The organism is Janthinobacterium sp. GW821-FHT03C08 (assembly GCF_059420905.1).
On sequence record NZ_JBWKUP010000005.1, the window covers coordinates 1 to 356,504 of the forward strand.

The window sequence follows — 356,504 nt, forward strand, 5'->3', positions numbered from 1 at the left end:
ACAGGACCGTGAAACAACTTTGCGCCGATGATAGTGCTGCAACCAGTGTGAAAGTAGGTTATCGTCAGGCTTGTTATACGCAGTAAGAGAAAACCCGTCAAGAAATTGACGGGTTTTTTTTCGTCTGCTGGTTTGTCTTTCACTGCAGGCCGGCGTAAAAAAAGGCAGCGCTATGCGCTGCCTTTGTCGATGAACGTCGCTTAACTACCGCGATACGTCGAATACGACCATGGCGACACCACCAGCGGCACGTGATAATTTTCGTCCGTATGGGCGATGCCGAAAGACAGGGTCACCAGGTCGATGAAGCGCGGCGAGGGCAGTTCCACACCCTGGGCGGCAAAATAGTCGCCCGCATTGAAGACCAGCTCATATTGGCCCGCCTTCATGCTGTCGCCTTCCAGCAAGGGCGTGCTGCAGCGGCCATCGCTGTTGGTCATATCCATCTTCAATAATACTTTGCCTTCCGGCGCGACTGAAAACAGGGCGACCTTGACGCCGGCTCCCGGCTTGCCGTGGGCGATATCGAGTACATGCGTGCTGAGTTTTCCCATTTGCTATCCTGTATATAGGGTGAGTGAATGTGCTTATTGTGCAAATCATATACCGGCAGCAGTGCCGGGCTATATGATTGGGCGTATAACCCACATTGTCTCCTATAGGCGAGCCACCGCATGAGCACTTACGAACATTATCCGCGCGACTTGATCGGCTATGGCCGCACGCCACCCCATCCGCAATGGCCGGGCAAGGCGCGGATTGCACTGCAATTCGTCCTCAATTACGAGGAAGGCGCCGAAAACAGCGTGCTGCATGGCGATCCCGCGTCGGAGACGTTTTTATCGGAAATGATCGGCGCTGCCGCTTTTCCTGCGCGCCATCTGAGCATGGAGTCGATCTATGAATACGGCTCGCGCGCCGGGCTGTGGCGCTTGCTGCGCATGTTCGAGGAACGGCGCCTGCCGCTGACGGTCTTTGGCGTCTCGATGGCCCTGAAGCGCAATCCGGAGGCGGTGGCCGCCTTCCAGGAACTGGGCCATGAAATCGCTTGCCACGGCTTGCGCTGGATTTCCTATCAAAACATGGATGAGGCGACGGAGCGCGAACACATGCGCGAGGCCGTGCAGATCATCCGCGAATTGACGGGTGCCGCCCCGCAAGGCTGGTACACGGGGCGCGATTCGCCCAATACGCACAAGCTGGTGGTGGAACATGGGGGCTTCCGCTACGACGCCGATTATTACGGCGACGACCTGCCTTTCTGGCAGAAAGTGGCGTACACGGACGCCGCCGGCATGCCGGCCGTGCAGCCGCAGCTGATCGTGCCCTACACCCTGGACACGAACGATATGCGCTTTGCCGCCATGCAAGGTTTTAATTCGGGCACGCAGTTTTTTGATTACTTGAAGGATGCCTTCGACGTGCTGTACGCTGAAGGCGATCCGGACGGCTTGAACCAGCCGAAGATGCTGTCCGTGGGCCTGCATTGCCGCCTGGTAGGACGCCCGGGCCGCGCAGCCGCTTTGGCGCGCTTTCTTGACTATGTGCAGGGCCACGAGCACGTGTGGATCACGCGCCGCATCGATATCGCCGAGCACTGGCACGCGGCGCATCCATGCCGGGCCTGAGTTTTATTGATGTGGGATGATAAGTAAAATCAGTCTTTGCATATAGTTGTCTCATATGCCGGTGTTAATCTCCTATACTGGGACTATACCGAGGCCAGCATGTCAGAACCGATCCGCTTTTATTACCGTGGTGCCGTACAGGAAGTACGCAACGCCGCCCCTACGCAGACTGTGTTGCAGCACCTGCGCGAGGATTTGCATTGCACGGGCACCAAGGAGGGCTGCGCCGAGGGCGATTGCGGCGCCTGCACGGTCGTCATCGGCAGCCTGGTCGATGGCCAGGTCGAGATGAAGGCCGTCAATGCCTGCATCCAGCTCACGCCCACCCTTGATGGCAAGGCCCTGTTTTCCGTGGAAGACTTGCAGCAGCCTGATGGCGCCCTGCACCCGGTGCAGCAGGCCATGGTCGAGTGCCACGGTTCCCAGTGCGGCTTTTGCACGCCCGGCTTCGTCATGTCCTTGTGGGGCATGTATCTGGAGAAAAACGGCGCCACGCCCACGCGCTGCGAAATCGACGATACGCTGTCGGGCAACCTGTGCCGCTGCACGGGCTACCGGCCCATCATCGACGCGGCCAGGCGCATGGTCGAATTGCCGCCCGTCGCGTTTGACCGCGATGCGCTGGCGCAGCAATTACGGGCGCTGCAGCGCGGCAGCCTGAGCACCTATGAACATGGCGGCCAGCACTTTCATGCGCCGCGCAGCATCGATGAACTGGTGACACTGCGCGCGGAAAAACCGCAAGCCTGCCTGCTGGCCGGTTCCACCGATATCGGCCTGTGGGTCACCAAGCAGCTGCGTGACCTGGGCGATATCATTTACCTCGGCAACGTGGCGGCCCTGAAAAGCATTGCCGTGGACGGGGGCAAGCTGCACATCGGCGCCGGTGCCAGCCTCAACGATGCCTACGCTGCATTGTGCCAGCATTACCCGAAGGAATTGTCGGAACTGTGGCAGCGTTTTGCTTCCTTACCGATCCGTAACGCGGGCACCCTGGGCGGCAATGTGGCCAATGGCTCGCCCATCGGCGACTCGATGCCGTGGCTGATCGCGCTGGGCAGCGAGATCGTGCTGCGCGGTCCTGCCGGCCAGCGGATCATGCCGCTGGAAGACTTTTATCTTGGCTATCAAAAGAAGGATCTGCAGCCCGGTGAATTCGTCGAAGCCGTGCGCGTGCCCTTACCCCGTGCCGATGTGCATTTCCGCACGTATAAACTGGCCAAGCGTTTCGACCAGGATATCTCGGCCGTGTGTGCCGCGTTTGCCTTTGAGCTCGACGGCGAACGCATTCTTGATGCGCGCATCGCCTTTGGCGGCATGGCGGCCACGCCCCAGCGCGCTGCGCAGACGGAAGCGTTTTTGCGCGGACAGGCATGGAGTGAGGAAAATCTGACTATCGCCATGGGCCTGCTGGCCGACGATTACGCGCCCCTGTCGGACATGCGCGCGTCGAACACCTATCGCATGACGACGGCGCAAAACCTGCTGCGCCGCTTCTGGCTGGAAACACGTCCCGCTGCGCCTTTGCTGCGCACCGACGTCAACGCCTACGCTTGCCGCGCCTGAAAGGACCAGCATGAACCATCCTGCCACGCCTGAACTGCAAGCGGCCGCCTGGGCTGCCGTGGGCAAGCCCAGGCCCCACGAATCGGCGCAATTGCATGTGCTGGGGCAAGCCACGTACACGGACGACATTGCGGAACTGCAAGGCACCTTGCACGCGGCGCTGGGCCTGTCGCAAAAGCCCCATGCACGCATCACGGCCATGGATCTATCTGCCGTGCGCGCCGCCACCGGTGTCACCGCCGTCTACACGGCGCAGGACATTCCCGGCACCAACGATTGCGGTCCCATTATCCACGACGATCCCATCTTGGCGCTTGATCTGGTGCAATACGTGGGCCAGCCCATCTTCATCGTGGTAGCCGATACGCACGATCACGCGCGCCGTGCCGCCTGCCTGGCGCAAGTGAGCTATGACGAATTGCCCGCGATCATGACACCGCAGGCGGCCAAGGCGGCACAATCGTATGTGCTGCCGCCTATGCAGCTAACGCGCGGTAATTACCAGGCTGCATTCGAGAAGGCGCCGCACGTGGTCAAGGGCCAGCTGTATGTGGGCGGACAGGAGCAGTTTTATCTGGAAGGACAGATTTCCTACGCCATCCCGAAGGAAGCGCAAGGCATGCTGGTACTGTGTTCGACGCAGCACCCCAGCGAAATGCAGCACGTGGTGGCGCATGCGCTGGGCGTGCATTCGCACAACATCACCGTCGAATGCCGGCGCATGGGCGGCGGTTTCGGCGGCAAGGAGTCGCAGTCGGCCCTGTGGGCGGCAGCCTCGGCCATCGCGGCGGCCAAGCTGAAACGCCCCGTCAAACTGCGCGCCGACCGCGACGACGACATGCTGGTGACGGGCAAGCGCCACTGTTTTTATTACGAATACGAGGTCGGCTATGACGACGAGGGCCGGATACTTGCCGCCAAGGTCGACATGACCACGCGCGCCGGCTATTCGGCCGACTTGTCCGGCCCCGTCGCCACGCGCGCCGTTTGTCACTTCGACAACACTTATTATTTGTCCGACGTGGATATCCGCGCCGCCTGCGGCAAGACGAATACCCAGTCGAACACGGCTTTCCGGGGCTTTGGCGGCCCGCAGGGCGCCATTGCCATCGAGTATGTCATCGATGAAATCGCCCGTCATTTACAACGCGATGCGCTCGATATCCGCCTGCTCAATTTCTATGGCCGCAACGATGGGGAAGGGCGCAACGTCACGCCGTACGGGCAAAAAATCGTCGACAACGTTATCCATGAGCTCGTTGCCGAACTGGAAGCGAGCAGCGATTACCGCGCGCGCCGCCGCGCCATCGATGCCTACAATGAGGCCAGCCCCATCCTGAAGAAGGGACTGGCCTTCACGCCCCTGAAATTCGGCATCGCCTTCAACGTCACGCATCTGAACCAGGCCGGCGCCCTCGTGCACGTATACGTGGATGGCTCCGTGCTGGTTAACCATGGCGGCACGGAAATGGGGCAGGGCATCAATACCAAGGTGATGCAGGTGGTGGCGCACGAGCTGGGCCTGGACCTGGAGCGGGTACGGGCCACGGCCACCGATACCAGCAAGGTGGCGAACACGTCGGCCACGGCAGCGTCCACGGGCGCGGACCTGAACGGCAAGGCGGCGCAGGATGCGGCGCGGCAGATCCGTGAACGTCTGGCCGATTACGCGGTCAAACTGTACGGCGGCGAGGTGGCTTGCGTGCGCTTCTTTGACAATCACATCCATGTGAATGGTCACATCGTCGCGTTTGCCGAACTGGTGCAGAAAGCGTATCTGGCGCGGGTGCAATTGTGGTCGGATGGCTTCTATGCCACGCCGGGGCTGTCGTGGGACGCGAAGACGATGACGGGCCATCCGTTTTCGTATTACGCCTATGGCGCGGCCGTGGCCGAAGTCGTGGTCGATACCTTGACGGGAGAATGGAAGCTGCTGCGCGCGGACGCCTTGTACGATGCAGGGCAATCACTGAATCCTGCCATTGATCTGGGTCAAGTGGAAGGCGCATTTATCCAGGGTATGGGCTGGCTGACGACGGAGCAGCTGTGGTGGAATGCGGCGGGCAAGCTGATGACGCACGCGCCTTCGACGTACAAGATTCCCGGCATTTCCGATTGCCCGGAAGATTTTCGCGTCAAGCTGTTCCAGAACCGCAATGTGGAAGACAGTATCCACCGCTCGAAAGCCGTGGGCGAGCCGCCGCTGCTGCTGCCGTTTTCCGTGTTCTTTGCCATCCGCGACGCCATTTCCAGCGTGGGCCATCACGCCGTCCAGCCACCGCTGAATGCGCCGGCCACCAGCGAGGAAATCCTCAAGGCGGTGATGGCCGTGCAAGCGGCCGGTACCGCCGCCTAGGGGACGATGATGAGCGACTGGCTGACGGCAATCGACAGTGACACGCAGGCCTCCGTGCTGGTGACGGTCGCGCTCGTGGAAGGCTCGGGACCGCGCGAGGCGGGGGCGAAGATGCGCGTCACCCTCGATGGCCAGGCCGACACCATCGGCGGCGGCCACCTGGAGTTGCGCGCCGTGGAAATCGCCAAGACCATGCTGGTCACGGGCGACACGCGCGTGCGGATCGAGCGCTTTGCGCTGGGGCCCAGCCTGGGCCAGTGCTGCGGCGGCGTCGTCTGGCTGGCGTTCGAGCCTGTCGATGCCAGCCTGGCGGCCGTGTTGTCCGCCCTGCGCGAACGGCGCCAGCAAGACAGCTGGAGACTGACGGCGCTCGACGGTGCGGCGGCGACGGTATTGTTCGATGCGTCAGGCAGGCTGGTCGCCGGCACGGGCGAGCCGGCCCCCGATACGTTTTCTCTCGAGCGCGGCACGCATGTGGCGCAGGGCAGGGATGGGCGGCGCTGGCTGATCGACCCTTGCCTGGCGCCGCGCGCCCATTTGACCCTGTTTGGCGCCGGCCACGTGGGCGCCGCCATCGTGCGCGCCCTGGCGCACTTGCCCTGCAACGTGACCTGGGTCGATGAACGGGAAGACATGTTTCCCGCCCACATGCCCGATAATGTGCGCATCGCCGCCACCGACACGCCGGAGGAATTTGTTGCCATGGCGCCGCCGGGCGGCAGCTTCCTCGTCATGACGCATAGCCATGCGCTGGATCAACGCCTGACGGAAGCGATCATGGGGCGCGAGGATGCGGGCTGGTTCGGTCTGATCGGTTCGCAGACGAAACGCAAGCAATTCGAGCACCGCCTGCAGGCGCGCGGCGTGCCGGACGAGCGCATTGCCGCCATGGTGTGTCCGATCGGCATGCCTGGCATCCGCAGCAAGGTGCCGGCCGTGATCGCCGCCTCCGTTGCCTGTCAATTACTCATGGTGTGGGAGGAGGCCGCCAGCGCGGCCCTGGCCGCACCGCTGCGGCTGGTCACTGCCAGCGCGCCGCCGCGACGCAAGCAGCGCGCGGTCATTCATCCTTTATAGAAAGACGTCATGCCGATTGTTCCTGCCACCTTGCAAGCCTACCGTGCCAGCTTGCTGCACTTCCACGCCGATCCCGCCTTCAGCGAGCAAGCCCATGCCTGGCATGCGGATGGTTTGCTGATCGTCGCCGATGGCAAGGTCGTGGCAGCGGGTGGTTACGCGCAGCTGCAACCGACTTTACCGCTTGGCACGCAGATCGTCGATTACCGGGGCAAGCTGATCGTGCCGGGCTTTATCGATACCCACCTGCATTTCCCGCAGACGGAAATGATCGCTTCGCCCGCGCCCGGCTTGCTGCCGTGGCTGGAAACCTATACCTTCCCCACCGAGCGGGCGTTCGAGGATCCGGCGCATGCGCGCAATGTGGCCGAGTTCTTCCTCGATGAATTGCTGCGCTGCGGCACCACGACGGCCATGGTGTATGGCAGCGTGCATCCGCAATCGGTCGATGCCTTCTTTGGCGCCAGCGAGGCGCGCGGCTTGCGCATGGTGGCGGGCAAGGTCATGATGGACCGCAACTGCCCCGAGTTCCTGCGCGACACGGCCGAGTCCGGCGCACGCGAAAGCGAAGAGCTGATCCGGCGCTGGCATAAGCACGGCCGCTCGCTGTATGCGATCACGCCCCGCTTCGTGCCGACGTCGACGAATGAACAGATGCACTTGGCGGGCGAGCTGGCGTGCGCCTATCCGGATACCTATCTGCAGACCCACGTGTCGGAAAACGAGGATGAATGCCGCTGGGTGCGCGAACTGCATCCGCAGGCGCGCAGCTACCTCGATGTGTACGACGGGTACGGCATGCTGCGCCCGCGCGCCATGTTCGGCCACTGCATCTGGCTCGATGAGCGCGACCGCGCGCGCATGGCGGAGACGTCTTCGGCGGCCGCTGTTTGTCCTACGTCAAACCTGTTCCTCGGTAGCGGCCTGTTCGATTTCGAGCGGGCCGATGCGGCGCGCGTGCTGCTGTCGCTGGCGACGGACGTGGGGGGCGGCACCTCGTTCTCGATGTTGCAAACCATGAACGAAGCCTATAAAGTAGCACGCTTGAAAGGCAGCTATCTGCCCGCCTTGCGCATGTTTTACCTGGCGACCCTGGGCGCCGCGCGCGCCATGCAGCTGGAAGGCATTCTGGGCAATTTCACGGCGGGCACGGAAGCCGATTTCATCGTGCTCGACAAGCAATCCACGCCGCTGCTGGAGCGCCGCACGGCCGCTTGCCAGAGCCTGGAGGAATTGCTGTTTGCCTTTGCGCTGCTGGGGGATGATCGCGCCGTGGCCGCCACCTATTCGGGCGGACGATGCGTGCATGTGCGGGGGCAGGGCTGACCTACCCGTTGTTTAACATGAATCACCCTGAGCGAGAACGCGTATGCAAAAGAAACTCACTGGCCTGGCGCTTGCCGCCGCGCTGACACTGGCCACAACGGCGCATGCCGCCAGCCCGTCGTCGAATGAAGCGGCCACCGCGCGCCATTTCGCTGCCTTGGTTGCTGGTAACCAGCCCAGGACTGCCGAGTTGAGCCTGTTCTTTTCCATGATGCCCAAGGGCGGCGACTTGCATCACCATTACTCGGGTGCCATCTACGCCGAGCAATTCCTCGACTGGGTCGACAAGGAAAACTATTGCGTCAACAAGACGACCTACCGCATCGAGAGCAACAAGGATGTCGTCGCGGCCGAGCGCGCCAAGCCGGCCGGCCAGCGCAGCTGCCTGTCGTCCACGGAAGTGTTTGCCGATGCGGGCCTGTATGCAGAGTTGCTGCAGCGCTGGTCGACCAAGGATTTCTACAACCACGGCGCCATCCAGACGCCGCCCGACCGTACCTTCTTCGATACCTTCGGCTACTTCGGCCCCGTCGCCTCGACGAATACGGCCGATGGCCTGAAAACCCTGAAGCAGCGCGCCATCGCGGAAAACCTGAGTTATATCGAAACGATTTTCGAATTGTCGCCGTTCGTGCAGAACGCGCAGTTCGACCAGCAGGTGCTGGCACCGGGCTTGCCGCCGGCCGCCTTGCAAGCCGTGCTGGCCAACTGGACGCAAAGTCTCGAGCAAGATGCCAGCTTCCAGAAAAGCATCACGGCCTATAACGACAACGTCAACAGCAGCAGCGCCGGCATCGACGATGCGAACTTCACCATGCGCTACCAGGCGTACGTGCTGCGTTTTCTGTCGCCATCGCAAGTGTTTTCGTCCATGGTGGCGGCCTTCAAGGCGGCCAGCCTGAATCCGCTGGTAGTGGGCGTCAACATCGTGGGCCAGGAAAGCGTCAACGTCTCCATGCGCGATTACAGCCTGCACATGGAAATGTTCAAGTTCCTCAAGACGAAATATCCGAACGTCAAGATTGCCCTGCACGCGGGCGAGCTGGCGCTGGGCATGGTGCCGCCGGAAGGCATGGCCTTCCATATCGCCGAAGCCGTCGATGTGGCGGGCGCCGACCGTATCGGCCACGGCATGGATATCGCCTACGAACACAATGCCCTGGCGACGATGCAGAAGATGCGCGAGCGGGGCATTCCCGTGGAAGTGAACCTGACCAGCAATGACTATATTCTCGGCGTCAAGGGTCAGGCCCATCCGATCACCCTGTACCGCAAGTATGGCGTGCCGTTCGTGATCTCCACCGATGACGCCGGCGTGTCGCGCAATACACTGTCAAATGAATATGTCCTGTTTGCCAGCCAGTACAAGACCGATTATGCGGAATTGAAAAAACTGTCCTACAACAGCCTGCGCTATTCCTTCCTGGCCGAGGCGGATAAACAACGTTTGCTGAAGGCACTCGATGCCCGTTTCGCCCGCTTCGAAGCGCAAATTGCCGCCGCCGACAAGGCCGGCAAGGGCAATAAACCATAAGTTGCGCGACGTTTGCAACTGATGTTCTCATGACGGCCGGATCTGCCGGCCGCTTTCCATTTTCCCTTCCACTCCCCACGCTGTTTTTTTGTTAATTTTTGTGGCGGCCATGCGACACAATTAACGTCAGATGCACGACTTTATCCAATTTCGTGGATGAATCAATTTCAAGTACATATTGCTCATTTATAATCTCGCGCCATAAGCCCGGACGCTGCCAGCACGATATCAATCCAGCTGCCTACACCATGCTATTTATATTTTAAATGTATAAATATGTAAAAAAAAACGTATTTGTCATCCTTTTTTTGATGATGCATAGTGGGATGAATGTGATAGTAAAAAGTCACAATTCATATGGCTGATATCGTATGAAGATGGGTATTTGCAGTAAATAACGGTGAGATGAAGAGTGAAACGAACAGTCATGCGGCTAAATGACGACATTCCCCGATATCTTGCCGCGGTGTCACAGTCTTGAAATATTTAACAATTACACTCGCGGCTTGCCATGTTGGCCGGCGCGGCATGTCGGGTAAATGACACAGGTGCTAGCGCCCTGGGTCGTGCGGCCAGGAAACTTCGGTTTCCGTCGTTATTGCTTGAATCTTCATTGGCTGTGATGTGTGGAAAGGCGTTTGTGATGGTCTTGTCAGGACCAGTAGCCAGTCCAGCCGGCATAACAGTTGCAGCATCGTAAAGAGGAGATCTTGAGTTTGTGTTGCTGTGCGGCGCAGCCGGACGGTGGGGCAATCCAGGATTTTCAAAAATAATAGTCTTTTCTGGGGTTAAAGATGATCAATCACAAACGACTTCGGCTAACGCAAATCGCGTTCAGCCTGTCTATTGCACTGGCGGCGGTACCATCGTTCGCACAGAACACTACCTCGGCCATTAGCGGACGCATCTCGTCCAATGATGGTCGCCCTGCAGCTGGCGCTCAAGTCAACATCGTTCACGTTGAATCGGGTTCGTCCAGCAATGTGACCACCGATTCAGAAGGCCGTTACGTTGCGCGTGGCTTGCGCGCTGGCGGTCCCTACACCATCACCATCACCAAGAACGGTGAAGTGGAAAAACGTGAAGGCGTCTACATCCAGCTGGCGGAAACGGCCAGCGTCGATGCGACTCTGGGCGCGCCGATGCAAGTGGTGAATGTCAGCACCAATGCCATCCGCAATCAGGTCTTTAACCGCAACAACATGGGTGCTGGTACCAATATCAGCCCGACCGAACTGGCTACCCAGGCTTCGATCTCGCGCAGCCTGCAAGACTACGCCCGCGCCGACCCGCGCCTGTCGCAAACCGACAAGGAACGCGGCGAAATTTCCGTGGCCGGCCAGAACTCGCGCTACAACTCGATGACGATTGACGGCGTGGCCGTGAATGACACCTTCGGTCTGGAAGCGTCCGGTACGGCAACGGGCAAGCAGCCGATCTCGATCGAAGCAATCCAGTCGGTGCAGGTGAACGTCGCTAACTATGACGTAACGCAAAAAGGCTACACCGGCGCCAACATTAACGCCGTGACCAAGTCCGGTACCAACAAGGTCAAGGGCAGCGTTTATTACGTCTTCCGGAATGACACCATGTCCGGCGACCGTTACAACAGCTCCGACGACACCTACAGCGCGCCGCCGAAATCGAAGGACACCACCAAGGGGATCACCCTGGGCGGTCCGCTGATCGAAGACAAGCTGTTTTTGTTTGCTAACTACGAAGAAACCAAGAGCTCGCGCGGCGCTCCGGCCTTCGGTCCGATCGGCAGCGCGCAGACCAACGTTGCTATTACGCAATCGGCTATCGATAGTGCCGTCTCCATCGCCAAGGACAAATATGGTATGGATATCGGCACCTCGGCTGTACCTAGCGGCTCGGCATTCACGGCCAAGGAAAAGCTGCTGAAACTGGACTGGAACTTGACTGATACCCAGCGCATGATGCTGCGTTACGCCAAGACCGAACAGTCCGAGCCGATCTACACGGGTTTCTCCGCGACGGGCCTGTCGCTGAGCTCGTACTGGTACGCCCAAGAGAAAAGCCTGGAGACGCTGGTTGGCCAGTGGACGGCCGAGTGGACGCCAACTTTCTCCACTGAAGTAAAAGTGTCGTCGCGTGAATATGACAGCGTGCCGAAAAACAATGCCTACCTGCCAGCCATGGGCCTGCAATTCACGGGCGCGCTGCCAGCCGGCGCACCGGCTGGCCTCGCCACCGGCAGCCGTTACCTGAATTTTGGTACGGAACAGAGCCGCCAGAAAAACGTACTGGGCACCAAGACCAAAGATTTCTACGCGGCCGGTACCTGGGCGCTGGGCGATCATGAAGTCAAGTTCGGTACCGATTTCAGCAAGAATGACGTCTATAACGCCTTCCTGCAAAACGTCAACGGTAACTATACTTTCGGTTGCATCAACAGCAGCGCAGCCGTGACCTATTCGTTTGGCGCAATCAATTGCGGTACCGCTACGGCGGCGCAACTGCAAGCTGCCGTACTGGAAAACTTCAGCCGCGGCCGTCCTAGCTCGTACTCCTACCAGGTGGCGCAGCCTGGCCGCACGCTGAACGATGCGATCGCGACGTTCTCGCTGAAAAACATCGGCCTGTTCGTGCAAGACAGCTGGGACGTCAGCAAGCAGCTGACGGTCATGGCCGGTTTGCGTATCGATGGCACCCGCATCGGTGAAAAGCCGCTCTACAATGCATTGGCTGCCCAGCCAACGGTAGCACGCACGACGCCAACGGGCCGTCAAACGGGCGGTTTCGGTATCGACAACTCGCACACCATTGATGGCGAGAACCTGTACCAGCCACGCGTTGGCTTCAACTACAAGCTCGATTCGGCACGTCCGACGCAGTTCCGCGGCGGTTTCGGCCTGTTCCAGGGCGCGGCAGCGAGCGTATGGCTGGGTAATCCTTACCAAAATACCGGTCTGGTCACCCAAAACATCACGTGCACCTCCTCGGCTGGCACGTGCCCGACGACCGATGGTTTCTTCAATCCTGATCCAACCAAGCAGCCTAGCAACCTGAGCGCTGTTGTGCCAGCCATGAAGGTCGATGCCCTGAGCACGGACCTGGCGCAGCCATCCGTATGGAAAGCCAACCTGGCGTTCGAACATGAGTTGCCATGGATGGGTCTGATTGTTGGCGCTGAATACCTGCGCTTGCAAACCAAGAACTCGATTTACTATGAAGAGCTGAATCTGGGTGAGCCAACGGCTTTCGGTAGCGATGGCCGTCCAATGTACTACGGCCCGAACGCCTACAAGACCTCGTGCTGGAATGCGACGGGTGGTCTGATCGGTGGTGCGAGTTGCAGCGCGTTGACGAAAGCTGGCAGCAATGCCGCCTTCGGCCAGGTACTGATCGCCAAGAACACCGACAAGGGCGAGTCGAACGTGCTGACCCTGTCGTTGCGCAGCCCGCTGCGCGAAGGCCTGTCGTGGGGTACGTCGTACACGTACAGCGACGCCACGGAAGTGTCGCCATTGACGTCGTCGACCTCGAGCTCGAACTGGGGCGGCCGTGCCGTCTTCAATCCGAACGAGAACGTTGCGTCGAACTCGAACTACATGGTCAAGGACCGCTTCACGGCCAACGTCAACTGGCAAAAACGCTTCTTCGGCGAATACAAGACCACGTTCGGTCTGTTCTATGAAGGTCGCAGCGGCAAGCCATACAGCTGGACCATCAACAATGACTTGAACGGTGACGGTCTGGCCGGCAACGACTTGATGTACATTCCTAAAGCGCCAGGTTCGGGTGAGGTCGTGTTTGCCGGCGCCACGCCAGCGGCACGTGCTGCCAACGAAGCAGCGTTCTGGAGCGTCGTCAATGCGAACGGCGACCTGCGTAAAGCCAAGGGCAGCGTGATTGGCCGTAACGAAAGCTTTGCACCATGGACCAACAGCTTCGACGTGCGTCTGAGCCAGGAAGTCCCAGGCTTCTTCAAGGGTAACAAGGGTATCTTCACCTTCGACATCTTGAACGTTGGCAACATGATTAACCGTAAATGGGGCCGTATCAATGAAGTGGCCTTCCAGTCGGCAGGTGGCCAGGTACGCAGCTTCGTCGATTACGTGGGTATGGAAAACGGCAAGTATGTTTATAACACCCGTCCTGTGGTGGAAAGCCTGGAAACGCGTCAAGCCAAAGGCGAATCGCAATGGGCACTGCAAGCGACGATCAAGTACGAATTCTAATTTCGTAGTTGCCTCGTAGCTTGGCAAGTAAAAAACGGCTGGTGGCAACACCAGCCGTTTTTTTTATACACCAGATGGTTTACTCTTCCTCTTTTTGACAAATATCACTCCATGGCTCACTTTTTACGCACTCCGGTCGCCAGCGCGGCTCTGATCCTGTCCCTGTCCGCCTGCAGCAATTTTGTTCCCGCGCCGCAGCTGGCGCGCAGCGGCCCGATTGAAGTGAACCTGGTTGCCCTGAACGATTTTCACGGCAACCTCGACCGCAGCAAATTTACCTACACGAGCGTTGCCAGCGGCGAGCGCAAGACGGTGCAGGCGGGCGGCATCGATACCCTGTCCGGCGCGCTGACGGCGTGGCGCCGCGAAGATGCGCAGCTGATCTTTGTCGGCAATGGCGACCTGGTCGGCGCCAGTCCCGCCATGTCGGCGTTGTGGGCGGATGAACCGAGCATCGTGGCCATGAACATGCTGGGCATGAAGGCCAGTTCCGTCGGTAACCATGAATTTGACCAGGGCAAGGCGGAATTGCTGCGCCAGCAGCGCGGCGGCTGCGAATCGTCGCGCGCCGACAAGGCGTGCAAGTTCACGCCCGATTTCAAGGGCGCCAGCTACACCTATATGGCCGCCAACGTGATCGACACGCAGACGGGCAAATCCCTGCTGCCGGCCTACCGCATCGAAGAAGCGCATGGCGTCAAGGTGGGCCTGATCGGCGCCGTGCTGAAAGATACACCGTCCGTGGTGACGGCGGCCGGCATTGCCGGCCTGCAGTTTGGCGATGAGGCCGACGCCATCAACGCCACCCTGCCGCAACTGCGCGCGCAGGGCGTGGGCGTGTTCGTCGTGCTGCTGCACCAGGGGGGCGAGACGGTAGAGGCCGTCGACCAGCCCGACTGCAGCCACCTGAAGGGCGAAGTGGTCGACGTGGTCAAGCGCCTCGATCCCGCCATTCAACTGGTCATCAGTGGCCACTCACACCAGGGTTATCTGTGCCGCGTCGACGGCCGCCTGGTGACGCAAGCACAGATGGGTGGACACATGTTGACGCGCATCAAGCTCAAGGTCGATCCTGTGAAGAATGCCGTCATGGACGCCAGCGCGCAAAACGTCGTCATGTTGCCTGGCATGTATGAGCCGGACCCGGCCGTGGCAGCCTACCTGGAATCGGTGAAGCAGCGCAGCGTGGCCGAACTGTCGCGCCCGGTGGCCGCCATCGCTGTGCCGAACGTGGGCCGCAGCACCAAGGGCAGCGGCGCTTCCCCGCTGGGCGACCTGGTGGCCGACAGCACCCTGTTCGGCGCGCGCGCTGCCGGCGCGCAAATCGGCCTGATGAACAATGGCGGCATCCGCAAGGACCTGGAAGCGGGCGCCGACCTGATGACGAACGTGGGGCAGAACCAGGCCGTCGTACCGTTCGGCAATACGCTGATCGTCGTGAGCCTGTCCGGTGCGCAAATTCGTGCCCTGCTGGAGCAGCAATGGCCGGGCGCGGAAGCGGAAGAGGGTAATTTGCTGCAAGTGTCCGAAGGTTTTACGTATCGCTGGGACAGCACCCGCCCGCAAGGTCAGCGCGTGCTGCCGGGCAGCATCATGCTCGATGGCAAGGTCATTGATGATAATCAACAATACCGTGTCGCCGCCAACAGTTTTCTCGCCGGCGGCGGCGACCGCTTTACCGTGCTGGCGGCCGGCACGCGCCGCCTCGACACGGGCGTGCGCGACATCGACGCCTTCAGCAATTACCTGATCGCCCGCGCGCGCGCCGGCAAGCCGGCTGGCAGCGCCACGGCGGCGGGCCGTATCGTGCGCGTCAAGTAACTTTACAAGGAAAAACCATGCGTCGCTTATTTGTTTCCCTTCTTCTGTCCAGCCTGTTCGCGGGCAGCGCCCACGCCGATTTCACGATTCCCGGCTTTGAACTCGTGCACACCTCGCCCGTGGAAACCACCCTGACCAATCCCGACTTGCGCGAGCCTGTTGCCGTGTGGACGGAATTGTTCGATGCGGCCAAGAAAGAGATCGTCATCGCCCAGTTCTACGCCGTCAGTAAGCCGGGCACGGCCTTTGAAAAGGTGCTGGCCAGCCTGACGGCCGCCGGCCAGCGCGGCGTGAAGATCCGCTTCCTGCTGGACCAGAAGGGCGTGGGCCTGTCGGAAGCGGCCACCATCGCGCAGATCAAGGCGATTCCCAACCTGGACTTGCGCCTCATCGATTTCAACAAGATCACGGGCAACGGCATCGTGCATGCGAAATACCTGGCTGTCGATGGCCAGGTGGCGTACATCGGCAGCCAGAATTTCGACTGGCGTTCCTTCGAGCACATCCATGAAACGGGCTTGAAGATCACGGAGGCGGCCATGGTCAGCCAGGTGCAAGCCATCTTCGAGCAGGATTGGCAAGCCCAAGCGTTGACGGCGCAGGGCAGCCGCGCCACGGTGCTCAACAGCAAGGTGGTGCCGGCCAACTATGCGCAAAACGCTTTCCTGCTGGCCAGCCCGAATGCATACAACCCGGCTGGCGTGGGCGACTCGGAAACGGGCTTGCCCGCCTTGCTGGCGGAAGCGAAAAGCGAAGTGCGCATCCAGCTGCTCGATTACGCGCCGTTGTCGTATGGCCCGAACCGCACGCGGCCGTACTACGCCGTGATCGACAACGCCGTGCGCACGGCGGCCCAGCGGGGCGTGAAGATCAAGCTGATGGTGTCCGCCTGGAACACGGAAGCGCCCGCCATTGCCTATCTGAAAAGCCTGGCCCTCGTGCCGAACGTGGAAATCCGCATCGTCACCTTGCCCACGGCATCGACGGGCTTCATTCCCTTCGCGCGCGTGATCCACAGCAAGACCATGAGCATCGATGGCAAGCTGGCCTGGGTCGGCACGAGCAACTGGGCGGGCGGCTATTTTGACCTGTCGCGCAACCTGGAAGTGGTGCTGCGCAACGATGCCATGGCGCAGCGTATTGCCGCGTTGCATGAGCAGACGTGGAGCTCGGCGTATGCCCAGCCCATCGATATCAACAAGCAATATCCCAAACCGGCCAAGGCAGCGCCGCAAGGCAAGGAGTGAATATGAAGAAATTATTGACCGTGCTGGCGCTGGGCGCCGCTTTTGCTTCCGGCAATGTTTTGGCATGGGGCAATGACGGCCATCGGGCCGTGGGCGCCATCGCCGATCAGTTGCTCAAGGGCAGCGCCGCCCAGGCGCAGATTGCGGCCCTGCTGTTGCCGGGCGAAAGCCTGGAAAAGATCGCCAACTGGCCCGATTGCGTGAAAGGCACGTATTGCGGTCCGCAATCGCCGGAAATGCTGGCCTACGTGGCAGCCAATCCCAAGCACAGCGAATATCACTACACGGATATTCCCTTCCAGAATGCGCATTACCATGACCACGACGTGGGCAGCGCGGATGACGATATCGTGCAGACACTGAAGCAGGCGATTCTGGTGCTGCAAGGCAAGGACGACGCGGCCAGCAATCCGCACCAGTTCACCAAGCGCCAGGCCTTGATCCTGATCACTCACCTGGTGGGCGACATCCACCAGCCGCTGCACGTGGGCGCCGCCTACGTGGGCAAGGATGGCAGCTTTGTCGTGCCCGCCACCCAGGCACAGATCGACGGCATGGCCATTTTCGACGCGCGCGGCGGCAACAACCTGCTGCTCGATGATGCCCGGATGACGGCACTGTCGAGCGCCGTGATTCCCGCGCCGCTGCCGGCCGACGAGGGAGAAACGAAAGCGCCCGCCTATCCGAAGTCGCCCACCAAGCCATTGCATTCGTACTGGGACAGCACGGTGGTCGATTACGCCATGCGCCGCCTGAGCACGCGCACGCCGCAGCAGTTCGCCAGGACCGTGATTGCCAGCCAGCCTGCCGTGAGCGGCAATAGCGGCGATCCCGTCACCTGGCCATATCAGTGGGCCGATGCCTCGCTGGCGGCCTCGAAGGTGGCTTACGCGGACGTGGTCGCCGGCCCCGCCACGCAGCAGACCAGCCGCAAGGGCGAGGTCTACAACGTGTGGGCCTTGACGGTGCCGGACAATTATCCCGTGCCCAGCTCGGCGCTGGCGAAGCAGCAGCTGATCGAGGGGGGCTATCACCTGGCGGCCCTGTTGCAGGCCATCTGGCCGCAATAATCAGTGACAGTTGAAAGCGGCCTGCGGGCCGCTTTTTTCATGCCAGGGTCACGCTGATGCCCATGTCGCGATACGGTGCCACGAGCGCGTCCTCCACGTCGCGGTGCACGACGATATCGTTGACCTGGCTCAAGGGCGCGATCTGGAACGGCGATGCCGTATGCAGTTTTTCCGGCGAGGCCAGCACGATGGTGCGGGCGGATGCGTCGCTCAGGGCCCGCTTGACGCACGCTTCCTCGTAGTCGCCCGTGGTGATGCCCGCTTGCGGGTGCAGGCTGGCCACGCCCATGAAATACAGGTCGGCGCGGATGCGGCCGATGGCTTCCACGGTGGCCGCGCCGACGCCCACGATCGAGTGCTTGTACAGGCGCCCGCCCAGCATCAATACCTCGATGCCGGGGTGATTGACCAGCTCGACGGCAATGCTCGGACTGTGCGTGACGACGGTGGCGCGCAATTCCCGCGGCAGCTGGCGCGCCAGCTGCACGGCCGTCGTGCCGCCATCGATGAACACCACTTGCCCCGTTTGGACCATCGCCGCCGCCGCGCGGCCGATGGCGGGCTTGGCTTGCGGTGAAATCTGTTCGCGTCCGGCAAACGGCGCCAGTGCGGGAGAACGGGGCAGCAAGGGCAGGGCGCCGCCGTGCACGCGCTCCAATAACCCCTCTTTCGCCAGTTCGCGCAGGTCGCGGCGTATCGTGTCTTCCGATAAGCCCAGGCTGTCGCTGACGGCCTTGGCGACGAGCTGGCCTTCGCGCTGCAGCAGCTCCAGCAGGTATTGCTTGCGTTGGTGTGTGAGCATGGATTTTCTTGTATTTTCTTGATATTGCATGAGTTTGCATGATAAAGTCGATCCACGCAAGCACAAGGAGACACGATGGGCGAAGACAATAGCCAACAGGAACGGGTGCGTATCCAGGGCGTGCAAACCCTGTCGCACGACTGGTACCTGCTGCAGAAGACGACGTTCGATTATCTGCGCCGTGACGGCCAATGGCAGACACAGACGCGGGAAACCTATGACCGCGGCGATGGCGCCACCATCTTGCTCTACAACAAGGCACGGCGCACGGTGATCCTGATCCGCCAGTTCCGCTTTCCCACGTTTCGCGCAGGCCACGACGGTTTCCTCATCGAGGCGGCTGCCGGCTTGCTGGAACAGGCGAGTGCGGAGCAGCGCATCCGCGCCGAGGTGGAAGAAGAGACGGGTTACGCCGTGGGCCAGGTGCACAAGGTATTCGAAGCCTTCATGAGTCCCGGCTCCGTGACGGAGCGCCTGCACTTCTTTGTCGCCGAATACGATCCCGCCAGCCGCATCGGCGATGGCGGCGGCCTGGCGCACGAGGGCGAGGATATCGAAGTGCTGGAACTGCCGCTGGCGCAGGCGCTGCGGATGGTGGACGACGGGCGCATCTGCGACGGCAAGACCATCATGCTGCTGCAGCATGCGCAGTTGCACTTGATGCCGCGCAAACGGGGGCTGCAGATACTGGTGGCTGGCCCGTATCGTTCCGGCACGGGCGACGATCCGGTCTTGATGGCGCGCAATGTGGCGGCCATGCAAGCCGTCTGCCTGCCCCTGTATGCAGCGGGGCACATGCCCGTGCTGGGGGAATGGCTGGCCTTGCCCATGCTGGCGCTGGCCGGCTCGACCCAGGTGGGCGACAGCGTGTATGACGCCCTGTTCCACGCGCATGCGGAGCGCCTGCTCAGCCATTGCGATGCGGTGCTGCGCATCGGTGGCGCGTCCCAGGGCGCCGACAGGATGGTGGCCGTGGCGCAAGAGCTTGGTTTACCCGTGTATTGCTCGCTGGACGAGATTGCGCAGGCGTAAGAAAAGCGAAGCCCGCGGGCTTCGCTTTTCTGATGCTGTCACAGTCTCTTAACGGGACTTCACAAAGGGGATGCCGATCGCTTTCGGTGCGACCGATTTGGCCATCAAGCCTGCCAGCACGATCACCGTGACGACGTACGGCACCATCTGGATCAGCGAGCCGGGGATGCGGCCGACGACGGGCAAGTCCACGCCTTCGATCTGGATCTGGATGGCGGCAAAGAAGCCGAACATCAAACAGCCCAGGAAGGTGTAGACGGGACGCCAGTTGCCGAAGACCATGGCCGTCAGGGCCAGGTAGCCGGCGCCAGCGGACATGTCGCGCAGGAAGAAGCCGCTTTGCACGATGGCCAGATACGCGCCCGAGAACGAGCACAGGATGCCGGCCACCAGCATGGCCAGGTAGCGCGTCGCTTCCACGCTCACGCCGGCCGAGTCGGCCGCATGGGGGTTTTCGCCGCAGGCGCGCAGGCGCAGGCCGAAGCGCGTGTGGTACAGCAGCCAGTGCACGAGCGGGATCAAGAGGAAGGCCACGTAGACGAGGATGGAATGGCCGCCGATCAGGTGGGCATACACCCAGCCGATGAAGGGGATGTGTTCCACGTATTGCGTGCCGGGCAAGACCACGTCGAACAGCCGCGCCGACCCCAGGTCGGGCGTGCGGCCGCCCTGCTGGAAGAAGAATTGCGCCAGCACAAACGTCAGTCCGCTCATGGCGATGTTGATCGCCATGCCGGCCACCAGCTGGTTGCCCTTTTGCGTGATGCTGACGTAGGCCTGCAGCAGGGCCAGGGCGACGCAGACGAGCATGCCGGCAGCCATGCCGTAGTACGGGTTTTGCGTCGTGTAGGCCACGGCGGCGGAAGCGAAGGCGCTGGCCAGGATCTTGCCTTCCAGGCCGATGTCGATCATGCCGCTGCGTTCGGCAAACAGGCCGGCCATGGCGGCGAAGATCAGGACGGGCGCATTGCGCACGGTCGATACCAGGATGCTGGCGAAATGAAAGTCGTCGAGTGTCATGGTTTAGCCTTTGGTGCGCTTGAGCAGGGCGGAAATGGCCGGCGCATAGAAGTTTTCCATCGCGCCGCAGAACAGGATGATCAAGCCCTGGATGAAGATGAAAGTTTCCGTCGGGATATTTGGTTTTTCCAGCGACAGGTCGAAGCCACCCTGGATCAGCGCGCCGAACAGCACGGCCGACAGGAAGATGCCGACCGGATGCTGGCGGCCCATCAGGGCGATGGCGATACCGATGAAGCCGGCGCCGCCCACAAAATTGAGCGACAGGTAATGCGTCGAGCCCATGATGGAGTTGACGGAACCCAAACCGGCCAGCGCGCCGGAGATCAGCATGACGATGATGATCATCTTGCTGATCGACACGCCCGCGTAGTGGGCCGCATGCTTGTTGAGGCCCGTGGCGCGCAGCTTGAAGCCCCACGACGAGCGCCATACCATCACGCCATAGATGACGAGCGCAGCAATTGCCAGCAGGAAACTGATGTTCAGCGGCGTGTCGCCCAAGGACGGGAACCAGGTGGAGAGGCGCGGCATTTCGCCGCTTTCCGCAAACACGCGGCTGGCCGTATTCTGCTCGCCTGGGGGAATCAGGTACTTCACGATGATGAAGTTCATCAGGCTGGCGGCGATGAAGTTGAACATGATGGTGGTGACGACGATGTGGCTGCCGCGCTTGGCTTGCAGGTAGCCGGGCAAAAAGCCCCACAGCGCGCCGAACAGGGCCGCGCCGATCATGGCCACCGGGATCAGGAGCCAGGCGGGCAGGGTCTGGTCGAAGGCCAGCATGGCCGCCGTCAGGCCCAGTCCGCCGATATACATCTGGCCTTCGGAACCGATATTGAACAGGCCCGCCTGCATGGCCACGGAGACCGACAGGCCCGTGAAAATGAAGGTACTGGCGTAGAACAGGGTGTAGCTCAAGCCTTCCGGATTGAGGATGGCGCTGTTGACGAGGATACCCAGCGATTCGCCCGGATCTTCGCCCAGCATATAAATGACCAGGGCTGCGACCAGCATGGCCGACAGCAGGTTTAACATGGGCATGACAAAGGCTGTCGCCCAGCGTGGCAAGTCGTTATTCATGATTTATGCATTCCCCCCATCAAGAGACCGATGCGGGTGGTATCGAATTCTTCAATTTTCAGTTCGCCGGTGATGCGTCCGCCGCACATGACCAGAATGCGGTCGGCCAGCGCCCGCACTTCTTCCAGTTCGACGGACACCAGCAGGATCGCCACGCCTGCGTCGCGCAGGGCCAGCAATTGCGTATGGATGCTTTCGATGGTGCCGATATCGACGCCGCGCGTGGGCTGGCCCACCAGCATCAGTTTCGGCTGCGCCAGCACTTCGCGCGCGATCACCACCTTTTGCTGGTTACCGCCCGACAATAAGCCGATGCGCAGGTCCGGATTGGCGGGGCGCACGTCGAAGGTTTTCAGCAATTCCGCGCAGCGCGCGCCGATGGCCTTGAAGTTGAACAAGCCCCAGCGGTTTTTCAGGCGGTCCTGGTAGCCGAGGATGGTGTTCTGCATGACGGAGAAATTCTTCACCACGCCATCGCGCAAGCGGTCTTCGGGAATGTGGGCGATGCCCAGTTCGCGGAAGGCCAGCGGCAAGCCGTCGGCATCATGGCGCTTGGCGAATGGCAAGTCTTTGTCCAGGAAGCGCAGCTTGCCCGACGTGGGCAAGCGCATGCCGGACAGGATTTCCAGCAGCTCGCTCTGGCCATTGCCCGAGACGCCCGCGATGGCGACGATCTCGCCGGCGCGCAGGTTGAAACCTATGTCGGCCAGCAATTTCACCTGCTGCTCGTCGGCCAGCTGCAGCCCGTCCACTTCCAGCACCGTGGCGCCGGGATTGTACGGTGCGCGGGGCAGATGGCTCTGGATGGGGCGGCCGACCATCATGTTGGCCAGCTCTTCCTTCGAGGTGCCGGCGGTCGCCACGGCGCCGACCACCGTGCCGCCGCGCATGACGGTGACGTTGTCGGTGATTTCCAGGATCTCCTGCAGCTTGTGCGTGATCAGGATGATGGTCTTGCCCTGTTCCTTGAACAGGCGCAGGATTTCAAACAGCGAGGCCGTTTCCTGGGCCGTCAGCACGGCCGTCGGCTCGTCGAGGATCAGGATGTTGGCGCTGCGGTAAATCTGCTTGAGGATTTCCACGCGCTGCTGGGCGCCCACGGACAGGTCCTCGATCTTCGCCAGCGGGTCGACGTCGAGGCGGTAGCGGGCGCAAATCTCGCGCAGCTGGGCTTCCGCTTCGGCGCGGTGGCTGGCCAAACGAAAACCGCCTTCCGTGCCCAGCATGATATTGTCGAGGACGGTGAAGTTCTCGACCAGCATGAAATGCTGGTGCACCATGCCAATGCCGAGGTTGATCGCTTCCTGGCTGTTGCGGATAGGCTGTACTTTTCCGTCGAGCAAGATTTCTCCGCCGTCGGCACGGTAATATCCGTACAGGATGCTCATCAAGGTCGATTTGCCGGCGCCGTTTTCCCCCACCAGGCCATGGATACTGCCCTTGGCGATGGAGAAGCTGACGTCGGCGTTCGCCTTCACATGCCCAAATTGCTTGGAAATGCTGCGAAATTCTACTGCTGGCTGCATAGGTTCATAACTGGATAGTTTCATGGAAACGCGCCGCGCGGGGACTGGCCCCGGCGGCGCGCTTAGTGATGAAGAGTGAGTTTAGACCGGGCAGCTGCTGCCGACGCGGTAATCGATCACTTTGATCTTGCCATCGATAATGTCTTTACGCGCACCCAACACGCGCTTTTCGATTTCCGGCGTGATCAGCTTGCGGTTGTTCGCGTCGAGCGCCCAGTCCACGCCGCCTTCTTTCAAGCCTTTATAGCTGACGCCGCCCTTCCAGGTGCCGTTCTTGACTTCCATGAAGCTGTCATAGACGGTGTTGTCGACGCGCTTGACCATCGAGGTCAGGATGCTGCCTGGATACAAATGGTTCTGGTTCGAATCGACGCCGATCGCCAGCTTGCCTTTTTCCTTGGCCATCTGCAGGGTGCCCATGCCGCTGCCGCCGGCAACGGCGAAGACGACGTCGACGCCGCGCTCGAATTGCGAGCGGGCCAGTTCGCCCCCCTTGGCCGGGTCATTCCAGGCGCCGGAGGTGGTGCCGACCATGTTTTGCGTGATTTCCGCCTTCGGATTGACGGCCTTGACGCCTTGCGCGTAGCCGCAGGCGAAGTTGCGGATCAGGGGAATATCGATGCCGCCGATGAAGCCGACTTTCTTGCTCTTGCTGGCCATGGCCGCCGCCACGCCCACCAGGTAGGAGCCTTCTTCTTCCTTGAAGACGACGGAATTGACGTTGCTGCCGGCAGCCTGGCCGTCGATCAGCACGAATTTCACGTTCGGGAATTCCTTGGCGACCTTTTGCACGGCTTGCGTTTGCGCAAAGCCGATGGCGGCGATCATGTCGAGTTTCTTGCGGGCCAGGCCGCGCATGACTTGCTCGGCTTGCGTATCGCTCGATGCCTGGACTTCGATGAAGGAAATGCCCGTGTCTTTTTTGAAGCGCGAGGCGCCTTCGAAAGCGGATTGGTTGAACGACTTGTCGAACTTGCCGCCCGCGTCATACACGACACCCAGTTTTGGGGTAGCCGCGGACGCTTGAGCAGTCAGGAATACGGCTGCGATCGTCAAACTAAATTGTGTAAGTTTCATGAATTGGCTCCTGGAAGATCGATATTGTATATTTTTTATAGGTGAAACATATAATTTGGGGCCGATTTAGCCTGTTTTTCATGCACGAGCTGATAGTTCCTTATCAACATTGCACTGTATTGCACAAGATCATGCACAAGATCATTGCTGGCCTTATATGCTTTTGTGTACACAGTGTGATGCTCATGCAACAGTCGCGCCCCGTCTCTTTTATATTTACAACATCGAATGGGGTGCCGGCGTGGGCCAGGATGCGCGTCAACAAGACGGGCAGGGCAGACACAGGACCGGCGCCATGATGGGCGTCCGAATCACTATGCATCATGCCAGATATGTATGACAAATACGTTTTTGTTTAACTATTTATATGAAAGCCATATAAATTAGCTGGATCAAGTCGCGCCACGCCAGGCCGCGCCACGCCAGGCCGGGCCACGCCAGGCCGGGCCGCGTCAGGCCGATGGGGGATTGAGGATATTCAGAAAGGCCCGCACCACGGGCGCGTCGTCGAGCGTGGTGTAGCTGATATACAGGTTGGCCGACGGCGGATTGGTCTTGATCGGCAGAAACACGACGCCGGGCCAGCCGATGCGGCTCGTCGTTTCCGGTACCAGGGTCACGCCCAGGCCGGCGCCCACCATGGCCAGCAGGGTTTGCGGTTCGCTCGCTTCCTGGAAGATCACGGGTTCGAAGCCCGCATTGATGCAACATTGCACGAGGTAGCGGGGAAACGCGGATTTATCGAGGTTCAAGGTGAGCATGGGTTCGTGGGCGATGTCGATCAGCTCGATGGCCGTGTTTTTCGCCAGCGGATGGTGTTCGTTGACGGCCACGCACACGTTTTCGCGGAAGCACAGTTCCTGGCGCAGATTGTCGTGGCGCAAGTCGTCGTCGTTCAGCCTGGGTTCGCGCCAGAAGCCCACATCGATCTGCTTGGCGCGCAAGGCTTCGTATTGCACCGTGGGACCGAGTTCGTGCAGGGTCCAGGTGACGCGCGGAAATTTGGTCTGGAATTCTTCCAGCAGGCTGGGGATGGGACCCCACATGGCCGAGCCCACGATGCCCACGCGCAAACGGCCTACTTCGCCGCGGTCGATCTGGCGGATGGTATCGATGGTCATGCGCATCTTGGCCAGTAGGTCGGCCGCCTCGTTCATCAGCGCCTTGCCCGCCACGGTCAGCTCGAAAGTGCGCGTGGTGCGCGCAAACAGGCGCACGCCCAGTTCGCTTTCCAGTTTCATGATCTGCTGGCTCAACGGCGGCTGCGAGATATGCAGGCGTTCGGCGGCGCGGCTGAAGCTTTTCTCCTCGGCAACGGCAAGAAAATACTTTAACTGTTTCAGATCGATGGACATGCTTTCCTTGGCGTTGCGTGTTGCTAGGCGATGGAACGGCGCGCGCGCAGCAAGGCGCGCGCGCTTTCTTTACAGCAGTCCTATTATCGTGCCACCACTGCCTGCATGGCAATGGCCAGTGCCGTGCCGACTTGCGCATTGTGCTTGACGAGGGCGATGTTCGTTGCCAGGCTGCGGCCATCCGTCAGCTGCTTGATGCGCGACAACAGGAATGGCGTGACCTGCTTGCCCTTCACGCCGCCCGCGTCCGCTTCCTGCAGCGCCTGTGTAGTGATCGCGTCGATCTCTTCCTTGGGCATGGCTTGCGCGGCCGGCACGGGATTGCTGACGACGACGCCGCCTTTCAGGCCCAGCTGCCACTTGGTGCCGATGAAGGCCGCCTGTTCCGCGGGCGTATCGAGGCGGAAATCGGCCTTGAAGCCGCTTTCGCGCGTGAAGAAGGCAGGAAAGCCTTCCTGGCCCACGCTGATGACGGGCACGCCATGGGTTTCCAGGTATTCCAGGGTCAGGCCGATGTCGAGGATGGATTTGACGCCCGCGCAGACGACGGCCACCGAGGTGTGCGCCAGTTCCTGCAGGTCGGCGGAAATGTCGAAACTCGTTTCCGCGCCGCGGTGCACGCCGCCGATGCCACCCGTGACGAACACGGCGATGCCGGCCAGTTCCGCGCAGATCATGGTGGCGGCCACGGTGGTGGCGCCCAGCTTGCGTTGCGACAGGACGAACGGCAGGTCGCGGCGGCTGACCTTCATGGCGTCGGGCGAAGTGCCCAGCAATTCCAGTTGCTCGGGCGACAGGCCCACGCAGATCTTGCCATCGATGATGGCGATGGTGGCCGGCACGGCGCCGCCGTCGCGGATGATCTGTTCCACTTCGCGCGCCATTTCCACGTTTTGCGGATACGGCATGCCGTGGGAAATGATGGTCGATTCCAGCGCCACGATGGCCTTGCCGGCGGCGCGCGCGTCGAGCACTTCTTGCGAGAACGAGAGGAAGTTGCCGAGTTGGGTATTGAGTTGAGTCATGTTTCAGTCCCGTTGAAAGAGGGTAGGTGGGGGCGGCGCCAGGTCGGCGTCGTCGATGTCGTCAAGTGCGCCGGCCGAAATCAGGGGCGACACGGTGGCAGCCGATTCCAGCGTCATGGCGGCCAGTTTCAGGCCGCGCCGGCACGCCAGTTTCAGATTGCCGCTGTCGTGATACAGGGACCAGCAGACGGCGGCGGAAAACGCGTCGCCGGCGCCCGTCACGTCGACGGCGTCCACTTCGCGCGCGGCCAGGTGCTCGACAGGCGCGTCCGGGCTGTCGCCATCCGTGAAATACACGCCTTCGCCGCCGCAGGTGACGATCACCTGGCGCGCGCCCTGGCGCTGCACTTCGCGGCAGGCGGCGCGCACCTCGAACGCCGTCGGCAAGGCCCGCGCCACGCGGGTTTCCAGTTCGCCCCGGTTCAGGATCAGCAGGTGCAAGCCCGTCAGGTCCAGCGGCAGGTGCGCCATCTTCGGCTGCGAGACGGCGACGATGACGAGCGGCGTCGCGTGGGCAGCGTCCTGGCGCGCATCGGCCAGCAGCGCCTGCACGCTGTCGTGGCCCAGGTTCAGGTCGCACACGGTGAGGGCGGCGGCGGCGCGCTGCGGTTGGCGGCTGTGCAGGAAAGCGGGCGTCAGCTGTTCGTACAGTTGCATGTTCGCCATCGCCAGCAGCATTTCGCCATGTTCGTCCAGCACGGCCGTGTACGTGCCGCTGCTGGTATTGCTCAAATGCAAGCTGCCGCGCATGTCGATGCCCGCATCTTCCGCGTGTGTCTGCAGGGCGTGGCCTGCCGCGTCGTCGCCCAGCGCCGTCAGCAAGGCGACGGGTAGCGACAGGCGGGCCAGGTTTTCCGCGATGTTGCGGCCCACGCCGCCAAATACCTCTTCCGAGCGCACGGGATTCGACGTGCCCATCTGCAAGGTGGCCAGGGTGCGCATCTTGCGGTCCAGGTTGGCGGCACCGATGCACAGCACGGGGCGGCTGTCCGGCAGCACGTAGGCGCGCCCCAGCAGGCGGCGTTCGCGGATCAGTCCGGCGATATGGCCGGCGACGGCCGAGCGCGACAAGCCCAGTTCGCTCGCCAGGTCTTGCTGCGAGATGAAGGGGTTGTTGCGGATCAGCGTATATAGCTGGTCTTTTTTATTGGTATCGGTCACAAGGTTTTCGCTCAGTGTTTAAACATTTGTCTGTTACTGTAAACATTTGTCTGTAAAGTGTCAAGCAGGTAGCCTGCGTACGAGCAGGACGGTCGTATGGGGCTTGTATGCATGCAATTTCCGGGGCTGCGCAAGGGCTAGTCCGCCGCTGGCGGGCCAGCCCTTGCCTGGACTATAATGTCGGCCATTTATATTTGAATTGTATAAATGGGTAAGAAAAATGGTATTTGCCATACATATTCCGATTGATGCATAGTGGCGGCTAATAGTTGCAATACGCATTTGGATATACCCATTACACGCACCCATACCCGATAGCTGGGCCGCGGCAACTTGTTTTGCGCCGTCGCGCAGCCAGCATTCATCATTAGTCACTACGAGGATAACCATGTCGAACAACGCCCCTTTCCACGCCGCCGAAATCATCCGTGCCCGCGCCCCTGAGAATTTCAAGCCGCGCGTGGCGATGATCCTCGGTTCCGGCCTGGGCGTATTGGCCGAGCAGATGACGGACGCCGTCAGCATCAGCTTTGACGAATTGCCGGGCTTCCCGATCAGCACCGTGCACGGCCATGCGGGCGAGCTGGTGGTGGGCACCCTGTCGGGCGTTGCCGTCGTCTGCATGAAGGGCCGCGGCCACTTCTATGAAGGCTATGGCATGGGCGTGATGACGAGCGCCATCCGCACCCTGAAACTGCTGGGCTGCGAAATGCTGTTCGTGACGAATGCGGCCGGTTCGCTGCGCCCTGAAGTGGACGCCGGCAGCCTGGTTGCCATCAGCGACCATATCAATCTGCTGCCAGGCACGCCGATGGTCGGCCCGAACGACGACCGCTTCGGCCCGCGCTTTTTCAGCATGGCCAATGCCTACGATGCGGACCTGCGCAAGCTGGTCAAGGACACGGCCGCGTCGAACGGCATCACCCTGCACGAAGGGGTGTTCGTCGCCTACCCGGGTCCGAACTTCGAGACGGCCGCCGAAATCCGCATGATGGCCCGCCTGGGCGCCGACACGGTCGGCATGTCGGTGGTGCCGGAAGTGGTCTCGGCCCGCCATTGCGACCTGAAAGTGGTGGGCGTGTCCGTCATTACCAACCTGGCCGAAGGCATGTCGCCATTCGCCCTGTCGCATGAGCAAACCCTGAAGTACGCGGCCATCGGCGCGAAAGACCTGGTCAAGCTGATCCTGGCTTTCCTGGCCACCGTCTCGGCCACGCCGCAAGCCTAAGCACTCCTCCTTACGCAGCAGCGGCGCGCCAACCACTGGCGCTGCCGCGCGGCAGGCCGGGAAAATCCGGCCTACACTGACCGCATCATCTTTGCATCACTCCATAAAGCGAGCCTTATCATGTCACGCGCATTTATCCTCCTGCTTGATTCCTTCGGCCTTGGCGCGACGCCAGACGCCGCCAAGTATGGCGACGCAGGTGCCAATACCTTTGGCCATATTGCCAGCACTGTCGCCAAAAGCGGCAAGACCTTGAAACTCCCGAACATGGAACGCCTGGGCCTGGGCGCCGCGGCGCACCTGGCCAGCGGCGAATGGGCCACGGGTTTCGACCAGCGCGACGGCTTTACCGGCGCCTACGGCGCGGCGCGCGAGCGCTCCACCGGCAAGGACACGCAGAGCGGCCACTGGGAAATCGCCGGCGTGCCCGTCGAATTCGACTGGGGCTACTTCCCCCGCACGACGCCGTCCTTCCCCGCAGTCCTGACCGACAAGCTCAAAGCCATGTCGGGCGTGCCCGGTTTCCTGGGCGACTGCCATGCCTCGGGCACGGACATCATCAACAAGCATGGCGACGAGCACGTCGCCACGGGCAAGCTGATTATCTACACCTCGGGCGACTCGGTGATGCAGATCGCCGCGCACGAAGAATCGTTCGGCCTCGAGCGCCTGTACGAAGTGTGCGAGATGGCCTTCAAGCTGGTCGAGCCCTACAACATCGGCCGCGTCATCGCCCGCCCGTTCACGGGCAGCAACGGCAACTACACGCGCACCACCAACCGCCACGACTACGCCGTCGCGCCGCCAGCGCCGACCCTGCTCGACCACGTGAAGAACGCGGGCGGCGAAGTCGTCGGCCTGGGCAAGATCAGCGACATTTTCGCTACCCAGGGCATCTCGCGCGTGGTCAAGGGCGTCGACAACATGGCGCTGTTCGAAGCGCTGCTGAAGACGGCCGATGAAGTGCAGGACAAGTCGCTCACTTTTGTCAACTTCGTCGATTTCGACCAGGCCTTCGGCCACCGCCGCAACGTCGAGGGCTATGCCGACGCGCTGCGCGAAATGGATGCGCGCCTGCCGGAATTCATGGCCAAGCTCAAGGAAGGCGACCTGGTCGTGATTACCGCCGACCATGGCTGCGACCCCACCTGGCACGGCTCCGACCACACCCGCGAACACATTCCGATGATCTTCTTCGGCCCCGGCGTCGCCCCGCGCGCACTGGGTATTTCCGAGACCTTCTCCGATATTGGCCAAACCCTCGCCAAGCACCTTGGCGTACCACCACTTGCTAATGGAACCAGCTTGTTATGACACTCATGCACCCCGAATTCAAGCGTAACGAGGCCGTCGGCCTCGACCTGGGCTGGATCAACCAGATCCGCGTCAACCGCGCCGCGACGGACCGCCGCGCGGCCAGCCTGGCGAACCGCCGCACGGTGAAAAAGGAATACCAGGCCGCCTGGCTGGTGAAAGCCATCCAGATGATCGACCTGACCACCCTGGGCGGCGACGATACGCCGGGCCGCGTGGAGCGCCTGTGCATGAAGGCCATGCGCCCGCTGCGCGCCGACTTGATGGCCGCGCTGGGCCTGACGGAACTGAGCACCGGCGCCGTGTGCGTGTACCACGAGATGATCCAGCCGGCCGTGAAAGTCATCCAGGGCCGCCTGCCCATCGCCGCCGTGTCGACGGGTTTCCCGGCCGGCTTGACGAGCATGGAAACGAAGCTGCGCGAGATCGAACTGTCGGTCGCCGCCGGCGCGTCGGAAATCGATATCGTCATCACGCGCCAGCACGTCCTGAACGGCAACTGGCAAGTGCTGTACGACGAAATGCTGGCCTACCGCAAGGCGTGCGGCGAAGCGCACGTGAAGGCGATTCTCGCCACGGGCGACTTGCTGACCCTGGAAAACGTGGCCAAGGCGTCGTGGGTGTGCATGATGGCGGGCGCCGATTTCATCAAGACGTCCACCGGTAAAGAGGGCGTCAACGCCACCATTCCCGTGGCCCTGACGATGGTGCGTACGATCCGCGAATACCACGAGCAGACAGGTTTCCAGGTGGGCTTCAAGCCGGCCGGCGGCGTCAGCTCGGCCAAGAGCGCCCTGCAATACCTGACCCTGATGAAGGAAGAACTGGGCAACGAATGGCTGCAGCCGCACCTGTTCCGCATCGGCGCTTCCAGCCTGCTGACCGACATCGAGCGCCAGCTCGAGCACTACGTCACCGGCAGCTACTCGGCCAATCATCGTCACGCACAACCTTAAAGAACAATCGTCATGCCAACAATTAACGAGATTCTCACTACTATGGACTACGGCCCTGCTCCCGAAAGTCAAAAAGAAGCGCAGGCGTGGCTCAATGGCCGCCAGCGCAAGTTCGGCCTGTTCATCGACAACGCCTGGAGCGAGCCGGCCGAGCTGTTCGCCTCGACCAATCCTGCCGACGGCACGCAGCTGGCCGAACTGACGCAAGCCACTGACGCCGATGTGGAACGCGCCGTGGAAGCGGCGCGCCGCGCACTGCCCGTATGGCAGGGCATGGGCGGCCACGGCCGCGCCAAAGTCATGTATGCGCTGGCCCGTTTGCTGCAAAAGCATTCGCGCCTGTTCGCCGTGCTGGAAACCCTGGACAACGGCAAGACCATCCGCGAAACGCGCGATATCGACCTGCCGCTGGCCGCGCGCCACTTCTACCATCACGCCGGCTGGGCGCAGCTGCAATCGGAAGAATTCGCCGACTACCGCGCCGTGGGCGTGGTGGGCCAGATCGTGCCGTGGAATTTCCCCCTGCTGATGCTGTCGTGGAAAATCGCGCCGGCCCTTGCGGCCGGTAACACGGTCGTCTTCAAACCGGCCGAATTCACGTCGCTGACCGCCATGCTGTTCGCCGAATTGTGCGTGCAGGCGGGCGTGCCGGCCGGCGTGGTCAACATCGTCACCGGCGACGGCCGCGTGGGTTCGGCCATCGTCAACCATCCTGGCGTCGACAAGATCGCCTTTACGGGTTCCACGGAAGTGGGCCGCCTCATTCGTGAAGCGACGGCCGGCAGCGGCAAGAAGCTGTCGCTGGAACTGGGCGGCAAGTCGCCGTTCATCGTCTTCGAAGACGCGGACCTGGATGGCGCCGTGGAAGGCCTGGTCGATTCGATCTGGTTCAACCAGGGTCAAGTGTGCTGCGCCGGTTCGCGCCTGCTGGTGCAGGAATCGATCCAGGAGCGCTTCCTGAACAAGGTGCGCGCGCGCATGGAAAACCTGCGCCTCGGCTCGCCCCTGGACAAATCGATGGACGTGGGCGCGCTGGTCGACCCGGTACAGCGTCAGCGCATCGCCGCGCTCGTCGATTCAGCCCGTGCCGAAGGCTGCGACGTCTGGCAGCCGGCGTGCGAATTGCCGGCCGACGGCTCGTGGTTCCCGCCGACCCTGATCACGGGCGCGTCGACTTCGGCCGCCGTGGCGCAGGCTGAAATCTTCGGCCCTGTGCTGGTGGCCATGAGCTTCCGCACGCCGCCTGAAGCGGTGCAACTGGCGAACAACACGGTGTACGGCCTGGCCGCCAGCGTGTGGACCGAGTCGATCAGCCTGGCGCTGGACATCGCGCCCGCCATCAAGGCTGGCGTCGTGTGGATCAACAGCGCCAACCAGTTCGACGCGGCCTGCGGCTTCGGCGGCTACCGCGAGTCGGGCTTCGGCCGCGAAGGCGGCCGCGAAGGCATGCTGGAATACATGACGGCCCTGGCCGAAGATGCGCGTCCGTCCCTGCCGGTGGTCGAAGCGAAGGCCAAAGGGAATGCGAAACCGGCGTCAGCCGACCCGTTCGCCATCGACCGCACGGCCAAGATGTACATCGGCGGCAAGCAGGCGCGGCCTGACAGCGCCTACAGCGCTCCCGTGTTCGGCGCGAACGGCGCCTTGCTGGCCGAAGTGGGCGTGGGCAGCCGCAAGGACATCCGCAACGCCGTCGAAGCGGCCCACAAGGCGTCCGGCTGGACCGGCGCCACGGCGCACAACCGCGCCCAGGTGCTGTACTACATAGCCGAGAACCTGGCGGCGCGCGCCGACGAATTCGCCGCCCGCATCGCCGCCATGACGGGCAGTAAAAACCCGGAGAAGGAAGTGCAGGCATCGATCGAACGCCTGTTCTACTACGCCGCCTGGGCCGACAAGTACGACGGCCTGGCGCACCAGCCGCCAACCAAGGGCATCACCGTGGCGCTCAATGAAGCGGTCGGCGTGATCGGTATCGTCTGCCCGAACGAAGCGCCTTTGCTGGGCTTCATTTCGCTGGTGGCGCCAGCCATCGCGCTGGGCAACCGCGTGGTGGTGGTGCCGTCGGAGGCGCATCCGCTCTCCGCGCTGGACCTGTACCAGGTGTTCGATACGTCCGACCTGCCGGGCGGCGTCGTCAACATCATCAGCGGCAACGCCGATGAACTGGCGCGCACGCTGGCCACGCACGCCGACATCGACGCCGTGTGGCGTCATGACGGTTCGGCGGAAGGCTGCGCGGAAGTCGAGCGCCTGTCGGCCGGCACCCTGAAGCGCACCTGGGTCGGCGGCGCCAAGGGCCGCGACTGGTACAGCGCGGCGCAAAGCGGCGGCCGCGCCGTGCTGGCGCATGCGTCGCAAGTGAAAAACGTGTGGATTCCTTACGGCGTCTAATGTAAATCGCAGTAATGCCGGGGCCGCAACTCCATCGCAAAGGCGATCGGGGTGCGGCCCCTAAGTCATTCATTTATTGGAGTTATTCCATGTTTTTGACCCAAGAAATCATCCGCAAGAAGCGCGACAAGGGAGTACTGAGCGCCGAGGAAATCCAGTTTTTCGTGCGCGGCATCACTGACGGCAGCGTCAGCGAAGGCCAGATCGCGGCGCTGGGCATGGCCGTCTTTTTCAACGACATGAACATGGACGAGCGCGTGGCGTTCACCCTGGCCATGCGCGATTCCGGCCACGTGCTGGACTGGCGCGCGCTGAACCTGCCGGGTCCTGTCGTCGACAAGCATTCCACGGGCGGCGTGGGCGACGTGGTGTCGCTGCTGCTGGGCCCCATGGTGGCCGCGTGCGGCGGCTACGTGCCGATGATCTCGGGCCGCGGCCTGGGCCACACGGGCGGCACGCTGGACAAGTTCGACGCCATTCCCGGCTACTGCACGGTGCCGGACAATGAACTGTTCCGCAAGGTGGTGCAGGAGATCGGCGTGGCCATCATCGGCCAGACGGCGCAGCTGGCGCCGGCCGACAAGCGTTTCTACAGCATCCGCGACGTCACCGCCACGGTGGAATCGGTGGCCATGATCACTGGCTCCATCCTGTCGAAGAAGCTGTCTGCCGGCCTGGACGCGCTGGTGATGGACGTCAAAGTGGGCACGGGTGCCTTCATGCCCACCTACGATAAATCGGTGGAGCTGGCCGAGAGCATCGTCGCCGTGGGCAATGGCGCGGGCATGCAGACGTCGGCGATCCTGACGGACATGAACGAATCGCTGGCGCCGTACGCCGGCAATGCGCTGGAAGTGCGCGGCGCCATGGATTATCTGACGGGCCGTTCGCGTCCCGCGCGCCTGCACGAAGTCACCCTGGCGCTGTGCGCCGAGATGCTGGTGCTGGGCGGCCTGGCCGCCACCGAAGAGGACGCGCGCGCGAAACTGATGGCGGCCCTCGATTCGGGCGCGGCGGCCGAGCGCTTTGCGCGCATGGTGTCGGCCCTGGGCGGCCCGGCGGATCTGGTCGAGAATCCGGACAAGCACCTGGAGCAGGCGCCTTTCATCGTGCCGGCGCCGGCGCTGTGGGCCGGCTTTGCCAATGTGCGCGATTGCCGCGCCATCGGCCTGGCCGTCGTCGCCTTGGGCGGTGGCCGCCGCCGTCCGAGCGACAGCATCGATTTCGCCGTCGGGCTGACGGACCTGGTGGGGCTGGGCGAGCAGGTGGCCCTTGGCCAGCCGCTGGCCATGGTGCACGCGCGCACGGAAGCGGCGGCGCAGCAAGCCGTCAAGGAAATCCAGGAAGCGTATGCCATCAGCGCCGTGGCGCTGACGGCCAATCCGGTGATTTACCGTACCATTCGACCGTAGTTGAAAACTGGGGTCAGCCCCCCGCTTGCGATGGCGCTGAGCTATGTGTCAGCGGTGTTGAGGGGCTGACCCCGGCCTTAATGATTTCAAAGGTATTGCAGAAAAAATGAACAACCAAGAACTGATCGCCGAAGCCAACGCCGGCCGTGAACTGGCGTACGCGCCATATTCGCGCTTTAAAGTGGGCGCGGCGCTGCTGTGCAAGGATGGCCGCGTCTTCCGTGGCTGTAACGTGGAAAACGCCGCCTATGGCCTGTGCAACTGCGCCGAGCGCACGGCGTTTTTCAGCGCCATTGCGCATGGCTGCAAACCGGGCGACTTCGCCAAGCTGGCCGTCACGGGCGACACGGCCGAGCCGATTTCTCCCTGCGGCGCCTGCCGCCAGGTGATCTTCGAGATGGGCGGCGCCGACCTGCCCGTGATCCTGACGAACCTGAAAAACGATGTCATGGAAGTGACGGCGGGCTGGCTGCTGCCGCACGGTTTCGGCAATTCCGACCTGGACATGAAGTAACTTCAGCACATGGCATCCGCTTGAACAAGACGATCGACATCCAGGCCGCCGTGGCCATCGCCGCGGCCGAGGCCCTGGCGGCCAAGACGCAAGGTACCTTTGGCGTGGGCGGCGTGCTGCTCGATGGAGCCGGCAACGTGCTGCAATCGATGCACAACAACGTCGTGCGCCATGGCCTGGTATTCGATCCCACCGCGCATGGCGAGCGTCAGCTGGTGGACTGGTATTTTGCCGAGCGCGCCAAGGGCACGCCGCTGCCGCCGCCCGGCGAACTGACCATCGTCACCTCGCTCGACCCGTGCTGCATGTGCACGGGCGCCATCCTGGCCGCCGGCTTCAACGTGGTGGTGGCCGCGCCCGACGTCAAGGCGGGCATCAATTACGATGGCAGCGCCACCTTCACGGCCTTGCCGGCGCCGCTGCAGGCGCAGGCGGGGCGCAGCTTCTGCTACCCGGCCGTGCGCGGCGCCACCGAGTATGCGCGCGCGCCGTCCGGCGCCGCGCCCAGGTCTTTTTTCATCGGCAAGAGCATCCATGAGGCCACGCAGGCCCTATGCTCGCTGGTATTCGAGTCGACGTCGGCGCAGGTGATGCAGCTGCTGAACGCCGGGGACGATGCGCAGCGGCGCGATCCTGCCACCTTGCCGTCCGAGCATCCCGTGGTGCGCGCCTTGCGCCGCCGCTATCCCGACGCCCTGACTTACCGCTGCGCGCCGCACGCGCCCGACGCCGGCCTGGCACCCTTCCTGCAGGCGGCCATGGAACAGGACCTGCGCGACGGCGGTCAGGGCGACGCGGCTGCCTTGCTCGACTCCTTCGGCAACCTGCTGCTGTGCATGCCGGGAAAACTGTCGCAATCAGCGATACGCACGCCGTTCATGGAATGCACGCGCCAGTATGCGCAGCTGCGCTACGAATTGATGGCGGGCGCCGCGCATACGGACCCTGCGCTGCAGGAAGAGATCAAAAGCTATCTGGGCCACCCCAAGCACGGTACCTTCGTGCTGGCCATCGGCCCGGACAATAGCGCCGCCAGTTTCATGACCCTGGGCGCCTACGGCTCCACCATGGAGGGGGCGCTGCCGGAAAATAACCCGGCCCAGTTCCAGTACGTGCGCCCGGCCATGGCCGACGACGCGCTGCTGGCGCTGTGCGACGCCATGCCGCCCCTGTACCGCAAGCTGATACGCATCCGCCCGCGCCAGGTGGCGAGCCAGGCATTGATCGACGCACTCGCTTAGGCGTCGTCGTCGGGCAGGTTTTTCAGTAAAAAGTCGCGCACGTTCTCGCCGGCCACGCGGCGGATTTGTGCTTCCGACAAGCCCGCGTCAAGCAGCGCCTGCGTCAGGCGCGGCAGGCCGGCCGCGTCGATGGCCGTGGTGACGGCGCCATCGAAGTCCGAGCCGTAGGCCACGTGCTGCGCGCCGACCAGCCTGACCGTGTAGGCGATGGCGCGCGCGATGGACGCCACGTCCTTGCCGCAAACGGCCGTGTTCCAGAAACCGATGCCCACGAGGCCACCCTGGGCGGCGATGCGTTGCAATTGTGCGTCGCTCAGGTTGCGCCCGTTGGCGCAGGTGCCGCGCACGCCCGTGTGCGACACCATCACGGGGCGTTTCGCCAGGCTCAGGACGTCGTCGATGGTGGCCGGCGAGGCATGCGCCAGGTCGACGATCATCTTGCGCTGCTCCATGGCGCGCAGCCATTGCCTGCCCAGCGGCGTCAGGCCGCCTTTGTTCAGGCCATGCTGGGAGCCGGACAGTTCCGTGTCGAAGAAATGCGTGGGCGCGGCCATGCGAAAGCCGGCCCGGTACAAGGTATCGAGGTTGTCCAACTTGCCTTCGAGCGCATGCGCGCCTTCCAGCGTCAGCCAGCCGGCCACCAGGCGCTGATCCTTGTCGCGCGCGGCGATGAAGCTGCGCAGCTGGGCGCGGCTGCCGATGACGCGCACCTTGCCATCGCTCTTGCCGGCCAGCCGGCGCAGCTCGTCGGCCTGGTAAGTGGCGCGCGCCAGCAGGCTGTTCCAGGTGGCGGGCGGCAAGCCTTGCGCCACGACCAGGGCCGTGATGTTGTCAGTGTCGCTGCCATTGCGCTCGATATTCATCTTGCGCGGCGTCTTGGTGACGACGGAAAAGGCTTGCAGTGCCACATTGCCCCGTTGCAGGCGGGGGAAATCGACGTGGCCGCGCTGGCTGTCGCGGTTCAGGTTGCGCTGCCACAGCAGGCTGTCCGCGTGCAGGTCGGCAATCCACAGGCTCTTGTGCAGGGCCATGGTGGCCGCCGCCGGCGTCGTGCCGAACGGGGGATGGATGCGGTTGAGGTGCTCGTCCACGAGGACGGGAGCGGACAGGAAGCCGCCAAGCAGCGCGAGGCTGGCGACGGCAACGCTACTGATGATCATTGTTCTCCGTTTCACCATGGGTCGTAGGTGCCCAGGCTCCAGATGTGGCCTTCCGGATCGCGGCACGTGAAGCCGCGTCCGCCGTATTCTTCATCCTTGATATCGAGCACGATGTCGGCGCCAGCCTCGCGCGCGCTACGGTAGACAGCATCGGCGTCGTGGACGACCAGGTAGCAGCTTTGCGTGTTGGCATTGCCTATTTCGCCCGGCTGCTTCATCAGGCGGCCATACTCGCTGTCGACCACGGAGCCGAGCATGATCATGCCGTTGCCATAACTGAGCTGGGCGTGGGCGATGCCGCCGTCGCTGTCGGGGACGACCAGCTGTTTTTCGAACCCGAATGCCTTGCATAGCCAGTCGATGGCCGCTGGTGCGTCGTGATAACGCAGGCAGGGAATGGTGGTGGCCCTGGTGTCTTTTGCTGTCGTGGTCATATGGAAACTCCTGTAGGGGGGATGGAGTAGTTTCGATCATGAATGGTGCGCAGCGTTCACGAGGACGGGTATTCAAGGTAGTGGTGTTGATACCTGTCATGGCCGCGCTTCACTATATGCCACTCCCGTCCCCCCTACAAGGGCGTCACGCCTGAGGGGGCTGTTCCGGCTGGGCCGCTTTTTTTTCCCAGCTGAAGCCGCCCGCATTGCCCGCCCACTTCAGCAGCACGAAGATGACGAAGAGGGTGATCGCCAGCGGCAGAATGGTGATGACGAAGGCCAGGCCGATGGCACAGGCCAGCAGCATGGGCCAGGACATGGCCGACAGGGCTTCCAGACCCTGGCGCGCATACGCGCACAGTTCGCTCCAGAAGGCGGTGAAGGATGTGCTGCCCGGGGCCGAATTGATGTCTTTCATGGTGCTCTCCTGTCGTCGTTGAGTGCCGTTGCCGTCGTGATGGCCTGGCGATGACTGCACTATAGCCAGGCGCTTGCAGACGGTCATCCGCTCTGCGACGAACGGCAGGAATGGCAGGCCGAACGGCGACATGCCTGGACAAACGGCTAGTCGAAGACCTTGAGTTTCAACTGGAAGCTGAGGGCGCCATACAGCCGGTCCTTGTAGGATGGCACGATGGCGAGATTCACGCCGACGCGCTGGTATTCATAGCTGATGGTGGGCACGAGGGCGGGGAACCAGCCGCCGTCACGCATCTTTGGATAGCCGCTGAAGCCGCCGACGACGGCACCGATGCGGAACGGCCCCATCTGGATAGGCTGGTAGTACACGCCCAGGTAATTCGAATAGGCGCGGTCGCTATTGTAGAAACGGCCAGCCGTCGCCGAGGCGACGGTGGAAAAGCGGTACTCGGCGCCCAGGCCAGGGTTGCTGTCGTTCAGGCCCTTGTCGCGCTGAAAATGATACGAATAAAAGCCGGCATTGAGCCAGGTTTCGCTGAGCGGCTGGTTCTCGATCTTGTTGAAGACATCGGCTTGCGCGCCGCAGGCATACGCCAGCATCAGTGCGCCTAATGACAATCGTTTCATGCGTGCATCATCCTTTTAACTTGTGAGCTGTTCTTGCCTGGTCTGGCGCAGCCGCGATCGTATCACCAAGTTGGCATGGGCTATAAGCACTATCGACAAGGCGGCGTAGCTGCCGCCCAACCCGGAGGATGAAGACAGGTGGCGGATCGCGCCTGTTGAGTAGTTTCAAATTGGAAACTATGTTTTCATTATTATTACAAAAAGTTGTTGGTTTGCGACATCTCAAGATCAATGAATGTGATAACCTGCCATCAAGTTAATTTTCTTTTTGGAAATAAAATGTCAAGCATACCTAAATTGCCACTCCTCTTCGTTTTGTCAACCGTGTTGACTGCCGGCGCCGCGCAAGCCGGTGTGGTCGATCTGGGGATCGGCGGCGCCAATTTATATTCGCTGAGCAACTTCAGCGCGTCCGGCAGCGATGTCGAAGGCGGCGTGCTGGTTGCAGGCAACCTCAACGCATCGAGCTATTCGATCAATGAGAAGAACAAGGATGCCTACGTTACGCACGGCAATACGGGGTATGCACTGGTCGTCGGCGGCAACCTGAACTACAGCTCCGGCTCGATCAAGAACGGCAATTACTACGTGGGCGGGACGACGACGACGAGCAGCGTGGGCCTGAATACGGCCACCAAGACCACGACGTCGCCCGTATCGTTCGCCGCGACGTCGGCGCAGCTGAAAAATACCTCGACCTCGCTGGCGAAAGTGGCGGCCACCGGCAGCAGCGCGGTAGCCTACGGCGGCATGACGCTCACGGGCGGCACGGGCAATGTGCAAGTGTTCGACCTGACGGCCGCCGCGCTGGGCTCGGTGAACAATTTTAAATTCAGCAACCTGCACACGAACGACACCCTGATCCTCAATATCAGCGGCACGAACGTGAATCTGTCCGGCGGCTATGGCGATTTCAGCAAGTACAACGTGCTGTATAACTTCTATGAGGCGCAGAACGTGACCCTGAACGGCGTAGGCCTGTACGGCAGCGTGCTGGCGCCGCTGGCGACCCTGGCGGGCGGCAATGGCCAGATCAACGGCAACGTGGTGGTGGGCAACTGGGCGTCGAACATCCAGGTCAATGCCAACCATTATTTCAGCGCCACCAACGTGGCCGGTTATGTGTCGGCCGTGCCGGAACCGGCAACCTATGCGATGCTGCTGGCAGGCCTGGGCCTGGTCGGCTTCATGGCGCGCCGCCGCAAGGGCAAGACCGCGGCTTGAGCGCCGTGAGCATGCAAGAAACCGCTTGCACGGCGGTTTTTTTTCGTCCCCTTACACCTTGACGGCGGCCAGCACCATTTGCACGACCAGTGTGTCGGCGTCCTCGTAGTCCTTGCGCGTAAGCTCCTTGCGGTCCAGCACCAGCGCCATCTGCGCTGAAAAATCCGCATACGATTGCGTCATGGCCCAGATGGCGAACATCAGGTGCGTGGCGTTCACGGGAGCGATCCTGCCTGCCGCGATCCACTGCTCAAATACGGCGATATCCTTGCGCAGCAGGGGCACGACCCGGTCGCGTATCTGCGCGCCATACAGGGGCGCACCGTTGATCACTTCCAGCGCATAGACGCGCGACGCCCACGGCTGTTCGCGCGAAAAGCGCAGCTTGGCCCTGATATACGCGCGCAGCACGTCGCGCGGTTCGTCGTGCCCATTGGCCAGCATGTCCATGCGCGCCAGCCAGTCGTCGAGCACGTCGTCAAGCACGCGCTGGTACAGCAGCTGCTTGGACGGAAAGTAGTACATCAGGTTCTGCTTCGACAGGCCCGCCCGCTCGGCGATGGTGGCGATCGATGCGCCCTCGTAGCCGTTTTCCGCAAACACGCGCACGGCCTGCTCGAGAATGTCCGCTTCCAGGCGGTCGCGGTTCTGCAGGCGCCGGCCGCCGGCGTTTTTCACTGGAAGGGCAGGGGATTTGTCGCTGGCCATGGTGGGTTCTTTAGTGTGGACGGATCGATTGCAGGAAGGCTTGCAGCACCGGGGTATCGGTGTAGGCCACGTTGAAGCGGAACCATACCGTCTCGGGTGCGCGCAGCATGAAAAATTCGTTGGGCGACAGCAGGATGCCGGCCTTTAGTGCCATGTCGGCGACGATCTTGCCGCTCCATTCCGGCGTCTGGACATCGGGCCAGCCGGCGCTGACGAACATGCCGCCACGGGGCCGTGCCAAGGGCGCCATGCCCGCCTGCCCCAGGCAGTCGATGCTGCGTTCGCGGGCCGCATCGAGCTGCGCCACCAGCCGCTCGACCATGCGCTTGTAGGGCCGCGCGGAGATGGCGTGATAGACGGCGCGCTCGTTGATTTCCGACGTCGTCAGCCCCGCCAGCATCTTCACGCGCACCAGTTCGGCCACCAGCGAGGGCGAGGCGCAGATCGAGCCCACGCGCAGCACGGGCGACAGGGTCTTGGAAAAGCTGCCCACGCGGATCACGCGGCGCAAGCCATCCATGGCGGCGAGCGACGCTTCGCCGCGCGCCGCCAGTTCGCGGTAGATATCGTCTTCCACCAGCCAGAAATCGAACTGTTCGGCCAGTGCGAGAAGGCGGTGCGTCTGCGCCTGGCTGAGCGAGGTGCCGAGCGGATTTTGCAGCACCGTGTTGACGAACATCAGCTTCGGTTGCGTGCGGGCCGCTTCGAGGGCCAGCGCCTCGAGATCGAGGCCCGCCTCGCCGCGCGCAATGCCTACGGGGATGCAGCCGTGGTGGCGTATCAGCGACTGCAAATTGCTGTAGCCGGGGTCTTCCACCAGCACCGTGTCGCCCGGCTTGGTCAGGCTGCGCAGGATCAAGTCAAATGCGTGCGTGGCGCCGTGCGTCAGCAGGATCTGGTCCGGCTCGACCTGGAACAGGTCTTCCGACAGGCTGGCCGCCAGGTGCTGGCGCAGCGAAGGAAAGCCCAGCGGGTGGCCATAGCCGCGCAGGCGGCTGGCGGGAATGCGCATGGCCTGGCGCACGGCATCGAGCACCGTCGCTTCGCCATACATTTCCGGCGGCAGCCAGCCCGCGCCCACGGGCAGCGCCTCCGAGACGCCCGAATACAGGTCCGGCGTGAGGGCGTCGATGGCTGTGGGACTGGCGTGGATGGCAGCCTGCGGCGAGGCGGCGACATCATGGCGCGCGACGAAATAGCCGGAGCCGCGCCGCGAGGACAGCAGACCGAGATTGACCAGGCGGTCATACGATTCGACGACGGTAAAGGTCGATACGCCATTGCACCTGGCGAACTGGCGCACGGACGGCATCCGCGTGCCGATGCGCAGGGCGCGGCTGCCCACCATGACGCTGATGGCGATGACGATCTGCTCGACCAGGCCGCCCTTTTTCTGGCGGTCGATGTCCAGCACGGGCCAGCCACTGGCTTGTTCGAGGGCATCGTCTGTGCTGTCGCTGTGCTTCACGGTGGCTCCTTATGCTGCCTTGCACAAAAAAACTGTAGTGGTTTTTCGACCTGTACGGTTGGGATACTTTGCCGTTTGTGTATCTGTGCCATTGGAGATGGCCTGTCTATTATTACATCAGCTTTTTGCCAACTGGTAAATTATTTTGCGCTTCGTCAAAAACGATCTTGGCGCAGCGGCAGCCCATTCCAAGGAGAAGGTCATGAACGAAACAAGGCCGGAATCGATGTCGGCATTCTGGATGCCGTTTACGAACAACCGCGATTTCAAGGCCCATCCGCGCCTGCTGGTGTCGGCCGAAGGCATGTACTACAAGGACGTCGATGGCAATGCCATCCTCGATGGCACGGCCGGCCTGTGGTGCGTGCCGTGCGGCCACGCGCAGCCGAAGATCGTCGGTGCCATCCGCGAAATGGTGGGCCAGCTCGACTTTGCGCCCACCTTCCAGATGGGCCATCCGGCCGCCTTCGACCTGGCGGAAAAACTGATGGACTACACGGGCCACAAGTTCGGCCACGTCTTTTACACCAACTCCGGTTCCGAGGCGGTGGACACGGCCCTGAAAATCGCGCTGGCCTATCACCGGGCGCGCGGCGAGGGGGCGCGCACGCGCCTGATCGGCCGCGAACGCGGCTACCACGGCGTGGGCTTCGGCGGTATTTCCGTGGGCGGCATCGGCGGCAACCGCAAGACCTTCGGCCCGCTGCTGCCGGGCGTCGACCACCTGCCGCACACGCATAACCTCGACAAGAATGCCTACACGGTGGGCGAGCCCGAATACGGTACCCACCTGGCCGATGAGCTCGAGCGCATCGTCGCCCTGCATGACGCCTCCACCATTGCCGCCGTCATCGTCGAACCCGTGGCCGGTTCCACGGGCGTGCTGATTCCGCCGAAAGGCTACCTGAAACGCTTGCGCGACCTGTGCACCAAGCACGGTATCCTGCTGATCTTCGATGAAGTCATCACGGGTTTCGGCCGCATGACGACGCCGTTCGCGGCTGACTATTTCGACGTCGAACCGGACCTGATGACGACGGCCAAGGGCCTGACCAACGGCATGGTGCCGATGGGCGCCGTGTTCAGCAAAAAGTATATCCATGACGCCTTCATGGACGCGCCGCCGGGCATCGAACTGTTCCACGGCTACACGTATTCCGGCCACCCGCTCGCTTGCGCCGCCTCGCTGGCCACCTTGCAGGTGTTCGAAGAACAGGACATCCTGGGCCACGCTAAAGCGATGCAGGCATATTGGAGCGACGCCGTGCATTCCTTGAAAGGCTTGCCGCACGTGATAGACCTGCGCAGCATCGGCCTGATCGCCGGCATCGAGCTCGATCCCATCGCGGGCAAGCCGGGGACGCGCGCCTTCAACGCCTTCAAGCAGGCTTTCGCCGACGGCGTGCTGATACGCACGACGGGCGACATCATTGCCCTGTCGCCGCCGCTGGTACTGGAAAAACAGCATGTCGACGAGCTGTTCGGCAAGCTGGCCACGGTACTCAAAAATCTCGACTAAGGAACACCATGAACGATCTCGACACGATTACCCACTTCATCAACGGCGCCAAGATCGACACCCGCAGCGGCCGCTACGGCGACGTCTACAACCCCGCGCTGGGCGTACCCGTGGCCAGGGTGGCGCTGGGCACCAGCGAGGAAGTCGATGCGGCCGTGGAGGCGGCGGCCGCCGCCTTTCCCTCGTGGTCGGCCACGCCGCCGCTGACGCGCGCCAGGGTCCTGTTCCGCTATCTGCAGCTGTGCCAGCAGCACACGGACGATTTTGCCGCCATGCTCACGCGCGAGCATGGCAAGACCTTCGCCGATGCCCAGGGCGAGGTGGCGCGCGGCATCGAGATGGTGGAATTTGCCGTCGGCATACCGCAATTGCTGAAGGGCGAATTCACGGACCAGATTTCGCGCGGCATCGATGCCTGGTCGATGCGCCAGGCGCTGGGCGTGGTGGCCGGCATCACGCCGTTTAATTTTCCCGTGATGGTACCGATGTGGATGTTCCCCGTCGCCATCGCCTGCGGCAATACCTTCGTGCTGAAACCGTCCGAGCGGGATCCATCCGCCTCCCTGCTGCACGCGAAATTGCTGAAGGAGGCGGGCTTGCCCGACGGCGTCTTCAACGTGGTGCAGGGCGATAAAGTGACGGTCGACGCCTTGCTCGACCACCCCGTGGTACAGGCCATCAGCTTCGTCGGTTCCACGCCCATTGCCGAATACATCTATGCGCGCGGGAGCACCAGCGGCAAGCGCGTGCAAGCGCTGGGCGGCGCGAAGAACCACATGGTAGTGATGCCCGACGCGGACATGGACATGACGGTTGACGCGCTGATCGGCGCGGCCTACGGTTCGGCGGGCGAGCGCTGCATGGCCATTTCCGTCGTCGTGGCCGTGGGCGACGCGGGCGACAAATTGATCGATGCACTGGCAACGCGCACGGCCGCACTGAAAGTGCGCGACGGCATGGCCGATGGCGCGGAAATGGGGCCTGTGGTGTCCAGCGCGGCGAAGCAGCGCATTGAAAAGCTAATCGGAGAAGGCGTGGAGCAGGGCGCCACCCTGGTCGTCGATGGCCGCAACCACGTGGTGGCCGGGCGCGAGAACGGCTTCTTCGTCGGCGGCACCCTGTTCGATCACGTGACGCCCGACATGAGCATCTACAAGGAAGAGATTTTCGGTCCCGTACTGTGCGTGATGCGTTCGCCCGACGTCGTGCATGCGGTGAACCTGATCAACGCCAATGAGTATGGCAACGGCGTGGCCATCTACACGCGCGACGGCGGCGTGGCGCGCGAGTTCGTGCGCCAGATCCAGGTCGGCATGGTGGGCGTCAACGTGCCCCTGCCCGTGCCGATGGCCTTCAACAGTTTCGGCGGCTGGAAGCGCAGCCTGTTCGGCGACCACCACGCCTACGGTCCCGAAGGCGTGCGCTTTTACACGCGCCACAAGGCCGTGATGCAGCGCTGGCCCAACACGGCCAGTGCTGGTGTGGAATTTGCTTTTCCCCAGATGAAGTAAGGGCCTCAAGCTTAAACATTCGCAGTTCATAACAAGAGGAAAACGCGATGATCGAGTCTTTGAACTATTTGCCGCATCCCGCCCTGCCCAATGAGGAATTGGAGGGCCATTTCACGGACCTGGCGCCGCCCCTGACGGCACGCCAGGCGGCCATCGAAAGCGCCCGCTGCCTGTACTGCTACGACGCGCCGTGCAGCCGCATCTGCCCGTCGGAAATCGACGTGGCCAGCTTCATCCGCAATATCCACGACAGGAACATCAACGGTGCCGCTGCCGGCATCCTGAAGCAGAATATCCTGGGCGGCAGCTGCGCTCGCGTCTGCCCGACGGAAATCCTCTGCGAGGACGTCTGCGTGCGCAACCACGACGCGGAAGGCCAGCCCGTGAAAATCGGCCTGCTGCAGCGCTACGCCGTCGACCACATGCATTTTGCGCAGCACCCGTTCAGGCGGGCTGCCGCCACAGGCAAGACCATCGCCATCATCGGCGCGGGCCCTAGCGGCCTGTCGTGCGCGCATCGCCTGGCCATGCTGGGCCACGACGTGGTGATCTTTGAAAAGGAAGGCAAGGCGGGCGGCCTGAATGAGTACGGCATCGCCAAGTACAAGCTGACGGACGATTTCGCGCAAAAGGAAATCGACTTCCTGCTCGGCATAGGCGGCATTCAAATTCGATGTCGTCAGGTGCTGGGCGAGAATGTGCACCTGCGCGACCTGCACGCGCAGTACGACGCTGTCTTCCTCGGCCTGGGCCTGGGCGCCAGCCGCAAGCTGGGCCTGACGGGCGAGGATGCACCGGGCTTGCTGGCCGCCGTCGATTACATCGCCGCGCTGCGCCAGGCGGAAGACCTGGCCGCGCTGCCCGTACCGAAACGCGCGCTTGTGATTGGCGCCGGCAATACGGCCATCGACATGGCCGTGCAGATTCAGCGTCTGGGCACCGAGGAAGTCACCCTGGTCTACCGGCGCGGCTTTGACGCCATGACGGCCACCCACCACGAACAGGAGATCGCCAAGGCCAACCAGGTGCGCATGCTGACGTGGGCCCAGCCGCAGCAGGTGCTGCTCGATACTGCCGGCAAGGTGGCCGGCATGCGTTTCGAAAAAACCGCCATGCAGGGCACGCGCCTGGTGGGCACGGGCGAAACCTTCGACGTGGCGGCCGACGCCATCTTCAAGGCCATCGGCCAGAGCCTTGATACGCAGCTGCTGCATGACCCGATGACATCCTTGTTGCAGCGTGAAGGCGACAAGATCGCCGTCGACGCAGGTTTCCGCACGGTGCTGCCGGGGATCTATGCGGGCGGCGACTGCGTGGCGCCGGGACAGGACTTGACGGTGCAAGCCGTCCAGCATGGTAAGCTGGCCGCGCTGGCCATCCATTCCGATTTGTTGAATAAAGTGGAGGCTGCATAATGGCTGATCTCAGCATCGAATTTTGCGGCATCAAGTCGCCGAACCCCTTCTGGCTGGCCTCCGCGCCGCCCACCGACAAGGCCTATAACGTGGTGCGGGCGTTTGAAGCGGGGTGGGGCGGCGTCGTGTGGAAGACGTTGGGTGAAGATCCTGCTGCCGTCAACGTCTCCTCGCGCTATTCCGCCCTGTACGGTAAGAACCGCGAAGTGGTGGGCTTCAATAACATCGAGCTGATTACCGACCGCTCTTTGGCAATCAACCTGCGCGAAATCACGCAGGTAAAAAAGGACTGGCCGGACCGCGCCATCGTTGTTTCGCTGATGCTGCCGTGCGAAGAGCACTACTGGGCCGACATCCTGCCCAAGGTGGAGGCGACGGGCGCCGACGGCATCGAGCTTAACTTCGGCTGCCCGCACGGCATGCCGGAGCGGGGCATGGGTGCCGCCGTGGGCCAGGTGCCCGAATACGTGCAGATGGTCACCGCCTGGTGCAAGAAGCACAGCCGCCTGCCCGTCATCGTCAAGCTGACGCCCAACATCACGGACGTGCGCATGCCGGCGCGGGCGGCCAAGGCGGGCGGCGCCGACGCCGTCTCGCTGATCAACACCATCAATTCCATCACTTCGCTGGACCTGGACCGCATGGTGGCCTTGCCCATCGTGGGCGGCGCCAGCACGCACGGCGGCTATTGCGGCGCGGCCGTGAAACCCATCGCCCTGAACATGGTGGCGGAAATCGCCCGCGATCCGCAGACGCGGGGCTTGCCCATTTCCGGCATCGGCGGCATCGGCAACTGGCGCGACGCGGCCGAATTCATCGCCCTGGGCGCCGGCTGCGTACAGGTGTGCACGGCCGCCATGCTGCATGGCTTCCGCATCGTCGAAGAGATGAAGGATGGGCTGTCGCGCTGGATGGACGAGAAGGGCTATGCACGCATCAGCGACTTTTCCGGCAAGGCCGTGCCCAACACGACGGACTGGAAATACCTGGACATGAATTACCAGGTCATCGCGCAGATCAACCAGGACGACTGCATCAAGTGCGGCAAGTGCTACGTGGCTTGCGAAGACACGTCGCACCAGGCCATTGCGCAGCTGATCGACGCCGCCGGCACGCGCAGCTATGAAGTCATCAAGGACGAATGCGTGGGCTGCAACCTGTGTGAAATCACCTGTCCGGTGCAGGGCTGCATCACGATGGTGCCGCAGGTTACGGGCAAGCCGTACATGAACTGGACGCAGGACCCCAGGAATCCACGGGCGTTGGCGGAGACGGCATAGGGCACGGTTATTGCGTGCGTTTATTTTATAAACACCGGCGCGTCTTTGCAGTAAGCTAGATTACTTAAAAGCCGAGCCGTTTCCACATTGCCGTATCCCTGGTGCCTTCGCGGCGCCAGCGGTCTAACCGATGGAGCAACCCTGTGAACCACGACTACTCAGGTAACACGCAACTCTGGAATGAAGACCTTGCGCCCACTACGGCGGCGCAGCGCACGTGGCGCTGGTATCACTTCGCCGCGCTGTGGGTCGGCATGGTGATGTGCATCCCCGCCTACACCTTGTCGGCCAGTCTGATCGACAGCGGCATGTCTGGCTACCAGGCCGTGCTCACGGTCTTTCTCGCCAACGCCATCGTTCTCCTGCCCATGCTGCTGATCGGCCATGCCGGCACCAAGTACGGCATCCCGTACGCGGTGCTGGCGCGCGCCTCGTTCGGCACCATGGGCGCGCGCCTGCCGGCCCTGATGCGCGCCATCGTCGCCTGCGGCTGGTACGGCATCCAGACCTGGTTCGGCGGGCAGATGATCTACACCCTGATGGGCGTGCTGATGGGCCATGAACTGGGCGGCGAAAAGATCGCGGGCCTGGGCATCAACGGCAGCCAGCTGCTGTGCTTCCTGGCTTTCTGGGCCATCCAGTTCTATTACATCCTGCACGGCATGGAATCGATCCGCAAGCTGGAAACCTACACGGCGCCCCTGAAAATCCTCATCTGCTTCGTGCTGCTGTACTGGGTGCACAGCAAGGCTGGCGGCGTGAGCGCGCTGCTGGACCAGCCGTCGCAATTCATCCCCGGCGGTAAAAAAGCGGGCCAGTTCTGGAGCGTCTTCTGGCCATCGCTGACGGCGATGGTGGGTTTCTGGGCCACCTTGGCGTTGAACATTCCCGATTTCACGCGCTTCGCCAAGACGCAGCGCGACCAGGTGATCGGCCAGTCGATCGGCCTCCCCGTACCCATGGGATTGCTCGCCATGCTGGCCGTCATCGTCACGGCAGGCTCCGTCGTCATGTACGGCAAGGCCATATGGGACCCCGTCGACCTGGCCAGCCGCATGACGGGCGCCGCCGTGCTGATCGCCCTGATCATTCTGCTGATCGACACGGTCAGCGTCAACCTGGCCGCCAACCTGGTGGGGCCGGCCTACGATTTTTCCTCGCTGGCGCCGAAGCAGATTTCGTACAAGATGGGCGGCTACATCACGGCCTTCATCGCTATCGTCATGATGCCGTGGAAGGTGCTCGAATCGACACAGGGCTACATTTTTACCTGGCTGATCGGCTATTCGGCCCTGCTGGGTCCCATCGCCGGCATTCTCATCGTCGACTATTATTTTGTGCGCAAGACGCAGCTGGACGTGAAGCAGCTGTACCGCGATGACGGTGTCTATTCGTATGGCAGCGGCTGGAACATGGCGGCCTTGATCGCCTTTGTCATCGCCGTGCTGCCGAATATCCCCGGCTTCCTGAACGCGGCCTTTCCCGCGTCGTTCCCCGACGTGGCCGAAGGCTTCAAGACCGTCTATACCTACGCCTGGTTCGTGGGCGTGGCTATCGCCGCTGTCGTCTACGGCGTCATGATGAAGGGCAAGGTGGCGGCGCACGTGCAGCAGGCGCCGCAATCCTGATCTTTTCGCATAAAAAGGAGACAAGATGACTACACTGATACGTGGCGGCACCGTCGTCAACGCCGACCGTGCTTTCCGCGCCGATGTGCTGATCGAGGGCGACACGATTGCCGCCGTCGGCGAGAATCTGGCGCTGCCGGCCGGCGCCACCGTGATCGACGCGGGCGGCCTGTACGTGATGCCGGGCGGGATAGACACCCACACGCACATGAATTTGCCCTTCATGGGCACGGTGACGTCGGACGACTTTTTCACGGGCACGGCGGCGGGGCTGGCGGGCGGCACCACCACCATCATGGACTTCGTCATCCCCGCGCCGAAGCAGTCGCTGATCGAGGCCTATCACCAGTGGCGCGAGTGGTCGGCCAAGGCGGCCGGCGACTATACCTTCCACGTGGCGATCACCTGGTGGAGCGAGCAGGTACACGAGGAGATGGGCACCCTCGTGCGCGAGCATGGCGTGAACAGCTTCAAGCACTTCATGGCCTATAAAAACGCCATCATGGCCGACGATGAAACCCTGGTGAAAAGCTTTACCCGCTCCTTGGAACTGGGGGCGCTGCCCACCGTGCATGCGGAAAACGGCGAACTGGTTTTCCAGTTGCAGCAAGCCTTGCTCAAAAAAGGCATCACCGGGCCGCAGGCGCACCCGCTGTCGCGTCCACCGGCCGTGGAAGCGGAGGCGGCCAACCGTGCCATCGCGATTGCCAACGTTTTGAATACCCCCGTGTACATCGTGCACGTCTCGTGCGCGGAGTCGCTCGACGCCATCACGCGCGCGCGCGCCAACGGCCAGCGCGTGTACGGCGAAGCGCTGGCGGGCCATCTGGTGATCGACGACAGCGTCTACCGGAGCGATGATTTCGACTACGTGGCGGGCCACGTCATGAGCCCGCCGTTCCGCGGCAAGCACCATCAATCGGCTTTGTGGCACGGTCTGCAAAGCGGCAACCTGCACACGACGGCCACCGACCACTGCACCTTCTGCGCCGAGCAGAAGGCGGCTGGCAAGAATGATTTTACGCGCATCCCGAACGGCTGCGGCGGCGTCGAGGAACGCATGGCCGTGGTGTGGGATGCGGGCGTCAATTCCGGCATGCTGACGCCGTCCGAATTCGTCAAGGTGTCGTCCACCAATGCGGCGCAGATCTTCAATATGTATCCGCGCAAGGGCGTCATCGCCGCAGGCAGCGATGCCGATATCGTGCTGTGGGACCCGCAAGGCACGCGCACCATTTCCGCCGCCACGCAGTTCGCCAGGGGAGGCTTCAATGTCTTCGAAGGACGCACCGTGCGCGGGATCCCCCGCACCACGATTGCCGCCGGCAAGGTGGTATTCCACCAGGGCGAACTGATGGCGGTGGAAGGCGCCGGTCGCTATGTCGAGCGCCCGGCGTTTTCCGCCACCACCGCATAAGGAGTTGACGATGGATGAATTGCGTATCAATGGCGAGCGCCTGTGGGCGGCCCTGATGGAGCTGGCGCGGGTCGGCGCCACGCCCAAGGGCGGCGTCAAGCGCCTGGCCCTGACGGATCTGGACAAGCAGGGGCGCGACCTGGTGGTGGGCTGGGGCAGGGAGGCGGGCATGAGCATTACCGTCGACCAGATCGGCAATGTCTTCATGCGCCGCGACGGCACGGACAATAGCCTGCCGCCCGTGATGACGGGCAGCCATATCGACACGCAGCCCACGGGCGGCAAGTTCGATGGCAATTACGGCGTGCTGGCCGGCCTGGAAGTGGTGCGCACCCTGAACGATTTGAAAGTCAAGACGCAGGCCCCCATCGAAGTGGCTTTCTGGACCAACGAGGAAGGCTCGCGCTTCGTGCCCGTGATGATGGGTTCCGGCGTATTCTGCGGCGCCTTTTCGCTCGAAACCGCCTACGCGGCGAAAGACACGGAGGGAAAAACGGTGGGCGAAGAGTTGGCGCGCATCGGATACAAAGGCGAACAGGTGCCGGGCGATCACCCCATCGGCGCCTACTTCGAGACGCATATCGAGCAGGGCCCGGTGCTGGAAGACGCGGATAAAATCATCGGCGTGGTGCCGGCGGTGATGGGCCTGTCGTGGTACGACTGCGTGGTGACGGGCATGGAAGCGCATGCGGGCCCCACGCCCATGGGCTTGCGCAAGGATGCGCTGCAGGTGGCCACCACCATCATGCAGGAAGTCGTCGCCATTGCCAACCGCTATCCGCCGTACGGGCGTGGCACGGTCGGCATGGTGCAGGTCTTCCCGAACAGCCGCAACGTGATTCCGGGCGAAGTCAAGTTCAGCATCGACCTGCGCAATGTGAACGACGAACTGCTCAATACCATGCATGGCGAGATCACGGCCTTCATCGATGCCACGCGCGACAAAACCGGGCTGGGCATTTCACTGGAAAGGGTGTCCTACTATCCGCCGTGCCCGTTCCACCCCGACTGCGTGGGTGCTGTGCGCAACGCCACTGCCAAGCTGGGCTACTCCGTGATGGATGTCGTGTCCGGCGCCGGCCACGACGCCATCTATGCGGCCAGGCTGGCGCCGGCCGGCATGATCTTCGTGCCGTGCAAGGACGGCATCAGCCACAATGAAATCGAGGACGCCAAGTCCGAGCACCTGGAAGCGGGCTGCAATGTGCTGCTGCACGCGATGCTGGAGCGGGCAGTGGCCGTGTAATCGTCACATCGCGCGCAGCAGCGCGATCAGCTGCGAGCTGCCAAACAGCAGCAGGCCGATGGCGCCGCCCACGATGGTGCCGTTGATGCGGATGTATTGCAGGTCCTTGCCGATCTGCAGTTCGATCTGGCGCGACATGTCTTGCGGATCCCAGTTCTTCACGGTGTCGCCGATGTGGCGGGTGAGGAACTGGGCAAAGTCGGGGGCCATGCTGCGGGCCGCATCCTGCATGCGTTCGTTGAGCGAGGCGCGCAGCTGCGCGTTATGTGCCAGCTCCTTGCCGATCCATGCGCCCATGCCGGCAACCCGCGCATGCAGCATGGAGTCGCTGGCCTCGAGATCCCGTTTCAGCCAGGAGCGCAATTGTTCCCACAGGCCGTACAGGTATTGCGTCAGCAGCGTGTCGTCCTGCAGCTGCGCGCGGATCGCTTCGCCCCGCGCCAGAAAGGCAGGATCGGTTTTCAGGCGCATGACCAGCCGCTGCATGGCTTCGTCGAGCTTGTGCCGCAGCTGGTGGGCGGGATCCTGGGCGATGCGGCGCAAGGTGGTGTCGAGCGCACTGGCGATGAGCTCCGCGCCATTCTCTCCCAGCCATGATGTGGGCAAGACCTTTTCCTTGCGCGGGTGTTCGGTCTTGAGCCAGTTGACGATGCTGTCGGCGATCAGTTCCCGGCTGCGCGGTTCGCGCATCACGCTCACCAGCTTGTCGATGACGTCGTCGAGCAAGGCCTGGTGGCGTCCATCGGCGGTCAGCGTCTCCAGCAGCGCCGCTGCCGATTGCGACAGGTCCACCTTGTCCAGCGCCGCGTCGAATGCCTTTTTCATGAAGGGGCGTATGCGCTCATCGTCCGTCATGTCCAGGGCGGTGCCCAGCAGTTTTGTCAGGTAGCTGCCCAGCAGGCCGGTATTGGCCGGCGCCGTGAGCCATTCGCCTATCATCCTGGCGGGATCGTGTTTCGCGATCAGGGCCAGCAGCGATGCCGTGTCGAGGAATTTATCCTTGACGAAGGCGGCCAGGTTGATGGCGATTCTGTCCTTTTCCTTGGGGATGATGTTCGTATGGCGCGAGATGAAGGGAATGGGAATCTTGCGGAACAGGGCGGTGACGGCGAACCAGTCGGCCAGCGCCCCGACCATGGCCGCTTCGGATACGGCTTTCAACGCATCGACCCACAGGCTGCGCGGCAGGAAGGCCGTGACGACAAACAGGGCGCTGGCGGCCAGCAGGAAGGCCAGTGCCAGGCGCTTGCTGCGCCGTAGTTCGGTGGCCTTGTCCATGGCTTCAGGCCAGTGCCGGTTTGGGCTGGAAATGCCGCAGGAACGCCAGCAGCGCCTGCGCCGCGATATCGGCGTCGTCGGCCGTCATGGTCTCCAGCGGATTGTGGCTGATGCCTCCGTTGCCGCAGCGGGTAAACAGCATGGCCACGTCGGTGATGGCGGCCATGGCCATGGCGTCGTGGCCGGCACCTGACAGCAGCGCGTACGGTGCAATGCCGACCGATGCCACGGCTTGTGCCAGCTGGGACATCAGCCATGGCGCGCAGGGTGCAGCGGGCGCGGACAGCAGCAGCTCGAGCTGGTAGTCGATCTGGCGCCGCGCGCAAATGGCAGCGATGCCCTCCAGAATATCGTCGACGGCGGCCTGGCGCACGGCATCGACGGCGGCGCGGATATCGAGCGACAGGGTGCAGGCGCCGGCGATGACGTTGACGGAACCGTTGGGCACGTGCAGCTGGCCCACGGTGCCCACCAGCGCCTCGCCCAGGTTGCAGCGCTGCTCCACCAGCAGGATGATTTCCGCGGCCGCGCCGGCCGCATCCTTGCGCATGGTCATGGGCGTGGTGCCCGCATGGCTGGCCACGCCACCCAGGCTGACCAGGTAGCGCGAGCTGCCGGCAATGGCCGTGACAATCCCCAGCGGCAGGTCGCGTTCGAGCAGCACGGGGCCTTGTTCGATATGCACTTCCACGTAGCCCAGCAAGTCGGCCGGATCGCGCGCGATGGCGCCGATGGCGCTCGTTTCGTGGCCGGCGGCGGCCAGCGCCTCGCGCATGCTCACGCCATCGGTATCGACCTTGTCGAGCAGCGAGACGTCGAACTTGCCCGTGACGGCCGTGCTGCCCAGGAAGGTGCTCTTGAAGCGCACGCCTTCTTCCTCGGCGAAGCCGACGATCTCGAAGTGGAAGGGCAGCTTCTCGCCCCGTTCGTGCAGGTGGCGCACGACGGCAATCGGCAGCACGATGCCCAGCCGGCCGTCGTACTTGCCGCCATTGCGCACCGTGTCGTAGTGCGAACCCGTCATCAGGGTCTTTGCGCCGGGAACGTCGGAGAGGTAGCGGCCGACCACATTGCCGACGGCGTCGATGTGCACCTGCATGCCCGCCTCCCGCATCCATTCGGCCAGCTGCGCGGCCGTGTTCCGGTGCGCGGGGGTCAGGTAGGCGCAGGTGAGGTTGTAATCGCTGTCGCTCCAGCCAGCCAGGGTTTCCGCATGCTGCATGATGGCCGGGCCGAAGTCGAGGCGCACGTCGAACAGGTCGTTCAGGCGCAGCTCGGCAATGCGCTTGATCTGCCGCAGCGATTCGGCCAGTTCATCGGCCGGCCGGTTTTTCAGGCGGCGCGCAAAGGTGGCGATGATGTCCTGGCGCGTCAAGCCTTCGCCCGTCGGGCCCTTGACGGCGAGGATGAAGGGGAAGCCGAATTTGGCGTTGTACTCGCTGTTGAGGCGCTGCAGGGTGGCAAATTCCTCTGGACTGCACAGGTTCAGGCCGGACTTGGCCTGCTCGCGCGTCGACTCTGCCGTCAGTTGGCCCGCGATGGCGGCCTTGCCTGCCAGCTCGGGATGGGCACGGATCAGTCCCAGCTGCTCTTCAGGCGAGGCCAGGGCCAGCACGCGCTGCAGCTCCGTCTTGAGGGCCGTCAGGCTGGCAAACGGCATGGCGGCTGCCGCCCGCTGGGGTATCCAGGGCGAGTGTTCATAAATGCCGTGCAGGTGCTTGATGAAGTCTGCCTGGCTGCTGGTGTTCAGGTCTGAAAGGGTGGTCATGGTTATCCGATCATGCAAGCGGTGATGATAGCGCCCTGTCCTGCGCCCATTATATGCGCGCGCTGATAGCGGCTATCGTTGTACCAGCGCCTTGGCCGCCGCGCTGACCTGGTCGCGCAGCCATTTGTGCTCGGGCGCCTGGTGCACGCGCTGGTGCCACAGCTGGTAAAAGCGCATGGGCGGGAATTTCAAGGGCACGGTATATGTTTTCAGCGGCAGGGTCTTTTCATAGAAGCGCATGAACTGGCGGCCCGTGGTGAGGACGAGGTCCGTCTGCGTCAGCATGTAGGGAATCAGGCCGAAATACGCCGATTCCACCACCACGTTGCGCTGCAGGTTTTGCCGCTCCAGGAAGGAATCGATGACGCCATGGTAGCCTGGCATCATCTGCGACGGCGCCACGTGGGGCAGGCTCAGATAGTCGTCCAGGGTCATGGCGTCGCTGGCGGTGCGCCGCGCATAGGCGTTTTCCGCATGCATGGCGCAGATGATGGGGTCTTCGAACAGCTTCGAGATGTGCAGGTGCGCCGGCGGCTCGTCCCAGTTGGCGATCACCAGGTCCAGGCCTCCATCCGAGAGCTGGCGGATATGGTCGATGCCCGGTCCCAGGCTGTGCAGCACCACGCGGCTTTTCGGTGAACCGCGGCGCAGCAGGGCCACCACGTTGGGCAGGAACTGGCTGTCCAGGTAGTCGGGCGCGGCGATGTGGAAGGTGCGCGCCTCTTCCTGCGCCACGAATGGTGTCTTCTTGACGAACAGGCTCTCCGTCTGGTCGAGGATGCGCTTGGCCGGGTTGAGCAGGCTTTCGCCATGCTGCGTGGGCACCATGCCGCGCGCGCCGCGCACCAGCAGCGGATCGCCCGTCAGTTCGCGCAGCTTGCGCAGCGAGGCGGAAATCGAGGGCTGCGGCTGGTTGAGTTTCAGTGCCACGCGCGAGACATTTTTTTCCACCAGCAGCAGGTAGAGGATGCGGATCAGGTGCAAATCGAGGTGTTGCGGCAGGCTGGACATGGGGCGGTGGCCTTGTTGTATATCGAATTGAATATGTCAAATATACGATATTTTTCATGTGACGGGCAGTAAATCCGTTTATCTTGTGTAGATTGGCACGAATATTGGTTCGGTCTGACTAGAGGAAATTTATGGAAGTATTTGCCTACCTGATTCCGTACGGCCTTGAATGGCTGAACCTGATCGTCCGCTGGCTGCACGTCATCACGGGCATCGCCTGGATCGGCGCTTCCTTCTATTTTGTCTGGCTCGATAACTCCATCCGTCCGCCGGCACCCGGTTCCGAGCTGGCGAAGAAGGGCGTGTCGGGCGAACTGTGGGCCGTGCATGGCGGCGGCTTCTACAACCCGCAAAAATACCTGGTGGCGCCCGCCGAACTGCCGAAGGAACTGCACTGGTTCAAGTGGGAAGCGTATTCCACCTGGCTGTCCGGCTTTGTGCTGCTCACCATCGCGTATTACTTCAATGCGCAGGCCATGATGATCGACAAGGCCGTGGCCGATATCTCCAGCGGCCAGGCCGTCGGCATCGGCATCGCCACCCTCGTCATCGGCTGGACCGTGTATGACCTGCTGTGCCGCTCCCCGCTGGCGAAACATGAACTGTGGTTCGGCGTGACGGTGTTTGCGCTGATCGTTGGCGCCGCATACGTGCTCACGCATCTGCTGAGCGGACGGGCCGCCTATATCCACGTGGGCGCCATGATCGGCACCATCATGGTGGCCAATGTGCTGATGCTGATCATTCCCGGCCAGCGCAAGATGGTCGAGGCCATGGCCGCCGGCAAGCTGCCAGACCCCAAATACGGCCTGAAGGCCAAGCAGCGCAGCGTGCATAACAATTATTTTACGTTGCCGGTGCTGTTCATCATGATCAGCAACCATTACGCCATGACCTACCGCAACGACCATGCCTGGCTGGTGCTGGCGCTGATCATGGCGGCCGGCGTCTTCATTCGCCATTTCTTCAACCTGCGTCACAAGGGGCGCGTCGAGTGGCGCTATCCGGCCCTCGGCGTGGCCTTGCTGGTGGCCGTGGCCGTGGCCATCGCGCCGAAAGCCCCCGTGGCCGTGGCGGCCGCGCCGGCCGTGGACCCGATAGCGCAATTTCAGGCCGTGCATGCCATCATCGCCCAGCGCTGCGCCACCTGCCATTCGGCCCAGCCCACGCAGCCGGGCTTCGCCACGGCGCCAGCCGGCATGATGCTGGATAATGAAACGGAAATCCGCCAGCACGTGGCGCAAATTTACAAACAGGCCATCGAGCTGAAAGCCATGCCGATCGGGAACCTGACCAATATGACGGACGCCGAGCGCAGCGAACTGGGCGTCTGGTTACAACAGACCATGCAAGGAAAAAAATGACGACGCACGCGGAACAGATCACGGCCTGGATCGACAGCCATTTCGACGAGGAAGTCGCCTTTTTGCAAAAGGTGGTACAGCAGCCGACGGATACGCCGCCCGGCAACAACGCCCCCCATGCGGACCTGGTGGCGCAGCTGCTGCAGGCGTATGGCTGGAACGCGGAAAAGCACGCCGTACCAAGGGACCAGGTGGAGGCGTACGGCATGCAGAGCATCACCAACCTGATCGTGCGCCGGGCGTATGCGGCAGGCGGGCCGACCGTGGCCCTGAATGCGCACGGCGACGTGGTGCCGCCGGGTGACAACTGGACCTATCCGCCATATGGCGGGCAGATCGACGGCGGTTATATGTATGGTCGCGCGACGGCCGTGTCGAAGGGCGACTTCGCCACCTATGTGTTCGCCGCGCGCGCCCTGGAAGCGCTGGGCATACCGCTCAAGGGCCAGCTGGAACTGCACTTCACGTACGACGAGGAATTCGGCGGCTTGCTGGGGCCGGGCTGGCTGCTGGAGCAAAATCTGACGAAGCCCGATTTCGTCATTGCGGCCGGCTTCAGCTACGGCATCGTCACCGCGCACAACGCCTGCCTGCAGCTGGAAATCACCGTGCACGGCAAGTCGGGCCATGGCTCCATGCCGGAGACGGGCCATGACGCGCTGCAGGCGGCCAACAAGATCCTCAACGCCATCTATGGCCAGCTGTCCGAGCTGAAAAAGATCAAATCGAGAGTAGCCGGCATCGATTCGCCCACCATGCTGGTGGGGCGCATCGATGGCGGCACGAACACGAATGTGGTGCCGGGCAAGGTGGTCATGAAGATGGACCGCCGCATGATCCCGGAAGAAGACCCGGTGGCGGTGGAGGCGCAGGTGCGCGCGCTGATCGAGGACGCCGTGCGCGGCGAGCCGGGCATCCGCATCGAGATCCGCCGCCTGCTCCTGTCGCATGCGCTGCGCCCCTTGCCAGGCTCCGAGCAGCTGGTGGGCAGCCTGCAAAAGAATGCGCAGGCCATCCTCGGCGAAAGCATCCCTGTCGTCGGCACGCCGCTGTATGCGGATGCGCGCCTGTATGGCGAACGTGGCATCCCCGCCGTGCTGTATGGCGCCGGTCCGCGCACGGTGCCCGAATCGAATGCGAAGAAGGCCGATGAACGCCTGGCGCTGGACGACTTGCGCATGGCCAGCAAGATCGTCGCCCTTACCTTGCTCGATTTCCTGGCGCAGAAATAGGGCGGGGAATAAGGCAAGGCAGTTTGGCTTACAATGGGCCGACCACACATTATGTGAAGAAGAGCTCCATTGAATACCCGTTTTCTCGAAGCGTTTGTCTGGGCTGCGCGGCTGGGCAGCTTCCGCACGGCGGCCGACAAGCTGCACATCACGCAGGCGGCCATCTCGAACCGCATCGCCTCGCTGGAGCAGGACTTCGGCACGCGCCTGTTCGACCGCGATGCGCGTGAAATCCGCCTGACATTCGCCGGGCGCAACCTGCTTGGCTATGCGGAACGCATGCTGGAACTGTGCCGCGACATGTATGCGGCCAATTCCTCGCCCGCCCATATCACGGGCGAAGTGCGCATCGGCGTCATCGAAACCATCGTGCATACCTGGCTGATTCCGTTTTTGCAGCGGGTGCAGGAGCGCTATCCGGGCATCGAGATCCAATTGACGTCCGAGTCGACGCGCCGCCTGCATGAGCAGCTGCAGCAGGGGGAGCTCGATATCGCGCTGCAGACGGACATGCTGACGGGCGACCATATCCGCAGCACCGGCAGCGGCGCCATCGCCATGGGCTGGGCCGGCAGGGCCGCCGACTGGCCCGACACGGGTACGCCGTTCACGGTGGCGCAACTGGCGCAGCACCCGATCATCACCATGAACCGCGGCTCGCAGCCCCATTCCGCGTTGAAAGCGCTGTGCCAGGACGAGGGAGTGCAGCTGGGCAGGGTGCATTGCGTCAGCTCGATCTCGGCCATCGTGCGCCTGGTGAAGGCGGGCTTCGGCATCGCCGTGCTGCCGCTGGCACCCCTGCGCGAGGAAATCGAGCAGGGCAACATCGCCCTGATTCCGTGCGCCAGCAGCCTGGCGCCGCAGCGCATCGTCATCAGCTACAGCGAAGACCTCACCACGGAAGCGATTCAATTGGTGGCCATGCTGGCGTGCGAGGAGGCGGCCAGGTTTACCCTGGGCCTGGGCGAGGAATATGGCGCCGGGGCGCGGCCGTGACAATTAAGTTGCCGTTATCGCCGCGGCCCACAAGAAAAACTTATCAGTCGCGTTCAGAATAACCCGTTTGCCAAGTGATGGCGTGCCGCCTATTCTGGCTTGGCACACCACTTACAACGCACAACGGAACCATCATGACGACGTCCACCACCACCTTGCCCGGCATCCTGTTCGTCTGGACCAGCGCCGACCCGGAACACGAACTCGATTTCAACCGCTGGTACGACCGCGAGCACGTGGAAGAGCGCGTGCGCATTCCCGGCTTCGTCAGCGGCACGCGCTACCAGAGCGTGCGCGGACCCCGCAAATACCTGGGCCTGTACCGCACCGTCTCGCTCGACGCCTTCCAGACTCCCGATTATTTCAAGGCCTTCGGCCAGCAGACGCCATGGTCGGTGGCGAATTTGCAGCGCATGGTGGACCCGATGCGCAGAGTCTGCACCATCGAGGCGGAAACGGGCATGGGCACGGGCGCCTGGCTGGCCGTGCTGCGCCTGGGCGCATCAGCCATCGGCCAGGATGCCGAAGCGAAGGCCGGCATGGCGGCGCTGGGAAAAAAACTGCTGCGTATCGATGGCGTGATCGCCACGCGTTTGCTCACGCCCGACGACAATCTGTCCGGTCCCCTGCCCGCGGAGCGGAAGGAAGGTCGCGTGCTCGATCCCATCTTCCTGATTGACGCTTCCTCGGAAAGCGCCGCCGTGGCGGCCGCCAACGAAGCCAGCACCGCGCTGGGCCTCGATGGCGCCGAGGCGGCCATCCTGCAACTGTCCTGGCAATTGCGCGAGACCGATCTGCTGGCAGCCTGACCCCGGCACCCACAACTTGCCGGCATCGATAACACGAGACACGGGCGACGGCGGGGGACAAAGCATCCTGCGCCGCGCCTGCAATAAAACTGACGAGAGAGGTAGGCTATGACCACACACACCACGGCACACACCACCGCGCAGGGCCGCCCGCGTGCCGACGCGCATGCAGCCGCGCCGGGCGGGAAACCCAAGACGGGCCGCCTGGCCACGGCCAGCATGGTCGGCACGACCCTGGAATGGTATGACTTCACCGTCTATAACACCATGGCCGCGCTGATCTTCAATCATCTGTTCTTCCCTTCCTTCGACCCGCTGACGGGCACCATCCTGGCTTTTTCCACCTATGCGGTGGGCTATATCTCGCGTCCGATCGGCGGCGTGATCTTCGGCCACCTGGGCGACAAGCTGGGACGCCGCTGGGTGCTGGTGGTGACCCTGATGCTGATGGGCGTGACGACGGGCCTGATGGGCCTCTTGCCCACGTATGCGACGGCCGGCATCTGGAGCCCCGTCCTGCTGGTGGCGCTGCGCTTCGTGCAGGGCATCGCGCTCGGTGGCGAATGGGCGGGCGCGGTGCTGATCTCCGTCGAACACGGGGCCGCGGACAAACGGGGCCGCAACGCTTCGTGGACGCAGGTGGGGCCGTCCTTCGGTACCTTGCTGGCGACGGGCTGCATCGGCCTGATCACGTATCTGCTGCCGCATGAAGCATTCATGGACTGGGGCTGGCGCATGCCGTTCATCGCCAGCCTGCTGCTGGTGGCGTTTGGCATGTGGATACGCAGCGGCATCGATGAAACCCCGCTGTTCAAGGAACTCGATAAAAAAGACGCGAAGGCGGAAGCGCCGATCGGCGACGTGCTGCGCGTCTACTGGCGCCGTCTGCTGATCGCCGGCGGCGTGCGTATCGGCTCGGACGTGCTGTATGCGCTGGTGGTGGTATTTACGCTGACGTACGTGACGACGGTGCTGCACCTGTCGTCGACCCTGGCGCTCACCGCCATCATGATCGGCACGGCCTGCAATGCGCTGGCGGTACCCATGTTTGGCGCGCTGTCGGACAAGATCGGCCGCCGCCCCGTGTATGCGCTGGGCGCCGTGCTGGGCCTCGTGTGGGCGTTTGCCTTCTTCATCTTGCTCGATACGGCCAGCCCGGCCGCCATCGTCACTGCCGTCGTCGTGGGCCTGGTCATCCACGCCATCATGTACGGCCCGCAGGCGGCCTTCGTCATCGAGCAATTCCCCACCAAGGTGCGCTATGCGGGTTCCTCGCTGGCCTATACCCTGGCCGGCGTCATCGGCGGCGGCTTCGCGCCGCTCGTCATCGCCAGCCTGTACCGCTCGTACAACAGCACCATGGCCGTCTCGCTGTACGTGGCGGCGGCCTTGCTGATCACCGGCGCGGCAGTCTTTGCCGCGCGCGAAACGGGCCGCGGCCCCCTCGAAGAATAAGGAAAACCATGACTGCCCATACCTTCAACCTGGCCGGGCACGGCCCCGTCACTTTCGACATCGACAACCTCATCATCGCGGGCTGGACGGGCCGCGACATGGCGATGGTGGAACATCATATCGCCGAGCTGGAAACCATCGGCGTGGCGCGCCCGAAAAGCGTGCCCACCTTTTATCGCGTGGCGGCGGCACTGCTCTCCAGCGATGCCGCCATCGAAGTGCCTGGCCGCGATTCGTCCGGCGAGGCCGAATTCGTGCTGTTCTCCACCGAATACGGTCTGCTGGTGGGCATCGGTTCCGACCATACGGACCGCAAGGTGGAAAGCTATGGCGTGACAGTATCGAAGCAGATGTGCGGCAAGCCCGTGGGCGATACCCTATGGCGCTATGCGGACGTGGCCGGCCACTGGGACCAGCTGCAGATGCGCTCCTGGCGCGAACGGGCCGGCGTGCCGGCCCTGTACCAGGACGGTCCCGTGACGCGCATGCTGTCGCCGGAAGACCTGATCGCGCGCTACACGGGCCAGGCCGGCCTGCCCGTGGGCAGTGCCATGTTCTGCGGCACCCAGCCGATCATCGGCGAGATGGGCCATGGCGACGCTTTCGAGCTGGAGCTGTATGATCCAGCCTTGCAGCGCCGCCTGCAGCACCGCTATGCCGTGCAAACCCTGCCCGTGGAAGGATAAGGCAATGAACAAGACCATCCGTGAACTGGCCGCCGACCTGGCCGCCGGCCGCATCACCAGCGTGGAACTGACGGAGCAGATGCTGGCGCGCGCCGAGGCACACCGGGCGCAGGGCGGCCACGCCTATGTCAGCCTCGAGGGCGAACAGGCGCTGGCCGAGGCGCGCGCCAGCGACGCGGCGCGCGCCGCCGGCCTCGTGCCGTCGCCCCTGGCGGGCATCCCCCTTTCCATCAAAGACCTGTTCGACGTCAAGGGGCAAGTGAGCAGCGCGGCCTCGCTGGCGCTGGCCGATGCGCCGCCCGCCGTCGCCGATGCGCAAGCCGTGGCGCGCCTGCGCGCGGCCGGTGCCGTCCTGCTGGGACGCACCAATATGAGCGAATTCGCGTTTTCCGGCCTGGGCTTGAATCCCCATTACGGCACGCCGTGCAATCCGCTGGACCGCGACAGAGTGGCGGGCGGTTCCACCTCGGGCGGCGCCGTGACGGTGGCGCTGGACATGGCGGCCGGCGCGCTGGGCACGGACACGGGCGGCTCGATCCGCATCCCGTCCGCCTTTTGCGGCTTGACGGGCTTCAAGCCAACGGCGGCCAGTGTCTCGCTGGACGGTACCGTGCCCCTGTCGCGCTCCCTCGATTCTGCCGGCCCCATCGCGCGCAGCGTCGATTGCTGCGCCATCCTGTACGCCGCGCTGTCCGGCCATGAGATTGCCGACGGCGCGCCTTCGTTGCAGGGACTGCGCTTCGGCTTTACCACCGATTACGTCGGCACCCATGTCGAGGCGCAGGTGCAGCAGGCGTTTGACCGCGCGCTGGACATGCTGCGCGCGGCCGGCGCGCGCATAGAGCAGTTCGACTTCCCCGAATTGCTGGAACTGCCCGTGATCAATGGCGGCGGCGGGCTGGTGGCGGCCGAAGCGTGGCACTGGCACAGGGCGCTGCTGGAAGAGAAGGGCGGGCAGTACGACCAGCGCGTGGCGGCGCGCATCCGCCGCGGCCAGCAGCAGGGCGCGGCCGACTACATCGACCTCCTCGATGCGCGCACGCGCCTGATTAAAGCCGCAGTGCGGCGCCTGGCGCCATTCGATGCGTGGCTGATGCCCAGCGTGGCCATCGTGGCGCCGCAAGTCGGGCCGCTGGAAGCGGATGACGCGACCTTCTTTGCCACGAATGGCCTGGTACTGCGCAATGCCAGCGTGATCAACTTCCTCGACGGCTGTGCGCTGTCCGTGCCTTGCCAGGCGCAAGGGGAACTGCCCGTGGGACTGGGCATTTGCGCGCTGGCAGGCAAGGATGCACGGGTGCTGCAAATTGGCCGGGCGGTGGAGGCCATACTGGGCACGCGTGAATAAATAGTGCTGCAGTGCAGGAAAATGCCAACTCTGTAATATGATGACTGGCATTGACTTGGGATCGGCGCGCTTTCCCGCGCCGGCAAACATCACACTGTGCAACGATACGACCTGATTAGCTGTCATGACTGCGGCGTGCTGTACCGCAAACGTCCGCTGCGTCCACGCGAAAAGGCGCGCTGCATCCGTTGCCGCTCGGTGCTGTATCGCGCCGTGTCAGGCCGCAGCGCGCCCGCTGGCCTGGACAAGGTGGTGGCGCTGACCCTGGGCGCCGCCCTGGTCTTCCTGATCGCCCAGTTTTTCCCCATCGTCGAACTCGACGTCAATGGCCTCACTTCCAGCGCCACCCTGCTGGGCTCCATCCGCGTACTGTGGCTTGAACAGATGCAGGTGGTGGCGACGATGGTGTTCCTGTTTACCATACTGTTTCCCGCCATCGAACTCGGTTCGCTGCTGTACGTGGCGCTGGGCTTGCGCGGCGGCGTCAAGGTGCCCGGCTTTAACCGCGTGCTGCGCGCCGTGCAGACCTCGCGCGAGTGGGGCATGACGGAAGTGCTGATGATCGGCATCCTGATCACCGTCGTCAAGATGACCAGCCTGGCCACCGTGGTGCCGCAACCGGGGCTGTTCGCGTTTGGCGCCCTGACCTTGCTGCTGGCGATCGTTGTTTCCTTCGACCCGAAGGCACTGTGGAACCTGGGCGACGACCTGACCCGTCAGGCGTTGCCCGGCATGCGCTACAAGGCGTTCGCGCCCGGTGAAAAAATCGTGCCCTGCCACGCCTGCGGCCTGGTGGCGCCTCCCTTGGGCAAGGGCAGGCATCTGGCGTGCGTGCGCTGCGGTTCGACCCTGCATGTGCGTAAACCAAACAGCATCAGCCGCACATGGGCCCTGCTGATCGCCGCCATGATTCTCTATATTCCCGCCAACCTGTTGCCCGTGATGGTGACATACACGCTGTTTGGTGCGCAGAACGACACCATCATGAGCGGCGTGGTGCTGTTCTGGACCAGCGGCTCGAAGGGCTTGGCCATCATCATTTTCATCGCCAGCGTGGTCGTGCCCATGCTGAAGCTGGGCGTGCTGGCGCTGCTGGCCTGGACGGCGCAGCGGCGTTCGCGCTGGCGGCCGCGCCAGCGCACCGTCCTGTACCGCATGGTCGAATTCATCGGCCGCTGGTCCATGCTCGATATCTTTGTCGTCACCCTGACGGTGGCACTGGTGCGCTTCAAGTCGCTGGCGGTGATCACGGCAGGTCCCGGCGCGCTGGCCTTCGGCGCCGTGGTGGTGCTGACCATGCTGGCGGCGATGCAGTTCGACCCGCGCCTGATATGGGACCCCGTCGATGAGCAGGCTCCCGGCGAGGAAGAACCCGTGGTAATAGCAAATACCGGAAACAATACTGTGATTGGAGAACAGCATGTCTGACAAAGAAGCGGGCGACCTTGCCGAAACGGGCGGACGGTCATTGCCGGAACCCGAGGTGGAGCAGGGCAGCCGCTGGCTGCCCTCGCTGGTGTGGCTCATTCCGCTGCTGGCCGCGCTGATCGGCGCCGGCCTGGCCGCCAAGTCCATCCTTGACCAGGGGCCCACGGTGACGGTCAGCTTCAAGAGCGCCGAAGGCCTGGAGCCGGGCAAGACCAAGGTCAAATACAAGGATGTCGACATTGGCCAGGTGCGCACCATCACCCTCGATGAGGACCTGACCAGGGTGCTGGTGACAATCGACATGAGCAAGGAAGCGCGCCGCTTTGCCACCAAGGATACGCGCTTCTGGGTGGTGCGTCCGCAGATCGGCGCCAGTGGCGTGACGGGATTGGGCACCTTGCTGTCCGGTGCCTACATCGGCGTCGACACGGGCAAGTCGGAGGAGAAAAAGGAGAGCTTCGTCGGCATGGAAGATCCGCCCGCCGTGGCAGGCGACCAGAAGGGCAAGCTGTACACCCTGCATGCGGACAGCCTCGGCTCCGTCGACGTGGGTTCGCCGCTGTTCTTCCACCGCCTGCGGGTGGGCAAGGTGGTCAGCTTCGCACTGGACAAGGACGGCCATGGCATCACCATGTCGGTCTTCGTGAATGCGCCGTATGACCAGTTCGTCGGCAAGAACGCGCGCTGGTGGCATGCCAGCGGCGTCGACGTGCGTCTCGATTCCAATGGTTTCAAGCTCAATACGCAATCGCTGGCCGCCATGCTGGTGGGCGGCATCGCCTTCGAGGCGGAAAACGGCCGCAAGCCGGAGGAACCGGCACCGGCCGGCACCAGCTACCGCCTGGCGGCCGACGAGGCCAGCGCCATGCGCGAACCCGATGGCGAGGCCATCACCACGGTATTCTATTTCGACCAGTCCCTGCGCGGCCTGCAGCCCGGCGCCACGGTCGATTTCCGCGGCATCGTGCTGGGCGAGGTGCGTTCGGTGGGCATCGAATTCGATCCCGTGAAAAAGAACTTCCGCATGCCCGTCACCGTCAGCCTGTATCCGGCCCGACTGGGAATGCGCTTCAAGACGGCCGTCGACGATGCGGAAGGTTCGGCCGGACACCAGCTGCTCGAACGCATGGTCAGCCGTGGCTTGCGGGCGCAGTTGCGCACGGGCAACCTGCTCACCAGCCAGCTGTACATCGCACTGGACTTCTTCCCGAAAGCGCCGAAGGTGGCGCTGGAGCTGAACAAGTATCCGCTGGAAGTGCCAACCGTGCCCAATACCCTCGATGAATTGCAGACGCAGATCGCCAGCATCGCCAGGAAGCTCGACCAGGTGCCGTATGCGGAGATCGGCAACAATCTGAACGCCACCATCAAGCAGGCCAATACCCTGTTCAAGCAGCTCGATGGCCAGGTGGTGCCGGAGATGCGCGATACCCTGACGGCGGCGAAGCAGACGTTCGGCACGGCCGAGCAGGTGCTGCAAAAGGATTCGCCGCTGCAGTCGGACGTGCGCCAGGCCTTGCAGCAGTTGACGCAAACCCTGCAATCGCTCAATGCCCTGTCGGACTACCTGGAACGCCATCCCGAGTCCCTGATCCGCGGCAAAAAAGGAGATGAACAAAAATGAAGAAGCCCATTTTCGCGCTACTGGCGGCCGCCATCCTGCTGGGCGGATGCTCCACGCCCCAGCCCGAGCATTTTTATACGCTCTCGGGCGGCGCCGACGTGCAGCCGGCCAAACCCGTGAAATACTATGTGGAGCTGCTGGCCGTCAGCGTGCCGCAGCAGGTGAGCCGCAACCAGTTTGTCGTGACGGCGCCATCGGGGCGCATCGAACTGCTGGAGCAGCAGCGCTGGGCGGGACCGCTGGCCGGCGAAATTGGCCAGTCCCTGTCCACGGCCGTGACCAACGACCTGGGCGCCATCGACGTGTTCCGCACGCCACATCCGGACAACCTGCCCGTGTACCGCATCAGCACCAATGTGCAGCGCTTCGAATCGGTCATGGGGCAGTATGCGCTGATCGACGCCGTATGGAGCGTGCGCCAGCTCTCCAGCAACAAGGTGGTCACGTGCCGCACCATCGCCAATGAAAAGGTGGGCGCCGGCTACGATGAACTGGTGCTGGGCCACCGTCGCGCCGTGAATCGCATCGCTGCCGACATGGCCGCTGTCGTGCGTTCCTTTGACAACGGCAGCGCCGCCTGCCCGGCTGCCTGAACGGCCTTGCGCTAGCCACGCCCCGCGGCCGCTGGTAGAATGCGGCCATGGGAATGACCTTGTTCACGCGCCGCTTTGCCGCCTGGATCGCCTGTTTCGCGATCCTGCTGGCGGCGCTCGCGCCATCGATTTCCCAGGCCGTCGCCAACGCCAAGCAGGAGTCTGGCTCCGGCTGGGCGGAAATCTGCTCGGTGGCCGGCATCCGTTTTGTCCAGGTTGCTGCCGACGCGACCGATGACGACAAGTCCGCCGGCAAGGCCATGCAGATGGAGCATTGCGCTTTCTGCTCCACGCATGCGGGTTCCGTGGGCCTGCCACCGAGCCCGATAATGCCGCTGCCCGTGGCCAGCGGCACGGCCATCTTCCCCGCCCTGTACTACCAGTCCCCCGCACCGCTGTTCATCTGGAGCACCGCGCAATCGCGCGCACCGCCCGCCCTCGTCTGAGTTTTGCATTGTCAAGTCCGACCTGTCCGCCCACCGGCGTGACGGGCCGCATCCGCATATTTCAACGAGAATTACATGAACAACAAACTGTTGGTGCTGGCCGTGGCCATCACCCTGGCATACCCTTGCGCGCAGGCGCAGCAAGCGGACCACGCCATCGACACCGTCGTCGTTTCCGGCTCGCGCGCGCAATCGTGGCTGTCCGAGACGCCGCAGGCCATCGGCGTGGTCAATGCCCAGACGCTGGAGCGCGACAAGCCCAAGACCATGGGCGATATCCTCAACCGCATCGCCGGCGTGTACTGGAATGACCTGGGCAACGAGCAGCACAGCATGAGCATCCGCCAGCCCATCGGCACGAATGCCGTGTACCAGTACCTGGAGGATGGTATTCCCATCCGTCCGCTGGGCGTCTTCAACCACAACTCGCTTAACGAGATGAACATGGCTGGGGCCAGCGGCGTGGAAGTGGTGAAGGGCGCCGCGTCCTCGCTGTACGGCAGCAATGCCGTGGGTGGCGCCGTCAATTTCCTCACGGCCAGCGCCAGCGCGACCCCCACGGCAAGCGTTGGGGTTCGGCGCGACAATGTGGCCGGCTACACGCGCTACGACACTTCCGCCAGCGATACCTGGGGCCCGCTGGGCCTGCGCTTCTCCCATTACAGTTCGCGCCGTTCGCGCGACAACTGGCAAGAGTACAGCTATGGCGACAAGGACTCATTCTCGCTGCGCGCCGACTATGCGCTCAGTCCCACGTCGCAGCTGCGCGCCACCATCGTCCACACGGATCTCGACGCGGCCATGACGGGCAGCCTGTTCGAGAACGATTACCGCAATGATCCTGGCAAGAGCCTGAACACGTTTACTTATCGCAAGGACAAGACGACGCGCATGAATGTGGCGTGGGAGGGCGAGACGACGGCCGGTGGCACGAGCACCGTCACCGTGTTTACGCGCAAGAACGACCATGGGCAGATTCCCGCCTATTCCATCGGCAGCTGCGCAGGCATGCTGTGCAAGGGCGTCATCAACAACAACCACGTCGATTCGCTGGGGCTGGACGTGAAACACCAGCAGGAATTCGCCTGGCTGCGTTCGCGCCTGGTCGCCGGGGTGTACGTGGACAAGAGCGACAATCCCTTTGTCAGCGACAACCTGTCCATCGTGCGCGATGCGGCCACGGGCCGGTATTTGCGCTACAGCGTGGCCAATGCGAGCAATCCGCAGGGCGTGCGCGACTACCGGACGGATATCCTCAACACGGCCGTCTTCGCGCAGTGGGAATTTTCTCCGCTGGCCGGCACGCGCGTCGTGCTGGGCGGCCGTTCGGACGCCATCCGCTACGATTACCATAACCATCTGGCGCCGGAGGGCAGCCTTGACTACGGCGCGCCCGATGAGTCGCGCAGTTTTTCCCATGCCAGTCCCAAGCTGGGCGCCACCTATGCCATCGGCCATGCGGGCAGCGCGTATGCAAACGTCAGCCAGGGTTTTACCCCGCCCGAAGTGAGCCAGCTGTATGGCAAGACGGGCATCGCCGACCTGCGGCCGTCCGTGTACAACAACTATGAAATCGGCCTGCGCTGGGCTTTCCTGCAGGGCCGGCTAAAACTCGATACGGCCCTGTACCGGCTTGACGGGCGCGACACCATCGTCAGCTATACCGTCTCGCCGGGGAACAGCGAAAACCGCAATGCGGGCCGCACGCGCAGCGAAGGACTGGAGCTGGGCCTGAACTACGCCAGCGGCCCGTTCGACGCCCGCTTCGCCACGGCCATCGCGCGCCACCGCTACCTGCGCTACCAGGTCTCCGCCAGCCTCGATTACAGCGGCCGCGACATGCCGCAGGCGCCGCGCGACATCACCTCGTTCGAGATCGGCTACAAGCCCGTGGCCGGCGCCAGGGTGGCGCTCGAAGCCGTGCACCAGGGCCGCTACTGGATGAACAATGCCAACACGGTGGAGTACAAGGGCCACGCCTTGCTGAACCTGCGTGCCAGCTATCAGGTCGCGCGGGGCCTGGAAGCGTGGGCGCAGGTGCGCAATGTGGCCGACAAGCGCTATGCCGATTCGGCCAGCAGCAGCTATTCAGGCGTGGGCAGCTACGTGGCCAATACGCAGAACCAGTACACGCCCGGCGCGCCGCGCAGCGTGATGCTGGGCCTGTCCTACACCTACGGCGCACTGTGAGGCACAGCATGGACGATCACACCTTTCTCATCGCGCGCCGCAAGAGCCTGTACTGGCGCATCCACTTCTGGGCCGCGTTGATCGCTTCGCCGTTCGCCTTGCTGGCGACCTTGACGGGCATCCTGTACGTGTTCACGCCGCAGATTGAAACGGCGCTGTACGCCCACCTTGACCATGTGACGCCGCAGCGCGCCATGCTGCCGCTGGATGCCGCCGTGGCAGCGGCGGAACGGGCGGCACCGCGTAGCTGGGAAGTGCAGCACGTGGTGCCGCCGTTTGAAAAGGATGACGCGGTGCAGGTGGCGTTTGCGCCGCCCGGCGGCGCGCAAGGTGAACATGCTGAACATGCGGGCCATGGCGGGCGTGCCGCCGCCGTCAAGCCGAAATTCGGCCTGCCCGCGCAAGCCATCGTCGTGTACGTGAATCCGTATGACGCGCGCGTGCTGGGCAGCCTGGCCAGCAGCGAGCGTTTCGGCAACTGGGCGAAAAGACTGCATTCGCGGCTGCTGCAGAACGATGGCTGGCGCTGGATGATCGAGCTGGCGGCCAACTGGCTGATGGTGATGCTGGTGACGGGCGTGATCCTGTGGTGGCCGCGCGGCGCGCAGGCCGGCGTGCCTAAGCGCGGTGCGCGGGGCCGCAATGCCTGGCGCCAGTGGCATGCCTTCCTCGGCGTGGCGCTGGGGCTGGTGAGTGTCGTGATCCTGACCACGGGGCTGACGTGGAGCCAGCAGGCAGGAGGGCGCATCCGCGCGCTGCGCGACATCAGCGGCCAGGCATCGCCGCCCGCGCCGCGCGGCCTGCATTCGAGCGAGGACGCGGCTGGCGGCCCGCTGGACTGGCAGGGCGCCTGGCAAGTGGCGCGCAGCCATGCGCCGGCCATCGCCGTGCAACTGACGGCGCCGGCCAGCCAGGACGATGTGTGGCGCGCCACCATGGCAGACCGCAGCCGGCCCACCTTGCGCTTCGACCTGCAATTCGACGCCTACAGCGGCAAGCCCCTGTACTACGCGGGGTGGGAGGCGCAAACGGCGTTCGGCAAGGCCACGGCCATCGGCATCCCTTTCCATCGTGGCGAATTCGGCTGGTGGAACCAGGCCTTGCTGCTGCTGTTCGGCGCCAGCGTGCTGTTCTCGCTGGTGTCGGGCTGGCTGATGTACTTCAAGCGGCGCCCGCCAGGCTCGCTGGGCTTGCCCAAGCTGCTGCCAGGCGCCTGGACTTCGCCCTCCGCGCTGGCCTGGCTGGTGGCGGCCATCATGTGCGCGCTGATGCCGCTGCTGCTTATTTCCGGCAGCTTGCTCATGCTGGTGGAGCTGGCCCTGGCGCGGCGACAGCGGCTTAGCCGCCGACGATAGGTTGGGCGATGATCCAGAGGCTGAGCAAGGTGTAGGCGATCATCAGTGCCAGCATCGGATACTGGCTGCGCAGGGCGGCGCGGCGGCTGGCGTACAGGCGCAGCGCGCAGACGTGGGCCAGCCAAACTGCCGCCACGTGACCGGCGATGATGGCAAACAGCGACACGTACCACACCGCCTTGGCGTCGACGATGCCAAGGCGGATGAAGTACAGCTTCGTGCCGAACAGGTCCCAGCCCAGGCCCAGCGGGTCCGACGCCAGCGGAATCAGGTACTGGCCCGCCATCGCCAGGAAAGAGAGGTAATGGGCGAAATGGTAGGCGATGGCAATCGGCACCAGCGTCAGCACGAAGTGCCCGGCCACGCGCCGCAGGGGCAGGGCCGGCTGGCCATCGCTGGCGCCGCAGCGGGCGATCAGCGCGCAAAACAGCAGGAAGATGGTCAGGAACAGGGCCGGCATCAGCAGCAGGGCGGCCGTGGTGATCCAGGCCAGCGCGCCCGGCGCTACGGCCAGGACGGCGTCGACGATGTCGTACCATGCCTGCGTTTCCATCATGCCGTCGAAGCTGACGGAGGCCAGCATCAGAATCACCAGCACCAAACAGGCTGGGCGCACGGGCTCTGTCGCCAGCAAGCCCGCCGCATACGGGCGCACGTACCAGCCGCCATCGCGGCAGGCGAGGGGCGCGAAGCGCGCCAGCAGGCCGAAGATGACGTGGAACACTTCGCCGTGGCGCAGCCAGGTTTCACGGCCGAACAGCGCCATGGCGGTCCACGTGCAGGCGGAATACAGCAGCATGGTCCAGGCCAGACTGGCCGGCTGTTCGCTGCCTTCCCAGTTCAGCTCCATCCAGATAAAGCAGAAAAACAGGACGGTGGCCGGCCAGCTGTCGAGCCAGCGCGGCCACGCCAGCGGTGCGCGCCAGCGGGGCAACAGCTGCGCCGCCGCGCGCGCCACGCTGTCGAGCGGATTGACGAGCGCCCACAGGTCCCCTACCAGTGCCGAGACATACGCCATGCCTACCCACCAGATGGCCCATACCATGGCGGGGGCGATATTTTTCACGGGGTTCTGCACGCCCACCAGTCCCGCCACGATCACGAGGACATACAGCGCCAGCACCAGCAGGCGCAGCGCGAGGTTGATGGCGCGCGCAGCGGGGATATGCCGCACGAGCAGGCGCGCATAGTCGCCCCGATAGGGCGTTGCATCGTCGCGGCGCCACAGGGCCAGGAAGACAAACGACAGCGCCACCGTCAGCCCCGCGCCGGTCAGGTACAGCCAGAGCGGCAGGGGCAGGTCGTAGCGCTGGCCAAAACCGTGAGCGTGCCCAAGACATGGCGCGGCCAGCAGGCCGAGAGCGGCGGCGCGCCGCATCATCGCGGCAGCACTTCCAGGTACATTAGCGGCGCTTCGTGGCGATGCTTGTGCTGCTTGCCCTTGTGCTCCGTCTGCGCGCCGTAGCCGTGCGCGGAAACGGGGAAGCGACCCGGCACGCTGGCGTCGATACGCATGGCTTGCGAGGCGCCCGGCTTGACCGTCAGCAGCTGGTCGTAGCCGTGCAAGTGGATACTGACTTCTTCGTCGGTAGTCCAATCCAGCGTGATGATGTCGTGCTGTTGGACGCGTAGCGTCGGTGGCCTTGGCGCGATTTTACGCTGCGCGATGGCCAGCGCCAGATGCCGTCCCGGTTGCCGCTGACTGGCCGCCGGGCCGCCCGGCGACTGGCTTTGCGCCGATGCGCACAGCAGGAAAATGGCCAGGCCCAGGCCGACAAGGGGAAGGTGAAATGGAGTTTTTTTCATCCTTAAATTTTAGGAAAGATTTCCAGCCTTGGCCATCTGAAAAAAAACACCAGTTTGAAAAAGTGCGGCCGTAGAATGATCGGCGCGCACTGGCGGCAAGCGCCGCCGGTCTGGCCTATCCAATGACACTTGAAAGAGGCAGGGGAGACGATGAAGAATAAAAAAATGCTGTTTGTACTGGCGCTGGCCTGCCTGGCCTCGCCGTCCGGACGGGCCGAAATCCTGGCCATGGTCAATTACGAAAGCAAGTCGCCCGAATCACTGAAGTCGCTGAAAAGCCCCGTCGCGCCGCCCTCGCGCAAGGAGGGCATCGCCATCATCGACGTCGACCCTGAGTCGAGCAACTTCGGCAAGATCGTGCGCGATATTCCTCTGCCGCCGGACCTGGTGGTGCACCATATTTTCTACAACCACGACATGAGCAAGGCCTACATCACGGCGCTGGGCAAGACGCAGCTGCGCGTGATGGACATGCGCCACAAGGACTTGCCCATCAAGGTGATCGAGGTGCCTACCTGCCAAGTGGGCGAGGACATCGTCTTTTCGGGTGACCACAAGCGCTGGTATTTGAGCTGCATGGGCTCGCAGGCCGTGCTGGAAGGCGATGCCGTGCACGACAAGCCGGGGCGCACCGTCAAATTGCCGGCGCCGTATCCGCACGGCCTGGCCGTCCACGATGGCATCGACCGCACCCTGCTGACGAGTACCATCCGCCCCACGGATCTGGGCGATGCGGGTGAAGTGATCAGCGTGCTGGAAACGAGCACGGGCAAGGTGCTGGGCACGCACAAGCTGTCGAAAAAGCCGTCGCCGTCGGGCGAGGCTCCCGTGGAGGTGCTGTTCGTCCCGGGCCGCCATCCGCCCGTGGCGTACATCGCCAATATGTACGGCGGCACCGTCTGGACGGCCACGTGGAACCCGGCAACGAAGGATTTCGACACGGCCCAGGTGCATGATTTTGCCGAACAAAAGGCGGGCGTGCCGCTGGAACTGTACTTTAACAAGGGCGCCACGCGGATGTACCTGACGACGGCCAAGCCGGGCCACCTGCATATCTTCGACCTGACGGGCGGCATCGGCAAGCCAAGGCTGGTGAAATCGATACCCGCCGCCGAAGGCGCGCACCACGTGGCGTTCACGAAGGATGGCCGCTATGCCTTCGTGCAGAATGCGCTGCTCAATCTGCCCGGCATGAGCGATGGCAGCATCACCGTCATCGACCTGAAAAAGGAGGCGGTAGTACGCAGCGTCGATACCTTGAAAGACAGGGGCCTCAATCCGAACAGCATCGTGCTGCTGCCGAAGTGGAACGACTTCAAGGGGCACTGAAAGACGCGTTCCGCTAGAATGCCAAGGCGCGGCCAGGCTCGTTGCCAAGGGCCGCCCCTTTGCACTGGCTGAACATGAAATTCATCGATTTTCCCGCCTTGTCCACCTTGGCCGCCGCGTCGGCCGCGGTTACCCAGAAATGCAGCTGCTGCGCCGTCCCGCTCGATGCCTGGCAGCGCCTTCCCACCTCGCTCGAGCTGGACCGCTTTGCAGAAATCGGCACCCTGCGCGAAGATCCGTACGAGGAACCGACCTTCGCCGAGTATCACCCGCAGGGCACGCGCTATGACAGTGCCGACGCGCCCATCGCGCCGCGCTACTATCCCGCCAACCTGAGCCAGGTGGCCCGCTGCCTGGACTGCGGCCGCCACTACCTGCGCTACAACGAGGCGGGCGGCTATTTCACGGAACTGCGCATCCGCGCGCTACTCCCCGAACTGCTGGCCGACGCGCCGTTGTAGCCTGATTTCCGCTACAGGCTTTCCTTGACGTGCGCGATGCCGTGTTCATCGTAGATCGAGTACACGGCGGCGAGGATGTTTTCCAGCTCGGGCGCGCGGTCCATGTGGCGCACGCTGAAGAAGATGGGGGAAAACGCGTGCTGGTCGTCGAGCTTGCGGTAGATGACGTTACGGTGGTGCATGGCTTGCACGCTTTCGGGCACGATGGAAATCCCCTGGCCGGCCGCCACCAGTCCCATGGAAATCTGCAGCTCGCGCACCTCGGTGACGAGGCCCGGCGTGACATTGCCATCGCTGAACATGGCCAGCACCTGGTCGGCAAAGCTGGGCCGGGGCGCTTTCGGATACACGAGCAGGGTTTCATGCGTGAGGTCCGTCAGGCGCAGGCCGCCCTCGCCATGCGCCAGCCGGTGCCCGGGCGGCAGGGCCACCACCAGGCGCTCTTCGCGCAGCAGGATGCGGCGGATGCTGGGGGCCTCGCTTTTTAGGCGCCCGAAACCCACGTCGATGCGGCCTTCCTTGAGCGCCTTGATCTGCTCCACCGTCGTCATCTCGTGCAAGGTCACGTCGACCTCGGGGTGGCGTTCGCAATAGCGATGCACGACATCGGGCAATTCCCCATACAGGGTCGAGGCGACGAAGCCGATCGACAGGGTGCGATCGAGCTTGCCGATGCGCTGCGTCATCGCCTTCAGGTCGCGCACCTGGTCGAGCAGCGGGCGCGCGTGGGCGAGGAAAAACTCGCCCGCCTCCGTCAGCCGCAAGGGCCGCGAGCCTTTCTCGATCAGCGCGACGCCCAGGGTTTCTTCCAGCTGCTGCATCTGCCGGCTCAGCGGCGGCTGCGCGATATGCAGGCGCTCGGCAGCGCGCGTAAAGTTCCTTTCTTCGGCGACCGCGACGAAGTAGCGCAAGTGGCGTAATTCCATCTTCATACCTTTCAGGTATAGGTTCGATACCAACTCGGTGTTGGACGTGGGGACTTTGGGGGCATATCGTGTCACCACTCCACAGAATTATACGGAATAAATATGATTCAAAATATCGAGACCTTCCTGGTCGATGTGCCAACCATTCGTCCGCACAAGCTGTCCGTCGCCACCATGAACACGCAAACCCTGGTACTGGTGCGCGTGCGCTGCGCCGATGGCTTCACGGGCTGGGGCGAAGCCACGACCATCGGCGGCTTGAGCTACGGCGGCGAAAGCCCGGAAAGCATCAAGACGAATATCGATACCTATATCGCGCCCCTGGTGGTCGGCATGGAAGCGAGCCAGGTGGCGAAGGCCATGGCCAAGGTACGCAAGGTTATCCAGGGTAACCGCTTCGCCAAGTGCGCGATCGAGACGGCGCTGCTGGACGCGCAGGCTCGCCGCCTGGGCGTGCCGCTGTCGGAACTGCTGGGCGGCCGGGTGCGCGATGCGCTGCCCGTGGCCTGGGTGCTGGCCAGCGGCGACACCGTGCGCGATATCGCCGAAGGCGAAAAAATGCTGGAGCTGCGCCGCCACCGCATCTTCAAGCTGAAGATCGGCTTGCGCGACGTGATGGACGACGTGGCCCACGTGCTGGAGATCAAGCGGGCGCTGGGCGACCGGGCCAGCGTGCGCGTCGACGTCAACCAGGCCTGGAGCGAGACGGACGCCGTGCGCGGCATCGCCGCGCTGGAAGCGGGCGGCATCGACCTGATCGAGCAGCCCGTCAAGGCGGGCAACCGCGCCGCGCTGGCGCGCCTGAAGCAGCGCTTCGACGTGGCCATCATGGCCGACGAAGCCTTGCACGGTCCCGCCGATGCGCTGGCGCTGGCGCAGGCCGACGCGGCCGACGTGTACGCAGTGAAGATCACGCAGTCGGGCGGCCTGCTGCCGGCGCTGGAAGTGGCCACCGTGGCGCGCCTGGCCGGCGTCGGCCTGTACGGCGGCACCATGCTCGAAGGCGGCATCGGCACGGCCGCCACGGCCCACGTGTGTTCCACGTTCGCCGAACTGGCCTGGGGCACGGAACTGTTCGGGCCACTGCTGCTGACGCAGGAAGTCCTGCGCGAACCGCTGGTGTACCGCGACTTCATGCTGCAGGTGCCGACGGGCCCGGGCCTGGGCGTGGAGATCGATATGGACAAGCTGCGTTCCCTGCAGCGCCAATAAAGGAGAATGCAATGTTATTTCATGTACGCATGAACGTGAACCTGCCCGTCAGCATGCCGGCGGAACAGGCGGCGCTGCTGAAGCAGACGGAAAAGGCACTGGCGCAGCGCCTGCAGCAGGAAGGCAAGTGGCGCCACCTGTGGCGCATCGCCGGGCAGTACGCCAACATCAGCGTCTTTGACGTGGATAGCGTGGACGAGCTGCATGATTTGCTGATCTCGCTGCCCTTGTTCCCCTACATGCAGATCGACGTGATGCCGCTGTGCCGCCATCCGTCGTCCGTGCGCGACGGCGATGCCTGAGCCGCGATGCGGTACGAGCCAAGGACCCATGCCATGAAACAGACGGATAACGGAATTGCCGTGACCACCTCGAACGGGGACGATACGCTCCTGCATTACCGCACCGACGGCCAGCGCGGCAATCCCTGCCTGGTGCTGTCGAATTCCCTGGGCACGGATTTATCCATGTGGGACGCCCAGGCCGCTGCGCTGGCATCGCGATTTTTTGTCGTGCGCTATGACACGCGGGGCCATGGCCTGTCCGTCGGCGGCGACGTGCCATTCGGCATCGAACGCCTGGGCCTGGACGTGGTGGCGCTGCTCGACCACCTGGAGATCGCCCGCGCCGCGTTCTGCGGCATCTCCATGGGCGGCCTGACGGGGCAGTGGCTGGGCATACACCGGCCGCAGCGCCTGCACAAGCTGGTGTTGGCGAACACGGCGGCGCGCATCGGCGGCGCCGAGGCCTGGCTGGCGCGGGCGGCGCTGGTGCGCCGCGACGGCATGGCCGCGGTGGCCGATGGTGCCGCCGGGCGCTGGTTCACGCCGCAGTTCATCGGGCGGGAGCCGGACACGGTAGCGCGCATGGTGGCCATCCTGCGCGGACAGGATGCGGGCGGCTATGCGGCGTGCTGCGAGGCGCTGGCGCAGGCTGACTTGCGTGCCTGCGTTGGCACGCTGGGCGTACCGACCCTGGTTATTGCTGGTGAGCAAGATCCCGTCACCACGCTGGACGATGCGCGCTGGCTGCAGCAGCAGGTCGGGGGGAGCCGCCTGGCAAGCCTGCCGGCCTCGCACATCTCGAACGTCGAGGCGGCGGACTTGTTCACGGCGCAGCTGCGGGCATTTTTATTGTAAGGGTAAGGCTTGCTGTACCGTATCGGTGCGGCGAGAATTTGCTTTGCCCCTGGACACCGCCGCCGGCAAGGCCGGCATGCGGCAGGGGAAGCTTTCTTAAAAAATAATAATAAGAAAAGCAGACTTGGAGTAGACAGATGGAAAACAGATTGATCATCATCGCTGCGATCACGGTGGGTTATTTCGCCCTCATGTCGTACATTACGTATAGCGTGCGCAAGCATGCCAACAGTGCAGAAGGCATGACGGCGGGCGGGCGCAATTTCCCGGCCTACCTGATCGGCGCCCTGCTGCTGTCGGAATTCATCGGCAGTTCCGTCAGCATCGGCACGGCGCAGAAGGGCTATGAGCTGGGCATTTCCGCCGCCTGGAACCTGGTGGCGCTGTCGCTGGGCTTCCTGCTGCTGGCCCTCGTGCTGGTCAAGAAATACAAGGAGAGCGGGCAGTCGACGATTTCCGGCATCCTGGCGCAGACGTATGGCGAGCCCGTGCGCTATGCGGCGTCCATCCTCACCATCGTCGCTCTGGGCATCGTCGCCGTCGCCCTGTATGCGAGCGGCGGCGCCGTGCTGGCCGCCGTGTTGCACATCAATAAAACCGTGGCTATTTTGCTGGTGGGCGCCATTACTGTGATCTATGTCAGCCTGGGCGGCATGCGCTCGGTCGTGTACACGAATTTCGCCCATTCCATCGTCAAGTACCTGGGCGTGATCCTGGCGCTGGCGTATGCGCTGGAAGCGACGGGCGGCATCGGCGCGCTGCAGGCGCAGCTGCCGGCCAAGATGTTCAACTGGGTGGAAATCGGCTGGGGCCAGATCATCGCCTGGATGATCGGCGGCATCGGTTCCATCTTCGCCACGCAATACGTGATCCAGGCGCTGGTGAGCACGGACAATCCGGCCGTCGCCAAGCGCGCCTGCTACTACGTGTCGTCCTTGATGATCCCGTTCGGCCTGATGGCGGCCCTGATCGGCATGTGCAGTTCCGTGTTGTATCCCGGCATGAAATCCATCGATGCCTTCCCGACACTGATCGCCCACATGCCCGCGTTTTCCGCCAGCATCATGGTGGTCGGCCTGGCTGGCGCGCTGTTCGGCGGCATTTCCGCCACCACCCTGGCATCGGCCACCCTGGCCATGAAGGATTTTTACGATCCCTGGTTCAACAAGGCAAAAAACGACGCGAAATCGATGCTATTCCTGCGCATCGCCATCGTCGTGGCAGGCCTGCTGCCGCTGGTGCTGGCCCTGTATGCGGAAAAACTGCTGATGATCGCCTTTCTCGGCAAGGCCTTGCGCGCCACCCTGGCCGTGCTGGTGCTGATGGCCTTCTATGCGCCGAAGTTCGGCACGCCGCGCGGCGCCTTCATCGGCGTGATCGTGTCCGTGATCGCCACCATCGGCTGGTTCCTGGCAGGCAATCCGTACGGCGTCGACAGTTCCTACCTGGCGCTGGCCGGCCCGCTGCTGACCATGGGCATCAGCCACCTGTTCAAGCCGGCGCAGGCCATGGCGGACCCGGCGCCGTCCTCGCGGCCGTAGACTACACCAGCCCCGTCATGTAATAGATGCCGATCACGAAAAACACGATGACGGTCTTGATGATGGTGATACCGAAGATGTCGCGGTAGGACTGGCGGTGCGTCAGGCCCGTGACGGCCAGCAGGGTGATCACGGCGCCATTGTGCGGCAGGGTATCCATGCCGCCGCTGGCCATGGCCACCACGCGGTGCATCACTTCCAGCGGGATGTGCGCCTGTTGGGCGGCCTGGATAAAACTGTCCGACATGGCGGCCAGCGCGATGCTCATGCCGCCCGAGGCGGAGCCCGTGATGCCGGCCAGCGTCGTCACGGAAACGGCCGCATTGACGAGCGGATCGGGCACGCTGCGCAAGGTGTTGCTGACGGCAAGGAAACCGGGCAGGGCGGCGATGACGCCGCCGAAGCCATATTCGGATGCCGTATTCATGGCCGCCAGCAAGGCGCCGCCCACGGCCGCCTTGGTGCCTTCGGCAAAGGCGGCGCGGATGCGCCCGAACGCCGTCACGCACACGAGCAAGATGCCCAGCAGCAAGGCGCCTTCCACGGCCCAGATGCCGGTCACGGAAGCGATGGCCGTCGACACGGGCGCATGCAGGCCCGGCAGCGCGTCGGCGGAGAGCACATAGCTGTCGCCATACCAGTGGGGGATCAGCTTGGTCAGCGCAAAGTTGGCCACGCCGACCAGCACCAGGGGGGCCACCGACAGCAGCGGATGGGGCAGGTCGCCCGCGTCGGTCGTGGACTTTTCGGCCTCGGCCCCGTAGCCTTCGCCCGTCGCCATGACGGAACGGCGCCGCCATTCGAGGAATGCCAGGCCAGACACCACCGTCAGCACGGCGCCGATGGTGCCCAGCCACGGCGCGGCCCAGCCGGTCGTGTTGAAAAAGGTGGTGGGGATGATGTTCTGGATTTGCGGCGTGCCGGGCAAGGTATCCATGGTGAACGAAAACGCGCCCAGGGCGATGGCGCCCGGCATCAGCCGCTTGGGGATATTACTTTGCCGATACAGTTCGGCCGCAAAGGGATACACGGCAAACACCACCACGAACAGCGATACCCCGCCGTACGTCAGCGCGCCGCACACGGCCACGATGACGGCATTCGCCCGCGCGCTGCCGATATAGCGGATGGCGGCCACGACGATGGACCGGGAAAAACCGGACAGCTCGATGAGTTTGCCGAACACGGCACCGAGCAAAAAGACGGGGAAATACAGCTTGATGAAGCCCACCATCTTTTCCATGAAGATGCCGCTGAACACGGCCGGCACGGCGGACGGATCGGTGAGCAGCACGGCGCCCAGTGCGGCCACGGGTGCAAACAGGATCACGCTGTAGCCGCGGTAGGCCGCCAGCATGAGGAAGGCCAGAGCGGCCAGAACTATCAGGAAAGACATATGACCGGGCCCTCGCGCGAGAAGTGTACGGGATACTAATTTCTCAATTAATATCATACTTCCCAGCAACACACCAACGCACAGGTCAAGGTGTCAGCAGTCGATGTTGGCCGGGCCAGGGGGAAGGGGCTGGTCGGGGTGAGAGGATTCGAACCTCCGGCCTCTGCGTCCCGAACGCAGCGCTCTACCAGGCTGAGCCACACCCCGCTTACTCGTATTACAGCAGATGGCGGGGCGGGTTTCAAGCGGCTGCGTCAAGGCTTATTTCTTTTCTTGCTGCGCTTTCTGGATGTCCGCCTCGCTGACTTTTTTTGCCGGTGCATTCGTCGCCGGCGAAGTGGGCGCCTTGCGCGTGGCGTTCGCTTGCGCCATGACGGCGGCGCAGTCCGTGTCGGGGGCCTTGTCGACGTTGACCAGGGGCAGCAGGGCCGCCAGCGGCGTGACGACGGTGGCCAGCGCCACGGCGGCGCCCGCCTTCAAGGCGAGCGGGCCTTTTTGCGGACCCACGTCCGGGTTCTTGAACGTGCCTTTCGCGTACAGCGGCGTGCGCAGGGTGATGATGCGCGCGCCCTTGGTACGCGGGCGCACGTCGAGGTCCAGGGTTTCATGGGCGAGGTTGACGTTGCCCGTGACGTTGACGACGGCCGTGTCCGTATCGAGCACGAAGCGGCGCACGTCGGCCTGGCCGTTCGTCACGGCGAAGTCGCTGGCCAGGCAGTTCAGGTGCACCTGCTTGTCGCCGAAGATTTTCACGAAGACGGCATTGGCCAGGTTCAGGCCCGCCAGTTCCAGCATGAACTGGCTGACGGAACCTTCGCTGACGGTGGCGGCCAGTTCGCCATTCGCGCTGGCCAGCATGGCGGAGACGGAATTGCCATGGCCCGTCAGTGCCGCGTCGCCATACACTTCGCCGAAACTGGCCTGCATTGATTGCAGCTTGGGAAACAGTTCGCGAATTTTGAGGTGGCGCGCCGCCACCTTGGCTTGCGCGGCGATGGTTTTCTGGCGGCCGTCGAGCGTGATGTTCGACGTGATGTCGCCGCCCGCCATGCCGAAGTTGAGCGGCGTCAAACTGAGCACCTTGTCTTTCATGTGGATGTTGGCAACGATGTCGTTGAAGGGAATGTCGTGCGTGCGCACCAGTTTCTTGCCCGTGAATTTCACGTCGGCGTCAAGCGCATCCCATTTGGCCGTATTGAACTGTTCCACCGGCAAGGCCTTGCCGTCCGGCTGCACGGGCGCCTTGCCGCGTGCCTGTTTCTGTGCATTGCTGTCGGCGCCGATGGTGGGCCCCAGGTCTTCCAGGCGCAGCTGCTGCGACGTCACGTCGCCGCGCAGCAGGGGGCGGGGCTGGCGCGGCAGATATTGCAGGGTGCCGGCCAGGTCGCTCTGGCCCACCGTGCCCTTGAAGTTCTGGTACGTCCAGTTCCAGGCGTCGCCATCCTTCTTGCCCAGCAGGCGGCCCTTGGTGGCGTAGTCCGGCGTTTCCGGCAGCAGCACGCCCGTCAGCGGGTACAGGTCGGCCATGCTGGCGCCTGCCAGGCTCAGCTGCAAATCGATGCCCGACAGCGAGCGCGGGTCCGTCAGGGTGCCATCGATGCTGGCCTTGTTCTTGCCCAGCACGGCGTGTGCCTGCACGGGATACACGGTGTTATTGTCGGTCAATGACAGCACGGCGCCCGCCTTGCCGACGCCCGTCACGGGCGCCTTGCGGTAGCTGCCACCCAGGGTAAATGCAATGCCGTATTTTTGCACGGGGGTATTGTCTTGCCCATCGCCCGGCGTGGCGTCGGGCGCCGTCGAGCTGACCTTGGCGTGCACGTCCAGCGCGATGCCTTCATCGAGGTAGCGGATGGTCCCGTCGGCGAAGGCCATGCGCTGGATGTCCACTTCCCATGGCGACGGGCCATTGTCCTTCAAGGTCCAGCTGTTGCTGCCGTCGGCGCGCCGCTGCAGGGCGATCTGCGGCGCGTCCAGCGCCAGGTCCGTCAGCACCACCTTGTGCTGCAGCAGGGGCAGCGGGTGGAGGGCCACGTCGATGCGCCTGGCGCTGGCCATCTGCGGGCCGGCCGTGGCCCAGTCCGGGTTGCTCATGCGCACATCCTCGGCGCTGATGCGGGGGCGCGGCACGTAGCGGCGCCAGCCCGGTTCCGTCTTCAGTCCCTGCTGCCATTGCACTTTCAGGTCGCCGGCGATGACGAAGCTGCGGCCCGTGCTGTCCGACACCTTCTGGTTGATGTAGGGGCGGGCGCGGTTCCAGTCGAAGGTCAGCACGAGGATGACCAGGATGGCGAGGAGGGCGAGCAGGCCGGCCAGGCCCCAGCCGAGGATTTTCAGGGGTGTCGAGCGTGTCATGGGTAGCCAATCGCAATGATTTTTTTATCAAGGTAGGCCGAATGGCCATGCCGGTCGGTGCGCTGGGTTACGTAGGCGCAGATGAAGGCTGGCATTAATTCCATAATTCGATTATTATTGAAATATGGAAAATGAAAAGACAAGCGCTGTGCCGCCAGCGCCGCTGACCAGTACGGCAGCCATTGCGGCCCTGGCCGCGCTGGCGCAGGAATCGCGGCTGGCCGTGTTCCGCTTGCTGGTGCAGGCGGGGCCGCAAGGCATGGCCGCCACGAAAATCGCCGAGGCGCTGGCCATCGCACCGTCGTCCCTGTCGTTTCACTTGAAAGAGTTGGCGCATGCCAATCTGGTGACGGCGAGCAAGGCGGGGCGTTCCATCATCTACGCGGCCAATTACGCGGGCATGAACGGCTTGCTGGCCTTCCTGACCGAGAACTGCTGCGCGGGCGCGCCGTGCTGCCTGCCGGGCACCACCACTTTACCGAAGGAAACCACGACATGAGCATCACGATTTATCACAACACGGCCTGCGGCACGTCGCGCAACACCCTGGCCCTGATCCGCAACACGGGTGTCGAGCCCGTCATCATCGATTACGTGAAGCACCCGCCTTCGCGCGAGGAACTGGTCGACCTGATCCAGCGTGCGGGCCTGTCCGTGCGCGCCGTCATGCGCGACAAGGGCGCCCTGTACGAGGAGCTGGGCCTGGCCAATCCGGACCTGCCCGACGCGGCCCTGCTCGATGCCATGCAAGCCCATCCGATCCTGATCAACCGCCCCATCGTCCTCACGGAACTGGGCGTGCGCCTGTGCCGGCCGTCGGAAAAGGTGCTGGACATCCTGCCGCTGCCGCAGCAAGGGGCGTTTGCCAAGGAAGATGGCCAGGCCGTGGTGGGCGACGACGGCAAGCCGGTGGCCTGAATGAGTGATTTAACCAATGAGTTGCCCAACATCAGCGCCGCCCACCTGGACGTGCCGGACCTGGACAAGCTTGCGCCGGCGCTGCTGTCCACGCACGCGCCGCGCATCCTGCTGCTGTACGGTTCCTTGCGCGAACGCTCGTACAGCAAGCTGCTGACGCTGGAAGCGGAGCGCATCCTGCGCCATTTCGGCGCCGACACGCGCGTGTTCGATCCGCACGGCTTGCCTATGGTCGACAGCGTGTCGCCCGAGCACCCGAAAGTGCAGGAACTGCGCGCGTTGTCGCTATGGTCGGAAGGGCAGGTGTGGTGCAGTCCCGAGCGCCATGGCGCCGTCACGGGCGTGTTCAAGTCGCAGATCGACTGGCTGCCGCTGGAAACGGGCAGCGTGCGTCCCACGCAGGGGCGAACTCTTGCGGTAATGCAAGTGTCGGGCGGCTCGCAATCGTTCAATGCCGTCAACGGCTTGCGCGTGCTGGGACGCTGGATGCGCATGGTGACGATCCCGAACCAGTCGTCCGTCGCCAAGGCCTACCAGGAATTCGACGACGAGGGCCGCATGAAGCCGTCGCCGTATTACGAGCGCCTGGTCGACGTGATGGAAGAGTTGTACAAATTTACCTTGCTCGTGCGCGATCGGCGCGACTACCTGGGCAGCCGCTACAGCGAACGGCTGGAAGCGGCGCCGGCCAGCGTGCAGGAATTGGCGAATGCGGCCATGGAGCATGAACGGCAGTAATAGAAACGGCGCCATCGGCGCCGTTGTCTTTGCTGTAGCGCAAACCGCGATCAGTGATTGCGGTCCACGGCAAACGAGCACAGTTGCAGCATGGATTGCTTGTAGACGCTGTCCGGCCAGCCGGCGATGGCATCGGCGGCGCGCTGGCCGGCGATTTCCGCCTGCTGGCGCGTGTAGTCGAGGGCGCCGCTGTTGGTGATGGCGGCCAGGATGGCGTCGAAATGCTGTTCGTCGCCCTGCTCGATGCAGCTGCGTACCAGCTCGCGCTGCTCCGCCGTGCCGTTTTCCATCAGCCAGATCAGCGGCATCGTCGGTTTGCCTTCGCGCAAGTCGTCGCCCACGTTCTTGCCGATTTCGGCGGCGTCGCCGGCATAGTCGAGCACGTCGTCGATCAACTGGAAGGCCGTGCCCAGCGAGCGGCCGTATTCGGCAGCCGCTTCGATGTCGGCTTCGCTGGCGCCGGCGATCAGGGCGCCCAGTTGCGCCGACGCTTCGAACAGCTTGGCCGTCTTCGAGCGGATGACGTTCAGGTAGCTTTCCTGCGTCACGTCCGGATCGTGCATGTTCAGCAACTGCAGCACTTCGCCTTCGGCGATCACGTTGGTGGCGTCGGAGAGGATTTGCATGACGCGCATATTGTTCAGCGAGACCATCAGCTGGAACGAGCGCGAGTGCAGGAAGTCGCCCACCAGCACGGAGGCGGCATTGCCGAACAGGGCATTGGCCGTCTGGCGTCCGCGGCGCATCGACGATTCATCGACGACATCGTCATGCAGCAAGGTGGCGGTATGGATGAATTCGACCACTGCAGCCAGTTCATGGTGTGCCGTGCCACGATACGCGTGGGCATTGGCCACCAGCAGGATCAGCACGGGGCGGATGCGTTTGCCGCCAGCGCTGATGATGTATTCGGCGATCTGGTTGATCAGAATCACATCGGAATGCAGTTTTTGGCGGATCACCGTGTTGACTGCGTCCATATCGGCGGCAATCGTTTGCACGATGGTGTTTTGGTTAACGTGTTTGTTAGCGTCAGACAAGGCGAACCTGCAATAGATTGTGGGTGCCGCGATTATACGACATGGCTTGCACGCGCGTGATGTTTGGCTATGGCTGTCGAGCAATTGATTGTTCTTATTGTCATTGGCGCGCGTTTTCCTGTCTGCCCCGCGCAAGCCTGACATCGTGTCCAGGTTGTCGACATACCACGATCGTCCAGCTTTGTGAATAGTTTTTGACGCAATTTCTCAGTCCGTGTATAATCGCTGGTTCCCCCTGTTGTGTACGGCTTGCTTTGCACGGCGTTGGGACAAATTCTTTCAACATTTGATGAGGTTTCAAATCATGTACGCGGTCATAAAAACCGGTGGCAAACAATACAAAGTTGTCGCTGGCGAAAAACTTAAAGTAGAACAGATACCGGCAGACATTGGTTCCGAAATCACCATCGATCAAGTTCTCGCAGTAGGCGCGGGCGACACCATTAAATTTGGTGCGCCATTGGTCGAAGGTGCAACGGTACTGGTTACGGTTGTGGCGCATGGTCGCCATGATAAGGTCAAAATTTTCAAGATGCGTCGTCGTAAGCACTACCAGAAGCATCAAGGCCATCGCCAGAATTTTACCGAAATCCAAATCGTTTCGATCAACGGCTAATCGCCGCTGTTTGAATTAATCAGCTATCAAGGAGTCTTAAATGGCACATAAAAAAGGCGGCGGCACAACGCGAAACGGCCGTGATTCAGAATCAAAACGTCTTGGCGTTAAAGTCTACGGCGGCCAAGCTATCAATGCTGGCGGCATCATCATTCGTCAACGCGGCACCCCAGTGCGCGCCGGCGAAGGCGTAGGCATGGGCAAGGACCACACTCTGTTCGCGTTGATCGCTGGCAAAGTGAAGTTCGTTGTCAAAGGTGCTGGCTCGAAGCAATTCGTGACCGTTGTACCAAACGAAGCAGTACCAGCGTAATTCATCGCGGAGCGCGTGCTCCGCATGATCGCATGATGTAAGGCGCAAGCCTTCAATCGAAAGGCTCTGCCCAAGGTAGAGCCTTTTTAGTTTTATGGCGGCAAAATTATGAAGTTTATCGACGAAGCAAAAATCGAAGTCATCGCGGGCGATGGCGGCAACGGCTGCGCATCTTTCTGCCGTGAAAAATTCCGGCCTTTCGGCGGCCCCGATGGCGGCGATGGCGGTAAGGGCGGGTCCATCTGGGCCGTGGCCGACCGCAATATCAACACGCTCGTCGATTTCCGCTTTTCCAAAATGCACAAGGCTCGCAATGGCGAGCCTGGCCGTGGCGCGGATTGCTATGGCAAGGGCGCGGATGATATCCACCTGCGCATGCCGGTCGGCACCTTGATCATCGACAACGCGAGCGGCGAAATCCTGGCCGACCTGACCGAACACGGCCAGATCGAACTGCTGGCCAAGGGCGGCGAAGGCGGCTGGGGCAATATCCACTTCAAGTCCTCGACCAACCGCGCACCGCGCCAAAAAGGCGAGGGCAAGGAAGGCGAACGCCGCGAACTGCGCCTGGAACTGAAGGTACTGGCTGACGTGGGCCTCTTGGGCATGCCGAACGCCGGCAAGTCGACCTTTATTTCGGCCGTGTCGAACGCGCGCCCGAAAATCGCCGACTACCCGTTCACCACCCTGCACCCGAACCTGGGCGTGGTGCGCGTGTCGCACGAGAAGAGCTTTGTGATCGCCGATATTCCCGGCTTGATCGAAGGCGCTTCCGAAGGCGCGGGCCTGGGCCATCAATTCCTGCGCCACTTGCAGCGCACGGGTCTGCTGTTGCACATCGTCGACCTGGCGCCGTTTGAAACCAACGTCGATCCTGTCAAGGAAGCCAAGGCGCTGGTCAAGGAGCTGAAAAAGTACGACGAGTCGCTGGTCGACAAGCCGCGCTGGCTGGTGTTGAACAAGCTCGACATGGTGCCGGAAGAAGAGCGCAAGAAGCTGGTGAAGGACTTCCTCAAGCGTTTCGCCTGGAAAGGTCCCGTGTTCGAGATGTCCGCGCTGAACCATCAAGGTTGCCCGGAACTGGTGAATGCGATTTACCAGCATCTGGAAGAGAAGAAACACAGCGAAAGCCGTGCCGAAGAAACGCAGATGACCGAAGAAGCACGCGGTATCTCGTCGATCGACCCGGATGATCCACGTTTCAAGATTCTCGACTAAGGCATTATCCTGATGTCGGTACAAGCGGCCGCTGTCGCGCCAGCGCGCAAGCAAGCGTGGCAGCGCCGTGTATTGCATCTGATCGCGTATGCTTACGGGCTGAGCGCGGTCGCCTGTTTGCTGTTCGCCGACGAGATGGCGGCCGGCATGGGCATCTTCCTCAATGGCGTCAACGGCTACAGCCAGTTCTACGCCTCCCATGTCGGCCTCTGGGGCGCCACCGCGCTCCTGGCGCTGTTCGCAGCACGGCAGGGCGAACCGCCCGTCTACCGCGATCTCACTGCAATGTTGGTCCTGGCGCAGCCCGCCGGCCGGTTGTTTTCGGCCATCAGCTTCGGCTTGCCCCAGGGTTTTGTGTTGTTCATGTGCGCAATGGAGTTGCTGGCAGGGCTGGCCTTGCTGCTGCTGCGTCCTGCGCGCTGACGTCTATCAAGTGAAGAGCGCCGCCCCATGGATTCCGTGATTCAAAAAGCAACCCGCATCATCATCAAAGTCGGCTCCTCGCTGGTCACCAACGACGGCCGCGGGCTTGACCATGCCGCCATCGCCCGCTGGGCCGCGCAGATCGCCGGCTTGCGCGCCCTGGGCAAGCAAGTCGTGCTCGTTAGCTCCGGCGCCATCGCCGAAGGCATGCTGCGCCTCGGCTTCGAGCAACGCCCCACCGATATCCACGAATTGCAGGCCTGCGCCGCCGTCGGCCAGATGGGCCTGGCGCAAATCTATGAAAGCAGCTTCCGCGCCCACGGTCTGGGCACGGCGCAGGTGCTGCTGACGCACGCCGACCTGGCCGACCGCGAACGCTACCTGAACGCCCGCTCCACCCTGACGACTTTGCTGCGCCTGGGCGTGGTGCCGATCATCAATGAAAACGACACGGTCGTCACGGATGAAATCAAGTTCGGCGACAACGATACCCTGGGCGCCCTGGTGGCCAACCTGATCGAGGCCGATGCCCTGGTCATCCTGACGGACCAGCACGGCCTGTTCTCGGCCGACCCGCGCAAGGACCCCAGCGCTTACCTGATCACGCAAGGCATCGCCGGCGACCCCGCCCTGGAAGCGATGGCCGGCGGCGCCGGTTCCAGCCTGGGCCGGGGCGGCATGCTGACGAAAATCCTCGCCGCCAGGCGCGCCGCCAAGTCCGGCGCCCATACCATCATCGCTTGGGGCCGCGACAGCGACGTGCTCAGCCGCCTCGCCAAAGGCGAAGCGATCGGCACGGAGTTGCGGGCACAAACGGGGCAGTTGACGGCACGCAAGCAGTGGATGGCCGATCACCTGCACACGGCCGGCGCCGTCGTGCTGGACGCGGGCGCCGTGCAAAAGCTGCGCCAGGAAGGCAAGTCCCTGCTGCCGATCGGCGTGACGGGCGTGAATGGCGAGTTCGGCCGCGGTGCCGTGATCACCTGCGTCGATGCCGACGGCGTGCCCGTGGCGCGCGGCCTGTCCAACTACACGAGCGGCGAAGCGCGCCGCATCATGCGCAAGCCATCCACCGAGATCGAAGCCATCCTCGGCTACATGGAAGGCCATGAGCTGATCCACCGCGACAATATGGTCTTGCTGTAGGCGTCCACTTGCTGCGAATGACAAAAACGGCCCTTGCGGGCCGTTTTTTTTTGCCTTACACCACGGCCGGCATCGGCGACTTGTCCTTGTAATCGCACAGGTCGGCAATCATGCAGTTCCAGCATTGGGGCTTGCGCGCCGTGCACGTGTAGCGGCCGTGCAGGATGAGCCAGTGGTGGGCGTCGTGCAGGAATTCCTTGGGGATGAATTTCAGCAGCTTTTGCTCGACGATATCGACATTCTTGCCCGGCGCAATGCCCGTGCGGTTCGAGACGCGGAAGATGTGCGTATCGACGGCCATAGTCGGTTCGCCAAACGCCGTGTTCATGACCACGTTGGCCGTCTTGCGGCCCACGCCGGGCAAGGCTTCCAGCGAGGCGCGGTCGCGCGGCACTTCGCCGCCGTGCTGCTCGAGCAGGATCTGGCAAGTGGCGATGACGTTCTTGGCCTTGGTGCGGAACAGGCCGATGGTACGGATGTAGCTGGCCAGCTCGTCGACGCCCAGCGCCAGCATGGCGGCCGGTGTATTGGCGACCGGATACAGCAGGCGCGTCGCCTTGTTGACGGATACGTCCGTAGCCTGCGCCGACAGCAGCACGGCGATCAGCAGCTCGAACGGCGTCGTGTATTCGAGCTCGGTTTTCGGGGAAGGGTTGGCGGCGCGGAAGCGCGTAAAGATTTCCAGGCGTTTGGCGGCGTTCATGCGTCTTTTTTCGGCGTGTTGGGGGAGGGGGCGTCGGTCTTGGCTGCGGCGCTGGCGGCGGCCTTGGCGCGCGCGCGCTCCATGGCGGCGGCGATGATGGCGCGCTTGCGCTCTTTCTCCGCCTGTTCGTCGGGCGCGGCGGGCACTTCCTGCGTCACTTCCTGCATCTTGGCAACGGCCTTGGCGGCCAGGCGCGCCTCGTTTTCCTCGCTTTCGCGGCGCAGGCGCTGCGTGCGGAAATCGTGGCGCGCGCGCGCGTCGTCGGCATCCGTCTGGCTCCACGCGTCCCAGCCCGTGGCGTCGCCGCTGACCGGGTACATGACGATGCAGTCGACGGGGCAGGGCGCCACGCACAGATCGCAGCCCGTGCACAGGCTGGTGACTACCGTATGCATCTGCTTGGCGGCGCCGACGATGGCGTCGACGGGACAGGCCTGGATGCACAGGGTACAGCCGATACACAGCGATTCATCGATGTAGGCGACAGATCGCGGACGTTCGAGGCCGTTGACGGGATTGAGCGGAATGACTTTTTTGCCCAGCAAGCTGGCCAGGCGCACGATGCCCTGCGCGCCGCCGGGCGGGCACTGGTTGATGTCGGCGTTGCCGGCGGCGATCGCTTCCGCATACGGGCGGCAGCCGTTGTAGCCGCATTTGGTGCATTGCGTTTGCGGCAGCAGGTCTTCAATCTGGTCGGCAAGTGAGGGAGGGGCAGGGTGCGGCACGGTCATCTTCCACGGTAAAACGCCATTATCGGCCATCCGGGCCGCGCACAAGGAAAAACCTGTTTCCCGGGAGGGGATAGCATGGTGTCGCGGCTGGCTGTTGCGGGTGCGCCGCAATCGTATTTTATTTCCCATAAGAATGTCAAAGTGCAAATAAACAACTTTGAAAATTCTTTTTTTTGTGGGAGCATGATTTTTATCAAGAAAGACTTTCAGAAAGCCGACCGCCAGTCCTGTTGTCGCGCCTGCAGGACAAGGCGCGCCGGGCCATAGGAGCAGAGCATGCGTTTCCTCCGGACAGTTGGTTTGCCCTTCTGTTTATCCCTGCTGTCTGCCGTGGCGCACGGCCAGACCGCATCCGCCATTGCGGCACCGGGCGTGGCAGCGTCGCGCATCGTCCGCTTTGCCGCGGAAGACTGGCCCCCCTTCATTTCCGCCAGCCTGCCTGCCGATGGCATGTCGGGCGCCATGGTCAGCGCCGTCTTCGAGCGCCTCGGCTATGTGGCCCGGTACGAGTACTTTCCCTGGAAGCGGGCCATGCAGTTTGGCCTGTCCAGCCCCCGCTATGCAGGCTTCCTGGCCGTCTGGCGGACGCCCGAGCGGGAACGGCTCTGCCATTTTTCTGTGCCGGTTGGCAATACGCAGGGCGTGCTGGCGTATCTGAAGGAAGACGGCGCGCCGGGTGCGAGCCTGGCCGAGCTGGGCAAGCTGCGCATTGGCACCGTGGCTGGTTATTCAAACGGGGAACAGTTCGATGGCATGGTGGCACGCGGCGAGCTGAAGACGGAAGAGGGCTTGAACGACGCGACGAATCTGAAAAAGCTGTTGATCAAGCGCTACCGCGTGATCGTCATCGAACGCCATGTCCTCCAGCATTTGCTGATGGGACGCAACTTCAGCAAAGCCGAGCGGGAACGCATCGCCATCGTCGATACCGTGTTCAAGGAGCGTACCGTGCATGTCTGCTTCCAGCGCACCGCGGAAGGTGCCGCGCAGCAAAAGCGTTTCAACGAAGCGGCCCGTGAAATCGATACGGCCAGGCTCGAGCGCGATTACTGGAAGCGCCTGGACCAGAGCCTGGCCACGGCGCCGCCCGGTTCCTGAGGCGCTGCGCCACTGTTGTTTGTTGCCAAAACGAAATATCTAAATACGAAACCATTCGTTCTTGTTTGTTTGTCCATCCTTTAGTCTGCAGCCACTGTGTTGACGACTCTTGAAAGGATGTTTTCGTATGCTGCAACTGATTTACAGGCAAGTCCCGGCACCCCGCCTGCGGCCGCTGGCGCAAGCCGTCACCGCTGCCGTGCTGGCGCTCGCGCTGCCCGCCCTGGGTCATGCGCAAGCGGCACCGGCCGAAGAGGGCGCGCTGGCCGCAGGCCCCCTGGAAGCGGTCATCGTCACGGGCGCGCGCGGCACGGGACGCACGGTGGCCAACAGCGCCGCGCCCATCGATGTCATCAGCGCGCAGCAATTGCTGGCGACGGGCAAGCTGAACCTGCTCGAGGCGCTGGACACGGCCTTGCCTTCATTCAACCTGCCGGCGCGGGTGCAGCCCGACCTGGGCAGCATCGTGCGCGCCGGCCAGCTGCGCAACCTGGACCCGTCGCATACCCTGGTGCTGGTCAATGGCAAGCGCCGCCATACGACGGCCATCGTCAATGAAGATGGTTTTCCCGGCTCCGTCGCCACCGACCTGGCCCTGATTCCCACGGGCGCCATCGCCCGCGTGGAAATCCTGCGCGACGGCGCCTCGGCCATCTACGGCTCCGATGCGATTGCCGGCGTCATCAACATCATCCTGAAAGCCGATGACAAGTTCAGCGCCAGCACGCAGCTCGGTTCCACCTACGCCGGCGATGGCACGAACGGCCATGTACGCATCGATGGCGGCACGCGCCTGGGCGAGCACGGCTTTGCCCACTTCGGCGCCGAGTACCAGCGCCAGGGCATTGCCGTGCGCAACTTCGGCTTGAATCCCGGCTACCTGTCCTATCCGGCCGTGCGCAACAGCGATGGCCAGCTGGTCAAGCTGGGGCCGAACAACAGCTTGCCGGCCGGCGCTGCGCCGAACCCGGCGGAAGCGACGCGCAACAGCAATCCATGGCGCAACACGGGCGTGCCGCAAAGCACGACTACGTCGCTCAGCGCCAACCTGGGCTATGACGTCTCGCCCGACGTGCAACTGTACGGCTTCGGCACGTACGCTCACCGCGATGCCCGCTCGGCGCAGAATTTCCGCCTGCCCAATACGATTTTCAATAACAACCGCGGCTTGCTGTCCGTGTATCCGGACGGTTTCACGCCGTATGAAACGACGAGTGAAAACGATTTTTCCCTGACGGGCGGCATCAAGGGCGAGACAGCGGGCTGGGCCTGGGACCTGAGCACGACCTACGGCCGCGACGACATCGACGTGGGGGTGGAGAACTCGGCCAATTATTCGCTGGTCTATCCGGGCGGCAAGACCGATTTTGATATCGGCAATCAGCGCTACAGCCGCTCGACGACGAACGCGGACGCGCGCCGCTCCTTGCCGCTGGGGCTGGCCGAGCCGGCCGACCTCAGCGTCGGTCTCGAGTATTCGCATGAAACCCAGCAGCGCAGCCCGGGCGAGCCCGCGTCCTGGCAGGGCAGCGGCTCGTCGGCGCTGGCGGGCTACCTGCCCGTCGATGCATCCGACACGGCCCGTCACAGCTACGCGGCGTATATCGGCCTGGGTGCCAAACTGACGCCGCAATTGCTGCTCGACACGGCCTTGCGCGCCGAAAAGTACTCCGATTTTGGCAGCAAGACGACGGGACGCCTGTCGGCCCGCTACGACTTCGCGCCGACGGTGGCTGTGCGCGGCACCGTCAGCAACGGTTTTCATGCGCCCAGCCTGGTGACGCAATCGTATGCGAACACGTCCGACCATGCGGGCGTGCCCTACACCCTGGCGCAGCCCAATTCGGCGGCCGCGCGGGCCCTGGGCGCGCAAGCGCTGAAACCGGAAAAATCGACGAATCTGTCTGCCGGCCTGACCTTCAATCCGACGGCCACCCTGCGCCTGGCCGTTGATGCGTATCAAATCAAGGTCAGCGACCGGCTGGGCGTGTCGTCGAACATCGGCATCGACCGCAGCTCGGGCGTGGCGCTCGACGGCAGCGGCCGGACCCTGACGGCGGCGCAAGCGACGGTGATCGAAAACCTGCTGCGCTCGGCCGGATTGACGGTGGGCAATGGCTTGGTGGCGCATTACTTTGCCAACGTGGGCGACACGCGCACGCGCGGCCTCGATTTCACGGCCGAGGACGTGCTGCGCGTGGCGGACGGCAAGCTGCGCTGGACGGCGGCGGCGAACATCAACCACACGAGCCTGGTGGGCAAGGCGGACCTTCCCGCCGTGCTGCAAGGCCTGCCGAACATCGGCACCCTGAGCAAGTCGGCCGAGTACGACTTGCTGTACCGCGCGCCGCGCGACAAGGAAATTGTCACCGTGGCGTATGAAAAGGCAGGCTGGACGCTGAACGTGCGCGAGACGCGCTACGGCAAGCTCAAGCGCCTGAATGCCATCACGGGCGGCGACTACCAGCTGAAGGCCGCCTTCGTGACGGACGTGAGCGTGGGTTACGACATCAGCAAGCGCATCAACGTGACGGTGGGCGCCAACAATGTCTTCGACCAGAAGCCGGGCCAGGTGCCGCGTGAAGCGCGCAGCGCGGCGAATCTGGCGCAGTACACGGGCGCGTACGACAACTCCGGGCCACTAGGCGTCCTCGGCGGCTATTACTACGCCCGTGCCACGATTCAATTTTGATCTGGCGACGCTATCTCCCTACCTATCATCAAGTACAGGAAATTCTATATGTCTGAGCAAAATCAACACGCGGCCATCGACCTGGAATGGGCCAATCTCCTTTCGCCGCAGCGCCGCACGGTCTTGCGCGGCGGCGGCCTCGTGGCCGCGCTGGCCGCTTCCGGCCTGGCCGGGACGGCCCTGGCGCAGGATGGCGCCGTCAAGCGGGTGAAGCCGGCGCCCGGCAAGAGCCCGTGGGGCGAGCACACGGACACGGCGCCCACGCCGCGCCCCGCCAGCGTGCGACCCGGCGAGGAAACCTTGCCGTCGAAGCCGCGCGCCTACACGGATATCGAGAGTTATCACGCGCACATTTATTTCGATGAAGATAATTATCAGAAGGCGGCGCTGATACGCAAGTGGGCGGCCGAGCGTTTCAAGATCGAACTGGGAGACTGGAATCTGGAGCCGCGCGGTCCGCACGTGACGCCGTCATTCTATTTTGGCTTCACCAATGATCTACTACCCGTCATCGTGCCGTGGCTGCAGTTGAACAGCCTGGGCCTGACGATATTGATCCACCCGAATACGGAAGATCCCCGCGCCGATCACCTGTATTACGCACTGTGGGTGAACCGCTCGCAGCCCGTGAATGGCTATGCGATGAAGAAGCCGGGGCCGGGCGAGCCGAGGGTGGAGCAGATCTTTGTCAATACGCGGCCGACGGTGAAAATCGAAACGTCGCGCGCATGAGCCGAGTATAAAAAAACGCCACGCCAGGGTGAGCTGGCGTGGCGTTCTGGCTGAAATACGGCTGATCAGCCGTGTTTCTGGATGAATTCGCCGATTTTCGGGCAAATGATTTCACGCCAGCGGCGGCCGGAAAAGATACCGTAGTGGCCACATTTCGGCGCTACGAAGTCTTGCTGCATGTCGGCGGGAATGCCTGAACACAAGTCATGCGCCGCCTGCGTCTGGCCGGCACCGGAAATGTCGTCCAGTTCGCCTTCCACCGTGAACAGGGCCACGTTCGTGATGTCCTGCGGACGCACCAGCTGGCCGCCGACTTTCCACGTGCCCTTCGGCAGGCTGAATTCCTGAAAGACGGTCTTGATGGTTTCCAGGTAGTACTCGGCCGGCATGTCCAGCACGGCGTTGTACTCGTTGTAGAACTGGCGGTGGCCTTCCGCCGGCTCGTCGTCGCCCGTCACCAGGTGCATGTAGAACTCGCGGTGGCTTTGCGCGTGGCGGCCCGGGTTCATGGCGATGAAGCCGGCGTGCTGCAGGAAGCCCGGATAGACCTTGCGGCCAAAGCCCGGGTAGTTCGGCGGCACGGCGTAGATCACGGTGTTTTCAAACCACGAGAATTTCTTTTCCGTCGCCAGGTTGTTCACTTGCGTGGGTGAGCGGCGCGGGTCGATCGGGCCGCCCATCATGGTCATGGTTTTCGGCATGTGCGGGTCTTTGGCCGTCGCCATCAGCGAAATGGCGGCCAGCACGGGCACGGTGGGTTGACAGACGGAAATGACGTGCAGGTCGGGCGCCAGCAGGCGGATGAATTCCTGCACATAATAAATATAGTCGTCCAGGTGGAACGGGCCTTCCGTCAGCGGTACCATGCGCGCGTCCGTCCAGTCGGTGATGTAGACATCGTGCTCGGCCAGCAAGCCGCGCACGGTATCGCGCAGCAGGGTCGAGTGGTGACCGGACAGGGGGGCAACCAGCAAAACTTTGGGCTGTTGCAAGCCAGTGGCTTCTTTTTTGAAGTGAATCAGGCGGCAAAACGGTTTTGTCACGACAACGTGTTCGAGGATGTCGACGCTCTCGCCTTTGACGAGAACGGATTTGATGTCGAATTGTGGTTTTTCGTAGTCTTTGCCAAGGCGGTACATCAACTCGTAGCCGGCTGCGATGCGTTGTGAAAACGGGGTGTGGGCCAGTGGAGAAACCGGGTTGGTAAATAACTTGGAGGACATGTCTGCCCATTGCATCACTGGAGTGAGGAAGGAGCGTTGCAGTTCGTGCAGTTGGTAAAGCATATAGAGTCCTTGTTTAATTCCAAGCGCCAATATCGGCTCAAATATCATAATCCAATTTTACGATGTTTGTTGAGGACAAAATGTGCTTTACCGCGCATAGATCCACAGTTTGCGCAACAGTGTGGATTCACGCCACAGTGGCGTAGACAGACCTGCAAACATGCTTTAAAAGTAAAAAAGCAGCGTTTCCGCTGCTTTTTTAGTGTTTCATCGACCATAGGGCCGGATCGAAGACCGGGGCGTGCCCCGGGCATGCGGCCTGGCTGGGTCAGCCAGGCGTTTAGCGCACCAGCATGTCGAGCTTGTCCTTGACGTCCTTGTATTGCTCGGCTTCCGGCAAGGCCGCTTTCGTCTTGGTGATCGATGGCCAGTTACGGGCCAGATCGACGTTGATCTTGATGAAGGCTTGCTGGTCGCCCGGCACGTCTTCTTCCGCGAAAATCGCGTTCACCGGGCACTCTGCCACGCAGACTGCGCAGTCAATACATTCGTCCGGGTCGATTGCCAGGAAGTTCGGGCCTTCCCGGAAACAATCTACCGGGCAGACATCGACGCAGTCGGTATAGCGACAGGCGATGCAGGATTCGGTGACAACGTGGGTCATAACAGTCCTATCAATTTGGGGGGAGGTGCTGTAGCGCCTGCAGGAACGGCGGCGGCGCATACTAAAGCAAAGCATTGTATTTTAAGGCAATTCGCTATTTCTCACAAATCCCGCTTATATACAATACATATAAGCAAATTCATTTTTTGGCGGCGCCCTTGCTGCCCGGAGCGGGCCGTTCGGCGACTATCCGGGACGTTGCCATGGAGAACGCGGCAAGAACGCAACACTCGCCTGCCGCGGGCTGGCGCAGCAATGGGGCGGCAGGGTCGTGCCGTGTGGTGTTTTTGCTTTATTCAAATCAAGACCTGCCCTGAAAATCAGGCGCTGGCGCGGATTTGTGCCACCAGTTGTTGCCAACGCGCGTTTTCAGCGCTGCCATCCTCGGCAAAGGTGAGGGTGCGGCGCGTGGTAGGGGCGTCGACCGTGATGCGCCATTGGGGGATGTCGGCACCCACTTGCCCGCCCATGGCATGGTTTTCCGTGAAAAAGCCGCTGCTGGCGAGGGCCGCTTCCAGGCGGGGACCGGCCGGATGGGTTCGCGTATCGATTTCATAATGTTCGCTCAGGCCGGCAAAGCCGCCGCTGCTGTGCGCTGAAATTTTCATGGTGCTCCCTGCTGTGGATGGTGTCGTGGCCGCCGCAGCCGGACCGGCTGCGCCCTAGTGCGGGGCGCGGCCAGTGTTGCGCAGCGGTACTCGCCCTAATGGGGGCCGTAACTGCGGCACCAGGCCGCCAGCGCTGCGCGCTCCGCCTCGAGCAACTGATCCGATTCGCTGTATTCCGCGTGGTTCATGGTACCGCAGCAGGCACGCCTGTCCTGCACGGCGCCTTCTTCGTCGACAACGTCGGCGGCAAATGCCAGCTGGTCCGCCGTCGTCATGGCCGTGGCCTTGAGGACTTCGCGCACGGTAAAGCTGTTGCGGATGAAGTCCAGGTAGGCGGTATTGCCGTCGGCCTGGGCGATCCTCAGCATCTGGCCGGCGACGTCGGCATAGGTGGCTGCCTGGTCGGGGGCGGCCACGAGGGAGCGCAGGACGAGGCTGCGCAGGTAGTCGCCGCAGCGGTGCAGCACGGCCGCGTCATCTTCCAGCTGGGGCCGGCGCTCGTGGGCGAAGATGTCGGCCAGGATGTCGTAGATGGCCCCCGTAAAGACTTGCGAGATGGCATGCACTTCCGTGCCCGCCTCGGACAGCTTGATGTCGTTGTCGGCATTGCGCAAGCCATTGGGGCGGCCCAGGGCCAGGCCGAACTGCTCGGCCAGGTCGGACAGGAAGGTCTTGTCGTGCAGGTCGGACTTCGTTTGGGCGATGACGGCCTCCACCTGGTCCAGCTGCGACAGCGCCAGGAAAATGGCCGTCAGGTCGCCAAACGATTCATGCAAGCCGCCCGTCTGCGGCGGATTGTTGCTGAGCAGCCAACTCGGCTTCAAGCCATCGAGCACGGCATGGCCGGTTTCGTGCGAGACGATGTCGAGCGAGCGGCAGGTGTAGACGCGCTCGCTGGCGCCGTTGGGGATGAAGTCGCCGAACTTGAGGGCCTTGTCGCTGCGGCTGTAATAGGCATTCATGACATTGGGCAAGCCGTGCGGAAAGACGCTCAGGGGCGTCGTGTTGCTGGCGCTATTCCATTGCCAGGGCAGGGGCGGTGCCGTGTCGTTGGTGGCCAGCGCGCGCTGGTACATGGTGAGCGTCATGCGCACGACGGCAAAGCAGTGCACGGCATCGAACTGGTCGGTATTGGGCGAGACGATGAAGTCGCCGAAGGCATTCGGGCTCACCTGGGCGATGCCCGGTTCGCCAAACGTGATGCGCGCGTCGCGCGGGCCTTGCAGGATCAGCCCGGGCAGGAAGGCCTTGCGCGTGCCCAGTTCGGTGACGGACGGGTCCTGCTTCCAGATCAGCACGCGCGAACCGACAGGCACGGCTTCGAGCTTGCGGGTAACGGCGTCGAGCAGGCGGGGTGGCCCCGGCTGCAAGGTCAGCTGCGCATTCTTGCGGTGCTGCCGGTACGGCGCCGAGGGGGTGGGAACATAGCCGACTGGCAAGGATATGCCATTGGTCAGCACGGCTTCGACTGGCACGATGACTTTCTGCTCCATGGTAGCTCTCCAAGAACGCGCAACTGGAACTGAAATAGTCGGCCTGCTTCGCTACCTCCGGTTTGATCTTGCGCAAACGACGCGCGGGAAGATGCGCGGTTTTCTGCCCGTCCCCCGCCGGCAGCCGTCCTGCCTGCCGCGGGGCGGCTGGTATGATGCTGACCGTATTGCCCCCGTTTTTAATAAAAGGATCGTTTGATGGCGGATATAAATATAGTTCAGCAACATAAGCTGACAGCGGTAAAGGCGCGTGAAGCGGCGCAGCAAGTGGCCGACAAGCTGGCCCAGGAATATGACCTGGCCTGCGCCTGGGATGGCGACGTGCTGCGTTTCGAGCGCAGCGGCGTCGATGGTTCGCTGACCCTTGAAAAAGAGCAGGCGCAACTGCAAATCAAGCTGGGATTCCTGCTCAGCGCCTTTGCCCCGACGATCGAAGGCAAGATCGCGGAAAAGATGCGCAAGGTGTTTACCGAGCCGGCGTGAGGTTCCCCCTGCGGCTTGCCTGCCACCCCGTTTTGGTGGTAGGGATGGCGCCGCAGCGGCAGGCGAAAAGACGCTGGAAACAGCAGTCTTTTCGCCGCCATATCCCCTTGTTTGGGCGCCGACTGTACGCCAACGCACATTGCTAGCACATTTCTATTTGGAAAGCCATTGGACTTTTGTGTCTTTTTGCGTTATACTTGAGTCATATTTACAACAGCTACACCGCGTTTCACCTTCTGCTTCGCAGTACTCCCACTCGCTGAGTGGTGAATAATTCTTTGGGTTTTACACCCGCATCCGGTTAAAAAAGTAGGTTGATCGTTTTTTCGGTCAAATACATTTGGTGCCATGTATTTGCATGGCGCTAGCGTCGTTAAAAGTCCTGAACCACAGCCTCTTTTAGCACGCACACGGCACCCCGGCATCGGCTTTGGCCATCCGCTGGTCACACGCGTGTCACCCCCTGTTTCCTGTCGCTCCCGTGCGCTGTTCGCGCCGTGGCGTAGCCGACGCAACAGGGTTTGCTGATTCCCGCCGCAAGCTCGCAGCTTGCTGGGTTTCATTCCATTCGTCCAATCGAGGGAGAACCACATCGTGGCAAAACAAATCATTATCGACCATGTGTTCAAAGTGTTCGGCGACAAGCCAGAAGAAGCACTTGAGCTCGTCCATCAAGGCGCCAGCAAGCAGGATATCCTGGCCCAGACCGACTGCACCATCGGCGTCTTCGACGCCACCTTTACCATTGAAGCGGGCGAAATCTTCGTCATCATGGGCTTGTCCGGTTCCGGCAAGTCGACCCTGGTGCGCATGCTGAACCGCCTGATCGAGCCGACCGCCGGCCGCATCCTGATCGACGGCAACGACATCAATACCTTGCCGGACGCCCAGCTGCGCGCCCTGCGCCGCAAGGACATCAGCATGGTGTTCCAGTCCTTCGCGCTGCTGCCGCAAATTACCGTGCTCGACAACACTGCCTTCGGCATGGAACTGGCCGGCATGCCCAAGGCCGAGCGCCATGCGCTGGCCCAGCAAGCGCTGGAGCAGGTGGGCCTGGACGGCTACGGCGCCAGCTATCCCGACGAATTGTCGGGCGGCATGCAGCAGCGCGTGGGCCTGGCCCGTGCGCTGGCGTGCGATCCATCGATCCTGCTGATGGATGAAGCGTTTTCCGCGCTCGATCCGATTATCCGTACGGAAATGCAATCGGAACTGCTGCGTTTGCAGCAAATCAAGCGCCGCACCATCGTCTTCATTTCGCATGACCTCGACGAAGCCATGCGCATCGGTGACCGCGTCGCCATCATGAAAGACGGCCACGTGGTGCAAGTGGGCACGCCGGAAGAAATCCTGCGTAAACCCGCCAACGATTACGTGCGCAATTTCGTGCGCGGCGTTGATGCGGCGGCCGTCTTCAAGGCCAGCGACATCGCCCGCAAGAGCCAGATCGTCGTGTCGGAGTCGCCCAGCCGCGGCTCGCGCGCCGCGCTGTCGATGCTGGAAGAGCAGGACCGCGCGTATGCCTACGTCGTCAATCCGCAGCGCAAGTTCCTCGGCGTCGTCTCGGCCGATTCGCTGCGCAATGCGCTCGACGGCCATGTCGGACCGCTGGGCCTGGCGCATGCCTACCTGCCCGACGTGCAGACCATTAATGCAGACGAGCCCGTGGCCGGCCTGTTCGGCCAAGTGGCGCAGCTGCCTTACGCCGTCCCGGTGGTGGCAAATGACGGCAGCTTCCGCGGCGCCATCAGCAAGACGACCTTGCTGAAGTTCCTCGACCGCGACACGCCAGCCATTGCCGAACAACAACAGAAAGGACAAGCATGAACCCAAGTACCGTTTCCACAGTAGAACCTGTTGTTGAACAGGCCGCCCAGATCAACCCCTGGGCGCTGACGCCGCCGGGCGACACCTCCTGGCTGGACGCGGCCGGACCGGCCGTGCAGCCGGAACACGCCGCGTCCGGTTTTCATCTGACGCAGATCTTCGACGGTTCGCTGCCGCTGGAAAGCTGGATCAACCAGGGCCTGGGCTGGGTCGTGGCGCATTTCCGCCCCTTCTTCCAGGCCGTGCGCGCGCCCATCGACAGTACCCTGAACGGCGTGGAAGGCGTGCTGCTGGCAGCGCCGTCGCTGACGGTGATCGCCATCATCGGCTTGCTGGCATGGCAATTTACCAGCCGCACGCTGGCCATCGGCACCGTGCTGGCGCTGCTGGTGGTGTCCATGCTGGGCATCTGGCCGGAAGCCATGACGACCCTGTCGCTGGTGCTGACGTCGCTGGCCTTCTGCCTGGCCATCGGCTTGCCGCTGGGAATCTTCCTTGCCAGCAGCGACCGCGCGCAGAATATCCTGCGTCCCTTGCTGGACGCCATGCAGACGACGCCCGCCTTCGTCTACCTGGTGCCGGTGGTGATGCTGTTTGGTATCGGCAATGCGCCGGGCGTGATCGTGACGATCATCTTTGCCCTGCCGCCGCTGGTGCGCCTGACCAACCTGGGCATCCGCCAGGTGCGTCCGGACCTGATCGAAGCGGCCCGCGCCTATGGCGCCTCGCCGTGGCAGTTGCTGACCCGCGTGCAGTTCCCGCTGGCCATGCCGTCCATCATGGCCGGCATCAACCAGTCGCTGATGCTGTCGCTGTCGATGGTCGTGATCGCCTCGATGATCGCCGTGGGCGGCCTCGGCCAGATGGTCTTGCGCGGCATCGGCCGCCTGGACATGGGCCTGGCTACCGTGGGCGGCCTGGGCATCGTGCTGCTGGCCATCACCCTGGACCGTTTGACGCAAGCCATGGGCCAGCCGCGCCGCGGCGTGCGCCACTGGTACCAGACGGGTCCTGCTGGCTGCGTGCTGCGCCTGGTGCGCGGCAATACGGAAAAAAATAATGCGCAACAGCAAGCAACGCTGGCCAGCGCACAATAAGAAAGGATTTACATGCATCAAATTGACAATTTTAAAGTGACGCAAAAATCGCAACGCAAGTTCCAGCTGTTTTCCGCCCTGGCGCTCGCTGCCCTGGCCCTGACCACCAGCCTGGCCATGGCGCAGACGCCGGCCGCCGATGCGCTGCCCGGCAAGGGCATCAAGGTGCAGGCGCTGCAAAGCTCGATCGCGGAAGAAACCTTCCAGACCATGCTGGTCGACAAGGCCCTGGAACAGCTCGGCTACGAAGTGCAGCCGATCAAGGAAGTGGAGTATCCGACGGCGCATATCGCCATCGCCAACGGCGACGCCACCTTCATGGCCGTGCACTGGGACCCCATGCACAAGGATTTCTATAACAATGCGGGCGGCGACGCCAAGCTGCTGCGCACGGGCCAGTATGCGGGGCCTGCCGCACAGGGTTATCTGATCGACAAGGCCACGGCGGAAAAGTACAACATCACGAATATCGACCAGTTGCGCGATCCCACCCTGGCCAAGCTGTTCGACCACGATGGCGATGGCAAGGCCGACCTGACGGGATGCAACCCCGGCTGGGGCTGCGAAGCGTTGATCGAAAACCACATGGATGCGTATAAGCTGCGCGAGACGGTGACGCACGTGCAGGGCAGCTATGCGGCCCTGATCGCCGACACCCTGGGCCGCTACAAGCGTGGCGAACCGATCCTGTACTACACGTGGACGCCGTACTGGGTCAGCGGCGTGTTGGTACCGGGCAAGGATGTGATCTGGCTCAAGGTGCCGTTCTCGGCCAATCCGGACAAGGTCAATACGCGCCTCGACGATGGCAGCGATTACGGCTTTGCCGTCAACACGGCGCGCATCGTTGCCAACAAGACGTGGGCGGAAAACAACCCGGCGGCGGCCAAGCTGTTCGAAGTGATGCAACTGCCCGTGGCCGACATCAATGCGCAGAACGAGCGCATGCGCCGCGGCGAAAATACGCAGGCGGACATCGCCCGCCACACGGCCGGCTGGATCAAGTTCCACCAGCAGACGTTCGACGGCTGGATCGCGCAGGCGCTGGCGGCGGCAAAAAAGTAAGTTTACGGCTGAAGCAGGCGTAAAAAAAGTGGTTACCGTTTTGGTAGCCACTTTTGCGTTAACGGCCTGTTTGCGTGGGTTTTGGTGATTTTTCAGCCGGTTTCGGCCAGTTTCAGGTGCAAAATGGGGAATGGCTGGCCAAACGGATCGCGTTCCGAGCGGGTTTCCATGATAAAGCCCAGGTGGCGGTAAAAGCCGTGCGCTTGCGTGTTGTGCTCGTTGACGTCGACGGCCGTGGCGCCCAGCGTATCGATGGCGTGCCGGAGCAGGGTGCGGCCGGCGCCGCTGCCGCGTTGATCGGGATGCACGAACAGCATCTCGATCTTGGCGTGCTCGACGCACAGGAAGGCGCAGGCGACGCCATCATCGGTACGCAGCACGTGCAGCAAGCCTTCGGCGGCCACTCTGGCCAGCTCGTCGCGCACGAAGGGCATCAGGAAGGCGATATCGCTGTCGGCGAGGAAATCGTGGGTGGCGCGCACGGACAGGTGCCAGACGTCGAACAGACGGGGCAGGTCGGCGGGGATGGCCAGGGAAATCGGTGATGATGTCATGCGGAAATTATACTGCCCCGGCAGGCGCCAGGGCAGGGGAGGGACGGTCAGTCCTTCAAGTCTTCGATCAGGTCGATGTATTGCTGCTGCGCCTCTTCCTTCGAGGTGCCGGCCAGGGCCGCCCACGCGTCGAACTTGGCGCGGTTGACGAAGTCGGTCATGCCGGGACGCTCGCCCGTGGCGTCGCCGCTCGAGGCTTGCTTGAACAAGGCGTAGATTTTCAACAAGGTCATATTGTCCGGACGCTCGGACAGGGTCTTGGAATCGAGCTGCGCTTGTTCGAATTGCTCTTGTAAACTCATGATGGCTCCTGTGTGCTGATGGAATCGCTGGAAAAGTGCGGCAGGCCCGGCGGAGTGGCCACCGTGCGTGCTGCAGTGCCTGACATCATAGTGAAAAAAGGGCGCGCTGCATTAGAGGACATACTCAAAACAAAGGCGCCGCCGCTGCGTGAACAGGGGCGGCGCCTGCTGCGGTCATGCGAACGCAGCCTGTGTCTTACACGCCCAGCAGTTCGACGTCGAAAATCAGCGTGGCGTTCGGTGGAATCACGCCGCCGGCGCCGCGCGTGCCGTAGCCCAGCGCTGCCGGGATGATCAGCTGGCGCTTGCCGCCCACTTTCATGCCTTGCACGCCTTCATCCCAGCCCTGGATGACGCGGCCTGCGCCCAGCGGGAATTCGAATGGATCGTTGCGGTCCTTGCTCGAATCAAATTTCGAACCGGCGCTGCCGTCGTCGTTTTGCAGCCAGCCCGTGTAATGCACGACAACATTGTTGCCAGCTTGCGCTTCAGCGCCTTCGCCAACAACGGTGTCGATGTATTGCAGGCCGGAAGCGGTGGTAGTGGTGGTCATGATTATCCTTGTGTAGGCGATGAAAGCTTCAGATTGTAGAGCAATGGCTTGCAAAGCGCCATTGCATGCCGCGTCCGCCCGAAAACCGGGAATTACCATGGCATGTCGCCATCGGTATCATTCAAGCGGGAATTAATTCAGGAAATACAGTGTTTCCACGTAAAATACATGTTTTGTATTTAACAGTGATTTCCTCCATGTTCCGCAGTCTACGCCGCTTTCTTTTTTCCTCGCTGTGCCTGGTTTCCGCAATGTCTACGGCGCAAGCCGAAGTGGTGGTGGTGCTCAATTCCCGTGATGCTACGGTGCAACTGCTGGACCAGAAAACCTATGCCCCCCTGTCCACCTTTGCCGTCGGCAAGGAGCCGCACCATCTGATGGAGACGCCGGACGGCAAGTCGCTGATCGTCGCCAGTTCCGTCGGCAATGAACTGATCTTCCTCGATCCCGTGTCGGGCCAGATCCAGCGCCGCATCAGCAATATCCTCGACCCCTACCAGATCGGCTTTTCGCCGGACCAGAAGTGGTTCATCTCGAATTCCCTGCGCCTGGACCGCATCGACCTGTACCGCTACGACGGCAAGAACCTGACCCTGGCCAAGCGCATCGCGCTGCCGAAACTGCCCAGCCACATGGCCTTCACGGCCGACAGCAGCATGGCTTTCATTACCCAGCAGGGCAGCAACCAGGTCAGCGCCATCGACCTGGCCACGCAAACGGTGAAGTGGACCATGCCCGTCGGCCCCGCGCCGGCCGGCATCACCATGACGCCCGATGGCAAGCATTTGCTGGTGGGCATCATGGGCAGCGATTACGTGGAAGTGATCGACTGGCGCACGCAAAAGACCGTCAAGCGCATCAAGGCGGGCGCCGGCACGCACAATTTCCGCGCGCTGGGTGACAAGCGCATGACGTTCGTGTCGAACCGCGTCTCGAACACCATCAACATCATCGACCAGCAAACCCTGGAAAACGTGGGCACCATCAATGTGCCCGGCGGCCCGGACTGCATGGAAATCACGCCCGATGGCAAGACCATGTGGGTGACCTTGCGCTGGATCAAGAAAGTGGCCGTGATCGACCTGACCACGCGCAAGGTGATCAAGACGATCCCCGTGGGCCGCTCGCCCCATGGCGTGTACTTCGCCACCCACTCGCCGCGCATGTGATGACGGGTGTGATGATGAAACGCCTCACTTTTGCGGGCCATGTGCCCGCCATGTTGGTGTGCGCCAGCGCCATGCTGCCGCCTGCGCACGCCGCCGCCCCTGTGGCCCCGGCCGCCCCAGTCGCCTCTTCCGCCCCGGCCGCTTGCAAGGGCACGATCTACCTGACCTTCGACACGGGCAGCCAGTCACAGGCGCAACTGATCGCCGACGTGCTCAACAAGCGCCATGTGAAGGCAACGTTCTTCCTGGCCAATGAAAAGACGACGCGCGGCGATTATTCGCTCGATCCGTCCTGGGCGCCGTACTGGAAGGCCCGGGTCGCCGAAGGCCATGCCTTTGGCACGCATACGTTTGACCACGTGTACTGGAAGAAGGATCTGGCCAACGGCTTGATCCAGGTCAAGCCACAGTTCGGCAAGGAGGGCGGCAAGCTGGCGTCGTTCACGGATCAGCAGTTCTGCGAGGAGTTGCGCCGCGTCGATACGCGCTTCGAGGAATTGACGGGCCGCAAGCTCGACCCGTTCTGGCGCGCGCCGGGTGGCTACACGTCGCCGCGCACCCTGGCGGCCGGCAGCGCCTGCGGCTACCAGCATGCGGGCTGGGCACCGGCTGGCTACTCCGGTGACGAGCTGCCCAGCGATAAGTATCCGAACGCCATGCTGCTGAAAAAAGCCCTGGCGAACCTGCGCAGCGGCGACATTTTCATTGCCCACATGGGCATCTGGTCGCGCAAGGATCCGTGGGCACCCGCCAACCTGGATGCCTTAATTTCCGGCTTGCAAGACAAGGGTTTCTGCTTTGCCACCCTGCGTGAGCATCCTGCCTACGCGAAGAAGGGGCAGCCATGATGGCCGCCGATATCAGCGCCATCGTCCAGCCCGCCCTTGACGCCGTCGTCGATGCCTTTGGCGTGGCGCAAGGCTGGTTGTTCCAGACCATCGTCAACCCGCTCGTGTATCACCTGGGCTTTGGCGAATTCACGGAAGAGGCGTTCGAGGGCACGGAATGGCTCTTGATCGGCCTGTGCGAACTGGTGCTGCTGTTTCTCGTGCTGCGCCCGCTCGAAGCCATGATCCCCGCGCAAAAGATCACGGACCCGCGCGCCCGCTGGAACGATTTTCTGTATACCGTGCTGCACCGCATCGGCCTGTTTTCCGTCCTCATCTTCTTCACGCTCGATCCGCTGATGGATGGTCTGGCCGGGGCCTTGCGTTTCGACAATATCCATCCATTGAACCTGGAATCGCTGTTGCCCGGCATCAGTCCCCTGCTCAGTTTTATCATTTATTTTGTGATACTGGACTTTGTCGACTATTGCTACCACCGGGCCTCGCACCATTTCGGCTGGTGGTGGGGCTTGCACAGCCTGCATCACAGCCAGCAGAACCTGAACCTGTGGAGCGACAACCGCAATCACTTGCTCGATGACTTCCTGCGCGACGTGGTGATGGCCCTGGTGGCGCTGGGCATCGGCGTGCCGCCGGGCCAGTACGTGCTGCTGGTGTCGGTGTCGCGCATCCTGCAGAGCCTGCAGCACGCGAATGTGAGGATACACTTCGGCCGCATCGGCGAGCGGCTGCTGATCTCGCCCCGTTTCCACCGCACGCACCATGCCATCGGCGTGGGGCATGAGTCGCAAGGCAAGGGCAGCATGGGCGGTTGCAATTTCGGCGTGGTCCTGCCGATTTGGGATATGCTGCTGGGCACCGCGAATTTCTCCGCGGGCTATGCGCGCACGGGCGTGCGCGACCAGCTGGCGCGCATCGACAGCGCCGGCGTCGGCCGGCCGGGACGCAACTATGGCAGCGGCTTCTGGCAGCAGCAATGGCTGGGCCTGCGCCGCATGGTGGAATTTGCAAGATTGAAACGAAAAGGACGCCGTTGATGCGTAATGTGTTGAATTCGTATGGCCGCGCCTTGCTGTCGCAATTGCACGGCAAGATATTGCTGCTGAGCGCAGTGCCGTTCATCCTGTCGGTGGTGCTGTGGGGCGCCCTGCTGTATGTGGGCCTGCAGCCCCTGATCGACAGCCTGCACGCGCTGTTTACGCAATATGACTTCTTCCGCACCAGCGGCCAGGTGCTGGCCACCTTCGGCCTGGGCGTGCTGAAAGCCGTCATCGTGCCCCTGATCGCCATGTTCATGCTGCTGCCGCTGATGATACTCACGGCCCTGATCTTCATGGGCCTGTTCGCCATGCCGGCCATCGCGCGCCACGTGGGCGGACGGCATTTCCCGTGGCTGGAAAAAAAGCATGGCGGCAGCCTGCTCGGCAGCGTCGGCACCTCGCTGGCCACCTTTTTGCTGTTCATCGTCGCCTGGGTCATCCTGCTGCCCCTGTATGCCTTCCCGCCTGCCGCCCTGGTGGCGCAGGCGATTCTCTGGGGCTGGCTGACGTACCGGGTCATGGCCTACGATGCCATGGCCGACTACGCCAGCGTGGACGAGCGCCACGCCATCATGCGCGAGCAGCGCTGGCCCCTGCTGGCCATCGGCATGGTCTCGGGCGCGGCCGGCGCCGTGCCGGGCCTGCTGTGGATGGGCGGCGTGATGTCCGTCGTCTTCTTCCCCTTCCTGGCCGCGTTCGCCATCTGGCTGTATGTGCTGATCTTTATCTTTACGGGCCTGTGGTTCCAGTATTACTGCCTGGAAGCCCTGGCGCGCCTGCGGGGCCAGCGCGGCATGAAGGACGTGGCGCCGGCGGACGCCTGACCATTTTTATCGAATTCTACGAGGAAGCTTCATGGCTATCGGATTGATCATCATCGGCGACGAAATCCTGTCGGGCAAGCGCACGGACCAGCATTTCCCGAAAGTGGTGCAAATGCTCAAGCAGCGCGGTTTGCAGCTGAGCTGGGCGGAATACGTGGGCGACGAACCGGCCCGCCTGGTGGCCCTGCTCAAGCGCAGCTTTGCCAGCGGCGACATCGTCTTCAGCTTTGGCGGCATCGGCGCCACGCCGGACGACCATACGCGCCAGGCGGCGGCCGATGCGCTGGGCTTGCCGCTGGTGCTGCATCCGCAGGGCAAGGCAAACATCCAGCAGCGCATCACGGAAATGGGCGAAGAAGCGGGCGTGCCGGCCGACTTGAATTCGCCGGAAAACCTGCATCGCCTGAAAATGGCGGAATTCGTCCAGGGCGCGGAGCTGATTCCGAATCCGTACAACAAGATTGCCGGCTTTGCCGTACGCGAACATTATTTCGTGCCGGGCTTTCCCGTCATGTCCTGGCCCATGATCGAATGGGTGCTGGACACGCATTACAGCCATTTGTTCAACCAGGTGCCGCATGCGGAACATGCGCTGCTCGTATATGAAACGGCCGAGTCCCTGCTGACGCCGCTGATGGTGCGCCTGGAAGCGGAGTTTCCGCAAATCAAGGTATTCAGCCTGCCCAGCGTGGGCGATGCGCAGACGCGCCGGCATATCGAACTGGGCGTCAAGGGCGATCCCAAGCAGGCGGCGGCCGCCTTCGCGGACATGTGCGCCACGCTCGATACCCTGCAGGCGGAATACACTCCCATCTGAGCTGTTGCCAGCCCGGCGCCGGCGGCTTTTCCGCCGGCGTCCAGCCCGCCTTGCTCCTATGTTCGCGAGCGTACAGTCCAAGTCGTTGTTTTTTTGCGAAAATCTTCAATGAAGCAAGATTTTTGTGTGCGCTCGTCAGTCGTTTTCATGCCGATGTGGTGGAATGGTGAACAGGGGCCTGGCGTGTCGGACACGGGGCTGCCTGCCTGTGCAGTAGAGCGTTTTTTTGATTCACCGGTCTGGACATCATGTTAAGCAATCTTCGTTGTTACCGGCCTTGCCGCCCCTTGGCCGTGATCTTGCCTGGCGCCGATCGTGCTGTGACGTGGCATGGCCACCGCATTGTTCGCGCCGTCCAAACCCAACCTTACCCCAGCATCCCATGAAAGACACAGGCGTCAATCTGGCCGCGCAAGAGCGGCCCCCAGAAGATCCCGCTCCCGCGGCACCGCCGCCGGCGAGTCCGCCGCGGAAGCGCCGCTCGCGCGTCTGGCCCATCTTTGCCATCATCGTGCTGGCGCTGGTCGCCGGCGTGGCGTGGTTCGTCATGCGCGAAGTGCGCACCTCGGCCCTGCAGGCGGAATTTTTCACGCGCATCGACCGCCAGCTGACGTTCAAGGTCGAGCCCGGTCCTGCGCCAGCCGATGCCATCCGCTACCCGCAGCATGGCCCCTACGACGAGCGCCTGGGCTACGCCAGCCTGCCGGACTTCATCACCAAGCTGAATGCGCGCGACTATGCCGTCACGGCGCAGGCGCGCATGTCGCCGAAGATGGTGCAACTGGTCGACCGGGGCATCTTTGCCACCTATCACGAGAAAAACCGCGCCGGCCTGTCCATCCTCGACTGCCGCGCCGCTCCCCTGTTTGCCGCCAGTTATCCCGAGCGCATGTTCGACGGCTTTGCCGAGGCGCCGCCGGCCCTCGTGCAAAGCCTGCTGTTCATCGAAAACCGCGAATTGCTCGATCCGGGCACGCCCATGCGCAATCCCGCCGTGGAATGGGACCGCCTGAGCAAGGCTATCCTCGACAAGGCCCTGAACCTGTTCGGCGGCCATCGGGGCGGCGGCGGCAGCACCCTGGCCACGCAGATCGAAAAGTACCGCCACTCGGAAGATGGTCGCACCAGCTCCATGAAGGACAAGCTGCTGCAGATGATCTCGGCCAGCCTGCGCTCGTACCAGGATGGCGAAAACACCATGGAAGCGCGGCGCAAGATCGTCGTCAACTATTTGAATACCGTGCCACTGTCGGCAAAGAGCGGTTTTGGCGAGGTCAACGGCATCGGCGACGGCATGTGGGTCTGGTATGGCCGCCCATTTGCCGAAGTGAAAACCTTGCTCAAGGGACATATGGACCAGCCGGGCAGTGCGCTGGCCTACAAGCAGGCGCTGAGCCTGCTGATCGCGCAGCGCCGTCCCTCGCATTACCTGGTGGCGGGCGGTGCCGACCTGGAAGCGTTGACGAACAGCCATCTGCGCCTGCTGGCGCAGGCGGGCGTGATTTCGCCGCAGCTGCGCGATGCCGCCATCGCCGAGAAGCTGCGTCCGTCGACGGCCTCGGGCGTGCAGTCGGAAGCGTCGACGTCGTTTGTCACGCGCAAGGCCTCGAATGCCGTGCGCAACCACCTGGCCAGCATGCTGGGCGACCCGCGCCTGTACAACCTGGACCGCCTGGACCTGAAAGTGGTCAGCACGCTGGACGCGCAGGCGCAAAATGCCGTCACCAAGGTCTTGCGCGAACTGCGCGACCCGGAAGTGGCGAAAGCGGCCGGCCTGACGGGCAAGGGCATGCTAGGCAATGGCGACCCCGCCAACGTCGTCTACAGCTTTACTTTGCTGCAAAAAGGCGAGCAAGCCAATCTGCTGCGCGTGCAGACGGACAATTACGACCAGCCGCTGGACATCAACGAAGGCGCCAAGCTGGACCTCGGTTCCACGGCCAAGCTGCGCACCCTGGTGACTTACCTGGACATCATCGACCAGTTGCACCAGCGCTATGGCGGCATGAGCGCTGCCGAGCTGGGCAAGGTGGCCGTCGATCCCAAGGACATGCTGTCGCAGTGGGCGATTGCTTATTTGAAACCTTTGCCGCTGGGCGAGGCGCGCAACCTGCCCGCCATGCTGGCCGCCGCCATGGAACGCAAGTATTCGGGCAGTCCGGCGGAAGGGTTTTTCACGGGCGGCGGTCTGCATCATTTCGGCAACTTCTCCAAGCTCGACGACAGCCGCATCATGACGGTGCAGCAAGCCTTGCGCCAGTCGACCAACCTGGTGTTCGTGCGCCTGATGCGCGACGTGGCCCGCTATTACATGTTCTCGCGCCCCGATTCGTCAGCCTCGCTGCTGGCCGATGCGGACGATCCGCGCCGCGCCCAGTACCTGAGCCGGTTTGCCGACAAGGAAGGGCGCGAATTCCTGCACCGCTTCTACCAGAAGTACCGCGGCAAGAGTACCGATGAGCAGGAAAAGATCCTGCTGGCCAGCATCCGCCCGACGCCCGTGCGCCTGGCGAACATCTTCCGCACCATCAATCCGAAAGGCACGCTGGAAGAGTTTGGCGATTTCCTCAACGCCAACCTGCCGTCGCAGAACGAAGTGCCGCCCGAGCGCGTCGCCAAGATGTACCAGCAGTATGCGATGGAAAACTGGTCCCTGGCCGACCGCGGATATCTGGCCAATGTGCATCCGCTGGAACTGTGGATGGTGGCGTACCTGCGCCAGCACGAAGGCTCGACCCTGTCGCAGATGGTGGCGGCCAGCGAGAAGGAACGCCAGGAAGTGTACAAATGGCTGTTCAATACGCACCGCAAGCATGCGCAGGACCGCCGCATCGCCAACTTGCTGGAAGTGGAAGGTTTCCTGGAAATCCACCGCCAGTGGAAGAAGATGGGCTACCCGTTCGACTCGCTGGTGCCGTCGTATGCGACGACCCTGGGCGCGTCGGCCGACCGTCCCGCCGCGCTGGCCGAGTTGATGGGCATCATCATCAACGATGGCGTGCGCAAGCCGAGCGTGCGCATCGATTCCATGCATTTCGCCGCCAATACGCCATACGACACCATGGTCAAGCGGGGCACGAAGGTGGAGGCGGAGCAAGTCCTGTCGCCGGACGTGGCGAAAGCCGTGGCCAAGGCCATCCGCGAAGTGGTGTCGGACGGCACGGCGAAGCGGGCGAAGACGGCCTTTATCGGCGCCGACGGCGTGCCCATCCCGATGGGCGGCAAGACGGGGACGGGCGACCAGCGCTTCGACGTGTATGGCGCCGGCGGCCGCCTGATCGAGTCGCGCTACGTGAACCGGTCGGCCACGTTTGTGTTCAATATCGGCGAGCGCTTCTATGGCAGCATGACGGCGTACGTGCGGGGGCCGGAATCGAAGAACTACGATTTCACCAGCGCCTTGCCCGTGCAATTGCTCGTGTCGCTGGCGCCGAGCCTGATGCCGCTGATCGAGCCGCCCGCGCCAGCCGAGGGCGCGGCCAGGCAGTGCACGAATTAGCATGGCGCAGACGCTGAAAGCCGGCCCTCGCGGGCCGGTTTTTTTTGCGCAGGAATAGAAAAATGGAAAAAACGCAGCGGATTTTTGAGCAATATCACCGCTTTGACGATGGGACGCTCGTATCATTCGAGCAGCAGTACCAGCCCGGAGGCGTGCAGGCCGTGCGCATCGTCCTATACGCAAGAAATCATGCACAGGACGGCAATGTCTGGCGCACAGTCGCCATCACGGTGGGCGACGTGCGGGAGGTGCTGCTCAGGACGCCGGGCAACTTCATCAACCGCATCTGCTGCGGCGTGAAGCTGCTGCGCTTTGGCGACGTGTGGTGCGTCGATATCGATGGCACGTATGCGCGCGACACTCCCGCGACCCTGGACGAAGTGCGCCGCGATGGCGATTGCTACGTCATCGGCGGCACGGTCGCGGCCATCGAACTCGATTAGCCGGCAAACACGGCTGTTTTATCTTCCAGGCGCGCGTGATACGCGGCGATGGCGGGGTAGTCGGGGCGCTGCATGGGCACCATCAGCCAGCGCTTGACGGACAGGCCCAGCACGATATCGGCCAAGGTGAACGTTTCGCCGCACACATAAGCGCCCGTGCGCTGCAGCTGCGGCTCCAGCACGCCCATCATCTTGTTCCATCCGGCAATGCCGGCCGCCAGCTGCGCCGCATCCTGGTGGGCGGGGCTGTGGCGCACCAGCGACATGAAGGCGTAGCGCCAGCTGTTGTTGAGCTCGCCCATTTGCCAGTCCATCCATTTTTCCACTGCCGCGCGGCCGCGTGGATTGCTGGGCAGCAAGTCGTCGCGGCCCGCCTGCGCGCACAGGTAGCGGCAGATCGTGTTCGATTCCCACAGCACCAGGTCGCCATCGAGCAGCACGGGTACCATGGCGTTCGGGTTCAGGGCCAGGAAGGCCGGGTCGTCGGTGCTGCGAAAGCCGCTGCCCCAGTCTTCGCGTTCGTAGGGCAGGTCCAGTTCCTCGCACGTCCACAGGACTTTGCGGACATTGATCGAGGCGGCTTTTCCAAGAATTTTCAGCATGCGGGACTCCAGAGGGCAGGTGGTCGATCCAGCACTGTAGCGGAAATGGCCACGTGCTGCGCGTGAAAGTGCCTTGCATAGTTGAGGTTTTCTTGGCATCGTAGCCACCCATGAAACCTATGCGCCACCACATGTCCAAAATCCTCGCGTTCAGCCGCTTTTCCGTGCGCGACTTCCTCGCCACCGCCGGTCCCACCCTGCTGCTGGTGGGCGCGTTCTGCGCGCTCGCTTACTGGCTGGTAGACCCGGCGCCGCCGCGCCAGGTGACCCTGTCGACGGGGCAGGACAACAGCGCCTACGAAGAGTTCGGCAAGAAATACGCGGCCACCCTGGCCAAGCATGGCATCAAGGTGACCCTGCAGCCGTCGCTGGGTTCGCAGGACAACCTGCAGCGCCTGAACGCGGGCAAGACCGATATTGCCTTCGTGCAAAGCGGATCGACGGAACACGCCGATGCCGAGCGCCATGGCTTGATTTCCCTGGGCAGCCTGTTTACGGAACCGGTCTGGCTGTTCCTGCGCGAAGACAAGGCGGTCACTGAACTGACGCAATTGAAGGGCATGAAGATCAACCTGGGACCGGAAGGCACGGGCGTGCCCAGTCTGTTCCGGCAGTTGCTGTCCGTGAATGGCGTGGAAGCCAACGAGCTGACCGTCAGCGCCTTGCAAAACACGCCCGCCACGGTGGAGCTGCTGGAAGGCCGCATCGACGGCCTCGTGTTCAGCTCGGCACCGGAAGCGCCGCTGATCCAGATGCTGCTGCAGACGCCGGGCATCAAGCTGTTTGATTTTTCGCAAGCGGAAGCGTACACGCGGCGATTGCCTTTCCTCACGCATGTGGTCCTGCCGCGCGGTATCGTCGACCTGGGCAAAAATATCCCGGCGCAGGATTATCATCTGATCGCGCCGACGGCCACCCTGGTCGCGCGCGAAGACTTGCATCCGGCCCTCGTCGACCTGTTCGTGCAGGCGGCGGCAGGCATCCATGGCGGCACGGGCTGGTTCCAGCAGCAGGGGCAGTTCCCGTCCGCGCGCTACACGGAAATTCCCGTGGCGCCCGAAGCGCTGAAATTCTACAAGGATGGCGCGCCCGTGCTGCAGCGCTATATGAGTTTCTGGCTGGCTAATTTCTTTGATCGCATGTGGGTGCTGGTGGTGGCGCTCGGCGCCTTGATATTGCCCCTGTCGCGCGTGGTGCCGCCCCTGTACGTATGGCGCATCCGTTCGCGCGTGTACCGCTGGTATGGCCAGCTGCGCACGGTGGAGCAGGCGCTGGAAGACGTGCCGCCAGAGCAGCGCGCGCACGTATATGCGGAACAGTTGAAGCGGCTGGACCAGATCGAGGAGATGGTCAACCAGATCTCGATTCCCCTGTCGTTCGCCGATGGCTTGTATGGCTTGCGCAGCCACATCAATTTCGTGCGCAAGCGCATATTGACCTTGATGGGCGAGCATCCCGAGGCAGGCGAAGCGGCCTGAACGCTTAACTCGCTTAAACGAGGGTGACCGACAGCTTGCGCCCGAGCAGCGCGGCGGCCCGCTCCAGGGTGGACAGCGTCACGTCGCTGCTGGGATCGAGCAGGCGGTCGAGCTGCGAGCGGCTCGTCTGCAGCAAGGCCGCCATGCGGGTCTTCGACAGCGATTGCTCCTGCATCGCCTGCGTCAGTTGCCAGGCGATCACTTCCTTGATGGCGCGGGTTTGCGTTTGCTCAAAGATGCCTTCCTCTTTTAAAAAGTCGTCGAGGCTGCTGCCGAGGTGGGGAGCGGTGGCGTTCATGTCAGTTCCTTGTAGCGTTTGCGGGCCAGCGCCAGGTCGTCGTCCGGCGTCGTCCGGGTTTTCTTGATAAAGCCGTGCAGGGCCACCAGGCAATCGCCGTGATGGCAGATCAGCACGCGCGCAATGCGCTTGCCGGGCAAGCTGCTGCGCACCTCCGACAGGCCGTGCCCGAGATGCCGGCACAGGGGCATGCCCACGGGCCAGCGCCATTGCGCATGCATCAAGTCTTGCCCGATCACATGGCGTTCCTCGATGGGGAGCGACTTGAGCCAGTCGCGCACGGGTTCGCCGCCATTGCCGTTCGCGTAGAACAGCAGGGTAATCTGCCGCAAGCCGGAAGCATCCATGACGCACCTCTATGTTGTACTATATAAGGTACATATTTGCAAGGAGAATTTGCGCCGTAATGGAGGAAAACGGGCGCGCATGGATGGTTGTAGCCGATGGCGGGCCATCGCGTGGCCCGCCAGATCAAACACTGTTCAGATAGTCAGGCAGCCAGCGTCAGGCGCCCAGCCACGGCAGCCCGGCCTTGCACCAGCCGCCGATCTGCTTGCGGTGGCCGTCGGCGTCCTTGTCGCCTTCAAACCCTTCAAGGATATCGAAGCAGTTGCTGTAGCCGTGCTCGGTTGCCAGCTTGGCGGCATGGCGCGAGCGCACGCCGGAGCGGCATAGGAACAGCAGCACCTCGTCCTTGCCGGCCTGGGCCGCCAGTTGCGCGAGGAAATCGGGATTCGGCACGCCGCCAGGGTAGGTTGCCCACTGCACCGCACCATGCTGGGTATCGGCGATGTCGACGCGGCCGACCCAGTCGCGTTCGGCATTGGTGCGCACGTCGATCAGCTTGACGGCGGCATCGCGCTGCAGCAGCTCGTACGCTTCCTGCGGCGTGACGGCGCCCGCATAGGGCGTGCCCTCATTGACGCGGCTGCGGGCAGTATTCAGGATATCGGCGGCGGTGGTCATGGCATCCTCGATGAAAGTGGAAAGGTGTGGACGATTATAGTGCGCCGCCAGCGCCCCGCAAGCGGGAATGCGGCGATCTTGCCGATGCACCATAAATGGGCATTTTTCAACTATCGCCGCGAAATGCACGATAATGGTGCGTTATTCGTTTTTTGCACTTGCATAGTGCATTCTTGATTTGACGCAAACTCAGCAGGAAAATCGCGGGCGGGAAAACTTTCATTGGGATAGCCGGGTTTTGCCTCTGGCGGCCAGGTCTCTTCTGGAGCTGGCATGGAATCTGCTATGATCCTTATGAGTTTTGGTGGCACGCAATGTTTGCTTCGCTTCATCAGCCCAGACGCACTAAGGTCGGCTCACCCCACATTCATTTAGGAGATACGCATGGCAATGACAGCCGCAGAAGTCTTGAAGATGGTAGAAGAAAACGAAGTCAAATTCGTTGATTTCCGCTTTGCCGATACCCGTGGTAAAGAGCAGCACGTGACGGTTCCCGTGTCGCACTTCGATATGGACAAATTCGAGTCGGGCCACGCCTTTGACGGTTCTTCCATCGCTGGCTGGAAAGGTATCGAAGCGTCCGACATGATCCTGCTGCCGGATCCAAACACGGCCAATATCGACCCGTTCATGGAAGAAACGACCCTGTTCATGCAGTGCGACGTGATCGAACCGTCGGACGGCAAGGGCTACGACCGCGACCCGCGCTCGATCGCGAAACGCGCCGAAGCCTACCTGAAATCGTCGGGCATGGGCGACACCGCCTACTTCGGCCCTGAGCCTGAATTCTTCATCTTCGACAGCGTGCGCTGGAAGATCGACATGTCGGGCTGCTTCGTCAAGATCGGTTCGGACGAAGGTTCGTGGTCGACCGGCAAGGACATCGAAGGCGGCAACAGCGGCCACCGTCCGACCGTCAAGGGCGGCTACTTCCCCGTGCCACCAGTGGACAGCTTCCAGGACATGCGTTCGGAAATGTGCCTGATCCTGGAATCGCTGGGCATCCCGGTTGAGGTACATCATCACGAAGTGGCCGGCGCCGGCCAGAATGAAATCGGCACCAAGTTCTCGACCCTGGTCGAGCGCGCCGACTGGACGCAAAACCTGAAATACGTCGTGTGGAACGTGGCGCACAGCTATGGCAAGACCGCCACCTTCATGCCGAAACCTATCGTTGGCGACAACGGTTCGGGCATGCACGTGCATCAATCCGTATGGAAAGATGGCAAGAACCTGTTCGCCGGCGACGGCTATGCCGGCCTGTCCGATTTCGCCCTGTACTACATCGGCGGCATCATCAAGCACGCCAAGGCACTGAACGCGATCACCAACCCGGGCACCAACTCGTACAAGCGCCTGGTACCAGGCTACGAAGCACCGGTGAAACTGGCGTACTCGGCGAAAAACCGTTCCGCCTCGATCCGCATCCCGCATGTGGCCAATCCAAAAGGCCGCCGCGTCGAAGCGCGCTTCCCGGACCCGCTGGCGAACCCGTACCTGTGCTTTGCCGCACTGCTGATGGCTGGCCTGGACGGCGTTGCCAACAAGATCCATCCGGGCGAAGCCGCCTCGAAAGATCTGTACCACCTGCCGCCGGAAGAAGATGCACTGATCCCGACCGTGTGCGCTTCGCTGGAAGAAGCACTGGAAGCGCTGGACAAGGACCGCGAGTTCCTGACCCGCGGCGGCGTGTTCAGCGATTCGATGATCGACGCTTACCTGGAACTGAAAATGCAGGACGTGCAGCGCATGCGCATGACCACGCATCCTGCCGAGTTCGACATGTACTACTCGCTGTAATGGCGCCATGCCGGCAAGTTGCTGGCATTGAATAAAAACGCGGGTGAGGCGATGGTCTTGCCCGCGTTTTTTTATGCGGCGCGCCAAGGCGGCGCCGGTGCAGTGTTGTATAGTCGGCGCAGGAATGATGCGGCACGAGCCGACAGGAGTGAAGATTGACCAAGCATTACAGAATGGCGCTGATGGCAGGCTTGCTGGGCGCGGCGGCGCAGGCGCACGGGCAGCTGTACGTGTGCGCCGATGCGCAGGGACACAAGACATACACGGACAAGAGTGCTGGCAAGCATTGCCAGCTGCTGGACTTGCCCGGCGCCATGACGGAACCGCCGCGCAGGACGGCGCCGCTGGCCGCTGCCCCGGCGCGGCCAGCGCAGCAGGCGGCGGGGACGCCGGCGCCGGCCGCCGGCGCGTTTCCCCGGGTCGATGGCGCCGAGCAGCGCGCGCGCGACCTGGACCGGCGCCAGATCCTGCAGGATGAATTGCGCAGCGAAGAGCAGAAACTGGCGGCGCAGCGCCTGGAATTCAATGCAGGCCAGCCTGAACGCCTGGGCAATGAGCGCAACTATGCCAAGTACCAGGAAAGAGTGGCGCAGTTGAAGGACAACATCAGCCGGACGCAGCAGAACGTCGAGGCCCTGAAACGCGAAATCGCGAATATTCGGTAATCCACATGACCTTAGATAGCCACCCCAGCCGTCCCGCCCACCTGGCCGGCCTTGACTTGCTGGCCTCGGCCGTGATCCTGCTCGACGGCGATGGCCGCATCGGCTATGCCAACGCGGCGGCGGAAAACCTGCTGGAAAGCTCCTTGAAAGCCCTGTCGCGGCAAAAGCTGACGGCCCTGTTCCTCAATCCGGAGGAACTGGCCGGCATCTGCGCGCAGGCGCTCGAGCATAAATTTTCCGACTTGCGCCAGGACCTGAGCCTGGAACGCCTGGGGCGCGAGCCGCTGCGCGTGCACAGCATCATCAGCGCGCTCGACGCGCCGCCCGACAGCGTGCTGATCGAGCTGCGCGAAAACGTGCAGCAGTTAAAGCTGGACCGCGAGGAGCGCATCCTCGACCAGAGCCAGGTCAACAAGGAGCTGATCCGCAACCTGGCGCATGAAATCAAGAACCCGCTGGGCGGCATCCGCGGCGCGGCGCAACTGCTGGAGCTGGAGCTGCCGGCCCTGCACCTGAGCGAACTGCGCGAATACACGCAGGTCATCATCAAGGAAGCGGACCGCCTGCAGACCCTGGTCGACCGCCTGCTGGCGCCGCACCGCCGCCCGCACATCGTGGGCGACGTGAATATCCACGAAGTGTGCGAGCGCGTGCGCAGCCTGATCCTGGCCGAGTTTCCCAGCGGCCTGACCATTTCGCGCGATTACGACGCCTCGATTCCCGAGTTCCGCGGCGACAAGGAGCAATTGATACAGACTGTGCTCAATATCGCGCACAACGCGGCGCAAGCCTTGGCCGAGCGCATCGAAGCGGGCGATGCGGAGCTGATTTTCAAGACGCGCGTGGCGCGCCAGGTGACCCTGGCCAAGGTGCGTTACAACCTGGCATTAGACTTGCATATCATTGACAATGGACCGGGCATCGCACCCCAGATCCGCGACCGGATTTTCTACCCGCTGGTGTCGGGCAGGGAAGGCGGCAGCGGCCTGGGGCTGACCTTGGCGCAAACCTTCGTGCAACAGCACCTGGGCGTGATCGAGTGCGAAAGCCGGCCTGGATACACCGATTTCAGGATCGTTCTGCCCTTGCCATAAGCGGGGGCGTATCCCACCCATGAAATCCATTGCGGGACGCACACACTAATGAAGCCAATCTGGATAGTTGACGACGACGAATCAATCCGCTGGGTGCTGGAAAAAGCCCTGGCACGGGAAAATCTCGCCACCAAGAGTTTTGCCAATGCGCGCGACGCCATCGCCGCGCTGGAATTTGACACGCCGCAAGTGCTCGTGTCGGACATCCGCATGCCGGGCGCGTCCGGGCTGGAGCTGTTGCAGACGGTCAAGTCGCGCTTTCCCGGCCTGCCGGTCATTATTATTACCGCCTTTTCCGACCTCGATTCGGCCGTCGCGGCCTTCCAGGGCGGCGCCTTCGAATACCTGGCCAAGCCTTTTGATATCGACAAGGCCGTCGAGCTGATCCGCCGCGCGCTGGAAGAGAGCCTGCGCGAGACGAGCGTCGAATCGGGCCCGTCGGAAACGCCGGAAATCCTCGGCCAGGCACCGGCCATGCAGGAAGTCTTCCGTGCCATCGGCCGCCTGTCGCAATCGAACGTGACGGTGCTCATCACGGGCGAATCCGGCTCCGGCAAGGAACTCGTGGCGCGCGCGCTGCACAAGCACAGCCCGCGCGCGGCGCAGCCCTTCATCGCCCTGAACACGGCGGCGATCCCGAAGGATTTGCTGGAGTCGGAACTGTTCGGCCACGAACGGGGCGCATTTACGGGCGCGCAGACGACGCGCCGGGGCCGCTTCGAGCAGGCCGAGAATGGCACCCTGTTCCTCGACGAGATCGGCGACATGCCCTTCGACCTGCAGACGCGCCTGCTGCGCGTGCTGTCCGATGGCCATTTTTACCGGGTTGGCGGGCACCAGCCCATGAAGGCTAACGTGCGCGTCATTACGGCCACGCACCAGAACCTCGAGCAGCGCGTGCGCGACGGCCTGTTCCGCGAAGACCTGTATCACCGCCTGAACGTGATCCGTTTGCGCCTGCCCAGTTTGCGGGAGCGGCGCGAGGATATCCCCATTCTGGTGCGCCACTTCCTGGTGCAGAGCGCGCGCCAGCTGGGCGTGGAAGCGAAGCGCATGAGCGACCCGACGATGCAATTCCTCAGCAGCCTGGATTTGCCCGGCAACGTGCGCCAGCTGGAAAACCTGTGCAACTGGATCACGGTGATGGCGCCGGGCCAGACGGTGGAAATCAAGGACCTGCCCCTGGAACTGACGCAGGGGCAGGGCGATGGCGCCGCCCCGGTGGCGTCCGCTGACACGGTGCCGGCGAGTGTTGCCCATGCGCATGGCGGCCAGGTCTTCGAGGCGGCCGCGCCCGCCAATGGCGCGCCGCCGGGCTGGATCGGCTTGCTGGAGCTGCAGGCGGCCGGCATGCTGGGCGCGGGGCAGCAGGAAGTCATGGCCGTGCTGGGGCGCCAATTCGAGTCGGCCCTGATCAAGACGGCGCTCAAGCATACGCACGGGCGCAAGAATGACGCGGCCGTGCGCCTGGGCATCGGCCGCAACACCATCACCCGCAAGATCTCCGAACTGGGCATTGACGGCGCCAAGGAAGACTGACGCCTTGCCGGGCGGGGACCCCACCCCGTCCGCTTTTCTCCCGGCGTCCGTTGCACGCCAGAATGCACAACAAATGCAGGCGATAAGGTAAGCTGGCGCCTGGCGGACTGTTTCGTCCGCTCTTCATTTGACTGTGGAATGTGTATGCTCATAAACTGCGTGGCCTACCAGGATGGCAAAAAACTGGCCGACTTGCCGATCGACGATATCAGCGATTACGTGGAGCGGCCCGACTGCTTCGTCTGGGTCGCCCTGCTCGACGCCACGCCGGACGAGCTGAAACAGATGCAGCACGAATTTTGCCTGCACGAACTGGCTGTCGAGGATGCGCAGCGGGGCCACCAGCGCCCGAAGATCGAGGAATATGGCGATTCCTTGTTTGCCGTCGTGAAGACCGTGGAAATGGTCGAAAACGAACTGGTATTGGGCGAAGTCGACATCTTTGTCGGCGCCAATTACGTGCTCTCGTCGCGCAGTAACAGCTCGCAAGGTTTCCTCGGCGTGCGGGCGCGCGCCGAGCGCGAGCCGCACCTGCTGCGCCAGGGTTCCGCCTTCGTCCTGTACGCGCTGATGGACGCCGTCGTCGACCGGTATTTCCCCGTGCTCGACGCGCTGGAATCGGAGCTGGAACTGATCGAGGACCGCATCTTCGACCGCGGCACCGAGCGCGACAATATCGAGCGGCTGTATCAATTGAAACGCAAGGTCATGGTCTTGCGGCACGTGGTGGCGCCCCTGATGGAAGCGGTGGGCAAGCTGCACGGCGGCCGCGTGCCGCCGCTGTGCCACGATACCCAAGAATACTTCCGCGACGTGCATGACCATTTGTCGCGCATCAATGGCACGCTCGATACCATCCGCGACACGATCAGCACGGCCATCCAGGTGAACCTGTCGATGGTGGCCATCGACGAGAGCGAAGTGAACAAGCAGTTGGCGGCCTGGGCGGCGATCTTCGCCGTCTTCACGGCCTTTGCCGGCGTGTGGGGCATGAACTTCAAGTTCATGCCGGAACTGGACTGGCAATACGGCTATCCCGTGGCCGTGGGACTGATGAGCTGTGTCTGCGGTTATATGTACTACCTGTTCAAGCGTTCCGGCTGGCTATAAAAAATTCCTGCAAATCTGTATTATTAAACAATAGCCGGGGGTACAATCGCGGCAGGTCCGCGCGCGCGGGCCATGGCTGAGGGTTGCCACGCCGGCAGGGTTGCTGGTGCTTCCAGTGCTGCGCAGGAGCATTCATGAGTATTCCGTTGTTTGATGTGAATTCGCAAGAACCCCTGTTCGATCCCGAGCAGCGGCGCACCCTGGCGGAAGCGGCCCTGCGCTCGATTACCGCCTCGACGGCCCGCGCCCGCGGCGACGACTTCCTGCGCATCCTCGTCAAGGACCTGGCCGAAGCGCTCGACGTGCAGTATGTGATCGCCGGGCGCCTGATCCGCATGGATGACGGCAGCGAAGGCATCCGCACGCTGGCCCTGTGGGGCGGCGACAGCTACCAGCCGAACATCGAATACAGCCTGCGGCACACGCCGTGCCAGGACGTGACCTGCCAGAGCATGTGCTTTCATGGCAGCGATATCCAGCGTCGCTTTCCATACGATACCCTCCTCGTCGACATGCGCGCGGAAAGCTATGTCGGCATGCCGCTGATCGATACGGAAGGCCAGACCCTGGGCATCCTGTCGGCCATCGACACGCGTCCCATCGATGAAAACAAGCGTCTGCTGGCCTTGCTGCTGCTGTCGATCTTTTCGGCCCGCAGCGCGGCCGAGCTGCAGCACCAGGAGCGTACCCGGCAGCTGGAGGAAATCGTGCGCGTGCGTACCGAATCGCTGCTGGCGGCCCAGGCCAACCTGATCGAGCAGGAACAGATGGCGGCGCTCGGTTCGCTCGTGGCGGGCGTGTCGCATGAAGTCAATACGCCCATTGGCGTGGCGCTGACGGCGGCCTCGAGCATGGGCAGCTATGCCGACCAGCTGGTGCAGCTGCTGGGCGGCGCCAAGGTCAGCCGCGCCGAACTGGTCGATATTGCCGAGTCGCTCAAGGGCGCAGCCGCCTTGATCGAGCGCAACCTGGCGCGCGCCGCCGACCTCATCGGCAATTTCAAGCAGCTGGCCGTGGACCAGGTCAGCGAATACGTGGCCGACCTGGCGCTGCACGACTACGTGCACGGCCTGGTGTCGGCGCACAGCCCGGAGCTGCGCAAGGCGGCGCTGGGCGTGGAACTCGACATCGCCCCCGATTGCCAGGTGCGCCTGGCGGCCGGCAAGCTGTCGCAGATCCTGTCGAACCTGCTGATGAACAGCGCCCGCCACGGCTATCCGCAGGGCGGCCCGGGGCGCATCACGATACGCGCGCGCATCGAGACGGACGATGCCGATGCTGCCGCGTCCTGGCTGCTGCTGGAGTTTTCCGACGACGGCATCGGCCTGGCGCCCGCCGTGCGCGAACACATGTTCGAACCGTTTTTCACCACCAAGCGGGGCCAGGGCGGCTCCGGCCTGGGCATGCATATCGTCTATACCATCGTGCAGCAGCTGGGCGGCGAGGTCAGCGCCGTCGACAGCAGCCCCGGCTGCCATATCCGTATCCGGCTGCCGCTGGCGGCTTGATGGCAGGAAAGAAAGCGATGGCAGCGTCAGGTGCGGGAACGCTCCCGGGATTGCTTTCGATAAGGTTGCTGTAGCGCGGATGCGCCTGGCGTCGAGTCTCCAGCGCCAGTCCAGGTAAGTCGGCAGGTAGCGTGGCCACGCCGTGGACGATGCGCTGCCAGGCGCGCAGACGGCCGTGACAGGCCTTCACCTTCTGCGCGTAGGCCATGTAGGCCGCGCCCGCACGCGGATGCCGGTGGCTGGCGGCATGGGAGATGCCCGCTTGTCCGAGACGGACGGTCAGACAGCCGGGTCGAATGACAATGGCCGGAAGTCCCCGACTTCCCGCTGCTAGAGCAAAAAAATAGCGCCTGGATTGCTCCAGGCGCTATTACTGGTGGCTTCGATTCTTATTGGAACTTGTAGCCAGCGGTCACGTAGACGAAGCGGCCACGTGGATCGTACTGGTTGATATCGTAGCCGGCCTGGAACTGATTGGTGACGGCCGTGCCTATAGGTTCAGGTTGCTTATTGAACATATTTTTCACGCCCAGTGCCAGGGTGAGGTTCTTGATGCCGCGGTATGCAACGTTGGCATCGTAGATCGATTCGGCGCCGATGAACACTTTGTTGTCGTTCAGGTCATGCCCCACTTGATAGCCGGTGCGGTAGTTTTGCACCAGGGTGGTGGACCATGGGCCGTTGCTCCAGGTGGCAGCCAACTGGTGTTTCCAGCGCAGGACCACGCCGCCGTTTTGCGCGCCGATCACGGGCGTGCCGTCACCGTCCACGATGGTGCCGACCTTGTGCGACACCTGGCCGCCCGGGCTGGTCTGGTCAAAGGTATCCATGTAGGTACCGTTGAGGTTTGCTTCCAGCTTGCCGAAGCTGAAATTATCCTTCCAGTTGGCGAACAGGTCGATACCTTGCACGTTGGCATCACCCGTGTTGGCCAGGGTTTGCTTGATGCTGACGATGTCGTTGCCACGCAGGGTCACCAGGCCAGCATAGGCCGGATCGCCTGCGCGGAAGCGCGAAACCACTTCCTGTGCCGATGGCGTGGCCAGGATGTCGCGGATGTTGATGTTGAAGAAGTCAAGACCGATGCTGGCAGTGTTCGTTGCCTGCCATACGGCACCGAACGAGTACTGTTTCGACTTTTCCGGTTTCAGGTTCGGGTTGCCACCGCTCAAGGAGTTCACCTGCAGGCCCGTTTGCTTGGTGCCAGGATCGGTGAACTGTTCCGAAGTGCCCAGCGTCTGCGGGGTCCACAGATCCACCAGCGATGGTGCGCGGAAGCCGGTGCCGTACGAGCCACGCAGCGCCAGTTGCTGCACCGGACGCCATTTGAAGCTGCCTTTCCAGTTGGCAGTGTTGCCGACGTCGTTGTACTTGTCGTCGCGCCCGGTCAGGTTGACTTCCAGCGTTTTCAGCACTGGGATGTTCAGCTCGCCGTAAACCGAGTTGACTGTGCGGCTGCGGTCGATGGGGACCACCGAGCCGCCGAGACCTGAGATATCGCCCGACTGGTACGCTGCGCTCGGATCGGTCACGTATTTCTCTTTGCGCGACTGCAAGCCCACTGCGTACTGTGGAGTGATGCCGGCGATGGTCCAGAAATCGCCCGTGACCTTGCCGTCGAACGCATCGCTGGTCGATTTAGCGTTCAGGAAATTGCCGGTGAAGGCGGCGCCCTGCAGTTGGGTAGCGAGTGCGCCCGTTTGCACGCCGCCGTCTGCCCATGGATTCCAGTTGCTGCCGTTGATGATCTTGGCGTAGGCCACTTGCGAGAAGTAACCGGTGGTGACGGCGCTTTCCAGTTTCGATTCGTTATGGCTGAGTGCCACTTCGTAGTCGCCGAAGCTCAGCGCACCCTTGGCGCCCACCACCACGCGCGATTGCTTGGCGGTATCAACGTTCTGGCGCGGGCCAAAGTCGAACACGCGCGACGTGATCGCCAGCGGCTTGCCGATCAGCGAGGTGAAGCCCTGGCTGGTCAGGTAGGGGACGGCGATCGACTGGTAAACCGGGTTGGAGGGCATGAGCAGCAGGGCCGGATCGACGCCCTGTTGCTGAAACAGGCCGTCGGTCTGGAAAAAGTCGGCCCGCGCTGGCGATGGCTGATAGGTTTGGGTAATCTTGCTTTCCGAGTACAGCAGGTCGGCGAACAGCTGATGGTTGTCGTTCAGCTGGTAGCTCAGGTTGCCGGTCAGGTTGTACAGTTCACGGTCCGGGGTCAGTCCCACGTCCGGGCCGCTGTCGTAGGCGCAGTACGGGCTGCCTTTGGCGCCGACCGCGATGGTGCTCATTTTGATGGAACTGCACTTGTTGCCGACAGCCAGCGGATTGCCATAGCCGGAGCCGCCGTTGCTGAAACCGTCATCGGGACCCACTCCCGGCGTGAACGATCCCTGAATATTGCCCTGGCCGGTTGCGGTCGAGTTGTAATAAGGCAGGCGCGTAGCGGAAGCGGCATAGGAGCGGTCCCGGCCGAACAGCGCCTTTTCCTTCTCGTAGGAGCCGGACACCACCGCGCTCAATTTGTCGGTATTGTAGCCACCGGTGATCGAGGCCTTTGCGTTCTGTCCGCCGCCGCTGGTGGTCGGCGAGCCATAGCCGCCGGTGACTTCGATGCCATCGACGCGCTTGGAGAGGATGAAGTTGACCACGCCGGCCACGGCATCGCTGCCGTACACGCCTGACGCGCCATCTTTCAATACCTCGACGCGCTCGATGGCTGCCAGCGGAATGGCATTGACGTTGACGGATGCGCCGTCGCTGCCGGCGAATGCTGCCAGGCGGCGGCCGTTCACCAGTACCAGGGTGCGCGTCGAGCCGAGGCCGCGCAGCGAGATCGAAGACAGGCCCCCGGTCGAGGTGCCGGCGCCGGTCGCATTGGTCGTGCCGCCGGCCGAAGAGAAGGCCGAGATCGATTGCATCAGTTCTTCGGTGCTGGTGGCGCCGGTACGGGCGATGTCAGCCTTGGTGACCACTTGCACTGGCAGGGAAGTTTCAGCATCGACGCGCTTCACGGACGAACCGGTGATTTCCACGCGTTGTATGGGAGCATTGTCCTGGGCAAATGCAGGCTGGATCAACAGGCCGGCACTGACCATTAAGGTACTGCTTGAAAACATCAGACGCAGTGAGCGCGATAACGCATTTTCTATCATCATCTCTGTTAACTCCTGAAGGATATAGTTGGTATAAGTACAAATTTCCTCATTAACATACAGCTGAAATTCACTTGTGGTCGACAACGAGAATTCAGACTCTTCATGAGAGCATTGCTCGTGTTTGCTTGTCAAACTTCGCAACTTTTAGTGAATGAAAAAAAATGCTGAAAATCAGCTCATTGAACGAAAAGAAGGTCATTGCGTAACATTTCGCATGGATTTGTAACAAATATTTCAAATTATGAAACTTTATATTTTGATATTTTTGTTAATTCATGGTTACCTTTTTCACTCGAGAAGGGCTGTAAGCAGCCTGCTGGAAAGGTGAAATGGCTGGTGAGAAAGTAGGGGAATTATCAAGATTCGTCCCTTGTTTGTAACAATCTCGACACAACTGGAAAGGTGATGTGAAAATGAAACACCCTGCCGGAAACGTGATGCATATATGGCAATATAAGGGGATGGTAGCGGGGAAGGAGGCGTACTTTTTCCCGGCCACACATACGGCGGGAAGAGCAGGGCGTCTGCCGTGCTGCCGGCCCGTGGTGCCGGAGGCGGCCATGCGCTGCCAGGCAGGCTGAATGGATGCACCGAGGGCGCCATCCAGATGGTTTTCAGGACAGCGCACAGATCCCGGCAGCGCATTGCGCGCTGCCGGGGGGGATCAGGCCGCGCTCATCGACAGCGCCACCGCTTCGGCCACCTTGATGCCATCGACGGCCGCCGACAGGATGCCGCCCGCATAGCCGGCGCCTTCGCCGGCAGGGAACAGGCCCCGCGTGTTCAGGCTTTGCAGGTCATCGTCGCGGCGCTTGATGCGGATCGGCGACGAAGTGCGCGTCTCCACGCCCGTCAGCACGGCGTCGGCCTTGTAATAGCCCTTGATCTGCTTGTTGAATGCCGGAAACGCTTCGCGCAGGGCCGTGATCGCGTACTCGGGCAGCGAAGGGGCCAGGTCCGTCAGGTGCACGGCCGGCTTGTACGAGGGCACCACGCTGCCGAATTCCGTCGAGGCGCGGCCCGCGACGAAGTCGCCAACTAATTGCCCTGGCGCATCGTAATTGCCGCCGCCCAGGGCGAAGGCGCGCTCTTCCAGCTCGCGCTGCAGGGCGATGCCGGCCAGCGGGTCGCCCGGATAGTCGGCCGGCGTGATGCCGACGACGATGGCGCTGTTGGCGTTGCGTTCATTGCGCGAGTACTGGCTCATGCCGTTCGTCACCAGGCGGCCCGGCTCCGAGGCGGCCGCCACCACCGTGCCGCCCGGGCACATGCAGAAGCTGTACACGGAACGGCCATTGCTGGCATGGTGTACCAGCTTGTAGTCGGCCGCGCCCAGAATCGGGTGGCCGGCGCTGGGGCCGAAGCGGCAGCTGTCGATCAGGGATTGCGGGTGTTCCACGCGGAAACCGATCGAGAACGGTTTCGCCTCGATGTACACGCCGCGCTTGTGCAGCATTTCAAAGGTGTCGCGCGCGCTGTGGCCGATGGCCAGCACCACGTGGTTGCTGGCGATGGTTTCGCCATTGGCCAGCACCACGCCGCGCACCTGGCCGCCGTCCGGGCCCGGCACGATGTCGAGATCGACCACCTTGCTCTCGAAGCGGTATTCGCCGCCCAGCTGCTCGATGTTCGCGCGCATCTCTTCCACCATCTTGACGAGACGGAAGGTGCCGATGTGCGGCTTGCTGACATACATGATTTCTTCCGGCGCGCCCGCCTTGACGAATTCCGTCAATACCTTGCGGCCGTAGTGTTTCGGGTCCTTGATCTGGCTGTACAGCTTGCCGTCGGAAAAGGTGCCGGCGCCGCCTTCGCCGAACTGCACGTTCGATTCCGGGTTCAGTTCGCGCTTGCGCCAGAAGCCGAAGGTGTCGACCGTGCGTTCGCGCACCTGCTTGCCCCGCTCCAGGATGAGGGGGCGCAAGCCCATCTGCGCCAGGATCAGCGCCACGAACAGGCCGCAGGGGCCCGTGCCGATGACGATGGGGCGCGGTTCGTTCGTGTGGCCGGCCAACTGTTCGCCGCCGGCGACGAATTTGTAATCGGTATCGGGCGCGGGCATCAGGTGGATATCGTGGCTCAGGCGCGCCAGCACGGCCGCTTCATTCCTGACTTCGACATGCAGCGAGTAAATCAGCACCACGGCGCTGCGCTTGCGCGCGTCATAGCTGCGCTTGAAGACGGTAAAGCCGGTCAGGTCGGCCGCGGTGATGCCCAGGCGCGCCAGGATGGCGGCGGGCAGGGCCGCTTCGTCGTGTTCGAGGGGGAGTTTTACTTCGTTGAGTCGCAACATGATATCTGTCTATATAAATGGCTGGGCTCCGTATCTAGCGGAGAGTCGTTGACGTGCCGCGCGCGGCCATCAAGCCGCCATTTTACCCGGAGCCGGCGTTTTGTTGAGAAGGCCGAGGCGGCAGCGCCTGGCCGGCAGTGGCGGTCCCGGCAGATCGCCCGGCCCGGCAACGCCGCCGCGAGCGGAATGGCCCGGGACAGGCCCCTGGTCGTGCGCAGCGGCTCGCGTCAGGCACAGCGGCAACGGCCAGCTCGGGAATGTATGGGAGCGAATAATGGAAAGCTGTCCAAACTATGGCGCGGGCGAGCAGAAAGTATTCCGCATGTTATTGCAAACGGCAGCGTGGTATTTTCACCGTGGTATTTGATGGGAAATACTCAGGCGTGAAAGATCAACCGGCGTCTTGATACTTCCCCGATTATATTGGGGCAGGGCGCGGTCATTTTATATTCCGGTAAATATTATTTAATTTAGGAATAGAAACGGGGAGATTGTTATTTTAAAAAGTGGCAATTTGCTGAGCTAACGCATATGAATATATGTTTTCATGCTAAATAACGCGTTCAAATGAGCAAGGGCTTTCTTATTGCCTCTGCATCATATAATGAAAAAGTGAGATTGTGATAGATTTAACTGTTGTTGTTGTGTTTTTGCAACTCTCTGCCGCTCCCCGTATCGCCGGCGTCAAAAAAATCTTATTTACGTCAGTCTGTGCGCGAAAAAAACGACGTTTTTTTCTGCATTGCACCATTTGTGTGCGAGGACTTTGCTTGGAATCGCGTGTATTCGCTGATTTTGACAGCAATTGCCATCGGATTGTGGGTTATTGCTGATTTGGGCGGCCACCACGCAGCGACTGCCTGCGCACTGCAATGCAGCACTTGATCTCGTACAACTCTCGCTATTGCCCTCGTCTGGTGCATGCACTATTGCTATCAAGCATGATGTGCTCTTTTTTCTACAGGAAACAGGAAATGCTTAATGGAAAAGTGTTGTTTCTTTGATGAATCGATTTCCAACGATTATTGACAGTGTCGCTTTGGAAATGGTTTGATGATGGCCATGTCATAGCAATCTTGCTGACCCGCTCATAAAGCGTTTAACGGTTGGATACACGGCCGCCAGCACTGGATTAAAAAAGACATAAACATATTCACATATGTTTACAAGAGCCTGACTAGATCAGTAGGTAGTAGTATTTCAAATCGGAGAACTTATGCATCAACGCACCAAGATTGCCGTAGCAGTGGCAATGGCATTGAATTCGCTGACGGCTTTCGCCCAGACGCAAGCAGCCGCAGCCGAAGCCCCGCAACGCGTGGAAATTACCGGTTCGCGTATCCGCCAAGTGGATCTCGAGACTGCCCAGCCTGTCCTGAAAATGACCGCGCAACAGATCCAGGCTAGCGGCCTGGTGACCGTTGGCGACGTGCTTAACCAGCTGACTGCGGCCGGCCCTCCAGCGTTCAGCAAGGGCGCGACCCTGACCTCGAACCGCGAACAAGGCGGCCAGTACATCGACATGCGCGGCCTCGGTTCGCAGCGCCTGCTGGTGCTGGTCAACGGCAAGCGCTGGTCCACCACCGTGGCCGGCTACACCGACATGTCCACCATCCCGACCTCGATGATCGAGCGTATCGAGATCCTGAAAGACGGCGCATCGGCCATCTACGGTTCCGACGCGATCGCCGGCGTGGTCAACATCATCCTGAAGAAGTCGATGCAGGGTGGCACGATCAGCGTGTACAAGGGCATTAACGAAAAAGGCGACGGCAAGAACTCCGACTACGATATTTCGTACGGTGGCGGCGATGAAAAAGCATCGCTGATGTTTGGTCTGTCGCACACGACTTCGGGTGCCGTATGGTCGCGTGACCGTTACATCACTTCCTACCCTTACGCCGATGCGCCAAATAATGGCCTGGGCGCAGGGCAATTCGGCCGTATTCGTCAAGTCAGCTCCGTTCCAGGCAGCGTTGGCAATGCGACCGGTTTCAACTACTACCTGAACCACAGTGGCGATGCGGGCGCGGCTTCGCGCAATCCGGCCAACTATCATACGTATGCAGGTGCGCTGGAAGACCAGTACAACACCACGCAGCAGATGATGTTCCAGGCACCAACGGACCTGACCACCATGTTCACCAAAGGCGAAATCCAGCTGCCTTGGGATATGCGCTTCAAGAGCACCGCGATGTTCTCCGAGCGTAGCTCGACACGCGTGAACGCCGGTTATCCGCTGAGCAGCCAGAACCAGTTGCGCAACCCTGTCTACATCGACAAAAACAGCTACTTCAATCCGTACGGCGCCGCAGCAACGGGCGGCACGGGCCAGGACCTGTATTTCTATCGCCGCATGATTGAAATGCCGCGTACGACGGACAGCCGCAACCAGACCGTGCATATCGATGCAACGCTGGAAGGCGATTTCACCATCGCCGGCAAGGCGTGGGGCTGGTCGGCCGGTTACAACCATAGCGCTGTCACGGGGCAGTCCAACGGTACGGGCAACATCAACCTGGTCAACCTGAAAAAGGCACTGGGTCCATCGTTCCTGAACTCGGCCGGCGTGGTGCAGTGCGGTACCGCTGCCTCCCCGATCGCTCTGGGCGAATGCTTGCCGTTTGATATTCTGGGCGGTCCTTCCGCATCGAATGCTGCAGTGCTGAACTACATCGGCAGCAACAGCCACGCCGTCTACGGCAGTACCGTCAATAGCGCAACGGCCGACATCAACGGCGAGTTGTTTACGCTGCCTGCGGGTGTGGTCGGTGTTGCTGCCGGTATCGAGCATCGCGAAGTGCGCGGCTACGATTTGCCGGACGATATGGTTGCCAACAGCCTGACGACCGATAACTCGTACAATGCCACCCGCGGCCGCTACACTGTCAAGGAAGCATATCTGGAAGCAAACATTCCGTTGCTGAAAGATGCGCCGTTCGCGAAGTTGCTGTCGATCGACTTGGCCACCCGTTATTCGGACTACAGCAATTTCGGCACGACCACGAACAGCAAAGCCAGCTTCATGTGGAAGCCGGTAAACGACCTGCTGACGCGCGGTACCTGGGCGGAAGGCTTCCGCGCACCATCGCTGGGTGATACCTTCGGCGGCGGTTCGCAAACCTACGATACCTACCTCGACGTCTGCGACACGAAACTGGGCTCCATCACGAACGCCACGATTCAGGCAAACTGCCGCGCTGCGGGCGTGCCGGCGAACTACCGTCAGCTGGGCCAGACCGGCCTGCCTGTGACCGGTTCGCAGCAAAGCCCTGTGCCTTTCAGCAGCGGCGCCGGCAACACCTCGCTGACGCCTGAAACGGCAAAAACCAAGACCCTGGGTCTGGTGTATAGCCCATCGTACGTGCCTGGCCTGACCGCCTCGCTGGACTGGTTCAACATCAAGGTCAACAATCGCATTACCGCGGTGTCGGTGGCCTACACGCTGAACCAGTGCTACCTGCAAGGCGTGCAACAGTTCTGCGACAACATCCGTCGTGATGGTACCGGTCAGATCATCGCTCTGACCCGTGGCAACACCAACCTGGGTGCCATGGAAACCGAAGGCGTGGATATCGGTCTGAACTACCGCTTGCCGCGCACCGCCTACGGTCAGTTCAACGTGCGTTCCGAGTCGACCTGGTTGAAATCGTTCCGCACGAAGAGCACGGCAACGTCCGACTGGAACGAATACGCCGGTGAATACGGTTCGAATCGCCTGAAGTCGAACCTGTCGGTGGATTGGAGCCTGGGTAACTGGGCCTCGACCGTGACGATGCGTTACTCGAGCGCCGTGAAGGATGGTTGCTACACCAGCACGATCGCTTGCTCGAATCCTGATGGCGAGTCGGCTGGTTACGGTCCATACAACAAGCTTGGTTCGTTGACCTACACCGACCTGAACGTCAGCTACTCGACGGCATGGAAGGGCAAGGTTTCGGTTGGTTCGAACAATCTGTTCAACAAGAAACCACGTTTGATCCAGAGCGATGCATCGTCGAGCTCGTCAGTTGATCCTAACTTGCCAATCGACCGTTTCGTGTACGTACGCTACAGCCAGTCGTTCTAATATGACTGCTCCGCAAGGAGTGGCCGTTTAGTCCGCATAAAACCCGCCAGGTTCGCCTGGCGGGTTTTTTTTTATGGTTATGGACCTCAGGAGGCGGGGGGAATCTTCGGCTCTGCCGAGTGTGCTGAACGGGATGGTGGCGGGAGCGGAAGCGAACCAGGAGGCCCAGGCGCGGCGTTGCCCGTGTCCGGCCGGCAAGCGTGCTGCAGGCCAGAGGGGAGGGGGGCGCCGCCCAAGGCGGCATGGCGTTTCGTTCGCTTCCTGGGGGACGGCTGGCTTACATGCCGCCCCACAGCGCGGCCAGGGCGGCCAGGGCCGTCAGGCCCGCTGTTTCCGTGCGCAGGATGCGCGGTCCCATGGACAGGCCGATGGCGCCGGCGGCCAGGGCCGCCTTTTCTTCCGCCTCCGAAAACCCCCCTTCCGGCCCCACCATCACGGTGACCGCCTGCGGCGGCTGGTGACGGGCCCATTCGGCCAGCGACTGGTCCGCGCGTGGCGTCAGGATGATGCGTTTATGTAAATCTTGCTGGCTGCTCCAGCTATTGAAGTCTTGCAACGGCGCCAGCTGCGCCAGGCGGTTGCGGCCGCTTTGTTCCGAGGCCGAGACGATGATTCCTTGCCAATGCGTCATTTTTTTCTCGGCCCGCTCGGCGGACAGGCGCACGACGCAGCGCTGCGCCGCCAGCGGCACGATGCCCGCAGCGCCCAGTTCGATGGCCTTTTCGATGATCCAGTCCATCTTCGACGCTTCCGGCAGCGCCTGCGCCAGGGTCACGGCATACGGCAATTCCGCCTCGCGCGCCACGTGCGCCTGGATCTCCGCCGTGACGCTGCGCTTGGCGACCGCCACCAGGCTGGCCTGCACTTCGCCCCCTTCGCCATTGAACAGGGTGATGAGGTCGCCCGGTGCCAGGCGCACGACCTGGATGTGGTGGGCGACGGCCTCCGGCAGGGAGACGGTGGTGCCGGCGACGAGCGGCTGGGGGCAGAAAAAACGCGGCATGCAAATCCTCAACGGGGGGAAAGTAGGGTGGAAAGACGTCAAAGTATAGCCATTTGGCGCACCAGTACGGCGCAATTCTAATTTGCAGCCCCCAGTCTGGTAAAATAGTTGACTACAGAAAGCAGCCGGCTTCCCTGTCCGCGCTGTTGCAAACGAATCCCAAACTCGCGACTGACCCACACCATCATGACAACTACGCTCCCGACTACCAAAATGGCCAATGCGATCCGCGCACTGGCAATGGACGCTGTGCAAAAGGCCAATTCCGGCCATCCAGGCATGCCGATGGGCATGGCCGAGATCGCAGTTGCCCTGTGGAGTGGTCACTATCGCCACAATCCCGCGAACCCGAAATGGCAGAACCGCGACCGTTTCCTGTTGTCCAACGGCCACGGCTCCATGCTGCACTACGCGCTGCTGCACCTGACGGGCTACGACCTGTCGATGGATGACATCAAGGCCTTCCGCCAGATGCATTCGAAAACCCCGGGCCACCCGGAAGTCGATGTCACGCCAGGCGTGGAAACGACCACCGGCCCGCTGGGCCAGGGTATCGCCAACGCCGTCGGCATGGCCCTGTCGGAGCAATTGCTGGCCGCTGAATTCAACAAGCCTGGCCACGACATCGTCAACCACTACACCTACGCCTTCGTCGGCGACGGCTGCCTGATGGAAGGCATTTCGCACGAAGTGTGCTCGCTGGCCGGCACCCTGGGCCTGAATAAACTGATCGCCCTGTACGACGACAACGGCATTTCCATCGACGGTAAAGTGGAAGGCTGGTTCACGGACGACACCCCGGCCCGCTTCGAAGCGTATGGCTGGAACGTCATCCGCGCCGTCGACGGCCACGATGTAGCCGCCGTGGCTGCCGCCATCGCCGCCGCCAAGACGGCCAGCAAGCCAACCTTGATCTGCTGCAAGACCATCATCGGCAAGGGTTCGCCGAACCTGCAAGGCGGCGACAAGGTCCACGGCGCCGCGCTGGGCGACAAGGAAATCGCTGCCGTGCGCGAGTACATCGGCTGGGATGCCGCACCGTTCGAGATGCCGGCCGACGTGTACGCGGCCTGGGATGCCAAGAAACAGGGCGCCCTGCTGGAAGCGGACTGGAACGAGCGCTTCGCCGCCTACACCCGCGAATTCCCGCAGCAAGCCGCTGAACTGACCCGCCGCATGCAAGGCGAGCTGCCACAGGCATTCGAAGCGGCCCTGAGCGCCGCCATCGCTTCCTGCGTGGAAAAGAAAGAAAACATCGCCACCCGCAAGGCCAGCCAGAACGCCATCCAGGCACTGGCGTCGTCCCTGCCGGAGTTCCTCGGCGGCTCGGCCGACCTGACCGGTTCGAACCTGACCAACTGGAAAGAATGCGTGGCCGTGCGTTCCGGCCAGCCTGGCAACCACATCAACTACGGCGTGCGCGAATTCGGCATGAGCGCCATCATGAACGGCATCACCTTGCACGGCGGCTACATTCCGTTCGGCGCCACGTTCCTGACGTTCTCCGACTACAGCCGCAATGCCCTGCGCATGGCCGCCCTGATGAAGCTGCGTTCGATCTTCGTGTTTACCCACGATTCGATCGGCCTGGGCGAAGACGGCCCGACGCACCAATCGGTCGAGCACGTCTCGTCGATGCGCCTGATCCCGAACCTGGACAACTGGCGTCCATGCGACACCGTCGAGTCGGCTGCTGCCTGGGGCGCCGCCGTGCGCCGCAAGGATGGCCCGTCGACCTTGATCTTCTCGCGCCAGAACCTGCCGTACCAGGAGCGTAGCGCCGAACAGATCGACAACATCTTCCGCGGCGGCTATGTGCTCAACGACGTGGTCGATGCCAAGGCGATCCTGATCGCCACCGGTTCCGAAGTGGAACTGGCCGTCGCCGCCGCCAGCGCGCTGGCCTCGGAAGGCATCAATGTGCGCGTCGTGTCGATGCCGTCGACCGACGTGTACGACCGCCAGGACGCCGCCTACAAGGCTAGCGTGCTGACGAAGGGCGTGCCGCGCGTGGCCATCGAGGCGGGCGTGACCAGCTTCTGGTACAAATACGTGGGCCTGGAAGGCGCCGTGGTCGGTATCGACACGTTCGGCGAATCGGCGCCGGCGGGCGTGCTGTTCAAGCACTTCGGCTTCACGGTCGAGAACGTCGTAGCCAAGGTTAAAGCTGTTATCGCTGGCTAATATTGATTTTGAGCAGACCCCGGCAAGGTAATGCCGGGGTGCTGTGCTGATACCTTTTTTTTAATCAGGAGCAGAGTATGACGATCAAAGTTGCAATCAATGGCTACGGCCGCATTGGCCGTAATGTGTTGCGCGCTTTCTACGAAGGCGGCAAGAAACAGGACATCCAGATCGTTGCCATCAATGACCTGGGCGATGCCAAATCGAACGCCCACCTGACCCGCTACGACACCGCGCACGGCAAGTTCCCGGGCACGGTCACCGTCGAAGGCGACAACATGATCGTCAATGGCGATCCGATCCGCGTGTTTGCACAGCGCAATCCGGCTGAAATCCCATGGGGCGAGCTGGGCGTGGACGTCGTGCTGGAATGCACGGGCTTCTTCACCACCAAAGAGAAAGCTTCGGCTCACCTGAAGGGCGGCGCCAAGAAAGTCATCATCTCGGCACCAGGCGGCAAGGACGTTGACGCCACCGTCGTGTTCGGCGTGAACCACTCGGTGCTGAAGTCGACGGACACCGTCATCTCGAACGCGTCGTGCACCACCAACTGCCTGGCACCGCTGGTCAAGCCGCTCAACGACGCCATCGGCATCGAAACGGGCCTGATGACCACCGTGCACGCCTACACCAACGACCAGGTGCTGTCCGACGTGATGCATGAAGACCTGCGCCGCGCCCGTTCGGCCACCATGAGCATGATCCCGACCAAGACGGGCGCTGCCGCCGCCGTGGGCCTGGTGCTGCCTGAGCTGAATGGCAAGCTGGACGGCTTCGCCATCCGCGTGCCGACCATCAACGTGTCGCTGGTCGACCTGTCCTTCATCGCCAAGCGCGACACCACGGTGGAAGAAGTCAACGCCCTGATGAAAGCCGCGTCGGAAGGCGCCCTGGAAGGCATCCTGACGTACCAGACCGAACCGCTGGTCTCGATCGACTTCAACCACAATCCGGCATCGTCGAACTTCGATTCGACCCTGACCAAGGTCTCGGGCCGCCTGGTGAAAGTATCGTCGTGGTACGACAACGAGTGGGGTTTCTCGAACCGCATGCTCGACACCACCGTCGCACTGATGTCGGCCAAGTAATTCTGGCCTGCATATGAAAAACGCCCGCAAGGGCGTTTTTTTTTCGTCTGCTTAGTCGTCGGCGCCAAGGTGCTGGCATTGGTGGAACCAGCGTTCGCAGGATTCCTGATTGCCCTGGTAACAGCTGTTGAGGATGTAATCGCAGCTATCCGAAGGAATCCATGCGCGCACGGCGGCCGTGCTGGAGAAGGACGCGGCGATGCCGACAGCGGCGGCAAAGACAAACAGGGCTTTTTTGATGGAAATCATTTTTCTCGCTTTCAGAATTGGACAACAGTAGGGTGTCGAATCAAAAGGCCGCCACGGCACGCGTGATGCGCTTGCCGGACGCAGAAAAATATTAGCATTAAAACCAATAAATTATTGCTATAAAGAAAAATATTTCTGCTAACGCAAGGTGTGGGCGTGCAGGCGGCGCCGGTAGAAGCGCCACAGCAGGCGCAGGTCGCGCAGCACGGGCACGCCGGACAGCAGGGTCAGCACGCCGGCGAGGATGATGGTGGTGGCAGGAAAGCCGATGTGCTTGAAGGACAGCGCGCCGCTGACGCCACCCATGAAGAAGCAGGCGATCAGCAGGCTGTGCGTTTTCAGCTTGCCGCGGTTGACCTTGACGACGCGGTCCGGTAGCTGGCGCCGGTTGTAATATGCCATCTTGCCCAGTTCGATGCCGATATCGGTGGACAGGCCCGTCACGTGGGTGGTGCGGATGACGGCGCCCGAGATCTTGGTGATGATGGCGTTCTGCAAGCCCATCACAAAGCACAGCAGCAAGATGGTGACGGGACCCAGCACGTCGGGCATGGCGGCCAGGTAGCCACCCGTCAAGCCGAACAGCAGCAGCAGGGCCGCTTCCAGCAGCAGGCTGGCGGCGAACTGGCTGTGCAGGCGCCGGCGCTTGCCCCAGTTCACCATGATGGCCGTCACGGCGGCGCCGCTGACAAAGGCCAGCCAGGCGCCCAGGGCGGCCAGTGCCAGCGTGACATTGCCCAGCGCCAGGTCGTCGGCCATGCCCGAGACGATGCCCGTCATGTGCGAGGTATAGCCGCCGATGGCGAGGAAACCGCCCGCATTCACGGCACCGGCCACCAGCGCCAGCACGCAGCCCAGCTGGAGGTTGGCATGCTGGTCGCGCGTGGCGCCGCTCAGGCGTGACAGGTAATGCAAGGGCATGGAAAAAAGTTTCCTTTGGCAAGACAGCGTTGATCCCTATCATACGCCCCGCGGCCGTCGCGGGCTATCATCAGGGCACGCTGCGTGGCAATGGGCCAGCCTGCTCGATGCTACTGGATGCGCACCACCTTGGGCGAGCGGGAAGCGCCTTCGATATCCAGGAAGATCGCGCCCAGCATGCCGCGCACCAGGGTGACTTTCAAGTCCTTGCCGACCACCACGCCATCGCTGCCGTCGACGACTCTCCAGCGCTGGCCATTGGCCAGGGTGATGGTCTGCCCCGGTTGCCAGCCTTCGAACTTGCCGGGAATATGGCTGTCCAGGCTGGCCAGTTGCTGCGCCGGCATGGCATCGACGGCGCGTTTTTGCTTGCCTTCCATGCCGAAGGCCTGTTTTTGCTGTTCCACCGTCCTGGGCGCCACGGCCACCGCCGTGGCCGGTGCGGCACCGACGGGCATGGCGTCATAGCAGGCCAGGCGTGCCGCGCCATCCTTGAGCGTGCGGCAGTGCAGGGTTGCCGCATCGTCGGCCAGGGCCGGGCCGCACACGGCCAGCAACAGTAATAATTTTTTCATGTCCAGTTCCTGTCGTTTCTTCTGCGGAAAAGAAAACGGCGCACCGTAGCGCGCCGTCGTTGCGGGGATGGAAGGCGGTGGCGCCCTCCATCCGCTGCAGGATTACATCGTCACGCGCAGGCCGGCATAGTAGCGGCGGCCGATGGCATCATACGTACCGGCATCCGTGTTGGTACCGGTGCTGTTGCCTGGCAAACCGCTCAGGATCGGTGGTGCCGACGTGTCGAAGGCATTGTCGATACCCAGGTACAGCTGCACTTGCTTCTTCACGTCGAACGTGAGCTGGAAGTCCTGGTAGGTACGCGAACCAACCTTGAGCGAGTTGGCTGGCAGGTCGAGCTGCGCCAGGAACTGGTCATCCAGCGAGGAGCGGCCGATGTAAGTCGTGGTGCTGCTGATGCCGAAGCTGCCCCATTTGTAGGCCAGGTTCAGGTTAGCCTTGTTCTTGGCTGCGCCGACTTCGCCAGCAAACGGGTCCTTGTCTTCGCCTTTCAGAGGAATGACATAACCCTCTTTGACGTAGGTGTATTGCATCTTCGCGGTCAGGCGGCCTGGTCCGACCATATCCGCCCACGAAGCGGTCAAGTCGATACCTTCGGTGCCCAGGCCGCCGCTGTTCGATACGGCCGAATCGATGTAGCTGAGCGTACCGATGTTGTTGCCGCCGCCGGTAGCGGTGCGACGCGTGATGAACTTGCACAGCTCAGGATTGCCGCCGCCATAGCACTGGCTCAGCGAGTACTGGCGTGGCGTGCTGACGATGGCATCGGAGATCTTGATGTCGAAGTAATCCGCCGTGAAGGTGAACTTGCTCAGCATCGGGATCGAACGCGGGGTCAGCACCACGCCGACGGTCGTCGAACGGCCTTGTTCCGCCTTCAGGTTCGGATTGCCGCGATCGTAGCCGCTGATGCCTTGCAGGTCCGACTGCGTTTGCGTGAAGACGCCATTGGCCTGGATATTGGCCAATACATTCGGATCGGCGCGGCAGCCTGCCGAGAATTCCGTGGTGGACGTCGCGGTGACGCCTTTGCACGGATCAGAGATGCCTGGCGGGAAGGTTTGGCTCGCTGGCGAATACAGTTCGTTGATATTCGGCGCGCGGGTCGAAATCGAGCGCGTGGCACGGAATTTCACATCCGACGTCGGCGCCCATTCCAGGCCCGTGTTCCAGCTGTTGGTGTGGCCGACCGTCGAGTAGTCGCCGACGCGGTAGGCTGCACGGAAGTCCAGCTGCTTGGCAAGGAACTTGTCCTTCAGAATCGGTACCAGGGTTTCCAGGTAGGCTTCCTTGACCTGGAACTTGCCGTAGGTCGGTGGCGCGGCATTGCCGGCGTTCAAGCCTGCCTGGGTCAGCGGATCGGCCACGCTGCTCGATTCTTCCTGACGCCATTCGACGCCGCCCGACAGGCCAACTTTACCTGCTGGCAACTGGAACAACTCGCCGCTCAAGTTACCGCCAGCCACTTTTTGCGTGGTTGACGTGATCAGGGAGCCTGGTGCCGTCACATATTTCAGGGCTTCCGGCGAAATGGAATTGAAGCCGAACAGATTGACGGGCACGCAGCCTTGCAGACGCGCGATCGGATCCGCGCACATTGCACCGCCCTTGCCATCAGGAATCGCCAGCAAGGCATTGCGGAAGCTCATGACATTGACCTGGCCGGTCGAGTTCTGTGCTTCCTTGGTCTTGCCGTACGATACGAAGGCTTCATAGTTCCAGTCCTTGATCATGCCTTTCAGGCCGGTCGCCAGGCGGAAGGTGTCGCGTTCTGCCGTATTGCCACGCGTGCCCACTTCGGACAGGCGGCGCGAGAAGGTGTAGTCCGGAATGCCATCGCCATTGGTGTCGGTGGCGCGGTCATACAGGTACTGCGGCACCAGCGGATTGCGCACGAGGACGCCATTGACCATGCTGCCGACTGGCACTGCGCCAGCGGTCGGGAAGATATCCTTCGATTGCAGGCCGAATGGTTCGATGCGCGAGGTGACCTTGGTCGACGCGTAGGTGCCTTCGAAGAAGGCGCTGTGGTTTTCGTCGAAGGCATGGTTGCCGTTCGTGGCGAACAGGAAACGTTCCGTCGGCACGGCGATCGTGCGCAGCGCATTGCGGTTGTAGCCTGTTGCCGCCTGGGTGGCCGAGCCGTTGGTGGACCAGGGAATGATGTTGCCGGCGCGGTCATAGGTAAAGTCGCCCGCAGTCTTGCCGGAACCGTACAGGAAGCGGCCTTGCGGTGCGATGCCCGAGTAGAACGGTGTTTCTGGCGTAAAGATGTCGGCCGGATCGCCCGTGAGGGTGCCCAGCGACTGGTTGTCGACATCGGTGCCCGGACGGTTGCGCGAGTACACGGCGCCTTGTTTCGAGTAGCCGAAGTGGCCCATGATATTGCTGGCGCCGTCGGCGCTGCTGGTACCGAAGGTTATTGCCAGTTTTTTCTTCGAGTCGTCGTGGTAGTCGCTCTGGCCCAGCGAGGCGTCCACCAGCACGCCGTTGAAGTTACGCTTCAGGATGATGTTGACCACGCCGGCCACGGCATCCGAGCCGTAGGCGGCCGAGGCGCCACCGGTCAGCAGTTCGACGCGCTCGATGAAGTCGGTCGGGATGGTGTTCATGTCGACGGCGGATTCGCCGGGCACGCCCGCGACAAAGCGGCGGCCGTTGACCAGCACCAGGGTACGCGAGGTACCGAGGTTGCGCAGGTCAATCGTAGCGACGCCGACGCTGGCGGTCTGGAAATTGGAGTTGGTGCGGCTGATGCTCGGCGCGCCCAGGGTCGGATTTTTCAGCAGCAATTCTTGCAGGTTGGTGGCGCCGGAAGCGGCGATGTCGGCCGACGTCAGGATTTGCAGCGGCGATGGCGATACGGCATTGGGCGAAGTCAGGCGCGAACCCGTGACTTGTACCTTGGTGACATTGTCATCCTCTGTCTGGGCAAATGCGGAGTGCATGGTGAGCGCGATACTGCCTGCGCACACCAGTCTGATCGAGCGTGAAAGAACTGTTTCCTTGAGCATTGTCGAATCCCTTGTGTTGTAAGTTAATAATTATTTTTTAAAAAACTTTACGACGATCGACTGTACCTAGGCACAAGTTTCAAGTCAATTTAATACTTGCAATCTTTAAAAATAACAACAACTTGCATAATTATTATTTATTTTTTCGGAGCGCTTTTTTTTTCATGACGGGCGACATGAATGTCATCGTGCATGATGCCCGCAGCGGAAAATATTTATCTGGAATTAAAAGCCCCGTGCTTTGCCGTCGCCATGGCGCACGTTTGAATGTATAGACAATATCGGAGGAGGGACACTGCAATTGGAAGATGCCTCGTCATTCAGGATGCCCCGCTTTCATTTGTCATTATGATTTTGCATAATTGACATTATTTCCTCATGCCAAAGCTCAGGAACATATAAAGACGTAAATAAACCCCTCATTTTTTGCGGTTTTTGCGGGGTTTAATTTCCTTTTTGAAACTTAAGATGATATTTTGCAAATGCATGAAGAGGGAAGGCCACGCTTGCCGGTGTTGCATGCGGACACCGGCCCGTGCCAGCATGCAGACGGGCGATGGGCATGGAATAGTTGTTTTGCCGGGAAAACAAGGCACTGGTATTTTCTGGTAAGCGAATATAGTCAGCGACGCTGATTGCCGGATATTTCCAGATAAACAGGAAATGGTGATGGCCTGATTTATTTATTTTTTTTAAGAAAAATAGAATGAGAATGGCCGTGTCTTTTTTATTGCGGAGTGCAGCGGAGAATATAATGGATATTTTATTTTTGAATGGCGAGGCATAAAAAGCCTGCGGCCGCATGGCGCTAACGGGGCGCTGCCAGGATGTGGCGCGAGGGCGACGGCGGCGCCGGCGCGCGGTGCCGGGGGCTTGCACTTCGTTGTGGTAATTACGCGACAACCGGCGCCGTCAACGTCGCCGATGGGCGCGCTGACGGGGGAAAAACGTGGCCGTCCAGGCGTGCCTTGCACGCGCCACGGCGTGCCAGGGAACGGTCGCGGCAGTGGCGGATTGCTGTGCTAGCCGGCGTCCTGGAAGATGGAGCGCCACAGGCGGCGTACATTGTCCGCGTGCAGCTGTACCCGCTCCGGTTCCACGCGGGCCAGGTCCTGCCCCTGCAGGCGCAGCTGGTGCTGCAGCTTGCGCAGCGCCCGGTAGGCGTCGGCCACGGAGGCGGCCAGTTGCGCGTCGATCAGCCCCAGTTCGCCGCACAGGCGCAGCAGGGCGATGTTGCCCGAGTTGGCCGTCAGCTGCGGATATTGCGCCGCATGCTGCAGCACCAGGTACTGCACCATGAACTCGATGTCGATCATGCCGCCCGGGTCCTGTTTCAAATCAAAGTTGCCGGGGCGGGGCGGGTGGGCATCGAGCATTTTCTTGCGCATGGCCACCACTTCGCCCTTGAGCGGGCCGTTTTCCGGGCGTTCCTTGCGCAGGATGGTGTCGCGGATGCGTTCGAAGTGCTTGCCGATGGTGGCGTCGCCGGCGCAGAAGCGCGCGCGCGTCAGGGCCTGGTGCTCCCACACCCAGGCGGCGCTGCCCTGGTAGCGCTCGAAGGCTTGCACGCTGGAGACCAGCATGCCCGAGGCGCCGTCGGGGCGCAGGGCGATGTCGATGTCGAACAGGATGCCGGCCGAGGTGTGCGAGGTCATCCAGGTAATGAAACGCTGCGCCAGCTTGGCGTACAGGCCGGGGGCTTCCTGGTCGTCGTCGTCGAACAGGAAGATGACGTCCAGGTCGGAAACATAGCCCAGTTCCTTGCCGCCCAGCTTGCCATACGCGATGACGGCGAATTTCGGCACCTCGCGGTGGCGGCTGGGGATGGTTTGCCACACGGCTTGCACGGTGGCGGCGACGATGATGTCGGCCAGCTGCGACAGGTAGTCGGCCAGCTTTTCCACGCTCAGGTCGCCCGCCAGGTCTTGCGCCAGGCACTGGAACAGCTGGGCATGGTGCATTTCGCGCAGGATATCCATCTGCCGTTCCGTATCGCCGGGGGCGTCGTCGAGCTGGCGCTGCAAATCCAGGGCCAGGGCGGCCGGGTCCGGCACAGTGTGGCGGATGCGCTCGTCGAGCAGCTCGTCGAGCAGGATGGGGTGTTGCGTGAGGAAGGTGGCGGCCCAGCCGCTGGCGCACACCATGCGCACGACCCGTTCCAGCGTGTGCGGGTATTCCGTCAGCAGCGACAGATAGGCGGAGCGGCGCGCAATGGCTTCCAGGAAATCGAGCAGGCGCCCCAGGGTGGCCAGCTGGCTGGCCTTGCCCGTCGTGATGGAGCAGTCGGCGATCAGGGGCAGGGCGGAATTGACGAGGGCCACCAAACGCGTGCGGCTCGCCTCGGGCAGCGATTGCAGGCGCGGCGCCTGCCACGTGGCCAGCAGGCGCCGCGCGCAGGCGGCCGGCTCGTCGAAACCGAGGGCGGCAAAGCGCGCCTCAATGGCTTCCTGCTGGTCCGAGGCGGCGCAGTCGTTCGACGTCTGCGGGTCGATGCCCGTGTCGGCCGGCGGCGTGCCGCTGCTCTTGTCGCTGAACATCTCGTCGAACTGGCCGGCAACAAACACGCGGTGCGCTTCCAGACTGGCCAGCAGGGTGGGCGTGTCGGGCAAGCCCATCATCTGCGCCACGGTCAGGCGGTCGGCCTCGTTCGCGGGCAGGGTATGGGTTTGCGCATCGTCAAGATACTGCAGCCGGTGTTCCAGGTTGCGCAGGAAGGTGTAGGAACCGAGCAACTGTTCCACGATGGCCGGTTCCAGCAATCCCTTGTCGGCCACCGTGCGCAGGGTGGCGCGCGTGGAACGGTCGCGCAGTTCGGCGTCGCGTCCGCCCCGTATCAATTGAAACACTTGCGCGAGGAATTCGATTTCGCGGATGCCGCCGCGGCCCAGCTTGACGTTGTTGCTGCGGTCCGGGTGCAGCCGCTCCTGGCGGTTGACCTCGGCGCGGATCTGCCCGTGCATGGTGCGGATGGCATCGATGACGCCGAAATCGAGGTAGCGGCGGAAGACGAAGGGACGCACGATGGCGTCGAGCGCGGCGATATCCTCGGCCTTGCCCGTCACGGCGCGCGCCTTGACCCAGGCATAGCGCTCCCATTCGCGCCCCTGCACGATCAGGTATTGCTCCACCATGCCCAGGCTGGCGGCGAGGGGCCCCGAGTTGCCGTTCGGGCGCAGCGCCATGTCGACGCGGAAAGTGAAGCCATCCTGGGTGATCTCGGCCAGGGCGGCGATCAGCTTCTTGCCCATGCGAATGAAAAACTCATGGTTGGACAGGCTGCGCTGGCCCGGCCCTGTCACTTGCGTGTCGCCATCTTCCGGGTAAACAAAGATCAGGTCGATGTCGGACGACACATTCAGCTCGCCGCCGCCCTGCTTGCCCATCGCCAATACCATCAATGCCTGTTCCTCGCCCGATTCCTCGCCCACGGGCATGCCGTGCTGGGCCACCATCTCGGCCATGATGGCGTCCACCTGCGTGCGGATGGCGAAGTCGGCAAAGCCCGTCATGGCCGTGACGACTTCGTTCAGGTCGGCCTGGCCGCCAAGGTCGCGTTCGATCAAACCGCAGACGAGCAGGTTGCGCAGGCGGCGCATGGCCCGCTCGGCCGGCAGGGGCGGCGTGGCCGTGTTTGCCTGGGCGGCCAGCGCGGCGGCGAAGTCGAGCTGGTCCAGCGGTGCGCGCACCAGCTCGGCCACCTGCGCGGCGCGCTCGGGGGCGGCGCCCAGCCAGCGCTGGTAGAAACGGGAGGCGGAAATCAAAGGCGTTTGGCTCATGGTGACGGTGTCGGTAGGTGCTGCGTGGATGCTGCGTGCATGGTTGTCGGTTAAATGGCTGCGAACGGCGGGGGATGCGGTAAAATTGTGCCGCTGGCAGGGTTGCTGCCGGCCGTGCACGGTCTCCCGGACGATGGTAAGGGAGGCTTTGCTCAGACGCAAGCGCAAGGATGCAGGCGCGCACCACGAATTCAGACGATTTTTGCCATTATTTGACGCCGGGCCAGTTTATTAGCTTATTGATGCAAAAACCGCCAGAAGCAAGCGTGACAGAACATGTGCCACTGGCCCTGCGCTGGCAGCGGCTGCGTGCCGCCTATCGCATGGCGAACCTGGCCACCCACCACGTGCTGGGTTTCACCGTGAAACTGGTGCTGCTGGCGTATTTCGCCTTCGCCGTGCTGTTTCTCTTCCTCCGTTACGCCATCCTGCCGAATATCGATTACTACAAGGGCGATATCGAGCGCGCCGCCAGCCGCGCGCTGGGCAATCCCGTCAGTATCGCGCGTATCTATGCTTCCTGGCATGGCGTACGCCCCAACCTGTTCCTGGGCGACGTGACCTTGCGCGACCAGACGGGCCGCCAGGCGCTGAGCCTGCCGAGCGTGTCGGCCACCCTGTCGTGGTGGAGCGTGCTCGGTTCCGTGCGCTTTGATACACTGGAAATCACGCGGCCCGACCTGGACGTGCGGCGCAGCAAGGAAGGCAAGCTGTACGTGGCGGGGGTGCTCGTCGACAGCAAGCAGGGCAGCGATGGCAAGGGCGCCGACTGGCTGCTGTCGCAGCACGACATCATCATCCGCGACGGCAAGGTGCGCTGGACGGACGAGGCGCGCGGCACGCCCGAGCTGGCGTTGACCCAGCTCAATGTCTTGCTGCGCAACCGCTGGCGCAGCCACCGCCTGGGCTTGCAGGCGACGCCGCCCGCCAGCCTGGCCGCGCCCATCGATGTGCGCGCTCACTTCACGCATCCGCCTTTCAGCAAGCGCATCTCGGACGTGTCGATGTGGAAGGGCGAGCTGTATGCGGACCTGAAAAACGCCGACCTGGCCGCCTGGCGCCGCTACCTCGATTACCCGTTCGAGCTGAGCCAGGGCAAGGGCGCCCTGCGCGCCTGGCTGAGCCTGGATCACGCGCGCCTGGCCGGCTTCACGGCCGATGTAGGCTTGACGGATGTGCAGGCGCAGCTGGGCGAGCATATCGCGCCGCTCGACCTGCTGACGGTGAGTGGACGCATTTCGGCAAAGGAAGACCTGTCGGCCCAGGTGCCGGACGGCAAGCCGACTTTCGGCGCAAACGGCCACCAGGTGGAGTTGACGAATTTCGCTTTGGAAACACGCGATGGCCTCAGCCTGCCGCCCACGACCCTGTCCGAGCGCTATGTTGCCGCCACCAGGCGCAAGCCGGCGCAGACGGAAATCGCGGCCCAGTCCCTCGATTTGCAGACCCTGGCCGCGCTGGCCGACAAGCTGCCGCTGGGCCAGCAGCAGCGCCAGCGCCTCGACGCCCTGGCGCCACGGGGCCGCCTGCAGGATTTTTCCGCGCAATGGCAGGGCGATATCGCCACGCCCGCCAGCTACCGCCTGCGCGGCAAGCTGGTCGAACTGGGACTCAATGCGCAGCCCGCCCGCCTGGCCGTGGCGAAGACGGCGACCAGCCCCGCGCAGGCCGCCGCCCCGGCCATTCCCGGTTTCGACCACCTGACGGGCACGATCGACGCCAGCGACAAGGGCGGCAGCATCGCCATCGACGCGCAGGACCTGGTGCTGCAATTGCCTTCCTACCTGAGCGAACCGGCCATGCCGTTCGCGCAATTCGCCATGCAGGCACGCTGGACGTTTGAAGCGGACAACATGCTGCAGGTCGAGTTGGACAAGCTGGACTTCGACCAGCAAGGCTTGCGCGTGGCCCTGCATGGCTCGCACCGCATGCCGCTCGACGGCAAGGACCCGGGCCAGGTAGACCTGACGGGCACGATCGATAATTTCCAGATCAATACCATCGGCCGCTACCTGCCCATGCAGACGCCGGAGCACCTGCGCCACTGGCTGACGGGCGCGCTGGAAGGCGGCGTGGCGCGCGATGTCAGCCTGCGCCTGCGCGGCGAACTCGCGCATTTCCCCTTCAAGGCAGACACGCCCGCGCAGCGCAGCCGCGGCGACTTCCGCATCGCCGGCAAGATCGACAACGGCACCCTGAACTATGCGCCCGGCGAATTTGCCGAAAGCGGCCCGCTGGCCGGCAAGGCGCCGTTGTGGCCGCAGGCGGAGAAAATCAAGGGCAGCTTCGTCTTCGAGCGGGCGCGCATGGAAATCCGCGGCGACACGGCTACCACGGGCGGCGTGGCCTTGACGAACGTCAAGGCCGTGATTCCCGACCTGACCGTGTTCGATACCCTGCTCGACATCGACGGCAACGCGGCCGGCCCCATGCAGGAATTCCTCAAGTACGTGACGGCCAGCCCCGTGCTGGGCTGGATCGAGCATTTTACGGATGAAACCACGGCCACCGGCAACGCCAGGCTGGCACTCAAATTGCACTTGCCCATCGAGCGCCTGCTGGAATCGACCGTGCAGGGCAGCCTGCAGCTGGCCGGCAATGACGTGGTGCTGTTCCATGACATGCCGCCCGTGCTGGGCGCGCAGGGCAAGATCGAATTCAATGAAAAGGGCGTCAACCTGAACGGCCTGAATGGCAGCCTGCTGGGCGGGCCGCTGGCCATCTCGGGCGGCACGCAGCCGGACAATTCCATCCAGGTGAAAATCGCCGGCAACATGACCATCGACGGCTTGCGCAAGACGTATCCGGCGCCCGTGCTGCAGCGCCTGGCCAAGCACTTGAACGGCGGCGCGCGCTACAGCGGCCTGATCACGGCGCGCGACCACCAGGTGGTGGTCAATGTCGAGTCGCCGCTGACGGGCCTGGGCCTGGATTTCCCCGCGCCCCTGAAAAAGCCGGCCGGCGACAGCCTGCCCGTGAAATTCACCCTGACGGGCAATGCGGCCAACGGGGCCGGCCTGCGCACGGACGAGATCCGCATCGCGCTGGGGGCCGGCATCGCGGCCCGCTACCAGCGCCAGAAGCAAGGCAAGGAGCCGTGGCGCCTGGTGCGCGGTGGCATCGGCGTGAACGTTCCGGCGCCGGAACCGGACAGCGGCATGATGCTCAATGTAAATATGAAGGCGCTCGACGTGGACAGCTGGATCGACGCCGGCAGCGAAATTGCCGGCAGCGGCACGGTCCCGGCCGACGGCGCCGCCGCCGATGGCGATGCGCCCGATATCGCGCAATACGTGGTGCCCGACATGATGGCGGCCCGCGCGGGCGAGCTGATGCTGGGCGAGCGCAAGCTGGAAAACGTCGTCGTGGGCGCAACGCACCAGAAAGACGTGTGGCAGGCCAATATTGATGCGAAACAAGTTTCGGGCTACGTGACGTGGCTGGAAACCCCGTCCGGCCTGGGCAAGATGACGGCCCGCCTGTCCTCGCTGATCATCCCGGAATCGGCCGCCAACGACGTGAAGAATTTGTTGGAAGGCAAGAGCGGCGCCCAATCGATTCCCTCGCTCGATATCGTTGCCGAGCAGTTTGAACTGTTCAACAAGAAGATCGGCCGGCTCGAACTGCAGGCGTATAACACCATGGCTGCCGGCGGGCGCGAGTGGCGCGTGGGCAAGCTGCAACTGTCCAATCCCGACGGCGCCCTGAGCGGCAATGGCAAATGGGTCATCAAGGATGGGCAAAGCACGACCAGCCTGCGTTTCGGCCTCGACATCGTCGACGCGGGCAAGCTGCTGGACCGCTTCGGCTTTGCCGACACGGTGCGCCGCGGCAAGGGGCGCCTGAGCGGCGACATCGCCTGGAATGGCTTGCCGTATTCGCTCGACATCCCCACCCTGTCGGGACAGATCGAGATGAACGTGGAGTCGGGCCAGTTCCTCAAGCAGGACCCGGGCGCGGCCAAGCTGTTGGGCGTGCTCAGCCTGCAAGCCTTGCCGCGCCTGCTGAAACTCGATTTCCACGACGTGTTTTCCGAAGGCCTGGCCTTCGACGGCATCACGGCCAATGCCAGCATCAAGCGCGGCGTGGTCAGCACCGACAATCTCAAGATGCACGGCGTGGCCGCCACGGTGCTGATGGATGGCACGGCCGATATCGCCAATGAAACGACGAATTTGCACGTGGTGGTGATCCCGGAATTCAACCTGGGCACGGGCCCGCTCGTCTACGCGCTGGCCGTCAACCCCGTCATCGGCCTGGGCAGCTTCCTGGCGCAGCTGTTCCTGCGCGCTCCCGTGATGAAGGCGCTGACCTATCATATGCAGATCGCCGGCCCGTGGAAGTCGCCCGTGGTGACGAAGCTCGATGGTGGTAAATTGGAGCCTGTCGCCACGCCGGCAGCGGCGGCGAAAGATGCTGTGGCGAAATAAGTGCCACGCAGCAAGCTCGAATGGACAAGAGGTGAAATGATGCACACAGTCGCAGCGATACAAATGATTTCCTCGCCTTCCGTGGACGACAACCTGGCCACGGCGCGGCGCCTGGTGGCGCAGGCGGCCGCCGGCGGGGCCGAGCTGGTGGTGTTGCCCGAATACTGGGCCATCATGGGCCGGCAGGAAACGGACAAGCTGGCCCATGCGGAGCAGCCTGGCAGCGGCCCCATCCAGGATGGCATGGCGCAAATGGCGCGCCAGCACGGCATCTGGCTGATCGGCGGTACCCTGCCGCTGATCTCGGACCAGGAAGGCAAGGTCCTCAATACCACGCTGGTGTATGACCCGCAAGGCGAACCGGCCGGGCGCTACGACAAGATCCACCTGTTCGGCTTTACGCGCGGCACCGAGTCGTACAATGAATCGCGCACCATCGTGGCGGGCGCGCAGGTGCGCGCTATCGACACGCCTTTCGGCCGTGTCGGCCTGTCGGTCTGCTATGACCTGCGCTTTCCCGAGCTGTACCGTGCCATGGGCGACTGCGCCTTGATCGTCGTGCCGGCCGCGTTTACCCACACGACGGGCAGCGCCCACTGGGAAGTGCTGCTGCGCGCGCGCGCCATCGAAAACCAGTGCTATGTGCTGGCCTCGGCGCAGGGCGGCCTGCATCCGAATGGCCGCCGCACCTGGGGCCACAGCATGCTGATCGACCCGTGGGGCGAAGTGAAGGCGGTGCTGCCCGAAGGCGAAGGCGTGGTCAGCGGCGAGATCGATCTTCTGTTCCTGGCCGGCGTGCGCGAATCCTTGCCCGCCCTGGCGCACCGCACCATGTGAGGGATACCTGACATACGCTGCTGCGCGTCGCGCCGGGCGGCCTGCGATGCGCACCGGTTCGGCGCCCCCGGCTCGGCGCCCCCAGCTCGGCGCCCCCATGCGAGAGCGCGGTTGCGCCTCCTGGCCACCAGCCGCTGGCGCTCGCTACGTGACTGCCAGGTACTGCAAGTGAATTGAATTTTGAGAAAAGATAGCCATGAATCCATTTGAACCCAATCTGTCCAGCCTGGCCGTGGCGCGCGATATTCTGCTCACGCCGTTTGGCCTGGACGAAGACAAGCTGCTCAAGGCCCTGGGCACGATGTTTACGCACAAGGTCGATTATGCCGACCTGTACTTCCAGTTCACCAAGAGCGAAGGCTGGAGCCTGGAAGAGGGCATCGTCAAGACGGGCAGTTTTTCCATCGACCAGGGCGTGGGCGTGCGCGCCGTCTCCGGCGACAAGACGGCTTTTTCGTATTCGGACGAGATTTCCGAGCGTGCCCTGCTGGAAGCGTCGGCCGCCACGCGCACCATCGCGCGCGCCGGCGCGGGCAAGGTCAAGATCGCGGGACAGACGATGGTGCAGGGCGGACGCTCGCTGTACCTGCCCCACGATCCGCTCGCCTCGCTGGACGCCACGGCCAAGGTGCAGTTGCTGGAACGCGTGGAAAAGATGGCGCGCGCGAAAGACCCCAGAGTGGTGCAAGTGATGGCGGGCCTGGCCGGCGAATACGACGTGGTGCTGGTGCTGCGCAGCGACGGCGTGCTGGCGGCCGACATCCGTCCCCTGGTGCGCGTGTCGCTGACCGTGATCGCCGAGCAGGATGGCCGCCGCGAGACGGGCTCTGCCGGTGGTGGCGGACGCTACAGCTATGACTATTTCAGCGATGCCGTGCTGGAGCAGTACGCGACGGACGCCGTCAATTCGGCGCTGGTGAACCTGGAAGCGCGGCCCGCGCCGGCCGGCCCCATGACCATCGTGCTGGGACCGGGCTGGCCCGGCATCCTGCTGCACGAAGCCATCGGCCACGGCCTGGAAGGCGATTTCAACCGCAAGGGTTCGTCCGCGTTTTCCGGCTGCATCGGCGAGCGCGTGGCCGCCAGGGGCGTCACCGTCGTCGACGATGGCACCCTGGCGGGTCGCCGCGGCTCCCTGAATATCGACGACGAGGGCAACCCGACGCAGTGCACGACCCTGATCGAGGATGGCATCCTGAAGGGCTACATCCAGGACACCATGAATGCGCGCCTGATGAAGATGCCCGTGACGGGCAATGCACGGCGCGAATCGTTCGCCCACCTGCCCATGCCGCGCATGACGAATACATATATGCTGGGCGGCGACAAGGACCCGGGCGAAATCCTCGCTTCCGTGAAAAACGGCTTGTATGCCGTCAACTTCGGCGGCGGCCAGGTCGACATTACGAACGGCAAGTTCGTCTTTTCGGCCAGCGAAGCGTACATGATCGAAAACGGCAAGCTCAGCTACCCGGTCAAAGGGGCGACCCTGATCGGCAACGGCCCCGACGTGCTCAACCGCGTCTCCATGATCGGCAACGACATGCGCCTCGATTCGGGCGTGGGCGTGTGCGGCAAGGAAGGGCAGAGCGTGCCCGTGGGCGTGGGCCAGCCCACCCTGCGCCTGGACGGCATCACGGTGGGCGGGACTGCCTGACGGTCAAGCCAATGCCGCATGCCGGGACGGTTCCTGCGGCACCGGCATACGGTCCGCCGGGCCGTATGTCCCGGCCGGGGCCAACTCCGGTCCTTGCTGCTGGTGTAAACAAGCTTTGCATCAGAACTTGTATTTCAGCCCGGCACTGAAAAAGCGTCCCGCCGCGCCCGCGTAATCGAGCGGGTTGTAGCCCGTGGCGCCATACGTGAGCGGGTCGAGCGGGGCGATCTTGTCGAACAGGTTCTGCACCGTTGCAAACACTTCCAGCTTGGGCGTGGCCAGCCAGCGGCCCGTCAGGTCCACCGTGGTGAAGGAAGCGATGCGGCAGCCGCGCGGCGCGTCCGTGCCGTCGGCGAAGTGCGTGGCGCAACCGTCGGGATCGTTCTTGAACAGCACGTTGTCGAGGTGGGCGCGGTAATTGACGTTGGCGCTCACGCGCCAGTTCTGGCGCTCCCAGGTGGCGCCCAGGTTGATGCGGTCTGCCGGCGTGCCCATGCAGTTTGATACATCGCAATTGCCATGCGTGCCGGCAAAATCGCGCTGTGTGCCGTCCTGTTCCGTGCGCAGCCATTTGTACAGGTGCGTCCACTTCACGTCGAAGGTCAGGCTGCCGTAGTCGCCGCCCAGGTTGAAGCGCTGGCGCGCATCGACGTCGAGGCCGCGCACCGTCGTCTGCGCCGAATTCACGTAGCTGGCCAGCACGGCCGTGATGGCGCCCGGGTCGCCGGGAATGGTGGTGGCTGTCGACGGGTCGCGCGCCACGTGGCCTTCCGCAATGGCCGTATCCGTCTGTTCCTGGTTGATTTCATTCTTGCGGCGGATTTGCCACAGGTCGATGGAAATGCTGGTGCGCGGCAGCGGGTCCCACACGGCGCCCACGGAATAGCTGCGCGAACGCTCGGGCGATAAATGGGGGTTGGGCGAGGTGATGACGGCGATCGAGGCGGGATCGCAGGCGACCGCCACGCCCAGGGCGCAGCGCAGCGGATCGCTGGCGGTGGAAAACGCGGCCAGGCCGCCGACGCCGTTTTCCGCCGCGCTGGGCGCGCGAAAGCCCTTGGCGAAGGTGCCGCGCAGGGCCAGCTCGCGCACGGGCGTCCATTTCACGCCCACTTTCGGCGTGTAGGAATTGCCCACATCCGTGAAATGGTCGGCGCGCAGCGCGCCCGACAGTTCCACGGTGCTCAGCACGGGCGCCAGCACTTCCGCGTAGATGGCCGAGGCGTTGCGGCTGCCCTTGTAGGCGGAGTAGCCCAGGCCGATGATATTGCCCCGCTCCGTGCCCGTGGTGGGCTTGAGTTCCGTCGCTTCGTGGCGGAATTCGGCGCCCACGGCCACGCCCAGGGGGCCGCCGTCGAGCTTGCCTATTTCGCGGTTGGCCTTGAAGTCGATCTGTGCGATATGCGTCTTGGCATCGTTCGAGATGCGCGGCGACAGCGCCGCGTACAGCGCGGGCGAATTGAGGCCCGCATTTTCCGCGATGCGCCACAGGCTGCCGGCGGGCAAGGCCGCATAGGCGGGGTTCAGGCTGGCGGCCGCCACGTTGGCGGCAGTGGGGTTGAGCAGGGCGAAGGCGACGTCGCGCTGCAGGTAGCCGCCCTGGTCGTTCGACACCTTGTTTTGCGAATACAGCAGCGCGCTGTCGATGTCCCAGCCCGCCACGGCGCCCTTGATGCCGGCGACAAAGCGGGTGAAGGTGGAATCGACTTCCGACGTGCGCGGCCCCACGTCGGCCGCCAGGTAGCGCAGCCGTGCCGCCGTGCCGAAATACGGGTTGTCGGGGTGGTCGGCGCCCAGCGCCACGCCCGCGTTGCTGACGGGACCGCCAGGGAAACCCACCGAACCGCTGACGGTCGACGGCGTGGTGGCCGAGTTCGATTCGCTGTGATACAGGTTCAGTTCCGCATAGGTTTGCAGCGCCGGTGTCAGTTGCCAGGCGGCGCGGCCAAAGAAGTTGATATTCTTTTGCCTGGGCTGGATCTGGCCATATTGCTGCGCGGCATCCGTCAGGCAGCCGCCGCCGGGATCGCCCTGGGGATGGCTGGTGAAGTTGCTGCAGGCGGCGCCGGGGAAGGTGCGCGTAAAGCCTACGCCGGCCAGGTTGCCCCGGTTGTAGTAGTCGAGCGTGTCGGGATTGCGCACGTTGCCGTTGACGGCGCTGCCGGCCGCGTTGTTGGTGGTGATGGCACCCGTGCCGCCCAGCGTTTCCTGCGCGCTGAAGCCCAGGTCGCGCAAGTCGCTGCGGCCGACGGCGCCCCGTCCGGCCCGGTCGCGGTTCCAGATGGCGGCTTTTTCGCTGTATTCGAGATTGAGCAGCACGTTGTAGCGGTCGCTGTCGATGTTGCCGAAGCCGTGCGTGATGGCGGCGCGCGCGTCGCGCCCGTCCCAGTCCTTGGTCTTGCCGTAATTGCCCTTGATGGCCGTGCCCTGGTAGTCGCGCCGCAGGATCACGTTGACCACGCCGGCGATGGCGTCCGAGCCATAGATGGCCGAGGCGCCATCCTTGAGGATTTCCACGCGCTCCACGGCTTCCAGGGGAATGATGTTCAGGTCGGCAAACACTTTCTGGCCATCGTCGGCCAGGCCGTACGGCGCCACGCGGCGGCCGTTCAGCAGCACCAGGGTCGAGGCCGTGCCCAGCCCCCGCAGCGAGATGCCGGAGGCGCCGGCGGCAAAGCCGTTGCCGAAGGTGGTGGGCACGGAACCCTGGTTGTCGACGGCCAGCGTCTGCAGCAGTTCGGCCACGCTGGACTTGCCCGATTTTTCGATATCGGCCGCATTCAGGGTTTGCACGGGCGACGCCGTTTCCGCCTGGGCGCGGCGGATGTTCGAGCCGGTGATTTCCACACGGGCAATCGGGGCGGCCTCCTGTGCCAGCACAGGCAGGCTCAACAGTGCTCCCGCCAGGGCCAGGCCCAGGCGTGGCGACGGGAAGGAAGCGGGGTGGGGCGATGAGGTAGGGGTCATGCTGGTCTCCGTAAAGGTCAGGCAGTCAAAGGTCGTCGATGCGTCCTTGAGTCTTGTCCCTGCGGTCCGCGCCGGATTAGATCTTGATCAGTAGTGCGTCGCTTGCCGCTGCCGCAATGGGTCTTGCGTGGCGCGTGCGCCACGACGGACACAGCGCTAGCAAGGGCCGGCGGCGCATGGCGCGCCGCAGTGGCAAGCTCGTCAGCGGTGCGCAACTTTTCATGCTTTTTTGCGTGCTTTGCAGTGGAAAACGGCGGCGGCATGCGGCTTTGCCGACAAATATGCTTGCCAACCCTTGCAATTTAGGTTTATAGTCGTTCATCACTTATGGATGACTCGCATGTTCGCTCGCCACTTTTTTACCGCTTATTTTTACTTTAGCAATTCCAACCCAAAGGCGGTGGAGTAGCGGTCGGTTCACGTAGCAGCAAAAAACGAGATCCCAGCAAATTCTAAAAAACCGCCACTGATGGCGGTTTTTTTTTACCCAGATGTTTTACCCTTCCTTAAATTTTGGAGAAAATGATGCCCCGCACCGATGATTTGCGTATTCGCGAAATGAAGGAATTGACTCCGCCGTCCCACCTGATCCGCGAATTTGCCTGCTCGGAGCAAGCCGAGCAGACCGCCGCCAGCGCCCGCATCGCCCTGCACCGCATCCTGCACGGCCAGGATGACCGCCTGATGGTGGTGATCGGCCCGTGCTCCATCCACGACACCAAGGCGGCGATGGAATACGCGCGCCTGCTGGTCAAGGAGCGCACGCGTTTCGCCGGCGAACTGGAAATCGTCATGCGCGTGTACTTCGAGAAACCGCGCACCACGGTGGGCTGGAAGGGGCTGATCAACGATCCGTACATGGACAACAGCTTCCGCATCAACGACGGCTTGCGCATGGCGCGTGAACTGTTGCGCGATATCAATGAGCTGGGCTTGCCGGCCGGCACCGAATTCCTCGACGTCATCAGCCCGCAATACATCGCCGACCTGATCAGCTGGGGCGCCATCGGCGCGCGCACGACGGAGTCGCAGGTGCACCGCGAGCTGGCATCGGGACTGTCCTGTCCGGTCGGCTTCAAGAATGGCACGGACGGCAACGTGAAAATCGCCGTGGAAGCCATCAAGGCCGCCTCGCAGCCGCACCATTTCCTTTCCGTGACGAAGGGCGGCCACTCGGCCATCGTCTCGACCAACGGCAACGAGGATTGCCACATCATCTTGCGTGGCGGCAAGACGCCGAACTACGACGCAGCCAGCGTGGACGAGGCGTGCAAGGCCATCGCGGCACAGGGCCTGGCGGCGCGCCTGATGATCGACGCCTCGCATGCGAACAGCTCGAAGAAGCCGGAAAACCAGATTCCCGTGTGCGCCGACATCGCCAGCCAGGTGGCGGGCGGGGACAGCCGCATCGTCGGCGTGATGGTGGAATCGCATCTGGTGGCGGGGCGCCAGGATTTGATCCCGGGCAAGGAGTTGATCTATGGCCAGTCCGTTACGGACGGCTGCATCGACTGGAGCGCCAGCTTGGCCGTGCTGGAAAACCTGGCGCAAGCCGTGAAGCAGCGCCGCCTGCAGGGCGACCAGGAATAAGGTGGCGCGCAGCATGAAAAAAAGCCCGGAAAGCTAAGCTTTCCGGGCTTTTTCAGTTTTCAGCCGATATCGGTTGCGTATCCGCTTAGAACTTGTAGGTGGCGCGCACGTAGAAGGTACGGCCCAGCGGATCGGCGAAACGCGGATCGTAGCCGGACTGGAAGGTACCGATCTGGTTACTGAACGGTGGATCTTCGTTCAGCAGGTTTTTCACGCCGACGGTCAGTTCCGTGTTCTTGAAGCCCGAGTAGGCACCCGACAGCGACCACACCGAGTATGCCTTGACGCTTTGCTCGAATTGCGGATCGACGTAGTTCTGGTCACGGTAGCCGCTCATGTACTTGTTCGACAGGGTGGCATTCCATTTGTCCAGATTCCATTGCAGGGAGGCATTATGTCTCCAGCGGAATACCGGTGCATTGTCGCCATACACGCCGACGTTTTGCACGAATTCGCCGCCGCGTTCGTTCTGGTACTCATACTTCTGCACCCAGGTGCCATCGAAGTTGAACGTGAAGTTGCCGTACTGGCTGCGTGGCAATTTCCAGTTCAGGCCCAGGTCGATGCCGGACGTGTGCATTTCGCCCAGGTTGCCCAGGGTTGCCAGCACGTAGTCGAGCCTGCCGTCAGCCGTGTAGACGAAGTTGTTCTTGTACTTGTCGTAGTTGTCGAACAGGGTTTGTTCGGCCACGGTGCCGATCTTGTCGCGCAGCTTGATCTGGAAGTAGTCGAGCGACATGGTCAGCGATTTCGTCGGTTCGATGACGATACCGGCGCTGAAGGTCTTCGATTTTTCCGGGCCGACGTCCGGATTGCCGCCCGAACGGATGTATTGCTGCGCGCCGCAGGCGACGTTGCTGTTGGCGCCAGGAACTGGTACGCCGCCCGGGCACAGGCGCGGGTCGTCGTACTTGTTGGCGGTGAAGGTCTTGGTTTGCGGGCCATGCAGGTCATACAGCGTTGGCGCGCGGAAACCGGTGTTGTAGGAGCTGCGCAGCAGCACCTGGCTCGTTGGCTGCCAGCGCACGCCGACTTTCGGGTTGAAGCTGCCGCCGACGTCGTTGTAGTGGTCATAACGGGCGGCCAGCGACAGTTCCACGTCTTTCACGACAGGCACGCTCAGCTCGGAGAAGATGGCGGAGATGTTGCGGCTACCCGACTGGTTTTGCGCTTCGGCATAGCCGGAGCTCGATGCCTGGCCAGCCAGGTCGCGGTTCACATTGTATTCCGCCTTGTCGTTGCGGAATTCCGTGCCGACGGCGAAACCGACGGCGCCTGCCGGCAGGTTGAACAGCTCGCGGCTGATCTTCGCGTCGACTGCCGTGCTGGTCATCTTGGCGCTCAGGTACTCGCCTTTCAGGACCGAGTCGTTCAGGTAGGCCTGGCCGGCGGCGCTCTGCTCGCCGAACGGGTTGAGGATGCCGCTGCCGACGCCGTCGATGATGCGCTGGTCATTCAGGTAGCCGCCCGTGAAGGCGCTGGTGGCCTTGCTGACGGAGTAGCTCAGGCCGACGTTATAGTCCCATGCGCCCAGGACGCCTTCGGATGCCAGTACCAGGCGGTCCGAGGTGCTGGTGTCGAAGCCGCTGCGCTGGCCCGACGCCACAGGGCGCCAGCTGATGTCCAGCGCTTCGCCGGACAGGCCGGCCACGGCTGGCACGCCGCCGCTGCCGCCCGGGTAGTAAGGCGAGCTCGACGACATGAGGATGCCGATGTTCGACATCGGCGGCGGCGAGATGCGCGCTTCGTTGGTGCTGCGCGAGTGCAGGTATTCGATGGTGGCCAGGTGATCCTGGTTCAGCTTGAAGCTGGCCTTGCCCAGGAAGGATTCCTGCTGGGTCTTGGGAATGGCCTGGATGAACGGCGTGACATCCATGGCGCAGGTGCTCTTGCCCGAGGTGTTCTTGTACAGGTTGGGACCCACGCAGCCGCTGGCGAAGGCAGGGTTGCCGGTCACGCCATTGCCCGTGTCGTAGAAGTTGGCCGGGAAGGTGGTACCGCTCAGGTTATCCACGCCCTTGCTCGGGATGTAGCCGCTCTTCGAGAAGGAACGGTCGGCCGCGCTCAGCGCCGACTGGCGGTGCACGTCGACGACGCCGAAGACGTTGAAGCCATCTTTGTTCAGGTCGCCGTAGCCGCCCGACAGGTTCAGGCGCGACTCGTCGCCGCCGCCCGATTTCTGTGGCTCGTAGTGTTCCACGGTCACGGAACCGCCCTTGACGGAACGCTTGGTGATGAAGTTGATCACGCCGCCGATGGCGTCCGTGCCGTAGATGGCGGAAGCGCCGTCACGCAGCACTTCGACTCTTTCCAGGGCGGAAATCGGGATGATGTTCAGGTCGACGGACGAGCCGTTGAACGGGTGGCTGGCGATGCGGCGGCCGTTCAGCAGGACCAGGGTCTTGTCGCCGCCGATGCCGCGCAGGTCGGCGACGGACTGGCCGCCCGTGCCGGAGCCGACGGACTGCGAGCTGCTTTGCGAACTTTGATTCATGGAAATGGTGGACAGGACTTCCTGTGCCGTCGTCAAGCCTTGCTTGGCGAAATCGTCAGCCTTGATCGAGGTGATCGGCAACGCGGTTTCCGAGGCCAGGCGCTTGATGCTCGAGCCCGTCACTTCCACGCGCTGCATGGCGCCATCTGTTGTTTCTTGAGCATATGCTGTGTGCATGCCCAGGGCCAGACTACCAGCAAACATGAGGCGCAGCGACCGCGATATTACACTTTCAATCATCATTTGTAATTCCTTGTTTTTGTGATAAAGGTAGCAATTATCTTGATATAAGTTGTTGCTTGGTAACAATTTATTTGCTTCTTTTTAGTTTCGCCAGTGAAAATTTGGTAAATTTTCTGGGCCCCCATCAAAACATTCACCATTCAGATTGTCAATTTCGTGCAGACTTTTTGGATGAAATGCAACATATTGCTAATATTTTTGCATTACTTCAGTAATAAAATATCGTGAACCCTTGTCAGGCGCATTCAGGCGCGTAAAATAAAACGGCGCACATCATCACTGATGGCGCCGTCTCTGGTGCTGCCGGCAAACGCTGGTCGGCGCTGCCCCGTTCATGTCTGTTTCAGCACATCTCCCTTAAAACGTATAGCTGCCGCGCAAGTAGTAGGCGCGCCCGATCGGGTCCGTGTAGCGCGGGTCATAGCCTTTCTGGAACAGCGTGCCCTGGTTCGAGAATGGCGGTTCCTTGTCGAACAGGTTTTTCACGCCGGCCGTCAGCAGCAGGCCTTTCCACGCGTAGCTGCCCGACACGCTCAGCAGGCTGTACGACGGCACGTCGTGCTTGTATTGCGGGTCCACATTGTTCTGGTCCGTGTAGCCGGACTTGAACGATTGCGACACGGTGGCGCCCCAGTTGCCCATGCGCCAGTTCAGCGCCGCCGTATGTTTCCAGCGGAAGACGGGATTGTTGTCCGCATAGCGACCCACGTTGGAAATGAATTCCCCGCCCCGTTCATTCTGGTAGTCGTACTTGTGGGTCCAGGTGCCGTCCACCGATACGCTGAAATCGCCGTAGGCGCTGCGGCCCAGGCGGGCATTCAGGCTGACGTCGATGCCGTCGGTCTTCACTTCGCCGAGGTTGTCGTTCAAGTCCAGGATGGCGTAGGGGGAACCATCGGGATTGCGCAGGAACAAGGCCTTGTATTTTTCGTAGTTGCCGTAGATGGATTGCTCGGGCAGCGACGAAATCTTGTCCTTCAGGTGGATGTTCCAGTAATCGATGGCCACCGTCACTTCCTTGACAGGTTCGAGCACGACGCCGAAGGCGAAGGTGGTGGATTTTTCCGGTTTCAGCTTTTCATTGCCGCCTTGCAGCTTGAATTGCTGCAAGTCGCAATCGCGCAGGGGATTGGCGCCCGGTTGCGGCACGCCGCCCGGGCACAGGATGGGGTCGTCGTAGGAATCGTTGGTATCGTTCTTCGACGGCGGCGCATTCTTTTCAAACAGGGTGGGGGCGCGGAAGCCCGTGCTGGCCGAGCCGCGCAGCACCAGCGCGCTGCTGGCCTGGTAGCGCAGGGCCAGCTTCGGATTGGTGGTGCTGCCGACGTCGCTGTAATGGTCGAAGCGGGCCGCCAGCTGCACTTCCAGGTCCTTGATCAGCGGCAAGTTGACTTCGCCGAAGACGGCTTCGATGTCGCGCGAACCGTTCTTCGACAGCGAGCCGGACAGGCCGGAACTGGTGGCCTGGCTGGCGATGTCGCGGTTGACGTTGAATTCCGCCTTTTCGCGCCGCAGCTCGCCGCCCAGCGCGATGGCCAGCGGGCCGCCGGCCAGCTGCATCAGCTCGCGGCTGCCCTTGATGTCGAAGCCCGTCGTGGTGACCTTGGCGTTCTGCACTTCGCCGCGCAGGGCGGTGCTGTCCAGGTAGGCCTTGCCGGCCGTATCCTGCATGCCGAAGGGGTTCAGGATGCCGTTCAGCACGCCGGCGGCGAACGAGGCATCCTGCACGTAGCCGCCCGTAAATTTCTCGGACGACTTGCTGATGGCGTGGCTCAGGCCCGTCTTGTAGTCCCAGCCGGCCAGTTCGCCCTCCAGCGCCACCACCAGGCGGTCCGCCTTGCCATCCGAATCGATTTGCCGCTGGCCCGCTTCCACGGGGCGCCAGTTGACGCTCAGCGGCTGGCCCGACAGGCCCGGCTGGGCCGGCACGCCGCCCGCGTTGCCCGGATAGTACTTGCTCGTATTGGGCAGGATCAGGCCCGTTTGCGGCGGCGGCGCCGTGCGCGCCTTCACCTTGTTTTCGGAATGCAGGTATTCCACCGTGGCCAGGTGGCCGCCGCCCAGCTTGAAGGCGCCCTTGCCGAAGAAGGCCACCTGCTCCTGCGCCGGCAAGTCGTCGATTTGCCGCGTGTAATCCTGGCGGCAGGTGCCGTTGGCCGCCGCCACGGACAGGGGCGGATTGCAGCCCGTGGCCGCGTAGGGATTGCCGGCCAGGCCCTTGCCGCCATTCGCGGCCGCATCGAAGTAGTTGCCGGGGAAGGTGGTGCCGCTGGTGAGCGACAGGCCGCGGTCGGGAATGATGCCGGTCTTGGAGAAATCGCGGTCCTGCGACGTGAGCACATTCTGCTTGTGGTAGTCGACCACGCCGAAAATATTGTAGCCATCGGTGTCGAGCTTGCCGAAGCCCGTCGACAGGTTGATGCGGTGTTCGCCGCCGCCCTTGTGCTCGGGCGCGACCACTTCGGCGGTGATGTTGGTGACGTTGATCGAGCGCTTGGTGATGAAGTTGATGACGCCGCCGATGGCGTCCGTGCCGTAGATGGCCGAGGCACCGTCGCGCAGCACTTCGACGCGCTCCAGGGCGGCGATGGGGATGATGTTCAGGTCGACGCTGGCGCCGTCATACGGGTGGTTGGCGATGCGCCGGCCATTGAGCAGCACGAGGGTCTTGTCGCCGCCCAGGCCGCGCAGGTCGGCGCTGGCCTGGCCGCCCGTGGGCAGGCCGCTGGTATTGCCGCCGACAGCGTTGCCGCTGCCCATGCTGGAGGAATTCGAGGGGATCTTGCTGAGCACTTCCTGGGCCGTCGTCAGGCCCTGCTTGGCGAAATCTTCGGCCTTGAAGATGGAGAGGGGGGTGGCTGTTTCCGAGACGAGCCGCTTGATGGAAGAACCGGTGACTTCAACGCGCTGCATGCCGGCCGTGTCGCCGGTTTCCTGGGCCAGCGCCGGCTGGCTGAGGATGCCGGCGGCCAGGCCGCCGGCGCAGATCAAACGGATGGAACGGGACAGGCATATTTCTCTAATCATGTTCAAGACTCCTGGAAAAGCGGTTGGCTAAAAGGGCAAGAACGGCCGCGCCGGTTGGCGCACCGAGAACACTGAAAAGTATTTATATCTTTTCAATTGACCAACTGTAATGATCCGCAAAAGTCCTTGTCAACATGGCGAACGGCTTTGTGTGCTTAAACAACGTAGTGCGCCATTGGTGTTGATTTAAAACAAAAAAGACGCTTTTTGTGCCGCATTTTTGAGGAGAGCAGTCGGGTACGGTACTGGCTTCGTGCGCGCAAAATAAAAACGCCCGCTGCGGTGCAACGGGCGTTGGCGTGACTGGCATGGCGATAGTCACTGCCGCCTGCTGGATGATCAGGCCGCTGTGGCGCTTAGAAGAACTTGTAGCTGGCGCCCAGTTTGAAGTAGCGTCCGATGGCGCCGCTGGCATCCATCGGGTTGTAGCTCATGCCGCCGTAGGTCAGCGGGTCGAGCGGCGCGATCTTGTCGGTCACGTTGCTAATCGAGGCAAACAGTTGCAACTGCTTGCTGACGTTCCAGCGGGTCGACAGGTCGAGCGTGGTGAACGAGGCCAGCTTGCAACCGTTGGGGGCCGGCGTGCCGTTGGCCAGCTTGGAAGCGCACGGGTCGCCTTCAAACTTGATGTTTTTCATGTCAGAACGGTAGTTCACGACGCCGCTGACGTTCCAGTTGCCCAGGTCCCACGAGCCGGTGACATTGATCTTGTCCTTCGGCGTGCCGGCGCAGTTGGATGTGTCGCAATTGCCATGCGTGCCGGCAAACTGGTAGCGCACGGTGTTTGACTCGGCGCGTACCCACGACGCGACATGCGTCCAGGTCAGGCCGAACGTGGCACGACCGTAGTCGCCCAGGCGCACCCGCTGCTTGACGTCCAGGTCGATACCCTTGATCTCCGTGTAGCTGGAGTTGCGGTACGGTGCCTTGGTGATCAGCAGGGTGCCCGTATTCGGCACCACCACCCCGTTGATGGTCAGGTTGTTGTCGGAGCGGATGGCCGTCGGCAGGGCGGCCGCTTCGTTGTACGGCAGTGGATTGATCTCGTTTTCACGCTTGATCTTCCAGCCGTCCAGCGACAGGCTGGTATCGTTGAACGGGTCCCATACCAGGCCCAGCGTGTAGCCCTTGGACTTTTCGGGCTTGAGGTTCGGGTCGCCGATCTTCACTGCCGCCACTTGCAGTTCGCAGTCGCTGGCATTGGCGCCTGGCAACTTCGTGCCGCCGGGGCAGCGCACGGGATCGCTGACGGTCGAGGTGCCCGTCGATTGCGAATTGGCATTGCTTTCCGCCGGCCCCGGCGCGCGGAAGCCTTCCGAATAGGTGCCGCGCAAGGCGAAGGTTTTCAGCGGCGTCCACTTGGCGCCCAGTTTTGGCGTCGTCGACGAGAAACGGTCGTATTTGTCGTAGCGCAAGGCGCCCGACAGTTCCACCGTCTTGATCACGGGGGCCAGCACTTCCAGGAATACGGCCGAGACCTTGCTGTCGCCCTTGGCGGCGACATAGCTGGAGTTGATGGAGCCCGTTTCCGTGCCCGACAGCGAAGGATTGTCGAGTTTGTCGCGGCGATGTTCGGCGCCGATGGCCAGGCCCATGGCGCCGCCCGGCAGTTGCATCAGTTCACGCGAGGCCTTGAAGTCGACGATGTCGAGTTTGGTCGTCGAGTCGGAAGTGGCGTTGGTCACCATGGCCGCGTAGAGCGACGCGGGATTCTTGCTCGCCTGCGCGCCGATGTAGTACGGGAAATACTTGCTGTTCGGGTTGCCGAGGGCATCCTTGACGACCGCCATGTTGAGCATGTTGCTGTAGTCGAGGTGGAGCTTCGATTCCGAATGCGTATAGCCGGCATCATAATCCCAGCCCATGGCGCTGCCCTTGACGCCGAGCACGATGCGGTTGAATTCATTGTTAGCCTGGCGCGTGCTGGCGCCCACGTCGAAGGCCTGGTAGCGCACGCGCACGGGCACGCCGTACGGATTTTGCGGATGGTTGGCCGCCAGCATGATGGTGGTGCCAGCGCCGGAACCGTAGTTGATGACGCCGGTCGGGTTGGCGGCATTCGGCGGGAAGGCGATGGTCGGCGTGATCGACGGCGGAATCATGGTGAAAGCCGTATCGCGCTTCGAGTAGCCCGCCTCCGCATACACCTGGGTCTCGGCATTGACTTGCCACGTGCCGCGCGTGTACAGGTTGACCGATTCAATCTTCGGCTGCATGGAACGGAACTGGTCATGGTGCCACAGGCAGCCGCCCTTCGGATCTTGCGGGGAGGAGACGGACAAGGTGGAGCAGCCGGGCAGCGACACGTAATTATTGGTGACCGGGTCGCGGATCAGGCCCGTGGGGGCGGCATTCGCATCGTTGGTGCCATTGATGTAGCCGCCGGCGAACTGGGTGTTGATGGCATAGCCATACGGGCGCAGGTCAGCCTTGCCTATCCATTTACGGCCGGCGCGGTCCTTGTTCATCAGCATGTCCGATTTGGTGTATTCGGCATTGAAGACGACGTTGAATTTATCCGTGTCCAGGTTGCCCTTGCCGAAAGTCAGCGAGGCACGGTGCTGCTGGGCGTCGCTGTCGCCGGAAATGCCCGTGTCGCCCTTCAGGGTCAGGCCTTCGAAGTCCTTGCGCAAGATGATGTTGACCACGCCGGCGATGGCGTCCGCGCCGTAGGTCGACGAGGCGCCGTCCTTGAGGATTTCGATGCGTTCGACGATCTGCATCGGCACGGTCGACAGGTCGGTAAAGCTTTTCTGGCCATCGTCGGCCCGCGCGAACGGCGCCATGCGGCGGCCATTGAGCAGTACCAGCGTGGAGGTGGCCCCCAGGCCCCGCAGCGAGATGGCCGTGGAGCCTGCGGCAAAGCCGTTGCCGAAGCCAGTCGGCAGCGAGCCCGCGCCATCGGCGGTCAGGGTTTGCAGGTATTCGGCGACGGTGGCCTTGCCTGATTTCATCAAGTCATCGCGGGTGATCACTTGCACGGGCGACGCTGTCTCCGCCGTGGCCCGCTTGATGCTTGAACCTGTAATTTCCACCCGTTGCACATTGGCGTCCTGCGCCATTGCCGGCACAGCCATCATGCCAAGGCTGACTGCTGCTACGCTACCTGAAAAGATCAGGCGTACGGAGCGGGATATAACTGTTTCCATCATCATTCTCGAAACTCCGAAATAAGCTAGGCGGGCCGTTCTGCAGCACCACGTCGCTAGTCTGAAAAAGATTGCTGCGTCGGCAATCGCTGTGGATGCTTCGGCACACTGTAGGTGTGCCGCAATCGATAAGACCATTTGCCGTGAAACACTGTCAACGCGGAAATGTGACGTTTCGGTATGGAAACAACAGTGTTTTTTATAAAATTTCGATGTTTCATTCTTTGCAATTATTTCAATGTTGCGCTGCGCTATGCGCTTTCCGCTCATCGATACGAAGTGTGCTCATTCAGGGGTGTAAGGGTTTCTACCAATGCGCTTTTTCGCGGCATCGGCCAGGCTATGTTGCGGTGCGAAAAAATTCATCGGAGGTACGGGACCTTGTTGCTGCGCACGCCAGAAGTGCCACGGCTTTTCGCCCGGCGCGCAAAATATGCGTTATCGTTACGCCTTTTTCCAGCTCGCCAATACATCGGCGCGGCTGGCTGCGAACAAGGCATAGATCTTGCGAGGATGGACTGGTTTTGGTGGTGGAATCCTGTATCCCAGGGGGAAGCCAGTACAAGCGCACCAATACGGTGCGACAGATAATCGAGATGAAGGGTATTACATGAAGTCACCATGGATGCGGCGCGTGGCGCTGCTCGCCTGCCTGGCCACCCTGCCGCTGGCGGCCATCGCCGCGGATGCCGCCCCTGCGGCGGCGCCGGTCAAAACCTTGCGCTATATCCTGCCGGCCGCCGAGACGGGTTTTGATCCGGCCACCGCGCGGGACCTGTATTCGAACCACATCACGCAGGCCATCTTCGACACCCTGTACACGTATGACTACCTGGCGCGCCCCGTCAAGGTGGTGCCCGGCGCGGCCGCCGCCATGCCGGAAGTGTCCGCCGACGGCAAGACCTACATCATCCGCCTAAAGAAAGGCATCCTGTACACGCCGGACGCCGCGTTCGGCGGCAAGCGCCGCGAACTGACGATGGCCGACTATGTGTATTCGTGGAAGCGCCTGTTCGACCCGCGTCTGGCGTCGCCGCACAGCTGGCTGTTCGAAGGCAAGGTGGTGGGCCTGGATGACCTGGCGAAGGAAGCGGCCAAGTCGAACAAGCTCGACTACAACAAGAAGGTGGCCGGCCTGGAAATTCTCGACCCGTACACCCTGCGCATCACGCTGACCAAGACGGATTTCAATTTCCCCATGATCCTGGCCTACGTGCCGACGGCCGCCCTGGCGCGCGAAGTGGTGGAGAAATATGGCGACGTGAAGGGCGAAGTAGGCTCCAACCCTGTCGGCACGGGCTATTACACCCTGGGCGAGTGGACGCGCGGCAACCGCATCGTCCTGAACCGCAACACGCAGCATTTGCCCGAGACGTGGAATTTCATGGCCGGCGACGATCCGGACGACCAGCGCATCGTGCGCCAGATGCAGGGCAAGCGCATTCCCGCCATCGACCGCATTGAAATTTCCGTGATGATCGAAGACCAGTCGCGCTGGCTGTCCTTCCAGAGCGGCGGCACGGACGTGTTCTGGCTCGACGGTCCGCTGGCGCCGAAAGCGCTGCTCAACGGCAAGCTGCGTCCCGAGCTGGCGGAGAAGGGCGTGCAACTGTCGCGCCTGCTGGACCCGGAGATCAGCTATTACTACTGGAACATGGAAGACCCCGTGCTGGGCGGCTTCAGCAAGGAAAAGATCGCCCTGCGCCGCGCCATTGCCATGGCGCACAATATCGATGAAGAAATCCGCATCATCTGGAATGGCCAGGCCAAGCGCCTCGACTATCCGATACCGCCCGGCGTCGTCGGCTACGATCCGCACTACAAATCGCTGCTGCAATACGATCCCGTGCTGGCAAATAAATTGCTCGACAAATTCGGCTACAAGAAGGGCGCCGATGGCTGGCGTACCTTGCCCGATGGCAAGCCGCTGCTGATCCGCTACGCCTCGCGCAATGAAGCCAACGGCGTGCTGCAGGCGGAAATGTGGCGCAAGACGTACAACTCGCTGGGCATCCGCATGGAAAACGACCGCATGATCTTTTCCGATATTCTGAAAACGGAAAAGCAGTGCAAGATGCAGACGCGCACGGCGCCGTGGCTGGCCGATTATCCGGACGGCGACAACTTCATGCAGCTGTTCTACGGCCCGAACACGCACCAGAACAACAATGGCTGCTACCAGGACCCCGAGTACGACAAGTGGTACGCGGCCAGCCAGCACATGCCGGCCAGCCCCGAGCGCGACGAGCTGTACCACAAGATGGCGCGCCGCCTGGAAGTCAATGCGGGCGCCCTGATCGGCTATGCGCGCTACCGCAACATGCTGGCGCAAAAGACGGTGCAAGGCTACAAGAAGCACCCGATCCTGTTCCAGGAATGGGCGTATATGGATATCGACAGCGATGGCACAGCCGTGGCCAAACCAGCCCCGGCTGCTGCCAAATAAGCGCAGCTTATAACAACAAGGAATCATTATGTTTGCTTATATCCTGCGCCGCCTGTGGCAGATGCTGCCCACCATGCTGGGCGTCGTCCTGCTGGTCTTCATCCTGTTCAACTGGGTGGGCGGCGACCCCGCCTACATCCTCGCCGGCAAGATGTCCAGCGCCGAAAGCATCGCCAACATCCGCCGCCAGCTGGGCGTCGACCAGCCGTACTACGTGCAGTTGTGGATCTTCATCAAGCAGATCGTCACTTTTGATTTCGGCCAAAGCTGGGCCACGGGTGAAACCGTGTCGCACATCATCACGTCGCGCCTGGGCCCGTCCATGATGGTGCTCATTCCGCTGACCGTGCTGGAAACGTTCTTTGGCGTGGCGCTGGCGCTGGCCATCGCCTTCGTGCGCGGCTCGCTGACGGACCGCATGGTGATGATCGCCTGCACGGTGGGCATGTCGATTTCCATCCTCGTCTACATCATCGTCTTCCAGTACGGCTTTGCCTACAAGCTGGGCCTGTTCCCCGTGCAGGGCTGGGGCGACAGCTTCTGGGAAAACCTGCTGCGCTATTCCACCCTGCCGATCCTCATCGGCCTGGCCGTGTCGATTGCACCCACCCTGCGCCTGTTCCGCACCTTCGTGCTGGACGAGGCCAACCAGGACTACGTGCGCACGGCGCGCGCCAAGGGCTTGAGGGAAGGGCGCATCATGTGGGTCCACGTGCTGCGCAATGCCGCCATCCCCATCATTACCTATGTGATGTCGAACTTGCCGGCCCTGCTGATCGGCGCCTTCCTGCTGGAACGTTTCTTCGGCATTCCCGGCATCGGGCGCGAAGTGATCCTCGCCGTCGAGCGCAGCGACTTTCCGGTGATCAAGGCGATCACCGTGTATGTGGCCGCCGCCACCATGCTCTTCAACCTGCTCACCGACCTGCTGTACCAGGCGGTCGACCCTCGCGTACAACTGAAGTAGAAAGAGACGATGTCGAATACTCATACTTCGCCCGGCCTGTGGGCCCTGGCGTGGCGCCGTTTGCGCGGCGACAAGATTGCAATGGTATCGCTGGCCGTGGTCGGCGCGTTTTTCCTGCTGGTGCTGGCCTCCGCCAGCGGCCTGGTGGCGGCGAACTGGGAAGATGAAGTGGCCGTCAGCTATGCGCCGCCCACCTTTGTCGGCGCCGACAAGGACACGGCCGCGGCCGGCGACGGCGCCATTCCCCTGGCCGACGAGCGCAGCGCGCCGACGCCCGTCAACGTGCTCGACCCGCTGGCCGACGACATCGCCGAACTGCGCGCGCAGATGGGCAGTAATCCTTCTGCCGGCGTGGAGATGTACGGCGTCACCGACCCGCTGGCCGACGACTTGACGGTCTTGCGCGCCGGCATGGGCAAGGCGAAGAAACTCGTCACCCACAAGGCGGCGACACTGCCGTTCGGCGCCGACAAGTGGGGCCACGACATCCTGCAGAAAACCATCAAGGGCGGCGAGACGTCCATCGTCGTGGGCCTGGTGGCGGCCTTGCTGGCCGTCGTGCTGGGCACGATCTTTGGCGCCGTGTCCGGCTACTTCGGCGGCATGGTCGATGACTTCTTTAACTGGTTCTACAGCATCTTCACGTCGATTCCGTCGATTTTGATGATCTTGACCGTGGCGGCCGTGCTGCAGCAGAAGGGCGTGCTGACCATCGTGCTGATCCTGGGTTTGACGGGCTGGACGGGGCCATACCGCCTGATCCGCGCCGAATACATCAAGCACAAGGCGCGCGAATACGTAATGGCGGCCGACGCCATCGGCGCCTCGCACTGGCGCAAGATGTTTTCCCACATCTTCCCCAACGTGAGTCACGTTGCTCTGGTGCAAATGTCGATTCTCGTGGTGGGCTTCATCAAGGCGGAAGTGATCTTGAGTTTCCTCGGCTTTGGCGTGCCGGTGGGCACGGTGTCGTGGGGAAGCATGCTCAACGAGGCACAAAATGAACTGATCCTGGGCAAATGGTGGCAACTGACGGCCGCCGCCACGGCGATGGCCGTGCTGGTGACGGCGTTCTCGCTGTTTACCGACGCCTTGCGCGATGCGCTCGACCCCAAAGTGAAATAGGAGTTGCTCATGGACCAGAATAACCTGTTGGAAGTGCGCGACCTGCGCGTCACCTTCCGCCTGGACAAGAAGACCACGTTCGAGGCCGTCAAGGGTATCTCGTTCAACGTGCCGCGCAACAGCACCGTCGCCCTGGTGGGCGAATCGGGCAGCGGCAAGTCCGTCAGCTCCCTGGCCGTGATGGGCTTGTTGCCGCCGGACAGCACCATCATCGACAAGCAATCGAGCATCCATTTCGGCGGGCGCGACCTGCTGCAACTGTCGATCGCCGAGCGGCGCACCATGTGCGGCAAGGATATCTCGATGATCTTCCAGGAGCCGATGTCGTCCCTGAACCCCGTGTTTACGGTGGGCTTCCAGATCGCCGAGGTGCTGCGCCAGCACATGGGCATGAACCGCAAGCAGGCAAGGGCCCGTACGCTGGCGCTGCTGGAGGAAGTGGGCATACCCGATCCAAACACCAAGATCGACGCCTATCCGAGCCAGATGTCGGGCGGCCAGCAGCAGCGCGTGATGATCGCCATGGCGATCGCTTGCGAGCCGAAACTGCTGATTGCCGACGAACCGACGACGGCGCTGGACGTGACGATCCAGAAGCAGATCATGGACCTGATCGCGGCGCTGCAAAAGAAGCACCAGATGTCCGTGCTCTTTATTACCCATGACCTGGGCCTGGTGGGAGAGATCGCCGACCAGGTGATCGTCATGCGCCATGGCGAAGTGCGCGAGACGGGGGAAGTGCGGCAAGTATTTGAATCCCCGCAAGACAGTTATACGAAGGCGCTGCTGCATTGCCGGCCGTCCCTGGACGAGCGGCCGTGGCGATTGCCCGTCATCGCCGACTACATGGAGGGCAAGGCCGGACCCGGCGTCGAGGTGAAACAGCGCACGCGCGGCTACACGCCGGGCGACGAGCCGGTGCTGGTGGTGAATAACTTGAGTAAGAGCTTTTATACGCGCGAAGGATTGTTCGGCAAGCGCGAATTCCAGGCCGTCAAGGATGTGTCCTTTACTCTACCGCGCGGCAAGACCCTGGGCGTGGTGGGGGAATCCGGTTCCGGCAAGACGACCGTGGGCCTGACCTTGCTGCGTTTGCACCAGGCGACGGGCGGCACGGCCATGTTCCACGGCAAGGACTTGATTGCCATGCCGAACAAGGAGTATTTGCCCTATAAACGCCGCATCCAGATCATCTTCCAGAATCCGTACGCCTCCCTGAATCCCCGCTTCACGGTGGGGCAGATTCTGCTCGAACCGATGCGCATCCACAACATCGGCGCCAACGACCAGGAACGCATCGCCAAGGCTTACTGGCTGCTGGACAAGGTGGGCTTGCCGGAACAGGCTTTCCACCGCTATCCGCACGAGTTTTCCGGCGGCCAGCGGCAGCGCATCGCCATCGCCCGCTGCCTGACCATGCAGCCGGAAATCCTGGTCTGCGACGAATCCGTGTCGGCGCTGGACGTGTCGGTGCAGGCGCAAGTGCTCAACCTGTTGCAGGATTTGCAGGATGAATTCGGATTGTCCTACATCTTCATCTCGCACGACTTGTCCGTCGTCAAATACATCGCCGACCAGGTGATGGTGATGCACAAGGGGCAGGTGGTGGAGCTGGCCGATTCGGACGAGCTGTACCGCAATCCCGTGCATCCGTACACGCGCACCTTATTGAGCGCCATCCCGAAGGGCGTCCAGGTGTAGGGGCATTTTTACGGTAAGATAGCGCCCATGCCCAACCTCATTTACCTGCTCGAACATTACGGTGTCCTGATTGTCTTTGGCATCGTGCTGGTGGAGCAGCTCGGCCTGCCGATTCCCGCCTTTCCCATCCTCGTGGTGGCGGGGGCGCTGGCCGTCGATGGGGACATGAACGGGGCATTGGTGCTGGCCGCCGCGCTGGGCGCCTGCCTGATCAGCGACTTCACGTGGTTCCGCGCGGGCCGCCATTTCGGCAAGCGCATCTTGCGCCTGCTGTGCCGCATCTCGCTGTCGCCCGATTACTGCGTCAGCCAGACGGAAGACAAGTTCAAGCGCTGGGGCCCGAAAGCCCTGATCGTTTCCAAGTTCGTGCCGGGATTTAACACCGTGGCCGCGCCCATGTCGGGCGCGCTGGGCACGCCGCCGGGCCAGTTCTTCCTGTACGCGGGCCTGGGCGCCTTGCTGTGGAGCGGCACGGGCATCGTCGTCGGCGTGATCTTCCATGCCAGCGTGCAGCAGGTGCTCGACCTGCTCAGCACCATGGGCAGCACGGCCTTGCTGATGCTGGCCACCTTGCTGGGACTGTTCCTGCTGTACAAATTCCTCGAACGCCGGCGTTTCCGCCAGGCCTTGCAGATCGAGCGCATCGGCATCGATGAATTGCTCGAACTCATAGAGCAGGGCGAGGAGCCGCTGATGGTCGATGCGCGCAGCGCCACGGCGCAGGCCCTGGAGCCGGCCGTGCCGGGCGCCCTGTTCTTCAACGGCAAGGAACCCGTGCCCGCCATGATCGCCATGGACAAGGACCGCCACATCATCGTGTATTGCAGCTGCCCCAATGACGTGACGGCCGCGCAAGTGGCCAAGCTGTTGCACCAGCACGGCTTCCACCGCGCCAAGCCCCTGCATGGCGGCCTCGATGCCTGGAATGCCGCCTACCGCTCGGACCAGCCCGCGCCTGCCAGCCTGGTGGGCGAAGGCTTGCCATCCTGAATCGCGCTGTCGCCCGCGCGCCACGCCTGCCGTAAAAACCGGTAGTAATAATACGAAAACAGCCGCGCCGGGCCGCCACCATGCCGGCGCCGCGTGGCCGCCGTCCCGCGCGAAGCGGCTTTGCGCAAACTGCGGCATACTCTCCTTCGGGTCCGATTCCTGCTGCTGTGCAGCATGGTTCTAACGCGCCTGGCGAGGGTGGGCACTTACTATTATTCATTGTTTTCGAGCAACTTCTCACTGCTCTGTTGCATTTGGAGTGGAACTACCAATAAAGGCTTGTTTTGATGTACTTAAACTACAAACTTTGCTTGCCTCCGGGCGCATTCATCCTTTAAGCTTGGCGTCCCATGCGTCCCACTTCATCATCTAAAATCATGAGCGCTTCGTCTTCCCCCGTACTGCCGACTTCCGCCTTCGCCGATGGACCGCGCCTGCTGGCCGACGTGGGCGGCACCAACGCCCGTTTCGCCCTGGAAGTGGCCGCCGGCCACATCGTCCTGGTGGAAGTGCTGCCCTGTGCCGATTACCCGAGCCTGTCCGCCGCGCTGCAAGCCTACCTGGCCCTGCCCCACGTGGCCGCGGCCGGTGGGCAAGCCGTGCGCCATGCCGTGATCGCCATCGCCAATCCCGTCGACGGCGATTTCCTCAGCATGACGAACCACCACTGGTCGTTCTCGATCCGCGCCATGCGCGAAGAGTGCGGCTTCACGACCCTGGACGTGGTCAACGATTTCACGGCCCTGGCGCGCTCGCTGCCGCAGCTGTCTGCGGAGCAAAAGCACCAGGTGGGCGCGGGCACGGCCCGTCCCGGCACGGCCATCGGCCTGATCGGCGCCGGCACGGGCCTGGGCGTATCCGGCCTGATTCCCTCGCACGGCGGATGGATCGCCCTGCAAAGCGAAGGCGGCCACGTCAGCTTCGCGCCGTCGAATGAGGTGGAAGTGGGCATTTTGCAGTTTGCCTGGCGCGAATTTGAACACGTCTCGGCCGAACGCCTGATTTCCGGCGATGGCCTGGAGCTGATCTACCGCGCCCTGGCCGACCGCGCCGGCGTGCCGGCCGAAGACTTGCCGGCGGCGGAGATCACGCGCCGCGCGCTGGCCGGCGAATCGCAGCTGTGCGACGACGTCATCGAAGCCTTCTGCTGCATGCTGGGCACGGTGGCGGGCAACGTCGCCGTCACCCTGGGCGCGCTGGGCGGCATCTATATCGGCGGCGGCATCGTGCCGCGCCTGGGCCAGCGCTTCGACCGTTCCGGTTTCCGCGCCCGCTTCGAGCGCAAGGGCCGCTTCGCCAATTATGTGTCGCAAGTGCCCACCTTCGTCATCACGGCGCAGTATCCGGCTTTCCTCGGCGCATCGGCCATTCTCTCGGAGAAACTCGCCTCCCTCTGATGCGCCAGCCGTTCCAGATGTCGCGCTAGGGCCGGGTAAAACGTGTGTTTTGCCCGGTTTTGCGCTTTTCCGCTTTTTATCAGGTACAATTGGCATCGTTGGATGAAACGACGACTGTCGCTCACTTGCCTGGCTGGTCTGCCGCCACAAGAGAAGCAGCTGCTCCGGATATCGTTTCATTGCTGGTTATTTAAGGCCAGCTCCATGGATCGCAGGACTTTCACTGCATCCGCAAGTCCCGCTTTGCGCGCATCGGCCAAGGCGTCGGAAAAACAGCCTCAACTTGTAACTCCAGCATGGCGTCGTCACCGATGTCTGCCATCCGTTACGTTGAAATGAACGTTTTGATTTCTTTCTCTGCATACGAATTGCAACACACATCCGCACAGAATTGCTATGAATACAATTGAGGCTAAAAAAGTCCTCGAAACCGCGTTGCTGTGCGCTCGTGAGTCGCTGACGATCCACAGCCTGAAAAAGCTGTTCGTCGATGCGGACGAGAGCGGCCGCGTGCGCGGTGTCGGCGTCGGTGCCGACACGATCAAGCAGTTGCTGGAAGAGTTGCGGGACGAATGGGAAGGGCGGGGCATCGAGATCGTCAGCCTGGCCTCGGGCTGGCGCTTTCAAAGCCGCCCGGAAATGAAGATGTATCTCGATCGCCTGACGCCCGAGCGGCCGCCCAAGTATTCGCGGGCGACCCTGGAAACCCTGGCCATCATCGCGTATCGCCAGCCGGTGACGCGCGGCGATATCGAGGAGATTCGCGGCGTTGCCGTCAATTCGCAGACGATCAAGATGCTGGAAGACCGCGGCTGGGTCGATGCCATCGGCTACCGCGACGTGGTGGGACGGCCGGCCTTGCTGGCCACCACCAAGCAGTTTTTGGATGACCTGGGTTTGCATTCGCTGTCCCAGTTGCCGCCTTTGCAGCAAATCAGTGAAATGCAGGGCAATGGGCTCGAAGCCCTGGAAGCGGCCCTGCAGGAAAATTTTGACAAGGCAAGCAATGAGCTTGCCCCCCAGCTTGGTGCAGGTAGCAATACGGCTGTGACAGATGTAGATGTGACAGCAAGCCTTGATGCCGGCCCCGATGCTTCGCCCATGGACGAAGCCTACACTCACGACCCTGCGCCAGAACTAACGGTTGACGCTGCGCCAGGTCAGCACAGCCAAGAAACGAAGAATGAATAATCCGAACACACCCGAGACAGTTACCGCCAGCGACGAAGCCATCGTTGCCAAGCCCAAGCGCCGCACCAAGGCCCAGATCGAGGCCGACGCCGCTGCGGCGACTGCCGCTGCCGGCGACGCCGCCGTTGCCAAGCCGAAGCGCCGCACGAAAGCCGACGTGGCCGCCGAAGCGCCCGTTGTTGCCGCTGCCGCCGTAGAAGCTGCTCCTGCCGTCAAGAAAACCCGCGCCAAGCCGGCCCTGAAGGCCGTGGCGGAAGCGGCGGAAGCCGCCGCCGAGGCGGTCGCCGCCCCGGCGCCGCGTCCGCCGCGCGCCCGCGCCGCCGCCAAGGCCGCTGCCGCCGAAGCGGAAGCCGCGCCGGAAGCCGCTGCCGAGAAACCGGCCGAAGCGCGTCCGACGCGCGGTCCGCGCCAGATGCGCGGCGTGCAGGCCGAGCGCGCGCTGCGCCAGCCGCCACGCGCCGAAGCGCCGCAGGCAGCGGAAGCTGCTGCGCCTGCCGCAGAGCAGGCTGCCGCGCCAGTTGCCGACGTGTTCGATGCCGAAGGCAACCTCGTGTCCGCGCCACGCGCACCGCGCGGTCCGCGCAACGACGTGCCCGGCGCCGGCAAGAATGCGGGCAAGAGCCGTAAAAAAGGCAAGGGCCGCCAGGCGGCGCCCGGCAAGGTCAGCGACGCCGACGCCGTGTTCTCCTTCGTCACTTCCGACGCCTTCGACAGCGAAGACGGCGGCACGGGCCGCGTGCAAAAGGCGGCCGTGCGCCGCGACCTGACGTCCGACGACGATGCGCCGAAGCTGCACAAGGTGCTGGCCGAAGCCGGTCTCGGTTCGCGCCGCGACATGGAAGACCTGATCATTTCGGGCCGCGTGTCCGTCAATGGCGAGCCGGCCCACATCGGCCAGCGCATCCTGCCGACCGACCACGTACGCATCAACGGCAAGCTGATCCAGCGCCGCGTGAGCAAGAAACCGCCACGCGTACTGGTGTATCACAAGCCGGCCGGCGAAATCGTCAGCCATAATGACCCGGACGGCCGTCCATCCGTGTTCGACCGCCTGCCGACCATGAAGGCAGGCAAATGGCTGGCCGTGGGCCGCCTCGACTTCAACACGGAAGGCCTGCTGCTGTTTACCACTTCCGGTGACCTGGCCAACCGCCTGATGCACCCCCGCTACGGCATCGACCGCGAGTACGCCGTGCGTACCCTGGGCGAGCTGGAAGAAGGCATGCGCCAGAAGCTGCTGGCCGGCGTCGAGCTGGAAGACGGCATGGCGCAGTTCTCGAAGATCGCCGATGGCGGCGGCGAAGGCATCAACAAGTGGTACCGCGTGGTGATCGGCGAAGGCCGCAACCGCGAAGTGCGCCGCATGTTCGAAGCCATCGGCCTGACCGTCTCGCGCCTGATCCGCACCCGCTACGGCGCCATGACCCTGCCGAGCGGCCTGAAGCGCGGCCGCTGGGAAGAGATGGATGAAAACACCGTGCGCGACCTGCTGGCCGCCTACGGCATCGAAAAGAAAATGCCGCCTTCGGGCGATCCCCGTGCCGCCGGCGCCGCCAAGGGCCGCGAAGCGCGCAAGGCGGGCCGCGATGACGAGCCGAATGGCAACCGCATCGATGTGAGCAACCGCAATGCCGACCCCTTCCCGGTCGCGCCGCGCCGTGGACAGCTTGCCGGCCAGTTTGCCCGTCCGCAAGGCCAGGGCCGCCCAGGCGGCGCCGGCCGTCCAGGCGAAGCGCGTGGTCCGGGCCGTGGTCAGCCGCAAGGTCCGTTCCAGGGTGGCCAGCCCCGTTCGTCGGCATCGTTCGAAGGCGCGCAAGGTCAAGGGCAGGGCCGTCCGCCGCGTGCGGCAGGCCAGGGCCGTCCCGGTGGCGAAGGCCGCGCACCGCAGCGCGGTCCGCGCCAGCCCGATCCGCTGCAAACGGCATTCGGCTTTGCCAACACGGGTCCGCGCCGCAATGCGGGCGGTGCCGGCGGCCAGGCCCGTTCCGGCGGCCAGCCGCGCGGCGGCATGGATCGTGGCGGCATGGATGGCATGCCGCGCCGCCGCAGCAAAGGTTAATTCAGAGGGATTTCTTCTCGCGTTCCCGCCAAACTGCGGCGGGCGCGCGCTCTTGTAACTGTTGTAAGCCGGGCCGCTCCTTGCGTGCGGCATTGCGGCGAAGTTAATAAGAGGTTATAATCTGCAGCCTAATAAAAGTTCTCCGCAGGGTTGTTTGGTGGGGAGTGCTTTCATCTGGTTGGGGAAATACAAGAAGATGGGCAGATGCCCATTTTTTTTTTGTTGAACCGTTTGTAATGGCGCCGACAAGGGGCCATATATGACTTGCGCGTGTTTTTCGCATGCCGCCGGTGCTGTTGCAGTGCCGCGATGCTGAAAACGGGCCTTATTTCTGGAGAATTTCTTGCAGCAGTTGGGATTAATTGAAAAGACAGTCACTGGTCTGGGCTATGAGCTCGTTGATGTCGAACGTGCCGAGCGCGGGCTGCTGCGCGTCTTTATTGATTTCAGCGCCGCCGATGCCGCTGAAAAAGGTCCGATCACGGTCGAGGACTGTGCCACGGTCAGTCACCAGTTATCGCATGTGTTGACGGTAGAGAACGTTCCTTACGAGCGTCTCGAGATTTCTTCCCCGGGTCTGGATCGTCCGGTGCGCAAGCTGGAAGACTTTGTCCGTTTCGCAGGCCAGGAAATCATCGTCAAGCTGATGGTGGCGATGCCGGGTACGAACAACCGGAAGTCGTTCCAGGGGATTCTGCAAGAACCCGTGGGCGATAAATTGTCGTTGGAATTTGAAGGTAAGGATGGTCCGGCGATGTTGGAGTTTACGCTCGCCGACGTGGATAAGGCACGCTTGGTGCCGCAGGTGGTTTTTAAGGGACGCAAAGCATGAGCCGCGAAGTTTTATTATTGGTTGACGCGCTGGCGCGCGAAAAAAACGTCGATAAAGATGTCGTCTTCGGCGCCCTCGAATTCGCGTTGGCGCAAGCCACGAAGAAACGGTATGAGGGTGAGGTAGACATCCGCGTTTCGATCGACCGCGACACGGGCGAATTCGAATCGTTCCGCCGCTGGCACGTGGTGCCCGATGAAGCGGGCCTGCAATTGCCGGATCAGGAGATCCTGCATTTCGAGGCAAAAGAACAGATTCCCGATATCGAAGTCGATGATCACATCGAAGAACCGATCGAATCCGTCGAATTCGGCCGCCGTTTCGCCCAGGATACCAAACAGGTCGTCCTGCAGCGCGTGCGCGATGCCGAGCGCGAACAGATCCTGGTCGACTTCCTGGAGCGCGGCGACTCGCTCGTCACCGGCACCATCAAGCGCATGGAACGCGGCGACGCCATCGTCGAATCGGGCAAGATCGAAGCGCGCCTGCCACGCGACCAGATGATTCCGAAAGAGAATCTGCGTATCGGCGACCGCGTGCGTGCCTACATCTTGCGCATCGACCGCAATATGCGCGGCCCGCAAGTGATCCTGTCGCGCACAGCTCCAGAATTCATTATGAAGCTGTTCGAGCTGGAAGTGCCGGAAATTGAACAAGGCATGCTGGAAATCAAATCGGCAGCCCGCGATGCCGGCGTGCGCGCCAAGATCGCCGTCTACACGGCCGACAAGCGCATCGATCCGATCGGTACCTGCGTCGGCATGCGCGGTTCGCGCGTGCAGGCCGTGACCGGCGAGCTGGGCGGCGAACGCGTCGACATCGTGCTGTGGTCGGAAGATCCGGCGCAGTTCGTCATCGGCGCCCTGGCACCGGCGAACGTGTCGTCGATCATGGTTGACGAAGAGAAACATGCGATGGATGTCGTCGTCGATGAAGAAAACCTGGCAATCGCGATCGGCCGCTCCGGCCAGAACGTGCGCCTGGCATCGGAACTGACTGGCTGGAAGATCAACATCATGACGGCCGAAGAATCGGCCGACAAAGCTGCCCAGGAAACGGCTGCCGTGCGCATCCTGTTCATGGAAAAGCTCGATGTTGACCAGGAAGTGGCCGATATTCTGGTGGAAGAAGGTTTCGCCAGTCTGGAAGAAATCGCTTACGTGCCAATTTCCGAAATGCTGGAAATCGAATCGTTTGACGAAGATACCGTCAATGAACTCCGTACCCGTGCGCGTGATGCGCTCGTGACCGAAGCGATCGCTTCGGAAGAGGGTCTGGAAGGCATGGACGAGGCGTTGGTGAATCTGGAAGGCATGGATCGCGTCACCGCCGGCAAGCTGGGTCTGGCTGGTATCAAGACCGTTGAAGCATTTGCAGCACTGGCATATGACGAATTTGGCGCAATCCTGGCCTTGTCTGCGGACCGTGCGCGTGAACTGATTACAAGTGAATTTAAAGATGTGACCGACGATGAGATGAAGTTGGTTGACTCGAAGTACGACGATCGTGCCAAGGCGTTGCAAGCCAAGGCATGGAGTCTGGCCGAATCCGCAAAGGCTTAATTTGAGTATCTTTATCATCTCCGCGACACATAGAAAAGAGGACTGAATGGCGAGTAACAACGTAGCCCAATTTGCCACCGAACTGAAGATGCCTGCAGATTTGCTGCTGACGCAGCTGCGTTCTGCCGGCGTCGAGAAAAGTTCGACGTCAGATCCATTGTCGAAAGATGATAAGGACAAGCTTTTGGATCATCTGCGCCGCACACACGGCGCAGCGGCTGACACAGAAAAGAAAAAAATCACCGTGACCCGCAAGGAAACGACGGAAATCAAGCAGGCTGACGCCACCGGCAAGTCGCGCACCATCCAGGTGGAAGTGCGCAAGAAACGCACCTTCGTCCAGCGTGACGAAGCGGCGCCGGTCGCAGCCGAGCCGGTCGCGCCTGCCGCGCCGGTGATCGATCCCGCCGAAGTGGCGCGCCGTGAAGAAGATGCCCGTAAACAGGCTGAACTGATCGCCCGCCAGGAAGCGGACCTGCGCGAAAAGCAGGAACGTCTGGCCAAGCTGGACGCGGAAAAAGAAGCCCAGGCGAAAGCCACGCAACAGGCTGAACTTGCTGCGAAGAAAGAAGCGGAAGCGGAAGCGAAGAAAGCGGCCGCCAAGGCTGCCGCCGCGCCTGCCGCTGCCGCTGCTGCGCCTGTCGTCGACGATGCCGCCGCGGAAGCGAAAAAAGCCGCCGCCGCTGAAGAAGCGAAGAAAAAAGCCGCTGCCGCTGCAGTTGCCGCCAAGGAAGCCGCTGACAAGGCGGAAGCCACCGAGCGCGCACGCAAGGCCGTCGCCGATGAAGTCGCCCAGATCAAGGCCATGATGAACGCGCCACGCCGCGCCATCAAGGCACCGGAACCCGTACCGGTTCCAGTGAAACCGAAGGCGCCGGAAGGCACGCTGCACAAGCCTGCTGACAAGAAACCTGGCGACAAGCCGGGCGACAAGAAGCCTGCTGTTGCAGACAAGAAATCCATCAAGTCGGCCAATGTGTCGTCTACCTGGTCCGATGACGCGAAAAAACGCGGCACCACCGGTGGTCCCAAGCCACGCGGCAACAGCGGCCCAGGCGGCCGTGACAGCTGGCGCGGTGGCGCGAAGGGCCGTCGCCCGACGCACCATGACGACCGTGAATCGAACTTCCAGGCGCCGACGGAAGCCGTCGTCAAGGACGTGCACGTACCGGAAACGATCACCGTGGCCGAACTGGCGCACAAAATGTCCGTCAAGGCATCCGAAGTCATCAAGCATTTGATGAAATTGGGCCAGATGTGCACGATCAACCAGGTGCTGGACCAGGAAACCGCCATGATTCTGGTGGAAGAAATGGGCCACAAGGCGTTCGCCGCCGAACTGGACGATCCGGAAGCGCTGCTGGCCGACGTGGGCGAGCACGCGCACTTCGAAACCAAGCCACGCGCACCGGTGGTCACCGTCATGGGTCACGTCGACCACGGCAAGACCTCGCTGCTGGACTACATCCGTCGCGCCAAGGTGGCATCGGGCGAAGCGGGCGGCATTACGCAGCACATCGGCGCTTACCACGTCGATACGCCACGCGGCATGATCACCTTCCTCGACACCCCGGGCCACGAAGCGTTTACCGCCATGCGTGCCCGTGGCGCCAAGGCAACCGACATCGTCATTCTGGTGGTTGCCGCCGACGATGGCGTGATGCCGCAAACGAAAGAAGCGATTGCCCATGCGAAAGCAGCCGGCGTACCGCTGGTGGTGGCGATCAACAAGGTCGACAAACCGGGCGGCAACGTGGATCGCGTGACGCAGGAACTGGTCGCCGAGCAAGTCGTGCCGGAAGAATACGGTGGCGAATCGCCATTCGTGCCGGTGTCGGCCAAAACGGGCCAGGGTATCGATGACCTGCTGGAACAAGTGCTGCTGCAAGCCGAAGTGCTGGAACTGACGGCACCGGTAGAAGCGCCTGCACGCGGCCTGGTGGTCGAGGCGCGTCTGGACAAGGGCCGTGGTCCTGTCGCGACGATCCTGGTGCAGTCCGGTACCTTGCGCCGCGGCGACGTGATTCTGGCTGGCTCTTCGTATGGCCGCGTGCGCGCCATGCTGGACGAGAACGGCAAGGCCATCGCTGAAGCGGGTCCGTCAATCCCGGTCGAAATCCAGGGTCTGACGGAAGTGCCGGTCGCCGGTGAAGAAGTCGTCGTCATGGCGGACGAGCGCAAGGCGCGTGAAATCGGCCTGTTCCGTCAAGGTAAGTTCCGTGACGTGAAACTGGCGAAACAGCAAGCCGCGAAACTGGAAAACATGTTCGACCAGATGGCCGAAGGCGAAGTGAAAAACTTGCCATTGATCATCAAAACCGACGTGCAGGGTTCGCAGGAAGCGCTGGTTGGCTCGCTGCAGAAACTGTCGACCTCCGAAGTGCGCGTACAAGTGGTTCACGCCGCTGTCGGCGGCATCACGGAATCGGACGTCAACCTGGCAGTCGCCTCGAAAGCGGTCATCATCGGCTTCAACGCCCGTGCCGACGCCCAGGCGCGCAAGCTGGCCGAGTCGAATGGCGTGGACATCCGCTACTACAACATCATTTACGATGCGATCGACGAGATCAAATCGGCGTTGTCGGGCATGTTGGCACCAGAGAAACGCGAAACGGTCATCGGCCAGGTCGAGATCCGCCAGGTCATCCTGGTCTCGAAAGTGGGCGCGGTTGCCGGTTGCCTGGTCACCGATGGCGTGGTCAAGCGTGCTTCTTCCGTCCGCCTGTTGCGCAACAACATCGTGGTGTGGAGCGGCGAGATCGACTCCCTGAAACGCTTCAAGGACGATGCGAAAGAAGTTCGCGCCGGTCTGGAGTGCGGCCTGTCGCTGAAGAACTACAACGACATTCAGGTTGGCGACACGCTGGAAGTGTTCGAAGTCCAGGAAATCGCTCGCACGCTGTAATCACAGCAGTAAAAGAAATGAAATGCCGCGCGGACATATCGTTGTCCGCGCAAACACGTGGGGCGCATGGGGCAACGGGCAACCGTTTGACCCATGCGCCCTGCGGCACTTAGGACAGCACTTACTATCATGGCTAAACATAGCAAAACCATGCCGGCGCGCGGCTTGCGCGTGGCAGACCAGATCCAGCGCGACCTGGCCGAAATCATCGCCTACGAATTGAAAGACCCCCGCGTCGGCACGATGATCACCATTACCGAAGTGCAGATCACGCCCGACTACGCGCACGCCAAGGTGTTTTTCACGATGTTGAAAGACAGCAAGGAAGCCATCAAGAACACGACCGAAGGCCTGATGGCCGCGGCGGGCTTCATCCGTGGCCTGCTGGGCAAGCGCCTGCACATCCACACCCTGCCGATGTTGCATTTCGTGCATGACAGCTCGACCTCGCGCGGCATGGAAATGTCCTTGCTGATCGACAAGGCCAACGCGACGCGCGCGGCCGACGCCGAACCGGACGCGAAACCGGAAGACAAAGCGGACGAGCAATAACAGTGGCCGGTCCGAAGAAACCACCGGGCATCAAGCGGGTGCGCGACCTCGTCGACGGCGTCTTGTTGCTGGACAAGCCTGTCGGCTGGTCCAGCAACGATGCGCTGATCAAGGCCAAGCGCGTGCTGAACGCGAAGAAGGCGGGCCATACGGGCACGCTGGATCCGTTCGCCACGGGCTTGCTGCCGCTGTGCTTTGGCGAGGCGACCAAGTTCTCGCAGGATTTGCTGGAAGCGGACAAGACCTACGAAACCCTGGTGCACCTGGGGCAGACGACGGATACGGGCGACACGGAGGGCGAAGTGCTGGAAACGCGCGACGTCAACGTGACGCAGGAGCAGATCGAGGCCGTGCTGGCGCAGTTCCGCGGGCCGATTTTGCAGACGCCGCCCATGTACTCGGCCTTGAAAAGGGACGGCAAGCCCCTATATGAGTATGCAAGGGCGGGCATCACCCTGGAGCGCGAAGCGCGCCCGGTGACCATCCACAAGCTCGAGTTTCTCGGCTATGAAGCCCCGTTCCTGAAATTGTCCGTGATGTGCAGCAAGGGCACGTATATCCGCGTGCTGGGCGAAGACATCGGCCAGGCCCTCGGCTGCGGCGCGCATCTGAACGCCTTGCGCCGCACGCAGGTGGGCAACCTGACCCTGGATGGCGTCGTCACCTTGGACGAGCTGACGGCGCATGCCGCGCCGCTCGCCCTGCTGGCGCCCGTCGATGCCTTGTTGTCGAGTTTTCCCGCCGTGCAACTGACGGACGAGCTGGCCAAGCGCTTCCTGCATGGCCAGCGCATCGCGCTGGGCAAGGAAGACGTCGCCGTGCCGGCCGAGCCGGGCAGGGTGCGCGTGTATCACGACGCCAAATTGCTGGGCACGGGCCAGTTTCAGGAATACAGCATCCTGGCCCCGGAGCGCCTGATTGCCACGGCACACCAATAAGTCACAGCAACGTCATATTACCCAGCGACACTCTTCAAACAGTGTCGCTTTTTTAAACAATCCGTCCCCGACCGCGGGAGCCGCCAGCATTTTTAGATAGCGTTGCAACGCAACATGCTATACTACGCGGTTCCGGAAATAGATTAGCATTCGGGTATCTCGTACATCTTGTACGCACTCCGCAGTTTTTCAGTAACTACTACGACCATGTCAAATACAAAACGCGCAATTCGTAATATCGCCATTATCGCCCACGTTGACCACGGCAAAACCACGCTGGTGGACCAGCTGCTGCGCCAGTCCGGCACCTTCCGTGAAAACCAAGCGGTCGACACCCGAGTCATGGACTCGAACGACCTGGAAAAGGAGCGCGGCATTACGATTCTGTCGAAGAACTGCGCCGTTGAGTACGAAGGCACCCACATCAACATCGTCGACACCCCAGGCCACGCCGACTTCGGCGGCGAAGTGGAACGTGTTCTGTCGATGGTGGACTCGGTTCTGCTGCTGATCGATGCACAGGAAGGCCCGATGCCGCAAACCCGTTTCGTCACGCGCAAGGCGCTGGCACTGGGTCTGAAGCCTATCGTGATCGTCAACAAGATCGACCGTCCAGGCGCACGTCCTGACTGGGCCATCAACCAGACGTTCGAACTGTTCGACAAGCTGGGCGCTACCGACGAGCAACTGGATTTCCCTATCGTTTACGCCTCGGGCCTGAACGGCTATGCCGGCCTGACCGAAGACGTGCGCGGCGGCGACATGAAGCCGATGTTCGACGCCATCCTGGAACACGTTCCAGTACGTGACGACAATCCGGAAGGCCCGCTGCAAATGCAGATCACCTCGCTGGACTACTCGTCGTACGTCGGCAAGATCGGCATTGGCCGCGTCAACCGCGGTACCGTCAAAGTCGGTCAAGACGTGCTGGTCATCAATGGCCCAGGCGTGACCCCGATCAAGGGCCGCATCAACCAGGTGCTGAACTTCAAGGGCCTGGAGCGCGTGCTGGTGGACGAAGCCGTCGCCGGCGACATCTGCCTGATCAACGGTATCGACGAAATCGGCATCGGTTCGACCCTGTGCGCCGTGGACACCCCGGAAGCGCTGCCGATGCTGACCGTCGACGAGCCGACCCTGACCATGAACTTCATGGTCAACAACTCGCCGCTGGCTGGCCGCGAAGGCAAGTTCGTGACCTCGCGTCAACTGCGTGACCGTCTGGAAAAAGAATTGAAGGCCAACGTTGCCCTGCGCGTGGCACCAACCGACGACGACACGATCTTCGAAGTATCGGGCCGCGGCGAACTGCACCTGACGATTCTGATCGAAAACATGCGTCGCGAAGGCTTCGAGCTGGCCGTATCGCGTCCACGCGTGGTGTTCAAGATGGTCGATGGCGTGCGTCACGAGCCGTTTGAAAACCTGTCGGTTGACGTGGAAGAAGCCAACCAGGGCGGCGTCATGGAAGAACTGGGCCGTCGTCGCGGCGACCTGCAAAACATGGAATCGGATGGCAAGGGCCGCGTGCGTCTCGAGTACCTGATCCCGGCGCGTGGCCTGATCGGCTTCCAGGGCGAATTCATGACCCTGACCCGCGGCACCGGCCTGATGAGCCACGTGTTCCACGAATACGCTCCGGTCGACAACACCCGTGGCGAAATGGCTGGCCGTCGCAACGGCGTGCTGATTTCGCAGGATGACGGCGCTGCTGTTGCCTACGCTATCTGGAAACTGCAAGACCGCGGCCGTATGTTCGTGTCGCACAATGACCCGGTCTACGAAGGCATGGTCATCGGTATCCACTCGCGCGACAACGACCTGGTCGTCAACCCGATCAAGGGCAAGCAGCTGACCAACGTGCGTTCGTCGGGTACCGACGAAGCCGTGCGCCTGGTGCCGCCTATCCAGATGTCGCTGGAATACGCAGTCGAATTCATCGAGGACGACGAACTGGTGGAAATCACGCCAAAATCGATCCGTCTGCGCAAGCGCTTCCTGAAAGAGCACGAGCGTAAAAAAGCGTCGCGTGAATCGTAATTTGTTGTAGAGCATGGCCTGCGGGCCATGCGCTCCCGGCCCGCTGCGCCGCGCCACCGTTACCGGTGGGGCGCGCAGCGGGTTTGTCATTTGCAGCCCCTGTTTTTGTAGACACCATGACTTCTTCCTCTTTGCCTTCCCGCCGCCTGTCCGTCGCCCCCATGATGGACTGGACCGACCGCCATTGCCGCAAGTTCCACCGCGAAATCACGCGCCATACCTGGCTCTATACGGAAATGGTCACCACGGGCGCGCTCGTGTATGGCGACGTGGAGCGCCATCTGCGCTTCAATGAGGAAGAGCATCCGGTGGCCCTGCAGCTGGGCGGCAGCGATCCGGCCGACCTGGCGACCAGCGCGAAGCTGGGCCAGCAGTGGGGCTATGACGAGGTCAACCTGAACTGCGGCTGCCCGTCCGAGCGCGTGCAGAAGGGCGCGTTTGGCGCCTGCCTGATGGCCGAGCCGCAACTGGTGGCCGACTGCGTGAAAGCCATGCGCGACGTGGTCGACATCGACGTCACGGTGAAGCACCGCATCGGCATCGACGACAGCGAGTCGTACGACTTCGTGCGTGATTTCGTCGGCACCGTGGCCGACGCCGGCTGCAAGACGTTTATCGTGCATGCGCGTAACGCCATCCTGAAAGGCTTGAGCCCGAAGGAAAACCGCGAAGTGCCGCCCCTCAAGTATGACTATGCCTACCGCTTGAAGCGTGATTTTCCGCAATTCGAGTTCATTATCAATGGCGGCATCAAGACCCTGGACGAGATCGACCTGCACCTGCAGCACCTCGATGGCGTCATGCTGGGCCGCGAGGCCTATCACAACCCCTACGTGATGGCGCAGTTCGACCAGCGCTATTACGGCGACGAGTCGCCCGTCAAAACGCGCGAGCAGGTGCTCGAGGCGATGATTCCGTATATCAGCGCGCAGCTGGAAAAAGAGGCGGGGCGATTGAAACTGAACAGCGTCACGCGCCACATGCTGGGCCTGATGCAAAACCTGCCCGGCGCGCGCGGCTTCCGCCAGACCCTGTCCGACTCGAAGAAGCTGGCCTCGGGCGACCCGCGCCTGCTGCTGGAAGCGGCGGCGCGATTGTCTTTGCCGGCCTGATGAACGGCGCCTGCCACGCCCATGCGCAGCAGCTGAATGGCTACCTGCAAGCCGTCGGCGCGCTGAAGGATGATGGCAGCCTGTTTCTGTGCGCGTATCTTGGACCCGTTGCGCCGCAGGCGTCGCTCGACGCCGTGTGCCGCGTCCTGAACGTGGCGCCAGAGGGGCTGCGTTTGCAGCCGCTCGAGACGGTCGCGTGCAGCGGCGTCGCCTGCACGCCGCGCCAATGGCTGCTGGAACGGATGCGTCCCATGAGCGAGGCGGACCGCCAGCCGCTCGACGCGCGCCTGTTCGACGGCTTCGAGCGCGAACTGGCCGAACTGCTGGACGGCCAGCCCCGCTGGCACCAACTGGTATCCTCGGGCCAGCGCAGCCTGGCCGGCCAATTGGGCGCCATCTGGAGCGTCTTTGTCTTTGGCTCGGACGACCACGCCTATGTGATGCATTGCAGCTGGGACAGCTGACTCAACTTGTCTATACCTGTGCCTGCCGCACTGGTATTACCCGCCGCACTCCTTCCCCCTGTTGTCTCGCAGAAAACGATGTCATAAGGCTATGCCATGTGTTGTAAATGCGCATTTTCGGCGCACGCCCGCACTGCAATGGGGCGTTTCTGCTTGGCAAGAAACGGCGTTGTTGCCATTTCCCCGAAGAAAGTTAATCTGCAATTTATTCAGGCACTTATTGCTTGCTTTGAGGCAAAATTTACACCTATAATTGATTATAGACAAATATTTCTCATATGAATGTTTGATGTTGATCTCACCATCAACAGTGTAAAAACTGCAGTGTGTGGAACAAATTTGCATTCGCAGTCACTGGTGTTGCCAGGGCTGTTGTAGACCAGGAAGTACCTCAGGCTGCGTGCGGCCGGATACCGCCGGCTGGCCGAGAGGCAGCAGCGGCTACCGGCGTTCCGCAGCCTTCGTCTTGTCGTGCCGGGCAAAATTCTTATCAATAGTTTCATTTACGAAGAGCCGAAATGAATTTAGCAAAAATGAAGGTTGGTACTCGCCTGGGCCTGGGATTCGCCCTGGTACTGGTTCTGCTGGTGGCCGTGACCGTCCTCGGTATCGCGCGCATGGCGCAAATCCAGGAACGTCTCGATCACGTGATCAATGTCAACAACGTCGTCACCCGCCTGGTGATCGACATGCGTGGCAACGTCAGCGACCGCATCACGTCGCTGCGCATCCTCACCCTGATGACCGACGCGAGCGATATGGAGCCGGAAATGGCGCGTATCAAGACGCAAACGGCGACCTATCAGGAAACGCAGAAAAAGCTCGAAGAGAAGTTCGCCGTCGAGTCGACTGCCGAAGAAAAGGCCTTGCTGGCCTCGATCAAGGAATATGAAGCCGCCGCCATGCCGGCCATCGCCAAGGCATCCGCCCTGTGGATGGCCAACGATGCGGAAGGCGCCACGCGCGTGATGATCAAGGAAATCCGTCCGGTACAGAAAAAATGGATGGAAGCGCTGGAGCAGCTGGCCACCCTGGAAGACAAGCTGAACGAGCAGATGCAATCGGATGCCCGCAAGGCCTTCGACAGCGCGCGCCTGTTCATGATCATCCTCGGCGTACTGGCCGTGGCGATGGGCGTGGCGGCGGCACTGGTAATCACGCGTGGCCTGCTGAAGCAGCTGGGCGGCGAACCGGACTACACGGCATCGATCGCCGGCAGCATCGCCAATGGCGACCTGTCGATCGGCATCCACACCCAGCCTTCGGACAATTCCAGCCTGCTGGCGGAAATGAAGGAAATGCGCAACAGCCTGGTGGGCATCGTCGGCCAGGTACGTGTCGGCACGGAAACTATCGGCACGGCCTCGCGTGAAATTGCCGACGGCAATATCGACCTGTCCTCGCGCACGGAAATGCAGGCCAGCGCGCTGGAGAAAACCGCGTCGGCCATGGAAGAGCTGACCTCGACCGTGAAACAGAATGCGGACAATGCGCGGGAGGCCAACAAGCTGGCCGCCACCGCGTCGGACGTGGCCCTGAAAGGCGGTTCCGTCGTGTCGCAAGTGGTCGATACCATGAGCTCGATCAATGAATCGGCGAAGAAAATCGTCGACATCATCGGCGTGATCGATGGCATCGCCTTCCAGACCAACATCCTGGCGTTGAACGCGGCCGTGGAAGCGGCGCGTGCCGGCGAACAGGGCCGCGGCTTTGCCGTGGTGGCGTCGGAAGTGCGCAACCTGGCCCAGCGTTCCGCTGGCGCCGCGAAGGAAATCAAGATCCTCATCGACGATTCGGCCGAGAAGACGGAACGGGGCACGCGCCTCGTCGGCCAGGCCGGCGTGACGATGGGCGAAGTGGTCGACAGCGTGCGCCGCGTTACCGACATCATGAGCGAGATCGCCAGCGCCAGCCAGGAGCAGAGCGCCGGCATCGAACAGGTCAACCTGTCGATCATCGAGATGGATGGCATGACGCAGCAGAATGCGGCCCTGGTGGAACAGGCGGCCGCCGCGGCGCAAAGCCTGCAGGACCAGGCGGCCGAACTGGCCCACGTGGTCAGCATCTTCAAGCTGGTCGAAGGCGAGGAAAAACCGGCGGCCTACGTGCCGGCCCCCGTGGCGGCCGCGCCCGTTGCCGTGCGCAAGCCGGCACCGGCATTGCGCCCGGTCAAGTCGCTGACGCGCAAGACCGAGGCGGCTGCGCCTGCGGCGGCCCCGGCGCCACGCAAGGCGGCTGCGGCCAGCACCAGCAATGACGAATGGGAAGAGTTTTAAGCGCCAGCCGGCGTGAAGAGGGCCGTCTGCCTGTCCAGGAAGGTAATCCCCGCATTACCGCCCCGGCAGCGGCGCCCTGCGTAGCAGGCAGAAATTGTAATGACCGTATCTGATAATCATGGGGAAGCACATGTTTGAGAATAAGCGTTTTATGAGTGTTGCAGCAGCCTTGCTGGTGTCCGTGACTTCCGCCGCGTATGCGGCCGAAGTACCGGCGTCGTTCGATTCGAAGAACTGCAAGGCCGAGTATCCGAAGGCCTCGCTGATGAATGAGGAGCAGGGCACGGTGACGATGTCTTTCCTGGTGAATGCCGACGGCAGCGTTGCCGATTCGAAAGTCGAGAAGAGCAGCGGCTTCAAGAACCTGGACAAGGCCGCCGTAAAAGCCATTTCCGCCTGCAAGTTCAAGCCGGGCACCAAGGACGGTGCCGCGGCGCAGACCTGGACCAAGGTTGATTACGCCTGGAAACTGGACTGATCCGGGTGCCGGCGGGAGGCTGGCTCCCGCCGACGACCTGACCCGCGACGGGCAGCGCTTGCAAGGGCGCTGCCCGTCTTGTTATGTGCGCCAGGCAACGGCGCCACGGTCCCCGATTCTGTTACCCTCGGGGCATCCAACGCGGTTTCCGCCAAGAAGAGGTTGATTATGCAACGCACCCTGATACTGTCCGTCCTCGCCGCCAGCGGCCTGCTGCTGTCCGCCTGTGCCTCCCTCGGGACACCGGCCGGCTTGCAGGAGGGGCAAACCGTGGCTATCGTCAACAGCCTGAGCTGGGACAATCCCCTGAGCGGCAAGCGCGACGGCGTGCGCACGAGCTGGCCTCTCAAGCATGGCACGATTGCCGCCGAATATTTTCCGCTGGCGCAGCTGAAGCAATGCGATGCGGGCGGCAAGGCCTGCGCCTGGGGCGTGATGCGCGCGCAGCGCAGCGTGCCTGCCGTGGCCTACGTGGAGGGCGGCGTCGACCTGACGCTGGGCGTGGCCATCGACGTGGCGCGGCGCCAGGATGCGCGCCAGGGCGAGACGCAGACGGCCATGGCCATCCCGCAGGACGTGGCGGCCCTGGTCGGCAAGAAGCAGGTACAGCCCAGCTGGAAATTGAAGTACGGCAAGGTCGAGCAGATCGACCTCGATTACGGCGTGCGCTACCAGGTGTGCGTGCAGCGCTACGATGCGGCCGGCAAGGCCATCGACAGCTGCGACATTCCCTTTATCTGAGCGTGTATCCGTGGCAGGGCGGGCGCGGCGGACCCGCAGCACAGGCCGCTTGTGGCGGCTTTGCCACATTTTATGTTGCGGCATGCGTAGGGGTGTAACAATCGGTAAAAGCACAGCAAAGGCCGGCGTAATTTCTTATAGTACTTAATTAAGGTAGTACATATCAGGAGAATTGCGATGAAAACCCTGCTGGCAGTAATTTCACTGGCCGCCCTGGGTGGCTGCGCCGTGGCCCCTCCCGGCCCCGCCTACTATGGCACGCGCGCGCCACAGGCAGCCTACAACCCGTACGAGTGGCACACGGTATCGTCCGAGCCGGCCCAGTCGGGCAGCGTCGTCGGCGCCCCGCGTGTCGAATACACGAGTGAACCCGTGTACGTGCAACAGCAGCCCGTGTACGTGCAGCAACCGGTGTATGTGCCGGCCCCCGTGTACGCGCCACAGCCGTACTACTACAATCCGCCCGTGTCGATCGGCCTGGACTTCGTGTTCGGCTTCGGGGGCTACCGCGGATACCGTGGCGGCTGGGGCGGGCATGGCCGCTACTACGGCCGCCGCTAGTCCTTTCTTTTTCTAGCCAGGCCGTGCCTGGCACGGCGCGCGCCCTTGCGCGTCGCGCCGCCGCGCAGCGTGCCGGCGGCGTCTGGCCGCGCGCGCTGATGGCGTGCAGCGGGGAGCCGGCTCAGTGGAAATACACGGCGCTCTGGTGCAGCACGTCCGCCGAGCACAGGATATACATCGCCGCTGCGGCCAGACCTATTTGCAAGGCACCAAAGCTGATCGGGATGAGGCGGGACATGTCGTACTCCTGAGTGGTAGGGGGCGTCTGGACGCGCCGGGCATGTTCTCATCATAGGATGAGTTGATGCATACAGGCATCAGATGACGCTCCGCCACTTTGTAGGACAATGCCTCGTCGCCGGGGCCCAGCCGCGCTCTGCGGCCGGTCAGCGGTTCTTCCAGCGCACGACGGGCGCCTCCGGTGCCGTGTCGAGCACGTTCGAGATCGTCAGCCAGTGCGTCAGGCGTTCCGGATGCTTGAGATTGATGCCCATGCCGTCGATGATGCCCACCTGTTCCAGCATGCGCGCATCGATCTTCGCCTTCGACACCGTGGGCGCGCCCATGACCATGCGGTCATAGGCCTTGCGCGCCTTGTGTTCCCACTTGTGCAGGTTGCTTTCATCGAAGCGGTTCGCCTCGAAGTACACGGTCAGCGTGCCATCGAGGTTGCCGAAGCCGACGATGCCGGCACCCTTGCGGATGGTGGTGGTGTTGTCGATGTCAAATTCCGCGGTGGGCACGAAAATGCCGGCGCGGCCATCGATATCGGGACGCCCCACGGGCGTGTCCTTGCCATAGGAACTGGTTTCGGTAATGGTTTTTTCTTCAGACATGGTGCGTGCTTGGTGGTGGTGTCGGGAGCGGAAGCAAGCTCCGGCACCGCCAGCCATCCTGTTCAAAAAATGCGTGCTGATGATCAGGGCGGGGTAGGGGCCCTGGCGGAGCGATGCCTGGCATTGCTTGATACGATGCTATTGTAGTCCCAATTTAATTCCCAAGGGCAACATTTCATGCCATGCATGGCTGCTGCGCCATGCAAAAAAGCCGCCCGGCCATGCGGCGGGGCGGCTGTATCGCGGCGCTGGCCGGAATCAGGCGGCAGGCTTGCGGCGTGCCATGAAGCCCAGCAAGCCCAGGCCCAGCAGCATCATGGCGTAGGTTTCCGGTTCCGGCACGGCGGCCATCACCGACACATTGTCCAGGTAGGAGCCGAACGTGGGCGAGGACACGGGACCGATCGACTCGAAGCGCAGCACGGTGGACGAACCGAGCGCCGTCAGGTTCTGGCTGTAGGTTTGCCACACGCCGCCCGTGTTGCCGACCAGTGCCGTGGGCGTGAGCAAGGTGGAACCCCAGTAGACATTCATCAGGCTGTTCGCGCCGCCCGGCGTGTCGGGACGGCCCGAGTAGGCAAACGACAGCGCATACGTGCCGCCGGCCGTGGTGGCGATGGCTTGCGAGACGGAGGTCAACTGGTCGGTATTGAGCTCCAGGTATTGCGTGCCGCTGGCGGCGACGGGATTGAAGCCGCTCAAGCCGCCCTGCGTGGCGCCCTTCTGGATTTCAAAGGCCGAGTTGCCGCCGGCCGACGAGGTCCAGCCCGTCACGCTGCTGACGGGGGCCCAGGGCGTGGCGATGGCGTTGTCCTCGAAACTGCCGTTGACCACCAGTTCGGTCGCGGCGTTGGCGGCGCCAGCGGTGGCCAGGGCGGCCAGGGCGGCGATCGTGCAGAGAGTGGCAGGCGTTTTCATGAGTAGTCCGTTTTGCTTGGTTAAAAGTTAATTTGATTTCCTAAATGACATTTAAAGAATATCACCAAAACTCACATCCAGAACAAGTGCTCGCCAAGAATATTTTCAATTGTGAAATGATTCGTGTCTGTATGGCAATTGATTTCCTTGTTGAAATCGTCGCCGCGCCGGCACAGGGCGAACACGGTGGTGATGGCGCTTGCCTCACGGTATTTTTGTGACATCGGGGACGTAAAAAAAACCTGCATCGCCACAACAACGGTGCAGGTTTTCCGTGCTGCCAGGCGCGCGCAGGGCCTATCGATGCGATAGGCGCTACGCGCAGGCATCAGAAAGTCAGGCGGCCCTGCACGTAGACCATGCGCGGCGCGCCCACCATCTTGCCCAGGTTGGCGTCGGACGTGCGCGTGAAGTAGCGCTTGTCGGCCAGGTTGTTGACGCCGGCGACCAGTTCCAGGCCCGCCTGTCCCGGGACTTGCCATTTCGCCTGCGCATTCCATGTGCGGAAGCCGGGAATCACGCCCACGTCGCCCTTGGCGCTTTCCGCCACGGTGTTGGCATCGTCGGCGAACTGGCGGCTCTGGTGGGTGCTCGACAGGTCGAAGCCCCAGGCGCCCAGCTGGTAATGGGCGCCGACGGTATCCGTGGTGCGCGAGTAGAACGGCACGTCGTTGCCGGCGTTCGCGCCGTCCTGCAGGGTGGCCTTGGTGTAGGTGTAGGTGGCGTAGGCGTTCAAGCCGGCCAGCGGGCCGGACTTGTCGAAGCGGTAGTCGAGCGCCGATTCCAGGCCCCGGTGATGCGTGGCGCCCACGTTGTAGAAGGTGACGTTGCTGCCGCTGCCGACGGACTGGATCTGGTTGTCGAACTTGATGTTGAACAAGGTTGCCTCGGCCGCCAGCTGGCCGCTCTTCCAGCGCGCGCCCAGCTCGGCCGTCTTCGCCAGTTCCGGCTGCAGGGGATTCTTGCCGGACTGCGAATTGAGCTGCGTGTTCTGCACGGCGCCGAACGAGCTGTTGTAGTTGCTGAACAGCGTGACATTGTTGTTGAGCAAGTAGGCCACGTTCAGCGACGGCAGGGCCTTGTTGTTGAGCAAGTCGATGGTTTCATCGGCCGGCAGATGGTTGATGCGCTCCGTCTTGATGTGCTCGTAGCGCACGCCCGGCGTGATGCGCCAGGCGCCGGCGGCGATCTTGTCGTCGATGTACACGGCCTGGGCGTCGGTGGAGTTGTCGGCAAAGCGCGTCGGCGCCTGCTGCACGCCCGTGGCGATGACGACGTTATAGACGCTCTCGTCGGCCCGTTCCGCCAGGTAGCGGTAGCCGACGGTGACGTCCTGCGACACCTTGCCCGTGACGAAGCGCTGCGTGTAGCGGGGCTCGACGGCCATGGTTTCATAGTGGCGCGGCTGGTGGCCCATGCCCGTGTTGCTGGCGTTGACGAGCGTGCTCTGGCGCGAACTCTTGTTGTAGTAGGCGCGCACTTCCATTTCCTGCGTGCCGGACAGCGCATTCAGGTAGCCGATGTCGACAGCCTTGCGTTCGCCGCTCCAGAAGTCGCCGCGGCGCGTGTTCTGGAACGGATCGGCATTATATTGCGCCACCGTCAGGCCGCCCGGCGTGCGCGAGTTCACGTCATAGTAGGACAGCTTGCCGTAGATTTCGGCCGTGGGGCTCAGGTCGTAGCGGAACTTCAGGGCGAAGTCGTTGACCTTTTCATCGCTGGCCACGCGCCAGTCGCTGCCGCGGATGCCCGAGTACAGGATGGCCAGGCCCAGGCCATTGTCGAGCTGGGTGCCGGCAAACACGCTGGCCTGCGTGTTCTGGCCCACTTCGCTGTAGGCGTTGTAGCGCACGCTGGCGTCGCCCGTGATGCCCGGCGTGGTGGGCACGCGGCGCGTCTTGAAGTTGATGATGCCGCCCACGTTCTGCGGGCCGAAGCGCACGGCGCCGCCGCCGCGCACCACGTCCACCGTTTCCACGTTGGCCAGGCTGACGGGAGCGAACGACAGCTGCGGCTGGCCATATGGCGCCACCGACATCGGGATGCCATCGAGCAAGACCGTGCTGCGCGGCGAATAGCGTCCGGCCAGGCCCCGCACGCCAATGTTGAGCGATACGGCGCTGCCGGCGCTGCCCGAGTTGTCGCTGATCTGCACGCCGGGAATGCGGCGCATCACGTCGCTGATGCTGGACGCGCCCGAGTTCTCGATCTCCTCCTTCTGCACCACCGTGCGGGCACCGGCGAAATTCTTCGTGCTGGCCGCCATGCTGGTGCCCAGCAGGTTGCTGCTGACCTGGATGGATTCGAGGATGGGGCCGGCGTTGTCTGCCGAATTGGCTTCCTGGGCCTGCGCGGCGCAAGGCGCGCCCAGGCAGGCGAGGGCGATGGCCAGCGCGCACGGGCGCAGGGAAAAGGGCAGGGTGAAAGGTGTGGCGGCCATGCATGGATCTCCGTAATGACAATGCTTGCGCGGGCAATCGGGCGGCGCGACAACAGCGTGGCGTGGATATCCGGCGCAAGGGGATAAGAATGATAATGATTCTCATTTTATCCGTCAATTGCGCATACTGCGTAGGATGGGCTTTGCCTGGAGAAAGGCGGGAAGTGTTGCTGGCGCGGTACAGGAAGGCGTCTGGATTGCCGCTTGGCAGCATTGCTGGGGTGCGGCGGCATTGCGCGCGCTTCTTGTATACTCCCGTCTTTGCAGCCGTCAGACGTGAACGTACAATGAGCCAGACAACTGAAACGACACCGGGCAGTTCCGCCGTGGAACGCCGCCAGGGCGACAAGGCAGCCGCCGCGCGCAAACTCAATCTGCTGGTGGTGGATGACAACCAGGAAGTGGGCGAATCGCTGGCCATGCTGCTCGAAGCGCTGGGCCACCACGCCGTGGTGGTGCGCAACTGGCAGATGGCCGTCGAGCAAGTCAAGCTGTGCGTGCCTGACGCCGTCTACCTGGACATCGAAATGCCCGGCATCAGCGGCATCGAGATCGGCCGCCGCCTGCACCACAATCCGGAAACCGCGCACGCCGTGCTGATCGCCGTCACGGGCCACAGCCTGCCCATGTACATGGACGACGCGCTGGCCGTGGGCTTCCGCCACTTCCTCGTCAAGCCCGTGCGCCTGGAAGACCTGGCGACGACGGTGCAGTCCGTGCTGGCTGGCTGATCAGCCAGCCGCCTGCCCGTGCCGTATTGCCGCTTCGGCCCGCGCCGTCAGGGCATCGAGTTCCTCCTCCGTCGGCTGCAGGCTGCCGTCCACCATCCGGACGAGCAGCGCCGCCAGCTCTGCCTGCGCGGCCCGCACGCCGGCCGGCAGCGCAGCGGGAGCCGTCTCAAGCAGTACCTCAAGCCGCACGCAGGCATGGACGAAGCGTCCCATGGTGGTAAAGTAGGCGGTATCGTGCATAGTGTCTTTCAGTCAATTTCCTCCAGTATGCCTGCGTTTGCCCGCCTCCGCTACGGCCGGCTCAGCGACCACTGCTGGTTGTTCGCATTGGTCAAATTCCACTGGATGATCTGCGCGTTTTCCGCCGTGCTCAGGTTCAGCACGTCCAGGGTCAGGTTGCTGTAGCGGTTGCTGATCGTCTGGTAGCCGGATGCGGGGCTGGCGAAGCGCCATTGCTGGCCCAGTCCGCCCCAGTAGCTCCATTGGGCGATGTTCGTCCCGGCCGTGGTCGAATTGTTGTAATCGTCCAGGCCCAGCAGGCTGTTCGCGTTGATCAGGCTGTAATACCCGTCGCCATGTCCCACCACATACCACTGCTGGTGTCTGGCGCCTGTGTACGTCTGCTGCTGTACCAGCGCGCCATTGACCGTGCTGGCACCAGCCACGGCCAGGGCCTTGCCGCTCAGGCGCGAGCGCAGCACCGTGGGGCCGTCGGAGATGCCGCCGCAGCTGGCCACCGTGAAATTGCGCGTCAGGCTGGGCCAGCCGTCGCCATACGTCATCTTCAATATGTCGAGCTTGGCCGCGCCATTGTCGTTCACGTCGTAATAGTGGATCGAGGTGTAGTTGCAGCCATCCTGCTTGAGCACGCCGATATGGCCCGGCCCCTTGTACTTGCCATCGAGGTTGGGCAGCGCCGTGCGCGTGCCGCTGTACGGTCCCGTCACGCTGCTGGCGCGCTGCACTTCCACGTAATACGTGCTGGCGGTGCCCTGGCAGCATTTGCCGCGGTTGACGAATAGATAGTAATACTCGCCGTCGCGCGTGATGTAAGGCGCCTCGATATCCTTGCCGCCGCCACCGAGGATGGTCGTCACGTTGCCCGTCGTCTTGCCTGTGGCCTGGTTGATCTCCGTCAAGCCGATGCCGCCGAAAAACGAGCCGTATGACATGTAGACCTTGCCGTCATAATCGCGGAACAGGGCCGGGTCGATGGCATTGATTTCTGCGCCGCCGCCATACGATTGCACGACGATGCCCAGGTCCGTCCAGGCGGGGTTCTTCAGCGAGGCCGAGCGGGCCACGCCGATGGCCGACACGGAGGCGCCGAAGGTGGAGACCGAGTAATACAGATAATAGTAGCCATTCATGTGGATCACGTCCGGCGCCCAGTACGAGCCGCCGAAGTTGGGAATCTTGTTGGCGATCCAGGCCGGCGGCGTGCTGAAGACGGGCGCCGGGCCGGCCGACCAGTTCAGCATGTCCGTCGAGGTGGAATACCAGATGCCGTTGCCGGTGGTGAAATTGAAATACGTGTCGCCGTCGCGGGTGAGCGTGCCGGGGTCGTGCGCGTTCGGCACACCCGTCAGGTTGACCGCTTGCGCCGCCTGGGCGCAGAACATCAGGCAGAGCGCTGCCAGGAATTGTTTCATCGTCGTCTCCGTTCTGTTTTTATGATGCGGTCCAGGCCGCATGCCAGAGTAGGGCGATGGTCAAATTTGCACTAATGAATTTTTTGCGGCAAGCGATACCCGGGGCGGTATCGGCGACAGCAGAAAACCGGCGCCGGAATGGAAAAAGCCCGGTTCGAAAACCGGGCTTTTCTTTATTCTGTGGGGTGGCTGATGGGGCTCGAACCCACGACAACAGGAATCACAATCCTGGACTCTACCAACTGAGCTACAGCCACCACTGTTTTACTTGCCTGTTTAGCTGTTTTGCTGAACAGGTGCCGAATTATACAAAGAACTCGGCAAAGTGGCAAATCTAAATGCAGTCTTTTTTAAAGAATCGAAAGATTGCCTGAAAACGGGTGTTTTCGCTCAGACTTCCAGGTGTTCGACGGGCGGCTGCAAGTCCAGCAAGCCGGCGAAGGCTTGCGCCAGGGAGTCGACCTTGGCCGTCGTATAGCCTTGCAGCCGTGGCGCATCGTTGGCGGTGCGGCGCAAGCTTGCCGCGTCGAGCAGGCGGGCCAGCTGGCGCGCCACGGCCTCGCCCGTGTCGACGAGGGTAATCGTTTCCTGCGTATGCGCGCGCACCGTGCGTTCGATGGCGTCCTGCACGAAGAGGTAGTGCGTGCAGCCCAGCACCAGGGTGTCGGCCCCTTGCGCCAGCAGGGGCGCGATGTAGCGTTCCAGCATGGCGCTGGTGGCGTCCTGCGGGTCGGTGCCCAGCTCGCATTGCTCGATGCGGTCGGCCAGGCCGATGCAGGGCTGCAGGAGGAAGGTGGCGCCCGTGGCGGCACTGACCTGTTCGCGCAGGGCCAGCAGCTTGTCGCCGCGCAAGGTGCGTTCCGTCGCCAGCACGCCGATCTTGCCGTTGCGGCTGATGCCTGCCGCCGGTTTCAGGCCCGGCTCGACGCCGACGATGGGCAAGTCCGGGTAGCGTGCGCGCAGCGCCTTGATGGCGGCGATGGTGGCCGTGTTGCAGGCCACCACCAGCGCCTTGGCGCCTTGCTGCAACAGAAAGGCGGTGATCGCCAGCGAGCGGGCGATGACTTGCTCTTCCGTCTTGTCGCCGTAGGGCGCATAGCCGGAATCGGCAAAATAAATCAGATCTTCCTGCGGCAGCTGCGCGCGGATATGGCGCAGCACCGACAGGCCGCCCACGCCGGAGTCGAATACGCCGATGGGCGCGTCCTGGCGGGCAGTGCTTGCAATAGAAGTCATATAAAGCCGAAGAAGATAAAAAAAACGCCGCGCTGGTGTTGCCGCGCGGCGTCTATGGTAGAGCTTGTTTAAGCGACCGTCACGGGAATCTTGCTGACGCTATTGAGCTGCTCGATCTTCGCCTGCCACTCTTTCGGCCCCGTGTTGTGCACCGACGTACCCTTCGCATCCACGGCCACGGTGACCGGCATGTCGACCACGTCGAATTCGTAGATGGCTTCCATGCCCATGTCGGCAAAGCCCAGCACTTTCGCGCCCTTGATGGCTTTCGACACGAGATAGGCGGAGCCGCCCACGGCCATCAGGTAGGCCGACTTGTGCTTCTGGATCGCTTCGATGGCGACCGGACCCCGTTCGGCCTTGCCGATCATGGCGATCAGGCCCGTCTGTTCCAGCATCATGTCGGTGAACTTGTCCATGCGCGTGGCCGTCGTCGGACCGGCCGGGCCCACGACTTCATCGCGTACCGGATCGACGGGGCCGACGTAGTAGATCACGCGGTTCTTGAAGTCGACCGGCAATGGCTCGCCCTTGGCCAGCATGTCCTGGATGCGCTTGTGCGCGGCATCGCGGCCCGTCAGCATCTTGCCGTTCAACAGCAAGGTCTGGCCTGGCGTCCACGAAGCGACTTCTTCCTTCGTCAAGGTGTTCAGGTCGACGCGCTTGGATTTTTCCGTGTCCGGCGCCCAGCTCACGTCAGGCCAGGTCGACAGCGGCGGCGGCGTCATGTAGGCCGGGCCGGAGCCGTCCAGCACGAAGTGGCCGTGGCGCGTGGCGGCGCAGTTCGGGATCATGGCGACGGGCTTCGATGCCGCGTGCGTCGGGTGCATCATGATCTTCACGTCCAGCACGGTCGTCAGGCCGCCCAGGCCTTGCGCGCCGATGCCCAGCGAGTTGATCTTGTCGCACAGCTCGATACGCAATTCTTCCAGCTTGTTCTGCGGGCCGCGTTGTTTCAGCTCATACATGTCGATGTCTTCCATCAACACTTCTTTTGCCATCAGCATGGCTTTTTCGGCCGTGCCGCCGATGCCGATGCCCAGCATGCCGGGCGGGCACCAGCCGGCGCCCATGGTCGGCACCGTCTTCATGACCCAGTCCACCAGCGAGTCGGACGGGTTCATCATGATCATCTTCGATTTGTTTTCAGAGCCGCCGCCCTTGGCCGCCACTTTGACGTCGACGGTGTTGCCTTCGACCAGTTCCATGTGCACGACGGCTGGCGTGTTGTCCTTGGTGTTCTTGCGGTCGAAATGCGGGTCGGCCACGATGGAGGCGCGCAGCTTGTTGTCGTCGAAGTTGTACGCGCGGCGCACGCCTTCGTTGACGGCGTCGGTGACGGTGCCGGAGAAGCCTTCGAAGCGCACGCCCATGCCGATCTTCAGGAAGACGTTGACGATGCCCGTGTCCTGGCAGATCGGACGCTTGCCTTCCGCGCACATGCGCGAGTTGGTCAGGATTTGCGCAATCGCATCCTTTGCCGCCGGGCTTTGCTCGGACTCGTAGGCGCGCGCCAGGTGCTCGATGTAATCCGCAGGGTGGTAGTAGCTAATGTACTGCAACGCTGCGGCGACGGATTCGATCAGGTCTTCTTGCTTTATGACAGTCATGGTGTTCTCGCGGTAGATAAGAAGGGTAAGACTCTTTACTAATACTAGTTACTGCATAGGAATGACAAAAGCCCATGGCCGCCGCTGGCAGCCATGGGCTTCTTGTTAATGGGGTGCTCTTGCCTGGTTCTGCGTCACGGTCATGATGCGGTCCGTGTAGGCGATCGCCATGGCGGAAATGATGAAGACCATGTGGATCACCGTCTGCGCGATAATCACTTCCATCTTGTAGGAATTGGCATTGATGAAAGTCTTCAGCAGGTGGATGGACGAGATGCCGATGATGGCCATCGCCAGTTTCGTCTTCAGTACGGACGCATTGACATGCGACAACCATTCCGGCTGGTCTGGGTGGTCATCAAGGTGCATGCGCGAGACGAAGGTTTCGTAGCCGCCGATAATGACCATGATCAAGAGGTTCGAAATCATGACCACGTCGATCAGGCCTAATACCACCAGCATGATGGTCGCTTCGTTCAACTTGGTCGGCAGGGCGCTGCCGGGCACGGCGACGGCCGTCAGCACGTGCTGCAGGGCGGCATCGTTGCCGAACACGGCGCCGATCAGGTCGGACAATTCCACCCAGAAATGAAATACATACACGCATTGTGCGAGGATCAGGCCCAGGTACAGCGGCAGCTGCAGCCAGCGCGACATGAAGATGAAGGCGGACAGCGGATGCAGCTTGGTATGTTTGGTAGTCGGTGGTAGGTGGTCGATCATGTGGGGTTTCCTGGGGGAGTAAATACCAATTTTTGGCATGCCCGACATTTTACACTTGCTGTTGATCACTGCGCATGGCCCGGTTCTGGAATATCGGCTTTGATGAAAGCCAAAGTGGTATTGAACCTTCGGCGCGGGATCGCTTTTCCCATCGAAAATACTGCACAGGACGCCCTTGACGCCCATCGCCGAAGGCGATTATGGTTAGCATGGATAAGGGTAAAACGCTGCATAAACGCGACATGTAAGGCGTCCGTAAGACACAGGGCCTATCGTGTTAGCAAACAATTACTACACTGGAGACTAGCATGACCGCTACAGACAACCAAGGACAGGGCACGCAGCAGCAGGGACCGGAAGAGTCGCGCGTATTCGAGCCGTCGGCGGCATTTGCCGCGCAGGCCACCATTTCCGGCATGGCGGCGTATCACGCCATGGTGAAAGAGGCGGAAACCGACTACGAAGGTTTCTGGGCCAGGCTGGCGCGCGAGAACCTGAGCTGGAAAAAGCCGTTCACGCGCACCCTGAACGAAGACGACGCGCCGTTCTACAAATGGTTCGAGGACGGCTTGCTGAACGTGTCGTACAACTGCCTCGACCGCAACATCGAAAATGGCCTGGGCGACAAGACGGCCATCATCTTCGAGGCGGACGACGGCACCGTCACCAAGGCAACTTATAAAGAGCTGCACGAAAAAGTGTGCAAGTTTGCCAACGGACTGAAATCCAAGGGGATAGGCAAGGGCGACCGCGTCATCATCTATATGTCGATGTCCGTCGAAGGCGTTGCTGCAATGCAAGCCTGCGCCCGCATCGGCGCCACCCACTCCGTCGTCTTCGGCGGCTTTTCGGCCAAATCCCTGCAGGAGCGCATCATCGACGCGGGCGCCGTGGCCGTCATCACGGGCGACGAACAATTGCGCGGCGGCAAGAAGCTGCCCCTGAAAGCCATCGTCGACGAAGCGCTGGCGCTGGGCGGCTGCGATTCCGTCAAAAACGTCATCGTGTATCAACGCACGGGCAGCGACCTGCCGATGGTGGCCGGCCGCGACACGTGGCTGCACGACCTGGTCGAAGGCCAGAGCGCGCAATGCGAGCCGGAATGGGTCGATGCTGAGCATCCATTGTTCATCCTGTACACCTCGGGTTCCACCGGCACGCCGAAGGGCGTGCAGCACTCGAGCGGCGGCTACCTGCTGTGGGCCGCGCTGACGATGAAGTGGAGCTTCGACATCAAGCCGGACGACGTCTTCTGGTGCACGGCCGACATCGGCTGGGTGACGGGCCACAGCTACATCGCCTACGGCCCGATGGCCGTGGGCGCCACGCAAGTGGTGTTCGAAGGCATCCCGACCTACCCGAACGCGGGCCGTTTCTGGGAAACCATCAAAAAGCACAAGGTCAGCATCTTCTACACGGCGCCGACGGCCATCCGTTCGCTGATCAAGGCGGCCGACGTGGACCCGAAAGTGCATCCAAGCAACTATGACCTGACCAGCCTGCGCCTGCTGGGTTCCGTCGGCGAGCCGATCAATCCGGAAGCGTGGATGTGGTACTACAAGCACATCGGCGGCGAGAAATGCCCGATCGTCGATACCTTCTGGCAGACGGAAACGGGCGGCCACATGATCACGCCGCTGCCTGGCGCGACGCCGATGGTGCCCGGTTCCTGCACCCTGCCATTGCCGGGCATCATGGCTGCCATCGTCGACGAAGCAGGACAGGACGTGCCGAACGGCCAGGGCGGTATCCTGGTAGTAAAACGTCCATGGCCATCGATGATCCGCACGATCTGGAACAACCCGGACCGTTTCAAGTCCAGCTACTTCCCGGAAGAACTGGGCGGCAAGATGTATCTGGCCGGCGACGGCGCCATCCGCAACAAGGACACGGGCTACTTCACCATCACGGGCCGCATCGATGACGTGCTGAACGTGTCGGGCCACCGCATGGGCACGATGGAGATCGAATCGGCCCTGGTGGCCAACCCGCTGGTGGCCGAAGCGGCGGTAGTGGGCCGTCCGGACGACACGACAGGCGAATCGATCTGCGCCTTCGTGGTGCTCAAGCAGGCGCGTCCGACCGGCGAGGAAGCCAAGAAGCTGGCCCTGGAGCTGCGCAACTGGGTCGGCAAGGAAATCGGCCCGATCGCGAAACCGAAGGAAATCCGTTTCGGCGACAACCTGCCGAAAACCCGCTCCGGCAAAATCATGCGCCGCCTGCTGCGCGTGCTGGCCAAGGGCGAGACGATCACGCAAGACGTGTCGACCCTGGAAAACCCGGCCATCCTGGATCAGCTGAAGGAAGCGTCGTAACAAGGCCAGTCCCTGCGGGATCGGCCTGCGCCCCAATGGGACGCAGGCTCCCACCGGGTCTGACCCCAGCAGTTACTGGGCTGGGTGTTTCAAACTTTTACCCCACGGTAAATAACTTTGGCAGTCCGTAGAATCTTTGCTATAATCTGCGGCTTCGCGACAAGCGAGAAATAGTACGCAGTGTGTGCAAGTAAGGCGCATTGCCTGCAGGAGAGGTGGATGAGTGGTTGAAGTCGCACGCCTGGAAAGCGTGTATAGGTTCATAGCCTATCGGGGGTTCGAATCCCCCTCTCTCCGCCAAGGATACAAATTGGCCAGTTCAAGGAAGTCCAAGAACGTCCACAAAAAACCGTTTTAGCCCGTGCTAAAGCGGTTTTTTTGTATTCTGGCGTCCAGTACTGTCCAGCTGCAGCCAGTAAAAATCGGGGCTGGATTACAGATGAGCTTACCCTATGTCTCGAACCAAGCCCTGATTCGCCGGTCTAAAGTGATTTCTGACGCATATGCTGAGGAGACCAGCCATGGCAAAGATTATCCCTCCCCTGACCGAACTCCAGGTCAAGAATGCCAAGCCCAGGCAAAAGTCATACAAGCTGTTCGATGGTGGTGGCCTGTACGTTGAAGTGATGCCCAGCGGCTCGCGGATCTGGCGCATGAAATTCCGCCAGTCGAACGGCAAGGAAAATACGCTCACGTTTGGGCCTTATCCGGTAATTTCGATCATGGTGGCGCGTGAAAAGCGCACGGAAGCGCGCCGCTTGCAGCTGCAGGGGATCGACCCCGGCAAGTATCGCGACGACGCCAGGCGGCTCGCCGCCGAAAAAGCATCCAATACCTTCGAGAAAATCGCCAGAGAGTGGTACGCAAACAAGGTGCCAACATGGAGCGAACGCACAGCCAAGAACATGCTGCAGCGTCTTGAAGCTGATATTTTTCCACGCATTGGCGACAGGCCGATCACGGAAATCAGGCATCGCGAGTTGATTGACACGCTGCGCAAGATCGAAGAGCGCGGCGCGACCGAGATTGCGCATCGCCTGAAAGCCGTCTGCTCGCAGATATTCAGCTACGCCATCCAGTGCGGCTTGGCGGACCGCAACCTGGTGGTGGACATGAAAGACGTCCTGAAGACCAAGCGCGCCTCGCACTATGCCGCCATCGATGCCGATGAATTGCCCGCCTTCCTGGACGCGCTGGCGCGCAACGAGGCGCGCATGTTCGAGCCGACGCGCATCGCGCTGCGCCTGATGCTGCTGGTCTTCGTGCGCACCAGCGAACTGATAGAAACGCCATGGAGCGAAGTCGATCTGGAGAAGGGCGAGTGGATCATCCCCTGGCAGCGCATGAAGCGCGGCAAGCTGACCGTCAATCCGGATACGACCAATCACCACGTCTGCCTGTCGCGCCAGGCGCTGGCTTTGCTGCGCCAGCTGCACACTATCACGGGCCGCGGCACGTACCTGTTTCCAAACCAGCGCGACCACGACAAGCCTCTGAGCAACAACACGCTGCTGGTGGCGCTGGCCCGCATGGGCTACAAGGGCCGCATGACGGGCCACGGCTTCCGGGCGCTGGCCATGAGCACCATCAAGGAGCGCCTGGGCTACCGCCATGAAGTGGTGGACCGCCAGCTGGCGCACGCGCCCAAGGACAAGGTGGCCAGCGCCTACGACCGCGCCCAGTTCCTGTCGGAGCGCCGCAAGATGATGCAGGAGTGGGCCGACTATCTGGAAGCCGTGGAACGCGGCGATACGCCGCCGCCAGGCCATCATGGAGCGCTGGAACTGGTGTGGCCAGTGCCGCGTCGTTAAGGGAGGCTGCCATGGCAAAACTGATTGCTTGTCTTACCGAACAACAAGTGGCCGAAGCGGAGCCTCGAAGCAAGTCTCGCAAATTGTTCGATGGCTCAGGGCTGTATGTTGAAGTCATGCCAACAGGAACAAAGGTATGGCGGATGAAATTTCGTCAGCTAAATAAGAAGGAACAGACGTTGACCTTCGGCCACTACCCGGAAGTTTCGTTGGAACTTGCGCGGAGCCGCCGTGTAGTTGCTCGCAAGATGCTTGATGAGGGAAAGGACCCACGCCCAGAGTTCAAGGCCGCGCATACGCGCCCGCCAAAGCGGCTTCGGCAAAATCGCCCGCTGCCTCCTGCCATGAATGCCAGAAAAGTGGAGCGCTGCGCAACTCATATCGGTACGCAGGCGGTGGAATGGATGTGGGCGCTGGTCTTCCCTGCACTGAGCCGCGTCTCCGCCGACGAAAGAGTGCGAAGCGACATGCTTGCCATGGTGGAGAAAATCCAGAAAGAGCGCGCCAACGAGGTGATTGAATTGTTGTATGGCTACTGCGCCGATATCATCTTCGGCTGCCTTGAATTGGGCATGGATGAAGATGATTTGATTGAAGCGATGCGGGATGCCAGGGTTGTGCAGCGGCGCAGATGAACGTTTCAGTGTCGCAGGTATCCCGGTATAGTCCCGCTTCATTTGGCTCTGGCTCCTTTGTTACCGATTGGCCTGGTGCTTGATGAATTCTCGATTGCCGTGGATGCTGTGGTTTCAGGCCTGCTCGCCTCGATGCACGCTTGCATCCACCGTATCACTTCGCTTTTGAGCCAGGCTGAGGAGCGTCCCTGCAGCTTGACGGGGGCAGGGAAAGTGCCTTCCTTGATGCTTGCATAAACGCTGCTGCGTGACTTGCCGCAGGTTGCCAGCACTTCGCCCAGACGGATGAAGCGCTCTTCGCCCATGCGCGGTTCCACGCGGCGCTCTTTCAGGTGTTCGGCTGTCGCTGCTTTCATGGCGTCCCCCTTCGTGAATCAAAAATGCCAGCGGCAGCACCGGGGCGAATGGCATATGCCGCAGGCCTTGCCCTGCCACCGATTCGTCCTTCGTCGAGATGCGCTCGCAATCATTATTCCGAAAACATGGGTCCAGTATCGAATGCCGTAATCGCTGGTGCAACAAGAATCGGCCTGCCATGCCACTTGGATCAAGCCTGCCGCGCACTTTGTGTGAGATCAAGGCTGGACACAGGAGCGGGTTCGTGGAAGCTTTAGCAGCTAAAAATTGGGCAATCGACAGCGAATTCCTCATGCCATAGATGCATTGGCGCGGCCCCGATTTCATTGGTCCTGTTGCTGTGTCGCCGCCACATGTGCATGCGACTGCTGGCATTTCACGCCATCAATACCTGTCAGCAATCGTTTTGACCGCCTCCAGGGGGAGCACTTTCTGTCCACGCGGAAAGGCGCAGCCATCGGAGAAGAAGCGCGCTATTGCCGTGTAGAACTCGTAAAGCAGACTATGAAAATTTGTTGCTGACATTGATCAAGGTCGGCCCAGATGCATGTCAAATGTTCCCACTTGGACGCTGCCAATTGCCGCTGATCAACCGTGCTACTTTCGGCATACATTCCTGCTAAATCTGCTCTCGTACCAGCAAAAAAATGGTTCGACCGAGGTATTACCCGGTGATTAAAGGGTTTCAGTCGCTGCACAGGGCGGAACTACCGTGCTAGTTTCGGCATACATTCCTGCTAAATTTGCTTTCGTACCTGTAAAAAAATGGTTTGGTCGAAGTTGTGTCCGACGATTTTTGTGGTTTAGTCGCTGCGCGAAGCGGGGCAGGATAGGTGAAGTTAGCTAACCTTCGGTTAGCTAACTTCACACCTGCTTATTCGCACTTCGTGCTCAACGGGGCTACGAAGCCTGAACGGACGTACTCCCGACAGAGGTTGGTTTGAATGCGATACGCCCCAAGTGGCACTCAAAGATGGCGTGATAATGCGCGTATATTCCCGAGCGGAAAGCACTGTAAGATTACGGAGTACCTATCAATATTTCGAATTCTTTCCATGAAGGCACAATGACAAAACTCTCAGAGGTGTTCGGTGTCAGCGCCGATCATGTGTTGTCGTATATCGTTCGCGACAGTATCGATGGGCTATTTACTTCAGTGCTTAAGGAAGATAAGCATGTAGTTGTCTATGGTGCATCTAAGCAGGGGAAGACCGCACTCGTCTCTCGGTATCTTCCATATGACGAAAATATTGTTGTGCGGCTTTCGCCAAATACTAACGTTGAGGATATTTATTCCAGCATCTTGCGCCAGTGTGGTGTAGAGATCGAGACTGGAAAAGTTGACGAGAAGACTTCAGAAACCTCAGCGACTTTGGGTATCAAAGCCAAAGCGACCCTTTGGTTTTTCGGAGAGGGTGAGGCGAGCGCATCAGGTGGGCTTAAGGCTGGTGACAAAAGCCAGAAGACGTCGAAGACAATCCCATTTAATTTGGCGGTAGCCCAGGATATCGCCGAACTCCTAAGGACGGTGAAATTCAAGAAAAAGATCATCCTTGAAAATTTCCACTACTTAGCGGAGGAAAAACAACGTCAACTCTCTTTTGATTTGCGCTCATTTCAGGAGATGGGAATTATCTTCGTGGTGCTGGGCGTATGGCGCCAAAAGGACAAACTGCGTATCTATTGTCCAGACCTCACTGACCGAGTCGTTGATGTTCCGGTTGAGCCATGGACCGAAGACGACTTCCGAAAAGTCGCAGTTGAGGGGGCGAAACAGTTGAATATTGACTTTGCTCATGATGTTATTCAACGGTGTATCGAGAATTCATTTGGAAGCGTCGGAGTCTTTCAGGAATTGGTGAAACAAACCTGTATTGCTGCGGACGTGAATGAGTGGAAAATGATCTCGCGGAAAATTACTGATGTCGCGTTCGCGGACAAAGCGGTCGTGGATAAGGCTGCTCAGTATGGTGCGACCCATCAGCAAGCACTTGAACTCATCTCATCCGGGAACGTCACGCATTCAAAGGAAAAGGAAAAAACTCCTCTTCACCTACCTTACTATTTGGTCTGCTCCATCTTGGAAATGGGATTCACTGGCTTGGAACATGGAGCTAGCCGGACTGATATAACTGATAGAATCAAACAGCATCATCATCGTAAGGATGATGTCCGTGCATCGGACATGAGCAATTTGCTTCACAACCTTTCTACGTTGCAGCATAAGAAAGGTATCAATCCTCCGATGATCGACTATGACATCGGTAAGCGTCAGTTGTATGCGATTGACTCTACTTTCTTCTTCTTTTTGCGGAACTGCGACCTTGCACTAGTGAAGGATGAGTTACCGTCACCAATAGAAGTTGGTGAAGAATAACTAGGTAGTTTGATATCGATATGCAAGGTGACTGGCCGGGTGCCGTAGCAATTGAAAAACCTGAATAAGTCAGGGGTACGTACATCATTTTTTGATTTTGGAGGTCAGGCTTGAAGAACGAAACCGCCGCAATTTCAGCGAACTTGCATGGGGATCGATTGTATCAGCTGAGAGCTCGCGAAGCGTTGCCAATTTTGGTTCGTCAAGCTTTTAGCGGAGCTCCGATATTCTATCAAGAATTGGCCATTGAGATGGGGATGCCGAACCCTCGCAACCTGAACTACGTTTTGGGAAGTGTTGGGCAATCTTTGATAGAGCTGGGGGAGTGCTGGCAAGAAACGATTCCACCAATCCAATGCTTGGTGATTAACCAAACGGACAAGTTACCCGGTGAGGGATTCGGATGGTTTATGTCCGATAGTGCTGATTGGCGTGGTTTGTCAAAACGGCAGCGAGCTACCTTAGTGCAGGCGGTAATGCAACAGATATATGCTTATCCTAAGTGGCAGGCGGTTCTTCGTGCACTTGAGCTTAAGCCCGTGAATCCGAGCTTCGCTGATTTGGTAAGTCGTGCTTCTAGTCGAGGTGGTGGTGGGGAGAGTGACGATCACAGGCAGTTGAAGGAGTTCGTGCGACACAGACCCAGGCTCATTGGTTTGGCGAATCGGTATGGTCCGGGAATCGCTGAAAAAGGGCTGCCCTCTGGTGATCGGATAGATGTTTTTTTTGATGCCGGCGATGAGTGGGTGGGCGTGGAGGTGAAGTCTGCACTATCTGACGAAGTGGATTTGGTTCGTGGACTATTTCAATGCGTGAAATACAAGGCAGTCTTGAATGCCATGCTAGTCGCCGAGCAGCGCGACGCAAGTGCTCGTGCTGTGCTTGTGCTTGAAGGAATGTTGCCAGACCGGCTAGTGCCGATGAAGCATATGTTGGGTGTAGAGGTCATCACCGGAGTAGTGCCGTGTGCGTAAACATTCGCTTATTCGATTGGAGCTAAGGTTGCTGTATCTCGACAGCGGACGATTGGAAGGCTTGGTCGGTAAGATCGGGACTGTTGAGCTAACAGGAAGGACCGAAGATGTACCGGAAGCAAAGAGTGCGAATCCACAAACGAAAACGCCAACCTGCACGAGTTGGCGTTTTGTCTTGCACTGTTTGTAGTGGTCAACCCATCCCGGACACTACGTTAAGTTTTTCTTCGGCGACGGCCGGTGCCAGTCCCTGGTTGAACTGATGTGGCCGTATCCCGTTATACCGGTGCATCAGGTAGTGGCTGATGTCCCGTTGTGCTTCTTGTGCCGTCACGTAACCGGTTGACGGCCGCCATTCCGTTTTGACGCTACGGAATAGCCGTTCCATCGGGGAGTTATCCCAACAATTCCCCCGCCGGCTCATGCCCTGTCTTATCCGATAGCGCCACAAGCGCTGATGGAATTTTCGACTGGCGTACTGGCTACCTTGATCCGAATGAAACAGCAGCCCCTGCGGTCGACCTCGCTGCTGGTAAGCCATTTCCGGCGCTTGCACAACAAGGTCCGCGTCGGGTCGTAGCGAGAATGCCCAGCCCACCGCTCGGCGAGCGAACAAATCCAACACCACTGCCAAGTAATACCATCGGCCTTGCGCCCAGACATAGGTGATGTCCCCGCACCAGACCTGATTTGGCGCCTCCACTGTGAATTTACGATTGAGGTGGTTTGGAATATCGACCCGCTCCACCGTAGCCTGCTTGTAGGCATGGCTGCCAGGCTGCTTGCAGACCAGCCCCAACTCGTCCATCAAACGACTGACTTTGAAGCGGCCAATTGCCGTGCCTTCCTCGCGCATCATGCCCATGATGCTGCGGCTTCCCGCCGAACTACGACTCTCGACGAACAGCTCGTGCACACGGCTACGCAATGCCATGCGCTCAACATCAATGTGGCGGGCGCGCTCCCGATATGCATACAGGCATGACCGCGCTACGTCGAACACCGCGCAGATCAACTCGATTGATTCGTCACCACAAATCTGATCGATTACCTCGTACGTTCTATCCCTTCCGACATCAAGAGCGCGGTAGCCTTTTTTAAAATGGACTTCTCCCGCTCGAGACGCTCAATGCGTGCTTCGAGTTCCTGTATTCGCTGCTGATCAGACGTCATTGCCTTACTCTGTGGCGTGCTTCCCTGCCGCTCCAACTGAAGCTGCTGCACCCAGCGGCGCAGCACTGATTCGCCGATGCCCACCGACCGGCTTGCCTCCGTATGGCTATATCCTTGATCCAGTACCAGGCATGCCGCCTGCTGTTTGAACTCAGGGGAAAACGTACGTCTTTGCTTGCTCATCAAACACCTCTCTATGGCGAGCATTCTCGCCTGAATCAGTGTCCGGGTACATTAAACCACTACACTTTTCATAAGCAGGCCTTTGGTAATCTAAGCCCAGACTATATACTGGTAAGTTAAGTCAAATTTGTGCAATCACACAAATAATTACTTTATTGCAATTTCTGAGGGCATATTGTGTTAAACGAAGGCGATATCAAGGCTGCGGTCATCGACAAGTTGTTTGCGTCGGATGCACTTGCTGATGCAGTTTTGATAAATGAAATGGTAGTTGCGAACTGGAGTCGGCGCGCTGATTTGGTAGTGGCCAATGGAAAGTTGCATGCATTCGAAATCAAAAGCGACCTGGACACTCTTCGTCGCCTTGATGGGCAAGTTGAAACATACTTGCAGCGCTTTGACAAGGTCACGGTAGTGTGTACTGCAAAATTTGCTTATTTGATCAAAGATTGCATAGATTCACGTGTTGAAATTTGGTGCGCAGCACCAACAGACCAAGGTGTCAAATTGACAGTATTTCGACGAGGGCAATCTTCTCTCGTATCGAACAAGCGCATTCTTTGTGGCTTTCTGCACAAAGCCGAGCTGATCACGTTGCTAAAACGTGAGGGTAGAAATGTAAGTGCAGAGACCCCCAGAACACACTTGGAATGTGAGTTAGATGCGCTGTCGGTACGTCAAATCCGAGACTTTGTTTTGCAGTCCCTTAAAGAAAGATACAAAAGTACCTTTGAGCAGTTTTGTGCAAGTAGGCAGAGTCAAACCTGCCCTGAAGACCTCGCAAGACTAAGTAAGTTCAAGAATCAGTTCCGCGAAGGGGATAGAAGCGGTGAAGAAATTTTTACCGCTAATCCTGAAAATGCTGCGCAATTAGACTTGCTGGCGTTGGCAGCAAAGTTCGGTCCGTTACCATCAGATATGCCAACCTACGTTCGCCGTCGGGCCTAACTAGTCATCTTCGCTACTAAACTCTTGGTGTGAAAGTTCAAATTGGCGCGTGAGGTGTAAGTTCACTCGCACGGCAATCCAATGACTGCGAGATTTTATCCCGGTTACATCACCTCCTGCCGCTTTGCGAATCATTTCAGCTCCCCAGGTATCATCTGTTGCACCGTCATCCCAGCGCGTCAAAATCGATCGTGCAGCATCGACATATCCCTCGCCATCAGAATTCGGACGTCTTTCGAAAAGCCAAGCATCATACAAAGAGCAATCAATTTGGGGTGTATACTTTCCACCCGTGGCCGCTTTGGTGCGTGCGTGAATTGAACCATGGTCGCCATAGATCACCACATCAGACCCAATTGCTTCGTATAGCTCCCTCTCAAGAATGCTAACAATTCCTGCTGTCGCTTGGCCTGGCGGTTGAAGGAATGAGGTAACTGAAGCTGGATAGCTTGTAGAAATAACTGCAATCTCAGCGCTAGGTATCTCATCACGAATGTCGTTTACAGACGAAATGCAGGCCGCGATACTTGCTGCCATTGTTTCTCGTATGTAGCCAGCATCAATGACTATTAATGCATTCTTGGGGTCATCCATCGCCGACATGGCGGTAATAACTTTGCTCGTGTCGGCTTGGAAATCAGATATGCGGAAGGCTATCCTGCGCCCCAAAGCTTCCAGGTGACGGGTTTGTCGAATAATTTGTGGAAGCCGAGCTATTTGCGAGAACTGGACAGTTGGAATCGCTTGATCGAAGGATTTCACGAAGTCTCGCCAAGTCTTGAAGTCATCAGTGGGATTGAGCAATCCATGTACAGAGCTGTTCTGATACATGACTTCACGGGTCACATCTAGGATAAAGGGATTGCCTTCTGAGGCCTTCACCAATTCATTCATAGACTCAGACAAATCGTCACACCGTGGCCACGCGCCAGCTCTCATGATGGGGACTAAGGCCTTCTTGACCTGCGGCCGCAAGTTCGCGTATCCGGCTATTTCGGCCGGCCGTGTACGAAGGCTTGGAAAGTAAGGGTAATCGCCAAATTCGATTGTCATGAATTTACTCCTGAGTAGGTTGATCAGTTTGCGCTTGGGTCTGCTTGCGACGGGCGGTTTTAGTAGATTGGGATGCCAAGTATTCCCCGATAACCATGATACGGTCCTTCTCCGCCTTGAGCTCGGCGACCTCCATGGACAAGGCAGCGACACGATCACAAAGAGCTGCAGCCAGGCGCACCAAGCGCTTTCCTACCCAGCCACATACCACCGCAGTCAGCAGGGCTGCGACCCAGCCGGATGCAGTAAGCACTACAGTGTCGGGCTGCGCACGATAAAAGGAATAGAGTGTAAGAGCAATAGCTGCGAAGCCGAGAAAGAAGCTCGCGATACCAACCCACAAACTGACCATCGTTGCAGTGTCTGTGTCCACCCGATTCATACTTCCTCCGCAACGCCGCTGTGTTGTAGTTACAAATTTTTTTCGAAAAGTAGCTTGCCAGTTTAGCATGGGTATCGCAGGTGAATATTCCTCAGGTCAACTATTTTGAGACTGTGGACCACGCTAGGGCGAATAGGTCTAAATTTATTACTTACAACATCCAGATTTCGTCGACTGGAGAAGACAGAGGATTATGTGCGTGGTTGTTCAGTAATCTAGCAATCCCCATTGCAGATATGTCCTGTTATTAATTCAGTTTCCAACGGCCGATATGCTGTGCTATTTAATGGTTGCCTTGAGCTAGTGATTATCGGGGCGGGTACACTTATAGATGAGCTCGTGTCAAGGCGACGTGGCATTCAATCGGTGGCTCTTTTTGATGAAAGCCTCGGATAATTCGGCTTATTGAGGTATCAGCGAAATATTAATTAAGTAATAATTTTTCGGGGTGCTTATGAGGGTAAATTGAAAATTGAATTTGTCCGATAACCAGTGCCAGCACGGCTCAAAGCCGATGATAGGAATCCCCCTCTCGCAATAGTTTTCCCCATGTAGAGTATGCCTCTCCCCCCAAAGCAGGAGAGCCACAAGCGCCCGGGCACGGTGAGTTCGCGTGTCTTGCGTGCCAAAGGCCGGTACAAGAATTGCGTGTTTGTCCTGAAGGAAAATGGCTGCAATGCAGCTACGGCGTGCTTGGCGAGGTGACGCTGTCGCGGAAAATGGATGATGGCATCAGCCTGTGCGAAGTTACGTACAGGAAAGGCAGCAAGGCCGGGCAGAACGCTATCCATATCGATTGCCGATAAGAGGCTTTGTGCAAGGACAACATCGCCTTGCGTGCAGCTTGATGCAGCATAAAAAATGCCGTTCAGCCTGGACTGAACGGCATGGTGCCATCGGCAGAGGTGATGGCGCTGACCGCGCCAGCGACTAGCGCTCCCGACACTCCCAACCCTGGTCCGCCCGCCGTGCAGGCAGGCGAAGCGAGGATTGCAGCATTACCACATGATTACGCGCTGCTCCGGCGCCAGATACATCTTGTCGCCCGGCTTGATGTCAAACGCCTCATAGAATCCCGGCTGGTTCATCACGGTGCCCTTGGCGCGGAATTCGCCTGGCGAATGCGGGTCGCTCTTGATCTGCGCGATGGCCGCTTCAGGGCGCAGCTTGGCGCGCCATTTCTGGGCGAAGCCGATGTACAGGCGCTGTTCGCCCGTCAGGCCGTCGAGCACGGGCGATGGCTTGCCGTGCAGCGAACGCTGGTAGGCCTTGTAGGTGATCGACAGGCCGGAATTGTCGCCGATGTTTTCGCCCAGGGTCAGCTCGCCATTGATGTGGTAGCCGGGCACGGGGCTGTAGGCGCCGTATTGCTTGACCAGGCCGGCGGCCAGGGTCTTGAAGGCGGCGCGGTCTTCGGCCGTCCACCAGTTGCGCAAACGGCCCTTGGCGTCGTACTGGCTGCCCGAGTCGTCGAAGGCGTGGCTGATTTCATGGCCGAAGGTGATGCCCAGCAAGCCGTAGTTGACGGCGTCTTCCGCCTTCACGTTGAAGAACGGCGGCTGCAGGATGGCGGCCGGGATGGTGATGGCATTGAGCGCCGGGCTGTAGCTGGCGTTGACGGTTTGCGGCGTCATCGACCATTCGTCGCGGTCGACCGGCTTGCCCAGCTTGGCCAGGTTTTGCTGGCGGCTCCACTCGCGCGACGCGCGCACGTTGGCGACCAGGTCATGCGGCTGGGTCTTCATGCTGCTGTAATCGCGCCATTTGTCCGGGTAGGCGATCTTCGGCTTCAGGGCGGCCAGCTTGAGCTGGGCTTCCTTCTTGGTTTCCGGGCCCATCCAGTCCAGTTGCTCGATGCCATCCTTGAACGAGGCAACGAAGTTGTCGAACATGGCCATGACGCGCGGCTTGGTTTCAGGCGGCAAGTACATTTCCACGTAGCGCTTGCCGACGGCATCGGCCAGGGCGCTGTCCGTGAAGCGCAGGGCCAGTTGCCACTGCGGCTCGCTTTGCGGCACGCCGCGCAGCACCGTGCCTTCGAAGGCGAAGCGTTCCTTGACGGTGGCGCTGTCGAGGTAGGAGGCATAGCTTTCGATGACTCGCCAGTTCAGGTAGCTCTTCCACGATTCCAGCGGCACGGCGGCTACGGTCTCGGAGAAGCCTGTCATGAAGCTGGGCTGGCGCACGACAGCCGAGCTTTCCTTCTTGGCCATGCCTGCGGCGGCAAAGTAGGCTTTCCAGTCAAATGCAGGCGCCATGGCGGCGAACTGGTCGAAATCGACGCGGTTGTACGATTTGACGGGGTCGCGCATCTGCACGCGCGTCCATTGCACGGCGGCCAGGCGCGTCTCGACGTCGAGGATCTGCGCCGCGTGCTCGGCAGCCTTCTTGTCGCCGCTCATGGCCAGCATGGTCTCGATGTGTTTCAGATACTTGGCACGCACGGCTTGCAGCTTGGCGTCGTCATCCTTCAGGTAGTAGTCACGGTCAGGCAAGCCCAGGCCGGACTGGCTGATGTTGATCGTGTAGCGTTCGGGATCTTGCGCATCGGGTGCGATATAGGCGGAAAATGGCGTGGCGATGCCATTGCCTTGCAGGTAGGCGAACAGGGCCGGCAAGTCCTTCTTGTCCTTGAGCGCGGCGACGCGGGCCAGGTCCGCTTTGACGGGCTTGAAGCCGGCCGCATTGCGCGCCTTCTCATCCATGAAGCTGGTGTACAGGTCGGCGATCTTGTGCGCTTCGCTGCCAGGCTTGCCCGGGTTTTTCAGGGTGGCGTCGATCAGGCCGCGCAGCTGGCCTTGCGCGATTTCGCGCAGTTCGATATAGGTGCCCCAGACGGATTTGTCGGCCGGGATTTCCGTATTGCGGGTCCAGACGCCGTTGACGTAGCCGTAGAAGTCTTCCTTCGGGCTGACTGCCGGGTCCAGGGTTTTCAGGTCGATGCCCGAGACGGGCGCGGCAGGCTGCGCGGCTTGCTGGGCATGCAGCGAGGGGGAAGACAGGGCGAATAGGGCGCAGCAGGCGGCGCTGATCAGTGAACGATGCACGAAGATTCCTTTAATTGTAGTTCGACTTCATGTGAGGGAACATGCTGTGTCCAGGCATGTGGCGGAAGATTATAACCGCAGGAATAGTGCTGCATTGCAACATGGCGCCGGCACTCCCGCCATGCCGCGGCATGGCCGGCCACGCCCGCCGGTGAGCCGCCGCTCGCTGCCCCGGCGGGAGGGAAGCGCTACTTGCGTCCTTCCCAGGCCATCTTCACGGCCAGGCCCGTCAGCACGCCGCCCATCATCCAGCGCTGCAGCAGCACCCAGCGGGGGCGGCCCGCCAGGAAGCCCGCGATCGACCCGGCCAGCATGGCGATTACCGCATTGACGGCCACGCTGACGGCGATCTGCACCGTTCCCAGTGCCACCGATTGCGCCAGCACGCTGCCATGCCCGGGCGTGATGAATTGCGGCAGCAGCGACAAGTACATGACGGCGATCTTCGGATTGGACAGGTTGGTGATCAAACCCATGAGAAACAGCTTGCGCGGCCCGTCGGCGGGCAGGTCGCGCACGGCAAAGGCGGAGCGCCCGCCCGGTTTCAGCGCCTGCCAGGCCAGGTACAGCAGATAGGCGGCGCCGCCAAAGCGCAGCACGTCGTAGGCGTAGGGCACGGCGAAGAGGAAGGCCGTGATGCCGAAGGCGGCGCACAGCATGTAGAAGACGAAGCCCAGGGCCACGCCGCCCAGGGAAATGAAGCCGGCGCGCCGGCCCTGGCTGATGGAACGGGAAATCAGGTAGACCATGTTGGGGCCGGGCGTGAGCGCCATGCCCAGGGCCACGAGTCCGAACATCAGCAAGGCGGTTACATCAGGCACGCTATACCTCCAGAAGAAATGAATGCCATGCGGGGCGCCACGATAGCGTGGATATGGGCCTGCTCGGCAGGCCGTCGCTGCGTGGGGCAGGCTTGGGCGGGAATAGATTATCACACCTGAAAGTTGCCTGTACGACAGAAAGCCGCTGCGATGGCCATGCGGGGAAAGCGCTGCCCCAGGCGCTTCCATCCATTGCACAGACGAAAAAAAACCCGCCGCAGCGGGTTTTTTACTCAACCGTCAAGCCAAAGGCTCAGAACTGGTTCATCGTATTGTCTTTACCAGCTGCTTTGAGCGCCGCTTCGCCGCTGAAGTAATCCTTGTGGTCGTCGCCGATGTCCGAGCCGGACATGTTTTGATGTTTCACGCAGGCGATGCCCTGGCGGATTTCCTTGCGCTGCACGCCGGCCACGTAGCCCAGCATGCCCTGGTCGCCGAAGTATTCCTTGGCCAGGTTGTCCGTCGACAAGGCTGCCGTGTGGTAGGTCGGCAGGGTGATCAGGTGGTGGAAGATGCCCGCTTCACGGGCCGAGTCGGCCTGGAAGGTGCGGATCTTCTCGTCGGCCGTGGCGGCCAGTTCCGTCTGGTCGTATTCCACGCTCATCAGCTGGCTGCGCTCGTAGGCGGACACATCCTTGCCGGCCGCTTTCATCGCATCGTAGACCTGCTGGCGGAAGTTCAGGGTCCAGTTGAACGACGGGCTGTTGTTGTACACCAGCTTGGCGTTCGGGATGACCTTGCGGATTTCGCTGACCATGCCGCCGATTTGCGCGATATGCGGTTTTTCCGTTTCGATCCACAGCAGGTCGGCGCCGTTTTGCAAGGAGGTGATGCAGTCGAGCACGCAACGCTCTTCGCCGGAACCGGCGCGGAACTGGAACAGGTTGCTCGGCAGGCGTTTCGGACGCAGCAGCTTGCCTTCGCGCTTGATGATGACGTCGCCATTGCCCAGGGCGTCGGCCGACACTTCTTCGCAGTCGAGGAAGGAATTGTATTGGTCGCCCAGGTCGCCTGGTTCATTGGTGACGGCGATCTGCTTGGTCAGGCCGGCGCCCAGCGAGTCGGTGCGGGCGACGATGATGCCGTCGTCCACGCCCAGTTCCAGGAAGGCGTAGCGGATGGCGCGGATCTTGGCCAGGAAGTCTTCGTGCGGCACTGTCACTTTACCGTCCTGGTGGCCGCATTGTTTCTCGTCGGATACCTGGTTTTCGATCTGGATGCAGCAGGCGCCCGCTTCGATGAACTGTTTCGCCAGCAGGTAGGTGGCTTCCGCATTGCCGAAACCGGCGTCGATGTCGGCGATGATGGGCACGACGTGGGTGACGTGGCCGTCGATCTTGGCCTGGATCGCTTGCTTCTCAGCACCTTGGGCCGCGTCCAGCTGGCGGAACAGGCCGCCCAGTTCGCGGGCATCGGCCTGGCGCAGGAAGGTATACAGTTCCTTGATCAGTGCCGAGACGGCAGTTTTTTCATGCATCGATTGGTCTGGCAGCGGGCCGAATTCGGAACGCAGGGCAGCAACCATCCAGCCGGACAGGTAGAGGTAGCGGCGGTCGGTGCTGTTGAAGTGCTTCTTGATGGAGATCATCTTCTGCTGGCCGATGAAACCGTGCCAGCAGCCCAGCGACTGGGTGTACTTCGATGGGTCCGCATCGTAGGCGGCCATGTCGTTGCGCATGATCTTCGCCGTGTAGCGGGCGATGTCCAGGCCGGTCTTGAACTTGTTCTGGGCGCGCATGCGGGCGGCGGACTCGGGATTGATGGCGTTCCAGGCGCTGCCTTGTTGCTCTTTCAAACCGGCAACAGCTTTGATGTCGTCTTGGTATTGGGACATGTGAATCTCCTAAAAAGAAAAGCTATGTTTGAGAAAATCGCCGAGTGCGCCACAACGTCTTGTCGAAGCAAACTGCATGACTAAATAGTAGGCCGATTCACGCCGATCTTCAAGTCTTATATAAGACATATAACTTAAATTAATTCCTTGTTTTTCAAGGGCTTAATTATAATTTTTCAGGATGTGGAATGGTTTTTCAAAAAGTGAGAGTGGCGGGGTGAGGCATTGTCCATGCGGATTCCGCGATATGAAACGCCTTTTCAGATTTTGGTGCAGCGCGGCATCCGGGGCGAAAAAAAAGCCGCCCGAAGGCGGCCTGTGCTGCAAGGCGCTGGCTTATCGGCCCACGGTCTGCCGCTGGTCCTTGATGAACAGCGCCGTCAGCATGCCGATCGCGCACACGCCGATCACGTAATAGGCGGGACCCAGCACGTTATTCTTCAGCATCAGGGTCACGACCACGGGCGTCAGGCCGCCGAAAATGGCGTACGACAGGTTGTAGGAAAACGACAGTCCCGAGAAGCGCACCTGCGCCGGAAAGGCCTGTACCAGCACATAGGGCACGGCGCCGACGACGCCGACGAACAGGCCCGTCATGGCGTACAGGGGCAGCAGCAGGTCGGGGCGGCTGCCGATGGTGGTGTAGAAGACATACGTGCTGATGGCCAGCAGCACGGAGCCGACCCCAATTACGCGCTTGCCGCCCAGGCGGTCGGCCAGCATGCCGGCGAGGATGCAGCCGAAGGCCAGGCACAGGGTCGCCACGGTATTGGCCACCAGGGTGGTGCGCGGGGCGATGTGGTGGATCTTTTGCAGCAGGGCAGGCGTCATCAGGATGACGACGACGATGCCGGCCGACAGCATCCAGGTGAGCAGCATGGAGACGACGACGGCGCCGCGGTGGCTGCGCAGCACGGATTTCAATGGCATTTCCGTCGACAGGGCCTTGCGCTGCTGCATTTCCGCGAAGACGGGTGTTTCATGCAGCCAGCGGCGCAGATACATGGCGCCGAAGCCGAAGATACCGCCCAGCAGGAAAGGATAGCGCCAGGCGCCGTCGGTGATTTCTGCCGGCGTGTAGACGGTGTTCAAGCCCGTCGCCACCAGCGAGCCAAGCAAGATGCCCACCGTCAGGCCGGCCGTCAGCACGCCGCAGGCAAAGCCCGTGTACCGGCTCGGCACGTGTTCGGAGACAAACACCCAGGCGCCCGGCACTTCGCCGCCCACGGCCGCGCCCTGGAAGATGCGCATCAACAGCAGCAGCAATGGCGCCGCCAGGCCGATGGTGGCATAGGTCGGCAGCAGGCCGATCAGCAGGGTCGGCACGGCCATCATCAGGATGGAGAGCGTAAACATGCGCTTGCGGCCCAGCAAGTCGCCGAAGTGGGCCATGACGATGCCGCCCAGCGGACGCACGACGTAGCCGGCGGCGAAGATGCCGAAGGTTTGCAGCAAACGCAGCCATTCCGGCATTTCCGGCGGGAAGAACAATTGGCCGATGGCGTTGGCAAAGAAGACGAAGATGATGAAGTCGTAGAATTCCAGCGCGCCGCCGAGGGCGGCCAGCGACAGGGTTTTATAGTCTTGTTGGGTGAGGGGACGGCTTGCGGCCTTGCTTGCGGCGGTGATGGAGGTAGGCATGTGTCTCGTTCTTGTGTGTTATCGGAGATTGCCAGACCTAGCATACGCATTTCCGCCGCGTGAGTAAACGCCGTGGCAGGGCGCCCGCGCGGGGGATCAGCCTCAGCTGTGCTTAATACAACGTCGCTATCATCAGCGTTGACTTCATTGGAAAGGACACAGTATGCACATCATGATCGTGGGCGCCAGCCGGGGCCTGGGACGCGCGCTGGTGGACGGTTTGCTGGCTGACGGGCATGCCGTCATCGGCGTATCGCGCCAGCAACCTGCCGACTTGCCTGCCGGCCCAGGTACACGGCTGCAATGGATCGCGGCGGACCTGGCAGCGCCCGCCGAGGCCGTCGAACGCATCGCGCGTGCAGCGCCCGCCGTGCTGGACGCGGTGATCTACAACCTGGGCGTATGGGAAGAAAAGGCCTTCAGCGACGACTACGCTTTCCTCGGCGATGCGGACGATACTATCGTCGACATGGTCAATACGAATATTACGGCGACGATCTTGCTGCTCAAGCGCCTGGTGCCCCGCTTGCTGGCCAGCAGCAAGCCGCAGCTGATACTCACGGGGTCCACGTCCGGCCTGCGCCAGAGCGGGCGCCCGGAAGTGACGTTCAGCGCGTCGAAATTCGCCCTGAACGGCATCGCCGATGCTTTGCGCGAGGGTTTCCGCGAACAGGGGCTGGCCGTGACGGCGCTGCAGCTCGGTTATCTGAATACCTACGATGGCTTGTCCGTGCCGCTGGCGGATGCCGCGGCGCGGGGCGAGGGCGAGCTGATTCCCGTGCATGACGTCGTCGCCGTCGTGCGCATGCTGCTGAACCTGTCGAATGCCTCGTTCGTGCGCGAACTGGTGCTGCCGGCGCTGCGCGACGAGCGTTTCTAGCTTATTTTCAAGCTTTACGCGGCTTTGCCGTCGACCTCGACAAGCACCCGGCGCACGCAGCGTGCGTAGCCGTCAAGCGCGCGCGTGTTCTGGTAGCTGACGCCCGTGTCGAAATCCTTGCACCAGGCGTCGTCCTCGATGTCGCCCGGCTCGCACGACCAGTGCCAGTTTGGTCGGAATGCGTCTTTCAAGGTCGCATACAGCAAGGTCTGCTCGCGCCGATCCGGCAGGCTGTGGCCCAGGTTGGCAGCCCAGTTTGATGCGGCTTGCCAGGACTGGAATTCCAGCTCCGGCTCGTCCGGCAGCAGCACCAGGTGGTAATCGGGCGCGCCATCCCAGCCGAGGATCAGGCCGGCATAGCGTTCGCCCGGCTGCAGGGCGACGGGCGCGGCGGACGACGGCGCCAATGCGACCCGGCGCACGGCACAGGCGCGGCCTGAGTAGGTCTTGCGAAAGTTGTACTGGGTGCCGTTGTCGAAATCGTGGCTCCAGGCCATGCGGGGCAGGATGGCATCCGCTTCCGACGACCAGTACCAGGCATCGGGGAAGGCATGGTCCAGGTTGGCGTGCAGCAAGGCCAGTTCCCTGCGCATGGGCAGGCAGGCGCCGCGCTCGGCGGCCCAGGCTAGCGCGGCTGGCCAGGGCAGGGCATCGGCCTCGCCAGGCAGCAGGAACAACTGGTAGCCGGCGGCACCGTCCTGGCCAGGCATCACGCCCGCGTAGCGCTCGCCGGCAGCGGTGCCCAGCACGCCCGGGCAATGCTCGAACCAGCCATCGTCTTCTTCCTGTGCAATAAATGCCGCGATCAGCGCTCGCTGCGCGGGCGGCGCGGCGGCCAGCATCGTGTTGAAGCAGGTGATGGCCGAGGCGTGGGGCGTGCCGGCGCCGTTGGCGATACCGACGAGAAAGTCGCCAGCCCAGTCGGGCAAGGTGGAAATCAGGCGCGGCAATTCGTGCATCAGGGCGGCGCAATACGCCGTCTCGCCGAAACGCCAGGCGGCGCGCCTGGCCGTCTGGTAGGCGCCGTAGTCGTGTTCGGCTTGCAAGGATTGCACAATGGCCAGCGCGTAGTGCGCGCCTTCAGTCCCCGTCAGCGCATCGAGCATGGCGCAGTAGCGCTGGAAGCGCCGCTGGGCTGCATCGGGCGGCGCGGCGGCGTCGCCATCCTGGACGATGTTGCCCACAATTAGCAATTCGGCTTTCCAGAGTTCAAAGGCGGTTGGCATGGCTGTGACTGGCGAGAGTGGCGGCGGCCATGATTATGCCCGGACATGGGTGTTTCAGCGTGTTCCTTGAGCATGTTACAGTCCGCCATCGCCGCCAGCCCAGTGCGGTTCTGCCTGGATCAAGATTGATGCCCGCCTGGACTTCCCCGCCCCAACTCGTCGCCCTGGCCGCCTTTTATGCGCAGGCGCAAGAACATCCGGAAACGCTCAGCGATGCTGTCTTCCTGGACAACGTGAAAAACGCCCACTGGCCCACCAATTGCTGGAGTTACGTGGAAGCATCGTTCGCCATCATCGCGCCCGCCTGTCTGCTACGTCCCCATCTGACCGCCGAACTGATCGCCTTGCCCATCGATGCCATGATCGCGGGCGGCCTGGACGATGCGGGGCAGGTCATCGCCATCGGCCTGGCCTGCGCCACGCGCGACGCGCCGTACGTGGCGCCGAGCGAGGACGGCAGGCGCTGGCTGACGCAGGTGTGGCCGGGCCTGGGCGAGCTGGCCGGGTCGGTATTCCGGGCCAGGCTGCAGGCGGCGCTGGCGGAGGATGAGGAGTAACTCAAGCGGCGCTTGACCTCCCGAGCCCGTTTACGTTAGGGTATACGTAACTACCTACATATATCCGATTCCATGTCCTCCAACCTGCAAACCTACGGCTCGCTGATGCTGGCCAGCCGCCTGCGCCGTCTTTCCGATCAACTGTATGCCGGTGTCGATACCAGCTATCTGGCGGCCGGCGTCGAGCTGACGTCGCGCTGTTTTCCCTTGTTATTACTGCTGCGCGACAACGGCCCCACCTCCATCACGGCCCTGGCCGCGCAGATCGGGCAGACGCATCCCGTGGTGGTGCAGCTGGGGCGCAAGCTGCTCGATGCGGGCGTCGTGGCGGAGATGCCGGATGCCAAGGATGAGCGGCGGCGGCTGCTGGCGCTGTCCGACGCCGGGCAGGCGCTGCTGCGCAACATGGCTCCCCTATGGGACGACGTGCGCGCCGCCGTCGATACGGTGTTCGAGCAGGGCACGCCGCAGTTGATGGCCAGCCTGGACCGGGCCGAAGCGCGCTTGCAGTCGCAAGGCTTCGGCGAGACCATCGCCGCTTGCCGGCGCCAGCGCGAGCGGGCGGCCGTGGAGATCATCGACTACGCGCCGCAGTACGCGGCCGACTTCAAGCGCCTGAACATCGCCTGGCTGGAGCGCTACTTTTATGTCGAGGCGCTGGACGACCAGGTGCTGTCCGACCCGCAAGGCTCGATCCTGGACGGCGGCGGGCAGATCTTCCTCGCGCGCCTCGATGGCCGCATCGTCGGCACGTGCGCGCTGATCCGCGCTGGCGAGGCCAGCATCGAATTGTCGAAGATGGCCGTCACGCCGCAATGCCAGGGCCTGGGCATTGCGCGCCGGCTGATCGAGCGGGCCTTCGACGCCTTCGAGGCCAGCGGCGCGCCGCTGCTGTTCCTGGAATCGAACAGCAAGCTGGCGCCTGCCATCCGCCTGTACGAAAGCAGCGGTTTTACCCACGTGGCGCGGCCGGCGGGCGACGCCCATTACCAGCGCGCCGACGTCTACATGGAATGGCAGGGCAGGCCGCGCAGCTGAATGCTCCCCATCGGCCGTCTCTCGCGTTACAATACGGGCACCCATAACGGAACCTTGGTTCCACTATCGAGAGACGCCGACGCCGCATGCCTTCCTTCCCGATGCCCTTCCCGCAGATGATCGTTCCCCCGGAGCCCACCCAGGCGCGCAGCAAGCAGGCCTTCGAGCGCCTGCTGCTGGTGGGTGAACAGTTGCTGGCGGAAAACCGTTTCGATGAAATCGGCGTGGCCGACCTGGCCAAGCTGGCGGAGACATCCGTGGGCACGTTCTACCGCCTGCTGGGCGACAAGGACACCCTGAGCCGCTTGCTGCTGCAGCGCTTTTTTTCCGACATGGTGGACAAGGTCGAAACGCTGACGGAGCTGCGCCAGTGGGAAGGGCGCAGCCTGGAAGAGTTCATCCGCGCCATGGTGGCCATGTTCGTGGCCGTCAACACGGGCCGGCGCGGCGTGCTGCGGGCCCTGATCACGCGCTGCTCGCAGGACGCGCAATTCCGCGACAAGGTGCACCAGATCAATCATCTGATCTCGCAGCGCACGGTGGCCGTACTGGCCAGCAAGTCTGCCAGCATCCGCCACCCGAACCCCACGCAAGCGATGATGGTGGTGCCGCCCGTGCTGCTGGGTATCCTGAACCAGCACGTGTTGTCGGGCTCGCTTTCCTTTTTGTCGGCCGCCGCGCTGGAAGATGAACTGGTGCGTGTTGCTTTAAATTACCTGACTTCAGATATTTAGCGATTTAACTTGAAATCGGAATTCGGATTCCGTATTATGTTTTCCAACAGCAGGAAAGCATATTCCTGCACCTGAACACAAAGCATGTTCAACAGCAAGGAGACAGAATGCGGCGTCACACGACATCCGATGTTCCATTGCATTACCTCGACCTGGGTAGGGAGCAGGGTGATCCCGCGCGGTCAGAGCCCGTTTTCCTGCTGCATGGCCTCGGTTCCTGCGGCGCAGACTGGCGCCCGCAGATCGACGCCCTCGGCAGCCGCTACCGCCTGATCGTGCCCGACCTGCGCGGCCATGGCGCCAGTCCCGCGCCACGCGGCGACTGGCAGATCGGCGACTTCGCCAACGACCTCTTCAACCTGATGGACCAGCTCGACGTGGCGCGCGCGCACGTCGTCGGCTTTTCCCTGGGCGGCATGGTGGGCCTGGAAATGGCCAACCGCGCCCCCGGCAGGGTGGCCAGTTTGTGCCTGATCAACTCGCAACCGTTCCAGGGCAGCAAGCCGGCGTCGCTGCTGTTTGCCTACTGGCTGCGCCGCACGGTGATCGCCACCTTCGGCCTGAAAGCCATGGGCCGTATCATCGGCAGGAAACTGTTCCCCGAGCCGGCCCAGCAGGCGCTCGTCGAACGCTTCGCCGCGCAGATGGCGGGCATGGACAAGCGCGCCTACCTGGCCGCGCTGGACGCCATTTTCCACTGGGATATCGATATTCACTTCCAGGCCCTGGCCATGCCCGTCCTCATCATGGCGGCCGACCAGGATTACACGCCCGTCGCCAGCAAGCGGGCTTTTGCCGCACAGTTTCAGCAGTGTGAATTCGAAGTCATCGCGAATTCGCGCCATGCCACGCCCCTGGACCAGGCGCAGCGTGTGAATACCTTGTTGCAGTCCTTCCTCGCCGTACATTCAAAATAAACAGGCCACTTGCCGCAGGGCAAGGGGCTGGACGCCGGACATCGCAGGGCAGGTGCTCGCCAGACGCGGGCGGGTACCGTGACGCCTCGTGATTCCGACATCCGGCCATCTTTCCCGGCGGCCAGCAAGCCTGACATTGGAGACGCTATGAAACTTGCTTTGAAATTAATGCCCGCCGCCCTCGCCGTTGCCGGCGCCTTCAGCCTTTCCACCCATGCGCTGGCGCAGGAGACGGCCGCCCCCGCCGGCCAGAGCGCCGGCGAGGCCAGCGACGCGAAGGAGCGCATGGAAACCGTCACCGTATCCGCCCGCCGCCGCGAAGAGCGGCTGCAGGACGTGCCGCTGGCCGTCACGGCGTTTTCCGCCAAGGCCCTGGAACGGGCGAATATCCAGAACCTGGCCGACCTGCAGGAGCGCGTGCCGAACCTGACCGTGTATGCCTCGCGCGGCACGAACACCACCCTGACGGCCTTCATCCGCGGCGTGGGCCAGGCCGACCCCGTCTGGGGCGTGGACCCGGGCGTGGGCATTTATTTCGACGACGTCTACATGGCCCGCCCGCAGGGCGCCCTGCTCGATGTGTTCGACGTGCAGCGCATCGAGGTGCTGCGCGGCCCGCAAGGCACTTTGTATGGCAAGAACACCATCGGTGGCGCCATCAAGTACATTTCGCGTCCGCTGGCGAAGGAAAACGGCGCCTCGGCCGAAGTGGGCCTGGGCAACTATAATCAGCGCAATTTCAAGGCCGCCTTCAACGTGGCCAATGAGAACGGCACCTGGCGCGCGCGCCTGGCCGCCGCCAAGCTGGACCGCGACGGTTTCGGCCGCAACACGTTTAACGGCGAACAGGTCAGCGACCAGGACAGCACGGCCGCGCGCCTGTCCGTCGGTTACTTTCCGCAGGATATCCCGCTCACCGTCGTGCTGAGCCTGGACGCCACGGACGATAAATCGGGCGTGCGCGGCTTCCAGCGCATGGGCGTGAGCGCCTTCGACCCGCTCAAGCGGCCACCAAGCACCAGCGCCTACGATATCCAGAGCGGCATGCCGGGCAACAACTTCACGCATAACCGGGGCGGCTCGCTGGTGGCCAACTACACCTTGTCGAACGACTGGTCCGTGAAAGTCATCGGCGCCAAGCGGCGCAGCACGTCCGAGCAGACCATCGACTTCGACGGCTTGCCGCAGCCGATTGCCGACGTCTTCGGCGATTCGCGCGACGAGCAGAAAAGCCTGGAATTGCAAGCCTCGTACAGCGGCGACTATGGCGCTGGCGTGATCGGCCTGTACCGTTTCGAGGGCACGGCCGGCGGCGGCATCTACAACAATTTCCTGGGACGCCAGTTCCAGGCCGCCGTCAGCACGGTGGAGACGGACAGCACGGCGCTGTACACGGACTGGACCTGGCCGGTGGGCAAGGCCTGGAGCATCAATGCGGGCTTGCGCCACACGCGCGAGGAAAAGCGCGCCATCGTGCTCAACCGCGCCTTCGCCGATGCGGGCTTTACGCGGCCCATCCAGACGGCGGCCGATTTCGACAAGTCCTTGTCGGTGAGCAATACCTCGCCGAAGTTGTCCGTGCGCTACGAAGCATCGAAGACGACGAATTTCTACAGCAACCTGTCGCGCGGCTTCAAGTCCGGCGGCTACAACGTGCGCGCCAACAACCTGGTGGTGCCCGATTCCGCGCGGCCCTACAAGGATGAAAAACTCGACGCGCTGGAAGTGGGCATGAAGTACGCGGCGCCGGACGATACCTTCGATGCCAACGTGGCCCTGTTTTACAACCGCTACAAGGATATCCAGTTGTCCGTCTTCACCAGCTACGTGCAGCCGGGCGGCTTGCCCGGTTTCTATGGCGACTTCACGAATGCGGGCAAGGGCACCGTCAAGGGCGCCGAGTTCGAATTCTCGTGGCGGCCGAACCGCCAGTGGGAAGTCAACGGTTTCCTCGCCCTGCTCAACGCCAGCTACGACGAGTTCATGAGCGGCGGCAAGAACATTGCGGATACGCAAAAGTTCAGCAACACGCCGCGGCGCCAGGTGGGCCTGAACCTGACGCGCACGGACCGCGACGTGTTTGGCGGCGCGCTGCGCAGCATGGTCGGCTATGGCTACCGCAGCAAGGTGTATCCGACGACGGACTTGAGCGAGATCCTGGCGCAGGGCGGCTACAGCATGTGGACGGCCGGCGTCGTGTGGGAAGCGCCGAAGAACTGGACCTTCAGCCTGCACGGCAGCAACCTGGGCAACAAGCGCTACCGCACGGATGGCTACAACATCCCGGCGCTGTACATCCTCGACGGCTTCTATGGCCCGCCGCGCCAGATCATCGCCAAGGCCGGCTACAAGTTTTAAGGTTCTCGCCTAGCGGGGCCGGACCCGCCGGGTCCGGCCCCGCCGGCCGGAAGTGCCGGCTTGACATGCGTCAAGCCGGTTCGTTGTCGCTGTTCTCGTTGTTAATAACAATCATGGGAGACTGGCATGGCACATCTGCATCAACAACTGCGTAAATTCTTATCTGCACTGATCGCCGCCTGCGGCCTGCTGGCCGCGCTGCCGGCTTCCGCCGGGCAGTGGGACTTCGGCCTGTACGCGAGCCTGTGGGGCTCGCGCGAATACCAGGTCTGGCTACCGAGCAATTACAATCCGAACACGCCGCTGCCCGTCGTGCTGATGCTGCACGGCTGCGGGTCCGAGCCGAACAGCATGGCCGCCGTCAGCCGCTATAACGAGCTGGCCGACAGTGAAAACTTCATCGTCGTCTACCCGCGCCAGAACGCCACGGCCAACCCCATGCGCTGCTGGAATTTCATGCTGCCCCTGAACCAGGAGCGGGGCACGGGCGAGCCGGCCGTGCTGATGGGCATCCTGAACAAGGTCAAGGGCAAATATGCGGTGCAGGACAGCCGCGTGTACGTCACGGGGATCTCGGCCGGCGGCGCCATGGCGTCCATCATGGCCGCCTGCTATTCGGACGTGTTCGCCGCCGTGATGGTGCATTCGGGCGGTATGTACAAGGGCGCCATCGGCATGGTCACGGCCGCCGACTCGCTGTTCAACGGCAGCGCCTTCGACCCGAAAGTGCGGGGCAAGGATGCCTGGCGCTGTTCCGGCTCGCCACGCCGGCTGATGCCGACGATGGTCTTCCACGGCACGTCCGACATCGTCGTCAACCCCGTCAACGGCGAGCAGACCATCGAGCAGTTCCTGCAGACCAGCGACTACGGCGACGATGGCCTCGACAATGACAGCGTGCGCTACCGCGCCGACAGCATCGTGCGCCAGACGGTGCCGTACGGCCGCAGCTATTCCATCGACACCTACCTGCATAACGGCGCCGTCATCGCGCAAAAGTACACGGTCGAGGGCATGAACCACGCGTGGAGCGGCGGTCCTCCCGGCTGGCCATTCAGCGACGAGCTGGGCCCGGATGCCACCGTGATCAGCTGGAATTTCTTCAAGAATTACCAGCGCTGAAGTTATTTCAGCAGGCGCTGCATGAAGAGCTGGAAAAAGCGCGGCTGGTCCGCTGCCAGGCACACTTGCGCATTGGGCTGGCCCGCCACGTCGCGCGTCAGGCCGTCGTCCGTGACCTGGACGCGCAGCGGCGTCGTGGGGCAGCTGGCCGGGTCGAGCAGCCAGGTGACGGGCACGACGTCGAACAGCGATGGCATGTTGCTGGACCAGGGTTGATACGCATCAATCCACTGGTGGTACAGCAGGGCGACGGCGTCCGTCAGCGGCGAGCCGTGGCCGAAGATGGCGTTGCGCTCCACTTCGTCGAGGCGGATCTGCGTCGAGTCGAGCGGCATCATGACGATGGGCACGCCGGAGCCGAACAGCGACTGCGCGCCCTTGACGTCGGAAGCGATGTTGTACTCCCTGTCGGCCGGGCGTACCGGCACGTACTGCGACTTGCGGTAGCCGGCGCGCACGGAGCCGCCCATCATGACCACCTGCTTCACCTTGCCGAAGGCGGCAGGGTCGCGCGCGATGGCGGCGCCGATGTTCGTCAGCGGGCCCAGGGCCAGGATGGTGATCTGGCCGGGCTGGCGCTTGATTTCGCGCAACATGAAATCGATGGCATCCTGCGGCGGCCGTGACGGCGGCAAGCCCCGTTGCGCATAGCGCGCCTGCGTGAATGGCGTCGGGTTGGGCGTCGTGATGCCTTGCGCGACGGGAATGCCGGCGTGGCCCGTTTCGCGCAGCAGGCGTTCCAGCAGGCGCACGCGCAAGGCCGTGTCGCCCCAGTCGGTGGTGATGCCGACGATCTCGATCTCGGGGCTTTGCAGCAGCAGGGCCAGGGCGAAGGCGTCGTCGATGTCGTCGCCGATATCCATGTCGACGATGACCTTGTGCGCGGGCGCGGCGCTGGCGGCATGGGCGGGCAGGGCGGCGCACAGCAGGAAGGGGAGCAGCGCGGCACGGCGCAGCAGGGAAAGGCAGGAGGACATGGCAGGCCTGGGAGGAGTGGGGGCGCGGCGATTTTAGCAGGCGGGCGCCTGGCATCAGTACAATGCCGCCATCCTTCCCCGATGAAAGCCGCCATGCTGCCTTGCCGTCTCCTGCCCCCCATCCTCGGTGTTTTATTGCTGGCAGGCTGTGCCAGCGTTGGCACGGGCACGCCAGCGGCCGCCGGCACGGAAGCGTTTGAGCGTGCTGCGCAGCAAGACAGCATGCGCAGCGAGTGCGACTGGAACGTGCGCTATGCGCCCGTGGCGCCGCAGGATGCCAGCGTGGCGCAGCTGCGCGCCATTGCCACGGCGCGCCTGGCGGCCCTGCAGCTGGCGCCTGCCTGGACCCTGGCCATGCCCGGCAGCGCGGCGCAGGCGTTTGGCGACTCGGCGCAGGACCGGGCCGGCCTGAACTTGTTGCTCAGCATCGTCTTGCCGGCCATGGAGCGCTACCCGGCCGGCGTCTTCGCGCGCACGGGTTTGCGCCACGTCGTGCTGGTCAAGGACTTGAGCGTGGATGGCCAGCGCCGCCTGGCCATGCCGGCGCCGGAAATCGACAGCGTCGTCTACGCCGACAACCTGCTGGCCGCGATGTGTCCGTCCGGCATGGAGCTGCGCGTGCATCACGAGTACTACCATTTCATCGAATACCGCCTGTTCAATGATTTCTATTACCGCGACCCCGTTTGGCTGGCCCTGAACCCGCCCGGCACGGCCTACGGCCAGGGCGGCGCCACGGCCTATGGCAAGGGCTTCCAGAACCTGGGCCACCCGCATCCCGGCATGGTCAGCCTGTACGCGGCCTACGGCCCCGAGGAAGACAAGGCGGAAGTCTTCGGCTGGATGATGACGCCCGCGTATGCGTTGCGGCTGGAACAGTGGACGGCGTTTGATCCCGCCTTGCTGGCGAAGCGGCAATTGTTGATGGATGTATTGCGCAGCAAGACAGATTCTTACTAAATATCAAGTATTTCCTTGCTATCCCATGGCATTGTCGGTTCTCCAGCTTGACTAGATGCAAGTGCGAATGAGGGGAGCGCCATGGACGGTGATGAGTCGATATTGGGTGGCGAACGTCCCTTGCGCCTGCGCCTGGGCGTATCTCCAAAAGTGTCCGCCGGTGCGCTGATACCGCAGCGCGTCGTCGGAAGCGAGGCCATCTGTGGCGGCATCGAGTACCGCGTGCTGTGCGTCTCGACGCATGTGGACTTGCCGCTCAGTAGTTTGATTGCCTTGCCTGCCGCTATCGACATCGTCACCGACCAGGGCCAGCTGCGCAGCATCTGCGGCATCGTCACGCAAGCCAGTGCGGGGGACTGCGATGGTGCGCTGGCCAGCTACCAGCTGGTGCTGACGGACGCCTTCGCCATCATGGAAAAGCGCTGCAATACGCGCGTCTTCCGGCGCTTGACGGATATCGACATCGTCAAGACCTTGCTCGACGAATGGATAAGCAGCAATACCGTGCTGGCGCATGCCTTCCAGTACGCGTTTGCCGATTTCTTCGAAGCACAGACGTATCCACGGCGCGAATTTGTCATGCAGCACAATGAGTCCGATGCGGCCTTCGTGCGGCGCCTGCTCAAGCGCAGCGGCGTCGCCTGGTTTTTTCGCGCGGAAGGCAAGGCGGATGCGCATGCCGAGCCGGCACATACCCTGGTGCTGTTCAACCATGCCGATGGCTTGCGGAAAAACATGGCCGATACCGTGCGCTATCACGCGGACCGCGCGACGGAACAGCGCGATACCCTGACGTCGTGGAACGAAGTACGCAAGTTGCAAGCGGGAAAAGTAACGCTGCATAGCTGGACCGAGGAACATCCACGCGCGCGGCCGTTCATGACTGCCGACGCCATGGGGCAGTGCCGGCAAGGCATGCATGACAATGCCGTTGCCGCCAGCCTCGATGATTACCGCGTGCTGCCGCCACGTGCGGGGAGCGATCATGATGCCTTGTGCCAGCTGGGCATGCTGGCCATGCAGCAGCATGATTATGAGAGCCATTGTTTTCATGCCGAGGGCAGCGTGCGCGACCTGTGTCCGGGCGAATACTTTAGCCTGGCCGAGCATCCCGACATCGACGCACTGCCAGCGGCCGAGCGCGATTTTGTCGTGACGGCGCTGCAGGTGGCGGCGCAGAATAATTTACCCAGGGAACTGGCCGCCAGGGTCGCGCGTCTGTTTGAGCGCAACCGCTGGCTGGCAGATGGCACGGCGTTGCAACAGCGCGAGCTGGCGACGGCGGCGGACGATGGCCCCTTGCGCATGCATATCGAGCTGAGCGCCGTGCGGCGCGGCGTGGCCATCGTCCCTGCCTATGACACGCGTAGCGATTTGCCGCATGTCACCATGCAGAGCGCCGTGGTGGTGGGGCCGACGAATGACGAAGTCCATTGCGACGCCATGGGCCGGGTCAAGGTGCGCTTTCCTGCCACGCGCAAGCTGGACCATGAGCACGCCGGCGGCACGGGCGCTTCCGACACGGATGCCGATTCGGCCTGGGTAAGAGTCGCGTCGAGCTGGGCGGGCAACGGACCTGGCAGCATGCAGCAGTGCGGCTATCTGGGCTTGCCCCGCGTGGGCAGCGAAGTCCTGCTGGCTTTCCTCGGCGGCGACCCGGACCGGCCCATCATCGTGGGACAGCTGTACAACCACAGTGCGTTGCCGATCGCATTGAGCAAGGCGGGTGACTTGCCCGGCAACCGTTATTTGTCCGGCATCAAGAGCCGCGAGATCAAGGGCACGCGTGGCAACCAGTTGCGTTTCGATGATGTGCATGGGCAAATCAATGCCCAGCTTGCCAGCGACCATGGTTCCACCCAGCTCAACCTGGGCTGGCTGACGCAGGACAGGCGCAATGGCCAGGGCGAGGCGCGCGGCGAGGGCGCCGAGCTGCGTACCGATGAGCAACTGGCGATGCGGGCGGGCAAGGGCGTGCTGATTTCGGCCTGGAAGCGCCTGAATGGCGATGGCGGGCATATGGCACGCAGCGAATATCTGGGGCTGATGGAAAATTGCCTGGAATTGTTTCGCTCGCTGGGCAGCTATGCTGCCACGCATCAGGCGCTGGAGAATGCGGATGAAGCGCAGCAGGAGCTGCAGCACAGCTTGAAAAGCTGGGAAGGCGGCAGCAATACGCAGCCCCGTGCCGAGCTGGGTGGTGCTGCGGCGATTGCCGTCACGGCGCCGGCCGGCATCAGCTTTGCCAGTTCGAAGGCCATCGTCAGCTATGCCGCCGGCAGCATCGATACGGTGGCGCAGCAGCATCTGCAAGCGGTGGCGGGCCAGCGCTACAGCGTGAACGCAGGCAAGGGCATTTCGCTGTTTGCCCACGCGGATGGCATTCGCGCCATCGCCCACCATGGCAAGTTCCTGCTGCAAAGCCAGCATGACGACATGGACCTCAACGCGGCGAAAAATTTGAAGCTCACCGCCAGCGAGGGCAAGCTGACGGGTATGGCCGATGAAATTGTGTTGATTTCCAAGCATGGCGCTTTCATCCGCATCGGCGATGGCATCACCTTTGGCAGCCAGTCGCCACTGAACTTCAACGCACCCAATTTCGTCTTCAATGACCCGCAGAGCATGGCAGTGCAATTGCCAAGCTTTGCCGAAGGCAAGGCCGATCAGCAATTCATCTTTCAATATGAGGGCGATGACAGTCCCGTCGATGGCGTGCCGCCAGCCCCCCAGCTGGCGCCGCAAGCCCAGTTTGCCGTGAAGCTGGAAGATGGCTCGTCGGCCGATGGCCGCAGCGACGGGGACGGCAAGACGGAGGTGCTGGAGCGCGCGGCCATGCACCTGGCCGCCATCGAAGTGTTCAACAACAAGGATTGATGACGCCAGGAGAGTGCAATGGGCAGCTATCCGAAAGTGCCGTACGTGGTGGGCGAAGACGTGGCGCTCCTGCATTGCGAACGCAGCGTCTGCAAGAAGGTGAAAATACGCCGCAACTTGCCGGGCAATATCATCGTTATTCACGGCGTGAACGATGTCGGCGTCAGCTACAAGGCGGTGGAGCATGGCTTGTGCGAGGGCTTGACGCAAAGGCTGGGGCGCGGCTTTACGCCAGCTTCTTACCGCATGCCTGTGGCGGCGGACAAGGACAGTCTGGAAGACGACCCGGATGCCGTGTTTTTCAAGCGCACTATCGCCAAGGATACCAATAGCCCCGTGATCCCGTTTTACTGGGGCTACCGTGAGGTGAAGGACAAAATCGACATCGTCAATGGGCAGTTCGTTGACCGCTACGGCAACCGGCTGGACAAGGATTTGTCCAAGGAAGGCGGGCCGTTCGGCAACGCCACCAGCAGCTTGCCCGACATGTGGCGCAGGGGTATTTATGCACCTGCCGATCCCATGGGTGATGCCTTGCGTCCGCTGAAGACGGCGCCTGGCCGCATGTACATGGTACTGGCGGCCCAGCGCCTGGCAGCACTGATTTCCATGATCCGCGATTACGACGCGGATGATACCGTCAGCATCGTTGCGCACAGCCAGGGCTGTCTGCTGTCGCTGCTGGCGCAAGCCATGCTGATGGAGAAAGGGTTGGCACCGGCCGATAATTTGATACTCACGCATCCGCCGTATAGCCTGGTGGAAAATATTCCCTTTCTGCTGAGGAAGGCAAGCGGACTCGATGGTGGCGAGGATGCGGCGATGCGGGCGCACTATCATCTACTCGACGGTGTTCAGACGCTGGCCGCGCGCCTGCAGACGCTTGTCAATATTGTTGCTGGGGTAGCGAAAGGGAATGGACAACCCTGCGCTCCGTTATTTAATGAGTTGAATGGTGATCAGCATCGCGGTATGGTCGGCGCCAGTTGGAGCAATGCAGCGGATCGAGATAACCGCAGAAAAGTATATCTGTATTTTTGTCCCGAAGACATGACTGTAGCGCTCGATAACATTCAGGGAATTGGCTGGGATGGCGTACCTGATTTTGTAACAGGAACCGAGGTGAAGTCCGAAGAGGAAATTTATGCCTATGGAGGAAGAAATTACTCCACTGGTCGCTTTCATAATCGGGGTACTGAACAAGTACGAAAAGCACTCTCCGAATTGGGAACCAGGTTTTATCAACGGGTGACGTTGCCATAGGTAGTGGCAAGGCCAGCTCTGATCCACAGTTCTACGAGTACTTATGTGCTGTGGCGGATTGGCGAGTGAAGGATTTGAAGACTAATGATAAAGGGCGTAAAGGAATGCTGATAAAGGAAAAATTCTTATCTGATTTTGCGGCATATTTATCCGTAGAACCTGCATGGAGAAGTGCTGCGATCAATGGCGGCATGGACTATTACAACACTGGAATTCTGCCCGCAGGACTTCCATTGTTATCGGGTGCTTTATGGAAGATCGTTGTGTCACAAACAAAAGACATGAAGATAGTGACTGAAAAATAATTGGATGGTCTAGGACTCGTCGAAAAAACTTGTTTGGACCCATGATATTTTCTCCTGAATAGTGGACCAAAAAGGTGAAAGCTATGATGACGCTTCGTTGGTTGGGAATATCAATAGTTATTGTAATTTTATTTTTTGGCTTGTTATGGCTAGGTGCTTTGTCGAAGAGCCAGGCGCGTGAAATTGCATTACAGGTTCAGGAAAAACAGCCAAGGAAACCGGTGGAGCCACGGCAAGAGTATGTGCTGGAAGTGATCGGATTGGGTGTGACGCTGGACAAATATCGGCAGGGTAAATTGTGGGGAGCCTTGCAAAAAGGAAGTCCTTACACGAGCATACGCGAACAAGATCCCAAGAAGTATCCCTGGACGGGTGATGACAAGGATGGCGACGGTGGTAGCAGAGCCTACGATGCGCTGGAAAATGGCATCAATTTCACTCCGATGTATTGGAACCTGCCTTCGTTTTATGCTGGAACGCCCATTCTTGACCCGGCGGCACAACCGAGCTTGATAGAGCCGATGGCGGGACTCGTGGCTGGCGCTGGTACGGGGGGCATGCCCTTGCATCTATTTTCCGTGGCTTCCTGGAAGCTGGATGAACATCCCGACCAATTGCTGATTGATGTGTTTGATTTTTTCGATAAGCATCCTGACGTACCTTACGTCGCCTTACACTCCGAGGATAGCGTTGGCACGCGAGATGGCAACCGGAAGCCAGGAACTGCAAGAAAATTGGTAAACGGGTATTTCATTCCGGATATGCCTGATGCCACGGCGGTATTCATCCTGGCACGCCGCGAACGAATAGAACCGTTGCGCCCATTTGTATGGGATGACCCTGCGAATAAATTCGTTAGGGAGCAACTCCGCGCCATGTACAACGAACTGATGCAATCACTTCCTTCACGCGCGAAACAGCAGCGACCCGAAGCCTTCAGCGAGCGTCAACCCACCGTCGCCGAATGGCTCACCGCTGCCGCCGCTTTCGCCCGGCGGCCCGATATCCGTGGCGTGGGCCTGCATACCTTCGACAAACTCAATCTCTGGGAAAATCGCCCCCCGCGCGACTGGAAACCGACGCCATGGTTTCCCATTCCGTGGAACCGGGAACAGATGGAAACCTTCGATCGCCTGCCCTCGTTCGGTTTCGTGCATCGGCCCGTGTTTGTCAAGTTCGCGGATGAGGAAGGCAAGAGCGTCACGCGGCGGGATGCGCGCCAGCATATTTTGAATGCGGGCTGGCGGCAGGCCTTGCAGACCTTGCCGCAAGCGGAGCGCGGCAAGGGGCCGGCGCGCATCGTGGCCGCGACGGGAAGTCAGCCGGAGCAGTTGCTGATGCTGGAAGGCATGCTGCATGACTACGCGGCGCAGGGCGGGCCGGAAATCGACAGCAGCAAGAGCACGCAGTTCATCAATACGGATCTTCGCCTGGGCAACACGGGCGCGGCCACGTGGTTCATGCAGATGGCCATCGGCGTGATGGGCAGTTATCGCGATGGGGGCGCCAGTGCGGCGATCAATTTACGCGACAGCAATGAGGCCAGCATCATTTTTATTACGCCGCCATCGGATGCGAAACGCCGGCAGCAGGACGCCAATGGCGATATCTTCCGCAGTCGCGTTACGCCGGCCGTCGATCCGGCCAACTACGCGGCGCCATCGGTGGAAGCGATCCTGGAAAGTCAGGCTGGGCAATAATTCTGGAGGCAGCATGCGCAAAGTCATCCGTTTGGGCGACGCCACTTCGCATGGCGGCAAGGTGCTCAGTTGTGCCGCCACGCACTTCACGGTCAATGGTATTGCTGTCGCCTGCGTCGGGGACTTGTGCAGCTGCCCCATCAAGGGACATCAGGGCTGCAAGATTGCCAGCGGCTCGTCCCGGCATAGCATCAACGGCATCGCCATCGCCTTCGAAGGCGATACCACCACCTGCGGTGCCAAACTGCTCGCTGGAGGTGTCAACTTCCACACGTCCTGACGCCGTACGCTCCCGGTATTTCCTGGTAACTATATAATCTGCGCTTGGGCGATCCCGTCCCTGAACGTCGATTGAAGGAATGCCATGCCAGGATATTTCATGCGCTCTGTCGCGCTCTTTACCGTATCTGCCGTGTGCATCTCAGCCAGCGCCGCCGAGGTGGTGGCGGTGGATGCGCAGCAGCGCGCGTCCTTGCTGGCATTTTATGCGCAGCAATATCCGGGCGAGCCGGCCGCCCGCACCGTGTTCGAGAGCGTGCCCGTGGTGGGCAGCCGTGGCCGCGAAGTGGTGGGCAGCGTGGAGGCGCCGCCGTACCGCGGCCATGGCGCGCTGTGCCGCACGCAGCGCACCAAGTTCGTGCTGCACGGCGAGGGCAAGCAGGCGCGCTGGCAGGAAGCGGGCATGGAGTATTTTGCCTGGCTCGACCGTGGCACGTGCCGTCCCGTGGCCGAACCCGTGCGCATGCTGCAGCGCATTCCCGATACGGAGCTGGAAGGCGTGCTGCTGTACCAGAAATCGTTGCTGGAGCGGGCGCGCTTGTTGATGGCGGGTAACACGGCCTGCGCTCCGCTGCGCGCGCGGGCATTCTCGCTGGCGGCCGTCGACGTGGGCGCCGCCGCGCCGCGCGCCGAGGAGCGCTATGCGCTCGTGTTCAAGAGCGACCGCGACAGCTACGCGCGCATCTGGCTGCGCAAGAGCGGCGCCCAGTATGACGCGTGGAATGTGACTTGCCCGCCAGTGCTGTAGACTGCTCGCCCTTTGCCTGATCCTTTTTTGACTGTTGCAACCATGAACCAGAATTCCACTTCCGCCCGCAGCTGGGGCACCATCGTCACGCATAGCGACGAGATGGCCATCATTTACCGCTACGTCGACGCTTTCCACGACGACTGGGACCTGTCGTCGCAGCCGGACCGCATCATCATCGCCTGGCGCTACGAAGACGAGACGGGCATGCCCGCGCCGAACGAGCGCGAGCACATGGAAGAGCTGGAAGCGGCGCTGGCGCCCGTGGTGGAAGAGGATGGCTTTGCCACCCTGGCCCTCGTGTCGACGGGCGAAAACCTGCGCGAATGGATTTACTACACGCAGTCGGGCGAGGAATTCTTCAACCGCCTGAACACGGCGCTGGCGCCGCGTCCGAAGTTCCCGATTGAAATCCGCAGCGCGGCCGACCCCGCCTGGTCGACTTACGCGGGTTTCATGGCGGCATTACCGAAGTAATTACGCCAGCGCGGCCGTCACGATGCGCGTGGCGGCCGTGATGATGTCCTGGTTGGTGTCCGCATTCTTTTGCTCGCGCGTGTAGTACACGGCGATCACCAGCGGCGCACCGCCGGCCGGGTAGGCGACGCCGATGTCGTTGATGCTGCCGTAGGCGCCCGAGCCTGTTTTATCGGCCACCTGCCAGCCGGCCGGCACGCCGGCGCGGATGCGCTGGTCGCCCGTGGTGTTGCCACGCATCCAGCTATCGAGCTGCTGGCGCTGCGGCGCCGGCAAGCTATTTTCCAATAACAATTGCTGCAGGCTGTGCGCCATCGACGCAGGGCTGGCCGTGTCGCGCACGTCGCCCGGGATAGCGCTGTTGAGTTCCGTTTCCCAGCGCTCCAGCTGGAACACCGTATTGCCGATGCTGCGCGCAAACGCCGTCACGGCTTGCGGCCCGCCTAATAGTTTCATCAGGAAATTGGCTGCGCTATTGTCGCTGTATTGCAAGGCAGCGGCGCACAGCTCGGCCACCGTCATGCCGTCGGCCAGATGCTTTTCCGTAATGGGCGAATAGGTGACCAGTTCTTTTTTCTCGTAACGCAGGCGCTGCTCCAGCAAGCCCGGCTGGCCGGCGCTGCGGGCCAGCACGGCGGCGGCCAGCATGGCCTTGAAGGTGCTGCACAGGGGAAAGCGTTCATCGCCGCGGTGGCTCACGCGCCGCTCGCTGTCCGTGCGCCAGGCGGCCACGCCCAGGCGTCCGCCGGCCGCCTGTTCCAGCGCGGCCAGCTGCGCTGCCGCGCCGGCGGTGGAAACGGCAGGCGCGGCGAAGAGCTGCGGTGACGGGAGCAGCAGGGCGGCGCCACCCGCCAGCAGCAGGTGGCGGCGGAGGTGGTTCAGGGATTCAGTCATGGTCTGCAGGTGTTGGTGGGGTGGAAAGGGTGGCCAGCAGTTCGCCGATGGCGAGCAGGTTGGCCGGCTTGGTCAGATGGTGGTCGAAGCCGGCCGCGCTCGACTGGCTACGGTCGTTTTCGGCGCCCCAGCCCGTCAACGCGACGAGCACGACGGCGGCGCCGGCCGGCGTCCGGCGCAAGGCGCGCGCCACGTCGTAGCCGCTCATGCCGGGCAGGCCGATATCGAGGAAGATGACGTCAGGCAAGAACTGCGGCGCCACGGCGAGGGCTTGCGCGCCATCGTGCACCACTTGCGTGGCATGGCCCATCATGTCGAGCACGGCCGCGAGGGTATCGGCCGCATCGACGTTATCGTCCACCACCAGCACGCGGAAACGCCGGCCGCTGGCAGGCGCGGCCGGTACGGCGGCTGCCGGGCCGGCGGGCGTCTCCTGCTGCGGCGCCAGCAGGGGCAGGCGCACGCTGAAGGTGCTGCCCAGGCCGGCGCCGGGACTGGCCGCCGTAGCGCTGCCGCCATGCAGCTCGGCCAGGCGTCGCACCAGCGACAGGCCGATGCCCAGGCCGCCCTGGGCGCGGCCCATGTTCTGGCCCACCTGCGTGAACATGTCGAAGACGGTGGCGATGGATTCGGCGGGGATGCCCACGCCGCTGTCCTTGACCTCGATCAATGCCTGCGCGCCGTCGCGCCGCGCGCGCAAGGTGATGCGGCCGCCTGCGGGCGTGTACTTGGCGGCATTGTTGAGCAGATTGCCCAGCACCTGCGCCAGGCGCGTGGGATCGGCATCGAGCGGCAGCGGCTCGTCGGCAAGCTGCACCTGCAGTTGGTGGCGGCTCGCTTCGATCAGCGGCATGCTCGTTTCCACGGCGCTGGCGATGATGGCTTTCAAGTCCACGCGCTCGAGCCGCAGTTCGATCTGCCCCCGCGTGATGCGGGCCACGTCCAGCAAGTCGTTGACCAGATGCACCATCTGGTTGACTTGCCGCTCCATCACGTCGCGCACGCGCGCCACGGTGGCGGGCTTGTCGGCCGCTAGGCGCATGATCTGCAAGCCGTTGCGGATGGGCGCGAGCGGGTTGCGCAGTTCGTGCGCCAGGGTGGCCAAAAATTCCGTCTTGCGCCGGTCCATCTCGGACAGGTTGTCGGCCAGCTGGCGCAGTTGCTGCTCCGAGCGCTTGCGCTCGCTGATGTCGCTGAACAGCACCGTCAGTAAACGGCTGCCGGGGCCGCCCAGGCGCGCGGCGAAGACTTCGAACCAGCGCTCCATCGCCACGGCTTCGTTTTCGTAGCGCACGGGCTCGCCCGTCTTGACGACCTGGTCGTACAGGTCGAACCAGTGCTGGTCATGGTCGGGCACGAAACTGCGGATGGTCTTGCCGATGGCGTCTTCCAGCCCGGACTGCTTGACGAAGGCGGGATTGCCTTCCAGGTAGCGGAAATCCACGGCGCGGCCTTGCTCGTCGTACAGCATTTCGATGACGCAAAAAGCCTGGTCCATCAGCTCGATCAGGGTGCGGTAGCGTTCCTCGCTGCGGCGCAGCGCATCTTCCACCTGTTTCTGGCGCGTGATGTCGAGCAGCACGCCGGGCAGTTGCAGGGGCGTGCCGTCGGCCGCGTACTCCACGCGGCCCCGCGCGATGACCGAGCGGTACTGGCCATCGCCGGCGGCGACGCGGTAGCTGGCCTCGAACGGCGCATGCGCCTGCAGTGCGTGCGCAATCTGCGCGCCGACTTGTTCGCGGTCATCGGGATGGATGATGTCCAGGTAGCGCGCCAGCGGCGCGGCCGCGGCCGTACCGGCATCGATGGGGAACAAGCGCGCCATATTGCTGTCGGCCGTGACCCTGTCGGCGACGATGTCCCAGTTCCAGGTGGCCACTTCGCCGGCCGCCAGGGTCAGGCGCAGGGTTTCTTCATTGTGCTTGCTGGCCGTCAAGTCGAGCGAGATGCCGGACAGGGCGATCACGTTGCCGGCGCCGTCGCTGGCGCAGGTGCCGCGCATGTGCGTCCAGTGCAGCGAGCCATCGGGCCAGCGCACGCGGATGTCGATCTCGAAATCGCTGGCGCTGGCGATCGCCGCGTGCACCACGGTCTGCCAGTGCTGCAGGTCGCCGTCGAGCATGGCCGCCGTCAGTTGCGCGTAATCGATGCTGCCGGCAGGGGGCAGGCCCAGGTTGGCCATGAAGGCGGCGGAGCACGTCATGCTGCCGCTGCCCAGGTCGATTTCCCACGTGCCCATGCGCCCGCCCTGCATGGCCAGGCGCAGCCGCTGTTCCGTCTGGCGCTGCTGCGTCACGTCGCAATGCGAGCCGAGCCATTCAAGCACCGTGCCGTCGGGCGCGCGCACGGGCAGCATGCGCACGATGACGTTGCGGTAGGCGCCGCTGACGTGGCGCAGCCGGTATTCCGTCTCGAACACGGTGGTCAGCTCGGTTGGCATGACGTAGGGCAAGTTGCGGTCGTCGGGATGCAGGGCATTGACCCAGCCACGGCCCATCAGCTCCGCTTCGCTCTGGCCCGTGTAGGCGCGCCAGGAAGGCTGGTCGGCGTCGAACAGGCCAAAGGTTTTCGTGCTCCAGACGATGTCGCAGTGCGCGCCCAGCAGCAGATGCGCGGCCTGGGCGGCGGTAGGGGAAGATGGCTCGGTATGGCTGTGCTGGCTGCGTTCGGGCATGGGTAGGGTCGTTATGGTGCGGTGCGGCGCCGCTGCACCGGAATGTGGCAGCAGGGCATGCTCAAGTACGGCGATATTACAGTCAAATGCCGGCGCAGGCGTGTCTTTCAGGGCGCCGGTGGCGCAAGTTCAGCGCCGTGCCAAAACGCCGGCACAGCCCGCGAAAAATGGATAAAAGAACAATATTCTAGCCGTAGTGTGGCTGAATAACCACTAGTCAGCCGTTAATGTTAACGAATAAATATTTTACATAACAATATTCTTGCGGCGCATAAGCCGCGTGAAATAAAGTGGCGCCTTACTGAAAAGTTGGCGTTCATCAGACATCCCAGAGATGCGGCCGGAACCGCTGTCAGCCCATGTGACAGCCAGGACAGAGCCAGTGACGCCGAGAGCGGGGAGACATCCGCTCGCGCTGCTGCACCAGGATGGTGCAAACGATCGTCCAGCGCCGTACACATTCCGGAGACAGGTTGCAAGAAAGACAGATTTCGCAATTCTTTTTTTAAACTTCTGGGAAACAACATGATCAAAATGTCCAAGATGCACAAGCGTTTGTGCGCCAAAAGCGCCACCATGCTGGCATTGTCCGCGGCCTTGCCTATCGGCTCGGCGTACGCTGACGAAGTCGCTGCTGATACGGCGCCTGCCGCCAGCCAGCTGGAAACCGTGACCGTCACGGCACAGCGTCGCAAGGAAAATATCCGCGACGTCCCCGTGTCTGTTTCGCTGCTGCGCGACGAGAAGCTCGACGTGCTGGTATCCGGCGGACAAGATATCCGCATGTTGGCCGGCAAGGTGCCGAGCCTGAACGTGGAATCGTCGAACGGCCGCACCTTCCCCCGCTTCTACATCCGCGGCTACGGCAATACCGACTTCAACATTTTTGCATCGCAACCTGTTTCCCTGATTTACGACGATGTGGTGCAGGAAAACCCCATCCTCAAGGGTTATCCGATTTTCGACGTGGCCGGCGTGGAAGTGCTGCGCGGCCCGCAAGGCACCCTGTTTGGCCGTAACACCCCGGCCGGCGTGGTCAAGTTCGAATCCGTCAAGCCCAACCTGGACAAGGTCGAAGGCTATTACAACGTGTCCACGGCCACGCACAATACGAGCAACTTCGACGGTGCCGTCAACGTGCCGCTGAGCAAGGAATGGGCGCTGCGCTTCTCGACCCTGCGCCAGCACCGTGACGATTACGTCGACAATACTTTTACCGGCCAGAAAGATGCGCTGGATGGCTACAACGAACACGCCGAACGCGTGCAACTGCTGTACGCGCCGAACACCACCTTCAATGCCCTGTTCAACGTGCATCAACGCAATACCACGGGCAGCGCGCGCGTGTTCTACGCCAACATGATCAAGCAGGGCACGAACGACATCGTCGACGGCTTCGACCCGACCAAGTCGTTCACGAATGCGCCGAACTTCCAGCACCTGCGCACCAACGGCGCCAGCGCGCGCCTGAGCTGGGACCTGGACGGCGTCAAGCTGTACTCGATCACCGGCTTCGAGCACGTGGGCAGCTATGTGTCGCACGGCGACATCGACGGCGGCGCGCCGACGGGCCCGGGCTTCATTCCCTTCCAGGTTGAAACGGCCGGCGGCATCACCAGCGTGAAGCAGTACTCGCAGGAATTCCGCGCCGAATCGAAGAATGCCGGTCCGCTCAACTGGCAGGCAGGCGTGTACTACTTCAACGAAGACGCCAACGGTTTCTCGGACACCTTCGACACCAACACGCATGTGCTGGCCTCGCACCTGGCCAGCCGCCAGAAGAACACGGCCTGGGCCACGTTTGGTTCCGTCAACTACGCCGTCAACGACGACTTCATGCTGCGCGCCGGCTTGCGCTACACCAAGGACAAGAAGGACTTCAACACGGTGGAAGCGAACAACATCGTGCAGGTCAATCCGACCAGCGCCGATGTCAGCAAGGCCAAGGTCAACTGGGACCTGAGCGGCACGTACAAATACAACAAGGACGTGAACTTCTACGGCCGTATCGCCACCGGTTTCCGCGCGCCAAGTATCGCCCCCGCCAGCACCAGCGTGCCCGTCACCGTGGCCGATGCGGAAACCATCACCTCGTATGAAGCGGGCATCAAGGCCGACCTGTTCGACCGCCGCGCCCGTGTCGCGTTCAGCGTGTATGACTACCAGGTGAAAAACCAGCAGCTGACCGTGGTCGGCGGCACGTCGAACGTGACGCGCCTGATCAACGCCGCGAAGACGAACGGCCGCGGCGCGGAACTGGAACTGGAAGGCTTCGTCACGCCTAGCCTGAAGATGTCGCTGGGCGGCAGCTACAACTTCACGGAGATCAAGGACCCGAGCCTGTCGATCGCCACCTGCAATCCATTGCGCTGCACCGTGACGGACCCGAAAAACGCGGCCGGCAACGCCATCATCGACGGCAACCCGCTGCCGCAAGCGCCGAAGTGGACGATCACCGCCACGGGCCGCTATTCGATCCCGATGGAAAACGGCGAATTCTTCGTCTTCACGGATTGGGCGTACCGCAGCAAGATCAACTTCTTCCTGTATGAGGCAACCGAGTTCACCGGCAAGCCGATGGTCGAAGGCGGCTTGCGCGTGGGTTACACCTGGGATGCCGGCAAGTATGAAGTGGCCGCGTTTGGCCGCAACATCACCGACACCAAGCGTATCACGGGCGCCATCGACTTCAACAACCGCACGGGCTTCATCAATGAGCCACGTCAATTTGGGGTGCAATTCAAGGGCAACTTCTAAGAACACATAAGCAAACCTGCTGCGCGCCGTGATTTGCGGCCGGCGATGCTCACTGTGCTAAAGCACAGCTGCGCTTCTCGGCCGCAACTCACCGCCGCTCGCTACGGTTTTCTTAAGTGTTCGGTTCCAGGCGCCGGCCATGTGCTGGCGTCTGCATTGCTACCCGCCCGGCTCGCGCCGCAGCGGGTATTTTTTTTATGCCCGCTCGGGCAGGCGCGCCAGCCGCTGCGCCCAGGCGGGCACGGCTTGTCGCCAGAAATCTTCCACGTTGTCGGCGCGCACGTCGAGACCGAGGAAGCGGGCCGCCGGCAGCAGCGCCGACGCCAGCAGTTCTGCCGCATCGGTGCCCGTATCGAAGGCGAGGGCGCCCGTCTGCTTCGACAGTTTCTCGCCGCTGTCATTAGTGACGACAGGCACGTGCAAAAAGCCCGGATGGGGCAAGCCCAGCACATCCTGCAGATACAGCTGGCGCGGCGTGGAGTCGAGCAGATCCGCCCCGCGCACCACCTGCGTGATGCCCTGCGCGCCATCATCGACCACGACGGCCAGCTGATACGCCCAAAAGCCGTCGCCGCGCAGCACGATGAAGTCGCCCACTTCGCTGGCCAGGTCTTGCCGTTGCGGACCCGCCCAGCGGTCGGTAAAGCCGTACACGGCTTGCGGCCCCTGCGGCACGCGCAGCCGCCAGGCCCGCGCCGCCTTGCCCGGCGCCAAGCCGTGGCGGCAGGTGCCCGGATACACGGCAGCTGCGCCCTTGGACCCGCCCGCCCGCAGCACCGAATCCTGGATCTCCTTGCGCGAACAGCCGCACGCATACACGAGGCCATCGTCCTGTAACTGTTTCAGCGCCGCCTCATACAGCGGCAACCGCTTGCTCTGCCACGTCGCCTCGCCATCCCAGTGCATGCCGCAGCGCCGCAGGCTGGCCAGGATACCCACATCGGCACCCGCGACATTGCGGTCATAGTCCAGGTCTTCGATACGCAGCAGCCACGTGCCCTGATGCACCTTGGCATCGAGATAACTGGCCATGGCGGCTACTAGCGAGCCCATGTGCAGGGGACCGGAGGGGGAGGGGGCGAAGCGGCCGATGTAGGGAGGGTTTCCGTGTAAGGATATCATTCAGGAAAAATAGAATCAGGAAAATAGTAAAAACATAAAATTAATGCTTCCATATTAAGTATCGCTGATGAAATGGTTCAAGTCAAACTTGCTGGAGGGTGTTGTGCTGATGCATTACTGCAGTCGAGTGTATTTAAATTGAAAATTTTTTCAAATTGGTGATTTGTGAAATATTGCCAGAATTAATATTTTTATTTCATGGAGATTTTCATGATTGATAATACGTAATTTAATATTTCATTTGTTTTTTTGTTTCTGATGTTGGATTTTATTTTTTTTTCAATAAAAGATAGCATTTCGGAATTTGTGCAGCTTGATATGTGCATATCTATTGCATCTGAAATATTGTGATCTATTTCTTCATCCTCTAGAATTTTTAGAAGTATTTCAATTGCTTTGTGATTGTTTTTCTTGTATAGATAGTATTCTGATGCTATTAATTTCAGTGCGTTAGATTTGCTTGACGTCAGGTTGTGAATTATTTTCTTAAAATCTTCATTATTTGACTTTAGTAATACATATGCTATCGCATGACGTAGTTCATTTGAGATAATTTGATGTCCTTCAAAGGTATAAATTTTTTGCGTTTCTTGTTTTGAAATATTGAGTATTTTTTCTATTGGGTCTATTTCAAAAAGCAAACTCCAGACAATTTCTTTGTCTTTTTCGGAATTTCCAATTTTCTTTATAATTTCAATTTGTTCTTTGGTTAATTCATTTTCGGTTTCCTTTTGTTTAAGTATTTTTAGTATGTTTTTAATATCTAAGTTGTCCATGTTTTCTGAGTTTGATGCTGTATTTTTTATTGAGGTATTTTTCATCATTTTAATTTTCCCTTTTTTATCTCAATATGCATTCCTTTAAAATCACCCTGCATCGCGATGTTTCCAGTATCGTCGCATAAGAGTGATCCGGAAAGCCTTGGAGGCCCATAATTTCCGTTTGATACGCTGGACGTAGGGACAATTTCTTTATGGGCGTGCGGTACTTCATCAGCACGTCCTAGTGGTGGTGAGCGACTTTCCGCTGGATCAATTCGCACTGATGCTGTATATCCGTCCGGCAGATTTTTTGTCCAGACTTGTCCTGCTGTATTTGATCCTGTTGCATTATTTCTGGAACCTACCATCGTGTATCCTCTGTTCCGTAAAATATTTCTGATCTTGCTGGGGAGCATGTTGTGCAATGCGGGCAAGTTTCTTATTTCGTCCGCGGCACTGATGATGACTTTGCATTTTGCCAGCCCTAGAGGGTCGTTCCAGTGGATGGGGTTTTGTGCGTACGCATAACCATTCAGTCCGCCGGAAAGACCGATCGGGTCTTGGCTGACATAACGCCCACAATTCGGTTCATAATACCGATTACGGTTGTAAAACAGCCCCGTTTCCCCATCCTCATACTGCCCCTGAAACCGCAGCGGCTGGTCGATTTCTCCCTCGACGTGCAGCAAACGCCCCCATGCCTTGTAGCGCCCGCTCCAGACCACGTTCCCTTGCGCATCCGTCAGTTCGCGTGGCGTGCCCAGGTGGTCGCAGTGGTAGTGGGTGATGCGGTCGTGTGCTGCCGCGTCGTCGGCTGCCGCCAGGGTACGCTGCCATGCCGACACATGCAGCGCTTCGGTGTCCGCCTGTTCTTGCGCAATCACGGTCTGCAGTTCGGCGTCGTGGCGGGTGGCCGGTAAATTCCATTGCACGACGCGCGGCAGGTGGACCGCGCTTGCCTGGCGGCGGGCTGGCGAAGCGATCCTGGCCAGCGGCACGAAGCTGTCCGGCTCGTACAGGTATGTGACCGTCTCTTCGTGTCCAAGTTCCTGCGCCAGCGTGTCGCCGTCCCAGACGAAGAAGGTGGTGGTGGCGTTCGTGCGGGCGGGCTGGTCTTTGCTGATGTCTTGCTGCTTGCTCCAGCGTGCTTCTTCTACCCGCTTGGCGATGCGGCGGCTGAAGGCGTCATAAAAGTAGCGGGCGCGGTGGCGCGACTGGTGTTCCGTCCTGCTGGCGTGGCTGAGGCGGTTTTCGGCGTCGTATTGCAATTCGAGGTCGCTCCAGGTCGACTCTCTGCCTGGAGGATGGAAGCGCTTGCCGGTGGCATTGCCTTGCTCGTCGTAAGCGTAGTCGGTATCGCCGTAGTTGTTCACGACGTTGCCGGGTGCGGGAGCCTTGTCGATCAGATTGCCTGCGGGGTCGAAGGCGAAGCGTTCCGCCAGGCCCGGCTGCACGGCGGCAAGCAGCTGGCCGACGGGATCGTAGGCATAGCTGAGTCTGCCAAGCGGGCCGGCCGCGGTGGCGCCCGTTTGAAAGATGGTGGTCAGGTTGCCCTGCGCATCGTATTCGAAGCGGCGTTCGCGCACGGGGGCGGGTGCGTCGGCGCCGCGTGCGAGGGTCAGTTGCGTGAGCCGCGATTGCGGATCGTACTGGCGCGTGGCGAGCAAGCCGCTGCTGCCCAGCTGTCGCTGTCTTTCGCGGTGCAATTTGTCGCGCTCGACATCGACCACGGTCTGGCCCTGCCATAGCACGCCATGCCAGTGGCCGGAACCGTAGCGCAGGGTATCGATGCGGCGGCCGTTCGGCAAGACCGTCTGGATACGGTTGCCCAGTTCGTCATAGGCGTGCGTCATGACAAAGCTGGCATCCGGCACGCGCGGGGCGTTGGGCAGCCTGCCGGCGTCGGGCAGGGATTGCAGGAAATATGCGCTGCGCTCTTCGGTCAGCTGGCCCAGCGCATCGTGGGCAAAGCGCTGTTCCGCTTGCGGCGCGGATACGGCCGTCAGCCGCCCCAGCGCATCGTAGGCGTAGCGCACCACGCCATCCGCCGTGGTCTTGACGGATAACAAACCGAGTGCGTCGCGCAGTAGTTCCGTGCGCTGGCTGCCGCACTCGGTGGCGCTCAGGTTGCCGGCCTGGTCATAACTGTATTGCGTGCGCTTGCCGTCGAAGCCCGTTTCCGACGTCAGCCAGCCTTCCGCGTGATACGCGAGCCGGTAGCTTTCACCCTTGGCGTTAATCAATTCTGTCAGTTGCAGTGCGGCATCGTAGCGGTACTGCACCGTCTGGCCGATGGCGTCCGTGCGTTCCACGGGCAAGCCCTGGCCGTTGTAGCGGTAGCGCGTCTGCTGGCCGGCGCCATCCTCGTGCAAGACCAGATTGCCGTCCGCATCGTAGGCGTACTGTTCCCGCATTTGATCGGGCGCCGTGAGGCGGATCAGGCGGCCCAGCGCGTCATATTCGTAGCGGGTGGCATGGCCCAGCGCATCGCGGGTCGTTTCCAGCCGACCCAGTGCATCGTAGGCATATTCGCTGGTGTGGCCGGAGCAATCCGTATAGGCGGTCAGCCAGCCCTGGCGGTTGTACTGAAAATGCTTGCTGCCGCCTCTGGCGTCGATCAGTTCTACCAGCTGGCCGCGCTGGTCGTAGCGGTAGCGCGTGACGTGGCCCAGCGCATCGGTGATGCTGACGGGGCGGCCTGCCGCATCGTATTCGCGGCGTGTGATATTGCCCAGCGCATCCGTGAAGGCGACGGGCTGGTTCTGGCCGTCGTAGTCGATGTTGCTGCTGTGCCCCTTGGCATCGGTGCTGCGGGTCAGGTTACCGGCGGCATCGTAGGCGTAGCGCGTGGCGGCGCCGGTGGCGGCTATATCAGCCAGCAGCATGCCATCGCGGTCCCATTCGCGCCGGCCCAGCGAGGCGGCCTTGCCGTCGATCACGCGGCGCACTTCGGTGACCAGCCAGTTGGCGTCGAATGTGTATTCGAGGATGCCGCCGTTTTCCGTGACGCGGCTCGTGTCGTTGTCCACATAATCGATGCGCGTGTGCTCGCTGCCATCCCGGGCGCGCGTGGCGATGGCGCGCGCCTGGTAGCTGTTGGCCACAGTGATGGGATGGCGCTGCGCCAGTTCCTGTTCGCTCAATGGAGAGCCGCGCCAGCGGGCGCGCAGCGCGTCCAGGCTGATCCATTCCAGTTCGTACGTAAAACCCGTGTAGCTGCTGCACGACGTGAGCAGGTGGTGACGATAGCTGTAGCGGCGCGTGTCGCCCAAGGCATTCGACTGGCTGATCAGGTTGTGGCGGGGCGCGAAGGGCGGCTGGGCATCGTCCGTTTCGCTGGCATAGGCGTAGCGGACATGGCAGAGTCGGCTGCCGTCCGCCAGCACTTCGTCAACCCGGCCGATGCGGGGGGACTGTTCCGTCTCTCCGCGCATGGCTTCGAGCATGCCGCCATCGTCGCTGCGCAGGCGCAGCAGCACTTCGCCCGGTCTGGCCTCCATGAAACGGCCGATGCTGATGCCGCGTCCATCGCGTCCTTCGCTGCGCACGAGCGCAAAACGCTGTGTGGCAATCGGCGCCGACGGGGCAAGCATGGCGTTGACGCCGTCGTAGCCGTGCGGTAGCCAGCCGCCTTCAGCGCGCGCGTAGCGGTCGCTGCTGCCGTCGCGCCACAGCATGGTAAAGGTGTCGGTGCCGTCGCGCGTCAGCGTAAAACCTTCCTTGCGGCTGTCGTGCTGCTGGCCCGGTGCCAGGCCAGGCAGGCGCAGGGCGCGGCCGCTGTCGTCGTGAAACACGATGCCGGCGTCGCTCAGCGACAGGCTGGTGGTGTAGGGCGTGGACCAGCGCGCGCCCAGCAAGCCCCAGTCTTCGCATTCGGCGCCGGAGCGGTAACAGCGCGTCCAGGCGATGGGGATGCTGCGCTCGAGCGCGAAATCCGTCTGGTACAGGATTTCCTGGCCCGTGCCGAAATGCACGGGCTTGCGGCCCTTGACGGGTTTTTTGGCGGGGCCGCTATCTTTCGGGCAGCAGTCGGACGGCGGCTCCGATTTCGGTTCCTTCTTGCCGCGGCTCTTGCCGTCGTCACCGCCGTTTTTTGGAGGAGGTTTGTCGAGTTTTGGGGGCGGCTTGTCCGGTTTCTTGCCGACCAGCTTGTCCTTGACCTTGTTGATGGTCGACGCCGTTTTTTTGCCGAGAAACTTGCTCAGTATTTTTCCGCCAGGAACCTTGCTGAATACTGCCGCCTGCAATACGTTGCCGGCGATATTCATGCCTTTGTCCGCAGCGGTGCTCAGTAGATCTGGTGTCTTGCCTGTCAATATGTAGTCGGCCGCCTGGTCTAGCACCGTGGCAGAGGCTTCCACTGCCGTTCCACTGGCAACGGTCGCCGTGCCGGCAACGGCGCCTGCTGCCGCCCCCGCTTCCATCGCGGCGGCAACGGGGGCGCCCACTCCCGTTGCCGCCACGCCAACGCCAGCCACACCCAATACGGCGCTGCCTGTCAGGACGGCGCCGCCCGCGTCCACCAGGTCTTCGGCGGCGCCATGCATTTTCTTGGAACCATGATCCTTGTAGTCTTGTGCCGCCTCCCGTATCGCCGCCTTCAGTTCCTTGAGCACGGGTTTCGCCGCCTCCGCACCCCGCTCGTAAATCCTGCCCACGGTATTGCGCGAATTCATCCATACTTCGCGCCCCATCTGCACCAGGCTGGCGCCGTTGGCGCGGTGGATGGGGCTGGCGACCTTGGTGTCGACCTGCTTGCCGACGGTGCCGCTCTTGACGCCGCCCGCCTTGCCGGCCGCGTCGCCCTTGACGGTGGGAATGATGCTGCGCTGGTGCAGGATGACGGGCTCGCTGTGCGACTTGACGTTGGGCGAGGCGTTCTGTGCTTCCGAGAATTCACCGATGATGTTGTAGGGAATAGGGGGCGTGCTGGAGCCGACGGGCGTCTTGCAAATGTCGGGGCTGAGGCTGACGCAATAGAAGCGCGAAGCCTTGGTGACGGTTTCATTTGTCATCGTCTTTACCTTGCCCGGCCGCCTTGCCCAGTGCTTCCTGGGTCTGTTCCAGCAGTTCGATGCGCGCGATCTGCGCCGGCTCCATCACGTGCAGCAGGCGCGACGCGACTTGGCCCGCGTCGGCCGGCACGATGGCGCGCCACACCAGTTCCACGCTGGCGGCCTCAGGGTCGATCAGTACCGTATCGATGGCCAGGCGCCAGACGAGCAACTGATCGTTCTTGTCCGCTAGCAGCAGGCACATCACTTGTTGCGGCAAGGCGAAGCGCAGCACCGTGTTGCCGCGCGGGTCGATGCGGGCCGACGGATGGTCGTGGCGGCACAGGTTGGTCAGCGTAAATTGTTCCAGTCCCGCCAGGTGCGGGCATTGCTGGTCGGGTGGCGTGCTGTTCCAGTAGGCGAAATCGAAGTCTTCCGGTAACAAGGGGACTTCATCGGCACCCCATGTGTCCTTTTCCACGATGTGTCCGGCCAGCGCGCGGCGCGGCAGCCAGCCTCGGCCGATAACGGCCAGCCCCGCCGGCGCCGGTAAATCCTCGCCGCCCGCGCCTTGCCAGAACTGGGCGGCCGTGCACGGCAGCGACGGCTGCGTGATGCGGGGGGCGGGCACCTCATCGATATGTTTTCCATCCAGATACCAGTGCCGCGCAAAACCGCGTCCCAGCGGATTGGCCTGGCAGGAATCGTGTTGCGCCGCGTTGCAGTCGTCGGCCTCGATGCGGCATTGCCCGCCATAGGCGTAGGCGTAGTGCAGCGGCAATTGCAGGAACGGTTCAGGCGTGGACAAGTGCCACGGATTGGGCCGCAGCAAACCCGCCGTGGCGACGCGGGCGCAGCCTTGCGCCAGGCGGGTGAGGATGCTTTTCTTGCGGAAGGCACGCTCGCCGCACACCTGCAAGGTCTTGTCGATCAGGGTCTTCTTTTCCGACTGCACCTTCAAATTGACGAGAAATTGCGGCATGGCCTGCCCGCGCGGCGCGTGCGCCACGCCATTGACGATCACGTCGCAGCGCGGCTTGTAGGGCGCGAAGTCGCTCTCCTGCACCGTGCCCGCCTGCGTGTCGCCGTGCAGGTGCCGGTCTTCCGTGGCCAGCGGCGACTGGCGCGCCATGGGCTGCAGGCTGGCCAGGCCATCGGCGCCGCAAGGCCCCAGGGTGTAGCCCATGCGCGCCACCACCACGTGAAAGGCTGCGCCAAACTGGTCGACCATGTCGAACTGGCTGGCCGCATGCGGCGTGCGGTTGTCGAAGAGCAGGTTGGGGATGTTGAAATGGGCTGTGCCGGCGTCGTTCATCGTCAGCCCGGATTGTTGTCGATGTCGTCGCCGTGGATCTGCACCTTGGACCTGCCGCGGATGATGATTTCATCGGCAACCAGTTCAATGCGTCCCGGCGTGATGGTAATGCTCGACGTGCCTACCGTCATCGTGTGCGAATCGGTGGCCGTGAGCGTGCTGTCGGCGCCGACGATGACGCTTTTCGCCAGGCCGATCTGCTCCGCCTGCGCCAGCACCACGGTGGTGTTCATGGCGCCGATGACGGTGGTCTGGTAGGCGGCGCCGATGGTCAGCACCTTGGCCAGGCCGATCGTTTCGTCCTTGGCCAGGGTCACCCGTTCCGAGCGGTGGCCGTCGATCTGCACCTGTTCGTTGCCACCCACGTGTTCTCGGCGGTTGTCGCCGATGTCGATGTGTTCGTCGTGGTCCACACGCTCCCTGCGGTTGTTGTGCACGGTGATGTCTTCATCGCGGTCCACCGTCTCCGTGCGGTCGCGCTTGACGTGCACGGTTTCATCGCGGTCGACGGTTTTGCGCCGGTCGTTGCCGACCCAGTGCGACTCGTCATGCTCGACTTCGATGCGCTGGTCCTTTTCCGCATGCAGCCACAGTTCTTCCGCATCCTTGCGGTCTTCGAAGCGCAGGGCGTTGGCATGCGCGGCGGCCCCCTTTTTTGACGAGCGGCTCAGCATGCCGCTTTGCGTCTTGTTGGCCGGCAAGTCCCACGGCGGCATGTTGCGCGCGTTGTAGACGCAGCCGATGATGATGGGCATGGCGACGTTACCGTCGAGAAACTGGACGGCCACTTCCATGCCCACCCGGGGCAGGCTGATGTGGCCGAAATTCGGGCCGGCCCAGTTCGATATCACCCTTATCCAGGGCGAGCTCTTGTCGTCGAAGGTACCGAGTCGGTCCCAGTGGAATTGCACCTTCACCCGTCCGTAGCCGTCCGTATGGATTTCCTCGCCGGGAGGCCCGACCACGGTGGCCGTCTGCACGCCGTAGATCTTCGGTTCGCGGCTATGGAAGTTGCGGCCGGGGCGCCAGGGGATGTCGCGGGCAATGCACGTAAATGTGTTGCTGTAGTGTGAAGTGGCGTTGCGTCCCTGCTGATAGTTGTTGCTGGCGTAGTGGTGCACGGACAGGATCAGGTATTCGTTGGCTGCGCGGTCGAAATGCCCGCCCAGGGTGAACCAGCGTCCCGGTTGCGCCGTGCGGTCGTTGCCCTGCGCCTCGAACAGCTGCCCCTGGGCATCCACCTCTTCCATGCGGCGCTGGGCCAGTTGCTCGCCATCGTCGATGTTTTTAAAACCGTAGCTACCCGTGTTTTCATACATTTCCAGAGACGGCACGGCGCCTTGCCTGTTCAGCGAGTCGCGGCTGGCGCGGGCGCTGCGGGGATTCTTGAAATTGAAGCTGGCCACCGTCATCTGGCTCGGGGCCATGCGCCGCACCGTGCTCCATTGATGCACGCCGTCGTCTTCCAGCGAACCCGCCTGGTGCTGGAAGGGCATTTCGCTCAGTTCACCGTCGATGGCCTGGCCGGTGGTGCTGTCGTCGGACAGCCACAAGGTGTGGCCGTCGTAGCGGTGTTCGTAGCGGTAATGCCATCCCAGCTGCTCCCAGTGGCGGTGCAGCAGATTGTGGTCGCTCTCGTTGTGCTGGCAGGTGTAGGTGATGGCGGGGTCCAGGCCGCTGGCGGCCAGCCTGTAGTCGCGCATCAGGTAGTCATCAAACACCTTGTCCGTCAGCGCCGCCACGGTCAGGCCGTGGAAGGCGACATTGTTTTGCCGCAAGCGCAGGTGCGACAGCCATGGCTCCAGCACCATTTCATAAAAGGCGAAGCCGCCGTCCGTGCGGATGAAACGGAACTCGAACACGTAACCATTGAAGTAGCGCAAGCTGCCATCTTCGCGCACCAGTTCGACGGTCGCCATCTTGCCCATCAGCTTGTCGGGCGCGATGCAGGCGTCGTCGGAAAGCACTTCCAGGACATAGGAAAAATCGCGCGACAGGCTTTCGCTGGCGCTCAGACTGTTGGCAAGCAGGGTGCTGGCGGGCGCATCATCGTGCGGGAAATGCAGCCGCAGCAGGCGCTGGCCCTGCATGTCGCCCACGAGCTGGGCGAGCGCCGCCATCGTATCTGGGAACAGACTCATCACGCATCGCTTCACGGTAAGGATCGTTGGCTGACTGTAACAATCGCTGGCACAGGCGTTTTGCGCAGCCGCAAGGTCAATCGTTGAGCGAAGGCATCAATTGCATTTCGTAATGCATGTCATCGCGGTGGCGCGGCGTGGCTGGATTGCCGAGGAAACTGTTGCAGCCGAGTCCGCCTTGTCCGCTGGCCGGCAGGGACAGGCCGTGCACGTCGCTGGCGTGCAGCACCAGCACGATGTCGTAGCGCAGCAGCGGATGGCCGAACAGCATCAGCATCTGCCGCAGCGCCTTGCTGGCCGGCGCGCGTGGCAGGAAGCTGGCGTGCTGGGCTGCGGTGAGCGGGCCGATGCGCAGGCACACGGCCAGGTCGGGGCGGTGGCAGCGTGTGCCCACGATGGCGCGCCGGCCCAGTACGGCGTTTGCGCCGCCCAGCGCCGTTTGTTCGCGCGGCGCCAGGGCCGTCATGGCGCCCGTCGTTTCCTGCACGTGAAACGGCACGCCGAAGTGGTCGGCGAGGATGCGCGCCATGGCGATGGACGAGATGTTGCGTTGCTGTAGCAAGCCGCTGTACAGACCGATGGCTTCGTCTTCGCCGCCGCCGGGACGACAGCCTGCCAGGGCCAGCAAGCTGGGCAGGAAGGCCTGGCGCAAGGGGCCGTGTTCGATGCGGTATTTGCGCCAGGCCTGGTAGAACAGGGCGATGGCGCGGCTGGAAAACAGGTCGAGAAAGGCGCGCGGGGCGTGGTCGCGCTCGTCGTGCTGGTGGGCTGCGATGCGTTCCGAATAGTGGCTGGGCAAGACGCCGTTGCTGCCCAAGAGCCCCATGAAAGCGGGCGTGAGGTGCAGCTGCCGCAGCCGGCCGGACAGCAGCGCCTGCAGCAGGGTATCGGCATCGGCGCAACCCTCCGTTGCCAGCGCTTCGATCTGGCTGGCCGGAAAGTGCAGCGAGATGCTGTTGTCGAAGCGTATGAGGTTTGCCAGCGCCGTGTCTTCATCGACGCCGTGTTCACCCAGCCACGCCAGCAGCAGGTGCAGGGCCTGGACGCACTCGAAGCGCTGCGGTGCTGCGAGCAGCCGGTTGATCAGGCTGGCGTCGTTTCGGCGGAGCAGGCTGGGCATCGTATGAGTTCCTCGCCGCTGCGCGCAGAGAGCAGCGACAGTTGGCTAAAGCAGTTGAGCTGGCTGTTCATGGCGAAATAGCGCTGCAGCACCTGCGCGAAGATGTACACGCTGCTGCCGACAAAGGCGTGCTCGTCGATGCCCAGGCGGATGGCGATGCCGGGCATCAGGGTGGGAAACGGGACGGTTGGCATCCAGTCGCGCGTGCTGCCGTGCCCGAGCGTGACGATGCCCTGGATCAGGCCTTGCGTGGCGGGCGAGCGGGGCAGGTCGTACAGGCTGAGCATTTTCTGGAATTCGCCCAGTCCCGTCTGCGTCAGACTGGAGAAATTGAGCGACAGGTGAGAGATCAATCGCCACTGTGCGTCATTGTCCGTAGCGAAACGCATGCTGGCCGAGGGCTTGCGCAGGAAGCGCACGGGGATGCCGTCCGGCACCTCCTCGGCCAGCAAGTCGCCGCCGGGCAAGCCGTAGTGCAGTTGTGTGGGCAAGTCGCGGTTGCTGCACAGCAGCCGCGTCGAGACCGTGGCGCAGGCCGCGCTGCTGGGTGAAAACTGCGGGTCGATTAGGCTCAGGCGCATTTCATGGCCGGGGCTGACGGCCGCCACGGCTTCGTCGCGGCGCGCCAGCCAGTATTGGCCATGTTCCTGGTCCTGCCCGGCCTGCGAACCCCGCAGCGAGGCATACAGCGGCAGAAACGTACTCTGGCGCTCGCCGGCCGCATCCTTGCGCACGAGGGTGACGGCGTCGATGCTGTGGATGTCGTAGGCGAACGCATGCGTGGCGTCGGCCACCAGCGCATGGTCGGGCTGCGTATGCGCAAGGCGGATCGGCACGCCGGACTTGGCGAAGAGGTTGACGACGGGCGTGCAGCCCAGCAGCAGGTTGTTGCGGCTGACGCCGGACAGGAGCCGCGCTTCATGGCTGTCACTGCGCACGCCCTTGAGCGGCAGGTGCAGGGTGAACTGGCGACATTGCTTCGGCAGCAGGGTGGCCAGCCTGGACCAGTCGATATCGATGAAGTGGAATTTGTCCGGAAAGGCAAAGTATTCGGTCAGCAGGCGCAGGGCAGGATGCGAACGGGCGCAAAACGGGATCAGCGCATCGTCTTGCGCGTAGCCGGCCGGGGCCAGCGGCATGCCATCGACGGCCAGCCACGGGCTGCGCTCGTCCAGCGCCACGTACGCCCCCGCGCCGCGCAGGAACAGGGCGTCGAGCAGGGCCGCGCGCACGGATGGTTCGCCGTCGGCAAACACACGCAGATTGGCGAACCCCGCCTGGTCCAGATGGTAAAGATCGCTGCTGCTGGTGAACTCGATGCTGAGCAGGGCGCTGGCACCGGCGGGCAAGCGCAGGCCGGGCGGCGCATCGATGAGGGGCGAGAAATGCAGGCGTGTAATGGCCAGCGGCGCGAGGGTCACGTCATATGCGCTGGTGAACTTGCAGGCCACGCCCCGCACCGGCTGTGAGCGCAGCACGGTGCCGCGCGCAACGTGCGTCAGCTGGCCGCCGCCCGGCGCTTCTTCCTGGGCCATGCGGACGATGGAGCACGAGGGAAACGGCCGCAGGTAGTGCGGATACAGGGTTTCCAGTAGGGAATTGGTGAACTGCGGATAGGCGTCGTCAAGGCGCTTGGCAATGCGGGCCGTGAGCAGGGCGACGGACTGGATCAGCCGCTCGACATGCGGGTCTTCGCACTTCTCGCCGGCAATCAGTAGGCGCCCGGCCGCTTTCGGATAGCGGCTGGAAAACTCGCGCGTGTACTGGCGGAACAGGCCCAGCTCACGCTCGTAATACGGCAGCAGTTGTTCCACGGTCGCGCTCTCCGCCAGCTGGAAAGTTTAATGCTGGCATCAGGCGCGACGGTGGGTGTTGATGCGTGACAATGATTCTTAGAAATGGTACTCGGCGCGTATCATCGGTGTCTTCGCTGTCTGGCCCACGTTGCCGGTGGTGGCGGCCGAGTTGCCGAACTTGTTCTTCCAGTACTGGTACTCCAGGCCCACGCGGAAGGTGTTCTTGGCGCTGCCCAGGGCCGCACCCACGTCGTACATCACTTGCATGTCGATATTCGTTTCCACGGCCGTGTCGCGCCCCACCTCATCCTTGCCTTTTGAATCGATGAGGTTGAAGAAGCCTTCGAACGAGAACAGCGGCGACAGGGGGATGGCCCAGGCGCCCGTCAGCATGGCGTGCGTTTTATATGTGTAGCGGCCCGTCACCTGCGAGATGGGCGGGAAGGCGCCGCTGGGGGCATTGCTTTCGCGCAGCAACAGCAGGCTGGTGTTGAAGAAGCCGGGCACGTCCCACATCAGGGTGGGGCCGGCCACCAGCATGCGCTTGCGCGAGTTGTAGCCGACGTCATTTTTCGTGTTGACATCGAAGCCGAGGGTCACGCCGACGCCGCGCACGGGGCCGAACTGGATGTCGCTGCCGCGCACCTTGCCGATGTCGATGGTGTTGCGGTACACCAGATACGCCTCTTGTGCGCCGGACGTCTTGCCCAGTGCGCCGGGGTCCTTGCTGTCGGAGATCAGGAAGTCCAGGTTGACGAAATTGCTGCCGTATTTGTAGCCGCTGGCATGCGTGATGGCAAAGATGTTCTTCTTGATGTCATCGGGATTGAACGGTTCGCGGTAGTCGTTGCCGGCGCGCCAACTGAGCGCCGTATCGCTCCATTCGGCGGCCTGGGCGGTCGCTCCCAGGCCGAGGGTCGTGGCAAGGCATAGCAACAGACACGGTAGGTTTTTTGGCACTTTCGGCTCCTGGTGGCGGTGTGGGAAAACGGATGTTCGGGATGGCGGGGCGCGGTGTCCGCGCGCTGTTGCGGCGCGCCGTTCAATCCATGATGCGAGCATCGGCGCGCCTGACGATATGTAGTATTTGCATACTTACTATCATTCACTGCATATAATCATCGCACCTTCGCGGCCTTGCGGGGCAAGGCGGCTGCTGTAAAGCTGCTAATTTTTTTCAAAATTGTATACAGGTGTTGTTTTTTTGTGGAAATGAAAACAGGCGCCGCCACGCCACGCCCCCAAGTGCCGCGGATGCCGATACGATAGCGTTCAGACAGTGGCAGGGCCCGGTTTTTTTCCAATCGACAGACCGCAGCGAGGCACGAGAACGACGATGACGGCACGCCTGGAACTACGCGATATCAGCAAGCGCTATCCGTCCGTGGTGGCCAACGACGGCATCGACCTCACCGTCGCGCCGGGACAGATCCACGCCGTGCTCGGCGAAAACGGCGCCGGCAAATCGACCTTGATGAAAATCATCTACGGCGCCGTGCAGCCCGATGGCGGCCGCATCGCGTGGAATGGCCGCGAGGTGGACATCGCCAATCCGTCGGCCGCGCGGGCGCTGGGCATCGCCATGGTGTTCCAGCACTTTTCCCTGTTCGACACCTTGACGGTCACGGAAAACATCGCCCTCGGTTTGCCCGCCGGCACCAACATGACGGAGCTGGCGCAGCGCATCGAAGACACGGCGCGCCAGTACGGCCTGGACCTGGAGCCGCAGCGCCACGTGCATACGCTTTCCGTGGGCGAATGCCAGCGCGTGGAAATCGTGCGTGCCCTGCTGGCCAGGCCGCAATTGCTGATCCTCGACGAGCCGACGTCCGTGCTGACGCCGGGCGCCGTGGAAAAGCTGTTCGCTACCCTGCGTCAGCTGGCGGCCGAAGGTTGCAGCATCCTCTACATCAGCCACAAGCTCGACGAAATCCGCGCCCTGTGCCACACGTGCACGGTGGTGCGTGCCGGCAAGAACGTGGGCGTGTGCGACCCCTCGCAAGAGTCGGCGGCCAGCCTGTCGCGCATGATGATCGGCGCCGAGCCGCCCGCCGTCACGCGCGCGGCGCGCACGCCCGGCGCGGCCATGTTGAGCGTGCGCAATCTGCATTTGCCGAAGAGCCACCCGTTCGCCACGCAATTGATCGATATCCATTTCGACGTGCGCGCGGGCGAGATCGTCGGCATCGCGGGCGTGTCCGGCAATGGCCAGCAGGAATTGCTGGCCGCCCTGTCGGGCGAGGACCTGCGCGCGGCCGCCGCCAGCATCGTGCTGAACGGCACGCCGGCGGGCCGCCTGCCGCCGGGCCGCCGCCGCGCCCTCGGCTTCGGCTTCGTGCCGGAGGAGCGGCTGGGGCGCGGTGCCGTGCCCGACATGGCGCTGGCCGACAACGTGCTGCTGAGCTTGCAGACGCCCGCCACCATCCGCCACGGCTTCCTGCGCCACAAGGTCATCGCGCAGCGGGCGGCCGCCATCATCGCCCGCTTCCAGGTGAAGGCGGGCGGGCCGCAGGCGCTGGCGCGCAGCCTGTCCGGCGGCAACTTGCAGAAATACATAGTCGGACGCGAAGTCATGCGCGAACCCACCGTGCTGGTGGTGGCGCAGCCGACCTGGGGCGTGGACGTGGGCGCGGCCGCGCAAATCCGCGCCGAATTGCTGGCGCTGCGCGACGCCGGTTGCGCCTTGCTCATCGTGTCGGAAGAACTCGATGAATTGTTCGAAATCAGCGACCGCCTGCTGGTGATGGCGAAGGGAAAGATATCGCCCTCGCTGGACGTGGGCGAGGCCAGCGTGGATCTCGTTGGTCAATGGATGAGCGGGCTGTGGCCGCAGGAGGCTGCCCATGGTTAAGTTTGCCTTGCGGCTGGAAAAGCGTCAGGTGTACCCGAAGGGGACGGCCCATGGCTAAGTTCGCCTTGCGCCTGGAAGCCCGTCCGTCCCCATCGCGGCTGATGTCGTGGCTGTCGCCCGTGCTGGCCGTGCTGCTCACCGTGCTGTGCGGCGCGCTGCTGTTTGTGGCACTGGGCCACGATCCGCTGGCGGGACTGGCCGTGTTTTTCGTCGAACCCTTGCGCGACGCGCACGGCTGGTCCGAGCTGGGCATTAAAGTCGCGCCGCTGCTCTTGATCGCCGTCGGCCTGGCCATTTGTTTCCGCGCCAACATCTACAACATCGGCGCGGAAGGGCAACTGACCCTGGGCGCCATCTGCGGCGGTGCGGCGGCCCTGTACCTGGACACGGGCGATGGCGCGGGCGGGGCCGTCGTCATCGGCGTGTCTTTGCTGGCCGGCATGGCGGGCGGCATGGCGTGGGCGGGCCTGGTGGCGTGGCTGCGCGACCGCTACAACGCCAGCGAAATCCTCGTTTCGCTGATGCTCGTCTACATCGCCCAGTTGCTGCTCAGCTATCTCGTGTACGGCGTGCTGCGCGATCCGGAAGGGTTTAATTTTCCCCAGTCGAAACTGCTGTCCGACGGCTTGCTGCTGCCGATGGTCATCAGCGATACGCGCTTGCACGTGGGCATCGTGTTTGCCTTGCTGGCCTCCTTGGGCGGCTGGCTGTATCTGTCGCGCAGCATCGCCGGTTTCCGCCTGCGCGTGGGCGGCATGGCACCGGCCGCCGCCCGCTACGCGGGCTTTTCCTCGCGCAAGACCTTGTGGTCGTCGCTGCTGATCTGCGGCGCCCTGTCCGGCCTGGCGGGCGTGTGCGAAGTGCTGGGGCCGATGGGGCAGCTGACGCCCACGGTCTCGCCCGGCTACGGCTTTGCCGCCATCATCGTCGCCTTCGTGGGACGACTGCATCCCGTGGGCGTGATCTTTTCCAGCTTCGTCATGGCCCTGTTCTATATCGGCGGCGAACTGGCGCAATCGCGCCTCGGCTTGCCCAGCGCCATCACGGGCGTGTTCCAGGGCATCTTGCTGTTTGCCTTGCTCGCCTGCGACGTGTTGATCCAATACAAACTGCGCTGGAGGAAACATGGATAACCTGGCCCTGACGATCGCGCCACTGGTCGCCGCCAGCATCAATGCGGGCACGCCGCTGATGCTCGCCGCCCTCGGTCTATTGGTGAATGAAAAGGCGGGCGTGGTCAACCTGGGCGCGGAAGGCATGATGCTGGTCTCGGCCATCACGGGCTTTGCCGTGGCCGTCAACACGGGCAGCCCGACGCTGGGCTTCCTGGCGGGGGCGGGCGCCAGCATGCTGCTGTCCGGCTTCTTTGCCTGGCTCACCATATGGCTGGGCACGAACCAGTACGCGACGGGCCTGGCCTTGTCCCTGTTCGGCGCGGGCGCGTCCACGTACATCGGCTTGAAGTACGTGGGCAACAGCCTGCACAACGGCCGCTTCGGCATCCCTTTATTGGAAGACATTCCCGTGCTGGGGCCGGCCCTGTTCCGCCAGCATCCGATGGTGTATCTGTCGCTCTTGCTGTGCGTGGCCATCGCCTGGTTCCTGTACCGCACGCGGGCCGGTCTGGTGCTGCGCGCCGTGGGCGAGTCGCCAGTGTCCGCGCATGCGCTGGGCTACCCCGTGCGCCGCATCCGCCTGGCGGCCGTGCTGTTCGGCGGCGCCTGCTGCGGCCTGGCCGGGGCCTTCTTGTCGCTCGTCTACACGCCCCTGTGGGTCGAGGGCATGGTGGCGGGACGCGGATGGATCGCGCTGGCGCTCACCACGTTTGCCACCTGGCGCCCGGCGCGCGTGGTGGGCGGCGCCTATCTGTTCGGCGGCATCACGATATTGACCTTCCACGCGCAGGCGCTGGGCGTGCCCGTCGCTTCGCAGCTGCTGTCGATGCTGCCGTACGTGGCTGCCATCGTCGTGCTCGTTTTGATTTCCAGCAATGCCAATTACATCAAGCTCAACATGCCCGCTTCGTTGGGGAAAAATTTCAATCCAGGAAATTAATCACTCACCACAAGGAAAACCATGTCCAAGAAATTACTGTGCGCCGCCGTCTGCAGTGCCATCCTGATGCCTGCCATGGCCGCCGCACCGGCCACCGTTCCGCTGAACATCGGTTTCGTGTATATCAGCCCCATCGGCGACGCGGGCTGGACCACGCAGCACGATCTGGCCCGCAAGGAGATGGAAAAGGCGCTGGGCAACAAGATCACCACCCGCTACGTGGAAAACGTGCCGGAAAGCGCCGATGCGGAACGGGTGATCCGCGACCTGGCGCAAACGGGCAGCAAGCTCGTCATCACGACTTCGTTCGGCTACATGAATCCCACCTTGAAAGTGGCGAAGCAATTTCCTGATGTGAAGTTCATTCATTTGACCGGCTACAAGACGGCCGTCAACGTGGCCAACACGAATGCCCGTTTCTACGAGGGCCGCTACCTGGCCGGCGTGCTGGCAGGCAAGATGAGCAAGACCCACGTGGCCGGCTACGTGGCGGCCTTTCCCATTCCGGAAGTGTTGCAGGGCGTTAACGCCTTCACGCGGGGCATGCGCAGCGTGGACCCGAAGGCGGAAGTGAAAGTGGTGTGGGTGAACAGCTGGTTCGACCCGGGCAAGGAACGCGACGCGGCCATCACCCTGATCGGCCAGGGCGCCGACGTGGTCACGCACCACACGGATTCCACGGCCGTGGTGCAGGCGGCGGAAGAGAAGGGCAAGTATGCGATCGCCTACCACTCCGACATGAAGAAATACGGGCCGAAGGCCCAGCTGGCCGCCGTCACCCACCACTGGGGCGAGTACTACACGAAGCAGGCGCAGGCCGTGCTGGACGGCACGTGGAAGTCCAGCAGCACCTGGGGCGGCATCAAGGATGGCATGGTCAAGCTGGAAGGCATCAACGCTGCCGTGCCCGCCGACGTGAAACAGTTTGTATTGGCGCGTGAGAAAGACTTGGTTGCTGGCAAGCTCAATCCTTTCAGCGCGCCCATCAAGGACAACGATGGCAAGGTGCGCCTGGAGAAGGGCGTGCTGGACGATGCGGCGCTGACGAAGATGGATTATTTTGTCGAAGGCGTGGCGGGAAAAGTTTCCGGAAAGTAATGGGGAGGCGCCGCAACTTGCTGTAATATTGCCGGAAACGGGAGCCAGGCCGGGGATACATGCGCGTTCCCGGCCCATCCACATAGCAGAGCCTGCACAGGCCCGTACCGGAGATCGACCCATGGACAGACTGGAAGTATTCAAGATTATCGCGCTGCAAGCGAGCAAGGGCGAGCTGACGTTCCCCGCCAACGTCAAGGCCACCTTGAAGCTGCAGGAGGCGCTGGACGACCCCGATTGCCACATCGAAGCGGCCGCCCGCATGGTCATGGCCGAGCCCCTGCTGTCGGCGCGGGTCGTGGCCTTGGCCAACTCCGCCGCCTATAACCGTTCCGGCAATGAAATCGCCAACGTGCGCGCGGCCGTCTCGCGCCTGGGCTTTGCCACGTTAAAGTCAATGGTAGCGTCCGTCATCGTGCGCCAGCTGGGCAGCCAGATCACGGACCCGCAATTGCGCGCCAAGGCGGCCAGGCTGTGGGAACACACGGCCCATGTGGCCGCGCTGAGCCAGGTCATCGCCCGCAAAGTCACGCACGTGGACGTGGAAACGGCCATGTTCGCCGCCATCGTGCATGAGGTGGGCGGCTTCTACCTGCTGTCGCGCGCCGAGGAATATCCGGGCTTGCTCGATAACAACACCGAAGACTGGATCGAATACGGCGAAAAGCTGATCGGCCGCGGCGTGCTGCGCCAACTGCAGGTGCCTGACATGGTCTTGCAGGCCGTGGAAGGCATGTGGCATGGCGGCAGCCCGTTCCCGCCCCGCACCTTGGGCGCGACCCTGGTGCTGGCCAACGATCTGTCGCCCGTCGGCTCGCCCCTGCACCCGCCGGAAAGCGCCGCGCGGCGCCAGGCGGCGGCGAAGATCGACTTCGGCATCGGCGGCAGCACCCTGCACACTATCCTCGAGGAATCGGCCGAGGAGATCGAATCGCTGGCGGCCGCCTTGCTGGTCTGACGTCCTGCCATTGCCCATCCCCGCCCTTGCCGCGGGGATTTTTTTCGTCCGCATTTTGATGCATCTTGCCCTATGGCATACAATCGCCCGCTCGGCTATCCGCCGGACCGCTTTCCTCCTCTTACCCAAAGGATTTTATGCAGAAGCTGTTTTCTACCGTGGCCGCCACTGCCCTCGCTGCCAGCCTGGCGCTGGCGTTTCCTGCGCACGCCGCTGCGCATGCCGCGAACGACTTGCCCACCGTGCAGGAAGCGCCGCTGCGCGCCCACCTGGCCTTCCTGTCCAACGATTTGCTGGAAGGCCGGGGCACGGGCCAGCGCGGCGCCGACCTGACGGTGGCCTACCTGGAAACCCAGGCGCAGATGGCTGGATTGAAACCCGTGCGCGGCAACAGCTACCGCCAGAGCGTGCAGATCGCCGGCGTGAAGTCGTTGCCGGCCGAGAGCAGCCTGCATGCCGTGGCGGGCGGCAAGCCCGTGCCCCTGGCATTCGGCCCGGACTGGGTGTGGGCCACGGGCGACTCCGTGGCGGCGCATACCTTCGACGCGCCCTTGGTGTTCGTCGGCTACGGCATCACGGCGCCGGAAGAAGGCTGGAACGATTTCAAGGGCAGCGATGTCAAAGGCAAGATCGTTGTCATGATGGTCAACGACCCGCAGCCGACCGCGCTGGAGCCGAACCGCTTCGCCGGTAAGGCGCTCACCTATTACGGCCGCTGGACGTATAAATTCGAGGAAGCCAAGCGCCAGGGCGCGGCCGGCGTGTTGTTGATCCACACGAAGCCATCCGCCTCGTACGACTGGAGCGTGGTGCAGAACAGCTGGAGCGGCAGCGAGCGCTTCCAGCTGGCCGACCGCACGGCCGGCACGCCGCTGCAGGGCTGGATCACGGAAGAGGCGGCGCGCCGCCTGTTTGCGGCCGGCGGGCAGGACCTGGACGCCTTGCGTACCCAGGCGGAAAGCAAGGACTTCAAGGCCGTCGCGCTGGACGCCAAGCTGTCGGGCGACATGAAATCGGCCGTGCGCAAGGTGGAGCAGTTCAATATCGCCGGCATGGTGCCGGGCACGGACCCGAAACTCAAGGATGAAGCCGTCATCTACAGCGGCCATTGGGACCACCTGGGCAAGCAGGCCGCGGCCGGCGACAAGCCTGGCGCCGACATCATCTACAACGGCGCCGTCGACAACGCCTCGGGCACGGCGGGCTTGCTGGCCATGGCGCAGGAAGCCGTCAAGAAACCGGCGAAGCGCACGCAGATCTTCCTGTGGGTGGCGGCCGAAGAGCAGGGTTTATTGGGCAGCGCCGCCTACGCGGCCGATCCGCTGTGGCCGCTGGACAAGACGGCGGCCGCCCTGAACCTGGACAGCCTGAACTTTGTCGGCGCCACGCACGACATCGGCGCCCAGGGCAGCGAGCGCACGGAGCTGGGAGCCATGGCGGCGGCAACCGCCAAAGCCATGGGCATGCACATTGCGGCTGCGCGTCCCGACCTGGCCGGCGGTTATTTCCGCAGCGACCATTTCAGCTTTGCCAAGGCGGGCGTGCCCGCGTTTTCCATCAATGGCGGCCGCGAGTACATCAAGGACGTGGCAGCGTCGAAAGCCAAGGCGGCCGCGTACGGCCCCCGCTACCACCAGGTGAGCGATGAATATGATGCCAGCTGGGATCTGTCCGGCATGACGCAGCAGGCGCAATTCACCCTGAACCTGGGCCAGGCCGTGGCGAACGGCGCGAAGATGCCGGCGTGGAAGGCGGGCGATGCCTTCGGCAAGGTGCGCGAGCAGGTGAAACAGGCTGCGAAATAAGTCTTGATGGCATGAAAAAACCGCTCGTTTGAGCGGTTTTTTTTGGGCTTCGTTCGACTTGCTTAAGGTGCCCGTTCCAGGCGGCGCTGCGCGTGGCGGTACTTGCTCCACACCAGCAGCATCAACAGCGGCATGGCGCCGCCCACCATGCACAGGGCTGGCCAGCCGCCGGCCGCAAAGCTGGCGCTGGCCAGGGCCGAACCCGCCGAGGCGCCGATGAAGCCGCCCGCGATGAAGACGGTGGTGACCCGCGCCCGCGCATGCGGCGCCAGTTTATAGATGATGGACTGGTGCGTCACTTGCAGGCCCATCACGCCCATGTCCAGCAGGACGATGCCGATCAACAGCAGCACCAGCGAGTGGGCGCCGAAGCCGATCAGGGCCCAGCCCGCAATCGAGGCGACGGCCAGCAGCCACGTGGCCTGGCGCGCATAGCCGCGGTCGGCCATGCGGCCCGCCGTGTTGGCGGCAAAGGCGCCCGTCGCGCCGGCCAGGCCGAACAGGCCGATCTGCATTTCCGAATAGTGATACGGCGCGCCGCTGAGCAAAAAGGTCAGGCCCGTCCAGAACACGCTGAAGGTGCCCAGGCCCAGGCCCGAGAACAGGGCGCGCTGGCGCAGCAGCGGTTCCTGGCGGATGATGTCGGCCAGCGAAGCCATCAGCTTGCCGTACTGCAGCTTGCCCCGCGGTGCCTCGTTGGGCAGGATGCGGCGCAGCATGACGAGGAGGGCGGCCACGACGATGGCCGCCAGCACGTAGACGGTGCGCCAGCCGCCGCTGATCTGCGCCACCGTGCCGGAGACGGTACGCGCCAGCAAGATACCCAACAGCAAGCCTGTCATGACGGTGCCCACCATGCGGCCCCGGCTGTGATCGGGCGCATAGGACGCCACCATGGCCGTGACGACCATCAAGGCGCTGGCCGTGATCCCCATCAAGACGCTGGCGATGGCAAAGACGATAATATTCTGGCTGGTGGCCGCCAGCAGCAGGGCGCCGATCTTGGCGACGAGCATCCACGTCAGCAGGTGGCGGCGGTTCAGCACGTCACTGAGGGGCACGAGGAAGACGATGCCCAGCACATAGCCGATCTGCGTGGCCGTCACCAGATAGCCCGCTTGCGGCACGCTCACGAAGAACGAGGCGGCCAGCATCGATGTAAGCGGCTGCACGTAGTACAAGCTGGCAACGAGCACGCCGGCCGACAGGGCAAACAGCAGGATGCGGGTGGAGGTCAGCAGGGTGCTGGCGTCGATACTGGATGGTGCAGATTTCATGCGATACAACTTTCTTGGAATGACGCTTTTGGACGAGCATGATAGCGGGGTAGCGCATTTCCTGCCGGACGCGGCTGATTTTGCGGCGGGGGGCAAGTAAACCGTGTACGCAAAATGGTAGGCAAAAAAATCCCGGCGATCGTTGCCGACGGCCGGGAAAAGGGTATTTGGGGAAATACCGAGGGAGGAAAACAGTCAGTTACTGTTGCCGGGCAAGCTCTGCGTGCACCTGCGCCGTGATTTCATACGAGCGCAGGCGGTGCTGGTGCTCGAAGATCTGCGAAGTGATCATCAGTTCGTCGGCGCCCGTCTCGGCGATGAAGGCAGCCATCTTCGCCTTGACGGTGTCCGGCGCGCCGATGGCCGTGCATGACAGGACGGAGTCGAGCATGGCGCGTTCCTGCGGACCCAATTGCTCCAGATAGCCGGGCACGGGCGGTTGCAGGCGCGACGGGCGGCCCGTGCGCAGGTTCACGAAGGCCTGCTGCATCGACGTGGCGCGCAGGTGCGCCTCGGCATCCGTGTCGGCCGCAAAGACGTTAAAGCCCAGCATCACGTATGGTTTCGCCAGCTGCTTCGACGGCTTGAAATGCTCGCGGTAATACGCCACGGCTTGCAGCATCATCTGCGGCGCGAAGTGCGAGGCAAATGCATATGGCAAGCCCAGGTGGGCCGCCAGCTGGGCGCCGAACAGGCTCGATCCGAGTATCCATACGGGCACTTTCGCGCCCTTGCCGGGCACGGCCAGCACGCGCTGGCGCGGCTCGTCGGACATATAGTCCATCAATTCCAGCACGTCCTGCGGAAACTGTTCCGCGTCGGACTGCAGGTCGCGGCGCAGGGCGCGCGCCGTCGTCTGGTCGGAACCGGGCGCGCGGCCCAGGCCCAGGTCGATGCGGCCCGGATGCAGCGCTTCCAGGGTGCCGAACTGTTCCGCGATGACGAGCGGCGAGTGGTTCGGCAGCATCACGCCGCCCGCGCCCACGCGGATGGTCTTGGTGCCGGCCGCCACGTGGGCGATCACGACTGCCGTGGCGGCGCTGGCGATGCCGGGCATGCCGTGGTGTTCGGCCAGCCAGTAGCGGTTGTAGCCCCAGCGTTCGCCGTGCTGCGCCAGGTCCAGCGTGTTCTTGAACGACTGGCTGGCGTTGCTGCCTTCGGCGATGGGGGCCAGGTCGAGTATGGAAAATGGAATCATGATAGCGATATCGGGACGTGGTGGAAAATCACAATGGACGATTTGTCTATCCCCTGACGCCAGCAGGGTCGGCTGGCTGGCAGCATGGCGGGGAAGACAGGCTGGACACATGATAATGCGAATCGGGAATTTGCGTACTGATCGGTAAAAAACCCGTAGCGATTGGAAATCGGCCCCGGCAATGCTAGAGTGGCCACCCCTGTCCCCTACGCCTCGCCATGTTCAAGAAACCCGTCCTGCTGACCCTGAGCGGCTTGCTGCTGCAATCCGCTTTGTCCGTTCACGCCGCCCCCGTCAGCCCGCAGGCGCAGGACACGGCCCGCTACGCGCTGGCCACCTATCCCGAACCATTGATCGCCAGCCTGGCGAAGATGATCAGTTTCAACACGGTGGCCGACTCGGCCGTGCCGTTTGCCGACAATCCCCAGCACACGGGCTTCAAGCGCTACCTGGCGGCCGAGGCGCAGCGCCTCGGCTTCGATTTCCACGACCACGGCCACGTGGTGGTGATCGGCATGGGGCAGGGCAGCGAGCGCGTGGGCGTGATCACGCATGGCGACGTGCAGCCCGTCAATCCCGCCAAATGGGCCCGCTCGCCCTTCGAGCTGGACCGCAGCAGCGAACCGGGCAAGTTGCTGGGACGAGGCACGGAAGATGACAAGGGGCCCATCGCCACGGCCCTGTACGCGATGAAGGCCATCCAGGACAAGCAGGTGCCGTTGAAGAAACGCATCGAGCTGTACGTCTACATGGCGGAGGAATCGGACTGGGAACCGCTGAAGCAATTCCTCCAGACGCACACGCCGCCGCAGGTCAACATCACCATCGATGCGGAATACCCGGTGGTGACGGCCGAGAAGGGCTACGGTTCCATCAAGCTGACCTTGCCGCCGCGCACGGCCCTGCCGGCCAGCGGCGGCCCCGTGCTGCAGCGCCTGACGGGCGGTTTTTTCGGCAGCCAGATCCCGGAAGATGCGCAAGCCGTCATCGACCGCGCGCCGGCAGCGCTGGAAGCGGCCTTCCGCGCCCGCGCGCAGGAGCAGCAGGGCATGCGCTACAGCTATGCGCGCGATGGCGACACCCTGACGGTGACGGCGCTGGGCGTGTCGGCCCACTCGTCGAAGCCGGAAGACGGCGTCAACGCCATCAGCATGCTGGCCGACGCGCTGGCCGTGCAGCCGTGGCACGGCACGCAGGCGGCCGACATGCTGTCGTTCCTGAATGAACTGGTGGGCACGGGCATCTACGGCGAGCGCTTCGGCCAGATTGCCTACCGCGACGGCTTCATGGGGCCGATGACGGTGGCGCCCACCGTGCTCAAGCAGAATGGCGGCGCGCTGGAACTGAATATCAACCTGCGCCGTCCGCAAGGCAAGACGGCGGCCGTGCTGCAGCAGCAGGTGATGGCCGCCTTCGAGGGCTGGAAGGCGCGCCGCCAGGTGCCGGCCACCTTGCAGGCGCAGATCGGCGAACCGTGGCTGCAGACGAGTGCGCCGCAGATCCCCACCTTGCTGTCCGTCTTCGAGCACTACACGGGCACGGAGAATCCGCAACCGGTGGCCATCGGCGGCGGCACCAATTCGCGGCTGTTCCCGAACGCCGTCAGCTTTGGCCCGGCCATGCCCCACACGGTGTACACGGGGCATTCGGAACATGAATTCATCACGGAAAAACAATTGCTGCTGAACTTGCAGATGTACACGGCCGTGCTGATTGAGCTGGCGCAATAAGAGCCTGCCCCGCCGGGGGCGACGGCGGCGGCTGCCCGTCGCGCGCCCGGGGCACTGGCTGGCGAGCGGCCGGGACCTCCGCCGCTGTTGAGTCGTCCGCGCAGGGCGTTCGGCGGCGCCGCCCGGCATGGGGGACCAAGGCTGGCGCCAGGCCTTGCCAGCCTTGAAAAAGTGGAAGGACGTCATAGACTGCAAGCCTGGGACGAAACGGAATCGCCGAACTTTTTTGGCGGGCGCGGGTCTTACGTCTCCATGGACGCAAGGGGGCAGTCATGCATCACAAGCACATGGTGTTGTCGCGGGCGCGGTCGCTTGCAAAGGGGCAAAAGGAACTGGCGGGAGCAGTGTCATGAATTGGCCGCTGGAACTGGAAGTGGCTCACAAGCTGGCGCAGATGCGGGGCTGGCTGGAGCAGGAGCACGCGGGCGCCGTGCGCCTGCGCGGCGTGGACTGGTTTGCCTGGGCCACGGCGGGAGCGTCGAACAGCCATTGCCATACGGCCGAGTGCGGCTGCGCGGAAGTGCTGGTCACGCGGGACGCCGCCTACATCCTGACGGACGAAGCCGAGGCCCCGCGCATGCGCGCGGAAGAGGTACGGGGACCGTGGACGTGGCAGGTGGCGCCGTGGATGCAGCCGCAGCTGGCCGAGTTACGCGAACACTTCGTGCAGCATGCGGCCGGCGGCGCGGCCGTGCTGTCCGACCGGCCAGGCGTGCGCGAGCGCAGCCTGCCCGTGTGCCTGCGCGAAGAGCGGCTCGTGCTGCTGGAGTCGGAGCAATTGCGCTACCGGCAAGTGGGGCAACTGGCCGCCAGTGCCGCGGCCGACGCGCTGCGCCAGGCCCGTCCCGACTGGAGCGAGCAGGAACTGGCCGCCACCTGCGTGCGCGCCCTGTGGCTGCGCGGCCTGCAAGCCGTGCATGTGCTGGCCAGCGGCCTCGAGCGCCAGCAACGCTACCGCCGCGCGCCACCCGCCGACGTCGAGCTCGGCACGCAGGCCGTGCTGGCCCTGTGCGCCCGGCGTTTTGGCCTGTGCGCCAGCCTGAGCCGTCAACGCCACTTCGGCCCGGAACAGCGTCGCGCCGATGGCACGGCGGCGGCCATGGGCGATGCCGATGCGGCCATGCTGGCGCTGGAAGCCGTGGCGCTGGACGCCTGCGAAACAGGCCATGCGCTGAGCATGGTGTATCACGCGCTCGATAGCGCCTATGCCTATGCGGGCCAGCCCGACACGGTGCGCACCAGCCGCCAGGGCGGCATCCACGGCTACCTGGCGCCGGAGGTGGCGGCCGGCGCGCACACGGAAATCATCCTCAAGCGCGGCATGGCGCTGGCCTTCCACCCCAGCTTGCCCGGCAGCACGGTGGAAGATACCTTCCTGCTCGACGGCGGCCAGTTGCACAACCTGACGCACGACCCCGCCTGGCCATCGGCCATGGTCCAAGGCCGGCGCCGGCCGCTGACGCTGGCGCTGGCTTAGCCTTAGCTTAGCCGCCTTAGCGCCTTAGCCTTAGCCAGTCCCAGCCCCAGCCTCCGGGTCGCACCTCCATGCGCGCGCGGCAGCCGGCCGTGACCTCTGCCATGCCCGCCACAATCTGGCCCGGCCTGCCACGGCCTGCCACGGCAGGCCACGACTTGCCCGACTTGCCCCGACTTGTCACGACCTGTCACGACCAGGAAGGACCTGGCGATGGCATTCCCTTGCCCGCCCCTGCCCACCGCTCCGTCCTATGAACCCGCCCGGCCCGGCCCATGACAGTGGCGCCGGCCTGGTTCCGGCTTGACCCCGTGGCCTGACCTCATGGCCTGCCCCATGGACAGACCTGACTCCATGGCTGGGTCCCGGGACCGGGTCCCATGGATGGCCTGGCGCCAGCGTCTGCCGCGCGGGCAGGTCCCCGCCATCCGGCTGCATGGCGGAAACAACGGCAGCAACGGCAGCAACGGCCGTGGCCTGGCCGGCACGCGTCAATAGCGCTGCATCACGCCCCGCTGCACGCTGACCCGGTCGCCGATCTGGAAGGCGGGCTGGGTATTTTGCACGAAGGTGCGCGTCGTGCCATCGTCCAGGCGCAGGGTGACGCGGTACATCATGTTGCTGCCGCCGGCGCCAGAGGTGCTGCCGGCCGTGCCTGACGTGCCCGTTTGCATGTCACCGCCCGATTGATCCATGCCGCGCGGCACGGTGTCGATCGATTGCACGGTGGCCGAACTGATATTGAGGCCCGCCTGCCCCGTATCGCCGCTGCCGTTCATGGTGTCGGTGGTGGTGCCGGCCGTGGCATTGGTCGTGCTGCCCGCTGGCATGGTGGTTTGCGGCGTCGTGCCGGCCGGCGTGGGGTAGGTTTCGCCGCTGTTGCTGCGCGCCAGGCTGGGCCTGTCCGTGGGATTGCAGGCGGCCAGCAGGGCACAGGCCACGCCAGTGAGCAGCAGGGTTTTTTTCGATCTCATCTTGGTCTCCTCATGGTCGAACTCCAGGGATCGGCACCCGCAGTGACGCGGATCGCAGCGATTGCTGCATGTAAGAGCGCGGCGCAGGGGAGATGTTCGATGGCTGTCGTAGGCGATTGAGCTAGATCAAGCGTTCAACTGTTGTGCTTGGTATAAATGGTGGTCGCGACACCCAATGCGTGCACGGGCACGCTTCCTCGCTGTTCAACCAGGAGACAAAATGTCATCAGGCCCTACCGTAAAGCTGATCGATGAGCTGGTGTTTTCCCTCTGTGGAGCAACGCACGATGCGCGTGCGCGCCATGTGCTGGCCCAGGCCCTGCATGGCCTGGTGCGGCTGGCCCGGTCGGAACAGTTGCTGGAGATGCAGCGCGACGTGGCGCGCGCCATGGGCGCCGGCAGCCGGCGCGAGACGCGTGCTCTGATGCGGCGCCTGGGCGCGCATGGCGTGCATGGACAAGAACAGCTGGCGCTCAACCTGCCCGATGGCGAGGCGAACCGGGCTTGACACCCGGCCGCCGCCCGCTCAGGCGTCGGACAAAGGGGCGCGCCTGCGCAAGGCGGCCGCCGACAGGCGGGGCCAGAGGACAATCATGAACAGGGAGACGACGGCCGCCGCCGTGATATCGACCAGCCAGTCGCTCACGGCGCCGTGGCGGTAGGGCAGGAAACTCTGGATGAATTCGTCCAGTGCGCCCATCGCCGCCACCATCAGCACGGCCAGCAGCGCGCGGCGCAGCATGCTGCCCCCCGTGCCGCTGAACAGGATCATGGCCAGCACGCCGTAGCCGAACGAGTGCAGCACGCCGCCCGACGCATACTGGCCCACGTCGGCGCGCATGCCGGGGATGTCGCCGATCAGGATCACCAGCAGGTACAGGACAATGGCCGTGCGGTAGCGCAGGCGTTGGTATTGGTCGGCAAAACAGAGCTGGAGCAGTGGCGCGGGCATGGTGCTGGGCGAAAGGGGGAAAGGCCGAACAATAGCATGGGCGCGGCGGACGGCCCTGTTTTTGCGCAAGTGCCTCGCCCGTGGGCAAAAAAAAGGCCCGCGGGGGCGCGGGCCAAAAACCCAAATGAAAAGGGTCAAGAGTTGAGAGTTGCTCGGTACTCACCATGTCGCCTGCCTTCGGCGCGCGCCACGGTCATGAAAGGGGAGTGGTGTGCCATGGCGGCACACCTGTCCGTAGTCAGGCATATCGGTTGCCTGTACAGCAGATGAAGCAAGTATAGGGGCCGAACATGACCGGCCTATGACACGACGCAACATTTTTTTGCGACTCGCCAAATCAGCGGGAAAAAGGGATGTCATGGCAAGAATGACCATGTTTCAGGAGTGACAGCAAAAAAAAGCCCGCTGGTGAAAGCGGGCTTAAAACTATTTTCTTGGAGGAGAATAGTGGAGACAGGTGCATTATGCTGCGTCGCACGATATGTGTCTAATGGTATTTTCAGATATCCATTATTGTTTTTTGGTATAACTGAGCCGGGCGCCGTTCATTCCTTCACGGCCACCGTGTAGTTCAGGGCCATGCGTCCGCCATCGACATAGATGGTCTGGCCCGTCATGTAGGTGGCGTCGTCGCTGGCCAGGAAGGCGGCGATGCCGGCCACTTCCTCCGGTTCGCCGCAGCGGCCCAGCGGCGTGCGCGACAGGATGGTGTGGCGCGCTTGCGGGCTCGACAGCACCGCCTGCTTGGCCAGTTCCGTCAGGATGGTGCCGGGGCCGATGCCGTTGACGCGCACGCCGTGCGGCGCCAGGTTCAGGGCCATGACCTTGGTCAGCTGGTTGATGGCGCCTTTCGACACCACGTACGGCACCTGGTTCGGGATGGCCAGTTCCGCATTCACGCTGGACATGTTGATGATGCAGCCGCTGCTGCGCTTGACCATCTCGCGCGCCACGGCCTGGCCGCACAGGAACATGGATTTCAGGTTGATGCGCATGACGCGGTCGAAATCGTCTTCGCACACGTCGAGGAAATCGGCCGCGTGCGTCACGCCCGCATTGTTGACGAGGATGTCGATGTGGCCGAACTGGGCCAGGGTTTCCTTCAGCATGGCGTCCACGTCCGCCTTCTGGCTGACGTCGGCGCAAAAGAAGCGCGCCTGCGGGCCCAGCGCGGCCGCCGCCTGCGCGCCTTCTTCCTTGATGTCGACCAGCATCACCTGCGCGCCCTCGGCGATCAGGCGGCTGGCGCAGGCCAGGCCGATGCCTTGCGTGGCGCCCGTGACGATGGCGGTCTTGTTGACTAGTTTCATGTGTTCTCCTCAGTGGCAGGGATGCGCAGTCATTGTGCGCGGCAATGGCTGATTTTAATCCCTGCGCGGGGATCAGAGGAGGATGGGTTCGTTCGGCAGCTGGTTGCCGCGCGGACCGTCGGCGGGGAAGTGGCTTTGCAGCAAGGTATTGAGTTGCTGCAAGGCCGCGAGCGTGCTGTCATGGTAGTTGCCGTCCTTGAAACCCCGGGTCATGGTGCGGCACACGGCTTGCCACTGTTCCGGCGTGACGCGCCGGCCCACGTGGCGGTCGGCCACGATGTCGACCTGGTGCTCGGCCAGGTTGATGTAGATCAGCACGCCAACGTTGTCTTCCGTATCCCACACGCCGTACTGGGCGAACAGTTCGCGTGCCCGCTCGCGGTTGCTCACGCCCTGGTAGGCCATGCCCGGCGTGAGGGCCGCCTCGACGATCAGGCGCACTTCCGCCCGGTGCATGGCTTCACCGTCGGCGATGGCCGCCTCGATGGCTTTCAGGGTGCGTTCGGGAAAGGCCTGGCGCGCCGTGGCCGGCGTGCCCCGCAAATGCTTTAAAGCGCGTCCGCAGCGTTGTCCGAATGTTAGTTGTTTCGTCATTACCAATCCCCCGAGGCGCCGCCGCCGTCAAAACCGCCGCCACCGCCACCGAAACCGCCGCCACCGCCACCGCCGCCAAAGCCGCCGCCACCGCCGAAGCCGCCACCGCCGCGGTTGTTCAGCGCCTGGTTCAGGATGCTGCCCAGCACGACGCCCGTGGCGCCGCTGGACCAGTTGCTGCCGCGCTGCAGGCGGTTAGGTCCGCCGCGCGAGCGGAACAGGGTCAGCACGACGAGAAAGCCGAAGAACAGCAGCGGCAGCCAGAAGGTCAGGCCGCCCGCTTCCACGGTGGCCGGCGCCTGTTTCTGCGCCGGGGCGGGAAATTGCTCCTGGTTGAGCAGGGTGGCAATCGCCCCCACGCCAGCGACCAGGCCGCCATAGAAATCGTTCTGCTTGAAATGCGGGGCGATGACGTCCTGCAGGATGCGTTTCGACTGGGCATCCGTCAGCACGCCCTGCACGCCGCGGCCCGCCTCGATGCGCAGGCGGCGCAGGGCCGGAGGATTGTCTTTCGCCACCATCAGCAGCACGCCGTCGTCGACGCCCTTGCGGCCCAGCTTCCAGTCATCCGTCACGCGGATGCTGTACTGCTCGATCGCCTCGGGCGCCGTACTCTTGACGAGCAGCACGGCGATCTGGCTGCCCGTCTTGGCTTCGTAGTCGGCCAGCACGCCTTCCAGCGCCGCTTTCTGCTGCGCGTCGAGCATGCCGGCGTCGTCCGTCACGCGCGCCGCCAGCGGCGGCACGGGGACGAGATCCTGGGCGCCGGTGGGCAAGGCTGTCCACAGCAGCAATGCCGTGCACAGCGCCGCGAGGGAGGACCAGGCTTTCATCTTATTTGCCGAAGTCGACGGTTGGCGCGGTCGAGATGGATTTTTCATTCTCCACCGTGAACGAGGGCTTGACCTTGTAGCCGAAGATCATGGCCGTGATGTTGTTCGGGAAACTGCGCGCATGCACGTTGTAATCCTGCACGGCGGCGATGTAGCGCTGGCGCGCCACGGTGATGCGGTTTTCCGTGCCTTCCAGCTGCGACTGCAGGTCGCGGAAGCTGGTGTCGGCCTTCAGGTCGGGATATTTCTCGGACACCACCATCAGGCGCGACAGGGCCGACGACAGCTGCCCCTGCACTTGCTGGAACTTGGCAAACGCGGCCGGGTCGTTCAGCACCTCGGGCGTGATCTGGAAACTGGTGGCGGCGGCGCGCGCCTTGGTCACCGCTTCCAGTGTTTCCTTTTCATGCGCGGCATAGCCCTTCACCGTATTCACCAGGTTGGGGATCAGGTCGGCGCGGCGCTGGTACTGGTTGACCACTTCGCCCCATGCGGCCTTGGTGGCCTCGTCCTTGCTCTGGAAATCGTTGTAGCCGCAGCCCGTCAGGATGCCGGCCAGGACGGTGACGCTCAGCGCCAGGCGCAGCCATTTGGTGAATTGAGTGGTGATTTGCATGATGGGTTCCGTGCAGAGTGAGGGAGGTGAGGCAAATATACCTGAAACGGCCGCAGATGTCGGTTTCATAAGCCCGCCCGCTGCTTTTGCCGCGCCGCCATCCCCATCCCGTTTCCCGTCCTGCCAGCTGGCGCGGCGTTTGCGTGGGGAAATTACCACATAGAAATAATTGATATATCAGATATGTCATTGTGATATATTAGGTAAAAACATATCAACAAATCAAGGTTGGAGACACCCATGCAGACACCCCTGACGCCGCGGCGCCCGCGCCGCGCCATGCCCTCGATCGTCTTGGCCAGCCTGGCCGCAGGCGCCGTGCTGGCCGCCTGCGGCGGCGGCAGCGCAGCCGTGACGCAGGCGCCCGTGGCCGTGGCCCCCACGCCCACGCCGGTACCGACGCCCACGCCGACCCCGGTCCCCACGCCGACGCCCACCCCGGCGCCAGACCCGACGCCGACACCCACACCTACCCCCACGCCGACGCCCACGCCCGTGCCGACACCCGCATCCCTGTGGCCGGCCGCCGCGCGCGCCGATGCGGCCCTGGCGGGACTGGAGCCGGCCATGCCTGCCAAGGTGTGCGCCAGCGTGCCGGCCGCCCTGGCCAAAAATGCGGCCGGCTTGCTGGACGCGGCAATCGATGCGGCGGCGGACGCCTCGCAGCCCGACGCGGCGCGCCTGCAGGCGGCCATGACGGCGTGCCCGGCCGGCCAGGCCGTCAGGCTGGTGGCCGGCGCGCAGGGACAGAATGCCTTCCTGTCCGGCCCCCTGACCCTGCCGTCGTCCGTCAGCCTGTGGATCGATGGCGGCGTCACCCTGTTCGCGTCGCGCCGCCCCGCCGATTACCAGATCGCCGGCAAGAATGCCTGCGGCGAGGCGTCGGCGAGCGACAATGGTTGCCTGGCCTTGCTGACCACCACGCCGAACGGCAACGGCCTGTATGGCGAGGGCGTGGTCGACGGGCGGGGCGGCGCCGTGCTGACGTCAGGCGCCTATGCGGGCAAGCTCAGCTGGTGGGACGTGGGTGCGCTGACGAAGACGGGCGGCAGCGCCATGTCCAGCCAGAACAATCCCCGCCTGGTGCAGGTGAACAATGGCAGCAATTTCACCGTCTACCGGCTGAGCCTGCAAAACGGGCCGAAATTCCATCTCGTTTCCAGCGGCGTCGATGGCCTGACCGTGTGGGATGCGAAGGTGCTGTCGCCTTCGCTCGAATATTCCGTGCCGGGCTATGCCTGTCCCGCCGCCAGCATGCCCGTGGTCTCCGGCACGCCCAATGTCAGCACGCCCAGCACCTGTTTCACGCCCGAAACGGTGAAGAATACGGATGGCATCGACCCGGGCCAGTCGAAGAACGTGCTGATCGCCTTCAACCACATCAGCGTGGGCGACGACGGCATCGCCGTCAAATCGCACACGAGCAAGATCGGCCCCGCGGCGAACCTGCGCATCTGGCACAACCGCATGTACTTTACGCACGGTATGTCGATCGGCAGCGAGACGGACAGCCATGTCGACGGCGTCAGCATCCGCGACCTGGCCATCGATGGGTTTGACATCGGCGCCACCAGCGGGTTCCGCATCAAGACGGACGACAGCCGCGGCGGCGAAGTGAAAAACGTCACCGTCGACGGCATGTGCGCGCGCCGCGTGCAGCAGCCCATCGCCATCGACAGCTATTACGGCGACGCGGCCGATGCCAAGACGCCCCTGCTGCCGAACCTGCACGACATCACCGTGCGCAATTTCCGCTACCTGGACACGCCCGGCTCCCGCTTCAACGGCAACAAGGCCCTGCTGCTGTTGCGCGGCTACCAGTCGGCCACGCAGACGAATCCCCTCTACAACCTGACTTTCGACAACGTCGTCTTCGACAGCCTGCCGGGCTGGGTCGCGACGAAGATCGGCCTGGCCGTGCCGTCGAATGCGGCGCTGGCCATGGGCCCGGGGCCAGTCTCGTTTGCCAGCGTGCTGACCGCTGCCGCAGGCGTGAACCAGTTCAGCGTGACGGACCGGCGCAGTGTCCAGGCCGCCCCCCATGACTGCAGCGCCGCCTTCGTCGATTTTCCTGCCAGCAATGCCCCCATGTCCATGCCGTAAGCGGGCCGGCAGCAACGCATCCGCAACGGCGCGCAGACGCCGGATGTTGTACCGAGCAAGACCATCATAAATAAGGAGATCAGAGTGTTTGCAGATATCAAGAAATCCCGCATGGCGGCGATCCTGTCATCCATGCCCGCCTTGCTGGCGCTGTCCGCCTGTGGCGGCGGCAGCAGCGACGGCGCCGCGCCGGCCGCCCTCCTGGCTGCCGTGCAGGTGAGCCAGAGCGTCGACCGCCCCGCCGCGTCGGTAGGCGACAGGGTCACCTGGACCATGACCGCCAGCAACAAGGGGCCGGGCGCCACCACGGGCGCCGTGACCCTCGTGTCCGGCGTGCCGGCCAATATCAGCGGCATCAGCGTGACGGCCACGGGCGCCAGCTGCGGCCCGGCCGTCAGCACGCTCACCTGCACCGTGCCCGAAGGCCTGGCCGCCGGCGCCAGCGCCAGCGTGGTGCTGTCCGCCACGGCCACGGACGTGGCCAGGCTGGCCAGCAGCGTCGTCGCCAGCGGCCCGGACGCGCCCGCCTGCGCCTCGCCGGCCGCCTGCGCCACGGCCACGGACGTGACGGTGGCAGCCCTGCCGAACGTCGGCGTGACGGCCAGCGTGGACAAGGCCAGCGCCATCGTCGGCGACAAGCTGAGCTGGACCATCAAGGCCGCCAATAGCGGCAATGCCGCCACGACGGGCGTCGTCACCCTGGTAGCCACTTTGCCAGCGGGCATCAGCGGCGCCAGCGTGACGGCCACGGGCGCCAGTTGCGCTCCCATCAGTGGCACCAGCCTGAACTGCAGCATCGCCGCCGGCCTGGCGCCGAACGCCAGCGCCAGCGTGCTCGTGACGGCGAATGCGGCGGCGGCGGGCAGCCTCGTCGCGTCCGTCGTGCCGGGCGGCGCCAGCGCCAGCTGCGCCACGCCCGCCGTGTGCACGGCCAGCACCAGCGTGACGGCGTCCGTCGCGCCCAAGGTGCTCGTCACCAGCACGGCCGACAAGGCCACGGCCAACGTGGGCGATACCGTCACCTGGACCATCAAGGCCGTCAACAGCGGCACGGGGCCGACGACGGCCGCCCTGACCCTGAGCGGCAGCCTGGCGGGCAGTGCCAGCGGCGTGACGGTGACGCCGGCGGGCGCCACCTGCGGCGCGCCGGGCGCCAGCATCAGCTGCAGCGTGCCGGCCGGCCTGGCCGTGGGCGCCACGGCCAGCGTGCGCATCGCCGCCGTGGCGAGCGCCGCGGGCAGCCTGGTCAACACCGTGACGCCGGGCGCCGGCGCCAGCTGCGCCAGCGCCGCCGACTGCACCAGCACCACCGTGGTGGCGTCGCCCGTGGTCGCGTCGACGGCCACGCGGCCGCAGCTCGACGCGGCGGCGGCAGCCCCGCTGACGCCCGTGAAATACCTGGCGCAAGGGGGCAAGAGTCTGCCCATGAGCTCCCTGCCGGTGGATAACTGGGACCCGACGGCCGGCGTCGGCGACGTCAGCACCTTCACGGCGCAATTCACCGTGGATGCGGCCGGCAAGAGCGACGCCAGCAATTTTGTCACGGTGCAGGCGGCCATGGACGCGGCCATTGCGCTGGGCAATAAAGTGCCGCCCGTGTTTATCCGCGTCAAGCCGGGCACCTACCGCGAAACCGTGTGCCTGCCCAGCAGCGGCACGCCGGCCATCCGCTTGTATAGCCTCGACAGCGACGCCTCGCACACGGTGATCGTGTTTAACAACGGCAACCCGACCGTCGATGCGTCCAAGACCAATGGCAACAAGTGCAACAGTTCGCCCGCCAACCCCATCGGCACCAGCGGCAGCGCCACCTTCGCCGTCAATGCGGCCGACTTCCAGGCGAAAAACATCACGTTTGCGAATGACTACGTGAAGGGCAGCTTTGCCGGCAGCAACCAGTCGGCCGTGGCCCTGATGACGCAGGGCGACAAGATCGTGCTGGAAAACGTGCGCCTGCTGGGACACCAGGACACGTTCTACATGAAGAGCGGCAACGTCGACCAGGTCTCGCGCATCTACGTCAAGGACAGCTACATCGAGGGCGACGTGGACTTCATCTTCGGGCGCGGCACGGCCGTGCTGGACAACTGCACCATCCATACCCTGAACACGGGCAATGGCAATGGCTATGTCACGGCGGCCAGCACGGATTACCGCAACAGCTACGGCTTCCTCATCACGAATAGCCGTTTCACGGCGGAAACGGGCACGCCGGTTGGCCAGATCTACCTGGGCCGCGCCTGGGACGAGGGCGTCTCCAGCCTGGCCGCGTATGGCGCCACCTCGCCGAATGGCCAGGTGGTCATCCGCAACTCGGTGCTGGGCGAGCATATCCGCAAGGCCGACCCGTGGGGCGAATCGACGGCCACGCGTCCCTACAGTTCCGTGCCGTCGGGCACCTTGCCGGCGAACCGCCTGTTTGAATATGGCAACACCGGGCCCGGCAACGGCAACTAGGTCCGCACGGGCGTAAGCGCCCGCTCACCGCGCCGCGCTGGCCTGCAAGGCAGCGCGGCGCTGTCGTGGCGCACCCGCGCCGCGTTACAATACGGGGTTTGCAACTGAATATAGAGAAGGTGTGCCGTGAATTTCATCAATAAATTATCCGCCGCGTGGACGGCCAATAATTCCCTGCTGTGCGTGGGCCTGGATCCGGACCTGGCGAAACTGCCGGCGGAACTGCGCGACGCGCCCGATGGAATCACCACCTTTTGCACGCGCATCATCGATGCCACGGCCGACCTGGCCTGCGCCTTCAAGCCGCAGATCGCCTATTTCGGCGCGCTGGGCGCGGAACAGCAGCTGGAAGACATCTGCCGCTACGTGCGCGAGAACTATCCGCACATCCCCCTGATCCTCGACGCGAAACGGGGCGACATCGGCGCCACGGCCACGCAGTACGCGCGCGAAGCGTTCGAGCGCTACGGCGCCGACGCCGTCACCGTCAATCCCTACATGGGCGAGGATTCGCTCGACCCCTACCTGGCGTGGGCGGACCGCGGCGTGATCATCCTGTGCCGCACCTCGAACCCGGGCGGCTCGGACCTGCAATTCCTCGACACGGACGGCGTGCCCCTGTACCAGCGCGTGGCGCGCCTGGTGGCCGAGAAATGGAACAAGAATGGCCAGTGCGCGCTCGTCGTCGGCGCCACCTTCCCTGAAGAACTGGCGCAGGTGCGCGCCATCGTCGGCGACATGCCGCTGCTGGTGCCCGGCATCGGCGCCCAGGGCGGCGATATTGCCGCCACCGTCGGCGCGGGCCAGACGGCGAACGGCATGGGCATGATGATCAGCTCCTCGCGCGCCATCATCTACGCCACGCCGCAGGCGGGCGAAGACTTCGCCGACGCGGCCCGCCGCGTGGCCATTGAAACGCGCGATGCGATCAATCAACATCGTTCGGTTTAAGTTGCATGCATAAAAAATGCCGGGCTAGCCCGGCATTTTGCATTCAGTCCCTTTGCGGGGCGACCATCTCCGCATAGTCGTACAGTTCTCCCAGGATTTCCTCTCCCCGCTCATCCACCGATTCCGACAGCACGTCGATTTCCGTGAACAGCATTTCGATGGTGCGGGCGCCGCCGTCGCCGTCGAACAGGCGGGCGGCGCGGTGCTGCTCCCAGCGCAGGCTTTCCGCTTCGCTCAGGGTTTGCGGGAAATTGCGGGCGCGGTAGCGGAACAGCAATTCCTGCAGGCGCTCGTCGGCAAACGAGGGACGGGCCGTGGCCAGCTTGGCCGGCGTGTCGCGGCGCAGCGATTCGAGCAGGCGGCGGTCGTCGTTGCTGACGAAACCGTTGTACAAGTCTTCATCCACGTCCAGGGAGGTACTGGCGCCCGGGCGCTGGAAGACTTCGGCCCAGATGGCGTCCATGTTCGGCGCTGCGGCGGCGAATTGCGCGTTGACCTTCGCGGCGTCCAGATCGATGCCCCATTGCGCCGCCATGGCGGGCGACAGGGTCTTTAAATTACCCACCAGCATGGGCGACTTGTTCAAATGTACGCTCTTCACGGGCAGGCGCGTCATGCCTTCCGGCATGGCCTCCTTGCGCGTAAATAAACGCGTGCGGATGGTGTCGGCGTCCAGTTCGAACAGTTCGCGCGGGTCGTAGGCGCAATCCCAGACGAGGATCTCATTTTTATTGCCCGGGTGCGTGGCCAGCGGCCAGACGACGCCCAGGCAGCCCCGTTCGGCGGGGAACATGCCGGACACGTGCAGGAAAGGCTGGCGCTCGCCGGCAGCCAGGTGCATGCCCATTTCGCTGGCGACCCGGTCCTTCTTGTGCAGGGCGAGGCAGAATTCGAACAGCTTCGGCTGCTTTTGCTTGATCAGGCGGGCCAGGGCGATGGTGGCGCGCACGTCGGACAGCGCATCGTGCGCCGCTTCGTGGGCCAGGCCATTGGCCTTGCTCAAATGTTCCAGCTTGAAGCTGGTCTGGCCATCGTCGCGCTTCGGCCATTGAATGCCGTCCGGGCGCAGCGCGTGCGTCATGCGCACGACGTCGAGGATGTCCCAGCGGCCGCAATGGTTCTTCCATTCGCGCGCATACGGATCGATCAGGTTGCGCCAGAACAGGAAACGCGTCACTTCATCGTCGAAGCGGATGGTGTTGTAGCCCACGCCGATGGTGCCCGGTTCCGAGAAGGCCGCCTCGATGGTGGCGGCGAACTGGTGTTCGGGCACGCCCAGCTGCAGACATTGCTGCGGCGTGATGCCCGTGATCAGGCACGACTGCGGGTCGGGCAGGAAATCATTGGCAGGCTGGCAATACAGCATGATGGGTTCGCCGATCTCGTTGAGGTCGGCATCCGTGCGGATGGCGGCGAACTGGGCCGGGCGATCGCGGCGCGGCTGGGCGCCAAAGGTTTCGTAGTCGTGCCAAAGGAAAGTCTGGGTAGTCATTGATGGTCGTTGCTTGCTTAATTGTTATCTTGGTTATCCGGGCCGCTTCAGTTTTCTGAAAACCTGCCGATACTACACGAGAGGATGGTCATCATGGCGTTTCCCGCATGGTGGCATATATTGCCCGTTCAAGGAGGCTTATCGTGTCAATTCCCATCGCCACAGGCGCCAATTCCGCCCCTTCCGTGACTTCCGTCAGTACGGCTGTTGCCGGCAAGGATGATAAAGTCCAGCAAAAGGATGCCAGCACCACGGAAATGAGCGTGAATGACCGCAGCAGGCTGCAGTTGAACGCGTCCATCATGCAGGCGTCGCTGAACGTGTCCATCGGCTCGGAAAACGAGCCGCTGGCGCTGCTGTACAAGACGGCCATCACCAACATCAATGAAGCGCTGAAGGGCCAGTACGGCGACGATGCCATCCAGAACGCGGCCTCGCAGGACAACAGCGCCGAAGCGACGGCGAACCGCATCGTCTCGTTGTCGACGGGATTTTTCGACGCCTACAAGAAGCAGAATCCCGGCCTGGACGATGATACGGCCCTGACGAAGTTCATGGATACCATCAGCGGCGGCATGGAAAAAGGTTTCAAGGAGGCGCGCGACATCCTCGGCGGCTTGAAGGTGCTGGGCGGCGATATCGCCAGCAATATCGACAAGACGTATGCGCTGGTGCAGAAGGGCTATGCGGACTTCGTCGCCGCGCACGGCGGCAAGAAGGATGACGCCGCCAAGCCTGCCGACAGCAAGGCTGCCTGAGCTACAGCATGACCCGGTTGCGACCCGAGGCTTTTGCCCTGTAGAGCGCCGCGTCTGCTGCGGCGATCAAGCCATGGTCGTCCTGTTCCGGCGCCAGGCTGGCCACGCCAAACGAGCCCGTGATGTGCGGCAGCGCGCTGCGCATGTCGCCGAAGATGACGGCTTGCTGCATGCGCTCGCACAAGCGTTCGGCCACCAGCAGGGCCACTTTTTCGTTGGTGTCCGGCAAGATCACCATCAATTCCTCGCCGCCATAGCGCACGGCAAAGTCCGTGGGGCGCAGGGCCGCGCCCAGCACTTGCGCGGCGATGCGCAGGGCCTGGTCGCCCGCCTGGTGACCGTGCGTGTCGTTGAAGCGCTTGAAATGGTCGAGGTCTATCATCACCAGCGACAGCGGCGCGGCGCTGGCGTGGGCCGTGATGATCATGTTTGGCAGCAAGTCGGTGAGCCAGGCGCGGTTGTACAAGCCCGTCAGGCTGTCGACCATCGACAGCTGGCGGTAGAACTCGCCCAGCTTCTGGCGCCGGCGCAGCAGGGCATTGGCGGCGCGGATGCGGAAGGACAGCAGCCGCAGCAGGTTGCGCGCCAGGCCGTTCGACTGCTCGATCAATTCCCACACGATGGCCGCGTCGATCACCAGCAAGTCCGTTTCTTCCAGGGCGGAAATGGCGGCCAGGTTGCTCGCTTCGTCGAGGACGGACTGTTCGCCCACGCTTTCGCCGGGCAAGACCTTGCTGACGGTGCCGTCATCCATGCCCGTGTGGGTGTCGGCGGCCACGGCCAGCGAGCCGCGCAGGACGATGTACAGGCTGGCGCCGCGCGTGTCGGTGATGGCGTCGCCCGCTTCCAGGCGCATGACGGGGCAGGGCGCCAGCATGGCGGCCGTCCGGCTATCCGCCCCATCGCGAAATAGCTGTAAATCGCCGATGTTGCAGCCTGAAGCGCCGAAGTTGCCGATCTGTTCCACAATCACACTTTCCAAAAGCCGGTGCCGCGCATGCGGCGCGACGGTAGCTTCATGATAGCTTAAAGCGGCCTTGACCGTAACGGCAAAGGCTTGCTTGCGATCACTTTCTATGGGAAATACGACAATTATTTCCTTGTCGCGTTAGCAAGCTGAAATGCTTGCTGTTTTTATATGGATGTTGTCGCGAGGGGAAGGCACAAGCGTGGCGCCAGATACGCGGGGGCCAGATGCGCAAAGGCAGCCTTGAACGGCTGCCTCGTCTCTGGCTGATGTTGCAGGTGGGAATTACTCGGCGGTTTCTTCCGCTTCCGTCGCATCGATCACGGCATTCTTGCCGGTGGCGTGGCGCTTGCTGTCGTGCAGGCGGCCCAGGGCGCTATCGATGGCGCGTTTCAGTTTGTCGGTGGCGCCTGCCACGGACTGGTGCACGGTGGCGTTTTGCTCGGTGACGGCGATTGGTTGATAACCGGCAACACGGGCTTCCATGACGCAGCGGATATCGTCGGCGCCGCCTTTCGGGCCGTTGGTGTCGCTGAGGTGGACTTCGATGCGGGTCAGGTTGTCGCGGAAGCGGCTCAGTGCGCTTTCAAGTACGGATTGCACATGTTCGTTCAGTCCAGCGGTGTTGGCGATGGTGCTGTCGGTATGAATATTGATTTGCATATGCTTACTCCTGTCAATTCAAAAAAAACCCATCTCAGGCACCTTGCATGGCAGTGGCGAAACCCGCTGCCGGGGCGCGTCGGCGCCTGGTTCTTGCCTCATGTACTTGCCCCCTGTACATGGCCTGTCTTACGTAACCCATCTTACTCCAGTTTCCACAATTTCAAGGGGTCTGCACGATTAAGATGCGCTTAACCCTGCATCCAGGTCAAGTTTCCCTGATGAAATTTCTTGGCCGGCTTTTAGCCATTGATGAGACCGGCCGCAATATTGATCGACAGTCCCAGCACCACCAGGTTGAAGAAAAAGCTCAGCACGGATTGCCCCAGCACGATTTGCCGCATCAGCCGCGTCTGCACGGTCACGTCCGACGTCTGCACGGCCACGGCGATGGTGAACGAGAAATACAGGAAATCCCAGTAATCGGGGTTTTGCTCGTCGTCGGGAAACTTCAGGGGGCGCGGGCCGGCGCCGGCCTGGTAGTACAGGTGGGCGTAGTGAAAGCAGAACAGGGTGCCGACGAGGAACCAGGAACCGACCAGCGTGAGGATGGTCAGGCCGTAGTGCAGGGCGCGCGCGTCCGGCGTCATGTCCTTCATGGCCGACAGCTGCGAGACGATGGCGACCAGGCTCATCACGGACGCCACGGACAGGGCCGACAGCACCGTGGCCGCCCGTTCATCCTGGCGCGCCGCGATCGCCTTCACCCGGTGGTGGTTGGCGCGCATCATCATCCAGGCCATGGTGGCCAGGTAAAACCAGACGGCCACGTTCCACGCCGTCAGCAAACGCGTCAGCTGTTGCCAGGACGAGGGCAGCAGCAGGCCGGCCGCCACGCCGATGGCCGTGGCCAGGCTCAGGTGGGGACGGCTGCGGATGAAGCTGCGGAGGGGGAGCGTGATTTTCATGGTGCCTGGATGCATCAGTTGGGATAGCGCATCTTATCCCTTAACTTGCGGCGGTGGTGGCCTCCCTGGCCGCCGTCTCCTTGGCATGGTGGGGAAAGCGGTCCATGCGCGACAGCACGGGGAACAGCACGGCCCACAGGCCCGTCACGGCCAGGGTGGCGGCGCCGCCGAAGAGCACGGCGCGCACGAGGCCGAACCAGCCGGCCGTCAAGCCCGATTCGAATTCGCCCAGCTCGTTCGACGCGCCGATGAAGACGGCATTGACGGCGCTGACCCGGCCGCGGATCTCGTCGGGCGTCTCGAATTGCACCAGCAGGTGGCGGATGTAGACGCTGACCATGTCGCCGGCGCCCATGAGGAACAGGGCCGCCAGGGCCAGGGGGAAATGGCTGGTGCTGCCCAGCACCAGGGTGCCCAGGCCGAAGACGGCCACGCCGCCGAACATCCAGGCACCCACCCGGCGCGTGATGGGGAAGATGGCCAGCACGATCGAGCAGACGGCGGCGCCGGCGCCCGGCGCCGTGCGCAGCAGGCCCAGGCCGCCGGGACCCGTGTGCAGCACGTCGTGCGCCAGCGCCGGCAGCAGGGCCGTGGCGCCGCCGAACAGCACGGCAAACAGGTCCAGCGAGATGGCGCCCAGCACGATGGGCTTCGACCAGACGAAATGCAAGCCTTCGAGCAGGGTGTGCCAGCTGACGGGTTCGCGTTTCACCACCTGCGGCGCCGGCGTGGTGGCGCGCATCAGCAGCACGGACAGCACCAGCAAGGCCGACGAGATCAGATACACCACCTTGGGGCCGAAGTAGTACAGCAGGCCGCCCAGGGTGGGGCCGAGGATGATGGCGACGTGCGAGCTCGACGAACTGAGCGCCACGGCGCGGCTGAAGTGTTCCGTCGGCACCATGTTCACCAGCACGGCCTGCGTGGCCGGCATCATGAAGGCGCGCGCGCTGCCGAACAGCAGCAGCACGGCAAACACGGGCCAGACGATGGACAGCCCGCTGAGCGTGAATGCCAGCAGGGCCAGCGCGCAAGCGAGCTGCGCCGCCAGGCACCAGGCGATGATGTTGCGGCGGTTGTAGCGGTCGGCCACGTGGCCGGCCGGCAAGATCAAGACGAGGAAGGGAGCGAACTGCGCCAGGCCGATGAGGCCCAGGTCGAACAGGCTGCCCGTGATCTGGTACACCTGCCAGCCGATGGCCACGCTTTGCATCTGCACCGCCAGCGTGCCCAGCACGCGGGCGGAAAGATAGCAGGCGAAGTTGCGGTGACGCAAGATACTGAAGCCGTTGCCGGCGGAGGCGAGAGACATGGGATTTCCAGGAAACAGCGGGGCAGGGCGGTGGCGGCAGCGGGCGCCGCACCGGCCGCGCCCCGCTGTCCGGAGGGTGGCGCTTACTTGGCCAGGTCGGCTTCGGTGGTGAAGGCGTCGGCGTAGAACTCGTCTTCCGGCAGCGCGCATTGCTGCACGAAGTCGCGCTTGGCCGATTCGACCATCACGGGCGCGCCGCAGGCATACACCTGGTGGGCGGACAGGTCGGGCAGGTCGGCGATGACGGCCTGGTGCACGAAGCCCGTGCGGCCGCTCCACGCGTCTTCCGGCAGGGCGTCCGACACGACGGGCACATAGGTGAACTGCGGCAGGTCGGCGGCCCACTGGCGGCACAGGGCGTCCAGGTACAGGTCCTGCGGGCGGCGGCCGCCCCAGTACAGGGTGATCGGGCGCGTGGAGCCTTCGTTGATCATGTGCTCGACGATGGCTTTCAGGGGGGCGAAACCCGTGCCCGAGGCCAGCAGCACGACGGGCTTGTCGCTGTCCTCGCGCAGGAAGAAGGTGCCCATCGGGCCTTCGAAGCGCAGGATGTCGCGTTCCTTCAGCGTCGTAAATACCTGGTCGGTGAACAGGCCGCCCGGGATGTGGCGGATGTGCAGGGTCACGGGGCCGCCGTCGGCGGGCGCGCTGGCCATGCTGTAGCTGCGGCGCTTGTTGTCGCGCAGCATGAATTCGATATACTGTCCGGCGCGGTAGTTGAGGCGCTCGCTGGCGGGCAGCTGCAGGGTCAGCACGACGACGTCGGGGGCGACTTTTTCTATCGTCGTCACGCGCGATGGCATTTTCTTGATCGGATAGTCGCTGCTGCCGGCCACTTCGCGCGCTTCGATGACGAGGTCGGCGCTTGCCGTGGCGCAGCAGAACAGGGAAAAGCCCGCCGCTTCCTCTTCCGGCGTCAGGGCGCGCTGCTGGTGCGCCTTGTGCTGTACGCTGCCGGAGACGACCTTGCCCTTGCAGGAGCCGCAGGCGCCGTTTTTGCAACCGTAGGGCAAGCCCACGCCGGCGCGTATCGCCGCCGCCAGCACGGTTTCGTCCGCTTCGCAGCTGAACTGGTGGCCGCTGGGCTGAACAGTAACTTGAAAAGTCATACAATCCTTGAGATGAAAAATATATTAATGCCATCATTGCGCAAGCGGGCAGGCCTGCCGCGCCTGTTGATCCTCGGTTGCGGCGACGTCGGCATGCGGCTGCTGCCCCTGCTGCGCGGGCGCTTCCGCGTCTTTGCCGTCACCAGCCAGCCGGCGCGCTGCGCGCAGCTGCGGGCGGCCGGCGCCGTGCCCATCGTGGCCAATCTGGACGAGCCTGCCAGCCTGCGCCGGCTGGCGGGCCTGGCGGCCACCGTCGTGCACCTGGCGCCGCCCCTGTCCTCGGGCTTGCTGGACCGGCGCACGCGCAATCTGGCCGCCATTTTACCCGAGCATGGGCGCCTGGTGTATGTCAGCACCAGCGGCGTATATGGCGATTGCGGCGGCGCCGTGGTGGCCGAAACGCGGCCCGTGGCGCCCGCCAATGCGCGCGCCAAGCGGCGCGTGGATGCGGAACGGGTCTTGCGTGGCTGGGGCGCGCGCCGCGGCGCCTCTGTGGCCATCCTGCGCGTGCCCGGCATTTACGCGGAGGACCGCCTGCCCCTGAAGCGCCTGCGCGAAGGCACGCCGGCGCTGGCCGCCGGCGACGATGTGTACACCAACCACATCCATGCCGATGACCTGGCGCGCATCATCGAGCGGGCCATCTGGCGGGGCCGGCCAGGCCGCGTGTATCACGCCAGCGACGACAGCGAGCTGAAAATGGCCGAGTATTTCGATGCCGTGGCCGACGCCTTCAGCCTGCCGCGCCCGCCGCGCCTGCCCCGCGAACAGCTGCGGCAAGCGGTCACGCCGATGCTGCTGTCGTTCATGTCCGAGTCGCGCCGCCTGGACAATACGCGCATCCGGCGCGAGCTGGGCGTGCGCCTGCGCTACCGGCGCGTGGCCGATGCCTTGCAGGCCATGGCAGCCGGCGGGGCCCGCATCGGGTAAAATGGCCGGTTCTCTCCGCACTATCCACGGCACGGCGATGGTGCGGCGCCCCATACACTAAAGGAAGACAGCATGACCACCCTCACTTATGAAGCATACCTGGACGAGGTCACCACCGTCCTGACCGAACTGTACGACCTCGACGACGACGCCGCCATCAAGCTGGTGGTGGCGGCCCAGGATGCCGAATTCTTCGTGCCGCACGACGCGCACGAGGCCATGCGCACCGTCGAGCAGGCCAAGAAGGACGCGGTGACCCTGTTCGAGCGCAAGCAGAACCGCCAGCAGACGCAGGAAAAGCAGCAGCAGCGCGTGCGCCAGCAGAAAAAGTGATGCGGACGGCGGCCCGGGTGCCGCCGTCATGGCAGCATGCGGGCCCCGGCGCAACACCGGGGCATTGCCATTGATGCAGCGCAAACGCATCGTGGCGGGCGGGCGATATGGTGAGCAAAGTCGTCACGCGTTTCATCTCTTTGTGGCGGGCTGGACAGCCAAGCACGCGACGATGTGTCCGGCCGGCAGGAGCAAGCGATGCATCCCATCAGTCATCCCAGCAAGGAGCAGGTGCGTGCCTACATGCGCCGCCGCGAACATGCGCTGCTGCCGCCGCCGCCACCGGCGGAAATCCGGCGCCAGCTGGCCTGGTGCCGCATCCGCGGCGGCGTTGATGCCGGCATGCACGCCACGCCGGCCAGCGTGGCCGCGCAAGGCTGGCATTTGTCAGCGGAAATGGCCCGCCTGGGCACCCTCATGGCCCTCGCCTGGCTGATGCACAGCAGTGTTCCTCAACGTAAAAATTGATGACTTGCAGCAAATTTTTTCAAATTGGGTTATCCTCTAGCACATTCCAAGTGCGTCAATTCTCTTCAATTATCACAATTTTGCTTTAAGTTACGCAAAAATCAACAATAGCGTGTATTATATTGTTTGTGGCCGAAACGCCGCATAAGTGATGGCGCTTTTTAGTGTGTTTACCCTGAATTATTGCAAAGGAGACATTCGGTTTCTTTGTGCAGTAATACAACAAGTACGGATTTTGATCATGTCTCTCAAACAAATTACCTCTTTGCCTACCTACAACCCGAATCGCGTCCTCGATGCGATCATCGACAAGCTGCAGCTGAAAAACGATGCCGCCCTGTCGCGTGCACTGGAAGTGGCGCCGCCTGTCATCAGCAAGATTCGCCACAATACCTTGCCGATCGGCGCCACGATCCTCATCCGCATGCATGAAATCAGCGATTTCAGCATTCGTGAACTGCGCGAACTGATGGCTGCCTAAGAGCGCCTGACAGACGGCAAACTGAGAGGTGCCGTCTGGGTATGTCAGGCTTGCCGCGTGCGGCAGCCAAATCTGCGTTCCGCTGTTCTATGCCGATTCCGGGCTCAGTGCCGGACGATCGAGATAGAAGCGCCCCGTTTCCAGGGCAGTCGAGGACGACTCGACCACCGCCGCGGCCAGTGTGCCGGGCGCGCTGGAAAATGCGGTGCTGGCAGCGCCGGTCGCACGGCCCGAGTACGCCGTCGCCTGCACCGCCGCGCTGGAAAACGCCGCCTGTACCGCCCGGCCCGAATAGGCCGCCTGCACGGCCCGGCCCGAATAGGCGGTCGCCTGCACGGCGCGTCCCGAGTACGCCGTCGCCGTGGCATTCGACGCTGCGGCCTGTACGGCACGACCCGAATAAGCCGCCTGCACGGCCCGCCCAGAATAGGCAGCCTGCACCGCGCGTCCCGAATACGCGGCCTGCACGGCCCGTCCCGAATACGCTGTTTCTGCGCGGATATAAGCTTCCCCGAACGTCTGCTCGTAGAGTTCCTTCATGCGCTCGCCCACGCGCACGTGCGCCGCTGCGTCGTCTTCGCCGCGCAGGCCGATGTAGGGGAAATGGTGCAGGAAGTAGCCGAAGACCTGTTCGCAGTCGGCCGCATATTTCAGGGTGTCGAGGATGTGATAGTGCCAGAAGGTATCGACATCCATCAGCGGCGCCGTTTCTTCCTGGGGAAACTGCTTCATCAGGATGAGGAAGCGGCGGTACTCGAATTCCACCGCATTGGCCTTCTCCAGGCTCCATCCCTCGCCGGATTCCCGGTGCATCAGCTTGACCTTGATCGCGTCCAAATTCAAATCGGCAATTGCCTTGAAACTGTCGTTGGTGTCCATGAGTGTCCTTTAGTCTTGGGTATCGTAAAAGCGCTGCGTGAGGAAAAAACGGCGAAGAATGGCTGGCTGGTGGCGGGAACTCCTGGCAGGTGGAAGGGCGCCTGGGCCGTGACTGCCAGGCTAATTGTTCTACATCAATATTGCATCTAATCACAAAATACGCAAGCTCCGCTCGCTTCTGGACGTGGCCGCCCTCAGGCGCTGGCGCGGCTGTCTTCCTGGTAGGGGAAGCGGGTGGCGTCGGCGCCCAGGGGCACGCTGACGTGCACTGTCATGCCCGCGCCGGGACTGCTTTCGATATAAAACGTGCCACCTAGCAACTTGATGCGCTCCTCGATGCCCACCAGGCCAAACGAGCCCAGCTTGTTGCGCCCGTCGATGGCGGCGCCCACGCCGTTGTCGCTGATGCTCATCGAGACCGTGTCGCGGCACTTTTCCAGCTTTACCTGCACGCGGCTGGCATTGGCATGCTGGGAAATATTGCTCAAGGATTCCTGCAGGATGCGGAACAGGGCCGTCGCGCACTGGTCGCTCAGGCAGATGTCGTCATGGCTTTCGCTGATTTCGCAGGCGATGCCCGTGCGCAGGCGGAATTGCGCCACCTGCCAGTCGACGGCCGCGTTCACGCCCAGGTCGAGCACGGTGGGGCGCAAGTCGTTGATGATCTGCCGCACGCTCTTGATGGTGGCGTCGATCTGCTCCAGGGTGGAGCGGGCGCGGGCGTTCAGGCGCGGATGGCGCCGCTGCGTGCGCGAGGCCAGCATGTCGGCGTCGATGCGCAGCACCAGCAGGTTCTGCCCCAGGTCGTCGTGGATTTCGCGCGCGATGCGCTTGCGTTCCTCTTCCTTGATCTGGTCCGCGTGTGCCGCCAGGCGGCGCAGTTTCTGGTGCGACAGCTGCAAGCGGATCTGGCTGGCCCGCAGTTCTTCCGTCATGCCCTTCGCCATCTGGATGGCGCGCCAGCGCGAGGATGACAGTGTGTGGAACAGGATATACAGCAGCATGGCCCCGGCAAATCCCGCCAGCAGGGCCAGCCATGGGAAAAAGGCATCGAAGCGCGTGTACAGGTCGCTCTTGCGCACGCTGAACAGCGCTTGCCAGACGCGGCCATTGTGCTCGATCAGCATGGTGCTGCTCAGGTATTTGCCCGAATTGCCGGGCTGCCACCAGGGGGCGTGCAGGCCTGCCGCCGTGCTGTCGAAGATGGGGCGCATGTCGTGCGGCAAGTCCAGCGGCTCGCGCGCCTGCGGGCCGATATCGAACAGGGTCAGGCGGACATTGCGTACCGGCATGTCGGCCAGCGCGCTGCGCATCATCGTCACCAGGTCGTAGCCGATGCCGACGGAGCCGAGGTGGGCCGCGCGCCGCTGTGCCACGGTCTCGGTCGGCATGCCGAGCCGGTATACGGGCAGGCGCATGGCCATGCCCGTCACCTGGGGGCGGCCTTCCATCGGCACGGGCACGCCGGAATTGCTGACCTGCCCGGTATCGCGCGACTGCGCCAGCGCCTCGGCGACCAGGGGCCGCGAGGCGATGTCGTAGCCGTACTTGTCCGCAGCGCTGGCGATGGGTTCGATGTACACCAGCACGGAATAGTGCGCGCGCGGCGGCGCGGGGTGGATGGCAAAGGCGGGATAGCCGTCGCGTCCGGGCGGATAGTCGCGCTGCATGGCCGCTTCGAAGGCGGGGCGCTGCGCTTCGTCCAGGTCCCGGCTGTAGTTCAGGTTCATGACGCCCGGATAGTTTTGCTGCAATGCCATGTTCGCCACGTAGCGGTGGAATTGCTCGCGGCTCACGTGCTCGTTGGCGCGGAACAGGCTGGCCGCGCCGCGCAGCAGGTTGGCATATGACTGGACGCGCGATTCGATGCTGTGCCGGGTATTGCGCGCCAGGTTGTTGAACATGTCGCTGGCATCGCTCTCGATGGACAGCGAAACGGCCATGTAGAACAGCAGGCCCACCATCAGCGACAGGGTAAAGCCGAGCAGCCACAGCGGTCTTTTTTCAGGGGAGGGGTGTTGCTCGCCAGCATTAGAAGACATCGCAATCCGCATCAGGAAGAGGAATCGGGTGCCGCCAGTGGGGGCGGTGGCTGTGCTGCTTATATAAACGCTATGTCAATTGCAAATTGCTCAATGGCTGCACAATATACAAAACTATCGCCAATGTAGTCAACAGGCAATATTTCCCTGGCGATATATGTCGCTGAAATAAAAAAAACCGCCGTAGCGGTTTTTTTTCGTGGGCAAGCTGGCGGCTTACTTGGCCGGCTGCCAGCTGTCCTTCAGGGTGACGATGCGGTTGAAGACGGGCTTGCCCGGCTGGCTGTCCACGCGGTCGGCCGCGAAGTAGCCGTGGCGCTCGAACTGGAAGCGCTGTTCAGGTTCTGCCAGTTCCGCGCCCGGTTCCAGCCACGCCTGCACCACTTCCTTGGCCAGCGGATTCAGGGCCAGCTTGAAGTCCTTGCCGCCCGCGTCCGGCTGCGGGTCCGTGAACAGGCGGTCGTACAGGCGTACTTCGGCGGCAATCGCCGTCGGCGCGCTGACCCAGTGCATATTGCCCTTGACCTTGTAGTTGGCGCTGCCTTCCGTGCCCGACTTGCTGTCCGGGAAATAGTTGCAATGCACGGCGGTGACCTTGCCGTCCGCATCCTTGTCAAAGCCCGTGCACTCGATCACGTAGCCGTAGCGCAGGCGGACCTTGCTGCCCGGCTTGTCGTCGATCGGCGGATACAGGCGGAAATAGCCTTTATTTGGTACTTCCATGAAGTCGTCTTCCTCGATCCACAGCTCGCGCGAGATGGGGAAGGTGCGCAAGCCCCGCTCCGGGAAGTGCGGGTGCACCGGTGCCGTGCATTCCACGCTTTCGTTTTCCGGGAAGTTATCGATGATCAACTTCAACGGACGCAGCACGGCCACCGTGCGCGGCGCCTTCGGGTCCAGGTCTTCGCGCAAACAGCCTTCCAGCACGCTGTAGTCGATCCAGCCGTCCGATTTCGTCACGCCCGTGCGTTCGCACATCAGCTGGATGGCTTCCGGCGTGTAGCCGCGGCGGCGCATGCCCACCAGGGTCGGCATGCGGGGGTCGTCCCAGCCGTCGACGATCTGTTCTTCCACCAGCTGGCGCAGCTTGCGCTTGCTGGTGACGATGTAGGTCAGGTTCAGGCGCGAGAATTCGAACTGGTGCGGCACCGGTTGCTGGAAGAAGCCGCCGGCGGCCAGGGTTTCCAGCAGCCAGTCGTAGAACGGGCGGTGGTCCTGGAATTCCAGCGTGCAGATCGAATGCGTGATGTTTTCCAGCGCGTCCGAGATCGGGTGCGTGTAATCGTACATCGGGTAGATGCACCAGGCGTCGCCCGTGCGGTGGTGATGCGCATGGCGGATGCGGTAGATGGCCGGGTCGCGCAAGTTCATGTTCGGCGAACTCATGGCATCTTCGCTGATCTTCGCGCGCAGGATGTGCTCGCCATCCTTGAACTGGCCCGCCTTCATGGCGCGGAACAGGGCCAGCGATTCCTCGCGCGGGCGGTCGCGGAACGGCGAATTCTTGCCGGCCTGGCCGAAATTGCCCCGGTTGGCGGCCATGTCTTCGGCGCTCTGGCTGTCCACGTAGGCAAAGCCGGCCGTGATCAGGTACTCGGCCATCGCATACAGCTGGTCGAAATAGTCGCTCGCGTAGTGCAGGTGGCTCTGGCCATCGGCCTGCTTCGGTTCCCAGTCAAAGCCCAGCCATTTCACGCTGTCCATGATGGTGTCGACGTATTCCTGCTCTTCCTTGGCCGGGTTGGTGTCGTCGAAGCGCAGGTTGCACTGGCCGGCGTAGTCGCGCGCCAGGCCGAAGTTGACGCAGATCGACTTGGCGTGGCCCACGTGCAGGTAGCCGTTCGGCTCCGGCGGGAAACGCGTGATCACCTGGGGCAGGCCGGGACGCACGTGGGTGCCGGCAGCCAGGTCGGCTTCGATGATGTTACGCAAGAAATTGGGCGCCAGCGCTGGCGCGGCGGTATTCGGTTTATCGTTGCTCATTGATCAATGCGGAAGAGTGACAGTAAAAAGCATTTTACCGTACCGCAAGCGCTTTATAAGCACGTATTTGCCCCCATATCCCGGCATGCCAGGGACGCGGGCGCCGTTCTATAGGATAATTCGCCTTTAATTAGCAAACAAAACGTGACCCCGGAGCCATTTATGGAAAATTTGTATAACGTCCTCGGTGTCGCGCCCAATGCCAGCGACGATGAAATCAAGAAGGTTTACCGTTCGCTGGCCATGCGCTTCCACCCCGACCGCAACCAGGCCCCCGGCGCCGAGGCGCGCTTCAAGAGCGTGACCAAGGCGTATGAAATCCTGGCCGACCCGGCCAAGCGCGCCGAATACGACCAGAGCGTGAACCACCGCATCATCATCGATCCGGAAGCGGAAGCCTATGCCCTGTGGTGCGGCGTGTTCCGCCTTCACGGCACCACGCTTCCAGCGGACTGAGTCGGCCGGCAGCCGCCACCGGGCGGCTTGAATGATATTTAAAACAACAACAACGGCGCTTTTAATGTAACAGCGCCGCGCATCACATTGGAAAGCACAGCATGAGAAGAGTACACCCTGAATTCGCGTACCAGTCGCGCGAGCTGGAAGGCCAGATCGAAGGCATCCTCGGCGACCCGCCGAACCGCAAGAATTATAAAAGCATGGTCGACGCGCTGGTCGGCGAGTACGCCAGCGGCGGCGGCATCGAAGACGTGAACATGCTGGCCTTCGCGCTGGTCGACCACATCAGCTTCAGCGACCCGAAGGGCTTGCTGGCGGAAAGCGAAGACTACGAGTTCGGCGACCCGGCGCGCGTGTTTGCCATGGCCGCCTGCGCCGCGCCGGAAGCGGCGAAGATGTACGCCGCCATCGAAGAGAGCTTCCCCGACCTGGCGCGCCAGGCCATCATCACGGCCTTCCTGCACAAGAACCCGCGCCTGTGGGACGACGACGACCAGTCGCTCGACCAACTGGCCGCCAATGACGACGGCGACGACGAGATTGATGAAGACGAAGCCACCGACGATTTCGCCCAGATGTTTGACCAGGATGGAGATGACCATGGCCGATAATGAACAAAAAAGCAATCTTCCCGCGCTGACGAAACAGGTCACGGAATTGGTGCTGTCCGGTTCCCTGGGCCATGCCGAGCAGGCGTTCGCCGACGCGGCCGACCAGTATGGCGATCTTGCCGTAGTGGAAGTATTGAGCGCCATCCCGCCGCAGGTGACGGCCCTGCACCTGGCTGGCTTTGACGGCGGCAAGATGTCGCTGGCGACCCTGCTGGTGCCGCCGAAGGCGTGGGCCGACAGCCTGGCCTTCATCGCCGCCACCTGGAGCGACGACCAGATCGAGGATGATCCCGAGCGCATCGCCGAGGCCCTGTTCGCGCACATCCACGGCGTCGTGTTTTCCACCGACGACGCCGAGCGCCGCCGCGAGCTGCTGCTGGAGGCGTCCGCCACGGACTGGGGCGCGACGGCGTTCGCCATCCTGTTCTCGATGGCACCGAAGGAAATCCTCGAAGTGGCGGGCGAAATCGTCATCAAGGGACCGTATGTGACGGGCGTGACTTCGTCCGACAACGACATCGTGCCGCTGGCCATCGAACTGGCGCAAGCCAATGAAGACGGCTGGGACCGCTCGCTGTTCGAGCTGTTCCCCGACTTCCGCCACAGCGCCGACCTGGCCGACGCGGAATACTCGGACGACCCGGACGAAGAGCCGACCATGCTGCAGCGCAGTACCAAGGAATTGCTGTACCGCCTGCGCAAGCAAGTACCGAGCACGCGCAGCGCGCCACGTTCCAGCACGCGCCGCAGCCTGGGCACGGGCATTTTCTCGTGATGAAAGCAGGGAATCACTAATGCTGCCAGCAATTGTTGTAGAGAATCTTCCGCGCCTCGTGCGCGCCATCAAGCTGTTGCCGAACGACCCGCGCGAGGACGCGGCGCTGAACCTGGCCGACGAATTGACGGGCATCACGGCCATGGTGGCCGAGAAGTTCACGAATGAGCGCACGGCCGACGGCATCCAGAAGGCGCTGTACCTGACGGTGGGCGGCGTGTCCTTGGGCCTGGAACAGGCCGTCACGCACGAAGGCGACCAGGCCGCCCTCGACTTCCTCGTCGAGCACGGCGCCGAGCACGCCTTCCAGGTGGGTTTCCGCCTGATCAAGGACCTGGCGCAGTTGCCCGAGGACGCCCTCGTTGGCGAATACGACCAGGACCCCGTGTATCTGCAGCGCCGCCTGCGCGAGCTGTTCATCGATATTTGCCAGGCCGACCCGAACCAGAACTGGGCCGGCTATGAAAAGTATGCGTTGCAGTTGCAACAGCGCAAGGAAGTGCAAGCCGTCGTGCGCCTGGCCAGCTGGCTGCGCCGCCACCACGACAACGGCCCCGTCAGCGACAGCGACTTGAATGCCGAGGGCGTCATCGCCTTGGCCATCATCTTCGCCATCGAAGGCGGCGGGCGCATCGTGGCGCGCACGGGCCAGAAGGAGTTCGAGCGTTTCGTGCGTTCCGTGCGCAAGAACAAGCCCGACTTCGAGGAAGGCTGGGCCGCCCTGGTGGCCAAGGTGCCCGTGCAGCACCATCCCGTGCTGCTCGACCGCATCGCGTCCTACCGCCGCAGCTGCACCGTGGTGCAGAAAATCCTCACGCGGGCCAGCATGAAGAGCCTGTTCGAGGACCTGGAAAACTATGCGGGTTCGGAGCTGGACGCCGACTACTCGTAAGCGTGGTTCCCGTGGGCCGGCACGCGCCGGCCTATGCCTTTCCTTCCATGGCCGCCTCTTCGGCCAGCTTGACGAACGCCGCCACCAGCGGCGACGTCTCTTCTTCCCTTTGTGCAAGTAATAAACTGGTCGTCGCCTGCGGGTCGGCGATGGGGCGGTAGCACACGCCATCCATGCGGATGCGGTCGAACGAGGCGGGCAGCACGGAAATGCCGCAGCCAGCCGCCACCAGGCCGATGATGGTCGACGCTTCGCCCGCTTCCTGCGCCACCTGGGGCACGAAGCCGGCCGCCTTGCACAGGCGGAAAATCTGCGGATAGATCCCCGTGCCCGCATCCTTCGGGTACATGACGAAGCCTTCGCCCGCCATGTCGGTAATCGCGATGCTGTCCTTGCGCGCCAGCGCGTGGGCCACGGGCAGCACGAGGAACAGCGGGTCCTGGCGCAACTCGGTGAGGCGGATATCGTCCGGATACGTCGTTTCCGGCGGGCGCACGAAGCCCAGGTCCATCGTCCTGCCCGAGATCGCTTCCAGCTGATGCAATGTCGCCATCTCGTGCAGGGTCAAGGTGACGTGCGGGAATTGCTGGCGGTAGCGGTTGATGACGGTGGCAAAATAGGGCGTGAATGGCGTGGAAAACGTAAAGCCGATGCGCAGCTCGCCCGCTTCGCCCCGCTGGGCCCGGCGTGCCGTCACGGCCGCCTGCTCCGACAGGGCCAGGATGCGCCGCGCATCGTCGAGGAAGAGGCGGCCGGCCTGCGTCAGGCGCACGGAGCGCTTGTTGCGCTCGAACAACTGCGCCCCCAGCTCCCCTTCCAGCGCCTGGATCTGCTGGCTCAGCGGCGGCTGGCCGATGTGCAGGCGCTCGGCCGCGCGCGTGAAGTGCAGCTCTTCGGCGACGGCGACAAAATAACGCAGGTGGCGCAGTTCCATATTCGTCCAGTAATCGTTTTAAAGTATGAGTTGGGCCTTAAATATATATTGGACGATATGAGTTGGCAATCCTAAGATGAAGACTCGCTTCCTTTCCGAAACACGGCCATGTCTGATTCATCGCTTGCCTTGGCCCCCGCCACGTCATCCGCCATCCCGGTTGCTCCCGCTGCCCCCGCGCCCCGCGCGGCCATCGCCAAGGGCACTGCCGAATTCAAGCGCAGCAACCGCGCCCTGTTCTTCGGCGGTTTTTCCACCTTCAGCCTGCTGTATTGCATCCAGCCCCTGTTCCCGCTGCTGTCGCACCAGTTTCACCTGACGCCCGCGCAGAGCAGCTGGTCCCTTTCCGTGTCGAGCGGCTTGCTGGCCATCTCGCTGGTGTTGCTGAGCGCCGTCTCGGACCGGGTGGGACGCAAGCCGCTGATGGTGGCGTCGATGTTTTCCGCCGCGATATTGACGATCTTGTCCGCCTTCGCCCAGGATTATGCGCAACTGCTGGCCATCCGCGCCGCGCTGGGGGTAGCCTTGGGCGGCATGCCGGCCGTGGCCATGGCTTACCTGGGCGAGGAAATCGAAGGCCCGTCCTTGGGCCTGTCGATGGGCTTGTACATTGCCGGCAGCGCGTTCGGCGGCATGTCGGGACGGCTGGTGGCGTCCATGCTCAGCGATTTCCTGTCGTGGCGCTGGGCCCTGGGCGTGCTGGGCGTGGCCGGCGTGCTGGCGGCGGCGGAATTCTGGCGCAGCCTGCCCGCGTCGAAGAATTTCGTGCCCAGCACCAAAGGCTGGAATGCCTTGCCGCATGCCGTCAAGCAGCATTTTTCCGACCGGGGCTTGCCGTGGCTGTTCTGCCTGGCCTTCGTGCTGATGGGCTGTTTCGTCAGCCTGTACAACTACATCGGCTACCGTTTGCTGGCTGCGCCCTTCGGCTTGCGCCAGAGCACGGTCGGCCTGCTGGCCTTCCTGTATTTGATCGGCATCTTCAGTTCCGTCTGGGCGGGCCGCCTGGTGGACCGGCTGGGGCGCCGGGGCGTGCTGTGGATCATGCTGTCGGTGATGTTGTCCGGCATATTATTGACCCTGTTCGATTCGCTGCCGCTGATCGTCATCGGCATGGCGCTGGCCACCTTCGGCTTCTTTGCCTCGCACTCTATCGCCAGCAGCTGGGTCAGCCGACGCGCCCGCGCGCCGCAGGCGCTGGCCTCGGCCTTCTACTTGCTGTTCTATTACCTCGGTTCCAGCCTGATCGGTTCCGCCTCGGGCATGATGTGGGGCTTCGACGGCTGGACGGGCGTCATCGCCATGCTGGGTCTGTGCCTGGGCGGCGGCGTGCTGATCGCCCTGCGCCTGCGCCACCTGCAGCCGCTGGGCGCGCGCGAGGCCGTCGGCTGAGTCCTGCTATTTGGGACAGTTGCCGATCATCGTTTCCCCCTGCTTGCCCGCGCGCGTCGTCACGCACAAGGTGCCCAGCGCGCTGGTGATTTTGTACGTGCGGCTGCCCCTGGCCTCGTTCGCGCCCACTTCCTCGATTTTGGATGCCTCGTACCATTTCGGCGGCACGGCCGCGTAGGCCTCGGCAAAGCCTTGCTGCATGCGCTTGTACGCCGTGTCCTCGAATTTTTGTTCACCGCGCTGCGGGAATTCCTTGCGCAACTCCTTGTCGATCCTGCCCACGTCGCGCCTGGCCTGGGCCAGGATGTCGGCCGCGCTGGGCGCCGCCGGCGCCGATGTTTCCGCCACGGCTGCCGGGGCGGGTGCGGCCGGCGTTTCCACAGGAGCGGGCGTTGCGGGCGGGGGCACGGTGATGGGCGCGGCCTGGCGCGCGGCGACGGGCTTGCCGGGGAGCATTGCAAGGGGCGCGGCCCTGGGTTTGGCTGGCGCAGGCGGGGGCACGTAGCGCAGCCACTGGATCGCCGGGCCGCGCGGCGCATGGTCTTCCTCCGGATGGGGGCGCGTCTGCAGAAAAGCATAAAGCAATCCCAGGTGCAGGACGGCGATCAGCAGCAAGCCGGGCGCGCGGCGGGATGGCATGGAAAACGTGGTCATGGGCAGGCATGGCTGTGCAGGTACGCCAATGTATCTGAGGTATTTGATAATTATCTAGAATGTCACACGTGCTTACAAAAAAGTGCCACAAGGAAATTTCAATGCCCAGGCCGCTGGCGGGGAACCTTGGGCCGGCCTGGCGATCCAACTCCAGATACCATGGGAGGACAGATCATGATGCAGGCAAAGGAAGTGGCACGGCGCTTCGGCGCCATCGAGCAGGCGATCGGCCAGGCGGCCCAGCTGTGCGGCAGGCAGCAGGGCATGCCCATGGACTTGAAGGATTGCATCGACCAGCTGGACCAGCAGAAGAGAGCCGTGCGGCAAGCCATCGACACGCATGACGATGCGCGCATCCGCCAAGCCGTCGACCAGATGGAATCGCTGGGCGACCGCGCCAAGCGGGCCTGCGGCACGGCCGCCGGCCTGACGCCGGAAATGCAGCGCGCCGTGCAGAAAGTCCATGACGAGCTATCGGACCTGAAGCACCAGCTGCACTAGGCCTGGATTCGGCCTGGACTCGCGCCGCCTACATCTGGCGGAACAAATGGGCATACAGGGGGCTGACGCGCAGCTGCGCCGGATGCTGGCGCAGGGTCAGCGACAGCTTGCCGGCCTCGTCGCGCACAGCCGTGGCGATGGCGCTGGCGTTGACGATGGTGCCCCGGTGGATTTGCCAGAATTGCTGCGGGTCCAGCTGGGGCAGCAGTTCCTTCAGGCTGGTGCGTATCAGCGCTTCGCTGTCGCGGCAGACGACGTTGATGTATTTGTCCAGGGCCTCGAAATACACGACGTCGGCCATGGCGATCATGCGCACGCTGTTGCCGACGGCGGCCCGTATCATCTGCAGGCGCGGGGCGGGCGGCACCATCGCTTGCAGCTGGGCCAGCAGGCGGACCAGGTTGTCCTCGCCGGCGGGCGCCGCCGGCGTGGCCGGGGTTGCCGCTGCGCTGCCGCTGCGGCCATCGCTGCCGCCGCTGCCGTCGCGCAGGCGCTGCTGCAAACGCTCCACCGTCTTGCCCAGGCGCGCATCGTTGACGGGTTTTAAGACGTAGTCGGCGGCCGCGTGCTCGAAGGCGGCCAGCGCATATTCGTCATAGGCGGTGACGAACACGATGTGGGGGAAGGGCACGCCTTCGCTCCACTGTTCTGCCAGTTCCTCGGCCGCTTCCAGGCCCGTCTTGCCCGGCATCTTGATGTCAAGAAACAGGATGTCGGGCCGCAGGGCCAGGCCCTGCTGCAAGGCTTCCACGCCATTGGCGCAGGTGGCCACGATGTCGAGTTCCGGCCACAGCCGGCGCAAGGCATGGGCGAGGGCGGCGGCAAGGATGGGTTCGTCTTCGGCGATCAGGGCGCGCGGGGTGGGGCTGGTCATGGTGTGGTGCTCGCTATGGTGGAAGGGAGGGGCAGGGTCAGGCGGGCAGTGGCGCCGCCGGTGGCGTTGCTGCTCAGGGACAGGCTGGCCGTGGCGCCATGCATGGCTTGCAGGCGCTCGCGGATATTCGCCACGCCCAGATGCGTACCCTTGCTCTGGCCCGGGTGGCCCAGTCCCAGGCCGTCGTCCTGCACGCTCAGCGTCAGTTGCGCGCCGTCGCTGCTGGCCTCGACCTTGATGCGGCCGCCGTCGATCTTCGGTTCCAGGCCGTGCTGGATGGCATTTTCCACCAGCGGCTGCAGCAGCATGGGCGGCACCTTGAGCTGGCGCAAGGCTTCGGGCAAGTCCAGCGCATAGCGCAGGCGCGCGCCCATGCGGATGGACATCAGTCCCAGGTAGGCTTCCATCAGGGAAAATTCCTGCCCCAGGGTGGTCGTGTCCGCGCGCGAGGAACTCAGGGTGGCGCGCAGATACTGGATCAGCTGGTCGAGCAGCAGCTGGGCGCGGTCCGGGTCAAAGCTGATCAGCCCCTGCAGGTTGGCCAGGGTATTGAACAGCATGTGCGGCTCGATCTGCGCCTGCAGCAGTTGCAGCTGGGCCTGCATCGCCTGGCGGGCCACGGATTCGGCGCGGGCGCGTTCCTCCGCCGCCTGCGCTTCCAGGCGGGCGATCTTTTCGCGGCTGGAAAAGAACAGGACGGCGCCGGCAGTGCCGACGAGGCTGAAGGTGAGGGTGCTGATCATCTTGGTGGGCAGCAGGCTGGCGATGCTGTTGACGGGCGTGCCCGTCAGCCAGCCGAACAGCGTCAGGCCCGCCACTTGCGCCACGGGCACGATCAGCAGCATGAGCACGACCATGTGCAAGAGCTTGAGCCGGCGTTGCCGGCCCCATAAGGTCAGGCGTATGCCATTGAACAGCAGATAAATGATGCTGCCGATGCACATCGAGGCGATAAAGTTCAGCCACAAGTCGCTGCCAGGATCGAACACATAGGTGATCAGGGCCGTGAAGACGAGGTTGATGAGCAGCGCGTAGCGGGCATCGAGCAGCATCTGGCGCCACAGCGGCACGGTGTGGCAGGCGCCGGGCGGCGTGGCTGGCGGGGGAAGTTTTTGTCGGTTGAGCATATGGCTATCCTCGGCCGTCGCGGGCGGCAGGTCAAGTCCGTTGCGACGAAACGGGGCTGGCACGGCGCCAGTCGTGCCGTGCCAGCCGCCAGCCGGCGCCGTCGCGCCCTGGATGCGCCGCCCTTTACTTTCCCGCGCGCGCGGGCGATAGTGCGACGCTCCACCCTCTTTTTATGGCAGCTTACCCATGTGGCCTTATCCACGCATCCTGGCGCACCGCGGCGGCGGCACCCTGGCGCCTGAAAACACCCTGGCCGCCCTGCGCTGCGGCCTGGCCTACGGCTACCGCGCCGTGGAATTCGACGTCATGCTGGCGTCCGACGGCGTGCCCGTCGTCGTGCACGACCCGGAACTGGGGCGCACGGTGGCCGGCAGCGGCCACGTCAGCGACTACACTGCCGACGAGCTGGGCGGCATGGAAGCGGGCGCCTGGTTCGGCCCCGAATTCGCGGGCGAAGGCGTGCCCGCGTTCGAGGCCGTGGTGGACTATTGCAAGGCGCAGCGCATCTGGATGAATATCGAGATCAAGCCGGCGCCCGGCTGCGACGTGTCTACGGGCGAGACGGTGGCGCGGGCCACGCGCGATTATTTCGCAAAGGAAATTGCAGCCGGGGAATTGTTGCCGCTCTTGTCTTCCTTCAGCATCGACGCGCTGCAGGCGGCGCGCCAGGCGGCACCGGAACTGGCGCGCGGCTGGCTGGTCGAACGGATACCGGACGATTGGGCGCGGACGGCGAAGGAACTGGATGTGGTGGCGCTCCATTGCGACCACCAGCAACTGACGCCGGAATTGGCGCGAGAGATAAAGGAGGCGGGATACGGGCTGTTCTGCTACACCGTCAACACGCCCGAGCGGGCCAGCGAACTGCTGGTCTGGGGCGTGGATGGGTTTTGTACGGATCGGATAGATTTGATCAAGGCTGGTTAAACCGAACCCTGAAAAAACTGGGGTCGTACCCTGCAGGGTACGACCCCAGCCTTACTGTTGGGTTCAGCGTTTAAAAACGTTATGCGCATTCTCACACTGGCCTGTGGCGTGGCCGGGTTTTGCACAGACAGGATAGATATTATTCCATCCATGGCGTAGGTCGGATTAGCGTGGCCGCCGAGGCGCGCAAGCGTGTAATCCGACAACATTGTTGCGTGGTAATGTCGGGTTACGCGCTTTGCGCTAACCCGACCTACCGCTGTCCTTAGAAAGTCACGCGCATGCCGACGGTCACATTGCGCCCCATCAAAGGCGCCGCATTCTTGATGAAGGAGGTGTGGCTGTATGCCAGTTCATTCGTCAGGTTGTTCGCCTTGATGTAGAACTGGGCTGGCGTCGTGCCGATGCGCATGTCGTAGTTGGCGGACAGGTTGAGCATGTTGTAGCCCGGGGTGGCCGTCTCGAACGCCGCCACTTTATCCTGCTTGCTCACGCGGTAGAACTCGGCCACGCCGCTCCACGCCTGCCAGCTGGCGTCGAACTTCACGCCCAGGCGCTGGGCCGGGATGCGCGGCAAGTTATTGTTGCCATCCGCGCCGCCGTCGGCCAGCTTGGCCCGCACGTAGTCGCCGAAGACGCTGGCACCGAACATGGGGTTCAGTTGCTGGCGGATCTGGCCTTCCACGCCCGTAAACGTGGCGTCGCGCTGGGCGTACTGGATCAGCTGGAAGCCTTCGTGGCTGTCCAGGGTGGAGCCGAAGATGTAATTGTCCACCTTGTTGCGGTAGGCGCTGGCCGAGAAGGTCGTGGCGCCCGCATATTTGCGCAAGGTCAAGTCGATATTGTTCGACGTTTCCTTGCCCAGGTTTTCATTGCCCAGTTCATACGTGGCCGTGGCCATGTGCACGCCGTGCGCATACAGTTCCTCGGCGCTGGGCAAACGGTGCGTGCGCGAAATGGTCGAACCGAGCGAATACTGGGGCGCGAATTTCCACACGGCGCCCAGCGAGACCGACGTGCCCTTGGCGCTGCGGTCCTGCAGGGTGGCGCTGTCAACCGTGATGTCCTGCCATTCGTGGCGCAAGCCCGCTTCGAAGCGCCATTGGTCCAGCTTGTACTCTTCCACCAGGAAGGCGGCGTGTTTCTTCGTGACTGTCGGCGCCACGTACGCTTCCTCGCCCAGGGCGGAGAAATCGCGCTTCGACGTCTGCAGGCCGACGACGCCGCGCCAGCCGAAGACGGGATGGTGCTCCATTTCCAGGCGCGCATCGTGACCCTTGTTCTTGAACGTGGTGGCGATAGTCGTGCCTTCGATTTCATCGTGCTTGTAGTCGGTGAACGAGGCGCGCAGGCGCAGCTTGGCGAAGCCGGGCACGGGGTCGCGCAATTCGCCGCGCACGTCCCAGCGCTCGCTTTTTAGTTTCACGTAGGGCACGGCGCCGTCTTCGTGGTCGTGATCGTGTTCGTCTTCACCGCCATGGTCGTGGCCTTCGTGGCCGCCGCAATGCAGGTGCGTGCCGTGCGGGTGGCAGCTTTCGAATTCGTGGTTGTGGCCGGGCAAGCCGTATTCCGCATGCTGGCTCGTGAAGGCCAGGCCCAGGAAGCCGCGCTGTCCCACCCACGACACGCCCACGCTGCCCGTGTCCGTCTTGTTGTAGCTGCCGGCGACGGTCGAGCCGCCTTCCCAGCCGCTGCCGACCTTGTATTCCTTCGCATCGCGCTTGACGCCTTCCGCGTGGAAGGCGATGTTGCCGGAGCCGCCAGTCACTTCAAAGGCGCCCGCCTTCTCGCGCGCAGCCGAGTTGGCGCGCACTTCCGCGCTGCCTTCGAAGCCTTTCGCCGGCACGCGCGTGGGGATTTTCTTGTCGATCACGTTGACGACGCCGCCCACGGCGCCGCCGCCATACGCCAGCGCGGACGGGCCGCGCAGCACTTCGATCTGTTCCGACAGCATCGGTTCGGCCGCGACGGCATGGTCGGGGCTGATGGTCGAGGCATCCTGCACCTCGGCGCCGTCGGAGAGGATTTTCACGCGGGGGCCATCCATGCCGCGGATGATGGGGCGGCTGGCGCCGGCGCCGAAGTGGCTGGACGTGATGCCGGGCTGGCCGGCCAGGGTTTCACCGAGGGTCGCTTCGCGGGCGCGCACCAGTTCCTCGCCTTCCAGTACGGTGACGGGCGTGCTCATATCGTCGCTGCCCAGGGCCAGGGCACTGGCCGAGACGGTGACGGCGGGCAGGGTTGCCGCCTGCTGCGCCAGCGCGCTGGCAGGGGCGGCGAAGGCCAGCATGATGGCCAGCGCGAGGGGAGTCGGTTGTTGAAGACGGACGGACATGGGCAGGAATTCCTTATTCGCTATCGGTGTTTGCGGGGCTGGGGCAGGCCATTGCCGGATGGGGTGGCTGCCAGAAGATGATAATGATAACCCATTATCATTACTGTGTGACAGTTTTTCCGGGCGGTAGATGCAGGCGGATGGTGTATTCTGTTGGCTATGGAACGCACAACACGTCAAAAAACCGCTATTCAAGCCGCCATCGAGTCGGCCCAGCGCCCCCTGTCGGCGCAGGAAATCCTCGAACAGGCCAGCTTGCAGGTGACGCAGCTGGGCATCGCCACCGTCTACCGCAACTTGAAGTCCTTGGTGCTGGAAGAAAAGGTGCACGTGGTGACCTTGCCGGGCGAAAACCCGCGCTACGAGTCGAACACGGCCGCCAACCACCACCACCACCATTTCCAGTGCACCACGTGCCAGCGCGTGTTCGACGTGCATGATTGCCCGGGCGACTTGAAGCGCATGGCGCCGCAAGGCTTTGTCGTCGAGCGCCACGAACTGACCCTGTACGGCCGCTGCGCCGACTGCAATGCGGCCGCCGGCGCCGCGGCGCCCGCGGCCGTAGCTACACCGCACGCCTGCGCCAGCCACCACGACCCGGCCTGAACGGGCAGGGCGGCATCCGTGGGCAGGCTTGCAACAATGCTCCCTGCCCGGCGCCAATTCCCGTAGCCATATCACGTATAATCTTTCCTTTAAAGCTGCCGCCACTCTTTGCCAAAAAAACATGAAATCATCTGAAATCCGCGACAAGTTCCTCAAATTTTTCGAGTCCAAGGGCCATTCCATCGTCCGTTCCAGCTCCCTGGTGCCAGGCAATGATCCGACCTTGCTGTTGACGAACAGCGGCATGGTGCAGTTCAAGGACGTGTTCACGGGCACGGACAGCCGTCCGTACACGCGCGCCACCTCCGTGCAGCGCTGCGTGCGCGCCGGCGGCAAGCACAACGACCTGGAAAACGTCGGCTACACGGCGCGCCACCACACCTTCTTTGAAATGCTGGGCAACTTCAGCTTCGGCGACTATTTCAAGCGCGACGCGATCCAGTACGCGTGGGAACTGCTGACCAAGGTATATGGCTTGCCGGCGGAAAAGCTGACCGTCACCGTCTACATCGAGGATGACGAAGCGTACGACATCTGGGCCAAGGAAATCGGCGTGCCTGTCGAGCGCATCATCCGCATCGGCGACAACAAGGGTTCGCGTTACGCGTCGGACAATTTCTGGCAGATGGCGGACACGGGCCCATGCGGTCCGTGCACGGAAATCTTCTACGACCACGGCGCCGAGATCCCTGGCGGCCCGCCGGGCTCGCCTGACGAAGACGGCGACCGCTTCATTGAAATCTGGAACCTCGTGTTCATGCAGTTCAACCGCGACGAAGCGGGCGTCATGCACAAGCTGCCGAAGCCGTGCGTGGACACGGGCATGGGCATGGAGCGCCTGGCTGCCGTGCTGCAGCACGTGCATTCGAACTATGAAATCGACCTGTTCCAGCACTTGATCAAGGCTGCCGCACGCGAAACGGGCGCCACGGACCTGGAAAACAAGTCGCTGCGCGTGATCGCCGACCACATCCGCGCCGCCGCCTTCATGATCGTCGACGGCATCATTCCGGGCAGCGAAGGCCGCGCCTATGTGTTGCGCCGCATCATCCGCCGCGCCCTGCGCCATGGCCACAAGCTGGGCCAGACGAAACCGTTCTTCTACAAGCTGGTGGCGGACCTCGCCATCGAGATGGGCGGCGCCTATCCGGAGCTGGAAGAAGCCAAGGACAACGTCGCCAGCATGCTGAAAGCCGAGGAAGAGCGTTTCGGCGAAACCCTGGAAACGGGCATGAAAGTGCTGGAAGCGCAGCTGGCCAAGGATGCCACGGGCATCGACGGCGCCACCGCGTTTACCTTGTACGAAACCTACGGCTTCCCGCCGGACCTGACGGCCGACATCTGCCGCGAACGCAATATTACGTTCGACCAGGCCGGCTACGACGCGGCCCTGAAGGAAAGTCAGGAACTGTCGCGCAAGGGCGGCAAGACGCACAAGGACAGCAAGGTCGAGTACACGGGCGAGAAAAACAAATTCGTCGGCTACGATCAATTGACGTTCAGCAGCAAGGTCGTCGCGCTGTACGCGGCCGGCACGCCTGTCACGGAACTGAAAGCCGGTGAAGCTGGCATCGTCGTGCTCGACACCACGCCGTTCTACGCGGAATCGGGCGGCCAGGTGGGCGACCAGGGCGTGATCGCCTCGGGCGCGGGCAGCTTTGCCGTCAGCGATACCCTGAAAATCCAGGCCGACGTCTTCGGTCACCACGGCGTGCTGGAGTCCGGCGTGCTGAAGGTGGGCGACGCCGTCTCGGCGCAAGTGGACACGGCCAAGCGTGCGCGCACCATCCGCAACCACTCGGCTACGCACTTGATGCACAAGGCCTTGCGCGAAGTGCTGGGCAGCCACGTGGCGCAAAAGGGCTCGCTCGTCGACCCGGACAAGACCCGTTTCGACTTCAGCCACAATGCGCCGATGACGGCCGAGCAGATCGCCGCCGTGGAAACGATTGTCAACAAGGAAATCCTGGAAAACCGCGCCACGCAAGCCCATTTGATGTCGTTTGACGATGCCGTCAAGCATGGCGCGATGGCCCTGTTCGGCGAGAAATACGGCGACGAAGTGCGCGTGCTCGACATCGGCAGCTCGAAAGAGCTGTGCGGCGGCGTCCACGTGCAGCGCACGGGCGACATCGGCCTGTTCAAGATCATCGGCGAAAGCGGCGTGGCCGCCGGCATCCGCCGCGTGGAAGCGGTGACGGGCGAAGGCGCGCTGGCGCTGGTGCAAACCATCAACCGCCGCCTCGTCGAAGCGGCCAACGCCCTGAAGGCGCAGCCGGAAGAATTGACGGCGCGTATTGCTCAAGTGCAAGACCATGTGAAGGCGCTGGAGAAGGAACTGGCCGCGCTGAAATCGAAACTGGCGTCGGGCCAGGGCGATGAACTGGTCACGCAAGCCGTCGATGTCAATGGCATCAAGGTGCTGGCGGCCGTGCTGGACGGCGCCGACGTGGCCCGCCTGCGCGAAACCATGGACAAGCTGAAGGACAAGCTGAAGACGGCCGCCATCGTGCTGGCCAGCGTGGCGGACGGCAAGGTCAGCCTGATCGCCGGCGTGACGGCGGATGCAACTGGCAAGGTCAAGGCGGGCGAGCTGGTGAACTTCGTTGCACAGCAAGTGGGCGGAAAAGGCGGCGGACGCCCCGATATGGCGCAAGCTGGCGGCACCGATGCTAGCGGCCTGGCGAACGCCCTGGCCGGCGTGCCGGCCTGGGTGGGCGAACGCGCGAAATAAGGCGTAAGCTAGCAGGCATGCGGGGTTTTCGCCCCACAGCCCCTTGAAAACGGCCCGCAGACCCTGTTTGCGGGCCGTTATTTCTTTTTGAATCCCGTTGTGACACCACAACAGCCGATGAACTATTTTGGTGCAGCGCGTCAATGCCCCTGATTTAGAGTAGTATGTCGAAAATCAGTACAACAAAAATGGTGGGATATTGATGATGAGCGACACACTACTTGATACCGAGATTATGGAATTTCACAAAGAACTCGACGCGCGGGGCTTGAATTGCCCCTTGCCGATTCTGAAGGCGAAAAAGGCTTTGTCAGAGCTGCAAAGCGGCGAAGTGCTGCGCATCATGGCAACCGATCCCGGTTCCGTGCGCGACTTCCAGGCTTTCGCCAAGCAAACGGGCAATGCCCTGCTGTCGCACGTGCAGACGGGCACCGAGTTCGTCTTCCTGATGCAGCGCAAGTAATTCTGCCAGCCTGGGCCGCCGTGGCGCGGCCTGGTTTTTCCGCCCCCGCCCGCAGCTTTTGCTGCCCTGCAGCGTAGCGGCACACTCCCCTGAAATCCTCGCAGCCTGGCAGTTTAGATGGATTGCTCTAACAAAAAATCGCACGATCGTGCTTAAATTCGGTTCAGGATTCAAATTTCTCTTATAATCAAACACACAATCAGCACTTGATCCGTCATTTTTATAATTTCCCAAAGGCATAGCTATGAAAGTCTTGGTACCCGTCAAACGCGTGGTCGACTATAACGTCAAAGTCCGCGTCAAGAGTGACGGCACTGGCGTCGATACCGCCAACGTCAAAATGTCGATGAACCCTTTCGATGAAATCGCGCTGGAAGAAGCGATGCGCCTGAAAGAAGCCGGCAAGGTCACTGAAGTGGTTGCCATCTCCTGCGGCGTGACGCAGTGCCAGGAAACCCTGCGCACGGCCATGGCCATCGGCGCCGACCGCGGCATCCTGGTGGAAACGACGACCGAACTGGAACCGCTGGCCGTGGCCAAGCTGGTCAAGTCCCTGGCCGAGAAAGAACAGCCGCAACTGATCATCCTGGGCAAACAGGCGATCGACGACGACAGCAACCAGACGGGCCAGATGCTCGCTGCCCTGCTGGGTTGGCCGCAAGCCACGTTCGCCTCGAAAGTCGTGCTGGAAGACGGCAAAGTCACCGTCACCCGCGAAGTCGACGGCGGCCTGGAAACCCTGGCATTGACCTTGCCAGCGATCATCACCACCGATTTGCGCCTGAACGAGCCACGCTATGTGACCTTGCCGAACATCATGAAGGCAAAGAAAAAGCCGCTCGAGACAGTCAAGCCGGAAGACCTGGGCGTCGACGTCGCGCCACGCCTGAAGACCCTGAAAGTCGTCGAGCCAGCCAAGCGCTCGGCCGGCATCAAGGTACCGGACGTGGCCACCCTGGTCGCCAAGCTGCGTACCGAAGCCAAAGTCATCTAAGCGGCTTTGCCGTCTACCCAGAACAATTACAGGACATATCATGGTCGCATTAGTTATTGCTGAACACGACAACGCTACCTTAAAGGGCAGCACCCACCACACCGTGACCGCGGCTGCCCAGTGCGGCGGCGACGTGCACGTACTGGTCGCAGGTTCGAACGCTGCGGCTGCCGCCGCTGCCGCCGCGCAGATCGCCGGCGTGACGAAAGTCATCGTGGCCGACGCGCCATACTTTGCCGACGGCCTAGCCGAAAACGTGGCCGAGCAAGTGCTGGCCATCGCCGGCAACTACAGCCACATCCTGGCGCCAGCCACCGCCTACGGCAAGAACATCCTGCCGCGCGTGGCTGCCAAGCTTGACGTAGCGCAAATCTCGGAAATCACCAAGGTCGACTCGCCTGACACCTTCGAGCGCCCGATCTACGCCGGTAACGCCATTGCCACCGTGCAATCTGGCGACAAGGTCAAGGTCATCACCGTGCGCACCACCGGTTTCGACGCCGCTGCCGCCACCGGCGGTTCGGCTGCCACGGAAACCGTCGCTGCCGTTGCCGACAATGGCAAATCGGCCTTCGTGGGCCGCGAACTGGCCAAGTCCGACCGTCCTGAACTGACCGCCGCGAAAATCATCGTGTCGGGCGGCCGTGGCATGGGTTCGGCCGAGAACTTCCACATCCTGGAACCGCTGGCCGACAAGCTGGGCGCCGCCATGGGTGCTTCGCGCGCCGCCGTCGACGCCGGCTTCGTGCCGAACGACTGGCAAGTGGGCCAGACGGGCAAGATCGTCGCGCCATCGCTGTACATCGCCGTTGGTATTTCCGGCGCGATCCAGCATCTGGCCGGCATGAAAGACTCGAAGACCATCGTCGCCATCAACAAGGATCCGGAAGCGCCGATCTTTGCCGTGGCCGACTACGGCATCGTGGGCGATCTGTTCGAGATCGTGCCGCAACTGGTCAAAGAACTGGGTTAAGTCGCACCCCTTCCGGTTTTGTTACTGACAAAGCCACGCCGGCCCGCCCCACACGGCGAGCCGCGCGTGGCTTTTTTCTTGGAGAAAAGAAGATGAGCTATCAAGCCCCGCTGAAAGACATGTTGTTCGTCATGAACGAACTGGCCGGCCTGGCCGAAATCCATACTTTACCTGGCTGCGAAGACGCCACGCCCGACACGGCCGAAGCCGTGCTGGAAGAAAACGCCAAGTTCTGCGGCGGCGTGGTGGCCCCCTTGAACGGTCCCAGCGACAAGGAACCGAGCTTCTGGCACGACGGGCAAGTGACCACCTCGAAGGGCTTCAAGGAAGCCTTCAAGGCGTATGGCGAAGCGGGCTGGCAGGGCGTGCAGCATCCGACGCAGTTCGGCGGCCAGGGCTTGCCCAAGCTCTTGGCCACGCCATGCATTGAAATGCTCAACTCGGCCAGCATCTCGTTCGCCCTGGTGGCCCTGCTGTCGGACGGCGCCATCGAAGCGCTGCTGACGGCCGGCAGCGACGAACAGAAGGCCACGTACCTGGAAAACCTGGTGTCGGGCAAGTGGACGGGCACCATGAACCTGACGGAGCCGCAGGCGGGGTCCGACCTGGCCGCCGTGCGCACGCGCGCCGTGCCGCAGGGCGACGGCACCTATAAAGTCTTCGGCACGAAGATTTTCATCACGTACGGCGAACACGACATGGCGGAAAACATCGTCCACCTGGTGCTGGCCCGCACGCCGGACGCACCCGCCGGCGTGAAAGGCATTTCCCTGTTCATCGTGCCGAAGTTCCTCGTCAATGCGGATGGCAGCCTCGGGGAACGCAACGACGCGCACTGCGTGTCCATCGAACATAAACTGGGCATCAAGGCCAGCCCCACGGCGGTATTGCAGTTCGGCGACCACGGCGGCGCCATCGGCACCCTGGTGGGCGAGGAAAACCGCGGTCTCGAATACATGTTCATCATGATGAACGCGGCCCGCTTCGGCGTGGGCTTGCAAGGCATCGGCCTGGCCGAGCGCGCCTATCAGCAGGCCGTGGCCTTCGCCAAGGACCGCGTGCAGTCGCGCGACCTGGCCGGTTCCGCCGGTCCGGTCTCCATCATCCACCACCCGGACGTGCGCCGCATGCTGATGTCCATGCGCTCGCAGACGGAGGCGGCGCGCGCGCTGGCCTACGTGGGCGCGGCCATCAGCGACGTGGCGCACCACCATCCGGACGCGGACGTGCGGGCGGAAAGCCTGGCGACATATGAATACCTGGTGCCGGTGATCAAGGGGTGGGCGACGGAAATGTCGCAGGATGTCACGCGCGACGGCGTGCAAGTACATGGCGGCATGGGTTTCATTGAGGAAACAGGTGCGGCCCAGCATTACCGCGACGCCAAGATCCTGACGATCTACGAGGGCACGACGGCCATCCAGGCGAACGACCTCGTGGGCCGCAAGACGGTGCGCGACGGCGGCGCCGTGGCGAAAGCCATCATCGCCCAGGTGCGCGCCACGGAAGCCCAGCTGGGCGAACTGTCCGGCGCCGACTTCCAGGCCATGCAGCGCCACCTGGCCGAAGGCAGCGCCGCGCTGGAAGCCGTGGTCGAGTATGTGGTGGCGAACATGAAGTCGGACATCAAGGCCGTCTTCGCGGGCAGCGTGCCCTACCTGAAACTGGCCGGCATCGTGCTGGGCGGCTGGCAAATGGCGCGCGCGGCCATCGTGGCGCAGCAAAAGCTGGGAGAGGGCAGCGGCGACGCGGCCTTCTACAAGGCGAAGATCGCCACGGCGCGCTTCTTTGCCGACCACATCCTGTCGCAAGCGCCGGGCTTGCGCGCCACCATCATCGACGGCAGCGCCGGCGTGATGGCGCTGTCGGAAGAGCAGTTTTAAGTTGAAACTTGGCCAGCGCAAGCTGGCTGCATGCAAAAAAGCGCTGGAGATCGCTCTCCAGCGCTTTTTTATTTCTGTCAAGAATGCTTGGGAAAGCGTTCAGGGCAAGGCGCCTTGTCGCCATCCGCCGCTAGTACGGCAATGTCAGCCAGACCCGGGCAACGCCGCCATGGACGCTTTCCCTGCGTTCTTAACGGCGGGCGATGCCGTTGCCCGAATTGCGTACCAAGTCGCCCGCGGCCAGGCCCGGGTCCTGGTCAAATGCGAAGTCAGCCTTGGCACCCGTTTCGTATTGCACGGTCACGGTCCACGTCTTGGCATTCTTCATGTGGCCTTCGACTTGCTTGCCCGCGTAGGCGCCGCCGGCGGCGCCGGCCAGGGTGGCCAGGTCCTTGCCCCGTCCGCCACCCACCTGACGGCCCAGCAGGGCGCCGGCCACGCCGCCGCCGATCAGGCCCAGGGCGCCGCCTTCACCCGCTTTTTCACTGACGTTGACTGCCAGCACCTTGCCGCATTCGGCGCAGATCTGGTGCGGCGGCTGCTTGTTTTGCTGGGCGATAGTCGAGGTGCCCGCTTTTTGCGCGGCCTTGGCGTTGATGATGGCCTGGTCGTATTCGCCCTTGGCATCGCGCAGGCATTGCATGCGGGCTTTGGAGCTGGTTTCTTCTGCGCACAATTTCTTGTCGTCCGCATAGCGCGTGTTGGCTTGCTTCGTGTCGTAGGCGTATTGCGCCTTCGGCGACAGGTTTTGCGCGAAGGCGGAACTGCTGAACAGGGTGGTGACGGCCAGTGCGATGAGGTATGGGCGACGAATCATGATCTTCTCCTAGGGGGTATTGAATATGCCAGTAATGTTGGCATTGTGAATGCAGTATAGAGGAAAATCATGATTGCTTACCAACACTTACATGTGCGTGCGGGGCTGGCTGGGGCGTTATTTCCATGCAGAAATTAGCCGTAGGCGCCGCCCGTGTACAGCAAGTCGAACAGGCGCGCCATGGTGGCAATGAGCACGCCTGCGCCTAGCATCAAGGTAGCAACCAGGACGACGGCCAGGGGCCAGCCCGTGTCCGACTGGCGGCCCGAGGCGCCGTTGTAGCGGGCATCCCACTTCTCGTCCGGCATCAGGCCCAGCACCAGCGCTTCGAGGAAGCCGGCCAGGGCGGACAGGACCAGGGGCAGGATCTGGTAAAACCAGTCGGCCTCGGGAAAGAGCTGGCGCAGCAGCAGGGCGGCCGGCACGGCGGCCAGGTGCAGCCAGCCCCAGGCATCCCTGGCGCTGTGCAGATAAAAGCGGTGCGCGCCCAGGGTACCCAGCAGGAAGGCCAGCAGGCTGGTGAACGCCTTGTTCTTGTGCGATTGTTGCAAAACAGTCGTGGTGTGCATGGGACTCCAGAGTTGCTCATCGGTAAAGATGCTCAGTATTGCGCATTGTCGCGTGCAGCGATAGCACTTTCATGCGCCATTGTGCGATGATATCGCGTGATCGCACGGCAAAGCCGTGCCATTGCCGGCACGACAGGCGCACGCGCCTATTGCGTCTTCGGCGATGTCTGGTCATAATGTTCGATTAGCCCAAATTACACGCCCGTCATCATAACGCTTGCTGCCTGGCGGTAAAGCGCGCTATAATTTGCGGCTTTTTCCGCCTCAGCACACTTTTTGGAAATATTATGGTCGTTATTCGTTTAGCTCGTGGAGGCGCCAAGAAGCGCCCGTTCTTCAACATCGTCGCTACTGATTCGCGCAATCGCCGCGATGGTCGCTTCATTGAGCGTATCGGTTTTTACAACCCGATGGCGCAAGGTGGCGAAGTTCCACTGCGTATCACCGCAGACCGTCTGGCCTACTGGCAAGGCGTTGGCGCACAATTGTCGCCAACCGTTGCTCGTCTGGTTGCCAGCAACGGCAAAGCAGCAGCTTAATTAGATCACTGGTTTGACGGTCAAGACTGCATCCGGGGTGAAAGTCCCCGATGACCTGGTACAGGTAGGCTATGTCTCCGGTGCCTATGGCATTGCTGGCGGGGTCAGGATCACTCCTTTCTCCGACGACGCGGATGCATTATTAAGCGTCAAGACCTGGTGGTTTGATAAACCCGCCTTGCACGAAGTGCAAGTCAGGCAAGCGAAGTTACACGGCGGCGACGTCGTGGCCCAGCTGGTGGGTGTGGTCGGGCGGGATGCCGCAGAAGCGCTGAAAGGCGTGTCTGTGCAAATTCCGCGTAGCCATTTCCCGACGCTGTCGGCCGATGAGTTTTACTGGTCCGATCTGATCGGACTGACAGTTGAGAATTTGCAGGGCGAGTGCCTCGGCAAGGTGACTGACATGATGAGCAATGGTCCGCAATCGATCTTGCGCATTACCCCCGTCGCCAATGCTGATGAGACCGTTGAAAAGGCGCCCGAGCGCCTGATTCCGTTTGTCGGCCAGTTTGTCATCAATGTTGACAAGGCTGCCGGCAAGATCACGGTCGACTGGGGCCTCGATTATTAAACCGCCTGCGCTTAATCTTGCGCCTGGCAAACGTTGCGGAATGGTGAACGATGCAATTTGATGTCGTGACCCTGTTCCCGGAAATGTTTGCCGCGCTGACGCAGTCGGGTGTGACCCGGCGTGCCTTCGAACAGAACAAATGTGGCCTGTCGCTGTGGAATCCCCGCGATTTCACGACCGACAATCACCGCACCGTGGATGACCGCCCGTATGGCGGCGGCCCCGGCATGGTGATGATGGCCCGTCCGCTCGAAGCGACAATTAATGCCGCCAAGCAACGCCAGACCGAACTGGGACTGGCCGCGCCCCGCGTGGTGTTCATGTCGCCGCAAGGCCGTCCGCTGACACACGAGCGCGTCACGCAGTTGAAAGCCGAGCCTGGTCTCGTCATCCTGTGCGGCCGCTACGAAGCCGTGGACCAGCGTCTGCTGGACCGCTGCGTCGACGAAGAGATCAGCATGGGCGATTTTGTCCTGTCGGGCGGTGAATTGCCCGCCATGGCGCTGATGGATGCCGTGATCCGCCTGTTGCCGGGCGTCTTGAACACGGAGGCGTCGGCCATCGAGGACAGCTTCGTCAATGGCTTGCTCGATTCGCCGCACTATACGCGGCCGGAAACATATGAAGGCATGGCCGTGCCGCCCGTCTTGATGGGGGGCAATCATGCCGAGATCGTCAAGTGGCGCCGCCAGCGCATGCTGGAAGCGACCGCGACAAAGCGGCCTGACCTGCTGGTCAGTGCGCGCGCCGCCGGCTTGCTCAGCAAGACCGACGAACAATTCCTGGCCAGCCTGTAAGTCGTCTCCGGACGGCCGGCAGGGTGGCCTTGCAGTGCCGGGCATGTTGCCCAAATTGGTAATACCCATCCTCTACCGGGCGGATAGCACGCTATCCACAGTGCGCCGGCATGATGGTTTTCGGAGTGTTAAAAATGGACTTGATTCAACAATTAGAGCAAGAAGAGATCGCCCGTCTGGGTAAATCGATTCCTGACTTCGCACCAGGCGATACCGTTATCGTCAGCGTCAACGTCGTCGAAGGCACGCGCAAGCGCGCCCAGGCGTACGAAGGCGTCGTTATCTCCCGTCGTAACCGTGGCCTGAACTCGAACTTCATCGTTCGCAAGATCTCGTCCGGCGAAGGCGTCGAGCGTACGTTCCAACTGTACTCGCCGCTGATCGCTTCGATCGAAGTGAAACGCCGTGGTGATGTTCGCCGCGCCAAGCTGTACTATCTGCGTGAGCGTTCGGGTAAATCGGCGCGTATCAAAGAAAAATTGCCAAATCGCCGCGTTGTGGCGAAAGCAAGCGCGTAATATCAGCGTCTGCGTTGGAAAAAAAGGGCGCCTCAGGGTGCCCTTTTTTCATTCTGAATTGCCAATGGGACAAGCTGCATGGCCACCATCGCATTTGATCCAAAACAACTCGCCATCGATTCGATCGCCGGCGAGGCGGCGCTGGACGCCGAACGCCTGACGCCGGACTGGCTGCGCCGGCGCCTGGCCGAGCCGCCGGACTGGCAGCCCGAGATCACCCAGGATTTCCTCTCCGCCCGCGCCGTGCCCGTGCGCGCCGCCGTGCTCATTCCCCTCGTGCAACGGCCGCAGGGCTTGACCATTTTGCTCACCATGCGCACGGACCACCTGAGCAGCCATGCGGGCCAGGTCAGCTTTCCCGGCGGGCGCAGCGAAGCCTTCGATGCCTCGCCCGTGGCCACGGCCCTGCGCGAAACGGAGGAAGAGGTAGGCCTGGCGCGCGCGCATGTCGAAGTGCTGGGCAGCCTGCCCGATTACGTGACGGGCACCGGCTACCGGGTGACGCCCGTGGTGGGCCTGGTGGCGCCGCCGTTCACGCTGCGCGCCGACCCGTCCGAAGTGGCGGAAATCTTCGAGGTGCCCCTGGCCTTCCTCATGGATGGCGTCAACCACCAGCGCCTGTCGGTGGAATTGCCCGGCGGACGGCGCTCGTTCTACGCCATGCCCTACGAACGCTTTTACATCTGGGGCGCCACGGCCGGCATGCTGCGCAACCTGTTTCACCTCTTGCGCGCGTAAAATGGCGCCCCGCACGTAATAAGTTTGATTCCAGCACTGCACTGCGCTATCGTAGCGGGCATTGCGGTATTGCTGAAAAAGACAAAAAGGACGTTTGATGACATTTCTCTCCATACTTTGCGCATTGCTGATCGAGCAGCTCAAACCTTTGCGCGCGGATAATCCCATCTACGCCGAGATCAAGAGCCTGGCGATGCGCATGGAGACCTGGTTCAATGCCGGCCATGCCAGCCATGGCCGCATGGGCTGGTTCCTCATGCTGGGCATGCTGATGGTGCCGACGGCGGCCGTGTACTGGATCCTGCAGCATTACCAGCTGACCCTGGTCGCCTTTGCCTGGAATATCCTCATCGTCTACCTGACCCTGGGTTTTCGCCACTACAGCCATTACTTCACGTCCATCCAGCTAGCCCTGAGCGCCGGCGACGAAGCGTCCGCGCGCACCTTGCTGGCCGATTGGACCAAGCTCGACACGGTAGGCATGGAAGCGAGTGAAATTGCCCGCATCGCCGTCGAAAAAGCCCTGATCACCACGCATCGCAATGTATTCGGCGTCTTCTTCTGGTTCCTGATGCCGCTGGGGCCCGCCTGCGCCGTGATGTACCGCGTGGCCGAATACCTGGCGCGCGCCTGGAACGAGCCGGAACACATGCGCAATGAAGCGTTCGGCCAGTTCGCCGCGCGCGCCTTTTACTGGATCGACTGGATCCCCGTGCGCCTGACGGCCGTGGCCTTCGCCGTGGTGGGCAATTTCGAGGACGCCATCTATGCCTGGCGCAATTTCGCCCAGCGCTGGCAGGACGAGGCCATCGGCATCATCCTGACGGCCGGCGGCGGCGCCATGGGCGTACGCCTGGGCACGCCGGCGGAAACGGCGGCGCGCGTGCTGACGACGCCGGACCTGGCCGTCGACGACAGCGACAGCGAAGGCGACATCCTGCCGGGCGAAGAGCCGGGCGCGCGCGCCTTGCAGAGCACGGTGGGCCTAGTGTGGCGCGCCTTGCTGCTGTGGATGCTGCTCCTGCTGCTGCTGTCGGGCGCCGTTTTCCTCGGCTGACGGGGGCGCATGCGCGTTCTCCGTGCGCCTGGCGCGTGGAACAAGGTTAAAATAGGGGCTGGCGCGCAAGGCGTGCCGGCCTCTGTTTGCATCCGCGGGGCAGATCGAGGTAGAACCCAAGTCTTCTATAAGATATAATACTGGCTTACCGCAGCAAACGTAGTTGACTACCAGCCCGGCTTACCCGCCGGGGCCATTCACGCAATCCAGTCCCGACAAGCCACATGGCCGAGTTATCTCAAAAAACAGGGGAACTCTCAGACGAGTTCTTCATCCTTGGTCTCACCAGCAATGGCAAGCAATTCCGACCCAGCGATTGGGCCGAGCGCCTTTGCGGAGTGATGTCCTGTTTCAATCCCGAAGGCGGCGGGCGCAATGCGCACCTCCAGTATTCGCCCTACGTGCGCCCGACCGTCGTCAATGGCGTCAAATCCGTGGTGGTCAACACCAAGCTGCGCGAAATCGAGCCGATGGCGTTTCACTTCGTGCGCGAGTTTGCCAAGGACAACGACCTGCAGATCGTCGAAGCCTGCTTCCTGCCACCGCCGGAAGAAAAGTAAAGCCTGCTTCAATTGATCTGGCGCAAAGCCTGTGCCTGCGGGCAGGCGTAGCGTTGACACTTCTGCACGTGAGGGAGTGGCGACATGCGTATCGGCGATATCTGCACCCTGCAAACCATCCATTGCCAACGTGACACCAGCGTGCAGGAAGCGGCGCTGCTGATGCGCCAGCACCACGTGGGCGACCTGGTCGTGGCTGAGCAGCCCAACGGCGAGCGCGTGCCCGTCGGCATCCTCACCGACCGCGACATCGTCATTTCCGTCATCGCCCTCGGCCTCGACCCTGCCAGCCTGCTGGTGGGCGACATCATGAGCGCACAGCTGCTCACCGCCAGCGAAGACGAGGACGTCTACGACATCATCGAACGCATGCGCGTCAACGGCATCCGCCGCTTGCCCGTCGTCAATAGCCTGGGCGGCCTTTTCGGCATCGTCAGCATCGACGACCTGCTGGCCTTCATGGCGGCGGAAATGGCGGAGCTGGCGCGCATCAGCGGCGGCCAGCTGGCGCATGAAAAGCGCACCCGCAAATAGGAAGCGCTTGCCCGCATTGCGCAATTCCGGTCAAATCATCGCCTTCCGAAAATGCTACAGTCGCTGCTCGTTCAACGGGAAGCGCTCATGCACTATCTGGCCAAGGCACTGTGGTATATCGAATCGCATTCTGCGGACAAGCTGTCGCTCGACGACATCGCCCGCGTGGGCGGCGCCTCGCCCTGTCACCTGACGCGCGCGTTCGGGCTGGCGACGGGCCACTCCGTGATGCGCTACATGCGGGCGCGCAGGCTCAGCGTGGCGGCGCGCGCGCTGGCGCAGGGCGCGCAGGATATTCTTGCCGTCGCGCTGCAGGCCGGCTACGGCTCCCATGAAGCCTTTACGCGCGCCTTCCGCGAATAGTTCCATGTCACGCCGGAAAAGGTGCGGGCCCAGGGCCACGTCGCCAACCTTGCCCTGGTGGAAGCCATCAGGCTCGATGCCGCGCCCGGGCAGCCTTTGGCGCCGCCGCGTTTCGAGCAGGGGCAGGCCCTGCTGCTGGCGGGCCTGGTGGAACGCTATCGCGCGGAAACGGCGGCCGGCATTCCCGCCCTGTGGCAGCGCTTCCTGCCCCATGCCCCCCGGGGCCAGGTGCTGTATGGCGTGTGCTGCAACAATGACGACGCGGGCAATTTCGATTACCTGTGCGCCATGCCCGTGGCCGACTTTTCCCAGGCGCCCGAAGGCTGGATGCGCCTGCGCATCGCCCCGCGTCGCTATGCCGTGTTTCATCACCGTGGCCATATTTCCACCATCCGCGCCACCTGGCATGCGCTGTGGAACGACTGGCTGCCCCGCTCCGGCCTGGAAGTGGCCGACGCGCCCGATTTCGAACGCTATGACCACCATTTCGACCCTGGCAGCGGCACCGGCGGCGTGGAAATCTGGCTGCCCCTGAAAGCATGAACATGTTGACGACCCTGGCTGCGCCCTCCCTGTTTGCCGGCAATGGCGCGCTGCGCCGGCGCCTGTCGCAAATTGCCGCCGCGCTGGCGGCCGGCCTGCCCCTGTACTGGGTGCTGGGACCGCAGCCGCTGGGCTGGCTGGCCTGGCTGGCGCCGCTGCCTGTGCTGTGGCTGGCCCTGCGCTCGGGCCGCCGCGCCGCCGCCTGGATGACCTTGCTGGCCGCCACGCTGGGCCTGTCCTCGAACGTCGCGTATTTCTGCCTGCTCATGCCCTTGCCGGCCTTGCTGGCCGCGATCGCCGTCAAGGCACTGCTGTGGCTGCTGGTGGTGCTGGCCACGCGCCGCCTCGTGCTGCGTTACCGGGCTGGCTGGACGGGGCTGGCCTATCCCGTGCTGTGGGTGGCCATCGATACCCTGATGGCGGCCCTGCTGCCGGACGGCAACTGGGGCAGCCTCGCGTATTCTCAAGCGGATAACCTTGCCGTGCTGCAGGTGGCGGCCCTGGCGGGCGTGCCTGGCCTGCTGTTCTTGCTGTGCCTGGCACCCTCCGCGCTGGCCTTGCTGCTGGCCGGCGGCCGCGCATATGCGCCGGCGGCGCTCGCCACTGGCGTGGTGCTCGTGGCCGCGTTCGCGGGCGGCGGCTGGCGCACGCACGCGGCGCCGGCGCCGGCGGGGCCGCTGGCGGGACTGGTGGCCATCGATGACTTCATCGGTCCGGCCACGCCGCCGGCCCGCGCGCAAGCCATCTGGGACCAGTACGTCCGCCACGTCGAAGCGCTGGCGGGGCAGGGCGCGCGGCTGCTGCTGTTGCCGGAAAAGATAGCCGTGCTGCCGCCCGCGCAGGCCGCTGTCGTGCAGCAACGCTTCCAGGCGCTGGCGCGCCGCACGGCTACCTGGATCACGCTGGGCATCGGCGTGCAGGACGCCGATGGCCGGCGCAACCTGGCCTGGTTGTTCGCGCCCGATGGCGCCGCGCCCGCCAGCTATCAAAAACATCATCTGGCGCCGCCCGAGCGCGACTTTCTTGCTGGCGGCGCGTTTGCCGTACAGCCGGTGGCGGGGCAAGCCATGGGCCTGGCCATCTGCAAGGACATGCATTTTGCTTCCCTGGGGCGGGCGTATGGCGCGGCCGGGGCGCGGGCCATGCTGGTGCCGGCCTGGGATTTCCAGCTCGACGGCTGGATGGGGGCGCGCATGACGCTCGTGCGCGGCGTGGAAAACGGCTATGCCGTGCTGCGCGCGGCGCGCGAGGGCGTGCTGACGGTCAGCGATGCGTATGGACGCGTGCTGGCGGAGCGCCCCAGCAGCGCCATGCCGGGCAGCACCTTGCTGGCGCCCCTGCCGGCGCAGCCGTCCGTCTCCACCCGGGCGGGATGGCTGGCGCCCCTGTCCGGCTGGCTGTGCGTGGCGCTGGCCGCGATTTTCCTGTGCCTGGGCCGCCGCGCCACGCCTGCTGCCTGACGGGCAGCGGCGCGCTTTGCTGCCATGCGCCATGCCGCATGGCGCGGCCTGTTTTATATGCTCCGCGCGCGGCCAGATAATCGCCGCCGATTAATTCGCCATGTCCTCGCCTATATCGGCGCGGCACCGGCATATATATTGCACCGCAATAAGTGGTTTTATCTGGTATTGAGAAAATCGGGCATCCGGTATTAATTGGTACTTAATTCGGCCACGAAGTCATACATATCGCCGCGGAAGTAGGAGCGGCAAAATTCCACGGCGCGGCCATCGCGCAAAAAACCCAGCCTTTCCACCGACAGCCCCGCGTCGCCTTCCTCCGCCTGCAGCAGGCTGGCCTGCTCTCCCGTCAGCAACAGCGCGCTCAGCCGTTGCAAGGCCCGCACGGGGCGGTTGCCCGCCTGTTCCAGCGCGTCGTACATGGAGACGTCGACGGCATCGAGTGCCGGCAGGCAGCTGGCCACGATGGTGGCGTACTCCAGGCACATCGGCACCTCGTCCGCATAGCGGATGCGGTGGAAGCGGTACACGGGCGCACCCGGCGACAGCCGCAGGCGCAAGGCCTCTTCCGGCGTGACGGTCCCCTCGGAACGCTTGAGCCACACGCTGCGCGGCGTGCGTCCGCGCGCCCGCATGTCCTCGGAAAACGAGGTCAGCTTGGCGAAATTCTTTTCGATGCGGGTATTGATGAAATTGCCCGAGCCGGGGCGGCGCACGAGCAAGCCTTCGTTGACGAGGCCGTCGATGGCCTTGCGCACGGTGATGCGCGAGACGGACAGGTCGCTGGCCAGCTGGCGTTCCGCCGGCAGGGCTTCGTCGGGGCCGAGGATGCGCTTGTCGATCGCTTCGCGCAGCGCGCGCTGCAGTTGCTGGTACAGGGGCAGGCTGCTCGTCTGCCCCAGGCCTTGCATGATGTGAGCCAGGGTTGTCATTCGCTGAGGGTCTCCGTTACGGCGCGTTGCAGACGCGCTCTGTATCTGTTTTGTGTCGCTGGATAATACCAAAAAAGACCGTTATAAAACCAATTTGAATTATCAGGCCGGCAATTTATGCCTCGCCTCGCTGGTATTTACACCGGCCATACGGGCTACGGATTGATTCAGCGGAAGTGGTCTGTGTGATTCAAACAACGTTATAAAAAAAAAGTTGCAACTGGTAGTGTTCTGGTATTGGATAGTAGTATATTGGCGTTGAATTGGTTTTGTAAGTGGTTGTACCGAAGGGTCTGCAGCGAGCCGGCGAGAGCGGGCGGGCTGTAAAGAAGATCTACGTTAAAAATGAAAAGGTTCCAATCCTGGAGCTTAAATCAAGGGGGAGTACATGAAACGCAATTTGACACCTGCAGCTGCCGTATTGAAATCCGGATCGCGTCACCGCACGCCGATCGCCGCGGCCGTTGCCGTGATGGTCGCTGGTCTGGCTTTTTCGGCGCAGGCGCAAGAAGCACCCGCCGACGATGTGGCCACCGTCACGGTTACGGGCGTGCGTGCATCGCTGGAAAAATCGCTGAAGCAAAAACGCAATGCGGACTCCGTCGTGGAAGTGGTGACCGCTGAAGATATCGGCAAGATGCCGGACCGTAACGTGGCCGACGCGATCCAGCGCCTGCCAGGTGTGAATACCCAATCGTCGGCCGGCGGCGAAGGCGGCTTCGGCGAAAACGACCGCGTCAGCCTGCGCGGCACCAGCCCCAGCTTCCAGCAAACCCTGTTCAATGGCCACGCCATCAGCACGGGCGACTGGTTCGTGCTGAACCAGTTCGGCGGCAACGTCGGCCGCAGCAGCAGCTTCTCGCTGCTGCCATCGGAACTGGTGAGCTCCGTCGTCGTGCATAAGAGCGCCACGGCCGACCTGCCTGAAGGCGGCGTCTCGGGCGTGATCGACGTGATCACCCGCCGTCCGCTGGAATTCAAGAACCAGATCACGGCCGAAGCATCGGTGCAGGGTTTCTACAATGACCTGGCCGGCAAGACCGATCCGCAGTTCTCCGGCCTGGTGAACTGGAAAAATGACACGAATACCCTGGGCATCATGGTGCAGGGTTTCTCGCAAAAATCGACCGTGCGCCGCGATGGCCAGGAAATCCTCGGCTACACGCCGATCCTGGCCAACAGCGCCGCAGCGCTGGCCCATCCTGAACTGGCCGGCGTGAAAGTGCCGACCTTTATCGGCGCCAGCCTGTTCGAGCAAAAGAAAACCCGCGAAGGCGGCGCGTTCGACGTCGAGTTCAAGCCCAGCAAGGACCTGACCCTGGACGTGAACGGCTTCTATTCGCAGCTGAAGGCACCGCACCAGAATACCAACTGGCTGGCCGCGCCGGCGAACTCGATCAACAGCGCCAACCAGGTGCCGACCAACTACACGGTCAAGAACGGCACCCTGACGGGCGCCACCTTCGCCACCAACTCGGGCGAGGTCGACAATATCTACCGTCCTGATGCCGGGGGCGAATCGTACTACCTCGATTTCAATTTCAAGTACCGCGCCACCAAGGACCTGACCCTGACCGGCAAGCTGGGCAAGACCCACGGCGTCGGCTATGACCGCGACGACGTCTACTACCAGAACAACGTCGATGGCGGCATGGTGTATCAGTTGAACGGCATGAGCCCGGCCAACGTGTCGTATCCGGGCGGCACCACCACCAAGCCCGGCTCGACGGCATGGGCCGGCGGCGGCGAATCGCGTTCCGTCGACCAGGAAAAATATGCCCAGATCGATGCCGAGCTGCGCCTGTCGTCCGGCGTCTGGGATTCCGTCAAGTTCGGCGCCCGCATGACCGACCACAAGCGCGATGCCGAGCATCCGTTCGAAACCCGTCCGGGCGCGCTGGGCTTCTCCAATCCAGGTCCCGTATGGAATGGCACGATGTACCCGAGCGACTTCGCCAGCAACCTGGGCGGTAACCTGTCGAGCAACTACTTCAAGTATGACGGCGCGGCACTGGGCGCCTGGGGCGCGGCTCCCGGCAACCGCCTGTTCGACTACGTGCGTCGCCACAACTGGACCGACGAATTCAAGCTGCAGGAAAAAACCTCCGCTGTCTACGCCATGGCCAACCTGACGGGCGACAACTGGAGCGGCAACTTCGGCCTGCGCGCCGTGCACACCAAGCAGTCGACCCTGGTCAACCAGGCCGGCGGCCCGATCACCGGTTCCGACTGGGGTCCGTACTCGCAGCACCTGTACGAGCGCAGCTACAATGACTTCCTGCCGAGCGCCAACATCAAGTTCGACGTGCGCAACGACCTGGTCGTGCGTGGCGCCATTGCCCGCACCATCGCCCGTCCCGACTACAGTGCGCTGGGTGGCTCCGTGTCGCTGAACGACGATGCATTGAGCGGCGCAGGCGGCAACGTCAACCTGAACCCGGTCAAGTCGGATAACGCCGAAGTGAGCGCCGAATGGTACTTCGCGCCGAAGTCGGCCTTCTCGGTGGGCCTGTTCTACATGGACCTGAAATCGGTCGTGTCGAACGGCACCACCAGCGCCACCTACTTCAACAGCAAGCGCAACGCCAATGCCGTGTACCTGATCACGTCGCCATTCAACACCAGCGGCAAGAACAAGGGCGCGGAATTCAGCTACCAGCAGCCGCTGTTCGGCGACTTCGGCGTCCTGGCCAACTTCACCTATGCCGACGGCAAGCTGGATAACGGTGACGAGCTGGTCAACGCATCGCGCAACACGTACAACCTGACGGCCTTCTACGAAGCCAATGCCCTCAGCGCGCGCCTGGCCTACAACTACCGTTCGTCGTACAAGGCGGGCGTGGATCGTGGCGCCAGCCAGCACGTGGAAGGCGCTGGCGGCCTGGCCGGTTCGATCAACTACAAGATCAACGAACACTTCACGGTCACGTTCGATGCGCTTAACTTGACGAACACCACCATCAAGATGTACGCGGAAAACAAGGATCAGCCACGCGCTTTCTACAGCAACGGCCGTACCTTCTACCTGGGCCTGCGCGCCAAACTGTAAGCAAGACGATCCGGCCTGGCGCCACCGCGCCGTGCCGGGTCTTCCTCGGTCTTTTCAAGGCAAGTTCCTGTTCCAGGGGCTTGCCTTTTTTTTCGGCGTTCCCGCCGCTATCCCATCTTTTTCGCTGCACCCCGTCGTTTGCCGTCTGTACTCATCCATAAAACCGTCCCGCCACCGTGGCGGGCATCCATAACGAGGAGTCTATGAACAGTCGTTTGCATCCCGTATTACACCCCATCGCCGCCGCTGCCGCCTTGTTGTCCATCAATATGGCGGCCCAGGCACAGCAGGCCCCCATGCAGGAAGTGGTCGTCACCGGCATCCGCGCGGCGCTGGAACAGTCGCTGAGCCAGAAGCGCAACAGCGATTCCGTGATCGATGTCGTCAGCGCGGAAGACATCGGCAAGCTGCCCGACAAGAACGTGGCCGATGCCGTGCAGCGCGTGCCGGGCGTGAATATTTCCTCGTCGGCGGGCGGCGAGGGGGGATTTTCCGAGAATGACCGGGTCAGCATCCGCGGCACCAGCCCCAGCCTGACGCAAACGCTGATCAACGGCCACGCCGTCGGCACGGGCGACTGGTTCGTCACGGACCAGGTGGGCACCGTGGGGCGCAGCGTGAGTTTTTCCCTGCTGCCGTCGGAAATCGTCAGCCGCGTCACCGTGCAAAAGAGCGCCCAGGCGGACCTGGTGGAGGGCGGCGTGGCCGGCTCCATCAATATCGAAACGCGCAAGCCGCTCAGCTTCAAGAACCCGTTCACGGCGGAACTGGCCGTGCAAGCCATCTACGCGGACTTGCCGGGCAAGACGGACCCGCAAATGAATGCCCTGTTCAACTGGAAGAACGAGGCCAAGACCATGGGCGTGCTGTTCCAGGTGTTTTCCGAGAAGCGCCACGAGCGCCGCGATGGCCAGGAATTCTTCGGCTATGGCGCCATCGATGCGAACAGCCCCGCCGCGCAGAAATATCCGGAACTGGCGGGCGTGCTGGCGCCGTTGGGCATCAACTCGGCCCTGTTCGAGCAGGTGCGCAAGCGCCAGGGCGGCAGCGTCGACGTGCAGTTCAAGCCCACGCCGGATCTGATGCTCGACGTCAACGGTTTTTATTCGAAACTGGACGCGGCCAATTACAACCGCAGCTTTTACAACCAGCCCGGCGCCAACCTGAATGCCGTCGACAATGACGGCAAGCATGTGGGCGTGATTCCCAGCGCGTTTACGGTGAAGAACAACACCCTCGTGGCGGCGGATTTCCCCGCGTCGCAATTTCCTGCCGCCAATGCCACCACGCCCTACAACGGCCAGCTGTATCCGGCCCTGGTCGACCAGATCTACCGCCCCGGCTCGAATTCCTCCACGGCCTATGTCGATGTCAACGGCAGCTACCGCGCCAGCGACCGCCTGCGCATCTCGGGCAGCCTGGGCTATACGCGCGGCATCGGCGAGACGCCCGTCGACCTCGGCTATGAGGCGGGCTTGACGGGCGTGGGCGTGTCCTACCAGTTGAATGGCCTGTCGCCGGCCAGGCTGAATTTCCCTGGCCTCGACATCTCCAAATTTACCAACGTGGTGACGGCATCGGCCTGGGGTTCCCACGTGGAAACCCTGGACACGGAAAAATACGGCCAGGCCGATGGCGAGCTGAGCATGGACTATGGCGTGCTGGAATCGTTGAAGTTCGGCGCCCGCTACGCGGAGCACCACCGCAATGTGGCGTGGCCGGAAAACCGCAGCTGCGCCGTGTGCGACGGCACGACGAACGCGCCCTTGCCAAAGTGGAATGGCGGCACGTATCCCGGCGACTATGGCAAGGGACTGGGCGGCAATGCGCAAGGCCGCTACTGGCAGCTCGATCCGGCCGACCTGGTGGCGTGGGCGAACAAGTACGACAATTCGGGCGGACCGAACTCGCGCAACTGGCCGGCCGAGCTGGACGTGAAGGAAAAGGACAGCGCCGCCTACCTCATGGCCAATCTGTCGGGCAACAAGTGGCGCGGCAACGTGGGCGTGCGCGTCGTGCGCACGCAGCAGACGACGGTGACGAACGTGCCCGGCGGCGAAAACCCGATCGGCCAGGAAAATATCTTCGGCACCTATACGCCCACCGTCGTCAAGCACAGCTACACGGACGTGCTGCCCAGCGCCAACGTCAAGTTTGACCTGAGTAAGGACCTGGTGGCCCGGGCGGCCGTGGCGAAGACCATGGCGCGCGCCGACTACAGCGCGCTGGTGGGCGCCGTCAACCTGAACGACCAGCTGCTGACGGGCACGGGCGGCAATCCCGACCTGAAGCCGATACGCTCGACCAACTACGATGCCACCCTGGAATGGTATTTCGCGCCGAAGGCCATGCTGTCCGTGGGCGCGTTTTTCATGGACATGCAATCGTACGTGACCTTCGGTACGGCGTCCGTAACCTATTACAATAATACCTTCAAGAAATTCAACACCTATGTGATCCAGTCGCCGACGAATATCGGCGCCAGGAACAAGGGCGTGGAACTGAGCTACCAGCAGGGCTTGTGGGGCGGCTTCGGCGTGGTGGGCAATTACACCTATACGAATGGCAAGGCCGACGATGGCGCCGCCGTGGTCGGCAGCTCGCGCGGCACCTACAACCTGGAAGGCTATTACGAGGATGAGCGCCTGAGTGCCCGCCTGGCCTATACCTACCGCTCCAGCTTTCTGGCCGGCCTGTTCAGCAGCTCGCCCCAGTACGTGCATGGCGTGGGCAACCTGGCCGCGTCGCTCAACTACAAGATCAACGAGCGCTATTCGCTGACCTTCGACGTGCTGAACCTGAACAACCCCGTGCTCAAGTACTATGGCGCCAACCAGGACCAGCCGACGGCCCTGTATGCGAACGGCCGCCAGTATTACTTTGGCCTGCGGGCCAAGCTGTAGTGACCGCTGGCGAAAGCGGCACGCAGCCGGTTTCGCCAGGCGTCATTGTTTTTTTCCGGCTGCCTGCCACAAGGGCAGCCGGTTTTTATCTTTTGGAACTGTTTTACCATGACTATTGCTTCTCAACGCTACCTCGCCCTCGACGTCCTGCGCGGCCTGACGGTCGCCCTCATGATCGTCGTCAATACCCCGGGCGACTGGGGCAGCGTGTATGCGCCATTCCTGCATGCCGAATGGCATGGCTTCACCCTTACGGACCTGGTATTTCCCAGCTTTTTGTTTGTCGTCGGCAATGCGCTGGCTTTTGCGCTGGGCAAGTATGAGCACCTGGGGCATGGCGCCGTGCTGGCCAGGCTGTGCAAGCGCAGCGCGCTGATCTTTCTATTGGGATTTTTGCTGTACTGGTTCCCCTTCTTCAAGATCGACGATGCGGGCCAGTTCGCCTGGTCGCCCCTGTCGCACACGCGCATTCCCGGCGTGTTGCAGCGCATTGCCGTGTGCTACCTGGCCGCCGCCCTGATCCTGCACTACGGCAAGACGCGCGGCGCCCTCGTCTTCAGCGCCTGCGCCTTGCTCGGCTACTGGGCCATCCTGGCATGCTTCGGCGACTACACGCTGCACGGCAATGCGCCGGCCAGGCTCGACCTGATCCTGCTGGGCGACAGCCATTTGTACCACGGCGAAGGCATCGCCTTCGACCCGGAAGGCATCCTCGGCACCTTGCCGGCCATCGTCAACGTCATCGCCGGCTACCTGGCGGGCAGTTTCGTGCGCCAGGCGGCGCCGGCACGGCTGCGCGCCAGCCTGGTTCGGCTGGCCGTGGCCGGCGCCATCTGCGTGGCCGTGGCCCTGTGCTGGAACGAGGTGTTTCCGATCAATAAGAAGCTGTGGACCAGTTCCTATGCCATGCTGGGCATCGGCCTGGACTTGCTGCTGCTGGCGCTGCTGATGTTCATCATTGACGTGCGTCAAATGACAGGCTGGACCTACTTCTTTGAAGTGTTCGGCAAGAACACCCTGTTCATCTACCTGGTGTCGGAAGTGCTGGTGATCATCGCGTTTACCGTGCGCATCGGCGGCGTCAACCTGTACCAGTGGCTGTACCAGCAGGGGTTCACGGGCTGGGCACCGGCGCGCGTGGGTTCGCTGCTGTTTGCCGTCAGCTTCATGCTGCTGTGCTGGCTGATCGCGTATGCCATGGACAAGCGCAGGATCTATATCAAGGTCTAGAGTTTCAATGTCAAGCCATGCCGCGTGGCCAGCGCGGTGAAGGCCATCATCAGGGCCGTGACGGCCGCCGCGTTCCACAGGCCGGCCGCGCCGCCCGTTTCCAGGTAGGGCCACCAGACGGGCGGCAGGTGCAGCACGGCCGCCAGCTGCTGCCACAGGTCGGGCACGATGTAGGCGAACAGGGCATTGGTACCGGCGGGCAGCAGCACCACCGTCCAGGCGCGCCAGCGCCACACGTCGATGACGATGTAAAACACGAGGAAGAGGGCGAGGATGAGGGCGCTGCACACGAGGGTATAGGATTCCGTCGCCGCGATCTTGTTGATGTGGTGATACGGCCGCAGCAGCATGCCGGCGGCAAACAGGCCCAGCGCAAACCACGCCATGCAGCGTATCCGCTGGCGCGGCGTCATGGCGGCGTCGCGCAGGAAGAGCCGGCCCACGAGGGTGCCGGCCAGCACGTTGGCCGCCGTCGACCCCAGCACCTGCGGCACGTTGACGACGGCGTTGATGCTGGCCGGCAAGAAATCCAGGCTGCCCGCCGTGCCGCCCATGTACAGCACGATCAGCATGGCAAGCATGCCCATCAGCGCCGTGCCCTTGCCCCGGCACGCCAGGTACAGCAGGCTGCACAGCAGGTAGGCCCAGCCTATCATGCCGAGGATGCCCCACCAGGACGGCTGCAGCCAGGTGCTGGAAAACTCGCCGTTCAATTCCCCGCGAAACGTCGCCAGCAGGAACAGCATCAGCGCGCCGCCCGCAGCCAGTTCCCGCCTGCCCGCGCCCTGGCGCCACAGCAGGAGCATGGCCCCGTAAAACAGCAGGAAATATGGGGCGCGCGGCAGCAGCGCCGCCTGCGCATCGTAGCGGTAGGCATTGGCCAGCACCACGCCGGCCAGCATCAGGCTGGCGGAGCGCCACAGCAGGCGTCCCAGCAGGGCGGGCGTGACGTGGCCGCAGTGGCGCTGCATGGCCAGCGGGATGGCCATGCCCACCATGAACAGAAAGCCGGGAAAGACCAGGTCGGGCACGGTGATGCCGTCGGCGCGGGGGCCCGCATGTTCCAGCCACCACGGGATGCCGGGCATGCCGGCCAGGTAATTGACCCAGATCATGGCGATGATCACGCAGCCGCGGAAGGCATCCAGGCTGATCAGGCGTTCGGTGGCGGCGGTGGCTGGCGGCATGGTCGGAGGGAAAAGGTTGAAAAAAAAGCGGCCCCGGCATTGGCCGGGAACCGCTTTGCTATGCTTGCGCAGGCAGGAATTACTGTGCCGCTGCTGCCGGCGCCGCCGCTGCCGTGGCAGGACGGTTCAGCCAAAAGATCCAGTAGCGGGCCAGGTCGCCCACGCCGTCGCCGCCCTTGACGGTTTCCAGCACTTTGATGGCTTCATCTTTCTTGCCAGCCATGGCGTAGGAATAACCCAGGCGCAGCTTGGCATCTTCAGGACGCTTCAGGCCGCCCTTGGCGATGCCTTTTTCGATCAGGTCGATACCTTTGTCGAACTGGTCCATCGTGACGTAGGCGTAGCCCAGGTTGATCAAGCCCGTGCCATCCTTGCTCTTCATGGCCGACGCTTCGCCGCTGGCGATGTTCTTCGCATCGTCGGCGGCTGCCTTGTTGGCCTGGTCGCGCATTTTCTTGTGCTTGGCGGCATTCGCGCCCGTGCCCAGCAAGCCCTTGGCAAAGCCGGCGTCGAGGACTTTTTTCGCTTCTGTCGGGAAAGCATTGACCAGGGCGATTTCCGCCATGTCGCTGTAGTCCTGCGGCGGCATGGTGCCGACGGCCTTGAACTGCAGGCGCAGCACGTCCAGCGCGAAGCGGTCCGAGTAGCCGGCCTTGCTCTGCAGGCGGCCCAGCAGGTCGCTCCAGTAGTCGTCCGACGGGTAGTAGCGCACCAGGTTTTCCATGGCGATCAGGTAGGTGGCCGGGTCCTTGCTCTTCGAGCCCGTGTTGGCCAGCAATTGCAGCTCTTCGATGGTCGGCGTCTTGCCCGCTTGCTGCTTGGCCGTCAGGTCGGCCATCAGTTCCTGCTTGGCGCGCGCGAAATCGTTGTTGAAGTAGTAGGCGCGGATGATGTACGGGCGCACGGTGGCCACGTCGCCAGTTTCTGTCTGGTAACGGGTGAACCACTTGATGGCGTTCGGATAATCCTTGGCGTTGTAGTGGTAGTTGGCCAGGGCCTGGATGAAGTCGCCCTGCGATTTCTTGTCCAGCTTGCCCGATTCGATCACCGCTTCCAGCGCCGTCATGGCCATGGCCGGATTGTTGGTGGTGGAGGCGAGCGCCACGCGCAGGCGGTTCAGCACGAACAATTCGTAGGGCGTCAGGGCGGGAATGGCGGCTGCCTGGTCGATGCGGCTTTGCACGTCGGCATAGTTCTTGGCATCCATCGACGCCTTCACGACGGCCGGGTCGAGCAGCTTGAAGATTTCAGGGCGCACCGTATCGGCGGGCGCGGCGGCAGGCGCACCGGCAGCCGGGGCCGCAGGTTGGGCATCTTGCGCGTGCGACAGGGCAGGCAGGACATTCAGGCCGATGGCGGCCAGGAGCAGGCTAAGGCGGGCAAGACGGAATTGGGACATGGGTTATCCTTCAATCAATAACAAAAATATGCACTGGCCCTGGCTGCCGCTGCGGCATTGCCAGGCAGGCAAGGAAGCTCAAAAAAACAGACATTCTGCCATTCTGCCTGCATAAGTCAAAGAGAGGCAGCATGGTAAACAGCGGCTATTGTCACATAAACGGCTGGGCCGGGGCGCCTGATGTGCGTGCCAGGGCTTGTCCCGCCGCATCGAACAGCAGGCAGTGCTGCGGCGGCAGGTGCAGGCGCATGGCGTCGCCCGGCTGGCGCAGGCCATGCTCGGCCGGCAACTTGACGGCCAGCATGTCGGTCGCGCCCGGCATGCCGGCGTAGACGATGGCCACGTCGCCCAGGTATTCGACATGGCTGACGGCCGCGTCGACCACATTCTCGCCCGCGTTGCTATCGCTGCGCAGGCTGACATGCTCGGCGCGCACGCCCAGGGTCAGCTGGTCGCCGGGCGCCACCGTCCCGCCCTGCGCCGCGGCCTCGATGACGGCGCCGCCGGGCAGGCGCACGGCCACCGTGCCGGGACCGCTGGCGACGGCGACGCAGGCGATGAAGTTCATCTTCGGCGCGCCCAGGAAGCCGGCCACGAACAGGTTGCCGGGATTGTTGTACAGCGCGTGCGGGCTGCCCACCTGCTCGATGCGCCCGCCGTTGAAGACGACGATGCGCTCGCCCAGGGTCATCGCCTCGACCTGGTCGTGCGTGACGTAGATCATGGTGGTCTTCAGTTCCTGGTGCAGGCGCGAGATTTCCACGCGCATCTGCACGCGCAGCGAGGCGTCCAGATTCGACAGCGGCTCGTCGAACAGGAAGACCTTGGGCTTGCGCACGATGGCGCGGCCGATGGCCACGCGCTGGCGCTGGCCGCCCGACAGGTCCTTCGGCTTGCGTTTCAACAGTGGCGTGATCTGCAGGATCTCGGCCGCGCGCTCGACGGCGGCGCGCACCTCGGCTTTCTTGTGCCCGGCCAGGGTGAGGGCGAAGGCCATGTTCTCGTACACCGTCATGTGCGGATACAGGGCGTAGCTCTGGAAGACCATGGCCAGGCCCCGTTCGGCCGGCGCGATGTCGTTGGCCAGCTGGCCGCCGATGTGCAGCTCGCCGTCCGTGATGTCTTCCAGGCCGGCGATCATGCGCAGCAGGGTTGATTTACCGCAACCCGAAGGCCCCACGAAGACGACGAATTCGCCGTCGCGGATGTCGAGGTCGATGCCGTGGATGACGGGGTGCTTGTCGTCGTACAGCTTGACGATATTCTTTAAGGCGATATGGGCCATGAAGTGCTTCTATCCTAGCTGGCGCGCGCTGGCGCCGGTGGCGACTCGGCCTGGGCCTGGTCGGGTTGGTGGGCGGCTTCCTTGGCGCCGATGCGCATGAAGCGCGACAGGATCAATACGGGCACGGCCGATACCAGCACCCACAGGAAAAAGGTCTTGTAGCCCAGCGCCATCTGGATGTCGCCGCTGATCATCTTGAACAGCACGAAGCCCAGCTGCATCACGCCGGTGGCGAACGCATAGTGTGCCGTCTGGTATTTGCCGACGGAAACTACCTGCATCATGAACAGGATCAGGCCGACGAAGCCGAAGCCGTAGCCGAACATTTCCACGCTGAGCGCGCCCGTGATCAGGGCCAGGTCGGTGGGCATGCTGTGGCTCAGGTAATAGAACACGAGGTTGGGCAGGTTCATGGCCAGGATCAGGAAGGGCATGGCGCGTTTCAGGCCCAGCCAGGACGTGAAGTAGCCGCCGCCTATGCTGCCCAGCAAAAAGGCCACGGTGCCGGCCGTGCCGTACACGGCGCCCACTTCCGTCGTCGACAGGCCGAGTCCCCCCAGTGCGCGCGCTTCGCGCAGGAACAGCGGGCCGATGGTCTGCACCTGCGCCTCGCCGGCGCGGAACAGGATGATAAAGGCGATCATGCCCCAGATGCCGGGCTTTTTCAGGAAGTCCACCAGCACGTCCCCCAGGGTGCGGCTGATGCCCGCCACGCTCTTGTCGGCCACGGCCGCGTTGCGCACCTGCGGCAGCGCCCACAGGTGGTAGGCGGCCAGCGACAGCATCATGGCGCCGATGATCAGGAAGATCACCGACCAGGCAGGCTTGACGCCGATATGCTTTTCCAGGTAGCCGGCCAGGATCACCAGGCCGCCCAGCGAGATGAACTTGCCCGCGTTGAAGAAGGCGCCCTGCCAGCCCGCGTAGGCCGCCTGCTGCTTGTCGGACAGGCTGGCGATGTACAGGCCGTCGCAGACGATGTCGTGCGTCGACGAGGCCAGCGCGGCGACGAACAGCACGGCGATGCAGGCGGCGAACCACAGCGGCGTCTGCAGCGCCAGCGCGATCAGGCCCAGGCTCAGGCCGCCCACGAACTGGAACAGCACCACCATGGTCTTCTTGCTCGACGCCAGTTCCAGGAAAGGACTCCACAGCGACTTGAAGACCCAGGCAAAGCCGATCAGGGCCGTCCAGCGGGCGATCTGGTCGTTCGGCACGCCCATGCTCTTGAACATCAGGCCGGCCACCAGGGCCACGGCATAAAACGGCAGGCCCTGGGCGAAATACAGCGTGGGTACCCAGGTGATGGGGCTGCGGGCGCGCTGGCTGGTATTGCTGCTCTTGTCGTTCATGAACACTTCCTCGGTGATGGCACCATCCGGCGATGGCGAAGTTACTGCTGTCGGTATTGCGTGCTGCTGCATGCTATGGCTGCCGCCGCGCCAGCGCCGCCCTGCAGCGGCGCCAGCCCTCGGCCAGGATGATGCGGTCGGCGGCCTCCTGCACGTAGTGCTGCGCAGGCGTTTCCGCCTTGGCAGGGTAGCGCCGCGCATGCACGGCCAGGCGCGCCAGGCGCGTGCCGGCGGCCTGCAAGGGCAGGTCGCCCGAGGCCAGCGCGCCCGCCACGGCGTCGAGCGCGGCCACGGCGGCGGGATGCTCCAGCACCATGGCCATGTCGCTGCCGGCGGCCACGCTGCGCAGCGCAATCTCGCCGCGCGCGTGGCCTTCGCGCACGCAGGCCGTGTCCAGGCCGTCGCTGATGATCACGCCCTCGTAGAGCCACTGCCCGCGCACGAGGTCCTGCAGCACGCGCGGCGACAGGCTGGCGGGCAGCGCGTCGTCGAGGGCCGGGTACCGCACATGGGCGCTCATCATCGACGCCGCCTGCGCGGTGGCCTGGCGAAACGGCACGAAATCGTATTCTTCCAGTTGCGACAGGCTCTTGGCGACCGTCGGCAGGCCGGCCTGGGGCGCGGTCGCGCCGGGCATGAACAGCCTGGCGCAGCAGGCCACGCCTTCGGACTGGCTGCCGGCCATCCACGCCATCGCCATCGCGGACGCATGCGTGGGATCGCCGCCAAACGCGTGTTCGGCGCCCGGCGCGGCCGGGACGGCGCCGGCGGGGGCCAGGTCCAGCAGCGGCGCCAGGTGCCAGTTGATGCCCAGCGAACGCAGGGCGCGCGCCACGCAGGCGCTCGTGCCATAGGCCAGGCTGGCGTCGCCTTCGGCGCACAGGGCCGCGGCCGTGGGCGGCTGGGGCAGCCAGGCCGGGTAGCTGGATGCCGCGCCGGCCGCGTCGATGGCGATCAGCGCCTGCGGCCCCAGCACGCGCTGCAGGGCCGACGTCAGGCGCGCCAACTGCGCCTTGTCGGCGATGTTTTCCGCGCGCAGGCAGACGGCGCGGATGCCGCTGCGCTGCAGCCACTGCGCCGTGGCCGCATCGAGCTCGGTGCCGGGCACGCCCGTCATCAGCAGCTGGCCGGCCAGCAGGCGCAGGTCGGTGGCGATGGCGGCGCTCATTTGACGGCGCCGTCCATGCCGCGCATGAAGAAGCGCTGGGTGAACAGGAATGCCAGCAGGGTCGGCACGATGGTGATCAGGGTGCCGGCGGCGATCACGCGGGTGCTGCTGCCGAAGGTGCCGCGCAAATACAGCACGCCCACCGACAGGGGGAATTCATCGGGCTTGCTCATGACGATGGACGGCCAGATGTATTCATTCCACGATTCGACGGCCGTCAGGATGCCGACCGTGGCCAGCCACGGCGTGATCAGGGGCAGCATGATGCGGCTGAAGATGACCCATTCGGAGGCGCCATCGACACGCGCCGCGTCGATCAGGTCCTGCGGCACTTCCTCGAAGGCCTGCTTGAGCAGCAGGATGGCCACGGCCGTCACCACGTTGGGCAGGATCACGCCCGTGTAGGTGTCGACCAGGCTCATTTGCGTGATGGTGATGAAGTTGACGAGGAAGTTCACTTCCGACGGCAGCACCAGGGTGGCGAGGATCAGGCCGAACACGAGCTTGCGGCCGCGGAATTTCAGGCGCGCCAGCGGATACGCGGCCAATGAGCACAGCAGCAGTTTCCAGAAGACGGTGAACGCGGCGATCAGCACGGAGTTCTTGAAGAACGACCAGATGGGAATCGCATTGAACACTTCGATGAAGTTGTCGAAGGACGGCGCCTTCGGCCAGAAGGTGGGCGGGAAGGCGAAGATATTGCCCTCCGTGGAAATGGCCGTCACCAGCGTCCACCAGAACGGGAAGACGCAGACGACGGCGATCGCGCACAGCACGGCATAGTGGCCGGCAGATTGGCCAAGGCGCTGCAGGCGCGTTTTCAGGGGGCGGGAACGTTTTTGCATGGTCTTGTCCCGCTCAGCGGTGCTTGGGTTTGAGGTAGCGCAGGCACAGCAGGGCGATGCCGATGCAGAATAGGGACACGACGAAGCTGGCGGCCAGCGCGCGCGGCAATTTGAGGTGCTTGAGGCCCTGGTCGTAGGCGTAGTACAGCGCCGTGAAGGTGGAATTCATGGGGCCGCCCTGGGTCAGCACGTCGACTTCCTGGTACGCCTTCAGGGCCGCCAGCACGGACAGGATGGAGCACAGCATGATGGTCGGGCGCAGCATGGGCACGGTGATCTTCCAGAAACGCTGCCAGCGGCTGGCGCCATCGAGCATGGCCGCTTCCTGCATGTCCGACGGAATCGATTGCAGCGCCGCCAGGTACATCACCATGTACCAGCCCAGGCCCCGCCACAGGGTGACGAACATGACGGCGAACAGGGCCAGGCTGTCGTCCGACAGCCAGCCCACGGGCGCGTTCACCAGCTTTAAGGTCATCATCACGTAGTTCAGCGCGCCCTGTTCGTGGAACATGAAGCCCCACATGATGCCGACCACGGAAACGGTGGTCACCACGGGCACGTAGAAGGCGGCGCGGAACAAACGGATGCCGGGCAGGCGGTTGTTCACCAGCACGGCCAGGGTGATGGCGCCCACCTGGACGAAGGGCACCATCAGCAAAAACATCAGCGAGTTCTTCAAGCCCGAGACGAACATCTCGTTGTTGAAGATGTAGCGGAAGTTATCCAGGCCGACGAAGCGCGTCTCGCGTATCAGGCTGTAATCCGTGAAGGCCAGCACGGAGCCGTAGCCGACGGGCCAGAAGGAAAAGGCGGCCAGCAGCAGCAGGGCCGGGGCGAGGAACAGCCAGGCTTGCAGGGTGTGGCGGTGGGCGAGTTTCATGGTGTCCTTGTTGGCCTTAATGGCGCGGCAGGGTGGCCAGCTTGCGGTTCCAGATGGCGACGGCCTGGTCCAGCGCCTGCTTCACGTCCTGCTTGCCCGTCACGCCCGCCTCGACGGCTTTTACCAGCGAGCGGCGCAATTCGTCGTAGTCGTCGATGCCGGCCACGTACAGGGTGCGCGAGTGGCCCATCGACAGGGCGCCGGCGGCCACGGCTTTTTCGGCCGCACCCGCGTTCTGTGGCGTGGACAGAAAAAACGGGTCGGCCGCCGCCTTGACGGTGGTGGGGAAGACGCTGGCCTGTTTGGCGAATGCCAGCTGGTTGGCGTCGTTCGTCAGGTAGCGCGCGAACTTGCCCACCGACGGCAGCAGCTGCATGGCCACGCCTTTCGGAATGGCGAAGTGCACGAGCCAGCCGCCGTCGGCGATGCCTGTCGGGCCCAGCGGCGCGGGTGCCACGTCGGTGATGGCGTAGATGTCTTTGGCGTCGCTGCGGATGCGCTGCATGGCCGTCGGCGGCGCCAGCAGCATGCCCAGGCGGCCGCCCTTGTAGGCGTCGATCACGGCCGGGAAGTTATCTTCGGCGAACAGGCTTTCCTTCAGCAGGCCGCCGACCTTGTAGGTGTCGGCCAGCTTCTGCACCAGCGCCACGTGCTGCGGCGAATTGAAGACGGCGCGGTTGTCGGTGATGACGGCCAGGCCCTGCTGCATGAACAGGCCGTCGATTTTCGACAGCGCGGGGGCGATGCCGGCCTTGCCCGTGCGTTGCGCGATCTGGCGCGCGAACGCCAGCTGTTCGTCGAGGCTGGCGGGGCCGCGCGCGAGGCCCGCCTGCTTGAAAATGGCGGTATTGAAGGCGATCACCGCGACATTGCTGTACATGGGGAAGCCATACGTGCGGCCCTTGAAGCGCAGGTCTTCCAGGGCGCTGGGAAGGTAGCTGGCGCGCGCAGGCGCGATCAAGCCATCGACTTGTGTGAGCAAGCCGTCGCGCGCGTATTCATCGGCCCAGGGCACGTTCAGGCTGACCAGCGCGGGCGGGGTGCCGGCTACGATGCGTGTCACCAGCTTGGTCTGGATGACGTCCCACGGGAAGTCGATCCATTCGATCTTGACGTCGGGATTCTGCGCCTCATAGCGCGCCACCACCGCATTGAAATACGGCGTGAACTTCGGCTTCATGCTGAAGGTCCAGAATTCGATTTTCTCGACAGCGCCCGCCTGCGGCGCGAACAGGCTCGCGCAGGCAAACACCGCCAACAGTCTCTTGATGGTCATTTTTATCCTGGGGCGGCAGGCCCCACGTTTATATGAATCCGCAGCGCGGGTACATGCCCTTGCCGTCGCTTATATTCGGGTGCTGGCAGCAGCGCCGCCCCGTGACGGGGGCGGCGCTGCCGCGTAATGCTTAATTTGTCTTCGTGACCTTGCTCAGGTGACGCGGCGCATCCGGGTCCATGCCGCGCGCGGCCGACAGCTTGGCCGCCATCACGTAGAAGGACTGGATGGCGACGATCGGGTCGAGGTCCGGCGTGGCCGCCACGGGCAGGGTCAGGTCGCGTTCGGCCACGTCCGCCGGCGCCGCCAGCAGGACCTTGGCGCCGCGGCCGCGCATTTCGCTGGCCAGCTGCAGCAGGCCGGCCTGGGTCGGGCCGCGCGTGGCGAAAATGAGCAGCGGGTAGCCGTCTTCGATCAGGGCCATCGGGCCGTGCTTGATTTCCGCGCCGCTGAACGCTTCTGCCTGCAGGGCCGAGGTTTCCTTGAATTTTAGGGCCGATTCCAGCGCCACGGGGAAGCTGATGCCGCGTCCGACGACCATGATGTTGCGCGCCGGCGCCAGCACGTCGATGGCGGGCGACCAGTCGACGCGGGTCGCTTCGAGCAGCGCTTCGGGCAGCGCTTCCAGGCCGCCCAGCAACTCGGGGTCGTTCTGCCACTGCGCCACCATGCGCGCGCCGGCGACCAGGCTGGTAATAAAGCTTTTCGTCGCGGCGACGCTCTGTTCCTTGCCGGCGCGCAGGGGCATGGCCCACTCGGCGGCGTGCGCCAGCGGCGACTCGATGTCGTTGACGAGGGCCACGGTGGTGGCGCCGCCGTCGCGGAAGTAGCGGATCGGCTCGACCACGTCGGGGCTCTGGCCCGATTGCGAGATCGAGATGGCCAGGGTGTCGCGCGTCACCAGCGGCGATTTGTTCAGGGTCACCAGCGACATCGGCAAGGATGCCACGACGCGGCCCAGGCGCGCCATGATCAGGTAGGCGACGTAGTTGCAGGCATGGTCGGAGCTGCCGCGCGCGATGGTCAGCGCGGTCGAGAACGAGGTGCTCCTCAATTTGCGGCCCAGTTCCGCGTAGCGTTCCGTGTCGCTGGCCAGTTGCAGGGCGACGCATTCGGCGGCGGAAATGGCTTCTTTAAGCATCATTGAGGTCACAGATTTCTCCTTCTATATACACAGCTTTGAGTTTGAGGTCGCGATCGAGTACCACCAGATCGGCGTAAGTACCGGGGGCCAGCCGGCCGCGTTCTTCCAGGCCCAGGTAATCGGCGGCGTTGGTCGACACGCGCTTGGACGCGTCGGCCAGGTCCAGTCCCAGTCCCACCAGGTTGCGCAGCGCCTGGTCCAGGGTCAGGGTGCTGCCCGCCAGGGTGCCGTCGGGCAGGCGCACGCCGCCCATGCATTTCTGCACGGCGTGGCGGCCCAGCATGTATTCGCCGTCCGGCATGCCGGTGGCGGCGGTCGAATCGGTGACGCAGTACAGGCGCGGGATGGCGCGCAGGGCCACCTTGATGGCGCCCGGATGCACGTGCAGCAGGTCGGGAATCAGTTCCGCGTATTCGGCGTGCGCCAGGGCGGCGCCGACCATGCCCGGCTCGCGGTGGTGCAGTCCGCTCATGGCGTTGAACAGGTGCGTGAAGCCCATGGCGCCGTGCTCCAGCGCGGCCACGCCGTCTTCATAGGAACCGAGCGTGTGGCCGATCTGCACGCGCACGCCGGCGTCGGCCAGGGCGCGCACCAGCTCCAGGTGGCCGGCGATTTCCGGCGCCACGGTGATGACGCGCAGCCTGGCCAGGGTTTGCAGGCGTTCGATCTCGGCCAGGGTGGCGGCGCGCGCATAGTTGGGCTGCGCACCGAGCTTGCCGGAATTGATGTACGGGCCTTCCAGGTGGGCGCCCAGCACGCGCGCCGTGTTCGGGCGGCGGTTGTTGGCGGCCGCGCCGATGGCCGTCAGGGCCATGTCGATGTCCTCGGGCGGCGCCGTCATGGTGGTGGCCAGCAGGCTGGTGGTGCCGTGGCGCGCGTGGATGGCCGCGATGGCGTAGACGGCGTCGCCGCCTTCCATGATGTCCTTGCCGGCGCCGCCATGCACGTGCAGGTCGATGAAGCCGGGCAGGATGTAGTCGTCGCTGTTGCCCGACGGGTGGAGGGAATCGCCCGTGATGCTGTCGACCCGCTCGCCGAAGGCGATGGCGCCGTGGATCCAGCCGCCGGGGGTAAGGATATTGCCTTTGATAGTGCTGCTCATCTGCGCGACTCCGCTACGAATTCATAATAATCACTGCGGCAATACGAGTGGGTCAGTTCCACCGCCGCGCCGTTCTCGAGATAACTGACACGGGTGATGTGCAGCATGGCTTCACCCGTCTTGATGCTGGCCAGCTTGGCCTGTTCCGCCGTGGCGTTGACGGCGCGGATATGCTGCAGCGCGCGCATCGGGATGGTGCCGCGCGACTCCAGGTAGCCGTACAGCGAATCGGTGACCTGCTGCGGGTCCGGCATGTACAGGGCGGGGATGGTGGTGGTCTCGATGGCCATCACTACTTCGTCGGCCGTGCGCAGGCGGCGCAGGCGCGCCACCGGCATGTGCGGCGACAGGCCCAGCGACAGCAGTTCCAGCGGCGCGGCCGCGCCGATATCGCGCTGCAGCCAGCGCGAGCCGGCCGTGAAGCCCCGCTGGCGCAATTCTTCCGAAAAGCTCGTCAGGCGCGACAGCGGCTGCTCCAGCTTCGGCGTGATGTAGGTGCCGGAGCCGCGTTTGCGCGTCAGCATGCCCCGGTCGCACAGCATGTCGATGGCCTTGCGCGCCGTGACGCGCGAGATTTCCAGGAGGTCCGACAGCACGCGCTCGGAGGGCAGGGCCTGGTTGGCGCGCCAGTCGCCGCTGGCGATGCCGTCCGACAGCATGTTCGCCAGCTGCATGTAGAGCGGCGTGTCGCTGGCGGGATTGGGTTTGAAGGCGGATAGTTTGGCCAGCATGTCAGTGCTCCCGCAAGTGCTTGCGTATCAGGCGCAGGCCGCCTGCGGCCGAGTCGCCCTGTGCCGGCACGACCAGTTGCAACAGTTCCGCCGGCAGGTAGGCCGACAAGGGCGCCGCCAGGCCGCCGCACAGGGCCACGGGCAAGGTGCCGGCCGGGTCCAGCGCCCTGGCGATGAGGGCGATCTGCTGGCCCGCCTCGACGAGGATGGCGCGCGCCACGGCGTTGCTGGGGGCGTGTTCGAGCACCAGGCGCGCCAGCTGCGCGAAGGTGGTCTGGCTGGCCGCTGCCAGCCACACCTGCATGGCGTCGCGCTGGCCGCCGCAGGCGTGCACGATGGCCGTGGCGAAGGCGCTGCCGGGCACGCGGCCGTCGACCACCTGCTGCGCATGGTTGATGGCGCGCATGCCGATCCAGGCGCCGCCCGCCTCGTCGCCGGAAGGAAAGCCCCAGCCGCCCACTTCGTGGCGGCTGCCGTCCGCATGCAGCACCTCGCCCACGCTGCCGGTGCCGATGGCGACGATGGCGCCCGGTTCGCCCGCATGGGCGCCGAGCAGGGTGGTCAAGGCATCCGATTCGAGCGCCACGCGGGCATAGCCGGGATTGTGTTCGATGAAGCTGGCGGCCCACTGCTTGTTATGCACGCCGGCCAGGCCCAGGCCGATGGCCATGCGCTGCAGGGCCGGCTGCTCCAGGTCGGCGGCGCGGAAGGCCAGGGTGACGGCATGCGCCACGGAAGTCCACGCGCGCTCGATGCCGTGCGCCAAGCCGGAAGGCCCGCTCTGTCCCTGCGCCAGTTCCTGGCCGTCGAGGCGCGCCAGGCGTACACGGGTGCCACTGCCCCCTCCGTCGACGCCGATTATGTATTCGATCATGTGTTTGCAGTCCGGCTTATGGTTGATTGCGCCTGTCTCGTTTTTTTTGTCGGGCGGCGAAAAAGCTGAAGGCACTATATTGTTGCCTCGATGGCTAGTCAAGAGGTATTTAAGTGGTATTGTAAAATAGTGTTGCGCTTGACACGCCCAGTCCGAGCGTGTGATTGCAAATGATTGTTAATAAAGGGATTTTTGTTATTCGTGAATGGTATTGAAATTGGCCTTGTTCAATGCCAATTTTTCGCGAGTGGTCTGCGCTGCGCGCGGTAGTGTTGCTTCCTCGCATGCTTGGCAAGGCGGGCCATCAAGAGTAGAGTCCGCCTTTTACACCTGAGTTGGAAGAGCATGATGAACGACAAGGCAGCAAAGAGCGCGTACTGGGACGACTGGCAGCAAGAGGCGCTGGCCGCCGGCGTGTCGGCGCCGCTGGCCGCGCTGGGCATGGAATTGATGCGCACGCACCGCAAGAACCGCTGGCCGAAGGATTTCCTGGGCCGCGAAAGCGATGGTCCGGTCATGATCGAGATGTGCCTGGAAGACGAGGCGGAAACGGAATTGTTCTTTATCGAAAACCTGTATCCCTACGATGCGGCCCTGATCGAGAAGACCCGCCGCCGCCTGTGCCTGCACTGACGGGACGCTGACGCGTGACTGGAACGGCCGCCCTGTGCGGCCGTTTTCACGTCAGGTGCCGAACTTTTCGCTGGGGACGCGGGCGCGCATGCGCAGGCCAAGCAGCACGATGGCGACCAGCAGCAGCGACTGCGTGTCCGGTTCCTGCGGGGCGGGGACGCGCAGGCTGGCGTCCGGCGGGAAGCCGGCCAGGCGCAGGGCCAGCGCGGCCGGCGGTCCCTGGTAGGCGGACTGCGGCACCGGCCGCGGCAGGTCGGCCGCGCGCAGGTTGCCAGCGGTCCAGAGCGACAGGAGCGCGCCCAGCAAGATCATCTTTCTCATCGTATCGTGTATTTCCGCCGAGGGCTGTATGTGCATCACACATGGTCCCGCCGTATGCCGGCCATGTCCTGTCCCCAGTTTGCATGGATGTTTCCGGTGCTGCTCTTGCCGCGCCAGAATAATATAATTTTATAAACTTCATGTATTAAAACATAATAAAATGAAAATGCAAACGTCTTTTTATGCATAAGCCCGTGCCGCGCGCGTGCTTGCCGGAGGCGCTGCATTGCGCCAGGGAAATGACGTGGCATTTTCATGGGGCGGTGTCATAATGGCTGCGGCATTCCCGCCCAGGCATGGAGTAGATGATGAGCAAGGCACAGGACAGCAAGAAGGAAGCCAAGAAAGAACCGGCCAAGAGCATGAAGGAAAAGAAGGAAGCCAAGAAGATCAAGAAAGAAGAGCGCAAGCGCTGATCATGCGTGCGCGCCGTTCCTTGCCGCATGCGTGGCGCGCGGCGGCCCTGCTGGCCCTGCTGGCCACGGGCTGGCCCGTGTCCGGCGCGCTGGCGCAGCCCAAGCCGCCGCCGTCGACGTTCGGGCAAGTGGTGGGCAATGCCGTGCTGTGCATCGACCAGATCGACAACAAGGCCTTTTATGCGTATCTGCTGACGGCCTTCGGCCCGGCCTACAAGCATGAAGGGGGCGCCTACTGGTTCCGCACGGACGCGACCTTGTGGGGCGCGCCCATTACCGACGTGATCGTCAGCGACGATACCAGCTCCCTCGTCTTCATGGGCGTGGTGGCGGACACGACGCCGGAAAAGCTGGAGCCGGCCATCCGCAGCGCTTCGGGCCTGCGCTTCCATGCGCTCGATGCCTCCGCCTTTCCTGTCCGTGGTTCCGTGCCTGGCAGTAAAATCGTCTACTTCCGTAGCAAGGCTAAAGTCTATTGCGCCAAATACAAGCCATTGCCGCCCGCGCAAACCCGCTGAGTCATTGGCTCGGCGTGTCGGCTTGCCTGGACGCATTTTGATCGTTTCATCCGCAGGGTTTCCATGTACACGCATTATTTCCAGCTCAAGCAATCGCCGTTCTCGATCGCCCCCGATCCCCGCTACCTGTACATGAGCGAGCGCCACCGCGAGGCGCTGGCGCACCTGCTGTATGGCGTGGGCAGCGGCGGCGGCTTCGTCCTGCTGACGGGCGAGATCGGCGCCGGCAAGACCACCGTGTGCCGCTGTTTCATGGAGCAGATCCCGGACAATTGCCAGCTCGCCTACATCTTCAATCCGAAACTGTCCGTCGAGGAATTGCTGCATTCGATCTGCGAGGAATTCCGCATCGCCCTAGCGCCCGGCGTGGCCAGCGTGAAGGGCTATGTGGACGCCATCAACGCCTACCTGCTGGCCAGCCATGCCCAGGGCAAGAACAATGTGCTCATCATCGATGAGGCGCAAAACCTGTCCGCCGCCGTGCTGGAGCAGCTGCGCTTGCTGACGAACCTGGAAACGAGCGAGCGCAAGCTCCTGCAGATTATCCTCATCGGCCAGCCGGAACTGCGCGCCATGCTGGCCCGCCCGGAACTGGAACAGCTGGCCCAGCGCGTGATCGCCCGCTACCACCTCGGTTCCCTGTCGGCCGACGAGACGGCCAGCTACATCCACCACCGCCTGGCCGTGGCGGGCAGCACGGCGCCGGTGCCGTTCGCGCCGCGCCTGATGGCGCAGATCCATGCGCTGAGCCACGGCGTGCCGCGCCGCATCAACCTGCTGTGCGACCGCGCGCTGCTGGGCGCCTACGTGGAAAACCAGCGGCAGGTGACGCGGCCTATCCTGCGCCGCGCCGCCGCCGAAGTGTTTGCCGAGGAGGGGAGCCGGGTGCCGGCGGCCGGCCTGCGCTGGCCGCACGTGGCCGGCGGCGTGCTGGCCGGCGCCGTGGTGACGGCCGCGCTGGCCTGGCATTTCATGCCGCGCGCGCCAGCCACGTCGTCCGTGGCGAAGCTGCCTGCCGCCGTGGCGGTCCCGGTTCCGGCCCCGGTCCCGGCCGCGGCGGCCGCGCCCGCTGCCGTGCCGGCGCCGGCCGCTGCCAGCGTGCCGGACCGCAATGCCATGCTGCGCCAGCTGGCCGCCCTGTGGGGCGAGCATTTGCCGGACGGCGACGCCTGCCAGGTGGCCGCCCGGGCCGGCCTGCGCTGCCTGCAGAGCCGGGGCGGCATCGCCGAACTGCGCGTGCTGGACCGTCCCGCCCTGCTGTCCCTGCGCGACCCGGCGGGCCAGGAGCGGCTGGCCCTGCTGACGCAGCTGCGCGGCGAGACGGCCACGCTGGCGATCGATGGCCGGCAGCAAAGCCTGCCGCTGGCGGAACTGGCGCAGCGCAGCGACGGCAGTTTCACCACCTTCTGGCGCGCCCCGCGCGGCTGGCGCGACGAGGTGCCGGCGGGGGCGCGGGGCGCCGACGTGGACTGGCTGGCGCAGCGCCTGGCGCAGCTGCACGGCTTGCCCGCGCCGCAGGCCAACCTGCCGCTCGATGCCGAAATGCAACGCCTGCTGCGCGACTTCCAGCAAAGCCAGAACCTGAAGGCCGATGGCCTGGCGGGACCGAAAACCTTCATGCGCCTGATGCAGTCGGGCGACAACCCGGAGCCGCGCCTGTCGCGCGCCGCTCCCGCCGTGGCCGCAGCTGCCGCGACGGCGCTGGTGGCAGGAAAATAAGATGTCCTACATACTCGAAGCATTGAAAAAATCGCAGGCCGAGCGCCAGCTGGGCGAATTGCCTTCCATCCATGCGCCGCAGGTGCAGCTGCACGGCGGCGCGGCGGCGCATGGCGCGCGGCGCGGTCCCGTCTGGCTGGCGCTGGGCGGCGTGAGCGTGGCCGTGGCCGCCGCTCTGCTGCTGTGGCAGCCATGGCAGGCGGGCGTGGCCGCACCTGCGCCTGCGCCTGCGCCTGCTCTTGCACCCGCGCCCGCGCCGGCCGTGCTGGCCCGGTCTCTTATACACATCTCCGAGCCCACGAGACTAGCTAAGAT

General features: G+C 62.8%; 289 protein-coding genes, 3 tRNA genes and 2 pseudogenes. 174 read left to right on the forward strand and 120 right to left on the reverse strand.

Features of this window, described 5'->3' with window-relative positions; translation table 11 throughout:
* Positions 1-200: 200 nt before the first annotated feature.
* The gene (uraH, locus tag AC07VL_RS07955; RefSeq protein ID WP_086140153.1) at positions 201-554 is read right to left on the reverse strand and encodes a hydroxyisourate hydrolase; all 354 of its coding nucleotides are present in this window, start codon (positions 552-554) and stop codon (positions 201-203) included.
* Between the two features lie 120 nt (positions 555-674).
* On the opposite strand from uraH, the gene puuE reads away from it, so the two are divergent.
* The 10 genes from puuE to AC07VL_RS08005 all read left to right on the forward strand — a co-directional run bounded on the left by puuE (position 675) and on the right by AC07VL_RS08005 (position 17,830).
* Positions 675-1,628, forward strand: coding sequence for an allantoinase PuuE (gene puuE / locus AC07VL_RS07960; protein WP_494805357.1), 954 nt, complete (start codon positions 675-677; stop codon positions 1,626-1,628).
* A gap of 99 nt (positions 1,629-1,727) precedes the next feature.
* Positions 1,728-3,194, forward strand: coding sequence for a xanthine dehydrogenase small subunit (gene xdhA, locus AC07VL_RS07965; RefSeq protein WP_494805358.1), 1,467 nt, complete (start codon positions 1,728-1,730; stop codon positions 3,192-3,194).
* A gap of 10 nt (positions 3,195-3,204) precedes the next feature.
* Positions 3,205-5,550, forward strand: coding sequence for a xanthine dehydrogenase molybdopterin binding subunit (gene xdhB, locus AC07VL_RS07970; protein ID WP_494805359.1), 2,346 nt, complete (start codon positions 3,205-3,207; stop codon positions 5,548-5,550).
* A gap of 9 nt (positions 5,551-5,559) precedes the next feature.
* Positions 5,560-6,627, forward strand: a complete 1,068-nt coding sequence (gene xdhC, locus AC07VL_RS07975) for a xanthine dehydrogenase accessory protein XdhC (protein WP_494805360.1) — start codon at positions 5,560-5,562, stop codon at positions 6,625-6,627.
* 9 nt (positions 6,628-6,636) lie between these two features.
* Entirely contained in the window at positions 6,637-7,953 is a 1,317-nt protein-coding gene (gene guaD, locus AC07VL_RS07980; RefSeq protein ID WP_494805361.1) for a guanine deaminase, read from the forward strand.
* 43 nt (positions 7,954-7,996) lie between these two features.
* Positions 7,997-9,487: an adenosine deaminase family protein gene (locus AC07VL_RS07985; protein ID WP_494805362.1), complete on the forward strand. Its 1,491-nt coding sequence runs from the start codon at positions 7,997-7,999 to the stop codon at positions 9,485-9,487.
* Between the two features lie 794 nt (positions 9,488-10,281).
* On the forward strand, positions 10,282-13,692 hold the full coding sequence (locus AC07VL_RS07990; protein ID WP_494805363.1) for a TonB-dependent receptor: 3,411 nt from the start codon (positions 10,282-10,284) through the stop codon (positions 13,690-13,692).
* Between the two features lie 111 nt (positions 13,693-13,803).
* Positions 13,804-15,513 (forward strand): bifunctional metallophosphatase/5'-nucleotidase, encoded by a 1,710-nt coding sequence (locus AC07VL_RS07995; protein ID WP_494805364.1) that lies wholly within the window; start codon positions 13,804-13,806, stop codon positions 15,511-15,513.
* Positions 15,514-15,530: 17 nt separating this feature from the next.
* The gene (locus AC07VL_RS08000; protein WP_494805365.1) at positions 15,531-16,760 is read left to right on the forward strand and encodes a phospholipase D-like domain-containing protein; all 1,230 of its coding nucleotides are present in this window, start codon (positions 15,531-15,533) and stop codon (positions 16,758-16,760) included.
* 2 nt (positions 16,761-16,762) lie between these two features.
* Positions 16,763-17,830 carry a S1/P1 nuclease gene (locus AC07VL_RS08005; RefSeq protein ID WP_494805366.1) on the forward strand — a complete coding sequence of 356 codons (1,068 nt, stop codon included), beginning with the start codon at positions 16,763-16,765 and terminating at the stop codon, positions 17,828-17,830.
* Between the two features lie 37 nt (positions 17,831-17,867).
* On the opposite strand, the gene AC07VL_RS08010 is transcribed toward AC07VL_RS08005, so the two are convergent.
* A complete protein-coding gene (locus AC07VL_RS08010; protein WP_494805367.1) occupies positions 17,868-18,632 on the reverse strand; it encodes a DeoR/GlpR family DNA-binding transcription regulator in 765 nt (254 codons plus the stop codon).
* A gap of 75 nt (positions 18,633-18,707) precedes the next feature.
* On the opposite strand from AC07VL_RS08010, the pseudogene AC07VL_RS08015 reads away from it, so the two are divergent.
* Positions 18,708-19,292: pseudogene (locus AC07VL_RS08015) on the forward strand (NUDIX domain-containing protein); the annotation flags it as partial.
* A gap of 420 nt (positions 19,293-19,712) precedes the next feature.
* On the opposite strand, the gene AC07VL_RS08020 reads toward AC07VL_RS08015, so the two are convergent.
* The 7 genes from AC07VL_RS08020 to AC07VL_RS08050 form a co-directional block, all read right to left on the reverse strand.
* The gene (locus tag AC07VL_RS08020) at positions 19,713-20,684 is read right to left on the reverse strand and encodes an ABC transporter permease (protein ID WP_076568960.1); all 972 of its coding nucleotides are present in this window, start codon (positions 20,682-20,684) and stop codon (positions 19,713-19,715) included.
* A 3-nt stretch (positions 20,685-20,687) separates the two neighbouring features.
* Positions 20,688-21,767 (reverse strand): ABC transporter permease, encoded by a 1,080-nt coding sequence (locus tag AC07VL_RS08025; protein WP_494805368.1) that lies wholly within the window; start codon positions 21,765-21,767, stop codon positions 20,688-20,690.
* Entirely contained in the window at positions 21,764-23,293 is a 1,530-nt protein-coding gene (locus tag AC07VL_RS08030) for an ABC transporter ATP-binding protein (protein WP_102295674.1), read from the reverse strand. Before AC07VL_RS08030 ends, AC07VL_RS08025 begins: the two co-directional genes overlap by 4 nt.
* 81 nt (positions 23,294-23,374) lie before the next feature.
* Positions 23,375-24,370, reverse strand: coding sequence for a BMP family lipoprotein (locus tag AC07VL_RS08035; RefSeq protein WP_092798098.1), 996 nt, complete (start codon positions 24,368-24,370; stop codon positions 23,375-23,377).
* Positions 24,371-24,822: 452 nt separating this feature from the next.
* Positions 24,823-25,725 carry a LysR family transcriptional regulator gene (locus tag AC07VL_RS08040; RefSeq protein ID WP_494805369.1) on the reverse strand — a complete coding sequence of 301 codons (903 nt, stop codon included), beginning with the start codon at positions 25,723-25,725 and terminating at the stop codon, positions 24,823-24,825.
* A gap of 83 nt (positions 25,726-25,808) precedes the next feature.
* A complete protein-coding gene (locus tag AC07VL_RS08045; RefSeq protein WP_494805370.1) occupies positions 25,809-26,750 on the reverse strand; it encodes a pseudouridine-5'-phosphate glycosidase in 942 nt (313 codons plus the stop codon).
* A gap of 3 nt (positions 26,751-26,753) precedes the next feature.
* Positions 26,754-27,911 (reverse strand): carbohydrate kinase, encoded by a 1,158-nt coding sequence (locus AC07VL_RS08050; RefSeq protein ID WP_494805371.1) that lies wholly within the window; start codon positions 27,909-27,911, stop codon positions 26,754-26,756.
* Between the two features lie 388 nt (positions 27,912-28,299).
* Between AC07VL_RS08050 and xapA the strand changes: the two genes are divergently transcribed.
* The 7 genes from xapA (at position 28,300) to AC07VL_RS08085 (ending at position 36,970) form a co-directional block, all read left to right on the forward strand.
* Positions 28,300-29,139 (forward strand): xanthosine phosphorylase, encoded by an 840-nt coding sequence (xapA, locus tag AC07VL_RS08055; RefSeq protein ID WP_092798101.1) that lies wholly within the window; start codon positions 28,300-28,302, stop codon positions 29,137-29,139.
* Between the two features lie 120 nt (positions 29,140-29,259).
* A complete protein-coding gene (locus AC07VL_RS08060; protein ID WP_494805372.1) occupies positions 29,260-30,453 on the forward strand; it encodes a phosphopentomutase in 1,194 nt (397 codons plus the stop codon).
* Positions 30,450-31,409: a deoxyribose-phosphate aldolase gene (gene deoC / locus AC07VL_RS08065; protein ID WP_494805373.1), complete on the forward strand. Its 960-nt coding sequence runs from the start codon at positions 30,450-30,452 to the stop codon at positions 31,407-31,409. Before AC07VL_RS08060 ends, deoC begins: the two co-directional genes overlap by 4 nt.
* Before the next feature lie 12 nt (positions 31,410-31,421).
* Positions 31,422-33,803 carry an aldehyde dehydrogenase family protein gene (locus AC07VL_RS08070; RefSeq protein ID WP_494805374.1) on the forward strand — a complete coding sequence of 794 codons (2,382 nt, stop codon included), beginning with the start codon at positions 31,422-31,424 and terminating at the stop codon, positions 33,801-33,803.
* An 89-nt stretch (positions 33,804-33,892) separates the two neighbouring features.
* Positions 33,893-35,215, forward strand: a complete 1,323-nt coding sequence (deoA, locus tag AC07VL_RS08075; protein ID WP_494805375.1) for a thymidine phosphorylase — start codon at positions 33,893-33,895, stop codon at positions 35,213-35,215.
* 106 nt (positions 35,216-35,321) lie between these two features.
* The gene (locus AC07VL_RS08080) at positions 35,322-35,729 is read left to right on the forward strand and encodes a cytidine deaminase (protein WP_034754695.1); all 408 of its coding nucleotides are present in this window, start codon (positions 35,322-35,324) and stop codon (positions 35,727-35,729) included.
* Positions 35,730-35,743: 14 nt separating this feature from the next.
* Entirely contained in the window at positions 35,744-36,970 is a 1,227-nt protein-coding gene (locus tag AC07VL_RS08085; protein ID WP_494805596.1) for a nucleoside deaminase, read from the forward strand.
* Here the strand turns inward: AC07VL_RS08085 and AC07VL_RS08090 are convergent.
* The 4 genes from AC07VL_RS08090 to AC07VL_RS08105 all read right to left on the reverse strand — a co-directional run bounded on the left by AC07VL_RS08090 (position 36,967) and on the right by AC07VL_RS08105 (position 39,611).
* On the reverse strand, positions 36,967-38,130 hold the full coding sequence (locus AC07VL_RS08090) for a dipeptidase (protein ID WP_494805376.1): 1,164 nt from the start codon (positions 38,128-38,130) through the stop codon (positions 36,967-36,969). The two genes, AC07VL_RS08085 and AC07VL_RS08090, sit on opposite strands and share 4 nt — an antisense overlap.
* Before the next feature lie 11 nt (positions 38,131-38,141).
* Complete coding sequence (locus AC07VL_RS08095; protein WP_494805377.1) at positions 38,142-38,564, reverse strand: VOC family protein; 423 nt, start codon at positions 38,562-38,564, stop codon at positions 38,142-38,144.
* A 145-nt stretch (positions 38,565-38,709) separates the two neighbouring features.
* Positions 38,710-38,982: a hypothetical protein gene (locus AC07VL_RS08100; RefSeq protein ID WP_494805378.1), complete on the reverse strand. Its 273-nt coding sequence runs from the start codon at positions 38,980-38,982 to the stop codon at positions 38,710-38,712.
* A gap of 146 nt (positions 38,983-39,128) precedes the next feature.
* Positions 39,129-39,611: a hypothetical protein gene (locus AC07VL_RS08105; RefSeq protein ID WP_494805379.1), complete on the reverse strand. Its 483-nt coding sequence runs from the start codon at positions 39,609-39,611 to the stop codon at positions 39,129-39,131.
* A 279-nt stretch (positions 39,612-39,890) separates the two neighbouring features.
* Between AC07VL_RS08105 and AC07VL_RS08110 the strand changes: the two genes are divergently transcribed.
* On the forward strand, positions 39,891-40,835 hold the full coding sequence (locus tag AC07VL_RS08110; protein ID WP_494805380.1) for a choice-of-anchor A family protein: 945 nt from the start codon (positions 39,891-39,893) through the stop codon (positions 40,833-40,835).
* A gap of 51 nt (positions 40,836-40,886) precedes the next feature.
* Here the strand turns inward: AC07VL_RS08110 and AC07VL_RS08115 are convergent, their stop codons facing one another.
* On the reverse strand, positions 40,887-41,543 hold the full coding sequence (locus tag AC07VL_RS08115; RefSeq protein ID WP_494805381.1) for a TetR/AcrR family transcriptional regulator: 657 nt from the start codon (positions 41,541-41,543) through the stop codon (positions 40,887-40,889).
* Positions 41,544-41,553: 10 nt separating this feature from the next.
* A complete protein-coding gene (locus tag AC07VL_RS08120) occupies positions 41,554-43,011 on the reverse strand; it encodes an aminotransferase-like domain-containing protein (RefSeq protein WP_494805382.1) in 1,458 nt (485 codons plus the stop codon).
* 202 nt (positions 43,012-43,213) lie between these two features.
* Between AC07VL_RS08120 and aptA the strand changes: the two genes are divergently transcribed.
* The 7 genes from aptA to AC07VL_RS08155 all read left to right on the forward strand — a co-directional run bounded on the left by aptA (position 43,214) and on the right by AC07VL_RS08155 (position 53,027).
* Positions 43,214-44,530, forward strand: coding sequence for an omega-aminotransferase AptA (gene aptA, locus AC07VL_RS08125; protein WP_494805383.1), 1,317 nt, complete (start codon positions 43,214-43,216; stop codon positions 44,528-44,530).
* A gap of 8 nt (positions 44,531-44,538) precedes the next feature.
* Positions 44,539-46,041, forward strand: coding sequence for a CoA-acylating methylmalonate-semialdehyde dehydrogenase (locus AC07VL_RS08130; RefSeq protein WP_494805384.1), 1,503 nt, complete (start codon positions 44,539-44,541; stop codon positions 46,039-46,041).
* A 47-nt stretch (positions 46,042-46,088) separates the two neighbouring features.
* Positions 46,089-47,456, forward strand: coding sequence for an NAD(P)-dependent oxidoreductase (locus tag AC07VL_RS08135; RefSeq protein ID WP_494805385.1), 1,368 nt, complete (start codon positions 46,089-46,091; stop codon positions 47,454-47,456).
* Positions 47,456-48,736: an NAD-dependent dihydropyrimidine dehydrogenase subunit PreA gene (gene preA / locus AC07VL_RS08140; RefSeq protein WP_494805386.1), complete on the forward strand. Its 1,281-nt coding sequence runs from the start codon at positions 47,456-47,458 to the stop codon at positions 48,734-48,736. Before AC07VL_RS08135 ends, preA begins: the two co-directional genes overlap by 1 nt.
* 143 nt (positions 48,737-48,879) lie before the next feature.
* A complete protein-coding gene (locus tag AC07VL_RS08145; protein WP_290603630.1) occupies positions 48,880-50,364 on the forward strand; it encodes an NCS1 family nucleobase:cation symporter-1 in 1,485 nt (494 codons plus the stop codon).
* Positions 50,365-50,389: 25 nt separating this feature from the next.
* Positions 50,390-51,781 carry a dihydropyrimidinase gene (gene hydA, locus AC07VL_RS08150; protein ID WP_494805387.1) on the forward strand — a complete coding sequence of 464 codons (1,392 nt, stop codon included), beginning with the start codon at positions 50,390-50,392 and terminating at the stop codon, positions 51,779-51,781.
* 10 nt (positions 51,782-51,791) lie between these two features.
* Positions 51,792-53,027 (forward strand): Zn-dependent hydrolase, encoded by a 1,236-nt coding sequence (locus AC07VL_RS08155; protein ID WP_494805388.1) that lies wholly within the window; start codon positions 51,792-51,794, stop codon positions 53,025-53,027.
* A gap of 3 nt (positions 53,028-53,030) precedes the next feature.
* Here the strand turns inward: AC07VL_RS08155 and AC07VL_RS08160 are convergent, their stop codons facing one another.
* From AC07VL_RS08160 to AC07VL_RS08170, 3 genes are all read right to left on the reverse strand, one after another.
* Positions 53,031-54,305, reverse strand: coding sequence for a DUF445 domain-containing protein (locus AC07VL_RS08160; RefSeq protein WP_494805389.1), 1,275 nt, complete (start codon positions 54,303-54,305; stop codon positions 53,031-53,033).
* Positions 54,306-54,309: 4 nt separating this feature from the next.
* Positions 54,310-56,073 carry an allantoate amidohydrolase gene (locus AC07VL_RS08165; RefSeq protein ID WP_494805390.1) on the reverse strand — a complete coding sequence of 588 codons (1,764 nt, stop codon included), beginning with the start codon at positions 56,071-56,073 and terminating at the stop codon, positions 54,310-54,312.
* Positions 56,074-56,145: 72 nt separating this feature from the next.
* Positions 56,146-57,084: a LysR family transcriptional regulator gene (locus AC07VL_RS08170; RefSeq protein ID WP_034754583.1), complete on the reverse strand. Its 939-nt coding sequence runs from the start codon at positions 57,082-57,084 to the stop codon at positions 56,146-56,148.
* Positions 57,085-57,215: 131 nt separating this feature from the next.
* Here AC07VL_RS08170 and AC07VL_RS08175 point away from each other — a divergent pair, with 131 nt between their 5' ends.
* The 13 genes from AC07VL_RS08175 (at position 57,216) to AC07VL_RS08235 (ending at position 72,610) form a co-directional block, all read left to right on the forward strand.
* The gene (locus tag AC07VL_RS08175; protein WP_494805391.1) at positions 57,216-58,448 is read left to right on the forward strand and encodes a urate hydroxylase PuuD; all 1,233 of its coding nucleotides are present in this window, start codon (positions 57,216-57,218) and stop codon (positions 58,446-58,448) included.
* Positions 58,445-59,680 carry a M20/M25/M40 family metallo-hydrolase gene (locus tag AC07VL_RS08180; protein ID WP_494805392.1) on the forward strand — a complete coding sequence of 412 codons (1,236 nt, stop codon included), beginning with the start codon at positions 58,445-58,447 and terminating at the stop codon, positions 59,678-59,680. Before AC07VL_RS08175 ends, AC07VL_RS08180 begins: the two co-directional genes overlap by 4 nt.
* Positions 59,681-59,749: 69 nt before the next feature.
* Positions 59,750-60,676, forward strand: coding sequence for a LysR family transcriptional regulator (locus AC07VL_RS08185; RefSeq protein WP_494805393.1), 927 nt, complete (start codon positions 59,750-59,752; stop codon positions 60,674-60,676).
* A gap of 134 nt (positions 60,677-60,810) precedes the next feature.
* On the forward strand, positions 60,811-61,485 hold the full coding sequence (locus AC07VL_RS08190) for a hypothetical protein (RefSeq protein WP_494805394.1): 675 nt from the start codon (positions 60,811-60,813) through the stop codon (positions 61,483-61,485).
* 108 nt (positions 61,486-61,593) lie between these two features.
* Positions 61,594-62,940 (forward strand): MFS transporter, encoded by a 1,347-nt coding sequence (locus tag AC07VL_RS08195; protein ID WP_494805395.1) that lies wholly within the window; start codon positions 61,594-61,596, stop codon positions 62,938-62,940.
* Positions 62,941-62,948: 8 nt separating this feature from the next.
* Positions 62,949-63,626 (forward strand): DUF2848 domain-containing protein, encoded by a 678-nt coding sequence (locus tag AC07VL_RS08200; RefSeq protein ID WP_494805396.1) that lies wholly within the window; start codon positions 62,949-62,951, stop codon positions 63,624-63,626.
* 4 nt (positions 63,627-63,630) lie between these two features.
* Complete coding sequence (locus AC07VL_RS08205) at positions 63,631-64,974, forward strand: amidase (RefSeq protein WP_494805397.1); 1,344 nt, start codon at positions 63,631-63,633, stop codon at positions 64,972-64,974.
* 135 nt (positions 64,975-65,109) lie between these two features.
* Entirely contained in the window at positions 65,110-66,402 is a 1,293-nt protein-coding gene (locus AC07VL_RS08210; protein ID WP_494805398.1) for a paraquat-inducible protein A, read from the forward strand.
* Complete coding sequence (locus AC07VL_RS08215; protein ID WP_494805399.1) at positions 66,395-68,026, forward strand: PqiB family protein; 1,632 nt, start codon at positions 66,395-66,397, stop codon at positions 68,024-68,026. Before AC07VL_RS08210 ends, AC07VL_RS08215 begins: the two co-directional genes overlap by 8 nt.
* Positions 68,023-68,619, forward strand: coding sequence for a PqiC family protein (locus AC07VL_RS08220; protein WP_494805400.1), 597 nt, complete (start codon positions 68,023-68,025; stop codon positions 68,617-68,619). The genes AC07VL_RS08215 and AC07VL_RS08220 overlap by 4 nt, the downstream gene beginning before the upstream one ends.
* Before the next feature lie 47 nt (positions 68,620-68,666).
* On the forward strand, positions 68,667-69,065 hold the full coding sequence (locus AC07VL_RS08225) for a DUF2946 domain-containing protein (RefSeq protein ID WP_494805401.1): 399 nt from the start codon (positions 68,667-68,669) through the stop codon (positions 69,063-69,065).
* Between the two features lie 75 nt (positions 69,066-69,140).
* Positions 69,141-71,255 carry a TonB-dependent receptor family protein gene (locus AC07VL_RS08230; protein WP_494805402.1) on the forward strand — a complete coding sequence of 705 codons (2,115 nt, stop codon included), beginning with the start codon at positions 69,141-69,143 and terminating at the stop codon, positions 71,253-71,255.
* A gap of 8 nt (positions 71,256-71,263) precedes the next feature.
* Positions 71,264-72,610, forward strand: coding sequence for a PepSY-associated TM helix domain-containing protein (locus AC07VL_RS08235; protein ID WP_494805403.1), 1,347 nt, complete (start codon positions 71,264-71,266; stop codon positions 72,608-72,610).
* Here the strand turns inward: AC07VL_RS08235 and AC07VL_RS08240 are convergent.
* Positions 72,594-73,991: a hypothetical protein gene (locus AC07VL_RS08240; protein WP_494805404.1), complete on the reverse strand. Its 1,398-nt coding sequence runs from the start codon at positions 73,989-73,991 to the stop codon at positions 72,594-72,596. The two genes, AC07VL_RS08235 and AC07VL_RS08240, sit on opposite strands and share 17 nt — an antisense overlap.
* Positions 73,988-74,416, reverse strand: coding sequence for a hypothetical protein (locus AC07VL_RS08245; RefSeq protein ID WP_494805405.1), 429 nt, complete (start codon positions 74,414-74,416; stop codon positions 73,988-73,990). The genes AC07VL_RS08240 and AC07VL_RS08245 overlap by 4 nt, the downstream gene beginning before the upstream one ends.
* Positions 74,417-74,566: 150 nt before the next feature.
* Between AC07VL_RS08245 and AC07VL_RS08250 the strand changes: the two genes are divergently transcribed.
* Complete coding sequence (locus AC07VL_RS08250; RefSeq protein WP_494805406.1) at positions 74,567-75,745, forward strand: YncE family protein; 1,179 nt, start codon at positions 74,567-74,569, stop codon at positions 75,743-75,745.
* Positions 75,746-75,819: 74 nt separating this feature from the next.
* Complete coding sequence (locus tag AC07VL_RS08255) at positions 75,820-76,206, forward strand: hypothetical protein (protein ID WP_494805407.1); 387 nt, start codon at positions 75,820-75,822, stop codon at positions 76,204-76,206.
* 11 nt (positions 76,207-76,217) lie between these two features.
* Here the strand turns inward: AC07VL_RS08255 and AC07VL_RS08260 are convergent, their stop codons facing one another.
* On the reverse strand, positions 76,218-77,132 hold the full coding sequence (locus AC07VL_RS08260; protein WP_494805408.1) for a LysR family transcriptional regulator: 915 nt from the start codon (positions 77,130-77,132) through the stop codon (positions 76,218-76,220).
* A 102-nt stretch (positions 77,133-77,234) separates the two neighbouring features.
* Between AC07VL_RS08260 and AC07VL_RS08265 the strand changes: the two genes are divergently transcribed.
* The 4 genes from AC07VL_RS08265 to AC07VL_RS08280 all read left to right on the forward strand — a co-directional run bounded on the left by AC07VL_RS08265 (position 77,235) and on the right by AC07VL_RS08280 (position 81,024).
* A complete protein-coding gene (locus AC07VL_RS08265) occupies positions 77,235-78,344 on the forward strand; it encodes a muconate/chloromuconate family cycloisomerase (RefSeq protein WP_494805409.1) in 1,110 nt (369 codons plus the stop codon).
* Between the two features lie 11 nt (positions 78,345-78,355).
* Positions 78,356-78,646, forward strand: coding sequence for a muconolactone Delta-isomerase (gene catC, locus AC07VL_RS08270; RefSeq protein ID WP_494805410.1), 291 nt, complete (start codon positions 78,356-78,358; stop codon positions 78,644-78,646).
* A 33-nt stretch (positions 78,647-78,679) separates the two neighbouring features.
* Positions 78,680-79,483 carry a 3-oxoadipate enol-lactonase gene (pcaD, locus tag AC07VL_RS08275; protein ID WP_494805411.1) on the forward strand — a complete coding sequence of 268 codons (804 nt, stop codon included), beginning with the start codon at positions 78,680-78,682 and terminating at the stop codon, positions 79,481-79,483.
* Between the two features lie 137 nt (positions 79,484-79,620).
* Complete coding sequence (locus AC07VL_RS08280) at positions 79,621-81,024, forward strand: sodium:solute symporter family protein (protein ID WP_494805412.1); 1,404 nt, start codon at positions 79,621-79,623, stop codon at positions 81,022-81,024.
* A 1-nt stretch (position 81,025) separates the two neighbouring features.
* On the opposite strand, the gene AC07VL_RS08285 is transcribed toward AC07VL_RS08280, so the two are convergent.
* The 3 genes from AC07VL_RS08285 to AC07VL_RS08295 all read right to left on the reverse strand — a co-directional run bounded on the left by AC07VL_RS08285 (position 81,026) and on the right by AC07VL_RS08295 (position 84,775).
* Positions 81,026-82,420: a GntP family permease gene (locus AC07VL_RS08285; RefSeq protein WP_494805413.1), complete on the reverse strand. Its 1,395-nt coding sequence runs from the start codon at positions 82,418-82,420 to the stop codon at positions 81,026-81,028.
* 130 nt (positions 82,421-82,550) lie between these two features.
* Positions 82,551-82,627: transfer RNA gene (locus AC07VL_RS08290), tRNA-Pro, on the reverse strand.
* Positions 82,628-82,681: 54 nt separating this feature from the next.
* Entirely contained in the window at positions 82,682-84,775 is a 2,094-nt protein-coding gene (locus AC07VL_RS08295) for an AsmA family protein (RefSeq protein WP_494805414.1), read from the reverse strand.
* 124 nt (positions 84,776-84,899) lie between these two features.
* On the opposite strand from AC07VL_RS08295, the gene AC07VL_RS08300 reads away from it, so the two are divergent.
* Genes AC07VL_RS08300 through arsH form a run of 3 tightly spaced genes read left to right on the forward strand, consistent with a single transcriptional unit; the run spans position 84,900 to position 86,431 of the window.
* Positions 84,900-85,274, forward strand: coding sequence for an ArsR/SmtB family transcription factor (locus tag AC07VL_RS08300; RefSeq protein WP_494805415.1), 375 nt, complete (start codon positions 84,900-84,902; stop codon positions 85,272-85,274).
* Positions 85,271-85,693 carry an arsenate reductase (glutaredoxin) gene (gene arsC, locus AC07VL_RS08305; protein ID WP_494805416.1) on the forward strand — a complete coding sequence of 141 codons (423 nt, stop codon included), beginning with the start codon at positions 85,271-85,273 and terminating at the stop codon, positions 85,691-85,693. The genes AC07VL_RS08300 and arsC overlap by 4 nt, the downstream gene beginning before the upstream one ends.
* Positions 85,694-86,431 (forward strand): arsenical resistance protein ArsH, encoded by a 738-nt coding sequence (gene arsH, locus AC07VL_RS08310; RefSeq protein ID WP_494805417.1) that lies wholly within the window; start codon positions 85,694-85,696, stop codon positions 86,429-86,431.
* Positions 86,432-86,481: 50 nt separating this feature from the next.
* On the opposite strand, the gene ispB is transcribed toward arsH, so the two are convergent.
* Complete coding sequence (gene ispB / locus AC07VL_RS08315) at positions 86,482-87,471, reverse strand: octaprenyl diphosphate synthase (RefSeq protein ID WP_365955432.1); 990 nt, start codon at positions 87,469-87,471, stop codon at positions 86,482-86,484.
* 304 nt (positions 87,472-87,775) lie between these two features.
* Between ispB and rplU the strand changes: the two genes are divergently transcribed.
* The 5 genes from rplU to proB all read left to right on the forward strand — a co-directional run bounded on the left by rplU (position 87,776) and on the right by proB (position 91,187).
* Complete coding sequence (gene rplU, locus AC07VL_RS08320) at positions 87,776-88,087, forward strand: 50S ribosomal protein L21 (protein WP_038500602.1); 312 nt, start codon at positions 87,776-87,778, stop codon at positions 88,085-88,087.
* Positions 88,088-88,127: 40 nt separating this feature from the next.
* Positions 88,128-88,400 (forward strand): 50S ribosomal protein L27, encoded by a 273-nt coding sequence (gene rpmA, locus AC07VL_RS08325; protein WP_070219281.1) that lies wholly within the window; start codon positions 88,128-88,130, stop codon positions 88,398-88,400.
* A 108-nt stretch (positions 88,401-88,508) separates the two neighbouring features.
* Positions 88,509-89,618, forward strand: a complete 1,110-nt coding sequence (gene obgE, locus AC07VL_RS08330) for a GTPase ObgE (protein WP_494805418.1) — start codon at positions 88,509-88,511, stop codon at positions 89,616-89,618.
* Positions 89,619-89,630: 12 nt separating this feature from the next.
* On the forward strand, positions 89,631-90,041 hold the full coding sequence (locus AC07VL_RS08335; RefSeq protein WP_494805419.1) for a hypothetical protein: 411 nt from the start codon (positions 89,631-89,633) through the stop codon (positions 90,039-90,041).
* 27 nt (positions 90,042-90,068) lie between these two features.
* Entirely contained in the window at positions 90,069-91,187 is a 1,119-nt protein-coding gene (gene proB / locus AC07VL_RS08340; protein ID WP_494805420.1) for a glutamate 5-kinase, read from the forward strand.
* 55 nt (positions 91,188-91,242) lie between these two features.
* Here proB and nth read toward each other — a convergent pair whose 3' ends face one another.
* The gene (nth, locus tag AC07VL_RS08345; RefSeq protein WP_494805421.1) at positions 91,243-91,890 is read right to left on the reverse strand and encodes an endonuclease III; all 648 of its coding nucleotides are present in this window, start codon (positions 91,888-91,890) and stop codon (positions 91,243-91,245) included.
* A complete protein-coding gene (gene rsxB / locus AC07VL_RS08350; RefSeq protein WP_494805422.1) occupies positions 91,887-92,621 on the reverse strand; it encodes an electron transport complex subunit RsxB in 735 nt (244 codons plus the stop codon). Before rsxB ends, nth begins: the two co-directional genes overlap by 4 nt.
* Positions 92,622-92,897: 276 nt before the next feature.
* On the opposite strand from rsxB, the gene AC07VL_RS08355 reads away from it, so the two are divergent.
* From AC07VL_RS08355 to AC07VL_RS08365, 3 genes are all read left to right on the forward strand, one after another.
* Positions 92,898-93,719, forward strand: a complete 822-nt coding sequence (locus AC07VL_RS08355; protein ID WP_494805423.1) for a substrate-binding periplasmic protein — start codon at positions 92,898-92,900, stop codon at positions 93,717-93,719.
* Between the two features lie 127 nt (positions 93,720-93,846).
* Entirely contained in the window at positions 93,847-96,411 is a 2,565-nt protein-coding gene (locus tag AC07VL_RS08360) for a TonB-dependent receptor plug domain-containing protein (protein ID WP_494805424.1), read from the forward strand.
* A gap of 48 nt (positions 96,412-96,459) precedes the next feature.
* The gene (locus AC07VL_RS08365) at positions 96,460-97,143 is read left to right on the forward strand and encodes a DOPA 4,5-dioxygenase family protein (protein ID WP_494805425.1); all 684 of its coding nucleotides are present in this window, start codon (positions 96,460-96,462) and stop codon (positions 97,141-97,143) included.
* A 65-nt stretch (positions 97,144-97,208) separates the two neighbouring features.
* Here AC07VL_RS08365 and AC07VL_RS08370 read toward each other — a convergent pair whose 3' ends face one another.
* From AC07VL_RS08370 to AC07VL_RS08385, 4 genes are all read right to left on the reverse strand, one after another.
* Positions 97,209-98,429, reverse strand: coding sequence for a polyhydroxyalkanoate depolymerase (locus AC07VL_RS08370; RefSeq protein ID WP_494805426.1), 1,221 nt, complete (start codon positions 98,427-98,429; stop codon positions 97,209-97,211).
* Positions 98,430-98,709: 280 nt separating this feature from the next.
* The gene (fdxA, locus tag AC07VL_RS08375; RefSeq protein ID WP_010395176.1) at positions 98,710-99,033 is read right to left on the reverse strand and encodes a ferredoxin FdxA; all 324 of its coding nucleotides are present in this window, start codon (positions 99,031-99,033) and stop codon (positions 98,710-98,712) included.
* 320 nt (positions 99,034-99,353) lie between these two features.
* Positions 99,354-99,641, reverse strand: coding sequence for a protealysin inhibitor emfourin (locus tag AC07VL_RS08380; RefSeq protein ID WP_494805427.1), 288 nt, complete (start codon positions 99,639-99,641; stop codon positions 99,354-99,356).
* 95 nt (positions 99,642-99,736) lie between these two features.
* Positions 99,737-101,134: a hypothetical protein gene (locus tag AC07VL_RS08385; RefSeq protein WP_494805428.1), complete on the reverse strand. Its 1,398-nt coding sequence runs from the start codon at positions 101,132-101,134 to the stop codon at positions 99,737-99,739.
* Positions 101,135-101,332: 198 nt separating this feature from the next.
* On the opposite strand from AC07VL_RS08385, the gene AC07VL_RS08390 reads away from it, so the two are divergent.
* The 4 genes from AC07VL_RS08390 (at position 101,333) to proX (ending at position 105,606) form a co-directional block, all read left to right on the forward strand.
* Complete coding sequence (locus tag AC07VL_RS08390) at positions 101,333-101,617, forward strand: polyhydroxyalkanoic acid system family protein (RefSeq protein ID WP_290605759.1); 285 nt, start codon at positions 101,333-101,335, stop codon at positions 101,615-101,617.
* A gap of 594 nt (positions 101,618-102,211) precedes the next feature.
* Positions 102,212-103,444 carry a glycine betaine/L-proline ABC transporter ATP-binding protein ProV gene (gene proV / locus AC07VL_RS08395; RefSeq protein WP_494805429.1) on the forward strand — a complete coding sequence of 411 codons (1,233 nt, stop codon included), beginning with the start codon at positions 102,212-102,214 and terminating at the stop codon, positions 103,442-103,444.
* On the forward strand, positions 103,441-104,541 hold the full coding sequence (proW, locus tag AC07VL_RS08400) for a glycine betaine/L-proline ABC transporter permease ProW (protein ID WP_494805430.1): 1,101 nt from the start codon (positions 103,441-103,443) through the stop codon (positions 104,539-104,541). The genes proV and proW overlap by 4 nt, the downstream gene beginning before the upstream one ends.
* Positions 104,542-104,553: 12 nt before the next feature.
* Complete coding sequence (proX, locus tag AC07VL_RS08405) at positions 104,554-105,606, forward strand: glycine betaine/L-proline ABC transporter substrate-binding protein ProX (RefSeq protein ID WP_494805431.1); 1,053 nt, start codon at positions 104,554-104,556, stop codon at positions 105,604-105,606.
* A 92-nt stretch (positions 105,607-105,698) separates the two neighbouring features.
* Here proX and AC07VL_RS08410 read toward each other — a convergent pair whose 3' ends face one another.
* The 3 genes from AC07VL_RS08410 to AC07VL_RS08420 all read right to left on the reverse strand — a co-directional run bounded on the left by AC07VL_RS08410 (position 105,699) and on the right by AC07VL_RS08420 (position 107,015).
* Positions 105,699-106,160 (reverse strand): GNAT family N-acetyltransferase, encoded by a 462-nt coding sequence (locus tag AC07VL_RS08410; protein ID WP_494805432.1) that lies wholly within the window; start codon positions 106,158-106,160, stop codon positions 105,699-105,701.
* Between the two features lie 47 nt (positions 106,161-106,207).
* Entirely contained in the window at positions 106,208-106,462 is a 255-nt protein-coding gene (locus tag AC07VL_RS08415; RefSeq protein ID WP_034782468.1) for an acyl-CoA-binding protein, read from the reverse strand.
* Between the two features lie 196 nt (positions 106,463-106,658).
* Entirely contained in the window at positions 106,659-107,015 is a 357-nt protein-coding gene (locus tag AC07VL_RS08420; RefSeq protein WP_290605772.1) for an FKBP-type peptidyl-prolyl cis-trans isomerase, read from the reverse strand.
* A 197-nt stretch (positions 107,016-107,212) separates the two neighbouring features.
* On the opposite strand from AC07VL_RS08420, the gene AC07VL_RS08425 reads away from it, so the two are divergent.
* The 7 genes from AC07VL_RS08425 to AC07VL_RS08455 all read left to right on the forward strand — a co-directional run bounded on the left by AC07VL_RS08425 (position 107,213) and on the right by AC07VL_RS08455 (position 115,655).
* Positions 107,213-108,184, forward strand: a complete 972-nt coding sequence (locus AC07VL_RS08425; protein WP_494805433.1) for a YVTN family beta-propeller repeat protein — start codon at positions 107,213-107,215, stop codon at positions 108,182-108,184.
* Positions 108,185-108,195: 11 nt separating this feature from the next.
* Entirely contained in the window at positions 108,196-109,032 is an 837-nt protein-coding gene (locus tag AC07VL_RS08430; protein WP_494805434.1) for a polysaccharide deacetylase family protein, read from the forward strand.
* The gene (locus AC07VL_RS08435) at positions 109,029-110,069 is read left to right on the forward strand and encodes a sterol desaturase family protein (protein WP_494805435.1); all 1,041 of its coding nucleotides are present in this window, start codon (positions 109,029-109,031) and stop codon (positions 110,067-110,069) included. Before AC07VL_RS08430 ends, AC07VL_RS08435 begins: the two co-directional genes overlap by 4 nt.
* On the forward strand, positions 110,069-110,896 hold the full coding sequence (locus AC07VL_RS08440) for an EI24 domain-containing protein (RefSeq protein WP_494805436.1): 828 nt from the start codon (positions 110,069-110,071) through the stop codon (positions 110,894-110,896). Before AC07VL_RS08435 ends, AC07VL_RS08440 begins: the two co-directional genes overlap by 1 nt.
* A 31-nt stretch (positions 110,897-110,927) precedes the next feature.
* Entirely contained in the window at positions 110,928-111,713 is a 786-nt protein-coding gene (locus AC07VL_RS08445) for a competence/damage-inducible protein A (protein ID WP_494805437.1), read from the forward strand.
* A gap of 382 nt (positions 111,714-112,095) precedes the next feature.
* Positions 112,096-115,212, forward strand: coding sequence for a transglycosylase domain-containing protein (locus AC07VL_RS08450; protein ID WP_494805438.1), 3,117 nt, complete (start codon positions 112,096-112,098; stop codon positions 115,210-115,212).
* Positions 115,213-115,274: 62 nt separating this feature from the next.
* Positions 115,275-115,655, forward strand: coding sequence for a hypothetical protein (locus AC07VL_RS08455; protein ID WP_494805439.1), 381 nt, complete (start codon positions 115,275-115,277; stop codon positions 115,653-115,655).
* Here the strand turns inward: AC07VL_RS08455 and AC07VL_RS08460 are convergent.
* On the reverse strand, positions 115,652-116,257 hold the full coding sequence (locus AC07VL_RS08460; protein ID WP_494805440.1) for a glutathione S-transferase family protein: 606 nt from the start codon (positions 116,255-116,257) through the stop codon (positions 115,652-115,654). The genes AC07VL_RS08455 and AC07VL_RS08460 overlap by 4 nt on opposite strands.
* A 131-nt stretch (positions 116,258-116,388) precedes the next feature.
* On the opposite strand from AC07VL_RS08460, the gene AC07VL_RS08465 reads away from it, so the two are divergent.
* On the forward strand, positions 116,389-117,735 hold the full coding sequence (locus AC07VL_RS08465; protein ID WP_494805441.1) for a TAXI family TRAP transporter solute-binding subunit: 1,347 nt from the start codon (positions 116,389-116,391) through the stop codon (positions 117,733-117,735).
* 13 nt (positions 117,736-117,748) lie between these two features.
* On the opposite strand, the gene AC07VL_RS08470 is transcribed toward AC07VL_RS08465, so the two are convergent.
* The 3 genes from AC07VL_RS08470 to AC07VL_RS08480 all read right to left on the reverse strand — a co-directional run bounded on the left by AC07VL_RS08470 (position 117,749) and on the right by AC07VL_RS08480 (position 118,999).
* Positions 117,749-118,033 carry a helix-turn-helix domain-containing protein gene (locus tag AC07VL_RS08470; protein ID WP_494805442.1) on the reverse strand — a complete coding sequence of 95 codons (285 nt, stop codon included), beginning with the start codon at positions 118,031-118,033 and terminating at the stop codon, positions 117,749-117,751.
* Positions 118,030-118,380, reverse strand: a complete 351-nt coding sequence (locus tag AC07VL_RS08475; RefSeq protein WP_494805443.1) for a type II toxin-antitoxin system RelE/ParE family toxin — start codon at positions 118,378-118,380, stop codon at positions 118,030-118,032. The genes AC07VL_RS08470 and AC07VL_RS08475 overlap by 4 nt, the downstream gene beginning before the upstream one ends.
* Before the next feature lie 157 nt (positions 118,381-118,537).
* On the reverse strand, positions 118,538-118,999 hold the full coding sequence (locus tag AC07VL_RS08480) for a rhodanese-like domain-containing protein (RefSeq protein ID WP_494805444.1): 462 nt from the start codon (positions 118,997-118,999) through the stop codon (positions 118,538-118,540).
* Positions 119,000-119,383: 384 nt separating this feature from the next.
* Here AC07VL_RS08480 and glnA point away from each other — a divergent pair, with 384 nt between their 5' ends.
* From glnA to AC07VL_RS08510, 6 genes are all read left to right on the forward strand, one after another.
* Positions 119,384-120,799 (forward strand): type I glutamate--ammonia ligase, encoded by a 1,416-nt coding sequence (gene glnA / locus AC07VL_RS08485; protein WP_070219258.1) that lies wholly within the window; start codon positions 119,384-119,386, stop codon positions 120,797-120,799.
* Positions 120,800-120,981: 182 nt separating this feature from the next.
* The gene (locus AC07VL_RS08490) at positions 120,982-121,464 is read left to right on the forward strand and encodes a DUF4124 domain-containing protein (RefSeq protein ID WP_494805597.1); all 483 of its coding nucleotides are present in this window, start codon (positions 120,982-120,984) and stop codon (positions 121,462-121,464) included.
* A gap of 5 nt (positions 121,465-121,469) precedes the next feature.
* Positions 121,470-122,558 (forward strand): nitrogen regulation protein NR(II), encoded by a 1,089-nt coding sequence (glnL, locus tag AC07VL_RS08495; RefSeq protein WP_494805445.1) that lies wholly within the window; start codon positions 121,470-121,472, stop codon positions 122,556-122,558.
* 48 nt (positions 122,559-122,606) lie between these two features.
* Positions 122,607-124,097, forward strand: a complete 1,491-nt coding sequence (gene ntrC, locus AC07VL_RS08500) for a nitrogen regulation protein NR(I) (protein WP_494805446.1) — start codon at positions 122,607-122,609, stop codon at positions 124,095-124,097.
* Positions 124,098-124,241: 144 nt separating this feature from the next.
* The gene (gene corA, locus AC07VL_RS08505; RefSeq protein WP_494805447.1) at positions 124,242-125,207 is read left to right on the forward strand and encodes a magnesium/cobalt transporter CorA; all 966 of its coding nucleotides are present in this window, start codon (positions 124,242-124,244) and stop codon (positions 125,205-125,207) included.
* A gap of 134 nt (positions 125,208-125,341) precedes the next feature.
* On the forward strand, positions 125,342-126,715 hold the full coding sequence (locus AC07VL_RS08510) for an ATP-binding protein (RefSeq protein ID WP_494805448.1): 1,374 nt from the start codon (positions 125,342-125,344) through the stop codon (positions 126,713-126,715).
* 389 nt (positions 126,716-127,104) lie between these two features.
* Here the strand turns inward: AC07VL_RS08510 and AC07VL_RS08515 are convergent, their stop codons facing one another.
* Both AC07VL_RS08515 and AC07VL_RS08520 read right to left on the reverse strand, forming a co-directional pair.
* Positions 127,105-129,810 (reverse strand): TonB-dependent receptor, encoded by a 2,706-nt coding sequence (locus AC07VL_RS08515; protein WP_494805449.1) that lies wholly within the window; start codon positions 129,808-129,810, stop codon positions 127,105-127,107.
* Between the two features lie 724 nt (positions 129,811-130,534).
* A complete protein-coding gene (locus AC07VL_RS08520; RefSeq protein WP_494805450.1) occupies positions 130,535-132,163 on the reverse strand; it encodes an NAD(P)/FAD-dependent oxidoreductase in 1,629 nt (542 codons plus the stop codon).
* Between the two features lie 1,216 nt (positions 132,164-133,379).
* Between AC07VL_RS08520 and AC07VL_RS08525 the strand changes: the two genes are divergently transcribed.
* The gene (locus AC07VL_RS08525) at positions 133,380-136,232 is read left to right on the forward strand and encodes a TonB-dependent receptor domain-containing protein (RefSeq protein ID WP_494805451.1); all 2,853 of its coding nucleotides are present in this window, start codon (positions 133,380-133,382) and stop codon (positions 136,230-136,232) included.
* A 277-nt stretch (positions 136,233-136,509) separates the two neighbouring features.
* Here AC07VL_RS08525 and AC07VL_RS08530 read toward each other — a convergent pair whose 3' ends face one another.
* Complete coding sequence (locus AC07VL_RS08530; protein ID WP_494805452.1) at positions 136,510-137,235, reverse strand: 16S rRNA (uracil(1498)-N(3))-methyltransferase; 726 nt, start codon at positions 137,233-137,235, stop codon at positions 136,510-136,512.
* Between the two features lie 186 nt (positions 137,236-137,421).
* Between AC07VL_RS08530 and tkt the strand changes: the two genes are divergently transcribed.
* Both tkt and gap read left to right on the forward strand, forming a co-directional pair.
* Positions 137,422-139,419 carry a transketolase gene (tkt, locus tag AC07VL_RS08535; protein WP_494805453.1) on the forward strand — a complete coding sequence of 666 codons (1,998 nt, stop codon included), beginning with the start codon at positions 137,422-137,424 and terminating at the stop codon, positions 139,417-139,419.
* A 77-nt stretch (positions 139,420-139,496) separates the two neighbouring features.
* A complete protein-coding gene (gene gap / locus AC07VL_RS08540; protein ID WP_010395244.1) occupies positions 139,497-140,507 on the forward strand; it encodes a type I glyceraldehyde-3-phosphate dehydrogenase in 1,011 nt (336 codons plus the stop codon).
* Positions 140,508-140,558: 51 nt separating this feature from the next.
* Here the strand turns inward: gap and AC07VL_RS08545 are convergent, their stop codons facing one another.
* The 6 genes from AC07VL_RS08545 to glnE all read right to left on the reverse strand — a co-directional run bounded on the left by AC07VL_RS08545 (position 140,559) and on the right by glnE (position 149,043).
* Positions 140,559-140,756 (reverse strand): hypothetical protein, encoded by a 198-nt coding sequence (locus AC07VL_RS08545; protein ID WP_290608657.1) that lies wholly within the window; start codon positions 140,754-140,756, stop codon positions 140,559-140,561.
* A 138-nt stretch (positions 140,757-140,894) separates the two neighbouring features.
* Positions 140,895-141,677: a YoaK family protein gene (locus AC07VL_RS08550; protein ID WP_494805454.1), complete on the reverse strand. Its 783-nt coding sequence runs from the start codon at positions 141,675-141,677 to the stop codon at positions 140,895-140,897.
* Between the two features lie 110 nt (positions 141,678-141,787).
* Positions 141,788-142,252 carry a hypothetical protein gene (locus tag AC07VL_RS08555; protein WP_494805455.1) on the reverse strand — a complete coding sequence of 155 codons (465 nt, stop codon included), beginning with the start codon at positions 142,250-142,252 and terminating at the stop codon, positions 141,788-141,790.
* A gap of 102 nt (positions 142,253-142,354) precedes the next feature.
* Positions 142,355-145,201 (reverse strand): TonB-dependent receptor domain-containing protein, encoded by a 2,847-nt coding sequence (locus tag AC07VL_RS08560; RefSeq protein ID WP_494805456.1) that lies wholly within the window; start codon positions 145,199-145,201, stop codon positions 142,355-142,357.
* 510 nt (positions 145,202-145,711) lie between these two features.
* Complete coding sequence (locus AC07VL_RS08565; RefSeq protein ID WP_494805457.1) at positions 145,712-146,146, reverse strand: hypothetical protein; 435 nt, start codon at positions 146,144-146,146, stop codon at positions 145,712-145,714.
* A 143-nt stretch (positions 146,147-146,289) separates the two neighbouring features.
* A complete protein-coding gene (glnE, locus tag AC07VL_RS08570; RefSeq protein WP_494805458.1) occupies positions 146,290-149,043 on the reverse strand; it encodes a bifunctional [glutamate--ammonia ligase]-adenylyl-L-tyrosine phosphorylase/[glutamate--ammonia-ligase] adenylyltransferase in 2,754 nt (917 codons plus the stop codon).
* A gap of 266 nt (positions 149,044-149,309) precedes the next feature.
* Between glnE and AC07VL_RS08575 the strand changes: the two genes are divergently transcribed.
* The 3 genes from AC07VL_RS08575 to tldD all read left to right on the forward strand — a co-directional run bounded on the left by AC07VL_RS08575 (position 149,310) and on the right by tldD (position 155,967).
* On the forward strand, positions 149,310-153,473 hold the full coding sequence (locus AC07VL_RS08575) for a YhdP family protein (protein WP_494805459.1): 4,164 nt from the start codon (positions 149,310-149,312) through the stop codon (positions 153,471-153,473).
* A gap of 36 nt (positions 153,474-153,509) precedes the next feature.
* Complete coding sequence (locus AC07VL_RS08580) at positions 153,510-154,310, forward strand: carbon-nitrogen hydrolase family protein (RefSeq protein WP_494805460.1); 801 nt, start codon at positions 153,510-153,512, stop codon at positions 154,308-154,310.
* A 196-nt stretch (positions 154,311-154,506) separates the two neighbouring features.
* On the forward strand, positions 154,507-155,967 hold the full coding sequence (gene tldD / locus AC07VL_RS08585; protein WP_494805461.1) for a metalloprotease TldD: 1,461 nt from the start codon (positions 154,507-154,509) through the stop codon (positions 155,965-155,967).
* A 120-nt stretch (positions 155,968-156,087) separates the two neighbouring features.
* Here the strand turns inward: tldD and AC07VL_RS08590 are convergent, their stop codons facing one another.
* Both AC07VL_RS08590 and AC07VL_RS08595 read right to left on the reverse strand, forming a co-directional pair.
* Positions 156,088-158,934, reverse strand: coding sequence for a TonB-dependent receptor (locus AC07VL_RS08590; RefSeq protein WP_494805462.1), 2,847 nt, complete (start codon positions 158,932-158,934; stop codon positions 156,088-156,090).
* Positions 158,935-159,010: 76 nt separating this feature from the next.
* A complete protein-coding gene (locus tag AC07VL_RS08595) occupies positions 159,011-159,256 on the reverse strand; it encodes a hypothetical protein (protein ID WP_494805463.1) in 246 nt (81 codons plus the stop codon).
* 203 nt (positions 159,257-159,459) lie between these two features.
* Here AC07VL_RS08595 and aroG point away from each other — a divergent pair, with 203 nt between their 5' ends.
* On the forward strand, positions 159,460-160,524 hold the full coding sequence (gene aroG, locus AC07VL_RS08600) for a 3-deoxy-7-phosphoheptulonate synthase AroG (RefSeq protein ID WP_494805598.1): 1,065 nt from the start codon (positions 159,460-159,462) through the stop codon (positions 160,522-160,524).
* Between the two features lie 85 nt (positions 160,525-160,609).
* Here aroG and AC07VL_RS08605 read toward each other — a convergent pair whose 3' ends face one another.
* The 3 genes from AC07VL_RS08605 to AC07VL_RS08615 form a co-directional block, all read right to left on the reverse strand.
* On the reverse strand, positions 160,610-163,156 hold the full coding sequence (locus tag AC07VL_RS08605; RefSeq protein ID WP_494805464.1) for a TonB-dependent receptor: 2,547 nt from the start codon (positions 163,154-163,156) through the stop codon (positions 160,610-160,612).
* A 462-nt stretch (positions 163,157-163,618) separates the two neighbouring features.
* Positions 163,619-166,288: a TonB-dependent receptor gene (locus AC07VL_RS08610; RefSeq protein WP_494805465.1), complete on the reverse strand. Its 2,670-nt coding sequence runs from the start codon at positions 166,286-166,288 to the stop codon at positions 163,619-163,621.
* Between the two features lie 356 nt (positions 166,289-166,644).
* On the reverse strand, positions 166,645-169,443 hold the full coding sequence (locus AC07VL_RS08615) for a TonB-dependent receptor (protein ID WP_494805466.1): 2,799 nt from the start codon (positions 169,441-169,443) through the stop codon (positions 166,645-166,647).
* Between the two features lie 604 nt (positions 169,444-170,047).
* On the opposite strand from AC07VL_RS08615, the gene AC07VL_RS08620 reads away from it, so the two are divergent.
* From AC07VL_RS08620 to AC07VL_RS08715, 20 genes are all read left to right on the forward strand, one after another.
* On the forward strand, positions 170,048-171,883 hold the full coding sequence (locus AC07VL_RS08620) for an ABC transporter substrate-binding protein (RefSeq protein WP_494805467.1): 1,836 nt from the start codon (positions 170,048-170,050) through the stop codon (positions 171,881-171,883).
* A 28-nt stretch (positions 171,884-171,911) separates the two neighbouring features.
* Positions 171,912-172,850, forward strand: coding sequence for an ABC transporter permease (locus tag AC07VL_RS08625; protein ID WP_494805468.1), 939 nt, complete (start codon positions 171,912-171,914; stop codon positions 172,848-172,850).
* Between the two features lie 9 nt (positions 172,851-172,859).
* Positions 172,860-173,975 (forward strand): ABC transporter permease, encoded by a 1,116-nt coding sequence (locus AC07VL_RS08630; protein ID WP_494805469.1) that lies wholly within the window; start codon positions 172,860-172,862, stop codon positions 173,973-173,975.
* A 9-nt stretch (positions 173,976-173,984) separates the two neighbouring features.
* A complete protein-coding gene (locus AC07VL_RS08635) occupies positions 173,985-175,676 on the forward strand; it encodes an ABC transporter ATP-binding protein (protein WP_494805470.1) in 1,692 nt (563 codons plus the stop codon).
* A gap of 27 nt (positions 175,677-175,703) precedes the next feature.
* Complete coding sequence (locus tag AC07VL_RS08640; RefSeq protein WP_494805471.1) at positions 175,704-176,666, forward strand: VTT domain-containing protein; 963 nt, start codon at positions 175,704-175,706, stop codon at positions 176,664-176,666.
* Positions 176,667-177,043: 377 nt separating this feature from the next.
* Positions 177,044-178,063, forward strand: coding sequence for a glucokinase (locus AC07VL_RS08645; RefSeq protein ID WP_290603420.1), 1,020 nt, complete (start codon positions 177,044-177,046; stop codon positions 178,061-178,063).
* A gap of 396 nt (positions 178,064-178,459) precedes the next feature.
* The gene (gene scpB / locus AC07VL_RS08650; RefSeq protein WP_290603419.1) at positions 178,460-179,254 is read left to right on the forward strand and encodes an SMC-Scp complex subunit ScpB; all 795 of its coding nucleotides are present in this window, start codon (positions 178,460-178,462) and stop codon (positions 179,252-179,254) included.
* The gene (rluB, locus tag AC07VL_RS08655; RefSeq protein ID WP_494805472.1) at positions 179,247-181,313 is read left to right on the forward strand and encodes a 23S rRNA pseudouridine(2605) synthase RluB; all 2,067 of its coding nucleotides are present in this window, start codon (positions 179,247-179,249) and stop codon (positions 181,311-181,313) included. Before scpB ends, rluB begins: the two co-directional genes overlap by 8 nt.
* 343 nt (positions 181,314-181,656) lie before the next feature.
* Positions 181,657-182,145: a ribosome maturation factor RimP gene (gene rimP / locus AC07VL_RS08660; protein WP_035828693.1), complete on the forward strand. Its 489-nt coding sequence runs from the start codon at positions 181,657-181,659 to the stop codon at positions 182,143-182,145.
* Complete coding sequence (nusA, locus tag AC07VL_RS08665; protein WP_290603417.1) at positions 182,142-183,707, forward strand: transcription termination factor NusA; 1,566 nt, start codon at positions 182,142-182,144, stop codon at positions 183,705-183,707. The genes rimP and nusA overlap by 4 nt, the downstream gene beginning before the upstream one ends.
* A 46-nt stretch (positions 183,708-183,753) precedes the next feature.
* Complete coding sequence (infB, locus tag AC07VL_RS08670; RefSeq protein ID WP_494805473.1) at positions 183,754-186,612, forward strand: translation initiation factor IF-2; 2,859 nt, start codon at positions 183,754-183,756, stop codon at positions 186,610-186,612.
* 129 nt (positions 186,613-186,741) lie between these two features.
* Positions 186,742-187,164 carry a 30S ribosome-binding factor RbfA gene (gene rbfA / locus AC07VL_RS08675; protein WP_494805474.1) on the forward strand — a complete coding sequence of 141 codons (423 nt, stop codon included), beginning with the start codon at positions 186,742-186,744 and terminating at the stop codon, positions 187,162-187,164.
* 2 nt (positions 187,165-187,166) lie between these two features.
* On the forward strand, positions 187,167-188,102 hold the full coding sequence (gene truB / locus AC07VL_RS08680) for a tRNA pseudouridine(55) synthase TruB (RefSeq protein WP_494805475.1): 936 nt from the start codon (positions 187,167-187,169) through the stop codon (positions 188,100-188,102).
* A 207-nt stretch (positions 188,103-188,309) separates the two neighbouring features.
* Positions 188,310-190,142, forward strand: coding sequence for a translational GTPase TypA (typA, locus tag AC07VL_RS08685; protein WP_494805476.1), 1,833 nt, complete (start codon positions 188,310-188,312; stop codon positions 190,140-190,142).
* 116 nt (positions 190,143-190,258) lie between these two features.
* Positions 190,259-191,254 carry a tRNA dihydrouridine(20/20a) synthase DusA gene (gene dusA, locus AC07VL_RS08690; protein ID WP_494805477.1) on the forward strand — a complete coding sequence of 332 codons (996 nt, stop codon included), beginning with the start codon at positions 190,259-190,261 and terminating at the stop codon, positions 191,252-191,254.
* The gene (locus AC07VL_RS08695; protein ID WP_494805478.1) at positions 191,254-191,718 is read left to right on the forward strand and encodes a hypothetical protein; all 465 of its coding nucleotides are present in this window, start codon (positions 191,254-191,256) and stop codon (positions 191,716-191,718) included. The genes dusA and AC07VL_RS08695 overlap by 1 nt, the downstream gene beginning before the upstream one ends.
* Before the next feature lie 518 nt (positions 191,719-192,236).
* A complete protein-coding gene (locus tag AC07VL_RS08700) occupies positions 192,237-193,994 on the forward strand; it encodes a methyl-accepting chemotaxis protein (RefSeq protein ID WP_494805479.1) in 1,758 nt (585 codons plus the stop codon).
* Positions 193,995-194,145: 151 nt separating this feature from the next.
* A complete protein-coding gene (locus tag AC07VL_RS08705) occupies positions 194,146-194,472 on the forward strand; it encodes an energy transducer TonB (RefSeq protein ID WP_290603411.1) in 327 nt (108 codons plus the stop codon).
* A 168-nt stretch (positions 194,473-194,640) separates the two neighbouring features.
* Positions 194,641-195,213 (forward strand): hypothetical protein, encoded by a 573-nt coding sequence (locus AC07VL_RS08710; RefSeq protein WP_494805480.1) that lies wholly within the window; start codon positions 194,641-194,643, stop codon positions 195,211-195,213.
* A 177-nt stretch (positions 195,214-195,390) separates the two neighbouring features.
* Positions 195,391-195,774 carry a hypothetical protein gene (locus AC07VL_RS08715; RefSeq protein WP_494805481.1) on the forward strand — a complete coding sequence of 128 codons (384 nt, stop codon included), beginning with the start codon at positions 195,391-195,393 and terminating at the stop codon, positions 195,772-195,774.
* Positions 195,775-196,160: 386 nt separating this feature from the next.
* Here the strand turns inward: AC07VL_RS08715 and AC07VL_RS08720 are convergent, their stop codons facing one another.
* The 4 genes from AC07VL_RS08720 to AC07VL_RS08735 form a co-directional block, all read right to left on the reverse strand.
* On the reverse strand, positions 196,161-196,610 hold the full coding sequence (locus AC07VL_RS08720) for a hypothetical protein (RefSeq protein ID WP_290603408.1): 450 nt from the start codon (positions 196,608-196,610) through the stop codon (positions 196,161-196,163).
* Positions 196,611-196,868: 258 nt separating this feature from the next.
* The gene (locus tag AC07VL_RS08725) at positions 196,869-197,528 is read right to left on the reverse strand and encodes an FxDxF family PEP-CTERM protein (protein ID WP_494805482.1); all 660 of its coding nucleotides are present in this window, start codon (positions 197,526-197,528) and stop codon (positions 196,869-196,871) included.
* 71 nt (positions 197,529-197,599) lie between these two features.
* Positions 197,600-197,857: a hypothetical protein gene (locus AC07VL_RS08730; RefSeq protein ID WP_494805483.1), complete on the reverse strand. Its 258-nt coding sequence runs from the start codon at positions 197,855-197,857 to the stop codon at positions 197,600-197,602.
* Entirely contained in the window at positions 197,857-199,968 is a 2,112-nt protein-coding gene (locus AC07VL_RS08735; protein ID WP_494805484.1) for a TonB-dependent receptor family protein, read from the reverse strand. Before AC07VL_RS08735 ends, AC07VL_RS08730 begins: the two co-directional genes overlap by 1 nt.
* 287 nt (positions 199,969-200,255) lie before the next feature.
* On the opposite strand from AC07VL_RS08735, the gene AC07VL_RS08740 reads away from it, so the two are divergent.
* Positions 200,256-200,699, forward strand: a complete 444-nt coding sequence (locus AC07VL_RS08740; RefSeq protein WP_494805485.1) for a response regulator — start codon at positions 200,256-200,258, stop codon at positions 200,697-200,699.
* On the opposite strand, the gene AC07VL_RS08745 is transcribed toward AC07VL_RS08740, so the two are convergent.
* The 6 genes from AC07VL_RS08745 to AC07VL_RS08770 all read right to left on the reverse strand — a co-directional run bounded on the left by AC07VL_RS08745 (position 200,700) and on the right by AC07VL_RS08770 (position 205,920).
* On the reverse strand, positions 200,700-200,939 hold the full coding sequence (locus AC07VL_RS08745) for a hypothetical protein (protein ID WP_494805486.1): 240 nt from the start codon (positions 200,937-200,939) through the stop codon (positions 200,700-200,702).
* A gap of 50 nt (positions 200,940-200,989) precedes the next feature.
* A complete protein-coding gene (locus AC07VL_RS08750; protein WP_494805487.1) occupies positions 200,990-202,351 on the reverse strand; it encodes a family 43 glycosylhydrolase in 1,362 nt (453 codons plus the stop codon).
* A 181-nt stretch (positions 202,352-202,532) separates the two neighbouring features.
* Positions 202,533-202,608: transfer RNA gene (locus AC07VL_RS08755), tRNA-His, on the reverse strand.
* 133 nt (positions 202,609-202,741) lie between these two features.
* On the reverse strand, positions 202,742-203,587 hold the full coding sequence (gene murI, locus AC07VL_RS08760) for a glutamate racemase (protein ID WP_494805488.1): 846 nt from the start codon (positions 203,585-203,587) through the stop codon (positions 202,742-202,744).
* Positions 203,588-203,655: 68 nt separating this feature from the next.
* Positions 203,656-205,197: a fumarate hydratase gene (locus tag AC07VL_RS08765; protein WP_494805489.1), complete on the reverse strand. Its 1,542-nt coding sequence runs from the start codon at positions 205,195-205,197 to the stop codon at positions 203,656-203,658.
* A gap of 105 nt (positions 205,198-205,302) precedes the next feature.
* Positions 205,303-205,920 (reverse strand): YqhA family protein, encoded by a 618-nt coding sequence (locus AC07VL_RS08770; protein WP_494805490.1) that lies wholly within the window; start codon positions 205,918-205,920, stop codon positions 205,303-205,305.
* Between the two features lie 308 nt (positions 205,921-206,228).
* On the opposite strand from AC07VL_RS08770, the gene acs reads away from it, so the two are divergent.
* From acs to AC07VL_RS08790, 4 genes are all read left to right on the forward strand, one after another.
* Positions 206,229-208,235, forward strand: coding sequence for an acetate--CoA ligase (gene acs, locus AC07VL_RS08775; protein WP_494805491.1), 2,007 nt, complete (start codon positions 206,229-206,231; stop codon positions 208,233-208,235).
* Positions 208,236-208,444: 209 nt separating this feature from the next.
* Positions 208,445-208,535 (forward strand) — tRNA-Ser (locus AC07VL_RS08780).
* 221 nt (positions 208,536-208,756) lie between these two features.
* Positions 208,757-210,046, forward strand: coding sequence for a tyrosine-type recombinase/integrase (locus AC07VL_RS08785; protein WP_494805492.1), 1,290 nt, complete (start codon positions 208,757-208,759; stop codon positions 210,044-210,046).
* A gap of 11 nt (positions 210,047-210,057) precedes the next feature.
* Positions 210,058-210,681: a DUF4102 domain-containing protein gene (locus tag AC07VL_RS08790; protein WP_494805493.1), complete on the forward strand. Its 624-nt coding sequence runs from the start codon at positions 210,058-210,060 to the stop codon at positions 210,679-210,681.
* 38 nt (positions 210,682-210,719) lie between these two features.
* On the opposite strand, the gene AC07VL_RS08795 is transcribed toward AC07VL_RS08790, so the two are convergent.
* Positions 210,720-211,037, reverse strand: coding sequence for a helix-turn-helix transcriptional regulator (locus AC07VL_RS08795; RefSeq protein ID WP_494805494.1), 318 nt, complete (start codon positions 211,035-211,037; stop codon positions 210,720-210,722).
* A 1,067-nt stretch (positions 211,038-212,104) separates the two neighbouring features.
* Here AC07VL_RS08795 and AC07VL_RS08800 point away from each other — a divergent pair.
* Positions 212,105-213,415 carry a hypothetical protein gene (locus AC07VL_RS08800; protein WP_494805495.1) on the forward strand — a complete coding sequence of 437 codons (1,311 nt, stop codon included), beginning with the start codon at positions 212,105-212,107 and terminating at the stop codon, positions 213,413-213,415.
* A 110-nt stretch (positions 213,416-213,525) separates the two neighbouring features.
* Positions 213,526-214,389, forward strand: a complete 864-nt coding sequence (locus tag AC07VL_RS08805; protein ID WP_494805496.1) for a hypothetical protein — start codon at positions 213,526-213,528, stop codon at positions 214,387-214,389.
* A 193-nt stretch (positions 214,390-214,582) separates the two neighbouring features.
* On the opposite strand, the gene AC07VL_RS08810 is transcribed toward AC07VL_RS08805, so the two are convergent.
* Positions 214,583-215,745 (reverse strand): IS3 family transposase gene (locus tag AC07VL_RS08810; protein WP_494805497.1). Its coding sequence is split into 2 segments (ribosomal slippage): positions 214,583-215,490 and positions 215,490-215,745, totalling 1,164 coding nucleotides; the frame shifts between segments, so codons are not numbered across the junction.
* Between the two features lie 177 nt (positions 215,746-215,922).
* Here AC07VL_RS08810 and AC07VL_RS08815 point away from each other — a divergent pair.
* The gene (locus AC07VL_RS08815) at positions 215,923-216,693 is read left to right on the forward strand and encodes a sce7726 family protein (RefSeq protein WP_175444781.1); all 771 of its coding nucleotides are present in this window, start codon (positions 215,923-215,925) and stop codon (positions 216,691-216,693) included.
* On the opposite strand, the gene AC07VL_RS08820 is transcribed toward AC07VL_RS08815, so the two are convergent.
* Together AC07VL_RS08820 and AC07VL_RS08825 are read right to left on the reverse strand one after the other, a co-directional pair.
* A complete protein-coding gene (locus AC07VL_RS08820; protein ID WP_494805498.1) occupies positions 216,694-217,746 on the reverse strand; it encodes a beta family protein in 1,053 nt (350 codons plus the stop codon). It lies immediately after the preceding gene.
* 4 nt (positions 217,747-217,750) lie between these two features.
* A complete protein-coding gene (locus AC07VL_RS08825) occupies positions 217,751-218,128 on the reverse strand; it encodes a hypothetical protein (RefSeq protein WP_139143989.1) in 378 nt (125 codons plus the stop codon).
* Between the two features lie 644 nt (positions 218,129-218,772).
* Here AC07VL_RS08825 and AC07VL_RS08830 point away from each other — a divergent pair.
* On the forward strand, positions 218,773-218,934 hold the full coding sequence (locus tag AC07VL_RS08830; protein ID WP_494805499.1) for an STY0301 family protein: 162 nt from the start codon (positions 218,773-218,775) through the stop codon (positions 218,932-218,934).
* Positions 218,935-219,126: 192 nt separating this feature from the next.
* Here the strand turns inward: AC07VL_RS08830 and AC07VL_RS08835 are convergent, their stop codons facing one another.
* The 4 genes from AC07VL_RS08835 to AC07VL_RS08850 form a co-directional block, all read right to left on the reverse strand.
* Entirely contained in the window at positions 219,127-221,175 is a 2,049-nt protein-coding gene (locus AC07VL_RS08835) for a M13 family metallopeptidase (RefSeq protein WP_494805500.1), read from the reverse strand.
* 188 nt (positions 221,176-221,363) lie between these two features.
* Entirely contained in the window at positions 221,364-221,996 is a 633-nt protein-coding gene (locus AC07VL_RS08840) for a LysE family translocator (RefSeq protein ID WP_494805501.1), read from the reverse strand.
* A 253-nt stretch (positions 221,997-222,249) separates the two neighbouring features.
* The gene (locus AC07VL_RS08845) at positions 222,250-223,830 is read right to left on the reverse strand and encodes an isocitrate lyase (protein WP_290607479.1); all 1,581 of its coding nucleotides are present in this window, start codon (positions 223,828-223,830) and stop codon (positions 222,250-222,252) included.
* A 336-nt stretch (positions 223,831-224,166) separates the two neighbouring features.
* Entirely contained in the window at positions 224,167-225,471 is a 1,305-nt protein-coding gene (locus tag AC07VL_RS08850; protein ID WP_494805502.1) for an MFS transporter, read from the reverse strand.
* A gap of 163 nt (positions 225,472-225,634) precedes the next feature.
* Between AC07VL_RS08850 and AC07VL_RS08855 the strand changes: the two genes are divergently transcribed.
* A complete protein-coding gene (locus tag AC07VL_RS08855) occupies positions 225,635-226,351 on the forward strand; it encodes an SDR family oxidoreductase (RefSeq protein WP_494805503.1) in 717 nt (238 codons plus the stop codon).
* 14 nt (positions 226,352-226,365) lie between these two features.
* Here the strand turns inward: AC07VL_RS08855 and AC07VL_RS08860 are convergent, their stop codons facing one another.
* The gene (locus tag AC07VL_RS08860; protein ID WP_494805504.1) at positions 226,366-227,577 is read right to left on the reverse strand and encodes an Lcl C-terminal domain-containing protein; all 1,212 of its coding nucleotides are present in this window, start codon (positions 227,575-227,577) and stop codon (positions 226,366-226,368) included.
* A 128-nt stretch (positions 227,578-227,705) separates the two neighbouring features.
* Here AC07VL_RS08860 and AC07VL_RS08865 point away from each other — a divergent pair, with 128 nt between their 5' ends.
* From AC07VL_RS08865 to AC07VL_RS08890, 6 genes are all read left to right on the forward strand, one after another.
* Positions 227,706-228,134, forward strand: coding sequence for a hypothetical protein (locus AC07VL_RS08865; protein WP_494805505.1), 429 nt, complete (start codon positions 227,706-227,708; stop codon positions 228,132-228,134).
* 72 nt (positions 228,135-228,206) lie between these two features.
* Positions 228,207-229,172 (forward strand): bifunctional helix-turn-helix transcriptional regulator/GNAT family N-acetyltransferase, encoded by a 966-nt coding sequence (locus AC07VL_RS08870; protein ID WP_494805506.1) that lies wholly within the window; start codon positions 228,207-228,209, stop codon positions 229,170-229,172.
* An 86-nt stretch (positions 229,173-229,258) separates the two neighbouring features.
* A complete protein-coding gene (locus tag AC07VL_RS08875; protein WP_494805507.1) occupies positions 229,259-229,906 on the forward strand; it encodes a TetR/AcrR family transcriptional regulator in 648 nt (215 codons plus the stop codon).
* A 107-nt stretch (positions 229,907-230,013) separates the two neighbouring features.
* Positions 230,014-230,823 carry an alpha/beta fold hydrolase gene (locus AC07VL_RS08880; RefSeq protein WP_494805508.1) on the forward strand — a complete coding sequence of 270 codons (810 nt, stop codon included), beginning with the start codon at positions 230,014-230,016 and terminating at the stop codon, positions 230,821-230,823.
* Between the two features lie 147 nt (positions 230,824-230,970).
* Positions 230,971-233,181, forward strand: a complete 2,211-nt coding sequence (locus tag AC07VL_RS08885) for a TonB-dependent receptor (protein ID WP_494805509.1) — start codon at positions 230,971-230,973, stop codon at positions 233,179-233,181.
* 126 nt (positions 233,182-233,307) lie between these two features.
* Positions 233,308-234,303: an extracellular catalytic domain type 1 short-chain-length polyhydroxyalkanoate depolymerase gene (locus tag AC07VL_RS08890; RefSeq protein ID WP_494805510.1), complete on the forward strand. Its 996-nt coding sequence runs from the start codon at positions 233,308-233,310 to the stop codon at positions 234,301-234,303.
* 2 nt (positions 234,304-234,305) lie between these two features.
* On the opposite strand, the gene AC07VL_RS08895 is transcribed toward AC07VL_RS08890, so the two are convergent.
* Positions 234,306-235,280 (reverse strand): nucleoside hydrolase, encoded by a 975-nt coding sequence (locus AC07VL_RS08895; RefSeq protein ID WP_494805511.1) that lies wholly within the window; start codon positions 235,278-235,280, stop codon positions 234,306-234,308.
* A 93-nt stretch (positions 235,281-235,373) separates the two neighbouring features.
* Between AC07VL_RS08895 and AC07VL_RS08900 the strand changes: the two genes are divergently transcribed.
* From AC07VL_RS08900 to AC07VL_RS08935, 8 genes are all read left to right on the forward strand, one after another.
* Positions 235,374-236,240, forward strand: a complete 867-nt coding sequence (locus tag AC07VL_RS08900; RefSeq protein WP_494805512.1) for a hypothetical protein — start codon at positions 235,374-235,376, stop codon at positions 236,238-236,240.
* Positions 236,241-236,321: 81 nt separating this feature from the next.
* On the forward strand, positions 236,322-239,117 hold the full coding sequence (locus AC07VL_RS08905; RefSeq protein ID WP_494805513.1) for a type VI secretion system Vgr family protein: 2,796 nt from the start codon (positions 236,322-236,324) through the stop codon (positions 239,115-239,117).
* Positions 239,118-239,135: 18 nt separating this feature from the next.
* Complete coding sequence (locus AC07VL_RS08910; protein WP_494805514.1) at positions 239,136-240,380, forward strand: T6SS effector phospholipase Tle3 domain-containing protein; 1,245 nt, start codon at positions 239,136-239,138, stop codon at positions 240,378-240,380.
* A complete protein-coding gene (locus AC07VL_RS08915; RefSeq protein ID WP_494805599.1) occupies positions 240,377-240,685 on the forward strand; it encodes an effector protein Tle3 domain-containing protein in 309 nt (102 codons plus the stop codon). The genes AC07VL_RS08910 and AC07VL_RS08915 overlap by 4 nt, the downstream gene beginning before the upstream one ends.
* An 83-nt stretch (positions 240,686-240,768) precedes the next feature.
* Positions 240,769-242,385: a type VI lipase adapter Tla3 domain-containing protein gene (locus AC07VL_RS08920; protein ID WP_494805515.1), complete on the forward strand. Its 1,617-nt coding sequence runs from the start codon at positions 240,769-240,771 to the stop codon at positions 242,383-242,385.
* Between the two features lie 13 nt (positions 242,386-242,398).
* A complete protein-coding gene (locus AC07VL_RS08925; RefSeq protein ID WP_070310542.1) occupies positions 242,399-242,665 on the forward strand; it encodes a PAAR domain-containing protein in 267 nt (88 codons plus the stop codon).
* Positions 242,666-242,764: 99 nt separating this feature from the next.
* Positions 242,765-243,412 carry a hypothetical protein gene (locus AC07VL_RS08930; protein WP_494805516.1) on the forward strand — a complete coding sequence of 216 codons (648 nt, stop codon included), beginning with the start codon at positions 242,765-242,767 and terminating at the stop codon, positions 243,410-243,412.
* A gap of 42 nt (positions 243,413-243,454) precedes the next feature.
* Positions 243,455-243,889 (forward strand): DUF695 domain-containing protein, encoded by a 435-nt coding sequence (locus AC07VL_RS08935; RefSeq protein ID WP_494805517.1) that lies wholly within the window; start codon positions 243,455-243,457, stop codon positions 243,887-243,889.
* On the opposite strand, the gene bla is transcribed toward AC07VL_RS08935, so the two are convergent.
* Together bla and AC07VL_RS08945 are read right to left on the reverse strand one after the other, a co-directional pair.
* Entirely contained in the window at positions 243,890-244,783 is an 894-nt protein-coding gene (bla, locus tag AC07VL_RS08940; RefSeq protein ID WP_494805518.1) for a class A beta-lactamase, read from the reverse strand.
* Positions 244,776-247,457 carry a hybrid sensor histidine kinase/response regulator gene (locus AC07VL_RS08945; RefSeq protein WP_494805519.1) on the reverse strand — a complete coding sequence of 894 codons (2,682 nt, stop codon included), beginning with the start codon at positions 247,455-247,457 and terminating at the stop codon, positions 244,776-244,778. Before AC07VL_RS08945 ends, bla begins: the two co-directional genes overlap by 8 nt.
* A 525-nt stretch (positions 247,458-247,982) precedes the next feature.
* Here AC07VL_RS08945 and AC07VL_RS08950 point away from each other — a divergent pair.
* A complete protein-coding gene (locus AC07VL_RS08950; protein ID WP_494805520.1) occupies positions 247,983-250,214 on the forward strand; it encodes a TonB-dependent receptor in 2,232 nt (743 codons plus the stop codon).
* 195 nt (positions 250,215-250,409) lie between these two features.
* Here AC07VL_RS08950 and gluQRS read toward each other — a convergent pair whose 3' ends face one another.
* From gluQRS to AC07VL_RS08990, 8 genes are all read right to left on the reverse strand, one after another.
* On the reverse strand, positions 250,410-251,336 hold the full coding sequence (gene gluQRS / locus AC07VL_RS08955) for a tRNA glutamyl-Q(34) synthetase GluQRS (RefSeq protein ID WP_494805521.1): 927 nt from the start codon (positions 251,334-251,336) through the stop codon (positions 250,410-250,412).
* 191 nt (positions 251,337-251,527) lie between these two features.
* Positions 251,528-252,160, reverse strand: a complete 633-nt coding sequence (locus tag AC07VL_RS08960; RefSeq protein WP_494805522.1) for a hypothetical protein — start codon at positions 252,158-252,160, stop codon at positions 251,528-251,530.
* Complete coding sequence (locus AC07VL_RS08965; protein WP_494805523.1) at positions 252,157-257,112, reverse strand: RHS repeat-associated core domain-containing protein; 4,956 nt, start codon at positions 257,110-257,112, stop codon at positions 252,157-252,159. Before AC07VL_RS08965 ends, AC07VL_RS08960 begins: the two co-directional genes overlap by 4 nt.
* Positions 257,102-258,406, reverse strand: coding sequence for a DUF2169 family type VI secretion system accessory protein (locus AC07VL_RS08970; RefSeq protein WP_494805524.1), 1,305 nt, complete (start codon positions 258,404-258,406; stop codon positions 257,102-257,104). Before AC07VL_RS08970 ends, AC07VL_RS08965 begins: the two co-directional genes overlap by 11 nt.
* A 2-nt stretch (positions 258,407-258,408) precedes the next feature.
* A complete protein-coding gene (locus tag AC07VL_RS08975; RefSeq protein ID WP_494805525.1) occupies positions 258,409-260,547 on the reverse strand; it encodes a type VI secretion system Vgr family protein in 2,139 nt (712 codons plus the stop codon).
* A gap of 76 nt (positions 260,548-260,623) precedes the next feature.
* The gene (gene tssG, locus AC07VL_RS08980) at positions 260,624-261,667 is read right to left on the reverse strand and encodes a type VI secretion system baseplate subunit TssG (protein WP_494805526.1); all 1,044 of its coding nucleotides are present in this window, start codon (positions 261,665-261,667) and stop codon (positions 260,624-260,626) included.
* On the reverse strand, positions 261,631-263,481 hold the full coding sequence (gene tssF / locus AC07VL_RS08985; protein ID WP_494805527.1) for a type VI secretion system baseplate subunit TssF: 1,851 nt from the start codon (positions 263,479-263,481) through the stop codon (positions 261,631-261,633). The genes tssG and tssF overlap by 37 nt, the downstream gene beginning before the upstream one ends.
* A 78-nt stretch (positions 263,482-263,559) precedes the next feature.
* Positions 263,560-264,372, reverse strand: a complete 813-nt coding sequence (locus AC07VL_RS08990) for an outer envelope protein (RefSeq protein ID WP_494805600.1) — start codon at positions 264,370-264,372, stop codon at positions 263,560-263,562.
* 427 nt (positions 264,373-264,799) lie between these two features.
* On the opposite strand from AC07VL_RS08990, the gene AC07VL_RS08995 reads away from it, so the two are divergent.
* The 6 genes from AC07VL_RS08995 to AC07VL_RS09020 all read left to right on the forward strand — a co-directional run bounded on the left by AC07VL_RS08995 (position 264,800) and on the right by AC07VL_RS09020 (position 272,230).
* Positions 264,800-266,314 (forward strand): ABC transporter ATP-binding protein, encoded by a 1,515-nt coding sequence (locus AC07VL_RS08995; protein WP_494805528.1) that lies wholly within the window; start codon positions 264,800-264,802, stop codon positions 266,312-266,314.
* A 50-nt stretch (positions 266,315-266,364) separates the two neighbouring features.
* Positions 266,365-267,447 carry an ABC transporter permease gene (locus AC07VL_RS09000; RefSeq protein ID WP_494805529.1) on the forward strand — a complete coding sequence of 361 codons (1,083 nt, stop codon included), beginning with the start codon at positions 266,365-266,367 and terminating at the stop codon, positions 267,445-267,447.
* Complete coding sequence (locus tag AC07VL_RS09005; RefSeq protein WP_494805530.1) at positions 267,440-268,369, forward strand: ABC transporter permease; 930 nt, start codon at positions 267,440-267,442, stop codon at positions 268,367-268,369. The genes AC07VL_RS09000 and AC07VL_RS09005 overlap by 8 nt, the downstream gene beginning before the upstream one ends.
* Before the next feature lie 21 nt (positions 268,370-268,390).
* Positions 268,391-269,467, forward strand: a complete 1,077-nt coding sequence (locus tag AC07VL_RS09010) for a BMP family ABC transporter substrate-binding protein (protein WP_494805531.1) — start codon at positions 268,391-268,393, stop codon at positions 269,465-269,467.
* Positions 269,468-269,588: 121 nt separating this feature from the next.
* Positions 269,589-270,425 carry an HDOD domain-containing protein gene (locus tag AC07VL_RS09015; RefSeq protein WP_494805532.1) on the forward strand — a complete coding sequence of 279 codons (837 nt, stop codon included), beginning with the start codon at positions 269,589-269,591 and terminating at the stop codon, positions 270,423-270,425.
* 137 nt (positions 270,426-270,562) lie between these two features.
* Entirely contained in the window at positions 270,563-272,230 is a 1,668-nt protein-coding gene (locus tag AC07VL_RS09020; protein ID WP_494805533.1) for a M28 family peptidase, read from the forward strand.
* Between the two features lie 62 nt (positions 272,231-272,292).
* Here AC07VL_RS09020 and AC07VL_RS09025 read toward each other — a convergent pair whose 3' ends face one another.
* Positions 272,293-273,507, reverse strand: coding sequence for an MFS transporter (locus AC07VL_RS09025; protein WP_494805534.1), 1,215 nt, complete (start codon positions 273,505-273,507; stop codon positions 272,293-272,295).
* Between the two features lie 199 nt (positions 273,508-273,706).
* Positions 273,707-274,705 (reverse strand): LLM class flavin-dependent oxidoreductase, encoded by a 999-nt coding sequence (locus AC07VL_RS09030; protein ID WP_494805535.1) that lies wholly within the window; start codon positions 274,703-274,705, stop codon positions 273,707-273,709.
* A 218-nt stretch (positions 274,706-274,923) separates the two neighbouring features.
* Between AC07VL_RS09030 and AC07VL_RS09035 the strand changes: the two genes are divergently transcribed.
* A complete protein-coding gene (locus AC07VL_RS09035; protein ID WP_494805536.1) occupies positions 274,924-276,435 on the forward strand; it encodes a dipeptidase in 1,512 nt (503 codons plus the stop codon).
* 349 nt (positions 276,436-276,784) lie between these two features.
* On the forward strand, positions 276,785-277,912 hold the full coding sequence (locus AC07VL_RS09040; RefSeq protein WP_494805537.1) for a M24 family metallopeptidase: 1,128 nt from the start codon (positions 276,785-276,787) through the stop codon (positions 277,910-277,912).
* Between the two features lie 488 nt (positions 277,913-278,400).
* Here the strand turns inward: AC07VL_RS09040 and AC07VL_RS09045 are convergent, their stop codons facing one another.
* Complete coding sequence (locus AC07VL_RS09045; RefSeq protein WP_494805538.1) at positions 278,401-278,883, reverse strand: hypothetical protein; 483 nt, start codon at positions 278,881-278,883, stop codon at positions 278,401-278,403.
* Positions 278,884-279,103: 220 nt separating this feature from the next.
* Here AC07VL_RS09045 and AC07VL_RS09050 point away from each other — a divergent pair, with 220 nt between their 5' ends.
* Positions 279,104-279,391 (forward strand): hypothetical protein, encoded by a 288-nt coding sequence (locus AC07VL_RS09050; protein ID WP_494805539.1) that lies wholly within the window; start codon positions 279,104-279,106, stop codon positions 279,389-279,391.
* 18 nt (positions 279,392-279,409) lie between these two features.
* Here AC07VL_RS09050 and AC07VL_RS09055 read toward each other — a convergent pair whose 3' ends face one another.
* From AC07VL_RS09055 to AC07VL_RS09075, 5 genes are all read right to left on the reverse strand, one after another.
* Positions 279,410-279,835 carry a VanZ family protein gene (locus AC07VL_RS09055; protein ID WP_494805540.1) on the reverse strand — a complete coding sequence of 142 codons (426 nt, stop codon included), beginning with the start codon at positions 279,833-279,835 and terminating at the stop codon, positions 279,410-279,412.
* A 545-nt stretch (positions 279,836-280,380) separates the two neighbouring features.
* On the reverse strand, positions 280,381-281,145 hold the full coding sequence (locus tag AC07VL_RS09060) for an SDR family NAD(P)-dependent oxidoreductase (protein WP_494805541.1): 765 nt from the start codon (positions 281,143-281,145) through the stop codon (positions 280,381-280,383).
* Between the two features lie 72 nt (positions 281,146-281,217).
* Positions 281,218-281,739, reverse strand: a complete 522-nt coding sequence (locus AC07VL_RS09065; protein WP_494805542.1) for a TPM domain-containing protein — start codon at positions 281,737-281,739, stop codon at positions 281,218-281,220.
* Positions 281,739-282,572, reverse strand: coding sequence for a TPM domain-containing protein (locus AC07VL_RS09070; protein WP_494805543.1), 834 nt, complete (start codon positions 282,570-282,572; stop codon positions 281,739-281,741). Before AC07VL_RS09070 ends, AC07VL_RS09065 begins: the two co-directional genes overlap by 1 nt.
* Before the next feature lies 1 nt (position 282,573).
* Positions 282,574-283,188, reverse strand: coding sequence for a LemA family protein (locus AC07VL_RS09075; protein WP_494805544.1), 615 nt, complete (start codon positions 283,186-283,188; stop codon positions 282,574-282,576).
* A gap of 240 nt (positions 283,189-283,428) precedes the next feature.
* Here AC07VL_RS09075 and AC07VL_RS09080 point away from each other — a divergent pair, with 240 nt between their 5' ends.
* The 3 genes from AC07VL_RS09080 to pyrF all read left to right on the forward strand — a co-directional run bounded on the left by AC07VL_RS09080 (position 283,429) and on the right by pyrF (position 288,699).
* Positions 283,429-285,291 carry a glycoside hydrolase family 28 protein gene (locus AC07VL_RS09080; RefSeq protein ID WP_494805545.1) on the forward strand — a complete coding sequence of 621 codons (1,863 nt, stop codon included), beginning with the start codon at positions 283,429-283,431 and terminating at the stop codon, positions 285,289-285,291.
* A gap of 84 nt (positions 285,292-285,375) precedes the next feature.
* Positions 285,376-287,748 carry a pectinesterase family protein gene (locus AC07VL_RS09085; RefSeq protein WP_494805546.1) on the forward strand — a complete coding sequence of 791 codons (2,373 nt, stop codon included), beginning with the start codon at positions 285,376-285,378 and terminating at the stop codon, positions 287,746-287,748.
* A 126-nt stretch (positions 287,749-287,874) separates the two neighbouring features.
* Positions 287,875-288,699, forward strand: coding sequence for an orotidine-5'-phosphate decarboxylase (gene pyrF / locus AC07VL_RS09090; protein ID WP_494805547.1), 825 nt, complete (start codon positions 287,875-287,877; stop codon positions 288,697-288,699).
* 43 nt (positions 288,700-288,742) lie between these two features.
* Here the strand turns inward: pyrF and sbcB are convergent, their stop codons facing one another.
* On the reverse strand, positions 288,743-290,191 hold the full coding sequence (gene sbcB / locus AC07VL_RS09095; protein ID WP_494805548.1) for an exodeoxyribonuclease I: 1,449 nt from the start codon (positions 290,189-290,191) through the stop codon (positions 288,743-288,745).
* A gap of 143 nt (positions 290,192-290,334) precedes the next feature.
* Between sbcB and AC07VL_RS09100 the strand changes: the two genes are divergently transcribed.
* Positions 290,335-290,949 (forward strand): DUF5610 domain-containing protein, encoded by a 615-nt coding sequence (locus AC07VL_RS09100; RefSeq protein ID WP_494805549.1) that lies wholly within the window; start codon positions 290,335-290,337, stop codon positions 290,947-290,949.
* Position 290,950: 1 nt separating this feature from the next.
* On the opposite strand, the gene AC07VL_RS09105 is transcribed toward AC07VL_RS09100, so the two are convergent.
* From AC07VL_RS09105 to AC07VL_RS09125, 5 genes are all read right to left on the reverse strand, one after another.
* Positions 290,951-291,916: a GGDEF domain-containing protein gene (locus AC07VL_RS09105; protein ID WP_494805601.1), complete on the reverse strand. Its 966-nt coding sequence runs from the start codon at positions 291,914-291,916 to the stop codon at positions 290,951-290,953.
* A gap of 285 nt (positions 291,917-292,201) precedes the next feature.
* Complete coding sequence (locus AC07VL_RS09110; protein WP_290607410.1) at positions 292,202-292,579, reverse strand: HPF/RaiA family ribosome-associated protein; 378 nt, start codon at positions 292,577-292,579, stop codon at positions 292,202-292,204.
* A 242-nt stretch (positions 292,580-292,821) separates the two neighbouring features.
* Positions 292,822-293,487, reverse strand: coding sequence for a DUF1345 domain-containing protein (locus AC07VL_RS09115; RefSeq protein WP_494805550.1), 666 nt, complete (start codon positions 293,485-293,487; stop codon positions 292,822-292,824).
* Between the two features lie 40 nt (positions 293,488-293,527).
* Entirely contained in the window at positions 293,528-294,799 is a 1,272-nt protein-coding gene (locus AC07VL_RS09120) for an MFS transporter (RefSeq protein ID WP_494805551.1), read from the reverse strand.
* 83 nt (positions 294,800-294,882) lie between these two features.
* On the reverse strand, positions 294,883-295,908 hold the full coding sequence (locus AC07VL_RS09125; protein WP_494805552.1) for a CDP-6-deoxy-delta-3,4-glucoseen reductase: 1,026 nt from the start codon (positions 295,906-295,908) through the stop codon (positions 294,883-294,885).
* Positions 295,909-295,935: 27 nt separating this feature from the next.
* Between AC07VL_RS09125 and AC07VL_RS09130 the strand changes: the two genes are divergently transcribed.
* The 4 genes from AC07VL_RS09130 (at position 295,936) to AC07VL_RS09145 (ending at position 298,120) form a co-directional block, all read left to right on the forward strand.
* Positions 295,936-296,838 carry an SDR family oxidoreductase gene (locus tag AC07VL_RS09130; RefSeq protein ID WP_494805553.1) on the forward strand — a complete coding sequence of 301 codons (903 nt, stop codon included), beginning with the start codon at positions 295,936-295,938 and terminating at the stop codon, positions 296,836-296,838.
* 72 nt (positions 296,839-296,910) lie between these two features.
* Positions 296,911-297,171 (forward strand): hypothetical protein, encoded by a 261-nt coding sequence (locus AC07VL_RS09135; protein WP_290607400.1) that lies wholly within the window; start codon positions 296,911-296,913, stop codon positions 297,169-297,171.
* A 198-nt stretch (positions 297,172-297,369) separates the two neighbouring features.
* Complete coding sequence (locus AC07VL_RS09140) at positions 297,370-297,639, forward strand: hypothetical protein (RefSeq protein WP_494805554.1); 270 nt, start codon at positions 297,370-297,372, stop codon at positions 297,637-297,639.
* Between the two features lie 241 nt (positions 297,640-297,880).
* The gene (locus AC07VL_RS09145; RefSeq protein ID WP_029496207.1) at positions 297,881-298,120 is read left to right on the forward strand and encodes a hypothetical protein; all 240 of its coding nucleotides are present in this window, start codon (positions 297,881-297,883) and stop codon (positions 298,118-298,120) included.
* An 87-nt stretch (positions 298,121-298,207) separates the two neighbouring features.
* On the opposite strand, the gene AC07VL_RS09150 is transcribed toward AC07VL_RS09145, so the two are convergent.
* From AC07VL_RS09150 to AC07VL_RS09160, 3 genes are all read right to left on the reverse strand, one after another.
* Positions 298,208-298,999: a glycine-rich domain-containing protein gene (locus tag AC07VL_RS09150; protein WP_494805555.1), complete on the reverse strand. Its 792-nt coding sequence runs from the start codon at positions 298,997-298,999 to the stop codon at positions 298,208-298,210.
* A 194-nt stretch (positions 299,000-299,193) separates the two neighbouring features.
* On the reverse strand, positions 299,194-301,041 hold the full coding sequence (locus AC07VL_RS09155; RefSeq protein ID WP_494805556.1) for a sensor histidine kinase: 1,848 nt from the start codon (positions 301,039-301,041) through the stop codon (positions 299,194-299,196).
* Between the two features lie 216 nt (positions 301,042-301,257).
* On the reverse strand, positions 301,258-303,024 hold the full coding sequence (locus AC07VL_RS09160; RefSeq protein WP_494805557.1) for a glutamine--tRNA ligase/YqeY domain fusion protein: 1,767 nt from the start codon (positions 303,022-303,024) through the stop codon (positions 301,258-301,260).
* A gap of 162 nt (positions 303,025-303,186) precedes the next feature.
* On the opposite strand from AC07VL_RS09160, the gene AC07VL_RS09165 reads away from it, so the two are divergent.
* The 4 genes from AC07VL_RS09165 to AC07VL_RS09180 all read left to right on the forward strand — a co-directional run bounded on the left by AC07VL_RS09165 (position 303,187) and on the right by AC07VL_RS09180 (position 305,761).
* Entirely contained in the window at positions 303,187-303,480 is a 294-nt protein-coding gene (locus AC07VL_RS09165) for a DnaJ domain-containing protein (RefSeq protein ID WP_436518606.1), read from the forward strand.
* Positions 303,481-303,581: 101 nt separating this feature from the next.
* On the forward strand, positions 303,582-304,094 hold the full coding sequence (locus tag AC07VL_RS09170) for a hypothetical protein (RefSeq protein ID WP_494805558.1): 513 nt from the start codon (positions 303,582-303,584) through the stop codon (positions 304,092-304,094).
* A complete protein-coding gene (locus AC07VL_RS09175; protein WP_099410539.1) occupies positions 304,084-304,869 on the forward strand; it encodes a hypothetical protein in 786 nt (261 codons plus the stop codon). The genes AC07VL_RS09170 and AC07VL_RS09175 overlap by 11 nt, the downstream gene beginning before the upstream one ends.
* Before the next feature lie 19 nt (positions 304,870-304,888).
* On the forward strand, positions 304,889-305,761 hold the full coding sequence (locus AC07VL_RS09180) for a hypothetical protein (RefSeq protein WP_494805559.1): 873 nt from the start codon (positions 304,889-304,891) through the stop codon (positions 305,759-305,761).
* 31 nt (positions 305,762-305,792) lie between these two features.
* Here the strand turns inward: AC07VL_RS09180 and AC07VL_RS09185 are convergent, their stop codons facing one another.
* The gene (locus AC07VL_RS09185) at positions 305,793-306,695 is read right to left on the reverse strand and encodes a LysR family transcriptional regulator (protein WP_494805560.1); all 903 of its coding nucleotides are present in this window, start codon (positions 306,693-306,695) and stop codon (positions 305,793-305,795) included.
* Positions 306,696-306,803: 108 nt separating this feature from the next.
* Here AC07VL_RS09185 and AC07VL_RS09190 point away from each other — a divergent pair, with 108 nt between their 5' ends.
* The gene (locus tag AC07VL_RS09190; protein WP_494805561.1) at positions 306,804-308,084 is read left to right on the forward strand and encodes an MFS transporter; all 1,281 of its coding nucleotides are present in this window, start codon (positions 306,804-306,806) and stop codon (positions 308,082-308,084) included.
* 6 nt (positions 308,085-308,090) lie between these two features.
* Here AC07VL_RS09190 and AC07VL_RS09195 read toward each other — a convergent pair whose 3' ends face one another.
* Complete coding sequence (locus AC07VL_RS09195) at positions 308,091-308,738, reverse strand: hypothetical protein (protein ID WP_494805562.1); 648 nt, start codon at positions 308,736-308,738, stop codon at positions 308,091-308,093.
* 174 nt (positions 308,739-308,912) lie between these two features.
* On the opposite strand from AC07VL_RS09195, the gene AC07VL_RS09200 reads away from it, so the two are divergent.
* Positions 308,913-309,239: a hypothetical protein gene (locus AC07VL_RS09200; protein WP_494805563.1), complete on the forward strand. Its 327-nt coding sequence runs from the start codon at positions 308,913-308,915 to the stop codon at positions 309,237-309,239.
* Between the two features lie 28 nt (positions 309,240-309,267).
* On the opposite strand, the gene AC07VL_RS09205 is transcribed toward AC07VL_RS09200, so the two are convergent.
* Positions 309,268-310,113 carry a LytR/AlgR family response regulator transcription factor gene (locus AC07VL_RS09205; RefSeq protein WP_494805564.1) on the reverse strand — a complete coding sequence of 282 codons (846 nt, stop codon included), beginning with the start codon at positions 310,111-310,113 and terminating at the stop codon, positions 309,268-309,270.
* The gene (locus AC07VL_RS09210; RefSeq protein WP_494805565.1) at positions 310,110-311,240 is read right to left on the reverse strand and encodes a sensor histidine kinase; all 1,131 of its coding nucleotides are present in this window, start codon (positions 311,238-311,240) and stop codon (positions 310,110-310,112) included. The genes AC07VL_RS09205 and AC07VL_RS09210 overlap by 4 nt, the downstream gene beginning before the upstream one ends.
* A 187-nt stretch (positions 311,241-311,427) precedes the next feature.
* Between AC07VL_RS09210 and ugpQ the strand changes: the two genes are divergently transcribed.
* Positions 311,428-312,168, forward strand: a complete 741-nt coding sequence (gene ugpQ / locus AC07VL_RS09215; protein ID WP_494805566.1) for a glycerophosphodiester phosphodiesterase — start codon at positions 311,428-311,430, stop codon at positions 312,166-312,168.
* A gap of 265 nt (positions 312,169-312,433) precedes the next feature.
* Here ugpQ and AC07VL_RS09220 read toward each other — a convergent pair whose 3' ends face one another.
* The gene (locus AC07VL_RS09220) at positions 312,434-314,503 is read right to left on the reverse strand and encodes a TonB-dependent receptor domain-containing protein (RefSeq protein WP_494805567.1); all 2,070 of its coding nucleotides are present in this window, start codon (positions 314,501-314,503) and stop codon (positions 312,434-312,436) included.
* 159 nt (positions 314,504-314,662) lie between these two features.
* Between AC07VL_RS09220 and AC07VL_RS09225 the strand changes: the two genes are divergently transcribed.
* From AC07VL_RS09225 to AC07VL_RS09250, 6 genes are all read left to right on the forward strand, one after another.
* Positions 314,663-315,109: a Fur family transcriptional regulator gene (locus AC07VL_RS09225; protein ID WP_494805568.1), complete on the forward strand. Its 447-nt coding sequence runs from the start codon at positions 314,663-314,665 to the stop codon at positions 315,107-315,109.
* 121 nt (positions 315,110-315,230) lie between these two features.
* Entirely contained in the window at positions 315,231-317,843 is a 2,613-nt protein-coding gene (gene alaS, locus AC07VL_RS09230; protein ID WP_494805569.1) for an alanine--tRNA ligase, read from the forward strand.
* A 235-nt stretch (positions 317,844-318,078) separates the two neighbouring features.
* The gene (locus AC07VL_RS09235) at positions 318,079-318,306 is read left to right on the forward strand and encodes a sulfurtransferase TusA family protein (protein WP_010395510.1); all 228 of its coding nucleotides are present in this window, start codon (positions 318,079-318,081) and stop codon (positions 318,304-318,306) included.
* 244 nt (positions 318,307-318,550) lie between these two features.
* The gene (locus AC07VL_RS09240) at positions 318,551-319,300 is read left to right on the forward strand and encodes an electron transfer flavoprotein subunit beta/FixA family protein (RefSeq protein WP_034759884.1); all 750 of its coding nucleotides are present in this window, start codon (positions 318,551-318,553) and stop codon (positions 319,298-319,300) included.
* Between the two features lie 40 nt (positions 319,301-319,340).
* Positions 319,341-320,273 carry an electron transfer flavoprotein subunit alpha/FixB family protein gene (locus AC07VL_RS09245; RefSeq protein WP_494805570.1) on the forward strand — a complete coding sequence of 311 codons (933 nt, stop codon included), beginning with the start codon at positions 319,341-319,343 and terminating at the stop codon, positions 320,271-320,273.
* A 92-nt stretch (positions 320,274-320,365) separates the two neighbouring features.
* Positions 320,366-322,156, forward strand: coding sequence for an acyl-CoA dehydrogenase (locus AC07VL_RS09250; RefSeq protein WP_494805571.1), 1,791 nt, complete (start codon positions 320,366-320,368; stop codon positions 322,154-322,156).
* Between the two features lie 190 nt (positions 322,157-322,346).
* Here the strand turns inward: AC07VL_RS09250 and AC07VL_RS09255 are convergent, their stop codons facing one another.
* The gene (locus tag AC07VL_RS09255; protein ID WP_494805572.1) at positions 322,347-322,973 is read right to left on the reverse strand and encodes a glycine zipper 2TM domain-containing protein; all 627 of its coding nucleotides are present in this window, start codon (positions 322,971-322,973) and stop codon (positions 322,347-322,349) included.
* A 134-nt stretch (positions 322,974-323,107) separates the two neighbouring features.
* Positions 323,108-323,542, reverse strand: coding sequence for an NINE protein (locus tag AC07VL_RS09260; protein ID WP_494805573.1), 435 nt, complete (start codon positions 323,540-323,542; stop codon positions 323,108-323,110).
* Positions 323,543-323,829: 287 nt separating this feature from the next.
* On the opposite strand from AC07VL_RS09260, the gene rpsP reads away from it, so the two are divergent.
* From rpsP to AC07VL_RS09315, 11 genes are all read left to right on the forward strand, one after another.
* Positions 323,830-324,081 (forward strand): 30S ribosomal protein S16, encoded by a 252-nt coding sequence (gene rpsP, locus AC07VL_RS09265; RefSeq protein ID WP_076567307.1) that lies wholly within the window; start codon positions 323,830-323,832, stop codon positions 324,079-324,081.
* Between the two features lie 13 nt (positions 324,082-324,094).
* A complete protein-coding gene (rimM, locus tag AC07VL_RS09270; RefSeq protein ID WP_290605875.1) occupies positions 324,095-324,652 on the forward strand; it encodes a ribosome maturation factor RimM in 558 nt (185 codons plus the stop codon).
* Between the two features lie 50 nt (positions 324,653-324,702).
* Complete coding sequence (gene trmD, locus AC07VL_RS09275; RefSeq protein WP_494805574.1) at positions 324,703-325,449, forward strand: tRNA (guanosine(37)-N1)-methyltransferase TrmD; 747 nt, start codon at positions 324,703-324,705, stop codon at positions 325,447-325,449.
* Positions 325,450-325,583: 134 nt separating this feature from the next.
* On the forward strand, positions 325,584-325,967 hold the full coding sequence (rplS, locus tag AC07VL_RS09280; RefSeq protein WP_035825414.1) for a 50S ribosomal protein L19: 384 nt from the start codon (positions 325,584-325,586) through the stop codon (positions 325,965-325,967).
* A 78-nt stretch (positions 325,968-326,045) separates the two neighbouring features.
* Positions 326,046-326,705: a CoA pyrophosphatase gene (locus AC07VL_RS09285; RefSeq protein WP_494805575.1), complete on the forward strand. Its 660-nt coding sequence runs from the start codon at positions 326,046-326,048 to the stop codon at positions 326,703-326,705.
* 97 nt (positions 326,706-326,802) lie between these two features.
* The gene (locus tag AC07VL_RS09290) at positions 326,803-327,762 is read left to right on the forward strand and encodes a CobD/CbiB family protein (RefSeq protein WP_494805576.1); all 960 of its coding nucleotides are present in this window, start codon (positions 326,803-326,805) and stop codon (positions 327,760-327,762) included.
* 224 nt (positions 327,763-327,986) lie between these two features.
* On the forward strand, positions 327,987-328,322 hold the full coding sequence (locus tag AC07VL_RS09295; protein ID WP_029496213.1) for a DUF3579 domain-containing protein: 336 nt from the start codon (positions 327,987-327,989) through the stop codon (positions 328,320-328,322).
* Positions 328,323-328,406: 84 nt separating this feature from the next.
* Positions 328,407-328,856 (forward strand): CBS domain-containing protein, encoded by a 450-nt coding sequence (locus AC07VL_RS09300; RefSeq protein ID WP_494805577.1) that lies wholly within the window; start codon positions 328,407-328,409, stop codon positions 328,854-328,856.
* A gap of 87 nt (positions 328,857-328,943) precedes the next feature.
* A complete protein-coding gene (locus AC07VL_RS09305) occupies positions 328,944-329,219 on the forward strand; it encodes a helix-turn-helix domain-containing protein (RefSeq protein WP_494805578.1) in 276 nt (91 codons plus the stop codon).
* A 21-nt stretch (positions 329,220-329,240) separates the two neighbouring features.
* Positions 329,241-329,762, forward strand: coding sequence for a GyrI-like domain-containing protein (locus AC07VL_RS09310; protein WP_494805579.1), 522 nt, complete (start codon positions 329,241-329,243; stop codon positions 329,760-329,762).
* Positions 329,759-331,222 carry a nitrilase-related carbon-nitrogen hydrolase gene (locus tag AC07VL_RS09315; RefSeq protein ID WP_494805580.1) on the forward strand — a complete coding sequence of 488 codons (1,464 nt, stop codon included), beginning with the start codon at positions 329,759-329,761 and terminating at the stop codon, positions 331,220-331,222. The genes AC07VL_RS09310 and AC07VL_RS09315 overlap by 4 nt, the downstream gene beginning before the upstream one ends.
* 191 nt (positions 331,223-331,413) lie before the next feature.
* Here AC07VL_RS09315 and AC07VL_RS09320 read toward each other — a convergent pair whose 3' ends face one another.
* A complete protein-coding gene (locus tag AC07VL_RS09320; protein WP_290605855.1) occupies positions 331,414-332,154 on the reverse strand; it encodes a GntR family transcriptional regulator in 741 nt (246 codons plus the stop codon).
* Between the two features lie 388 nt (positions 332,155-332,542).
* Between AC07VL_RS09320 and AC07VL_RS09325 the strand changes: the two genes are divergently transcribed.
* The 3 genes from AC07VL_RS09325 (at position 332,543) to AC07VL_RS09335 (ending at position 339,336) form a co-directional block, all read left to right on the forward strand.
* Complete coding sequence (locus tag AC07VL_RS09325; protein ID WP_494805581.1) at positions 332,543-335,203, forward strand: TonB-dependent receptor; 2,661 nt, start codon at positions 332,543-332,545, stop codon at positions 335,201-335,203.
* Between the two features lie 203 nt (positions 335,204-335,406).
* The gene (locus tag AC07VL_RS09330; protein ID WP_494805582.1) at positions 335,407-338,106 is read left to right on the forward strand and encodes a TonB-dependent receptor; all 2,700 of its coding nucleotides are present in this window, start codon (positions 335,407-335,409) and stop codon (positions 338,104-338,106) included.
* A 108-nt stretch (positions 338,107-338,214) separates the two neighbouring features.
* A complete protein-coding gene (locus AC07VL_RS09335) occupies positions 338,215-339,336 on the forward strand; it encodes an acyltransferase family protein (RefSeq protein WP_494805583.1) in 1,122 nt (373 codons plus the stop codon).
* Here AC07VL_RS09335 and AC07VL_RS09340 read toward each other — a convergent pair.
* The 12 genes from AC07VL_RS09340 to AC07VL_RS09395 all read right to left on the reverse strand — a co-directional run bounded on the left by AC07VL_RS09340 (position 339,333) and on the right by AC07VL_RS09395 (position 352,582).
* On the reverse strand, positions 339,333-340,523 hold the full coding sequence (locus AC07VL_RS09340) for a DUF5009 domain-containing protein (protein WP_494805584.1): 1,191 nt from the start codon (positions 340,521-340,523) through the stop codon (positions 339,333-339,335). The two genes, AC07VL_RS09335 and AC07VL_RS09340, sit on opposite strands and share 4 nt — an antisense overlap.
* A 79-nt stretch (positions 340,524-340,602) precedes the next feature.
* Positions 340,603-341,922, reverse strand: a complete 1,320-nt coding sequence (locus tag AC07VL_RS09345) for a tetratricopeptide repeat protein (protein WP_290605845.1) — start codon at positions 341,920-341,922, stop codon at positions 340,603-340,605.
* Positions 341,923-342,073: 151 nt separating this feature from the next.
* Entirely contained in the window at positions 342,074-343,207 is a 1,134-nt protein-coding gene (locus AC07VL_RS09350; protein ID WP_494805585.1) for an ABC transporter ATP-binding protein, read from the reverse strand.
* 14 nt (positions 343,208-343,221) lie between these two features.
* The gene (locus AC07VL_RS09355) at positions 343,222-344,559 is read right to left on the reverse strand and encodes an MFS transporter (RefSeq protein WP_494805586.1); all 1,338 of its coding nucleotides are present in this window, start codon (positions 344,557-344,559) and stop codon (positions 343,222-343,224) included.
* A gap of 73 nt (positions 344,560-344,632) precedes the next feature.
* Positions 344,633-345,727, reverse strand: coding sequence for a glycoside hydrolase family 3 N-terminal domain-containing protein (locus AC07VL_RS09360; protein ID WP_494805587.1), 1,095 nt, complete (start codon positions 345,725-345,727; stop codon positions 344,633-344,635).
* Positions 345,724-346,572 carry a carbohydrate ABC transporter permease gene (locus tag AC07VL_RS09365; protein ID WP_494805588.1) on the reverse strand — a complete coding sequence of 283 codons (849 nt, stop codon included), beginning with the start codon at positions 346,570-346,572 and terminating at the stop codon, positions 345,724-345,726. Before AC07VL_RS09365 ends, AC07VL_RS09360 begins: the two co-directional genes overlap by 4 nt.
* A 13-nt stretch (positions 346,573-346,585) precedes the next feature.
* Positions 346,586-347,455, reverse strand: coding sequence for a carbohydrate ABC transporter permease (locus tag AC07VL_RS09370; RefSeq protein WP_494805589.1), 870 nt, complete (start codon positions 347,453-347,455; stop codon positions 346,586-346,588).
* Between the two features lie 16 nt (positions 347,456-347,471).
* Positions 347,472-348,731 (reverse strand): ABC transporter substrate-binding protein, encoded by a 1,260-nt coding sequence (locus AC07VL_RS09375; protein WP_494805590.1) that lies wholly within the window; start codon positions 348,729-348,731, stop codon positions 347,472-347,474.
* Positions 348,732-348,861: 130 nt separating this feature from the next.
* Positions 348,862-349,875 carry an SIS domain-containing protein gene (locus AC07VL_RS09380; RefSeq protein WP_290605833.1) on the reverse strand — a complete coding sequence of 338 codons (1,014 nt, stop codon included), beginning with the start codon at positions 349,873-349,875 and terminating at the stop codon, positions 348,862-348,864.
* Entirely contained in the window at positions 349,865-350,977 is a 1,113-nt protein-coding gene (gene nagA / locus AC07VL_RS09385) for an N-acetylglucosamine-6-phosphate deacetylase (RefSeq protein ID WP_494805591.1), read from the reverse strand. The genes AC07VL_RS09380 and nagA overlap by 11 nt, the downstream gene beginning before the upstream one ends.
* Positions 350,974-351,708, reverse strand: a complete 735-nt coding sequence (locus AC07VL_RS09390) for a GntR family transcriptional regulator (RefSeq protein ID WP_494805592.1) — start codon at positions 351,706-351,708, stop codon at positions 350,974-350,976. Before AC07VL_RS09390 ends, nagA begins: the two co-directional genes overlap by 4 nt.
* Before the next feature lies 1 nt (position 351,709).
* Positions 351,710-352,582: a glucosamine kinase nucleotide-binding domain-containing protein gene (locus tag AC07VL_RS09395; protein WP_290605827.1), complete on the reverse strand. Its 873-nt coding sequence runs from the start codon at positions 352,580-352,582 to the stop codon at positions 351,710-351,712.
* Positions 352,583-352,927: 345 nt separating this feature from the next.
* Between AC07VL_RS09395 and AC07VL_RS09400 the strand changes: the two genes are divergently transcribed.
* Positions 352,928-353,215: a hypothetical protein gene (locus tag AC07VL_RS09400; RefSeq protein WP_102296300.1), complete on the forward strand. Its 288-nt coding sequence runs from the start codon at positions 352,928-352,930 to the stop codon at positions 353,213-353,215.
* A gap of 51 nt (positions 353,216-353,266) precedes the next feature.
* Here the strand turns inward: AC07VL_RS09400 and AC07VL_RS09405 are convergent, their stop codons facing one another.
* Positions 353,267-353,536, reverse strand: a complete 270-nt coding sequence (locus AC07VL_RS09405; protein WP_494805593.1) for a hypothetical protein — start codon at positions 353,534-353,536, stop codon at positions 353,267-353,269.
* A 418-nt stretch (positions 353,537-353,954) separates the two neighbouring features.
* Between AC07VL_RS09405 and AC07VL_RS09410 the strand changes: the two genes are divergently transcribed.
* The 3 genes and pseudogenes from AC07VL_RS09410 to AC07VL_RS09420 form a co-directional block, all read left to right on the forward strand.
* On the forward strand, positions 353,955-354,470 hold the full coding sequence (locus tag AC07VL_RS09410) for a hypothetical protein (protein ID WP_494805594.1): 516 nt from the start codon (positions 353,955-353,957) through the stop codon (positions 354,468-354,470).
* Positions 354,471-354,533: 63 nt separating this feature from the next.
* Positions 354,534-356,189: an ExeA family protein gene (locus AC07VL_RS09415; protein WP_494805595.1), complete on the forward strand. Its 1,656-nt coding sequence runs from the start codon at positions 354,534-354,536 to the stop codon at positions 356,187-356,189.
* A gap of 1 nt (position 356,190) precedes the next feature.
* Positions 356,191-356,504, forward strand: a pseudogene (locus AC07VL_RS09420) (hypothetical protein); the annotation flags it as partial.

Excerpts from the sequence above, each read along its gene's own strand:
- ugpQ (WP_494805566.1), top strand. The coding sequence starts at position 311,428 with ATGTGGCCTTATCCACGCATCCTGGCGCACCGCGGCGGCGGCACCCTG.
- AC07VL_RS09010 (WP_494805531.1), top strand. The coding sequence starts at position 268,391 with ATGTCCAAGAAATTACTGTGCGCCGCCGTCTGCAGTGCCATCCTGATG.
- AC07VL_RS08160 (WP_494805389.1), bottom strand. The coding sequence starts at position 54,305 with ATGGACAAGGCCACCGAACTACGGCGCAGCAAGCGCCTGGCACTGGCC.
- AC07VL_RS08420 (WP_290605772.1), bottom strand. The coding sequence starts at position 107,015 with ATGACCACCACTACCACCGCTTCCGGCCTGCAATACATCGACACCGTT.
- AC07VL_RS08820 (WP_494805498.1), bottom strand. The coding sequence starts at position 217,746 with ATGACAATCGAATTTGGCGATTACCCTTACTTTCCAAGCCTTCGTACA.
- AC07VL_RS08515 (WP_494805449.1), bottom strand. The coding sequence starts at position 129,810 with ATGGTCAGTGCCGGCCTGTTGATCCAGCCTGCATTTGCCCAGGACAAT.
- AC07VL_RS08730 (WP_494805483.1), bottom strand. The coding sequence starts at position 197,857 with ATGCCTGCGCGTAGCGCCTATCGCATCGATAGGCCCTGCGCGCGCCTG.
- murI (WP_494805488.1), bottom strand. The coding sequence starts at position 203,587 with ATGACTTCTATTGCAAGCACTGCCCGCCAGGACGCGCCCATCGGCGTA.
- AC07VL_RS09345 (WP_290605845.1), bottom strand. The coding sequence starts at position 341,922 with ATGTCCCAATTCCGTCTTGCCCGCCTTAGCCTGCTCCTGGCCGCCATC.
- AC07VL_RS08825 (WP_139143989.1), bottom strand. The coding sequence starts at position 218,128 with ATGAATCGGGTGGACACAGACACTGCAACGATGGTCAGTTTGTGGGTT.
- xdhA (WP_494805358.1), top strand. The coding sequence starts at position 1,728 with ATGTCAGAACCGATCCGCTTTTATTACCGTGGTGCCGTACAGGAAGTA.
- gluQRS (WP_494805521.1), bottom strand. The coding sequence starts at position 251,336 with ATGATATCCTTACACGGAAACCCTCCCTACATCGGCCGCTTCGCCCCC.
- AC07VL_RS09140 (WP_494805554.1), top strand. The coding sequence starts at position 297,370 with ATGCATCCCATCAGTCATCCCAGCAAGGAGCAGGTGCGTGCCTACATG.
- AC07VL_RS07990 (WP_494805363.1), top strand. The coding sequence starts at position 10,282 with ATGATCAATCACAAACGACTTCGGCTAACGCAAATCGCGTTCAGCCTG.
- AC07VL_RS08430 (WP_494805434.1), top strand. The coding sequence starts at position 108,196 with ATGATGAAACGCCTCACTTTTGCGGGCCATGTGCCCGCCATGTTGGTG.
- AC07VL_RS08790 (WP_494805493.1), top strand. The coding sequence starts at position 210,058 with ATGGCAAAACTGATTGCTTGTCTTACCGAACAACAAGTGGCCGAAGCG.
- AC07VL_RS09190 (WP_494805561.1), top strand. The coding sequence starts at position 306,804 with ATGTCTGATTCATCGCTTGCCTTGGCCCCCGCCACGTCATCCGCCATC.
- AC07VL_RS08360 (WP_494805424.1), top strand. The coding sequence starts at position 93,847 with ATGCTGCAACTGATTTACAGGCAAGTCCCGGCACCCCGCCTGCGGCCG.
- AC07VL_RS08020 (WP_076568960.1), bottom strand. The coding sequence starts at position 20,684 with ATGACACTCGACGACTTTCATTTCGCCAGCATCCTGGTATCGACCGTG.
- AC07VL_RS08090 (WP_494805376.1), bottom strand. The coding sequence starts at position 38,130 with ATGATCATCAGTAGCGTTGCCGTCGCCAGCCTCGCGCTGCTTGGCGGC.
- AC07VL_RS09205 (WP_494805564.1), bottom strand. The coding sequence starts at position 310,113 with ATGACCAGCCCCACCCCGCGCGCCCTGATCGCCGAAGACGAACCCATC.
- catC (WP_494805410.1), top strand. The coding sequence starts at position 78,356 with ATGTTATTTCATGTACGCATGAACGTGAACCTGCCCGTCAGCATGCCG.
- AC07VL_RS09040 (WP_494805537.1), top strand. The coding sequence starts at position 276,785 with ATGAATTGGCCGCTGGAACTGGAAGTGGCTCACAAGCTGGCGCAGATG.
- AC07VL_RS08465 (WP_494805441.1), top strand. The coding sequence starts at position 116,389 with ATGTCCAAAATCCTCGCGTTCAGCCGCTTTTCCGTGCGCGACTTCCTC.
- AC07VL_RS08960 (WP_494805522.1), bottom strand. The coding sequence starts at position 252,160 with ATGATGAAAAATACCTCAATAAAAAATACAGCATCAAACTCAGAAAAC.
- AC07VL_RS08715 (WP_494805481.1), top strand. The coding sequence starts at position 195,391 with ATGAAAACCCTGCTGGCAGTAATTTCACTGGCCGCCCTGGGTGGCTGC.
- deoC (WP_494805373.1), top strand. The coding sequence starts at position 30,450 with ATGACACTCATGCACCCCGAATTCAAGCGTAACGAGGCCGTCGGCCTC.
- AC07VL_RS08450 (WP_494805438.1), top strand. The coding sequence starts at position 112,096 with ATGAAAGACACAGGCGTCAATCTGGCCGCGCAAGAGCGGCCCCCAGAA.
- AC07VL_RS09020 (WP_494805533.1), top strand. The coding sequence starts at position 270,563 with ATGCAGAAGCTGTTTTCTACCGTGGCCGCCACTGCCCTCGCTGCCAGC.
- AC07VL_RS09110 (WP_290607410.1), bottom strand. The coding sequence starts at position 292,579 with ATGCAAATCAATATTCATACCGACAGCACCATCGCCAACACCGCTGGA.
- AC07VL_RS08470 (WP_494805442.1), bottom strand. The coding sequence starts at position 118,033 with ATGAACGCCACCGCTCCCCACCTCGGCAGCAGCCTCGACGACTTTTTA.
- AC07VL_RS08235 (WP_494805403.1), top strand. The coding sequence starts at position 71,264 with ATGGACGATCACACCTTTCTCATCGCGCGCCGCAAGAGCCTGTACTGG.
- AC07VL_RS07985 (WP_494805362.1), top strand. The coding sequence starts at position 7,997 with ATGCAAAAGAAACTCACTGGCCTGGCGCTTGCCGCCGCGCTGACACTG.
- AC07VL_RS08460 (WP_494805440.1), bottom strand. The coding sequence starts at position 116,257 with ATGCTGAAAATTCTTGGAAAAGCCGCCTCGATCAATGTCCGCAAAGTC.
- AC07VL_RS09180 (WP_494805559.1), top strand. The coding sequence starts at position 304,889 with ATGCTGCCAGCAATTGTTGTAGAGAATCTTCCGCGCCTCGTGCGCGCC.
- AC07VL_RS08005 (WP_494805366.1), top strand. The coding sequence starts at position 16,763 with ATGAAGAAATTATTGACCGTGCTGGCGCTGGGCGCCGCTTTTGCTTCC.
- AC07VL_RS09195 (WP_494805562.1), bottom strand. The coding sequence starts at position 308,738 with ATGACCACGTTTTCCATGCCATCCCGCCGCGCGCCCGGCTTGCTGCTG.
- AC07VL_RS08040 (WP_494805369.1), bottom strand. The coding sequence starts at position 25,725 with ATGTCCATCGATCTGAAACAGTTAAAGTATTTTCTTGCCGTTGCCGAG.
- AC07VL_RS08630 (WP_494805469.1), top strand. The coding sequence starts at position 172,860 with ATGTCGAATACTCATACTTCGCCCGGCCTGTGGGCCCTGGCGTGGCGC.
- AC07VL_RS09030 (WP_494805535.1), bottom strand. The coding sequence starts at position 274,705 with ATGATTCCATTTTCCATACTCGACCTGGCCCCCATCGCCGAAGGCAGC.
- AC07VL_RS08745 (WP_494805486.1), bottom strand. The coding sequence starts at position 200,939 with ATGCACGATACCGCCTACTTTACCACCATGGGACGCTTCGTCCATGCC.
- AC07VL_RS09135 (WP_290607400.1), top strand. The coding sequence starts at position 296,911 with ATGACCACCCTCACTTATGAAGCATACCTGGACGAGGTCACCACCGTC.
- corA (WP_494805447.1), top strand. The coding sequence starts at position 124,242 with ATGCTCATAAACTGCGTGGCCTACCAGGATGGCAAAAAACTGGCCGAC.
- AC07VL_RS08425 (WP_494805433.1), top strand. The coding sequence starts at position 107,213 with ATGTTCCGCAGTCTACGCCGCTTTCTTTTTTCCTCGCTGTGCCTGGTT.
- rpmA (WP_070219281.1), top strand. The coding sequence starts at position 88,128 with ATGGCACATAAAAAAGGCGGCGGCACAACGCGAAACGGCCGTGATTCA.
- AC07VL_RS08435 (WP_494805435.1), top strand. The coding sequence starts at position 109,029 with ATGATGGCCGCCGATATCAGCGCCATCGTCCAGCCCGCCCTTGACGCC.
- AC07VL_RS09025 (WP_494805534.1), bottom strand. The coding sequence starts at position 273,507 with ATGAAATCTGCACCATCCAGTATCGACGCCAGCACCCTGCTGACCTCC.
- AC07VL_RS09395 (WP_290605827.1), bottom strand. The coding sequence starts at position 352,582 with ATGATCGAATACATAATCGGCGTCGACGGAGGGGGCAGTGGCACCCGT.
- AC07VL_RS08965 (WP_494805523.1), bottom strand. The coding sequence starts at position 257,112 with ATGACAAATGAAACCGTCACCAAGGCTTCGCGCTTCTATTGCGTCAGC.
- AC07VL_RS08220 (WP_494805400.1), top strand. The coding sequence starts at position 68,023 with ATGAAGAAGCCCATTTTCGCGCTACTGGCGGCCGCCATCCTGCTGGGC.
- tldD (WP_494805461.1), top strand. The coding sequence starts at position 154,507 with ATGAATCCATTTGAACCCAATCTGTCCAGCCTGGCCGTGGCGCGCGAT.
- AC07VL_RS08635 (WP_494805470.1), top strand. The coding sequence starts at position 173,985 with ATGGACCAGAATAACCTGTTGGAAGTGCGCGACCTGCGCGTCACCTTC.
- AC07VL_RS08490 (WP_494805597.1), top strand. The coding sequence starts at position 120,982 with ATGGCAGGCTTGCTGGGCGCGGCGGCGCAGGCGCACGGGCAGCTGTAC.
- AC07VL_RS08595 (WP_494805463.1), bottom strand. The coding sequence starts at position 159,256 with ATGAACGACTATAAACCTAAATTGCAAGGGTTGGCAAGCATATTTGTC.
- AC07VL_RS08735 (WP_494805484.1), bottom strand. The coding sequence starts at position 199,968 with ATGGCCGCCACACCTTTCACCCTGCCCTTTTCCCTGCGCCCGTGCGCG.
- AC07VL_RS09060 (WP_494805541.1), bottom strand. The coding sequence starts at position 281,145 with ATGAAACTAGTCAACAAGACCGCCATCGTCACGGGCGCCACGCAAGGC.
- AC07VL_RS08975 (WP_494805525.1), bottom strand. The coding sequence starts at position 260,547 with ATGAGTCTGTTCCCAGATACGATGGCGGCGCTCGCCCAGCTCGTGGGC.
- AC07VL_RS08250 (WP_494805406.1), top strand. The coding sequence starts at position 74,567 with ATGAAGAATAAAAAAATGCTGTTTGTACTGGCGCTGGCCTGCCTGGCC.
- dusA (WP_494805477.1), top strand. The coding sequence starts at position 190,259 with ATGACTTCTTCCTCTTTGCCTTCCCGCCGCCTGTCCGTCGCCCCCATG.
- AC07VL_RS08175 (WP_494805391.1), top strand. The coding sequence starts at position 57,216 with ATGGAAGTATTTGCCTACCTGATTCCGTACGGCCTTGAATGGCTGAAC.
- arsC (WP_494805416.1), top strand. The coding sequence starts at position 85,271 with ATGAGCATCACGATTTATCACAACACGGCCTGCGGCACGTCGCGCAAC.
- AC07VL_RS08945 (WP_494805519.1), bottom strand. The coding sequence starts at position 247,457 with ATGCCCGAACGCAGCCAGCACAGCCATACCGAGCCATCTTCCCCTACC.
- AC07VL_RS08030 (WP_102295674.1), bottom strand. The coding sequence starts at position 23,293 with ATGCAGCCAGCAGTAGAATTTCGCAGCATTTCCAAGCAATTTGGGCAT.
- fdxA (WP_010395176.1), bottom strand. The coding sequence starts at position 99,033 with ATGACCCACGTTGTCACCGAATCCTGCATCGCCTGTCGCTATACCGAC.
- AC07VL_RS08355 (WP_494805423.1), top strand. The coding sequence starts at position 92,898 with ATGCGTTTCCTCCGGACAGTTGGTTTGCCCTTCTGTTTATCCCTGCTG.
- AC07VL_RS08080 (WP_034754695.1), top strand. The coding sequence starts at position 35,322 with ATGAACAACCAAGAACTGATCGCCGAAGCCAACGCCGGCCGTGAACTG.
- AC07VL_RS09125 (WP_494805552.1), bottom strand. The coding sequence starts at position 295,908 with ATGACTTTTCAAGTTACTGTTCAGCCCAGCGGCCACCAGTTCAGCTGC.
- AC07VL_RS08200 (WP_494805396.1), top strand. The coding sequence starts at position 62,949 with ATGACTGCCCATACCTTCAACCTGGCCGGGCACGGCCCCGTCACTTTC.
- AC07VL_RS07995 (WP_494805364.1), top strand. The coding sequence starts at position 13,804 with ATGGCTCACTTTTTACGCACTCCGGTCGCCAGCGCGGCTCTGATCCTG.
- AC07VL_RS09185 (WP_494805560.1), bottom strand. The coding sequence starts at position 306,695 with ATGGAACTGCGCCACCTGCGTTATTTTGTCGCCGTCGCCGAAGAGCTG.
- AC07VL_RS09200 (WP_494805563.1), top strand. The coding sequence starts at position 308,913 with ATGATGCAGGCAAAGGAAGTGGCACGGCGCTTCGGCGCCATCGAGCAG.
- obgE (WP_494805418.1), top strand. The coding sequence starts at position 88,509 with ATGAAGTTTATCGACGAAGCAAAAATCGAAGTCATCGCGGGCGATGGC.
- AC07VL_RS09285 (WP_494805575.1), top strand. The coding sequence starts at position 326,046 with ATGGCCACCATCGCATTTGATCCAAAACAACTCGCCATCGATTCGATC.
- AC07VL_RS08475 (WP_494805443.1), bottom strand. The coding sequence starts at position 118,380 with ATGGATGCTTCCGGCTTGCGGCAGATTACCCTGCTGTTCTACGCGAAC.
- AC07VL_RS08115 (WP_494805381.1), bottom strand. The coding sequence starts at position 41,543 with ATGGCCAGCGACAAATCCCCTGCCCTTCCAGTGAAAAACGCCGGCGGC.
- AC07VL_RS09325 (WP_494805581.1), top strand. The coding sequence starts at position 332,543 with ATGAAACGCAATTTGACACCTGCAGCTGCCGTATTGAAATCCGGATCG.
- gap (WP_010395244.1), top strand. The coding sequence starts at position 139,497 with ATGACGATCAAAGTTGCAATCAATGGCTACGGCCGCATTGGCCGTAAT.
- AC07VL_RS09360 (WP_494805587.1), bottom strand. The coding sequence starts at position 345,727 with ATGAGCGCCGCCATCGCCACCGACCTGCGCCTGCTGGCCGGCCAGCTG.
- AC07VL_RS08750 (WP_494805487.1), bottom strand. The coding sequence starts at position 202,351 with ATGAAACAATTCCTGGCAGCGCTCTGCCTGATGTTCTGCGCCCAGGCG.
- AC07VL_RS08335 (WP_494805419.1), top strand. The coding sequence starts at position 89,631 with ATGTCGGTACAAGCGGCCGCTGTCGCGCCAGCGCGCAAGCAAGCGTGG.
- AC07VL_RS08255 (WP_494805407.1), top strand. The coding sequence starts at position 75,820 with ATGAAATTCATCGATTTTCCCGCCTTGTCCACCTTGGCCGCCGCGTCG.
- AC07VL_RS09260 (WP_494805573.1), bottom strand. The coding sequence starts at position 323,542 with ATGCACACCACGACTGTTTTGCAACAATCGCACAAGAACAAGGCGTTC.
- preA (WP_494805386.1), top strand. The coding sequence starts at position 47,456 with ATGGCTGATCTCAGCATCGAATTTTGCGGCATCAAGTCGCCGAACCCC.
- AC07VL_RS08910 (WP_494805514.1), top strand. The coding sequence starts at position 239,136 with ATGGGCAGCTATCCGAAAGTGCCGTACGTGGTGGGCGAAGACGTGGCG.
- AC07VL_RS08155 (WP_494805388.1), top strand. The coding sequence starts at position 51,792 with ATGGATGAATTGCGTATCAATGGCGAGCGCCTGTGGGCGGCCCTGATG.
- AC07VL_RS09405 (WP_494805593.1), bottom strand. The coding sequence starts at position 353,536 with ATGAGAAAGATGATCTTGCTGGGCGCGCTCCTGTCGCTCTGGACCGCT.
- AC07VL_RS09050 (WP_494805539.1), top strand. The coding sequence starts at position 279,104 with ATGTCATCAGGCCCTACCGTAAAGCTGATCGATGAGCTGGTGTTTTCC.
- AC07VL_RS08905 (WP_494805513.1), top strand. The coding sequence starts at position 236,322 with ATGGACGGTGATGAGTCGATATTGGGTGGCGAACGTCCCTTGCGCCTG.
- alaS (WP_494805569.1), top strand. The coding sequence starts at position 315,231 with ATGAAATCATCTGAAATCCGCGACAAGTTCCTCAAATTTTTCGAGTCC.
- AC07VL_RS08900 (WP_494805512.1), top strand. The coding sequence starts at position 235,374 with ATGCTGCCTTGCCGTCTCCTGCCCCCCATCCTCGGTGTTTTATTGCTG.
- AC07VL_RS09075 (WP_494805544.1), bottom strand. The coding sequence starts at position 283,188 with ATGCAAATCACCACTCAATTCACCAAATGGCTGCGCCTGGCGCTGAGC.
- AC07VL_RS08785 (WP_494805492.1), top strand. The coding sequence starts at position 208,757 with ATGGCAAAGATTATCCCTCCCCTGACCGAACTCCAGGTCAAGAATGCC.
- AC07VL_RS08890 (WP_494805510.1), top strand. The coding sequence starts at position 233,308 with ATGGCACATCTGCATCAACAACTGCGTAAATTCTTATCTGCACTGATC.
- AC07VL_RS08205 (WP_494805397.1), top strand. The coding sequence starts at position 63,631 with ATGAACAAGACCATCCGTGAACTGGCCGCCGACCTGGCCGCCGGCCGC.
- AC07VL_RS08710 (WP_494805480.1), top strand. The coding sequence starts at position 194,641 with ATGCAACGCACCCTGATACTGTCCGTCCTCGCCGCCAGCGGCCTGCTG.
- AC07VL_RS09235 (WP_010395510.1), top strand. The coding sequence starts at position 318,079 with ATGGAATTTCACAAAGAACTCGACGCGCGGGGCTTGAATTGCCCCTTG.
- typA (WP_494805476.1), top strand. The coding sequence starts at position 188,310 with ATGTCAAATACAAAACGCGCAATTCGTAATATCGCCATTATCGCCCAC.
- AC07VL_RS08025 (WP_494805368.1), bottom strand. The coding sequence starts at position 21,767 with ATGAATAACGACTTGCCACGCTGGGCGACAGCCTTTGTCATGCCCATG.
- AC07VL_RS08615 (WP_494805466.1), bottom strand. The coding sequence starts at position 169,443 with ATGATGATGGAAACAGTTATATCCCGCTCCGTACGCCTGATCTTTTCA.
- rsxB (WP_494805422.1), bottom strand. The coding sequence starts at position 92,621 with ATGACCGTGCCGCACCCTGCCCCTCCCTCACTTGCCGACCAGATTGAA.
- AC07VL_RS08455 (WP_494805439.1), top strand. The coding sequence starts at position 115,275 with ATGGAAAAAACGCAGCGGATTTTTGAGCAATATCACCGCTTTGACGAT.
- AC07VL_RS08935 (WP_494805517.1), top strand. The coding sequence starts at position 243,455 with ATGAACCAGAATTCCACTTCCGCCCGCAGCTGGGGCACCATCGTCACG.
- AC07VL_RS08135 (WP_494805385.1), top strand. The coding sequence starts at position 46,089 with ATGATCGAGTCTTTGAACTATTTGCCGCATCCCGCCCTGCCCAATGAG.
- hydA (WP_494805387.1), top strand. The coding sequence starts at position 50,390 with ATGACTACACTGATACGTGGCGGCACCGTCGTCAACGCCGACCGTGCT.
- AC07VL_RS08845 (WP_290607479.1), bottom strand. The coding sequence starts at position 223,830 with ATGTCCCAATACCAAGACGACATCAAAGCTGTTGCCGGTTTGAAAGAG.
- guaD (WP_494805361.1), top strand. The coding sequence starts at position 6,637 with ATGCCGATTGTTCCTGCCACCTTGCAAGCCTACCGTGCCAGCTTGCTG.
- nth (WP_494805421.1), bottom strand. The coding sequence starts at position 91,890 with ATGAACGCCGCCAAACGCCTGGAAATCTTTACGCGCTTCCGCGCCGCC.
- AC07VL_RS08190 (WP_494805394.1), top strand. The coding sequence starts at position 60,811 with ATGACGACGTCCACCACCACCTTGCCCGGCATCCTGTTCGTCTGGACC.
- proW (WP_494805430.1), top strand. The coding sequence starts at position 103,441 with ATGAACCCAAGTACCGTTTCCACAGTAGAACCTGTTGTTGAACAGGCC.
- AC07VL_RS09390 (WP_494805592.1), bottom strand. The coding sequence starts at position 351,708 with ATGCTGGCCAAACTATCCGCCTTCAAACCCAATCCCGCCAGCGACACG.
- tkt (WP_494805453.1), top strand. The coding sequence starts at position 137,422 with ATGACAACTACGCTCCCGACTACCAAAATGGCCAATGCGATCCGCGCA.
- AC07VL_RS08860 (WP_494805504.1), bottom strand. The coding sequence starts at position 227,577 with ATGCCAACCGCCTTTGAACTCTGGAAAGCCGAATTGCTAATTGTGGGC.
- proB (WP_494805420.1), top strand. The coding sequence starts at position 90,069 with ATGGATTCCGTGATTCAAAAAGCAACCCGCATCATCATCAAAGTCGGC.
- AC07VL_RS08530 (WP_494805452.1), bottom strand. The coding sequence starts at position 137,235 with ATGCCGCGTTTTTTCTGCCCCCAGCCGCTCGTCGCCGGCACCACCGTC.
- AC07VL_RS09070 (WP_494805543.1), bottom strand. The coding sequence starts at position 282,572 with ATGAAAGCCTGGTCCTCCCTCGCGGCGCTGTGCACGGCATTGCTGCTG.
- AC07VL_RS09065 (WP_494805542.1), bottom strand. The coding sequence starts at position 281,739 with ATGACGAAACAACTAACATTCGGACAACGCTGCGGACGCGCTTTAAAG.
- AC07VL_RS08555 (WP_494805455.1), bottom strand. The coding sequence starts at position 142,252 with ATGAAAAAATTATTACTGTTGCTGGCCGTGTGCGGCCCGGCCCTGGCC.
- AC07VL_RS09305 (WP_494805578.1), top strand. The coding sequence starts at position 328,944 with ATGCACTATCTGGCCAAGGCACTGTGGTATATCGAATCGCATTCTGCG.
- rplS (WP_035825414.1), top strand. The coding sequence starts at position 325,584 with ATGGACTTGATTCAACAATTAGAGCAAGAAGAGATCGCCCGTCTGGGT.
- AC07VL_RS08245 (WP_494805405.1), bottom strand. The coding sequence starts at position 74,416 with ATGAAAAAAACTCCATTTCACCTTCCCCTTGTCGGCCTGGGCCTGGCC.
- AC07VL_RS08415 (WP_034782468.1), bottom strand. The coding sequence starts at position 106,462 with ATGAGTTTACAAGAGCAATTCGAACAAGCGCAGCTCGATTCCAAGACC.
- AC07VL_RS08230 (WP_494805402.1), top strand. The coding sequence starts at position 69,141 with ATGAACAACAAACTGTTGGTGCTGGCCGTGGCCATCACCCTGGCATAC.
- AC07VL_RS08855 (WP_494805503.1), top strand. The coding sequence starts at position 225,635 with ATGCACATCATGATCGTGGGCGCCAGCCGGGGCCTGGGACGCGCGCTG.
- aroG (WP_494805598.1), top strand. The coding sequence starts at position 159,460 with ATGCCCCGCACCGATGATTTGCGTATTCGCGAAATGAAGGAATTGACT.
- AC07VL_RS09255 (WP_494805572.1), bottom strand. The coding sequence starts at position 322,973 with ATGATTCGTCGCCCATACCTCATCGCACTGGCCGTCACCACCCTGTTC.
- AC07VL_RS08870 (WP_494805506.1), top strand. The coding sequence starts at position 228,207 with ATGTCCTCCAACCTGCAAACCTACGGCTCGCTGATGCTGGCCAGCCGC.
- rbfA (WP_494805474.1), top strand. The coding sequence starts at position 186,742 with ATGGCTAAACATAGCAAAACCATGCCGGCGCGCGGCTTGCGCGTGGCA.
- AC07VL_RS08215 (WP_494805399.1), top strand. The coding sequence starts at position 66,395 with ATGTCTGACAAAGAAGCGGGCGACCTTGCCGAAACGGGCGGACGGTCA.
- AC07VL_RS09225 (WP_494805568.1), top strand. The coding sequence starts at position 314,663 with ATGGAACGCACAACACGTCAAAAAACCGCTATTCAAGCCGCCATCGAG.
- tssG (WP_494805526.1), bottom strand. The coding sequence starts at position 261,667 with ATGCCCAGCCTGCTCCGCCGAAACGACGCCAGCCTGATCAACCGGCTG.
- AC07VL_RS09145 (WP_029496207.1), top strand. The coding sequence starts at position 297,881 with ATGTCTCTCAAACAAATTACCTCTTTGCCTACCTACAACCCGAATCGC.
- AC07VL_RS08770 (WP_494805490.1), bottom strand. The coding sequence starts at position 205,920 with ATGATCGACCACCTACCACCGACTACCAAACATACCAAGCTGCATCCG.
- AC07VL_RS08950 (WP_494805520.1), top strand. The coding sequence starts at position 247,983 with ATGATCAAAATGTCCAAGATGCACAAGCGTTTGTGCGCCAAAAGCGCC.
- AC07VL_RS09340 (WP_494805584.1), bottom strand. The coding sequence starts at position 340,523 with ATGCCGCCAGCCACCGCCGCCACCGAACGCCTGATCAGCCTGGATGCC.
- rpsP (WP_076567307.1), top strand. The coding sequence starts at position 323,830 with ATGGTCGTTATTCGTTTAGCTCGTGGAGGCGCCAAGAAGCGCCCGTTC.
- AC07VL_RS09115 (WP_494805550.1), bottom strand. The coding sequence starts at position 293,487 with ATGAAAATCACGCTCCCCCTCCGCAGCTTCATCCGCAGCCGTCCCCAC.
- acs (WP_494805491.1), top strand. The coding sequence starts at position 206,229 with ATGACCGCTACAGACAACCAAGGACAGGGCACGCAGCAGCAGGGACCG.
- AC07VL_RS08590 (WP_494805462.1), bottom strand. The coding sequence starts at position 158,934 with ATGACCCCTACCTCATCGCCCCACCCCGCTTCCTTCCCGTCGCCACGC.
- AC07VL_RS09005 (WP_494805530.1), top strand. The coding sequence starts at position 267,440 with ATGGATAACCTGGCCCTGACGATCGCGCCACTGGTCGCCGCCAGCATC.
- AC07VL_RS08170 (WP_034754583.1), bottom strand. The coding sequence starts at position 57,084 with ATGTCCAGCCTGCCGCAACACCTCGATTTGCACCTGATCCGCATCCTC.
- AC07VL_RS09375 (WP_494805590.1), bottom strand. The coding sequence starts at position 348,731 with ATGACCATCAAGAGACTGTTGGCGGTGTTTGCCTGCGCGAGCCTGTTC.
- AC07VL_RS08930 (WP_494805516.1), top strand. The coding sequence starts at position 242,765 with ATGCGCTCTGTCGCGCTCTTTACCGTATCTGCCGTGTGCATCTCAGCC.
- AC07VL_RS08700 (WP_494805479.1), top strand. The coding sequence starts at position 192,237 with ATGAATTTAGCAAAAATGAAGGTTGGTACTCGCCTGGGCCTGGGATTC.
- nagA (WP_494805591.1), bottom strand. The coding sequence starts at position 350,977 with ATGAGCAGCACTATCAAAGGCAATATCCTTACCCCCGGCGGCTGGATC.
- AC07VL_RS08580 (WP_494805460.1), top strand. The coding sequence starts at position 153,510 with ATGATGCACACAGTCGCAGCGATACAAATGATTTCCTCGCCTTCCGTG.
- AC07VL_RS08100 (WP_494805378.1), bottom strand. The coding sequence starts at position 38,982 with ATGAAAGACATCAATTCGGCCCCGGGCAGCACATCCTTCACCGCCTTC.
- AC07VL_RS08000 (WP_494805365.1), top strand. The coding sequence starts at position 15,531 with ATGCGTCGCTTATTTGTTTCCCTTCTTCTGTCCAGCCTGTTCGCGGGC.
- AC07VL_RS09245 (WP_494805570.1), top strand. The coding sequence starts at position 319,341 with ATGGTCGCATTAGTTATTGCTGAACACGACAACGCTACCTTAAAGGGC.
- AC07VL_RS09150 (WP_494805555.1), bottom strand. The coding sequence starts at position 298,999 with ATGGACACCAACGACAGTTTCAAGGCAATTGCCGATTTGAATTTGGAC.
- AC07VL_RS09415 (WP_494805595.1), top strand. The coding sequence starts at position 354,534 with ATGTACACGCATTATTTCCAGCTCAAGCAATCGCCGTTCTCGATCGCC.
- AC07VL_RS09330 (WP_494805582.1), top strand. The coding sequence starts at position 335,407 with ATGAACAGTCGTTTGCATCCCGTATTACACCCCATCGCCGCCGCTGCC.
- xapA (WP_092798101.1), top strand. The coding sequence starts at position 28,300 with ATGTCGAACAACGCCCCTTTCCACGCCGCCGAAATCATCCGTGCCCGC.
- AC07VL_RS08795 (WP_494805494.1), bottom strand. The coding sequence starts at position 211,037 with ATGAAAGCAGCGACAGCCGAACACCTGAAAGAGCGCCGCGTGGAACCG.
- AC07VL_RS08280 (WP_494805412.1), top strand. The coding sequence starts at position 79,621 with ATGGAAAACAGATTGATCATCATCGCTGCGATCACGGTGGGTTATTTC.
- AC07VL_RS08740 (WP_494805485.1), top strand. The coding sequence starts at position 200,256 with ATGAGCCAGACAACTGAAACGACACCGGGCAGTTCCGCCGTGGAACGC.
- AC07VL_RS08285 (WP_494805413.1), bottom strand. The coding sequence starts at position 82,420 with ATGTCTTTCCTGATAGTTCTGGCCGCTCTGGCCTTCCTCATGCTGGCG.
- AC07VL_RS08970 (WP_494805524.1), bottom strand. The coding sequence starts at position 258,406 with ATGAACGACGCCGGCACAGCCCATTTCAACATCCCCAACCTGCTCTTC.
- puuE (WP_494805357.1), top strand. The coding sequence starts at position 675 with ATGAGCACTTACGAACATTATCCGCGCGACTTGATCGGCTATGGCCGC.
- AC07VL_RS08380 (WP_494805427.1), bottom strand. The coding sequence starts at position 99,641 with ATGAAAATTTCAGCGCACAGCAGCGGCGGCTTTGCCGGCCTGAGCGAA.
- AC07VL_RS09160 (WP_494805557.1), bottom strand. The coding sequence starts at position 303,024 with ATGAGCAACGATAAACCGAATACCGCCGCGCCAGCGCTGGCGCCCAAT.
- AC07VL_RS09210 (WP_494805565.1), bottom strand. The coding sequence starts at position 311,240 with ATGCTCAACCGACAAAAACTTCCCCCGCCAGCCACGCCGCCCGGCGCC.
- glnL (WP_494805445.1), top strand. The coding sequence starts at position 121,470 with ATGACCTTAGATAGCCACCCCAGCCGTCCCGCCCACCTGGCCGGCCTT.
- AC07VL_RS08440 (WP_494805436.1), top strand. The coding sequence starts at position 110,069 with ATGCGTAATGTGTTGAATTCGTATGGCCGCGCCTTGCTGTCGCAATTG.
- bla (WP_494805518.1), bottom strand. The coding sequence starts at position 244,783 with ATGACTGAATCCCTGAACCACCTCCGCCGCCACCTGCTGCTGGCGGGT.
- AC07VL_RS09155 (WP_494805556.1), bottom strand. The coding sequence starts at position 301,041 with ATGTCTTCTAATGCTGGCGAGCAACACCCCTCCCCTGAAAAAAGACCG.
- AC07VL_RS09400 (WP_102296300.1), top strand. The coding sequence starts at position 352,928 with ATGATGAACGACAAGGCAGCAAAGAGCGCGTACTGGGACGACTGGCAG.
- AC07VL_RS08645 (WP_290603420.1), top strand. The coding sequence starts at position 177,044 with ATGAGCGCTTCGTCTTCCCCCGTACTGCCGACTTCCGCCTTCGCCGAT.
- AC07VL_RS08545 (WP_290608657.1), bottom strand. The coding sequence starts at position 140,756 with ATGATTTCCATCAAAAAAGCCCTGTTTGTCTTTGCCGCCGCTGTCGGC.
- AC07VL_RS09130 (WP_494805553.1), top strand. The coding sequence starts at position 295,936 with ATGCCATCATTGCGCAAGCGGGCAGGCCTGCCGCGCCTGTTGATCCTC.
- AC07VL_RS08165 (WP_494805390.1), bottom strand. The coding sequence starts at position 56,073 with ATGACCACCCTTTCAGACCTGAACACCAGCAGCCAGGCAGACTTCATC.
- AC07VL_RS08720 (WP_290603408.1), bottom strand. The coding sequence starts at position 196,610 with ATGTCTGAAGAAAAAACCATTACCGAAACCAGTTCCTATGGCAAGGAC.
- ntrC (WP_494805446.1), top strand. The coding sequence starts at position 122,607 with ATGAAGCCAATCTGGATAGTTGACGACGACGAATCAATCCGCTGGGTG.
- aptA (WP_494805383.1), top strand. The coding sequence starts at position 43,214 with ATGAACGAAACAAGGCCGGAATCGATGTCGGCATTCTGGATGCCGTTT.
- AC07VL_RS08385 (WP_494805428.1), bottom strand. The coding sequence starts at position 101,134 with ATGGAGCAGAAAGTCATCGTGCCAGTCGAAGCCGTGCTGACCAATGGC.
- AC07VL_RS09355 (WP_494805586.1), bottom strand. The coding sequence starts at position 344,559 with ATGAACGACAAGAGCAGCAATACCAGCCAGCGCGCCCGCAGCCCCATC.
- AC07VL_RS08225 (WP_494805401.1), top strand. The coding sequence starts at position 68,667 with ATGGGAATGACCTTGTTCACGCGCCGCTTTGCCGCCTGGATCGCCTGT.
- AC07VL_RS09300 (WP_494805577.1), top strand. The coding sequence starts at position 328,407 with ATGCGTATCGGCGATATCTGCACCCTGCAAACCATCCATTGCCAACGT.
- glnA (WP_070219258.1), top strand. The coding sequence starts at position 119,384 with ATGGCAATGACAGCCGCAGAAGTCTTGAAGATGGTAGAAGAAAACGAA.
- AC07VL_RS09365 (WP_494805588.1), bottom strand. The coding sequence starts at position 346,572 with ATGCAAAAACGTTCCCGCCCCCTGAAAACGCGCCTGCAGCGCCTTGGC.
- AC07VL_RS08445 (WP_494805437.1), top strand. The coding sequence starts at position 110,928 with ATGGCTATCGGATTGATCATCATCGGCGACGAAATCCTGTCGGGCAAG.
- AC07VL_RS09410 (WP_494805594.1), top strand. The coding sequence starts at position 353,955 with ATGCGTGCGCGCCGTTCCTTGCCGCATGCGTGGCGCGCGGCGGCCCTG.
- AC07VL_RS08695 (WP_494805478.1), top strand. The coding sequence starts at position 191,254 with ATGAACGGCGCCTGCCACGCCCATGCGCAGCAGCTGAATGGCTACCTG.
- AC07VL_RS09295 (WP_029496213.1), top strand. The coding sequence starts at position 327,987 with ATGGCCGAGTTATCTCAAAAAACAGGGGAACTCTCAGACGAGTTCTTC.
- AC07VL_RS08105 (WP_494805379.1), bottom strand. The coding sequence starts at position 39,611 with ATGAAACGATTGTCATTAGGCGCACTGATGCTGGCGTATGCCTGCGGC.
- pcaD (WP_494805411.1), top strand. The coding sequence starts at position 78,680 with ATGAAACAGACGGATAACGGAATTGCCGTGACCACCTCGAACGGGGAC.
- AC07VL_RS09175 (WP_099410539.1), top strand. The coding sequence starts at position 304,084 with ATGGCCGATAATGAACAAAAAAGCAATCTTCCCGCGCTGACGAAACAG.
- AC07VL_RS08605 (WP_494805464.1), bottom strand. The coding sequence starts at position 163,156 with ATGCAGCGCGTGGAAGTGACGGGCTCGAGCATCAAGCGCCTGGCCTCG.
- AC07VL_RS09120 (WP_494805551.1), bottom strand. The coding sequence starts at position 294,799 with ATGTCTCTCGCCTCCGCCGGCAACGGCTTCAGTATCTTGCGTCACCGC.
- AC07VL_RS08180 (WP_494805392.1), top strand. The coding sequence starts at position 58,445 with ATGACGACGCACGCGGAACAGATCACGGCCTGGATCGACAGCCATTTC.
- AC07VL_RS09380 (WP_290605833.1), bottom strand. The coding sequence starts at position 349,875 with ATGATGCTTAAAGAAGCCATTTCCGCCGCCGAATGCGTCGCCCTGCAA.
- AC07VL_RS09335 (WP_494805583.1), top strand. The coding sequence starts at position 338,215 with ATGACTATTGCTTCTCAACGCTACCTCGCCCTCGACGTCCTGCGCGGC.
- AC07VL_RS08095 (WP_494805377.1), bottom strand. The coding sequence starts at position 38,564 with ATGACCACGACAGCAAAAGACACCAGGGCCACCACCATTCCCTGCCTG.
- AC07VL_RS09170 (WP_494805558.1), top strand. The coding sequence starts at position 303,582 with ATGAGAAGAGTACACCCTGAATTCGCGTACCAGTCGCGCGAGCTGGAA.
- AC07VL_RS08265 (WP_494805409.1), top strand. The coding sequence starts at position 77,235 with ATGATTCAAAATATCGAGACCTTCCTGGTCGATGTGCCAACCATTCGT.
- AC07VL_RS09045 (WP_494805538.1), bottom strand. The coding sequence starts at position 278,883 with ATGAGATCGAAAAAAACCCTGCTGCTCACTGGCGTGGCCTGTGCCCTG.
- AC07VL_RS08765 (WP_494805489.1), bottom strand. The coding sequence starts at position 205,197 with ATGACTGTCATAAAGCAAGAAGACCTGATCGAATCCGTCGCCGCAGCG.
- AC07VL_RS08260 (WP_494805408.1), bottom strand. The coding sequence starts at position 77,132 with ATGGAATTACGCCACTTGCGCTACTTCGTCGCGGTCGCCGAAGAAAGG.
- AC07VL_RS08725 (WP_494805482.1), bottom strand. The coding sequence starts at position 197,528 with ATGAAAACGCCTGCCACTCTCTGCACGATCGCCGCCCTGGCCGCCCTG.
- AC07VL_RS08705 (WP_290603411.1), top strand. The coding sequence starts at position 194,146 with ATGAGTGTTGCAGCAGCCTTGCTGGTGTCCGTGACTTCCGCCGCGTAT.
- AC07VL_RS08560 (WP_494805456.1), bottom strand. The coding sequence starts at position 145,201 with ATGCACTCCGCATTTGCCCAGACAGAGGATGACAATGTCACCAAGGTA.
- AC07VL_RS09350 (WP_494805585.1), bottom strand. The coding sequence starts at position 343,207 with ATGGCCCATATCGCCTTAAAGAATATCGTCAAGCTGTACGACGACAAG.
- AC07VL_RS08895 (WP_494805511.1), bottom strand. The coding sequence starts at position 235,280 with ATGTCCTCCTGCCTTTCCCTGCTGCGCCGTGCCGCGCTGCTCCCCTTC.
- AC07VL_RS09370 (WP_494805589.1), bottom strand. The coding sequence starts at position 347,455 with ATGAAACTCGCCCACCGCCACACCCTGCAAGCCTGGCTGTTCCTCGCC.
- AC07VL_RS08110 (WP_494805380.1), top strand. The coding sequence starts at position 39,891 with ATGTCAAGCATACCTAAATTGCCACTCCTCTTCGTTTTGTCAACCGTG.
- rplU (WP_038500602.1), top strand. The coding sequence starts at position 87,776 with ATGTACGCGGTCATAAAAACCGGTGGCAAACAATACAAAGTTGTCGCT.
- proX (WP_494805431.1), top strand. The coding sequence starts at position 104,554 with ATGCATCAAATTGACAATTTTAAAGTGACGCAAAAATCGCAACGCAAG.
- AC07VL_RS08995 (WP_494805528.1), top strand. The coding sequence starts at position 264,800 with ATGACGGCACGCCTGGAACTACGCGATATCAGCAAGCGCTATCCGTCC.
- AC07VL_RS08850 (WP_494805502.1), bottom strand. The coding sequence starts at position 225,471 with ATGCCTACCTCCATCACCGCCGCAAGCAAGGCCGCAAGCCGTCCCCTC.
- AC07VL_RS08510 (WP_494805448.1), top strand. The coding sequence starts at position 125,342 with ATGAGTATTCCGTTGTTTGATGTGAATTCGCAAGAACCCCTGTTCGAT.
- AC07VL_RS08070 (WP_494805374.1), top strand. The coding sequence starts at position 31,422 with ATGCCAACAATTAACGAGATTCTCACTACTATGGACTACGGCCCTGCT.
- AC07VL_RS08920 (WP_494805515.1), top strand. The coding sequence starts at position 240,769 with ATGATGACGCTTCGTTGGTTGGGAATATCAATAGTTATTGTAATTTTA.
- AC07VL_RS08520 (WP_494805450.1), bottom strand. The coding sequence starts at position 132,163 with ATGTTGCGACTCAACGAAGTAAAACTCCCCCTCGAACACGACGAAGCG.
- AC07VL_RS09080 (WP_494805545.1), top strand. The coding sequence starts at position 283,429 with ATGCAGACACCCCTGACGCCGCGGCGCCCGCGCCGCGCCATGCCCTCG.
- AC07VL_RS08550 (WP_494805454.1), bottom strand. The coding sequence starts at position 141,677 with ATGCCCTTGCATTACCTGTCACGCCTGAGCGGCGCCACGCGCGACCAG.
- AC07VL_RS09240 (WP_034759884.1), top strand. The coding sequence starts at position 318,551 with ATGAAAGTCTTGGTACCCGTCAAACGCGTGGTCGACTATAACGTCAAA.
- AC07VL_RS08060 (WP_494805372.1), top strand. The coding sequence starts at position 29,260 with ATGTCACGCGCATTTATCCTCCTGCTTGATTCCTTCGGCCTTGGCGCG.
- AC07VL_RS08130 (WP_494805384.1), top strand. The coding sequence starts at position 44,539 with ATGAACGATCTCGACACGATTACCCACTTCATCAACGGCGCCAAGATC.
- AC07VL_RS09315 (WP_494805580.1), top strand. The coding sequence starts at position 329,759 with ATGAACATGTTGACGACCCTGGCTGCGCCCTCCCTGTTTGCCGGCAAT.
- AC07VL_RS08035 (WP_092798098.1), bottom strand. The coding sequence starts at position 24,370 with ATGAAACTTACACAATTTAGTTTGACGATCGCAGCCGTATTCCTGACT.
- AC07VL_RS08610 (WP_494805465.1), bottom strand. The coding sequence starts at position 166,288 with ATGATTAGAGAAATATGCCTGTCCCGTTCCATCCGTTTGATCTGCGCC.
- AC07VL_RS08880 (WP_494805508.1), top strand. The coding sequence starts at position 230,014 with ATGCGGCGTCACACGACATCCGATGTTCCATTGCATTACCTCGACCTG.
- AC07VL_RS09290 (WP_494805576.1), top strand. The coding sequence starts at position 326,803 with ATGACATTTCTCTCCATACTTTGCGCATTGCTGATCGAGCAGCTCAAA.
- scpB (WP_290603419.1), top strand. The coding sequence starts at position 178,460 with ATGAATACAATTGAGGCTAAAAAAGTCCTCGAAACCGCGTTGCTGTGC.
- AC07VL_RS08625 (WP_494805468.1), top strand. The coding sequence starts at position 171,912 with ATGTTTGCTTATATCCTGCGCCGCCTGTGGCAGATGCTGCCCACCATG.
- xdhC (WP_494805360.1), top strand. The coding sequence starts at position 5,560 with ATGAGCGACTGGCTGACGGCAATCGACAGTGACACGCAGGCCTCCGTG.
- AC07VL_RS08390 (WP_290605759.1), top strand. The coding sequence starts at position 101,333 with ATGGCGGATATAAATATAGTTCAGCAACATAAGCTGACAGCGGTAAAG.
- AC07VL_RS08525 (WP_494805451.1), top strand. The coding sequence starts at position 133,380 with ATGCATCAACGCACCAAGATTGCCGTAGCAGTGGCAATGGCATTGAAT.
- AC07VL_RS08295 (WP_494805414.1), bottom strand. The coding sequence starts at position 84,775 with ATGACACGCTCGACACCCCTGAAAATCCTCGGCTGGGGCCTGGCCGGC.
- AC07VL_RS08620 (WP_494805467.1), top strand. The coding sequence starts at position 170,048 with ATGAAGTCACCATGGATGCGGCGCGTGGCGCTGCTCGCCTGCCTGGCC.
- rluB (WP_494805472.1), top strand. The coding sequence starts at position 179,247 with ATGAATAATCCGAACACACCCGAGACAGTTACCGCCAGCGACGAAGCC.
- glnE (WP_494805458.1), bottom strand. The coding sequence starts at position 149,043 with ATGAGCCAAACGCCTTTGATTTCCGCCTCCCGTTTCTACCAGCGCTGG.
- arsH (WP_494805417.1), top strand. The coding sequence starts at position 85,694 with ATGAGTGATTTAACCAATGAGTTGCCCAACATCAGCGCCGCCCACCTG.
- nusA (WP_290603417.1), top strand. The coding sequence starts at position 182,142 with ATGAGCCGCGAAGTTTTATTATTGGTTGACGCGCTGGCGCGCGAAAAA.
- AC07VL_RS08640 (WP_494805471.1), top strand. The coding sequence starts at position 175,704 with ATGCCCAACCTCATTTACCTGCTCGAACATTACGGTGTCCTGATTGTC.
- AC07VL_RS08865 (WP_494805505.1), top strand. The coding sequence starts at position 227,706 with ATGCCCGCCTGGACTTCCCCGCCCCAACTCGTCGCCCTGGCCGCCTTT.
- AC07VL_RS09015 (WP_494805532.1), top strand. The coding sequence starts at position 269,589 with ATGGACAGACTGGAAGTATTCAAGATTATCGCGCTGCAAGCGAGCAAG.
- AC07VL_RS09035 (WP_494805536.1), top strand. The coding sequence starts at position 274,924 with ATGTTCAAGAAACCCGTCCTGCTGACCCTGAGCGGCTTGCTGCTGCAA.
- xdhB (WP_494805359.1), top strand. The coding sequence starts at position 3,205 with ATGAACCATCCTGCCACGCCTGAACTGCAAGCGGCCGCCTGGGCTGCC.
- AC07VL_RS08480 (WP_494805444.1), bottom strand. The coding sequence starts at position 118,999 with ATGACCACCGCCGCCGATATCCTGAATACTGCCCGCAGCCGCGTCAAT.
- sbcB (WP_494805548.1), bottom strand. The coding sequence starts at position 290,191 with ATGACTACCCAGACTTTCCTTTGGCACGACTACGAAACCTTTGGCGCC.
- AC07VL_RS08300 (WP_494805415.1), top strand. The coding sequence starts at position 84,900 with ATGGAAAATGAAAAGACAAGCGCTGTGCCGCCAGCGCCGCTGACCAGT.
- AC07VL_RS08370 (WP_494805426.1), bottom strand. The coding sequence starts at position 98,429 with ATGCTTTACCAACTGCACGAACTGCAACGCTCCTTCCTCACTCCAGTG.
- AC07VL_RS08240 (WP_494805404.1), bottom strand. The coding sequence starts at position 73,991 with ATGATGCGGCGCGCCGCCGCTCTCGGCCTGCTGGCCGCGCCATGTCTT.
- infB (WP_494805473.1), top strand. The coding sequence starts at position 183,754 with ATGGCGAGTAACAACGTAGCCCAATTTGCCACCGAACTGAAGATGCCT.
- AC07VL_RS08885 (WP_494805509.1), top strand. The coding sequence starts at position 230,971 with ATGAAACTTGCTTTGAAATTAATGCCCGCCGCCCTCGCCGTTGCCGGC.
- AC07VL_RS08010 (WP_494805367.1), bottom strand. The coding sequence starts at position 18,632 with ATGCTCACACACCAACGCAAGCAATACCTGCTGGAGCTGCTGCAGCGC.
- AC07VL_RS08875 (WP_494805507.1), top strand. The coding sequence starts at position 229,259 with ATGCCTTCCTTCCCGATGCCCTTCCCGCAGATGATCGTTCCCCCGGAG.
- AC07VL_RS08195 (WP_494805395.1), top strand. The coding sequence starts at position 61,594 with ATGACCACACACACCACGGCACACACCACCGCGCAGGGCCGCCCGCGT.
- AC07VL_RS08045 (WP_494805370.1), bottom strand. The coding sequence starts at position 26,750 with ATGACTCAACTCAATACCCAACTCGGCAACTTCCTCTCGTTCTCGCAA.
- AC07VL_RS09320 (WP_290605855.1), bottom strand. The coding sequence starts at position 332,154 with ATGACAACCCTGGCTCACATCATGCAAGGCCTGGGGCAGACGAGCAGC.
- uraH (WP_086140153.1), bottom strand. The coding sequence starts at position 554 with ATGGGAAAACTCAGCACGCATGTACTCGATATCGCCCACGGCAAGCCG.
- AC07VL_RS09165 (WP_436518606.1), top strand. The coding sequence starts at position 303,187 with ATGGAAAATTTGTATAACGTCCTCGGTGTCGCGCCCAATGCCAGCGAC.
- AC07VL_RS09220 (WP_494805567.1), bottom strand. The coding sequence starts at position 314,503 with ATGTCCGTCCGTCTTCAACAACCGACTCCCCTCGCGCTGGCCATCATG.
- AC07VL_RS08925 (WP_070310542.1), top strand. The coding sequence starts at position 242,399 with ATGCGCAAAGTCATCCGTTTGGGCGACGCCACTTCGCATGGCGGCAAG.
- AC07VL_RS09250 (WP_494805571.1), top strand. The coding sequence starts at position 320,366 with ATGAGCTATCAAGCCCCGCTGAAAGACATGTTGTTCGTCATGAACGAA.
- AC07VL_RS08365 (WP_494805425.1), top strand. The coding sequence starts at position 96,460 with ATGTCTGAGCAAAATCAACACGCGGCCATCGACCTGGAATGGGCCAAT.
- trmD (WP_494805574.1), top strand. The coding sequence starts at position 324,703 with ATGCAATTTGATGTCGTGACCCTGTTCCCGGAAATGTTTGCCGCGCTG.
- deoA (WP_494805375.1), top strand. The coding sequence starts at position 33,893 with ATGTTTTTGACCCAAGAAATCATCCGCAAGAAGCGCGACAAGGGAGTA.
- AC07VL_RS09055 (WP_494805540.1), bottom strand. The coding sequence starts at position 279,835 with ATGCCCGCGCCACTGCTCCAGCTCTGTTTTGCCGACCAATACCAACGC.
- AC07VL_RS08410 (WP_494805432.1), bottom strand. The coding sequence starts at position 106,160 with ATGACATCATCACCGATTTCCCTGGCCATCCCCGCCGACCTGCCCCGT.
- AC07VL_RS09000 (WP_494805529.1), top strand. The coding sequence starts at position 266,365 with ATGGCTAAGTTCGCCTTGCGCCTGGAAGCCCGTCCGTCCCCATCGCGG.
- AC07VL_RS08800 (WP_494805495.1), top strand. The coding sequence starts at position 212,105 with ATGACAAAACTCTCAGAGGTGTTCGGTGTCAGCGCCGATCATGTGTTG.